This window comes from Actinomadura sp. WMMA1423, from assembly GCF_006547145.1.
Classification (GTDB): Bacteria; Actinomycetota; Actinomycetes; order Streptosporangiales; family Streptosporangiaceae; genus Spirillospora.
The window spans coordinates 5966867-6422738 of record NZ_CP041244.1 but is presented as its reverse complement, the minus strand read 5'-3'; the positions used below and the strand labels follow the sequence as shown (position 1 = coordinate 6422738).

425 protein-coding genes, 4 tRNA genes, 5 pseudogenes and 1 riboswitch (2 of these 435 cut by a window edge) are annotated in these 455872 nt (G+C 71.6%); of the genes and pseudogenes, 150 read left to right on the top strand and 284 right to left on the bottom strand.

Features of this window, described 5'->3' with window-relative positions:
* The 3 genes in view from treZ to glgX are tightly spaced (at most 18 nt apart) and all read right to left on the bottom strand, a layout consistent with a single transcriptional unit that may run on beyond the window.
* Nucleotides 1–836 carry the start of a malto-oligosyltrehalose trehalohydrolase gene (gene treZ / locus FKD65_RS29770; protein ID WP_141581012.1) on the bottom strand. The gene continues 1000 nt to the left of window position 1, outside the view, so the window shows 836 of its 1836 coding nt (coding positions 1–836); it begins with the start codon at nt 834–836; its stop codon lies beyond the left edge, outside the window.
* On the bottom strand, nt 833–3265 hold the full coding sequence (treY, locus tag FKD65_RS29765) for a malto-oligosyltrehalose synthase (protein WP_141581009.1): 2433 nt from the start codon (nt 3263–3265) through the stop codon (nt 833–835). Before treY ends, treZ begins: the two co-directional genes overlap by 4 nt.
* A gap of 18 nt (nt 3266–3283) precedes the next feature.
* Nucleotides 3284–5449, bottom strand: a complete 2166-nt coding sequence (glgX, locus tag FKD65_RS29760; RefSeq protein ID WP_141581007.1) for a glycogen debranching protein GlgX — start codon at nt 5447–5449, stop codon at nt 3284–3286.
* A gap of 237 nt (nt 5450–5686) precedes the next feature.
* Between glgX and FKD65_RS29755 the strand changes: the two genes are divergently transcribed.
* Nucleotides 5687–5998: a bacterioferritin-associated ferredoxin gene (locus FKD65_RS29755; protein ID WP_141581005.1), complete on the top strand. Its 312-nt coding sequence runs from the start codon at nt 5687–5689 to the stop codon at nt 5996–5998.
* Between the two features lie 97 nt (nt 5999–6095).
* Nucleotides 6096–6593 carry a bacterioferritin gene (gene bfr / locus FKD65_RS29750; protein ID WP_141581003.1) on the top strand — a complete coding sequence of 166 codons (498 nt, stop codon included), beginning with the start codon at nt 6096–6098 and terminating at the stop codon, nt 6591–6593.
* A gap of 1 nt (nt 6594) precedes the next feature.
* Here bfr and FKD65_RS29745 read toward each other — a convergent pair whose 3' ends face one another.
* Nucleotides 6595–7602 carry an adenylate/guanylate cyclase domain-containing protein gene (locus FKD65_RS29745; RefSeq protein WP_141581001.1) on the bottom strand — a complete coding sequence of 336 codons (1008 nt, stop codon included), beginning with the start codon at nt 7600–7602 and terminating at the stop codon, nt 6595–6597.
* Between the two features lie 123 nt (nt 7603–7725).
* Complete coding sequence (locus FKD65_RS29740; protein WP_141580999.1) at nt 7726–8586, bottom strand: biotin--[acetyl-CoA-carboxylase] ligase; 861 nt, start codon at nt 8584–8586, stop codon at nt 7726–7728.
* Nucleotides 8587–8666: 80 nt separating this feature from the next.
* Between FKD65_RS29740 and FKD65_RS29735 the strand changes: the two genes are divergently transcribed.
* On the top strand, nt 8667–9440 hold the full coding sequence (locus FKD65_RS29735; RefSeq protein WP_141580997.1) for an enoyl-CoA hydratase/isomerase family protein: 774 nt from the start codon (nt 8667–8669) through the stop codon (nt 9438–9440).
* Between the two features lie 305 nt (nt 9441–9745).
* Here the strand turns inward: FKD65_RS29735 and FKD65_RS29730 are convergent, their stop codons facing one another.
* Complete coding sequence (locus tag FKD65_RS29730) at nt 9746–12340, bottom strand: phosphoenolpyruvate carboxylase (RefSeq protein WP_240810371.1); 2595 nt, start codon at nt 12338–12340, stop codon at nt 9746–9748.
* A gap of 147 nt (nt 12341–12487) precedes the next feature.
* On the opposite strand from FKD65_RS29730, the gene FKD65_RS29725 reads away from it, so the two are divergent.
* The 4 genes from FKD65_RS29725 to FKD65_RS29710 all read left to right on the top strand — a co-directional run bounded on the left by FKD65_RS29725 (nt 12488) and on the right by FKD65_RS29710 (nt 16826).
* Nucleotides 12488–14080 (top strand): acyl-CoA carboxylase subunit beta, encoded by a 1593-nt coding sequence (locus FKD65_RS29725; RefSeq protein WP_205718286.1) that lies wholly within the window; start codon nt 12488–12490, stop codon nt 14078–14080.
* A 30-nt stretch (nt 14081–14110) separates the two neighbouring features.
* On the top strand, nt 14111–14356 hold the full coding sequence (locus tag FKD65_RS29720) for an acyl-CoA carboxylase subunit epsilon (protein WP_141580993.1): 246 nt from the start codon (nt 14111–14113) through the stop codon (nt 14354–14356).
* Between the two features lie 89 nt (nt 14357–14445).
* Nucleotides 14446–15504 carry an NYN domain-containing protein gene (locus FKD65_RS29715; RefSeq protein WP_141580991.1) on the top strand — a complete coding sequence of 353 codons (1059 nt, stop codon included), beginning with the start codon at nt 14446–14448 and terminating at the stop codon, nt 15502–15504.
* Nucleotides 15505–15608: 104 nt separating this feature from the next.
* A complete protein-coding gene (locus FKD65_RS29710) occupies nt 15609–16826 on the top strand; it encodes a YncE family protein (protein WP_141580989.1) in 1218 nt (405 codons plus the stop codon).
* A 51-nt stretch (nt 16827–16877) separates the two neighbouring features.
* Here the strand turns inward: FKD65_RS29710 and FKD65_RS46360 are convergent, their stop codons facing one another.
* From FKD65_RS46360 to FKD65_RS29655, 11 genes are all read right to left on the bottom strand, one after another.
* The gene (locus tag FKD65_RS46360) at nt 16878–19964 is read right to left on the bottom strand and encodes a bacterial transcriptional activator domain-containing protein (protein WP_141580987.1); all 3087 of its coding nucleotides are present in this window, start codon (nt 19962–19964) and stop codon (nt 16878–16880) included.
* Between the two features lie 67 nt (nt 19965–20031).
* Nucleotides 20032–20535 (bottom strand): TadE/TadG family type IV pilus assembly protein, encoded by a 504-nt coding sequence (locus FKD65_RS29700; RefSeq protein ID WP_240809663.1) that lies wholly within the window; start codon nt 20533–20535, stop codon nt 20032–20034.
* The gene (locus FKD65_RS29695; protein WP_141580985.1) at nt 20532–20948 is read right to left on the bottom strand and encodes a TadE/TadG family type IV pilus assembly protein; all 417 of its coding nucleotides are present in this window, start codon (nt 20946–20948) and stop codon (nt 20532–20534) included. The genes FKD65_RS29700 and FKD65_RS29695 overlap by 4 nt, the downstream gene beginning before the upstream one ends.
* Before the next feature lie 41 nt (nt 20949–20989).
* Nucleotides 20990–21427 carry a TadE family protein gene (locus FKD65_RS29690; protein WP_240809662.1) on the bottom strand — a complete coding sequence of 146 codons (438 nt, stop codon included), beginning with the start codon at nt 21425–21427 and terminating at the stop codon, nt 20990–20992.
* A gap of 5 nt (nt 21428–21432) precedes the next feature.
* Complete coding sequence (locus FKD65_RS29685) at nt 21433–21654, bottom strand: Flp family type IVb pilin (RefSeq protein ID WP_089314798.1); 222 nt, start codon at nt 21652–21654, stop codon at nt 21433–21435.
* A gap of 47 nt (nt 21655–21701) precedes the next feature.
* Nucleotides 21702–22619, bottom strand: coding sequence for a type II secretion system F family protein (locus FKD65_RS29680; protein ID WP_205718285.1), 918 nt, complete (start codon nt 22617–22619; stop codon nt 21702–21704).
* Nucleotides 22616–23554 carry a type II secretion system F family protein gene (locus FKD65_RS29675; protein WP_141580983.1) on the bottom strand — a complete coding sequence of 313 codons (939 nt, stop codon included), beginning with the start codon at nt 23552–23554 and terminating at the stop codon, nt 22616–22618. The genes FKD65_RS29680 and FKD65_RS29675 overlap by 4 nt, the downstream gene beginning before the upstream one ends.
* A 19-nt stretch (nt 23555–23573) precedes the next feature.
* Nucleotides 23574–24875: a CpaF family protein gene (locus tag FKD65_RS29670; RefSeq protein WP_141580981.1), complete on the bottom strand. Its 1302-nt coding sequence runs from the start codon at nt 24873–24875 to the stop codon at nt 23574–23576.
* Nucleotides 24876–25832, bottom strand: a complete 957-nt coding sequence (locus FKD65_RS29665; RefSeq protein WP_240809661.1) for a hypothetical protein — start codon at nt 25830–25832, stop codon at nt 24876–24878.
* Between the two features lie 2 nt (nt 25833–25834).
* A complete protein-coding gene (locus FKD65_RS29660) occupies nt 25835–26725 on the bottom strand; it encodes a hypothetical protein (RefSeq protein WP_141580979.1) in 891 nt (296 codons plus the stop codon).
* 226 nt (nt 26726–26951) lie between these two features.
* Nucleotides 26952–27665, bottom strand: coding sequence for a TetR/AcrR family transcriptional regulator (locus FKD65_RS29655; protein WP_141580977.1), 714 nt, complete (start codon nt 27663–27665; stop codon nt 26952–26954).
* Between the two features lie 158 nt (nt 27666–27823).
* On the opposite strand from FKD65_RS29655, the gene FKD65_RS29650 reads away from it, so the two are divergent.
* Genes FKD65_RS29650 through FKD65_RS29640 form a run of 3 tightly spaced genes read left to right on the top strand, consistent with a single transcriptional unit; the run spans nt 27824 to nt 33916 of the window.
* The gene (locus tag FKD65_RS29650) at nt 27824–28297 is read left to right on the top strand and encodes an SRPBCC domain-containing protein (protein ID WP_141580975.1); all 474 of its coding nucleotides are present in this window, start codon (nt 27824–27826) and stop codon (nt 28295–28297) included.
* A 58-nt stretch (nt 28298–28355) separates the two neighbouring features.
* Nucleotides 28356–29297 carry an NAD-dependent epimerase/dehydratase family protein gene (locus tag FKD65_RS29645; RefSeq protein ID WP_141580973.1) on the top strand — a complete coding sequence of 314 codons (942 nt, stop codon included), beginning with the start codon at nt 28356–28358 and terminating at the stop codon, nt 29295–29297.
* Nucleotides 29298–29335: 38 nt separating this feature from the next.
* A complete protein-coding gene (locus tag FKD65_RS29640) occupies nt 29336–33916 on the top strand; it encodes an FtsK/SpoIIIE domain-containing protein (protein ID WP_141580971.1) in 4581 nt (1526 codons plus the stop codon).
* Between the two features lie 163 nt (nt 33917–34079).
* Here FKD65_RS29640 and FKD65_RS29635 read toward each other — a convergent pair whose 3' ends face one another.
* From FKD65_RS29635 to FKD65_RS29620, 4 genes are all read right to left on the bottom strand, one after another.
* Complete coding sequence (locus FKD65_RS29635; RefSeq protein ID WP_141580969.1) at nt 34080–34349, bottom strand: WXG100 family type VII secretion target; 270 nt, start codon at nt 34347–34349, stop codon at nt 34080–34082.
* Nucleotides 34350–34625: 276 nt separating this feature from the next.
* Nucleotides 34626–35168: a hypothetical protein gene (locus tag FKD65_RS29630; RefSeq protein ID WP_141580967.1), complete on the bottom strand. Its 543-nt coding sequence runs from the start codon at nt 35166–35168 to the stop codon at nt 34626–34628.
* A gap of 75 nt (nt 35169–35243) precedes the next feature.
* Nucleotides 35244–35573, bottom strand: coding sequence for a hypothetical protein (locus FKD65_RS29625; RefSeq protein ID WP_141580965.1), 330 nt, complete (start codon nt 35571–35573; stop codon nt 35244–35246).
* Nucleotides 35574–35695: 122 nt separating this feature from the next.
* Nucleotides 35696–36733, bottom strand: coding sequence for an SPFH domain-containing protein (locus FKD65_RS29620; RefSeq protein ID WP_240809660.1), 1038 nt, complete (start codon nt 36731–36733; stop codon nt 35696–35698).
* Between the two features lie 205 nt (nt 36734–36938).
* On the opposite strand from FKD65_RS29620, the gene FKD65_RS29615 reads away from it, so the two are divergent.
* From FKD65_RS29615 to FKD65_RS29605, 3 genes are all read left to right on the top strand, one after another.
* Nucleotides 36939–38705, top strand: a complete 1767-nt coding sequence (locus FKD65_RS29615; RefSeq protein ID WP_141580963.1) for a biotin carboxylase N-terminal domain-containing protein — start codon at nt 36939–36941, stop codon at nt 38703–38705.
* 193 nt (nt 38706–38898) lie between these two features.
* Nucleotides 38899–40380 carry a hypothetical protein gene (locus FKD65_RS44505; RefSeq protein ID WP_168221240.1) on the top strand — a complete coding sequence of 494 codons (1482 nt, stop codon included), beginning with the start codon at nt 38899–38901 and terminating at the stop codon, nt 40378–40380.
* A gap of 62 nt (nt 40381–40442) precedes the next feature.
* Complete coding sequence (locus FKD65_RS29605; protein WP_168221239.1) at nt 40443–41417, top strand: sensor histidine kinase; 975 nt, start codon at nt 40443–40445, stop codon at nt 41415–41417.
* A 28-nt stretch (nt 41418–41445) separates the two neighbouring features.
* On the opposite strand, the gene FKD65_RS29600 is transcribed toward FKD65_RS29605, so the two are convergent.
* The gene (locus FKD65_RS29600; protein WP_141580958.1) at nt 41446–42105 is read right to left on the bottom strand and encodes a response regulator transcription factor; all 660 of its coding nucleotides are present in this window, start codon (nt 42103–42105) and stop codon (nt 41446–41448) included.
* Nucleotides 42106–42423: 318 nt separating this feature from the next.
* Between FKD65_RS29600 and FKD65_RS29595 the strand changes: the two genes are divergently transcribed.
* Complete coding sequence (locus FKD65_RS29595) at nt 42424–42882, top strand: CBS domain-containing protein (protein WP_141580956.1); 459 nt, start codon at nt 42424–42426, stop codon at nt 42880–42882.
* Nucleotides 42883–42922: 40 nt separating this feature from the next.
* Entirely contained in the window at nt 42923–44206 is a 1284-nt protein-coding gene (locus FKD65_RS29590) for an SLC13 family permease (RefSeq protein ID WP_141580954.1), read from the top strand.
* Nucleotides 44207–44230: 24 nt separating this feature from the next.
* Here the strand turns inward: FKD65_RS29590 and FKD65_RS29585 are convergent, their stop codons facing one another.
* Complete coding sequence (locus FKD65_RS29585) at nt 44231–45616, bottom strand: NAD(P)H-quinone dehydrogenase (protein WP_141580952.1); 1386 nt, start codon at nt 45614–45616, stop codon at nt 44231–44233.
* A gap of 382 nt (nt 45617–45998) precedes the next feature.
* Between FKD65_RS29585 and FKD65_RS29580 the strand changes: the two genes are divergently transcribed.
* From FKD65_RS29580 to FKD65_RS29570, 3 genes are read left to right on the top strand one after another with little or no spacing between them, the layout of a single operon-like run.
* Entirely contained in the window at nt 45999–46451 is a 453-nt protein-coding gene (locus FKD65_RS29580; protein WP_141580950.1) for a gamma-glutamylcyclotransferase, read from the top strand.
* Between the two features lie 39 nt (nt 46452–46490).
* Complete coding sequence (locus tag FKD65_RS29575; RefSeq protein WP_141580948.1) at nt 46491–47291, top strand: purine-nucleoside phosphorylase; 801 nt, start codon at nt 46491–46493, stop codon at nt 47289–47291.
* Entirely contained in the window at nt 47288–48961 is a 1674-nt protein-coding gene (locus FKD65_RS29570; RefSeq protein WP_141580946.1) for a phospho-sugar mutase, read from the top strand. Before FKD65_RS29575 ends, FKD65_RS29570 begins: the two co-directional genes overlap by 4 nt.
* A 64-nt stretch (nt 48962–49025) precedes the next feature.
* Here the strand turns inward: FKD65_RS29570 and FKD65_RS29565 are convergent, their stop codons facing one another.
* From FKD65_RS29565 to FKD65_RS29555, 3 genes are all read right to left on the bottom strand, one after another.
* Nucleotides 49026–49676 carry a PH domain-containing protein gene (locus tag FKD65_RS29565; RefSeq protein ID WP_141580944.1) on the bottom strand — a complete coding sequence of 217 codons (651 nt, stop codon included), beginning with the start codon at nt 49674–49676 and terminating at the stop codon, nt 49026–49028.
* 7 nt (nt 49677–49683) lie between these two features.
* Entirely contained in the window at nt 49684–50775 is a 1092-nt protein-coding gene (locus FKD65_RS29560) for an adenosine deaminase (RefSeq protein WP_141580942.1), read from the bottom strand.
* Between the two features lie 98 nt (nt 50776–50873).
* The gene (locus FKD65_RS29555) at nt 50874–51743 is read right to left on the bottom strand and encodes an alpha/beta fold hydrolase (protein WP_141580940.1); all 870 of its coding nucleotides are present in this window, start codon (nt 51741–51743) and stop codon (nt 50874–50876) included.
* An 84-nt stretch (nt 51744–51827) separates the two neighbouring features.
* On the opposite strand from FKD65_RS29555, the gene FKD65_RS29550 reads away from it, so the two are divergent.
* Nucleotides 51828–52415, top strand: a complete 588-nt coding sequence (locus tag FKD65_RS29550) for an ABATE domain-containing protein (RefSeq protein ID WP_141580938.1) — start codon at nt 51828–51830, stop codon at nt 52413–52415.
* Between the two features lie 70 nt (nt 52416–52485).
* Here the strand turns inward: FKD65_RS29550 and FKD65_RS29545 are convergent, their stop codons facing one another.
* The 5 genes from FKD65_RS29545 to FKD65_RS29525 form a co-directional block, all read right to left on the bottom strand.
* Nucleotides 52486–52845, bottom strand: coding sequence for a cupin domain-containing protein (locus FKD65_RS29545; protein WP_141580935.1), 360 nt, complete (start codon nt 52843–52845; stop codon nt 52486–52488).
* Complete coding sequence (locus tag FKD65_RS29540; RefSeq protein ID WP_141580933.1) at nt 52802–54139, bottom strand: MFS transporter; 1338 nt, start codon at nt 54137–54139, stop codon at nt 52802–52804. The genes FKD65_RS29545 and FKD65_RS29540 overlap by 44 nt, the downstream gene beginning before the upstream one ends.
* Before the next feature lie 172 nt (nt 54140–54311).
* A complete protein-coding gene (locus FKD65_RS29535) occupies nt 54312–54935 on the bottom strand; it encodes a class F sortase (protein ID WP_168221238.1) in 624 nt (207 codons plus the stop codon).
* A gap of 55 nt (nt 54936–54990) precedes the next feature.
* Entirely contained in the window at nt 54991–55500 is a 510-nt protein-coding gene (locus tag FKD65_RS29530) for a hypothetical protein (RefSeq protein WP_141580929.1), read from the bottom strand.
* A 526-nt stretch (nt 55501–56026) separates the two neighbouring features.
* On the bottom strand, nt 56027–56485 hold the full coding sequence (locus tag FKD65_RS29525) for an Lrp/AsnC family transcriptional regulator (protein WP_141580927.1): 459 nt from the start codon (nt 56483–56485) through the stop codon (nt 56027–56029).
* A gap of 122 nt (nt 56486–56607) precedes the next feature.
* On the opposite strand from FKD65_RS29525, the gene FKD65_RS29520 reads away from it, so the two are divergent.
* A complete protein-coding gene (locus FKD65_RS29520) occupies nt 56608–57237 on the top strand; it encodes a hypothetical protein (RefSeq protein ID WP_141580925.1) in 630 nt (209 codons plus the stop codon).
* A gap of 3 nt (nt 57238–57240) precedes the next feature.
* Here the strand turns inward: FKD65_RS29520 and FKD65_RS29515 are convergent, their stop codons facing one another.
* Both FKD65_RS29515 and FKD65_RS29510 read right to left on the bottom strand, forming a co-directional pair.
* Nucleotides 57241–57765 (bottom strand): hypothetical protein, encoded by a 525-nt coding sequence (locus FKD65_RS29515; RefSeq protein ID WP_141580923.1) that lies wholly within the window; start codon nt 57763–57765, stop codon nt 57241–57243.
* 53 nt (nt 57766–57818) lie between these two features.
* Nucleotides 57819–58814, bottom strand: coding sequence for a helix-turn-helix domain-containing protein (locus FKD65_RS29510; protein WP_141580921.1), 996 nt, complete (start codon nt 58812–58814; stop codon nt 57819–57821).
* Nucleotides 58815–58972: 158 nt separating this feature from the next.
* On the opposite strand from FKD65_RS29510, the gene FKD65_RS29505 reads away from it, so the two are divergent.
* Nucleotides 58973–59515, top strand: coding sequence for a hypothetical protein (locus FKD65_RS29505; protein ID WP_141580919.1), 543 nt, complete (start codon nt 58973–58975; stop codon nt 59513–59515).
* A gap of 122 nt (nt 59516–59637) precedes the next feature.
* Here the strand turns inward: FKD65_RS29505 and FKD65_RS29500 are convergent, their stop codons facing one another.
* The 8 genes from FKD65_RS29500 to FKD65_RS29465 form a co-directional block, all read right to left on the bottom strand.
* Nucleotides 59638–61056, bottom strand: a complete 1419-nt coding sequence (locus FKD65_RS29500) for a serine/threonine-protein kinase (protein WP_240809659.1) — start codon at nt 61054–61056, stop codon at nt 59638–59640.
* 186 nt (nt 61057–61242) lie between these two features.
* The gene (locus FKD65_RS29495) at nt 61243–63096 is read right to left on the bottom strand and encodes a Xaa-Pro dipeptidyl-peptidase (RefSeq protein WP_141580917.1); all 1854 of its coding nucleotides are present in this window, start codon (nt 63094–63096) and stop codon (nt 61243–61245) included.
* A 90-nt stretch (nt 63097–63186) separates the two neighbouring features.
* A complete protein-coding gene (locus tag FKD65_RS29490; RefSeq protein ID WP_141580914.1) occupies nt 63187–64461 on the bottom strand; it encodes a thymidine phosphorylase in 1275 nt (424 codons plus the stop codon).
* Between the two features lie 70 nt (nt 64462–64531).
* On the bottom strand, nt 64532–64936 hold the full coding sequence (locus FKD65_RS29485; RefSeq protein WP_141580912.1) for a cytidine deaminase: 405 nt from the start codon (nt 64934–64936) through the stop codon (nt 64532–64534).
* A gap of 101 nt (nt 64937–65037) precedes the next feature.
* Nucleotides 65038–66396, bottom strand: a complete 1359-nt coding sequence (locus FKD65_RS29480) for an ABC transporter permease (protein ID WP_141580910.1) — start codon at nt 66394–66396, stop codon at nt 65038–65040.
* Nucleotides 66393–67889: an ABC transporter permease gene (locus tag FKD65_RS29475; RefSeq protein WP_240809658.1), complete on the bottom strand. Its 1497-nt coding sequence runs from the start codon at nt 67887–67889 to the stop codon at nt 66393–66395. The genes FKD65_RS29480 and FKD65_RS29475 overlap by 4 nt, the downstream gene beginning before the upstream one ends.
* On the bottom strand, nt 67886–69424 hold the full coding sequence (locus tag FKD65_RS29470) for an ABC transporter ATP-binding protein (RefSeq protein WP_141580908.1): 1539 nt from the start codon (nt 69422–69424) through the stop codon (nt 67886–67888). Before FKD65_RS29470 ends, FKD65_RS29475 begins: the two co-directional genes overlap by 4 nt.
* A gap of 173 nt (nt 69425–69597) precedes the next feature.
* Nucleotides 69598–70623 carry a BMP family protein gene (locus FKD65_RS29465; protein WP_240809657.1) on the bottom strand — a complete coding sequence of 342 codons (1026 nt, stop codon included), beginning with the start codon at nt 70621–70623 and terminating at the stop codon, nt 69598–69600.
* A gap of 363 nt (nt 70624–70986) precedes the next feature.
* Between FKD65_RS29465 and FKD65_RS29460 the strand changes: the two genes are divergently transcribed.
* A complete protein-coding gene (locus FKD65_RS29460) occupies nt 70987–71643 on the top strand; it encodes a hypothetical protein (protein WP_141580904.1) in 657 nt (218 codons plus the stop codon).
* A gap of 139 nt (nt 71644–71782) precedes the next feature.
* Here the strand turns inward: FKD65_RS29460 and FKD65_RS29455 are convergent, their stop codons facing one another.
* Nucleotides 71783–73027, bottom strand: coding sequence for a M20 family metallopeptidase (locus FKD65_RS29455; RefSeq protein WP_205718930.1), 1245 nt, complete (start codon nt 73025–73027; stop codon nt 71783–71785).
* Nucleotides 73028–73625: 598 nt separating this feature from the next.
* Complete coding sequence (locus FKD65_RS29450; RefSeq protein WP_141580901.1) at nt 73626–74792, bottom strand: glutamate--cysteine ligase; 1167 nt, start codon at nt 74790–74792, stop codon at nt 73626–73628.
* Between the two features lie 539 nt (nt 74793–75331).
* On the opposite strand from FKD65_RS29450, the gene FKD65_RS29445 reads away from it, so the two are divergent.
* Together FKD65_RS29445 and FKD65_RS29440 are read left to right on the top strand one after the other, a co-directional pair.
* The gene (locus FKD65_RS29445) at nt 75332–76579 is read left to right on the top strand and encodes a D-alanyl-D-alanine carboxypeptidase (RefSeq protein WP_240809656.1); all 1248 of its coding nucleotides are present in this window, start codon (nt 75332–75334) and stop codon (nt 76577–76579) included.
* A gap of 125 nt (nt 76580–76704) precedes the next feature.
* Nucleotides 76705–77175: a nuclear transport factor 2 family protein gene (locus tag FKD65_RS29440; RefSeq protein ID WP_141580897.1), complete on the top strand. Its 471-nt coding sequence runs from the start codon at nt 76705–76707 to the stop codon at nt 77173–77175.
* 97 nt (nt 77176–77272) lie between these two features.
* Here the strand turns inward: FKD65_RS29440 and FKD65_RS29435 are convergent, their stop codons facing one another.
* The 4 genes from FKD65_RS29435 to FKD65_RS29420 all read right to left on the bottom strand — a co-directional run bounded on the left by FKD65_RS29435 (nt 77273) and on the right by FKD65_RS29420 (nt 81367).
* Nucleotides 77273–78466 carry a YihY/virulence factor BrkB family protein gene (locus FKD65_RS29435; protein ID WP_141580895.1) on the bottom strand — a complete coding sequence of 398 codons (1194 nt, stop codon included), beginning with the start codon at nt 78464–78466 and terminating at the stop codon, nt 77273–77275.
* A 118-nt stretch (nt 78467–78584) separates the two neighbouring features.
* The gene (locus FKD65_RS29430) at nt 78585–79139 is read right to left on the bottom strand and encodes a 2'-5' RNA ligase family protein (RefSeq protein WP_141580893.1); all 555 of its coding nucleotides are present in this window, start codon (nt 79137–79139) and stop codon (nt 78585–78587) included.
* Nucleotides 79140–79272: 133 nt separating this feature from the next.
* On the bottom strand, nt 79273–80349 hold the full coding sequence (trpS, locus tag FKD65_RS29425) for a tryptophan--tRNA ligase (protein ID WP_141580891.1): 1077 nt from the start codon (nt 80347–80349) through the stop codon (nt 79273–79275).
* Nucleotides 80350–80362: 13 nt separating this feature from the next.
* A complete protein-coding gene (locus tag FKD65_RS29420; RefSeq protein ID WP_141580889.1) occupies nt 80363–81367 on the bottom strand; it encodes a hemolysin family protein in 1005 nt (334 codons plus the stop codon).
* A 119-nt stretch (nt 81368–81486) separates the two neighbouring features.
* Here FKD65_RS29420 and galE point away from each other — a divergent pair, with 119 nt between their 5' ends.
* Together galE and galK are read left to right on the top strand one after the other, a co-directional pair.
* Complete coding sequence (gene galE / locus FKD65_RS29415) at nt 81487–82440, top strand: UDP-glucose 4-epimerase GalE (RefSeq protein ID WP_141580887.1); 954 nt, start codon at nt 81487–81489, stop codon at nt 82438–82440.
* A complete protein-coding gene (gene galK, locus FKD65_RS29410) occupies nt 82416–83585 on the top strand; it encodes a galactokinase (protein ID WP_368367144.1) in 1170 nt (389 codons plus the stop codon). The genes galE and galK overlap by 25 nt, the downstream gene beginning before the upstream one ends.
* A 24-nt stretch (nt 83586–83609) precedes the next feature.
* Here the strand turns inward: galK and FKD65_RS29405 are convergent, their stop codons facing one another.
* The 5 genes from FKD65_RS29405 to FKD65_RS29385 form a co-directional block, all read right to left on the bottom strand.
* On the bottom strand, nt 83610–86324 hold the full coding sequence (locus tag FKD65_RS29405) for a hypothetical protein (RefSeq protein ID WP_141580885.1): 2715 nt from the start codon (nt 86322–86324) through the stop codon (nt 83610–83612).
* The gene (locus FKD65_RS29400) at nt 86314–88086 is read right to left on the bottom strand and encodes an HSP90 family protein (protein WP_141580883.1); all 1773 of its coding nucleotides are present in this window, start codon (nt 88084–88086) and stop codon (nt 86314–86316) included. Before FKD65_RS29400 ends, FKD65_RS29405 begins: the two co-directional genes overlap by 11 nt.
* A gap of 204 nt (nt 88087–88290) precedes the next feature.
* Entirely contained in the window at nt 88291–89280 is a 990-nt protein-coding gene (locus tag FKD65_RS29395; protein ID WP_141580881.1) for a malate dehydrogenase, read from the bottom strand.
* Nucleotides 89281–89621: 341 nt separating this feature from the next.
* Complete coding sequence (locus tag FKD65_RS29390) at nt 89622–90839, bottom strand: NADP-dependent isocitrate dehydrogenase (protein WP_141580879.1); 1218 nt, start codon at nt 90837–90839, stop codon at nt 89622–89624.
* Between the two features lie 138 nt (nt 90840–90977).
* Nucleotides 90978–91418, bottom strand: a complete 441-nt coding sequence (locus FKD65_RS29385) for a DUF3017 domain-containing protein (protein WP_141580877.1) — start codon at nt 91416–91418, stop codon at nt 90978–90980.
* Between the two features lie 227 nt (nt 91419–91645).
* Here FKD65_RS29385 and FKD65_RS29380 point away from each other — a divergent pair, with 227 nt between their 5' ends.
* The gene (locus FKD65_RS29380) at nt 91646–92380 is read left to right on the top strand and encodes an FHA domain-containing protein (RefSeq protein ID WP_141580875.1); all 735 of its coding nucleotides are present in this window, start codon (nt 91646–91648) and stop codon (nt 92378–92380) included.
* Between the two features lie 163 nt (nt 92381–92543).
* On the opposite strand, the gene FKD65_RS29375 is transcribed toward FKD65_RS29380, so the two are convergent.
* The gene (locus FKD65_RS29375; RefSeq protein ID WP_141580873.1) at nt 92544–93404 is read right to left on the bottom strand and encodes a bifunctional methylenetetrahydrofolate dehydrogenase/methenyltetrahydrofolate cyclohydrolase; all 861 of its coding nucleotides are present in this window, start codon (nt 93402–93404) and stop codon (nt 92544–92546) included.
* A gap of 65 nt (nt 93405–93469) precedes the next feature.
* Nucleotides 93470–93555, bottom strand: a riboswitch (ZMP/ZTP riboswitch).
* Between the two features lie 93 nt (nt 93556–93648).
* On the opposite strand from FKD65_RS29375, the gene FKD65_RS29370 reads away from it, so the two are divergent.
* Nucleotides 93649–94242: a GNAT family N-acetyltransferase gene (locus tag FKD65_RS29370; protein ID WP_141580871.1), complete on the top strand. Its 594-nt coding sequence runs from the start codon at nt 93649–93651 to the stop codon at nt 94240–94242.
* A 44-nt stretch (nt 94243–94286) separates the two neighbouring features.
* Here FKD65_RS29370 and FKD65_RS44500 read toward each other — a convergent pair whose 3' ends face one another.
* The 4 genes and pseudogenes from FKD65_RS44500 to purN all read right to left on the bottom strand — a co-directional run.
* Entirely contained in the window at nt 94287–94463 is a 177-nt protein-coding gene (locus FKD65_RS44500; RefSeq protein WP_168220887.1) for a hypothetical protein, read from the bottom strand.
* Between the two features lie 147 nt (nt 94464–94610).
* On the bottom strand, nt 94611–95237 hold the full coding sequence (locus tag FKD65_RS29360) for a GAP family protein (RefSeq protein WP_141580867.1): 627 nt from the start codon (nt 95235–95237) through the stop codon (nt 94611–94613).
* A 288-nt stretch (nt 95238–95525) separates the two neighbouring features.
* Nucleotides 95526–97091 (bottom strand): bifunctional phosphoribosylaminoimidazolecarboxamide formyltransferase/IMP cyclohydrolase, encoded by a 1566-nt coding sequence (gene purH, locus FKD65_RS29355; RefSeq protein WP_141580865.1) that lies wholly within the window; start codon nt 97089–97091, stop codon nt 95526–95528.
* 139 nt (nt 97092–97230) lie between these two features.
* Nucleotides 97231–97848 (bottom strand): annotated as a pseudogene (gene purN, locus FKD65_RS29350) (phosphoribosylglycinamide formyltransferase); the annotation flags it as partial.
* Between the two features lie 135 nt (nt 97849–97983).
* Between purN and FKD65_RS29345 the strand changes: the two are divergent.
* On the top strand, nt 97984–98484 hold the full coding sequence (locus tag FKD65_RS29345) for a DUF4190 domain-containing protein (protein WP_141580861.1): 501 nt from the start codon (nt 97984–97986) through the stop codon (nt 98482–98484).
* A 67-nt stretch (nt 98485–98551) separates the two neighbouring features.
* Here FKD65_RS29345 and FKD65_RS29340 read toward each other — a convergent pair whose 3' ends face one another.
* The 3 genes from FKD65_RS29340 to sucC all read right to left on the bottom strand — a co-directional run bounded on the left by FKD65_RS29340 (nt 98552) and on the right by sucC (nt 102766).
* Complete coding sequence (locus FKD65_RS29340; protein ID WP_240809655.1) at nt 98552–100471, bottom strand: DUF6350 family protein; 1920 nt, start codon at nt 100469–100471, stop codon at nt 98552–98554.
* Nucleotides 100472–100676: 205 nt separating this feature from the next.
* Complete coding sequence (gene sucD, locus FKD65_RS29335) at nt 100677–101582, bottom strand: succinate--CoA ligase subunit alpha (RefSeq protein WP_141580859.1); 906 nt, start codon at nt 101580–101582, stop codon at nt 100677–100679.
* Between the two features lie 2 nt (nt 101583–101584).
* A complete protein-coding gene (gene sucC / locus FKD65_RS29330; protein ID WP_141580857.1) occupies nt 101585–102766 on the bottom strand; it encodes an ADP-forming succinate--CoA ligase subunit beta in 1182 nt (393 codons plus the stop codon).
* 302 nt (nt 102767–103068) lie between these two features.
* Here sucC and FKD65_RS29325 point away from each other — a divergent pair, with 302 nt between their 5' ends.
* The gene (locus FKD65_RS29325; RefSeq protein WP_240809654.1) at nt 103069–104595 is read left to right on the top strand and encodes a glycoside hydrolase family 15 protein; all 1527 of its coding nucleotides are present in this window, start codon (nt 103069–103071) and stop codon (nt 104593–104595) included.
* A 16-nt stretch (nt 104596–104611) separates the two neighbouring features.
* Here the strand turns inward: FKD65_RS29325 and FKD65_RS29320 are convergent, their stop codons facing one another.
* Nucleotides 104612–105157, bottom strand: a complete 546-nt coding sequence (locus FKD65_RS29320) for a GNAT family N-acetyltransferase (RefSeq protein WP_141580855.1) — start codon at nt 105155–105157, stop codon at nt 104612–104614.
* Nucleotides 105158–105207: 50 nt separating this feature from the next.
* On the opposite strand from FKD65_RS29320, the gene FKD65_RS29315 reads away from it, so the two are divergent.
* Both FKD65_RS29315 and FKD65_RS29310 read left to right on the top strand, forming a co-directional pair.
* Nucleotides 105208–105810, top strand: a complete 603-nt coding sequence (locus tag FKD65_RS29315; protein ID WP_141580852.1) for a TetR/AcrR family transcriptional regulator — start codon at nt 105208–105210, stop codon at nt 105808–105810.
* Between the two features lie 14 nt (nt 105811–105824).
* On the top strand, nt 105825–106319 hold the full coding sequence (locus FKD65_RS29310) for a MaoC family dehydratase (protein ID WP_141580850.1): 495 nt from the start codon (nt 105825–105827) through the stop codon (nt 106317–106319).
* On the opposite strand, the gene FKD65_RS29305 is transcribed toward FKD65_RS29310, so the two are convergent.
* Entirely contained in the window at nt 106320–107534 is a 1215-nt protein-coding gene (locus FKD65_RS29305; RefSeq protein ID WP_240809653.1) for an MFS transporter, read from the bottom strand.
* A gap of 55 nt (nt 107535–107589) precedes the next feature.
* On the opposite strand from FKD65_RS29305, the gene FKD65_RS29300 reads away from it, so the two are divergent.
* The gene (locus FKD65_RS29300; RefSeq protein ID WP_141580846.1) at nt 107590–108333 is read left to right on the top strand and encodes a helix-turn-helix transcriptional regulator; all 744 of its coding nucleotides are present in this window, start codon (nt 107590–107592) and stop codon (nt 108331–108333) included.
* Between the two features lie 17 nt (nt 108334–108350).
* Here the strand turns inward: FKD65_RS29300 and FKD65_RS29295 are convergent, their stop codons facing one another.
* Together FKD65_RS29295 and FKD65_RS29290 are read right to left on the bottom strand one after the other, a co-directional pair.
* Nucleotides 108351–109178, bottom strand: a complete 828-nt coding sequence (locus tag FKD65_RS29295) for an alpha/beta fold hydrolase (RefSeq protein WP_141580844.1) — start codon at nt 109176–109178, stop codon at nt 108351–108353.
* A 237-nt stretch (nt 109179–109415) separates the two neighbouring features.
* Nucleotides 109416–110045, bottom strand: coding sequence for a TetR/AcrR family transcriptional regulator (locus tag FKD65_RS29290; protein ID WP_141580841.1), 630 nt, complete (start codon nt 110043–110045; stop codon nt 109416–109418).
* A 68-nt stretch (nt 110046–110113) separates the two neighbouring features.
* Between FKD65_RS29290 and FKD65_RS29285 the strand changes: the two genes are divergently transcribed.
* A complete protein-coding gene (locus FKD65_RS29285; RefSeq protein ID WP_141580839.1) occupies nt 110114–110944 on the top strand; it encodes a class I SAM-dependent methyltransferase in 831 nt (276 codons plus the stop codon).
* 16 nt (nt 110945–110960) lie between these two features.
* Here the strand turns inward: FKD65_RS29285 and FKD65_RS29280 are convergent, their stop codons facing one another.
* Nucleotides 110961–111293 (bottom strand): cupin domain-containing protein, encoded by a 333-nt coding sequence (locus tag FKD65_RS29280; protein ID WP_141580837.1) that lies wholly within the window; start codon nt 111291–111293, stop codon nt 110961–110963.
* 72 nt (nt 111294–111365) lie between these two features.
* Between FKD65_RS29280 and FKD65_RS29275 the strand changes: the two genes are divergently transcribed.
* A complete protein-coding gene (locus FKD65_RS29275) occupies nt 111366–112388 on the top strand; it encodes a GlxA family transcriptional regulator (RefSeq protein ID WP_141580834.1) in 1023 nt (340 codons plus the stop codon).
* On the opposite strand, the gene FKD65_RS29270 is transcribed toward FKD65_RS29275, so the two are convergent.
* Nucleotides 112369–113538, bottom strand: coding sequence for an epoxide hydrolase family protein (locus tag FKD65_RS29270; RefSeq protein ID WP_141580832.1), 1170 nt, complete (start codon nt 113536–113538; stop codon nt 112369–112371). The genes FKD65_RS29275 and FKD65_RS29270 overlap by 20 nt on opposite strands.
* A 62-nt stretch (nt 113539–113600) precedes the next feature.
* Here FKD65_RS29270 and FKD65_RS29265 point away from each other — a divergent pair, with 62 nt between their 5' ends.
* Nucleotides 113601–114566 carry a YafY family protein gene (locus FKD65_RS29265; protein WP_141580830.1) on the top strand — a complete coding sequence of 322 codons (966 nt, stop codon included), beginning with the start codon at nt 113601–113603 and terminating at the stop codon, nt 114564–114566.
* A 74-nt stretch (nt 114567–114640) separates the two neighbouring features.
* On the opposite strand, the gene FKD65_RS29260 is transcribed toward FKD65_RS29265, so the two are convergent.
* The 3 genes from FKD65_RS29260 to pcrA form a co-directional block, all read right to left on the bottom strand.
* Nucleotides 114641–115279 (bottom strand): transcriptional regulator, encoded by a 639-nt coding sequence (locus tag FKD65_RS29260; protein ID WP_141580828.1) that lies wholly within the window; start codon nt 115277–115279, stop codon nt 114641–114643.
* Nucleotides 115276–116454, bottom strand: a complete 1179-nt coding sequence (locus FKD65_RS29255; protein ID WP_141580826.1) for a threonine synthase — start codon at nt 116452–116454, stop codon at nt 115276–115278. The genes FKD65_RS29260 and FKD65_RS29255 overlap by 4 nt, the downstream gene beginning before the upstream one ends.
* 178 nt (nt 116455–116632) lie before the next feature.
* A complete protein-coding gene (gene pcrA / locus FKD65_RS29250) occupies nt 116633–118888 on the bottom strand; it encodes a DNA helicase PcrA (RefSeq protein ID WP_205718284.1) in 2256 nt (751 codons plus the stop codon).
* Nucleotides 118889–119257: 369 nt separating this feature from the next.
* Here pcrA and FKD65_RS29245 point away from each other — a divergent pair, with 369 nt between their 5' ends.
* A complete protein-coding gene (locus FKD65_RS29245) occupies nt 119258–120721 on the top strand; it encodes a hypothetical protein (protein WP_141580824.1) in 1464 nt (487 codons plus the stop codon).
* Nucleotides 120722–120779: 58 nt separating this feature from the next.
* The gene (locus tag FKD65_RS29240) at nt 120780–121100 is read left to right on the top strand and encodes a protealysin inhibitor emfourin (RefSeq protein ID WP_141580822.1); all 321 of its coding nucleotides are present in this window, start codon (nt 120780–120782) and stop codon (nt 121098–121100) included.
* A 90-nt stretch (nt 121101–121190) separates the two neighbouring features.
* Here FKD65_RS29240 and dhaM read toward each other — a convergent pair whose 3' ends face one another.
* Genes dhaM through dhaK form a run of 3 tightly spaced genes read right to left on the bottom strand, consistent with a single transcriptional unit; the run spans nt 121191 to nt 123194 of the window.
* Complete coding sequence (gene dhaM, locus FKD65_RS29235; protein ID WP_141580820.1) at nt 121191–121577, bottom strand: dihydroxyacetone kinase phosphoryl donor subunit DhaM; 387 nt, start codon at nt 121575–121577, stop codon at nt 121191–121193.
* Nucleotide 121578: 1 nt separating this feature from the next.
* The gene (gene dhaL / locus FKD65_RS29230) at nt 121579–122202 is read right to left on the bottom strand and encodes a dihydroxyacetone kinase subunit DhaL (protein WP_141580818.1); all 624 of its coding nucleotides are present in this window, start codon (nt 122200–122202) and stop codon (nt 121579–121581) included.
* Nucleotides 122199–123194 carry a dihydroxyacetone kinase subunit DhaK gene (dhaK, locus tag FKD65_RS29225; protein ID WP_141580816.1) on the bottom strand — a complete coding sequence of 332 codons (996 nt, stop codon included), beginning with the start codon at nt 123192–123194 and terminating at the stop codon, nt 122199–122201. The genes dhaL and dhaK overlap by 4 nt, the downstream gene beginning before the upstream one ends.
* 100 nt (nt 123195–123294) lie before the next feature.
* Here dhaK and FKD65_RS29220 point away from each other — a divergent pair, with 100 nt between their 5' ends.
* From FKD65_RS29220 to FKD65_RS29205, 4 genes are all read left to right on the top strand, one after another.
* Entirely contained in the window at nt 123295–124281 is a 987-nt protein-coding gene (locus FKD65_RS29220) for a nucleoside hydrolase (protein ID WP_302931556.1), read from the top strand.
* A 158-nt stretch (nt 124282–124439) separates the two neighbouring features.
* Entirely contained in the window at nt 124440–125171 is a 732-nt protein-coding gene (locus FKD65_RS29215; protein WP_240809652.1) for a PIG-L deacetylase family protein, read from the top strand.
* A 137-nt stretch (nt 125172–125308) separates the two neighbouring features.
* On the top strand, nt 125309–125764 hold the full coding sequence (locus FKD65_RS29210) for an SRPBCC family protein (RefSeq protein ID WP_141580812.1): 456 nt from the start codon (nt 125309–125311) through the stop codon (nt 125762–125764).
* A 391-nt stretch (nt 125765–126155) separates the two neighbouring features.
* Complete coding sequence (locus FKD65_RS29205; protein ID WP_141580809.1) at nt 126156–127055, top strand: serine hydrolase; 900 nt, start codon at nt 126156–126158, stop codon at nt 127053–127055.
* Nucleotides 127056–127314: 259 nt separating this feature from the next.
* Here the strand turns inward: FKD65_RS29205 and FKD65_RS29200 are convergent, their stop codons facing one another.
* From FKD65_RS29200 to FKD65_RS29190, 3 genes are all read right to left on the bottom strand, one after another.
* Complete coding sequence (locus FKD65_RS29200) at nt 127315–128073, bottom strand: DUF4190 domain-containing protein (protein ID WP_168221237.1); 759 nt, start codon at nt 128071–128073, stop codon at nt 127315–127317.
* Nucleotides 128074–128197: 124 nt separating this feature from the next.
* Nucleotides 128198–128839 carry a response regulator transcription factor gene (locus FKD65_RS29195; protein ID WP_141580804.1) on the bottom strand — a complete coding sequence of 214 codons (642 nt, stop codon included), beginning with the start codon at nt 128837–128839 and terminating at the stop codon, nt 128198–128200.
* A 91-nt stretch (nt 128840–128930) separates the two neighbouring features.
* Nucleotides 128931–130091, bottom strand: coding sequence for an ATP-binding protein (locus FKD65_RS29190; RefSeq protein ID WP_240810368.1), 1161 nt, complete (start codon nt 130089–130091; stop codon nt 128931–128933).
* A gap of 243 nt (nt 130092–130334) precedes the next feature.
* Between FKD65_RS29190 and FKD65_RS29185 the strand changes: the two genes are divergently transcribed.
* The 4 genes from FKD65_RS29185 (at nt 130335) to FKD65_RS29170 (ending at nt 133561) form a co-directional block, all read left to right on the top strand.
* The gene (locus FKD65_RS29185; protein ID WP_168221236.1) at nt 130335–131765 is read left to right on the top strand and encodes a PspC domain-containing protein; all 1431 of its coding nucleotides are present in this window, start codon (nt 130335–130337) and stop codon (nt 131763–131765) included.
* A complete protein-coding gene (locus FKD65_RS29180; RefSeq protein WP_141580800.1) occupies nt 131758–132069 on the top strand; it encodes a hypothetical protein in 312 nt (103 codons plus the stop codon). Before FKD65_RS29185 ends, FKD65_RS29180 begins: the two co-directional genes overlap by 8 nt.
* Nucleotides 132070–132167: 98 nt before the next feature.
* Nucleotides 132168–132881, top strand: coding sequence for a TetR/AcrR family transcriptional regulator (locus tag FKD65_RS29175; protein WP_141580797.1), 714 nt, complete (start codon nt 132168–132170; stop codon nt 132879–132881).
* 233 nt (nt 132882–133114) lie between these two features.
* The gene (locus tag FKD65_RS29170; protein ID WP_141580795.1) at nt 133115–133561 is read left to right on the top strand and encodes a hypothetical protein; all 447 of its coding nucleotides are present in this window, start codon (nt 133115–133117) and stop codon (nt 133559–133561) included.
* Here FKD65_RS29170 and FKD65_RS29165 read toward each other — a convergent pair.
* Nucleotides 133512–133949 (bottom strand): cysteine dioxygenase, encoded by a 438-nt coding sequence (locus FKD65_RS29165; RefSeq protein WP_141580793.1) that lies wholly within the window; start codon nt 133947–133949, stop codon nt 133512–133514. The two genes, FKD65_RS29170 and FKD65_RS29165, sit on opposite strands and share 50 nt — an antisense overlap.
* Nucleotides 133950–134710: 761 nt before the next feature.
* Between FKD65_RS29165 and FKD65_RS44495 the strand changes: the two genes are divergently transcribed.
* The 7 genes from FKD65_RS44495 (at nt 134711) to FKD65_RS29135 (ending at nt 141454) form a co-directional block, all read left to right on the top strand.
* Complete coding sequence (locus tag FKD65_RS44495; RefSeq protein ID WP_168221235.1) at nt 134711–134854, top strand: hypothetical protein; 144 nt, start codon at nt 134711–134713, stop codon at nt 134852–134854.
* Nucleotides 134851–135558, top strand: coding sequence for a CHAP domain-containing protein (locus FKD65_RS29160; RefSeq protein WP_141580791.1), 708 nt, complete (start codon nt 134851–134853; stop codon nt 135556–135558). Before FKD65_RS44495 ends, FKD65_RS29160 begins: the two co-directional genes overlap by 4 nt.
* Nucleotides 135559–135742: 184 nt before the next feature.
* Complete coding sequence (locus FKD65_RS29155; protein WP_141580789.1) at nt 135743–136234, top strand: (2Fe-2S)-binding protein; 492 nt, start codon at nt 135743–135745, stop codon at nt 136232–136234.
* Nucleotides 136231–138630: a xanthine dehydrogenase family protein molybdopterin-binding subunit gene (locus FKD65_RS29150; protein WP_141580786.1), complete on the top strand. Its 2400-nt coding sequence runs from the start codon at nt 136231–136233 to the stop codon at nt 138628–138630. Before FKD65_RS29155 ends, FKD65_RS29150 begins: the two co-directional genes overlap by 4 nt.
* Nucleotides 138627–139481 carry a xanthine dehydrogenase family protein subunit M gene (locus FKD65_RS29145; RefSeq protein WP_141580784.1) on the top strand — a complete coding sequence of 285 codons (855 nt, stop codon included), beginning with the start codon at nt 138627–138629 and terminating at the stop codon, nt 139479–139481. Before FKD65_RS29150 ends, FKD65_RS29145 begins: the two co-directional genes overlap by 4 nt.
* Nucleotides 139482–139726: 245 nt before the next feature.
* Entirely contained in the window at nt 139727–140620 is an 894-nt protein-coding gene (locus FKD65_RS29140) for an SRPBCC family protein (RefSeq protein WP_240809651.1), read from the top strand.
* Nucleotides 140621–140752: 132 nt separating this feature from the next.
* Entirely contained in the window at nt 140753–141454 is a 702-nt protein-coding gene (locus tag FKD65_RS29135; RefSeq protein ID WP_141580780.1) for a bifunctional 2-polyprenyl-6-hydroxyphenol methylase/3-demethylubiquinol 3-O-methyltransferase UbiG, read from the top strand.
* 37 nt (nt 141455–141491) lie between these two features.
* On the opposite strand, the gene FKD65_RS29130 is transcribed toward FKD65_RS29135, so the two are convergent.
* From FKD65_RS29130 to FKD65_RS29120, 3 genes are all read right to left on the bottom strand, one after another.
* Nucleotides 141492–145157: a bifunctional glycosyltransferase/CDP-glycerol:glycerophosphate glycerophosphotransferase gene (locus FKD65_RS29130; protein WP_141580778.1), complete on the bottom strand. Its 3666-nt coding sequence runs from the start codon at nt 145155–145157 to the stop codon at nt 141492–141494.
* 136 nt (nt 145158–145293) lie between these two features.
* Nucleotides 145294–148728 carry a bifunctional glycosyltransferase/CDP-glycerol:glycerophosphate glycerophosphotransferase gene (locus FKD65_RS29125; RefSeq protein WP_141580776.1) on the bottom strand — a complete coding sequence of 1145 codons (3435 nt, stop codon included), beginning with the start codon at nt 148726–148728 and terminating at the stop codon, nt 145294–145296.
* Between the two features lie 239 nt (nt 148729–148967).
* Entirely contained in the window at nt 148968–149897 is a 930-nt protein-coding gene (locus tag FKD65_RS29120) for a hydrogen peroxide-inducible genes activator (protein ID WP_141580774.1), read from the bottom strand.
* A gap of 559 nt (nt 149898–150456) precedes the next feature.
* Here FKD65_RS29120 and FKD65_RS44490 point away from each other — a divergent pair.
* Entirely contained in the window at nt 150457–150609 is a 153-nt protein-coding gene (locus tag FKD65_RS44490; protein WP_168221234.1) for a hypothetical protein, read from the top strand.
* A 317-nt stretch (nt 150610–150926) separates the two neighbouring features.
* Here FKD65_RS44490 and FKD65_RS29115 read toward each other — a convergent pair whose 3' ends face one another.
* Nucleotides 150927–152360, bottom strand: coding sequence for a carotenoid oxygenase family protein (locus FKD65_RS29115; RefSeq protein ID WP_141580772.1), 1434 nt, complete (start codon nt 152358–152360; stop codon nt 150927–150929).
* 175 nt (nt 152361–152535) lie between these two features.
* On the opposite strand from FKD65_RS29115, the gene FKD65_RS29110 reads away from it, so the two are divergent.
* The 3 genes from FKD65_RS29110 (at nt 152536) to FKD65_RS29100 (ending at nt 154798) form a co-directional block, all read left to right on the top strand.
* Complete coding sequence (locus tag FKD65_RS29110; RefSeq protein ID WP_168221233.1) at nt 152536–153204, top strand: TetR/AcrR family transcriptional regulator; 669 nt, start codon at nt 152536–152538, stop codon at nt 153202–153204.
* Nucleotides 153205–153599: 395 nt separating this feature from the next.
* The gene (locus tag FKD65_RS29105) at nt 153600–154154 is read left to right on the top strand and encodes a peroxiredoxin (RefSeq protein WP_141580768.1); all 555 of its coding nucleotides are present in this window, start codon (nt 153600–153602) and stop codon (nt 154152–154154) included.
* Nucleotides 154155–154255: 101 nt separating this feature from the next.
* Entirely contained in the window at nt 154256–154798 is a 543-nt protein-coding gene (locus FKD65_RS29100) for a carboxymuconolactone decarboxylase family protein (protein WP_141580766.1), read from the top strand.
* Nucleotides 154799–154867: 69 nt separating this feature from the next.
* Here FKD65_RS29100 and guaA read toward each other — a convergent pair whose 3' ends face one another.
* A complete protein-coding gene (guaA, locus tag FKD65_RS29095) occupies nt 154868–156454 on the bottom strand; it encodes a glutamine-hydrolyzing GMP synthase (RefSeq protein WP_205718282.1) in 1587 nt (528 codons plus the stop codon).
* A gap of 293 nt (nt 156455–156747) precedes the next feature.
* On the opposite strand from guaA, the gene FKD65_RS29090 reads away from it, so the two are divergent.
* Nucleotides 156748–157740, top strand: a complete 993-nt coding sequence (locus FKD65_RS29090; RefSeq protein ID WP_141580762.1) for a zinc metalloprotease — start codon at nt 156748–156750, stop codon at nt 157738–157740.
* A 14-nt stretch (nt 157741–157754) separates the two neighbouring features.
* Here the strand turns inward: FKD65_RS29090 and FKD65_RS29085 are convergent, their stop codons facing one another.
* On the bottom strand, nt 157755–158528 hold the full coding sequence (locus tag FKD65_RS29085; RefSeq protein WP_141580760.1) for a DNA alkylation repair protein: 774 nt from the start codon (nt 158526–158528) through the stop codon (nt 157755–157757).
* A gap of 171 nt (nt 158529–158699) precedes the next feature.
* Between FKD65_RS29085 and FKD65_RS29080 the strand changes: the two genes are divergently transcribed.
* Complete coding sequence (locus FKD65_RS29080) at nt 158700–159593, top strand: zinc metalloprotease (RefSeq protein ID WP_168221232.1); 894 nt, start codon at nt 158700–158702, stop codon at nt 159591–159593.
* Nucleotides 159594–159771: 178 nt separating this feature from the next.
* Here FKD65_RS29080 and FKD65_RS29075 read toward each other — a convergent pair whose 3' ends face one another.
* Together FKD65_RS29075 and FKD65_RS29070 are read right to left on the bottom strand one after the other, a co-directional pair.
* Nucleotides 159772–161523 carry an FAD-dependent oxidoreductase gene (locus FKD65_RS29075; protein WP_141580758.1) on the bottom strand — a complete coding sequence of 584 codons (1752 nt, stop codon included), beginning with the start codon at nt 161521–161523 and terminating at the stop codon, nt 159772–159774.
* Nucleotides 161524–161532: 9 nt separating this feature from the next.
* Nucleotides 161533–163380 carry a succinic semialdehyde dehydrogenase gene (locus FKD65_RS29070; protein ID WP_141580756.1) on the bottom strand — a complete coding sequence of 616 codons (1848 nt, stop codon included), beginning with the start codon at nt 163378–163380 and terminating at the stop codon, nt 161533–161535.
* A 238-nt stretch (nt 163381–163618) separates the two neighbouring features.
* On the opposite strand from FKD65_RS29070, the gene FKD65_RS29065 reads away from it, so the two are divergent.
* Nucleotides 163619–164254: a TetR/AcrR family transcriptional regulator gene (locus tag FKD65_RS29065; protein ID WP_141580754.1), complete on the top strand. Its 636-nt coding sequence runs from the start codon at nt 163619–163621 to the stop codon at nt 164252–164254.
* 15 nt (nt 164255–164269) lie between these two features.
* Here the strand turns inward: FKD65_RS29065 and FKD65_RS29060 are convergent, their stop codons facing one another.
* The 3 genes from FKD65_RS29060 to guaB all read right to left on the bottom strand — a co-directional run bounded on the left by FKD65_RS29060 (nt 164270) and on the right by guaB (nt 168803).
* Entirely contained in the window at nt 164270–166009 is a 1740-nt protein-coding gene (locus tag FKD65_RS29060) for a glycerol-3-phosphate dehydrogenase/oxidase (protein WP_141580751.1), read from the bottom strand.
* Nucleotides 166010–166107: 98 nt separating this feature from the next.
* Nucleotides 166108–167223, bottom strand: coding sequence for a GuaB3 family IMP dehydrogenase-related protein (locus tag FKD65_RS29055; RefSeq protein WP_141587146.1), 1116 nt, complete (start codon nt 167221–167223; stop codon nt 166108–166110).
* Between the two features lie 83 nt (nt 167224–167306).
* On the bottom strand, nt 167307–168803 hold the full coding sequence (gene guaB / locus FKD65_RS29050) for an IMP dehydrogenase (RefSeq protein ID WP_141580749.1): 1497 nt from the start codon (nt 168801–168803) through the stop codon (nt 167307–167309).
* Nucleotides 168804–169045: 242 nt separating this feature from the next.
* Between guaB and FKD65_RS29045 the strand changes: the two genes are divergently transcribed.
* On the top strand, nt 169046–169435 hold the full coding sequence (locus tag FKD65_RS29045) for a DUF5319 domain-containing protein (protein WP_141580747.1): 390 nt from the start codon (nt 169046–169048) through the stop codon (nt 169433–169435).
* Between the two features lie 38 nt (nt 169436–169473).
* On the opposite strand, the gene FKD65_RS29040 is transcribed toward FKD65_RS29045, so the two are convergent.
* From FKD65_RS29040 to groES, 4 genes are all read right to left on the bottom strand, one after another.
* Nucleotides 169474–170388, bottom strand: a complete 915-nt coding sequence (locus FKD65_RS29040) for a hypothetical protein (RefSeq protein WP_141580745.1) — start codon at nt 170386–170388, stop codon at nt 169474–169476.
* Complete coding sequence (locus FKD65_RS29035) at nt 170385–171068, bottom strand: sigma-70 family RNA polymerase sigma factor (protein ID WP_240809650.1); 684 nt, start codon at nt 171066–171068, stop codon at nt 170385–170387. Before FKD65_RS29035 ends, FKD65_RS29040 begins: the two co-directional genes overlap by 4 nt.
* A gap of 228 nt (nt 171069–171296) precedes the next feature.
* Nucleotides 171297–172925: a chaperonin GroEL gene (gene groL, locus FKD65_RS29030; RefSeq protein ID WP_141580742.1), complete on the bottom strand. Its 1629-nt coding sequence runs from the start codon at nt 172923–172925 to the stop codon at nt 171297–171299.
* Nucleotides 172926–173010: 85 nt separating this feature from the next.
* On the bottom strand, nt 173011–173322 hold the full coding sequence (gene groES / locus FKD65_RS29025; RefSeq protein ID WP_205718926.1) for a co-chaperone GroES: 312 nt from the start codon (nt 173320–173322) through the stop codon (nt 173011–173013).
* 287 nt (nt 173323–173609) lie between these two features.
* Here groES and FKD65_RS29020 point away from each other — a divergent pair, with 287 nt between their 5' ends.
* The 3 genes from FKD65_RS29020 (at nt 173610) to FKD65_RS29010 (ending at nt 178285) form a co-directional block, all read left to right on the top strand.
* Nucleotides 173610–174857 carry an SAM-dependent methyltransferase gene (locus FKD65_RS29020; RefSeq protein WP_141580740.1) on the top strand — a complete coding sequence of 416 codons (1248 nt, stop codon included), beginning with the start codon at nt 173610–173612 and terminating at the stop codon, nt 174855–174857.
* 640 nt (nt 174858–175497) lie between these two features.
* Nucleotides 175498–177147 (top strand): hypothetical protein, encoded by a 1650-nt coding sequence (locus FKD65_RS29015; RefSeq protein WP_141580738.1) that lies wholly within the window; start codon nt 175498–175500, stop codon nt 177145–177147.
* A gap of 205 nt (nt 177148–177352) precedes the next feature.
* Nucleotides 177353–178285, top strand: a complete 933-nt coding sequence (locus FKD65_RS29010) for a phosphotransferase family protein (protein ID WP_240809649.1) — start codon at nt 177353–177355, stop codon at nt 178283–178285.
* A 234-nt stretch (nt 178286–178519) separates the two neighbouring features.
* Here the strand turns inward: FKD65_RS29010 and tsaD are convergent, their stop codons facing one another.
* From tsaD to FKD65_RS28970, 8 genes are all read right to left on the bottom strand, one after another.
* Nucleotides 178520–179557, bottom strand: a complete 1038-nt coding sequence (tsaD, locus tag FKD65_RS29005) for a tRNA (adenosine(37)-N6)-threonylcarbamoyltransferase complex transferase subunit TsaD (RefSeq protein ID WP_205718281.1) — start codon at nt 179555–179557, stop codon at nt 178520–178522.
* Nucleotides 179558–179575: 18 nt separating this feature from the next.
* A complete protein-coding gene (gene rimI, locus FKD65_RS29000; RefSeq protein ID WP_302931555.1) occupies nt 179576–180067 on the bottom strand; it encodes a ribosomal protein S18-alanine N-acetyltransferase in 492 nt (163 codons plus the stop codon).
* A complete protein-coding gene (gene tsaB, locus FKD65_RS28995) occupies nt 180064–180744 on the bottom strand; it encodes a tRNA (adenosine(37)-N6)-threonylcarbamoyltransferase complex dimerization subunit type 1 TsaB (protein ID WP_141580734.1) in 681 nt (226 codons plus the stop codon). Before tsaB ends, rimI begins: the two co-directional genes overlap by 4 nt.
* A 76-nt stretch (nt 180745–180820) precedes the next feature.
* Complete coding sequence (locus FKD65_RS45075; RefSeq protein WP_205718280.1) at nt 180821–181870, bottom strand: hypothetical protein; 1050 nt, start codon at nt 181868–181870, stop codon at nt 180821–180823.
* Between the two features lie 127 nt (nt 181871–181997).
* Nucleotides 181998–182429 carry a tRNA (adenosine(37)-N6)-threonylcarbamoyltransferase complex ATPase subunit type 1 TsaE gene (gene tsaE / locus FKD65_RS28985; protein WP_141587142.1) on the bottom strand — a complete coding sequence of 144 codons (432 nt, stop codon included), beginning with the start codon at nt 182427–182429 and terminating at the stop codon, nt 181998–182000.
* Between the two features lie 35 nt (nt 182430–182464).
* Nucleotides 182465–183544: an alpha/beta fold hydrolase gene (locus FKD65_RS28980; protein WP_141580732.1), complete on the bottom strand. Its 1080-nt coding sequence runs from the start codon at nt 183542–183544 to the stop codon at nt 182465–182467.
* Nucleotides 183545–183555: 11 nt separating this feature from the next.
* Entirely contained in the window at nt 183556–184677 is a 1122-nt protein-coding gene (gene alr, locus FKD65_RS28975; protein WP_141580730.1) for an alanine racemase, read from the bottom strand.
* 150 nt (nt 184678–184827) lie between these two features.
* Nucleotides 184828–186300, bottom strand: coding sequence for an NAD(P)H-hydrate dehydratase (locus FKD65_RS28970; RefSeq protein WP_141580728.1), 1473 nt, complete (start codon nt 186298–186300; stop codon nt 184828–184830).
* A 225-nt stretch (nt 186301–186525) separates the two neighbouring features.
* On the opposite strand from FKD65_RS28970, the gene FKD65_RS28965 reads away from it, so the two are divergent.
* From FKD65_RS28965 to FKD65_RS28955, 3 genes are all read left to right on the top strand, one after another.
* Nucleotides 186526–187386, top strand: coding sequence for a helix-turn-helix transcriptional regulator (locus FKD65_RS28965; protein ID WP_141580726.1), 861 nt, complete (start codon nt 186526–186528; stop codon nt 187384–187386).
* A 38-nt stretch (nt 187387–187424) separates the two neighbouring features.
* On the top strand, nt 187425–187646 hold the full coding sequence (locus tag FKD65_RS28960) for a DUF397 domain-containing protein (RefSeq protein WP_141580724.1): 222 nt from the start codon (nt 187425–187427) through the stop codon (nt 187644–187646).
* A gap of 249 nt (nt 187647–187895) precedes the next feature.
* Complete coding sequence (locus tag FKD65_RS28955) at nt 187896–188102, top strand: DUF397 domain-containing protein (protein ID WP_141580722.1); 207 nt, start codon at nt 187896–187898, stop codon at nt 188100–188102.
* 309 nt (nt 188103–188411) lie between these two features.
* Here the strand turns inward: FKD65_RS28955 and FKD65_RS28950 are convergent, their stop codons facing one another.
* From FKD65_RS28950 to glmS, 3 genes are all read right to left on the bottom strand, one after another.
* Complete coding sequence (locus tag FKD65_RS28950; protein ID WP_141580720.1) at nt 188412–189383, bottom strand: ABC transporter permease; 972 nt, start codon at nt 189381–189383, stop codon at nt 188412–188414.
* 5 nt (nt 189384–189388) lie between these two features.
* Complete coding sequence (locus FKD65_RS28945; protein ID WP_141580718.1) at nt 189389–190333, bottom strand: ABC transporter ATP-binding protein; 945 nt, start codon at nt 190331–190333, stop codon at nt 189389–189391.
* 115 nt (nt 190334–190448) lie between these two features.
* Nucleotides 190449–192293, bottom strand: a complete 1845-nt coding sequence (gene glmS / locus FKD65_RS28940; RefSeq protein WP_141580716.1) for a glutamine--fructose-6-phosphate transaminase (isomerizing) — start codon at nt 192291–192293, stop codon at nt 190449–190451.
* Nucleotides 192294–192415: 122 nt separating this feature from the next.
* Here glmS and coaA point away from each other — a divergent pair, with 122 nt between their 5' ends.
* Nucleotides 192416–193357, top strand: coding sequence for a type I pantothenate kinase (coaA, locus tag FKD65_RS28935; protein WP_141580713.1), 942 nt, complete (start codon nt 192416–192418; stop codon nt 193355–193357).
* Nucleotides 193358–193363: 6 nt separating this feature from the next.
* On the opposite strand, the gene FKD65_RS28930 is transcribed toward coaA, so the two are convergent.
* Nucleotides 193364–194734, bottom strand: coding sequence for an alkaline phosphatase PhoX (locus FKD65_RS28930; protein WP_141580711.1), 1371 nt, complete (start codon nt 194732–194734; stop codon nt 193364–193366).
* A gap of 153 nt (nt 194735–194887) precedes the next feature.
* On the opposite strand from FKD65_RS28930, the gene FKD65_RS28925 reads away from it, so the two are divergent.
* From FKD65_RS28925 to FKD65_RS28910, 4 genes are all read left to right on the top strand, one after another.
* Nucleotides 194888–197113 carry a DUF4132 domain-containing protein gene (locus FKD65_RS28925; protein WP_141580708.1) on the top strand — a complete coding sequence of 742 codons (2226 nt, stop codon included), beginning with the start codon at nt 194888–194890 and terminating at the stop codon, nt 197111–197113.
* Nucleotides 197114–197219: 106 nt separating this feature from the next.
* On the top strand, nt 197220–199370 hold the full coding sequence (locus tag FKD65_RS28920; protein WP_141580706.1) for an MMPL family transporter: 2151 nt from the start codon (nt 197220–197222) through the stop codon (nt 199368–199370).
* A gap of 228 nt (nt 199371–199598) precedes the next feature.
* Nucleotides 199599–200600 (top strand): sensor histidine kinase, encoded by a 1002-nt coding sequence (locus tag FKD65_RS28915; protein WP_205718279.1) that lies wholly within the window; start codon nt 199599–199601, stop codon nt 200598–200600.
* Between the two features lies 1 nt (nt 200601).
* Nucleotides 200602–201249: a response regulator transcription factor gene (locus tag FKD65_RS28910; RefSeq protein ID WP_141580704.1), complete on the top strand. Its 648-nt coding sequence runs from the start codon at nt 200602–200604 to the stop codon at nt 201247–201249.
* Here FKD65_RS28910 and FKD65_RS28905 read toward each other — a convergent pair.
* The 5 genes from FKD65_RS28905 to FKD65_RS28885 form a co-directional block, all read right to left on the bottom strand.
* Entirely contained in the window at nt 201246–201962 is a 717-nt protein-coding gene (locus tag FKD65_RS28905; protein WP_141580702.1) for an ABC transporter permease, read from the bottom strand. The two genes, FKD65_RS28910 and FKD65_RS28905, sit on opposite strands and share 4 nt — an antisense overlap.
* Nucleotides 201959–202870 (bottom strand): ABC transporter ATP-binding protein, encoded by a 912-nt coding sequence (locus FKD65_RS28900; RefSeq protein WP_141580700.1) that lies wholly within the window; start codon nt 202868–202870, stop codon nt 201959–201961. The genes FKD65_RS28905 and FKD65_RS28900 overlap by 4 nt, the downstream gene beginning before the upstream one ends.
* A 108-nt stretch (nt 202871–202978) precedes the next feature.
* Entirely contained in the window at nt 202979–203857 is an 879-nt protein-coding gene (locus FKD65_RS28895; RefSeq protein ID WP_141580698.1) for an ABC transporter permease, read from the bottom strand.
* Entirely contained in the window at nt 203854–204858 is a 1005-nt protein-coding gene (locus tag FKD65_RS28890) for an ABC transporter ATP-binding protein (RefSeq protein ID WP_141580696.1), read from the bottom strand. Before FKD65_RS28890 ends, FKD65_RS28895 begins: the two co-directional genes overlap by 4 nt.
* 139 nt (nt 204859–204997) lie before the next feature.
* On the bottom strand, nt 204998–205951 hold the full coding sequence (locus FKD65_RS28885) for a DUF389 domain-containing protein (RefSeq protein WP_141580693.1): 954 nt from the start codon (nt 205949–205951) through the stop codon (nt 204998–205000).
* A gap of 120 nt (nt 205952–206071) precedes the next feature.
* Between FKD65_RS28885 and FKD65_RS28880 the strand changes: the two genes are divergently transcribed.
* Together FKD65_RS28880 and FKD65_RS28875 are read left to right on the top strand one after the other, a co-directional pair.
* The gene (locus FKD65_RS28880) at nt 206072–206854 is read left to right on the top strand and encodes an HNH endonuclease family protein (RefSeq protein WP_141580691.1); all 783 of its coding nucleotides are present in this window, start codon (nt 206072–206074) and stop codon (nt 206852–206854) included.
* Nucleotides 206855–206891: 37 nt separating this feature from the next.
* Nucleotides 206892–207248, top strand: coding sequence for a hypothetical protein (locus FKD65_RS28875; protein WP_240809648.1), 357 nt, complete (start codon nt 206892–206894; stop codon nt 207246–207248).
* Between the two features lie 79 nt (nt 207249–207327).
* Here FKD65_RS28875 and glmM read toward each other — a convergent pair whose 3' ends face one another.
* The 3 genes from glmM to rplM form a co-directional block, all read right to left on the bottom strand.
* Complete coding sequence (gene glmM, locus FKD65_RS28870) at nt 207328–208671, bottom strand: phosphoglucosamine mutase (protein WP_141580689.1); 1344 nt, start codon at nt 208669–208671, stop codon at nt 207328–207330.
* A gap of 172 nt (nt 208672–208843) precedes the next feature.
* Nucleotides 208844–209353, bottom strand: a complete 510-nt coding sequence (gene rpsI, locus FKD65_RS28865; protein ID WP_141580687.1) for a 30S ribosomal protein S9 — start codon at nt 209351–209353, stop codon at nt 208844–208846.
* Nucleotides 209354–209453: 100 nt separating this feature from the next.
* Nucleotides 209454–209906 carry a 50S ribosomal protein L13 gene (gene rplM / locus FKD65_RS28860; RefSeq protein ID WP_141580685.1) on the bottom strand — a complete coding sequence of 151 codons (453 nt, stop codon included), beginning with the start codon at nt 209904–209906 and terminating at the stop codon, nt 209454–209456.
* A 1097-nt stretch (nt 209907–211003) separates the two neighbouring features.
* Here rplM and FKD65_RS28855 point away from each other — a divergent pair.
* From FKD65_RS28855 to FKD65_RS28845, 3 genes are all read left to right on the top strand, one after another.
* Nucleotides 211004–211801 (top strand): CAP domain-containing protein, encoded by a 798-nt coding sequence (locus FKD65_RS28855; RefSeq protein WP_168221231.1) that lies wholly within the window; start codon nt 211004–211006, stop codon nt 211799–211801.
* Between the two features lie 118 nt (nt 211802–211919).
* On the top strand, nt 211920–213110 hold the full coding sequence (locus FKD65_RS28850; RefSeq protein ID WP_141580681.1) for a hypothetical protein: 1191 nt from the start codon (nt 211920–211922) through the stop codon (nt 213108–213110).
* 24 nt (nt 213111–213134) lie between these two features.
* Nucleotides 213135–214763, top strand: coding sequence for a hypothetical protein (locus FKD65_RS28845; protein ID WP_141580679.1), 1629 nt, complete (start codon nt 213135–213137; stop codon nt 214761–214763).
* Nucleotides 214764–214779: 16 nt separating this feature from the next.
* Here the strand turns inward: FKD65_RS28845 and truA are convergent, their stop codons facing one another.
* From truA to infA, 8 genes are all read right to left on the bottom strand, one after another.
* The gene (truA, locus tag FKD65_RS28840; RefSeq protein ID WP_141580677.1) at nt 214780–215676 is read right to left on the bottom strand and encodes a tRNA pseudouridine(38-40) synthase TruA; all 897 of its coding nucleotides are present in this window, start codon (nt 215674–215676) and stop codon (nt 214780–214782) included.
* A gap of 209 nt (nt 215677–215885) precedes the next feature.
* A complete protein-coding gene (rplQ, locus tag FKD65_RS28835) occupies nt 215886–216425 on the bottom strand; it encodes a 50S ribosomal protein L17 (protein ID WP_141580675.1) in 540 nt (179 codons plus the stop codon).
* A 97-nt stretch (nt 216426–216522) separates the two neighbouring features.
* Nucleotides 216523–217536: a DNA-directed RNA polymerase subunit alpha gene (locus FKD65_RS28830; RefSeq protein WP_141580673.1), complete on the bottom strand. Its 1014-nt coding sequence runs from the start codon at nt 217534–217536 to the stop codon at nt 216523–216525.
* A 100-nt stretch (nt 217537–217636) separates the two neighbouring features.
* The gene (gene rpsD, locus FKD65_RS28825; protein ID WP_141580670.1) at nt 217637–218263 is read right to left on the bottom strand and encodes a 30S ribosomal protein S4; all 627 of its coding nucleotides are present in this window, start codon (nt 218261–218263) and stop codon (nt 217637–217639) included.
* 19 nt (nt 218264–218282) lie between these two features.
* Nucleotides 218283–218684, bottom strand: a complete 402-nt coding sequence (rpsK, locus tag FKD65_RS28820) for a 30S ribosomal protein S11 (RefSeq protein ID WP_021596710.1) — start codon at nt 218682–218684, stop codon at nt 218283–218285.
* Nucleotides 218685–218732: 48 nt separating this feature from the next.
* Nucleotides 218733–219113 carry a 30S ribosomal protein S13 gene (rpsM, locus tag FKD65_RS28815; protein ID WP_141580668.1) on the bottom strand — a complete coding sequence of 127 codons (381 nt, stop codon included), beginning with the start codon at nt 219111–219113 and terminating at the stop codon, nt 218733–218735.
* Between the two features lie 275 nt (nt 219114–219388).
* Entirely contained in the window at nt 219389–219502 is a 114-nt protein-coding gene (gene rpmJ / locus FKD65_RS28810; RefSeq protein WP_021596712.1) for a 50S ribosomal protein L36, read from the bottom strand.
* 65 nt (nt 219503–219567) lie between these two features.
* On the bottom strand, nt 219568–219789 hold the full coding sequence (gene infA, locus FKD65_RS28805; protein WP_141580666.1) for a translation initiation factor IF-1: 222 nt from the start codon (nt 219787–219789) through the stop codon (nt 219568–219570).
* Between the two features lie 261 nt (nt 219790–220050).
* Between infA and FKD65_RS28800 the strand changes: the two genes are divergently transcribed.
* Entirely contained in the window at nt 220051–220608 is a 558-nt protein-coding gene (locus FKD65_RS28800) for a hypothetical protein (RefSeq protein WP_141580664.1), read from the top strand.
* 246 nt (nt 220609–220854) lie between these two features.
* On the top strand, nt 220855–221670 hold the full coding sequence (locus FKD65_RS28795) for a phosphodiesterase (RefSeq protein ID WP_141580662.1): 816 nt from the start codon (nt 220855–220857) through the stop codon (nt 221668–221670).
* Between the two features lie 72 nt (nt 221671–221742).
* Here FKD65_RS28795 and FKD65_RS28790 read toward each other — a convergent pair whose 3' ends face one another.
* The 32 genes from FKD65_RS28790 to FKD65_RS28635 form a co-directional block, all read right to left on the bottom strand.
* Complete coding sequence (locus FKD65_RS28790; RefSeq protein ID WP_141580660.1) at nt 221743–222189, bottom strand: DUF1707 domain-containing protein; 447 nt, start codon at nt 222187–222189, stop codon at nt 221743–221745.
* 174 nt (nt 222190–222363) lie between these two features.
* Entirely contained in the window at nt 222364–223188 is an 825-nt protein-coding gene (map, locus tag FKD65_RS28785) for a type I methionyl aminopeptidase (protein WP_141580658.1), read from the bottom strand.
* A 225-nt stretch (nt 223189–223413) separates the two neighbouring features.
* On the bottom strand, nt 223414–224064 hold the full coding sequence (locus tag FKD65_RS28780; RefSeq protein WP_141580656.1) for an adenylate kinase: 651 nt from the start codon (nt 224062–224064) through the stop codon (nt 223414–223416).
* Nucleotides 224064–225359, bottom strand: a complete 1296-nt coding sequence (gene secY / locus FKD65_RS28775) for a preprotein translocase subunit SecY (protein ID WP_141587140.1) — start codon at nt 225357–225359, stop codon at nt 224064–224066. Before secY ends, FKD65_RS28780 begins: the two co-directional genes overlap by 1 nt.
* 227 nt (nt 225360–225586) lie before the next feature.
* Complete coding sequence (rplO, locus tag FKD65_RS28770) at nt 225587–226072, bottom strand: 50S ribosomal protein L15 (RefSeq protein ID WP_141580654.1); 486 nt, start codon at nt 226070–226072, stop codon at nt 225587–225589.
* 1 nt (nt 226073) lies between these two features.
* Nucleotides 226074–226256: a 50S ribosomal protein L30 gene (rpmD, locus tag FKD65_RS28765; protein ID WP_141580652.1), complete on the bottom strand. Its 183-nt coding sequence runs from the start codon at nt 226254–226256 to the stop codon at nt 226074–226076.
* The gene (gene rpsE / locus FKD65_RS28760; RefSeq protein ID WP_089314935.1) at nt 226253–226876 is read right to left on the bottom strand and encodes a 30S ribosomal protein S5; all 624 of its coding nucleotides are present in this window, start codon (nt 226874–226876) and stop codon (nt 226253–226255) included. Before rpsE ends, rpmD begins: the two co-directional genes overlap by 4 nt.
* Before the next feature lie 31 nt (nt 226877–226907).
* Nucleotides 226908–227294, bottom strand: a complete 387-nt coding sequence (gene rplR, locus FKD65_RS28755; RefSeq protein WP_141580650.1) for a 50S ribosomal protein L18 — start codon at nt 227292–227294, stop codon at nt 226908–226910.
* A 2-nt stretch (nt 227295–227296) separates the two neighbouring features.
* Nucleotides 227297–227833, bottom strand: a complete 537-nt coding sequence (gene rplF, locus FKD65_RS28750) for a 50S ribosomal protein L6 (RefSeq protein WP_141580648.1) — start codon at nt 227831–227833, stop codon at nt 227297–227299.
* Between the two features lie 16 nt (nt 227834–227849).
* A complete protein-coding gene (gene rpsH, locus FKD65_RS28745) occupies nt 227850–228248 on the bottom strand; it encodes a 30S ribosomal protein S8 (protein WP_030176115.1) in 399 nt (132 codons plus the stop codon).
* 150 nt (nt 228249–228398) lie between these two features.
* Complete coding sequence (locus tag FKD65_RS28740; RefSeq protein WP_141580646.1) at nt 228399–228584, bottom strand: type Z 30S ribosomal protein S14; 186 nt, start codon at nt 228582–228584, stop codon at nt 228399–228401.
* 2 nt (nt 228585–228586) lie between these two features.
* Nucleotides 228587–229159 carry a 50S ribosomal protein L5 gene (rplE, locus tag FKD65_RS28735; protein ID WP_141580644.1) on the bottom strand — a complete coding sequence of 191 codons (573 nt, stop codon included), beginning with the start codon at nt 229157–229159 and terminating at the stop codon, nt 228587–228589.
* 5 nt (nt 229160–229164) lie between these two features.
* Nucleotides 229165–229473, bottom strand: a complete 309-nt coding sequence (rplX, locus tag FKD65_RS28730) for a 50S ribosomal protein L24 (RefSeq protein ID WP_141580642.1) — start codon at nt 229471–229473, stop codon at nt 229165–229167.
* Nucleotides 229473–229841 carry a 50S ribosomal protein L14 gene (rplN, locus tag FKD65_RS28725; RefSeq protein WP_021596728.1) on the bottom strand — a complete coding sequence of 123 codons (369 nt, stop codon included), beginning with the start codon at nt 229839–229841 and terminating at the stop codon, nt 229473–229475. The genes rplX and rplN overlap by 1 nt, the downstream gene beginning before the upstream one ends.
* Nucleotides 229842–229953: 112 nt before the next feature.
* Complete coding sequence (gene rpsQ, locus FKD65_RS28720; protein WP_141580639.1) at nt 229954–230226, bottom strand: 30S ribosomal protein S17; 273 nt, start codon at nt 230224–230226, stop codon at nt 229954–229956.
* Nucleotides 230223–230462 carry a 50S ribosomal protein L29 gene (gene rpmC / locus FKD65_RS28715; protein ID WP_141580637.1) on the bottom strand — a complete coding sequence of 80 codons (240 nt, stop codon included), beginning with the start codon at nt 230460–230462 and terminating at the stop codon, nt 230223–230225. Before rpmC ends, rpsQ begins: the two co-directional genes overlap by 4 nt.
* A gap of 76 nt (nt 230463–230538) precedes the next feature.
* Entirely contained in the window at nt 230539–230958 is a 420-nt protein-coding gene (gene rplP, locus FKD65_RS28710) for a 50S ribosomal protein L16 (protein WP_089314943.1), read from the bottom strand.
* A gap of 7 nt (nt 230959–230965) precedes the next feature.
* Nucleotides 230966–231820, bottom strand: a complete 855-nt coding sequence (rpsC, locus tag FKD65_RS28705) for a 30S ribosomal protein S3 (RefSeq protein ID WP_141580635.1) — start codon at nt 231818–231820, stop codon at nt 230966–230968.
* The gene (gene rplV, locus FKD65_RS28700) at nt 231820–232206 is read right to left on the bottom strand and encodes a 50S ribosomal protein L22 (protein WP_141580633.1); all 387 of its coding nucleotides are present in this window, start codon (nt 232204–232206) and stop codon (nt 231820–231822) included. Before rplV ends, rpsC begins: the two co-directional genes overlap by 1 nt.
* A gap of 40 nt (nt 232207–232246) precedes the next feature.
* Entirely contained in the window at nt 232247–232528 is a 282-nt protein-coding gene (rpsS, locus tag FKD65_RS28695; protein WP_067807019.1) for a 30S ribosomal protein S19, read from the bottom strand.
* A 12-nt stretch (nt 232529–232540) separates the two neighbouring features.
* Nucleotides 232541–233374: a 50S ribosomal protein L2 gene (gene rplB, locus FKD65_RS28690; protein WP_141580631.1), complete on the bottom strand. Its 834-nt coding sequence runs from the start codon at nt 233372–233374 to the stop codon at nt 232541–232543.
* 45 nt (nt 233375–233419) lie between these two features.
* Nucleotides 233420–233719, bottom strand: a complete 300-nt coding sequence (gene rplW, locus FKD65_RS28685; RefSeq protein ID WP_141580629.1) for a 50S ribosomal protein L23 — start codon at nt 233717–233719, stop codon at nt 233420–233422.
* A gap of 12 nt (nt 233720–233731) precedes the next feature.
* Nucleotides 233732–234316 carry a 50S ribosomal protein L4 gene (gene rplD / locus FKD65_RS28680; RefSeq protein ID WP_141587139.1) on the bottom strand — a complete coding sequence of 195 codons (585 nt, stop codon included), beginning with the start codon at nt 234314–234316 and terminating at the stop codon, nt 233732–233734.
* An 86-nt stretch (nt 234317–234402) separates the two neighbouring features.
* Entirely contained in the window at nt 234403–235053 is a 651-nt protein-coding gene (gene rplC / locus FKD65_RS28675) for a 50S ribosomal protein L3 (protein WP_141580627.1), read from the bottom strand.
* A 15-nt stretch (nt 235054–235068) separates the two neighbouring features.
* Complete coding sequence (rpsJ, locus tag FKD65_RS28670) at nt 235069–235377, bottom strand: 30S ribosomal protein S10 (RefSeq protein WP_018657599.1); 309 nt, start codon at nt 235375–235377, stop codon at nt 235069–235071.
* Between the two features lie 150 nt (nt 235378–235527).
* Nucleotides 235528–236721, bottom strand: coding sequence for an elongation factor Tu (tuf, locus tag FKD65_RS28665; RefSeq protein ID WP_141580625.1), 1194 nt, complete (start codon nt 236719–236721; stop codon nt 235528–235530).
* Between the two features lie 82 nt (nt 236722–236803).
* Nucleotides 236804–238915: an elongation factor G gene (gene fusA / locus FKD65_RS28660; RefSeq protein ID WP_141580623.1), complete on the bottom strand. Its 2112-nt coding sequence runs from the start codon at nt 238913–238915 to the stop codon at nt 236804–236806.
* Nucleotides 238916–238958: 43 nt separating this feature from the next.
* Nucleotides 238959–239429: a 30S ribosomal protein S7 gene (rpsG, locus tag FKD65_RS28655; protein WP_141580621.1), complete on the bottom strand. Its 471-nt coding sequence runs from the start codon at nt 239427–239429 to the stop codon at nt 238959–238961.
* Nucleotides 239429–239803 (bottom strand): 30S ribosomal protein S12, encoded by a 375-nt coding sequence (gene rpsL / locus FKD65_RS28650; RefSeq protein WP_021597495.1) that lies wholly within the window; start codon nt 239801–239803, stop codon nt 239429–239431. Before rpsL ends, rpsG begins: the two co-directional genes overlap by 1 nt.
* 687 nt (nt 239804–240490) lie before the next feature.
* The gene (locus FKD65_RS28645) at nt 240491–242068 is read right to left on the bottom strand and encodes a hypothetical protein (protein WP_141580619.1); all 1578 of its coding nucleotides are present in this window, start codon (nt 242066–242068) and stop codon (nt 240491–240493) included.
* A 241-nt stretch (nt 242069–242309) separates the two neighbouring features.
* Nucleotides 242310–243290, bottom strand: coding sequence for an aldo/keto reductase (locus tag FKD65_RS28640; RefSeq protein WP_141580617.1), 981 nt, complete (start codon nt 243288–243290; stop codon nt 242310–242312).
* 13 nt (nt 243291–243303) lie between these two features.
* On the bottom strand, nt 243304–244167 hold the full coding sequence (locus FKD65_RS28635; RefSeq protein WP_141580614.1) for a DMT family transporter: 864 nt from the start codon (nt 244165–244167) through the stop codon (nt 243304–243306).
* A 34-nt stretch (nt 244168–244201) separates the two neighbouring features.
* Here FKD65_RS28635 and FKD65_RS28630 point away from each other — a divergent pair, with 34 nt between their 5' ends.
* Entirely contained in the window at nt 244202–244684 is a 483-nt protein-coding gene (locus FKD65_RS28630) for an Lrp/AsnC family transcriptional regulator (protein ID WP_141580612.1), read from the top strand.
* Nucleotides 244685–246288: 1604 nt separating this feature from the next.
* Here the strand turns inward: FKD65_RS28630 and FKD65_RS44485 are convergent.
* On the bottom strand, nt 246289–246432 hold the full coding sequence (locus FKD65_RS44485) for a hypothetical protein (RefSeq protein WP_168221230.1): 144 nt from the start codon (nt 246430–246432) through the stop codon (nt 246289–246291).
* 243 nt (nt 246433–246675) lie between these two features.
* On the opposite strand from FKD65_RS44485, the gene FKD65_RS28625 reads away from it, so the two are divergent.
* The gene (locus FKD65_RS28625; protein WP_141580610.1) at nt 246676–247254 is read left to right on the top strand and encodes an RNA polymerase sigma factor; all 579 of its coding nucleotides are present in this window, start codon (nt 246676–246678) and stop codon (nt 247252–247254) included.
* Between the two features lie 2 nt (nt 247255–247256).
* The gene (locus tag FKD65_RS28620; RefSeq protein ID WP_141580608.1) at nt 247257–248474 is read left to right on the top strand and encodes a CU044_5270 family protein; all 1218 of its coding nucleotides are present in this window, start codon (nt 247257–247259) and stop codon (nt 248472–248474) included.
* A 152-nt stretch (nt 248475–248626) separates the two neighbouring features.
* Here FKD65_RS28620 and FKD65_RS28615 read toward each other — a convergent pair whose 3' ends face one another.
* A complete protein-coding gene (locus FKD65_RS28615; RefSeq protein ID WP_141580605.1) occupies nt 248627–248875 on the bottom strand; it encodes a hypothetical protein in 249 nt (82 codons plus the stop codon).
* Nucleotides 248876–249038: 163 nt separating this feature from the next.
* Complete coding sequence (locus tag FKD65_RS28610; RefSeq protein WP_141580603.1) at nt 249039–250061, bottom strand: DNA polymerase IV; 1023 nt, start codon at nt 250059–250061, stop codon at nt 249039–249041.
* Nucleotides 250062–250197: 136 nt separating this feature from the next.
* Here FKD65_RS28610 and FKD65_RS28605 point away from each other — a divergent pair, with 136 nt between their 5' ends.
* Together FKD65_RS28605 and FKD65_RS28600 are read left to right on the top strand one after the other, a co-directional pair.
* Nucleotides 250198–250458, top strand: a complete 261-nt coding sequence (locus tag FKD65_RS28605; protein ID WP_141580601.1) for a DivIVA domain-containing protein — start codon at nt 250198–250200, stop codon at nt 250456–250458.
* Nucleotides 250459–250527: 69 nt separating this feature from the next.
* Nucleotides 250528–250980: a pyridoxamine 5'-phosphate oxidase family protein gene (locus tag FKD65_RS28600; protein WP_141580599.1), complete on the top strand. Its 453-nt coding sequence runs from the start codon at nt 250528–250530 to the stop codon at nt 250978–250980.
* Nucleotides 250981–251020: 40 nt separating this feature from the next.
* Here the strand turns inward: FKD65_RS28600 and FKD65_RS28595 are convergent, their stop codons facing one another.
* The 4 genes from FKD65_RS28595 to FKD65_RS28580 all read right to left on the bottom strand — a co-directional run bounded on the left by FKD65_RS28595 (nt 251021) and on the right by FKD65_RS28580 (nt 255126).
* On the bottom strand, nt 251021–251926 hold the full coding sequence (locus FKD65_RS28595; RefSeq protein ID WP_141580597.1) for a phosphotransferase family protein: 906 nt from the start codon (nt 251924–251926) through the stop codon (nt 251021–251023).
* A gap of 211 nt (nt 251927–252137) precedes the next feature.
* Nucleotides 252138–252938, bottom strand: a complete 801-nt coding sequence (locus FKD65_RS28590) for a tetratricopeptide repeat protein (protein ID WP_141580595.1) — start codon at nt 252936–252938, stop codon at nt 252138–252140.
* Between the two features lie 188 nt (nt 252939–253126).
* Complete coding sequence (locus FKD65_RS28585; RefSeq protein WP_141580593.1) at nt 253127–253861, bottom strand: AAA family ATPase; 735 nt, start codon at nt 253859–253861, stop codon at nt 253127–253129.
* A 347-nt stretch (nt 253862–254208) separates the two neighbouring features.
* Nucleotides 254209–255126: an NADP-dependent oxidoreductase gene (locus FKD65_RS28580; RefSeq protein WP_141580591.1), complete on the bottom strand. Its 918-nt coding sequence runs from the start codon at nt 255124–255126 to the stop codon at nt 254209–254211.
* Nucleotides 255127–255287: 161 nt separating this feature from the next.
* Between FKD65_RS28580 and FKD65_RS28575 the strand changes: the two genes are divergently transcribed.
* Entirely contained in the window at nt 255288–256169 is an 882-nt protein-coding gene (locus FKD65_RS28575; RefSeq protein ID WP_141580589.1) for a helix-turn-helix transcriptional regulator, read from the top strand.
* Nucleotides 256170–256182: 13 nt separating this feature from the next.
* Here the strand turns inward: FKD65_RS28575 and FKD65_RS46695 are convergent, their stop codons facing one another.
* On the bottom strand, nt 256183–256413 hold the full coding sequence (locus FKD65_RS46695; RefSeq protein ID WP_368367277.1) for a TetR family transcriptional regulator C-terminal domain-containing protein: 231 nt from the start codon (nt 256411–256413) through the stop codon (nt 256183–256185).
* Here FKD65_RS46695 and FKD65_RS46690 point away from each other — a divergent pair.
* A complete protein-coding gene (locus FKD65_RS46690; protein ID WP_368367143.1) occupies nt 256396–256683 on the top strand; it encodes a hypothetical protein in 288 nt (95 codons plus the stop codon). The two genes, FKD65_RS46695 and FKD65_RS46690, sit on opposite strands and share 18 nt — an antisense overlap.
* Before the next feature lie 17 nt (nt 256684–256700).
* Here the strand turns inward: FKD65_RS46690 and FKD65_RS46685 are convergent.
* A pseudogene (locus FKD65_RS46685) lies at nt 256701–256832 on the bottom strand (hypothetical protein); the annotation flags it as partial.
* Nucleotides 256833–256919: 87 nt separating this feature from the next.
* Between FKD65_RS46685 and FKD65_RS28565 the strand changes: the two are divergent.
* On the top strand, nt 256920–260387 hold the full coding sequence (locus FKD65_RS28565) for a DUF4132 domain-containing protein (protein ID WP_168221229.1): 3468 nt from the start codon (nt 256920–256922) through the stop codon (nt 260385–260387).
* Between the two features lie 271 nt (nt 260388–260658).
* Here FKD65_RS28565 and FKD65_RS28560 read toward each other — a convergent pair whose 3' ends face one another.
* The 25 genes from FKD65_RS28560 to FKD65_RS28440 all read right to left on the bottom strand — a co-directional run bounded on the left by FKD65_RS28560 (nt 260659) and on the right by FKD65_RS28440 (nt 291178).
* Nucleotides 260659–260886 (bottom strand): hypothetical protein, encoded by a 228-nt coding sequence (locus FKD65_RS28560; RefSeq protein ID WP_141580585.1) that lies wholly within the window; start codon nt 260884–260886, stop codon nt 260659–260661.
* A 426-nt stretch (nt 260887–261312) separates the two neighbouring features.
* Complete coding sequence (locus FKD65_RS28555) at nt 261313–265185, bottom strand: DNA-directed RNA polymerase subunit beta' (protein ID WP_141580583.1); 3873 nt, start codon at nt 265183–265185, stop codon at nt 261313–261315.
* Nucleotides 265186–265204: 19 nt separating this feature from the next.
* Nucleotides 265205–268681 (bottom strand): DNA-directed RNA polymerase subunit beta, encoded by a 3477-nt coding sequence (rpoB, locus tag FKD65_RS28550; protein WP_141580580.1) that lies wholly within the window; start codon nt 268679–268681, stop codon nt 265205–265207.
* Nucleotides 268682–269374: 693 nt separating this feature from the next.
* Entirely contained in the window at nt 269375–270535 is a 1161-nt protein-coding gene (locus tag FKD65_RS44480; RefSeq protein ID WP_168221228.1) for a hypothetical protein, read from the bottom strand.
* On the bottom strand, nt 270532–271020 hold the full coding sequence (locus FKD65_RS28540; RefSeq protein ID WP_141580578.1) for a nuclear transport factor 2 family protein: 489 nt from the start codon (nt 271018–271020) through the stop codon (nt 270532–270534). Before FKD65_RS28540 ends, FKD65_RS44480 begins: the two co-directional genes overlap by 4 nt.
* A gap of 10 nt (nt 271021–271030) precedes the next feature.
* The gene (locus FKD65_RS28535) at nt 271031–272521 is read right to left on the bottom strand and encodes an MCE family protein (protein WP_141580576.1); all 1491 of its coding nucleotides are present in this window, start codon (nt 272519–272521) and stop codon (nt 271031–271033) included.
* Nucleotides 272518–273855: an MCE family protein gene (locus tag FKD65_RS28530; RefSeq protein WP_240809647.1), complete on the bottom strand. Its 1338-nt coding sequence runs from the start codon at nt 273853–273855 to the stop codon at nt 272518–272520. Before FKD65_RS28530 ends, FKD65_RS28535 begins: the two co-directional genes overlap by 4 nt.
* A complete protein-coding gene (locus FKD65_RS28525) occupies nt 273852–275138 on the bottom strand; it encodes an MCE family protein (protein WP_168221227.1) in 1287 nt (428 codons plus the stop codon). The genes FKD65_RS28530 and FKD65_RS28525 overlap by 4 nt, the downstream gene beginning before the upstream one ends.
* 15 nt (nt 275139–275153) lie before the next feature.
* On the bottom strand, nt 275154–276245 hold the full coding sequence (locus FKD65_RS28520) for an MCE family protein (protein WP_141580574.1): 1092 nt from the start codon (nt 276243–276245) through the stop codon (nt 275154–275156).
* On the bottom strand, nt 276246–277277 hold the full coding sequence (locus tag FKD65_RS28515) for an MCE family protein (RefSeq protein ID WP_141580571.1): 1032 nt from the start codon (nt 277275–277277) through the stop codon (nt 276246–276248). It lies immediately after the preceding gene.
* Nucleotides 277274–278578 (bottom strand): MCE family protein, encoded by a 1305-nt coding sequence (locus FKD65_RS28510; protein WP_141580569.1) that lies wholly within the window; start codon nt 278576–278578, stop codon nt 277274–277276. The genes FKD65_RS28515 and FKD65_RS28510 overlap by 4 nt, the downstream gene beginning before the upstream one ends.
* Before the next feature lie 61 nt (nt 278579–278639).
* Nucleotides 278640–279488 carry an ABC transporter permease gene (locus FKD65_RS28505; RefSeq protein WP_141580567.1) on the bottom strand — a complete coding sequence of 283 codons (849 nt, stop codon included), beginning with the start codon at nt 279486–279488 and terminating at the stop codon, nt 278640–278642.
* Nucleotides 279489–280340 carry an ABC transporter permease gene (locus tag FKD65_RS28500; RefSeq protein WP_240809646.1) on the bottom strand — a complete coding sequence of 284 codons (852 nt, stop codon included), beginning with the start codon at nt 280338–280340 and terminating at the stop codon, nt 279489–279491.
* Nucleotides 280340–281464: an ABC transporter ATP-binding protein gene (locus tag FKD65_RS28495; protein WP_141580565.1), complete on the bottom strand. Its 1125-nt coding sequence runs from the start codon at nt 281462–281464 to the stop codon at nt 280340–280342. The genes FKD65_RS28500 and FKD65_RS28495 overlap by 1 nt, the downstream gene beginning before the upstream one ends.
* Before the next feature lie 636 nt (nt 281465–282100).
* Nucleotides 282101–282490 (bottom strand): 50S ribosomal protein L7/L12, encoded by a 390-nt coding sequence (rplL, locus tag FKD65_RS28490; RefSeq protein WP_141580563.1) that lies wholly within the window; start codon nt 282488–282490, stop codon nt 282101–282103.
* 54 nt (nt 282491–282544) lie between these two features.
* Nucleotides 282545–283105: a 50S ribosomal protein L10 gene (gene rplJ, locus FKD65_RS28485; RefSeq protein WP_141580561.1), complete on the bottom strand. Its 561-nt coding sequence runs from the start codon at nt 283103–283105 to the stop codon at nt 282545–282547.
* 390 nt (nt 283106–283495) lie between these two features.
* Nucleotides 283496–284374, bottom strand: coding sequence for an LppX_LprAFG lipoprotein (locus tag FKD65_RS28480; protein WP_141580559.1), 879 nt, complete (start codon nt 284372–284374; stop codon nt 283496–283498).
* A gap of 116 nt (nt 284375–284490) precedes the next feature.
* Nucleotides 284491–285342 carry an LppX_LprAFG lipoprotein gene (locus FKD65_RS28475; protein WP_240809645.1) on the bottom strand — a complete coding sequence of 284 codons (852 nt, stop codon included), beginning with the start codon at nt 285340–285342 and terminating at the stop codon, nt 284491–284493.
* A gap of 186 nt (nt 285343–285528) precedes the next feature.
* Complete coding sequence (locus FKD65_RS28470) at nt 285529–286401, bottom strand: hypothetical protein (RefSeq protein ID WP_141580557.1); 873 nt, start codon at nt 286399–286401, stop codon at nt 285529–285531.
* Between the two features lie 105 nt (nt 286402–286506).
* Entirely contained in the window at nt 286507–288072 is a 1566-nt protein-coding gene (locus FKD65_RS28465) for a class I adenylate-forming enzyme family protein (RefSeq protein WP_141580555.1), read from the bottom strand.
* A 164-nt stretch (nt 288073–288236) separates the two neighbouring features.
* Nucleotides 288237–288953 carry a 50S ribosomal protein L1 gene (gene rplA, locus FKD65_RS28460; RefSeq protein ID WP_141580553.1) on the bottom strand — a complete coding sequence of 239 codons (717 nt, stop codon included), beginning with the start codon at nt 288951–288953 and terminating at the stop codon, nt 288237–288239.
* A gap of 61 nt (nt 288954–289014) precedes the next feature.
* Nucleotides 289015–289446: a 50S ribosomal protein L11 gene (gene rplK, locus FKD65_RS28455; protein ID WP_141580551.1), complete on the bottom strand. Its 432-nt coding sequence runs from the start codon at nt 289444–289446 to the stop codon at nt 289015–289017.
* A 334-nt stretch (nt 289447–289780) separates the two neighbouring features.
* The gene (gene nusG / locus FKD65_RS28450; protein ID WP_141580549.1) at nt 289781–290653 is read right to left on the bottom strand and encodes a transcription termination/antitermination protein NusG; all 873 of its coding nucleotides are present in this window, start codon (nt 290651–290653) and stop codon (nt 289781–289783) included.
* A gap of 74 nt (nt 290654–290727) precedes the next feature.
* Nucleotides 290728–290982, bottom strand: coding sequence for a preprotein translocase subunit SecE (gene secE / locus FKD65_RS28445; protein ID WP_141580547.1), 255 nt, complete (start codon nt 290980–290982; stop codon nt 290728–290730).
* Between the two features lie 123 nt (nt 290983–291105).
* Nucleotides 291106–291178: transfer RNA gene (locus FKD65_RS28440), tRNA-Trp, on the bottom strand.
* Nucleotides 291179–291434: 256 nt separating this feature from the next.
* On the opposite strand from FKD65_RS28440, the gene FKD65_RS28435 reads away from it, so the two are divergent.
* Nucleotides 291435–292646 carry a pyridoxal phosphate-dependent aminotransferase gene (locus FKD65_RS28435; protein WP_141580545.1) on the top strand — a complete coding sequence of 404 codons (1212 nt, stop codon included), beginning with the start codon at nt 291435–291437 and terminating at the stop codon, nt 292644–292646.
* A gap of 150 nt (nt 292647–292796) precedes the next feature.
* On the opposite strand, the gene FKD65_RS28430 is transcribed toward FKD65_RS28435, so the two are convergent.
* The 3 genes from FKD65_RS28430 to FKD65_RS28420 form a co-directional block, all read right to left on the bottom strand.
* The gene (locus tag FKD65_RS28430) at nt 292797–293549 is read right to left on the bottom strand and encodes a hypothetical protein (RefSeq protein WP_141580543.1); all 753 of its coding nucleotides are present in this window, start codon (nt 293547–293549) and stop codon (nt 292797–292799) included.
* Nucleotides 293550–293552: 3 nt separating this feature from the next.
* On the bottom strand, nt 293553–294062 hold the full coding sequence (locus FKD65_RS28425; RefSeq protein ID WP_141580541.1) for a SigE family RNA polymerase sigma factor: 510 nt from the start codon (nt 294060–294062) through the stop codon (nt 293553–293555).
* A gap of 139 nt (nt 294063–294201) precedes the next feature.
* Entirely contained in the window at nt 294202–295167 is a 966-nt protein-coding gene (locus tag FKD65_RS28420) for a hypothetical protein (RefSeq protein WP_141580539.1), read from the bottom strand.
* Between the two features lie 283 nt (nt 295168–295450).
* Here FKD65_RS28420 and FKD65_RS28415 point away from each other — a divergent pair, with 283 nt between their 5' ends.
* Nucleotides 295451–296503, top strand: a complete 1053-nt coding sequence (locus tag FKD65_RS28415) for an adenosine deaminase (RefSeq protein WP_141587134.1) — start codon at nt 295451–295453, stop codon at nt 296501–296503.
* Nucleotides 296504–296540: 37 nt separating this feature from the next.
* On the opposite strand, the gene FKD65_RS28410 is transcribed toward FKD65_RS28415, so the two are convergent.
* The 10 genes from FKD65_RS28410 to FKD65_RS28365 all read right to left on the bottom strand — a co-directional run bounded on the left by FKD65_RS28410 (nt 296541) and on the right by FKD65_RS28365 (nt 303262).
* Complete coding sequence (locus tag FKD65_RS28410; RefSeq protein WP_141580536.1) at nt 296541–297113, bottom strand: TetR/AcrR family transcriptional regulator; 573 nt, start codon at nt 297111–297113, stop codon at nt 296541–296543.
* A 27-nt stretch (nt 297114–297140) separates the two neighbouring features.
* Nucleotides 297141–297842 (bottom strand): GntR family transcriptional regulator, encoded by a 702-nt coding sequence (locus FKD65_RS28405; protein ID WP_205718278.1) that lies wholly within the window; start codon nt 297840–297842, stop codon nt 297141–297143.
* Between the two features lie 78 nt (nt 297843–297920).
* Entirely contained in the window at nt 297921–298502 is a 582-nt protein-coding gene (locus FKD65_RS28400) for a TMEM165/GDT1 family protein (RefSeq protein ID WP_141580534.1), read from the bottom strand.
* 312 nt (nt 298503–298814) lie between these two features.
* Nucleotides 298815–299882, bottom strand: a complete 1068-nt coding sequence (locus tag FKD65_RS28395; protein ID WP_141580532.1) for a UDP-N-acetylmuramate dehydrogenase — start codon at nt 299880–299882, stop codon at nt 298815–298817.
* Nucleotides 299883–299988: 106 nt separating this feature from the next.
* Nucleotides 299989–300414: a MaoC family dehydratase gene (locus FKD65_RS28390; protein WP_141580530.1), complete on the bottom strand. Its 426-nt coding sequence runs from the start codon at nt 300412–300414 to the stop codon at nt 299989–299991.
* Nucleotides 300414–300851: a MaoC family dehydratase N-terminal domain-containing protein gene (locus FKD65_RS28385; protein ID WP_141580528.1), complete on the bottom strand. Its 438-nt coding sequence runs from the start codon at nt 300849–300851 to the stop codon at nt 300414–300416. The genes FKD65_RS28390 and FKD65_RS28385 overlap by 1 nt, the downstream gene beginning before the upstream one ends.
* Nucleotides 300852–301278: 427 nt before the next feature.
* On the bottom strand, nt 301279–301443 hold the full coding sequence (gene rpmG, locus FKD65_RS28380) for a 50S ribosomal protein L33 (RefSeq protein WP_026404241.1): 165 nt from the start codon (nt 301441–301443) through the stop codon (nt 301279–301281).
* A gap of 118 nt (nt 301444–301561) precedes the next feature.
* A tRNA-Met gene (locus tag FKD65_RS28375) sits at nt 301562–301635 on the bottom strand.
* 346 nt (nt 301636–301981) lie between these two features.
* Nucleotides 301982–302054 (bottom strand) — tRNA-Thr (locus FKD65_RS28370).
* An 80-nt stretch (nt 302055–302134) separates the two neighbouring features.
* Nucleotides 302135–303262, bottom strand: a complete 1128-nt coding sequence (locus FKD65_RS28365) for an acyl-CoA dehydrogenase family protein (RefSeq protein WP_141580526.1) — start codon at nt 303260–303262, stop codon at nt 302135–302137.
* A gap of 79 nt (nt 303263–303341) precedes the next feature.
* On the opposite strand from FKD65_RS28365, the gene FKD65_RS28360 reads away from it, so the two are divergent.
* The gene (locus FKD65_RS28360; protein ID WP_141580524.1) at nt 303342–304373 is read left to right on the top strand and encodes a hypothetical protein; all 1032 of its coding nucleotides are present in this window, start codon (nt 303342–303344) and stop codon (nt 304371–304373) included.
* Between the two features lie 4 nt (nt 304374–304377).
* On the opposite strand, the gene FKD65_RS28355 is transcribed toward FKD65_RS28360, so the two are convergent.
* Together FKD65_RS28355 and FKD65_RS28350 are read right to left on the bottom strand one after the other, a co-directional pair.
* Nucleotides 304378–305106: a protein phosphatase 2C domain-containing protein gene (locus FKD65_RS28355; protein WP_240809644.1), complete on the bottom strand. Its 729-nt coding sequence runs from the start codon at nt 305104–305106 to the stop codon at nt 304378–304380.
* A gap of 54 nt (nt 305107–305160) precedes the next feature.
* Nucleotides 305161–306924 carry a TerD family protein gene (locus tag FKD65_RS28350; protein WP_141580520.1) on the bottom strand — a complete coding sequence of 588 codons (1764 nt, stop codon included), beginning with the start codon at nt 306922–306924 and terminating at the stop codon, nt 305161–305163.
* Nucleotides 306925–307267: 343 nt separating this feature from the next.
* Between FKD65_RS28350 and FKD65_RS28345 the strand changes: the two genes are divergently transcribed.
* Entirely contained in the window at nt 307268–307864 is a 597-nt protein-coding gene (locus tag FKD65_RS28345) for a cadmium resistance transporter (protein WP_141580518.1), read from the top strand.
* Between the two features lie 42 nt (nt 307865–307906).
* On the opposite strand, the gene FKD65_RS28340 is transcribed toward FKD65_RS28345, so the two are convergent.
* Entirely contained in the window at nt 307907–309898 is a 1992-nt protein-coding gene (locus FKD65_RS28340) for a TerD family protein (protein WP_240810367.1), read from the bottom strand.
* 578 nt (nt 309899–310476) lie between these two features.
* On the opposite strand from FKD65_RS28340, the gene FKD65_RS28335 reads away from it, so the two are divergent.
* Together FKD65_RS28335 and FKD65_RS28330 are read left to right on the top strand one after the other, a co-directional pair.
* Nucleotides 310477–311064 (top strand): RNA polymerase sigma factor, encoded by a 588-nt coding sequence (locus FKD65_RS28335; RefSeq protein ID WP_141580514.1) that lies wholly within the window; start codon nt 310477–310479, stop codon nt 311062–311064.
* Complete coding sequence (locus FKD65_RS28330; protein ID WP_141580512.1) at nt 311064–312221, top strand: CU044_5270 family protein; 1158 nt, start codon at nt 311064–311066, stop codon at nt 312219–312221. The genes FKD65_RS28335 and FKD65_RS28330 overlap by 1 nt, the downstream gene beginning before the upstream one ends.
* A 129-nt stretch (nt 312222–312350) precedes the next feature.
* Here FKD65_RS28330 and nhaA read toward each other — a convergent pair whose 3' ends face one another.
* The 5 genes from nhaA to FKD65_RS28305 form a co-directional block, all read right to left on the bottom strand.
* Entirely contained in the window at nt 312351–314246 is a 1896-nt protein-coding gene (gene nhaA / locus FKD65_RS28325; protein ID WP_141580510.1) for a Na+/H+ antiporter NhaA, read from the bottom strand.
* 10 nt (nt 314247–314256) lie between these two features.
* Nucleotides 314257–314556, bottom strand: a complete 300-nt coding sequence (locus tag FKD65_RS28320; RefSeq protein ID WP_141580508.1) for a DUF6510 family protein — start codon at nt 314554–314556, stop codon at nt 314257–314259.
* A 16-nt stretch (nt 314557–314572) separates the two neighbouring features.
* Nucleotides 314573–315283 carry a ferredoxin reductase gene (locus FKD65_RS28315; RefSeq protein WP_141580506.1) on the bottom strand — a complete coding sequence of 237 codons (711 nt, stop codon included), beginning with the start codon at nt 315281–315283 and terminating at the stop codon, nt 314573–314575.
* On the bottom strand, nt 315253–315852 hold the full coding sequence (locus FKD65_RS28310; RefSeq protein WP_141580504.1) for a sulfite oxidase-like oxidoreductase: 600 nt from the start codon (nt 315850–315852) through the stop codon (nt 315253–315255). The genes FKD65_RS28315 and FKD65_RS28310 overlap by 31 nt, the downstream gene beginning before the upstream one ends.
* 286 nt (nt 315853–316138) lie before the next feature.
* On the bottom strand, nt 316139–317023 hold the full coding sequence (locus FKD65_RS28305; protein ID WP_168221226.1) for a sugar transferase: 885 nt from the start codon (nt 317021–317023) through the stop codon (nt 316139–316141).
* Between the two features lie 405 nt (nt 317024–317428).
* On the opposite strand from FKD65_RS28305, the gene FKD65_RS28300 reads away from it, so the two are divergent.
* The 6 genes from FKD65_RS28300 to FKD65_RS28275 all read left to right on the top strand — a co-directional run bounded on the left by FKD65_RS28300 (nt 317429) and on the right by FKD65_RS28275 (nt 323449).
* On the top strand, nt 317429–318046 hold the full coding sequence (locus FKD65_RS28300) for a phosphatase PAP2 family protein (protein ID WP_141580499.1): 618 nt from the start codon (nt 317429–317431) through the stop codon (nt 318044–318046).
* 81 nt (nt 318047–318127) lie between these two features.
* On the top strand, nt 318128–319030 hold the full coding sequence (locus FKD65_RS28295; RefSeq protein WP_141580174.1) for an IS5 family transposase: 903 nt from the start codon (nt 318128–318130) through the stop codon (nt 319028–319030).
* An 83-nt stretch (nt 319031–319113) separates the two neighbouring features.
* Entirely contained in the window at nt 319114–320694 is a 1581-nt protein-coding gene (locus FKD65_RS28290; protein ID WP_141579963.1) for an IS1182 family transposase, read from the top strand.
* 451 nt (nt 320695–321145) lie between these two features.
* Nucleotides 321146–321322 carry a hypothetical protein gene (locus FKD65_RS44475; protein ID WP_168221225.1) on the top strand — a complete coding sequence of 59 codons (177 nt, stop codon included), beginning with the start codon at nt 321146–321148 and terminating at the stop codon, nt 321320–321322.
* A 62-nt stretch (nt 321323–321384) separates the two neighbouring features.
* Nucleotides 321385–321585: a hypothetical protein gene (locus FKD65_RS28285; protein ID WP_368367140.1), complete on the top strand. Its 201-nt coding sequence runs from the start codon at nt 321385–321387 to the stop codon at nt 321583–321585.
* 1396 nt (nt 321586–322981) lie between these two features.
* Nucleotides 322982–323449 carry a hypothetical protein gene (locus FKD65_RS28275; RefSeq protein ID WP_141580497.1) on the top strand — a complete coding sequence of 156 codons (468 nt, stop codon included), beginning with the start codon at nt 322982–322984 and terminating at the stop codon, nt 323447–323449.
* Between the two features lie 762 nt (nt 323450–324211).
* On the opposite strand, the gene FKD65_RS28270 is transcribed toward FKD65_RS28275, so the two are convergent.
* A complete protein-coding gene (locus tag FKD65_RS28270) occupies nt 324212–324664 on the bottom strand; it encodes a hypothetical protein (protein ID WP_141580495.1) in 453 nt (150 codons plus the stop codon).
* A gap of 1284 nt (nt 324665–325948) precedes the next feature.
* Between FKD65_RS28270 and FKD65_RS28265 the strand changes: the two genes are divergently transcribed.
* Both FKD65_RS28265 and FKD65_RS28260 read left to right on the top strand, forming a co-directional pair.
* Nucleotides 325949–327001: a nucleoid-associated protein gene (locus FKD65_RS28265; protein WP_141580493.1), complete on the top strand. Its 1053-nt coding sequence runs from the start codon at nt 325949–325951 to the stop codon at nt 326999–327001.
* A gap of 122 nt (nt 327002–327123) precedes the next feature.
* A complete protein-coding gene (locus FKD65_RS28260) occupies nt 327124–327990 on the top strand; it encodes a hypothetical protein (protein WP_168221224.1) in 867 nt (288 codons plus the stop codon).
* A gap of 12 nt (nt 327991–328002) precedes the next feature.
* Here the strand turns inward: FKD65_RS28260 and FKD65_RS28255 are convergent, their stop codons facing one another.
* Both FKD65_RS28255 and FKD65_RS28250 read right to left on the bottom strand, forming a co-directional pair.
* Nucleotides 328003–328422, bottom strand: coding sequence for a hypothetical protein (locus FKD65_RS28255; protein ID WP_141580489.1), 420 nt, complete (start codon nt 328420–328422; stop codon nt 328003–328005).
* Between the two features lie 202 nt (nt 328423–328624).
* Nucleotides 328625–329557 (bottom strand): AAA family ATPase, encoded by a 933-nt coding sequence (locus tag FKD65_RS28250; RefSeq protein WP_240809643.1) that lies wholly within the window; start codon nt 329555–329557, stop codon nt 328625–328627.
* Between the two features lie 141 nt (nt 329558–329698).
* On the opposite strand from FKD65_RS28250, the gene FKD65_RS28245 reads away from it, so the two are divergent.
* Both FKD65_RS28245 and FKD65_RS28240 read left to right on the top strand, forming a co-directional pair.
* Nucleotides 329699–329938 carry a hypothetical protein gene (locus tag FKD65_RS28245; RefSeq protein WP_141580487.1) on the top strand — a complete coding sequence of 80 codons (240 nt, stop codon included), beginning with the start codon at nt 329699–329701 and terminating at the stop codon, nt 329936–329938.
* Between the two features lie 218 nt (nt 329939–330156).
* On the top strand, nt 330157–330363 hold the full coding sequence (locus FKD65_RS28240) for a hypothetical protein (protein ID WP_141580485.1): 207 nt from the start codon (nt 330157–330159) through the stop codon (nt 330361–330363).
* 251 nt (nt 330364–330614) lie between these two features.
* Here FKD65_RS28240 and FKD65_RS28235 read toward each other — a convergent pair whose 3' ends face one another.
* The 3 genes from FKD65_RS28235 to FKD65_RS28225 form a co-directional block, all read right to left on the bottom strand.
* Entirely contained in the window at nt 330615–331202 is a 588-nt protein-coding gene (locus FKD65_RS28235) for a guanylate kinase (protein WP_141580483.1), read from the bottom strand.
* The gene (locus tag FKD65_RS28230; protein ID WP_168221223.1) at nt 331199–332227 is read right to left on the bottom strand and encodes an AAA family ATPase; all 1029 of its coding nucleotides are present in this window, start codon (nt 332225–332227) and stop codon (nt 331199–331201) included. Before FKD65_RS28230 ends, FKD65_RS28235 begins: the two co-directional genes overlap by 4 nt.
* Nucleotides 332228–332503: 276 nt before the next feature.
* Nucleotides 332504–332890, bottom strand: a complete 387-nt coding sequence (locus FKD65_RS28225) for a winged helix-turn-helix domain-containing protein (protein WP_141580479.1) — start codon at nt 332888–332890, stop codon at nt 332504–332506.
* 141 nt (nt 332891–333031) lie between these two features.
* On the opposite strand from FKD65_RS28225, the gene FKD65_RS28220 reads away from it, so the two are divergent.
* The 10 genes from FKD65_RS28220 to FKD65_RS45790 all read left to right on the top strand — a co-directional run bounded on the left by FKD65_RS28220 (nt 333032) and on the right by FKD65_RS45790 (nt 339859).
* Nucleotides 333032–333406, top strand: a complete 375-nt coding sequence (locus tag FKD65_RS28220; protein WP_141580477.1) for a hypothetical protein — start codon at nt 333032–333034, stop codon at nt 333404–333406.
* A gap of 14 nt (nt 333407–333420) precedes the next feature.
* Complete coding sequence (locus FKD65_RS28215; protein ID WP_141580474.1) at nt 333421–334761, top strand: FtsK/SpoIIIE domain-containing protein; 1341 nt, start codon at nt 333421–333423, stop codon at nt 334759–334761.
* 67 nt (nt 334762–334828) lie between these two features.
* The gene (locus FKD65_RS28210) at nt 334829–335167 is read left to right on the top strand and encodes a hypothetical protein (RefSeq protein WP_141580472.1); all 339 of its coding nucleotides are present in this window, start codon (nt 334829–334831) and stop codon (nt 335165–335167) included.
* A complete protein-coding gene (locus FKD65_RS28205) occupies nt 335167–336012 on the top strand; it encodes a DUF2637 domain-containing protein (RefSeq protein WP_141580470.1) in 846 nt (281 codons plus the stop codon). The genes FKD65_RS28210 and FKD65_RS28205 overlap by 1 nt, the downstream gene beginning before the upstream one ends.
* Nucleotides 336013–336031: 19 nt before the next feature.
* Complete coding sequence (locus tag FKD65_RS28200; RefSeq protein ID WP_141580468.1) at nt 336032–336439, top strand: hypothetical protein; 408 nt, start codon at nt 336032–336034, stop codon at nt 336437–336439.
* On the top strand, nt 336439–336588 hold the full coding sequence (locus FKD65_RS44470) for a hypothetical protein (RefSeq protein ID WP_168221222.1): 150 nt from the start codon (nt 336439–336441) through the stop codon (nt 336586–336588). The genes FKD65_RS28200 and FKD65_RS44470 overlap by 1 nt, the downstream gene beginning before the upstream one ends.
* 16 nt (nt 336589–336604) lie before the next feature.
* Nucleotides 336605–336760, top strand: coding sequence for a hypothetical protein (locus FKD65_RS44465; RefSeq protein WP_168221221.1), 156 nt, complete (start codon nt 336605–336607; stop codon nt 336758–336760).
* A 93-nt stretch (nt 336761–336853) separates the two neighbouring features.
* Entirely contained in the window at nt 336854–338254 is a 1401-nt protein-coding gene (locus FKD65_RS28195) for a replication initiator (protein ID WP_368367139.1), read from the top strand.
* 25 nt (nt 338255–338279) lie between these two features.
* The gene (locus FKD65_RS28190) at nt 338280–338468 is read left to right on the top strand and encodes an AlpA family transcriptional regulator (RefSeq protein ID WP_141587130.1); all 189 of its coding nucleotides are present in this window, start codon (nt 338280–338282) and stop codon (nt 338466–338468) included.
* Nucleotides 338468–339859, top strand: a complete 1392-nt coding sequence (locus tag FKD65_RS45790) for a tyrosine-type recombinase/integrase (RefSeq protein WP_141580466.1) — start codon at nt 338468–338470, stop codon at nt 339857–339859. The genes FKD65_RS28190 and FKD65_RS45790 overlap by 1 nt, the downstream gene beginning before the upstream one ends.
* 121 nt (nt 339860–339980) lie before the next feature.
* Here the strand turns inward: FKD65_RS45790 and FKD65_RS28180 are convergent.
* Nucleotides 339981–340062 (bottom strand) — tRNA-Tyr (locus tag FKD65_RS28180).
* 128 nt (nt 340063–340190) lie between these two features.
* Between FKD65_RS28180 and FKD65_RS28175 the strand changes: the two genes are divergently transcribed.
* Nucleotides 340191–340679 (top strand): YajQ family cyclic di-GMP-binding protein, encoded by a 489-nt coding sequence (locus FKD65_RS28175; protein WP_141580464.1) that lies wholly within the window; start codon nt 340191–340193, stop codon nt 340677–340679.
* 94 nt (nt 340680–340773) lie between these two features.
* Here the strand turns inward: FKD65_RS28175 and htpX are convergent, their stop codons facing one another.
* The 7 genes and pseudogenes from htpX to FKD65_RS28140 form a co-directional block, all read right to left on the bottom strand.
* On the bottom strand, nt 340774–341628 hold the full coding sequence (gene htpX, locus FKD65_RS28170; protein ID WP_205718920.1) for a zinc metalloprotease HtpX: 855 nt from the start codon (nt 341626–341628) through the stop codon (nt 340774–340776).
* A 77-nt stretch (nt 341629–341705) separates the two neighbouring features.
* Entirely contained in the window at nt 341706–343193 is a 1488-nt protein-coding gene (locus tag FKD65_RS28165) for an NADH-quinone oxidoreductase subunit N (protein ID WP_141580460.1), read from the bottom strand.
* Nucleotides 343193–344701, bottom strand: coding sequence for a NuoM family protein (locus FKD65_RS28160; RefSeq protein WP_368367138.1), 1509 nt, complete (start codon nt 344699–344701; stop codon nt 343193–343195). Before FKD65_RS28160 ends, FKD65_RS28165 begins: the two co-directional genes overlap by 1 nt.
* The gene (locus tag FKD65_RS28155; RefSeq protein ID WP_141580458.1) at nt 344698–346605 is read right to left on the bottom strand and encodes an NADH-quinone oxidoreductase subunit L; all 1908 of its coding nucleotides are present in this window, start codon (nt 346603–346605) and stop codon (nt 344698–344700) included. The genes FKD65_RS28160 and FKD65_RS28155 overlap by 4 nt, the downstream gene beginning before the upstream one ends.
* 170 nt (nt 346606–346775) lie before the next feature.
* Nucleotides 346776–347060, bottom strand: a pseudogene (nuoK, locus tag FKD65_RS46355) (NADH-quinone oxidoreductase subunit NuoK); the annotation flags it as partial.
* Nucleotides 347060–347749: an NADH-quinone oxidoreductase subunit J gene (locus tag FKD65_RS46350; protein ID WP_141580454.1), complete on the bottom strand. Its 690-nt coding sequence runs from the start codon at nt 347747–347749 to the stop codon at nt 347060–347062. The gene FKD65_RS46350 and the pseudogene nuoK (FKD65_RS46355), both read right to left, overlap by 1 nt.
* A complete protein-coding gene (locus FKD65_RS28140) occupies nt 347746–348294 on the bottom strand; it encodes an NADH-quinone oxidoreductase subunit I (RefSeq protein WP_141580452.1) in 549 nt (182 codons plus the stop codon). Before FKD65_RS28140 ends, FKD65_RS46350 begins: the two co-directional genes overlap by 4 nt.
* 345 nt (nt 348295–348639) lie before the next feature.
* Between FKD65_RS28140 and FKD65_RS28135 the strand changes: the two genes are divergently transcribed.
* A complete protein-coding gene (locus FKD65_RS28135) occupies nt 348640–349236 on the top strand; it encodes a helix-hairpin-helix domain-containing protein (protein WP_141580449.1) in 597 nt (198 codons plus the stop codon).
* Between the two features lie 39 nt (nt 349237–349275).
* Here the strand turns inward: FKD65_RS28135 and FKD65_RS28130 are convergent, their stop codons facing one another.
* The 4 genes and pseudogenes from FKD65_RS28130 to FKD65_RS28115 all read right to left on the bottom strand — a co-directional run bounded on the left by FKD65_RS28130 (nt 349276) and on the right by FKD65_RS28115 (nt 352430).
* Nucleotides 349276–350229, bottom strand: coding sequence for a complex I subunit 1 family protein (locus FKD65_RS28130; RefSeq protein WP_141580446.1), 954 nt, complete (start codon nt 350227–350229; stop codon nt 349276–349278).
* Complete coding sequence (locus tag FKD65_RS28125; RefSeq protein WP_141580444.1) at nt 350222–350788, bottom strand: NADH-quinone oxidoreductase subunit C; 567 nt, start codon at nt 350786–350788, stop codon at nt 350222–350224. The genes FKD65_RS28130 and FKD65_RS28125 overlap by 8 nt, the downstream gene beginning before the upstream one ends.
* A gap of 761 nt (nt 350789–351549) precedes the next feature.
* A pseudogene (locus FKD65_RS46680) lies at nt 351550–351993 on the bottom strand (NADH-quinone oxidoreductase subunit B); the annotation flags it as partial.
* 65 nt (nt 351994–352058) lie between these two features.
* A complete protein-coding gene (locus FKD65_RS28115) occupies nt 352059–352430 on the bottom strand; it encodes an NADH-quinone oxidoreductase subunit A (protein WP_141580440.1) in 372 nt (123 codons plus the stop codon).
* A gap of 364 nt (nt 352431–352794) precedes the next feature.
* On the opposite strand from FKD65_RS28115, the gene FKD65_RS28110 reads away from it, so the two are divergent.
* From FKD65_RS28110 to FKD65_RS28090, 5 genes are all read left to right on the top strand, one after another.
* Nucleotides 352795–353862, top strand: a complete 1068-nt coding sequence (locus FKD65_RS28110) for a hypothetical protein (protein WP_240809642.1) — start codon at nt 352795–352797, stop codon at nt 353860–353862.
* 750 nt (nt 353863–354612) lie between these two features.
* Nucleotides 354613–355794, top strand: coding sequence for a hypothetical protein (locus tag FKD65_RS28105; protein ID WP_141580436.1), 1182 nt, complete (start codon nt 354613–354615; stop codon nt 355792–355794).
* Nucleotides 355795–356222: 428 nt separating this feature from the next.
* Entirely contained in the window at nt 356223–358064 is a 1842-nt protein-coding gene (locus tag FKD65_RS28100; protein WP_141580434.1) for a 2-oxoacid:acceptor oxidoreductase subunit alpha, read from the top strand.
* 85 nt (nt 358065–358149) lie between these two features.
* A complete protein-coding gene (locus FKD65_RS28095) occupies nt 358150–359181 on the top strand; it encodes a 2-oxoacid:ferredoxin oxidoreductase subunit beta (RefSeq protein WP_205718918.1) in 1032 nt (343 codons plus the stop codon).
* Nucleotides 359182–359362: 181 nt separating this feature from the next.
* Nucleotides 359363–360328, top strand: coding sequence for a hypothetical protein (locus FKD65_RS28090; protein WP_141580432.1), 966 nt, complete (start codon nt 359363–359365; stop codon nt 360326–360328).
* 218 nt (nt 360329–360546) lie between these two features.
* Here FKD65_RS28090 and FKD65_RS28085 read toward each other — a convergent pair whose 3' ends face one another.
* Nucleotides 360547–361371 carry a YceI family protein gene (locus tag FKD65_RS28085; RefSeq protein WP_205718276.1) on the bottom strand — a complete coding sequence of 275 codons (825 nt, stop codon included), beginning with the start codon at nt 361369–361371 and terminating at the stop codon, nt 360547–360549.
* Between the two features lie 73 nt (nt 361372–361444).
* Nucleotides 361445–364003: an MFS transporter gene (locus FKD65_RS46675; RefSeq protein ID WP_141580429.1), complete on the bottom strand. Its 2559-nt coding sequence runs from the start codon at nt 364001–364003 to the stop codon at nt 361445–361447.
* 134 nt (nt 364004–364137) lie between these two features.
* Between FKD65_RS46675 and FKD65_RS28075 the strand changes: the two genes are divergently transcribed.
* The 3 genes from FKD65_RS28075 to FKD65_RS28065 all read left to right on the top strand — a co-directional run bounded on the left by FKD65_RS28075 (nt 364138) and on the right by FKD65_RS28065 (nt 368136).
* Entirely contained in the window at nt 364138–364746 is a 609-nt protein-coding gene (locus FKD65_RS28075; protein ID WP_141580427.1) for a TetR/AcrR family transcriptional regulator, read from the top strand.
* Nucleotides 364747–364834: 88 nt separating this feature from the next.
* Complete coding sequence (locus tag FKD65_RS28070) at nt 364835–367309, top strand: alpha/beta fold hydrolase (RefSeq protein WP_141580425.1); 2475 nt, start codon at nt 364835–364837, stop codon at nt 367307–367309.
* Nucleotides 367306–368136, top strand: a complete 831-nt coding sequence (locus FKD65_RS28065; RefSeq protein ID WP_141580423.1) for an ABC transporter permease — start codon at nt 367306–367308, stop codon at nt 368134–368136. The genes FKD65_RS28070 and FKD65_RS28065 overlap by 4 nt, the downstream gene beginning before the upstream one ends.
* A gap of 281 nt (nt 368137–368417) precedes the next feature.
* Here the strand turns inward: FKD65_RS28065 and FKD65_RS28060 are convergent, their stop codons facing one another.
* Together FKD65_RS28060 and FKD65_RS28055 are read right to left on the bottom strand one after the other, a co-directional pair.
* Nucleotides 368418–368804, bottom strand: coding sequence for a thioesterase family protein (locus tag FKD65_RS28060; RefSeq protein WP_141580421.1), 387 nt, complete (start codon nt 368802–368804; stop codon nt 368418–368420).
* Between the two features lie 17 nt (nt 368805–368821).
* On the bottom strand, nt 368822–369574 hold the full coding sequence (locus FKD65_RS28055) for a methylenetetrahydrofolate reductase (protein ID WP_240809641.1): 753 nt from the start codon (nt 369572–369574) through the stop codon (nt 368822–368824).
* 305 nt (nt 369575–369879) lie between these two features.
* Between FKD65_RS28055 and FKD65_RS28050 the strand changes: the two genes are divergently transcribed.
* Nucleotides 369880–370512, top strand: a complete 633-nt coding sequence (locus tag FKD65_RS28050; protein WP_141580417.1) for a hypothetical protein — start codon at nt 369880–369882, stop codon at nt 370510–370512.
* A 7-nt stretch (nt 370513–370519) separates the two neighbouring features.
* Here FKD65_RS28050 and FKD65_RS46340 read toward each other — a convergent pair whose 3' ends face one another.
* The 3 genes from FKD65_RS46340 to FKD65_RS28035 all read right to left on the bottom strand — a co-directional run bounded on the left by FKD65_RS46340 (nt 370520) and on the right by FKD65_RS28035 (nt 372707).
* The gene (locus FKD65_RS46340) at nt 370520–370702 is read right to left on the bottom strand and encodes a DUF397 domain-containing protein (RefSeq protein ID WP_302931553.1); all 183 of its coding nucleotides are present in this window, start codon (nt 370700–370702) and stop codon (nt 370520–370522) included.
* A gap of 295 nt (nt 370703–370997) precedes the next feature.
* Entirely contained in the window at nt 370998–371849 is an 852-nt protein-coding gene (locus FKD65_RS28040) for a helix-turn-helix transcriptional regulator (RefSeq protein WP_141580412.1), read from the bottom strand.
* A gap of 336 nt (nt 371850–372185) precedes the next feature.
* Nucleotides 372186–372707, bottom strand: a complete 522-nt coding sequence (locus tag FKD65_RS28035) for a flavoprotein (protein ID WP_141580410.1) — start codon at nt 372705–372707, stop codon at nt 372186–372188.
* Nucleotides 372708–373062: 355 nt separating this feature from the next.
* Here FKD65_RS28035 and FKD65_RS28030 point away from each other — a divergent pair, with 355 nt between their 5' ends.
* The 11 genes from FKD65_RS28030 (at nt 373063) to FKD65_RS27980 (ending at nt 385033) form a co-directional block, all read left to right on the top strand.
* Entirely contained in the window at nt 373063–373428 is a 366-nt protein-coding gene (locus FKD65_RS28030) for a S24/S26 family peptidase (protein ID WP_240810365.1), read from the top strand.
* A 487-nt stretch (nt 373429–373915) separates the two neighbouring features.
* A complete protein-coding gene (rarD, locus tag FKD65_RS28025; RefSeq protein ID WP_368367137.1) occupies nt 373916–374806 on the top strand; it encodes an EamA family transporter RarD in 891 nt (296 codons plus the stop codon).
* 39 nt (nt 374807–374845) lie between these two features.
* Nucleotides 374846–375205, top strand: a complete 360-nt coding sequence (locus FKD65_RS28020) for a hypothetical protein (RefSeq protein WP_141580406.1) — start codon at nt 374846–374848, stop codon at nt 375203–375205.
* Between the two features lie 378 nt (nt 375206–375583).
* Nucleotides 375584–376954 carry a cytochrome P450 gene (locus FKD65_RS28015; protein WP_141580404.1) on the top strand — a complete coding sequence of 457 codons (1371 nt, stop codon included), beginning with the start codon at nt 375584–375586 and terminating at the stop codon, nt 376952–376954.
* Nucleotides 376951–377871 (top strand): terpene synthase family protein, encoded by a 921-nt coding sequence (locus FKD65_RS28010; protein ID WP_240809640.1) that lies wholly within the window; start codon nt 376951–376953, stop codon nt 377869–377871. Before FKD65_RS28015 ends, FKD65_RS28010 begins: the two co-directional genes overlap by 4 nt.
* Nucleotides 377868–379622 carry a prenyltransferase/squalene oxidase repeat-containing protein gene (locus FKD65_RS28005; RefSeq protein WP_240809639.1) on the top strand — a complete coding sequence of 585 codons (1755 nt, stop codon included), beginning with the start codon at nt 377868–377870 and terminating at the stop codon, nt 379620–379622. The genes FKD65_RS28010 and FKD65_RS28005 overlap by 4 nt, the downstream gene beginning before the upstream one ends.
* A 209-nt stretch (nt 379623–379831) precedes the next feature.
* Complete coding sequence (locus FKD65_RS28000; RefSeq protein ID WP_141580402.1) at nt 379832–382258, top strand: nitrate- and nitrite sensing domain-containing protein; 2427 nt, start codon at nt 379832–379834, stop codon at nt 382256–382258.
* Nucleotides 382255–382680 (top strand): roadblock/LC7 domain-containing protein, encoded by a 426-nt coding sequence (locus FKD65_RS27995; RefSeq protein ID WP_141580400.1) that lies wholly within the window; start codon nt 382255–382257, stop codon nt 382678–382680. The genes FKD65_RS28000 and FKD65_RS27995 overlap by 4 nt, the downstream gene beginning before the upstream one ends.
* Nucleotides 382677–383105, top strand: coding sequence for a DUF742 domain-containing protein (locus tag FKD65_RS27990; RefSeq protein WP_141580398.1), 429 nt, complete (start codon nt 382677–382679; stop codon nt 383103–383105). The genes FKD65_RS27995 and FKD65_RS27990 overlap by 4 nt, the downstream gene beginning before the upstream one ends.
* On the top strand, nt 383086–383700 hold the full coding sequence (locus FKD65_RS27985) for an ATP/GTP-binding protein (RefSeq protein ID WP_141580396.1): 615 nt from the start codon (nt 383086–383088) through the stop codon (nt 383698–383700). Before FKD65_RS27990 ends, FKD65_RS27985 begins: the two co-directional genes overlap by 20 nt.
* Before the next feature lie 181 nt (nt 383701–383881).
* Nucleotides 383882–385033, top strand: a complete 1152-nt coding sequence (locus tag FKD65_RS27980) for a HAMP domain-containing sensor histidine kinase (protein ID WP_141580393.1) — start codon at nt 383882–383884, stop codon at nt 385031–385033.
* Between the two features lie 21 nt (nt 385034–385054).
* Here FKD65_RS27980 and FKD65_RS27975 read toward each other — a convergent pair whose 3' ends face one another.
* The 19 genes and pseudogenes from FKD65_RS27975 to FKD65_RS27885 all read right to left on the bottom strand — a co-directional run bounded on the left by FKD65_RS27975 (nt 385055) and on the right by FKD65_RS27885 (nt 405738).
* Complete coding sequence (locus FKD65_RS27975) at nt 385055–386056, bottom strand: polyprenyl synthetase family protein (RefSeq protein ID WP_141587123.1); 1002 nt, start codon at nt 386054–386056, stop codon at nt 385055–385057.
* A gap of 49 nt (nt 386057–386105) precedes the next feature.
* On the bottom strand, nt 386106–387692 hold the full coding sequence (gene nuoN / locus FKD65_RS27970; RefSeq protein ID WP_141580391.1) for an NADH-quinone oxidoreductase subunit NuoN: 1587 nt from the start codon (nt 387690–387692) through the stop codon (nt 386106–386108).
* Entirely contained in the window at nt 387689–389305 is a 1617-nt protein-coding gene (locus tag FKD65_RS27965; protein WP_141580389.1) for an NADH-quinone oxidoreductase subunit M, read from the bottom strand. The genes nuoN and FKD65_RS27965 overlap by 4 nt, the downstream gene beginning before the upstream one ends.
* Nucleotides 389302–391218, bottom strand: coding sequence for an NADH-quinone oxidoreductase subunit L (gene nuoL / locus FKD65_RS27960; protein WP_141580387.1), 1917 nt, complete (start codon nt 391216–391218; stop codon nt 389302–389304). Before nuoL ends, FKD65_RS27965 begins: the two co-directional genes overlap by 4 nt.
* 10 nt (nt 391219–391228) lie before the next feature.
* Nucleotides 391229–391528 carry an NADH-quinone oxidoreductase subunit NuoK gene (gene nuoK, locus FKD65_RS27955; protein ID WP_021593191.1) on the bottom strand — a complete coding sequence of 100 codons (300 nt, stop codon included), beginning with the start codon at nt 391526–391528 and terminating at the stop codon, nt 391229–391231.
* Nucleotides 391525–392445, bottom strand: a complete 921-nt coding sequence (locus tag FKD65_RS27950) for an NADH-quinone oxidoreductase subunit J (protein ID WP_141580385.1) — start codon at nt 392443–392445, stop codon at nt 391525–391527. The genes nuoK (FKD65_RS27955) and FKD65_RS27950 overlap by 4 nt, the downstream gene beginning before the upstream one ends.
* 203 nt (nt 392446–392648) lie before the next feature.
* Nucleotides 392649–393092: pseudogene (gene nuoI, locus FKD65_RS27945) on the bottom strand (NADH-quinone oxidoreductase subunit NuoI); the annotation flags it as partial.
* A 43-nt stretch (nt 393093–393135) separates the two neighbouring features.
* The gene (nuoH, locus tag FKD65_RS27940; protein ID WP_141580383.1) at nt 393136–394476 is read right to left on the bottom strand and encodes an NADH-quinone oxidoreductase subunit NuoH; all 1341 of its coding nucleotides are present in this window, start codon (nt 394474–394476) and stop codon (nt 393136–393138) included.
* Nucleotides 394473–396938 carry an NADH-quinone oxidoreductase subunit G gene (locus FKD65_RS27935; RefSeq protein WP_141580381.1) on the bottom strand — a complete coding sequence of 822 codons (2466 nt, stop codon included), beginning with the start codon at nt 396936–396938 and terminating at the stop codon, nt 394473–394475. The genes nuoH and FKD65_RS27935 overlap by 4 nt, the downstream gene beginning before the upstream one ends.
* Entirely contained in the window at nt 396935–398233 is a 1299-nt protein-coding gene (nuoF, locus tag FKD65_RS27930; RefSeq protein WP_141580379.1) for an NADH-quinone oxidoreductase subunit NuoF, read from the bottom strand. Before nuoF ends, FKD65_RS27935 begins: the two co-directional genes overlap by 4 nt.
* On the bottom strand, nt 398230–399009 hold the full coding sequence (gene nuoE / locus FKD65_RS27925) for an NADH-quinone oxidoreductase subunit NuoE (protein ID WP_141580377.1): 780 nt from the start codon (nt 399007–399009) through the stop codon (nt 398230–398232). The genes nuoF and nuoE overlap by 4 nt, the downstream gene beginning before the upstream one ends.
* Before the next feature lie 94 nt (nt 399010–399103).
* On the bottom strand, nt 399104–400450 hold the full coding sequence (locus tag FKD65_RS27920; RefSeq protein WP_141580375.1) for an NADH-quinone oxidoreductase subunit D: 1347 nt from the start codon (nt 400448–400450) through the stop codon (nt 399104–399106).
* The gene (locus FKD65_RS27915) at nt 400447–401193 is read right to left on the bottom strand and encodes an NADH-quinone oxidoreductase subunit C (protein ID WP_141580373.1); all 747 of its coding nucleotides are present in this window, start codon (nt 401191–401193) and stop codon (nt 400447–400449) included. Before FKD65_RS27915 ends, FKD65_RS27920 begins: the two co-directional genes overlap by 4 nt.
* Nucleotide 401194: 1 nt before the next feature.
* A complete protein-coding gene (locus tag FKD65_RS27910; RefSeq protein ID WP_141580371.1) occupies nt 401195–401740 on the bottom strand; it encodes an NADH-quinone oxidoreductase subunit B family protein in 546 nt (181 codons plus the stop codon).
* Nucleotide 401741: 1 nt separating this feature from the next.
* Nucleotides 401742–402101, bottom strand: a complete 360-nt coding sequence (locus FKD65_RS27905; protein WP_141580369.1) for an NADH-quinone oxidoreductase subunit A — start codon at nt 402099–402101, stop codon at nt 401742–401744.
* 157 nt (nt 402102–402258) lie between these two features.
* Nucleotides 402259–403515, bottom strand: coding sequence for a geranylgeranyl reductase family protein (locus FKD65_RS27900; protein ID WP_141580367.1), 1257 nt, complete (start codon nt 403513–403515; stop codon nt 402259–402261).
* A gap of 136 nt (nt 403516–403651) precedes the next feature.
* Nucleotides 403652–404365, bottom strand: a complete 714-nt coding sequence (locus FKD65_RS27895) for a demethylmenaquinone methyltransferase (protein ID WP_141580365.1) — start codon at nt 404363–404365, stop codon at nt 403652–403654.
* 88 nt (nt 404366–404453) lie between these two features.
* Entirely contained in the window at nt 404454–404711 is a 258-nt protein-coding gene (locus FKD65_RS27890; RefSeq protein ID WP_141580362.1) for a DUF4229 domain-containing protein, read from the bottom strand.
* Between the two features lie 46 nt (nt 404712–404757).
* Nucleotides 404758–405738, bottom strand: a complete 981-nt coding sequence (locus FKD65_RS27885; protein ID WP_141580360.1) for a threonine/serine dehydratase — start codon at nt 405736–405738, stop codon at nt 404758–404760.
* A 236-nt stretch (nt 405739–405974) separates the two neighbouring features.
* Between FKD65_RS27885 and FKD65_RS27880 the strand changes: the two genes are divergently transcribed.
* Entirely contained in the window at nt 405975–406178 is a 204-nt protein-coding gene (locus tag FKD65_RS27880; protein ID WP_141580358.1) for a BldC family transcriptional regulator, read from the top strand.
* A gap of 258 nt (nt 406179–406436) precedes the next feature.
* On the opposite strand, the gene FKD65_RS27875 is transcribed toward FKD65_RS27880, so the two are convergent.
* The 8 genes from FKD65_RS27875 to FKD65_RS27840 all read right to left on the bottom strand — a co-directional run bounded on the left by FKD65_RS27875 (nt 406437) and on the right by FKD65_RS27840 (nt 413753).
* The gene (locus FKD65_RS27875; protein ID WP_141580356.1) at nt 406437–406706 is read right to left on the bottom strand and encodes a hypothetical protein; all 270 of its coding nucleotides are present in this window, start codon (nt 406704–406706) and stop codon (nt 406437–406439) included.
* A gap of 49 nt (nt 406707–406755) precedes the next feature.
* A complete protein-coding gene (locus FKD65_RS27870) occupies nt 406756–407730 on the bottom strand; it encodes a hypothetical protein (RefSeq protein WP_141580354.1) in 975 nt (324 codons plus the stop codon).
* Between the two features lie 137 nt (nt 407731–407867).
* On the bottom strand, nt 407868–408887 hold the full coding sequence (gene ccsB / locus FKD65_RS27865; protein WP_141580352.1) for a c-type cytochrome biogenesis protein CcsB: 1020 nt from the start codon (nt 408885–408887) through the stop codon (nt 407868–407870).
* Between the two features lie 4 nt (nt 408888–408891).
* Nucleotides 408892–410634, bottom strand: coding sequence for a cytochrome c biogenesis protein ResB (locus FKD65_RS27860; protein WP_141580350.1), 1743 nt, complete (start codon nt 410632–410634; stop codon nt 408892–408894).
* 1 nt (nt 410635) lies between these two features.
* Nucleotides 410636–411379: a cytochrome c biogenesis CcdA family protein gene (locus tag FKD65_RS27855; protein WP_141580348.1), complete on the bottom strand. Its 744-nt coding sequence runs from the start codon at nt 411377–411379 to the stop codon at nt 410636–410638.
* A complete protein-coding gene (locus FKD65_RS27850; RefSeq protein WP_240809638.1) occupies nt 411376–411978 on the bottom strand; it encodes a TlpA disulfide reductase family protein in 603 nt (200 codons plus the stop codon). Before FKD65_RS27850 ends, FKD65_RS27855 begins: the two co-directional genes overlap by 4 nt.
* 147 nt (nt 411979–412125) lie before the next feature.
* Complete coding sequence (locus tag FKD65_RS27845; RefSeq protein ID WP_141580346.1) at nt 412126–412764, bottom strand: histidine phosphatase family protein; 639 nt, start codon at nt 412762–412764, stop codon at nt 412126–412128.
* Nucleotides 412761–413753, bottom strand: a complete 993-nt coding sequence (locus tag FKD65_RS27840) for a LysR family transcriptional regulator (RefSeq protein WP_141580344.1) — start codon at nt 413751–413753, stop codon at nt 412761–412763. Before FKD65_RS27840 ends, FKD65_RS27845 begins: the two co-directional genes overlap by 4 nt.
* Nucleotides 413754–413825: 72 nt before the next feature.
* On the opposite strand from FKD65_RS27840, the gene FKD65_RS27835 reads away from it, so the two are divergent.
* Together FKD65_RS27835 and FKD65_RS27830 are read left to right on the top strand one after the other, a co-directional pair.
* Nucleotides 413826–414851 (top strand): EamA family transporter, encoded by a 1026-nt coding sequence (locus FKD65_RS27835; RefSeq protein ID WP_141580342.1) that lies wholly within the window; start codon nt 413826–413828, stop codon nt 414849–414851.
* Nucleotides 414852–414856: 5 nt separating this feature from the next.
* Complete coding sequence (locus FKD65_RS27830; RefSeq protein WP_141580340.1) at nt 414857–415729, top strand: dihydrodipicolinate synthase family protein; 873 nt, start codon at nt 414857–414859, stop codon at nt 415727–415729.
* On the opposite strand, the gene hemL is transcribed toward FKD65_RS27830, so the two are convergent.
* Entirely contained in the window at nt 415726–417024 is a 1299-nt protein-coding gene (hemL, locus tag FKD65_RS27825; RefSeq protein WP_141580338.1) for a glutamate-1-semialdehyde 2,1-aminomutase, read from the bottom strand. The genes FKD65_RS27830 and hemL overlap by 4 nt on opposite strands.
* Before the next feature lie 87 nt (nt 417025–417111).
* Between hemL and FKD65_RS27820 the strand changes: the two genes are divergently transcribed.
* Entirely contained in the window at nt 417112–418818 is a 1707-nt protein-coding gene (locus tag FKD65_RS27820; RefSeq protein WP_168221220.1) for a serine/threonine-protein kinase, read from the top strand.
* Between the two features lie 444 nt (nt 418819–419262).
* On the opposite strand, the gene FKD65_RS27815 is transcribed toward FKD65_RS27820, so the two are convergent.
* The 8 genes from FKD65_RS27815 to FKD65_RS27780 all read right to left on the bottom strand — a co-directional run bounded on the left by FKD65_RS27815 (nt 419263) and on the right by FKD65_RS27780 (nt 428118).
* The gene (locus tag FKD65_RS27815; protein WP_141580333.1) at nt 419263–419907 is read right to left on the bottom strand and encodes a bifunctional DNA primase/polymerase; all 645 of its coding nucleotides are present in this window, start codon (nt 419905–419907) and stop codon (nt 419263–419265) included.
* A 320-nt stretch (nt 419908–420227) separates the two neighbouring features.
* On the bottom strand, nt 420228–421211 hold the full coding sequence (hemB, locus tag FKD65_RS27810) for a porphobilinogen synthase (RefSeq protein WP_141580331.1): 984 nt from the start codon (nt 421209–421211) through the stop codon (nt 420228–420230).
* A gap of 30 nt (nt 421212–421241) precedes the next feature.
* Nucleotides 421242–422771, bottom strand: a complete 1530-nt coding sequence (locus FKD65_RS27805) for a uroporphyrinogen-III synthase (RefSeq protein WP_302931619.1) — start codon at nt 422769–422771, stop codon at nt 421242–421244.
* Nucleotides 422772–422902: 131 nt separating this feature from the next.
* A complete protein-coding gene (gene hemC / locus FKD65_RS27800) occupies nt 422903–423823 on the bottom strand; it encodes a hydroxymethylbilane synthase (protein ID WP_141580329.1) in 921 nt (306 codons plus the stop codon).
* A complete protein-coding gene (locus FKD65_RS27795) occupies nt 423820–425421 on the bottom strand; it encodes a glutamyl-tRNA reductase (RefSeq protein ID WP_368367136.1) in 1602 nt (533 codons plus the stop codon). Before FKD65_RS27795 ends, hemC begins: the two co-directional genes overlap by 4 nt.
* Nucleotides 425422–425569: 148 nt before the next feature.
* Nucleotides 425570–426310 (bottom strand): redox-sensing transcriptional repressor Rex, encoded by a 741-nt coding sequence (locus tag FKD65_RS27790; RefSeq protein WP_141580327.1) that lies wholly within the window; start codon nt 426308–426310, stop codon nt 425570–425572.
* 214 nt (nt 426311–426524) lie between these two features.
* On the bottom strand, nt 426525–426776 hold the full coding sequence (locus FKD65_RS27785; protein ID WP_141580325.1) for a glutaredoxin family protein: 252 nt from the start codon (nt 426774–426776) through the stop codon (nt 426525–426527).
* A gap of 1 nt (nt 426777) precedes the next feature.
* A complete protein-coding gene (locus tag FKD65_RS27780; protein WP_141580322.1) occupies nt 426778–428118 on the bottom strand; it encodes a putative quinol monooxygenase in 1341 nt (446 codons plus the stop codon).
* 132 nt (nt 428119–428250) lie between these two features.
* On the opposite strand from FKD65_RS27780, the gene FKD65_RS27775 reads away from it, so the two are divergent.
* From FKD65_RS27775 to FKD65_RS27765, 3 genes are all read left to right on the top strand, one after another.
* The gene (locus tag FKD65_RS27775; RefSeq protein ID WP_141580320.1) at nt 428251–428925 is read left to right on the top strand and encodes a sigma-70 family RNA polymerase sigma factor; all 675 of its coding nucleotides are present in this window, start codon (nt 428251–428253) and stop codon (nt 428923–428925) included.
* A gap of 209 nt (nt 428926–429134) precedes the next feature.
* Nucleotides 429135–429323: a hypothetical protein gene (locus FKD65_RS27770; protein WP_141580318.1), complete on the top strand. Its 189-nt coding sequence runs from the start codon at nt 429135–429137 to the stop codon at nt 429321–429323.
* A gap of 10 nt (nt 429324–429333) precedes the next feature.
* Entirely contained in the window at nt 429334–430224 is an 891-nt protein-coding gene (locus FKD65_RS27765; RefSeq protein ID WP_141580316.1) for an HAD family phosphatase, read from the top strand.
* Between the two features lie 875 nt (nt 430225–431099).
* Here FKD65_RS27765 and FKD65_RS27760 read toward each other — a convergent pair.
* Nucleotides 431100–432293, bottom strand: a complete 1194-nt coding sequence (locus tag FKD65_RS27760) for an acyl-CoA dehydrogenase family protein (protein ID WP_240809637.1) — start codon at nt 432291–432293, stop codon at nt 431100–431102.
* A gap of 110 nt (nt 432294–432403) precedes the next feature.
* Between FKD65_RS27760 and FKD65_RS27755 the strand changes: the two genes are divergently transcribed.
* From FKD65_RS27755 to FKD65_RS27745, 3 genes are read left to right on the top strand one after another with little or no spacing between them, the layout of a single operon-like run.
* The gene (locus tag FKD65_RS27755; RefSeq protein ID WP_168221219.1) at nt 432404–433543 is read left to right on the top strand and encodes a M20 family metallopeptidase; all 1140 of its coding nucleotides are present in this window, start codon (nt 432404–432406) and stop codon (nt 433541–433543) included.
* Between the two features lie 10 nt (nt 433544–433553).
* A complete protein-coding gene (locus FKD65_RS27750; protein ID WP_141580311.1) occupies nt 433554–433769 on the top strand; it encodes a DUF3311 domain-containing protein in 216 nt (71 codons plus the stop codon).
* On the top strand, nt 433769–435232 hold the full coding sequence (locus tag FKD65_RS27745; protein ID WP_141580309.1) for a sodium:solute symporter: 1464 nt from the start codon (nt 433769–433771) through the stop codon (nt 435230–435232). Before FKD65_RS27750 ends, FKD65_RS27745 begins: the two co-directional genes overlap by 1 nt.
* Here FKD65_RS27745 and FKD65_RS27740 read toward each other — a convergent pair.
* From FKD65_RS27740 to FKD65_RS27725, 4 genes are all read right to left on the bottom strand, one after another.
* A complete protein-coding gene (locus FKD65_RS27740) occupies nt 435210–435869 on the bottom strand; it encodes a TetR/AcrR family transcriptional regulator (protein WP_141580306.1) in 660 nt (219 codons plus the stop codon). The genes FKD65_RS27745 and FKD65_RS27740 overlap by 23 nt on opposite strands.
* Nucleotides 435870–435939: 70 nt before the next feature.
* A complete protein-coding gene (locus FKD65_RS27735; protein ID WP_141580304.1) occupies nt 435940–436716 on the bottom strand; it encodes an SDR family NAD(P)-dependent oxidoreductase in 777 nt (258 codons plus the stop codon).
* 50 nt (nt 436717–436766) lie between these two features.
* Nucleotides 436767–438329, bottom strand: a complete 1563-nt coding sequence (locus FKD65_RS27730; RefSeq protein WP_141580302.1) for an AMP-binding protein — start codon at nt 438327–438329, stop codon at nt 436767–436769.
* The gene (locus FKD65_RS27725; RefSeq protein WP_168221218.1) at nt 438326–439054 is read right to left on the bottom strand and encodes an enoyl-CoA hydratase/isomerase family protein; all 729 of its coding nucleotides are present in this window, start codon (nt 439052–439054) and stop codon (nt 438326–438328) included. Before FKD65_RS27725 ends, FKD65_RS27730 begins: the two co-directional genes overlap by 4 nt.
* A 123-nt stretch (nt 439055–439177) precedes the next feature.
* Between FKD65_RS27725 and FKD65_RS27720 the strand changes: the two genes are divergently transcribed.
* On the top strand, nt 439178–439966 hold the full coding sequence (locus tag FKD65_RS27720; protein WP_141580298.1) for an enoyl-CoA hydratase/isomerase family protein: 789 nt from the start codon (nt 439178–439180) through the stop codon (nt 439964–439966).
* Nucleotides 439967–440115: 149 nt separating this feature from the next.
* Here the strand turns inward: FKD65_RS27720 and FKD65_RS27715 are convergent, their stop codons facing one another.
* Together FKD65_RS27715 and FKD65_RS27710 are read right to left on the bottom strand one after the other, a co-directional pair.
* Nucleotides 440116–440295 carry a DUF397 domain-containing protein gene (locus tag FKD65_RS27715; protein ID WP_141580296.1) on the bottom strand — a complete coding sequence of 60 codons (180 nt, stop codon included), beginning with the start codon at nt 440293–440295 and terminating at the stop codon, nt 440116–440118.
* Nucleotides 440270–441106, bottom strand: a complete 837-nt coding sequence (locus FKD65_RS27710; RefSeq protein WP_141580294.1) for a DUF5753 domain-containing protein — start codon at nt 441104–441106, stop codon at nt 440270–440272. The genes FKD65_RS27715 and FKD65_RS27710 overlap by 26 nt, the downstream gene beginning before the upstream one ends.
* Before the next feature lie 249 nt (nt 441107–441355).
* Here FKD65_RS27710 and FKD65_RS27705 point away from each other — a divergent pair, with 249 nt between their 5' ends.
* The 3 genes from FKD65_RS27705 (at nt 441356) to FKD65_RS27695 (ending at nt 445399) form a co-directional block, all read left to right on the top strand.
* Complete coding sequence (locus tag FKD65_RS27705; protein ID WP_141580292.1) at nt 441356–441769, top strand: ATP-binding protein; 414 nt, start codon at nt 441356–441358, stop codon at nt 441767–441769.
* Nucleotides 441748–442122: a hypothetical protein gene (locus tag FKD65_RS27700; protein ID WP_141580289.1), complete on the top strand. Its 375-nt coding sequence runs from the start codon at nt 441748–441750 to the stop codon at nt 442120–442122. Before FKD65_RS27705 ends, FKD65_RS27700 begins: the two co-directional genes overlap by 22 nt.
* A 70-nt stretch (nt 442123–442192) precedes the next feature.
* Nucleotides 442193–445399, top strand: coding sequence for a BTAD domain-containing putative transcriptional regulator (locus FKD65_RS27695; protein ID WP_141580287.1), 3207 nt, complete (start codon nt 442193–442195; stop codon nt 445397–445399).
* A gap of 14 nt (nt 445400–445413) precedes the next feature.
* On the opposite strand, the gene FKD65_RS27690 is transcribed toward FKD65_RS27695, so the two are convergent.
* The 10 genes from FKD65_RS27690 to FKD65_RS27645 form a co-directional block, all read right to left on the bottom strand.
* Nucleotides 445414–446199: an ABC transporter permease gene (locus tag FKD65_RS27690; RefSeq protein ID WP_141580285.1), complete on the bottom strand. Its 786-nt coding sequence runs from the start codon at nt 446197–446199 to the stop codon at nt 445414–445416.
* Nucleotides 446196–447224: an ATP-binding cassette domain-containing protein gene (locus tag FKD65_RS27685; protein WP_141580283.1), complete on the bottom strand. Its 1029-nt coding sequence runs from the start codon at nt 447222–447224 to the stop codon at nt 446196–446198. The genes FKD65_RS27690 and FKD65_RS27685 overlap by 4 nt, the downstream gene beginning before the upstream one ends.
* Before the next feature lie 83 nt (nt 447225–447307).
* Entirely contained in the window at nt 447308–448495 is a 1188-nt protein-coding gene (locus FKD65_RS27680) for a cytochrome P450 (protein ID WP_240809636.1), read from the bottom strand.
* Between the two features lie 130 nt (nt 448496–448625).
* Complete coding sequence (locus FKD65_RS27675) at nt 448626–449804, bottom strand: low temperature requirement protein A (RefSeq protein ID WP_205718275.1); 1179 nt, start codon at nt 449802–449804, stop codon at nt 448626–448628.
* Between the two features lie 52 nt (nt 449805–449856).
* Nucleotides 449857–450846, bottom strand: a complete 990-nt coding sequence (locus tag FKD65_RS27670; RefSeq protein ID WP_141580281.1) for a lysophospholipid acyltransferase family protein — start codon at nt 450844–450846, stop codon at nt 449857–449859.
* Nucleotides 450847–450878: 32 nt separating this feature from the next.
* Nucleotides 450879–451874, bottom strand: coding sequence for an NAD-dependent epimerase/dehydratase family protein (locus FKD65_RS27665; RefSeq protein ID WP_141587117.1), 996 nt, complete (start codon nt 451872–451874; stop codon nt 450879–450881).
* Nucleotides 451875–451920: 46 nt separating this feature from the next.
* On the bottom strand, nt 451921–452019 hold the full coding sequence (locus FKD65_RS27660) for an AURKAIP1/COX24 domain-containing protein (protein WP_018654693.1): 99 nt from the start codon (nt 452017–452019) through the stop codon (nt 451921–451923).
* Between the two features lie 371 nt (nt 452020–452390).
* A complete protein-coding gene (locus FKD65_RS27655) occupies nt 452391–452594 on the bottom strand; it encodes a helix-turn-helix domain-containing protein (RefSeq protein ID WP_021591693.1) in 204 nt (67 codons plus the stop codon).
* 361 nt (nt 452595–452955) lie between these two features.
* Entirely contained in the window at nt 452956–453846 is an 891-nt protein-coding gene (locus FKD65_RS27650; RefSeq protein WP_141580279.1) for a phosphatase, read from the bottom strand.
* 33 nt (nt 453847–453879) lie between these two features.
* The gene (locus tag FKD65_RS27645) at nt 453880–455094 is read right to left on the bottom strand and encodes an acetoin utilization protein AcuC (protein ID WP_141580277.1); all 1215 of its coding nucleotides are present in this window, start codon (nt 455092–455094) and stop codon (nt 453880–453882) included.
* A 165-nt stretch (nt 455095–455259) separates the two neighbouring features.
* Here FKD65_RS27645 and FKD65_RS27640 point away from each other — a divergent pair, with 165 nt between their 5' ends.
* Nucleotides 455260–455872: the 5' portion of an alpha/beta hydrolase gene (locus FKD65_RS27640; RefSeq protein ID WP_141580274.1), read on the top strand. Its footprint extends 413 nt past the window's final position; the window shows 613 of its 1026 coding nt (coding positions 1–613); it begins with the start codon at nt 455260–455262; its stop codon lies off the right edge, out of view.

Here is a 455872-nt window from a genome sequence, read left to right as displayed (position 1 = left end):
AGTTCCCGGCCCAGGTGGGCCGAAAGCGCGGAGACGGCGCGTCCCATCTCTTCCAGGATGTGCACCGCGCCGTGGTCGGTGAAGGCGTGGACGGCGTCAAGGCGCAGGCCGTCCAGGTGGTAGTCGCGCAACCACATCAGCGCGTTCTGGACGACGAACGCTCGGACTTCGTCCGATCCTTCCTGGTCGAAGTTCACGGCGTCGCCCCAGGGCGTGGCGTGGGCGCTGGTGAAATACGGGCCGTAGCTTCCCAGGCGGTTTCCGTCCGGCCCTAGGTGGTTGTAGACGACGTCCAGGACAACGGCCAGGCCGCGCGCATGAGCGGCGTCCACGAAGCGCTTCAACCCGTCCGGGCCGCCGTACGGTTCGTGCGGCGCCCACAGGTGCACACCGTCGTAACCCCACCCGTGATGGCCGGGGAAGGACGCGACCGGCAGCAGTTCCACGGCGTCTATGCCGAGTGCCACCAGATGGTCGAGCCGTTCGATCGCCGCGTCGAACGTGCCCTCGGGCGTGAACGTGCCCACGTGCATCTCGTAAAGGACGCTGCCGGGGAGCGGGCGGCCGTGCCAGTGCCGGTCGGTCCAGGCGAACCGGCCGTGGTCGTACACGCGGCTCTGGCCATGGACGCCCTCGGGCTGCCATGGCGAGCGCGGATCGGGCAGTACTTCGTCGGCCTCGTCGAGGACGAACCCGTAGTCGGTCCCATGGTCGGCGTCCGCGACCTCGGCCTCCCACCGTCCCGAGGGCCGCGCGTCCATGGGGTACCGGGCGCCGCCGGCCACGACGTCCACGCGGCCGGCGGCCGGTGCCCACACTTCGAAACGGGCGCTCACCGATCGATCTCCCGGGGGACGAGCAGCGCGACGGGAAGGTGCTCGAACACGCGCGAGGCCTCCAGGATCGGGCCCATGTGCGTGCAGCCGGTGAGGACGTCCCGCCAGCCCTGGCGGTGGACGTCCACGCGGGTCCCCTTCCAGCCGCCGCGGCGCTCCAGGCCCACGGGGAGCCGGGTGGCGAGCGCGACGGCCTCGCCCCGCGCGAACCCGACGAGGTGATCGGCGGCGGGCCCGCGCGCGGTCACCGGCTCGTGCCGGGAGCCGGGCCCGAACCACTCCGGATGGGACCGGCGCAGCCGCAGCGCCCGCGAGGTGACGAGCAGCTTCTCGTCGTCCACCTCCTTGGGCTGGCGGCCGGTGTCGAGCCGGAACAGGTGCTCGCGGCGCCGCCCGTAGTCCACGGGCCGCCGGTTGTCGGGGTCGACCAGTGACAGGCCGGTCATCTCGCAGCCCTGGTAGACGTCGGGGACGCCCGGCATCGCGAGCTGGACGAGCTTCTGGCCGAGCGTGTTCACGCGGGCATAGGGGGCCAGCTTCGCCACGAACGACGTCATGTCGGTCACGAGGTCCGGATCGGCCAGGACGCCGCGCGCGTACTCCAGGACGGCCTCCTCGTAGCCGGAGTCCTGCTCGGCCCAGGACGTGCGCGTCTTGGCCTCGCGCATCGCCTTGGTGAGGAACTCCTCCAGCCTGCCGGTGGTGAGCGGCCACGCCCCGACGAGCGTCTGCCAGAACAGGTACTCCAGGTCCGGCTCCATGGGGGACGCGCCGGGACCCCAGTTCCGCCACCGGTCCACGTTCTCGACCCACTCGGCGGGCAGTTCCGACAGCACCGCCAGCCAGGCGCGCACGTCCTCCTCGCGCTTGGTGTCGTGCGTGGACAGCGTCGTCATCGTGAGCGGCCAGTCGCGCGCCACGCGAATGCAGAAGGAGTGGAAGTCCTCCTGGGCGACGCTGAACCGCCCTGGCGCGCCGCCCACCTCGTTCAGGGCGGCCATGCGGTTCCACCGGTAGAACGCCGTGTCCTCCACGCCCTTGGCGGCGAGGGGGGACGACGTCTGCTGGAAGCGCACGATGAACTCGGCGTCGGTGCGCTCGCCGCGTCCGAGGGCCAGGTCCACGACCACGTCGAGGTCGCCGTGCACGTCCTCCGGCAGATGCGCCCGCGCGCGGCGGGCGGCCTCGTTCACGACGTCGACGGCCTGCTGGGGAGCGTCCTCTCCGGGCACCACGTACGCGCGGTAGACGGGCATGGCGACCAGCAGCTCGACCAGGGCCCGTTCCAGGCCGGGACGGCGCTCGCCCACGACCCGGTCGAGGACGCGCTGGAGCCGCTCGATCTCGGGCTTGAGGCCGTGCGTGGCGGCGTGCATCCGCGCGTCCCGCTCGACCTCCTCGAAGTCGGCCGGGTTGCCCGTGAGCGCCACGTAGTGGTCGGTCAGCGGCTTCTCCCCGGCCGGGTCGACGAAGAGCCCGCCGATCATGCCGAGCGCGTCGTAGCCGGTGGTGCCCGCGCACGGCCAGTCCGCGGGCAGCCGCTCCTCGCCCTCGGTGATCTTCTCGACCAGCAGCCAGCGGTCCGGGGCGGCCTCGGCGAGCCGGCGCAGGTAGCCGCGCGGGTCGGCGAGCCCGTCGGGGTGGTCGACGCGCAGCCCGTCCACCATGCCGTCCCGGACCAGGCTCAGCAGCAGCGCGTGGGTGCGCTCGAAGACCTCCGCGTCCTCCTGCCGCAGCCCGATCAGGCCGGAGATGTCGAAGAAGCGCCGGTAGTTGGGCTCGCCCTCGCCGGGCGGCACGATCCGGCCGCCGCCCGCCTCCCAGTCGACGTCGAACCAGCGGGCGAACCGCGACCGCGGCCCCTCCGCCAGGACGTCCGCGAACGGCAGGCTCAGCTCGGCCGGTTCGGGGATCGCCATGTGGTTCGGGACGACGTCCACCAGCACCCGCAGCCCGTGCGCCCGGAACCGGGTCGCCATGGCGCCGAACGCCTCGGGCCCGCCGAGCTCCTCCGAGAGCCGGGAGTGGTCGACGACGTCGTAGCCGTGCGTGGAGCCCGGCGCGGCCTGCAGGACCGGCGACAGGTAGACGTGCGACACGCCGAGGGCCGCCAGGTAGGGGGCCAGCGCGGCGGCCTCGGCGAATCCGAAGTGCTCCTCGGGCGTCCCGCGGAGCTGGAGGCGGTAGGTCCCGGTCGGCGGCGCGGGGCGCGCGTCCTCCTCGGGGACGGGCCTGTCGGTCTGCTCTGGTCTTTCCGCCCTTTCGGGGCTGTGGTCCTCGGACACGGTCACCTCGGGGGGTTCGGCGACGGGGAGCGGTTCCTCGGGGACGGGCTCGGCCTGCGTGTCGTCGTCCAACGGCGTGTCGTCGTCCATGTGCGCGTCGTCGTCCATCAGCGTGTCGTGGTCCGTTCGGGCGTCGTCGTCCATGTGCGGGGTGTCCCTGCCTCAGAGCCGGCGGATGACCTGGATGGAGCGGGCGGCGACCGGCACGTTCTCGCGGGCCTTCACGACGGGCGACTCCTCCTCGGCGAGCAGCGGATCGGCGGTGTCGAGCACCTTCATCCACATCTGCCCGTACGGCGCGGGCGGAAGCGTGAACGGCAGGTCCCCGTCGTGGGCGTTGATGAGCAGCAGGAACGAGTCGTCCCTGACCTGCCGTCCGCGCCGGTCCGGCTCCCCGATCGCGTCGCCGTTCAGGAACACGGTCAGCGACTTGTTGAACCCGGCGGACCAGTCGTGGTCGGTCATCTGCGCCCCGCCGGGAGTGAACCACACGATGTCGGGCAGGTCCTCGGGCCCGGCCTCCGCGCGGGCGCGCTTGGAGCCCGCGTCGCCGCCCCGGAAGAACCGGCGCCGGCGGAGCACCGGGTGCTCGGTCCGCAGCTCCGAGAGGCGGCGGACGAAGTCGAGCAGCGGGCCGCGCTCGTCGAAGAACGTGTCGTCGCGCAGGCCCGTCCAGTCGACCCAGGACAGCTCGGTGTCCTGGCAGTAGGCGTTGTTGTTGCCGCTCTGCGTCCGGCCCAGCTCGTCGCCGTGCGACAGCATCGGCACGCCCTGCGACAGGAACAGCGTGGTCAGGAAGTTGCGCTTCTGCCGTTCGCGCAGCGAGATGATGTCCAGGTCGTCCGTCGGACCCTCGTGGCCGCAGTTCCACGAACGGTTGTCGTCGCTGCCGTCGCGGTTGCCCTCGCCGTTGGCCTCGTTGTGCTTGCCGTCGTAGGAGACGAGGTCGTGCAGCGTGAAGCCGTCGTGGCACGTCACGAAGTTGATCGAGGCGAGCGGGCGGCGGCCGTCGTCGGCGTAAAGGTCGGACGAGCCCGTCAGCCGGGACGCGAAGTCGGGCAGCGCGCCCGGCTGACCGCGCCAGTAGTCGCGCATGGTGTCGCGGTACTGGCCGTTCCACTCCGTCCACAGCGGCGGGAAGTTGCCGACCTGGTAGCCGCCCTCGCCCACGTCCCACGGCTCGGCGATCAGCTTGACCTGGGAGACCACGGGGTCCTGCTGGACGAGGTCGAAGAACGCCGACAGCCGGTCCACCGCGTGCAGCTCGCGGGCCAGCGTCGCGGCGAGGTCGAAGCGGAACCCGTCCACGTGCATCTCGGTCACCCAGTACCGCAGCGAGTCCATGATCAGCTGCAGGACGTGCGGGCTGCGCATGAGCAGGCTGTTGCCGGTGCCCGTGGTGTCCATGTAGTAGCGGGCGTCGTCCTCGGTGAGCCGGTAGTACGAGGCGTTGTCGATGCCGCGGAACGACAGCGTCGGCCCGAGGTGGTTGCCCTCGGCGGTGTGGTTGTAGACGACGTCCAGGATCACCTCGATCCCGGCCTCGTGCAGCGACTTCACCATCGCCTTGAACTCCAGCACCTGCTCGCCGCGCTGCCCGGACGAGGAGTACTCGTTGTGCGGCGCGAAGAAGCCGAGGGTGTTGTAGCCCCAGTAGTTGCGCAGGCCCCGGCTGGTCAGCGCGTCGTCGTGGACGAACTGGTGGACGGGCATCAGCTCGACCGCCGTCACCCCGATCGAGCGCAGGTGCTCGGTGATCACCGGATGGCCGAGCGCCGCGTAGGTCCCGCGCAGCGCGGGCGGGATGTCCGGATGCCGGGCGGTCAGGCCCTTGACGTGCGCCTCGTAGATCACCGTCTCGTGGTACGGGGTGCGGGGCGGGCGGTCGTCCCCCCAGTCGAAGTACGGGCTGACCACCACCGAACGCATCGTGTGGGGCGCCGAGTCGGCGTCGTTGCGCGACCACGGGTCGCCGAAGTCGTACCCGAAGCACGCCTGGTCCCAGTCGACCTGGCCCTCGACGGCCTGCGCGTACGGGTCCAGGAGCAGCTTCGAGGGGTTGCAGCGCAGGCCCCTCGCAGGGTCGTAGGGGCCGTGCACCCGGAACCCGTAGCGGCGGCCCGGCATGACGCCCGGGAGGTAGCCGTGCCACACGAAGGCGTCCACCTCCGGCAGCGCCAGCCGCGTCTCCTCGCCCTCGCCCGCCGGCCCGTCGAACAGGCACAGCTCCACTTTCTCTGCCACCTCGGAGAAGACGGCGAAGTTCGTCCCCGCGCCGTCGAACCGGGCCCCCAGGGGGTAGGCGTCACCCGGCCAAACCTGAGCCAATTGTTCCGCCCTTCGTAGGGTGCGGCACCGGGCGCCCCGTCCGCGCCACGTACCGGGGGCCGCACCCGGGAAGCCCTTCCCCCTGGGGGATAGATCACACCGATCGGGACCCCACTGGCCAGAACGGACATCCGTGGGTTACGTTAGGGGAGCCTTACCTTAATGAGGGCGCCCTTAGCGGCCCCGGTCGGGCACGCTGCGAACAGGACGAGCCGCAACGGAAGGTCTCCCACCGGAATGTACGTCTGCATCTGCAACGCCGTCACGGAGGACGACGTCCACGGCTGCATGGCGAGCGGTTGCACGACCGCCAAGGCCGTCAAGGCCGCCTGCGGGTTCAAGCCGGGCTGCGGGCTGTGCACCAAGCGCATCCACACGATGGTCAGCGAGTACCGCGCCTCCGCGGCGCTCGCGGACGCCCTGGCCGGCGGCCCGCACACCCTGGCGTCCGTCCCCGGGGCGCCGCTCGCCGACCCCCGCCTCCCGGAGCCGGCGCGGGTCATGGGGCAGGGCGCCGAGGGCGCGCCGGCCTCGTCGACCGCCGCCTGATCGTCGCGGTTCCGGCACGGGGCGCCATGAATCGGACACGCACTGTGTAGGGTTCGGTACTGTCCCGGATCCGGTCCGGCATGGAAGCATGGGGTCCATGGAAGGCGACAACGACATCATCGCGCTGCTGAACGAACAGCTCACCGCGGAGCTCACGGCCATCAACCAGTACTTCCTGCACTCCAAGATGCAGGAGAACTGGGGCTTCACCCGCATCGCCAAGCACACCCGCGACGAGTCCTTCGACGAGATGCGGCACGCGGAGCGGCTCACCGACCGGATCCTGTTCCTGGAGGGGCTGCCGAACTACCAGAAGCTCGGCACCCTGCGCATCGGGCAGACGATCGTCGAGCAGCTCAAGGCGGACCTGGAGATCGAGATGGAGGCCGTGGCCCGGCTGCGGCCCGGCATCGAGCTGATGCGCTCGCGCGGCGACGTCACCTCCGCCCGGATCTTCGAGGACATCCTCGCCGACGAGGAGGAGCACATCGACTACCTGGAGACCGAGCTGAGCCTCGTCCAGGCCCTCGGCGAGCAGAACTACCTCCAGCGCCTCACCGACTCGCCCGGCGAGGGCGGCCCGAGCCCCGTCTGAGCTACGGCGCCTGCCCGCCGCTCCTGCGCAGCACGTACGGCTGGACGATGCCGAGGCCGCGGACCGGGCGCCTGACGATCCGCGTGACCTCGTAGCCCGGCGCGTTCTCCAGGCACGCCGCCAGCTCGGCGTCGATCACCACCGCGCCCGGCCGGGCGAGGGAGGTGAGCCGGGCCGCGAGGTTCACGGTCGTGCCGAAGACGTCGCCCATCAGCGGCAGGACGGGCCCGTACGCGACGCCGACCCGCACGTCCGGGACCTCCGTCTCGTCCTGGATCGCCGACGCCACCGTCAGCGCGATCTCCGCCCCGATCTCCGGCGTCCCCGCGCTGAACAGCACCTCGTCGCCGAGCGTCTTCACCAGCCGGCCGCCGCAGGAGGCGATGATGTCGGCGGCGGTCTCCTCGAACCACTCCACCACCCGGGCCAGCTCGATCTCCTCCAGCTCCCGGCTGACCTGGGTGAAGGAGACCATGTCCGCGAAGCCGACGGTGGTCATCGGCCGGCCCGTGGGATCGCCGTTCTCCCGGCTCGCCGCCGCGGCCAGCGCCCGCGTCCCGGCGGCGGCGAGCTGCCGCCGCCAGGCGTGCACCACCAGCGGCTCGAAGTCGCCGATGTGCTTCTCGGCGATGTCGACGACCGTGTCCACCGCCTGCGCGGACGGCGCCTCGTTCAGGTCCTGCGTCAGCATGCTGCGCAGCAGGTTGACCTGCCACTCGGCCAGCCGCGTCATGGTCTGGCCGAACGCCCGGACGAGCCGGATCACGCCGTCCTCGTCCAGGATCCCGTCGTCGACGAGCCTGCGGAGCCGGTCCAGCGCCGCCACGTCGCCCTCGGTGTAGGCGATCGTCTCGTCGGGCATCGACGGGTAGCCGAACGCGCGCCAGATCCGCCCGGCGAAGTCGCGGGAGACCCCGGACTGCCGGACGGCCTCGACGCGGTTGTACCGCAGCTCGCCCCCGAGCAGGAGCTCTTCGATCTCCTTCGGATCCGGCAATCCGGCCGCCATCATCCGCCCCTCAGTCCGCCGCCGCCATGGGCCGTGGCTGCGGCGTCGTGGATCGGTACCCGAACATATCGTCGCAGATCAGCATCAACTTCAATGGCCGGATGGCGGATCGTCCCTCCCCGTTCACCGGACGTGCACCACATCGCCCGCGCTGACGGCGCGCTCGCCGCCCGGTCCGGCCACCACGAGCCGGCCCGCCTCGTCCACGTCCCGCGCCGTCCCGGCCAGCCGCTCGCCGCCCGGCATCTCCACCCGGACCTCGCGTCCGAGGGTCGCGCACAGGTCCCGGTACGCGGTACGCAGCCCGCTGCTCTCCGGATCACCGCCGAGCGCCGTCCACTCCTCGTACCAGGTGGCGAACTCGCGGAGGATCGCGCGCAGCAGGGGCGCCCGGTCGCTGAGCGGCGCGCCCTCGATCGCCAGGGACGTCGCGGTCGGCACCGGCAGCTCGTCCTCGCGCAGCCCGACGTTCAGCCCGACCCCGACCACGAGCCCGCCGTCGACCATCTCGGCGAGGATCCCGGCGAGCTTGCGGTCGCCGACCAGCACGTCGTTCGGCCATTTCAGGCGCACGTCCACCGCGACGTCGCCGCCCTCCCCGAGGAACCCCTCCCCCGCCTGCGACCAGGCGGTCATCCGCCGGAGGGCGGTGGCGACCGCCACCCCCGCCAGCAGCGACGCCCAGGCGAACCGCGTCGGCGGCACCGCCGGGCGCAGCAGCATCGAGAACGTCAGCCCCGAGCGCGGCGGCGCCGTCCAGCTCCGTCCGAGCCGGCCGCGGCCCGCCGTCTGGAGCTCGGTGACCAGCACGCTCCCCTCCGGCGCCCCCTCCCGCGCCCGCTCCGCGAGGTCGGCGTTCGTGGACCCGGTCTCCTCCACCACGCGGACGTCCCGCCACAGCCCGCCCTCCCGCACGAGCGCGCGCCGCAGCGCCCCCTCGTGCAGCGGCGGCCGGTCGAGGTCCCCATACCGTGAGTCGCTCACACCTCCAATCCAACCCCATGACGAGTTCGATCTTGGGACCGGCGTCCGGCGGCGGGGAACGCCCTCGTTAGGGTGCCCTCATGGATGGTGTGACGCTGCGGCGCGACGGGCACGTCGCGGAGATCGTGCTGGACCGGCCCGAGGCCCTCAACGCCCTGTCGACCGCGATGGCGCGGCGCCTCGCCGCCGTGTGCGCCGAGGTCGCGGCCGACGCCTCGGTCCGCGCGGTGGTGCTCTCCGCCTCCGGGGAGAGGGCGTTCTGCGTGGGCGCCGACCTCAAGGAGCGCAACGCGATGACCGACGAGGAGATCCTCGCGCAGCGCCCGGTCTTCCGCGCGGCGTTCGGCGGCGTCCTGAACCTGCCGCAGCCGGTCGTCGCCGCCGTGCACGGCTACGCCCTCGGCGGCGGCTGCGAGATCGCGCTGTCCGCCGACATCATCGTCGCGGACGAGTCGGCCGTGTTCGGGCTCCCCGAGGTGAGCGTCGGCCTCGTGCCCGGCGGCGGCGGAACCCAGCTCGCCCTGCGCCGCCTCGGCCCCGGCAAGGCCGCCGACCTCGTCTTCACCGGCCGCCGCCTCGGCATCGAGGAGGCCCTCGCCTACGGCCTCGCCGACCGCCGCGTCCCCGCGGGCACGGCCCGCGAGGAGGCCCTCGGCACCGCCGAGGTGATCGCCCGCAACTCCCCCACCGCCGTCCGCGCCGCCAAGCGCGCCATGCGCCTCGGCGGCGGCACCGGCCTCGACGCCGCCCTGGACCTGGAGGAGAACGCCTGGCGCACGGTCGCCTTCTCCGCCGACCGCCGCGAGGGCATCGCCGCCTTCAACGAAAAGCGAAAGCCCAACTGGCCGTGTTAACCCAGGGGGGCGACCCCCTGGAACCCCCGTCACGAGCCGGGCGATCCTCACGCCACGGTTTCGGTTTCCGTGCCCGTGCGGGTTGGTGCGTGGCGCTGCGGTCGCCCGGCTCGGCGGGTCGGGCGACCTCCAGGCGCCTAGGGCGCCTTCCGGCCGCCCGACCCGCGGCCTCGCTCAGGTCGATTCCAACAGCGCTGTGACGTGGCACGTCCAAGAGCGTTTTGCGTGACCCTTCCAAGACTGTTAGGCGGGCGTGTCCGGGTGGCCCTTGTGCCGGTCCGGCTGGGTGGCGAGTCTGATCACTCTCAGCCCGTGTTCTGCAGGCCCGCGGCGACTCCGTTGACCGACAGGAGGAGCAGGTCCTGCAGGTGGGCTCGTTCCGTGTCGTCTTCCACGCCCGCGCGGAGCGCCTTCAGGGCTCGCAGTTGGAGGTGGGAGAGGGCGTCGACGTAGGGGTTGCGGAGCTCGACCGCGCGGGAGAGGACCTTGCGGTTCTCCAGGAGGCGGTCGTGGCCGGTGACCGCCAGGACCAGTCGGCGGGTGCGGTCGTACTCGGTCAGGACGGTCTCGGACAGCTCGGGGCGCTCGCCCAGGGCCAGGTACCGCTCGGCGATCGCGCGGTCGGACTTGGCGAGGCTCATCTCGGCGTTGTCGAGGAGGGTGTTGAACAGCGGCCACGCCTCGTAGGCCTCGCGCAGCTCGGAGACGTCGCGGCCGTCGTCGGACACGGCGGCCAGGCCGCTGCCCAGGCCGTACCAGCCGGGGAGGTTGACGCGGGTCTGCGTCCAGGCGAACACCCAGGGGATGGCGCGCAGGTCCTCCAGGCCGCGGGCGGCCTTGCGGCGGGCCGGGCGGGAGCCGATGCGCAGCTCGGCGATCTCCTCCAGGGGGCTGACCCGGGCGAACCAGAGGGCGAAGTCCTCGGTCTCGATGAGGCTCCGGAACGCCTCCCTGGCCGCCTCGCTGATCTTGTCGGCCAGCGGGCGGAAGCGGGCGGCGGCCTCGCGGGCGCGGTCCTGGACGGCGTCGGTCGAGGCGAGCAGGACGGCGCTGGTGACCTGCTCGACGTGCCGCTTGGCGATCTCGGCGTGGCCGTAGCGGGCGAAGATGACCTCGCCCTGCTCGGTGACCTTGAAGCGGCCCGCGACCGAGCCCGGCGCCTGCGCGAGGATCGCGCGGTTGGCGGGGCCGCCGCCGCGGCCGAGGGAGCCTCCGCGGCCGTGGAACAGCGTCAGCTTCACGTCCGTCCGGGCCGACCACGCGGCGAGGGCCTCCTGCGTGTCGTACAGCCGCAGGGTGGCGCTGGCCGGGCCGAGCTGCTTGGCGGAGTCGGAGTAGCCGAGCATGACCTCCAGGCGGCGGCCCGTGTCGTCCAGGCGGCGCCGGACGGCCGGGATCTCCAGCATCCCCTCGAGGACGGACGGCGCGCGTTCGAGGTCCTCGCCCGTCTCGAACAGCGGGATCACGTCCAGGACGGGCGCGCCGTCACCGAGGGACTCGGCGAGGGCGTGCACGTTCGCGATGTCCTCGGCGGAGCGGGTGAAGGAGACGATGTAGCGGTGGCAGGCGCGGACGCCGAACCGCTGCTGGATCCACGCGATGACCCGCAGCGTCTCCAGGATCTCCTCGGTCATCTCCGAGCGCGCGCCCCCGGAGCGGACCTCCTCGATCGCCTTCTCGTGCAGCTCGGAGTGCTGGCGGATCTCCAGCTCGGCGAGGTGGAAGCCGAACGTCTCGACCTGCCAGATCAGCTGCTGGACGCGCCCGTAGGCCTGCCGGGGCGCGCCCGCGGCGGCGAGGGAGCCCTGGACGGCGCGCAGGTCGGCGAGCAGCTCCTCCGGGGAGGCGTAGGCGAGGTCGGCGTCGCGCTCGCGGGTCGCGGCGATGCGGGCGGCGGCGTGCAGGAGGAACTGGCGGTGCGGCTCGCCGGGCGAGCGCTTGGCCAGGTCGCCGACGAGCCGGGGGTGGGCGGTGCGGGCGGCGGCGAGCGCGTTCAGCAGGTCGCCGGACGCGGGGGTGGTCGACTCGTGGACGGTCAGCTCCCGCCCGATCCGGGCGCAGGCCGCCTCCAGGGCGCGCAGGACGTGGTCGGCCTGGATCATGACGGCGTCCCGGGTGACCTGCGCGGTGACGTAGGGGTTGCCGTCGCGGTCACCGCCGATCCAGCTGCCGAACCTCAGGTAGGGGCGGGCCTTCGGGGGGCGGGCGCCGGAGCCCTCGCCGTCCCCTTCCAGGGCGCGGTCGAGGGAGCGGTAGACGTGCGGGACGACCCGGAAGATCGTCTCGTCGAACGCGGCCATCGCGGTGCGGACCTCGTCCAGCGGGTCCATCTGCGAGATCCGGCGCAGCGCGGTCCGCCACAGCAGGTCGATCTCCTCGCGAAGGCTGCGCTCGGTCTCCTCGCGCTCGCTCGCGCCGGGGTCGCCGTTCAGCCGGGCCAGCAGGTCGCTGATCCGCTGGATGGCGGTGACGACCGCGCGGCGGCGGGCCTCGGTGGGGTGCGCGGTGAAGACCGGGCGGAACTCCAGGCCCTCCACCACCGCGTCGAGCCGGCCGTCGCCCGCGGCGCGGATCTCCTCGACCGCGGCGGCGACGGAGCCGGGGACGGTGCCGCCGGTGTCGCGCTCGCGCAGCGTCCGGATGCGGTGGTGCTCCTCGGCGAGGTTGGTCAGGTGGAAGTACACGGTGAACGCGCGGGCGACCTCCCTGGCGCGCTCCAGCGACCAGCCGTCGACGAGTCCGGCGACCTCGTCGCCGCCCGTCTCGCCGCGGCGGGCCGCGATCACCGCGTGGCGCAGCCGCTCGACGTCGTCCAGCAGCCCTGGGCCGCCGTACTCGACGAGGGAGTCGCCGAGCATGGCGCCGAGCAGGCGCACATCGCGTCGCAGCGGTTCCGGCATGTCCTGGCGGAGGAGGTCTCGCGTCTTCGTGGCCACTCGCCAAAGGGTAACGAAGCACCGCGGGGCGGCCCTCCACCGGCCGTCCCCGTCCCGGTCAGCGGGCCCCGGCCGCGAGCGCGGCATCAGCGGGCGGTTACCCTGGCGCGCATGGCGATGGAAGCCCCTGAACCCCCGGTGGAGTACGACGTCCACACCACGGCGGGAAAGATCGCGGACCTGGAACGGCGCCGGTACGAGGCGGTGCACGCCGGTTCGGCGCGCGCCGTCGACAAGCAGCACGCCAAGGGCAAGATGACGGCCCGGGAGCGGATCGACGCGCTGCTCGACCCCGGCTCGTTCGTCGAGTTCGACGAGATGGCACGGCACCGCTCCACCAGCTTCGGGATGGAGAAGAACCGCCCCTACGGCGACGGCGTCGTCACCGGGTACGGGACGGTCGACGGGCGTCCGGTCGCGGTCTTCAGCCAGGACTTCACGGTCTCCGGCGGGTCCCTCGGCGAGGTCTTCGGCGAGAAGATCTGCAAGGTCATGGACCACGCGGTCAAGACCGGCTGCCCGGTGATCGGCATCAACGACTCCGGCGGCGCGCGGATCCAGGAGGGCGTGGTCGCGCTCGGCCTGTACGCGGAGATCTTCAAGCGGAACGTGCACGCCTCCGGCGTCATCCCGCAGATCTCCCTGGTCATGGGGCCGTGCGCGGGCGGCGCGGTGTACTCGCCGGCGATCACCGACTTCATCGTCATGGTGGACCAGACGTCCCACATGTTCATCACCGGGCCGGACGTCATCAAGACGGTCACCGGCGAGGAGGTGACCATGGAGGACCTCGGCGGCGCGCACTCGCACAACTCGCGCTCCGGGGTCGCCCACTACCAGGGGTCCGACGAGGACGACGCGATCGAGTACGTCAAGGCGCTGCTGTCCTACCTGCCGTCGAACAACCTGTCGGACCCGCCCGCGTTCGACGTGCCCGTCGACCCGGCGGAGACCGACGACGAGCTCGACTCCCTCATCCCCGACTCGCCGAACCAGCCGTACGACATGCACACCGCCATCGAGCACGTGCTGGACGACGGCGAGTTCCTGGAGGTCCAGGCGCTGTACGCGCCCAACATCATCGTCGGCTTCGGCCGGGTCGAGGGCCACTCGGTCGGCATCGTGGCGAACCAGCCGATGCAGTTCGCCGGGACGCTCGACATCGACGCCTCCGAGAAGGCCGCCCGGTTCGTCCGGACCTGTGACGCCTTCAACATCCCGGTGCTGACGTTCGTGGACGTCCCCGGCTTCCTGCCCGGCACCGACCAGGAGTGGAACGGGATCATCCGGCGCGGCGCGAAGCTGCTGTACGCCTACGCCGAGGCCACGGTCCCGCTCGTCACGGTCATCACCCGCAAGGCCTACGGCGGCGCCTACGACGTCATGGGGTCCAAGCACCTCGGCGCCGACATCAACCTGGCGTGGCCGACCGCGCAGATCGCCGTCATGGGCGCGCAGGGCGCGGTCAACATCCTGTACCGGCGCGAGCTGGCCGCCGCGGACGACCCCGACGCCCGCCGCGCCGAGCTGATCACCGAGTACGAGGACGCGCTCGCCAACCCCTACATCGCGGCCGACCGCGGCTACATCGACAACGTGATCAAGCCGTCCGAGACGCGCGGTCAGGTGGTGCGGGCGCTCAGGGCACTGCGCGAGAAGCGCAAGACGCTCCCGCCGAAGAAGCATGGGAACATCCCGCTCTAGCGGGGAAACGCCCGGAAGGTGGGAGGTCTCGTGACCGCCGACAGCAAGCCGTTCCTCCAGGTCGTCCGCGGCGACCCGAGCCCGGAGGAGGTCGCGGCGCTCGTCGCCGTGCTCACCGCCCGCGCCAGGGCCGCCGGCGCGTCCCGCGCCGGCGCCGGCGCGGGCGCCGCGCCCTCGCGCTGGGCCGACCGCACGCGGCTCGTGCGCGCCGCGCTCGCGGGCGGGCCGAGGCCGCGGGGGCCCGGTGCGTGGAGGGCGAGCGGCCTGCCGCGCTGACGCAGGGCCCGGGCCCCGCCGGGCGGCCCCGCGAATGTAACCGTGGTTCGCACCCGGCGGGGCGCTCCGCACGAATAAGGTGGAAGGCCATGGCCACCTCGGAGTACGTCCCACAGCCCGCGCGCTACGCGATCTTCGTCGACGCGGGGTACCTCTACGCGGCCTCCGGTGCCCTGCTGCTCGGCTGCGGCTCCCGGCGCGAGTACCGGGTCGCCGCGGAGAAGCTCATCAAGGCGCTCACCGACCACGCCGACGAGCAGCGGCGCGGCGAGCTGCTCCGGGTCTACTGGTTCGACGCGGCGCCGAAGCGGCAGCCGACCGTCGACCAGCGCGTCATCGCCAACCTCCCGCTGGTGAAGCTGCGCCTCGGGAACCTGAACGCGCAGGGCCAGCAGAAGGGCGTCGACGCCCAGCTGCGCGCCGACCTCGAGGCCCTCGCCCGGCACCGCGCGATCACCGACGCGGTGCTGCTGGCCGGCGACGAGGACATGCTGCCCGCCGTGGAGGCCGCGCAGCGCTACGGCGTCCGCGTGCACCTGTGGGGCGTGGAGCCGACCCACGGCTCCAACCAGGCCGAGTGGCTGGTGTGGGAGTCCGACACGGTCGAGGTGATGCCCGCCGAGTTCCTGCGCCCGTACTTCACCAAGGCCAAGGTGCTGCCGGCGCCCGCGCCCGGCACCGCCGCCGCTGCCCGCGACGCCGCGGCGGCCGCGCAGCGCACGAGCCCCGTCCCTTCCCCGTCGCAGGTCTTCGCGGGGCGGCCCCCCTCGGTCAAGCCGACGCCCGCGGCGGCCCGCGCGACCGTCCCGGTGCCGGGCGCCGCCACGCCCGCCACGGTGGCGGCGTCGCTGAACTCGGCCACGGCCGTGCCGTCGGACGGCAAGCTCGGGCCCGACCGCGACCACATGCTGGAGATCGGCGAGCACGTCGCCCAGAAGTGGATCTTCGAGCGGGGCCGGGACAACATCCGCGACCTGCTCCCCGGCCCGATCCTGCCGCCCGTCATCGACAAGGAGCTGCTGATCGAGGCCGAGAAGGAGCTCGGCGGCTCCCTGCGCCCCTACCAGGAGGCCCGCACCTGGCTGCGCGACGGCTTCTGGGAGCGCGTCTACCGCGAGTTCGGCATAGGCATCGGCAAGTCCGACTAGCGGTTTCCTCGATCCCCTGGCCCCGGGGAACACGTTTGGCAATTAGCCGGGTACCGCGCGTCGCCCCTCGGTAACGTCCCCGCCGTGATTGGGGGAGACCGCGCATGCAACCTCGCAGACGACGATCACGGGCCGCCGCGTTCCCGCTCGCCGCGGCCCTCTCGCTGACCGGCCTGGCCGGATGCGAGTCGCCCGTCCCCTTCTACCGGCCCGGGGAGGGGACCCCGGACGACCCGGTCGTCGGGCTCGGCGGGCCGGCGCCGTACCTGCCGTCGCGCCCCGGCGGCCCCGCTCCGCGCGCGTCGGGGTCCGGGACGCCCCGCGGGGTGCCGGTCGCTCCCGCGGGCGGGCAGGTCTACGCCGCCACCGGTCCCGGCATGCTCGCGCCGGCCGCGCGCGGCCTGCCGCCGCGTCTCTACGTGCCGAACGGGCCGTTCGTCGACGTCCTCGACCCCACCGGGCTCCGGCTCGCCGGCCGTCTCCTCACGGGGGCGACGGCCTCGCGGGTGGTGCCGTCCTGGGACCTGCGGCGGCTGTGGGCCACCGACCGCGCGCACGGCCTGCTCGTCCCGCTCGCGCCGCGCACCGGCAGGCGCGGCCGCCCGGTCGGGATCACCGCGCCGACCGGGCTGTACTTCTCCCCCGACGGGCGCGACGCGCTGGTCCTCGCGCGCCGTCCCGACCGGCTCGACCTGCGCGACCCGCGCACGATGGCGCCGCGGGCCACGACGCCCCTGCCCTGCGCGGCGGGCCACGCCGACTTCACCCCCGACGAGGCGTCCCTGGTGGCGACGTGCACCGCCGCCGGCGTGCTCGCCCGGGTCCATCTCGCGAGCCGCACCGTCTCGGGGACGATCCGGCTCCCGGCCGGGGCGCGGCCCGGCGACCTGCGGCTGTCCCCCGACGGGTCCGCCTTCTACGTGGCGGACGCCCGCCAGGGCGGTGTGTGGCTGGTGGACGCCCGGCGCTTCGCCCTGCTGGGATTCGTCCGGACGGGGCGCGGCGCGCGGGGCCTCGCGATCAGCCGGGACGCGCGCCGGCTCTTCGTCGTGGGCCGCGGCGACGTCACCGCCGTCGAGTTCGGCTCGCGGCGGATCGCGTCCCGCTGGCCGCTGCCCGGCGGGGGCCCGGCCGACCCGGGCGGGGTGTCCTCGGACGGGAGGTCGCTGTGGCTCGCCGACCCCGCCGGGCTCGTCTACGCCCTCTCGACCCGCAACGGGCGCGTCCTCCAGTCCATCCGGATCGGGGGGCGCCCGGCCGGGCCGTGCGTGCACCCGCAGCCCGGCCGCTACTCGCTGGGCGGCACCGGCCTGTACCGCTGACACGACCCCCGCCGAGCCTCACCGGGCAGGAAGGCCGACCGGCGTTCGCGCCTAGTGAGAGGGCACGTGGTGCCAGTCGGGGAGCAGTTCCTCGACGAGCGCCTCCGTCTCGGGCTGGAGCCGGTCGAACATCGGGTCGCGGCCGACGCGGCTCCGCAGCTCGTCGACCACCACCTGGACCTGCGCCACGTCGCCGGTCGCGTGGGTGGCGCGGAGCAGGTCGCGCCACAGGCCCTCGTCCTCGGGGGCGAGCCGCAGCCCGGCGCGCGCCGCGCTCACCGCGCCCCTCGGGTCTCCCTCCTCCAGCCGCAGTACGACGAGCCGGTGCGCGACGTCGATGACCCGCGCGGGCGCCTCGTACTCCAGGTCGTGGTCGGCGAGCCAGGCGTACCGCCCGCGCGGCCGGTCGGCCAGGAGCGGGCCGCGGACGAGGTCGAGCGCGTACGCCATGTAGGCGGTCTCGGACGCGGGCTCGGCCGCCGACCGCCACACCAGCCAGCGGAACACGTTCAGGTCGACGCGGACCTCGGAGCCGAGCCGGATGCGGCCCCGGTCGTCGTGGTACAGGTTGGGGCGGCCGCGGGCGTCGCGGCCGAGCCAGTCCGAGACGCGGGCCACGCACGCGTCGCGCACCCCGGCGGTGACGCCGCGCGGCCAGATCGCGCCCGACAGCACCGTCGGGTGGACGCCCTCCGGGTACGCCGCCAGGTACACCAGCAGCTCCGTGCACAGTTCGCGGCGGCTCTCGTCCATCGGGCCCGGCGCGTAGACCTCGATCGGGCCGAGGAGCCGGACCTCCACCGACGACTCCTGCGCGGTCGGCGGCTCGTCGCCGCCCGCGAGGCCCGGCAGCTCCACCGGCTCCAGCCGCGCGGCCGTCCGGAACAGCTCGAACACGCCCCGGTAGTCGTCGTCGCCGACGAGCTGCGCCTCGACGTCGAAGCCGAGCACGCCGGCCTGCAGGCGCCCGGCGGCGTCGACGTCCCACGTCCACGTCGCGCCCTGCACGTCGCCCGGAACGAGGTAGCCCGCGGCCATCCGGGTACCGGTGCGGGCCAGCGCGACGAGCCGGTCGGCCTCCCACTCCGGCGGCTGGTCGGCCATGATCAGGTAGTGCGGCATCCACGCCTCGCCGAACACGCCGCGGCAGCGTCCGGTGAGCACCGAGTCGACGCCGGACGCGGCGAGCGCCTGCCGCACCTCCTCGCTGCGCCCCTCCAGCTCGGGCAGCGCGTCCGCGAGCGTCGGGACGGACCGGACGCGGTCCGGGGCGATCTCCGCCAGGCCCTCGCCGAGCTCGGCGTCGAACCCGACGAGCGTGATCCGCATGTGGTCGGACCAGCGGTTGGTGGCCAGCTCCAGCGCGACCGCCGAGAGCACGGCGCGGCGGGTCTCCTCGGGGCCGCGCAGGGCGATGAGCCCGTGCGCGGCCTCCAGGTCGACGAGGATGCGGCCGTTCTCGTTCGTGCCGATCGAGACCAGGCCGGGGTAGGGGGCGAGGACGTCCGCGAGGTCGGACGCCTCGAGGGCGGGCAGCGCGTCGGCGTTCAGCCGCCACACCTGCCCGTCGTCGAAGGCCTGCCAGGGGGCGGGCGGGTTCCGGTCGGCGGGCGCGATCCAGAGGTCGAGGCTGCTGTTCCCGAGGTGCACGCCGTAGATGGTCGGCAGCGCGCGCCCGCCCGCCGCCATCGACTTGGACATGTGCCGCAGGCCGAGGTCGAGCAGCCTCGCCGCGTCCTCGTCGGCGCCGATCCGCAGCGCCCGCTCCGCCTCGGCGGCCCCGGCCTCCGGCCGGACGATCATGTGCCCGAACGCGCGGTGCCACATCTGGGTGCGGCGCCTGCGGCCGAGCGCGCCGAGCAGCCCGGCGGCCAGCAGCGACGCCGCCGCGAGACCGTGCGGCCAGCCGACGTCCAGCGCGCCGCCGTCGTCCTCGTGCCGCGGCGAGCCCTTGCCGGGGACCTCGGCGCCGCCGCCCGCGCCGCCGCCCATCTCGCCTGACGGGCCGGCGGACCCGCCGCCCTTCGCGGGCGGCTTCGCGGTCTCGGACTTCTCCGGTGCCGGCGTCTGCTGATGGCTCGGCTGCGGCGCCGGGGCATGCGAGACCGAGGGCCGCGGCGCGGCCGGCGGGGCATGCGAGGCGGGCGGCTGCGTCGGCGGCGCCTGGGATGCCGGCGGCTGCGAGGCGGGCGGCCGCGTCGGCGGGGCATCGTGCGTCGGCGGGGCCTGCTGCGGAGGGGTCTGCTGCGCCGGCGGGGTGGGCCGCGGCGCGGTGGGCGGGGCCGGACGCGGCTTGGCGGGCTCGTCGGGTACGGCGTGCCCGTGCCGGAAGTAGTCGTGGAGGTCCTTGGCGGGGATGACCTTCGCGTGCTTGGCGTCCGGGGGCATCTCCAGGATCCAGCCGGGGCGGATGAGGCTCGCGTTCGTCAGGCGCGTCCCGTCCGGCTGGATGTGCCCCTTGTTCAGGGCGTGGATCTCCTTGTAGCGGCGGCCCTCGCCGAGGCACTTCTCGGCGATCTCCCACAGGGACTCGTGGTGGCGCCCCTCCGGCGGCTGCACCCGGTAGATCTTGGTGGTGGCGGCCTTCTCCGCCGGGTGCTCGGCGAGGTTCTCCACCGCGGCGACCTGTACGACGGCGGGACGCTCCTGCGCCTGCGGAAACTGCTGGAACTCCTGCGCCTGCGGCTCCATCTGCACCACGGCCGGCCGCTGGGACAGCCCGCCCGCCAGCGCCGGCATGATCGAGGTGGTGGCGGTGAACAGCAGCAGCGCGGCCACGACGAGCCGGTGCACGAGCGACTGCGTCCCGCCCGCGAGCGGCACCCGCGCCGGCACGCCGACGCCGCGCATCCCCGCGTACACCTCGACGACCACGCACGCCGCGAGCTGGAGCCAGGCGAGCCACACCAGCACGACGAGGATCGCGATGAGCGAACCGGGCCCCACCTTGTGCGTGAGGTCCGACGCGGACGGCACATGGTCGGGCAGCGGCGAACCGAAGATCGCCAGCAGCGCGAAGGGGACGCCCGCCATCAGCGCGGCGAGCGCCGCGAGCGCCCCGATGCCGGCCAGTACGTCGCCCGCGCTGCGGTGCCTGCTCACCCGGACGGGTGTCCTGCGCCCATGCCGCGTCACCATCGTCGCGCCCCTGCCGTTCGCCGGTCTCCGGACGTCGTCCTCATCGTAGATGCGTTCTCGCTGATGCTCACGGGTTGATTCCTCCCGGTACGCCCGTGACGGGGCGGGCGGTCGCGCTGGAGGTCATCTCGAACTCGCCGAACCCCGGGATGATCCCGAGCAGCTGCGGCCGGACGCCGATCCGCACGCTGACGGCGACCTCCTGCTCGTCGGCGTCGCACTGGGTCCCGGTGACCTGGTCGCTGTAGGAGGCGAGCAGGTCGCAGGCCGCCGCGCGGGCCCTGCCCGGGTCGAGCACGGGCTTGCCGGTCCGCCGCAGCTCGTCGGTGTCGATCTGGTTCGCCCCGGCGCGGGCGGCCTGCTCCGCCATGTCGGCGGCGCGCTGGCGCGCGTGGATGGCGAGCCCGCCGTCCACGAGCAGCCCGGCCAGCAGGATGACGATGGGGGTGAACAGGACCGTGTACATCGCGATCGTGCCCCGGTCGCGCGCCTCGCCCGCGGCCCGCGGCTCGCCCACGGGCCGTGCCTCGCTCGCGGCGCGCGCGCTGGTCACGGCGGGTGGTCTCGTCATGGGGCGCCCTCCGGCGCGTCGCCGTCGGTGCCGCGGAAGGTGAAGGTGTCGACGGGGGCGATCGCGCGGCCCTGGAGCCGCTTGCTGCCGGGCAGCCCGATGAACGCCAGGTCGCCGAGGTCGACGTCGCAGGTGATGGTCACGCCGACGCTGCCGCCCGGCCCCCAGCGGGACACGTCGGTCTGCACGCTGGGGCCGCCCGAGCACCAGGCGGTGCCGCGCAGCCCGGCGGAGGCCGTGTCGGCGGCGAGGCTCTGCGCGGAGCCGGCGCTGCGGGCGATGGACGCGGCGCGGGCGGCGTCCCGCGCGGCGCCGTCGACCTGGCTCTTGGCGTCCACCATCCGCCCGGCGCCGGCGAGGAACAGCAGGAACGCGACGAAGATGGGCGTGACGAGCACCATCTCCAGGGACATGGAGCCCCCGTCGTCCGCGGGGCGTGGAGCGCGGGCCCTCATCAGCCGGCTCCCCGCTGGCAGGCCGTCCCCGGGCCGACGTCGGGACGGAAGCACTCGATCGGGCCCTGCGAGCGCTGCGACACGTGGAACCTCATGAACGGGACGACCTGGACGGCCTCCCCGCTCACCTCGACCCAGCGCTCGTCGTCCTCCTCCCCCGCCCGCACCTGGAGCCCGCTGAGCAGGCCGGGGCCGATCTCGCGCACGCTGCCGGACGCCTTGGCGGTCGCCGCGCCCTCCCAGCCGCCGCCGACCGGCGACGTGCGCGCGACGCGGGCGCCCGACTGCGCCGCCGCGAGCGCGACGTGCCGGGCGTGGAAGACCATGGCGAACTGCACCGCCGAGAGCATCAGCAGGATGAGGACCGGGGTGAGCAGCGCCCACTCCATCGACGAGGCGCCGGCGTCGCCGGAGGCGCCGGGTTCCCTGGGCCGCACGGCGGTCAGCCCGTGTTGATGCTGTTGGCCTTGTCCTGGATCTTCTTCTGGATCACCGCCCCGATCGTGATCGCGATCAGCGCGAGGATCGCGGTGATGATCGCCCACTCGATCGCGGACGCGCCCCGGCAGCGCTCCTCCTCGTCTCGCAACCGCGCCAGCCGGGTGCCGAGCAGGGCGCGCAAGTAGACGACGGCCGGGTCGTTCAGGGGATTGAGCGGACTCATCGTGACACCTCCAGGGGGCGTTCGTCGGGACGGTCGGGGCTGAGAGGTCATGAGGCGAGCACCCGCATCAGGGCCGGATAGGCGAGGAAGATCAGGAAGCCGGCGCACAGGAACAGCTGCGCGATCAGCATCGACTGGGAGCGCTCGCCCGCCTTGCCCTCCAGCTCCGACAGCTCGCGGCTGCGCATCGACGCGGCGCGGGCGGCGAGGGACTTGCGGACCTGGGCGCCGTCGTCGGAGACGAGCGCGAGCGCCCCGGCGAGGTCGCGCAGCTCGGCGACGTCGAGCTCCTCGCCGAGGCCGCCGAGCGCCTGCCAGGGGGTCTGGCCGGTGATGCGGGCGTTGGACAGGGCGTCCCGGATGCGGTGCATGGCCCAGCCCTCGCCGACGTTCGAGGCGGTCATCAGCGCCTCGGGGACGCCGCGGCCGCCCGCGAGGTTCATCGAGACCAGGTCGAGGAAGGCGCCGACGACGTGGCGGAAGTCCTGCCGGCGCGCCTGCGCCTCCTGCCGGAGCTGCATGTCGGGGAAGAAGAAGAACAGGGCGGCGAACAGCACGCAGATCCACACCGGGACGGCGACGGACGAGCCGAGTCCGAGCAGCGCGAAGTAGGCGACGATCAGCGGGATGAACAGCAGCGCGGCGGCGGGCAGCAGGAACTTGGTGGCGAGGAACGCCTCCAGCGACCGCTCGGTGATCGCCAGGTCGGCGCGGACCGAGCGCAGCCGCCAGCCGCGCGACTCGCAGAACCGCGCCAGCTCCCGCCCGATCCTCCCCCTGGTCCCGCCGACCCGGTCCAGCGTCGGCGACGCCGTCCCGGCCCGCTGCTCCTCCAGGTCGCGGCGGCGGGCGGCGTCGAGCGCGGCCATCCGCGCGGCGAGGCCGGGACGCGGCGGGAACAGCGCCCGGACCAGCACGTACAGGCCGAGCCCGACGACGGCGCCGGCGATCATCGCGGCGTTCACGGGGCGCCACCGCCCTCGGCGGTCCGGCCCTGCCAGCCCGCGACGGTGCTCGGCACCTCGCCGGGGACGCCGGGCTGGGCGGCCCCGCGCCGCTCGCTGAGGAACCGTCCGGGCATCTCGTACCGGGAGAGGCGGCGCAGCCACAGGAACGCGGCGCCGTACAGGGCGACGACGATGCACAGGACGAGCTGCCCGAGCACGTCGTCGTACGGCTCGACGTAGGAGTGGTTGAACACGGCGAGCGCCAGGGCCGTCCCGACGGAGACCGCGACGACGATCCGGACGCTGCGCCTGGTCGCCCGGCGGTCGGCCTCCACGCGGCGCCGCATGTCGAGCTCGGCGCGGGCGGAGTTCGCGAGGGCGCTCAGCATGTCGCGCAGACCGGGACCGCGCAGCTTGGCGTTCAGGACGAGGGCGGCGATCACCAGGTCGGCGGACGGGTCGTCCAGGTCGTCGGCGAACCGGCGCAGCGCCTCCGGCATCGGCACGCGGGTGTGCAGCCGGTCGACGAGGTTGCGCAGCGGCTGCTGGAGGGCGGGCCCGGCGGCGCGCTGCGAGGCGGGGATGGCCTGCTCGAGCCCGACGGCCCCGGCGATGGTGTCGCGGAGCGACTCGGTCCACGCGGCGAGGGCCTCCAGGCGCGCCATGCCCCTGCGCTCCTCGGCGGCGCCGCCCGCCAGCCCGTTCCAGGCGAGGACGAGCGCGCCGGTGCCCGCGGCGGCGATCGGCCAGCGCGTCACGATCAGCACGACGGTGCCGATGATGACGGCGAGCGCGGTGCGGGTGGTGAGCGTGCGGACCAGATCCTCGCGGCTGCGGCCCCTTGCGGGCCCCCTGCGCGGCGGCAGCCCGCGCAGTGCGACGACCAGCAGCAGGACACCGCCGCCGACCGCGGCGCCGGTGACGACGGCGAGCAGCACGTCCGGCGCGTACATCAGCCGTCACCCCCGCACGTCACCAGGCACCCCCGGCGGACGGGTCGTAGCCGTGCTCGGCGAGGTCGTTGATGCACGCGATGGGGGCCGCGGGGACGGCGTATCCGGCGGGCCCGAGCGCGAACACCTCCGAGGACAGGACGCGCCCGTCCACGCCGGTGACCTCCCGGACGCTGGCCACGTAGCGGCGCAGCCGCCCCCCGGAGACGTAGTCGTTGCGCTTCTGGATGAACACGACGAAGTCGATCGCGCCCGCGATCAGCATGTGGGTCGCCTCGACCGGCAGCCGCTCCTCGGACTGGATCGCGTAGGTGGCGACGCGGTTGAACACCTCCGCCGAGGAGTTGGCGTGGATCGTCGACAGCGAGCCGTCGTTGCCCTGCGTCATCGCGTTGAGCATCGTGACGATCTCGTCGCCGAGGACCTCGCCGACGATCACCCGGGACGGGTTCATCCGCAGCGACCGGCGGACCAGCTCGGCCATCGAGATCGCGCCCTGGCCCTCGGAGTTCGGCAGCCGCTGCTCGAACGCCACGCAGTTCGGGTGCAGCTCGGGGAACGCGTCGAGGCCGAGTTCGAGGGCGCGCTCGACGGTGATGAGCCGCTCGTGCGGCGGGATCTCGTTGGCGACGGCGCGCAGCAGCGTCGTCTTCCCCGCGTTCGTCGCGCCGGCGATCATGATGTTCTTGCGGGCGTGCACGGCGGCGCGGAAGAACTGCCCGACCTCCTGCGTGAACGTGCCGTTGCCGACCAGGTCGGCGAGGAACACCTTGCCGAGGCGGGCGCGGCGGATCGACAGCGCCGGGCGGACGGTCACGTCCATCACCGCCGACAGCCGCGACCCGTCCGGGAGCCGCAGGTCGAGCTGCGGGTTCGCGGTGTCGAACGGGCGCGAGGACAGCCCGCTGTAGGCGGCGAGGATCTGGATCAGCTCGACCAGCTCCTCGTCGCTCTCGGCGACCGGCTCGCCCATGACCTCGCGGCCGTCGGCGTAGCCGATGAACACGCGGTCGCAGCCGTTGACGTCGATGTTCTCGATCTCGGGGTCCTCCAGCAGGGGCTGGAGCCTGCCGACGCCGAACAGCGCCGCGTGCACCCCGGCGGCGAGCGCCTCCTCCTCTTCGGCGTTCGGCGGCCGGCGCCCCGAGGTGATCTCGCCGCGCGCGAACTCCTCCAGCACCTGGCCGATGAGCGCGCGGGCGAACTGCCGCTCGTCCTCGCCGGACATCGGCGGCAGCCCGTTGGCGGCGTCCAGCCGGCGCTGGCGCGCCAGGCGGTCGCCGACCTCCTGACGGAGGCGTTTGACCAGCGCGTGGTCCATCTAGCGCCTCCCCTCCTCGTGCCCGCCGGCGGGCACGTGCGGCACCTGCGGGTGCGACTGCTGCCGCGCCTGCTGCTCGGGCGTCCTCGGCGGGGGCGGGACGTCCCGGGCGGCGGGTGGCGCCGCGGGGGACTGGGCGGGTGAGCCGGTGGACGGGGCGGGGAGGCGCCCGGCGAGCTCGCCCGCGACCTCGCGCGCCGACCGGATCAGCAGCGAGCGGTCCAGCCGGCCGCCCCAGCTCCCCGACAGCAGGTCGGCGCCCTTCGGGTCGAGGGCCAGGCCGCCGAGGACGGTGACGTCCGGCGGCGGGGGCCCCGGCGCGACGTCGCCGGCGCGGCCGCGCGCGACCGCGAGGATCCGGTCGACCTCGGCGATGGAGCCGCGGAAGTCGCGCGGGTCGGCGAGCACCAGGACGCCGACGGGCGGCCCGCCGCGCAGCTCGGCGGTCAGCGCGGCGACGCGCTCGCGCAGGTGGGCGACCTGCTCCAGGGTGGCCCTGGTGAGCAGGACGACGAGGTCGGCCTCGTGCATCAGGTCGATCAGCGGGCTGGCCGCGCCGATCCGCCCGCAGTCGGCGATCACGTCGACGGGGGCGAGGCCGGCGAACGCCCGGCCGAGCGGCCCCCACAGCCACGTCATCGCCTGGGCCTGCTCGGCGTTGGTGACGCCGACGAGCACGTCGAGCCCGCCCAGGAGGCGCTGGCAGTGCTCGGCGACCTGGTCGGGGCGCAGCCCCCGGCGGGCCGTGGCGGCGAGGCTGAGCAGCCCCCGGGAGGGGTTGAGCATGCCGTCGGCGTCGCCGTCCGGCTGGGCTGCCGGCAGCCGGTAGACGAGGTCGCCGCCCGCCTGGTCGCACTCGGCGACGAGCACGGGGCGCGGCCACACGGCGCCGAGCGCGACCGCCGCGGTCGTGACGCCCGGCGCCCCCTTGTCGGCCGCGAGCGCGATGAGAGCCACCGTCAGTTACCACCCGTGCCTGGGGTGCCGCCCGTGCCCGTACCGCCCGTGCCCGTACCGCCCGGGCCCGGGGTGCCGGCTCCGGGGACGGGCTGGACGCCCGAGCCGCCGTCCTGCTGCCCCTCGGGCGCGGCGGGCGGGACGGAGACGTTCGCGCCGGGCGGGATCAGCGCGAGCGCGACCGTCCCGGCGGAGGCCGCCTGCGTCACCCGCGCCGCGTCGGCCGGGAGCACGGCGACGTCGACGCTCGTCTGCTCGGACCGCAGCCGCGTCGGGCCGCCGCCGTCGCCGCCGCCGACGTTCAGGACGACCGCGTCCCGCGCGAGGACGGTACCGGCGCGCGGCCCGCCGCCCGTGCCGCCGCCGACCGCGAACAGGGTGACGTGCGCGCCGCGGGCGACGTCGCCGGAGGGCATCTGGCCCGGCTTGAGCGCGAGCCCGACGACGAGCCGGCCGCTGGCGGGGGCGTCGGCGGGACTGATCATGGAGTTGGTCAGCAGCGCGCCCTTCACGAGCGGGACGGCCGCGAAGTACTGGCCCACCTTCGCCCGTTCCGACCACTTCAAGTACTGGATACCGGTGTCGCCGATCTGTACCTCTTCGAGGGCGCCGGCCGGGATCCGCTGCCCGGCCGCGACCGGCTGCGCGATCCGGATCGCCGAGACCCGCTCGCCGCTCGCCATCACGAGGTAGGCGCTGGCGAGGGCGCCGCCGAGGATCAGCAGCACCGCCAGGGCGGCGAGCGCCGGCTTGCGCTCGCGCGGCGACGCCGGGAGCCGCTGGCCGCCCGAGGTGCCGAGCCCCGACCGGCCGAGCCCGGCCGTCCCGCCGGACGAGCCCGCCGCGCCTCCGCCGGAGATGGTCGACTGGTTGGCCTTCATCGCGCTGCTCACGCGCTCCTTCCCGCCCGGACGCCGCCCCCGTCCCACCGGAGTCCGCGTCATCGGGCGATCCATGCTCGCGGGGGCGGCGAGGTCACGTCAATGGATTCGGTGGAGGCAAGCGCCTCCATATCCGGGCGGAGCGCGGTGACCTGGGAATTCACGGATCACATGGCCACTTACCACCAGTCACATCTGTCACTGACCCCGAGGCCGGGTGCCCGGAAGGCCTGCCGTGTCACGGTTCCAGGCCGATGAGACGCGCGAGCAGCGCCATCGTGTGGTCGAAATAGGCGGCCCGTTCCTCGATCACGTTCTCGTACTGGCCGAACAATTCGAAACTGACCGTCCCGTACAAAGCGGCCCACGCGGTGAACGCCCGCGCCATGACGTCGTCGGGGACGTCCATGGGGAGCATGCCGCGGGCGCGGGCCATGTCCTCGGCGATCGCGGGCGGGGGCGGCGGGCAGGGCCCGGCGGGGTCGATGGCCCCGGCCGCGTGCGCCTCGGAGACGATCCGCGCCATGACGAGGGTGTCGCGCACGGCGGCGGCGACGGTGTCCTGCGGCGCCTTGTAGCCGGGCACCGGCGAACCGTAGAGCAGCGCGTACTCGTGCGGGTGCGCGAGGGCCCACTCCCGGACGGCCCTGCACACGGCGAGCCACCGCCCGCCGAACCCGCCCGCCTCCGCGCTGGCGGCGGCCTTCGCGTCGGCGCGCTCGACGGCCTCCCCGACGGCGTTGTAGCCGTCGATGATCAGCGCCGTCAGCAGGTCGTCGCGGCTCGGGAAGTACCGGTAGATCGCCGACGAGACCATGCCCATCTCGCGGGCCACCGCGCGCAGCGAGAGCCCCGCGGCCCCCTCGGTGGCGAGCTGCCGTCTCGCGATCTCAGTGATCTCCCGGACCAGCTCCGCCCTGACCCGTTCGCGCGCCGTCCGACCCGTGCTCATGCCCGCCTCCCCTAGGGGGCGGCCGCGCGCCCCCTTCGCTCTCGTCCTCCGGGAGGTTAGCAGAGCGCCGCGCTGATTCGAGAGCACCGCTCTTGACAACACTGCTCTCGAAAGAGAGCATTGCTCTCGTAACGGAGCACTGAACAAGGAGCCCTCCCATGCCGAGCCTCGCCACCCTGCACGACGAGTACGCGCTGCGCGGACGCATCGACGAGTCCGCGCCGGTCACCAGCGCCTCCAGCGTCCTGATCGACGCGCCGGCCGCGCGGGTCTGGGAGGTCCTGGCCGACCTGCGCGGCTGGGAGGCGTGGTCGCCCGACTTCCGGCTGCGCGCGCTGGAGGCCGTCGAGCCGGGCCGGGAGTTCCGCTGGAGCCAGGCCGGCACGCCCCTGCGGTCCCGGTTCGCCGTGGTGGAGCCGGGCCGGGAGCTGAGCTGGACGGGCACCTTCCTGGCCCTCTACCGGGCCGTGGACCGCATGGTCCTGGCCGGCGAGGGCGGCCGGACCCGCGTGACCATGCAGGAGTCCCTGAGCGGCCCGCTGATCCGGCTGATCTACGGGGAGCGCAGGCTCCGCGCGGGCCACGAGGCCCGTCTGGCAGCCCTCAAGAACCACGTCGAGGGCTCCGCCTGAGGCGGAGCCCCGGATCACCGAACACACGCCACCGAACACAGACCGTCAGGAGACAACCATGGGCAGGCACGTGATCGTCGGAGCCGGGCAGGTCGGGACGCACCTCGCCGAACTGCTTACCGGAAGGGGGCACGACGTCGTCGTCGTGACGCGTTCGGGGTCGGGACCGGAAGGGGTCGAGCGGGTCGCGGCGGACGTCGCCGACCGGGAGCGCCTCACCCGGGTCGCCAACGGCGCCGACGCCCTCTACAACTGCGTCAATCCGCAGTACCACCGCTGGGTGCGGGACTGGCCGCCGATGGCCTCGTCCTTCCTCGGCACCGCCGAGGACACCGGGGCCGTCCTCGTCACTCTGAGCTGCCTGTACGGGTACGGCCCTGTCGACGGGCCGATGACCGAGGACCTGCCCCTCGCCGCCACCGGCACCAAGGGACGCGTGCGGGCGAAGATGTGGCAGGACGCCCTTGCCGCGCACAAGGCGGGCCGGGTCAGGGCCACCGAGCTGCGCGGATCCGACTACTACGGGCCGGGCAGCACCGACCAGGCCTACATAGGCGAGGCGCGGTTCGTGAAGCCGCTGCTGGCGGGCAAGCGCGTCCCCTACTTCAGCGACCCGTCCGTCCCGCACGCGTGGACGTACCTGCCGGACGTCGCGCAGGCCCTCGCCATCGCCGGGACCGACGAGCGCGCTTGGGGGCGGCCCTGGCACATCCCCACCGGTCCCGCGGTGTCCACGGTCGAGGTCGGCGAGCGGCTCTGCGAGATCGCGGGGGCGCCCGCCCCGCGCGTCTACGAGGTGCCCCGCCCGGTGTTCCACGCGGCCGGGTGGTTCTCGCCGATGGCCAGGGAGCTGCGGGAGACCCGGTACCAGTTCGACAAGCCGTACATCCTGGACTCTTCGGCGTTCGAGTCGGCCTTCGGGATGTCCCCGACGCCGCTGGACGACGCCCTGAAGGCGGTCGTGGCCGCTTCCCGGATGGCGGAGCGAACGGGTAATTAAGCTAGGCCCGGTTGTCCCGAGGACGTCGGAGGGCTCGGATGCGGATCTCGTTCACGGCGCTGACCGGCGGAGGCCCGCGCGACGTCGTGCTGAACGTCGACTCCGAGGCCACGGTGGACGGGGTCGCCCAGACCCTCGCCGCCACCCTGGAGGGCCGCCCCGCCGTCCCCGGGCCGCGCTTCTCCAAGGACGCGCTGCGGTCCAGGGGCACGCGCAGGGCCCTCTGGATGGACGGCCGCATGCTGGACCCGCAGGCCCTCGCGGTGAAGGAGCTGCGGGACGGCGCCGTCGTCGCGGTCGAGCGGCGCGGCGCCGCCGCGACCGTGCTCACCGAGCCGACCGGGCTGGTCGAGGTGCGGGTCGCCGGCGGCCCGGCGGCCGGCTCCGTGCACCGGCTGGGTCTCGGCGTCAGCACGATCGGGTCCGGGAACGACGTCGACGTGGTGCTGGACGACCCGTCCGTCCCGGCCAGGTCCCTGCGGCTCACGGTCGGGCGCGCGGCCGTCCAGGTCGAGGCGTCCGCCCTGACGATGCAGGGGTCCGTCCTCCTGGACGGAACGCCCCTCGGCGCGAAGACGGCGTGGCCGATGGGCGCGCCGCTGACGGTGGGGGCCAGCGTGCTCACGCTCGCGCCGTGCGCCGCCCCCGACACCCACCTGGAGCCGCTGCCGGAGGGCGGCCTCGCGTTCAACCGGCCCCCGCGGCTGAACCGGCCGCCGCGGACGCGGACGCTGGAGGTCCCGAAGCGGCCCGAGCGCAACCCGCGCGAGCGGCTCCGGCTGTTCGGCGCGCTGCTGTTCTCGGCGTTCGGGCTCGCCATGGCGTTCGGGCTCGGCCAGTGGTGGTGGGCGCTGTTCGCGCTGGCCTGGCCCGTGATGACGCTCGGCGAGTGGGTCGGCGACCGGATGCACGGCCGCAAGTCCTACAAGCGGTCGCTGAAGGAGTACCACCAGAAGGCGGGCGAGTTCGACGGCGAGCTGGAGCGGCTGCGGCGCGAGGACGAGGCCGAGCGCCGCACGCTGCACCCCGACCCGGCCGAGGTGCTGCTGACCGCGACGGGGCCGCGGCGCCGGCTGTGGGAGCGCCGCCGCGACGACCCCGACGTCCTGCACCTGCGGCTCGGCCTCGCCGACCTGCCCGCCCGGGTCGAGCTGACCGGCGACGCCGCGCCCACGGGGAGCACGGCGCCCGCCGGTGCGGGGCCCGCCGGAAGCACCGGAGCCGAGCCCGCCGGGCGCGACGGCGCGTCCTCCCAGGCGGGGGACGCCATCCGGATCCCGACGGCCCGGCAGGTCCCAGTGGCACTGCCCCTCACCGAGCTGGGCGTCGTCGGGCTGACCGGTCCCCGGCACGCGTCCCGTGCCCTGGCCCGCTGGATGGTCGCGCAGGCCGCGGCCCTGCACAGCCCCCGCGACCTCGCCGTCGTCGTGCTGTCGGCGGACCCGCACGCGGGCGAGGAGTGGAACTGGGTGCGCTGGCTGCCGCACTGCGCGCCGCGCGAGGGCGAGGACTGCGTGGCCCTCGTCGGCACCGACCCCGAGTCGGCGGCGCACCGCGTCACCGAGCTGGCGATCCGGGTGACCGAGCGGCGGCGGGCGGCGCAGGCCGAGTCGTCGTTCTTCGGGCAGGGCGCGCGGCCGGCCGACGCCGTCCCGTACAACATCCTGATCGTCCTGGACGGCGCCCGCGCGCTGCGCCGCATACCGGGGATGCCGATGCTGCTGTCGCGCGGCGCCGAGTACGGGCTCTACGCCATCTGCGTGGACGACGAAGAGCGGATGCTCCCCGAGGAGTGCAGCGTCGTCGCCGCCTGGGACACGCACCGGCACTCGACGCTCCTGCTCCGGGGGCAGGGCCTTGACGCCGTCGGCCCCGTCCTCGCCGACCAGGTCTCCCCGACCTGGACCGACCGGGTGGCCCGCGCCCTGGCCCCCGTCCGGGACGTGTCCCGCGAGGACGCCGAGGACGCGCTCCCCTCCGACGTGCGGCTCCTGGACGTCCTCGACATGCCGGAGCCCACCGCCGAGCACGTCCTCCAGTCGTGGAGCAGGACGGGCGGGCGCACGACCCGCGTCCCGATCGGCCTCGCCTCGGGCGGCCGCTACGAGATCGACCTGCGCGTGGACGGGCCCCACGGTCTCATCGCCGGGACCACCGGCGCGGGCAAGTCGGAGCTGCTCCAGACCCTCATCGCCTCGCTCGCCGTGGCCAACCGCCCGGACGAGATGACGTTCGTCCTCATCGACTACAAGGGCGGCGCGGCGTTCAAGGACTGCGCGAACCTCCCCCACACCGTCGGCATGGTCACCGACCTGGACGGGCACGCCACCGAGCGCGCCCTGGAGTCGCTCGCCGCCGAGCTGCGCCGCCGCGAGGAGATCCTCCTCGGCGCGGGCGCCAAGGACATCGACGACTACGACGACCTGCGCCCGTCCGATCCGGGGCGGGCGGCCATGCCGCGGCTCGTCCTCGTGATCGACGAGTTCGCCGCCATGGTCACCGAACTGCCCGACTTCGTGGCGGGCCTGGTCGACATCGGGCGCCGGGGCCGGTCCCTCGGCGTCCATCTGATCCTCGCCACGCAGCGCCCCGCCGGGGTCGTGACCGCCGACATCCGCGCCAACACCAACCTGCGCGTCGCGCTGCGCGTCACGGACCCGGACGAGTCCGCCGACGTGCTCGACTCCCCCGACGCCGCGCAGATCTCCAAGTCCACCCCCGGACGCTGCTACGTCCGCTCCGGGGTGTCCTCGCCGCAGGCCGTGCAGTCGGCGCGGATCGGGGGCCGCCGCCCCGGGGCCGGGGCCGGCTCCGCCGGTCCGACCGTCCACCCGCTCCCCTGGCAGGGCCTCGGCCATCCGCTGCCCGGGCCGCGCGAGGCGGGCGACGACTCGGTGCCCGCCACCGACCTCGCCGTCCTCGTCCAGGCGGTCGACGAGGCCGCGCGCCGCGACGGGATCGCGCGGCAGCCGTCGCCGTGGCTGAGCCCGCTGCCCGAACGGGTCGCGCTGGCGTCGCGCACCGCCGCGGGCGGCTCGGTCGTGGACGTCCCGCCGATCCCGTTCGGCGTCACGGACCTGCCCGCCGTCCAGTCCCGCGAGGAGCTGACGCTCGACCTGACCTCCGGCGGCCACCTCTACATCGCCGGGTCCGCGCAGTCGGGCCGGTCCACGGCGCTGCGCACGATCGCCGGGTCCCTCGCGGGCGCCTGCTCCCCCTACGACGCCCACCTGTACGCGGTCGACTGCGGCGCGAACGCGCTGCTCCCGCTGGTCTCGCTGCCGCACTGCGGCGCCGTCGTGACCCGCGACCAGCTCGACCGCTGCGAGCGGCTGCTCACCGCGCTCACGGCCGAGGTCGCCCGCCGCCAGCAGGTGCTCGCCGAGGCGGGGTTCTCCTCCGTGGCCGAGCAGCGCGCCGCCGTCGCCGCCACCGACCGCCTCCCGTGGATGGTCCTGCTGCTCGACCGCTGGGAGGGCTTCCTCGGCGCGTTCGAGCACTACGACTACGGGCGCCTCGTGGACCAGGTCGTCCGGCTGCTGCGCGAGGGCGCCGCGGCCGGCCTGCGCGCGGTGTTCACCGGCGACCGCTCCGGGCTCGGCGGCCAGGTCTCCACCGTCTTCGACCGCCGCCTCATCCTGCGCATGGCCGACCCGAACGACTACGGCTACGGCGGCCTGCGCGACAAGCAGATCCCGGCCGAGATGCCGCCCGGCCGCGCCCTCGAACCGGCCGGGCCCGGCGCGCCGCCCCGCGAGTCGCAGATCGCGGTCCTCGGGGACGACGCGTCCGGCGCGGCCCAGGTCGCCGCCCTCCAGGAGATCGCCCGCACCTGCGTGTCCCGCTACGGCAGGCTGCCGCGCCGCCGGGGCCCCCTGCACGTGGACGAGCTGCCCGTCCGCGTCACCTACCGGGAGGCGATGTCGCTCGACCCGGAGTTCCTCGCCCCGTCGGCGCTGTGGGCGCTGGTCGGCGTCGGCGGCGACACGCTCGCGCCGGTCGGGATCGACCTGCTGGGCGAGGGACCGGGGTTCGCGGTCGCCGGGCCGCCCCGCTCGGGGCGCTCGACGACGCTGCGGACGATCGTCCACTCGCTGCTCGATCCGGCGGTCGGCGGCGGGCTCGTCCCGGTCGTCCTGGTGACGCCGCGGCGGTCCCCGCTCCGGCTGCTGTCGGGCCGGCCGGGCGTGCTCGGCGTGCTCACCTCCGACTCGGGCGCCGACGACCTCGAACGGGCGATCGGCGACGAGCACCGCTACGCCGTGGTCGTGGACGACGCCGAACTCCTGGACGAGACGGAGCTGGACGACGCCCTGAGCGGCGTCCTGCGCACGGCCCGCGACGGGGAGCACGCGGTCGTCATCGGCGGCACCACCGACGACCTGGGGCGCGGCTACCGGGGCTTCCTGTCCGACACCCGCCGCTCCCGCTCCGGGGTGCTGTTGTCGGTGGACTCGCCGGACGACGGCGACCTGTTCGGCCTGCGGCTGCCCCGCAACGCGCCGCTGGGCGGGCCCACGGGCCGCGGCCTGTTCGTCGCCGCGGGCGTCACCACCCGGATCCAGGTGGCGCTGCCGCCCCCGGTGAGCACCGACGCCCCCGCGGGCAGGACCGACTGACCACGGCCGGGCCGGAGGCCACCGGGCGAGAGCCGCCGGGCGAGAGCCGCCGCACGATGGCCCGCCCGGCGCAAGGACGTCGGGCCGGAGTCGGGTGGGTGGAAAAAGAGGCGGGTCCCGGCCTCGGGGGGATGGGCCGGGACCCGCGGCTCGCGGGAGGCTGTCAGCGCGTGGCGGCCTCGATGTTCTGCTGGGACCTGCGGATGTCCTGGCTGCCCTGTTCGAGGGCGACGGCCATCTTGTCGAAGGCGGTCTTGGCCTCGGCCCAGGCGGCGCGGAAGCGGTCGGCGCCGGGGCCCCACCAGGCGGCGCTGCTGCTCACGGTGCGGCCGTTGAGGTCCTTGATGAGGGCGTCGAGGTTGCGGGAGTGCTTGCTGAAGATGCGGGACAGTTCCTCTAGCTCGCCCAGGTTGGCGCCGCGCTTGTCACCCATCGCCCCGGCCCTTTCCTCGCTGATGGTTGGAACGTTTCCACGCTCTGCCGCAGGAATGGCGCCAGCCTACGCCCCACCGATCACATCCAGCCAGCGTCACCCCTGGGATCCCCCGTCGAAACGGCCATATTCCCGCCATCGTGGCCTGTCCGGATGTGGCCACACAAGCCAGGGCGGCATGGCTTGTGACGAGCATAATTACTGCGCGTCAAGAGAGTTTCAGAGCGGTTTCCGGGACCGAATGCCGGGTCCCGGCGGAAAGGGAAGACCAGCGTGTCAGCGGCCCTCGTCGAGGGGGTCGTTCACCGGGTGCGCCCCCGGGTCGAGGACGCGCTCGCCGACCATCGTGATCTGCTCCCCGGTCGCGCGGAACTCGAACCGGCGCCGCACCGACTGGGTGACCTTCCCGCTGCCGTAGCGCATCTCGGTGTGCTCGACCGCCTCCAGCGTGATGCGGTCCCCGGTGCGGACGGCGCGGCCCCCGTCCAGGCGGGTGCGGGCGCCGGTGTAGGCGGGGCCGCCCTCGACGGGGGCGCGGTTGCGGGTCTCCAGCTCCTGGACGGCCTTCTCCTGCGTCCGCACCAGCGACGGGGAGATCCGCACGCCGAGGACCTCCGTGGGCGCGGTGCGGCGGTCCCGGTCGGCCCCGCGCACGAGGGCCTCGGAGCGGCGCTCCAGGTAGGTGCTGGCCGCGACGGTCAGCTGGCGGGTGACGTAGTCCTCGACGACGGGCGTCTCACCGCGCACGCCGGACGAGGGCGCCAGCAGGCACGCGGCCAGGACGACCGCCAGTCCGGCCCGGGGCCACGGGCGAACCATCGGCCTCTCCCGATGATCAGGGGCTGGTGGGTCGGAGCCGAGATTACACGGAAGGTCCCCGGACGGAACGCCGGATCAGTCCGTTTCGCTCTCCAATGCGGCGACGCGGGAGCGGGCCTGGGCCATGGCCTCGTGGTAACGGTCCTCCCATTGCGGGTCGGCGTCCGGGATGGCGGCGACCGTCTGGCGGCCGGTCTCGGCGAGCACGTCGCCGGAATCGCCGCGGGAGACGCGCCGGACGACGACCGTGGTGACGCCGTCCGACGACTCGGTGTGCGTCTCCCACCGGGCGCCGCTCTCCAGCTGCGCCCGGCTCGGCGACGAGCGGCCGGTGAACGCGTAGAACAGCAGGACGACCGCCGTGACCGCCACCGCCAGCTCCGCCAGAACGATCAGGAACCGCACGACCGCCTCCGCTCCGCGCCCACCGCGCCGCCTCCCGCCTCCATGGCGGGTTCATCCTCGTCCGTCCGCCCTCGCCGCCCGCGCGCCCCGTCCCGGCGCCCCGCGCCCCGTCCCGGTGCCCGTCAGTCCCGCAGGAGGGAGCCGTTCGGGTTGCCGGGCGCGTAGACCGTGATGCCCTGCGGGAGGGCCTTCAGCTCCTCGATCCTCGCGCAGGTGGGGCATTTGTTGTAGCCGTCCTGGCGGGCCTTGTTGGCCGCGGCCTCCGCCTTGGCCGAGGCGACCTTCGCCTGCGCCTCGCTGATCTGCGCGAACGCGGCCTGCGCGCGGTCCACCGCGTCCTGCACCTTCGACGGCAGGGTGACCCGCACCAGGTTGAAGTGGATGTTGGTGACGAACTCGCCGCCGAGCGTCTGCTCCAGGTCGGTGGCCAGGCTCGTGTTGATGGCGTTCTGCACCTTGGCGATGTTGCCGTTGTTGCTCTGCGCCTGCTGCCCGGCGGTCTGGACGTTCTTCGGCGCGGAGGAGTTCTGCACGAGGGCGCAGGAGGAGACGAGCTCGGCGCACCGGAAGCTGTTGATCTGGCTGCGCAGGTCGTTGTCGATCACCGGCCGGACGATCTGGTCGAGGAACGCCGACCAGCCCTTGTCGCCGTCGTAGACGTTGTAGGTGCCGCCGTCCGCGCTGCGGAACTTGCGGGTGCCGTACTTGTCGTCGAACCGCCTGAGGGCCTTGTGGTCCTGGTTGAGGGTGAAGTAGAGCGTCCCCTCGATGCCCATGTTGACGCCGTCCGAGCTGGGCACGGTCACGACGTCCACGCCGGACTCCTCGCCCTTCCTCGCGTCCGAGGTGATCGTGTAGAAGCGCTGCTGGGCCGGGTACTTGTGGACCTGCGAGTAGAGCCCGATCCAGACGCGGCCGGAGCCTGGGTCGATGACCTGCCGGATCCTGTTGTTGTCGAAGAACCCGCCGTTGCGGACGACGGCGATCTCGCCGCCGCTGGTCCGCTCGTAACCGCCGAGCAGCGCGCTCAGCACCGGCCATCCCACGACGACCAGCAGCACCGCGACGATGATCGCTGTGCGCCTGCCGGGCGCCCTCACCGCGGAGAGCCGGCTCGCACCGGCCCGCTCCCTGGCTGCGGACGTCTTCTTCTCGGCCACGGTGGCTCCTCTCACACCCGCACGGGGGTCGTTCCGCGGGTTCGTTGATCAGACGGAGCGGACGCTAGCCGGGATCCCCTCGGGGGTACCGCTTTCTCGCGAAACCTCCCGCTATCCGGGACCGCGCCCCCTATAAGGAGGGGCTTACGAAAACCTGGGATCGCGGTTATCTAGACTGCCTGCGAGGTTGAAGGAGGAGACCCACGTGCGCAAAGTCCTGATCGCCAACCGCGGCGAGATCGCGGTCCGTATCGCCCGTGCCTGCCGCGACGCGGGGCTGGTCAGTGTGGCGGTGTACGCCGAGCCCGATCTGGAGGCGCTGCACGTTCGGGTCGCCGACGAGGCGTTCGCCCTGGGCGGGCAGACGGCGGCCGAGAGCTACCTGGACATCGAGAAGCTGTTGAAGATCGCGTCGGAGGCCGGCGCCGACGCCGTGCACCCCGGCTACGGGTTCCTGGCCGAGAACGCCGACTTCGCCGCCGCGGTGGAGAACGCGGGGCTGACCTGGATCGGCCCGCCGCCCGCGGCGATCACCGCGCTCGGCGACAAGGTGCAGGCCCGGCACATCGCGCAGCGGGTGGGCGCGCCGCTGGTCGCCGGCACCGCCGACCCGGTGTCGGGCGCCGACGAGGTCGTCGCGTTCGCCGAGGAGCACGGCCTGCCCATCGCTATCAAGGCCGCGTTCGGCGGCGGCGGCCGCGGCCTGAAGGTCGCCCGGACGCTGGAGGAGGTGCCCGAGCTGTACGAGTCGGCCGTCCGCGAGGCCGTGGGCGCCTTCGGGCGCGGCGAGTGCTTCGTCGAGCGGTACCTGGACAAGCCCCGGCACGTCGAGACGCAGTGCCTGGCCGACAAGCACGGCAACGTGGTCGTCGTGTCCACCCGCGACTGCTCGCTCCAGCGGCGCCACCAGAAGCTCGTCGAGGAGGCGCCGGCCCCGTTCCTGTCCGAGGAGCAGCTGGAGCTGCTGTACTCCTCCTCCAAGGCGATCCTGAAGGAGGCCGGCTACGTCGGCGCCGGGACGTGCGAGTTCCTCGTCGGCCAGGACGGCACGATCTCGTTCCTCGAGGTCAACACGCGCCTCCAGGTCGAGCACCCCGTCACCGAGGAGGTCGCCGGGGTCGACCTCGTCCGCGAGATGTTCCGCGTCGCGGACGGCGAGGAGCTCGGCTACGGCGACCCGGAGCTGCGCGGCCACTCGATCGAGTTCCGGCTGAACGCCGAGGACGCCGGGCGGAACTTCCTGCCCGCCGTCGGCACCCTGACCGCCTGGCACCCCCCGACGGGCCCCGGCGTCCGCCTGGACGCCGGCTACGAGGCGGGGCAGACCGTCCCGCAGGCGTTCGACTCCCTGATCGCCAAGCTGATCGTGACGGGCGCGACGCGGCGGCAGGCCGTCGAGCGCTCCCGCCGCGCCCTCGCCGAGTTCGTCATCGACGGCATGCCGACCGTCCTGCCGTTCCACCAGGCCGTGCTGGACGACCCGGCGTTCGTCCCGGCGGACGACGAGACCCCGTTCAGCGTCCACACCCGGTGGATCGAGACGGAGTTCGACAACCGGATCCCGCCCTACGAGGCTCCTCCGGCGGGCGAGGAGGCGGAGGGCGAGCGCGAGCGCGTCACCGTCGAGGTCGGCGGCCGCCGCATCGAGGTCGTGCTGCCCGCCGGGCTCGGCGCCTCCGCGGCCCCCGCCGCGGGCGGCTCGGCGCCCGCCAGGCGGCGCGGCGCCAAGAAGGGCGGCGCCGCGCAGGCGTCCGGCGACTCCCTGGTCAGCCCGATGCAGGGCACCATCGTCAAGCTCCTAGTCGAGGAGGGCGCGACCGTGGCGGCCGGCGACACCATCGTGGTCCTGGAGGCCATGAAGATGGAGCAGCCGCTGACCGCGCACAAGGCCGGGACGCTCACCGGCCTGTCCGCGGAGGTGGGCCAGACGGTCTCCGCGGGCGCGGTGATCTGCGAGATCAAGGACAGCTGACCGCGGCGCCCGGCGGCACGGCACCCTCGGCCGGTGCAGGGACCAGGGCGCCGCCGCCGGGCCGCCGGACGCCGGCCGGACATCCTACTTTCCGGCCGGGGTCCGCCGGATGGGGTGCGATCCCCATTCCGGATGTCCTCAAATCCGTCCCGCGAACGACGCATCGCCGCGTCCACGTGGGCAGACTGAGAAGATGAGCACCGAGAACAGGGTGATCCGGGCGGCTCGCGGGGGCGCCGTGTCGGCGGTCATCGTCGCCGTCGCCGCTCCGGCCTTCGCCCTGGCCGCCCCGGCGGTCGCCGCCACGGCACAGGTCACGGCGCCGAAGACCGCGGCCCAGGCGGGGGTCGCGGCCCAGGCGGGGGTCGCGGCCCAGGCGGGGTTCGCGGCGCAGGCCGCGGTCCCGAAGGCGCCGGCCGACGACACCGTGGGCCAGATCGCCAAGGGCCTGATCGACTCACGCCTCTACGTGACGAGCGGCGCCGGGAACCCGCTGTCCCCGGCCGACAGGAACGAGATCGAGACGTCCCTGGGCGGCGACGGCGAGGCCGACATCCGCGCCGTGGTCGTCCGCAACGACATCACTTCCACCCAGGTCCGGCAGATGCTCCCGGCCGTCGCCGAGCGCGTCGGAAAGGGCGAGACCTTCGTCGCGGTCACCGCCGACGGCGGCCGGATGGGCGCGATCTCCAAGAAGCTGGACCGCGCGGAGATCAACCAGCTGGTCACCCGCACCGAGGGCGCCCCGCTCAAGCAGCGGCTGATCCAGTTCGGCGACCTCGCCGAGAAGAAGGCCGCCGGCGACTCCAGGTCCAGCGCGACGGTCGGGTACGTGCTGCTCGGCCTGCTGGTACTGGTGGTGGGAGCCGTCGTGGGCGTCATGCTCACCGCACGCAGGAAGCGGCGCGAGCGCGCGGCCCGCGAGATGGCCGACCTCAAGGCCGGTGTGCAGGAGGACGTGACCCTCCTCGGCGAGGACATCGCCCGCCTCGACCTGAACGTGATGGATACCGGGCTCGACCCCGACACCCGCGCCGACTACGAGCGCGCGATGAACTCCTACGACCAGGCCAAGCAGGCGACCGAGCGCGCCACCCGCCCGCAGGACATGCAGGACGTCACCACCGCGCTGGAAGACGGCCGCTACTTCATGACCGCGACGCGCGCCCGGCTCGCCGGCGAACCCGTGCCCGAGCGGCGCGCGCCGTGCTTCTTCAACCCGCAGCACGGGCCGTCCGTCCAGGACGTGACGTGGGCGCCGCCCGGCGGCACCGCCCGTTCCGTCCCGGCGTGCGCGGCCGACGCGGAAGCCGTCCTGCGCGGCGGCGACCCGGACGTCCGCATGGTTCCGGTGGGCGGGGAGCGGCGGCCGTACTGGAACGCCGGACCCGCCTACGCCCCCTACGCGGGGGGCTACTACTACGGCTACGGCGGGATGGACCTGCTCAGCGGCCTGCTGATCGGCACCGCGCTCGGCTCCATGCTGGGCGGCGGCTGGGGCGGCTACGGCGGAGACTTCGGCGGCGGCGGCGACGGAGGCGGGGGCGACGGCGACATCGGCGGCGGCTGGGACTTCGGAGGCGGCGACTTCGGAGGCGGGGGCGACTTCGGAGGCGGCGACTTCGGAGGCGGGGGCGACTTCGGAGGCGGAGGCGGCGACTTCGGAGGCTTCTGAGGGGTGCCCCCCGTGACCCGGTTCCATGGACAGAACGCGCCCCCATGCGGTGGCGTGGTCCCATGAGCAGGACACCCGCGTCGGCGCTGTTCTGGCGCATCCTCGGCATCAACGGCCTGATCTTCGTGATCGGCACGCTCGTGCTGGCGGTGGGGCCCGTCACCGTGTCGACGCCGATCCTGATGCGCGAGCTGTTCGTGCTGCTGGCCGGGCTGGCGGTGATGGTGGCGGCGAACGCGTTCCTGCTGCGCGCCAGCCTGGCGCCGCTGGCGGGGCTCACCGCGCTGATGGCGCGCCTGGACTCGCTGCGCTCCGGCGACCGGCTGCCGCCCGGCGGGCACGGCGACCTGTTCCATGTGGTCGACCAGTTCAACGCGATGCTCGACCGGCTGGAGGCCGACCGCAGCTCCAGCACCGCCCTCGTGCTGGACGCCCAGGAGGCGGAGCGCCGCCGCATCGCCCAGGAGCTCCACGACGAGATCGGGCAGAGCCTCACCGTCGTGCTGCTCGGGCTGAGGTCGGTGGTGGACCGTGCGCCGGAGGAGGTCGCGGAGGAGCTGCGGGACGTCCAGGAGACCGTCCGGTCCAGCCTGGACGAGGTGCGCCGCGTCGCCCGGCGGCTGCGTCCCGGCGTCCTGGACGACCTGGGCCTGACCAGCGCGCTCACGGCCCTCGCCACGGACTTCTCCGGGACGGGCGGCCCGCGGGTGACCCGCCGCGTCCAGTCCGGGCTGGAAGGCCTCGGCGCGGACGCCGAGCTGGTCGTCTACCGGATCGCGCAGGAGAGCCTGACGAACGTGTGGCGGCACTCGGGGGCGCGGAACGCCGAGCTGTCGCTCGCCCAGGACGCGGACGGGCGCGTCGTCCTGCGCGTGGTGGACGACGGGTCCGGGCCGCCCGCCAGGGTGGGGTCGGGCATCCACGGCATGCGGGAGCGCGCGATGCTCATCGGCGCGCAGCTGACGATCGGCCCGGCGGACGGCGGCGGCACCGAGGTGCGGCTGGTCGTCCCGCCGCGCGGCGACCGCCGCGGCTGAGCCCCCCGCCCCGCCGCCCCGCAGCCCGTCAGGGCTCGACGAGGCCGACGCGGATCGCGTACTTCGTCAGCTCCAGCCGGTCGCGCATCCCGAGCTTGCCGAGGATGTTCGCGCGGTGCCGGTCGACGGTCTTGACGCTGATCGTGAGGGTCTCGGCGATCCGCTTGGAGGAGTACCCCTCCGCGACCAGCTTGATGATCTCCTCCTCGCGCGGCGTCAGGATGCCGTCGGGCCCCTCCCCGCCCCGGTCCCGGGAGAGGTACTCGCGGATCAGCGCGGTCACGGCGGCCGGGTACAGGAACGGCTCGCCGCGCATCGCGGCGCGGACGGCGTGCAGCAGGTCGCGGTCGGCGACGGACTTCAGCACGTAGCCGGACGCGCCCGCCTTCAGCGCCTCGAACAGGTACTGCTCGTTGTCGTACATCGACAGGATCAGCGTCCGGACCTCGGGGAACCGGCGGCCGACCTCCCGCGCGGCCTGCAGCCCCGTCATCCGCGGCATCGCGATGTCTAGGATCGCGAGGTCGACCCCGCCCGCGGCGAGCGCGTCGAGCGCCTCCGCCCCGTCGGCGGCCTCCGCCACCACGGTCAGGTCGGGTTCGGCGTCCAGGATCAGGCGCAGCCCCCGGCGCACCAGCGCGTGGTCGTCGGCGAGCAGGATCCGGGTCGCGGACTCCCGAGTGTGCACCGGGCCTCCCGAGTGTCGCCGTCCGGTCTCGCCCTCATCCTAGGCGCGCGGTCGGGGAAGGACGCGCGGCCACCAGCAAATACATGATCCCTCCCCCCGGATATGGGTGCCGCGCCCGATGGGGACTCGCGCCGCCGCCGAAAAGACTGGAAGCCGCAGGACGAAAGGGGCGGACACATGGCACGGCGAACGGGCGGCGGGCACCGTCCCCCGCCCATGGCACCGCGGAGGCCGTCCCGTGACGGGTCCGCCCCCGGCGCCAGAAGGAGGACCCTATCCACTCGGAGGACCAGGCTTACCGGAAGCCGAAAGGACACCATGCAAGCGCGGGACATCGCCGTACAGGTGCCGACCGTGACCCTGGGCGACTCCATCGCCCACGCGATCCAGGTCATGGCGCTCGGGCGGCTGCCCGGGCTGATCGTGATCGACGAGGCGCAGCGGCCGATCGTCGTCCTGCCCGGCACCCAGGTGCTGCGGCTGGCGGTCCCCGTCGCCTTCCAGGAGGACCCGGCGCTGACCCGGACGGTGGACGAGGCCCACGCCGACACGTTCTGGTACGAGATCCGCGACCTCACGGTCGGCGACTGCCTCGCAACGCCCACTCCCCGCCCGGTGATCGTCAAACCGTCCGCGACGCTGCTGGAACTGGCCACGCTGATGGCCCGGCAGCGCAGCCCCCTCGTCGCCGTGGTGGACGAGGCCGGGCTCCTGGCCGGCGCGGTCACGCTCGACCGGCTGCTGTCGGCGCTGGCGCTGGCCAGGCCCGGCGACTGAGCCCCGCCTCCCCCGCGGCCCCCCGGCGAGAGGGCGTTCGGTGACCGCGGTCGCGGCGCTCGCCGTGTTCGTGGTCGCGTTCTTCTTCATCGCGACCGAGAAGGTCGACAAGGTCAAGGTCGTCCTCATCGCGGCCGGAGTGATGACGGTGCTCGGGCTCACCCCCGGCGCCGAGGTCTTCTTCTCCGAGCACGACGGGATCGACTGGAACGTCATCTTCCTGCTGTTCGGGATGATGGTCATCGTGGGGGTCGTCAAGGGCACCGGGCTCTTCGACTACCTGGCGATCTGGGCGGCCAAGCGGTCCAAGGGCAGGCCCTACCGGCTGCTGGTGATGCTGATGCTCATCACCGCGATCGCGTCGCCGTTCCTGGACAACGTCACCACGATCATGCTGGTGGCGCCGGTGACGGTGGTGGTCTGCAACCGGCTGCGCATCCCGGCCCACCCCTACCTCATCGCCGAGGTGCTGGCGTCCAACATCGGCGGCGCCGCGACCCTGATCGGGGATCCGCCGAACATCATCATCGCCAGCCGGGCGGGGCTGACGTTCAACGACTTCCTCGTCCACATGGCGCCGATCGTCGTGATCGTGTTCATCGCGTTCGTGCTGCTGGCGCGGGTGCTGTTCCGCTCCTCTTTCAGGTACGACGAGCGGTACGCCTCCGAGGTCATGTCGCTGGACGAGCGCAAGGCGATCACCGATCCGGCGCTGCTGACGCGGTGCCTGGTCGTGCTCGGCCTCGTCATCGTCGGGTTCTCGCTGCACTCGGTGGTGCACGTCGAGCCGTCCATCGTCGCGCTCGTCGGCGCGGGCGTGATGCTGCTGGTGTCGCGCGTCCAGGTCTCCGACGTCCTCGAAGAGGTGGAGTGGCCCGTCCTGGTCTTCTTCATGGGGCTGTTCATCATGGTCGCCGGGCTCGGGCACACCGGCGTCATCGAGAGGATCGGCACCTGGTCGGCGGACGCGGTGGGCGACAACTACTTCGCCGCCGCCACCGCCCTGCTGTTCGGGTCGGCCGTGCTGGGCGCCTTCTTCGACAACATCCCCTACGCGGCGACCATGGCGCCGATCGTGGAGGGGATGGCCGCGGGCGCGCCCGACCCGACGACCGCGCAGGCGCTGTGGTGGTCGTTCGCTCTCGGCGCCGACTTCGGCGGCAACGGGACGGCCGTCGCCGCGAGCGCCAACGTGGTCGCGATCGGCATCGCCGCCAAGACCGGCAACCGGATCAGCTTCTGGCAGTTCACCCGGTACGGGATCGTCGTCACGGTCATGAGCACGGTGATGGCGTGGGTCTACGTGGCCCTGCGCTACTTCTAGTAAAGGCCCGGCCGGGCACGCCTCTCAGTAGGCGTGCTCGGCCATCAGCCGGCGGGACGCCTCGGTGACGCTCCCCGACAGCGACGGGTAGACCGCGAACGTGTGCGCCACCTGGTCGACGGTGAGGTGCTGCTGGACGGCGATCGACACGCCCAGGATCAGCTCGCTCGCCCGGGGCGCCACGATCACGCCGCCGAGCACGATCCCCGTGGACGGGCGGCAGAAGAGCTTGACGAAACCGTCCTCGAAGCCCTGCATCTTGGCGCGCGCGTTGGTGAACAGCGGCAGCATGACCGTCCGGGCGTTGACGTCGCCGGAGTCGACCATGTGCTGCGTCACGCCGACCGACGCGACCTCGGGGTCGGTGAAGATGTTGGAGGCGACCCAGCCGAGCTTCAGCGGCTGCACCGCCTCGCCCAGCGCGTGCCACATCGCGATGCGCCCCTGCATGCCCGCCACGGACGCCAGCATGAGGATGCCCGTGCAGTCGCCGGAGGCGTAGATGTGCGGGACGGACGTCCGAGACACCTTGTCGACCTCGACGAAGCCGCGCGCGTCGCACCGCACGCCGACCTCCTCCAGACCGATGCCCTTGGTGTTCGGGACCATCCCGACGGTCATCAGGCAGTGCGTGCCCTCGACCTTCGTCCCGTCCTCCAGGGTGACGATCACGCCGTTCCCCGACCGCTCCACGGCCGCCGCCCGCGACCGCGACATGACGTTCATGCCGCGCCGCAGGAAAACCTCCTGCAGGACGGCCGCGGCGTCGGCGTCCTCCGTCGGCAGGATCCGGTCCCGCGAGGACACCAGCGTCACCTTCGAGCCGAGCGACAGGTACGCCCCGGCCAGCTCCGCGCCCGTGACGCCCGAGCCGACCACGATCAGCTCCTCGGGCAGCTCGGGCAGGTCGTAGAGCTGGCGCCAGTTCAGGATGCGCTCGCCGTCCGGCTCGGCGCCGGGCAGCACGCGCGGCGTCGCGCCGGTCGCGATCAGCACGATGTCGGCGCGGATGCGGCGCTCGCCGACCGCCACGACATGCGGCTCCACCAGCCGCGCCTCGCCGCGGACGATCTTGACCTCCTCGTAGGCGAGCCGTTCGGCGACGTCGAACGACTGGGCCCGCGCGAGGTCCTTCACGCGCTTGTTGACGGTGGCCATGTCGGCTTCCAGGGCGCCGACGATCCCGTCCGGGCCGCCGTTGAAGCGCAGCCCGAGACCGGCCGACTCCGACATGACCGCGATGCGGGTCGAGGTGGCGATGAGCGTCTTGGAGGGCACGCAGTCGGTGAGCACGCACGCGCCGCCCGGACCGTCCCGTTCGATGACGGTCACGTCGGCGCCGAGCTGCGCCGCGACGAGCGCGGCCTCGTAACCGCCCGGGCCTCCTCCGATGATCACGATGCGGGTCACATCTTCCATTGTTTCCTACTCTCGGCAGTGAAAAGTCCCGCTCCGGGCCACTTCTTCCTGCAACAACCCCACCCGCCCCACCCATCCGCCTGACGCGCCCCCTGCGGGGGACGGGCCCCCACACCCCGAGCCGAACTCGACGCGCCCCCCGCGAGGGGCCCCCACACCCCCGAGCCGTACTCGGCGCGCCGCCTGTGGGGGCGACCCCCACACCCCCGAGCCGTACTCGGCGCGCCGCCTGTGGGGGCGACCCCCACACCCCCGAGCCGTACTTGGCGCGCCGCCTGTGGGGGCGACCCCCACACCCCCGAGCCGTACTTGGCGCGCCGCCTGTGGGGGCGACCCCCACACCCCCGAGCCGTACTTGGCGTAGCCTTCCCACGTGGCTCTGTACGCGGCGTACGCCTCCAACATGGACCCCGAGCAGATGGCCGGCCGGGCTCCCCACTCGCCCATGCGCGGCACCGGCTGGCTCGCCGGGTGGCGCCTCACCTTCGGCGGGCAGGACAAGGGCTGGGACGGAGCCCTCGCGACGGTCGTCGAAGACGACTCCGAACAGGTCTTCGTCGTCATGTACGACGTGCCCGCCTGGGACGAAAAGGAGCTCGACGCCTGGGAGGGGGCCGCGCTCGGCGTCTACCGCAAGATCAGGGTGCGGGTCCAGACGCTCGACGGCGACGCGCTGTGCTGGCTCTACGTCCTGGACGACTACGAGGGCGGGCTGCCGTCCGCGCGCTACCTCGGCATCCTCGCCGACGCCGCGGAGAAGGCCGGCGCGCCCGACGACTACGTCAAGGACCTGCGCACACGCCCCTGCAAGTCGCTGGGCGACTGACCGGCGGGGCCGCGCGGGGGCGGCGGTAGTGTCGGCGGCGTGAGCAACGACGCTTTTGCACTGGCACGGGACGCGGCGGACGAGCTGCGCGCCCGCACGTCCATCGACTCCTTCGACGTCGCCCTCGTCATGGGGTCCGGCTGGGTTCCGGCGGCCGACAAGCTGGGCGAGCCCGTCGCCGAGGTGACGGTGACCGAGCTGCCCGGGTTCGCGCCGCCGGCCGTGGAGGGCCACGCGGGCCGGATCCGCGTCGTGGAGGTCGGCGGCCGCAACGCGCTGGTGTTCCTCGGCCGGACGCACCTCTACGAGGGACGCGGCGTCGAGGCCGTCGTGCACGGCGTCCGGACGGCGCTCGCGGCGGGCGTGAAGACGATGGTGCTCACGAACGCGGCGGGCGGGCTCCGGCCCGAGCACCAGCGGGTGGGCGACCCGGTGCTGATCTCCGACCACCTGAACCTGTCCGGCGCGAACCCGCTGACCGGCGCGACGTTCCTCGACCTGACCGAGGCGTACTCGGCGCGCCTGCGGGCCCTGGCCAGGGAGGTCGACCCGACACTGTCGGAGGGTGTCTACGCGGCGTTCCGCGGCCCGACCTACGAGACCCCCGCCGAGATCCGCATGCTGCGCACGCTGGGCGCCGACATGATCGGCATGTCGACGGTGCTGGAGACGATCGCGGCCCGCCAGGGCGGCGCGGAGGTGCTCGGCATCTCGCTGGTCACCAACATCGCGGCCGGGCTGTCGGACGAGCCGCTCGACCACGAGGAGGTCCTCGCGGCGGGGCGCGCGTCGGCCGACCGCATGGGCACGCTGCTCGGCACCGTCCTGGGGAAGCTGTGAGCGACCTGCGCGCGCGGGCCGAGGAGTGGCTCGGCCAGGACCCCGACCCGCGGACCCGCGCCGAGCTGCGCGCGATCCTGGACGCGGGCGACGACGCGGCCCTCGCCGACCGGTTCGGGGCACGGCTGGAGTTCGGCACCGCCGGGCTGCGCGGCGAGCTCGGCGCCGGGCCGAACCGGATGAACCGGGTGACGGTCATGCGCGCCGCCGCCGGCCTCGCCGCCCGGCTGCCCGCCGGCGGCCGGGTGATCATCGGGTTCGACGCGCGGCACGGCTCCCGGCGGTTCGCGGACGACACGGCGGCCGTCATGAGCGGGGCGGGGCTGCGTCCCGAGGTGTTCGCCGATCCCGTCCCCACTCCCGTGCTCGCCCACTTCACCCGGGCGTTCGACGACATCGTGGCGGGCGTCATGGTCACGGCCAGCCACAACCCGCCGCGCGACAACGGCTACAAGGTGTACTGGGCCGACGGCGCGCAGATCGTCCCGCCGACGGACGCGGAGATCTCCGCCGCGATCGACGCCGTCGGCCGCGTGGACGAGCTGCCGCTCGGGGAGGGCTGGCCCGTCCACGAGGGCGCCGGCCTGTACCTGGACGCGGTGTCGTCCCTGCGCCTCGGCGGCGACCGGGACATCTCGATCGTCTACACGCCCATGCACGGGGTGGGGCGGGACGTCCTTCTCGCGGCGTTCGAGCGCGCCGGGTTCCCCGCGCCGATCGTCGTCCCCGAGCAGGCCGAGCCCGACCCGGACTTCCCGACCGTGCAATTCCCGAACCCGGAGGAGCCGGGCGCGCTCGACCTGGCGCTGGCGCTCGCCGAGGCCCGCGGCGCCGACCTGGTGATCGCCAACGACCCGGACGCGGACCGCTGCGCCGTCGCCGTCCCGGGCCCGTCCGGATGGCGGGCGCTGACCGGGGACGAGGTCGGCGGGCTGCTGGCCGAGCACGTGCTGCGGCACACCTCCGGCGACGACCGGCTGGTCGCGACGACGATCGTGTCCTCGTCGCTGCTGCGCTCGATCGCCGCCGCGCACCGCGTCCGGTTCGCCGAGACGCTCACCGGCTTCAAGTGGATTATGAAGGCGGGGGGATCCCCAGGCGGTTCCGGGGGGCGTGGGGGGTCGTCCCCCCACAGCGATCCTGTGCGGCTCGTGTTCGGGTACGAGGAGGCGCTCGGGTACAGCGTCGGCGACGACCGGGGCGTCCTCGTCAACGACAAGGACGGCATCGGCGCCGCGCTCGCCGTCGCCGCGCTCGCGGCGGACGCCAGGCGCGACGGCCGCACGCTGCTCGACCTGCTGGACGCGCAGGCCCGCCGGTACGGGCTGCACGCGACGTCGCAGCTGTCGGTCCGGGTGGAGGACCTCTCGCTGATCACGGCGGCGATGGCCCGGCTGCGCGCCGATCCCCCGCGCGAGCTGGGCGGGCGGCGCGTCGAGTCGTTCGACGACCTCGCCCGGTCCACCGGGGGCCTGCCGCCCACCGACGGGCTCCGGTTCCGCCTGGCCGGTGGGTCGCGGGTGGTCGTCCGCCCCTCGGGGACGGAGCCGAAGCTCAAGTGCTACCTGGAGGTCGTCCTCCCGGTGGAGGACGACGTCGCGGCGGTCCGCGCGCGCGCCGCCTCCGATCTGGAGGCCCTGCGCGCGGACGTCTCCGCGGCCGTCGGCTGATCGCACCCAGGTCAGGCGACCGCACCCGCGCCGCCTGACCGGCGGTCGGGCGACCGGCCGGAGGTCAGTCGGCCGTGGCCACGGCCGTGAGCAGCAGGCTGACGATCACTGCCAGGGGGCCGGCGAGCGAGGCCACCGCCGGGTAGGACCACGAGATCGTTCCCTTGGCGGCCCCGAGCTCCTGCGCCTTGGCCGCCTTGTCGGGCGCGCCCGACCGGGCCTTCGGGCGCTGCCGGTCCTTGATCTCGTTCAGCTGCTGCACCGCGTACGCGGTCGCCGTCCGCCCCCGCAGGTCGAAGCCCTTGCCCTTGCCCTGGCGGGCCTCCTTCTCGGCGCGGGCCTCCGCCTTGGCCTGCACCCGGGGCGAGGTCTGGAGGACCCACGCCCGGGTCTGCAGGTCCGTACCGTCCGGCCCGGCGAACACCACGGTCACGGCGTTCTTGCCCTCGATCCGGCGGACCGCGCCCCACGGCGCCCGGACGTCCCGCAGCGGGTTGCGGACCGTGATCCCGTCGTCGTCGCCCGCGAGGAGCGGCCGCAGCCCGAGCGTGTAGGCGATGCCGCAGCCGAGCAGCAGCACGAAGGCGATCGTCACCGTCGTCAGCGAGTACTCGGGATCACCGGTGATGCCGACGAACATGTCGACGATGTTGAGGGCGGCGAACACCAGCCACGTGTACGCGGCGACGCGACCGCCGGTGGAGCGAATGGTCATGGCCAGATCATGCCAGGGGCCGGGCGCCGCTCCACTTGAGCTGCGCGAAACCGGGCTTGATGACCCCGTTGATCAGTTCGAGCCGCTCGTTGAACGGCGCGAACGCCGACTTCATCGCGTTCACCGTGAACCACTGCAGGTCGTCCCATCCGTAGCCGAACGCGTCGGAGAGCTTGGCGAACTCCTCCGACAAGGTCGTGCCGCTCATCAGCCGGTTGTCGGTGTTGACCGTGACGCGGAAGCTCAGCCGCCGCAGCAGCCCGATCGGGTGCTCGGCGATCGACTTCGCCGCGCCCGTCTGGATGTTGGAGGTCGGGCACATCTCCAGCGGGATCCGCTTGTCCCGGACGTAGTCCGCGAGCCGGCCGAGCCGCGCCTCGCCGTTCTCGACCTCGATGTCATCGATGATCCGGACGCCGTGCCCGAGCCGGTCGGCGCCGCACCACTGGATCGCCTGCCAGATCGACGGCAGCCCGAACCCCTCGCCCGCGTGGATGGTGAAGTGCGCGTTCTCGCGCTGGAGGTACTCGAAGGCGTCCAGGTGCCGGGTCGGCGGGTACCCGGCCTCGGCGCCCGCGATGTCGAACCCGACGACGCCGAGGTCCCGGTACCGGACGGCCAGCTCGGCGATCTCCATGCTGCGCGCCTGGTGCCGCATCGCGGTGACGAGCGTCCCGACGCGGATCCCGAAGTCGGCGCGGCCGCGGGCGAAGCCGTCCAGGACGGCCTCGACGACCTGCTCCAGCGTCAGCCCGTTCCGCAGGTGCTGCTCGGGCGCGTACCGGACCTCGGCGTAGACGATCCCGTCTTTCGCCAGGTCCTCGGCGCACTCGTAGGCCACGCGGGTGAGCGCCTCGACGGTCTGCATCACCCCGACGGTGTGCGAGAACGTCTCCAGGTACCGTTCGAGCGATCCGGAGTTGGACGCCTCCTCGAACCACGTCCGCAGCGCGTCGGCGTCGGTGGTGGGCAGGTCCCCGTATCCGGTCTCCCGCGCCAGGTCGACGACGGTCGCGGGCCGGACCCCGCCGTCCAGGTGGTCGTGCAGCAGCACCTTCGGCGCGCGGCGGATGTCCTCGAGAGTCGGACGAACGTTCATTTCTCGAACCTACCCGCCCCCGCACCCTCGGGCGTCGTCAACTCTCGCCAACCCGGGGCCCGCCCACCGCCCTCGCGACCTGCGGACCTGCCGTCCCGCTACGCCCGTACGCGGTCGAGGAACCCGGCGACGAGCGGCGCGATCTCGGGCAGGTGGGTCTCCAGGGCGAAGTGCCCGGTGTCGAACAGGTGGAGCTCGGCGTCGGGGACGTCCCGCAGGTAGGCGCGGGCGCCGGGCGCGGGGAAGAAGGGGTCGCCCGCTCCCCAGACGATGAGGGTGGGCGGCCTGTGCCGGCGCAGCCAGTCCTGCCAGCGGTCGTAGCGTTCGATGTTGGAGTGGTAGTCGAAGGCCAGCGCGATCTGGGCCTCCTTGCGGCCCGGCAGGTCGAGGAAGTGCTGGTCGAGGGTCCAGCCGTCCGGTGCGAGCGCCTCGGGGTCGGCGACGCCCGTCTCGTACTGGCTCCGGGTGCCGTCCAGGGTCAGCAGGCCGCGGACCGCCTCCTGCGCCCCCGGCGCTCCGGGACGCAGGGCGATGAAGTCGCGGGCGCCGTCCGACAGGCCCTCGGCGTAGGCGTTGCCGTTCTGGACGACCAGCCCCGCGATGCGCTCGGGCCGCCGCTCGGCGAGCCGGAACCCGACCGGCGCCCCGAAGTCGAACACGTACATGGCGAAACGGGTGAGCCCGAGCCGCTGGACGAAGCCCTCCATGACCCCGGCGAGCGCGTCGAAGGAGTAGGCGAAGTCGTCCGGCGCGCCCGTGTGGCCGAAACCGGGGTAGTCCGGGGCGATCAGCCGGTAGCGGGCGCCGAGGACGTCGATGAGCCTGCGGAACTGGTGCGACGCGGACGGGAAGCCGTGCAGAAGCAGCAGGACGGGCGCGTCCTCCCGTTCCGGCAGGGACTCGCGGTAGAAGACGCGGACGCCGCCGACGTCGACGTGCCGGTGGGCGATGCGCGCGATCGAGAACATCTCTAACGCCTCTCTATGGAAACAATGCATTAGATATAGCCATCGATCACCTAACGGGTCAACCCTTCGAGGTACCGTTAGGGCATGAGCGACCCGGACCCGCTGATCGGTGAGCCGCCCGCGCTGGACCTGGTCAACACGCGACCGGTCGGCGCCGACCTGCTGGCCACGCCCGACGACCTGCGGGCGTGGCTGCGCCTCCAGGCCGACCGATCCGATGAGGCCCGGGCCTACGCCGCCGCGGAGATCGGGGCCGAATCGCTGGCCGCCGTCCGGGACGTCCGGGAGCACGCGGCCCGGGCCCTCGACCGCGTGCGCCGCGGCGAGCCGCCCTCGGCCGGCGACCTGGAGGCGCTCAACCGGGCCCAGCGCGCCGCGCCCGCCGTCACCGAACTGGTCCGGGACGGGCGGGCGCTGCTCGCGGCACGCCGCCGGACCGGCCCGCCCGCGCTCCGCCCCGCGGCCTGGCTGGCCGAGGCCGCCGCCGAGCTCCTCACCGACCCGGCGGTCACCAGGGTCCGGCAGTGCGAGGCCGACGACTGCGTGATGCTCTTCCTCCCCGCCCACCCCCGCCGCCGGTGGTGCTCGGCGGCCCGCTGCGGCAACCGCGTCCGCGTCGCGCGCCACTACCGGCGCCACCGGCCGGCGGACGCCGGGCCCGCGTCCTCCTGACGTCATGAGACGGGGGCACGCACCGGTGCCCCCGCCTCAGATGCCGAACGGTCGGTGTTCTTCCGGACGGTCAGTGCTTGGCCTTCGCGTACTCGCCCATGCCGCCCGCGAAGTCGTACACGACGCAGGGCTCTTCCCCGACGATCCAGGCGTCGTGGCCGGGCGGGAGGATGAACACATCCCCCGGGCCGACCTCCTGTTCGGCGCCGTCCCGCGTGAGGACGTGCATCCGCCCCTCGGCCACGTAGCCGTTGTGGTGCACCTCGCAGAGCTCGGTGCCCGCGAGGTCCTTGACCGACTCCGTCCAGCGCCATCCGGGCTCGAACGTCGCCTTGGCGAAGACGAGGTCGCCGAGGTTGACGATCTCGATGTGCCCCCTGGGGAAGTCACGCCGGTCGTCCGGCTTCTCGATGCTCTTGATCTCGGTCATGATGGGTCCCCCTTCCTCCATCACCTTTCACGCTCGCACCGGCACTGACCTGCGTCAAGACGTCCGGGCCGGATGGCTCGCGCCGCCTCCGCAACAGCAGCGCCGGGGTCGCCAGGGACAGGACGCCCGCGATCGCGACGGCGGTGCGGGGACCGGTGGCGGCGGCCAGCAGGCCCCACAGCCCGGTCATGGCCGCGATCGTGAGCTTGCCGGTGATCGACCACGCCGACAGCACCCGCGCGACCCGGTCGGACGGCGTGTGCTCCAGCCGGTAGGCGGCGTACAGCGGGTTGAACACCCCCATGCACGTGATGAGGCCGAGTTCGACCGCGATGACGAGCACCAGCCCGGCGGTGCCCGGACCGACGAAGGCCAGGCCGAGCAGCCAGCACGCGCGCAGCGTCCCGAAGACGAGCATGATCCTGCGCCGCCCGTGGCGCGCGGCGAGCCGCCCGGACAGCCGCGAACCGGCGAGACCGCCGACGCAGGGCGCGGCGAACGCCAGCGCGTACTGCCACGGGGCGAAGCCGAGGCCGCCCAGCATCAGCACGGCCAGCACCGGAGCCGTCGCCATGATCAGGCCGCCGACCAGGATCTGGTTGAGGAACAGCGGGCGCAGCGCCGGGCTGGTGAGGATGTGGCGCCACCCTTCGAGCAGGTCACCGGCCCGGAGCCGGCCGCCCCGCTCCGGGCCGCGGGACGGGCGCGGCTCCGTCCCGCCGATCGCGCGGATCCCGGCGGCCGACAGCACGAAGCTCGCGGCGTTGGCCGTCACGGTCACCAGCGGGCCGAACAGCCCGATCGCGGCCCCGCCGAGCGGCGGCCCGAGCATGAGGGCGGTCCAGTTCGTGGACTCCAGCCGCCCGTTCGCGATGACCAGGTCCTCCGGCCGGACGAGGGCCTTGAGGCAGGCGCCGCTCGCCGCGGTGAACGCGATGTCGGCCGCGGCGACCACGACCGACACCACCAGCAACTGGACGAAGCCCAGCCCGCCGAGGAGGAACGCGGCGGGCAGGCTCAGCAGCGCGGCGCACCGGACCAGGTCCATCGCGATCATCACGGGCCGCTTGCGGCGGAACTCCACCCAGGGGCCGAGCGGCACCGCCACCGCCGCTCCCACGAGCAGTCCCGCGGCGGCCAGCGCCGACACCCTCGCCGGCCCGGCGTGCAGCACGGTGATCGCGATCAGGGGGAACGCGTCGAAGGCGAGCCACGTCCCGACCGCGCTGACCGAGTAGGCCGCCCAGAGCCACCCGAACGGCCGTCCGAGCGACCGTCCCTCCCCCGTGCGCACTCCTGACCACGCCCTTTCCGCCGCCGTGCTCCCACCGGCCGCGCCTGCGGCGGCCGGGAAGATCAAAGCGGGCGGCGGGGGGCCGGATCAAACAACCGTCCGTCCCGGCGCACAACCGGTCGTTGTGGGGCGTGCGGAGCGGCGCGGGGCCGGTCCAGAGCCGGGCAGGCGGCTACCGCACCGACGTCTCGGCGGCGTAGACGATGACGTTGTCGGTATAGCTGCGCCTGCCCCGGTCGAACGAGCCGCCGCAGGTGACCAGGCGGAGCCCTGGATGGTCGAGCGGGCCGTAGACGCGCCCGGTCGGGAACCGGTCCTTCGGGACGCGTTCCACGGACTCGACGGTGAACACGGCCACCCGCCCGTCCGCGCGGCTCACCTCGACGCGGTGCCCGGGCCTCAGCCGGCCCAGGTCGTAGAAGACCGCGGCGTCCTTCGCCGAATCGACATGGCCCAGGATGACCGCCGCGCCGCGTTCTCCAGGGGTCGGCCCGCCCTCGAACCAGCCGGCCTCCCCCGGCCGTCCCGCCGGGGGGACCCGCACCGCGCCCCCTGCCTCGAGGCCCAGGCGGACCAGCGGCGCCCGCACGCCGATGGACGGGACGTCCACCCGGACCGGCAGGGAGCGGCCGAGCACCGGCCCGTACCGCTCGACCGGCCGTGGGGTCGCGGCCCACGCGGGCGGGCCGGGCGGTCCGGCCGGACCGCTCAGCCCGAGGACGACCGCGGCGAGACCGGCGGCCGACAGGACCGCCGCCAACCCCCAAAGGCCCCACCGGCCGCCCTTTCCCCGCATCGTTCCTTCCATCCTCCGAGAATTGCCGACGCCGCCTTTGAGAAAGGCGAACTAATTAGACGGTCGCGCCATTACGACGGCGGACGGCAATGGCGCCGGCGCCGATCCCGCCGAGCAGCAGGACGCCGCCGCCGGCCAGAAGGGCGGTGTCCGCGCCGCCCGTCCCGCCGCCGAGCCCCGTCGCCGCCCCGCCGGTCGGAGTGGACTTCGCCATCGGACGCGCCTTGCCGTCCACGACGTGGACCTCGCCGACCCCCTTGAACCCGCCGCACCTCACCAGCACCGTGTAGGTACCGGGGAAGGTGTCCTTCTTGATGGTCGCGAGACCGGACCGGCCGTCGACCTCCTCCGCCCCGTTCAGCGGGACGGCCCCGCCCACGAAGGCCAGCGAGCCCGCCGTGCCGTCGACCTCGCACTTCTTGCCCACCACCGTGACCTGCTCGCCGGGACGGGCCTGCGCGGGCTGCACGACGACGTCGCCGGTGTCGGCCATCGCGGGCGCGGCCAGACCGAGCGTCGCCGCGCCGATCACCAGGCCGAGAAAGGTCGCCTTTCCGAGTCGCATGTTCTCCCCATATCGACACGGCGGCCTACTCGACTTTCAGCCCGTCTACCCGTGCCCCCTTATGCCCTCATCTGATGAGGGCGGCACCCGATTGGTTCGGTGATCCTTTTCAGCGCCCGACGAAGCACCCATCCTCCCCGATCCGGAAAAGGTTGGCGTGATAGCCGACACACCTCCGCTCAGGAGAACGAGGCCGGGCCCCCTCGTCGAGGGGGCCCGGCTGGAGCGAACCGGTCAGTTCAGACTGAACTTCACTTCTGGGTGGTCTTGGGGGCATCCTTCGGTGGGCAGTTCTGGCCTTCCTCGCGCTCCCTGCGCATGGCCCCAACCGCGGTTACGGCTCCGGCCAGGACCGCCGTTCCAACGAATTGGCGTCGGGTCATCCCCATGACTGTTCTCCGTTCTCTCGATTTTCGCTGACTACGGGACCGAGCCCGCAGATCGGACCGTCCCTGCGCGAGGCCCGGAGGCAAGAGCACTTGACCTGACGCCTGACGGGGCGCCCGCGCGGATCCCCGTGCGGTCCTCATGGGGAGAGCGGTAGCGGGCGGTTGTCGACGATGCGCTTCATCACGATGGTGGAGGTCAGGCGCCGCACGCCGGGCAGCGTGGCGAGCGTCTCGTCGCGGATGGCCGCGTAGCCGTCGAGATCGGGGGCCAGCACGCGCAGGAGGTAGTCCGGATCTCCGAAGAGCCGCTCGGCGTGGCGCACGTGCCGGACCTCCGCGAGGGCGGTCTCGAAGTCGACGATCGTGGCGGCGTCCTCGCGGTCCATGGTGACGGCGACCAGCACCTCCAGGCCGAACCCGACCGCCGCCGGATCGACCAGCGCGCGGTACCCCGTGATGACGTTCGCCCGCTCCATCTCGCGCAGGCGCCGGTGGCACGGCGCGGCACTGAGCCGGACCCGCTGGGCGAGTTCGGTGACGGTCAGCCTTCCCTCACCCTGGAGCTCGGCAAGGATCTTTCGATCGATGTGATCCATGAGCACGATTCTTTCTCCAATCCTCGCTATACGGCAATGATTGGCAAGAATGCTGCGCGGAAATTGATCTACTCTTCCCCCAGGGGGTGGACGGCCGGTCCGCGATCGGAAGGGGTGACCCGATGGGGGAGGCGGCGGACCTGCTGCCGGTCGCGGCGGCCGTCTTCGCGGTTCCGCAGTTCCTGCCGCAGCTCGTCCGGGTCCTGCGCGCCGGCGACACGACCGGCGTGTCATGGTCGTGGGCGGCCCTGACCAGCGTCGGCAACGGCGGATGGATCGTCTACTTCACGCTGTCGCGGTTCTGGACCGCACTGGTGCCCGCCGTCTCGGCGACCGTGCTCGCCGGGGTGCTCGCGCTCCTGCTCGGACGCCGCGACGGCGTCCCCCGCCGTCCCGCCGCGCTGGCCGCCGCCTGGGCCGCCCTGCTCGTCCTCGCGTGGGCGGCGACCGGCCGCGCGGGAATCGGCACCGTCCTGGCGGCATCGTTCGTCCTCCAGGTCGCCCCCTCGGTGTGGACCGCCTACCGCACGCCCCGGCCGACCGGCATCTCCCGCGGGACCTGGCTGCTCATCCTGGCCGAGCTCCTCTGCTTCGGCCTCTACGGCCTCCACCAGGGGGACCCGCGCCTGATCGCCCTCGGCTGGACGGGCGTCGCCGCGAGCCTCCTCATGCTCGGGCGCGCCCAGTACGCCATGGCCACCTCCCCCGGCGCGGCGGCCGCCGCCCCGGAACCGTCCGACGGGGCCAGATGAGCCTCAGTCGTTCGCGGGGGCCATGTTCCAGTCGCGCGGGAGTTCGGCGTCGCAGAGCGCGCAGAAGAAGTGGCCCTCCTTGACCAGGTTGCGTTCCTGGCATTCGGGGCAGCGGCGGAAGACCATCGGGTCGGTGAAGCGGCCCGGGTGCTCCAGGCCGGCCCGCTCCAGTGCGTCGCCGACGGCCGGCCAGGAGTCGGGGTCCGGGCAGTAGCCGGTCGACTGGTTGCTGACTCCTGTCACGGCCCACCGGCCGCCGGGTCCGGCGAAGGTGATCTCACCGGCGCTGAGGACGGGCTCGCCTCCAGCGCAGACGACGTGCTCGCTGCGCCGCGGCGCCAGGTGCAGGACGCCGTCCAGGTCCACGACGAAGGTGAACGGCTCCGCCAGCTCGTCCTCGTCGCGCGTGGCGAGCCAGGAGGTGAACTCGGCCGGCGACGCGATCCGCCGTCCCGCGTTGCCCGGTCGTACCGTGGCGAGGAACTCGGGCGGACCCACGTAGGAGTATCGGCGCGGCCTGGAGGTCATCTGGGGAAAGTAGCAATCCGCGTTGCCGCGTGGGGGCACCGCGAGCGTCGGCGCTAGTGGTCGGCGATGGTGAACAGCTGGCCGGGCGCGCGTGCGTCGCAGGGGAGCTGGAGGACCGGGGCACGAACGGCGGGCGCCCCCTTCACGCCGACGCAGAGTTCGCTTTCCTGGGATCGCAGCTGGACGCCGCCCTTCAGTGCCCGGAGGTCGAAGCGCTCCGGTCGGCTGCGGTCGCAGGCGTCGTCGGCCAGGGGCGCGCCGGGCTCGAACGAGGCGTTCACGACCCCCATGCAGCCGTCGCCGAAGTCCGGGTCCTGGGTGGTGACGCGCCACAGCGGCCCGTCACGCGTGAGCCGGCGCGGTGGGAAGCTCTCGGCGCAGCGCGCGAGGAACACGAGTCCGGCCCGGTCGTTCCGGCGTTCGGACAGGCAGAACCCCCTGAGCCGGAGCGTCGCTCCCGCCGGTGGGCCCGCGGGTGAGGTGTTCGGGGCCGGCTTGGAGGGGCCGGTGCGCTGGGACGGGCGGGTGAGGACGAACCCGGCGGCGATGGCGGCCACCGTCACCGCGGCGGTGACGACGGCGGTCACCGCGGCGGTGACGACCGTGATGCCCCGCTTCGACCGCCGGAACCGTTTCGGGCCTTCTTCCGGTACCGGGTCGTCCCTTGGCGCCGCTTCGTCCCCTGGCACCGCTTCGTCCCCTGGCACCGCTTCGTCTAAGTGCGCCGGGTTCTCGTCCCGGACGGGCGGGGCGGGCGGTTCGGCGGGCATCGGGTAGAGGAGGCGCTCCCGGGCGGTCAGCCACCGGGTGACGTCTCCGTCGCAGACCTCGACGAGAGCCGCCACGACCTCGCGGCGGGGCACGGTCTTGCGGTGCAGGGCCGTGGCCAGTGTGGACGACGGAAGCGGGAAACCGCCCCCGGCGGAAGTGCGCCGCTCGATTTCCTTGAAAGTCAGGCCGCTGCGTTCCCGGAGCCTTCTCAACGCCACGACGAACTGTTCCTCGGTGGTCATCTCGAAAGGGTCGAGTTCGGCCTCGTGGTCCTCCACGCGCAGAGTGTCGCAGAGCGCCGCGTTCGGGTCCATCCCGAACGCTCGAACGCGTGCGAACCCCTGATCAGGACGGCTTGACTGCTCCATGCCGCGCATTGCGGCACGTTGCGCGACGGCACTTCCGCTTTCGCGCCGAGCATGTGGAGGAGTTGCAGATGCACCGGTTCCGTACGATCGGACTCGGCCTGGTGGCGGCGGCGGCGCTCGTCGGGAGCGCCACGCCGGCCATGGCCGCCCCCGCCTCCCCGGCCGCCCCGGTCCGTCCGGCGAAGTCGTGCCCGCCCGACATCTACTACAAGGTCAAGTCGAAGAAGGTCGTCAGCTACTGGGTGCCCGGCACGCACTTCGTGGACGGCAAGGGCGGCAAGGTCACCGGCAAGGTCGAGCGGTCGTGGACCAAGTCGGCGACGCTGGAGGCCGGCGCGGAGGCGTCCATCAGCGCGGTGTGGGCCTCGGTCAAGGTCCAGGTGTCCGCGTCGGCGACCAAGAGCAACAACGTGACCGTGGGCCACTGGTACGAGCACAAGATCAGCAAGAGGAAGTACGGGCACATCCGCTACCGCGTGATCGGCTACAAGGTGCTGTTCGAGAAGCACCAGACCCTCGGGAACTGCAAGGACAGGTTCCTGGACGCCTTCTACGGCAACATCCCGACCACCAGGGAAGGCTGGAAGTACTGGGAGACGAAGCAGCCGTAGCGCAGGCCGCGCGGCCTCGGACCCGGCCGGCCGCCGCACACCGCGGCTCCGGGCTCGGGGCGACCGCCCTCACCCGCTTGCACCGCGCGGGTGAGGGCGGGCCGGCCGCGCCCTCCCGGCGGTCAGCCGACGCGGAAGCCGAGAACGATCGAGCGGTCGGGCTCCGAGAGGTACTGGCTGTAGATGCCGACTTCGCTGATCTCCGGTCTCCCCCGGCTCACGACCGTGAATTCGCAGCCGGGATTCTGCTGGCATTCGTCCTTGGGGTCGTTGAGCCTGATGGACATCACCGAAGGCTGCCCCCTCCCCCACGTGAGGACGGATTCGACCATCCCGTCCACATCGCACTTCCGCGCGGCGAAGGTGGCGTCATCGCACAACTCTGACTCCACGTACACCTTGTCCACGTCATTCGCCCTCTTGACGGTGACGACCTTCCCCGGGATCGATGTCATCCTTTCGACCGCTTCCCGGTTCGCCAAATAACGTGCGTTATCTCGCTTTTCCCGGCCTTTCTGCTGCGTGATGTCCGTGAAAGCGGCAAGGGGCACCGCGGCGAGGCCGAGCGCCAGGACGCCGCCCAGCGCGACGAGGAGGAGCTTCACCTCGCGCCACCGCAGCGCCCGCGGGCGCGTCCGGCCCGGCGGTGGATCAGGCGGCTGGACGACGGTCGGCGGCGCGGGCTGCCGGTCCCGGGCGAGCGCGGCGAGCCGGGTGTGGAGCTGGCCGGCGGTCGGACGCTGCGACGGGTCGCGTCGCAGCAGTGCCCTGAGGACCGGTTCCAGAGGGCCGGCGTGAACGGACGGGTCGGGGTCGCGGGTGGCGATGGCGACGAACACCGCCCCCGTGGTCGCGCCTCCGAACGGGGGGCGTCCCTCCACCGCGGCGTAGAGCGTGGCCCCGAGCGACCACAGATCGGACGCGGCCGCGACCTCGTGACCGCTCACCTGCTCCGGTGACATGTAGGCGGGAGTGCCGAGGACCGCACCCGTCGAGGTCAGGGTCGCATCGCCCTCGACGGCCGCGATGCCGAAGTCGGTCAGGACCGCGCGGTCGTCCTCCAGCAGGACGTTCGCGGGCTTGATGTCGCGGTGCGTGATGCCGGCCTGGTGCGCCGCCCGCAGAGCGTCGAGCACCTGGAGCCCGATCCGCGCGACCCGGTCGGGCGGCAGCGGCCCATCGGCCTTCAGGAGGTCCTCCAGGGAGCGTCCGCGCACCAGTTCCATGATGATCCACGGCCGCCCGTCCTCACCGGTGACGCGGTCGTGGACGGTGACGATCCCCGGATGCCGCAGCCGGGCGGCGGCGCGCGCCTCCCGCTCCAGCCGCGCGATCCAGGTCCGCCGCCCGGCCTCGTCGAGGTGCTCGGGCAGGCGCAGTTCCTTGACCGCCACCTCGCGGTCGAGGTGCTCGTCGTGGGCGCGCCAGACCGCTCCCATGCCGCCGCGGCCGAGCAGGGAGACCAGCCGGTACCGGCCCGCCGGCATGCGCTCGCCGGCGTCGGGCGCCTGCCGCGAGCCCTCCCGTCCCCACGGCTCCACCGGCGGCACCCCTCACAGGAACACTCGTGTCTGATCGACCCTGATCGAGATCATCTCAGATGCCGGCCCGCGTGGGCGAGGCAACGGCGTGCGCCCGGGACGCCGGTCAGGCGTCCCGGGCGCACGCCGGTCGGCAGTTGCCCCGAGTGCCCCGCAGCGCGCGGGACGGGGCCGCCGTCACACAGGTCAGCCGGTTGTGAGGGGCAGGGTCAGGGTGCTGCCGGCCAGGTCGACCTTGACCTTGGTCCCCGCCGGGTAGCGGAGCGTGTAGGCGTGGTCGGTGGCCAGCACCATCAGGCCGATCCGGTGGCCGGGCTTGAAGACGTAGTCGTACGGCTGCATGGGCCAGCTGAACGTGTAGTCCTCGCCCGCCTTCACCGGGGTGCTCCGCCAGATCGACGCGCGGTTGCGGACGTCCGTCCAGCCGCGCGTCACGATCTTGAACGGGGAGACGGCGGTGGTGTACTTGCGGACGGTCCGGCAGCCCTCGTCACCGGGGATCGAGTCGCCGTAGCACCACCGGTCGGACGTCGGGACGAAGCCGGAGACGCGCTCGTCGGAGCCGTAGTCGACCAGGAGGGCCGACAGGTACGGCGAGCGGCCGTCGACGGAGGCGCGCAGCTTGATCCGCGCCGTGCCGCTGAGCCTCATGGCCTTGGTCAGCTTCGGCGTGAGGTACATCAGCCGGTTCGGGTCGGCCGCGTCCGGGTTCGCCGCCAGGTCCTCGGCCTTGCGGGACGGGTCGTCCACGAGCTGCTGGGTGCCGTGGCCGCGCGCGCCGAGGCCCTTGGCCGACAGTCCGAGGGGAACGGGACGGGCCGAGGCCTCCGGCCAGTCCTTGTGGGTCTCCCACTGGCCCGGCGTGCGCTCAAGGTCGACCTTGGGCTGCCGCATGATGTCGTTGCGGACGTTGTAGAGCTCATGCGCGAACCACAGGTTCAGCGTTTCGAGCCACACGCTCTGGCGGACGTCCAGGGGCTCGTCGTGCGCGGCCTGGTGGATCCAGAGCTTCCGGTCGACCCCGGCCTTCTTCAGGCCGTCCCACAGCAGGGACATCTGGATCGGCTTGACGTTCCAGTCGGCCAGGCCGCTGGTCATGAACACGCTCGCCTTGAAGTGGGGCGCGGACTTGGCGAAGTTCCGCTCGTCCCAGGTCCGGTTGTAGTCGCCGGTGACCCGGTCCATCTTCTTCTCGAGGTCGTGCATGACGGGCGCGCACACCTCGAGGTCGTGGCGGGTCAGCACGGCCTTGGCGTGCAGGTCGAGGTCCTCGCCCTCCCAGCCGTCCGGCGCGACGACGCCGCCGTTGGCGCGGTACTCGTCGTACCAGTTGGAGACCCCGGAGATGGACACGACCGTCTTGAGGCCGGGCACGCGGGTCGCGGCGGTCGCGAGGGGCAGCGTGCCGTCGTAGGACTTGCCGGCCATCGCCACGTTCCCGGTCGACCAGCCCGCGCGGATCCTGTTGCCCTGGGCGTCGTACGCGGCCGCCTTGCCGGTGAGCCACTCGATGACCGACTTCATGCCCTGCGTCTCGTTCGGGCCGACGGCGGTGGGGCAGCCGTCGGAGTCGCCCGTGCCGAGGGTGTCGGCGGCGAGGACGGCGTAGCCGCGCGAGACGAAGTAGTTGTCGTAGTAGACGCGCGAGTAGCTCGTCGGGCCGGGCGGGCCGGGCGGCGGCGTCCACGGCGCGAGGCGCGGGTAGTCGGTGACGTCGGCCGGGTGGTACGGCGGGTCCTGCGTGCCGGCGTAGTAGGGGCTGCCCTCCAGGATCGAGGCGACCTTGAGGCCGCCGCTCGTCTCCTTGGGGCGGGTGATGTAGACGGAGACGCGGTCGCGTTCGCCGTCCTTGTCGCTGTCCACGGTCGTCTCGACGAACACCTTCTCGCGGATGGCGTCCTTGAACGAGAACGTGGGCTGCGTCTTACCGTCCTTCACCACGATGTGGGGACGTCCCGCGTCGGCGTACGCGGGCACGGTTCCGGCCACCAGGCCGACCGCGCCTGCGAGCGCCGCGACGGGCAGGAGTGAGAGTCGCAACGTCCGCTCCTTGGCTGCTGAGAGAAACCTGATCAGCTTCCAGAGCGGACACAACGCCCGTCAACGGTGATTCTTAACAAAACGGTCGGTTCACGCGATGCGGTCGATGACCAGGGGGTGCGCGGACGCGGCGCCGCCTGCCCCGATGTCGAAGGCCCCGTCGAGGGCCTCCAGCGCGCGGCCGAACCTGGCCTCGTCGTCGGCGTGCAGCGTCAGCAGCGGCCGCCCCTCCTCGACCGTGTCGCCCGGCTTGGCGTGGCAGACGACGCCCGCGCCGAACGAGACCGGGTCCTCCTTGCGTGCCCGGCCGGCGCCGAGACGCCAGGCCGCCACCCCCACCCCGTAGGCGTCCAGCCTGGTCAGGATGCCCGAGGACGGGGCCGTGACCACGTGGGTCTCGCGGGCGGCCGGCAGCGGCGCGTCGGGGTCGCCGCCCTGCGCGGTGATCATGCGGCGCCAGGCGTCCATGGCGGAGCCGTCCCGCAGCGCGTCGGCCGGGTCCCTGCCCGAGATCCCGGCGGCGTCGAGCATCTCCCGCGCCAGCGTCAGGGTCAGCTCGACCACGTCGGACGGTCCGCCTCCGGCGAGCACCTCCACCGACTCGGCCACCTCGACGGCGTTGCCGACCGCGTTGCCGAGCGGCCTGTCCATGGCGGTGAGCAGGGCGACCGTGCGCAGCCCGTGGTCGGAGCCGATCGCGACCATCGTCTCGGCCAGCTCCCGGGCGCTGTCGACCGTCTTCATGAACGCGCCCGAGCCGACCTTGACGTCCAGCACCAGCGCGCCCGTGCCCTCGGCGATCTTCTTCGACATGATCGACGAGGCGATCAGCGGGATCGACTCCACCGTGCCGGTGACGTCGCGCAGCGCGTAGAGCTTGCGGTCGGCGGGCGCGAGGCCGCTGCCCGCCGCGCAGATCACCGCGCCCGCCGAGCGCAGCACGTCCAGCATCTCCGCGTTCGACAGCGACGCCCGCCAGCCGGGGATCGACTCCAGCTTGTCGAGCGTCCCGCCGGTGTGGCCGAGGCCGCGTCCCGACAGCTGCGGGACGGCCGCGCCGCACGCGGCCACCAGCGGCGCCAGCGGCAGCGTGATCTTGTCGCCCACGCCGCCGGTGGAGTGCTTGTCGGTGGTCGGACGGTCCAGCGCCGACCAGTCCATCCGCTCGCCGGAACGGATCATGGCCTCGGTCCAGCGGGCCACCTCGGCCCGCGACATGCCGTTCAGCAGGATCGCCATCGCCAGCGCCGACATCTGCTCCTCGGCGATCGCGCCCCGGGTGTAGGCGTCGACCGCCCAGTCGATCTGCTCGGGGGCCAGCGCCCCGCCGTCCCGCTTGGCGCGGATGACATCGATGGCGTCCACGAGATCCTCTCTGTGCCGGTCAGGCCCGGCCGGCCAGGCTGCCGGCCAGGGTCGTCGAACAGGGTGCCGGTCAGGCCCGGTCCACGAGGTCGTCGGGACCGAACGCGTCCGGCAGGACGTCCGACATGGGCAGGATGCCGCGCGTCGTCTCCAGCAGCATCGGGGCGCCGCCGTGCTCCCACAGCAGCTGCCGGCAGCGCCCGCACGGCATCAGCGGGTTCCCGTGCCGGTCGACCACCGCCATGGCGACCAGCCGGGGCCGCTCGGACTTGCCGGGCCCGTGCAGCGCCGACACCACGGAGCACTCCGCGCACAGGCCGACGCCGTACGACGCGTTCTCCACGTTGCATCCGGTGATGATCCGGCCGTCGTCCACCAGCGCGGCGGCGCCGACCGGGAACCCGGAGTACGGGCAGTACGCGCGAGCCATGGCCTCCCGCGCCGCGGCACGCAGAGCACCCCAGTCAATCTCCATAAGGCCCTACCTTTCTGGGGGGACGACCCCCCAAACCCCCGACAAGGCGGCTGACCGGTGTCCTCCGCTCCGCTCCGCTGGCGATCCGCTGCGGCCACCGGTCAGCGTGCCTCACCACGCCGGTACCTGAGCCCGTTGGCGGCGGGCATGCGGAGGCGCTGGCTGGCCAGGGCCAGGACGAGCAGGGTCGTCAGGTGCGGGGTGAATGAGACCAGCTCGCCGGGGACGAGTTCGCTCAGCAGGAACCAGGTGAGCAGCGCGGCGGCCGCCACCAGCGACAGCACGGAGCCGACGACGGCGGCGCGCATGTCGCGGCGGACCGCCACGTCCAGCGCCGCCTGCGGGAGCAGCCGGTTCGCGCGCACGCCCTGCCAGACGGCCACGCCGATCAGCAGGATCGCGACGAACAGCAGGAGCGCGTGCACCGACTGGCCGCCGCCGCGCACGTTCATCGCGTCGGTGTAGCCGAACAGCAGCGAGCCCGCGGCGAGGCCGCCCGGACGCCAGTTGCCGAAGATCATCGCGGCGAGGCCGATGAACCCGCGGCCGTTGGTCTGGCCGTCCTGGTAGAACGGCGCGGCGACGGTGACGAGGAACGCGCCCGCCAGTCCCGCGAACCCGCCCGAGATCATCACGGCCGCGTACTTCATCCGGTACACCTGCACGCCGAGCGACTCGGCCGCGTAGGGGTCCTCGCCGCACGAGCGGATCCGCAGGCCGAACGCCGTCCGCCACAGCACGAAGAAGCTGGCCGGGACGAGCAGCACCGCCACCAGCGTCAGCAGCGACATGTCGCTGGTCAGGCCGCGCAGGATGCCCGCGAGGTCCGACACCAGGAACCAGTGGTGCTTCTCCAGCGAGCCGAGCCAGTCGGGGCTCTGCCAGTCGCCGATCCTGCCGCCGGACAGCACCGGCAGCGTCAGCGTCTGGACCGGATCGACGGGGGGCGACTGCCGGGGCCCGCCGCCGAGCGCCTTCGCCTCCCCCTTGTCGAAGATCAGGCCGGCGAGGAACTGCGTGAGCCCCAGCCCGAGGATGTTGATCGCGACACCGGACACGATGTGGTCGACGCCGAACGACACGGTCGCGATGGCGTGCAGCAGCCCGCCGAGCGCACCGCCGATGATCCCGGCGAGGACGCCGATCCACGGGCCCCACTGGTAGCCGGCCCACGCACCGGTCCAGGTGCCGAGGATCATCATGCCCTCGAGGCCGATGTTGATCACGCCGGACCGCTCGGACCACAGGCCGCCGAGCCCGGCCAGGAAGATCGGCACGGCGAGGCGCAGCGCGGCGCTGACCGTCCCGCTGGAGGTCACCGGGTCGGCGTCGTCGATCACCCGGACCAGCGACAGCAGCACCAGCAGGCCGGAGGCGATGAGCAGGTAGTGCGGCCAGCGCAGCCGGCGCTTGCCGTTCACGGCCTTCCTGGCGGAGGCCGTCTCGGTCGCGGTGCTCATGAGGCACTCCCAGCGGCCTCGCGGGCCAGGTCGTGGCCGGTGGCCAGCTCGGCGGCGACGGCCCGCTGCTGGAGCCGGATCTCCCAGCGCCGGACGAGCTCGTACACGATGACGACGGTCAGCACGACCACGCCCTGCATGACCCCGACGATCTCCTTCGGCACGTCGACCTCCTGGAGGACGTCGGAGGTCTGGTCGAGGAACGCGAACAGCAGCGCGGCGAGCGCGATGCCGGCCGGATGGTTGCGGCCGAGCAGCGCGACCGTGATGCCGGTGAAGCCGAGCCCGGCCGGGAAGTTCAGCGAGTACTCGTAGGACGCGCCGAGCAGCTCCGGCATGCCGATCAGGCCCGCCACCACTCCGGACGCGACCATCGTGTAGACGATCATGCGGCGGGCGTTGACGCCGCTGGCCTGCGCGGCCGACGGCGACAGGCCCGACACCTTCAGGTCGAACCCGAACCGCGTGTGGTTGATGACGACCCAGAACACGATGCCGACCAGGATCGCCAGCGGCAGCAGCCCGTACACGTCGCCGGGCAGGTCGATGCCGATCGAGGACAGGAGGCCGTTCAGGCCGCCGACCCGTCCCGACTCGGAGATCCGCGGCGTCGCGACGTTGTTGCTGCCCGGCCGGACCTCGGCGAGCCGCTTGTCGTTCAGCAGGTAGGCGATCAGCCCGGTGGCGATCGCGTTCAGCATGATCGTGGACAGCACCTCGCTGACCCCGCGGGTCACCTTCAGCACGCCCGCGATGGCCGCCCACAGCCCGCCGACCACCATCGCCGCGATGATCGTCAGCATCTGGCCGAACGGGGCGGGCAGCGCCAGCGCGCCGCCGAGCGCGGCGGCGAGGAACGCGGCGAGCCGGTACTGGCCGTCGACGCCGATGTTGAGCAGCGCCATCCGGAAGCCGATCGCGACCGCCACGGCCGACAGGTAGTAGCGGGTGGCGCGGTTGAGGATGTCGACGATCGAGTTCTCGGTCGTGCCGTAGTCGACCATGCTCTGGATCGAGCTGACCGGGTCGGCGCCGGTGATCCGCAGCAGGATCATCGTGATGCCGAGGGAGATCAGCAGCGCCAGCACCGGCGCGCCGATCTTCAGGCCGAGACCGCGCGGGCCGAGACCGCGCAGCATCGCCTTCCACGACGGCACCGTCTCCGGTTCCGCCGGGCCGGACGGCTTGGCGGCGGTCCGCTCCGGTCCGCCGGCCGCCTCGCCCGGCCGCGGCGCGGGAACGTCGCCGGACCGCGTCCCGGACCCGCCGCCGGGCTCCGGGGCGGGGACGGGCTCGCCGCTCGCGGGCTTCTCGAAGTCAGGCTTACCCGCAGCGGGCCTCTCGCTCGCGGGCTCGCCGCTCGTGGGCTTCTCGCTCGCGGGCTCCCCTGCGGCGGACTTCCCGGTCGCGGGCTTCTCGGCCGGAGACGGCGTGCCCGCGCCGGCCGCGGGCTCCTCGCCGGACGGGTCCAGGTCCTTGCGCTCGTCGCTCATGCGGACGCTCCGGCACCGGTCATGGCGGAGCCGAGCTCCTCGGGGGTGACGGTCCGCGGATCGACCTCCGCGACCAGCCGCCCCCGCAGGATGACGTGCAGGGTGTCGGACATACCGATGAGTTCCTCAAGATCGGCGCTGATCAGCAGCACGGCCAGCCCGTCCGCGCGGGCCTGCCGCAGGTACTCCCAGATGGCGGCCTGGGCGCCGACGTCGATGCCGCGCGTCGGGTGCGCCGCGATCAGCAGGTGCGGGTCGCCGGACATCTCCCGCCCGACGATGAGCTTCTGCTGGTTGCCGCCCGACAGCGCGGCGGCGGGCACGTCGATCCCCGGCGTCCGGACGTCGTAGGCCTGGACGATCCGGGTGGTGTCACGGCGCGCGCCGCGGCGGTCGACCCACGGGCCGCGCACGTTCGGGCGCTGGGTCTGGTGGCCCAGCATGCGGTTCTCCCAGAGCGAGCCCTCCAGGATGAGGCCGTGCCGGTGCCGGTCCTCGGGGATGTAGGCGATGCCGGCCTCGCGGCGGCGGCGCGTCGCCCACTGGGTGATGTCCCGGCCGCCGTACTCGATGGTCCCGGCGTCGGCGCTCCGGATCCCCATGATCGCCTCGATGAGCTCGGTCTGCCCGTTGCCCTCGACGCCGGCCAGCCCGACGATCTCGCCGCGGCGGATGCGCAGCGACACGCCGTCCACGACGGGACGGCCCTCGGAGGTCAGCACGGTGAGCCCGGCCACGTCCAGCTGGACGTCGTCGGTGACGGTCGACTCGCGCAGCTCCGGGGTGGGCAGCTCGGACCCGACCATCAGCTCGGCCAGCCGCCGGGAGGTCACCTCCCGCGGGTCGAGCCTGGTGGCGACCGTCGTGCCGCGCCGGATCACCGAGATCGTGTCGGCGACGGTGAGCACCTCGTCCAGCTTGTGGGAGATGAACAGCACGGTCAGGCCCTCGGCGCGCAGCTCGCGCAGGTTGCCGAACAGCTCCTCGACCTCGTGCGGGACGAGCACGGCGGTCGGCTCGTCCAGGATGAGCACGCGGGCGCCTCGGTAGAGCACCTTGAGGATCTCGACGCGCTGCCGCTCGCCGACGCCGAGCGTCTCGACCAGCACGTCGGGGTCGACGCGCAGCCCGTACGCCTGCGACATCTCCTTGATCTTCGCGCGGGCGGCGGCGAAGTCGATGCGGCCGCGCCGCCGGCCCTTGGCGCGGGGCTCGGCGCCGAGGATCACGTTCTCCAGGACGGTGAGGTTGTCGGCCAGCTTGAAGTGCTGGTGCACCATCCCGACGCCGCGGGCGATCGCGTCCGCCGGCGTCCGGAAGGCGACCGGCTCGCCGTCGACCTCGATGGTGCCCTCGTCCGGCCGCTGCATCCCGTAGAGGATCTTCATCAGCGTGGACTTGCCGGCGCCGTTCTCACCGCAGAGCGCGTGGACCTCGCCGCGCTCGATGGTGAGGTTGATGTCGCGGTTGGCCACCACTCCGGGGAACCGCTTGGTGATCGATGTCAGCCGCACGGCCGGCACCTGGTCAGGCACGAGTGCCCCTCCTCCTGCCTAGAACGTGAGAGAAGACGTGAACCGGGCGAACGTACCGCCGCACCGGGCGCCACCCGCGGAGGGCGGCGCCCGGTGCGCGGCTCCGGACCGGTCGGGACCGGTCCGGCACGTCGACCGCACGGGAGGGGTGCCCCCGTGCCCCGGCCGCGGCGTCAGGCCTTGGTCGGAACCGTGATCTTGCCGCTGATGATGTCGGCCTTCATCTCGTCCAGCTTGGCCTTGATGTCGTCGACGTGGCCGCCGGAGGTGGCGTAGCCGATGCCGTCGTTGCTGAGGTTGTACTGCTTGGTGCCCGCCTTGAAGGAGCCGTTGGCGACGCTCTCGACGAAGTCGTAGACCGCGACGTCCACGTGCTTCTCCATGGAGGTCAGGATCTGGTCCTTGACCCCGGCGACCGCGGGCTGGTTGTACTGGTCGGAGTCGACGCCGATCGCCCACTTCTTGGCCGCGCCGACGGTCTTGATGACGCCGATGCCCGCGCCGCCCGCCGCGTGGTAGATCACGTCGGCGTTCTGGTCGAGCTGGCCCTTGGCCGCCTCGTTGCCGAGGCCGGCGTCCTTGAAGCCGTTGAAGTTCGGGGGCTGCGTGAGGTACTTGGCGGGCAGGACCTTGATGCCCGGCTTGGCCTTCTTCGCGCCCGCCTGGTAGCCGGCGAAGAACTTGTTGATCAGCGGGACGTTGACGCCGCCGATGAACCCGATCGTGCCGGTCTTGGACTTCAGCGCGGCCGCGGCGCCGACCAGGTAGGACCCCTGCTCCTCGGAGAAGCAGGCCCCGCTGACGTTGGCGCCCTCGACCTTGCACTGGTCGGCGTCGACGACGAGGAACTTGGTGTTCGGGAAGTCCTTGGCGACCTTGTTGATCGAGGCCGTGTAGGCGAAGCCGACGCCGATGACCGGGTTGTAGCCCTTGTTGGCCAGCAGCCGCAGGCGCGACTCCTTGTCGGAGTCGGGCTCGTCCGGCTTGGCGGAGATCTCCTCGGTCTTGACGTCGAGGTCCTTCTTGGCCTTGTCGAGGCCCGCGGCGGCCGAGTCGTTGAACGACTGGTCACCGCGACCGCCGATGTCGAAGGCGAGACCGATCTTGAGGGTCTTCTTGCCGTCTCCACCGTCGTCGCCGCTGTCGGCCTTCTTGCCACCGCACGCGGAAGCGCTGAGCGTCAGCGCCGCACCCGTCACGGTGACGAGCGTAATCTTCAGTCCACGGCGCAAGGTAGCGCTCCTTCCGTCCCACCCACGGTCTGGTGACCCGATCGGTCACCGAAATCGATCGGACGCTACCTCGCGAATGACCGCAAACTTCCCGCTTGCACGGTTTCGCAACAGGTCCGTTACCAATGCGTAGGCATATCGCCACAGGTCAGCGCGGCCATGGACGGCGCTGACCGGCACGGGAAGCCCTCGTGAGCGGGGTACCCAGGGGTCAGAAAGGGACGAGCCGCATGATTACCCCCGGTAATGATCACACCCGAACCGGCCGGTCGGCCGCGGATCCGGCCCACGCTCGCTAGGTTTCACTGATCGTTCGCGAGGAGGATGGTCATGGGGTTCTTTCATGCGGTGGTCGCGGTCCGGGATCTGCCGGTCGAGGAGGTGGCGTCGCGGACGGGCAGGCGACTCGGTGGCCGGACGACCGATTACGACACCGCCTCCTCCTCCCGTACGCCGGGCTGGTGCGTCAGCCCGCCGATCGACGGCTGGACCTTCGTCGTCGACAAGCGGTGTGCCCTGCCCCACGACGAAGGCGTCCTCGCAAGGCTCAGTGCCGGCACGCGGCTGCTCACGTTCGAGGTCGTCGAGACGTCGATGGGCTTCGCGGCCGCCTGCTGGACGGACGGCCGGATGACCTGGGAGGCGGCGCTGGAAGAGGACGGCGGCCTGCTCTACACCATCGGGGACCCGCCGCCGCCGTTCGACGAGCTCGTGGAGATCGAGAGCGAGGGCGCCAAGGCGGCGGACCATCTGGACTTCTGCCTCGCTCCGCCGTCCGAGGAATGGGAGGACTTCGGATTCGACCCGCAGACCCTGCCAGGCCGGCGCGCCGCCAAGCTGAACCTCCCGATACGCGTGGTCCGTCCGGTCGACGGCAGTAACTACGAGGAACCGATCATCAAGGTGTTCGCCGGCCTCACCGGCCACCGGTACAACGCCGCCGACGCCCTCCACCGCGCCCCCTTGCACGTGCTCAGCGAGGACTAGCGGAGTGGTTCCGAAGTTCCGGCTCCGGCGCCGGGCGAGGACGTCCACGCCCGGCGCGCCGGAGGGCCCGGCACCCGATCACTGATCGCGATCGATCACCGAGCGCTTCGGAACCACGCGCCGCGCCGGCCGGGCACACCTAGGCCAGCGCGGCACCCTCGATCGTCGCGGCGTCGCCGGGGCGGCCGCCGTCCCACAGCGCGGTCAGCGCGGTGGCGCTCAGCACCTTCGTGCCGACGGCGATGCACCGCTCGTCGACGTCGAAGTCGCCGCGGTGCAGGTCGTACTCGCCGGGCGAGCCGGGGGTGCGGACCCCGAGCCGGGCGAGGGCGCCGGGGATCGACTCCAGGTACCAGCCGAAGTCCTCGCCGCCGAGGCTCTGCGGGGTGGGCACGAGGCCCTCCTCGTCCATGACCTGGACGGCGGCGTCGCGGAACATCTGCACGCTGGCCGCCTCGTTCACGGTCGGCGGGACGCCCCGGACGTACTCCAGCGAGGCCTCCACGTCGTAGGCGGCGGCGACCGACTGCAGCAGCGCCTTCATCATCTCCGGCGCCCGGTGCCAGGCCTCGTCGTCCAGGCAGCGGACGGTGCCCTCGGCGATCCCGTCGTCGGGGATGGCGTTGGCGACGGACCCGGCCGAGACCCGGCCCCACACCAGCGACAGGCTGGAGCGCGGGTCGACGCGCCGCGACAGCGCGGACGGCAGCTCGGTGACGATCTTGGCGAGCGCGTAGACCAGGTCGGCGGTCAGGTGCGGCCGGGCGGTGTGCCCGCCGGGCCCGGTGACCTTCACGTAGACCTTGTCGCAGGCGGCGGTGATCGGGCCGGTGCGCAGCCCGAGCTGGCCGACCTCGATGCGGGGGTCGCAGTGCAGCGCGAACGCGCGGTCGACGCCCGCGATGCCACCGGCGGCCATCACGTCGAGCGCGCCGCCCGGGGTCTCCTCGGCGGGCTGGAACAGCAGCCGGACCCGGCCGGGCAGCAGCCCCGCCTCCGCCTGCTGGGCCAGGAACAGCCCGGCGCCCAGCACCATCGCGGTGTGGACGTCGTGTCCGCACGCGTGCGCGACGCCGGGGACGGTCGACCGGTAGTCGACGCCCTCCTTCTCGTCCTGCAGCGGGAGCGCGTCGATGTCGGCCCGCAGCGCCACGGTCGTGCCGTCGGCGGGGCCGATGTCGCAGAACAGCCCGGTGCCCTTCGGCAGGATCACCGGCTCCAGGCCGGCCGCGCGGAGCCGCTCGGCGAGCCTGCGGGTCGTGCGGTGCTCGGAGTAGCCGAGCTCGGGGTGCATGTGCAGGTCGCGGCGGAAGGCGATCAGCTCCGCCTCGTGCTCGGCGAGGAACGCGTCGAGCTGCGGCTGCAGCACGGCGCCGCCGAGCACCGCCGGGACGCCCGGCACCACCGGGACGCCCGGCACCACGGGCACGCCCGTCGCCGCGTGGGCGCCGGCCGCCGCGGCGGAGGCGTCCTGCCGCTGCCCGGCCTGCTCAGAGCCGAGCGGCTCGGGCCCGCCGGGTGCGGGCCCGTTCGCGCCGGCGGCACCGGGAGCGGCGCCGAGGTCGCTCCGGCCCTCGGGACCGTCCGGTCCCGGGGCGGCGGGTGGTTCAAGGCCGGGCATCACCCCGGGTCCCGGATGACTCATGTGCGCCCCCTGCGCGACGGCGGAGCCCGGTGGCGTCCGCCCGGTGATGTTCTCGGAAACCGTGTCCTGCTCGGCCGCCGTCTCGTTCCCGGCGGCCTGGTCGTTCTCGGAAGCCGTGCCGGCGCCCGTGTCGTCCTTCGCGGCCGTGTCGTTCCCCGCGTTCTTCGCGGCCGTGTCGTTCTTCGCGTTCTTCGCGGCCGTGTCGTTCCTGGAGGCCGTGTGGTCCTTGGCCGTGTCGTTCCCGGAGGCCGTCCGGTTCTCGGCGGCGGGGTCGTCGTGCGCGGCGGGCGCGGTCGCGGGGCCGGTGCTCGCGGGGTCCCCGGTGCGGTCCGGTTCCTCAGGCTCCGGCATGTGCGACCTCCCCCAGTGTGACGAACCGGTCCTCCGAGAGCTCGGCGATCGCCGCGTCGACGATGTTCTCCAGCGTCCCGCCGGCGGCGCGGATCGCGCGCTGGCGCTCGTACGGGGCTCCGTACTCCAGCACCTCGCCGGCGACCTTGAGCTCCTCGGCGCAGCCCAGCCGGTCGGCCACCGGCTCCAGCTCCCTGATCAGCTCGTAGAGGTCGTCGCGGAGCGGAGCGGTGTTGCCGGTGTCGTCGGTGATGACGATGGCGTCGAGCCCGTACCTGGTCGCGCGCCACTTGTTGTCGCGCACCACCCAGGCGGCCGGCCGGGGCAGGGTGTACCCGCGGTCGAGCTGCTGCTCGAACAGCGTGACGAGGCTCTGGCACAGCGCCGCCGCCATGCCCGCCTCGCGCAGGGTGGGGATCCCGTCGAACATCCTGATCTCGACGGTGCCGAAGTCGGGATGCGGCCGGATGTCCCACCAGACCTCTTTGATGCTCCTTATCGTTCCGGAACGCATCAGCGTGTCCATGTAATCCTCGAAGGCCGCCCAGTCGTCTAGGAGGTGGGGCGGCCCGGCGGTCGGCATCTGGCCGAACACGACCGCCCGGCAGGACGCGAGGCCGGTGTCGGCCCCGCTCCAGAACGGGCTGGACGCGGTGAGCGCGAGGAAGTGCGGAAGGTAGGACGAGAGCGCGTTGACGATCGGGATGACCTTGGCGCGGTCGGAGATGCCGACGTGGACGTGAACGCCGAACGTCTGGATGCGGCGGGCCAGCCACTGCATCTCCTCGACCAGCTTGGCGTAGCGCCCCATGGGCGCCATCACCGCCTCCCGCCAGTCGCTGATCGGGTGGGTGCCCGTGCAGGCCAGCGCGAGGCCGCGGTCGGCGGCGGCGGCGCGCAGCGCGGTGAGGGTGCCGGCGAGGTCGGCCTTGGCCTCCCCCACGGTGTCGCTGATCCCGGTCACGACCTCGACCGTCGACTCCATCAGCTCGTGCCGGACGCGGGGGTTGTCGCCGTCCTCGCTGAGCGACGGCAGGGCGGCGAGCACCTCGCGTGCGTCCTGCCGCAGGTGCCTGGTCTCCGCATCGACGAGCTGGATCTCCCACTCGACGCCCAGCGTCGCCCCGTGCGATGCGTTGAAGTCAATGGCCACGGCCAACCTCCGTCCACAATCCTTGCAGGTCGTTGCGTGGCACGTGGCGCAATTCAGCCAGCGGGTCCCTAAGCCTGGACAAACGCCGGTCCAGGTCACGTGTTCGTTCCATGATGGCGTCCGTGCCCGTCCCCCTGCCGGGCGTCGTGCCCTTTGCGGATCAATTGACTCATGCGGGCGGTCGCCAGGCGGGCCGGGATCCTACTTTTCGGTCATCGATCTTGGTGTGCGCACCACTAGATCGAACTAGTCAGTCCGTCCAAAATACCGTCAGCCGGTCTCAAAATCCTGTCCATGGCGGATCGTAGCCGATCCAAGACGTCCCATACGTACCGTGATGAGACGACTGCGCCTTCCATCACGTGTGTCACTGGCGTCCCTTCCGTCGCGTCGGTCGCGTCCGTACCGCGCTTGCCGGATTCGTGATCGGGTACCTCTTCGCCGGATAGGTCGCCTAGTCTTCGGGGGGAGTCATGGGCGTTGGGCGCCTGCGCGCCGGGAGCGATCGCGCTCCCACGGGATTGAGGAGCGTCGGGAGCTTGTCACGACAGCGACGAGGGCCTGCCGGCGTCCGCCGGGCCCTGACGGTGATCACCGTGCCGGTCACGGCCGCCTCGCTCGCGGCCGCTCCCGCCTTCGCGGCCGCTCCGGCGGGAGCGGTCCGCGCGGACCGGACGCCCGCCGCGGGGGCGCCGTCCGGCGAGCCGGTCGGCGGACCGCGGCTCGCCGGCCGCGGAATCGTCGCGAACACGGCCCCGGGCGTCCCGGCCCCGCCGAAGATCAAGGCGGCCTCGTACCTGATCGCGGACGCCGACACCGGCCAGGTCCTCGCCGCCAAGGACCCGCACGGGCACTACCTGCCCGCCAGCACCCTGAAGACCCTGACCGCGCTGACGCTCGTCCCCAAGCTGGACCCGAACCGGCTCGTCCGGCCGTCCCAGAAGGCGTGCGACACCGAGGGCACCAAGGTCGGGCTCACGCCGAAGATGCAGTACAAGGTCTCCGACCTGTTCCACGCGCTGCTGATGATGTCCGCCAACGACGCGGCGGTGACGCTGTCCGAGGCCGACGGCGGGATGGCCAGGACCCTCGCGGACATGAACGCCGAGGCCAGGCGGATCAACGCGCGCGACACGCTCGCCGGGTCCCCGAACGGGCTCGACCGGGACCTCGGGCTGAACGTCCGCACCCAGCACACCTCCGCCTACGACCTCGCGCTCATCCTGCGCGAGGGGATGAAGAACCCCGAGTACCGCGCCTACATGCAGGCGATCGACTTCCAGTTCCCGGCGCCCCCGACGAAGAAGGAGCGCAAGAAGGGCAAGAAGGTCGGCGGGTACCCGATCCACACCCACAACCACATGCTCCCGGGCGAGCGGCTGGCCTACCCCGGGATGCTCGGCGGCAAGAACGGCTACACGATCGCCGCCCAGCAGACGTTCGTCGCGCAGGCGCGCCGCGGCGGGCACACGATCGTGATCTCGCTGATGCGGGCGGACATGCCGCCGTCGGCGTACGCGGCCAAGCTGCTGAACTGGGGCTTCGCCGCCCGCGGCAAGGTGGCGCCGGTGGGCGAGCTCGTCCCGCCCGGTGAGATCAAGCAGACCCGCAAGGACGGCGGTTCGGGCGTGCTGCCCGACGCGCCGCTCGCCTCCGACGACTCCTCGCGCATGTGGCTGCTGGTCGGCGGCGGCGCGGTGGGCGCGCTGCTCGCGATCACGGCGCTGTTCGTCGTGCTGCGCCGCAGGCGGCGGCTGGAGGCGGCCCGCTACCGCAGCGGCCGGTAAAGCTTCTCCCACCCCTTTCCACGGTCCTGGCACCCCCGCGTCCGGCGGGCTTAGGCTCGCGGTGGCGCCGGTGATCTCGACATCGCCGGGGGACGGCGAATCGGCGTCCGGGGAGGAAGCGCGCCATGTCCGACTTGTACATCCCCCTGCCCGGCGCGCCCGCCCTCCCGCCGGCGCCGCCGTCCCCGGACGAGCACCCGAACGTCACGCTGCTGAAGGACGGCTACACGGCCTTCGCCAAGGGCGACATCGGCCTCATCCGCGGGCTGCTCGCCGACGACGTCGTGCACCGCGTCCCGGGGCGCGGGCCCATCTGCGGCGAGTACCGGACGCCCGAGGAGGTCCTGGGGTTCTACGTCCGGCTGTTCGAGCTGTCCGGCGGGACGTTCCGCACCGAGCCGTACGCCGTCATGGCCAACGACGAGTACGGCGCGGCCCTGGTGCAGACCTACGCCGAGCGCGCCGGAATGATCCTGGACGCCCGCGCGGTCGACCTGTTCCGCATCCGGGACGGAAAGATCACCGAGATCCGGACGCTCGCGGAGGACCAGTACGCCGACGACGCCTTCTGGTCCTGCGCGGCCGTCCCCTCCTGACCCTGTCACCGGCGCTGGACCGGCTCCTGAGCCAGGACCGCTCCCCTGGGCGCTGGACCGGCTTTCCCCGAGCAAGCCGCCGGGCCCGGGTCGGTTGCTAGGCCTGGACCGGCTTCTGAGCTTGGACCGGCTTCTCCTCCACGACCGGCTTCGCTCCCCGCGCCGGCTTCTCGTGCCCGTCCGCCTTCTCCTCCCCACCGGCCTTCTCGCACGCGCCGGCCTTCTCGTGCCTGCCGGGCTTCCTGGGACGGCCCGGCTCCTCGTCCTTGGCCGGTTCCCCGGCCTCTCCGGGCTTCTCGTGCCTGCCCGGCTTCTCGCCGGCGCGCTCCTGGAGGGCCTCGACCTCCGCGAGGTCGGCGCTGTTCTCCGGGTTGGCGGCGTCCGCGGCGAGGATGACGCGGCGCGTGGCCGTCCAGGCGGCGACGAACAGCGCGAAGCGGGTCGCGAGGTTGATCCACACCATCAGCCCGACCAGCACGGCGAACGTGCCGTAGACGGGGTTCTGCGTCGTCCGCCCGATCAGGAACGCCGCGATCTGCTTGAGGATCTCGAAGCCGACCGCGCCGAACAGCGCGCCCCGGATGATCCGCCGCCAGGGCGCCCGCGTGCCCGACAGCCGGGTGAACAGCGCCAGGAAGACCACGGTGTCGAAGAAGATCGCGCAGGCCAGCGACAGCAGCCGCAGCGCGGTGCCGGCGCCGGGGACGTCCTCCATGCCGAGCCACCCGAGGACGGTGTGGGTGGCGGACGTCGTGACCGTCGTCACCGCCATGCCGCAGACCAGGATCAGGCCGAGGAACCCCAGCACGCCCCCGTCCCACAGCCGCTTCAGGAAGAAGTTGCCGCCGCCGCCCGGCTCGTTGCCCCAGATGTCGCGCAGGGACTCGCGCAGCACCTGCACCCAGCCGATCCCGGTGACCAGCAGCGCGACCAGGCCGAGGACCCCGACGGCGGTCTTGGACTGGGCGATCTGCTCGACGTCCAGCTGGCCCGCGAGCCCGGGCAGCTGCGAGCTGATCGCCCGGACGAAGTAGTCGCGGGCCTCGTCGCTGACCCCGACGAGGTAGCCGAGCAGCGAGTACGCCAGCGCCATCAGCGGGAAGAAGGACAGGAACGCGTAGCTGGTGAGGGCGGCCGCGAGCCGGTCGCCGCGGCGGTCCTGGTACCGCTCGAACGCGCGCACCAGGTGGTCGAACCACCGCGAGCGCTCCCGGGAGCGGCGCAGCACGGCCTTCCCGTCGCCGAACAGGGCCTCGCTCCGCCGTTGAACCCTGCCGATCGCCTGCCGCATGCACGCAACGTACCCAACGGCGGCCACTCGATGCCGCAGACGGTAATCGAACGGTCAACGCAGCGTCTTGTGGCACGTCACGCGACCGCCTGACCGGTACGGCCGGGTCGTCGCCGCGTCAGGCGGGGGCGGGCCCGCCCCGGGAGCCGCCCGGGGACGGCACGGCGCCGTCTCCGAAGATGAAGTCGCACTGCGGGCGCCACACGCCGTCCTGCCCGTGCTCGTACAGGGAGAAGCCCCACGCCTCGAAGTCGGCGCTGTAGGCGGCGAGCTCCTTGAACGCCCGGTCCATGACGCTCTCTGGGAGGTGGTGGGCGATGGTGACGTGCGGGTGGTACGGGAACGGCAGCGGCCGGGCGAGCGGTCCCGACAGAACTTTCGCCTGGACCCGCTCGCAACCACCGATTCCTTCGGCAAGCGCCACGAACACCACCGGTGATACCGGTCGGAACGTTCCGCTGCCGCGGAGCCTGATCGTGAAGGGGGTCTCGGCACTGGCGATGCCGCGCAGATGCTCCTCGACGGTGTCGAGGCCCGAGTCGCTCACCTCGGTCGGCGGCAGCAGCGTGATGTGCGTCGGGATCGCGTGGGCGAGCGGATCGCCGAACGAGGCGCGCCGGGCCTGGAGGAACGCGCCGTGCGGGTCGGGGATGGGGATGGCGACGCCGATCATGCGCGACCTCTCCCCGGACCCGGCGCCCCCGTCCCCGGCGCCCCGGTCCGCTCCGGAGACCGCGCCGGGGAATGCGCCGCCACCGGCGGAGGGCGCCTTCCCGGGGCCCTCCGCGGCGTCGGGAGCGGGACCGTCAGCGACCACGTCCCACGAATCCCACCCGTTCGCGCACCGTCTCCATCGTCGCGGTGGCGACGGCGGAGGCGCGCTCGGCGCCCAGGGCGAGCACCGCGTCGAGCCGCTCCTCGTCGTCCAGCAGCTTGAGGGTGCGCTCCCTGATCGGCGTGAACGTGTCGAGGACGACCTGCGCGAGGTCCTTCTTGAACTGCCCGTACCCGGAGCCCGCGTAGCGGCTCTCGAGGTCGGGGACGGAGGTGCCCTCCAGCGCGGAGAAGATCCGCAGGAGGTTGGTGACGCCGGCCTTCTTCTCCTCGTCGTAGACGACCTCGGAGCCGGTGTCGGTGACCGCGCGCATGATCTTCTTGCGCATCGGGCCGGGCTCCTCCAGCACGTCGATGATCCCCTGGGGCGAGGACGCCGACTTGCTCATCTTGGCGTCCGGCTCCTGGAGGTCGGTGATCTTCGCGGCGCCCCCGGGGATGTGCGCCTCCGGAGCCGTGAACGTGTCGCCGAACCGGTGGTTGAACCGGTGCGCGAGGGTGCGGGTCAGCTCCAGGTGCTGCCGCTGGTCCTCCCCGACGGGGACGCGCAGCGCCCGGCCGGCCTCGACGGTCGGGTCGGGCGAGTAGAGCAGGATGTCGGCGGCCTGCAGGACCGGGTAGGTGAACAGCCCGACGGTCGTGCCGCTGGTGCCCTGCTTGGACGACTTGTCCTTGAACTGGGTCATCCGCTGGGCCTCGCCGAAGCCGGTGAGGCAGCCGAGCACCCAGGCCAGCTCGGCGTGCTCGGGGACGTGGCTCTGCACGAACACCGTGGCGCGCTCGGGGTCGAGGCCCATCGCGAGGAGCTGGGCGACGGCGACCTTGGTGCGGCGGCGCAGCAGCGCGGGGTCGTGCTCGACGGTGATCGCGTGCAGGTCGACCACGCAGTAGAACGCGTCATGGGTGTCCTGCATCGAGACCCACTGCCGGAGCGCCCCCAGGTAGTTGCCGAGATGGAACGAGTCGGCGGTGGGCTGGATGCCGGACAGCACGCGCGGCGGGGCCGCGGCCGTTCCGGCGGACGCTTCGGGGCTGGGCGCTTCGGGCATGTGCACGATTCTCTCAGGTGTCACCGGAGGTTTCGCCGCCGGCGGCCTGCCGGGAGCCGGGGCCGGCGGCGGCGTCGACCACCGTCCGCGGGGTCGCGGGCGGCGTGCCGGGCGGCACCGGTGGGACCTGCGGCGCCGACCGCGGCATGACGCGCACGCGGGCCACCCGCCGGCCCTCCATCCGGGCCACCGCGAGCCGGCGTCCGCCCGCCTCCACCGAGTCGCCCTCGGCGGGCACGCGGCGCAGCACCGCCATGATGTGCCCCGCGACCGTCTCGTACGGCCCGGCCGGCAGCCGGATGCCGGTCTCCGCGGCGAAGTCGTCCAGGTTGAGCAGGCCGTCGACCTCGACCACCCCGCCGTGCAGGCGCCGTGCCTGCGCGTCCTGCACATCATATTCGTCGCGGATGTCGCCGATGAGTTCCTCCAGGAGGTCCTCCAGGGTGACGATTCCGGCCACACCGCCGTACTCGTCCATGACGATCGCCAGGTGGCATCCCTCCCGGCGCATCTCCGACAGCGCCGGGAGCACCCGCTTCGAGGGCGGCAGGAACTTCACGGGCCGCACCAGCTCGCCCACCGGGCCGTCACCGGGCAGGCCCGGCAGGACGGGCGCGAGCAGGTCGCGGATGTGGACGAAGCCGATCACCTCGTCGTGCGAGTCGCGGCAGACGGGGAAGCGCGAGTGCGGGGTGGCCGCCGCGATCCGCGCCGCGGCGCTCAGCGGGAGCGAGGCGTCCAGGAACTCCACCTCGGTGCGCGGGACGAGGACCTCGCGCAGCGGTCGCTCGCCCGCCGCGAACACCTCCCCGATCAGCGCCCGCTCGTCGGCGGTGAGCTGGGTGTTCTGCGCCACCAGCGCCCGCATGCGCTCGGCGGTGATCTCCTCGCGGAGCGCGTGCGGGTCACCGCCCGACAGCCGCACGACGAGGTGGGTCGAGCTCGACAGCAGCCACACGAGGGGGCGGGCGAGCGCGTTCGCGGGCCCCCCGGCCGGCCGGGACGGCGTCCGGTCCATGGGATCAGCCTTCCCCGTTCGGCGTTCCGGATAGCCTGAGGGGACCCCATAGCCTTGGACCGGCCCCCGCCGTCCTGATCGTCGCGAACCAGCAGAGTCCCGCCCGTGGAGGTCCGTCAGTGAAGCTGCTCGTCACCGGAGGCGCCGGCTACGTCGGCAGCGTCGTCTCCGCTCTGCTCCTGGAGGCGGGGCACGAGGTCGTCGTCCTGGACGACCTGTCCACCGGCCACGAGGACGCGGTGCCCGAGGGCGCCCGGCTCGTGCGCGGCACGCTGCGCGACACCGCCTCGGAGGTGCTCGGCGGCGCCGGATTCGACGCCGTGCTGCACTTCGCGGCCAGGTCGCTCGTCGGGGAGTCCGTCGAGAAGCCCGGCCTGTACTGGGACAAGAACCTCGGCGAGTCCCTCGCCCTGCTGGAGGCGATGCGCGTCGCGGGCGTCCACCGCATCGTGTTCTCCTCGACCGCCGCGACCTACGGCGAGCCGGAGTCGACGCCGATCCTGGAGACCGACCCGACCCGTCCGACCAACCCCTATGGCGCGTCCAAGCTCGCGATCGACACGGCGCTCGCCGAGTACGCGCGGCTGCACGGCATCGGCGGGGTGTCGCTGCGCTACTTCAACGTGGCCGGCGCCTACGGGCGGCTCGGCGAGCGGCACGCGGTCGAGACCCACCTGATCCCGAACGTGCTGAAGATCGCGCAGGGGGACGGCGGGGCCGTGAAGATGTTCGGCGACGACTACCCGACGCCGGACGGCACCTGCGTCCGCGACTACATCCACGTGACCGACCTCGGCCGCGCCCACCTGCTCGCGCTGGAGGCCTGCGAGCCGGGCCGGCACGAGATCTTCAACCTGGGCAGCGGCACCGGCAGCTCCGTCCGCGAGGTCGTCGAGGTCTGCCGCGAGGTCACCGGCCGCGACATCCCGGCCGAGACGGCGCCGCGCCGCGCCGGCGACCCGGCCGTGCTGGTCGCCTCGTCCGACAGGATCCAGGCGCGGCTCGGCTGGAAGCCCGAGCGCGACCTGCGCACCATGGTCGACGACGCGTGGACGTTCCTGCGCTCGCGATGACCGGGACGCCGAGCGACGCGTTCGCCGAGGCGTTCGGGCGGCCGTCGGAGGGCGTGTGGCGCGCCCCCGGACGGGTCAACCTGATCGGCGAGCACACCGACTACAACGACGGCTTCGTCCTGCCGTTCGCGCTGTCGCGCGGCGTCTCGGTCGCCGCCGCCCGCCGCGACGACGGCCTCGTGGAGGTGCGGTCGCTGCAGGCCGCCACCGCCGTCACCGCGCCCGTGGACGGCGGAGCGGTCGCCGCCGAGAACTGGCCGCCGGACCGGCGGTGGGCCGCCTACCCGGTCGGCGTCGCGCGCGTGCTGCGCGGTCACGGGACGGGCGGCGCGTCCCTGCTGATCGACTCCGACCTCCCGCAGGGCGCGGGCCTGTCCTCGTCCGCCGCCCTGGAATGCGCGACCGCGCTGGCCCTGTGCGACCTGCACGGCGCCCGGATCGACCGCCCCGCCCTGGCCCGGCTCGCGCAGCGCGCCGAGAACGAGCAGGTCGGCATGCCGTGCGGTCTCATGGACCAGTCGGCGTCCCTGCTGTGCACGCCCGGCCGCGCGCTGATGCTCGACTGCCGCAGCGGCCTGTCGTCGCAGGTCCCCTTCGACCCGGCCGCCTCGGGGATGGTCCTGCTGGTGGTCGACACGCGGGCCTCGCACGCGCTGACGGGCGGCGACTACGGCCGCCGCCGCGCGGAGTGCGAGGAGGCCGCGTCACTGCTCGGCGTGGAGGCCCTGCGCGACGTCAAGGACCTCGCCGCCGCCCTCGCGTCGCTGCGCGACCCCGTCCTGCGCCGCCGCGTCCAGCACGTCGTGACCGAGAACCACCGCGTCGAGGCCACCGTGGGGCTGCTGCGCGCCGGGGCCCTCCCGGAGCTCGGCGCCATGCTGAACGCCTCGCACCTGTCCCTGCGCGACCAGTTCGAGGTGTCCTGGCCCGAGGCCGACGCGACCGTCGACGCCGCGGTGCGCGCGGGCGCCCGGGGCGGCCGCATGGTGGGCGGCGGGTTCGGCGGCTCCGTCATCGTCCTCACCCCCGCCGCCCGCGCCGCGAAGGTGCGGGACGCGATCACCGGCGCCTACGCCGGGCGCGGCTGGACGCCCCCCGAGTTCCTGGAGGCCACCCCCTCCCAGGGCGCCCACCGGGTCACCTGACCCGAGGGGCGCACCGGGCGGGGGTCACTCTTGGGCGGCCTTTATGTCGTCGCGGAGGCGGGTCGCCTCCTCGGCGGCGCCGGTCTCGTCCAGCGCCGTGAAACCGTCCGCGGCGGCCGCGGCGTGGTCGGCTGCCTCGTCCAGGCGGCCCGCCTGGGCGAGGATGCGGGCCTGGTCGTAGGAGACGAGGGCGGTCTCCCAGACGCGGGCGGGCTCGTTGTCCGGCGGGAGCCCGGTCAGGGCCGCACGGGCCGTCTCGATGGCGGTGGCGGCCTCCTCGCGGTCGCCGCTCCACAGCAGGCACATGGCGGCGCGGCGACGGGTCCGGACCAGCCCGTAGGGGTCGCCCGCCTTCTCGTGGGCCTCGGCGGCCTCGGCGAACCGGGCGGCGGCCAGAGCGTCCTTGTCGAGGGCGGTCAGGACGCCCGCGGCCTCCTCCAGGAAGTGCGCGACGGCGTCGTGCTGACCGTCCCGCGCTGCGTCCTCGGCGAGGGCGGCGAACGTCTCGGCGGCCTCCTCTTCGCCCATCTCCTTCTGCGCGTGCGCGAGGATCAGGCGGCAGCGCCGGGCGGTGTCGTCGTCCAGGGAGGGCAGCGCCTCCTCCGCCGCCTCGGCGGCCTCCAGGTGGCGGCCCGTAGCCAGGTACGCGGCGGCGAGATCGACGCGGAAGTGGACCGCCTGCTCGTGCAGGCCTTCGGCCGTCCAGGCCGCGATGGCCTCCACGAGGTCGGCGACGGCGTCCGCGGGGCGGTCCGCCGCGAGGAACGCCAGGCCGCGGTCGCCGTGCGCGGCCGCGCGCATCGGCGAGGGGCCCGGCAGGACGGCGATCACTTCACCGAGCAGGGCGAACACCTCCTCGTCGGGGCCTTCGTCGCGCCGGGCGAGGGTGCGGGCGAGCAGCAGGGCGGGCGAGGCGACCGTCTCCGGCTCGCCGGAGGCGCGCGCCGCGTCGGCGGAGCGGCGCAGGGCCGTGACCCCCGCGTCGACGTCGCCGGCCAGCAGGAGCGCCTGCCCCCGCACGAACCAGAGCTCACCGGCGCGGCTCGGGTCGTCGCCCGGGTCGATCCGGTCGAGCGCGGCGAGGGCCTCGGCCGGACGATCGAACCTGATCTGCGCGGTGGCGAGGCGGAGCAGCGCGGCCGTGGCGTCGCCGTCCTCCCCCGGCTGCGCGGCGAGGTGCTCGGCGGCCGCGACCACCTGTTCCAGGCCGCCCTCGTCGCCGAGGTCGACGCGCATGGCGCCGAGACGGCCGAGGGCCCGGTGCCTGCGCGTCTCCTCGCCCAGCTCGGCGTAGCGGGCGACGGCCTCCTCCCAGCACGCGGCGGCGCCCCGGCCGTCGCCCTCGACGGCGAGTTCGACGCCACGGCCGTCGAGGCGGCGGGCCTTCTGGAGGGGCGTCGGCTCGGTGGTCTCGGCGACGGCGTCGAACCGCCGGAAAGCCGCCAGCATTCCGGGCAGGTCGCCGGCCCTGCGGCGCTGCTCCACCCGTTCGAGCAGCTCACCGAGGTCGTCCACGGCCGCGAGGTCGTCCTCGCCGGTGGAGTCGTCCTGCGCTGTGGATCCGGCCTGCGCTGTAGAACCGGTCTGCGCTGTAGAACCGGTCTGCGCTGGGGAACCGGCCTGGGCGGCGCGCCGGTGGTGGGGGGCCAGCGGCAGGAAGTCGGCGACCGGCTCGGCCTCCAGCGTGGCGCGCACCTTGTCGCCCTGGTGGGACGTGCCGTTGCGGGAGTCGAACCGGGCCGCCAGCGCCGTCGCGCGCTCGGCCAGCTCGGCGCGCAGCTCGGGCAGGGCCACGTCCGCGACCGGGCGGTCGCCCGCCGCCGGGCGGCGGACCGTCGCCGCGCCGTGGCCGGCCTCCTCGACCCGCCGCAGCAGGAGGGCCGCGGCGGCGGAGAACTCCATGTCCGCGTGCGCGGAAGGCGCCCGGTCGAGCCAGCCGAGGTGCCGCTGGAGGATCTCAAGCCCGCGCGCCTCATTGCCGGTGACCGCGCAGAACTCCAGGTGCTCGGCGACGTCGCCGAGGTCGGCGAGGCGGGACCGGTGGACCCGGTAGGCGCGGCGGTGCGCGTCGGCGGCCTCCTCCAGGCGGCCCATGCGCAGGTACACCGGCAGCAGCGCCGTCCGGATCGACTGCGGCTGCTCGTTGCAGGACAGCCGCGCGCTCAGCACGGGCGCGGCGGTCTCGAACGCCTCCTCGTGCCGCCCGTTCTCCACCAGGTGGCGGACCATGCCGGTCGGGTCGCAGCCCTCGCAGTCGGAGAGCTCGTCCCGCTCGGCCGTGCGCCACTTCACGAACCACTCGTCCGCCGAGCTGTCGCCGATGTGCCGCGCCACCACGTTGCGGTAGTGGTACACCGCCTGGAGGCTGTGCCCACCCGTCTTATAGCGCCGCTCCATGTCGTCGAGGACGGCGTAGGTGCGGTCGAGCGGGATCTCAGGGAACAGGGTCAGGGAGCTGACCGCCGCCTTCATCTGCCACAGGAGGCTGTGCGTCTCGTCGAATCGGGCGGGGTCGCGGTCGTGGTCGGCCAGGGTGCGGCCGAACGTCGCGAACGCCTTCGCGGGCTCCCCGCCGTACCGGTAGGCGTCGGTGAGCCTGACCCGCACGTGGAACGCCAGCACCTCGTCGCCGGCCGCCTCCGCGCGGCGCAGCGCGTCCTCGACGAGGACGGTCCGGGCCTCCCCGTAGGGCAGTTCCAGCGACCGCGCCATGAGCGCGTAGACGTCTTCAGTGCTCATCAGGGCCCTCCGGGGAGTGGACGGCCCACTCCAGCAGGCCGATGAAGGAACGGTTCAGGACCGCCGTGTCGGCGGGCCGCAGCGGATGGTGGCCGAGCAGCAGCGCCTGCCCGTACAGGGCCTGGACCGCGGGCTCGACCGGCCCGCCGTCGCCGAGCGACGTGACGCGCCGCGCCAGCGGGTTGCGGTAGTTCAGCACGAGCTGGGGCCGGTCGGTGCTCGCGGTGGCGTCGACCGCGCCGAGCACGTCCGCCCACAGCTCGCCCGCCTCCTCCTTCGCGCGCTCCAGCTCCTGGCGGAACTGCGCGTCCCGGCTCGTCAGGTACAGCGCGGGCAGCGACGCGGGATCGAAGTCGCGGACGACCACCTCGCAGCCGAGCCGCTCCACCGCCCGCTGCGCCGCCGCGAGGAACGGCCGCAGCGCCAGCTCCGCCGCGGGGTCGAGGACGCCGAACGTCGTGGTCAGCTCGGCCGCGTCCAGCCGCGCGAGCCGGATGTCCGGATCCAGGTCCGGCAGCCGCTCGATGATCTCGGTGTCGTGGACGTAGCCGCCGTTCACCAGGCCCACGCCCTGGGCGCCCGCGACCGCCGAGAGCCGACGGAACTCGTCCACGCTCGCGGTGAAGCGGCCGTCCGGGTGGCGGCGGCGGAACTCGTGCAGGGTCATCGGCCCGGAGGACGTCTCGTACTCCAGCCACCGGTCGACGATCCGCAGCATGTCGTCGTCGTGCAGGGCCATCGCCTTGACGCCGAGCTGGTGCAGCCGCAGGAACGCCCGCAGCCGCGCCGGGTCGGTCTCGGCGAGCCTCACCAGCCACTGCCGCAGCACCTCGCCGAGGCCGTGCCGCGTCGACTCCAGCAGCTCGTCCTCGTAGAGGGCCTCGCGGCTCGCGGTCGGGCGCAGCTCCCCCGCGTCCACGACGCAGCGCGCGAAGAACGCCCAGGTGGGCAGGAGGCCCTCGACGCTCTCGGCCAGCAGCATCCGCTTCAGGTAGACGCGGTGCGCGGAGCGCGCGGTCGGCGCCACCGGCTCGGGCAGGACGAACGCGACGCCCGTGAGCCCCGCCTCCGGGACGTCGAGGTCGACGACGTCGAACGGGGTGAAGCCGTACACGTCCTCGCAGTACCGGTCCAGCGCCCGCCTGCGGTCGGCGGGATCGCGGTAGGACGCCCGCCACGGCGGCCCGTCGCCGGTGACGGCCACGCCGTCGACGACGAGATCGACCGGCAGGAGCGACCCGTAGGTGGCGGCGAGCCCGGCGACGACCGGCGGGCTCAGCAGCTCCGCCGACCCGGGCCGCGCCCGCAGCGTCACCGTCGTGCCCGGCTCGTCCCGCTCGCCGGGCTCGACCCGGTAGCTGCCCTCGGAGCGCCCCGTCCACCGGACGGCGCCGCCGCCGCGCGCGGACCGCGTCACGACCTCGATCTCGTCGGCGACGAGGAACGCCGACAGCAGCCCGATCCCGAACTGGCCGAGGAAGTCGTGGCGCGCGAAACCGAGCTCGTCCCGCTTGGACGACCGCCCGATCGTCGCCAGCAGCGTGTGCACCTCGTCCTCGGTCAGGCCGACGCCGTCGTCATGGACGCGCAGGACGCCGCCGCCCGTCTCGATCTCGACGCGGCCGCCCGCCCCGCGCGCCGTGATCGCGTCCACCGCGTTCTGCAGCAGCTCCCGCAGGTAGACCCGCGGGCTGGCGTAGAGATGGCGGCTCAGCAGATCCACCACGCCCCGAAGATCCACCTGGAACGCCTGTTCGGCCACGGCCCGCCTCCCCCGATCACTTCCCGAGCGATCACACCCTAGCGACCGATACCGACGCCTTCAGATCATTTGTGACCTCGCCCCTCGCCGGGCGGGCACGGTCCCGCCCGCCCCCTGGACTCTGGCCCCGGGTGGCCGCACATGGGACGAGCCCCGGACCTCGGGGTCCGGGGCTCGTTCGTGGAGCGGGTCAGTCGGGGCGGGTCAGATGAGGCCGAGCTTGCGGACCGCGTCGCGCTCCTCGGACAGCTCCGCGACGGACGCGTCGATGCGGCCGCGGGAGAAGTCGTCGATCTCCAGGCCCTGGACGATCTCCCACCTGCCGTCCCTGGTGGTGACCGGGAAGGACGAGATCAGGCCCTCCGGGACGCCGTAGGAGCCGTCCGACACGACCGCCATGGACGTCCAGTCGCCGTCGGCGGTCCCGTTCACCCAGGTGTGCACGTGGTCGATCGCGGCGGACGCGGCCGAGGCCGCCGAGGACGCGCCGCGCGCCTCGATGATCGCGGCGCCGCGCTTGGCGACGGTCGGGATGAAGTCGTTCTCCAGCCAGTTCTGGTCGTTCACCGTCTCGGCGGCGCTCTTGCCGGCGATCTCGGCGTGGAACAGGTCCGGGTACTGGGTGGCGGAGTGGTTGCCCCAGATCGTCATCTTCCGGATGTCGGCGACGGAGACGCCCGCCTTCTTCGACAGCTGCGCCAGGGCGCGGTTGTGGTCGAGGCGCGTCATCGCGGTGAACCGCTCGGCCGGGACGTCCGGGGCGTGCTGCTGCGCGATCAGCGCGTTGGTGTTCGCCGGGTTGCCGACCACCAGGATCCTGACGTCGTCGGCCGCGCCGGCGTTGATGGCCTCGCCCTGCGGCTTGAAGATGCCGCCGTTGGCCTCCAGCAGGTCGCCGCGCTCCATGCCCTTCGTGCGCGGGCGGGCGCCGACCAGCAGCGCGACGTTCGTCCCCTCGAACGCGCGGCCGGCGTCGTCGAAGATGTCGATGCCGGACAGCAGCGGGAACGCGCAGTCGTCCAGTTCCATCGCGGTGCCCTCGGCGGCCTTCACCGCCTGCGGGATCTCCAGCAGGCGCAGGCGTACGGGGACGTCCGCGCCGAGGAGCTGCCCGGACGCGATGCGGAACAGCAGCGCGTAGCCGATCTGGCCCGCGGCGCCGGTAACGGTAACGGTGACTGGGGTGCGAGTCATGCGTCCTTCTCCTGCTGTGACCTGACGGGGCTCAGGCGGCCATCCTTCGGGAACCCGACCGCCCGAGAGGCCGCCCGCTCGTGCGCTGCGTGTCGCGGGTTCTCTCGCCGTCGAGATAGTTGCGGGTGCCAGGCTATCGCGCACCTTCTACCCGCGACCGTCCAGGTACACCTCCCGGCATTCCACCCGGACTCCGAACAGGCGGAAGACCGCCCCGAAAAGCCGTAAGTCTCCCAGGGAGGACGAGCACCCGGAGAACGCCGAAGGCCGCTCCGGACGAATCCGGAACGGCCCCCGGCCCGCGTGCGGCGGGCTTCGACCCGCCCACCGCGAGAGCCCGATCAGGCGTTGATCTTCTTCTGGAGGTTGGTGTCGAGCGCCTCCAGGAAGCCCTGCGTGGTCAGCCAGGGGGTCTCCCCGCCGACGAGCAGCGCCAGGTCCTTGGTCATCTGGCCGCTCTCGACGGTCTCGATGCAGACCTGCTCCAGCTTGCGGGCGAAGTCGATGACCTCGGGCTGGCCGTCGAGCTTGCCGCGGTGCTCCAGCCCGCGCGTCCAGGCGAAGATCGACGCGATGGGGTTGGTGGAGGTCGGCTTGCCCTGCTGGTGCTGCCGGTAGTGCCGGGTCACCGTGCCGTGCGCGGCCTCCGCCTCGACGGTCCTGCCGTCGGGGGTCATGAGGACGGAGGTCATGAGGCCGAGGGAGCCGAAGCCCTGCGCGAGGGTGTCGGACTGGACGTCGCCGTCGTAGTTCTTGGCGGCCCAGACGAACCCGCCCTCCCACTTGAGCGCCGCGGCGACCATGTCGTCGATGAGCCGGTGCTCGTAGGTGAGGCCCTTGGACTCGAAGTCGGCCTTGAACTCCGACTCGTAGATCTCCTGGAACAGGTCCTTGAACCGGCCGTCGTAGGCCTTGAGGATCGTGTTCTTCGTGGACATGTACAGCGGCATCTCGCGGCTCAGCGCGTACCGCATGCTCGTCCGGGCGAAGTCGCGGATCGAGTCGTCGAAGTTGTACATGCCCATCGCGACGCCGCCGCCGGGGAAGTTCGCGATCTCGAACTCCATCGGCTCACCCTCGTTCTCGGGGGTGTAGGTGATCGTCACCTTGCCGGGGCCGGGGACGACGAAGTCGGTGGCCTTGTACTGGTCGCCGTGGGCGTGGCGGCCGATGATGATCGGCTTCGTCCAACCGGGGACCAGGCGGGGGATGTTGGAGACAACGATCGGCTCGCGGAAGATCACGCCGCCCAGGATGTTGCGGATCGTCCCGTTCGGGGACCGCCACATCTTCTTCAGGCCGAACTCCTCGACGCGCGCCTCGTCGGGGGTGATGGTCGCGCACTTGACACCGACGCCGTGCTCGAGGATGGCGTTGGCGGCGTCGACGGTGACCTGGTCGTCCGTGGCGTCACGGTGCTCGATCCCCAGGTCGTAGTACTTCAGGTCCACATCGAGGTAGGGCAGGATCAACTGGTCCTTGATGAATTTCCAGATGATCCGCGTCATTTCGTCGCCGTCGAGTTCGACGACCGGGCCCGCTACTTTGATCTTGGGCATGCTGTTGCTGTCCCTTTCCTACACCTGGCCAGCAGTCCTTGTAAGGCTCAACCGACAAGGCTAGCCGAGGCGGTCATGAGGTCTAGACCTGGCCTTGCCCCGGCGACCCCCGCTCTCGGCCCCACCTGCGCGGACGCCCTAGCCCGGTGGCCCGTCACCCGTCCGGGTCGAGCGCCCGGCGATGAGAAGCCTCACACCGCGCACCAGCATCGTCAGCGCGATCAGCACGCCGAACGCGCCGGCGAGGACGAGCCCGGTCTTGTTCATCGGCGGGACGCTCAGCGAGACGAACGCGACCATCTCGCCGAGGATCACGAGCGTCCAGCAGTCGACCGAGCGGCTGCGGACGGCGAGCGGGCCGAGCTGGGACTCGGGCAGCAGGAGCCGGGCGAGCGCGCCGATGAGCAGCGCGGCGGCCATGAGGCCCGAGCCCTTGCGGAAGTAGTTGAAGGCGCACAGGGTGAGCCCCGCGCCGACGCCGCTGAGCACGAGGAGGTAGGGCAGCCGCGCGAGCCAGTGCGGGGCGGCGCCCCTGCGACGCGGCGCCTTGCGCCTGCGCCGATGCACCTGGGTGCTCATGGCCCTCACGGTATAGGCAATCGGGTCCCGGCACGACATCGCGCGCACCCGGGCGGTCCGCCTCGCCGCCCCCGCCGGAATGCGGATGGGACCTATGTGCTCAAGGTGACGGCCGAGAGGCCGCAATCCCTTGCGCCATCGGTCCTACTCGCCAGTAGGAGGGTGTGAGGGTACGGCGCCCGGGTAACCCGGCAGACAGGGGTCGCTAACTAGCTGGGAGGACTGCCGTGGAGGGGCCGTTCATGCGGATCGAGGACAGCGGGCTGGTGATGCCGCTGCGCCCCGACGTGACGACGGTCGGGAGAGGGAGAGGAGTGGACATCCGCCTCGACGACCCGAGTGTGTCCCGTTTGCACGCAGAGATCGTCCGACGTGGCCCGTACGTCTACGTGGTGGACATGGGCCTGTCCCGCAACGGGACGCGCGTCAACGGCCGGCCGATCGCTCGCCGTGTACTGGAGGACGGTGACGTCGTGAGCTTCGGCACGGCGCGCTGCCGGTTGGGGGGCATCCCCCGTGAGGAGGTCGACCCGGACGTCGAGCTGCGGCGCGCCGTCGCGCCCGAGCTCACCCGCCGCGAGGTCGACGTGCTGACCTCGCTGTGCCGGCCCGCCCTGTCCGACGAGGCGTTCGTGGCTCCGGCCACCGCACGCGACATCGCCGGCGAGCTGGTCGTCACCGAGGCCGCGGTCAAGCAGCATCTGCTGCGCCTCTATCAGAAGTTCCGGATCCCCGAGGGCGCCAACCGGCGCACTCGGCTCGCCAACGAGGTCATCGCGATGGGCCTCGTCCGACCGCTGCCACCGGTGCACGTCCCCCAGCAGGGCCGTCCGCCGATGGACGGGCGCGTCCCCGGGGTGCGCGGCACCACCACCGAGACGCGCCGGCCGGGAACGACCGGCCACGGCCACGGTCCGGGCCGTCCGGCGCACAGCACGGCCGCGGGACGGAGGGCCAGCTGATGTGAGACCTGCGGTCGCCCTCACGGCAGCGCAAACCAGAGGGCGATCGCTGAGCCCCCCGTACGGCCGCGTATGTGACGGCGCGGCCCAGGGCTACGCGGGCGGGGGCCGCCACCTGGTGCTGGTGGCGGCCCCCGCAGCGTGCCGTCTCGGGGGCGCCCGGTCAGGCGGACCGCCGCTCGGCGGCCTCGGCGGCCTCGACGACGTTCGCGAGCAGCATCGCGCGGGTCATCGGGCCCACGCCGCCGGGGTTGGGCGCGACCCAGCCGGCCACGTCGCGGACGTCGGCGGCGACGTCGCCCGCGAGCTTGCCGTCCACCCGGGAGACGCCCACGTCGAGGACGGCGGCGCCCGGCTTGACCATGTCGCCGGTGATCAGGCCGGGCACGCCGGCCGCGGCGACGACGATGTCGGCCCTGCGGGTGTGCTCGGCGAGGTCGCGGGTGGCGGTGTGGCACAGGGTGACGGTCGCGTTCTCGGTGCGGCGGGTCAGCAGCAGGCCGAGGGACCGTCCGACGGTGATGCCGCGGCCGACGACCGCGACCTCGGCGCCCCGCAGCGGGACGTCGAAGCGGCGGAGCAGCTCGACGATGCCCTTCGGCGTGCACGGCAGCGGGCCCGGCTGCATCAGGACGAGCCGGCCGAGGTTGGTCGGGTGCAGGCCGTCGGCGTCCTTGCCGGGGTCGATGCGCTCCAGCACGCGCTGCTCGTCCAGGCCCTTCGGGAGAGGGAGCTGGACGATGTAGCCGGTGCAGGCGGGGTCGGCGTTCAGCTCGGCGACGGCGCGCTCCACCTCGTCCTGGGACGCGGTGGCGGGCAGGTCGCGGCGGATGCTCTCGATGCCGACCTCGGCGCAGTCGCGGTGCTTCATGTTCACGTAGGAGTGGCTGCCGGGGTCGTCGCCGACCAGGACGGTGCCGAGCCCGACCGAGACCCCGCGGTCGCGGAGCGCCTCGACGCGGACCTTGAGGTTCGAGCGGATCTCGGCGGCCGTGGCCTTGCCGTCCAGAATCTGTGCCGTCATACGTTCCTCCGCGTGGGTGCCGGCCCGGACCGGGCTTCGGGCCCAAGTGCCCGGCCGGAAGGGGTCCCGTCCACCCAGGCGCGCGGTGTCCGGACTGTCGTTCGCTCCCCGGTGGTGATCCACCTTGACCGCGCCAGTCGCGTAGACGTCCATGCTAACCGGCGGCGCCGGGCCGAGTGGCTTGCGGATAACGGCGCCAAGTGGCTCTGCCGGAGGCCGCCACCGGGCTCCTAACGTGCTCCACATGAGCGACGAATGGTTCGAGCGTCCCGTCCTGACCGGGCGTTACGTGCGGCTGGAGCCGCTGTCCGCCGAGCATGTCAAGGGCCTGTTCGAGGCGTCCAAGGACCCGGAGCTGTGGACGTGGATGAACGAGCGGCAGCCGGCGACCGCCGCGGACATGCGCACCCTCGTCGACACGGCGCTGACGGCCTGCGCGCGGGGGCTGAGCCTGCCCTGGGTCCAGATCGACGCGGTCACCGGCGAGATCGCCGGGATGACGTCGTACTACGAGATCTCCCCGTCCCACCGCGGCGTGTGCATCGGCCACACCTGGCTCGGGACGCGATGGCACCGGACGGGCCTCAACACTGAGGCGAAGCTGCTCCTGATGAGCCGCGCGTTCGACGACCTGGGGGCGATCCGGGTCGGCTGGCACACGCACGTCCGCAACGAGCGTTCACGTGCGGCGATCGAGCGGCTCGGGGCGTCGTTCGAGGGGGTCCTGCGCAAGCACCGGATCCGCGCGGACGGCTCGATCCGCGACACCGCCGCCTACGCGATGACGGACGACGAATGGCCGGCCGCCAAGCGGGCCCTGCGTGCGAGGCTGCGCTGATCCGGGCCGGTACGTCCTCGATGCCCGGCTCCCCGGTGGGCCGCTCAGTCCTCGGGGCGCTGGCGCCAGCCCATCAGGCGGTCGGTGCCGTGCCATCCGGCCCGGGCGGCGAGCACCGCGGCGAGGAGCGCCGCGACCAGCCCGATCACCTGCCGGGACTCCATCAGCAGCGAATCGGCCTGGTAGACGACGCCGAGCATGAGGGCCATCAGGGAATCCATCCCGCCTCCAACACGGAACACCCGCGCCGGGGTCAAGGGAGGGGCAGAGGGGGGCGCGGCAGGCCCGAGGCTACCCGCCCGGCGGCGGTGTGCGGTCCCACAGTGCGAAATAGGTCACAAACGGACAGCGCGGAACGGGAGTCGCCGTCAGTGGATGATCGCGATGAAGATCAGGCAGCAGAGGATGTTGACGATCCAGCTGTTGTGGGTCATCCACTCCCGGGCGCGCGGCATCGCGCGTTGCGCGCGCCGGTGGAACAGCAGCAGGGCGAGCAGCGGCAGCGCCGCGACCAGGAGGGTGGCCCCGACGAACACGGCCGCCCCGCCCACGCCCTCCTTGTGCTGTTCCAGGTTGGCCCCCACGGTCAGCATGATGAGGATGTCCGAGGGCATCAGAATGATCAGCAGCAGCCCGGTCTTGAAGGCCAGGCGGGGACCGGCGCTCATCAGCGACCCGAGCCACTTGGGCGGCTCGATCGTGGCCCGTTTCACGTAGTTGCGCAGGATCGCGGCCAGCAGTAACGCGATCAGCACGTACTGGACGATCTTTCCGATCGAACTGTCGTCGGACGCCTTGCCGATCGACACGTTGCTGCCGACCAGCGCGAAGACGCCCCGCGCGATCGCGATCCCCACGATCACCGAGACGGCCACGCCGCCGAGGAACGCCAGCGACGCCCGCACGGGATGCGGGGTGGTCACCAGGATGATCGCGGACATGATCTGGGGCCCCGCCATCATCGTGATGGCCAGCGGGAGCACCTCGACGCTCATGGCCCCTCCTTGGACGGCCCGCGGCGGCGGGGCGCGGCCGGGGGGACCCGTTCGTCGGAGTCGAGTTACCTGGGACGTTCCGGCCGCGGCCCCCGGAATGCGGGAGCCGCTCTCGTCAGCACTCACGCTAGGGGAGCGTTCGGGGCCTGATCCGCCGGTCAACGCGTTCTTGACCGGGTGCTGGTCCTTTCCTCGGCCGCGCCATGCGCCCGGGGTCCGCGCGAGGGGCGCCGCTGACGTACCGCGGGAAGGCCGTGGACGCGGCCTTCCCGCGGCGCCGGGAAGCCGTCAGTGGAAGAAGTGCCTGACGCCGGTGAAGTAGAGGGTGACGCCCGCCTTCTCCGCCGCGGCGATCACCTTGTCGTCGTTGACGGACCCGCCGGGCTCGACGATCGCGCGGACGCCCGCCTCGGCCAGCACTTCCAGGCCGTCCGGGAACGGGAAGAACGCGTCGGACGCGCCCACGGACGAGGCGGCCCGCTCCTGCCCGGCCCGCGCGACGGCGAGCTTGGCGGAGTCGACCCGGTTGACCTGGCCCATGCCGACGCCGACGGTGGCGCCGTCCGCGGCCAGCAGGATCGCGTTGGACTTCACCGAGCGGATGGCCCGCCACGCGAAGGCGAGGTCGCGCAGGGTCGCCTCGTCGGCGGCGGCGCCGGTCTTCAGCTCCCAGTCGGACGGGTCGTCGCCGCCCGCGTCCACGCGGTCGACGCCCTGGAGCAGCACACCGCCGTCGATGCGCCGGTACTCGGTGGCGCCCGCCGGGGCGTCCGGGCAGACCAGCAGGCGGATGTTCTTGAACCGGTCCTTCAGGACGGCCACGGCCTCGTCCTCGAAGGACGGGGCGACGACGACCTCGGCGAAGCTCTCGGTGACCTGGCGGGCCATGTCCGCGGTGACCGGCCGGTTCGCGGCGATCACCCCGCCGTACGCCGAGACCGGGTCGCAGGCGTGCGCCTTGCGGTGCGCCTCGGCGATGCCCGCGCCGACCGCGATGCCGCACGGGTTGGCGTGCTTGATGATCGCGACGCACGGCTCGGAGAAGTCGTAGGCGGCGCGGCGCGCGGCGTCGGTGTCGACGTAGTTGTTGTAGGACATCTCCTTGCCGTAGAGCTGCTCGGCCCCGGCGAGGCCCGCCTCGCCCGGCGAGCGGTACAGGGCCGCCCGCTGGTGCGGGTTCTCGCCGTACCGCAGGGTGTTCGAGCGCTCCCAGGTGGCGCCGAGGAAGTCCGGCCACCGGGTCTCGGCGGCGGTCTCGTCGGGCGCGTAGGAGCTCGCGAACCAGGAGGCCACCGCCACGTCGTAGGACGCGGTGTGCGCGAACGCCCGCGCGGCCAGGCGGCGGCGCTCGTCCAGGGTGAAGCCGCCGGCCTTCACGGCGTCCAGGACCGTTCCGTAGGCGGACGGGTCCACCACGACGGAGACGCTCGCGTGGTTCTTCGCGGCGGCGCGGACCATCGTGGGGCCGCCGATGTCGATCTGCTCGACGCACTCGTCAGGCCCCGCGCCCGACTCGACCGTGTCGGCGAACGGGTACAGGTTCGCGATCACGAGGTCGAACGGCTCGACGGCCAGGTCGTCGAGCTGCTGGAGGTGGTCCTCCTTGCGCCGGTCGGCGAGCAGGCCCGCGTGCACCTTCGGGTGCAGGGTCTTGACCCGCCCGTCCAGGCACTCGGGGAACCCGGTGAGCTTCTCCACCCTCATCACCGGGACGCCGGCGGCGGAGATCCGGCCCGCCGTGGACCCGGTCGAGACGATCTCCACTCCCGCCTCGTGCAGGCCGCGGGCCAGCTCCTCCAGCCCGGACTTGTCGTACACACTGATCAGCGCGCGCTTAATCGCCACCCGACTCACCGGCCGAGCTCCCCTCTTGATCGGACGAACCCCTGACAGACGAACCGCCGCCGGACGAAGCGGCGACGGACGAAGCGGTGGCGGACGAAGCGGTGGCGGACGAAGCGGTCGCGGAGGATCCGTCGTCGGTCGAGTCCCCGCAGGTGACGCACTTCATCGAGACCCGCCTGCCCCGCGCGGTCCACCCGTCGCGGGCCAGCCGTCCGACGACGTCGACGAGGAGGCGGCGCTCCACCTGCTTGATCCGCTCGTGCAGGGAGTCTTCGTCGTCATGCCAGCCCACGGGGACGGTCTCCTGGGCGATGACGGGTCCGGTGTCCACGCCTTCGTCGACGAAGTGAACCGTACAGCCCGTGACCTTCACCCCGTACGCCAGGGCGTCCCGGACGGCGTGCGCTCCGGGGAACGACGGCAGGAGGGCGGGGTGGGTGTTGACCGTCCGGCCGCCGAAGCGCGAGAGGAAGTGCGGGCCGAGGATCTTCATGAACCCGGCCGACACGACGAGGTCGGGCTCGTACTCGCCGACCGTCTCGGCGAGAGCCGCGTCCCAGTCGTCGCGGGACGCGAAATCCGGGATGCTGAGGGTGAAAGTGGGCACACCCGCCCGTTCGGCGCGCTCGGTTCCCCCGATATCGGGGCGGTCCGCCCCCACGGCCACCACTTTCGCCCCGTAGGCTGGATCCGCGCACGCGTCGAGCAGCGCTTGTAGGTTGGTCCCCGCTCCGGAGACGAGGACGACGAGCCGGGCGGACACCATGACTCCCCGGTGGACGGTGCTGGGACACCACGAAGCCTATCGGGCGGCCTCGGCGCGGCCTCACCCCAGACCGCACGAACCCGACAGCCGGACAGCACGAACCCCGGACCGCACCACCGAAGGTATGGAAGCGAAATGCGCACGGGCCAGGAGGACGAGAACGTGAGCGACCAGCCGGACCATCCGGCCCAGCCCGAGGACCGCCCGGACGGGCGGCCGGCGGGGCAGCCGCCCGCGGGGCCGCGACAGGGCGGGCGGGGCACCGGCTGGCGGGCCCTGTGGCTCGGCGGCATCGCCCTGCTCACCGCGTTCTTCTTCTACCCGCTCGGCCTGGTGCTCGGCGTCGCCGCGCTCGTCGTCGGGATCAAGGCCCGCCGCAACGCGCGCCGCACGCACGCCGCCGCCCCCGGCGCCGTCCCGGGCATCGTGCTCGGGTCGGTCGGGCTGGTGTTCTCGCTGCTGTCGGTCTCCCTCACGGCGTTCCTGTGGACGGAGCTGAGCGGCTACCAGAGCTGCGTCAGCGCCTCCAACACCACCGCCGACAAGCAGGCGTGCCGCGAGGAGTACTACCCCAAGATCGAGAAGAAGCTCGACCTGCCCGCCGGGAGCATGGACAAGTACGGCGACCTGCTCTGACCGCCCGCCCTGAGAGCCGAGCGCGCCGAGCCTCCAGCACGCTGAGGGGCGCGGCCGCCGCGTCGGTCTAGTCGTCCGGGTCGGTCTCGTCCCGCAGGACGTAGATGGCGCCGCCCCGGTTCTCGGTGCGTCCGGAGTCCTCGCGGGGCGGCGGGACGGGACGCCGCCCCTGCCCGGTGTCCGGATCCCCGTGTCCGCCCGGGACGTCCCGCTCGTCGGGCTCGTCGGCCAGATGCCCTTCGAGGACGACCGTGCCGTCGCCCGGCGGGACCGGAGGGGGCGCGTCCTCGACGAGGTCGGGCAGGGGGTCGCTGCGGCGGCGGGAGCGCCGGGGCGCGAGGACGGGCTCGGCCTCCTCGAACTCCAGCGGGTCCGGTGCGTGCGGGGCCTTCGGCGCCGGCGCGGGCGGGCTCTCCGCACGCGGCTCGTAGTCCCCGGGAACGGGCGCGGACAGCGGGATGACCGGCTCCGGCACCCCCCGCGCCCGCCTCTGGGGCTTGGCCGGCTTCCTCTGCTTGGCCGGCTTCTTCGCCGCCGCCTTCCCGGCATGCGCCATCGCGGCCGGGGCCTCCCTGGACGCGCGCTTTCCGGCCCCCGCCTTCCCGGCCCCCGCTCTCCCCGCGCCGGCCTTCCCGGACGGGGCCTTCGCCGGGCGCCGCAGCACCATCCAGTTCGCCACCCACGCCGCGATCGCCGCCGAGATGCCCACCTCGAGCGCGGCCATCAGCCCGACCTGCCAGGCGGACGGGCCCACGGTCGCCATCCGCCCGCCGCCGAGCGGCCCGCCCGCCAGCGCGCTCAGCAGCGCCGCGACGGCCCCGGTCAGGGCGCCGGACACGAATCCCCACAGGGGCGCGCCCTCCGCCACCGGACTCGGCAGCGACCGGATCGTCAGGACGCCGCCCACCGCGCCCGCGACGAACGGCGCCGCCAGCGCGAGCAGCGAGACCGCGGGCGCCGGACCCGGCTGGGGCAGGGCCGCGAGCGGCGGGAAGGCGGGCACGGCGTCCAGGAACACCCCGGTCGGGGACACGCTCGTCCCGGCGCCCACGGAGAACCCGGGCCCGACCGCGTACGCCATGCCCCAGATCGCCGCGTTCGGCAGGAACGCGAGTTCGACCAGCAGCAGCAGGACGCCGCCGACGACGCCGGGGGCGAGCATGTCGTAGAGGTCGGCGGCGTCCGACATGTGCGTGGCGAGGGACCCGGCCACGAGCAGCGCGCCCGACGCGAGCAGCACGCTCAGCGACCCCGCCACGCCGATCACCAGCGACCGCGGCCGGTCGGGCAGCAGCCGCAGCAGCGCGCCCAGCCCGGAGCGGACCCGCCGCCCCCGGGCCTCCGCCAGCACGACCGCCCGCGCCGCCCCGAGCCCGCCCGCGACGGCGGCGACGAGGAAGCATCCGACGAGCGCCTGCCACGCCGACGGGCGGACCTCCTCGGAGGACGCCGCGAGCGCGAGCAGCCCGGCCAGCACCGCGTAGGGGGCGGCCAGCGCGAGGGCCACGTGCACGACCGCGATCCGCTGCCGGTGCGGCAGCCCGGTCACCCGGATCATCCACCCGCCGCCCCGGTACAGCAGCACCCCGGGCAGGACGAGCACGCCGAGCGGAAGCAGCCCGAACCGCCCTTGCCCGTAGGAGAAGCCCGCGTGGTGCGAGACCAGCCAGAAGTTCACGGCCGTCCGGAACACCCCGGCCATGCCGTGGCCGAGCGCGGTCTTCGGGGCCGCGATCCAGCCGACCAGCGTGATCGTCATGAGCACGGCGAGCCCGATGCCGATGCACCACAGCGCCGCCACGAGGCCCGTCACGTACAGCGGCCTGGCGGGGGCGGCCGGGGGCCGTCCGCGCCCGGACTCGGAGCGCGGCGTCCCGGCGTCCCGGCCCGCTCCGCTCTTCGGCGCGCCCTTGGAGGGCGCGCCCTTCGGGGACGCGGCCGTCGACGGCTCCCGCTTCGCACGCCGCCCGGGGGTCTTGTCGCTCACCGGTCCATGCTGGCACCGCGCCCGCCCCCGCGAGGGCCGCCCGCCCGGCGTGTCGCCTTTGTCATCGCGCCCTCGTCCCCGGCGCCCGTCCCGTCCCGGCGTCCGGCCCCGCGCGGACGCGGGGCCGGACGCGAAAGACGCCCGGGCCGCCGGGCGGCTCGGGCGTCTTTCGGGTCCAGCGCGTTCCGGGGGCGTCCCCCGGGGATCAGAGCTTCTGCATGATCTCCCGCATGAGGACGGCGGTCTCGCTCGGGGTCTTGCCGACGCGGACGCCGACCTTCTCCAGGGCCTCCTTCTTCGCCTGCGCGGTGCCGGCGGAGCCGGACACGATGGCGCCGGCGTGGCCCATGGTCTTGCCCTCGGGGGCGGTGAACCCGGCGACGTAGCCGACGACCGGCTTGGTCACGTGCTGCTCGATGTAGGCGGCGGCGCGCTCCTCGGCGTCGCCCCCGATCTCACCGATCATCACGATGGCGTCGGTCTCCGGGTCGTCCTGGAAGGCCTGGAGGGCGTCGATGTGGGTGGTCCCGATGACGGGGTCGCCGCCGATGCCGACGCAGGTCGAGAAGCCGATGTCGCGCAGCTCGTACATCATCTGGTAGGTCAGCGTGCCCGACTTGGACACCAGGCCGATGCGGCCGGGCGTGGTGATGTCGGCCGGGATGATGCCGGCGTTCGACTTGCCGGGGGACGCGATGCCGGGGCAGTTCGGCCCGATGATGCGGGTCCCCGTGGTTCCGGGAGACGCAGCGCGCTTGGACTCGGCGTACGCCCAGAAGTAGGCGGTGTCGTGCACCGGGATGCCCTCGGTGATGACGACGCAGAGCGGGATCTCGGCGTCGATCGCCTCGACGACGGCGTCCTTGGTGAACTTCGGCGGGACGAAGACGACGGAGACGTCCGCGCCGGTCTCCCGCATGGCCTCCTCGACGGTGCCGAACACCGGGAGGGCCGTGCCGTCGAAGTCGACCGACTGGCCGGCCTTGCGGGCGTTCACGCCGCCGACCACCTGCGCGCCGGACGCGAGCATCCGGCGGCCGTGCTTGGTGCCCTCGGAGCCCGTGATGCCCTGGACGATGATCTTGCTGTTCTCGGTGAGCCAGATGGCCATTGTCATGCACCTGCCGCTGCGAGTTCGGCGGCGCGCTCGGCCGCGTCGTCCATGGTGTCGACCTGCTGGACGCCGGGCAGCGCCGCGTCGTTGAGGATCTTGCGTCCGAGCTCGGCGTTGTTGCCGTCCAGCCGGACGACGAGCGGGCGGTCGACGGCCTCGCCGCGGTCGGCCAGCAGCTTGTAGGCCGCCACGATGCCGTTGGCGACGGCGTCGCAGGCCGTGATGCCGCCGAAGACGTTGACGAAGACGGACTTGACGTCGGCGTCGGACAGGACGATCTCCAGCCCGTTCGCCATCACCTCGGCGGACGCGCCGCCCCCGATGTCGAGGAAGTTCGCCGGCTTCTGGCCGTCGAACCTCTCGCCCGCGTAGGCGACCACGTCGAGGGTGGACATGACCAGCCCGGCGCCGTTGCCGATGATGCCGACGCTGCCGTCGAGCTTGACGTAGTTGAGGTCCTTGGCCTTGGCCGCCGCCTCCAGGGGGTCGGCCGCGGCCTTGTCCTCGAGCTTCTCGTGGTCGTCCTGGCGGAACGAGGCGTTGTCGTCCAGGGAGACCTTGCCGTCGAGGGCCTTCACCTGGCCGTCGGCGGTGAGGATCATCGGGTTCACCTCGACGAGGGAGGCGTCCTCGTCGGTGAACACGGCCCACAGGCGCTCGATCAGCTCGGCGGCGCCGTCGAGGGCCTCCTGCGGGAGGCGGCCCTTCTCGGCGATCTCGCGGGCCCTGGCGCGGTCGATGCCGTCCAGCGGGGAGACCGGCACCATGGCCAGCCGGTCGTGCGGGACCTCCTCGATCTCCACGCCGCCCTCGACGGAGCAGATGGACAGGAAGGTCCGGTTGGCGCGGTCGAGCAGGAACGAGAAGTAGTACTCCTGCGCGATCGCGCTGCCCTCCTCCACCAGGACCTTGTGGACCGTGTGGCCCTTGATGTCCATGCCGAGGATCTGGGTGGCGAGCTGCTCGGCCTCGTCGGCGGAGTCGGCCAGCTTCACGCCGCCCGCCTTGCCGCGGCCCCCGGTCTTGACCTGGGCCTTGACGACGACCTTCGAGCTCCCCGCGGCGAACAGCTCCGCCGCGATGTCCCGGGCTTCCTGGGGAGTATGGGCGACCTTGCCGGTGGGCACCGGTACCCCGTACTCGGCGAAGAGTTCCTTCGCCTGATGTTCGAACAGGTCCACGAGGGCGTCCTTTTACGGATCGACAGCCAAATGTGACCACACGAGTGGGGGTTGCACACGGGTGTCCGTGCGGCCGGCACTCTGCGGTCCGCTCCGTCGATGCAGCCTAGTCAACCCGTCTTCATGGTGAGGCCGCCGGGTCCGATTGTCACCGGGACTTCCCCTGGGCGTGACAGCGCGGCGAGCCTCAGGTGTGCTCATCCTCAGGGGAGGGCACGAGTGGCGCGTGAGGAGGATGAACCGATTGACGTAGTTTGATGTACTAATTCGGCGGGACGGCCAGGCGGACAGGGGGCGAACGCATGGCAATGGCTGAGGAACGGGACGCGCCGGTCGCGGCGCCCGTCCCCGTCGCACCCGCCGCCCGCGGATCCTCGCGGCAGGGCGGGCCCTTGGCTCCCCGCAGGCGAAGCGCGCCGCGCGGCCCCTCGGGCGTCAGCAAGGTGCGGCGCACCGCGGCGCTGCTCATCGTGGCGGCCCTCGTCGCGACCGGCGGCGCCACCGTCCCCGAGCCGCCCGGTCCCGGCTGGGCGAGTCCGGGGCTCGTCGGCGGCGGCGGATGGCCGTTCGCGGGCGTCCCGCTGTCCCCCGACCAGGCCGAGGGGGCCTCCTACCTGCCGGGCAGCTCGGTGGTCAGGCTCGCCGACGGGCGGGTCCGGCTCGTCCCGTCCGGCGGTGAGACGCCGATCACCGTGGGCGCCTCCGACCCGCGGGTGGCCCGCGCGGTCCGGTCCGACGGCGCATGGCTGGCGCAGGGCACCGTCCCGGAGGGCGGGCAGGCCGGCGCGTACCGCGAGATGGCCTCGCGCGCCCTGCTCGACCTCCGGCTCCTCACCCGCCCGAACGGCGCGTCCCTGGCGTCCTGGTACTCGAAGTGGCGCTACTGCTGGCCCCGCGACTCCGCGTTCGCCGTCGCCGCGTTCAGCGTGACGGGGCACCCCTCCGAGGCGCGCCGCATCCTGGACTTCCTCGCCCGCGCGCAGAACGACGGCGGGATGTGGGCCGCGCGCTACAACGCCGACGGGACGGCCGTCGCGGACGGCCGAGCCCCGCAGCTCGACTCGCTCGGCTGGGTGCTGTGGTCGGCGTGGTTCTACCGCGTCCAGGCCCCGGACCAGGACGAGCCGCCCGCGCTGTGGCCGATGGTGCGGCGCGCCGCCGACCACCTGGCGCGCTCCCTGGACGCCGAGGGGCTTCCGCCCGCCTCGTCCGACTACTGGGAACGCGACCACCGCCGCGAGGAGGACCCGCGGCGCCCGACGCTCGGCGTGGTCGGGCCGGTGCTGGCGGGGCTGCGCTCGGCGGCCGACCTCGCGCGGGCGCGCGGTGACGCCCGGAGGGAGGCGCAGTGGCGGCACGCCGCGCAGCGGGTCTCGGACGCGGTGGCCAGGCAGTTCGCCCCCTACGGCTACCCGCGCTCGCCCGTGGCCGGCGGGCTGATGGACACGTCGGTCACGTTCCTCGCGCCGCCGTTCGCGCCCGCCGACCAGGGCGTGACCGCCGCGATCGGGGACGCCGAGCGCAAGCAGGCGCTGCCGAACGGGGGCGTCCTGCCGGGCGAGCGCTGGTCCGGCGACCCCGACGTCGCCTGGACTCCGGAGACCGCGCTGTTCGGCCTGAACGCGGCCGCCTCGGGGCGGAAGGCCGATGCACTGGACCGGCTCACCTGGCTCTCCGAGCACCGCACGTCCCTGGGCGTCCTCCCCGAGAAGGTCGGAGCGACCGGCAAGCCCGCTGGCCCGGCGCCCCTGGGCTGGACCGCGTCACTCGTCCTGCTGAGCCTCTCCGCCCTGGAACGCCCGCTCCCGACCCCCGGAACGGGATCCTGAGCACGGGCTCCTGATTTCAGGCCGTCTTCCACTCCTCCCCGAGGACCGCCCACACCTGGACGTCGCGCCGGTCGCCGTGCAGCACGAAGGCCTGCCGCATGACGCCCTCGCACGTCATCCCGAGCCGCTCGGCCACGGCCGCGCTGGCCGCGTTGCGCGGATCGCACAGCCACTCCACCCGGTGCATCCCCCGCACCCCGAACGCCCAGTCGATCATCACGCGGACGGCCGTGGTGATCAGCCCGCGCCCCCGCGCCCCGGCCGAAAGCCAGACGCCCACCTCGCAGACGCCCTGCGCGGGGTTGAACGTCCGGAAGAGCGTGCCGCCCTCGAGGACGCCGTCCACCCAGATGCCGTAGATACGGCCCTCGTCCCTGGCCTGCCTCTCGGCGTAGGCCTGGAGGAACGCGCGGGCCGTCTCCTCGTCCACCACTGCCCGGGCCCAGGGGATGTACTGCTCGATGTCCTCGCGGACCCGGTCGGTGTACTCGGCGAACTCGGCCGCCTGCCATGGCTCCAGCGGGCGCAGTTCAGCGTCCTCGGCGAGCGTGCGAGCGAACATGGGTCCTCCCCGGGGGTACGTACCGAACGTTTGTTATGTACTCTACGGGAATGCCCGCCCGAGGTGATCACGACGCCCGGCGCCGGGACGTGTCCGAGGCCGTCTGGCGCGTCCTCGCCGCCCGGGGCTTCACCGGGCTGACCCTGCGCGCGGTCGCGGCGGAGATGGACGCGTCCACCGGCCTGCTCACGCACTACTTCCCGAGCAAGAAGGCCCTCGTCGCCCACGCCCTGGACCTCGCCGAGGAGCGCACCGCGAACCGGCCGCGGCGCGAGGCCCCGCCCGGACTGGCGTCGCTGCGCGCCGCGCTCCTGGACGTCCTGCCGCTGACCCCCGCCGCCTCGGACATGAACCGCGTCTGGGTCGGCTCGTGGGACATGGCGCTCGCCGACCCCGAGCTCGGCGAACGCCAGCGGCGCCGCTACGACGCCTGGCGCGGCCGGCTCCGCCCCCACGTCGTCACCGCCGTCGAACGCGGCGAGCTGCCCCCCGCGACCGGCGTGGACGACACCGTCGCGTCCGCCGCCGCCTTCGCGCACGGCCTGGTCGTGCACGCGCTCTTCGCCCCGGACGCCTACCCGCCCACCCGCCAGACCGCGATGCTGGACGCCTTCCTGGCCTCCCTGACCACGGCTCCCAGCCCCCCGGACTAGGCCATCCTGGTCGCATGACGATCAGCACGCGCGCCCTCGGAGACGACTTCACCGCCCCCATCGACGACCGCTACCTCGAGGACTACACGGCCGGCACGACCTACGAGTACGGGCACGTCACCCTGGACGAGGCGGAGATCATCGAGTTCGCCCGCCGCTTCGACCCGCAGCCCATCCACGTGGACGCCGACTTCGCCGCGTCCGGCCCGTTCAAGGGGATCATCGCCAGCGGCTGGCACACCGGATCGATCATGATGCGGCTGTTCGCCGACCACTTCCTGTCCCGCGTGGCGAGCCTCGCCTCCCCCGGCGTGGACGAGCTCCGCTGGCCCGCTCCCGTCCGTCCCGGCGACACCCTGCGCCTGCGCGTCGCCGTCCTGGAGGCCCGCCCATCCCGCTCCAAGCCGGACCGGGGCATCGTCCGCACCCGCAGCGAGCTCCTCAACCAGGACGACCAGGTCGTCCTGCACACCCTGCCGGCCAACCTCCTGCGCCGCCGGACGGCCTGATCAGCGCGTGCCCTCCCGCACCGTCCGCGCGCCGCCGGCCGGTGCCGGGACCTCGGCCGGTGCCGGGACGGCGGGTTCGGGCAGCGTCCGGAACAGCAGCCAGGCCAGCGCGGGCAACGCGATCAGCGGGGCGAGCGCCACGCGCAGCGAGGCGGCGTCGGCGACGGCGCCGAGGACGGGGCTCGCGAGGCCGCCGACGCTGACCGTCAGGCCGAGGGTGACGCCCCCGGCGGTGCCGACGCGCGTGGGCAGGTAGTCCTGCCCGAGGGTGACCTGGAGCGAGAACGGGACGTAGAGGCCGGCGGAGGTCAGCGCCACGAACAGGTAGAGAGCCGGGCCGGGCACGAACACGATGCCCGCGACGGCGGCGACGGTCAGCAGGTACGACCTGCGCACGACCGTGACGCGGTCCCAGCGGGCGGCCAGGGAACCGCCCAGCACGGTGCCCACGGCGCCCCCGAGGTACAGGACGAACAGCGCCGCGCTCCCCGCGGCCACTCCCCCTCCCGTGCGCTGCCGCGCGTAGAACGAGATGAACGTGCTCAGCCCGACGAACACGATCGACCGGCAGACCACGGCCAGCGAGAGCCTGACGAAGGAGCGCGGGTCGTCGACCCCGGCCTTGGAGCCCGCGCGCCCGCCCGCGCCCGTCCCCTCGAGGGCGCGCAGGACGGGCAGGCACAGCACGCTGCCCGCGAGGGCGGGCAGCACGAGGAAGGGCGTGCAGCGCAGGCCGCCGGTCGCGACGACCGCCGCGACCAGCAGGGGGGCGAGCGCGAACCCGATGTTGCCGCCGACGGAGAACCAGCTCATCGCGGTATGGCTGCCTCCGGAGGCCTTCCGCGCGACCCGGGCCGACTCGGGGTGGTAGGCGGCGACCCCGATCCCGGAGACCGCCACGAAGGCCAGGGTGAGGGCGTAGTCGCCGCTGAGCCCGCTCAGGGCGATCCCGGCTCCCCCGAGGAGCGTGCTCAGCGGGAGCAGCCAGGGCATCGCCCACCGGTCGGTGAGCGCCCCGAACAGCGGCTGCGCCACCGACGACAGCAGCGACGCGGCGAGCACGACACCGGAGGCCGCGGCATAGGTGTAGGCGCGCTCGGCGACGAAGAACGGCACGAGCGCCGTCACGGAACCCTGGTAGACGTCCACGCAGGCGTGCCCGGCGGACAGCAGGAGGACCGGCCTTCTCGTGGACGCGCCGCTTCTCGTAGACACGCCCCTCATGGTCGCGACCGCGGAACCTGTCGGGCTTCCGATAATCTGCCAACCAATGCAGGAAACCCGCCATCAACCCACCGCGCCGACCCGGGCGCGCTCGCTGGCGCCGGGCGCGGCCATCGACGCCCACCGCCACGACGACCACCAGATCGCCTATGCCGGACGCGGCGTGGTGGCCGTCACCACGGAGGCGGGCTCATGGGTGGCGCCCGCCGACCGCGCCATCTGGATCCCGGCCGGGGCCGTCCACTCCCACCAGGCCCACGGCGAACTCGAACTGCACCTGGTCGGGCTGGCCGCCGCCGACAACCCGCTAGGGCTGGACGCGCCGGCGGTGCTCGGCGTCAGCCCCCTGCTGCGGGAACTGATCCGCGCCTACACCCGCGACCCGGACGACGGCTCCCCGGCCCGCGCCCGGCTGCGGGCCGTGCTCCTGGACCAGTTGCGCGTCTCGTCGCAGGAGGCGGTGCATCTGCCCGCCCCGACCGCGCCGCGCCTCAAGGCGCTCTGCGAGATCCTGCACGCCGACCCCGCCGAGGACCGCACCCTCGCCGAACTGGGCCGGGAGGTCGGCGCGAGCGACCGGACCCTGTCCCGGCTCTTCAGAAGCGATCTCGGGATGACGTTCCCGCAATGGCGCACCCAGTTGCGCCTCTACCACGCCCTGGTCCTGCTGGCCGAGGGCACTCCGGTGACCACCGTGGCCCACCGGTGCGGCTGGTCGTCCGCCAGCAGCTTCATCGACGTCTTCCGCCGGGCCTTCGGCCACACGCCGGGCAGCCATCACCCGGCGTGAGCGGTGCCTCGGCGGGGTCAGCCCTTCAGGAACTCCAGCAGGTCGGCGTTGAACCTCTCCTTGTCGCCCGGCACGAGCGCGATGCCGTGCGAGGAGCCCTCGTAGACCTTCAGCACGGCGTCCGGAATGATCTCGACGGCCTTGCGGGCCGTGGCATCGATCGGGACGATCTGGTCGTCGTCGCCGTGGACGATCAGCGTCGGGACGTCGAACTTGCGCAGGTCCTCATGGAAGTCGGTGAAGGCGAAGGCGTCCACGCACTTGATCCCGGCCTGGATGCTCTCCTGCATGCCCATGAGCCAGAACGCGTCGCGGTTGCCCTGGGTGACCTTGTTGCCCGGCCGGTTCGCGGAGAAGAACCCCTCCGAGGCGTCCTTCCAGAACTGCGAGCGTTCGTGCAGGATGCCCTTCTTGATGTCCTCCAGCGCCTGCTGGGGGACGCCTTCGGGGTTGTCGTCCGTCTGGAGCATGAACGGCGTGATCGCCGAGAGCAGGACGGCCTTGCGGACCCGTCCGGTGCCGTGGCGTCCGATGTAGCGGGCCAATTCGCCACCGCCCATCGAGTGCGCGACCAGCGTGACGTCCCGCAGGTCGAGATGGCTCATCAGGTCGTCGAGGTCGTCGGCGAAGGTGTCGAAGTCGTAGCCGTCGAACGGCTGGCTGGAGCGTCCGTGGCCCCTGCGGTCGTGGGCGATCCCGCGGTGGCCGTTGTCGGCCACCAGCTTCATCTGGTCCTCCCACGCGTCGGCGTTGAGCGGCCAGCCGTGGATGAAGACGACCGGAGGCCCGCCGCCCCAGTCCTTGTAGAAGATCTCGTTGCCGTCGCGAGTGGTGACGTACCCCATGCCGGAACCCCCCGTGCGCTCGTATGGAGATGACGGACTCGGATCAGCGGCGACATCGCAGCCTTCCGACGACCAGTCGCAGCAATACCCCACCTACAACCCAAAACGACCAATACTCGGTCGAAGCACCATTACCCGCCATTTCACCGACGTGGCCCGTCCGCGGTGCGGCCGAGCAAGGAGCGGGCGGGCAAGCAGCGGGTGGGCAAGGAGCGGGCGGTCAGCCTCCTGGAAGGCTCAGCCGCACAGCTGGGCGGTCAGGGTGGTGCGGGCCCAGTCCTCCCAGGCCCGCGGCGTCCAGCCGCGGTCCTGGACGAAGAGCAGGTACAGCTGCGGGCTGAGCAGGCCGAACAGCAGGTCGGCGGCCATCCCGGCGGAGACGCCGGGGCGGGCGCCGGGCTTGGAGACCAGCGCCTCGGCCGCGGCGCGATGCACGGTGTAGCGCGGGTCGGGGCCGTCCGGCCACTGCGCGGCGATCTGCGGGTCGGCGGCCCCGGCGGCCGCGATCATCGACGTGATCGGGGCGACCCGGCCGAGGATGTCGCCGGTGCCGCGCACGTGCGCGCGCAGCTGGCCGGCCGCGGTGGGCGCGGCGCACGCGGCGCGGAACCACTCCCGCTCCATGGTGGCGACCGGTTCGGCGTCCCCCGCGATCGACGCGTCGACGACGTCCTTGAACAGCGCGCGCTTGTTGCCGAAGACGAAGTACACCGTCTGGACGGCCACCCCCGCCCGGTCGGCGACCTCCTGCAGGCTCGTCGCCCCGTAGCCCTGCGCGACGAACAACTCCCGCGCCGCTTCGACGATCTTCCCCCGGGTGCGGCGGGAGCGCTCGGCCCGCTTGTCCGGCCGCTTGACGGTCTCCATGGCGGGAGTATATCTCTAGAGTCCATCACTAAAGTTGACATCTAGAAACTTCGAGCGAAGGGGACGAGATGGACACGGTCGTCAACGTTCAGCAGGCCGAGGCGTGGAACGGGTGGGAGGGATCGGCCTGGGCCGACGACGCCCCGCGGTACGACGCGATGATGGGCGGCTTCAACCAGCCGCTCCTGGATCTCGCCGCGATCGGCGGCGACGAGAGCGTCCTGGACATCGGATGCGGTACCGGACAGCTGACCCTGCTGGCCGCGCGCCGGGCGGCGCAGGCGGTCGGCGTCGACATCTCCGAGCCCATGGTGACCCGTGCCCGCGCGGACGCGGCCGGGCAGGGCATCGCCAACGCGCGGTTCGACCAGGCCGACGCCGAGGCCCACCCCTTCGAGGAGGGCCGCTTCGACGTCGTCGTCAGCCGCGGCGGCGTGATGTTCTTCTCCGACCCCGTCGCCGCCTTCGCCAACATCGCCCGCGCGCTGCGGCCCGGCGGCCGGATGGTGTTCATCGTCCCGCAGGCCGGCGGCCCCGACAGCGAGTACGCCAGGGCCACCGCCGCTCTCGCGCCGCTGATGCGCCGTCCCTCACCCGCGGCCCGCGGCATGGGTTCGCTGTCCGACCCCGCCCGCATCCGCCAGGTGCTGGGCCAGGCGGGCCTGACGGACGTCGACACGCGACCCGTCCACGCGCCGATGGACTACGGCCGCGACGCCCGCGACGCCGCGGACTTCATCCTCGGCCAGGGTCCCGTCCGCTACAACCTCGAGGACGCTGACCAGACCGCCGTCACCCGCGTCCGCCGGGAACTCCAGGCGGCGCTCGCGGCCTACGAGACCCCGGCCGGCGTCCGCATCCGCGGCTCCGTGTGGCTCGTGAGCGCCGTCCGCCCCTGAATGCTCGGCGGCGGGCTCAGCCCTCCGGGAAGAAGAGGAAGAGGGTGCAGCCGGTCGACGTCTGCGGGACGTGGGAAGTGCCCGCTGCGGCGTGGATGAAGGAACCGGCGGGGTAGTCCCGGTCGCCGTCGTTGAAGGTTCCGGAGACCACGAAGACCTCCTCGGGCCCCGGTTCGTGGACGTCGACTCCTTCCCAGCATGTGTCCGGGTCCATCTCCAGGACGAAGGCCTTCGCGCCGCCGTCCCCCTCCCACAGCGGCCGCAGCCGGATGCCGGGGAAGACTTCGCGGACCGGAGCGTCCTGGACGGCGGACCACACATAGCCGGGCGCGCTCTGTTCTGTCGTCATGGGGACCAGCCTGGCCACCGGTGCCCCGTCCGGCCGAGTGTCAGGAAAGACATGCTGCGGTACTTTCATGCCATGCATCGCGTGGTGGCACTCGTACGCCCACCCCAGTCGACCTTCGAACTCGGCTGCGCGGCCCAGATGTTCGGCATCGAACGGGCCGGGCTCCCGGTCCGGTACGCCTTCGGGGTGTGCACCGAGCGCCCCGGCCCGGTCGCGACGCTGGCCGGGTACGACATGCTCGTGACCGGTGGGCTGGACGCGCTCGGCACGGCCGACACCGTGATCGTTCCGGGCTGGCTCCCGGCCGGGGCGCCGCCGTCGCCCGCGGTCGTCCGAGCCCTGCGCCGCGCGCACTCCCGAGGCGCCCGCGTGGTCAGCATCTGCTCCGGCGCCTTCGCGCTGGCGCACGCCGGTCTCCTGGACGGGCGGAAGGCGACCACCCACTGGGGCCTGGCGAACGAGCTCGCCACGCGTTTCCCGCACGTCCAGGTCGACCCGGACGTCCTGTACGTGGACCACGGTGACGTCGCCACCAGCGCCGGAGCCGGAGCCGGCATCGACCTGTGCATGCACCTGATCCGCGCGGACCAGGGCGCCCGGTACGCCGCCCACGTCGCGCGGACCATGGTCATGCCGCCCCACCGCGAGGGCGGCCAGCTGCAGTACTCGGCGCCGCCGCACCCCGCCCAGGTCGACGGCACGCTGGCGCCCCTGCTGGACTGGATCGCCCGGAGGCTCGGCGAACCGGTGACGATCGAGAGCATGGCCGCGCACGCGGGCGTCTCCACGCGCACCCTCGCCCGCCGGTTCGCGGAGCAGCTCGGCACCAGCCCGGGGCAGTGGCTGCTCACCCGGCGCATCGCCGCGGCACAGGACCTGCTGGAGTCCTCCGACCTCCCCTTGGACGCCATCGCCAGGCGCGTCGGGCTCTCCTCGGCCACCAACCTCCGCAGGCGCTTCCTCAACACCCTGGGCACGACACCGGGCGCCTACCGCCGCGCCTTCCGAGCCAAGCCCCGAGGGCACGTCCCGCGGACCGGGGCGGCGGCGCGGCGCCACCCCGGCGCGGCCGCCCTCACCGAAGCGAACGGCTGAAGAGCCGGACGTCCTCGACCAGGAGGTTCGGCACCTCCATGGCCGCGAAGTGGCCTCCCTCGCCGTACTCCGACCAGTGCTCGATGGCGCCGTCCGGATCCATGAGGGAACGGATGGTGGTGTCCGCGGCGAAGACGGCGACCCCGACCGGGGCATCCGACTTCGGCGGGGGCCCGCTCTCCTGCGCCGCGAACGCCTTCCACGCCCGCATGCCGTCGTGGACGGCGTGCGCGGTGGAGGCCCCGGAGCCCGTGAACCAGTAGAGGCTCACGTTGGCGAGGAGCTGGTCCCGGTCCACCGCCGCGTCGGGGAGGTCGATCGCCGGGTCCGTCCACTCGTGGAACTTCTCCACGATCCAGGCGAGCTGACCGACCGGCGAGTCGTTCAGCGAGTACGCCAGGGTCTGCGGACGGGTCGACTGCAGGACCAGGTAGCCGATCCCCTCCTCCCTGAACCTGTTGAACCGCTGGGCCCGGTCCCGCTCGGCTCCGGAGAACCCCGCCGGATCGAGGGCGGGCCCGAACGGCGGGGCCGCACCCGTCCCGGACAGATGGACGCCGGCGACGCGCTCCGGGTCGACCATCGGCAGCATCCCGGCGACGCCCGACCCGACGTCCGTTCCCTGCGCGACGTACCGCTCGTATCCGAGGCGGCGCATCAGTTCCGCCCACATCCGCGCGACGCCGAACAGGTTGAAGCCCGCCTCGCCGATCGGGTTGGAGAAGCCGTAGCCCGGCAGCGAGGGGAGGACGACGTGGAAGGCGTCGCCAGGGTCGCCGCCATGGGAACGGGGGTCGGTCAGCGGCCCGACGGCCTTCATGAACTCGACCGGTGAACTGGGCCAGCCGTGCGTGAGGACGATCGGCAGCGCGCCCGGCTCCGGCGACCGCGCGTGGAAGAAGTGGATCGTCTGGCCGTCGATCTCCGTCCTGAACTGCGGGACCTCGTTCAGGGCCGCCTCCTCGGCACGCCAGTCGAAACCGGTGGCCCAGTACTCGGCGAGCCCCCTGAGGTATCCGGCGGGGACGCCCCGGTCCCAGCCGTCACCCCCGGCGGCCGCCGGCCAGCGCGTCGCGGAGACCCGGGCCCGCAGGCCCTCGATCTCGGCCGCGGGGATGTCGATGCGGAAGGGGCGGATCTCGTTCGTCATGGCAGGCACGCTAGGCCGGAATGCGGAACAGATCGTTCCGCGATCCGGGGCAGGATGGAGAAATGATGCGAACCTCCGTCCGGCTGCTCCGCCTGCTGTCGCTCCTCCAAGCCCGGCGCGACTGGAGCGGTCCCGAGCTGGCCGAACGCCTCGCCGTCACCACCCGGACCGTCCGCAACGACATCGAGCGGCTGCGCGAGCTCGGGTATCCGGTGGAGGCGGCCCCGGGCGTCGGAGGCGGCTACCGGCTCGGCGCGGCCGCCGTGCTGCCGCCCCTGCTGTTCGACGACGACGAGGCGGTCGCGGTGGCGATCGGGCTCCGGACGGCGGCGAGCGGCGCGGTCTCCGGCATCGAGGAGAGCTCGGTCCGCGCCCTCGCCAAGCTGGAGCGCCTCCTGCCGTCCCGGCTCCGGCACCGGGTCGCCGCGCTCGCCTCCACGACGGTCGCGCTGCCCGGCTCGGAGCCGCCCGTGGACGCGGCCGTGCTGACCGCGATCGCCGCCGCGTGCCGCGACCACGAGCGCCTGCGCTTCGACTACCGCACCCACGGCGGCGCCGCCGGGCCCCGCGTGGTCGAGCCCCACCGCCTCGCCGCCTCCGGCCGCCGCTGGTACCTCCTGGCCTGGGACCTGGAGCGGGACGACTGGCGGACCTTCCGCGCCGACCGCGTCGTCCCGCGCCCGCCGAACGGACCCCGGTTCACGCCTCGGGACATGCCGGACGAGGACGTCGCGGCTCGTATCTCATCCGGCCTCGCCCGGGCGATGTGGGCCTACCGCGCGCGGGTGGTCGTGAACGCGCCGGCCGCCGAGATCGCGGCCCGGGTGCCCGCGGGCATCATCGTCGAACCCGCCGGCGACGGCACCTGCGTCATGGAGGCCGGCTCCGACGATCCGGCCATGCTCACCGTCTACCTCGGCATGCTGGACGCCGACTTCCGGATCGACGAGACCGCGAACCCCGAACTGGCCGACCACCTGCGCACTCTCGCCGCCCGCTACGCCCGCGCCACCGGCGCCGGCTCCTGACGGGCCGTCTCACGACAGTCCCGGGGCCGGGACCTCGACGGCGGCGTGGGCGTCTCCGAGCCGGGCGGCCGGGGTCAGGGCCGCCTGGCGTAGTTGTAGACGGTGCTCCGGGAGACTCCCAGCAGGTCGGCGATGGCCTCGGTGGAACCCCTGGTGGCGAAGTAGCCGCCGCGGTGCAGCCGCCGGACGAGTTCCTTCTTCGCGGCGCGGTCGAGCGCGCGCGGCGCGGCGGCTCGTTCGGCGGCGAACGTCTCGACGAGTTCGCGCAGCTCCCGATCCGTGCGGTTCCGCAAGGTCTCCAGCGGCTCCTCCCGGTGCCCGGCCTCGGTCGCCACCAGGTTGGCCAAGGTGAGCGTGAGAGGGGAGAGGGTCGACACGTCGAGGTTCAGGCAGAGCGCCCCGACGTAGCGGCCCTGGGCGTTCTTGATCCCGATGGACGTGCTCTTGACCGGGCGGCCGTCCGGGAACCGGTTGGGATAGTTCTGGATCACGCTCGCGTACTCCGGGTCGGCGATCCGGCGCAGCCCCAGCTCGGTGGCGGAGTCTCCCACACCGCGGCCCGACAGGTTGTTCTCGATGACGCGGATCGCGTGCTCCGGGCGGCGCAGGTCGTGCAGGACCACCTCGCAGAGGCCGGGGAACATGCGCCCGATCGCGATCGCGATCTTCTCAGCTTCGAGGAGGAGGTGCTCGTCGGGGTCCTCGGAGGTCACGCGCGGCTCCGTCCGTGCGGGGCGCCGTCGGCGCCGAACACCGCGGCCATCTTCTCCGCGGATTTGAGTCCGGCGCCGGTGAGGACGACGACGGTGGTCTCGCCGGGGCCGATGGTGCCGTCGGCCAGGAAGTGGTCGAGGGCCGCCGCGGCGACGCCGCTGGTGGGCTCGGCGTACAGTCCGCGCGAGGCGAGCTTGCGCACGGCCGTGTGGATCTGGTCGTCCGTGACCGCCACCGCCGCCCCGCCCGAGCGGCGGATCGCCTCGACGGCCTCCCGGAGCCGGACCGGGGCGGCGATGGACGCCCCCTCCGCGATCGTCGGCACCCGCGGTCCGCGGCTCCCCGGGTCGATCCCGTTCACCGTGTCCGCGATGGCGGCCCAGTGCTCCGGTTGGCCGACCAGAAGTCTGGGGAGCCGGTCGATCCGGCCCCCGTCGAGCAGTTCGCCGAACGCGATGTCGCAGCCGAGGACGTTGCTGCCCGCGCCCGCGACGAGCACGACGTTGTCCGGTGCCCTGAACCCGAGCGACTCCCACATCTCGTAGGCGATCGTCTTGGTGCCCTGGAGGAAGAACGGGTGCCAGTTGTGGCTGGCGTAGGGGATCCGCTCGGACTGGCGGATCGCCTCGTCGGCCACCTGTTCGCGGGTGCCCTCGACGAGTTCGATCCGGGCGCCGTACGCGCGCGCCTGCAAGATCTTGGCGGCGGACGTCGCCGCGGGAACGATGATCTTCGCGTCCATCCCGGCGGCGGCCGCGTAGGCGGCGACCGAGGAGCCGCCGTTGCCGGAACTGTCCTCGAGGACCCGCGTCTGCCGCTGCCCGCGCAGATGGGAGACCATCACCGCGACCCCCCGGTCCTTGAAGCTGGAGGTGGGGTTGAACCATTCGAGCTTGAAGTGAACGCGGCGCCCGTCCCAGTCCAGCGGCGGCATGGGGGTGAGGCCCTCTCCGAGGCTCACCCGGTGCCGGGGGGAGACCGGGATCGCGGCCTGGTAGCGCCAGAGGGAGCGCTCGCCCGTGTCGATCCGGTCGGGTGCGGGCCCGGGCACCGGGCTGAGCGCGAGGGGCGAACCGTCCTCACCCCGCCAGCGCCGATCGGTGATCGCGTAGCGGTGCCCGCTCCTGTCGTAGAGGAACGGGGCGTCGGTCACATGGCCGGTGGTGTCGTTCACGGGGCTCCGATGAGGAGGCGGCGCATCAGGTTCTCCCTCCCATCCTTGGACAGAAATTGCAAAAATGCAAGATCATTCCAAGTCTCGGCCGGCCGTCGACCGGGCGGGACCCGCGGGAGGGCGGCCGGCGAGGACGGGCTTCAGCGCGGCACGGGTACCGGCGCTGGCGGAGGCGTGCTCAGAGCTTTTCGATGGTGGCGAAACGCAGGACGAGGGTGCGGACGCCGTAGTCGCCGCCGAAATCGACGCTGGCCTTCTCGCCCTTGTCGTAGACGGAGACGACCGTGCCCAGCCCGAAGGCGTCGTGGGTGACCTTGTCGCCCGGCGAAAGGGACGGGACGGGGCGGTTCCCCGGCGAGCGGACCCCAGGGCGCTCCGCCATCCGCGACATGGCGGAACCGGACGTGGACGACGCCTCGCGCTCCCACTCGACGAGTGACTTCGGGACCTCGCCGAGGAAGCGGGACGGCGGGTTGACCTGCGGCGCTCCCCACGAACTGCGCATCGTGGCCCGGGAGACGTAGAGGCGCTGCCGGGCGCGCGTGATGCCGACGTAGGCCAGGCGGCGTTCCTCTTCGAGTTCCTTGGGGTTGCTCATGGCGCGCAGGTGGGGGAAGACGCCGTCCTCCATTCCGGTGAGGAAGACGACGGGGAATTCGAGGCCCTTCGCGGTGTGCAGGGTCATCAGGGTGACGACGCCGTGCTCGCTCTCTTCGGGCTGCTCGCCCGGCGGGACGGGGCCGCCCTTCGCGCCGCCGGGAATGGAGTCGGCGTCGGCGACCAGGGCCACCTGCTCGAGGAACTCGGGAAGGCGCCCCTCGGCGGACTCGCCGTCGAGGCGCTCCTCGAACTCGCGGGCCACGGCCTCGAGTTCCTGGAGGTTCTCGACGCGGGTCTCGTCCTGCGGGTCCTTGGAGGCCTGGAGTTCGGCGAGGTAGCCGCTGGCCTTCAGCACCTCGGCGATCAGGTCGGCGGGGGCGAGCGACTCGGCGGCGGCGCGCAGCTCGTCCAGCAGGGCGACGAAGTCGCGGACGGCGTTGATCGAGCGGGTCGCCATGCCGGGGACGTCCTCGGGCGTCCGGAGGGCCTGCCAGAACGAGACGCGCTCGCGGGACGCGTACGCCTCGACGCAGGCCTCGGCGCGGTCGCCGATGCCCCGCTTGGGGACGTTCAGGATGCGGCGCAGGGAGACGGTGTCCTCGGGGTTGGCGAGGCAGCGCAGGTAGGCGAGCGCGTCGCGGATCTCCTTGCGCTCGTAGAACCGGACGCCGCCGACGACCTTGTACGGAAGCCCGACCCGGATGAAGACCTCTTCGAAGACACGGGACTGCGCGTTGGTGCGGTAGAAGATGGCGACATCGCCGGGGCGGGCCTCGCCGTCGTCGGTGAGCCGGTCGACCTCGCGGGCGACGAACGCGGCCTCGTCGTGCTCGTTGTCGGCCACATAACCGATGATCTTGTGGCCCTCGCCCTGGTCGGACCAGAGCTTCTTGGGCTTGCGGTCGGCGTTGCGCTCGATGACGGCGTTGGCCGCGGACAGGATCGTCTGCGTGGAGCGGTAGTTCTGCTCCAGCAGGATCGTGGTGGCCTGCGGGTAGTCGCGCTCGAACTCCAGGATGTTGCGGATGGTCGCCCCGCGGAACGCGTAGATCGACTGGTCGGCGTCGCCGACGACGCAGAGCTCGGCGGCCCCGACGCCCTCGACCGGCGCGGTCAGCTCCCGGACGAGCTCGTACTGCGCGTGGTTGGTGTCCTGGTACTCGTCGACGAGGACGTGCCGGAACCGGCGCCGGTAGTGCTCGGCGGCCTCCGGGAAGACCTGCAGCAGGTTGACCGTCATCATGATCAGGTCGTCGAAGTCCATGGCGCCGGCCTGCTGGAGCCGCGCCTGGTACATCTCGTAGGCCTCGGCGAGCGTCTGCTCCATGTGCGTGGAAGCCCGCGCTTTGAAGGTCTCGTAGTCGATCAGCTCGTTCTTCAGGTTGGAGACCTGGGCGCTGAACGACTTCGGCGGGTAGCGCTTGGGATCGAGGTCGAGCTCGCGGCAGACGAGCGCCATCAACCGGTTCGCGTCGGCCTGGTCGTAGATCGAGAAGCTCGTGGGGAAGCCGAGGCGCTTGGCCTCGCGGCGCAGGATCCGCACGCACGCGGAGTGGAACGTCATCACCCACATGGCCCGCGAGCGCGGCCCGACGAGGGCGTCCACCCGCTCCTTCATCTCGGCGGCCGCCTTGTTGGTGAAGGTGATCGCGAGGATCTGGCCGGGGTGCACGTCCCGCTCGCCGAGCAGGTGGGCGATGCGGTGGGTGAGCACCCGGGTCTTGCCCGAGCCGGCACCGGCGACGATCAGCAGGGGGCCACCGGAGTGCACGACGGCAGCGCGCTGCTGCGGGTTCAGGCCGTCGAGCAAGGGGTGGGCTTCGGTCTTCGACATCACGTGCGAGTCTACGGCGCCGGGCGGACGTTTTCGGCGCGTCCGCCGACCCCGGCGGCGCGGCGCCCGCCCGGCCCCCGCCCGCCTCCGGCCCGGCCGGGCCCGGCCCGCGTGCGGCCGATACCGCCGTTGACCTCGATCAAGGGGCCGAAGGCAGCATGTGGACAGATGGGCCGTCTTTTGGGCGCAGCGGGTTGACTCGATCTCGCGTTCCGGCGGACGTTGGAATTGGAGCGGACACCGGTCGGGCCGGCGTGCCCCGGCCAGATCCCGGAGTGCAAGGCCCCGTACCGCATCCCCGCGCGTCCGCATCCGGCGGCGCAGAGTCAGCAGGGACTCGCGCATTGTCACAGGGGGAAGGTGGCGCTGATGAAGATCCACCAGCAGGAACTCCAGACGAGGCGGGACAACGGGAACGCCGAGGCCGTCGTGCCCGCGCAGTGGCCCGGGCGGGCGGCCCAGGTCGCGCAGGGGGCGGCCCAGCCGCATGCGCGCCCCGTCCCGCGTCCGGTGCCGGTCCCGGTGCCGGCACAGCCCGGGCACAGGTTCCTCATCTACAAGCAGGACCCGTCCGTCACGACGCTGGGCGCCCGGTTGACCTTCATCCCGACCGTGGTCCTGAACGGCCCGACGGACGTGCGCGTCCAGACCGAGTTGCAAGGCGTCACCCCGGTCGCGCGCAACATCAACGGCGACTTCGTCTTCACCCCCGGGACCCCCCAGTTCGACTGCGCGCACACGTTCGCCGTCGTCCGGGAGACGATGGCCATGTACGAGCGGCACAACGGCGGGGTCCCGATCCCGTTCGCGTGGAACGTCGGGGGCAACACCGAGCGCATCACCGTGTTCCCGCACGCGGGCGAGGGCGCGAACGCGTTCTACACGCGGACGGCCAAGGCGCTGAAGTTCCTCTTCTTCACGCCGCAGGGGCAGCCGGCGTCGAACGTGCTCTTCACGTGCCAGTCCTTCGACATCGTCGCGCACGAGACGGGCCACGCGGTCCTGGACGGCCTCAAGCCCGGCTGGCTGTCGGCGGACAACCCGCCGCAGACCGGCGGCCTGCACGAGGCGTTCGGCGACATCACGGCGATCTTCCTGGCCCTCGCGCAACCGGACCAGGCGGAGGCGCTGGTCGCCCTCACCAAGGCGAACCTGCACGACAAGTCGTTCCTGACGGAGCTGGCGGAGGAGTTCGGCAAGGCGCTCGGCATGGCGTCCGGGCTCCGCAACGCCGACAACGACCTCAAGCTCAGCGAGGTCGGCAACGAGGTGCACGCCATCTCGCAGGTGTTCACCGGCGCGATCTACGACATCCTCGCGGACGTCTACACGTTCGAGCTGAGCCGGCAGCAGCGCACGAAGGGCGCCACGGTCGTGCTGATCGAGACGGCGTCCGCGCTGTGCAAGCTCGTGTTCGACGCGATCGCGGCGTCCCCGGCGACCGGGGCGCGGTACGTGGACGTGGCGAACAAGATGCTGGAGGCCTCGGCGAGCCGCGGCGACCCGGCGGTCTACCGGACGTTCATCCGCAACCGGTTCGCCGTCCGGGAGATCACGACGGCGGCGACGCCGCTGCGCGACCTCATGAGCGGGCAGATGGCGATGACCGAGGCCGCCTACACCGGGGACGGGCAGGACGTCACCCGCGTCGAGCCGCACGACGAGCACTCGGCCAGCCTGCTCGCCGGCCAGGACAGGTCGCGCTGCTGCGGGACGATGCAGATGCCCGAGTACCAGGCCGTCTCCGCCGAGAAACTGGCACAGGGCGGCTCGCTGGAGGACGATGACATCCTCCGGAGCGGGCTGGAGGAGCTGCGCAGCGCCTTCAAGTAGGAGCCCGGGGATCGGGTAGAGAGCGGAGAGCGGACGAGTCGACGGGAAGGTGCGCGGCATGCGCGTGACGATCGAGAGCACGGGCGGTTTCACCGGCTACAGCGCCGTCGTCGCGCAGTACGACACCGAGACCCTCCCCGCCGGCCAGGCCGACCGCGTGCGGGACGCGGTCGGCGCCCTCGCCGCAGAGCACGCCCGCGGCGCCCAGGGCGAGATCGGCGCCGACCTGCCCGCGTACCGGATCACCGTGACCGGGGACGGTGCGGAGGAGTTCGGGGCGGGCGGGGAGCCGCGCGTGTACGAGGTCCGGGGCGACCCCACCGCGGGAGTCGCGTCCGTCCTCGGCACGCTCCTCGAAGGCCCCGACGCCACGCCCTGAAACGCTCCGCCCGGAGCGGCGAAGGCGCCGTGTCCAGAGCGCTGCCGCGGCCGGGCCGGTGCGCTTCGGCTCCGGCCCGGCCGCGGGGGTTCAGGCGGTCTTGCGGTGGTCGCGGGCGGATTCGGCCGCGGCGTGGACGGCGGCGAGGTCCGCACCGGTCGCCGCCATGGACGCGGCGGCGACCGCGCCCTCGACCAGCGGGGCGTCCGCGAGCAGGACGTCCTCGCCCTCGGCGTCCTCGATGAGCATCTTGGCGGTCAGCACGGAGCTGCCGAGGTCGGCGAGCAGCACGACCCCGTCCCCGTCGTCGACCGCGGCGACCGCCTGCTCGACGAGGTCGATGCTCGTCCCGAGCCGTCCTTCGGAGTCGCCGCCGGCGGGTTCCACGACGGCCTTGCCGACGCCCATGGCGCGGGCGACCTCGGCTACGCCCTCGGCGAGCGTCCGGCTGTGGGAGATGATGACGATCCCGACCATGTCACCCCTCCCCCGCGACGTCGGCCAGGGCTCGGAGCAGCAGGGCGGTGGACGAGGCGCCGGGGTCCATGTGCCCCTCGCTGCGCTCGCCCAGGTAGCTGGCCCGGCCCTTGCGCGCGCGCAGCGGGACGGTGTCGTCCGCGCCCTTGGCTGCGGCGTCGGCGGCGGCGCGCGCGCATCCGGCCAGGTCGGAGCCGTCCGCCAGCGCCGCCTCGTACGCGGCCACCGCGGGGGCCAGCGCGTCGACCATCGTCTTGTCGCCCTCGGCGGCCTTCCCGAGGTCCTGGACGCCTTCGAGGGCGGCCCGGAGCGCCGCCCCCAGCGCGGCGGCGTCCACGTCGGCGGCGTCGCCGAAGGCCTTGCCCGCGCGGCGCAGCGCCGTCCCGTAGAGGGGGCCGGACGCTCCGCCGGTCTTGGACACGATGGCCCGCCCGGCGGTGATCAGCACCTTGCCCGGCGGGACGTCCTCGGGGAGCGCCTCCACGGCGGCGCGGAAGCCCCGGTCGAGGTTGAGCCCGTGGTCGCCGTCGCCGATCGCCGCGTCCAGCCGGGTCAGCCGGTCGGCGTCGGCGGACACCCGTTCGGCCGCCCGCCGGATCCAGGACGCGAAGTCCTCCGCGTTCATCGGCCCCACCGCAGTCCCGGGGTCTCGACGGGCGCGTCCCAGAGGCGGGTCAGGTCCGGCGTCATCCGGCACACGCTGATCATGCAGCCCGCCATCTCCAGGCTGGTCACGTACGGCCCGACCAGGCTGCGCACGACGGTCGCGCCGTGCCCCTCCAGCCACTGCGCCGCCGCCGCGTAGGCGACGTACTGCTCGATCAGCGGGGTCCCGCCCATCCCGTTGACCAGCACCAGCACCTCGGAGCCGGACAGCGGCATGTCCGCGTCGATCGCGCTGAGCGAGGCGTCCACGATCTGCGCGGCGGTGCCGACCTTGACGCGCTCGCGGCCGGGCTCGCCGTGGATGCCGATGCCGAGCTCCATCTCGTCCTCGCCCAGCTCGAACGTCGGGGTCCCGGCGGCCGGGACCGTGCAGGACGACAGCGCGACGCCGAACGACCTGCTGCGCTCGTTCACCTCCCGCGCCGCCGCGGCCACGTCCGCGAGGGGCGCGCCCTCCTCGGCGAGCGCCCCGGCGATCTTCTCGGCGAACAGGGTGGCGCCGGTGCCGCGCCGCCCGGCGGTGAACGTGCTGTCCTCCACCGCGACGTCGTCGTCGACGATGACGGACACGACCTCGATGTCCTCGTCCTCGGCCAGCTCGGCGGCCATCTGGAAGTTCATGACGTCGCCGGTGTAGTTCTTCACGAGGTGGAGCACGCCGGCGCCGCCGTCCACCGCCATCGTGGCGGCGATGATCTGGTCGGGGACGGGCGAGGTGAACACCTCACCGCAGCAGGCCGCGTCCAGCATCCCGTAGCCGACGAAACCGGCGTGCAGCGGCTCGTGACCGGATCCGCCGCCCGACACCAGGGCGACCTTCCCGGTCCGCGGGGCGTCCGCCCGCACGACGGTCCCGCTCTCTGGATCGACCTTCAGCGACGGGTGCGCGGCGGCCAGCCCGCGCAGCGCGTCGGACACCACGTCCGCCGGGGCGTTGATGAGTTTGCGCATGTCTCAGCTCTACCCCGGCGAAGGCCCCCATCCCAGACCCAATCGCTGATCATGCGATATCGGGGTGCCCGGACGGTCCGTGCCCGCATAGGTTGCATCCGTGACCAAGCCACCCAAAATCCTCTACGACTGCGACACCGGCATCGACGACGCGATGACGCTGCTCTACCTGGCCTCGCTGGTCCAGGCCGGGGAGGCGGAGCTGACGGCCGTCGGCACGGTGCACGGCAACATCGACCCCGTGACCGGTGCGCTCAACACGCTGCGCGTCCTGGAGGCCGCCGGAATCCCGGTGGCCGGCGCGGGGCCGGACGCGGGCGGGCAGGGGGTGCCGGTCGCGGTCGGCGCCGCACGGCCGATGGCGCAGGACGTCCACTACGCGCTGGACTGGCACGGCACCGACGGGCTCGGCGACACGCACCTCCCCGAGCCCGCGGGGCGCCCGGTCTCCGAGCCCGCCCCCGCGCAGATCGTCCGGCTGGCCCGCGAGACGCCCGGCGAGCTGACCCTGCTCGCGACCGGCCCGCTGACCAACCTCGGCTCGGCGCTGCTGCTGGACCACGAGCTCCCCTCGCTGATCCGCGAGGTCGTCGTGATGGGCGGCGCGTTCGACCACCCCGGCAACATCACCACGCACGCCGAGGCGAACATCTGGCACGACCCCGAGGCCGCCGACCTGGTGTTCGCGGCCGACTGGCCGATCGTCCTGGTCCCGCTGGACGCCACGCACCCGACCGCGGTCCACGACGACTGGCTGGACCGGCTCGCCGCGCACGAGACCCCGGTCGCCCGGTTCGCCGCGAGCATCCTGGAGTTCTACGCGGACGCCTACACGCCCACCCTGAAGCGCCGGGGCGCGGTCATCCACGACGCCCTGGCCGCGATGCTCGTCGTCGACCCCGAGCTCGGCGAGTACGTCCAGCGCCCGGTCCGGGTGGAGCTGCGGGGCGAGCTGACGCGCGGCACGACCGTGTGGGACGCCCGCTCGCTGCCCGCCGACGACACCCGCCGGCCGGTGAAGGTGGCCGTGGGCAGCGACGTGGCGGCGTTCCAGGAGCGCCTGCTCTCGGCCCTGCTCACGTTCTGACCGCCCAGGACTCCTGACCGACTCGAAGCTGGCCCCGCGTCGGCCTGCGGAGGGCTCCCAGAAGGCTGCCGCCTCGTCATGGGTGCGCCCGGAAAGTTCGCTCAAAGCACGACCTCCGGGTGTGCTCCAACCGGTCCGCCGACCTTATGGTTGAAACTGTGACCAACGTTCTGGACGACAGCGAAGTGCAGCGAATCCTCGCCGTGAAGGCGCACCCGGACGACGTCGACTTCGGCGCGGCCGGAACGGTGGCGGGCTGGACGGACCGCGGCATCGAGGTCGTCTACCTGATGGTCACCGACGGCGACGCGGGCGGCTTCGACGACGGGGTCTCGCGCGAGGAGATGGCCGCTCTGCGCCGCGAGGAGCAGCGCGCGGCGGCCAAGTGCGTCGGGGTGAGCGACGTCCGGTTCCTCGGCTACCCGGACGGACGGGTCGAGGCGACCTTCGACCTGCGCCGCGACATCGCCCGCGTGATCCGGCAGGTGCGGCCCGACCGGGTGCTGACGCAGAGCCCGGAGCGCAACTACGAGCGCATCTACCCGAGCCACCCCGACCACCGGGCGGTCGGGGCGGCCGCGCTCGACGCCGTCTACCCCGACGCCCGCAACCCCTACGCGTTCCCCGAGCTGCTCGCGGACGAGGGCCTGGAGGCGTGGACGGCGCGGGAGGTGTGGCTGAGCGGCGGCCCCGTCGCCGACCACTACGTCGACATCACCGACCGCTTCGACCGCAAGCTCAACGCGCTGCGGGCGCACGCCAGCCAGACCTCGCACATGGGCGACGGGCTGGCGGAGATGCTGCGCGGCTGGCTCGGCGCCAACGCCGCCGCCGCGGGCCTGCCCGAGGGACGCCTCTGCGAGTCGTTCCAGGTCATCGACACCGCCTGATCACCGCCGCCCCGAAGACGCGCCGAGCGGCGCCACGTCGCAAAGGTCTCGGTCACTCGGCAAATACACTGCATTACAAGCTGTAATCAGCCTCCGAGCGGGCATGTACCCCATGTGACAGAACTCGGGGGGTCGTCATGCCGCGTGAAATCGAGGCCACCGCCACATCCGCCGCCGCGCCTGAGGTGATCTTCAAGCACCTGTGCGTGCCGGAGGCATGGGACGAGTGGGGCGGTTTCTGGACCAGGGTGCGGCGGGAGTCCGCCGGCGAGGAGCACCCGAACGGGCCCGGGGCCGTCCGGTACGTCCGGTCGTGGCGCGAGGAGGTCGTGGCCTGGGATCCGCCGCGGCACTACGGATACATCGCGCTGGCGGGCCGTCCGGAACGGCGGCTCCGCGCGGACATCACGCTGGAGCCGCACTTCGCGGGGACGCTGATCCGCTGGCGCGGCGAGGTGGAGGGGTTCCCCGGCACCGCGCCGCTCACGACCGCCGTCCTGCGCCGCCGCCTCGGCACGTACGCGCGCCGGGTCGCACGGCATTCCGAGCGCTGCGAGCCGGGCTGCCCGGCCCGCCTTCCGGGCGCCCTGTAAGGCCGGACCACGCACACAGGCCCCACGGCCTGAGCACGCCCAGACCGGTTCAGGCATGATCGCTGCTCCTGACACGCCGCGCACCTACGCCCGCGCGCGGTCAGGCGCGCCCGCCTGACCCAAACGCCGGACCAGGCACACACGCCGGTCAAGGGCGCACATATCCGCCGAGGCGCACGCAGCCGGGATGAGCAAACGAACCGGCCGGGCGCACGGACGCGTAAGGCAAACGCCCCGATCCCAGCCCACCCGCCAGCCCAGGCACGCGCCGTGGCCCAAACACGCCTCGGTCCGAGCGCGCGCCGGGGCCCGGGCGCATGGCCTGGCCCGGGCGTATTCCACATCGACATTTGGACGTCAGTTCTGAGTCGCACGACATTCGGGGGAATCGATGCGGCGTTATCTCATCCTGCTCGCTCTCTTGGCGGGTCTCGGGGCGGGTTCGGCCGCCTGCTGGATCACGGCGGACGGGGCGCCGCGCTCGGGCGGCGTCGTGAAGGCCGAGCGGTCTCCAGCGGCGGCCGGGCGGGAGGTCACCGCGGTGCAGCTCGCCGCGCGCTCGTTCGACTCCGCGGCCCTGCACCAGTCCGTACGCGCCTATATCCAGAAACGGCCGGGCAAAGTGGGGGTGATGGCCACGGACCTGCGGACGGGGACGTCGTTCGGGGAGAACGAGAAGGGCCGGTTCGTCACCGCCAGCATCATGAAGGTGGACATCCTGTCCAGCCTCCTGCTCCAACGGCAGCGCGACGGCCGCGGCCTGTCCGGCCGGGAGCGGGTGCTGGCCGGGACGATGATCCGGCAAAGCGACAACATGGCGGCGAACGCCCTGTACTCCGCGGCCGGGGACAGCTCCGGCGTCGCGAGGACGAACAGAGCCTTCGGGCTGAAGCAGACGAGACCGTTCCACATCTCGTGGGGTTCGTCCCTGACGAGCCCGGCAGACCAGGTGCGGCTGCTGACGAACCTGGCGTCGGACGCGAGCCCGTTGAATGCGGACGCCCGCCGGTACGTCCTCCGCCTGATGGGCTCCGTGGTGGAGGAGCAGGCGTGGGGCATCAGCGCGGCGGCGCGCCCGGGCGAGAACGTGGCGCTGAAGAACGGCTGGACACCCGTCCGCCACCAGGGGCACGGATGGGCGATCAACAGCATCGGCCGCGTCACCGGGCGCGACCACGACTTCCTCATCGCGGTGTGCAGCGGCGACAATCCGACCATGGGGGCGGGAGTGGCCACCGTGGAGCACGTCGCCGACATGGTCGCCGACACCATGCGCGCGTCCCATTCCTGAGCGGGTTCGGGCGCAGAGCAGGAGCCGGTACCGAGCGGGCTCATAAGGCCGGGCGGATGCGGACGCTCTGACGCCGGGCAGGGTCTGACGCGGAGGACGATCAGCACTGAACGCGGTCGGACGCCGAGCAGGGCTCGAAAGGCGTCTGGTTCTGGGAGGCGTCCGGCTCGGGTGGCGGGAGGCGGACGGGGCTCGAACGAGCCGGGGTGGTCGGCGACGGACCGGGCGGCGGGCCGGCCGCCCAGCGGGCGCCGGGACGTCAGCGGTGCAGTGGCCGGCTGAGCTTCTTGCCTTCGGTGGCGGCGACGGCGACGCAGGTGACGGTGCGGTCACCGGACTTCCACGAGTCGGCCGTCGGGTAGTAGTAGGAGCTCGCGATGCCCCGCGCGGCCGGGTCGCGGTTGATCCGCGCCTGCGTGCGGAGCTTGCATCCGGTGGAGGCGAGCTGCTGGAGCCGCGCCTCGGGCGGCATGACGAAGCCCTTCAGTTTGAAGACGGCCGTCACCTCGCCGTCGTGCGGGCCGGTGCAGGGGACGATCTTGACACTCTCGACCTCGACCGGGGCGTTGGTCGGGGCGCTGCTGGTGGCGCCCGAGTTGTCGTTGATGCAGTTGCCGAGCTTCATCTTCTGGGCGTCGACCTCCTTGGGCTTGGTCGCGGTCGGCTTGGGGGCGGCCCCGTCGTCGGACGAGCCGCCGCCGCGCAGGGCGTACCCGGCGATGCTCAGCACGATCCACAGGCAGAACAGCGCGATCCCGGCGATCGCGAGGCCGCGGCCCTTGCCGCCCTTCTTCGATATCTGGCCGAGGGAGATGATCCCGAGGACGAGGCCGACGAGGCTGACGCACGGGATGAGGCCGGTCACGAGGGCGGCGATCGCCAGGCCGTTGGTCTTCTCGGGGTTCGAGCCCTGGTGGGACCCGGGTCCGTGATCGCCCGGCATCGGCGGGGGCGGGGGCGGGGGCGGATAGGGCGCCTGGGGGCCCGGCTGCGGGGGCCCGGAGGGAGGGTAAGTCATGAAGAGCGACTGTCCCATACGGGACGGCGGCCGTGATCATGAAGCACGGGAATCGGTAATCACGATTCGCTCACGACCGCGGGGAAAACGTTTACCCTCGCCCCCATCCGGGCATAGGAGAGCGCTACACGAGGCGGCGGGCGGCGGCCCAGCGCGACAGCTCGTGCCGGTTCGACAGCTGGAGCTTCCGCAGGACGCTGCTGACGTGCGTCTCCACCGTTTTCACGGAGATGAACAGCTCCTTGGCGATCTCCTTGTAGGCGTAGCCGCGGGCGATCAGCCGCAGCACGTCCCGCTCCCGCTGGGTGATCTGGTCCAGTTCCGGATCGACGGCCGGGGCGTCCGTTGCGGCGAACGCGTCCAGGACGAACCCGGCGAGGCGCGGCGAGAACACCGCGTCCCCGTCGGCGACCCGGCCGATCGCGTCCGTCAGTTCGGGGCCGGAGATCGTCTTGGTGACGTAGCCGCGCGCCCCGCCCCGCACGACGCCGATCACGTCCTCCGCCGCGTCCGACACCGACAGCGCGAGGAACTTGGACGCGACGGAGCCGTGCAGCCGCCGCAGCACCTCGATGCCCCCGCCGCCGGGCAGGTGGACGTCCAGCAGGACCACGTCCGGCTGCGTCCCGCGGATCACCGCGACCGCCTCGTCGACGTCGCCCGCCTCCCCGACGATCTCGACGCCGCCGCCCAGCTCCGCCTTCACGCCGGTCCGGAACATCTGGTGGTCGTCGACCAGCACGACCCTCTTCAACGCCTCGCTCATGCCCCGCTCCTCCGCGGGAGGCGGCCCCCGGCGGTGCCGGTCGGCCGCCTCCCATGCCCAGCGCCGCGCCGGACGACGGCCCCGGCGGCGCTCACGATTTCTTGATCTCCAGGCGCACCTCGGTGCCCTCGCCCGGCGCGGTGCGGACGGTGGCCTTCCCACCGTTGCGCTCCATACGTCCGATGATGGACCCCCGGACGCCCATCCGGTCCCCCGGGACCTGGTCGAGATCGAATCCCTTGCCCCGGTCGCGGACGAAGACGGCGATCTCGTCGCCCTCCACCTCGGCGTACACCGACACCGACGGCGCCTCCGCGTACTTGGCGGCGTTCACCATCGCCTCCCGCGCGGCCTGCAGCGCGGAGCCGAGCCGCTCGTCGAGCGCGGTGTCGCCCACGCAGACGACCTCGATCGGCACGCCGTGGTCGTCCTCGACCTCGCCCGCCGTTTCCCTGATCGCCGCGGCGAACGTCCGGTCGGGGTCGGCGCGCGGCTGGTAGAGCCAGGTGCGCAGCGTCCGCTCCTGGGAGCGGGCGAGCCGCTGCACCTCGCGGGTGTCCTGCGCGTTGCGCTGGATGAGCGTCAGCGTGTGCAGCACGGAGTCGTGGATGTGGGCGGCGAGCTCGGCGCGCTCCTGCGAGCGGATGCGCTCGTGCCGCTCGGCGTCGAGGTCCTGCCAGAGCCGCACCACCCACGGCGTCACGATCACCGCGACCCCGGTGAGGATGATCAGCGTGGCGATGAGGACGGAGCGCGCCTGGGCGGCCTCCACCTTCTGCGCCAGGAATCCGCCGATGCCGCCGACGACGAGGAGCAGTCCGAGCAGGCTGCGCAGCCACCGCTGGCGCAGCGGCAGCGTCCAGCGCTGCCGCTGGTCGCGGTCGGCCTGCTGCCAGAGGATCGCGACGCCGACGCCGCCGACGATGAAGGGCCACAGCGCCCACCGGACGACCCCCGCCGCGCCCCACGGCAGCGTCGCGAGCCCGACCGCGACCGCCGCGTAGGCGAGCAGCTGGCCCCAGTCCCGGCCGCGCCGCCTCCGCCCGGCCCCGGCCGGGGCCTTCTCGCCGGCGGGCACGAGGATCCAGAACGCCGCGTAGGCGGCGACGCCGAGCCCGCTCGCCATCGTGAGCAGGACGAACGCGCCCCGGACGATGAACACGTCCACGCCGAGGTGCACGGCCAGGCCGCGGCACACCCCGGCGACGAGGCGCCCCTCGGCCGCCCGCTCCAGCCGGCCGGGCGCCAGCACCGTCGCACCCGACGCCTGCGCCGCCGGTCCGGCCGGTTCTGCCGGTCCCGGTGGCGCCGACGCTCCCGGTGGACCCGCCGTCTCCTTGCTCACCGCCGCCCTCTCCAAGGTTCTCCCACGTCATCGATCGTCACACGCCCGGGCATAATCCGCATCAGGGACCACCCCCGGGCCCGTCTCAGGGTCGGAATCAGGGACGTCCCCGATACCGTCCACCGCGGGTCGCACGCGACCATGACTGGCATGGGCGAGGAAGAAGGCCGGAAAGACGATCCGCGCGGACCCGGCGACGACGCGCACGACAGCGGGCACAGCGAGAGCCATGGGGCCGACACCGGCGCGGCAAGCGGCGGCGGCCCGTCCGCGGACGGCTACCGGCGGCTGGCGCGGGATCCCGAGGGGAAGGTGCTCGCCGGCGTGTGCACGGGCCTCGCCCGCTACACCGGCATCGACCCGGTCGTGCTCCGCGTGGGGTTCGCGATCCTCACTCTCGCGCACGGGCAGGGGATCTTCCTCTACATCGTGGCGGCGCTGCTGATGCCGGCGAGCCCGGGCGAGTCCTCGCTCGCCGAGCAGTGGTTCAAGCGGTGGTTCGACGGGCAGGCGGTCCTCACGATCCTCGGCGCCCTGCTGTGCATGGGCGTCGCGTTCAGCCTGTTCGGCGGGGTCCCCACCGACGCCATCGCGCCACTGGTGGTGGTCGGGCTGGTGCTGCTGGTCGCGCACTCGCGGGGTGTGGACCTCCTGGCCGCGGCGCGTACCGTCCCCGAACGGATGACGGGGCATCCACCGGAGCCCCACGCGGAGTGGACCCGGGCGGAGTCCGCCACCGTCGGCGGCGTGCGCCTCACCAAGGACGAGCCCTTCGGCGAGCACGGGTCCTTCGGGGAGCACGGGTCCTTCGGGGAGCACCAGTCCTCCGGCGGGCACGGGTCCTCGCGGCCGGGGGCGGGCGGCCTGCCCGACGGCATGATCGACCTCGCCGCGTACTCGGCCGCCTGGACCCGGGCGCCCGAGGCCGCGGGGACCGCGAAGGCGCCCGCCGAGCACGGCTGCGGGGGCGGGATGGCGCCCGCGACGGCGATCACGCTGCTCGCCGCCATGGGTGCCGGCGCGGCGATGCTCCCGGTCGCCCGGTCCTACGCCGCGCCGGACTCCTGGCTGATCGTCATGGCGCCCGCGCTCGCCGTCGTCGGGCTCGGCCTCGTCATCGGCGGCTGGTTCCGCACCCGCGGCCTCGCGGCGGCCGGGACGGTGCTGACCCTCGCCATGCTCACCACCTCGGTCGCGGGCGACGTCCCGCGCAACGCCGAGTACGGGGAGGTCGACTGGCGGCCCACCGACACCTCGCAGATCGACCGCGTGTACAAGGTGGGAGTCGGGCAGGGCGACCTCGACCTCACCGCCCTGCCGGTCGCGGCCGGCCAGCGCGTCACGATCGACGCCGAGGTCGGGCTCGGCGGGCTCGAGGTCACGGTGCCGCCCTCCGCCCGCGTCCTGGTGGACGCGCGGATCGGGCTCGGCGACGTGCGGATCGACCACCGGACGACGAGCGGGCCCGCCGCCAAGGTCGTGCGGACCCTGGAACCGGAGGGCGCGCCCGCCGCGAACCCGCCGGTGATCGTCCTGCGGATCCGCGGCAAGCTCGGGGACGTGGACGTGCACCGTGTCTGAGCGCCGGCGGGCGGCCGGAGCCGACCACCAAGGCACCGGCTTCGAAGGCACCGAGCAGAAGGATCTCAGCGAGATGGGGGCGGGCGGAACGATGACCGGTGAGAAGAAGCGGTTCCGGTTCGATCCGGCGGGGCCCGTGACGGGGCTGTTCTTCCTGTCCCTGGCGGGCCTCTTCCTCGCGGACGGGTTGACGGACGGCGGAGTCCTGCCCGTGACGACGATGGTCCCGGTCGTGCTGATCGGCCTCGGGCTCGTCGGCACCGTCCGGGTGCTGACCCGTTCGCGCCGCCGGCACCTGCGCTGACGTGCGGCTGTGACCCGCGCCGCAGGGCGCGGGGCTTCCCCCCGCGCCGGGAACGCCGAGTAGTGTGATCCCGACGGCAGGTGACGAAGCGAGGGCCGATGGCGGGGAAGGCCGGGACACCGGAGGCGGGCCGCGCGGAAGCGCTGCCCGGTTCCCGGTCCGCGCTGGACCCGGACCGCGCGATCAAGCCGGGCCGCCACGGGCTCTCCCCCGAGACCGTCGCCGGGATCCAGCGCGAGCGGCTGATCGACGCGTTCGTCCACGTCGTCTCGGAGCGGGGCTACGCGCACACGACGATCAGCCGGGTCACCGAGGGCGCGGGCGTCACGAAGAAGACGTTCTACGCGCACTTCCCCGACCTCGACGAGTGCTTCCTCGCCGCCTACCAGCGCGGCATGGACATCCTGCTCCGTCGCATGACCGAGGCCTACGAGGCGGCCCCGTCCTGGCCCGACGGGGTCCACGCCGGCCTCCGCGCGCTGCTCGCCGCCCTCGCCCGGGAGCCCCGGTTCGCGCGGGCGTCGCTGGTGGAGGCGAACGCGGCGGGCCCGCAGGTCAGGCAGGCGCGCATCGACAACCTCACCCGGTTCCGCGTCTTCTTCACCGACCCGTCCCTGCCGCCCGTCCCGATCCCGGTCGTCGACGCGATCGTGGGCGGCATCTACAGCGCGATACACGTCCAGATGGAGACGGGCGAGGCGGAGGAGCTGCCGTCGCTGCTGCCGTCCCTCACCTATTTCGCGCTGCTCCCCCTCGTCGGCCGCGAGGCCGCCTCCCCGTATCTGAGCGATCCCCCGGCTGACCTGGCATGACGGGGGCGCGGTCCCGTCGCGGCGGTTCCGGGGCCCGGCCCGCCTCCACCGGTTGACCCGTTGACCGGATGCGGCCGGACGCCGCCGGGCATCTTGACGTGAAAAACCTACGGGTTTCTATTGGTGTGGATCTTGCGTGGGCGGCCAGGCCGTCCCGCGTCGACCCCCCGGTTCACGCGCGGCGGGCCTAATCCCCCGGGGCCCGCCGCGCGTCCCCATCTCCTGGAGGACCCATGCGGCCGGCCGTGCCCGCACTGAGCCCGCTCCCCGCCGCGCTGCTCACCACGCTGCTCACCGCGCTCCTCGCCGCCTCGCTGGCCGGCTGCAGCGACTCGGGAGAGCCCGCCTCCGCCCGCCCGCCGGCCTCGCCCACGGCGCGGCCGACGCCGCCGCTGCAGAACGGCGTGCGGCCCGGCGCGGAGAAGAAGTCGGAGCTGGACGGCACCTGGACGGCGGGCTCCGGCTCCCGGCGCGTGGCCCTGTTCCTGTTCCGGGGCGCCGCCGCCCTCAACTCGCCGGGCTTTTGCACCGGCACCGTGGACGCGCAGGGGCGGATCAAGCTGAGCTGCGCGAACGGCTCGCACGACCGGGTCGACGGGCGGGCCGTGCTGCGCTCGGGGAAACTGGTCGTCACCTGGGCGGGAGGCCCGAAGGACGTGCTGCGGCGGCGTGCAAGCTGACCGCGAACGCGGGCCCCGGATTCGTCAGCGCGGGCGTGCCCCCGCCGTGCACCCGGACCCGGTTGGCCCGCAGCGGCCGCTCGGTGACGCCGCGCGCGGTGAGCACGGCCTCCGCCAGCTCGCCCGCGATCAGGGTGCCGACCTGGGCGCGGATCGTCCCGCCGGGGCCGGGCGGCCAGGTGGTCAGCCAGGTCTCGCCGTCGAGGGGGACGTGCACCGGCCCCGCGGGGTCGAACCGGACGAGCCCCCACCACTCGCCGGGGCGTCCGGCGAGGTCGCGGACGCGGGCGGCGAGCTGACCGAGGGTCGCGGGGCGGACGGCGATCACGCGGGCGTGCGGGTCGTCCTGGCCGCGCATGGTGATGTCGGGAACCACGGAAAGGTCCACGGGAAGAGTCCTTCGTGCGGGTGTGTCGGCCGGAGACGGCGATCGACGGCCGGAACGCAGACCGTTCGGCGAGAGCGGCGATCGCCCAGAGCAGGGATCAGCGGCGACACGAAGGACACAGCGCGCTGGCAACGCGGCCGAGGGCCACGGGGCTGCCGGTCTGCGCGCGGTACGTCATGCGGACAAGGAGACACTCGGTAACCGAACCTTGTCAAGCCGATCACCCAGAGTCGCCCGGAATCGCCCGCCGACGGCCTGGACGTCCTGCCCCGCTCCCTCGCGCGCGCCGCGGCCCGGGCGCCCGGGGAGGCCGCGGGCTCAGCGGCTGAGGAACACGTACACCGCCCAGGTGAGCACCAGGGTCACGAGCACAGACCCCAGGCATCCCAACCGGGAAGAGGAAAAGAAGAACATAGGCGGCTCGTACCCCGGAAACGCCAAATATCCCCTGCTCAGGACACCGGCGCCCGCGGTACCGGACCATTCGCCACCGGACCATTCGTCCCGGGCCGGCGCCCTCCGGCAGCCGCCCTCCGGGCCCGCCCGCCCGCCCCGGCCGGGCGGTCGTCTTGGCTGGTAGGCGGTACGAATCGCGCATATACGTGTTTTTGCGGGAAATCCGGAGAAATGGGGGTTGTTCCTATTACGGTCGGCCGGGGGCCGCCCACAGAACGGAGGCTCCCGACCGATCGGACAGTCCGACGCTTCGGAGAAGCAACGTGACCCCCCAGACCAGAACAGACACCACAGAAGCGACTCACATGGATGAGGTGGACGTGAACCCCGACGTCCACCGGGCCACCGAGCCCGACGAGGAGCAGATCCTCCGGGAGCTGTACGGCGAGCCCGACGCGGACGGGATCTTCCGCGGGGAGGCCCTGGCCGGCGAGGACGGCACCGGATGAGCGCCGCGGGGATGATCGCAGAGGCCCGCAAGTCGCTCGGGATGTCGGGCCGCCCTAACACCATCACGCGCGAGTACGCGTCCAGGCACGGCGACGAGTTCCTCAGGGCGTCCTGGTGCGACATGGCCATCACCTACTGGGCGCGCCACAGCGGGAACGCGAGCGCCGTCCTGCCGGGCGGGGACCGCGCCTACACCGTGTGGCACGCGCAGGACTTCCAGAAGGCGGGACGCTGGCACAGCGGGACGACCGCGAGCGTCAACCAGGCGAAGCCCGGCGACATCGTGTTCTTCGACTGGGGCGCCACCAACAGCATCGGCGCGATCGACCATGTCGGCGTCGTCGAGAAGGTCCTCGGCGGCGGGCGGCTGCAGACGATCGAGGGCAACACGAGTGACTCGGTGAGGCGCCGCGTCAGGGATTCCGGCGTCATCGCCGGTTACGGACGGCCCGCCTACGGCGGGGGCAACTGGACGGAGGACATGGTGAAGAAGCTGCCGCAGCTGAGCAAGGGCGACTCCGGGGAGCACGTGGAGAGCCTTCAGGGTCTGCTGCTGGCGCGCAGCCACCCCGAGGTGAGCATGACCGGGAAGTTCGACGACACCACCGAGTCGGCCGTCAAGGCCGTGCAGCGGTGGGGCGGCGTCTCCGACGACGGGATCGTCGGGGCGAAGACGTGGCCGGTTCTGCTCCGCGTGCACTAGCGGCCATCAGTCCCCCAGACGTCGGTAAATAAGCGACGTCTGGGACTAGTGCGGCATTCAACCCCGGATTAGGTTCGTAGGGTCGCCTTCCACGGAGGTGGCCCCGATGACGTGGCCGGATCAGCGTGCCCCTCCCAGGGGCGTCTCTCACAGTCCACCCCGAGACGTCCCTGGGAGAAACCGCATGCCACGTATCCGTGTGGAGGTCGACGGAGCGACGTACGAAGACGACGTCGAGCCGCGCCTCCTTCTCGTCCACTATCTGCGCGAACGGCTGGGGAAGGTCGGCACCCCGGTCGGGTGCGACACCAGCAACTGCGGAGCCTGCACCGTCCTGATGGACGGCATGAGCGTGAAGAGCTGCTCCGTGCTCGCCGTCCAGGCGGACGGCCACGACGTGACGACCGTCGAGGGGCTCGGCGTCGACGGCACCACGCACCCGATGCAGCAGGCCTTCCACGAGGAGCACGCGCTCCAGTGCGGCTACTGCACGCCCGGCATGATCATGGCGTCGCTCGACCTGCTGAGGGAGAACCCCGACCCGTCCGAGGACGAGGTCCGGGAGGGGCTGGAAGGCAACCTGTGCAGGTGCACCGGTTACCAGAACATCGTCAAGGCGGTGCGGCGGGCGGCGAGCGAGATGCGCGAGCCCGGCCGGCAGGAGGTGACGCCGTGACCGTCCAGGAGGTCGGCAGCCCGCGCAAGCGGTCGGAGGACGCCCGGCTCATCACCGGCCGGACGCGGTGGACCGACAACATGGCGCCCGCGGGGACGCTGCACGTGGCGTTCCTGCGCAGCCCGTTCGCCCACGCCCGGATCACCGGCGTGAACACGGCGTCCGCGAAGGAGCGCCCCGGGGTCGTCGCGGTGCTCAGCGGTCAGGACTTCGCCGCGGAGCAGGGTTCGCTGCCCTGCGCTTGGGTCGTGACCGAAGACATGAAGCATCCGGCCCACCCGTCCATGGCGGTGGACGAGGTCCGCTACGTCGGCGAGCCCGTCGCCTGCGTCGTGGCCCGCGACAAGGCCGCGGCCGTCGACGCCCTGGAAGAGATCGACGTCGACTACGAGCCGCTGCCGGCCGTGGTCGACATGGAGGCGGCCATAGCCGACGGCGCCGATCTGGTCCACGAGGATCTGGGGACGAACAAGTCCTACACCTGGGTCTTCGAGAACGGGGATCTCGACGCCGCGATGAGGGACGCCCCAGTCGTACTGGAGCGCCGCTACGTCCAGCAGAGGCTCATCCCGACGGCGATGGAGCCGCGGTCGGTGCTGTGCGTCCCCGAGGGCGACGAGTTCACGCTGTACTCGGCCACGCAGATCCCGCACATCCTGCGGCTGATGCTGGCCACGGTCACCGAGATCCCCGAGCACCGGATCCGGGTCGTCGCCCCCGACGTCGGCGGCGGTTTCGGCTCCAAGCTGCAGGTGTACGGGGAGGAGGTCCTCGCGCTGCTGCTCGCCCGCAGGCTCGGCCGTCCGGTCAAGTGGACGGAGACCCGCAGCGAGGGCAACATGACCGTCCACCACGGCCGCGACCAGATCCAGCGGCTCACGCTCGCCGCCGAGCGCGACGGCCGGATCCGCGGCCTGAAGGTCGAACTGCTGGCCGACATGGGCGCCTACCTGATGCTGGTCACCCCCGGCATCCCGCTGCTGGGCGCGTTCATGTTCAACGCCATCTACAAGATGGACGCGCTGTCGTTCACCTGCTCCGGGGTCTTCACCACCAAGACGCCCACGGACGCCTACAGGGGCGCGGGCCGCCCGGAGGCCACCTACGCCATCGAGCGGATGATGGACGAGTTGGCCGCCGAACTGGAGCTGGACCCCATCGAGGTACGGCGCCGCAACTGGATCGCGCACGAGGAGTTCCCCTACGAGACGATCGCGGGCCTCACCTACGACTCCGGCAACTACGAGGCGGCGACCGACAAGGCGCTGGAGCTGTTCGAGTACGACAAGCTCCGCGCGGAGCAGGCGGACAGGCGGGAGCGGCGCGATCCGGTGCAGCTGGGCATCGGGGTGTCCACGTTCACGGAGATGTGCGGTCTCGCCCCGTCCCGGGTCCTCGGGTCGCTGTCGTACGGGGCCGGAGGGTGGGAGCACGCGTCGGTGCGCGTACTGCCGTCCGGCAAGGTCGAGGTGGTCACCGGCTCGTCCCCGCACGGGCAGGGCCACGCGACGGCCTGGGCGCAGATCACGGCCGACCGGCTCGGCGTCCCGTTCGAGGACGTGAAGGTCCTGCACGGCGACACCGCCGTCTCCCCAAAGGGAATGGACACCTACGGCTCCCGTTCCCTGGCCGTCGGAGGCGTCGCGTTGTTCTCCGCCTGCGAGAAGGTGGTGGACAAGGCCCGCAAGGTGGCGGCGCACCTGCTGGAGGCCTCCGAACAGGACCTCGAGTTCAAGGGCGGGCGGTTCAGCGTCCGGGGCGTCCAGGAGGAGGGCAAGACGATCCAGGAGGTCGCGCTCGCCGCGTTCGCCGCGCACGACCTGCCGGACGGTCTGGAACCGTCCCTGGACTCCGACGCCACGTTCGACCCGGAGAACTTCTCCTTCCCGCACGGCACGCACCTGTGCGCCGCCGAGGTCGACACCGAGACGGGGATGGTGAAGCTCCGCAAGTACGTGGCCGTGGACGACGTGGGGAAGGTCGTCAACCCGCTCATCGTCGAGGGGCAGGTCCACGGCGGGCTCGCTCAGGGCATCGCCCAGGCCCTCTACGAGGAGGCCGTCTACGACGACGAAGGGAACCTGACGACGACCACGATGGCCGACTACCTGCTTCCGTCGGCCGCGGACCTGCCCACGTTCACGACCGACCGCACCGAGACGCCCGCGACGTCCAACCCGATGGGCGTGAAGGGCGTCGGGGAGGCCGGCACGATCGCCTCGACCCCGGCGGTCGTCAACGCGATCGTGGACGCGCTGCGCCCGTACGGCGTCCACGACGTGCCGATGCCGTGCACGCCCGAACGCGTGTGGCGCGCGACGCGCGGGCAGGAGAAACCCGCCGCCGCCGAACCGGGCGCGGGCGGCGGACTCGGCTCGGCCGGAGGTGACCAGTGATCCCCGCGACGTTCGACTACGTCCGTCCCGCCTCGGTGGACGACGCCGTCCAGGCGCTGGCCGACGCGGGCGAGGACGCCAAGGTGCTCGCGGGCGGGCAGAGCCTGATGCCGCTGCTGCGGCTCCGGCTCGCCTACCCCGACGCGCTGATCGACCTCGACCGGATCGGCGCGCTGCGGGAGATCCGCGACGAGGGCGGCTCGGTGTTCATCGGCGCCATGGCGACGCACCACCAGGTGATGCGCGATCCGCTGGTGCGCGAGCACGTCCCGCTGATCGTGCAGGCGACCGAGACGGTCGCCGACCCGGCGGTCCGGCACCGCGGCACCTTCGGCGGATCGCTCGCCCACGCGGACCCGGCGGGCGACCTGCCCGCGGTCGCGCTGGCGCTGGACGCGGTGCTCCTCGTCCGGTCCGCGCGCGGCGAGCGGGAGATCCCCGCATCCGAGTTCTTCGTCGACTGGATGACGTCGGCGATGGAGCCGGACGAGCTGCTCGTGGGCGTGCGCGTGCCGAAACTGGGTGCGGGCTGGGGCGTCCACTACGAGAAGTTCCACCGGACGGCGCAGGCCTGGGCGATCGTCGGCATCGCGTGCGCCGTCCACCGGAACGGGGACGGCATCGAGGAGGCGCGCATCGCGCTGACCAACATGGGCCCGGCCCCGGTCAGGGCGAGCGCCGTGGAGGCCGCCGTCAGAGGGGGGCCGGCGGCGGCGGACGCGCTGCGGAGCGCGGCCGAGCAGGCGGCGGAGGGCACGGAGCCGCCTACCGACCTGCACGGGTCGTCGGAGTACCGGGCGCATCTGGCGACGGTTCTGACGGCGCGGGCCCTGAAGGCCGCCGCGGGCTGACGGTCCGCGCGGAGCGGCATGGACGTGCGGCCGGGCCCCGTCGCCCCGGTGCCCGGCCGCACGTCCGTCGCCCGCATGCCAGTCGCCCGCATGTCGTCGCCCGTGTCTCCGGCTCCCCGCATCTCCGTCTCCCCGCATGGCCTGCCGTGCTGCGGGGTACCGAGCCGACGGGGTCCCACTGGCGACGCGACGGGCCGCCGCCGTAAGGTCGCGGACAAGGTCTCCGGACGATAAGGACACTGATCATGGAGCTCGACCACGATTTCACCGTCCCCGTGCCGGTGGATCAGGCCTGGTCGGTGCTGCTCGACGTGGAGCGCGTCGCGGCCTGCATGCCGGGCGCGACGCTCGACTCGGTCGAGGGCGAGGAGTACTCGGGCCGGATGAAGGTGAAGGTCGGCGCGATGACCATCACCTACCGCGGCACCGCGCGGATCGTCTCGGCGGACGAGTCGTCCCGCGTCGTCGCGATGGAGGCCTCGGCCAAGGAGGCGCGCGGGTCCGGGACGGCCGCGGCGACCGTGCAGGCGAGGCTGCACGAGGAGGACGGCACCACCCGCGTGACCGTCCACACCAAGCTGAACGTGACCGGCCGTCCCGCGCAGTTCGGCCGCAACATCCTGTCCGAGGTCGGCTCCAAGATCATCGCAAGGTTCGCGACCCAGCTGGCCGCCGAGCTCGAGGCGCCCGCGGGCGAGCCCGCTCCCGCCTCCACCGGGGCCGCTCCCGCCTCCGCCGAGGCCGCGGCGGCTCCCGCCGCCCCGGCGGCTCCCGTCGAGGAGCCCACCGAGATCCCGCCCGAGAAGCCCGCCGAGGCCGCCGCCGAGACGCCGGCCGCCGCTGCCGTGGCGCCCGCCGAGACGCCTGGCGAGGCCCCGGAGAGCGCCGCGACCCCGGAAGGGGCGGCTGAGAAGCCGGGCCCGGCCAAGGCGGAGCGCCCGCCGCTGCACGTGGCGGGCGGCCGCGAGAGCGCGGGCGCCGCCGCCCGCCGTGGCACCGCGGACGACGGTGACGACGCGATCGACCTGCTGGAGTTCGTCGGGCCGTCGATCGTCAAGCGGGCCGTTCCCGCCGTCGGCGGCCTGGTGGTGTTCCTGCTGCTCGTCCGCTTCCTCCTGCGCCGCCGCAAGAAGCACTGACCGCCGCGAGCCCTGCCCCACGAGCTGTGGCCGGCACCCACGTCCGGGGCGGGGTCAAACCGGCGTCAACGATCCGTTCGCGGGCGGCGGCGTCGATGGAACGCGCCGCCGCCGGTGCGGTCGGCTTGGCCCGTGGACACCATCGAGCTCCAGCGGATCGCGCGGATCGAGAACGACAACTGGTGGTACCGCGAGCGCCGCGAGATCCTGTCCGCGGAGCTGCTGCGCTTCAGCGTGCCCGGAACGGCCGTCGACATCGGCGCCGCGTCCGGCGCGTGCTGCCGCGTGCTGGCCGACCACGGCTGGAGCGCCACCGCGATCGACCTGAGCCCGGACGCCGTCGCGCTGGCCCGTACCCGCGGCGTCGAGGCCTACGAGGGCGACGCGCGCTACCTGCCGCTGCCGGAGTCCGGGTACGACCTGGCCCTGGCGCTGGACGTGCTGGAGCATGTGGAGGACGACACGCGGGCCGCCGCGGAGATCGCGCGGGTGCTGCGGCCGGGCGGGACGGCGCTGGTGTCCGTGCCCTGCGACATGGCCCTCTGGTCGGCGCACGACGTGGCTCTCGGACGTGTCCGCCGCTACAGCCGCCGCACCCTGGTCGACCTGCTGGACGGCGCGGAGCTGGTGGTGGAGCGCGTGTGGAGCAGGGGCGTCCTGCACCGTCCGCTCCTGCGCCTGCTCAGGAACCGGACGGTGCGGCGCGAGGACCTGGCGCCGCTGCACCCGGTCGTCAACGAGGCGCTGCGCCTGTCCGCCGCGCTGGAGCGGCGCCTGCCGACCGCCTCGTGGCCGGGCGTGCGGCTGTTCGCGCGGGCCCGCCGCCCCGGCTGAGCACCGGGCCCTGCCCCTCAAGGCCCGGCGAAGGCCCTCAGGCGTTCCCGAAGACGCGGTCGACCACCCTGGAGGCCGCCTGGCCGTCGTCATGCGGGCAGTACTTCACGAAGAACCGGTCGTAGGCGTCCGCGTAGCGCTGCTCGCCGTCGGGCGCGGCCCTGACCGCCGCTGCGACGTCCTCGGACGTCCGCACGACCGGGCCGGGCGCCTCGGCCTCCAGGTCGAAGTAGAAGCCGCGCACGTGGTCGCGGTACCAGTCCAGGTCGTAGGTGTAGAGGACGATGGGGCGGCCCAGGACCGCGTAGTCGAACATGGCGGACGAGTAGTCGGTGACGAGCACGTCGGCCGCCAGGTACAGCTCGGCGATGTCGGGATAGCGGGACACGTCGATGACGAAGGGGCCTGACCCGTCCCCTGCGAGCCCGTCCGCTGCGATGGCGCTCGTGACGGGACGGTCCCGGTCGGTGATGAGGTGGTGCGTCCGCAGGAGGAGGACGTGGTCGTCACCGAGGGCCCGCCGCATGGTCTCCAGGTCCAGTTCCAGGGGGAAGCCGTACCTGCCGTCTGCGTGGTGCCGGTCGTCCCGCCAGGTCGGCGCGTAGAGGACGACCTTCTTTCTCTGGGGAATCCCCAACTGCTTGCGGATCTGGCTCCCCATCCGTTCCCACTCGGATGTGCTGAGGACGTCGTTGCGCGGGAAGCCCGTCTCCAGGACCTCGCCCTCGTACCGGAACGCACGCCGCATGACCTGGGTGGCGTAGGGGCTGGACGACAGCAGGAAATCCCATCGCGGTACTTCCCGTTCCATCCAGTCCAGCCCCTCGGTGCGCCGGTAAGGCATGTCCCTCAGGTCGTAGGCGAGGCGCTTCAGCGGGGTGCCGTGCCAGGTCTGGAGGCAGGTCTGCCCCTCCCGCTTGAGGTACCAGGGCGGCATCGCCTGGTTGGTGACGATGTACCGGGCGCGCGCGAGGGCGCGGTAATGCTCACGGCTTCCGACCAGGACCGTCTCCGCCTTCCCCTCCACCGCGAACTGGTCGTCGTAGGAGACCCACACGCACTCCAGATCGATGTCGCGGCGGACGAGCTCCTCATAGATGGCCCTAGGGCTGCAGCTGTACTGGGAGCCGCCGTAGCTGCTGAAGACCACGGCATCGGCCAGCGGGCTCCGCAGGTAGACGGGGTAGTCCCGCTGCCAGAGAAGGACCTGCGCATGCCCGCCGCGCTCGTCCTCCTCCAGGGCCGGACGGCTGTGGAGCACCAGCGCGTCGATCTGCTGGACGCCGACCTCGAACTCGTGCGTTCCCGCGCGGTGCCACTCAGGCAGATCGGGGATGGCCTCGCGTTCCACGACGACGGCCACCTCTCCGCAACGCGCGCGCGCCACCAGGTCCCAGGTGCCGCTGCTCAGCGGAAGGTCGGTTCCGAACACCCGCATCATCGCGGGAGTGAAGGAAGCGGTGAACCGGGCGCCCTGCCCGGTGGTGCCGCCGTCTCCTGGGGAGCCGCCCTCAGGGGTGGTGCCGCTCTGCTGGGTGGCGCCGTTCTCCTGAGAGGTGCCGTTCTCCCAGGTGACGGGGATGCGGTGCTCGTCGCCGGACCTGCGCCTCCGCAGGACGAAGTGGTCGGGACGGTCCTCCGGGTCGGCGAAGCCCCCGGTCAGCGTGAGCAGGCCGCCGGCGTCCCACTCGGCGCCCGTGACGACCGGGCGGATGCTGCGCTCGACCCCGCGCAGGTTCCCGAACGCGGTGCGGCTGACGGCGAACTCCCGTCCGCGTCCCGCGCTCTCCGGAAGGGCGAACCGGGCGGGCCTGACGTCGCCGTCAACGGTGAGCCGGAGCGGACCGCCCTCCCCCGTCAGCCGGATGTCCCAGTCGATGGCGTCGCGCAGGTGGGGGCCGCGCGGCTCGCCGCCCGGGACGGACGCGAGGTACTCCAGAGGCAGCCTCGCCGTGAAGTCGAACCCGGTGCCCTCCGCCATCCGCAGGACGGCCGACTGCCGCAGCGTCACCTCGCCGCGGACCTCGGCCCCGCCGTGCCTGCGGACCCAGACCATCGCGGCCCCGGCGCCGAGCGCGCGCCGCGTCCAGCCGGACAGCACCAGCGCGTCCCCGTCGAGGCGCAGCCCGGTCAGGACCGCCTTGGCCCGCTTGACGTGGACGACGAAGACGTCGTCGTCGCCGGCCGCCGGCTGGACGGCCACGTGCTCGTCCAGCTGCCGGGCCGCCGTCCACCGCACGGCCGGGGCGATCGCGGTCAGCCGCTGGACCGCCTTGCGCCCGGCCGTCGTCACCTCGGCGAACAGCTCGTAGGACGCCGTCCGCCACTCGTCGCCGTCCAGCAGGTACTCGGGCTCCACCCGGACCGTGAAGCCGGACCAGTCGAGGGAGACGTTCGCCCGGCCGGCGCGCGCGGTGACCTCCGGGACGTACCTGCGCTCCACCGGCAGCCGGATCTCCTTGCCGGTCCGCACGTCGCGCATCCAGACGCGGATCCGGGAGTCGGTCTCCGTCGCGACCGGGAACCGGTCGAAGTGGGCGTGCCCCTCGACGATGAGGGTGTCGACGTCCCATTCGACACGGTCGACGTCCGCCCACAGCACCAGCTCGTCGGTGACGTCGTACACGTCCTCCGGGACGCCCCGGTCCGCGTCGTCGAAGAAGGGGTACCGGGCGTACCAGCGCTGCCGGAGCCGCCCGCGCGCCACGAGCGGGACCTCCCGCAGGCCCCTCTCCTCGAAGCGCAGCACCTCCAGCAGTTCGGGCAGCATGCGCGCGCCGAGCAGGAACGTCTCCAGCCGCCTGATCGCGTCGAGACCGGCGGTGGCCCGGCGCCCGGCCTCCGCGACGACCTCCGCGCCCAGCTCGACCAGGCGTTCGCGCTCCTCCCAGGTGGCCGCGGGCAGGGCGAGCATGAGTTCGCGCACGTCCAGGTCGAGCGCGTACATGTCGTGGACGGCCAGAAGGTCCGGCGCGTTCGTGCGGACGAGTTCCCGCGCCTTCGCGAGGTTCGCCATCCGATGGGCGATGTCGGCCGGGTCGGGGCGGGTGCGCAAGGCCGTCCGCGGACGGTCCCGCCAGAAGTAGACGGTCGCGTCCAACACGTCCACGACGGAGGCGAGCAGGTGGCTCTCCAAGGCGACGAGCATGTCCCGGCCGGGACCGAGCTCGAACCCGTGCGCATCCCAGAACGAGCGCCGGTAGACCTTGTTCCACACCGTCCTGTCTTGCAGGAGAGCGGGGTGGCGGGTCACGTGCGTCGACTTCATGGTCTCCGCGTAGGAGTCCCTGTGGAGCGGCGACTGCCACGCCTGGTCCTCGTCAAGGCACATGACGTTTCCGCCTGCGAGGTCCGAGCCGGTGGTGTCGAGCGTCCTGACGAGAAGCTCGTAGGCGTAGGGCGGCACGGCGTCCTCACCGTCCGCGAAGGCGAGGTAGCGGCCCTTCGCCTGCTCGATGCCGGCCTCGACGGCCCCCGTGCCGGGGGCGGGCCTCAGGAGGGCGAAACGGTCGTCGCGTCCTGCGAACTCCTTGGCGAGGGCCGCATCCTTGGCCGCTCCACCGTCGTCCTCCTGCCCCGCGGGCTCGTCCACCATGAGCACCTGGATGTCGCGCAGCGTCTGCCCCGCGATCGACTCCAGGCACTCCGCCAGGCGGCCGCCGGTGTTGCGAACGGGGACGACGATGCTGATCTGCGGGGACACGAGCGGCTCCGTAGTGGGCTTTCGGGGATCCGGTGGGCGTTTGGAGTTCGGTGCGCTTGCTGTTCGGTGTGCTGGTGTTCGGTGTGCTTCCGGGGCTCGTGGCGAGCCGGCGGGGGCGGCCGGTGGTCCGGCGGGCTCAGCGGAGGACCCGGTCGAGCACGCGCGCCGCGGCGCGGCCGTCGTCGTGCGGGCAGTACCGGGCGGCGAAGGCGGCGCGCGCCTCCCGGTACCCGGCCTCCAGCGCGGCGGGTTCGCGGAGGGCCTCGACGACGTCCTGCGTGGTGGCGAGCAGCGGCCCCGGGGCCTCGGCGTCGAAGTCGAAGTAGAAGCCGCGGACGTGGTCGCGGTAGCGCTCCAGGTCGTAGGTGAAGAACACCGTCGGGCGGCCGGTGACGGCGAAGTCGAACATGGACGACGAGTAGTCGGTGACGAGGACGTCGCTGATGAGGTAGAGCTCCGAGATGTCGGGGTAGACGGAGACGTCCATGACGCAGTCGCCCGGCCGGAGCCTCGGACGGTCGGTGACCAGGTAGTGCGTCCGCAGGAGCAGGACGTGGTCGCGGCCCAGCGCGGCGCGGAACCTGTCGATCTCGAACTCGAGGCAGAACGCGCGCTTGCCGATCGCGTGGTGGAAGTCGTCCCGCCACGTCGGCGCGTACAGGACGACCCGCTTGCCCTCCGGGATGCCGAGCCGCCGCCGCACCGACGCGGCGATCTCGTCGCGGTGCGGGCTGCTCAGCACGTCGTTGCGGGGGTAGCCGCTTTCGAGGACCTCCCCTGAGTAGTGGAACGCCCGCCGGAACAGCGGCACGGAGAACGCGTTCTGCGCGAGCAGGAGGTCCCACTGGGGGACGTCGTACTCCATCCAGTCGATGCCCTCGGTGCGCTTGTAGGGCATCTGCTTGACGTCGTATCCGAGCTTCTTGAGCGGCGTCCCGTGCCAGCACTGCACGTAGGTCTGGTCCTCGCGCTTGGTGAACCACTCCTGCTGCGACCAGTTGCCGAAGATGTAGCGCGCGCGGGCGAGCGCCTCGTAGTGCTCCCGCGTACCGGCGAGGACGGTCCGGGCGCCCGCCGGCTTGCCGAACTGCCCGTTCTCAGTGACCCACACGCACTCCAGGCCGGTGTCGCGCCGGCGGAGCTCGTCGTAGACGCCGCGCGGGTTGCACGAGAACTGGCGTCCCCGGTAGGCGTCGAACACGGCCAGCTCGCGGACGGGCAGGTTCAGATGGCGCCGGTAGTGCCCGGACCGTATGCGGCTCTGCGCGTAGGCCCCGCGCTCGTCGTCGTCCAGGGCCGTCTCCACGCGCAGCTGCAACTGGTCGGTCTTGCGGGCCCGGACGGTGATCCGGTGCAGCCCCGCTTCGAACGGCTCGGGCAGGTCGCGGAGGGTGTGGCGGCGGACCACCACCGGCTGCTCCCGCCCCCCGACGTCGGCGACGGCGTCCCAGCGGCCGGAGACCAGCGGGCGGGCCAGCCCGAACACGGGCATGCGCGCGGGCGAGAACACGGCGGTGAACCGGTCGCCCTCCCAGTCCAGCCCGACGGTGTGCTCCTCGCTCGACCGCCGCCGCCTGAAGGTCAGCGAGTCCGGCCGCCCGATCCGGTCCGAGCAGGTGCCCGCCAGGTGGAGGGCGCCCTCCGGTGACCAGTACACGTCCTCGACGGCGAGCACGCGGCCGCGGGCGACGATCCGCAGGGTGCCGCGCCTCGTCCTGGCGATCTCCAGCTCTCCCCCGGGGATGGGGAACGCCGCCCCCGCCGGAGCTTCGTCCAGGTACGGGCGGATCCCGTCCGAGAGCGTGATCTCCCAGTCCCCCTGCCGCCGGGCCAGCCCGGCGACGGGCAGCCGCGCCCGGAACCTCTCGGCGCCGACCGGCTCGACCGGCCCGAGCACCCTCGCCCGCCCCGCCTTCGGGGCGGCGGCGACGCGCGGCTCGTCCCCGAGCGGAACGCGGCTCCAGCCGTCCAGCCACAGCTCGCCGCCCTCCAGGCGGCAGCCGACGACCGCCGCCGGCGTGCGCCGCACCTGGATCACGAACCGCTGCCTGCCGGCGACGCCCTGGACCAGCACGCCCGGCGCGCACTCGCGCTCCCGCGGCCACTGCCGCCCGGTCAGCCGCGGGCCGGCGAAGGACGACCTGCGCCGCAGTCCCCGGTTGACGATCTCGACGCACGGCACCCAGTCGACGTCCCGCCAGCGCCCGAACATCCGCAGCGAGGACGGGTCGATCTCCGCGACGAACCCGGACCAGTCATAGGAGACGTTCGACTGCCGCGACCCGGCGGTCACGTCCGGCCGGCGGACCCGGGTGACCGGGACGCGCATGAGGCCCCGCTTGTTGGACGCCACCAGCCAGATCCGGATGCGGGACCCGTCCTCGCTGGAGGCGTCCAGGTGGCGGATGTAGGCGTGGCCCTCCAGGCGGAGCCGGCCGTCCGCCCAGGTGGCCCGGTCGATCGCCGCGACCGGTCTGAGCTCGTCGGTCACGTCGTACACGTGCGCCGGGACGCCCCGGTCCTCGTCCTCGAAGAACGGGAACTCCGCGTACCAGCGGCGCCGCGGCCCGCGCCGCACGCGGGGCGCGTCCACCGCCTTGCGCAGCTGGACGTAGCGCAGGACCTCCAGCAGTTCCGGCAGCATCCGCCGGGACAGCAGGTGTATCTGGAGGCGCGTCATCGAGGGCTGCCGCTTCAGGAGGCGCGGGCTCACCTGCCTGGCCAGGGCCGCCCCCATGGCGACGAGCTCGCTGCGGTGCTCGTCCTGGGTCCTGGGGAGGGCCTCGAACAGAACGCGGAGTTCTATCGGGATCAGGACGTGCTCGTCATAGGCGTTCAGGAGTTGCGGGGCGTAGGCGGCGAGGTCGTCCCGCACGGTCCGCGCGGAGCGCATGCGCTGGCTGAAGTTGTCCCAGTCGTAGCGGTCCTCTGTGATGGACCCAGGGCGCTTGCGCCAGAAGTAGACCGTCTCGCTCAGGACGTCCACGGAGTGGGCCAGCGCGTGCGCGCGCGCCGTGACCGGAGGGTCCTCGTAGTAGCCCGGAGGGAACTCCAGACCTGACCGGGTCCAGAAGGCCCGCCGGTACACCTTGTTCCACGGCGTCCGGTCGCGCATGAGCATCGGCATGGACGACACATGCGTCCTCGACCGCGACTCGGTGAACAGGCCGTCGTGCAGGAGGGACTGCCAGGTCCGGTCGTCGTCCATCCGCTGGACGTTCCCGCACGCCAGGTCGGACCCGGTCCGCTCAAGGGACGCGACCAGCCGCGCGTACGCCTCGCGCTCCACGACGTCGTCGGCGTCCGCGAACGCCAGGTACTCGCCCCTCGCCTGCCGCACCCCCGCGTTGCGGGCCGGGCCGGGCCCCTCGTTCTCCCGGGTGACCAGCCGGAACCGCGGATCGCGCCCGCACATGTCCTTGGCGATGACCGCGCCGTTGTCGGTGGACCCGTCGTCCACCATGATCACTTCGAGGTCGTCCAGCGTCTGGCCGGCCAGCGACTCCAAGCACTCCCGCAGGTATTCCTCGGTGTTGTGGAACGGCACGACGACACTGAGCTTCGGGGACATGGGGCCTCCTCCTCGCCCCACGAGCATGGTGAGGTCACCCCGTCGCACGAACGCGCATCGCTATTGCGAGGCCGTCCCCTGACGCAGACTTGACCCCGTCTGGCCCCCGCTTGACCCGGTCCTTAATCCCCGGACAGCACCCCAGGCCCCCGGGCGCCCCGCTGCCAGACGGGCGATCACCGGATGGAACACACCAGAGGGGACGGGCGCCGGACGAGCGCGCCTGCCGGAACGTGGCTTCAGGCGGGGCGGATGCCGGGGGCGACGCCCGACTCGGCGACGGCGGCGCGGATGCTCGCGGCCAGCGCCTCGAACTCGTCCGCGCGCGGCGACGTCGACCGGAACCCGAGCCCGACGCGGCGGAAGGGCGCGGGGGCCGCGAACCGGTGCAGTCCGAGGTTCGGCGCCCTGCGCGTCTCCACGTGCAGCGCCGTCTCGGGGACGAGCGTCACCCCGAGCCCGCCCGACACGAGCTGGACCAGCGTCGCCAGGCTCGTCGCGTACGTCGCCGCAGCACGCGCCCCCACCTCCCGGCAGACGTCGAGCGCCTGGTCGCGCAGGCAGTGCCCCTCGTTCAGCAGGATGACGTCGAGGTCGTTCAGCACCTCCCGCGCGATCCCGGCGGCGCCCAACTCGAATCCCGCGGGCGCGACGAGCACGAAGTCCTCGTCGTACAGCGGGAGCTCCGTGACACCCGACGCCGGCACGGGAAGCGCCAGCAGCACCACGTCCAAACGCCCCGCGAGCAGTTCCGCGACGATGTGGCTGGTCTGCTCCTCGTGCACGGACAGTTCGAGGTCCGGGAACTCCTTGGCGAGCCTGGGCAGGACGACGGGCAGCAGATACGGCGCGACGGTCGGGATGACCCCCACCCGGAGCGGCCCCACGAGCGGCCCCCGGACCGCCTTGACCTCCTCGACCAGCCGGTCGAGCTCCGCCAGGACGGCCTCGGCCCGCCGCGCGACCCGCTCCCCCGCGGGCGTGAGCAGCACCTTGCGCGTCGTCCGCTCGACGAGCCGCGTCCCGAGGCCCTCCTCCAGCGCCGCCACGGCCCCCGACAGGGCAGGCTGGCTCATCCGCAGAGCCGCAGCGGCGTCACGGAAGTGCAGATACTCCGCCAACGCCAAGAACGCCCGCAACTGCGCCACCGTAGGCCTACTGATCCCCATCCCGCCGCAGACACTACCCAACCCCGATCACGCTAAGTGACAACTCCCAGGTCTAGCCACCGTGGCCTTCACCACACCCCCGGCCGCTCAGCCCGGGCGATCCGCGGCTCCAGACCTGCTTCTACGTTCGAGGACGTGGTTCCGGTCACAACTCGTACGCACTCGGGAGGCCCGAGGAGACGGCCGGGCATATCGGCATCGAGCCCGGATGCCTTCTCATTCCCATCGCGACTTGAACCCAGTTCGGTCGCCATCTACGCATCAGGACATCGCTCGGAAACGTAGAGTCCCCGGCGAGCCGCCGTCCCCTCATACGGTCGTCAAGAAATGTTTTAATGGCACGCACCAAATCCCCGACGGTGTCTCCGAGAGGCAAGAAACGAGAACGCCGGAACCATGTGGAGTCCCTGGCAGTGGAGCCACCGCGCCATTTCCCACCCTCCGATCGACGACCGACGCGGCCTGCCCTTTACCTGATCCTGCGCTGGGACTTGCCGCAACGAATGTTCGCGGACCGTCTTATATGTAGGCACAACAAAGCAAAGACGGAGGCGGTAACGTGACCGAAGACCACGAGGTGTGCGGCACCTGCGAGGGCGACGGTTTCGTCAACGGCGAAATCTGCTACAACTGCGAGGGTTCGGGCCGAATCGGCAAGAGCACCCCACGGCAGAAGGACCACCAGCGGGCTCGGGAGCAGAACCAGGAGTAACTGGTCCCGATCCCCCCAATAGGGGCTTCGCCGCCTTCGGCGGCGAAGCCCTCTTCTGTTTCACCAGCCACCCGGATTCAGCATGGGGCTCCGAGGGCCGCCACGCAGCCGATCAGGCGGCTCTCGCCAATGGTGCGGAGCCCCGGCGAAAGAGATCTCACCACAAGATCTCGTTCGCCACCCGAAGGCTCCACGTGATCAGCAATCGGGCCGCGCTCGGCGTCTTGCGGGAAACCGGTTCTGCACGCGTCCGATTGTCGGCCGCCTGGCGGCCGGTACGGGCGCACGCCCGAGGACCACAGGGCGTGGTGTGCTGCTCAGTGGATGGGCAAGCGGTCGGGGTGGGGGATTGGGGCGTCGGGGTCGGCTATGCGGGTGGTGAAGGTGCCGTGGAAGCCGAACGGGAGGTGGTGCGGGAGGTGGAGGTCCGCGACCGGGGTGAGGTCTCGGGCGTCCAGGATGGTGAGGCGCGAGCGGTGTTCTGCGGCTAGGTACACGACGGTTAGGAGCCACCCGTCGTCCTCGGCGGAATCCGGTGTGCGGGGCACGAAGATGGGCTCGCCCACGTAGGTGTGCGGGCCGGTTTCGTGTGCCTGTGTGTGGCCTGTGTCGTTGTCCACCTTCAGGATGCTGTCGTATGCGCCGGTCGGGCCCGTGCGGCCCGTCATGTAGGTGAAGCGGTGGCGGCGCGTGGAACGGCGCCAGTCGTACTGGGGGAACTCGCCGGGACGGTCTGACAGCGGCGTCTCGATCACGCGGCCCGCCGGGGTGATCCGGTAGCGCATGAGCCTGCTGGACGGCAGGTCGGTGAAGCGCGCGCGGAAGTCGGACAGGTCACGCCTGATCGCTTCGAAGTCGTCGAAGAGCACCAGGTCGACGACGGTCTCGGCGCCGTCCTCGAAGGCGTTGGCCACGTGGACGTGCACGAGCGGATCGTGCTCCACGACCCGCGCCGGGCCGCCGTCGCGCGGCACCAGCACGAACCGCGTCCCCTTCTCGGGGCGGTGCCGGATCGCGTCGAACACCGACGCGCCGCGGCCGAACATCGTGCGCACGTCGACCATGTACGGGTCCAGGACGAATACCATGTGGTGGGTCGTCAGCGCCACATCGTGGTTCCACGGCATGTTCAGCATCCGGACCCGCGCGAGCCGCCGCAGCCGGCCGCGCCGGTCGACCTTCCAGCAGTTCAGGGCCGGCAGCGGGCTGAAGTCCTGGCCGAAGTTGAACATCTCGCCCGTCACCGGGTCCCATTTCGGGTGGGCGGAGAACGCCTTGAGCGCGCCGCGCAGCCGCCCGTCGAAGTCGTAGGTGCCGAGCGTCTCGAGGGTGTCGGGGTCGAGGCGGTGCGGCGGGCCGCCCTCCCACAGGGCCAGCAGCCGGTCGGCGTGCAGCGCCACACCGGTGTTGGCCACGTTCGCCGGGCCCTTCCCCTTCACGAAGTTGGCCCAGAATCCGCCTGGAAGCGGCGTCCCGACCCCGGGATGGCCGGGGGCGCCGGAGACCATGCCGTGCTTGAACTGCGGCGTCCGGACGTAGCGGTTGCGGAACCGCACGGACCGGCCGTCGAAGGCGAACTGCGAGACCATCCCGTCGCCGTCGAAGAGGTGGTGCATCAGCGTGCGTCCGACCTCCCACTTGCCCGGGCCGATCCGGTACAGCGTGCCGGTGAGGCCGGACGGGAGCTCCCCGTCGATCTGGTCGATGACGTAGTCGTGCTCGTGCATGAGCGGCGCGAAGATGCGTGCCATGTCCGGCCCGTCGGCCCGCGTCTCGCCGTGCTGAGGTTCTGACCTGCTGTTCCGGGGCTGTTTCCCGCTGGTCGGGGGGTCTGTGGCGCCGGTCCGGGGCATGGGGGCCTCCCCATCTGGATACGCGTGTTGCCAGAAAGGTAGATTCTGGAAACGCCTGTGTCAAGATTGGGAGGTGAGCCCTCGCCCGTACGGCGGCGTCACCGCCGACCGCCGCCGCGCCGACCGCCGCTCCGCGCTCCTCGAGGCGGCCCTCGACCTACTGGCGGCGGAAGGCGTCCGGGGCACGTCCCTGCGCGCCGTCTGCGCGCGCGCCGGCCTCAACCCGCGCTACTTCTACGAGAACTTCGCCGATCTGGACGCGCTGCTGAGCGAGGTCCACGACCGGATCGTCACGGAGATCGCGGAGGCCGCCGCCCGGGGGGTCGCCGCCGCCGGACCGGACGCCGGCCTGCGCGCGACCGTCCGCTCCGCCGCCATGGCCGCACTGGAGACGAGCCGCGCCGACCCTCGGAAGGTCCGCGTGGTGCTGGTCGAGGCGACCGCCAGCCCCGTCCTGCGCGCGCGCCAGGCCGCCGCTCGCCGCGACTACACCCGCCGGGTCATCGAGTACGCCCGGACGTTCTACGACATCCCGCCGGACGCCGACGCGCGGATGCAGTTCACCGCCACCATGCTGGTGGCCGGGTGGAACGAGAACCTCATCGCCTGGCTGGACGGCGGACTCCGGACCACCCTGGCCGGGCTGGCCGACATGTTCGCCGACGCCGCCGAAGCCCTGGCCACCCACGCTGCCGCCCGTCCCCGAGAGATGACCGCCCCGAATGAACGACCGGGCGGATGAGGGCCCCGAAATTGCCCTAACCGGGAATGGCCACCCTTCTTCGGGCACTATGCGGAAACGTATGGCTTTTGAGGGATAGATCACTCAATGCGCATTGTGGAGGCACAACGCCCTACACTGTCTCGTCACCGAGCGTGAAGCCTGTTCTGGCCGAGTCGGTGTGATTTACATCTAGCAGCCGGCCTCCCTTCCGTGGTCGAAGGCCCTTCCGTCGCAGGTCAGACGGGAGAGCGGGCCATTGATAAGGAACTCCTATCGATCGCTTGAGATGGATCGATTTCTCTTGGGATTCGGGTCGCGGCACGCTGAGTGACACGGCCGCCGGAGCGAAAAGCCCGCGGCCCCTCCGCCTCCTCATATGGAGGCGACCCTTTCTCATGACGAAGGAGCCTGCGTTGCTTACTGTCGGTGACAAGTTCCCCGAGTACGAGCTCACCGCCTGCGTCTCGCTGGACGCCGACAACGCGTTCGAGACGATCAACCACAAGTCCTACGAGGGCAAGTGGCGCGTGGTCTTTTTCTGGCCCAAGGACTTCACTTTCGTCTGTCCGACCGAGATCGCCGAGTTCGGCCGCCTCAACGAGGACTTCGCCGACCGCGACGCCCAGGTGCTGGGCGCGTCCGTCGACAACGAGTTCGTCCACTACGCGTGGCGCAAGGACCACCCGGACCTGCGGGAGATCCCGTTCCCGATGATGTCCGACCTCAAGCGCGAGCTGTCGGAGTCGCTCGGCATCCTCACCGAGGACGGCGTCGCCCAGCGCGCGACGTTCATCGTGGACCCGAACAACGAGATCCAGTTCGCCATGGTGACCGCCGGTTCCGTCGGCCGGAACGTCAAGGAGGTCCTGCGGGTGCTGGACGCGCTGCAGAGCGACGAGCTGTGCCCCTGCAACTGGAACAAGGGCGAGGACACGCTCGACGCGACCAAGCTGCTCGCGGGCGTCTGAGCCGCTCACCGAGCCCGAACCCCCAGGGTCCGAGCACGGACCCCATGACGGCCGGCCGCGCGGACCCGCGGCCGGCCGTCCGCACGAAAGGACGCATGATCATGAGCGTTGACGCGCTGAAGAGCTCCCTCCCCGGCTACGCCAAGGACACCAAGCTCAACCTGGGCTCGCTGACCTCGACCTCCCAGCTCACCGACCAGCAGCTGTGGGGGACGGTCCTCGCCTGCGCCCTCGCCACCCGCAGCGCCGTCGTCATCCGGGAGCTCGCCGAGGAGGCGGCCGGCAACCTGTCCGCCGAGGCGTTCGAGGCGGCCAAGGGGGCCGCGTCGATCATGGCGATGAACAACGTGTACTACCGCGCGACCCACCTCATCGGGGACGAGACGTACGCGACCCTCCCGGCCCGGCTGCGGATGTCGATCATCGGGAAGCCCGGCGTGGACAAGGTCGACTTCGAGCTGTGGTGCCTCGCCGTGTCGGCGGTCAACGGCTGCGGCCGGTGCCTGGAGTCGCACGAGAAGGTCGTCCGCGAGGCGGGCCTGTCGCGCGAGCTCGTCCAGGAGGTGCTGCGGATCGCCGCCGTGGTGAACGCGACCGCCGCGACGCTGGACGCCGAGGCCGCCCTGGCCCCCGCCACCGTCTGACACCCGGCCGACGAAAGCGAGAGGCCCGGACGAACCGTCCGGGCCTCTCGCGCGCCTACTTCGCGCCCTCTACTCCCACTCGATGGTGCCCGGGGGCTTGGAGGTGATGTCGACGGTGACGCGGTTGATCTCGCGGACCTCGTTGGTGATGCGGGTGGAGATCCGCTGGAGCACCTCGTAGGGGAGCTTCGCCCAGTCGGCCGTCATCGCGTCCTCGCTGGTGACCGGGCGCAGCACGATCGGGTGCCCGTACGTGCGGCTGTCGCCCTGCACGCCCACGGACCGCACGTCCGCGAGCAGGACCACCGGGAACTGCCAGATGTCGCGGTCGAGGCCCGCGCGGGTGAGCTCCTCGCGGGCGATCGCGTCGGCGTCGCGGAGGATGTCCAGGCGCTCGCGGGTGACGGCGCCGATGATGCGGATGCCGAGGCCGGGGCCGGGGAACGGCTGGCGCCAGACGATCTCGGCCGGCAGGCCGAGCTGCTCGCCGAGCGCGCGGACCTCGTCCTTGAACAGCGTCCGCAGCGGCTCGACCAGCTTGAACTGGAGGTCCTCGGGGAGGCCGCCCACGTTGTGGTGCGACTTGATGTTGGCCGCGCCGGTGCCGCCGCCCGATTCGACCACGTCCGGGTAGAGGGTGCCCTGGACGAGGAACTCGACCGGTTCGGAGGTGTCCGCGGCGGCCGCGGAACCGCCGTGGACGATCTCGCGGGCCGCCTCCTCGAACACCCGGATGAACTCGCGGCCGATGATCTTCCGCTTCTCCTCCGGGTCGGTGACGCCGTCGAGGGCGGACAGGAAGCGCTCCTGGGCGTCCACGACGTGCAGGTTCACGCCGGTGGCGGCGACGAAGTCCTTCTCGACCTGCTCGGGCTCGCCCTTGCGCAGCAGGCCGTGGTCGACGAACACGCAGGTCAGCTGGTCGCCGATGGCGCGCTGGACGAGCGCTCCGGCGACGGCCGAGTCGACCCCGCCCGACAGCGCGCAGATCACCCGCTTGTCCCCGACCTGCTGCCGGACGGCCTCGATCGACTCGTCCGCGATGTTCACCATCGTCCAGTTCGGCCGGCACCCGGCGCCCTCGTAGAGGAAGCGCCGCAGGATCTCCATGCCGTGCTGGGTGTGCAGGACCTCGGGGTGGAACTGGACGCCGAAGAAGCCGCGCTCCAGGTCCTCCATGCCCGCGACCGGCGTGACGTCCGTGCTGGCCGTCACGGTGAAGCCGGACGGGGCGCTGCTGACGAAGTCGCGGTGGGACATCCACACCGCCTGCTCGTGCGGCAGCCCCGCGAACAGCATGCCGGGGGACGTGACGGCGACGGTGGCGCCGCCGTACTCGGCGACGTCGGAGTTCTCGACCGTCCCGCCGAGGGACTGCGCCATCACCTGGTGGCCGTAGCAGATGCCGAGCGTGGGGACGCCGATGTCGAACAGGCCCTCCGGCGCGGCCGGGGCCCCCTCCGCGTACACCGACGCCGGACCGCCCGACAGGATGATCGCCTTCGGCCGCCTGGCGAGCATCTCCGCCGCGGGCATCGTGGACGGGACGATCTCGCTGAACACATGGCACTCGCGGACCCGTCGTGCGATCAGCTGCGCGTACTGCGCGCCGAAGTCGACGACGAGGACGGTGTCAAAGGATTGGTCTGCGGCCACCAACTACGCCTTTCGCCCGGCCGGAAGGGTCTCCCAGTCTACGGGCCGCCGCCTGCGCCGATGCGCCGCACCCGGGAGCCGTTCGTTACACGTCGCGACTGTCCGATAACGGTCAGCATCCGTTTACCTTGATCACACGTACGGCATGACTGCGTTCTGCTATCAGTTGAAGACGTCCTGTATTCGGTGAGGCGCTGTTCTCCTCGAGGACCTGTTCTTCCTCGAGGACGCCGTGGTCGCCGGAACGCCGCGCTCGCCAGGTCCCGGCCGCGAGCGACGTCCCTAGGAGTGCCGTGAAGCTGCTCGCCGCCGCCGCTCTGCTCGCCGCCCTGGTCCCCGCCGCGCCTGCCGTGCCGTACGCGAGCACGTGGCACGAACGCCGGGGCGGCGACTGCGCGCAGCCCCTGACCGGGCGCCAGTCCGATGCGCGAGGCTCCGGCGCGCGGTTCTCCAGTGCGCGGTACTCCAGTGCGCGCCACCGGACGGGCGGCCGTGTCCGAGACCACATGGACCTGAGCCCCACCGAGGCCGCGGCTGTGGAAGCGCGCCTGAACCGGATCCTTGACGGTCTCGGGCAGGGTCGGCATGGCTCCTCGAAGGGGTCGAACCTCCGCCGGGCAGCGCCGATCACCATTCCGGTCTACTTCCACGTGATCCATGACGGCGCGAAGGGCAACGTGTCCCCCGCGCTGATCCAGCGCCAGATCGACACCATGAACGCGTCCTACGGCGGCCGCAACGGAGGCGCGAACACCGGCGTCGCCTTCACGCTCAAGGCCGTGACCCGTACCGACAACGCGGCATGGTTCGACGACCCGGAACGCTACGAGGGCGTCTACAAGCCGACGCTGCACAAGGGCGGCAAGTCGACCCTGAACCTCTACAGCACCTACATCGGCGGCGACCTGCTCGGCTGGTCGACCTTCCCCTGGAAGTACAAGTCCGACCCCGAGATGGACGGCGTGACCATCCACTACGCCAGCATGCCGGGCGGCTCCATCGCGAACTACAACAAGGGGTTCAGCGCGACCCACGAAGTGGGCCACTGGCTGGGGCTCTACCACACGTTCCAGGACGGTTGCAGCGGCCAGGGCGACCGCGTCTCCGACACCCCGGCCGAGCGCGACCCCACCAACGGATGCCCCGCCTACAAGGACACCTGCCCCACCCCCGGGAACGACCCGATCCACAACTACATGGACTACAGCTACGACACCTGCATGAACTCCTTCACCGCCGGCCAGGGCACCCGTATCCACAGCGTGTGGACGGCCTACCGCGCCTAGCGTCGGGTCCGCGCCTAGCGTCGGGTCCGCGCCGCGGCCCTGGCCCGAGTTCCGGGATTGGTTCGGGTCGCAGCCTTGAGGTGGGCCGCTTTTTCGGGAGGCAGGTGGCGGACGGCCTCGCGTAGCGTCACGCCCGAGATGACGCCGGTCCGGGGGGCGACCCAGGCGGCCACCCAGTCCGGGTCCTTCCTGGACAGTTCCCGCAGCACCCAGCCGAGGGCCTTGCGGATGAAGAACTCGCGTTCGACGATCAGCGCGTCCCCGTAGCGGGCGATGCGGCCGAGGTCGGGCTCTCCCGCCCGGACACCCGCCAGGAGCGCCAGCATCGCCGTGCGCCGCACCCACATGTAGGGGTCGGCGACCCACGCGTCCAGCACCGCCGCCAGGTCCGGATGGCGGACGACCAGGGCGCCGACGACCTTCTCCGCGAGCTGGTCGACGTACACCCAGCTCGCCGAGTCGCGGACGAACCGCTCGGCCAGGCCCAGGTCGCGCGGCTCCAGCAGCGCCACCCGCTTGATGAGCACCTCTATGGCGGCCATGCGCGCCTCGTGCACCGGGCGGCCCCCGTCGGCGACGTCCCAGAGCGTGCGGGCGAGCGCGACCAGTTCCTCTCGTGACGGCTTGGCCTTGACCGCCGACAACGCGACCTTGCGCAACGCGGGAACCGGCACGCCGATATGGACGAAATCGCTCTTCAGGTAGCGCTTCTCCCCCTCGGCGCGCGCCGGGTCCGCCTGCGCCCGCAACTCCGCCACGATCCGCGCCGCCTCGGCCTGCACGTCCATGGGGCCCACGCTACGCCGCCGCGCTACGGCGCCGTATTCATCATTACGCGTCCGTGTTCGTCCAGGTTTGCTAAAGACGCACTGTTTGTTCGCATCCACCCTGGTTCCAGCGATGACTCCGCTCCCCACGCGCGCGCTCCCCCCGCTCGCGCCGCACCCCCAAGGAGTTCCATGAAACGCGCCGGAATCGCCGCCGTCCTCGGCATGGCCGCCGCCTTCACGGCCTACGCCCCCGCCGCCCCCGCCACCCTGGCCGCGCCGTCCGCCTCGTCCACTGTGTGCGCCGACCAGCCCGTCCAGGCCCGCGTCCGCGCGGGTGCCCACGCCACCGAACGCAACCAGCCCGGAGCGGCCCAGGTCGCCGCGATGGAGAAGGACTTCCAGAACCGCGTCGGCAAGCTGCGGGAGGTGAACACCGCGGCGGCCATCACCGTCCGGGTGCACTTCCAGGTCGTCTACGGCAGCGCGGGCAACGTGTCGGACTCGGTCCTGAACAGGCAGCTCACCGTCCTCAACAACGCCTATGCCGGCAGCGGCGTCACCTTCACGCTGGCCGAGATCAAGCGGACGAAGAACGCGTCCTGGTTCTCCGACCCCGAGGGCTACGAATCCCAGATGAAGTCGGCCCTGCACGCCGGCAACGCGCAGGACCTCAACTTCTACACCGCCGACCTCGGCAGCAGCCTCCTCGGCTGGGCCACGTTCCCGAGCGGCTACCGCTCCCAGCCCAAGATGGACGGCGTCGTCATCCACTACCAGAGCCTGCCTGGCGGCGCGCTCGGCAACTACAACGAGGGCGACACCGGAACCCACGAAGTGGGTCACTGGATGGGGCTGTACCACACGTTCCAGGGCGGGTGCGGCGGCAGCGGCGACGGCGTCTCCGACACGCCCGCCGAGCAGAGCCCGGCCTCGGGCTGCCCGACCGGCCGCGACACCTGCTCCGCGCCCGGCGCGGACCCCATCCACAACTTCATGGACTACAGCTACGACTCGTGCATGTACGAGTTCACGCCGGGCCAGTCCACGCGCATGCAGAACCAGTGGGCCGCCTACCGCGCCTGATCCCCTACCGCGCCTGATCCCCTACCGCGCCTGATCTCCGACGGCGCCTGATCGTGGGCTCGGCGCCGGAGTCTCCCGCTCCGGCGCCGGGCTCCGCCGATATTCGCCGGGCTCCGCCGTATTCGCCGGTCGCCCTCTCGTTCGCAGGGCCCCGTACTCGCCGGGGCCGCCGGGCGCGTCAGGTTATGTCGACTATCGGGAGCCGCAGGGCCGCGGGCGCGCCGGCAGGGACGGCCGGGTTCTTCGGGGCGACGGGCGCGAGGCGGCGGTAGGCGTCGCCCAGGGCGGGACGCGGGTCCTCCTCCGCGCGGTTCGGCCAGAACGACATGGCGCGCTCGGCCTGGGCCGTGATGGTGAGGGACGGGTTGACGCCCAGGTTGGCCGAGACGGCGGAGCCGTCCACGACGTGCAGTCCGGGGTGCCCGTAGACGCGGTGGTAGGGGTCGATCACGCCCGTCTCGGCGGAGTCGCCGATGGCGCAGCCGCCGAGGAAGTGCGCGGTCATCGGGATGTCGAACAGGTCCCCCCAGGCGCCGCCCGGGATGCCGCCGATCTCCTCGGCGATCAGGCGGGTCGCCTCGTGCCCCTCGGGGATCCATGTCGGGTTCGGCTCGCCGTGCCCGGCGGACGCGCGGACGTCCCACCCGAACGGGCCCTTCTTCGGGCTCAGCGTGATCGAGTTGTCGCGGGTCTGCATGACGAGGGCGATGACCGTCCGCTCCGACCAGCGCCGGACGTCGAACAGCTGGACGAGGTCGCCCGGCCGGCGCACCACCTCGCGGGCGAACTTCAGGATCCGCGGCGTGTGCCGCTCGCCCGGCCGGTCGCCGTCCACCAGGAGGGTCTGCAGGCTCGCGAGCAGGTTCGATCCCCGGCCGTACCGGACGGGCTCGATGTGGGTGTCGGGCGTCGGATGGAACGAGGACGTGATCGCCACGCCCTCGGAGAAGTCCGGCCCCGGCCTGCCGCCCCGCCGCCCGCCGCCGAGGATCGCCTCGGAGTTGGTGCGGGTCAGGGCGCCGAGCCGGTCCGACAGCCGCGGCAGCAGCCCGGTCGACTTGAGCTTGTGCAGGAGCTTCTGCGTCCCGTAGGTGCCCGCGGCGAAGACGACCTGCTCGGCGGTGAGCGTCTTGCGGTTGCGGCCGAACGAGCCGGTCCGGACGATGTCGACCTCGTAGCCGCCCCCCGCGCGCGGCCGCACCGCCGTGACGCGGCTGAGCGGCATCACCCGGGCACCCGCCTTCTCGGCCAGGTACAGGTAGTTCTCCGTCAGCATGTTCTTCGAGCCGTGGCGGCAGCCCGTCATGCACTCGCCGCACTCCAGGCAGCCGCGCCGGCGCGGGCCCGCCCCGCCGAAGTACGGGTCGGCGCTCTCGATCCCGGCGCCGCGCCCGAAGTAGACGCCGACCGGCGTCTTCACGAACGTCTCGCCCTTGCCCATCCGGTCGGCGACCCGCTTCATGACCCTGTCGGCCGCGGTCGTCGTCGGGTTCTGGACGACGCCGAGCATGCGCTTCGCCTGCTCGTAGTAGGGCGCCAGCTCGTCCCGCCAGTCGGTGATGTGCGCCCACTGCCGGTCCTTGAAGAACGGCTCGGGCGGGACGTACAGCGTGTTGGCGTAGTTGAGGGACCCGCCGCCGACGCCCGCGCCCGCCAGCACCATCACGCGGCTCGACTTCGCGCCGCGGATCAGGTGCATCCGCTGCATGCCGGTCAGGCCGAGCGCGGGCGCCCACAGGTAGCGGGCGACGCGCCAGTTCGTCCTCGGCATCTCCGGATACCGGGACCCCGGCGCCCCGCCCGGGTTCGTGTCGAAGCGGCGGCCCGCCTCGATCACACCGACCCGGTAGCCCTTCTCGGTCAGCCGCAGCGTCGAGACGCTACCGCCGAACCCCGACCCGACGACGAGCACGTCGAAGTCATGCTTCACAGGCGATCCCTACTTGATCCGCAGCTTCTTCATGAGCTTGATCCCGCTGGCCATGTAGTCGGCGAACTTGTCGTAGCCGATGGCGCCCGGCGGCTCCAGGTCCATGATGTGCTGGCTCGCGACGGTCTGGACCTCGGTGAACTTCAGCAGCCCCTCGGACCCGTGGCGGCGTCCCACGCCCGACTGCTTCATCCCGCCCATCGGGGAGTCGTACGAGGCGTACGCGGCGCCGTAGCCGTCGTTGATGTTGACCGTCCCCGCCTGGATGCGCGCGGCGAGGCGGCGGCCCCGCGCCGCGTTCTTCGTCCACACCGACGCGTTCAGCCCGTAGGACGTGTCGTTGGCGCGGGCGACGACCTCGTCCTCGTCCCGGTACCTGTAGACCGCGACGACGGGGCCGAACGTCTCGTTCGCGCACAGGTCCATGTCGCCGTTGACGTCCGCGAGGATCGTCGGCTCGTAGAACAGCGGGCCGACGTCGGGACGGGCCTTCCCGCCGGCGAGGACGGTCGCGCCCTCCTTGACGGCCTGCTCGACGTGCGCCGACACCGCGCGCAGCTGCCGCTCGTGGGTCAGCGAGCCCATCTCGGCGTCGAAGTCGAGGCCGGTGCCGAGCCTCATGCCCTCGACCAGCTCGACGAACCGGGGGACGAACCGGTCGTAGACGTCCTCGTGCACGTACATCCGCTCGATCGAGATGCACAGCTGGCCGGCGTTGGTGAAGCACGCGCGGACGGCGCCGCGCGCGGCGCGCTCGACGTCGGCGTCCGGCATGACGATCATCGGGTTCTTGCCGCCGAGCTCCAGCGAGTAGGCGACCAGGCGCGGCGCCACCTTCTCCGCGATCGCCTTGCCGCCGCGCGTGGAACCGGTGAACGAGACGTAGTCGGCGTTCTCCACCAGCGGGTCGCCGATCTCGGCGGGGTCCCCGACGACGATCTGCCACACGTCCCTAGGCAGCCCGAGCGAGACCAGCAGGTCCAGGACCCACAGGCTGGACAGGCACGTCTGGGTGTCCGGCTTGTGGATCACCGCGTTGCCCGCCATCAGCGCCGGCGCGATGTCGCTGGCGCCGAGCGCGAACGGGTAGTTCCACGGCGCGATCAGCGCCACGACGCCCTTCGGGTGCCGCAGCTCCTGGACGCGGGTCAGCCCCGGCATCATCCCCTGGCGGCGGCGCGGCTTCAGCAGCCGCGGGGCCCGCCGGGCGTAATAGAGCGAGCACAGCGCCACGTCGAGGAACTCCTCCATCGCGTGGCGGCGGGCCTTGCCGGTCTCCAGCTGGATGACGTCGAGGATCTCCTCGCGCCGGTCGACCAGGGCGTCCGCGAGCCGCAGGAAGGGCTTGACCCGCTCGGCCGCCGACAGCGCCGCCCACGCCCGCTGCGCCTCGCGCGCCCGGTCGTAGGCGCCCCGGACGTCCTCGGCGCTGGACAGCGGAACGGTCGCGAGGGGCTCACCGGTGAAGGGGGTGTTGATCGTCGCGGTCTCGGCGCCGCCGGAGACGACATGCGAGACCAGCCGGTCGACCAGGGCCTGGGAGAGGCCGTGCTCGGCCGCGCCGCCGGCGGTGCTCGACGCGCTTTCGGCGGTACTCGCCTCGGCTTCGGCCGTGTCCGCCTTGCTCTCGGCGGATTCGCCTTCGGCGGAGCCGGCCGCGCCTCCGGCCGAGTCCTTCGCGCCTTCGGCAGGGCTCGCCTCGGCTCCGGCGGGGTTGGCGGCGCCTTCCGCGGGGTTCGTCGCGCCTTCCGCCTTGCTCGCCGCGCCTCCGGCGGAGTCCTTCACGCCTTCGGTGGAGTTCGCCGCGCCTTCGGCAGGGTCTGCCGCGCCTTCGGCAGGGACCGTCGGGGATGCCATGCAGGCAGGGTATGGCCACCTGCCCGGTTTGGCTACCCGCAAGTAATGCGCTACTTGCAGTGATATGTCCCACTGGCTCCCGCGATCTCCGGTCGCGGCTGACAACCCCCCGCCGAACGGACCGTTCCAAGCCAGAGGGAGTTGTGCAAGTCGGTGACCGACCGCGCCCGCCCGGTGTATCTCCGAAAGCAGGAGGAGAATCTCAGCGCCGCCCGCGGCGCCGTCCGAGGGAGAACCGATGACGCATGCCCGCGGCCACAGCACGCCCGAGGGTGGAGACGAGCACCCCCGGCCGCGCCGCGACCGGCGGGAGCAGACCCGCGCCGCCCTGCTCACCGCCGCCGAGCACCTCTGGGCCGAACGCGGCATCCACGGCGCCTCGCTCGACGACATCGCCGCGGCCGCGGGCCTCACCAAGGGCGCCGTCTACTCCAACTTCGCCGGCAAGACCGACCTGCTGCTCGCCCTGATGGAGCGCATCACCAGCGCCCGCACCCGTACCGACGTCTGCGAGGAGCTCCGAGCCGCCGCCGAGGACCCCGACCCAGGCGGCCGCCCGTCCCGCCGCGACTCTGGCGAGGCGCCCCGCCGCCTCGCCCTGCTCCTGGTCGAGTTCTGGCTCTACGGCATGCGCGACTACGCCGCCGGCTGGCGCATCGCCGACTGGTACGCCGAGCGCCGCGCGGAACTCGCCCGCGAGCTCGCACCCGAGGACGGCGACGCCGCCGACGGCATCGCGCCGGACGACCGCGCCACCCTGACCATGGCCCTCGACTTCGGCCTGGCCTTCCAGCACCTCCTCGATCCCGCCCGGGTCCCCGCCGAGCTCTACAGCACCGGCAAGTCCCTCATGCGAGGCCGCCTCGACCCCTGAGCGGGGCCTCCGGGGTCAGGGGGTGGCGACGGGGACGATCTCGGGGGCGCCGCGGCGGCGGGCGTCGGCCTCCTGGTCGTCCTCCTGGGTCTGGGACGCCCGTTCGGCCTCGACGCGCTTGCGGTAGTACTCGATCTCGCGGTCGCGCTGCTTCTTGGACCAGCCGAGCACGGGGGCGAGGAGGTCGGCGGCCTCCTGGGCGACGCCGACGCCGCGATCCCACGTCTCGATGGAGATGCGGGTGCGGCGGGCCAGGACGTCGTTGAGGTGGCGGGCGCCCTCGTGGGTGGCGGCGTAGACGACCTCGGCGCGCAGGTAGTCGTCGGCGCCGGACAGCGGCTTGCCGAGGTCGGGCTTGTCGGAGATGAGTGCGAGCAGGTCGTCCACGAGCGTCCCGTAGCGGCGCAGGAGGTGCTCGATGCGGGCCACGTGCAGGCCGGAGCGGGCGGCGAGGCGGTGGCGGGCGTTCCACATCGCCTGGAAGCCGTCGCCGCCGACGAGCGGGATCCGGTCGGTGCAGGACTCGGCCACCTTGCCGTCGAGGCCGTGGGCGACCGCGTCGATGGCGTCCTTGGCCATGACCCGGTAGGTCGTGTACTTGCCGCCCGCGACGAGGACGAGCCCGGGGACGGGGTGCGCGACCACGTGCTCGCGGGAGAGCTTGGACGTCTCCTCGGTCTCACCGGTCAGGAGGGGGCGCAGGCCCGCGTAGACGCCCTCCACGTCGTCGTGCGTGAGCGGAGTGGCCAGGACGGAGTTGACGTGGTCCAGCACGTAGTCGATGTCGGCCCGGGACGCCGCCGGGTGGGCCCGATCGAGGTCCCACGCGGTGTCGGTGGTCCCGATGATCCAGTGGCGGCCCCACGGGATCACGAACAGCACCGACTTCTCGGTGCGCAGGATGAGCCCGGTGGACGAGTGGATGCGGTCCTTCGGGACGACCAGGTGGATGCCCTTGGAGGCCTTCACATGGATCTGGCCGCGCCCGCCGACGAGCTCCTGGATGTCGTCGCTCCACACGCCGGTGGCGTTGACGACCTGCTTCGCGCGGACCTCGCTGGTCGTGTTGCCCTCGAGGTCGCGGATGCGCAGGCCGGTGACGCGCTCCCCCTCGCGCAGGAACCCGAGGCACTGGGTCCGCGAGGCGATCTGGGCGCCGAACTCCGCGGCCGTCCGCAGCACGGCCAGGACGTAGCGGGCGTCGTCGACCTGCGCGTCCCAGTACTGGATCGCGCCGGTGAAGGCGTCCTTGCGCAGGGACGGCGCGAGGCGCAGCGCGCCGCGGCGCGTCAGGTGCCGGTGGTGCGGGACGCCGCGCGTGCTGCCCATCTGGAACGACAGGAGGTCGTAGAGGGCCACGCCCGCCCCGAAGTACGCGCGCTCCCACACGCGGTGCGTGGTCGGGAGCAGGAACGGGACGGGCTTCACCAGGTGCGGCGCGATCTGCTGGAGCAGGAGGGCGCGCTCGGTCAGCGCCTCCCGGACGAGGTCGAAGTTGTACTGCTCCAGGTAGCGCAGCCCGCCGTGGATCAGCTTGGAGGAACGCGACGACGTCCCCGAGGCGTAGTCACGGGCCTCGACCACCGCGACCGACAGGCCCCGGGTGGCCGCGTCGAGGGCCGCGCCCGCGCCGACGATCCCGCCGCCGACCACGACGACGTCGAACTCCTCGCGGGCCATGCGGTCCAGGGCCGCCGCCCGCTCGGCCGGGCCGAGCCGAGAGCTTCCAAGGCCGGTCACCGGTGATCCCGTCATCGCGCATCCCCCCAAGCGGTTCGGTTTCCGAACGGTTCCTACCCAAGAGTAAGGACCGGTTCACCCCGAGATGCGACTGAACGAGGGTGGGCTCGCTCTCAGTCCGTGGACTGGCCCGGCGCGACGACGACCTGGACCCGCTGGAACTCCTTCAGCTCGGTGTACCCGGCGGTGGCCATCGAGCGGCGCAGCGCCCCGATCAGGTTCATGGAGCCGTCGGCGACGTGGGACGGGCCGTGCAGGATCTGCTCCATCGACCCGATCGTCCCGAGTTCGAGGCGGGTGCCGCGGGGAACGTCGCCGTGGTGGGCCTCGCTGCCCCAGTGGTAGCCGCGTCCGGGCGCCTCGGTGGAGCGGGCGAACGGGGAGCCGACCATCACGGCGTCGGAGCCGCAGGCGAACGCCTTGGCGATGTCGCCGCTGTTGACCATGCCGCCGTCGGCGATCACGTGCACGTAGCGGCCGCCGGACTCGTCCATGTAGTCGCGGCGGGCGGCGGCCACGTCGGCGACCGCGGTGGCCATGGGTACGGCCACGCCGAGGACGGTCCGCGTGGTGTGCCCGGAGCCGCCGCCGAACCCGACCAGCACGCCGGCCGCGCCGGTGCGCATCAGGTGCAGCGCGGCCGTGTAGGTGGAGCAGCCGCCGACGATCACCGGGACGTCGAGGTCGTAGATGAACTGCTTGAGGTTCAGCGGCTCGGCGCGCCCGGAGACGTGCTCGGCGGACACGGTCGTCCCGCGGATCACGAACAGGTCGACGCCGGCGTCGATGACGGCCTTGTGGAACTGGGCGGTGCGCTGCGGCGACAGCCGCGCCGCGACGGTGACCCCCGCCTCGCGGACCTCCTCGATCCGGCGGCCGATCAGCTCCTCCTTGATCGGCTCGGAGTAGATCTCCTGGAGCCGCTCGGTGGCGCGGACGTCGTCCAGCGAGGCGATCTCGGCGAGCAGCGGCTCGGGGGCCTCGTAGCGCGTCCAGAGCCCTTCGAGGTCGAGGACGGCGAGGCCGCCGAGCCGTCCGACGGCGATCGCGGTGGCGGGGCTGACGACGCTGTCCATCGGCGCGACGACCAGCGGCATCTCGAACCGGTAGGCGTCGATCTGCCAGGCGACGCTGACCTCCTCGGGGTCGCGCGTCCGGCGGGACGGCACGATGCCGATGTCGTCGAAGGCGTACGCCCGGCGACCGCTCTTGCCACGGCCGATCTCCACCTCAGCAGCCACTGCGCCCTTCCTCCACGTGAACGATCTTCCCGCGGTCCGCGGGACCAAGCCCCGGAAGAGCTTACGTCAGGTCACCGACCCTGGTAGTTGGGGGCCTCGACCGTCATCTGGATGTCGTGCGGGTGGCTCTCGCGCAGGCCGGCGACGCTGATGCGCATGAGCTGGCCGCGCTCCTGGAGCTCGGGAACGGTGCGGGTGCCCGCGTACCACATCGACTGGTGGAGCCCGCCGACGAGCTGGTGCGCGACGTTGGCGAGGGGCCCGCGGTAGGGGACCTGGCCCTCGACGCCCTCCGGGATCAGCTTCTCCTCGGCGTTGACGTCGGCCTGGGCGTAGCGGTCCTTGGAGTAGGAGGCGCCGCGCTCGCGGTTGCGCATCGCGCCGAGCGAGCCCATGCCCCGGTACGACTTGTACTGCTTGCCGTGGACGAAGATCAGTTCGCCCGGGGACTCCTCGACGCCCGCGAGCAGGCTGCCGAGCATCACGGTGTCGGCGCCCGCGACCAGGGCCTTGGCGATGTCGCCCGAGTACTGCAGGCCGCCGTCCCCGATCACCGGGACGCCGGCCTCCTTCGCCGCGCGGGACGCCTCGAAGATCGCGGTGATCTGCGGGACGCCGACGCCGGCGACGATGCGGGTCGTGCAGATCGAGCCGGGGCCGACGCCGACCTTGATCGCGTCGGCGCCCGCCTCGATCAGGACCCTGGCGCCCGCCTCGGTCGCCACGTTCCCGCCGACGACCTGGACCGACGAGCCGCCCTTGATCGCGGCGATCGTGTCGGCGACGCCCTTGGAGTGGCCGTGCGCCGTGTCCACGATGATCACGTCGGTGCCGGCCTCGATGAGGGCGCGGGCGCGCAGCAGCGCGTCCTCGCCGACGCCCACGGCCGCGGCGACGAGCAGGCGGCCGTCGGCGTCCTTGGTGGAGTCGGGGTACTGCTCGCTCTTGGTGAAGTCCTTGGTGGTGATCAGGCCCTTGAGGCGGCCGTCGGAGTCGACGAGCGGGAGCTTCTCCACCTTGTTGCCCGCGAGCAGGCGGAACGCGTCCTCGCGGGAGACGTCCACCGGGGCGGTGACGAGCGGCATCGCCGTCATGACCTCGCGGACGGAGCGGGACAGGTCGGTCTCGAAGCGCATGTCCCGGTTGGTCACGATGCCGACGAGGACGCCGCGCACGTCGGTGACCGGGACGCCGGAGATCCGGTAGCGGGCGCACAGCGCCTCGACGTCGGCGAGCGTGGCGTCCGGCAGGCAGGTCACCGGGTTGGTGATCATCCCGGCCTCGGAGCGCTTGACCCGGTCGGCCTCCGCGGCCTGCTCCTCGATCGACATGTTGCGGTGCAGCACGCCGATGCCGCCCTGGCGCGCCATCGCGACCGCCGTGCGGGCCTCGGTCACGGTGTCCATCGCCGCCGAGACGAGCGGGATCCGCAGCGAGATCTCGCGGGTCAGCCGGGTGGTGGTGTCGGCCTCGCCCGGCTGGAGGTCGGAGTAGCCCGGCAGCAGGAGCACGTCGTCGAAGGTGAGGCCCTGCGGGAGGAACTTGTCGGGCGCGGCGGCGGGGTTCATGACAACCTTCCCGTGGTGGTGCGACGTCGGGCCAGGTCACGAGGGACCCTGTCCCCATGGTAGGGGCCTGGGCCCGCGGCGGGACGGGCTTTGCACGCGGCGGTCACGTGGTCTTGATGACATCTCCCAACACGCCGGGCGGTCCTTCCCATTCCCCGGCGCGCACTCACGCTTCGCGGTCGTTCGCGCACTTAAAGGAGCGGGGGTGCACCTCACGGGGCCTCGCGCAGTAGCGTGGGGGTGTGCACGACGATGCTCCGCTCGACCCGTTCGCCGGAGACCCGGAGGATCCGGCGGCGGCGCTCGGCGACCCGGGCGACGAGACCGCTCCGCTCAGCGTGACGGAGCGGGAGGACGTGCTGGCCGACCTCGCCGACCTGGAGGTCTTCCGGGCCCTGCTGGAGCCGCTCGGAGTGCGCGGCCTCACCGTCGACTGCGGCGACTGCGGCAAGCTCCACTACATCGACTGGGAGCTCCTGCACGGCAACCTGCGCCACCTGCTGGACCAGGGCCTCCCCCGCGTGCACGAACCCGCCCTCTCCCCCGACCCTGTCGACTACGTCAGCTGGGAGTACGCCCGCGGCTACGTCGACGGCGTGATCGACAGCGAAGAGGGCCGCGACGAGAACTGACCGGTGCCCCGCCCGCTCTCGGGCGCGTGCCCGGGCGTTCAGTCCTCGGTGGAACGGTCCTGGTATCCGAGCGCGCGTGAACGGGCCATGCGGCGCAGGTCGTCCAGGCGGAGCCGCGGGTCGGAGACCGGCTGCGTCTCGGGCCTGTCGGCCGGATCCGTGGCCATCATCGGGGCCTCCTGCCGGAGCGGGGGACGGCGGGGGATGCGCCGGGGGCCGCCCCTTTCACCGCGCCGCTTGAACGGCCGGTAGTCCTCGCGCCCCTGGCGCGGGTCCGGGTCCGGGTCGCCGGACGGTGTGCGCACCGCGGGACGTTCCGGCGCGGGGCGCGCGGGCGGTCGCGGGCGGTCGAGGACGCCGGCCTCCGTGTCGACCGTCCTGCCGGCCTCCTCCGCCACGCCGGACGCGCTCGGCGCCGGGGACGCGGTGGTGCGTTCGGCGCCTCCGCCGGCGACCGCGACGCCGCTGCTGGCGAGGACGGCGCCGGCGACGCCCAGGGCCACGATGGTGCGCGGCCCGCGGCGGCGCGGGCCGGGGCCCGAGGGCGCGGGCGGGCCGGGGGTGTCGCTCCTCCGGTCGTCGCTCGCCTGGTCGTCGACGTCGACGATCAGCGCGCGCAGGAGCCGCACCGCGGGGTCGCGGTCGTCGGCCCTGCTCTGCTCCGCCGTGTCGGGCTCGCCGTCCCGCCGACCGGGGCGCAGGAGTTCGCCCGGGCCCGCCGCGGCGCCCTCGGCAGGGCCCCCCGCGGAGGGCTCAGCGCCGGCCGCGGTACCGGCAGCGTCCCGCGCCGCCAGCGACTCGATGAGCGCGTCGGTACGGCGCACCGCGGACAGGTCCACCGGCGCGGCGAACGGACGGGACGCCGGTGCCGGGGCCGGGGCGTCGCCGGAAGGCGAAGGCTCCGTCGGATCCGAGGCGCCCCGCAGGCCGGTGTGGGGGCCGCGCTCCGTCAAGCGATCGACTCCTCTCTGGCCATCGCACGAAGCCGGGCCAGAGCCCGGTGCTGCGCGACCCGTACCGCCCCCGCGGACATGCCCAGCACATTCCCCGTCTCCTCCGCCGACAGGCCCGCGACGACCCGCAGCAGCACCAGCTCGCGCTGGTGCTCGGGCAGCCGCATGAGCAGGTCGCGGGCGCGCTGCGCCTCGATGTAGCGGACCACCGTCTCCTCGGGCCCGGGACGGTCGTCCGGACCGTCGGGCAGGTCCTCGGTGGGGACGGCGGCGCGGACCGCGCTGCGCAGCGCGTCCGCGATCTTGTGCGCGGCGATGCCGAAGACGAAGGACGCGAACGGCCGGCCCATGTCCCGGTAGCGGGGCAGGGCCGACAGGACGGCGATGCAGACCTCCTGGGCCACGTCGTCGGCGATGTGGTACTGCCCGGAGACCCGTCCGAGCCGCGCGCGGCAGTACCGGACGATCATGGGACGCACCTCGGCGATGAGGACCTCGATGGCGCCCGGGTCGCCCTGGACCGCGAGATGGGTCAGCTCCTTGAGGTCGCCGTCGCCGGCGTCAGCGGCGCGCAGCGCCCGCGTCCCGCGGCCGACGGCGCCGGGGTGGGGAGGGGCGGGCCCACTCGAGGGTTCGACAGCGCGCGCGGTCATGGTCCCGGCGAAGCTTCCCTCGGTCACGTCAAGCATGATGCCCAGCACCCCCGGGCGTGTCTCCACTGTCCTCTACAACGGAATGGTCACAGTGCGGGAGCGAACCTGGAGTTACTACGCGTCGTGGTCACTTCGCTGCCGCGTGTCGCGAAACTTTCGGCTCTTCTCGCCTGGACGCGGCGAGACCCCCGCCCGGATCGGACGGGGGTCTCGCCTACGCTCCCGGACGGGACGAGCCCGCCCGGTCTGCCGATCTCAGTGGCCGTGACCGTGGCCGTGCCCGTGACCGCCGCCGGCGGCCTCCTCGGGCTCCTCCGGCTTGTCGACCACGAGCGCCTCGGTGGTGAGCAGCATGCCCGCGATGGAGGCGGCGTTGGTGACCGCCGAGCGGGTGACCTTCACCGGGTCGATGACGCCCTGGGCGATCAGGTCGCCGTACTCGCCGGTGGCGGCGTTGTAGCCGTGTCCGGCCTGCAGCTCCTGCACCTTGGAGACGACGACGTAGCCCTCCTGGCCGGCGTTCTCGGAGATCCAGCGCAGCGGCTCGGGCAGCGCGCGGCGCACGGCCTCGGCACCGGTGGCCTCGTCGCCGGACAGCCCGAGGGCGCCGAAGCCCTCCTTGGCGACGTGCACCAGGGCGCTGCCGCCGCCGGAGACGATGCCCTCCTCGATCGCCGCGCGGGTCGCCGAGATGGCGTCCTCCAGGCGGTGCTTCTTCTCCTTCAGCTCCACCTCGGTGGCGGCGCCGACGCGCAGCACGCAGACGCCGCCGGCCAGCTTGGCCAGGCGCTCCTGCAGCTTCTCGCGGTCCCAGTCGGAGTCGCTGTTCTCGATCTCCACCTTGATCTGGTTGATCCGCGCGGTCACCTCGTCGGCCGAGCCCTCGCCGTCGACGATGGTGGTGGCGTCCTTGGTGACGGTGATCCGGCGGGCGCGGCCGAGGTCCTCCAGCCCGATCGAGTCGAGCTTGAGGCCGATCGCCTCGCTGACGACCTGGCCGCCGGTCAGGGTGGCCATGTCGCCGAGCATCGCCTTGCGGCGGTCGCCGAAGCCGGGCGCCTTGACCGCGACGGACAGGAAGGTGCCGCGGATCTTGTTGGCGACGAGCAGCGCCAGGGCCTCGCCCTCGACGTCCTCGGCCACCACGAGAAGCGGCTTCTTGGTCTGCGCGACCTTCTCGGCCAGCGGCAGGAACTCCTGCACGTTGGAGATCTTGCCGTCCACGATGAGCACGTAGGCGTCCTCCAGGACGGCCTCCATGCGCTCGTGGTCGGTGACCATGTGCGGCGACAGGTAGCCCTTGTCGAACTGGAGGCCCTCGGTGAACTCCAGCTCGAGGCCCATGGTGTGGGCCTCCTCGACGGTGATGACGCCGTCCTTGCCGACCTTCTCGAACGCCTCGGCGATCAGCTCGCCGATCTGCGGGTCCTGGGCGGAGATGGTCGCGACGTGCGCGATCTCGCCCTTCTCCTCGACCTCGCGGGCCGACTTCAGCAGCTGGTCGGACACGTACTGGGCGGCCGCGTCGATGCCGCGCTTGAGCGCGAGCGGCGACGCGCCGGCCGCCACGTTGCGGGTGCCCTCCCGGACCAGCGCCTGCGCGAGGACGGTCGCCGTGGTGGTGCCGTCGCCCGCGATGTCGTTGGTCTTGGTCGCCACTTCCTTGGCGAGCTGGGCCCCGAGGTTCTCGTAGGGGTCCTCCAGCTCCACCTCGCGGGCGATGGTGACGCCGTCGTTGGTGATCGTCGGCGCGCCGAACTTCTTGTCGATGACGACGTTGCGGCCGCGCGGGCCGATCGTCACCTTGACGGCGTCCGCGAGAGCGTTGACGCCGCGCTCAAGAGCCCGGCGAGCGTCCTCCTCGAACTCCAGGATCTTCGCCATGCGGATACTCCTCTTTCACGCGATCCGCCCCGGCGGGCCGCCCGAAGGCGGCGCCGACCGGGGCGGGTGCATCACGTCTCGGTGATTACTTCTCGATGACCGCGAGCACGTCGCGGGCCGAGAGGACGAGGTAGTCCTCGCCGTTGTACTTGACCTCGGTGCCGCCGTACTTGCTGTAGAGCACGACCTCGCCGACCTTGACGTCGACGGGGACGCGCTCGCCCTTGTCGTCGACGCGACCCGGGCCAACGGCAAGGACGGTGCCCTCCTGGGGCTTCTCCTTGGCGGTGTCCGGAATCACCAGGCCCGACGCGGTGGTGGTCTCGGCCTCAAGCGGCTGGACGACGATGCGGTCCTCAAGCGGCTTGAGAACAACCTTGGTGGCGGTCGTCACGATCTGACCTCCCCTTCGATTGGTCCTCGGCCGGCCATGGATGACCGACCAGCACATGTGACAGAAGAGGCGACCCTGGACCGGCCTGCCGTCGCGGGTGCCAGACCGACCTTCGTCGCTGTGGTTGGCACTCTACCCTTGAGAGTGCCAGTCGTGACACTATTCCGTGCCCGTTACCCCGTCAACACGGAGCCGGCGCGGGGGCCGGCACCGTCACCATCCGGTCCGGCGGCCGTCTCCGGGCGTTCACCCGGCTCCGGCTCCCGTCCTCTGCCGCTAACTTCCACCCTATGGACATCGCGTCGTTCCGGGCCCTGCGCACCCCCTCCGGCCAGGCGCTCCTCGACGAGGCGGCCGCGTCGGACGTGAGCGAGGACGGCCTGCTCGCCACGGCGTCGCGGCTGCGCGAGCGGCACGCCCCCTCGCTCGTGGCCGCCGCGCTGACGCAGGTGCGGTTGAGAGTGCGCGCCCGGGCCAAGTTCGCGGCGGACGCCGACCGCATGTACTTCACTCAGGCGGGGCTTGAGCAGGCCACCCGCGCGAGTGTGGCGGCCTATCGCGCCCGCAGGTTCGAGGCCCGGCTTCCCGGCGCGCGTGTGCTGGAACTGGGGTGCGGGATCGGGGCGGACCTCATCGCCCGAGCGCGCGCGGGCCTCGCCGGTGAGGGCGTGGAGCTGGACCCGTTGACGGCCGAGGTGGCCCGGGCCAACTTGGCCGCTCTCGGCCTTGACGGTCTCGCCTCCGTGCGGGTCGGGGACGCGACCGAGGAGGACCCGTCCGGGTTCGACGCGGTCTTCGCCGACCCCGGGCGCCGTACGGCGCGGGGCCGGGTCTTCGATCCCCGCTCCTACGAGCCGCCGTTCGACATCGTCCTGGGCATGGCCCGCCGGGTGCCCGCGGCCTGCCTGAAGGTCGCACCCGGCATTCCCCACGAGGCCGTGCCGGACGACGCCGAAGCCGAGTGGATCTCGGTCGGGGGCGACGTCAAGGAGGCCGTCATCTGGCTGGGCGGTCTGGCCGGCGAGGCCCGCCGGCGGGCCACCCTCCTCCCGTCCGACACCCGTCTCCCCGATGCGGAGCCCTCCCAGGGGACAGAGCTGTGGACGTTGACTCCCCGCGGGTCGGGCGAGCCGGACGTGCGCGCATGGGGCCGGTACCTGTACGAGCCTGACGGCGCCGTGATCCGGGCCCATCTGGTCGGCGAGGTCGCGGATCTGGTCGGCGGCGGCCTGGCGGACCCCCGCATCGCCTACGTCACGTCCGACGAGCTGCGCCCGACGCCCTTCGCCTCCGCCTACGAGATAGAGGACGTGCTGCCCTTCTCCGTGAAGCGGCTGCGAGCCGAGTTGCGCCGCCGCGAGGTCGGGGTGCTGACCGTCAAGAAGCGCGGTTCGGCCGTCGACGTGGACCGGCTCCGCCGCGACCTCGGCTTCGGCGGGCGCCGGTCCGGACGCGGCGCCAAGGAGCTGACCCTCGTGGCGACCCGCGTGGGGAGCGACCCCGTCGCGCTGCTGGCGCACCCCGTCGCCGGGGCCTGACCCGCCGGGACGGGCGCCGCCCGGCAACCCTGCCCAAAGATCTTCCGCGCGGCGGCGCAACGCCAAGCGGGGCGGGGCGACGCGCCACGGCGGCGCAAATCATCGAGGCTTTCCGGCATCGGCCGCACCAGGGATTGCGGCCGCCCGGCAACGGCGCGACGCGGCCCGGGAAATCGGTCCGGCGAGGCCGGGCGGCCCGAGAACACCAAGGGAGGTTCAGCGGCCGGGCCATCGGTCCCCCCGAAGCCGTCCCGAAAAGGCCCGGCGCCTGTTGCGGCGCGTCACGTCCGCCTCACACGCGTCGGGCGGGCGTGGCAGGCCGCGGGGCTCGGGAACTGCCGATGTTGGGCGAGATGTACTGACAGAACGCCACCCCGAACGCCGGAACCGTCCCGCACCGCAGCCTGCCGCGCACCTCACCTCTCCCAATAAAAGGGGCGAGGGATCGCAAACCGGGAGTCCTTCAATGCACCCGGCTTTTCTCACTACTCGCATTAGCCGGATAACAGGCGCATTCCGCAGAACTCGCAATCTTCTCTGCTACCCGTTTTGGCCGCCCTCTACACGCACTACAGTGGCCACTCCAGAGATTCATTTGCCGTGCGTCATTTCGTCGCGCCGGCACACGAAGGAGCATCGGGTGGAAACGAATCACAACTTCCTGCAGACAGGGGGTCAACCGGTCTCGGACCGGATGCGGGAGTTGCTCGCCCGGGCGGCGCAGGACCACGTCTACGAACAGCGCTCACAGGGTCAGGTCCTGGACGAGATCCGCCAGCGTCTGGAAGGCATGGAGTGGCTGCTCCGCGAGGTCCGCGAGCGGGAGCTCAACGGGCTGACCGGGCAGCTCGAGAGCGTCCGCGGGCAGGTCGACGAACTGTCCGGCAAGCCCCCCGAATGGGCCGAGGGCCTGGCCGAGCACATCGAGGCGTTCGGCGAGCGGGTCAAACCCGTGGCCGAGCTGCCCGCGCTGTGGGCCGACGTCGGCGTGGTGGCCGAGAACGTCGACGAGGGACTGACCCGCATCCAGGCGGTCCTCGACTCGGCGCAGCAGATCACCGACGCCACGCAGCAGGCGTCCCAGCGCATGGACGAGATGACCAAGCGGCTCGACAAGCTCCAGGGCAGCATGGAGGCCGCGTCCGTCCGCTTCAACCGGCTCGACAAGTCGCTCGCGGAGCTCGGCCACCGGTCCGAGCGGCTGGAACACTCGATCAACGGGGTCACGGCACGGGTCGACCAGGCGCTCGGCGAGATGGCCGAGCGGATGGAGCAGGGCCTCGAGGCGGTCAGCGGCCGGGTCGAGGGCGTCGGCGGCCGGCTCGACGGCCTCGACGGCCGGCTGGACGGCGTCGACGGCCGCCTCGAAGGGCTGTCGGGCAAGTTGGAGGGCCTGGACGGCCGGTTCGAGGGCCTCGACGGCCGCCTCGACGGGGTCGGCGAGCGGATCAGCCGGCTGCCCGCCACGCTGGGGATCGCCGAGGTGCACCGGGCGCTGACCGATCTCGCGCAGCGCCCGGACGCCGAGTACGGCGACCGGTTCGACGCGCTGGAGAAGCACCTCGCCGAGGCCGTCGACCCGCTGGTCGAGGAGCTGCGCGCCCGGCCCGACCGCGACGAGGTCAAGGCCACCATGTCGCAGATCGCCGAGACCGCATACAGCGACGTCGCCAAGCGCATGGACGAGTTCTCCCGCCGGTTCGAGGACGTGCACCACGACGTCCGCAAGCGCATCGAGGGCATCCACGAGGAGGTCGCCAAGCGGGTCGACGGCGCGCTGGAGGAGTTCACCGCCCAGGTGGACGTCGTCTCCCGCCGCGTCGAGTCCGTGCACGCCGACGTGGCCAAGCAGGTCCAGTCCGTGCACAGCGAGGTGTCGCGGCAGGTCAGCGGCGTCCACCACGACTTCGGCAAGCGGATCGGCGACATCCACGACGACGTCACCCGGCAGGTCGGCACCATCCACGACGACGTCGCCAAGCAGGTCGGCCACATGCAGGAGGACGTCGCCCGCCAGGTCGGCGGCGTCCAGGCGGAGTTCGCGCGGCGGGTGGAGAGCATGCAGGACGAGGCCGCGCGGCGCGCCGACGCCGCCCAGGCCGACGTCGCCAAGCGCTTCTCCCACGTCGAGGACGAGGTCGGCCGGAAGGTCGACGGCGTCCACGACGACGTCGCCAAGCAGGTCAACGCGGTGCACGAGGACGTGCTGAAGCGGCTGTCCACCCTGGAGGAGACGATGCTCGCGCTCGCCGAGGCGCTGCTGCGTCCCCGCCGCGAGGCCAAGGACTGACAAGGGAGACGAAGGCGTCCGGGTGGGGCCGGCGCGGGCCCCACCCGGCACTCATGTACCTCCCGGTATCCGCGGCGTTTGTCCGAGAACCGCCGGAACGACCGGACATGCTTCCTTCATGTCACCCTCGTGACGTGCGTTTTGTTACTTTCCGTCTTCGCAAAATCACTCCCGATACCGTTCGGAATCCGTTTTCATGGATCAGGTGACCCACACACCGGCTCCCTGCCTGCCGACCGGCGTCCCGCCCGGGCACACCACCCTGCGCTGGGTGGAGGAGTGCCTCGGCAAGGGCGCCGAGGTCCGCATGGTGCGGCCCCTCGCCGGCGGCACCGCCCACGCCAACCACGCCCTCCTCGTCGAGAGCCGCTCCGGCGAGGCGCACCACCTCGTCCTGCGCCGCTGGACCAATCGCGAGGCCGCCCCCGCCCGCCGCGGCTACGGCGACGCCGAGTTCTCCCCCGAGCGCGAGATCGCGGCGCTCGCGCTCCTGGCCGGATGCAAGATCCCCACGCCGTCGCTGGTAGCCGCCGACCCGTCCGGCGCCTACTGCGACGTTCCCGCCCTGCTCATCACCCGGCTCAGGGGCCACCCGCCGCGCCCCTCCCAGGACGACCTGCCCGAGTACCTGATCCAGCTGGCCGCCGCGCTGCTGTCGGTGCACGAGCTGAACGGCGCGTCCACCATGCCGCCGTACGTCCCGCACAACCGGCTCGACGTGCGGCTCCCGCCCAAGCACGCGCTGCGTCCCGAGCTGTGGGAACGCGCCTTCGAGGTGGCCGCCCGGCCCGCCCCGGAGGCGCCCGCCCGGTTCGTCCACCGCGACTACCACGCCGACAACACGCTGTGGTCCTACGGCAGGCTCACCGGCATCGTCGACTGGTCGGACGCCTCGTCCGGTCCCGTCTCCGTCGACATCGCCTGCATGCGCCGCGGCCTGGCGCTGCGCTACGGCGCGTCCGTCGCCGACCGGTTCCTGTGCTCCTTCGACCAGGTCTCCGGCGGCCACGCGCACGACCCGTACTGGGACGTCCGCAGCGTCCTCGACCTGCTCCCCGAGGACGACAACCGCATGATCGACGAACCCCAGGTCCCCCTCTACGAGGACTACCTGGCCGGCCTCCTCGCCCAGTGCTGAGACAGACCCACAGCTAAGCCCCGCCCCAACGCCCCAGCCCCGCCTCCAGCGGCACGTCCGGCCCTACGCCGGGCCATACGAGGCGAGCCCGGCGCCGAGGCCCCGCCGTGGCAGCGCAGGCCCCGCCTCCGACTGCACGTCCCGCCTGTTGAGGCGGGCACGGCGGCACTGAGGCGCCGGCCTTGCGGAGCGGCGGCGCGTCCGGGGTTCGCGCCGGGGCGCCGGGGGGCCCGTTCAGGGCAGGGTGACGGCCTCGATGGGGAGGCTGGAGTCGGCGGGCAGTTCCAGGTCGGACGGGCCGATGCCGGAGGCGACCAGCTCCGAGCCCAGGGCCGCGACCATGGCGCCGTTGTCGGTGCACAGCTTCGGGCGCGGGACGCGCAGGCGGACGCCGGCCGCCGAGCAGCGCTCCGCCGCGAGGGCGCGCAGCCGCGAGTTGGCCGCGACGCCGCCGCCGATCAGCAGGTCGTCGACGCCGTTGTCCTTGCAGACCTTCAGCGCCTTCTGCGTCAGGACGTCCACGACGGCCTCCTGGAAGGACGCCGCGACGTCGGCGACCGGGACGGGCTCGCCCGCGCGCTCCTTCGCCTCCACCCAGCGCGCCACGGCGGTCTTCAGGCCGGAGAACGAGAAGTCGTAGGTGCCGTCGTTGTACTTGCCGCGCGGGAACGCGATCGCGGCCGGGTCGCCCTCGCGGGCCATGCGGTCGATGACGGGGCCGCCGGGGAATCCGAGGTCGAGGACGCGGGCGACCTTGTCGAACGCCTCGCCCGCCGCGTCGTCCACCGTGCTGCCCAGGGGCCGGACGTCGCCCGCCACGTCCGGCACCAGCAGCAGGGAGGAGTGCCCGCCCGACACCAGCATCGCCACGCACGGCTTCGGCAGCGGACCGTGTTCGAGCTGGTCGACGCACACGTGCGCGGCGAGGTGGTTGACGCCGTAGAGCGGCTTGCCGAGCGACAGCGCGTACGCCTTGGCCGCGGCGACGCCGACCATCAGCGCCCCCGGCAGGCCCGGGCCCGCGGTCACCGCGAACGCGTCCACGTCGGTGAACGCCACCCCGGCGTCCGCCAGGGCGCGCTCGACGGTCGGCCCCATCGCCTCCAGGTGCGCCCGCGACGCGACCTCCGGAACGACGCCACCGAACCGGGCGTGCTGGTCCACGCTGGAGGCGATCGCGTCCGCCAGCAGCGTGTGCCCGCGCACGATCCCGACCCCGGTCTCGTCGCAGGAGGTCTCGATCCCGAGCACCAGTGGCTCGTCCCGAATCACGTGAGTCTCCCTACCGGCTCATTCGGCCCTGTTGAAGCCCACGGGAGGACGGTCGCGCAGCTTGCGGCACATGACGATCGCGTCCACGTCCGAGGGCTGGTAGTAGCGTTTGCGGATGCCGACCCGCTCGAAGCCGAACCGCTCGTAGAGGCGGTGGGCGGCGTCGTTGTCGGCGCGGACCTCCAGGAACACCGCTTCGCTCCCCCGCCGGACGGCCTCTTCCAGCAGGGCGGTGAGCAGCTTCGCGCCGATGCCGCCCTTGCGCCGGTCCGCGCGCACCCCGATGGTCTGCACGTCGGCCTGCCCGCCCGCCGCGGCGAGGCCCGCGTAGCCGACGATCTCCCCGCCGGGCGCCTCCGCGACGACGTAGTGCCGGGTGCGGGGCTGGTCGGCGAGCTCGGCGGCCAGCATCGCCTCGCTCCAGGTGTCCTCGGGGAAGAGCACCCGGTCCAGCAGGTGGACCGCCGGGAGGTCCGCGCTGGTCATGGGCCGCAGGACGATGTCGCTCACGCCGGCGTCACCTTCTTGCGGGGGCCCGGCTCCCTGGCGTCCGGCCGGCGCAGGTAGAGGGGCTCCGGCGCCACGAGCTCGGGGCCCTTCAGGCCCGACAGCCGCGCGACGACCAGCTCGGCGAGGGCCCCGGCGGTGGGCAGCAGCGGCTCGTGCCCGGAGCTTCCGAGGACCTCCGGGTACAGGGCCGCACCCTCGCCCACGACGGGCAGCCCCTCGGGCGCGCCTTCCAGGACGTCCGCCGCCGGGCCCACGGCCGGCTCGGTGGCCCGGAAGCGCGCCGAGTCGTAACGCGCCCAGTAGACCTCCTTGCGGCGGGCATCGGTGGCGACGGCGAACGGGCCGTCCCGCCGGGTGGCCCAGGCGATGACGTCGAGCGTGCAGACACCGTGCACGGGGACGCTGAGGGCCTCGCCCATGGCGCGCGCGGTGACGAGCCCGACCCGCAGCCCCGTGTAGGGCCCCGGACCGACGCCGACGGCGATAGCGCTGAGGTCGCTCGGTGCCGCCCCCGCCTCCGCCATCACCTCCGCGATGGAGGGGGTGAGCAGCTCGGTGTGGCGCCGCCGGTCGACGGCCTCAGCCAGGCCGCGCGGCACCGTGCCCTCGCCGGGGGTCCACTCGTACAGCGCCACGGTGATCGCGGCGGTCGCGGTATCGAAAGCCAAGACCAGCACGGGTTGTAAGCCTACCGGCCGCCGGCCGGAGGTCGCTCGGCTCCGGCCCGGGCGGGCCCGGCGGGCAAGGCCGGGTTCAGCGCTGGGACAGGGCGGTCGCCACGGCCTTGGTGACCTCGGTGGCGCCGCCGGTCGCGGCGTCCGAGGACAGCGGGTCGCCCTTGTTCGAACCCGAGTAGTGGACGGTGACGAGGACGTTGGCGACCCGGACGTTGCCGATGGCTTCGCCGGCGCCCTGGCCCTTGTCCACGCTGTAGACGACGTAGCCCTCGTCGCCGACGTCGGTGAGCCGGCGCTTGTCGGTGAGCTTCTGCCCGGCCAGCAGGGCCTTGCCCGACTCGTCGGCGGTCCGCTCGGTCACGAACGTCTTGCGGGCGGCGTCGGTGGGCGACGCTCCGGCCGACCCGGCGATCGCGCGCAGCTCGATGGTGAGCTGCCGCCGCCTGTCGCCCGCGTAGGCGCCCCACACGCACTGGTTCTGCTGGTCGTCGCCCTGGTAGTTGTCGGCCTCGGTGCGCTCGGAGTCGGGCGCCAGGCGCCCGATCAGGTCGTCGCCGACGATCGTGCAGGAGTCGGGGACGGCCGCGCGCTCCCCCTTGGACATCGGGGAGTTCTCGGTGGCGCCGCTGCCGACGACCTGCCCGGTGCTCTTCTCCCCGCTCGCCCCGACGCCGCTCAGGACGGCGAACACCGCGAGCCCGCAGACGGCGATACCGGCGGCGGCACCGCCGAGGATGACGGCCCAGCGCCGTCCGGCGCGGCGATCGCGCGCCACCCGGTGGCTGCCGGTGCGGTAGCCGCCGCTCCCGCCGCGGTGGGGACCGCCGCCGGACCGGTAGCCGCCGCTTTCGGTGCGGTAGCCGCCGCTCTCGGTCCGGTACCCGCCGCTCTCCTCGCCGCGGTATCCACCGGCGTCCGAGCGGTAGCCGCCGCTACCGGTCTGGTACGGGCCCGTCTCGCGCTGGTACGGACCGCTCCCCGGCCGTCCCGAGGAGTACCGCTCGTACGCGTCTCCGCCCGCGCCGTATCCACCGCCGTCCGGCCGGTAACCGCCGCTTGATCCCTGGCCACCGCCCGAATCGCGGTAGCTGTCGCGGGGATTCCCGCTGCGATGGCTACCACTCACCGGTTCCCACTCCCGTTGGAAATCGATATGTCGCGAAGGTGAGGCTTGTTCCGGCAAAGAGTACGACATCAAGCCAGAAAAAGGACCAGTCGGCCCGGCAAAATCCGTAGAAGTTGCCAGTCCCGCATCATCCGGGGGCGAGTTCGAGGCCGGACCAGCGCTCACCGACCCCGACGATCCTTACTTCGCGCTCCTCGCCGGGTCCGTCCCCGCGAGAAATGATCACTTCCAGCCGGTCCTCGGCCAGTCCTTCGGCGAGTCCTTCTCCCCATTCCACGATCGTCACCGATTCCGCGACCGACGCGTCGAGATCGAGATCGTCCAGCTCCGCGAAACCGCCGAGGCGATACGCGTCCACGTGCACCAGGGACGGACCGCCCGCGAGCGACGGATGCACCCGCGCGATGACGAAGGTGGGCGAGGTGATCGGGCCGCGCACCTTCAGGCCCTCGCCGATGCCCTGCGTGAGCGTCGTCTTGCCCGCGCCGAGGTGGCCCGTCATCACGAGCAGGTCGCCCGCCCGGAGCATCCCGGCCAGGCGCAGCCCGAGCTCGCGCATGTCCTCGGCGGTCGGGACGGTGACGGTGACGGCGTTCACGCGGTGCGCTCCTCTTCCTCGTAGACGGGACGGACCCGCTCGACCAGCCGGCGCAGGCCCCCGGTCACCACGCCCGGGTACTCCAGCGGCAGCACGTGCCCGGCCTCCTCCACCTCTACCAGTTCCGCGTCCGGCAGCGCCGCGGCGATGCGGCGGCCGTGCTCGGCGGGGGTCAGCCGGTCGCGGCCGCCCGCCACCACCAGCACCGGGACCCGGCCGATCACGTCCGTGCAGCCGACCTTGTCGTGCGCCATCAGCGCCGGGTAGTACTCCGCGATCACGTCGATCGGGGTCCGCCTGATCATCTCCTCCAGGAAGGCCACGACGGACGGGCTGACGTACTTGTCGGCGAACGCCATCTTCCGCGTGACGACGAACGCCAGGTCGGCCCCCAGCCCCCGGGCCTTCTCGACCAGCTCGACGCGGCGGCCGAGGCCGCGCAGCGTCCCCGGGGCCAGCGGCCGGACGGCCTTGGCCAGCACTAGCGGCAGCCCCAGCGTCATCTCCCCGAGGTCGCCGCAGGAGGTGTTCACCAAGGCCACGCCCACGATCCGCGTCCCGAACAGCTCCGGGTGCTTCTCGGCCAGCGCCATGATCGACATGCCGCCCATGGAATGCCCGACGAGGACGACCCGGCGGTCCGGTCCGGCGGCCGCGTCCAGGACGGCGCGCAGGTCGTCGCCGGTCTGCTCGATCGTCGCGTCCCCGGCCCGCCCTCGCCCCGAGCGTCCGTGGCTGCGCTGGTCCCAGAACACCAGCCGCAGCGCCCCCCGCAGGTCGCGGCGCTGGTAGTGCCACGCGTCCTGGTTGAGGGTGTAGCCGTGGCAGAACACGACGGTGAGGTCGGAGTCGTCGGGGCCGTCCACCTCCACGTGCAGCGGGACGCCGTCGTCGGCCCGGACGGGCAGCTCCCGCCCCCGCAGCTTCCCGAAGGGCTCGGCCGCGTCCGGATCCGGACGCAGCCGGACCCGGCCGACGGCGAGGCGCCGCAGCCCGACCGCCGCGCCCACCCCGGCCGCGCCCACGCCCGCGACGACACCGGCGACGCCGATCCTGCGCTTGCTCCTGCTGTCCATTCCCGCGCCCCCTACAGCGCCCCCGGGTACGCCCTCGGTACCCGGGCCCCGATGCGGGTGACGATCTCATACGAGATCGTTCCCAGCGCCTCCGCCCACTCCTGCGCGGTCGGCTCGCCCCGGTCGCCCGGGCCGAACAGGATGATCTCGTCCCCGGCCGCCATCCGGTCGTCGCCGAGGTCGACGACGAACTGGTCCATGCAGACCCGCCCGGCGATCGTCCTACGGCGCCCGGCCGCGAGGACCTCCAGCAGGTTGGACCCGTGCCGGGGGATCCCGTCCCCGTATCCCACGGGGACCACGGCCAGCGTGGTCTCCCGCTCGGTGTGGTAGGTGTGGCCGTAGGAGACCCCGCTGCCCGCCGGAACCCGCTTGACCAGCGCCGCGTCCGCCACGAGCGTCATCGCGGGCCGCAGCCCGAACCCGCCGAGCGCCGGAACCGGCGTCAGCCCGTACGTCGCGATGCCCGGCCGGACGAGGTCGAACCGCGCCTCCGGCAGGGTCAGCGCCGCCGCCGAGTTCGACAGGTGCCGCACCTCGAAGCGCGCCCCGGCCTTCTCCGCGTGCGCCACCATCTCCGTGAACGCGCCGATCTGCGCCGCGATCGAGGGATGGCCGGGCTCGTCGGCGCAGGCGAAGTGCGACATGACCCCGGCCACCCGCACGTGCCCGGTGGCCTCGGCCTTGAGCGCCGCGTCGACCAGCGCCTCCCAGCCCTCGCCCCTGGCACCGCCGCGAGACATGCCGGTGTCGGCCTTGAGATGGATCCGCGCCTCGCGCCCTGCCCGCTCCGCCGCCTGGACGACCTCGTCCAGCAGCCAGACCGCCCCCACGGTGAGGTCGACGTCCCGCGCGACGGCCTCCTCGTACGGCTCGCCGGGGACGCCCACGCAGACCAGCGCGCGGACGGTGAGGCCCGCGTCCCGCAGGCGCAGCGCCTCGGCCAGCTTCGCGACGCCCAGCCAGGACGCCCCGCCGGCGAGCGCGGCGCGGGCGGCCTCCACCAGCCCGTGCCCGTACGCCTCGGCCTTCACCATGGCCATCACCTCGGCGCCCCGCGCGTGCTCGCGCAGCACCCCGATGTTGTGGCCGATGGCGCCGAGATCGATCCGTGCCTCTGCAGGAACCCTCATGGTCACCCAGTCTGCCGTCCCCGCACCCGTGCCCGGGCCTTATCACCCAGGTCAGACCCGGAACAGCGGCTCACGAGCGCTCCCCCCGGCGCTCCCCGCCTGATAAGACGCAAATGCCCGCCCCAGGGTTCAGCCCCGCCCGGGGACGGGCTAACCCAGGCTTCGGAATGCGGCGGGGAGGGCGCCGATCACGTCTTGCGCGCTGATGGGGGCTTCGGGGCCCGGGGAGGGGGCCGCGGCCAGGCGGGCGGCCAGGCCGTGCAGGTAGGCGCCGGCGGCGGCCGCGTCGAGGGCGGGCATTCCGCCTGCGAGCAGCGCGCCGATCAGGCCGGACAGGACGTCGCCCGTGCCGGCGGCGGCGAGGCGCGGGGTGCCGGTCGGGTTCACGCGGACGGGGCGGTCCTCCTCGGCGACCAGGGTCGTGGAGCCCTTGAGCAGAACGGTCGCGGAGAGCTCGGCGGCGGCGCGGCGGACGTGGTCGAGGCGGGCGGCCTCGATGTCCGCGCGGTCGGCGGCGACGAGGCGGGACAGCTCCCCCGCGTGCGGGGTGAGGACGGTCGGGGCGGCGCGGCCCAGCAGGTCGCGGCGGCGGGCGAGGACGGTGAGGCCGTCGGCGTCGACGAGCACGGGCAGGTCGGTGGTGAGGACGGCCTCCAGCAGCGACTCGGCGGCGTCGCCGGTGCCGAGGCCGGGGCCGACGACCCAGGCCTGGACGCGTCCGATGCGCTCCAGGACCTTCGCGCTGTGGCGGCCGGGCTCGACGACCGTGGTGACCACCTCGGGCCAGCGCTGCCGGACGAGCTCCACCGGACGGGCGACCGAGGCGAAGCGGACCATCCCGGCACCGCCGCGGATCGCGCCGCCGGTGCTGAGGACGGCCGCGCCGGTGAACTGGTCCCCGCCGGCGAGGATGCCGACGACGCCGCGGCGGTACTTGTCGGACTCGGGCCGCGGCTCGGGCGGGGCGACGTCGGCGGGACGTGCCGCGACGACGTCGGGGTCGGGCAGGTCGGGGCCGAGCCCGATGTCGACCAGTTCGACCACGCCGCAGTGGGCCGCGCCCGGGTCGATGAGCAGGCCCGGCTTGTGGGTGCCGAAGGTGACGGTGACGTCGGCGTGGACGGCCGCGCCCTCGACGCGTCCGGTGCTCGCGTCCACGCCGCTCGGGACGTCGCAGGCGACCACCAGGGCGGCGGACTCGGAGGCGAGCGCGGCGTACCGGGCGTGCGGCTCGCGGAGGCCGCCGGACCCGCCGATGCCGGTCAGGCCGTCGATGATCAGGTCGGCTCCGGCGATCGCGGTCTGCGCGCCGGAGTCCAGCAGCCGGCCGCCGGCGGCGCGCAGGTCCGCCAGCCCGCCCGGGTGGATCTTGGACCCGGCCTGGACGGCCTGGACGCGGGCGCCGCGCCGGGCGAGGCGGGCGCCGGCGTAGAGGGCGTCGCCGCCGTTGTCGCCGCCGCCCACCAGCAGGACGACGCGGGCCCCGTACACGGCGGGCAGGAGGCGCGCGCAGACGGAGGCCAGCCCGGCGGCGGCGCGCTGCATCAGTGCGCCGTCCGGGAGCCGGGCCATGAGGGCCCGCTCGGCCGTCCGGACCTTGCCGACCTCGTGCGCGTACCTCATCCGCGGCTCCCCAAGTCGATCACACACTTAGAGTGCCACGGGGGGACCCTCCGCAACCGCGGACGCGCTTGATCACAACTTGCACCGCAAGTTTCGGTGTCATGTGCGTAAAAGAATCTTCAGTCGTAGAATCTTGGTCATCCGGTCCGATGTATTCGCGCCGCGGCCCCCCGGTGCGGCAGAATGCGCCCAGATCAGTCCGCCGGGACTGGAGAGGCCCGAGCAATGAGCACTTCCCGTGGTCCCTCCGTACGTCAGCGGCGACTGGCCGCCGAGCTCCGGAGGCTGCGCGAGGCCAGAGGCCTCACCGGAGACGAGGTCGCCGAAAGGCTCGCCTGGTCGACCGCCAAGGTGAGCCGGATCGAGAACGCGCGGACCGGCGCGAAGATCGGCGACGTGCGGCGGCTGCTGGAGCTGTACGAGGTCGGCGGCGCACGGCACGACGACATGATCGCTCTGGCGCACGACGCCGCCCAGCGGGGTTGGTGGGAGGACTACCGCGACCTGCCGAGCGAGCTCGCCGACTTCATCGCGCTGGAGGCCGAGGCGACGGCGGCCAGGGAATGGGGCAGCACCGTCATTCCCGGGTTGTTGCAGTCGGAGAACTATGCCCGGAATGTCATCGGCGGGTGGAGCGACCTGGCCACCCTGCCCCCGCAGGAGCTCGACCGCCGGCTGGAAGTGCGAATGCGGCGGCGCGAACTGCTCGACGGGCCCACCGCGCTGGAACTGTCGGCGGTTATCGACGAGGCGGTTCTGCTGCGCCGCATCGGCGACCACAAGGTCATGCGCGAGCAGCTCGAACATCTGTACCAGATGACCGAGCGCCCCAACGTGACCCTGCAGATCCTGCCCTTGGACATAGCACACTCGGTGTTGGCTGAATCGTTTATCCTTCTCGAATTCTCCTCGGTGCACGACATCACCTTTAATGATATCGTTCACACGGAATCACTGACGATCAGCCACTTGGCGGAAGAAGCCGTCACCTATATGTACCGGCTCGCCTATTCGAGCCTGTCCCGGCAGGCGCTGGATCCCGCGCAATCGCGGCAGCGCATCGCCGAGGCCAGAGACGCGTGGTGACGGCCCGCTAAGGGCTCAATCCTTGTGAAAGGCACCGAGTGTCCCTTTTCGCCACTCCTGTTCCACAATGGAGGAGAAGCGCCCACTGCGGGGCGAGCAACACGTGCGTCGAGATCGGAACGCTAACCGATTCGTCCCGTTTTATCGGGGCCCGCGACGCCAAGTACGGTACGCAGAGTCCGGTCCTGTCGTTCTCCCAGGCGGAATGGCGGGAATTCCTCGATCGAGCAAAGAAGGGTGATTTCGACCTGGGTTGCTGACCCGGCGCGACGCGCCGTCCGGCCCCCTCCGCCAGCGCGCTCGGGGCCACGCCGCACGAGCCGGGTCCACCGCGCCGACCCGGCTCGTCGCCCTCCCAACCGTGACTCTGGAACTACCTCTGCACGCCTGTCACACGGGTACCGCGCCACCCGGACGTGATCAGGCGTTTTTTGCGATCTTGTTACCGTGTGCTTGATGCACGGCAGCGCGGCCGCGGGCAAATGCAACTTTCGATGCAGGGAGCCGGAATGAGTTTCCAGGGGACACCGCCCGCCCGATGGAGAAAGAGCGCCCGATGCGGCGCCAGCAACGGCTGCGTCGAGGTCGCACGGCGCGAGGAGGACGTCATATCCGTGCGCGACACCGAGGACACCGCGACGATCCTGTCGTTCCGGCCGGATGAATGGCGCAGGTTCACCGAGCACGCCAGGGACGGTCGTTTCGACACTCGCTGAAACAGTCACTGCAACTTGCAGATCCGGCGAGATTTCCAACCGGCCGGAGAATTGCGTTCAGCGGGAGCGGACACGCGCTGTTCCGTGGCAGGCCGCACGTTCTTTCGCGGCACGCCGCTCCCGCTGATCGCATTTCCCGGAAGATGATCGCATTGTGAATCCGCTCACGTCCCGCGAAAACCGCTCGGGCAGGCGAAGACCGATCCGGGCCACACGGGACGCCGCTCAGGCCGCACGGGACGCCGCTCAGGCCACGCGGGACGCCGCTCAGGCCACGCGGGACGCCGCTCAGGCCACGCGGGACGCCGCTCAGGCCACGCGGACGCCTCTGGGGACCCGGTACAGGGGCGTCCGCAGGCGTGAGGCCGTGAGCGCGACCGCGCCCCCCGCGAGGACCAGGTCGAAGCCCAGCCCCCACGGCCATACCGCGGCCCCGTCCTCGCGGTCCGGCTCGTAGCCGTGGTCCCCCGCGCGGATGTCGCGCACGCTGCGGCTGATCCCGCCGAGCGGGTCGGACTGCGGCGCCTGTGTGGCCACCACGTCGCCGACGACGACGCGGCGCTCGGGCAGGCGCGGGGCCGCGTCGGCGAGCACGACGACCGGGTTCGGGGCCAGCAGCCACCAGATCCGCTCGGTGTGCTCCTCGTCGTAGCCGCCGCTGGAGTCGGCGACCCGGTCCGACGAGAGCGGCAGTGCGAGCGCGAACAGCAGCGGCGTCCCGACGAGCAGGCCGAACACCGTCAGGTACGACAGGAGGATCGAGGTGACGCTCCGGGCGACCAGCGCCGACCAGGCCTGCGACACCGCGCAGACCACGCCGATCAGCAGCGCCGTCACCAGCAGGACGACCAGGGCCCGGCCCACGCCGACGGCGCCCTCGGCGACCGGCAGGAGCAGGCTCGGCAGCGTCAGCAGGAGGGTGACCAGGCCCGTCCCCCAGGAGGCGGCGAGCTTGCCGAGCGCGATCTCGCCCGGGGTGAGCCGGGTGACCTGGAGCGTCGCGAGCGTTCCGCGCTCGCGGTCCCCATTGATCGACTGGCCGCCGAGCGCCGGGGTGACGAGCAGCGTCAGCACCAGCACGCCGAGCAGGACCCCGCCGAACATGGGGACGCCGGGCTCGCCGTAGGAGGAGGTGTCGTCGTACTCCAGCGCCAGCCGGAACAGCAGCCCGAGCCCGTTGACGACCAGGCACCAGACCGCGAGCAGGACCTTCCAGCGGCCGGTCCGGAGCCGGGTCCTGATCTCCTGGCGTGCCACCAGGTCGATTCCCCGCGCGGTCATGTCGCTCAACTCCGGTTCTCGGTCATCGCCAGGTACGCCGACTCGAGCGCGCTGCCGGCGGGTGCGAGCCCGCTGACGGGCACGCCGGCGGTGACGAGCCTGGCCAGCAGCCAGGCCGCCTCGCCCTCGGTGAGCGGTCCGACCTCGGTGCCGCCCGCCGTGTCGACCGCCCGGACCTCCGGCATCTCCTCCAACTCGCGGGCGAGCGCCGCCGCCAGGGGCTCGGGGTCGAGCGAGCGGATCCGCCACCGGACCCGGGCCGCCGCGCCGGTGAGATCGGCCATCGCGTGGTCCCCGACCGTCCGGCCGTGGTCGACCAGGACGACCCGGTCGGCGATCTCCTCCAGTTCGCTGAGGATGTGGCTCGACACGAGCACCGCGACCCCTTCGGCCGCGAGGGACCGCAGCAGGTCGCGCAGTTCGATGCGGGAGCGCGGGTCGAGCCCGGACGCGGGCTCGTCCAGCAGCAGGACGCCGGGGCGGTGCACGAGGGCCCGCGCCAGCCCGAGCCGCTGCTTCTGGCCGCGCGAGAGGGCGTGGACGGGCCGCCCGAGGTGGTCCTCCAGGTGGACGAGGCTGAGCAGCGCCCTGATCCGCTGCGGGCGCTCCTGCCTGCCCAGCCCGTAGGCGTCGGCGAAGAACCCCAGGTACTCGTCCACCGTGAGCTGGTCGTAGACGCCGAAGGTGTCCGGCATCCAGCCGAGCTCGTCGCGGGCCTCGGCGGGACGGGCGAGCGCGTCCCGCCCGGCGATCCGCACCGTGCCCGCGTCGGGCGCGAGCAGCGTCGCCAGGATCAGCAGCAGCGTCGTCTTGCCCGCCCCGTTGGCCCCGACGAGCGCCGTGACCTGCCCGTACGGGACGGTGATGTCGAGGCCGCGCAGCGCCTCCACCGGCCCGAAGCGCCGCACCACCCCGCGCGCCTCGATCGCGATGCCGCCGTCTTCCGCCACCCGCCACCTCCGCCGCCGGACCGGTCCCGGTCTCGGTGAGACGCGGCCCGCCGCGGGAGGGTTCAGGAGAATCCGGGCTCTTCACCAGAACCCGGGTCGGACGGCCGGAGCCGGGCTACTCGACGGTGACGGACTTGGCGAGGTTGCGGGGCTGGTCGACGTCGTGGCCCTTGGCGGTGGCCAGCTCGCACGCGAAAACCTGCAGCGGAACGGTCGTGACCAGCGGCTGGAGCAGCGTCGGGACGGCCGGAACGCTGATCAGGGTGTCCGCGTACGGCTGGACCGACTCGTCGCCCTCCTCGGCGATCACGATGGTCCGGGCGCCGCGGGCCCTGATCTCCTGGATGTTCGACACGATCTTGTCGTGCAGGACGTCCCGCGCCCGCGGCGGCACGACGACCACGACGGGCAGGCCCTCCTCGATCAGGGCGATCGGGCCGTGCTTCAGCTCGCCGGCGGCGAAGCCCTCGGCGTGCATGTAGGCCAGCTCCTTGAGCTTGAGCGCGCCCTCCAGAGCGACCGGGAAGCCCACGTGGCGTCCGAGGAACAGCACGCACCGCTCGCCTGCCAGGGAGCGGGCCAGCTCGCGCACCGGCTCCATGGTCTCCAGGACCTTCTCCACCTTCTCGGGCATCCGCTCCAGGAGCTGGACCATGGCGAAGACCTCGTCGCCCCACTTGGTGCCGCGCACCTGCGCGATGTAGAGGGCGATCAGGTAGACGGCGACCAGCTGGGTGAGGAACGCCTTGGTGGACGCGACCGCGATCTCGGGCCCGGCGTGGGTGTAGAGGACGCCGTCGCACTCGCGGGGCAGCGTGGAGCCGTTGACGTTGCAGATGCCGAGCAGCTTGGCCTTCTGCTCCCGGGCGTGCCGGACGGCCATCAGGGCGTCCATCGTCTCGCCCGACTGGGAGATCGCGATGACCAGCGTCGTCGGGGACAGGATCGGGTCGCGGTACCGGAACTCGCTGGCCAGCTCGACCTCGCAGGGCAGCCCCGCCCAGTGCTCGATCGCGTACTTGGCGATCAGCCCGGCGTGGTAGGACGTCCCGCACGCCACGATGATGATCTTGTCGACCTCGCGGAGCTCCCGGTCCGGGATGCGCATCTCGTCCAGGTGCAGGCGCCCGTCGGCACCGATCCGGCCGAGCAGCGTGTCGGCGACGGCGCGCGGCTGCTCGGCGATCTCCTTGAGCATGAAGTAGTCGTAGCCGCCTTTTTCCGCGGCGGACACGTCCCAGTCGACGTGGTACTCCTTCACCTCGGCGGGGCGCCCGTCGAAGTCGGTGACCGTCACGCCCTCGGCGCGCAGCTCGACGACCTGGTCCTGGCCCAGCTCGATCGCGTCCCGGGTGTGCTCGATGAACGCGGCGACGTCGCTGGCGAGGAAGTTCTCACCGTCCCCGACGCCGACGACGAGCGGGGAGTTGCGGCGGGCCCCGACGACCAGGCCCGGGGAGCCGGTGTGCGTCGCGACCAGCGTGAACGCGCCCTCCAGCCGACCGCAGACGCGGCGCATCGCGTCGGCGAGGTCGCCGCCGCCCTTCAGCTCGTCCTCCAGCAGGTGGGCGACGGCCTCGGTGTCGGTGTCGGACACGAGCCCGTGGCCGCCCTCCTCCAGCTCGGCCCGCAGCTCGGCGAAGTTCTCGATGATGCCGTTGTGGATCACCGCGACGGAGCCGGTGCAGTCGACGTGCGGGTGGGCGTTGCGGTCGTTCGGCGGCCCGTGGGTCGCCCACCGGGTGTGGCCCATGCCGAGCGTCCCGGCGGGCGGAGGCTCCTCCGCCAGGGCCCCGCGCAGGTTCACGAGCTTGCCCGCGCGCTTGGCCGTCGCCAGCTTGCCGTCGGCCAGCACGGCCACTCCGGCCGAGTCGTAGCCGCGGTACTCCAGCCGCGCCAGCCCGTCGACGACCACGTCGAGGGCGGAACGGCCGCCCACGTACCCCACGATTCCGCACATGGCGGCAACTCTATTCGGTGCTGCGCACCGGACCCACCTGCGAGGGCCCCGGAATCATGACGCTAGCGTGAACGACCGGTGGAAACCCGCTGACCGGAACCTGGCCCGGCTACTGTTCAGGCATGACGAGCGGATGGGACAGCGTGCCGAGCCCCTACGTGGAACTCTCCCGGGAGGACTGGCGCGGCCTGCGCGAGAACACTCCGCTCCCGCTCACCCCCGGTGAGCTGGACGCCCTGCGCGGCCTGCGCGACCCGATCGACATCACCGAGGTCGAGGAGGTCTACCTGCCGCTGTCCCGGCTGCTCAACCTGTTCTTCCAGTCGGACGGGCGGCTGCGCGACACCGTCAGCGGCTTCCTCGGCGGCGAGGTGCGGCCCACCCCCTTCATCCTGGGGGTGGCGGGCAGCGTCGCGGTCGGCAAGTCCACCACGTCCCGGCTGCTGCGCACGCTCCTCGCCCGCTGGCCGGATCACCCGAGCGTGGAGCTGGTCACCTCCGACAGCTTCCTCTACCCGAACGCCGTTCTGGCCGAGCGCGGGATCATGGACCGCAAGGGGTTCCCCGAGTCCTACGACCGCCGCGCCCTGGTCCGGTTCGTGTCGGCGGTCAAGTCGGGCGCCCCGGAGGCGTCGATCCCGGTGTACTCGCACCTGGAGTACGACATCGTCCCGGACGCGGTGCAGACCGTCCGGCGCCCCGACATCCTGATCGTGGAGGGCCTGAACGTGCTCCAGGCGCCGCCGCCCGGAACCCTGGGCGTGTCCGACTTCTTCGACTTCTCCATCTATGTGGATGCGCGGGTCGAGGACATCCGGCAGTGGTACATCGACCGGCTCTTCGCCCTGCGCCGCACCGCCTTCACCGACCCGCGCTCCTACTTCCACAAGTACGCCCACGAACTGGACGAGGACGAGACCGCCGCCTTCGCGCAGCGCGTGTGGCGGGACGTCAACGAGATCAACCTCGTCTCCAACATCCTGCCGACCCGCGCCCGCGCCACCCTCGTCCTCCACAAGAACCGCGACCACGAGGTCCAGCGAGTCAGACTGCGCCGGATCTGAGGCGGGTCAGCGGCGCCAGGGGCCGGTCACGGCGAAGGTCGTGCCCGGGGTGTAGACGTTGACGTACATCGTGCGCTCGTCCGGGGAGAACGTGACCCCGGCGCACTCGCCCCATTCGGGCTCGGCGTCCGTGCCGATGTTCTGGCGGTTGCGGGCCATCGGGTACACCGTGCGGCGGCGGGAGACGCCGAAGACGTGCTGGGCGCCGTTCCCGTCCTCGCACACCATCAGGCCGCCCTGCGGGGCCAGGCAGATGTTGTCGGGCGACTCGCCGGGCTTCTCGAGGTCGGTGTCCGGGCCGAACACGATGACGAGGGTGAGCCGGCGGTGGCGCGGCTCGTAGGACCACACCTGCCCGAAGTGGTCGGCGCGGGAGCCGTCTCCCGTCTTCGCGAAGCTCGACACGAAGTAGACGCGGTCGCCGCCCCAGTAGCAGCCCTCCAGCTTCTGGGCGTGGGTGACGCCGCCGGACCCGAAGTCCTGGAACCGGATCGGGGTCTGCGCCGCGAGCGGGTCGGGCACCTTCTTCCACTCGACGTGGTCGAACGAGGTGCCGGGCTCCTGCACGACCGAGAGATCGGGAACGCCGGGGACGCACAGCGCCTCCAGGCGGCCGCCGGCCCGCAGGCTGCCGGAACCGCCGCGCGGCCGCTTCGGCAGGAACCGGTAGAACAGCCCGAACGGCTTCTCGAAGGCGTCCTCGGTCTCGTAGACGGTGCCGTCGCGCGGGTCGACGGCGATCGCCTCGTGCTGGAAGCGCCCCATCGCGGTCAGCGGCTCGGGGACGGTGCGGGCCTGGTCGTACGGGTCGACCTCGAAGATGAACCCGTGGTCCTTGGTGTAGTTCCCCGTCCCGGCCTTGTCCTCGGTCTCCTCGCAGGTCAGCCAGGTGTTCCACGGGGTGGGGCCGCCCGCGCAGTTGACGGCCGTCCCGGCGATCGCGACGCGCTCGGCGTGCACGCGCCCGGCCGCGTCGACCTCCAGCGCGGTGCAGCCGCCGAGGCCGGCCGGGTCGTAGGTGACGCCCCTGACGGCCGGTACGCGGTGCTCGGCGTCCGGGCGGTTCTCGTGGTTGCGGACGAGCCACGTCCGGCCCCGGCGGCCGGGGAAGGCGGACATGCCGTCGCAGTGGCTCGGCACCGGCCCCTCTCCGGACCGCAGCGGCTCGCCCTCGCGGGACAGGACGGTGTAGCGGAAGCCTCGCGGCAGGTCCAGCAGCCCCTTCGGGTCGGGCACGAGGGGCCCGTACCCGTCGTGGCCGCCGGTCGGGGCGGCGGACGCGCTCCCGGCGAACAACTGCTCCACGGCTCCGCTGAAGGCGATCCCCGCCCCCACCGCACCCGTCCTGGCGAGGAGCTGACGGCGTGACACTGACATGAGCACACTCCCTGATGGATCGTTACAAGATCCTCTCGCCCGTTGTAACACGCGTCACACTGGATTGTGAACCGGTCCCGCCGGGGCGGAACCGCCCGGCCTCCGGTGCGTCCGAAGATCGATACTGTCCGTGCCCACCGTGAGACTGGAGCCATGACCGACACCCTCACCGTCGAGGACGCCCCCGAGAGCGATCTGCCCCGCCTGCTGGTCGATCCACCCTGGAACCGCCGGACGCGCGCGAGCGCCGAGCCGGTCGTCCTGAAAGGGCTGAAGCGTCCCAAGACGCCCGTTACGGAGTCCTGGCCGCCCGGGTTGCGCGAAGAGTGGGCCAAGGTGCCGGACACCTTCCGGAAGGCGTACGAGCCATGCCCCGAGGACTCCGAGTGGGCGGCACTGGCCGAGCGTTTCCGCAGCGGTGACGCGCTGCGGTCCCCGCGGGGCGGGGACCGCGCCCGCCTCTACTACTGGCTGGTGATGCGGGGGCCGGACGACCTCGCCGCCGAGCTCCTCGCCGACGAGCGCTACTTCGAGGACTGGGCCGGGTTCGTCTACCGGGCCCCGCTCAAGCAGTTCGCCGCACGGCGCGGCCTCGCCGCCCACCGGCTGGTGCTCAACTCGGCGAAGGCTCACCACTCCTGCGCCGAGGCACTCGTCCCGTTCGTGGACGACGCCACGGCGCAGATCATGATCGGCGTGCTCGGCCGGGTCGACGAGGCCGCGCGGCTCTGGCTCACCTGGCACGGGCCCGCCGCCGCGCCGTTCGTCGTCCCGGAGGCGCTGCGCAAGCCGGGCCCCAAGCGCGCGAAGGCCGAGCAGGGCCTCGCGCTGATCGCCCGCGAGCACGGCAGCGGCTGCATCGTGGAGGCGGCGCGCGCCTACGGCGAGGAGGCGGCCGCCGCGATCGAGGCGCTGCGCGTCGACCCCCTGGACCAGTACCCGGACGAGCTGCCGGAGTGGGACGAGGAGACCGTCGCCAAGCTCCCGAGGATCCTGCTGCGCGACCGCGACCGGGCGCTGCCGGTGAAGGCCGTCCGGCACTTCGTGACGATGCTGCTGATCTCCACTCCGGAGGACCCTTACCCCGGGTGCGAGCAGGTCGCCGAGCTGTGCGACCCGGCCTCGCTGGCCGATTTCACCTGGGCACTGAGGCTCAACGACCGGGGCAGCGGGCTGTGGACGTCGCAGGGCGTCCAGTACGCCCTGCGACGCTTCGGCGACGCGGCGACGGCCGCCCGGCTGGCAGATCACATGGCGCGGTGGGACAACTACTACACCTGGACGTTCAAGGGGCTGTCCGCTCTAGACGTCCTCATGGCGATCGACGCGCCCGCCGACGACAAGCTGCGCCATCTGGACCGCCTCGCCCGCCGGGGCGCCGACCACAAGCACATGCGCCGCCATGCCCAGGGCCGGCTGAACGCCATCGCCCGGGAGCGCGGGCTCACATCCGAGCAGCTCGCGGACCGGATCGTCCCCGACCTCGGCCTGGACGCCGAGGGCTCGATGACCCTCGACTACGGCCCGCGCCGCTTCCTCGTCGGCTTCGACGAGCAGCTCAAGCCGTTCGTGACCGATCAGGACGGTAAGCCCCGCAAGACGCTGCCGAAGCCGGGCGCCAAGGACGACGCGACCCTCGCTCCGCCCGCCTACAAGCGGTTCGCCGACCTGAGGAAGGAGGCGCGGACGGTCGCCGCCGACCAGGTCAGGCGGTTGGAGAAGGCGATGACGGCCGGGCGCTCCTGGACGCCCGAGGAGTTCCGCTCGGTCTTCGGCGCGCACCCGCTGATGCGGCACGTCGCTCGCCGCCTGGTGTGGTCGGCGGACGGCGCCGCGTTCCGGATCGCCGAGGACGGCACGCTCGCCGACGTCCACGACGACGAGTGCGTCCTCCCGCCGGACGCCCGCGTGACGCTCCCGCACCCGGTGCTCCTCGGGCAGGAGACCGTCGCGGCCTGGAGCCGGGTCTTCGCCGACTACGAGATCCTCCAGCCGTTCCCGCAGCTGGGACGTCCCGTGCACGAGCTCGCGGACGACGAACGCGGCGCCGCCCGGCTGGCCCGCTTCGAGGGCCACGCGGTCCATTTCGGCAAGCTCATGGGCATGACGTCCCGCGGCTGGGAACTCGGCGAGAAGGAGACCGGCGGGTTCCGCCGCCAGGTCAACCTGATCACGCCGGACGACCGGCACGTGATGGTCGCGTTCGAGCCCGGCATCCGCGTCATCGACCCCGACGAGTTCGCGGAGCAGAAGATCGAGCGCGTCATGCTGATGACCGGCCGCTACTCCGGCACGGAGCATCCCTTCGGCGCGCTCGACCCGGTCACCTCGTCCGAGATCCTCGCCGAACTGACCCGCCTCACCGACGGCCCCGCCTGACCCGCTGCCCCGCCTGCCCCTGACCCGCCGTCCACCGATCGGTGGACGGCGGGTTCCACCGGTCGAGGCTCATGCGCGCGGGGGTCCCGCGGCCAGCATTCCCGGTATGACGGATCTTCTAGTACGCATGGCCCGGTGGAGCGCCGGGCATCCCTGGCGCGGGATCGCGGCCTGGCTGCTGTTCGTGGTGCTGTGCCTCGGCATCGGCGTCGCGGCCGGCGGGCACGCGGCCACGACCGAGGACTTCCGGATCGGCGAGGCCGGGCGGGGGGAGGCGATGGCCGCCGAGGGCGGGCTCCAGCAGAGGCCCGTCGAGCACGTGCTGGTCACCGGCCGGGGCGCGGCGGCCGACGCGGCGGCCCGGGACGCCGCCGCGCGGATGGGGCGGCTGCCCGAGGTCGAGTCGGTGTCCGCGCCGGTGCGGTCCGGGGACGGCTCGGCGGTCCGCGTCGACGTGACGTTGAAGGGCTCCGAACTCCAGGGCAAGAAGCACGTCGAGCCGCTGCTGGCCCAGACCGCCGCCGTGCGGGCCGCGCACCCGGACGTGACGGTGGAGGAGACGGGCGGCCCGTCCATCAGCAAGGGCGTCGAGGAGCTGCGCGACGACGACCTCGCCCGCACCGAGGTGATCGCCTTGCCGATCACGCTGGTCACGCTGCTGGTGGTGTTCGGCTCGTTCGCCGTGGCGGTCGTCCCGGTGGTGCTCGCGCTGACCTCGATCGCGGCGGCGATCGGCCTGTCGATGCTCGCCTCGCACGTCTTCCCGGACGCGGGGGTCGGCGCCAGCGTCATCCTGCTGATCGGAATGGCGGTCGGCGTCGACTACACCCTCTTCTACCTCAAGCGGGAACGGGAGGAGCGGGCCCGCGCGGGCGGCCGGCTGAGCGCGCGGGCGGCCGTGGAGGTCGCCGCGGCCACCTCGGGTCGCTCGGTGGTGGTGTCCGGGCTGGCGGTGGCCGCGTCCAGCGCGACCCTCTACCTGGCCGACGACGTGATCTTCTCCTCGATCGCGACCGCGGCGATCGTCGTCACGCTGATCGCCGTCGTCAGCTCGCTGACCGTCCTCCCGGCGGTGCTGGCGAAGCTCGGCGGATGGGCGGAGCGGTGGGCCGTCCGGCGCGGCGGTGCGCCGAAGCCGCCGCGCACGGGCGGCGGCCGGATCACCCGGGCGGTGCTGCGGTCCACCGGGAGGCGCCCGGCCGTGACGCTCGCCGTGGCCCTGGCCGCGATGCTGGCGCTGACCGCGCCGCTGCTGAGCATCGACCTCACGGACATGGGCCGCGACAGCCACCCGCGCGAGATCCCGGCGATGCGGACCTACGACCGGCTGAACGCGGCGTTCCCCGAGCTGAAGGCCATGCACCAGGTCGTCGTCAGGGCGGACGCCGCCCGCGCGGACGAGGTGACCGCGGCCCTGCGCGACCTGGCGGAACGGGCCGAAAGCGACCCGCTGCTCGCCGGTACGTCCGAGCTGCGCACCTCGCCGGACGGGCGGATCCACCTCCTCGAACTCGCCGTCCCGCACCACGCGAGCACCGACGAGGCCCGGCGCTCACTGGAGCGGATGCGCGGCGAGTACGTCCCGCGGACCGTCGGAAGGCTCGGCGTCGAGACCGCGGTGACCGGGGACGTGGCCCGCTACGCCGACTATCCCGAGCACCAGGAGAGCAGGCTGCCGTTCGTCATCGGGGCGCTGCTCCTGGTGACGTTCGCGATGACCGTGTGGGCGTTCCGCTCGGTGGTCCTCGGGCTGATCGGCGTGGTGCTGAACCTGCTGTCGGCCGGCGCCTCGCTCGGCCTGCTCACCCTCGTGTTCCAGGGGACGTGGGCGGAGGGCCTGCTCGGCTTCACCTCCACCGGCTCGGTCGGCTCCCGCGTCCCGCTCTTCCTGCTGGTGATCCTGTTCGGGCTCTCGATGGACTACCAGGTGTTCGTGATCAGCCGGATCCGGGAGGCGGCGCTGCGCGGCGCCCCGGCCCGGCAGGCCGTGCTGGACGGGGTCGGCGGCTCGGCGAGCGTGGTGACCAGCGCCGCGTTCGTCATGGTGACGGTGTTCGCCGGGTTCGCGACCGTCCACATCATGGAGCTGAAGCAGATGGGCTTCGCGCTGGCGGTGGCGGTGCTGCTCGACGCCGCCGTCATCCGCGTCACGGTCCTGCCCGCGGTGATGCTGCTGCTCGGCGACCGGTGCTGGTGGCCCGCCGCGCGGCCTCCGCGGAGCGCCGAGCCGGTCCGGGCACCGCAGATCGTAGGCTGATCGTCATGGTGCGGCCAAGCGAACGACCCGAGACACGGGCGCTCCGCAGGTGGTACGCGGCCGCCTGGGTCCTGTTCGGGCTGGTTCCCCCCGCCCTGGCGGTGGCGGACCAGCCCGACGGCACCAGGGCCCCGACGCTGGCGCTGCTCTCGGTGCTCGGGCTCGGCTACCCGGTCACCGAGACGTTCCCGGGGAGCGCGGCGGTCCGCCGGAACGCCTTCCCTGGGCGTGCTGGTCGCCGGGATCGGCGGCGTCTCCTACCTGATGGGCGGCGCCGCGTCCCTGCTCATCACCTCGCTCCCGCACTTCTGGATCTTCGCGGGGAGCCCGCGGCGCGCGGTGCTGCTCAGCGGCGCCGCCGCCGCGGCCGCGGTCGCGGGCGACGCCGTCCGGCACGCCCCGGCCGGGGAGCCGCCCACCGGCAACTCGATCGCCGCGCTCGTCGGGTACGCGGCGGGCGTCCTGCTCGGGCTGTGGATGCACCGGGTGGTCGGGCAGACCGACGAGCGGGCCCGGCTCCTGGAAGCCGACCTCGCCGACGCCGAGCGGCGGCTCGCCGAGGCGCAGCGCCGGGAGGGCGCCGCCGACGAGCGCGAACGGATCGCCCGCGAGATCCACGACACGCTCGCGCAGGGATTCGCGTCCATCGTCGTGCTGGCGGAGGCGGCCCGCGGCGGCCTGCGGTCCGACCCGGAGCTGACCGGCCGGCAGCTGCTGTCGATCGAGCAGACCGCGCGGGAGAACCTCGCCGAGGCGCGCGTCCTCGTCAGTTCGGGAGCGCAGTCCGGCTCGGAGGCGCAGTCCGGCTCGGGGGCGCAGGCCGAGCCCGGGGCCCAGGACGGCGCCGTCCCCGCGTCGATCGCCCGGACGCTGCGCCGCACCCTCGACCGGTTCGCCGAGGACACCGGGCTCACCGTCCACGCCGAACTGGCCGACGTCGAGTGCGACCAGACGACCCGGATCGCGCTGCTGCGCTGCACGCAGGAGTCGCTCGCCAACGTCCGCAAGCACGCCGCCGCGTCCACGGTCGGCGTCGTCCTGGAACCGCACCCGCACGGCGTCGAGCTGGAGATCACCGACGACGGGCGCGGCTTCGCGGTGGCCGGATCCCGCGGCTTCGGCCTCGACGGCATGCGCCGCCGCCTCGCCGAACTGGGCGGCGAGCTCACCGTGACCAGCTCCCCCGGCGAGGGCACCCGGATCCTCGCCATGATCCCCGCGAGGACGTGACATGACCGCGGTCCCCCCGCCGATCCCCCCGAGACTCAGGATCATCCTGGTGGACGACCACACGGTCATGCGCGCGGGCCTCGTCGCGCTGCTGGCCGCCGAGCCCGGCATCGAGATCGTCGGCGAGGCGGGCGACGGCCGGGAGGCCATCGCCCTCACCGAACGGCTCCGGCCCGACGTCGCGCTGCTCGACCTGCGGATGCCCGTGCTGGACGGCGTCGCGGCCACCGCCGGGATCGTCCGGCACGGGACCCGCGTCCTCGTCCTCACCACCTACGACACCGACACCGAGATCGAGCGCGCGATCGAGGCCGGCGCCATCGGCTACCTGCTCAAGGACACCACCCGCGACCGGCTGGTCGAGGCGATCCGCGCGGCGGCGCGCGGCGAGACCGTCCTCGCGCCGCGGGTGGCGGAGCGTCTCGTCGCCCGGATGCGCCGCCCCGAACCGGCCGCACTGACCGCCCGGGAGGTCGAGGTGCTCCGGGCGGTCGCCGACGGCCTGTCCAACGCCGAGATCGGGCGGCGGCTCGTCATCGCGGAGGCGACCGTCAAGACGCACCTGCTCCGCGTCTTCGCGAAGCTGGACGTCGGCGACCGCACGCACGCCGTCGTCGTCGCCATGGACCGCGGCCTCCTGCGGCGCTAGTCGGCGCTGGCCACCGGGAGGGAGCGGAGCCGGAACGTGGCGAGGAAGGTCGCGACCAGCGCCACCGCGACCAGCAGCCCGATCGCCACCGGCAGGTCGACCGTGGACCTGACCGGGGACGCGTCGGTGAGCGAGTCCGCGACCGACAGGCACCACTGCTGGATGGACGCCGACTTGGCGCCCGGCGCGAAGTTGCCGAGCAGCGACTCCCACACCAGCGCGTACAGCAGGCCGATCGTGACGGCGTTGCGGCTGGCGACGGCCAGCGCGACGAACACCGCGCTGTAGACGACGCCGCCGATCAGCACCCCGATCGCGAACGCCGGGGTCATCTGCGCGGTCGTGCCCGTGAGGATGAGCCCCGCCAGCAGCGTCGGAACCGCGGCGAACAGCGTCACCAGGACGATCGCCACGACCAGCTTCGTCAGCACGATCACCTCGCGCGGGACCGGCTTGGTCAGCACGTACATGATCTGGCCGTCGTCGATCTCCGGGCCGATCACGCCGGTGCCGGCGATCAGCGCGAGCAGCGGCAGCAGCGTCGCCAGGCCGAACCTCTGCAGCACGCCCGCCGAGACGTCCAGGTCGTCGTTGCCGGTCACGCTCAGGGCCACCGCCAGCACCAGCAGGAGCAGCGGCAGCCCCAGCAGGAGCAGCGCGCGCTTGCGTCCGAGCATCGCCCGGAACGTGATCATCGCGATCGTGCCATTCATCGTGCCACCAGGTAGGAGAAGACGCTTTCGAGGGACTCGTCGGCCGGGGAGACCTCCCAGAGCCGCACGCCGGCGTCCCGGGAGACCTGCGGGAGCAGCCAGGTGAAGCGCTGGAAGTCGACCGCCTCCACCTGCAGGCCCTTCTCGGTGAGCTGGACGCTGCGGGCCGAGCCGTCGGCGATGACCGCGGCGGCCAGCCGCCGGTCGTCGGAGGAGCGGACGAGGAAGATGTGCGGCCGGTCGGTCATCAGCCGCCGGATCTTGCGGAAGTCGCCGGACGCCGCGTGCCGGCCCGCCACGATCACCTCGATGTGGCTGGCGAGCCGCTCCACCTCCTCCAGGATGTGCGAGGAGAACAGGATCGTGCGGCCCTCGGCCGCCATCCGCTGGATGAGGTCCATCAACTGGAGCCGCTGCCGCGGGTCCATGCCGTTGAACGGCTCGTCCAGCAGCAGCACGGGCGGGTCGTGCACCAGCGCCGACGCCATCTTGATGCGCTGCTTCATGCCCTTGGAGTAGTTGCCGATGGGGCGCCCGGCCGCGTAGTCCATCTCCACCAGGCCGATGGCGCGGCGGGCGGCCCCGCCCGGATCGGGCAGCTTGTGCAGCTTGGCCATCGCGAGGATGAACTGCTCGCCGGTGAGGAAGTCGTAGGCCGACTCCCGCTCCGGGACGAGGCCGAGGCTGCGGTAGACGCCCGGGTTCCGCCAGATCGGCGTCCCGTCCAGCGTGACGGAGCCGGACGACGGCGCGAGGAACCCGCCCATCATGTGGATGAGCGTCGACTTGCCGGCCCCGTTCGGGCCGAGGAGCCCGGTGACGCCCGGCCCGACCTTCATCGACACGCCGTTGACGGCCACGACGTTCCCGTACCACCGGGACACGTTCTCCAGAATCAGCTCACTCATGCTGTGCTCCTTCGTGGGGGGCGACCCCCCACACCCCCCGGTTCGCTCCGCTCATGCCCTGCCCCTGTGGGGGGACGACCCCCCACACCCCCCGGTTCGCTCCGCTCATTAAGAGAGCCCCGCCTTCCGGAACCGGCGGTAGAGGACCGCGATCGAGCCGACAATGATCAGGACGCACAGGGCGAGCGCGACCAGGCCGCCGGAGAGGCCGGGCGGCACCCCGGCCGACGACGGCTTCGCACCGAGCAGCCGCACCTGGACGATGTCCACCAGGTTGAACGGCGTGAACAGCCCCGCCCAGCCCTGGAGGGTGAAGTTCGTCTGCGCCTCGGCGATCCCCTGCACGGTGACGACGAACGCGGCGCTGATCATGTAGACGGCGATGACCGCTGCGACCCCGAACCCGCGCCGCGGGGTGAAGGCCGCGACCACCATCCCGATGGCGGCCAGGACGAGCGCGAACAGGACGCAGCCGACGAGCGCGCCGAGGTACTTCAGCACCTGCTCGCCGGGGTCCGGCATCTTGGAGATCAGTCCGCCGACGTACAGGACGGTGACGGGCACGGCCATCAGCGCGAACAGCGCGGTCGCCATCGCGGCGGCCTTCGCGAGCACGAAGTCGAGATGGCCGACCGGGCGCGAGAAGTACAGCGGGACGACGTGGAAGCGCACCTCCCGCGAGGCCAGCACCGGCGCCTGCGTGGCCAGGAAGATCGCCACGATGACCTGCATGATGTTGGCGTAGGCGGCGTAGCGGAACAGCGCGTCCTCCTGCTTGGTGAACGCGAACGCCGCGACCGACCCGGCGGCCGGCAGCAGCATGATCGCCGCCAGCAGGAACGGCATGACCTTCGCCCGCGCGGGGCGGCCGAGGCCGTACGCGGCGCGCAGGTTGTGCACGAACAGCGACCGCAGCACGTAGGCGCGGCCGTTGCGGCGCCCGTCGTAGTGCCGGTAGCCGATGTCGTGGATGGTGCTGGTGCTCATCGCGGCGCTCCCTGCTGCACGTCTCCGGGCTGCGCCTTTCCGGGCTGGGCCTTTCCGGGCGGCGCCGTTCCGGGCTGGGCGGCCGCGGCCGGGCCCTGCGGTGCGGGCGGCGCCTGGAACACCTCTTCGATGTGGTGGCGGCGCTGCTCCATCCGGACCAGCCGCAGCCCGAGCTCGGCGACGCCGTCGCGGACCAGGTCGTAGGTCTGCTCGCCGGCGATGTCGACGACGAGGAACCGGCCCTCGGGGCGGACGGCCGCGCCCTGGTCGTGGAGGTGCTGCCCGAGCACGTCGCGTCCCTCGTCCACCTCGACGGTGAGGACGCCGCTCTCGGTCGTGTACGCCTCGACGGCCTGGGAGCGCAGCAGCTTCCCGCCGTCGATGATGACGACGTGGTCGCAGACCCGCTCCAGCTCGCCCAGCAGGTGCGAGGTGACGAGGACGCTGATCCCGAAGTCGGCGCCGATCCGCCGGATCAGCTCGAGCATCTCGTCGCGCCCGGCGGGGTCGAGGCCGTTGGTGGGCTCGTCCAGGAAGACGAGTTTCGGGTCGTGGACGAGGGCCTGGGCGAGCTTCACCCGCTGGCGCATCCCCGTCGAGTAGCCGCCGATCGGACGGTACCGCTCCTCGTACAGCCCGACGTGCCGCAGCGTGTCGGCGGCGCGCTCGCGGGCCGCGGTCGGCGGCAGCCCGCACATCCGGGCCATGTGCACGACGAACTCGGTCGCGGACACGTCCGGCGGCAGGCAGTCGTACTCGGGCATGAACCCGACGCTCTCCCGGATCCGCAGCCCCTCGCGGGCGATGTCGAGGCCGAGGACGGTCGCGGTCCCCGAGGTGGGCGGCAGCAGTCCGAGGAGGATCTTGATGAGCGTCGACTTGCCGGCGCCGTTCGCGCCGACAAGCCCGACGACGCCGGGCTCCACGGCCACGGAGAGGTCGTCCAAGGCGGTCACCCGGGGGAACCTCATCGTGAGGCCCTGGGTGGCGATGATGGGCATACCGTCGAACCTAGTGGCTGGTCCGGTGCGGCACGTCACCCTAAAGGGCGATGAGGGGCAGCCTTTGGTCCGACTCCGCGTCGACCTAAGTCGCTCGCGTCGGCCCGGGTTCCGTACCGCCTCACGTTCCCGTGCCGCCTCACGTTCCCCGCGCGGCCCTCCGGCCGCGGTGCCGCAGCACGACGGCCCACACGCCCCGCTGCACGAGCAGCGTCACCGTCCCCGCGATGATCATTCCGGCGATGTTCACGCCGAGCTGGAGCAGCGACCCGGTGATCTCGCTGCCGTGCCTGAGCGCCATCGCGACCGCGAGGTTCCCGGCAGCGGGCACGGTGGTGACCGAGATGAAGACCCCGACCAGCGCCGACGACTTGCCCGCCGTGAGCGACAGCACGCCCGCGGCGCCCGCGAGCAGCGCGACGATGAACGACCAGCGGTCCGGGCTGTAGATGAACGCGGTGAGCGGGCGTTCGTCGGGCAGCCGGTCCAGCTCGATCACGCCGGTCCACCGTGCGGCGAGCGCGCACGCGTACGTGATGGCGACCGCCACGCTGAACCCGACGACCAGCGCCCGCACCGCGTGCACGATGCGTTGGGGCTGGACCCGGACGAGCCCGTAGCAGATCGCCGCGATCGCCGCGAACTCCGGCCCGAGGACCATGGCGCCGACCACCAGCACCGGCGAGTCGATCAGCGCCGCGATCGCCGCGAGCTGCGTGGCCAGCACGAGGAAGGCCACGAACGACCAGGTCAGCGCCGTTCCCTCGCTGACCTGCCGGTCCAGCTCCTCCCAGACGACGGCGTCGTCGCCGTGCCCCGGCGCGAGGTCCTTGGCGAGCTCGGCGCGGTCGGACAGGGTCAGGTCGACCTTGTCGAGGGCGATCGACCCGTCCCGGTCGACGTCGAGGGTGCGCAGCGCGTCCAGGACCTCGTTGGCCGACTCACGGGCGATGTCGGCGGTCACGACGTCGCCCCGCGGAGACCGGGCGGCGCCCTCGAGCACGACGACGTTGGTGGCGCCGGCGCAGGCGGCCAGCTCCTTGCAGACCGCGTCGGTTCGCTCCGCCGGGACGATCGCTCTCAGATGCAGCACGGGGCAATCGTGCCGTATCCGACGCGGTGATGTGGCAGAACACCAGGCCATGGGGTTTGATCGATTATTTGCCTTCAAGGTGGCAAAAACCCGCAGAAACCCCCCCAGGACGGTGAAGCCATGACACAGGCGCCGGTGCCGACGAAGGCCGCGCGGACCGAGACCGCGCGAACAGAGATCGCGTGGACCGAGACCGCGTGGACGGAGCCCAGGCGGACGAGGACGGCGCGCACCCGGGCGGTGCGGGCGGCGGTGGCGGGCCTCGCGCTCGCCGTCCCGCTGGCGACGGCGGGATGCGAGGGCGACGTCGGCCTCTCGGAGACGGGCTCGCCGTCCTCCGGCACGACCAAGAAGGCCTCGTCCGGTGATGCCGCCAAGGCCCGCAAGAACCTGTCCGGACTGCGGATCTCGTCCGGCGGAGACGGCGGCTACCGGCGCGACAAGTTCGGGACGCGCTGGAAGGACACCGACCACAACGGCTGCGACCAGCGCAACGACGTCCTCGCCCGCGACCTGACGAAGGTCGAGAAGAAGGGCGGCTGCATCGTGCTCGCCGGGCGGCTGGACGACCCCTACAGCGGCAAGCAGATCACCTTCGAGAAGAAGGACGCCTCCGAGGTGCAGATCGACCACGTCTACCCGCTCGCCCTGGCCTGGCGGATGGGCGCCTCCCGCTGGAGCGAGGACAGGCGTGAGCAGTTCGCCAACGACCACGACAACCTGCTCGCCGTCTGGGGCGTGCCCAACCGGGAGAAGAGCGACTCCGGGCCCGGGGAGTGGAAGCCGCAGAAGGGGTTCCAGTGCGTCTACGCGATCAAGTACATCGCGGTCGCGAAGGAGTACTCGCTCCCGGTGACGCGCTCCGACCACGACGCGCTCCAGGACTTCCTCGGCCGCTGCTGACCCGGCGAGGACGGCCGGCCGGCCGTAAGCTCCTCCCATGAGCGAATCTCACGGCAAGGACGCCGCCGACGGAGCCGACCAGGCCTTGGAGAGCGCCGGGGCCGCCGCCGAGGGCACTGCCCAGGAGCCGCACCGGGTGCGGACGAAGCAGGCCGTGCGCGCGCGGGCGACCGGGGCCGAGGCGACCGGCGCCTCCGCGACCGGGATCACGCTGCGGGGCGGCAACGGGTTCGGCTCCCTGGCGCTCGGGGCCATGGCCGTCGGCGCCGTGGCGGTCGGCGCCGTCGCGATCGGCAAGCTCGCCGTGAAGCGGGCCGTCATCGGCCATCTCAAGGCCGGGACCGTCGAGATCGAGCACCTGAAGGTCGGCCGGCTGGAGATCGACGGAAGCTAGCCGGGCGGGCGGCGCCCGCCCGGCTCGCCGGTTCGGCCAGGACCGTGTCAGCCGAGGACCGCGCCGGCCCAGGACCGCGTCAGCCCAGGACCGTGCGGACCACGCCGGAGAGGTGCTCGGCCACCGACCGGGCCTGGGTCTCCGACGCCGCCTCCACCATCACGCGGACCATCGGCTCGGTGCCGCTGGGGCGGATCAGGACGCGGCCGGTCTCACCGAGGCCCGCCTCCGCGGCGGCGACGGCCGCGGCCAGCTCGGGGGAGGTCTTCGCGCGGTTCTTGTCGACGTCCTTGACGTTGATGAGGACCTGCGGCAGCCGCGTCATGATCTTGGCCAGCTCGTCCAGCGGGCGCCCGCGGCGGACCATCGCGGCGAGCAGGTGCAGGCCGGTGAGGACGCCGTCCCCGGTCGTGGCGTGGTCCAGCATGATGACGTGGCCGGACTGCTCGCCGCCGAAGCCGAAACCGCCCTCCTTCATCGCCTCCAGGACGTACCGGTCGCCGACCGCGGTCTCCACGACGGTGATCCCAGCCTCCCGCATGGCCAGCTTGAAGCCGAGGTTCGACATCACGGTCGCGACCACGGTGTCGGCGGCGAGCGCGCCGGCCTCCCGCAGGTCCATGGCGAGGATCGCCATGATCTGGTCGCCGTCGACGATCTCGCCGGTCGCCGTCACCGCCAGGCAGCGGTCGGCGTCGCCGTCGTTGGCGATGCCCGCGTCCGCGCCGTGCTCGCGGACGGCCTTCTGCAGGGCCTCCAGGTGCGTGGAGCCGCAGCCGGAGTTGATGTTCAGCCCGTCCGGGGCGGTCCCGATCGTGATGACCTCGGCGCCCGCGCGGCGCAGCGCCTCCGGGGCGACGTCGCTGGAGGCGCCGTTGGCGCAGTCGATGACGACGCGCAGGCCGTCCAGCGACACCGGGACCGTGGTCAGCAGGTGCGCCACGTACTGCTCGACCGCGCCGTGCGCCTCGCGGACGCGGCCGACGCCCGCGCCGGTCGGCAGCTCCCACTCCTCACCGAGCCGCGCCTCGACGCGGTCCTCCAGGTCGTCGGGGAGCTTGTAGCCGCTGCGGTCGAAGAACTTGATCCCGTTGTCGGGGGCCGGGTTGTGCGACGCCGACAGCATCACGCCGAGGTCGGCGTCCAGCGCGTGGGTCAGGTGCGCCACCGCGGGCGTCGGCAGGACGCCGAGGCGCAGCACGTCCACCCCGGCGCTCGCGAGGCCCGCCACGACGGCGGCCTCCAGGAACTCGCCCGAGGCGCGGGGGTCGCGGCCGACCACCGCCACCGGCCGGTGCCCCTTGAACGCGCCCTGCTCCCCCAGCACCCTCGCCGCCGCGACGGACAGGTCCATGGCGAGCGGGGCGGTCAGGTCTCGGTTGGCGAGTCCGCGCACGCCGTCGGTCCCGAACAGACGAGCCACAGTTCAACTCCCGATCAGAGAGAAGTTCCTGGAAAAAGGAGGCCGGTGAGAAGAGGGCCTGCGAGCAGGGGGCGGGGTCGCCCGGAAAAGCGGACGAGCCGCCGCACCCGGTGCGCCGGCCATGCTGGCCGGCCGCGGCGAAGCCACGGGGTGCGACGGCTCGTGCCGTCGATCAACGCTTGCTGTACTGCGGAGCCTTGCGGGCCTTCTTGAGGCCGGCCTTCTTGCGCTCCGGCACCCGCGCGTCGCGGGTGAGGAAGCCGGCCTTCTTCAGCGCCGGGCGGTGCTCGATGTTCGCGAACTGCAGCGCGCGGGAGATGCCGAGGCGCAGCGCACCGGCCTGGCCGGTGGTGCCGCCGCCGTTCACGCGCGCGAGCACGTCGAACTGGCCCTCCAGGCTCAGCAGCACGAACGGCTCGTTCACGATCTGCTGGTGCACCTTGTTCGGGAAGTACTGGTCCAGCGTGCGGCCGTTGATCTTCCACTGGCCGGTGCCGGGGACGATGCGGACCCGCGCGATGGCCTGCTTGCGGCGGCCGGTGCCGGCCGCGGGGCCGGTCGCGACCGGCTGGCCGAGGAAGCCCTCGCCGGCGGTCTCGGGGGTCTCGGTGCTGTACTCGGACGGCGCGTCCTCGTACGAGTCGAGTTCGGCGGCCTGCTCGGCGCCGGTGGTCTCGTCCACGGTTCTCCTTGGGTGTTCTAGCCAGGGCGGCGGGCCCGTACGACGGGTGCCCCGGCGGCCTCTTCCTGCGGGCTGCGCACGATGATCTCGTGCGCGGGAGTCACTTCTTGATCTGGCTGATCTGGGTGATCTCGAACGGGACCGGCTTCTGCGCCTGGTGCGGGTGGTCCGGCCCGGCGTAGACCTTCACCTTGCCGAACATCTTCCGGCCGAGGGAGTTCTTGGGCAGCATGCCCTTGATCGCCTTCTCGACGGCCCGCTCGGGGTGCTTGGCCAGCAGGTCGCCGTAGCTCACCGAGCGCAGGCCGCCCGGGTAGCCCGAGTGCCGGTAGGCCCGCTTCTGCTCCAGCTTGTTGCCGGACAGCGCCACCTTGTCGGCGTTCACGATGACGACGAAGTCACCGGTGTCGAGGTGCGGGGCGTAGATCGGCTTGTGCTTACCCCGGAGCAGCTGTGCGACCTGACTGGCGAGACGGCCCAGCACGACATCGGTCGCGTCGATGACGTACCACTGACGCTGGACGTCAGCGGGCTTAGGGGTGTACGTGCGCACGGTCGTAAGCCTTCGTTTCTCGTCGACTCTCAGCGGTTTCGATCCTCCACCCGCCCTCGCGGACGGGTGCCACCTGGCAGCGGAATCCTGCTCGCGCCGATCAGAGGATCATCCGACCTGGCGCTCCGGGATGCCGGGGCCCGCACGCGGCCACTGGGGCGCACATGATGGGGACACACCGACATGTCGGTCGCGTCGCCTCTCACCTAAGGCGAGCAGGCATCGACGCACACAACAAACACGCAGGATACTCGGCCGCGCGCACACGGGTCAAAACGAGCCCGCCGTGGCGCCGTCGGCCGCAGCCCCAGTATGCCTTATCTCCCCATATATGCCCCCACCCGCAGGCACACCCCCAACGCGCAGTTCGCACGGCGCGTCCGCAGCGGCCACGCGGCGCCTGCACGGCGGACGCCCGGCGCCTGCACGGCGGACGCCCGGCGCCTGCACGGCGGACGTGAGGTTCGCAGGGCGCGTGCGCAGCGGATGCGCAGCGGGGGCACGGCGAGCGCACGGCGAATGCGCGGCGTCCGCACGGCGCGTGCACGGCGGACACGCGGTTCGCGCGGCGGATGACCGTGTGCGCGGCGGGGCGCGGCGGTGTGGGCGATCGTGTTGCGGTCTCGGTGGTCGTGTCGCATTCGAGCGGCCGGGAGTGCGGCCGGCGGGCTGCGCGAGGGAGACGTTCGGCAGTGTGGTGATCACGCCTTGTAGCGGTTTCGGTCTTTCTAGGAACATTTCTGTAACGGAGGGTCTATATAGGGATAAGGTGCCGGGCGACCGGTCCACGCCGGCTCACGCCGGCCCGCACCCGGGAGCCCCCGCTGACTACTCCCCGCAGACCAGCCGATCCCGCCGGGCGCCGCCGGCCCGGCCCCGCCGGGCGCCCCGGCGCCGCTTCGCGCGACGCCTCCGGTTCGCGTGAGGTCCCGCCGCGTCCCGGGGCCTCGCCCTACCGCGACGAACTCGTCGCCAGCGGCCCGCGGCGGCGCTCGGGGCCCCCGTCCGGCGAGCGGCGGCCGAGCGACGGCGACGCCTTCTGGAACGGCCGACCGCCCGGCGGAAAGCGCCCCAAGAAGGGCGCGAAGGGGATCGTCGTGGCCGCCACCGCGTCCGCCCTCGCGATCGGCGTCGGCGTGGCGATCGACCGGCTCGTCCTGCCCCAGCTGCGGTCGGAGAAGACGTCCGCCTCCGGGCCCGGGCGCAGCCCGTCCGTGGAGGTCCCGGCCGGAACGCAGAGCGATCCGCTCGCCGCGACCGGCAACGGCTCCGGCAACGGCAACGGCAACGGGTCCGGTTTCGGGACGGGCGCGGGCCGCGGCGGCAGGACCGCCGCGTCTCCCGCGCCGAGCGCCGAGGAGCAGACGCCGCCGCTGAAAGTGATCCATCCCCCGAAGAGCGCCTCGGCCAAGCCCTCCAAGTCCAGGAAGTCCTCCGCCCCGGGCAGCCCCTCGACGCCCGGCGGCGGCACGGCACCGGGCGGCGGTTCCGGTGGTTCCGGTGGTTCCGGCGGCTCGTCCGGGCCCGAGGCGAGCGTGGTGTCGCTCACCAACGCCGAACGCGCCAAGCACGGCTGCAAGGCGCTGCGCGTCGACGCGCGGCTCACCACGGCGGCCCGCAGGCACTCGGCGGACATGGCGGCCAACAACTACTTCGACCACACGTCCCGCAACGGCGACAGCCCGTGGAAGCGGATGGAGGACGCCGGGTACGACAGCCCCGGGGCGGAGAACATCGCCAAGGGCTACCCGACCGCCTCGGCCGTGGTGAAGGGCTGGATGGACAGCCCCGGCCACCGGGCCAACATCCTGAACTGCGGGCTGCGGGCCATCGGCGTCGGGATGGCCTCGGGATCCGGCGGGCCGCTGTGGACGCAGGACTTCGGCTGGAAGTGACCGCCGCCCCTGCGGGGAGGTGACCTTCGGCAAATCACCGGCGTCCGGTTCGCCCCCATGTCATGGTGGGTGTCGCGAAGGTCCAGAGCCCTGAACGAGGAACGGTAAGGTCCAACCCATGGGTTATCCGGGCGATCAAGGCAAACCCGGCGACTGGCCCCCCCGGCAGTCGCCGCACGCGCCGTACGGACCCGGAGCCGAAGCGCCGCCGTACGGCCACGACAACGACGAAGCCCCTTTCGCTCCACGCGACGAGGGGCCCGGCGCGATGCCGGGCGGCGGCGAAGCGTTCGGCGGCGCCGGATCCGGCAACGGCTCCTTCGGCAACGACGCGTTCGGCAACGACTCCTTCGGCGGCGCCCCCTACGGGGGTGGCGGCTTCGGTGGCGCGCAGGGCGGCGAGGCGTCCGGCGGTCCCGGCGAGCAGACCGCCGCCTGGTCCGACCAGCCGCCGGCGTGGGGCGACGAGCCCGTCGCGGGCGGAGCCTACGGCGAGAACGCGCCGGGCGAGGGCGGCTTCGGCTCCTACGAGGGCATGCCGCCGGGGCCGTCCGGTGCGTCCGAACGTCCCGAGCGCCGCCGCAACCTGCCGCTGATCATCGGCGGCGCGGCGGTCGCCGGCATCCTGCTCATCGGCGGCGGCGTCGGGCTGTCGTCGGTGCTGAAGGGCGACGACTCCAAGCCGAAGACGGCGCCGACGCAGGCCGCCTCCAAGCGGCCGCAGCCGACGCCGAGCCCCACGCAGCCCGCCCTGTCCCCGGTGAAGCTGCAGAGCCGCGCCACCGACCCCGCGCCGCTGACCCTCAAGGAGGTCTTCGGCAAGGCGACGTTCAAGGCGGGCGGCCTCAAGTACGTGCGGACGGCCGTCACCGGGAAGAAGGGCTGCACCGGCGTCGTCGGCGGCGCCACCCTGGCGCAGGCCCTCAAGAAGGGGCGCTGCACGCAGGCGCTCCGGGCCACGTACGCGCTCAGCACCGGCTCGCTCATCGGCACGGTCGGCGTCTTCAACCTGCAGACCGAGGCCGCGGCCAAGAAGGCCGTCAAGGCCGCCGCCGCGAAGGACGCGTTCCTGGTGGCGCTCCCCGGCACGGGCATCAGCAAGAACAACGGCAAGGGCGAGGCGCTCGGCACCTCGCAAGCGCGCGGCCACTACGTCATCATGACCTGGGTACAGCGGCCGGACGGCAAGAAGATCTCCAGCAAGTACCATGCCGCGGTTCGGGTCTTCGGTACGCAGATGGTCAAGGGCAGCAACCTGTCCCTGGCCCTGCACTACCGGGAGACCGAAGGCAAGCCCCTCAAAAAGTGATCCCTTTGAATACCCTCACTGCTTATGTCTGGACCTAGAGACGCACGGGAGCACGGCGAGCAGGGCGGCGACGCCGCCCCCCTCAAGCTCCCCGCCTTCGGACTGGAGGCCCCCTGGTGGGCCGCCGAGTCCGCGGACGCCGCACCGCCGGCCGAGCAGGCCCCGGCGGCGCCGGAGCCTCTGTCGGCACCCGTGGTCGAGGACGAGGCGGACGCCCTCGCTCCCGAGGTCGCCCCCGTCCCCGAGGCCGCCCCGGCGCCGTCCCCGCCGCCCGGGACGCTCGTCGCCGGGACGGGCGTGCCGCGCGTCGACTCCCGCGGCGCCGTCCCCGCCGAGCCGATCGTCAAGCCGCCGCTCTCCACGGACGACACCGACCCCGAGGGCTTCCGGCCCGTCCCGCCCGCGTTCGGCGCGTCCCGGGACGAGGCCGCTACGGACGCTTCCGCTCCCCGGAGCGGGGCGCCGCGGGCAGGAGTCCGGCAGGAAGAGGCCCCTCGGGCCGAAGCCGCGGCGGCCGCACCGGAGACCAGGGCCGCGATGCCCGGTACCCCGGTCGGTGACAATGCGGCGGACCCCAGCACAGCGCACGACACCGCGGGAGCCGGCACAGCAGTGGACGACACCGTGACGGACATGCCCACCCCCCTCTCGGCGTTCGAGAGGGCCAAGGAGGCCGAGGACGCCGCCTCGCTCGCGCCCGTTCTCGTACCCGACGCCATCCTGCCCCCGGGCTTCGTGCCGCCCACCGGAAGCGGCCCGTTCCCGCACGGCGAACCCGTCGAGGGCGGGACGTCGGAGGCCGGGCAGCCCCAGGTCGGCGCACCGGGCCACGACACCGAGGCCGCGAACCCGGCCGCGAACCCGGCCGCGGCCCCGCCGCCGGGGAGTCCTCCGCCGGGCATGCCCGCGGGCGGCCGAGGCGGGAGCAAGGGCCGCCCGGTGCTGATCGGCGGCGTCGCCGCGGTGATCCTCGCCGCGGTCGGCGGCCTGTTCCTCGTCGGCGGTTCGGGGTCGGACGGCAAGGACGGCAAGAGCGGCAAGTCGGCCGAAGCCCCCGCGGCGGTGCAGAGCACGGCCCCGGCCACGCCGCCCGCCACGCCGCCCGCCAAGCCGTCCGCCCCGGCGACCGGCGCCGTGGACATCACCAACGAGAAGACCGACACCGCCGACCTGGCGTTCCACGACGTCTTCCCGACCCAGCAGATCCGGTTCGGCGACCGGACCTACCTCCGGGACCGCTGGTCGCTCAACCGGGACGTCACCTACGCCGCCCGCGGCTCCATGCTCGCCGCCCTGCGCCAGCAGCAGTGCCGCAAGATCGTCCGCGCCACCTACATCGACCCGGAGACCAAGCTCGCCGTCACCTCCGGGCTCGCGGTGATGCCGACGAAGGCCGCCGCGACAGCCGTGAGCAAGGCGGGCGACCCCGCCCGGTACGAGTGGTTCCGCGGCATGGCGGGCAAGCGGTCCCCCGACATCGACCAGGCCGGCGGGTACGCGGCGTCGACGGTCCGCGGCCGGTACGTCGCCTACGCCTACGTCCAGTGGGCGAACGGCAAGAAGGCCAAGCCCGGCGACCCGGTGATCAAGAAGGCTGCCCAGCTGTTCCTGGACTACGACCTCCGCCCGATCGTGGCGCGGGCCCGGGGCTGAGCCCCGGGCCGGCCGGTCAGCGGTCGCGCCGGGGCGCGGGGGCACCGCCGCAGGCCGCGGGCTGGTCGGCCGCCGCGGCTGCCGCGGCGTTCAGCGTCCGGACGCGGCGGGTCTCCTGGGCGCGCCGGGCGAGGCTCTCGTCCCCGGGGTAGCGGATCTCCTCCAGCGACAGGCCGTGCGCGGGCGCCACGTTCACGCCGGAGTCGCGGACGCGGGCCGCGAGCACCCGCGCGGGCCACTCGACCTCGCGGCGGCCGTCCCCCACCATCAGCAGCGCGCCGACGAGCGCCCGGACCATCGAGTGGCAGAACGCGTCGGCCTCCACGGTGGCAAGCGCGAGGTGCGGGTCGCGGTCGTCGCGCGCCCACTCGTAGCGCAGCAGCTCGCGGATCGTCGTCGCGCCCTCGCGCCTGCGGCAGTACGCGGCGAAGTCGTTCTCGCCCACCAGCCTGCGGGCGGCCTCGTTCATCCGGTCGAGGTTCAGCGGACGGGGATGCCACAGCACGTCGTGGCGGCGCAGCGGCTCCACCCCGAAGGGGTTGTCGCACACCCGGTACACGTAGCGGCGCGACAGCGCGGAGAACCGCGCGTCGAACCCCTCCGGCGCGGTCGACACGCGCCACACCCGCACGTCCGGCGGCAGCAGCCCGGCCAGGCGGCGCGGCATCGTCCCGTTGATCGCCGAGTAGGCGGCGACGGGGACGACGAGGTGGGCGACCTGCCCCCGGGCGTGGACGCCGGCGTCGGTGCGGCCCGCGACGGTGAGCATGGGCGGCGGGTCCAGGCGCAGCATCCGCGCCAGCGCGTCCTCGATGACGCCCTGGACGGTCCGCTGGTTCGGCTGCCTCGCCCAGCCCGCGAAGTCCGACCCGTCGTAGGAGATGTCGAGCCGGAGTCGTACCAGTGCGGTCATGTCAGCCGAGTCGTCCTTCTCCAACGTCCGTTCATCCCTCCCGGAACCACGCGTTCGTCGGGCACTCCCCTGACACGCTCCCCGGTGAAACGTCGCCCCCCTGACATGACCATGCGATCAAGTCTGGCAAAGTTCGGGCCCGCCGTCGCGATCGAAACGGCGGGCCCTAACGAAGGTCGAGCAAACGCTCCCCAAGGTCGGACGGGGGATTACTCCTTGCCGCCCTCGTCCTTGGCGTCGGCTGCCTCGGCCTTGGCGGTCTCGTCGGCGGTCTCGTCCTTGGCGGTGGCGGCGGTGTCGTCCGCCTCCGTGGTGGACTCGGCCTTGGACTCCTCGGCCTTCGGCGCCGGGGCGGCCTTGGCGGGGGCGGCCCCGCCGGTGGACGCCGCCAGCTGCTCCTGCACCAGCTCGATCACGGCCATCGGGGCGTTGTCGCCCTTGCGCGGCCCGATCTTGGTGATGCGGGTGTAGCCGCCGGGACGGTTCTCGAAGCGCGGCGCGATCTCGGTGAAGAGCTCGTGCAGGACGCCCTTGTCGCGGATCGTCCTGGCGACCAGGCGACGGTTGTGCAGGTCGCCCTTCTTCGCCTTGGTGATCAGCTTCTCCGCCAGCGGACGCACCCGCCGGGCCTTGGCCTCGGTGGTGGTGATGCGGCCGTGCTCGAACAGCGCCGTCGCCAGGTTCGCCAGGATCAGGCGCTGGTGCGCGGCGCCGCCGCCGAGGCGGGCGCCCTTGGTGGGCTGGGGCATGTCGTTTCCTTCCTGCACCGGCCGTGTCAGGTACCGGTGTCAGCTGGTTTCCGGACCGGCCGGGGACTCCTGGCCCCCGGCCGCCGGAATCGGGTTTCTAGTACTGCTCGGTCTCGGCGTAGCTCTGGTCGTCGTCGCCGTAGTTGTCGGCCGCCGCGCTCGGGTCGAACCCGGGCGGGGAGTCCTTCAGCGACAGGCCCATGTCGTTGAGCTTCTGCTTGACCTCTTCGATCGACTTGGCGCCGAAGTTGCGGATGTCGAGGAGGTCCTGCTCGCTGCGGGCGACGAGCTCGCCCACCGAGTGGATGCCCTCGCGCTTCAGGCAGTTGTAGGAGCGGACGGTGAGGTTCAGCTCCTCGATCGGCAGGGCCAGGTCCGCGGCGAGCGCGGCGTCCGTCGGGGACGGGCCCATGTCGATGCCCTCGGCCTCGACGTTGAGCTCCCGGGCCAGCCCGAACAGCTCGACGAGGGTCTTGCCGGCGGAGGCGACCGCGTCGCGCGGCAGCATCGCCTGCTTGGTCTCCACGTCCAGGATGAGGCGGTCGAAGTCGGTGCGCTGCTCGACTCGGGTGGCCTCGACCTTGTAGGTGACCTTGAGCACGGGCGAGTAGATGGAGTCGATCGGGACCCGGCCGATCTCCTGGCCCGGCTGCTTGTTCTGGGCGGCCGAGACGTAGCCGCGGCCGCGCTCGACCGTCAGCTCCATCTCCAGCTTGGCCTTGTTGTTCAGCGTGGCGATGTGCAGGTCCGGGTTGTGGACCTCGACGCCCGCCGGCGGCGCGATGTCGGCCGCGGTCACCTCGCCCGGGCCCTGCTTGCGCAGGTACATGACGACCGGCTCGTCGTGCTCGGAGGAGACGACGAGCTCCTTGAGGTTCAGGATGATGTCGGTGACGTCCTCCTTCACCCCGGGCACGGTGGAGAACTCGTGCAGGACGCCTTCGATCCGGATGCTGGTGACGGCCGCACCGGGAATCGAGGAGAGCAGGGTGCGGCGGAGCGAGTTGCCGATCGTGTAGCCGAAGCCCGGCTCCAGCGGCTCGATGGTGAACCGCGACCGGTACTCGTCGACCTGCTCCTCGGTGAGAGTGGGACGCTGAGCGATGAGCATGGTGGTGCCTTCTTTCCGCGGTGCCCGCTATTTGACTACCGCGTTCTGGATTCTTCCCCGATCCGCCGGGGTCCCACGCGGGACCCCGGCGGCCTGAGCCCTACTTGGAGTAGAGCTCGACGATCAGCTGCTCCTGGACGGGAGCGTCGATCTGCTGCCGGACGGGCAGCGAGTGCACGAGGATGCGCATCTTCTCGCCGTCGACCCCGAGCCACGCCGGGACCTGGCGCTCGCCGACCTCGGCCTTGGCGACCTGGAACGGCGTCATCTCCATCGACTTGGCCTTGACGTCGATGATGTCGGCCTCGCTGACGAGGGCCGACGGGATGTTGACCTTCTTGCCGTTGACCCGGATGTGGCCGTGCCGGATGAGCTGGCGGGCCATGTCGCGGGACTTGGCGAAGCCGGCCCGGTAGACGACGTTGTCGAGCCGGCGCTCCAGCAGCGTGAGCAGGTTGTCACCCGTCTTGCCCTGCTGGCGGTTCGCCTCGACGTAGTAGTTGTGGAACTGCCGCTCCAGCACGCCGTAGATGCGCCGCGCCTTCTGCTTCTCGCGAAGCTGCAGCAGGTACTCGGTCTCCTTGGGCCGACCGCGTCCGTGCTCACCCGGCGGGTAGGGACGGATCTCGATCGGGCACTTCGGGCCCTCGCACTTGCTGCCCTTGAGGAACAGCTTCATCTTCTCGCGGCGGCAGAGCTTGCAGTCCGCACCGGTGTAACGAGCCATTGTTCTAGATCTCCCCTGCTCAGACCCGGCGGCGCTTCGGCGGGCGGCAGCCGTTGTGCGGAACGGGCGTGACGTCCTGGATCGAGCCCACCTCCAGGCCGGTCGCCTGCAGCGACCGGATGGCGGTCTCGCGGCCCGAGCCCGGGCCCTTCACGAAGACGTCGACCTTGCGCATGCCGTGCTCCATCGCGCGCCGGGCGGCGGCCTCGGCGGCCTGCTGCGCGGCGAACGGGGTGGACTTGCGCGAGCCCTTGAACCCGACGTGGCCCGAGGAGGCCCAGGAGATCACGTTGCCGTTGGGGTCGGTGATCGAAACGATCGTGTTGTTGAACGTGCTCTTGATGTGGGCGTGCCCGTGAGCGACGTTCTTCTTTTCCTTGCGGCGCACCTTCTTGGCGCCGACACGGCTCTTAGGAGGCATGTGCTCTCTCTACTCTTGAGGTCATCGATCCGGAGGACCGACTCCGGACTACTTCTTGCCGGCCTTCTTCTTGCCGGCCACGGTCTTCTTCTTGCCCTTGCGGGTGCGCGCGTTGGTCTGCGTGCGCTGACCGTGCACCGGAAGCCCGCGGCGGTGCCGGATGCCCTGGTAGCACCCGATCTCGATCTTGCGGCGGATGTCCGCCTGGACCTCGCGGCGAAGATCACCCTCGATCTTGTAGTTCGCCTCGATCCAGTCGCGGAGCTTGACCAGCTCGTCGTCGCCGAGCTGGTGGACCCGCAGATCGCCGCTGATGCCGGTGCCCGAGAGGGTCTCCAGCGCCCGCGTCCGGCCGATGCCGAAGATGTAGGTGAGAGCGACCTCGAGGCGCTTGTCGCGCGGGAGGTCGACGCCGAGGAGGCGTGCCATCGTGGGCAGTTCCCTTCATTGTTCCGGAGGTATGGACGCGGTCGCCTCCGCACACACCCTGCCCGGGTGGCGGCCCCGGCCTCCGAAGGTCCGGGGGTGCTCCTCCACACGACGGTGCCGTACGGCCGGATCCCGGAGTTCCGGAGGTCCGACGCGTACGGCCGTGTGAAGGCTGCGATGCGCTTACTTGTTGTTGAGCGTCAGTGCTGTCGAGCACCCTGTCGGGCGTCGACCCGGCGGGCACCTGCCCTGACGGGATTCGGCCCGGTCGGGCGTCAGCCCTGACGCTGCTTGTGGCGCGGGTCGGAGCAGATGACCATGACCCGGCCGTGCCGGCGGATGACGCGGCACTTGTTGCAGATCTTCTTGACGCTCGGCTTGACCTTCACTGGGTCTCCTAGAGATAAGGGTCACCCCCGCGCCGCCACGCACGGGGAAGGCAACCCCAGTGGGATTACTTGTAGCGGTAGACGATCCGACCGCGCGTGAGGTCGTAGGGGCTCAGCTCCACAACGACGCGGTCGTCCGGCAGGATCCGGATGTAGTGCATCCGCATCTTGCCGCTGATGTGGGCCAGCACCTTGTGCTTGTTGTCGAGCTCCACCCTGAACATGGCGTTCGGCAGCGACTCGATAACGGTGCCCTCGATCTCGATGGCCCCTTCTTTCTTGGGCATGTCCTCCGCGCTTCGCTGATCGGCTCATTGGACGCGGCCCGGCTCTCCAGGGGAGAATCGGCCACAACCCGCATCGCGGCGCAGAGGCGCCAGGAAGGAGAAATCGGGGCAGCGGTCGACGGACCTACAGGGAGTCTACGTCAACCGGCCGTGCAATGCGAAATCGACGCATGATACGTGTCCGGAGACTCCTCCCGAGTCAAGCATACATCGCCTGCGCGTTGTACCTTTCCAGGAGAGCGACGTACGAGGAGGGTCAGCATGCCGAGCTATGACTTCGCGCTGATCCTCAGCCGTCCCCTCTACGAGGACGAGCTCGACCCGCTGTTCGACCGCACCCACGGCGCGGTCACGGTGTCGATCATCAGCGAGCCCCAGCACGCCGACCGGCTGGGCAACGCCTCCTGCAACTGGACCGGCCCCACCCTCGCCGCGGCCATCATGGACGTCGTCGGGCACGTCGAGGAGAGCGCGCCCGGCCTGCACGTCCTGCGGGTGGAGGCCGACCCCCTGCTGACCATCCGCGACATCGCCGAGCGGGTCGGCCGCTCCCTGGACTCCGTCCGGCACGCGATCACCGGGGCGCGCGGCGCCACCGGCTTCCCGTCCTCGGAGATGTCCACCGCCGGCCACCGGCTGTGGCGCTGGTCCAAGGTCGCCGCCTGGTACGGGCTCGACGACCCCCAGCTCATCGAGGCCAAGCCGACCGTCCAGGCCATCAACGGCTGGCTCGCCCTCCGCGACGTCGTCCCCGACGTCGCCCCCGCTCCCGAAGAGGTCACCTCGGCGCTCTCCCTGGTCATCCCGCACGTGGCATGACCGCAGCCGGGCGCCGGCGGAGCGGACGGCGGCGCCCGGCGCTCCGGCTCTCGCCAGGGGCGCGAGGCCGCCCCGCACACGGAACGCACCCGCGGCTTAACGGTTCGTCAGAGGGCATGTGACCTGCCAGAGGGGCGAGTCGACAGTACGGGCGCCGTGACGCGAAGATCGTCCCGGCACCCGCTCGCCCCGGGCTGCCCGGAGCGTGCCGTTCCGTGATGTGCTTGGGCTACGGGGAGGGGATTGATGGCGATCATCGCGCAGCTGAGCGACATCCACCTGGCGGCCGGACGCCACGGCGGGGTGGACGACGACTCGGGGCCGGTCCGCGCGCTACGGGCCGCCGTGTCGAGCCTGCTGTCGCTGCCCGCGCGGCCCGACGCCGTCGTCCTCACCGGCGACCTCGCCGACGGCGGCCGGCTCGCCGAGTACGCCCGGCTGCACGCCCTGCTGTCGCCGCTGCCGATGGCCGTGTACCCGATGTGCGGCAACCACGACGACCGCGACGAGCTGCGCCGGGCGTTCGCCGACCATCCCGCGGTCTCCGCGACCGGGACGGCCCCGCAGGCGCCCCTCCAGTACGCCGTCGACGTGGCCGGAGTTCGGCTCGTGTGCTGCGACACCACCGTCGACGGCCACTCCCACGGGCACATGAGCGAGGAGCGGCTCGCCTGGCTCGACCGGGAGCTGAGCGCCGCGCCCGGCACCCCGACCGTGATCGCCACGCACCACCCGCCGTACCCGATCGGGATGCGGTTCATCGACGACCTGAGGTTCGTCGACCCCGCCGGCTTCGCCTCGGTCCTCTCCCGGCATCCGCAGGTCGTGCGGGTGATCTCCGGGCACGCGCACCGGGCGACGGTCGGGTCGCTGGCGGGACGGGTCTGCACCACCTGCCCGAGCACCTACCGGCAGCTGTTCCTCGACCTCACCCAGCGGGGCCGGGCGGCCGTCACCGGGGAGCCCGCCGGCTTCGCCCTGCACCTCGTCGGCGACGACGGCACCGCCACCACCCACTTCGCCCCGACCGGGAACTACCGGCCCTTGATGGACGTGGAGTGATCCTGGCGCGCCTTGACGCCGCGGGCGGGAGAGCGGGGCGCAGAGGCCCTCAACGGGGCCTCGGCAGGGCCCTCAGCAGCCGCCCTGGCGCCCGCCGAAGATCGTGCGCATCAGCAGGACGGCGCCCCACGGGCCCGCCACCCAGATCCACCACGGGTACACCGCGCCCGTCGTCACCAGGATGACCAGCCAGACGGCCAGGTTGATCGCGCTGACCGTGGCCCAGGCGCCCCACATCGCCCGCATGCGGCCCTTTTCGAGATCGCCGGAAGGCGGCCGCGCGGGCGACGCGGTGCCCTTGCTCTGCGTCGCCGGGACCGGGAGCTGGTAGAGGTCCTCCTCCGGCAGGTCGGAGGTGACCTCCTGGAGCTGCCCGAGCGTCTTCGCCTCGTAGACCGTGTCGAGCCGCTCCTGCAGCTCGTCCATCGTGATCCGGCCCTCGGCGCAGTGCTCGCGCAGGCTCGCGGCCACCCGGTCGCGGTCGGCGTCCGACGCCCGGATCTCAGGGTTCGGCGCCATCGTTCCTCCGCTCCTCGAGGCCTGCCCGCCTTTCAGGGCCTGCCCTCTCCATCCATACTGCGCGGTGGGACCGTGCTGCCACGGGTCCTGCTCATCGATCCCGGCGGTCAGTCCCGGCCATCGGCGCCGCGCGGCCATGACGCGTCTCCGTGGCACAGGCCCTGACAGCTCCCTCTACCCATTCTGCGGCGCGGATCCGAGCTTCGCGAACCACTCCCGGCCCTCGTCGAGCGCGGTCAGGACGCGGGGGCCGTCCGGCGTGACCGCGAACGAGTGCTCGAAGTGCGCCGAGGTGCGCCCGTCGGTCGTCACGACCGTCCAGCCGTCGTCGAGCTCGGCGGTCTCCTTCGTGCCGAGGTTCACCATCGGCTCCACCGCGAAGCACATCCCCGGCTCCAGGACGGGCCCGTGGCCGGGCGCCCCGTGGTTGGGGATCAGCGGGTCCATGTGCATCTCGGTGCCGATGCCGTGCCCGCCGTAGCCCTCGACGATGCCGTAGGGGCCCTGAGCGCGGATGTGGGACTCGATCGCGTGGGAGATGTCGGTGAGGCGGGCCCCGGCGCGCCCGGCCGCGAGGCCGTGCCACAGGGACTCCTCCGTGACCTCCAGCAGCCGCCGCTCCTCGTCGGTGATCTCGCCGACCGGCACCGTCACGGCCGCGTCGCCGTGCCAGCCCTCCACGATCGCGCCGCAGTCGATGGACAGGACGTCGCCGTCGCGGAGGATCTTGTCGGCGCGCGGGATGCCGTGCACGATCTCCTCGTTCACCGACGCGCAGATCGTGCCGGTGAAGCCGTGGTAGCCCTTGAACGAGGGGACGCCGCCGTTGTCGCGGATGTGCCGCTCGGCGATCGTGTCCAGGTCCAGGGTGCTCATGCCGGGCTTGACGGATTCGCGCAGCAGTTCCAGCGTCCGGCCGACGAGCAGCCCCGCCGCGCGCATCGACTCGATCTGCTCCGCGGTCTTCATCTGGATCGTGAGCCTACGACGTTTGAACATCTCTCCCCTTGCAGCCCGTCCCCGCACCGGGTCGGTCACTCGCGTACCGGCCCCGGCCGCCATCTCACGCGGCCGGGTCGGGCGCTTCGGTATCGGGACGGGCGTACGGACGCGGAGCCCCGCGCCCATGCCTGCGTCTCTGCGCCGGACCCCGCCGCTTCCCGGCAGGCCCGCCACCGTCTGGCAGGCCCTGCTTCTCCAGCGGGGCCCGCCACTCCGGCGGCCCTACTTCTCCAATGGGCGGAGCGCGGTGAGGGCGCGCTTGGTGACCTCTTCGACCGGGCCCGTCGCGTCGATGCCGACGAGGATGTTCTCGTCGGCATAGAACTGCACCAGCGGCGCCGTATCGTGCCGGTACACCTCCAGGCGGTGCATGACGACCTCTTCCTTGTCGTCGTCGCGCTGGAACAGGTGCCCGCCGCAGTCGTCGCAGATGTCGTCCTGCTTGTCGTCGAAGTCGACGTGCCAGATCCGGCCGCACTTGTCGCAGGTGCGCCGGCCCGACAGCCGCCGGACGACCTCGTCCTCGTCGACGACGAGCTCGAGCACGATGTCGAGGCGCGTGTCCCACTCGGAGAGGATCTTCTTCAACGTCTCGGCCTGCGGGACGTTGCGCGGGAAGCCGTCCAGCAGGAAGCCGTCGCGCGCGTCGTCCTCGCCGAGCCGGTCGCGCACCATCGCGATGGTGACCTCGTCCGGGACGAGGTCACCGCGGTCCATGTACTGCTTGGCCTCCCGGCCGAGCGGCGTCCCGCCACTGACGTTGGCGCGGAAGATGTCACCTGTCGAGATCTTCGGGACCGACAGATGAGATGCGATGAACTGGGCCTGCGTCCCCTTGCCCGCACCCGGGGGGCCCACCAGGACGATACGCACTACCGGAGGAAGCCCTCGTAGTTGCGCTGCTGCAGCTGACTCTCGATCTGCTTCACGGTATCCAGTCCGACGCCGACGATGATGAGGATGCTCGTGCCGCCGAACGGGAAGTCCGAGCTCGCATTCAGGAGTGCGAAGGCGACCATCGGGATGAGGGACACGAGCCCCAGGTAGAGCGCACCGGGTGTGGTGATCCGGGTCAGCACGAAGTCGAGGTACTCGGCGGTCGGCCGACCAGGACGGATACCTGGGATGAATCCACCATACTTCTTCATGTTGTCGGCGACTTCAGTGGGGTTGAAGGTGATCGCGACGTAGAAGTACGTGAAGAAGATGATGAAGACGAAGAAGATCCCCATGTGCCAGGCGTTGTCCTGCTGGAGATAGGGCTGGACCTTTTGCAGCCACTTGGTGTTGGGCCACAGCTGGGTGGCCAGAACCGGCAGGTAGAGCAGGGAGGACGCGAAGATGATCGGGATGATGCCGGCCTGGTTGACCTTCAGCGGGATGTAGGTCGAGGTGCCGCCGTACATGCGGCGGCCCACCATCCGCTTGGCGTACTGGACCGGGATGCGCCGCTGCGCCTGCTCGACGAAGACCACGCCCGCCATGATCGCCAGACCCACCAGGATCACGATCGAGAAGACGAACCCGCCCTTGGACTTGTAGATGCTCCAGAACTGCGCGGGGAAGACCGCGACCACCTGGGTGAAGATCAGGATGGACATGCCGTTGCCGACGCCGCGGTCGGTGACCAGCTCGCCCAGCCACATGATGACGGTCGTGCCCGCCACCATGACGATCACCATGGTGACGATCGGGAAGATGCCCGTGTCGTAAAGGATGTCGCCGCTGCCGGAGATGCCCTGGAACAGCTGGCCGGTGCTCGCCATCGCGACGATGCCGGTCGCCTGCAGGATCGCCAGCCCGACCGTCAGGTACCGGGTGTACTGAGTGATCTTCGTCGTGCCGGCCTGGCCCTCCTTCTTCAGGGCCTCCAGCCGGGGGATCACCACCGTCAGCAGCTGCAGGATGATGCTGGCCGTGATGTACGGCATGATGCCGAGCGCGAAGACCGAGAGCTTCAGCAGCGCGCCGCCGCTGAACAGGTCGACGAGGCCGTAGAGGTTGTTGCTGCCCTTGGCCGCGTCGGCGGTCTCTTTCAGCACCTTCACGTTCACGTTGGGCGCCGGCAGGATCGAGCCGATCCGGAACACCACGATCATGAACAACGTGAAGAGGATTTTCTTACGCAGGTCAGGCGTACGGAAAGCCCGAGCGAACGCGGTCAGCACCATTCCTCCTGCGCGACTGGCGGGTTCATGGCCGCCGAGGGGGCGGTTTCAGGTCCATGAGTTCGGGCGGAGAATACCCGGTGTGACGGCAGAGTGCGCAATCTCACGCAGGGCACCTTCGCTCGTGTGACTCTAACAGCAGATGACACCGGGGCCGCCCCGCCGGGCCCGGTGGCCTCACGGCCCCGGACCTCACGCGGGTACGGCCCCGGCATCGAAGGTTTTCCTTACAGCTCGTCGGCGGATCCGCCGGCGGCGGCGATCTTCTCCTTGGCGGCGCCGGAGAAGGCGTGCGCCTTCACCCGCACCGCGACGGAGATGTCGCCGGTACCGAGGATCTTGACCGGACGGCCGCGGCGCACCGCGCCCTTGGCCGCCAGGTCCTCGGCCGTGACCTCGCCGCCCTCGGGGTAGAGCGCGGCGAGCTTGTCCAGGTTCACGACCTGGAACTCGACCCGGTTCGGGTTCTTGAAGCCCTTCAGCTTCGGAACCCGGCGGATCAGGGGCATCTGGCCGCCCTCGAATCCGACCGGGACGGTGCTGCGGGCCTTCGTGCCCTTGGTGCCGCGACCGGCGGTCTTGCCCTTGGACGCCTCGCCGCGGCCCTTGCGGGTCTTGGCCTTGTTGGCGCCGGGGGCCGGACGCAGGTCGTGCACCTTGAGCGGGGTGCCCTCGGTCTCCGCGGCGGAGTCCTTACCGAGATCAGCCGCCATGTCAGTCGACCTCCTCGACGGTGACCAGGTGCGCCACCGTCCGGATCATGCCGAGCACCTCGGGGCGGTCCTCGCGGACCACGCTCTGCCCGATCTTCTTCAGGCCGAGGGTGCGCAGCGTGTCACGCTGGTTCTGCTTCTCGCTGATCACGGACTTGGTCTGCGTGATCCTCAGGTTGCTCATGACGACGCCGCCTCCGCCCTGGGCTCGCTGCCCGCGGCACGCGCGCGCAGCATGGCCGCCGGGGCGACGTCCTCGATCGGCAGGCCGCGCTTGGCCGCGATCTCCTCGGGACGCTTCAGCGACTTCAGCCCCGCGATCGTGGCGTGCACGATGTTGATCGCGTTGTCGCTGCCCAGCGACTTGCTCAGCACGTCGTGGATGCCGGCGCACTCCAGCACCGCGCGCACCGGGCCACCGGCGATGACGCCGGTACCGGGGCTGGCCGGGCGCAGCAGGACCTCGCCCGCCGCGTCGCGCGCCTGCACCAGGTGCGGGATGGTGCCCTGGATCCGCGGCACCTTGAAGAAGTGCTTCTTGGCCTCTTCGACGCCCTTGGCGATCGCCGCGGGCACCTCCTTGGCCTTGCCGTAGCCGACGCCGACGGTGCCGTTGCCGTCACCGACGATCACCAGGGCGGTGAAGCTGAAGCGACGCCCGCCCTTGACGACCTTGGCGACACGGTTGATCGCCACGACCTTCTCGATGTACGACTGGCCCTTGTCGGCGCCACCGCGGCGGTCGTCGCGGCGGTCGCGACGGTCGCCACCCTGACCGCCGCCACGCCTCTGCGCTGCCATCAGTGGTTCCTCTCGTTCACCTTGTAAAGGGCCATCAGAGCTCGAGGCCCCCCTCACGCGCACCTTCCGCGACAGCGGCGATGCGACCGTGGTACTTGTTGCCGCCGCGGTCGAACACGACCGCGTGGACGCCGGCCTGCTTGGCCCGCTCGGCGACGAGCTCGCCGACCCTGCGGGACTTGGCCGTCTTGTCGCCGGAGTCGGAACGCAGGTCCGCCTCCATCGTCGACGCGCTGGCCAGCGTGTGGCCCTTGTCGTCGTCGATGACCTGGACGAACACGTGCCTGCTGGAGCGGGTCACGACCAGGCGCGGCCGCGCGGCGCTGCCCACGACCTTCTTGCGGACCCGCAGGTGGCGGCGCTTGCGAGCAAGCTGCCGACCGCTCGTGGCCTTGCCGGCCAGGGTCTTGGTGCCTGCCATGACTACTTACCAGCCTTTCCGACCTTGCGGCGGATCTGCTCGCCCTCGTAGCGCACGCCCTTGCCCTTGTACGGGTCGGGCTTGCGCAGCTTGCGGATGCGGGCGGCGATCTCACCGACGAGCTGCTTGTCGATGCCCTCGACGACGAGCTGCGTCGGCCTCTCCACCGTGAAGGTGATGCCCTCCGGCGCCTCGAACGGGATCGGGTGGCTATAGCCGAGCGAGAACTCCACGTTCTTGCCCTTGGCCACCACCCGGTAGCCGACGCCCTGGATGACCAGGGTCTTCTTGTAGCCGTCGGTCACCCCGACGACCATGTTGTTGATCAGCGTCCGGGTGAGCCCGTGCAGGCCGCGAACCTTGTTGAGGTCATTGGGCCGGGAGACGACGAGCCGGCCGTCCTCCTGCGTGACCTCGATGGGCTCGGCGACGGTGTGCGAGAGCGTGCCCTTCGGCCCCTTGACGGTGACCTCGCGGCCTTCGAGCTTCACCTCGACGCCGCTGGGCACGGAAATGGGGAGACGTCCGATACGAGACATTTGAAGTGCCCTCCCCTCACCAGACGTAGGCGAGGACTTCCCCGCCCACTCCACGCTTGCCGGCCTGGCGGTCCGTCATCAGGCCGGAGGACGTCGAGATGATCGCGACGCCCAGCCCGCCCAGGACCTTCGGCAGGTTGTCCTTCTTCGCGTACACGCGCAGACCCGGCTTCGAGACGCGCTTGATGCCGGCGATCGAACGCTCGCGGGTCGGGCCGAACTTCAGCTCGATCAGGAGCTTCTTGCCGACCTCGGCGTCCTCCACGCTCCAGCCCGAGATGTAGCCCTCCTGCTGGAGGATCTCGGCGATGTGCGCCTTGATCTTCGAGTACGGCATCGCCACTGAGTCGTGGTACGCCGAATTCGCGTTGCGCAGACGCGTCAGCATGTCTGCGATCGGGTCGGTCATCGTCATGGCCTACTGGCCCTCCCTCGCCACGGTTTCCTCGGGTTGATGCGGCCCGTGGACCTTTGGCGCGGTCGTGGACGCCTTCTCAGGCGCCCGGTTGGTCATTCATTACAGGCCGGCTTCCGCCGTCCCCGGGGCGGTGCCCCGGGGACGCGGTCACCAGCTGGACTTCGTGATGCCAGGCAGCTCGCCGCGGTGGGCCATCTCCCGGAAGCAGACACGGCACAGGCCGAACTTCCGGTAGACGGAGCGCGGACGCCCGCAGCGCGAGCACCGAGTGTAGGAGCGCACGCCGAACTTCGGCTTCCGCCCCGCCTTGGCGATCAGCGACTTCTTCGCCATGCTCAGTTCTCCTTGAAGGGGAAGCCCAGGAGCTTGAGCAGCGCCCGGCCCTCGTCGTCGGTCTTCGCGGACGTCACGACCGTGATGTCCATGCCCCGCGAGCGGTCGATCTTGTCGGGGTCGACCTCGTGGAACATGACCTGCTCGGTCAGCCCGAAGGTGTAGTTGCCGTTGCCGTCGAACTGCTTCGGCGACAGCCCGCGGAAGTCGCGGATACGGGGCAGCGCCGTGGCGAGCAGGCGGTCCAGGAACTCCCACATCCGGTCGCCGCGCAGCGTGGCGTGCGCGCCGATCGGCATGCCCTCGCGCAGCTTGAACTGCGCGATGGACTTGCGGGCCCGGTTCACCGCGGGCTTCTGCCCGGTGATCGCCGCCAGGTCGCGGACGGCGCCCTCGATCAGCTTGGCGTCCTTGGCCGCGTCGCCGACCCCCATGTTGACCACGATCTTGGTCAGCGAGGGGACCTGCATGACGTTGTCGTAGCCGAACTGCTCGCGCATCTTGCCCGCGATCTCCTCGCGGTAGCGCAGCTTCAGCCTCGGCGCCGGGACGGGACGCTCGGTGGTCTCGGTCATCGGTCTCAGATCTCCTTACCGCTACGGCGCGAGATCCGAACCTTCGTGCCGTCGTCGTTCGTGCGGTAACCGACCCGGGCCGGCTTGCCGTCCTCGACGATCGCGACGTTGCTGACGTGCAGCGGCGCCTCGACCGTGACGCGACCGCTCTCCTTGCCGGCACGCTGCTGGTCGGCCTTGATGTTCTTGGTGATGAGGTTGACGCCCTCGACGACGACCCGCTCCTCGCGGGGGATGACGCGCAGGACCTTGCCCGTCGCGCCCTTGTCCTTGCCGGCGATGACGATGACCTCGTCGCCCTTGCGGATCTTCATCAGAGCACCTCCGGCGCGAGCGAGATGATGCGCATGAACTTCTTCTCGCGCAGTTCGCGGCCCACCGGGCCGAAGATACGGGTGCCGCGGGGGTCGCCGCCGTCCTTGATCAGGACGGCGGCGTTCTCGTCGAAGCGGATGTAGGAGCCGTCCGGGCGCCGGCGCTCCTTGCGGGTGCGCACGACGACCGCCTTGACGACGTCACCCTTCTTCACGCCGGCGCCGGGAAGGGCGTCCTTCACCGTCGCGACGATGATGTCGCCGACTCCCGCGTAGCGCCGACCCGAGCCGCCGAGAACCCGGATGCAAAGGATCTCCTTCGCACCCGTGTTGTCGGCGACCTTGAGTCGCGACTCCTGCTGGATCACGTCTAACTCCTGTTCGTCACACCGGTTCTCGGCCGCCCCCTTCGCGGGCGCCGAGCCTGGTGGAACCAGACTGTGGTCAGTGGCGGGACTGGGTCCCGCGGGCCCGAGGGCCCTACTTGGCCTTCTCGAGGATCTCCACCACGCGCCACCGCTTGGTGGCCGACAGCGGGCGGCTCTCCATGAGACGGACGCGGTCGCCGACGCCGCACTCGTTGGCCTCGTCGTGCGCCTTGTAGTTCTTCGTGCGGCGGATCACCTTGTGGTACTTGGGGTGCTTCACGCGGTCCTCGACGGACACGACCACGGTCTTGTCCATCTTGTCGCTGACCACGAGACCCTCAAGGATCTTGCGGCTGCTCCGCTGCTCGGTCTGCTGCTCGGTCATTCCTTGCCCTCCGCGGCGTCCTCGACCGTCACGATGCCGAGCTCGCGCTCCCGCATCACGGTGTAGATGCGGGCGATCTCGCGCTTGACGGTGCGCAGTCGCCCGTGGCTCTCAAGCTGGCCGGTGGCGGCCTGGAAGCGGAGGTTGAACAGCTCCTCCTTGGCCTCCTTGAGCTTGGTGACCAGGACGTCCTCGGGCTCGGTCCGCAGGTCGTCGGCGGCAAGACCCTTGGCCATCAGGACTCACCCACCTCTCGCTTAACAATCTTGCAGGTCAATGAGCACAGCATCGGCAGCTTGTGATGCTTGGACATCAGCTCTCACCGACCTCACGCTTGACGATCTTGCACTTCATCGGCAGCTTGTGGATCGCGCGGGTGAGCGCCTCCCGAGCGACTTGCTCGTTCGGGTAGGAGATCTCGAACAGCACGCGGCCGGGCTTGACGTTGGCCACCCACCACTCCACCGAGCCCTTGCCGGAGCCCATGCGGGTCTCGGCGGGCTTCTTGGTCAGCGGACGGTCCGGGAAGATGTTGATCCAGACCTTGCCGCCGCGCTTGATGTGGCGGGTCATGGCGATACGCGCGGCCTCGATCTGCCGGTTGGTCACGTACGCGCTCTCGACGGCCTGGATGCCGTACTCGCCGAACGTCACCCTCGTGCCGCCCTTGGCCATGCCGCGGCGCTTCGGGTGGTGCTGCTTGCGGTGCTTGACCTTGCGAGGGATCAGCATCGGTTACTCAGCTCCCCTCACCCTGCGGAGCAGCCTCGGCGGTCGGCGCCGGCTGCTCGGAACCCTGCTGCTGCTTCTGCTCGCCGCCGCGGCCGCCGCCGGCGCCTGCGGCGCCACCGCGTCCGCCGCGTCCGCCGCGGCCGCCGCCACGGCGGTCGCCACCGCGGCGCTCACGGCCACCGCCGCCGCCACCGGTGGCGCGCTGCTGCGCGGCCTTCTGCTCGCGCTCGGCGCGCGTCGCCGCGGCCTCGCCCTTGTAGATCCACACCTTGACGCCGATGCGGCCGAACGTCGTACGGGCCTCGTAGAACCCGTAGTCGATGTCGGCGCGCAGCGTGTGCAGCGGGACCTGGCCCTCGCGGTAGAACTCCGACCGCGACATCTCGGCGCCGCCGAGGCGACCGCCGCACTGGACCTTGATGCCCTTGGCGCCCGACTTCATCGCGGACTGGATCGCCTTGCGCATGGCGCGGCGGAACGCGACGCGGCTGGACAGCTGCTCGGCCACGCCCTGCGCGACGAGCTGGGCGTCGATCTCGGGGTTCTTCACCTCGAGGATGTTCAGCCGGACCTGCTTGCCGGTCAGCTTCTCCAGGTCGCCGCGAAGGCGCTCGGCCTCCGCGCCGCGGCGGCCGATGACGATGCCCGGCCGGGCGGTGTGGATGTTGACCTCTACGCGGTCACGGGTCCGCTCGATCTCCACCTTGGAGATGCCCGCCCGGTCCATGCCCTTCTGCAGCATGCGCCGGATCTGGACGTCTTCCTTGACGTAGTCCTTGTAGAGCTTGTCGGCGAACCACACGGACTTGTGGTCGGTGGTGATGCCGAGCCGGAACCCGTGCGGGTTGATCTTCTGACCCACTACCGGGCCCTCCTCGTCTTCTTACCGCCGCCGGACGCCCCGCTCGAGGCTTCCTCGCGCGACTCCACGACCACGGTGATGTGGCTCGTGCGCTTGTTGATGCGGTAAGCCCGGCCCTGGGCGCGGGGGCGGAAACGCTTGAGCGTCGGCCCCTCGTCCACCCACGCGCGGCTGACGACGAGCGTGCCCGAGTCGAGCTTGAAGTTGTGCTCGGCGTTGGCGATGGCACTCGCCAGCACCTTGCCCACCGGCTCACTCGCTGCCTGGGGGGCGAACCGCAGCACCGCCTGAGCCTCCGCGGCAGGCAGGCCGCGGATGAGGTCCACCACGCGGCGGGCCTTCCTGGGCGTGACGCGGATGAACCGCGCCTGGGCCCTGGCTTCCATCGCTGTTCCCTCTCTCCTACGTGCTAACTGCTCTGCCTGCTCAGCCTCGGCGGCTGCGGCGGTCTTCCTTGACGTGGCTGCGGAACGTGCGCGTCGGCGCGAACTCGCCGAGCTTGTGTCCCACCATGGCGTCGGTGATGAACACCGGGACGTGCTTGCGGCCGTCGTGCACGGCGATCGTGTGACCGATCATGTCCGGCACGATCATGGAGCGCCGCGACCACGTCTTGATGACGTTCTTGGTGCCCTTCTCGTTCTGCACGTCCACCTTCTTCATGAGGTGGTCGTCCACGAACGGGCCCTTCTTCAGGCTACGTGGCATGACGAGCGACTCCTACCGCTTCTTCTTGCTGCGACGACGGACGATCAGCCGGTCGCTCGACTTGTTCGCCTGGCGAGTGCGGCCTTCCTTCTTACCGGCCGGGTTCACCGGGTGCCGGCCACCGGAGGTCTTGCCCTCACCACCACCGTGCGGGTGGTCGATCGGGTTCATGGCCACGCCGCGGACGGTCGGGCGCTTGCCCTTCCACCGCATGCGGCCGGCCTTGCCCCAGTTGATGTTCGACTGCTCGGCGTTGCCGACCTCGCCGACCGTCGCGCGGCAGCGCACGTCCACCATCCGCATCTCGCCGGAGGGCATGCGCAGCGTGGCGTACTTGCCCTCCTTGGCCAGCAGCTGGACGCCGGCGCCCGCGCTGCGGGCGATCTTGGCGCCGCCGCCGGGGCGGAGCTCGATGGCGTGCACGACCGTACCGGTCGGGATGTTGCGCAGCGGAAGGCAGTTGCCCGGCTTGATGTCCGCGCCCGGCCCGTTCTCCACCCGGTCGTTCTGGCGCAGGCCGCGCGGGGCGAGGATGTAGCGCTTCTCGCCGTCGGCGTAGTGCAGCAGCGCGATCCGCGCGGTGCGGTTCGGGTCGTACTCGATGTGCGCGACCTTCGCCGGGACGCCGTCCTTGTCGTGCCGGCGGAAGTCGATCACGCGGTAGGCGCGCTTGTGCCCGCCGCCCTGGTGCCGGGTCGTGATGCGGCCGTGGTTGTTGCGGCCGCCCTTCTTGGGGAGCGGACGCAGCAGCGACTTCTCGGGCTCGCGGCGCGTGACCTCGACGAAGTCGGCCACGCTGGACCCGCGACGACCCGGAGTCGTCGGCTTGTAATTACGGATGCCCATCTTTTTCGTTCATCCCTTGTCTGTCTTCGGGACGACCTGGCCTGCTTAGGCCGGGCCGCCGAAGATGTCGATCCGCTCGCCCTCGGCGAGGCTGACGATGGCGCGCTTGGTGTCCTTGCGCTTGCCGTAGCCGAACCGGGTGCGCTTGCGCTTGCCCTGACGGTTGAGCGTGTTCACGCTCGTCACCTTGACGCCGAACACCGACTCGACGGCCTGCTTGATCTGCGTCTTGTTGGCGTCCGGGCGGACGACGAACGTGTACTTGTTCTCGTCGAGCAGCCCGTAGCTCTTCTCCGAGACGACCGGCGCGATGATGACGTCGCGGGGGTCAGCGATCTTGTTCATGTGCGACCCTCCTCACTTCTTCTTCGCGCGCGAGACGAACTCGTCGTACGCCGTCTTCGTGAAGACGACGTCGTCGTTCACCAGCACGTCGTAGGTGTTGAGCTGGTCAGAGACGATCACGTGCACGCTCGGCTCGTTGCGCAGGCTCTTCCAGGTCACGTCGTCCTCGCGGTCCAGGACCAGCAGGACGCGCTTGGCTCCGGTGACGTCGCGCAGCGCCTTCAGCGCCGTCTTCGTCTTCGGGGTGTCGCCCTCGATGAGGTTGTCGACCACGTGCACCCGGCCGAACCGGGCCCGGTCGGACAGGGCGCCGCGCAGCGCGGCGGCCTTCATCTTCTTGGGCGTCCGCTGCGAGTAGTCCCGCGGCTGCGGGCCGTGCACGACGCCGCCGCCGGCGAACTGGGGCGCGCGGGTCGAGCCCTGGCGGGCGCGGCCGGTGCCCTTCTGCCGGTACGGCTTCTTGCCACCGCCGGAGACGTCGCCCCGGGTCTTGGTGGCGTGCGTGCCCTGGCGCGCCGCGGCCAGCTGCGCCACCACGACCTGGTGGATCAGCGGCACGCTGGTCTTCGCGTCGAAGACCTCGGCGGGAAGGTCGATGTCGAGCTTGGAGGTAAGGGGCCCTCCTCCGTCGGTCCCCTGACCTCCGGAAGTGCTCTGCTTACTGGTTCCCTCGCTGCGCTCGGTCACTTGCCCGCTCCCTTCACTGCGTCGCGAACCAGCACCACGCCGCCGTTGGGACCGGGAACCGCGCCCTTGATGAGCAGCAGGTTCTTCTCCGCGTCGATGGCGTGGACGGTCAGGTTCTGCACGGTGGTACGGGCGTTGCCGTGCCGTCCCGCCATGCGGAGGCCCTTGAAGACGCGACCAGGGGTCGCGCAGCCGCCGATCGAACCCGGCGAGCGGTGCTTGCGCTGGGTGCCGTGCGAGGCGCCGAGGCCCTTGAAGCCGTGGCGCTTCATGACACCGGCGGTGCCCTTGCCCTTGCTCGTGCCGGTAACGTCGATCTTCTGGCCGGCCTCGAAGACGCTGGCGGTGATCTCCTGGCCGAGTTCGAACTCGGTGGTGTCGTCAGCCCGCAGTTCGACGAGGTAGCGGCGCGGCGTGACGCCGGCCTTCTCGAAGTGACCCGTGCTCGGCTTGTTCACCTTGCGCGGGTCGATCTGCCCGAACCCGAGCTGGACGGCGGTGTAGCCGTCCTTCTCCTGGGTCTTGAGCTGGGTCACGACACACGGCCCGGCCTGGACGACGGTCACCGGAACGATCCGGCCCTCATCGTCGAAGACCTGGGTCATGCCGAGCTTCTCGCCCAGGACGCCCTTCCTCTGCTTACTCATCTCTCGGTGCGTCCCTTAGAGCTTGATCTCGATGTCAACGCCGGCCGGAAGGTCGAGTCGCATCAGCGAGTCGACCGTCTTGGGCGTCGGGTCGATGATGTCGATCAACCGCTTGTGCGTGCGCATCTCGAAGTGCTCGCGGCTGTCCTTGTACTTGTGCGGCGAGCGGATGACGCAGTACACGTTCTTCTCGGTCGGCAGCGGCACCGGGCCCGCGACCTTGGCGCCCGTCCGCGTCACCGTCTCAACGATCTTCTTCGCGGAGGTGTCGATGACCTCGTGGTCGTAGGCCTTGAGCCGGATGCGGATCTTCTGTCCCGCCATGGTGGCCTCGGTGTCCTTTGCTGTAGTGCCGCTGTTTACTTCACTGGTCGTGACGCGGCGGCCCGGTCTGTGCCTTTTCCGGGGGGCGACCCCCGGACCCCCGCGAGAAGCAGGGAGCCCGCGAACCGGGCCGCCGCGTGACGAGGGGTGTTACTTGATGACCTTGGTGACGCGACCGGCGCCGACCGTCCGGCCACCCTCACGGATGGCGAACTTCAGGCCCTCCTCCATGGCGACGGGCTGGATCAGCTCGACGCGCATCTCGGTGTTGTCGCCCGGCATGACCATCTCGGTGCCCTCGGGGAGGTTCACCACGCCGGTGACGTCCGTGGTCCGGAAGTAGAACTGCGGACGGTAGTTGTTGAAGAACGGCGTGTGGCGGCCGCCCTCGTCCTTGGACAGGATGTAGACCTGCGCCTCGAACTCGGTGTGCGGGGTGTTGGTGCCCGGCTTGATGACACACTGGCCGCGCTCGACGTCCTCGCGCTTGATGCCGCGCAGGAGCAGGCCGACGTTGTCGCCCGCCTGGCCCTGGTCGAGGAGCTTGCGGAACATCTCGACACCGGTGACGGTGGTCGAGGTGGACTCCGGCTTGATGCCGATGATGTCGACGGTCTCGTTGACGTTGACGACACCGCGCTCGATGCGGCCGGTCACGACGGTGCCGCGGCCGGTGATCGAGAAGACGTCCTCGATCGGCATCAGGAAGGGCTTCTCGGTGTCGCGCACCGGCTCCGGCACGTTCTCGTCGACGGCGTTCATCAGCTCGACGATCGACTCGGACCACTTCTCGTCGCCCTGCAGCGCCTGGAAGGCGGAGACGCGCACGACCGGGACGTCGTCGCCCGGGAACTCGTACTCCGACAGCAGCTCGCGGACCTCGAGCTCGACGAGCTCCAGGATCTCCTCGTCGTCCACCATGTCGCACTTGTTCAGCGCGACGACGATGTAGGGGACGCCGACCTGGCGGGCCAGGAGCACGTGCTCCTTGGTCTGCGGCATCGGGCCGTCGGTGGCGGCGACCACCAGGATGGCGCCGTCCATCTGCGCCGCACCGGTGATCATGTTCTTGATGTAGTCCGCGTGACCCGGGCAGTCGACGTGCGCGTAGTGCCGCGCCTCGGTCTGGTACTCGACGTGCGCGATCGAGATGGTGATCCCGCGCTCGCGCTCCTCCGGCGCCTTGTCGATGTCCTCGAAAGGCGTGTAGGGGTTGAGGTCCGGGAACTTGTCGTGGAGCACCTTGGTGATCGCCGCGGTAAGCGTGGTCTTACCGTGGTCGATGTGTCCAATGGTGCCGATGTTCACGTGCGGCTTCGTCCGCTCGAACTTGGCCTTCGCCACTGGTTGCTCCTTGTTGCGATCCTCGGCCGCCTAGACGACCGCTTCGATGTACGTCCTTGGTGATCTGTGGGCAGGCCCGGTACTACTCGCCCCGCGCCTTGGCGATGATCTCCTGCGCGACGTTCGAGGGAACCTCGGCGTAGGAGTCGAACTGCATGGTGAAGACAGCCCGGCCCTGGGTCTTGCTGCGCAGATCACCCACGTAGCCGAACATCTCGGACAGAGGCACGAGCGCCTTGATGACGCGCATGCCATGCCGCTCGTCCATGGACTGGACCTGGCCGCGGCGGCTGTTGAGGTCGCCGATCACGTCGCCCATGTTCTCCTCGGGCGTGGTGACCTCGACGGACATCATCGGCTCCAGCAGCGTGGGGGACGCCTTGCGGGCGGCCTCCTTGAACGCCATGGAACCGGCGACCTTGAACGCCATTTCCGAGGAGTCGACCTCGTGGTAGGCGCCGTCCTGCAGGGTGACCTTGACGCCCACCATCGGGTAGCCGGCGAGGACACCGAACTCTGCGGCCTCCTGGCAGCCCGCGTCGACCGACGGGATGTACTCCCGCGGGATGCGGCCACCGGTGACCTTGTTCTCGAACTCGTAGCCGTCGGACCCGCCGCCCAGGGGCTCCAGGTCGATGATCACGCGGCCGAACTGGCCGGAGCCACCCGTCTGCTTCTTGTGGGTGTACTCGACCTTCTCGACCTTGCGGCTGATCGTCTCGCGGTAGGCCACCTGCGGCTTGCCGACGTTGGCGTCGACCTTGAACTCGCGCTTCATCCGGTCGACGAGGATCTCCAGGTGGAGTTCGCCCATGCCGGAGATGACGGTCTGGCCGGTGTCCTCTTCGGTGCGGACCTGGAAGGACGGGTCCTCCTCGGCCAGCCGCTGGATCGCGGTGCCCAGCTTCTGCTGGTCGGCCTTGGTCTTCGGCTCGATCGCGACGTGGATGACCGGCGCCGGGAAGTTCATCGACTCCAGCACGATCGGGTTCTTGTCGTCGCTCAGCGTCTCACCGGTGGTGGTCTGCTTGAGGCCCATCACCGCGACGATGTCGCCGGCGCCCGCGCGCTCGATCTCGGTGCGCTTGTTGGCGTGCATCCGGTAGATCTTGCCGATGCGCTCCTTGCGCTCCTTGACGGAGTTCATCACGTTCGCGCCCGACTCCATCACGCCGGAGTAGACGCGCACGAAGGTGAGCTTGCCCAGGTGCGGGTCGCTCGCGATCTTGAACGCGAGCGCCGAGAACGGCTCGTCCTCGCTCGGCTTGCGGGTGAGGACCTTCTCCTCGTCGCGGACGGCGTGGCCCTCGATGGCCTCCACGTCCAGCGGCGAGGGGAGGTAGCGGACGATCGCGTCCAGCAGCGGCTGCACGCCCTTGTTCTTGAAGGCCGTGCCGCAGGTCACCGGGGTGAGCTTCGCGGCGATCGTCGCGCGGCGGATGCCGTCGTGCAGCTGCTCCACGGTGGGCTCCTCGCCCTCCAGGTACAGCTCCATGATCTCGTCGTCGTTCTCCGCGAGGGTCTCGACGAGCTTGTCGTGCCACTCGCGGGCCGTCTCGGCGTGCGACTCGGGGATGTCGAGCGTGTCGTACATCTCGCCGAGCTTGGCCTCCTCGTTCCACACGAGGGCCTTCATCCGGACGAGGTCGACGACGCCCTTGAAGTCGGACTCGGCGCCGATCGGCAGCTGCAGCACCAGCGGCGTCGCGTTCAGCCGGTTCTCGATCATGTCGACGCAGCGGTGGAACTCCGCGCCGACCCGGTCGAGCTTGTTGACGAAGCACATGCGCGGCACGCCGTACCGGTCGGCCTGGCGCCACACGGTCTCGGACTGGGGCTCCACGCCGGCGACACCGTCGAACACCGCGACGGCGCCGTCGAGCACCCGCAGGTTGCGCTCCACCTCGATGGTGAAGTCGACGTGCCCGGGGGTGTCGATGATGTTGATCGTGTGCTTGACGTCGTCGACGGGCCATTCGCAGGTGGTGGCGGCGGAGGTGATGGTGATCCCCCGCTCCTGCTCCTGCTCCATCCAGTCCATGGTGGCGGCGCCGTCGTGCACCTCGCCGATCTTGTAGCTCATCCCCGTGTAGTACAGGATGCGCTCGGTCGTGGTGGTCTTGCCCGCGTCGATATGGGCCATGATCCCGATGTTGCGGACCTTGGCCAGGTCTACACCGGTTTTGGTAGCCACTGCCGTCCTCGCGTCGTCTCTCGTCGTTGCAGATCCGCCGGGATTACCAGCGGTAGTGGGCGAAGGCCTTGTTGGACTCCGCCATCTTGTGCGTGTCCTCGCGCTTCTTGACAGACGCGCCAAGACCGTTGCTGGCGTCGAGCAGCTCGTTCATCAGCCGCTCGGTCATGGTCTTCTCGCGGCGCTGCCGGGAGTAGACCACCAGCCAGCGCAGGGCGAGGGTGGTGCTGCGCGCCGGCCGCACCTCGACGGGGACCTGGTAGGTCGCGCCACCGACGCGGCGGCTGCGCACCTCCAGGGTGGGCTTGACGTTGTCGAGCGCGCGCTTCAGCGTGACGACCGGGTCGTTGCCGGTCTTCTCACGGGCGCCCTCGAGGGCGTCGTACACGATGTTCTGCGCGATGGACCGCTTGCCGTCCAGGAGAATCTTGTTGATGAGCGCGGTGACCAGCGGCGAGTTGTACACCGGGTCAGCGATCAGCTGGCGCTTGCCAGCGGGGCCCTTGCGCGGCATCAGCTCTTCTCCTTCTTCGCGCCGTAGTGGCTGCGTCCCTGCTTGCGGTTCCGGACGCCCTGGGTGTCGAGGGAACCGCGAATGATCTTGTACCGAACGCCGGGGAGGTCCTTCACACGGCCGCCGCGCACGAGCACGATCGAGTGCTCCTGCAGGTTGTGGCCGACGCCCGGAATGTAGGCCGTGACCTCGATCCCACTGGTCAGCCGGACACGGGCGACCTTCCGGAGCGCGGAGTTCGGCTTCTTGGGCGTCGTCGTGTAGACGCGCGTGCAGACGCCCCGGCGCTGGGGGCTGCCCTTGAGCGCGGGCGTCTTGTTCTTGGTCACCTTGTCCTGGCGGCCCTTGCGGACCAGCTGCTGGATCGTGGGCACCGCGTCTCCGTCTTCCTCGTACCGAGCCGGTAAGTCCTATTGCTGCAATCACCACCTCAGGTGAGGCTGTGACCTGCCGGTTTCCCGACCTCTCCGACCCCCGCGGTCGGGCGTGTCGTCACCTCACGGAAATACAACCGCGCGAAACCGACACAGACCGCCCGGCCCTTACCTGGGCCGAATCAAGCCGGGGAGTAGATGCGGCGCTGGGGCTGGCCTCCCGGCCTCGCCGACGCGCACGCATAGCGGCCCGCACACAGCGGGCACAAGTGAAGAGGTTACCGACCACTAGCCCAAAGTGCAAAGCGAGGGGCTGTGCCTATGGCAGTGCTCTCCTTCTTCGGGCCTGGCGGCCCTCCATCGTCGAGCACTGCTGTGTTTACTGCACTGCTCTCCTTCTTCGGGCCTGGCGGCCCTCCATCGTCGAGCACTGCTGCGATCGCTGGCATCGCTCCGGCTCGCCTTGCGGCTCGCTGCGCGATCAGATTCTTGCTTCGCTCGAATCTGGCTTCGCACGCGATCGCGGCGGCCGGGGGGGCGGGGCGGTCGGGTCCTCAGGCGGTCGACGGTGGTCGGCGGCCGGGGTCGACTCTGCTGCATTGTGACCTACATTCCCGCGCTTGGGGAAGTCGTGGCGCAGCTTTTGTGCGATCCCCGGCCGTCTCCGGGTTCTGGGCGTGTCGCGTCTTACAGGACGAAAGCGACGACCAGCACCACGATGATCACCAGGGCGGCCACGCCGCCGCCTACCAGGAGGAGGGTGTTCTTGTTGCCCTTGCCCTCTTCGGTCCCGTAGGTGGACTGCTGACCGTATTGGCCCTGCTGTCCGTACTGCGGGTGCTGACCGTGTGTCTGCTGGCCGGACTGGCCGGGCTGGCCGTAGGCCTGCGGCTGGCCGAACTGCTGGCCCTGCTGCTGCTCGCCGCCGGGCTGGCCGAACTGCTGGCCGTAGCCCTGCTGGGGCTGCTGGCCGAAGTCCTGCTGCTGGCCGTAGGCCTGCTGGCCGAACTGCTGTTGCTGCTCGCCCTGCTGGCCGCCGAACTGCTGCTGGCCGTAACCCTGCTGCTGCTCGCCCTGGCCGCCGGGCTGGCCGTAGCCGGGCTGCTGGCCGAACTGCTGCTGCGGCTGCTGCTGGCCCCACTGCTGCTGGCCCATGTCGAGACGGGTGTGCTCGGCCATCCCGGGCGCCTCGGCGGCGTGCCGTCCCTGGGGCTCGGCCGCGTGCCGGCCCTGGGAGGCGGCGGACGGGTCGAACGCCTCGGTCGGGCGCGCGTCCTCCACGTTGCTCTCGCCGGGAGGACGGTACAGGTCGTCCACCGAAGGACCGGGCTGCTGGGAACCGGCGCCGTAACCGGACTCGGGCGGCGGCACCATCATGGTCCGCTCATGGTCGGCCTGCCCCTGCTGGCCTCCCTGCTGGCCACCGCCGGGCCGGGACGCCTCCGGCGTCCAGGGCTCGGGCGTCGACGGCGGGGTCGGAGCCTGCCACGGCTCGGCCGGGGCCTCGTGCTTGCGCTCGGGTCCGGTGGCGACCGGGATGTCGGTGCCGGGCGACCAGTGCAGCGTCGCCTGGTCGTCCACTACGGGACGCTGCGGCTGCTCGTGACCGGACTCCTGCTGCTCGGACTGCGGAGCCTGCTCGCCGGGCGCGCCCGCTTCGGGCGATCCGAACCCGCCGTACTGGGGCTGGCCGAACTGAGGCTGCTGCTCCTGGGAGCCGCCGTGCATCGGCTGCTGCGGGTACCCGGCCTGCTGCTGCGGGGGCTGCTGACCGTACTGCGGCTGCTCGTACTGGGGCTGCTCGGGCTGCTGGCCCCACGAGGGCTGCTCCGGCTGCTGACCGTACTGGGGCTGGCCGTACTGCGGCTGCTCGTACTGCGGCGGCTCGTACTGGGGCTGCTGCTCCTGCGGGGGCGGGAATCCGCCCGGGCCGGGGGGCGCGCCGTAGGGCATCTGCCCGGCGGGCTGCTGGCCGTAGGGGGACTGCTGTTCCTGCGGGGCACCGAAGGGGGGCGGCGGCGGAGGCTGCTCGCCGAACTGCTGCATCGGCTGCTCGACCATCGTGGGGGGCGGCGGGGGCGGCGCCTGCCGGTCCTCGTCACGGGGCTGAGCCGGGGGGCGGCCGCCGAGCTGCGGAGCGCCGAACACCACGGTGCGGTCTCCCAGCGGCCGGGCGGGGGGCTCCTGGCCCTCCGGCGGCCTGGGCTGACCCTCCTCTTCCGGCATCGGCCGCTGCGGTCCCTGCGTGCCGTCGTTCTCGGTCATCGTCGGGCTCCTTCAGCGCCGTCGTCCCGGGGCTCCTCAGCTCCCGGAAGTCCGGAGACGCGCGGCGCATAACGCGGCCTCCGAACCTTCTCACCCATGTCCCCACGTGGCGGGCCGCCATGCGTGGGCGTTCTCGCAACCAGCCTGCCCCGATAGCCGGTGGTATCGCAAATCACCACCCCTGATAGACGCGGGACGCCTCCGGGGCGTTCCGCCCCGGAGGCGTCCTCCGTCGAAATCGTCAGGAATGCCCGATGACCGCGTGTGGCCGGTACGGCGCCTCCATCCGCTCGATCTCCTTCTCCTCCAGCCGGATGTCCGCGGCGGCGATCGCGTCGTCCATGTGAGTGAGTTTTGTCGCTCCCACGATCGGCGCGGTGACGCCCGGCTTGGCGAGCAGCCAGGCCAGCGCCGCCTGCGCCGCCGGCACGCCCCGTCCCTCCGCGACCTCGCGGACGGCGTCCACGACGTCGAAGTCCGACTCCGTGTACAGGCTGTCGCCGAAGGAGTCGTTCTGGGACCGGACGGTCTTGCGCTCGCCGCCCCTCTCCCGGTTTCCCGCGAGCATGCCCCGTGCAAGAGGGCTCCACGGGATGACGCCCACGCCCTGGTCCGCACAGAGCGGCATCATCTCCCGCTCCTCTTCCCTGTAGACCAGGTTGTAGTGGTTCTGCATGGAGACGAACTTCGTCCAGCCGTGCTTGTCCGCGGCGTGCTGCGCCTTGGCGAACTGCCAGGCGTACATGCTGGACGCTCCGATGTACCGGGCCTTGCCCGCCTTCACTACGTCGTGCAGGGCCTCCATGGTCTCCTCGATGGGCGTCCCGTAGTCCCAGCGGTGGATCTGGTAGAGGTCGACGTAGTCGGTGCCGAGCCGGGCCAGGGAGGCGTCGATGCCCGCCATGATGTGCTTGCGCGACAGGCCCTCGTCGTTCGGGCCGTCTCCCATGGGGAGGCACACCTTGGTCGCCAGCACGTAGTCGTCCCTGCGGGAGAACAGCTTCGGCAGGAGGCGTCCGGTGATCTCCTCGCTGACACCGTTCGAGTACACGTCGGCGGTGTCGAAGAACGTCACGCCGCCCTCCACCGCCCGCCGGACGATCGGCAGCGCCGCGTCCTCGTCCAGGGCCCACGGCCGGACCGCGGGGTCGCCGTAGCTCATCATGCCGAGGCAGATCCGCGAGACCCTCATGCCGGTCTTTCCGAGCCGTACCTGTTCCATGGCGTTTCTCCTCTCAACGTTCTCCACGGTGCACCGCCACCCCGGCGATCACCAACCCCACTCCGACGACCTCCGCCGGGGAGGGCACCTGCCGCAGCACCACCAGCCCGGTCACGGCGGCGGTCGCCGGAAGCAGCGACACCATCAGCGCGTAGGTGGCACGGCTGAGCCGCGCCATCGCGAGCTGGTCACAGACGTACGGGATGACCGACGAGGAGATCCCGACGCCGACACCCGCCGCGAGCACGACCGGATCGGTCAGCACGGGCACCGCCTGCACGCCGCCGATGGGAAGGGCCACCACGCTCGCCGCGACCATCGCCATGGCAAGCCCGTCGATCCCACCAGCGCCTCCCGAGCCTGCGGCGCTGTCGGACTCGGCGGCGGCGCTGTTGGTTTGGGCGGCCTTGTGGGCGACGACGATGTACAACGCGAACAGCGCGGCGTTGGCGAACGCGAAGACGAACCCGAGCGGCTCCCCTTCTATCCGCACCTCCGTCAGGACGTACACGCCCCCCACCGCCGCGACGAGTGCGACGAGGTTGCGCCTTGTCCTTATACCTAGGGCCGCCAGGACGATGACGGGCAGGAACTCGATCGCCGCCACGGTCGCCAGGGGCAACCGTGCGATCGCCATATAGAAGGACGAGTTCATCACCGCGAGCACGGCGCCCCACACCAGGACCGTCCGCCAGGTGTGGCGCGTGAACGTCCGCCAGGGCCTGCGCCAGAGGGCGAAGACGACGGCGGCGCTCCAGATCCGTACCCCGGCCACGCCCAGAGGGCCGACGCGGGAGAACAGGAGCACGGCGAACGAGGGTCCCAGGTAGTGGAAGACCGCACTTCCGACAAAGTACGACCAGGGCGGAAAGCGCATGGCCGTATCGTCGGCCGGTCCGTAAATTGGAGGAATGGCGAACCGAAGGGGCCGACCGGGCCGCGCCTACGAACCCAAGCCGCTCGACCCGATCGACCTACGGATCCTCACGGAGCTGCAGCGGGACGGCCGGGCGTCCCTCGCGGAGCTGGGCCGGCGCGTCGCCCTGTCCGCCCCGGCCGTCGCCGAACGCGTCCAGCGCCTGGAGGACACCGGCGTCATCACCGGCTACCACGCCACCGTCGACCCGGTCGCGCTCGGCTTCCCGATCGCCGTCCTCGTCCGGGTGAGCCCGAGCCCGCGCGAGCTGAGCCGCATCCCGAAGATCGCCGACGAGATCCCGCAGATCGTGGAGTGCCACCGCATCACGGGCGACGACTGCTTCTACTTCATCGCGCACCTGCGCACCGTCGAGGAGCTCGAACCGATCCTCGACCGCTTCACCCCGTACGCGAAGACGACGACGTCGATCCTCCAGTCGGCCCCGGTCCCCCGCCGCCCCCTCCCGCTCGCCTGACATGGCGAGCGGCCGTCCCGTGTGGGACGGGCCCCTCTCAGCTCAACCGGTGGACGGGCAGCATCTGCCTGCCTTCAATGGCCTGTCGCGAGGCCCACGCGGGGTCCCGCGCGAGCCGAGAACCGGCCGCGGCCCATGCGCCAGTTGCTGCGATGGGTACTGATTATCGATGTGAACTTGGCAAAAGATGCCACCGGGAGGTGCTCTCCCGGCGGCTGGAGGGGATTGGGCACGACTGTCTAGCCAGGTCGTCCAGATGTTGATTGTCGGGTCGCAGAGTGGATGGCCCGGCGATATCCGACAACGGCGAGCGGTAAGTGCCGGGTTGATCGTTCGGCCGGCGACCGAAGGTCCTTTGGAGGGTCCATGGCCTAAGGTTGCGGCCTGCACTTACGGCGAGCCGGACCGGCATCAATGCCGGGTCTCCGACGCGGTCCGAGCGGAAGCGAAGACCTGGCGCCGAGCCGGCCCGGTGCGGCCGCAGACCGCCTTGAACCATTGGTGAAGCAGGTTGGGTTCGGGCCGGGCCCGTGTTGTCCTGCCGCTTGGCGGGCTGTCTGGGCTGCATGATCGGCGCGAGCCTGACGCGGCTCGGTGAGGATGACCGGGTAGCGGCGTGGCTTGGAGGAGAAGTGCTCGTCGTACCCCAAGCGTGTGAGCCCACTTGCGTCGATGTGGGTCGTGCTGGGTGCCCGCGCGAGGCGGGAACCGATCTGCGGCATCCGGCTCCAGTGTCGACCGGCATCGTCCAGCCGATTTGACCCTGTCCCTTCTCGGCGAGATGATCAAGCCACAACTAAAGATTCCTTCGCTCTCAGTCATCACTCGGTGATGACTGCCCGGTGTCTGAGGTTTGCATTAGTGCTCTGAAGGCACGGGGTGAGAGCGAGTCACGTCGATCTGCATCGACGCTGATTGGCGCCCTGTGCCTTCAGGCTTATCCGTGAGGAGAGAGTCAGTGGGTACATACAAGGACCAAGGCGACGCGTCGGAGCAGACCGGTTCCGAGCCGGACCCGACGCCCATCCGGACCGAGGCCGACACGGTCGAGGACCTGGCGGGCTCGGACGACGAGTGAACCCGATCCCTGGACAAGGTGTTCGGCTGAGGGGCCTTCCATGGCCTCTCTGCTGACATCTCGTCAGTGATCCACATTGCGGTCCCACCCCCGGATGGAGGTGGGGCCGCTCTCTTCTTTCATCTCGGTCCCCTCCATCGGAGTGGCCTCGGACCGCTCAGGCGACCCTTCCCTCAGCACATCGCCGACGAGGCAGACGATCACGGACCGAGCGGGGAAGACCCCGGCCGCACCGGTTCGCCCTCCGGTGTCCATGGCGGCGCCCGCTCTGGGCAGGGACAAGCCGATCGCCTCGATCAGGCCGGCGCGGGTCTCGGAGACAGCCGGCCGGACAAGCGGTCAGGCCACACGACCAGCCCTCATGCTCGGTCGCCGCGGGCGCTCCAGCAGCCGCTCCGAATCATGACGGACGGCCGGTCGTGCCTCTCGGCCGATGCTGAGATCTGGAAAAAGGAACCGGTTCCCACGCCAGGGGCGTGGGAACCGGTCCGTCGTGCGTTCGGGGAGCCTCGCGAAGGCGCGGCTCCTAGTTCTCCTTGGGCGTCTCGTCGAGGTTGTTGACCATCTCGTCAGCCGCCTGAAGGGCCTCCTCCGTGCCGATGCTCTCGGCGACCTCCAGGATCTCGTTGATCTTGGGGTCCGGCTCGAAGGGGCCAGGCTCGTTGCTCATATGGATGCTCCTCAGTTTTCCGGCACTCGAACAAGTACGCGGTCCGCTACGGACCGACGATCATGATCGTCCAAGAAGTGGGCGAAGCCGCAACCGTCCCCCGGTCGCGGAAGGCACGCGGCTGGGCAGGTGCGCCTCGCCCGGGAAGGCCGGTGCCGGCGTGCAACCGGGCAGGGGGGTTCGGGATAGAGGGAGGTGTCAGCACCCCCCAGACATGGAGACGCCCTCTATGAAGAGACGCCCATGGCCGTGTTGAGCGACGCCCGCGATGAGCTCGACGACGCGGCGCTCGTCGCCGCCTCGCTGGACGAGCCCGAGGTGTTCGGTGAGCTGTTCCGCCGCCACGCGCCGCGGCTCCACGCCTATGCCAGGCGGCGGCTCGGGCCCGCCCTCGCCGACGACGTCGTGTCGGAGGCGTTCGCGACGGCGTTCCGGCGGCGCGACAGGTTCGACGGCCGCGCCGAGTTCGGCGCCTGGCTGTGGGGCATCGCCAGCAACCAGATCGCCAAGCACCACCGCCAGGAGACCCGCATGTACCGGGCCTTCGCCCGGACCGGCACCGACCCGGCCGAGGACGGTGTCGCCGACCGGGCGAGCGACCGGGCCTCGGCGGCGGCGTGCGGCCCGGACCTGGCGCGGGCGCTGGCCTCGCTGGGCGCGCAGGACCGCAACGCCGTCCTGCTGCTGGCGTGGGGCGAGATGTCCTACGCCGAGATCGCGGCGGTGCTCGGCCTGCCGGTCGGCACCGTCAAGGCCAAGATCCACCGGAGCCGGGCCAAGCTGCGCAAGGCCCTCCCCGCACGAGCCCTCCCCCAGGAGTAGACATGGATGAAATCGACGCCCTGCGGCAGATGCGGACCGGTCTCGCGGTTGAGGAGCCCCCAGAGCGGCTGGCCGCCCGAATCGACTGGCGGGACGGCGCCGGAGCGCGTCCCCGTCCCCGCAGCCGGCGCCGTCTGCGGATCCAGCTGGTGAGCGTGGCCGCCACGGCCGCCGTCGCCGCCGGGACCGTGGCGGTCGTCGTCTCCACGGGGGACGGCGACCCGAGCGGCGATCCCCGCGTGGAGAACACCGTCCCCCTGAACGGCAACGTGCTCCTGGTGGCCGCGACCAACGCCGCGAAGGCGCCGACGGGGAAGTACTGGCACACCAGGACCGTCATGGGCGAGATCTACGCGGTCGGCAAGAGCGCCGAGAAGCACTACAAGGTCGATTCAAGGCAGGGAAACGAGACCTGGACGGATCGAAACGGTCTGAGCCGCAATACCCACTTCGATCTGCAGGGCCTTCCCGTCACTCCCCGGGACAAGCAGCGGTGGCAGGCGGCGGGGTCACCGTCCTGGGTCCACGTACCGGATCCCGAGGGAGGAGGGGGGCAGGTCGACCTGGACATGTCCCCGCAGCAGGGCGGAGAGGCCCCGTGGCCGGCGTCCGTCGAGAAGTTCTACGGCATGACGCCGGGACAGATCGCCGCGCTGCCCACGGAGCCGAAGGCACTGGAGGGTGTCCTGCTGGGCCTCAAGGGGCATTGGCACGCGGTCTCGAAGGACGGTGAGAAGGAGGAGCCGATCCGCGCCTTGCGGGGGCAGGAGCGTGTCCGGGCTCTGAGCGACCTCGCCGGGGAGCTGCTGTCCGAGCAGCCGGCGCCGCCCAAGGTGCGGGCGGCGGTCTTCCGGATGCTCTCCGGCATGCCCGGCGTCAGGCCCGAGGGCCGGACGACCGATCCGCTCGGCCGCGCCGGGACGGCGGTGTCGCTGCCACTGAAGACCACCACGCCTCTGGGCCTGTTCACCGCCCCCAAGCAGCTCGGCACCTACCGGCGCCAGTTCATCGTCGACCCCGCCACCGGTTCCCTGCTCGCCATCCGCGATCTGGTGGCCACGCCGCCGCACGGCAGCCGGCCGCTTCCCCCGGGTGACGACGGCCGGCCGCGCTCGTTGAGGGCGCAGGACATGCCCGACCGCTTCCACAAGCCCGGCGAGATGGCCGCCTACCGGGCGTTCGAGATCACCGAGTGGACCAACACGCCACCGCCGCGCTGAGCGTTCCCGGCATGACGAGGGGCCCGTCCCATGCGGGACGGGCCCCTCGCAGCGCCGGATCCCCCCATTGCACTGGACCCCCTCCAGTGCAATGGCCCCAGCGCATCGGGCCACCCGGCTCACCGGTCCCATCGGCGTGCCTGTGCCCGGGCCTATGCGAAGGCGTGGCACTCCACCGTGGCGCGACGTTCGGTCATGCCCTGCTGGACCGACGAGTCCACGCACGCCCGCTGCTTGTCGTTCAGCTTCGGCTGGCCGCACTGCTCGACGCTGGAGTAGGTGCGGCAGTCCTGGCGCGTGTTCTGGTCCCCGGTGTGGGACGCCTGGGCGGCCGCCGCGCCGCCCAGTCCCCCGATGCCGACCACGGCGGCGATCAGTGCCCCGGTCATGACCCTCTTCATGTGCGTGTCTCCCCGTCGCGTACTACAGGTCGCTCACTTCGAGCAACGACGGCGTTCCTCCCCGGCCCCCAAGAGCACAAAACCCTACAAAACGTCAAGAAAACGACAGCCACCTTCCGAGCATCGCCGCAGGTCGGCTCAGGCCAGCGGTCGTCGGCCCGGGTCAGCGGACGAACTCGGCGCGCACGCCCAGCAGCCGCACCGGGCGCCGCCCCGTGAACCGGTCGAGCGCGGCGAGGGCGCCCTCCTCGATCCGGGACGGCTCACCCGTCGGCGCCTCCAGCGTCCGGCCGTGGGTGCCGGTGATGAACGGCGCGTACCTGACCTTGACGACGACGCGGGCGACGTCCCTGCCGTCCGCGGCCACGTCATCGGCGACCCGCCGCGCCAGCCTGACGACCTCCCGGCGCACGTCCTCCCAGTCGTCCAGATCCTGCTGGTAGGTGGTCTCCCTCCCACACGAACGCGGTACGTACGGGGCGTCGCTCACCGGCGAACCGTCCCGTCCCTGGGCCAGCCGCACCAGCCACGGCCCGGTCGTGGGGCCCATCTCTCCCGCCAGGACCTCCGGGTCCGCCGCCGCGAGGTCGCCCACCGTGGCGATGCCGAGTCCCTTAAGCCGCTTGGCGGTCTTCGCCCCGATGCCCCACAGCGCGTCGGCCGGCCGGTCGCCGAGCACCTCGAACCAGGTCGCCCCGGTGAGCCGGAAGATCCCGGCCGGCTTGCCGAACCCGGTCGCCAGCTTCGCCTGGAGCTTGTTCTCCCCGATGCCCACCGTGCATTCGAGCCCCGTCGCGGCCCGCACCCGTTCACGGATCTCCCAGGCCATCGCCTCCGGATCGTCCCCGTCGAACGCCAGGAACGCCTCGTCCCACCCGAGGACCTCGACCACGACGCCGAGACCGCGCAACGCCGCCATGACCTGCTCCGAGACGGACTCGTAGAGCTCCCGGTCGACGGGCAGGAAGACGGCCTCCGGACAGCGCCGCACCGCCGTGCGCAGCGGCAGTCCGGAATGGACGCCGTACTCGCGCGCCTCATACGAGGCCGTACTGACCACGCCCCGCTTCGTGGGATCGCCGTCCCCGCCGACGACCACCGGCCGCCCCCGAAGCTCCGGACGGCGCAGCACCTCGACGGCCGCGATGAACTGGTCCAGATCAACGTGCAGGACCCACCGACCCACACCCCCATTCTCCCCTCACCAGCACGAATACATCCCCGCAGACCGGGCGCGAACCCGTCCGCCCTCTGCCCCTCACGTGCCGCCGTCACCGTTCCGCTCGACGGCCCTTGTCATCGCCTGCTGCTAGCTTGCGCCCATGACATGGCAAGAACTCGGTCCCGAGCGGGTGGAGGTGCTGAGGACGTTCGAGGCCGGCTCTCCACTGCCGTTCCGCCTGAAGATGCGCGGCTATCACCGCCTCCAGGTCGAGGCCTACTTCCGCAAGCTCGCCGAACTGGCCGGCGCCGGAAGGCCGCCCGAGATCTCGCCGCCGGCCTTCGAGATCGTGATGCGCGGTTACGACCGCGCCCAAGTCGACGCCTTCCTCGCCCCGCTCTTCCAGACACCGAGGAACTGATGCGAGCCGTAGCACGCCGGGCTGCCCGCCCCACCACGAGCCGCTTCCCATGACCCAGTCGAGGAACCCATGAGCGCCCCGCCCCGTTCGCGCGCCGAGCGCCGCCGCGACACCGAGCACCGGCTCGCCCACGACGTCGACGTCTGGGTGGCCAGCGCCTCCCCGGACGGCGCGCCGTACCTGGTACCCCTGTCCTTCGACTGGGACGGCGAGGCGCTGCTGCTCGCCACACCGGCGGACAGCCCGACCGGCGGGAACCTGGCCGCCACCCGAACAACCCGGCTGGGCCTGGGCCTCACCCGGGACGTGGTCATGATCGAGGGCCCGGTCGAGGTGCTCCACATGGACGCGCTGCCCAAGCATCAGGGCGACCGCTTCGCCGAACGCACCGGCTTCGACCCGCGCGGCCTGACCACGTCCTACCGCTGGTTCCGCATCACTCCGCAGCGCATCCAGGCATGGCGCGAGGAGAACGAACTGTCCGGCCGAGACCTGATGCGCGACGGCCGCTGGCTCCCCTAACCAGGCGCGGGGCCCTCGACGTCGGAACGTGGCCGATCGCTTAGTGAGGGCCGTCCTCGGGAAAGAGCCACTCCAGTGCTGCCAGGGACTTGTCGAGGTACACGCTGAAGCCGGTCTCAAGCCCGTAGGCCATGTCCTCCAGCACGCCGCATCGCGCGTAGAAGCCTGCGCGCACCCTGATCTCCCCGAGGTCGGCCCCATGCCGATATACGTCCAGAGCCCGATCAAGAGCGGCGGACCCGAGGTCGCGGTAGAGCAGACCGAAGTCGCGCGCCGGATCGGTGATGGCGGCGTCGCTCCAGTCGATGACCCCGGTCACGGCCCATTTGACCGGGTCGATGAGCACATGCTCGATCCCGAGGTCGTTGTGGGAGAACACCAGCTCACGTGGCCCGTCCGGGGGCGGCGTGTCGAGAAACGCCTCCACTGCGGGCCGGCGCTCCGGCGGCACGGTCTCGATGATCGTGGCGTAGATCTGCGCGCTCTCCTCCAGCCACACCGCCATCGGCTCGTCGTCGGTCTCCACCAGGCCGGCCATCCGCCCGACCGGAACGGCATGCAACGCAGCAAGGAACTCTCCGAGCACGCCGGCGATCGAACCAACATGCGCCGACCGTTCTCGCGGGTCCGCGTCGATCAACGGGAGACCGGGCAGCTTGAAGTAGGCCAGACAGCCCTGCTCGGCGTCCGTGAAGCTCGGCTCGGGCACGGGCAACGGCGACACATCCGCAACGGCGCCGAGAAGGCGAGCCTCATCACGAACACGCAGGGCCCGCTCCGCCGCGTCGGACTCCTTACCGAACCGGACGATCAACTCATCGTCGACCTGGAAGGCGACGTTGTCCTCGCCCTCCCCCAGCAACACCACAGAGCCCACGCGATAACCAGGCATCTGCGCGGCCACCACGTCCCGGACATCCGCGGCCCGCTCATGCCCCTGCCTCATCAAGCGCCGTTCCCCTTCCTGCCAGGCCAGGTCCCTCCGCCGACGCTACCGCCCGAGCCCGCGCGGGCAGCACCACCGACCCGCCTCGCGCAACTGGCCGGCGCCCCACCTTTGGCCGAAGTAGATCAGCAGCACACCCGAGACCTCGGCCGCAGCCTAACTTGAGGGCCGCACTCTGTCCGTCGCAGAAGGAGGGCTCCGAGACAGCGATCTACGGCTCTGTCGCTGCTTGAAGCTTGCCGAGCACGGTTTTGGTTGTCGGGTGGTCAGCACCTAACACCCGCTCGCAGTCGGCCAGGGTTCGCTGTAGCAGCAGAATCGCCCGCCCCGCATCCCCCGCCGCCCGGTAGGCGTTGGCAAGGTTGCCTCGAGAGGACAGAGTGTTGGGGTGGTCGTCGCCTAACACCCGCTCGCGGTCAGCCAGTGTCTCTTCGAACAGCGGGATGGCCCGCCCCAGATCCCCCGCCGACTCAAAGGCCCTGGCGAGGTTGTTACGAGAGGTCAGCGTGTCAGGGTGGTCGCCGCCCAACACCCGCTCGCGGTCAGCCAGATTCTGAATCAACAGCGGGATCGCCCGCCCCAGATCCCCAGCCACTCGGTAGGCGCAGGCGATGTTGTTACGAATGGTCAGCGTCTCGAGGTGGTCGCCGCCCAACACCCGCTCGTAGTCAGCCAGCGTCTCCTCGTACAGCGGGATCGCCCGCCCCAGATCCCCCGCTGCTCGGTAGGCGTAAGCCAGGTTGTTGCGAACCGGCAGAGTTTTGGGGTGGTCGCGGCCCAACACCCGCTCGCAGTCAGTCAGCGTCTCCTCGTACAAGGGGATGGCCCGCCCCAGATCCCCCGCCGACTCAAAGGCGCTGGCGAGGTTGCTACGAGACATCAACGTGTCGGGGTGATCGTTGCCGCGCAACCGCTGGTCCGCGGTCAAGGCGCGCTCGAAGTAGACGATGGCGCGGGTCAGCAGACCTTGGTCCTCCAGGAAGGCGGCAGCACGGTCCAGTAACGAACTCATCCGGGTGTCGTCCGCGCCGGGCTCTGTGTGAGCAGCCAGTGCGTCGATGTGGGGCAGCAGTTGCCGCCACCGTGGCCACCCACTCGGAACGTAGATCTCGGCGGGCCGGGCCTGGTTGAGGAGTCGGGTGGCGGCTTGGCGGGCGTTGGTGAAGGCTTCGGGCTGACGGTGCGGGTCGTGGTCATCGGTTAGGCCGTGAGTGTCCGAGGTGCGGGCAAGGGCCTGGACCAGGCGGTGGACGGTGATGGTTTCGGGGGTAAGGGTGTCGTGCGATCCAGAAGCGGCGCGATGTGCGCGGGGTCGTTGACGTTGTCCAGCACCACCAGCCAATCGGAGTGGCAGCCCAGCCAGGCCAAGCCCCGCTCGGCCAGCGCCTCCAACTCCAGCACCGTCTTCAGCTCCGGCTGCAGAGCGGTCGCCAGTCCGGCAAGTCCCGCCTGCACGGCCGGGGCGGTGTCGGCGGTGATCCACCACACCGGGTTGAACACGGCCTCATCGAGCCCCGTCCCCTCCCCGGTGGCGACCCGGGCGGTGTGCGCAGCGCGGGCGGCGTGGGTGGCGGCGTAGCGGGCGGCCAAGGTGGACTTGCCGACCCCGCCCAGCCCGTGAACAGCGGCCACCACCACCCCGCCCGGCGCCCGCAACGCCGCATCCAGTTCCTCAAGCTCGTCGCCACGGCCGACGAACACCTGCCGGTGCCCTGGAACATTCGCCAACCCGGGCGCTGCCGTCACTTCAGTGACCGGACGTATCGCCCCTGCGGGCAGCACTGTCGACTTGTTGATGTTCAGGTCACGGCCTGCCTGGTTGAGCTGGCCGCGCCCGGACACGGTCCCTTCCTGGTGCACCTGCGGGCCAGTCGCGCGCTCGGCGGAGTCGGCGCTGCTCAGGCCTTCGGACGGGTCTGGTGGTGGGGTGTTCATCGGTCGATGACGATCAGGTAGCGGTCGGCCTGGTTCACACACCCTCGCCCGGACGCGGCGCCGATGAGTTCCCTCGCCCGCCGTCGGATCTCCCTCGCCGCCCGGCGAGCCCGGCCCTCATCCCGTGAGGCGGCGGCCGAGCCTTCCGGGACGGCGTCGGCCGCCTCGCGGGGCTTCACCCCGCGTCCGAGACGAAGGGCACGTCACCGGTGGCGTCCAAGGCATGCTCCAACCAGCCATGAATCGGAGAGCCGCCATGTCCAGGCTCCCGCGATTCCGCCGATGGTCGCGAGTATAGAGTTCCCGGACGGCCGTTGTTCGTGCACGGCGCCGCCTTTCCCCTTGGCTCAGGGGTGGAGGACGATCTTGCCGTGGGTGTGGCGCTGCTCCAGATCGCGGAAGGCGTCCTGGACTCGGTCCAGAGGGTAGGTGCGGGCGATGGGCACCTCCAGTTCACCGCGGGCGGCCAGACGGGCCAGCTCCCCCAGGACGACCGCGCACGCTGCGCCGCTTTCGCCGACGGTCTGCGCGCCGTACTTGGCCGCGGTCGCCCAGTCGCGGATCGTGTTGATCCGCTCGGGCCGGACGCCCAGCTCCACCGCCAATTCGACGTAGCCGGTCCCGAAGGTGTCGATGAACGCGTCCACGTGCCCGCCGGAGGCCTGCCGGATCCGCTCGGCCACGCCCTCCCCGTACTCGACCGGGATGACGCCGTGCTCCTTCAGCCAGGCGTGGTTCGGTTCGCTCGCCAGGCCGATCACCGTGGCGCCGCGCCGGCGCGCCAGCTGGACGGCCAGGCACCCGACGCCGCCGGCCGCGCCGGAGACCACGATCGTGTCGGAGGGGCCCGGGTCGACCGCGAACACGGTGGCGTAGGCGGTCGTGCCCGCCACGTGCAGCGATCCGGCCACGTCCCAGGACAGGCCCTTTGGACGCGGAGTGATGCGCACGTCGTCGAGCACCACGTACTCCGCGTGGCTCGCCCTCTCGTGGGTGAAGCCGAGAACCTCGTCGCCCACGGCGAAGCCCCGCACGTGCGGCCCGGCCTCCACTATGACCCCGGCCAGGTCGCTGCCCTGCCCGGAGGGGAACGTCGCCGGCCAGCGCCCATGCAGCCCGCCTGACCGGATCATGGCCTCGCCGGGCTGGATCCCCGCCGCGCGGACCTCGACCAGCACCTGTCCGGGGCCGGGCACCGGACGGTCCACCTCCTCCACCCGCAGGACATCGATCCCGCCGTACTCGTGGAACCGCACCGCCTTCATCGCGTGATCACCGCTCTTCCTCGTTCGACAGGCCTGACGGCCGCGCCCAGGATGGCCGCGACTTGAAGCGTGCCTTCGGCCGGGCGGCCTAGGAACGGAGCGGTTTCCCTAGGATCGGCGGTCCGAGGATGCGGTGGGCGAACGGTGGTATCACTGGCGATATGGGGATGCACCGCGATGACCTCGCCGATTTCCTGCGCCGGTCCCGGGAACGGCTGACCCCGCGGGACGTCGGGCTGATCGCGGGCCCCAGGCGGCGGACGCCGGGGCTGCGCCGCGAGGAGGTCGCGGCGCTCGCCGGGATGTCGGCCGACTACTACATGCGGCTTGAGCAGGCCAGAAGCCCGCAGCCCTCGGTGCAGATCCTGGCCGCGCTCACGCACGCGCTGCGGCTGACCACCGACGAGCGGGACCACCTGTACCTGCTCGCGGGCCACCGTCCCCCGGAGGGGGCGCGGGCCGGGGAGTATCTGCGGCCGGGCCTGCTGTTCGTCCTCGACCGGCTGGAGAGCGTGCCGGTCCAGGTCGTGAGCGATCTGGGCGACCTGCTGGCGCACAACGACATGGCGCAGGCGCTGTTCGGGTGCGTGTGCGGGGTGGCCCCCGAGGACCGCAACATCGTGCTGCGCTGGTTCACCGAGCCGGACGTCCGGAGCCATTTCGCAGCCGAGGAGCACGAGGAGCACGCCCGGCGGCTGGTCTCCGATCTGCGCGCCGCGGTGGCCCGCCGCGAGAACGACACGGCGTCCCGCGCGCTGGTCGGTCGGCTCCGCGAGGCGAGCGCCGAGTTCGCGGCGCTGTGGGACCGGCATGAGGTCGCGGTGCGCAAGGCCCACCCCTACCGGCTCGTCCATCCCGAACTCGGCAGGCTCGAGTTCGACTGCGAGATCCTCGCGACGCCCGCGGCGGACCAGCGGCTGCGGATCTTCACGCCGCCGCCCGGCGGCACCGAGCCCCTGGAGATGCTGCGCGCCCTCGGTCCGCAGCACCGGCACGGCACCGCCGCCGCCGCGGAGACGAAGGAGAGCGGCGCGCCCGCGTAGGGCGCGCCGCCGTTCAGCGGACGGCGTACTGCCGGCATTCGCCGGTGAAGACGGTGGCCAACTCGGTTTCGAGGACGGACGCGGCGAGGTCGGCCATGCGGACGCCGTCCAGCGCGTCCGGGTCGCGGTAGACCTGCGTCGCGAGTCCTTCGGTGACGGCGGCGAGGCGGGCGGCGGCGGGCACGGGGTCCAGGTCCGCCGCGACCTCCCCGCATTCCTTGCCGTTGTGGACGGCCCGGGCGATCTCGGCGCGCAGCGCGCGGGCGGCCGCGGCGTCGACCTCGGCGAGGCCGGGGCGTCGAGTGCGCGCCCGGCGAAGGCCCTCGCGACCCGGAACTCGGCGCGGCGCGTCCCGTCCAGTGGGAGGAACTCGGCGAGCGCCTCGGCCAGGACGCGGGAGATGGGCTGCCGGTGCTCGGTCCCGGCCCGGATGCGCGCGTCGACCCTGCCGCGGATGGACGCGCTGACGTGGTTGAACGCGTGCAGGAGCATGTCGTCCTTGGTGCGGAAATAGTGCTGCACCAGTCCGACCGAGATGCCCGCGGCGGCGGCCGTGCGGGCGACGGTGACGGCGTCGAACCCCTGCTCGGACACACCCGACGTCTTCGCCGCCGGATGCGCGGCCGCGGCCGCCGGGGGTGCGCTCGCCGTCCTCCGCGTCATCCGCGCCGTCCGCTCACACCGGCGAACCGCGTAGGCGCCGTGTCGGTGTCGGCCCCGGTGTCGGGCGTCGCTGTTAGCGTCGCGGCCATGATCGACAAGCCGTATGCGGCTCTCCCCGACGAAGATGTCCTGATCATGCCGGAGCGCTGGCGCGGCGGTCTGCATCCGCGCCGCGACGGCGCGCCGGGCCCGGAGGTCACGCTCGACGCGGCGGCGAGCAAGGCCGTCGCACGGGCGGTGGACGAGGCGCGGGACGAGATCGAGCGGACCCTCGACGACCCGGGGACCGCGCCCGAACTCGCCGCCGCGGCGCGCGCCCGTCTCGGCGGCGAACCCGACCCGCGCGGCGCGGCCGTCCTGTCGCTGATCACGGCGGACGAGCCGGTGTGGGGGCGTGAGCACCGGCGGTACGTGGACGCGTGGGCGTCCGAGCACGGCGTCGCGTTCGCCGCGTGCGCGCTCACCGACCGGTGGGGGCTGGAGGCGAGGCCGGACGGGGAGATGCGGGACGGGCGGCGCGTCAGGATCGTGCGCGCGGTGGCGCCGGGCGAGCGCCATGTCCGGGGGCTGCCGGACGGGGCCCTGCGCGTGCGCTCCCTGCTGGCCGCCGCGACCGGTGAGCAGTACGCCGAGGCCGTCGACCGGCTGGCCGAGCGGCGGGCCTCGGTCCGGCAGCGGCTCCTGACCGCCTACCTGGCCCCGACGCGCGACGACTGGGTGAGCGAGCTGTGCCGGCGTCCCGACGGGGTCCCCCGCGGTGTGCTCCTCCGGTGCCTCGGGACGTCCGCGCACCTCGATCTCCTCGGTGCCCTGGCCGGGCTGAGCGCGGCCGACTGCTACGCCCCGGAGAACCTGCACGCGCTGGCCGACGGACTCGGGCCGGCCGCCGTCCCGCTCCTGGTCCCCGCACTGGACGAGCACCTCGACTCCTCGCAGCGGCGGGACGCGCTGCTGGAGGTGCTGGGCGTCGTGCCGTCCGACGAGGCCTTCCGCGCGCTGCTCCGGAGGCGTTCCAACCCGCACGTCAGCGGTGAGCTGATGAAGGCGATGAAGCGGTTCCCGGTCCGGGCGGTGCGGGAGCTGGCCGCGGAAGCGAACGCGGCAGGGGTCGCGGAGCTGCTCGACGAGCACGTGCGGGGCAATCTCGACGTGGTGAAGGCGGCGCTGCCGATGCTCCCCGAGGAGGCCCGGACGGCGGTCGAACGGATCGTGGCCGGAATCGACGCCACCGCCGACGCCGACCCCGCGGACCTGCCGGTCCTCCTGGTGGACCCGCCGTGGGCTCGCAAGCGGGAGCGGCCGGAGCCCGTGTTCCTCACGGGCCTGTCCGCGCCCGAACCGTCCGTCGTCTGGGCCGAGGACGGGCGAGACACCCGGTGCGAGTGGCCGCTCCACGTCCCGTACAAGTGGAGGCGCGAGGGCGAGTCACGCGGGACCTGGGAACAGCGGATCGCGGACTTCGAAGCGGGCAGGCTCAGGGGCCCCGAACAGGTGGCCTTGCTCTGCTTCGGTCCCGCCGAGCAGGTCCGGCACCTCGTCGCCGGCTGGTCCCTGCGGAAGGACGGCTACGACTCCTCCCAGGAGCCCGAGAGGTGGGCGCCGCTGCTGGCCGAGCGGTTCGGCCTGGACGCGCTGACCGCCGCCGTGAAGGGCGCGCGGAGCAAGCCCGCGAGCTGCGGGCACGTGGTCGTCCCGTATGCCGCCGAGCCGGTCGCCGAACTGGTCGCCGGCTGGCTGCTGCGCGGCAAGGCGGGCAGCGAGCACGCGGAGGCGTGGCTGCGCCGGCACGGCCCGCAGGCGGTGCGGCTGCTGCTCCCGGCCGCGTTCGGCAAGGCGGGCAAGCGGCGTGACGCGGCCGAGTACGCCCTGCGCTTCCTCGCCCGGGAACTGGGGCGCGACGCCGTGATCCAGATCGCGCGCGGAGAGCGGTCCGAAGCCGGTGACGCGCTGGAGGCCTCGCTGGACCACGACCCCGCCGGTCTCGTCCCGAGGAAGATCCCGGAGCTCGGGCCGTTCGCCGACCCGGCCGTCCTGCCCCGGGTGCGGACGGCGGACGGCGGGCGCGTGCTGCCGGTCACCGCCGTCCGGCACCTGCTCACGATCCTGGCGATGTCGCCGCCGGACGACCCCCATCCCGGCCTGGACGCCGTGCGGGCCGCGTGCGACGCCGATTCGCTGGCCGCTTTCGCCTGGGCGCTTTTCGAGCGGTGGCGCCGGTTCGGCGAACGGGCCGAGGACGCGTGGGCGCTGACGGCCGTCGGGTGGTTCGGCGACGACGAGGCCGCGCGGCGCCTCACCCCCGCCATCCGCGCCTGGCCGGGTGAGAACGGCCACCACAAGGCGGTCAGGGGCCTGGACGTGCTGGCGATGATCGGCACCGAGACCTCCCTGATGCTGCTCGACGGCATCTCGCACCGGGCCCCGTTCAAGGCGATCAAGAAGCGGGCCGAAGAGAAGATCCAGGAGGTCGCCACGCGGCTCGGGCTGAGCGGTGAGCAGCTCGCCGACCGGCTCGTGCCCGGCATCGGTCTGGACGCGGGCGGGAGCATGACGCTCGACTACGGTCCCCGGCGCTTCGCGGTCGTGTTCGACGAACAGCTCAAACCGGTCGTGTCGGACGAGGACGGCCGCCGCCGCGCCGCGCTCCCCAAGCCCGGCGCGAAGGACGACCCGGACCTCGCACCCGTCGCCTACGCCGCGTTCACGCAGTTCAAGAAGGACGTCCGGGCGACCATGCCGAACCAGGTCCGGCGGCTGGAGCTCGCGATGGTGACCGGCCGCCGGTGGACGCCGGCCGAGTTCCGCACCCTCCTGGTCGACCACCCGCTGATGTGGCACATCACACGCCGCCTCCTCTGGCTCGCAGAACCCGCCACGCCCACAACCATGAGTGCCGACGCCAACCCGGCCGCCGCCGCGACCACGGCCGCAGGCACGAACACGGCCGCAGGCACGAACACGGGCGCAGGCGTGGAGACTGGGGCGGGCCTGGACGCGGGCGCTGGGGTTGTCGCGTTCCGGCTTGCGGAGGATCGGTCCTTCGCCGACGTCGACGACGGCGTGTTCGTTCCGCCGGACGACGCCATGATCGGGGTAGCGCACCCCCTGGCGCTCGGTGAGGCGCTCACCGCCTGGTCGGAGGTCTTCGCCGACTACGAGATCCTGCAGCCGTTCCCGCAGCTTGGCCGGGACGTCCACCGCCTCACCGAGGAGGAGCGGCAGGACGTCCGGCTCACGCGGTTCGAGGGCCTCACCGCCCCCTGGGGCAAGGTCGTCGGGTTGGAGCGCCGCGGCTGGCAGCGCGGAACCCCGATGGACAACGGCACCGAACGCTGGATCTCCCGGCCCGTCCCCGGCGGCCTGCACCTCGTGGTCGAGCTCGACCCGGGCATCCAGGTCGGCTGGGCCGACGGCAACGAGGACCAGAACCTCCGGACGGTGTGGCTCGGCGACGAGCCCGGCGACCCCTGGGCCTCCAGCACCAAGCACCCGTTCACCGAGCTGGACGACGTCACCGTGTCCGAGGTCCTGGCGGACCTGAAGTCGATCACCTGACACCGGCTCCCCCGGCCCGCGCGGAAGCCGACCCCGCCCCAGCGGACCGGTCGGCTGCCGTGCGGCGGGCGGCGCGCACGCGGAGGTGTGGCTGTGCAGATTGACCGGTTCGACCGAGTTCGTCGGCCTCCTCCGGAGCGCCTCGCTCTTGACGATCAACCGGCGCGGTCGCCTTCGGGCGTGCCGCGGAGCCGGCAGCCTGCGATCGTCTCCCGGCACAGTGGAAGCGGGCCCGGCATCGCCGGGCCCGCTCACGGGAACGGTGATCAGATCACCGTTGCTGCTTCTGGGCCTCCTCACGCAGGGCGGCCATGACATCGTCCACCGTCTGCCCGGGCTCGACCGTAACGGTCAGGTCCTGGTAGTGGACGCCGTCGAAGACGTCGTCGAGAACGCCGGTGAAGCTCAACTTCACCGACCCTTCGACGGCGACGGCTTCGTACAGCGCCTGCTGGGCGGCTGCCCTGGGGTCGCCGCTCAGGGGCAAGATATGGGGCATAACGTTCTCCCTCTGGTGTCTCGATTAGGTCCCGCAAGCGGGACTTCCTAATCAAGATCGTCCAGAGGGAGGAGAGCGGCGCCATCGGTGCCGCCTGGAGCACGCCTGGCCGCCGCCCGCAGAAGACGGCCGCCTCGCCCGGTGGCCATGCGGTGTGCGAGCGCGGTATCCGGCGTCCGGCATCGAAGACCCCGCCATGGCCCGGAGAGGGCCTGGAGACGGGGGCCTGGAGACGGGGGCCTGGAGACGGGGGCCTGGAGACGGGGGCCTGGAGACGGGGAAGGCCCGAAGACGGGGTGGCCCGAAGACGGGGTGGCCCGAAGACGGGGTGGCCCGAAGACGGGGTGGCCCGAAGACGGGCGAGGCCCCTTCCGGACTTGCCGGAAGGGGCCTCGCCTCGTGGCTCGTCGGTGCGTGTCGGCCGACTCAGCGGTTGTACTGGCCGAAGTCGTACTCCTCCAGCGGGACGGCCTCGCCGGAGCCCTGGCCGAAGGCGTACTCGGCGCCGTCGTCGTAGGAGCCGACGGAGTACACCGCCGCCTTCGCCTCCTCGGTCGGCTCGACCCGGACGTTGCGGTACTGCGGCATGCCGGTACCGGCCGGGATGAGCTTGCCGATGATGACGTTCTCCTTGAGGCCCAGCAGCGGGTCGCTCTTGGCGTGCATCGCGGCCTCGGTGAGCACCCGGGTAGTCTCCTGGAAGGACGCCGCCGACAGCCACGACTCGGTCGCGAGCGAGGCCTTGGTGATGCCCATCAGGACGGGGCGGCCTGCGGCGGGGACTCCGCCCTCGGCCACGACGTTCCGGTTCGTCTCCTCGAAGATCGGACGCTCGACGAGGTCACCCGGGAGCAGGTCGGTGTCGCCCGACTCCAGGATGTTCACCCGCTTCAGCATCTGGCGCACGATGATCTCGATGTGCTTGTCGTGGATCGACACGCCCTGCGACCGGTACACCTCCTGCACCTCCTGGACGAGGTGGAGCTGCACGGCGCGGGGGCCGAGGATGCGCAGCACCTCGTGCGGGTTGATCGCACCCGCGATGAGCTGCTGGCCGACGCCCACGGACTCGCCCTCCTTGACCAGGAGGCGGGACCGCATCGGCACCGGGTAGGCGATCTCGTCGGAGCCGTCGTCCGGGACGATGACGACCTTGCGGGCCTTCTCCGTCTCGTCGATCTTGACGCGGCCGGCGACCTCGCTGATCGGGGCCACACCCTTGGGGATGCGGGCCTCGAACAGCTCCTGGACACGCGGCAGACCGTGCGTGATGTCGCCGCCCGCCACACCGCCGGTGTGGAAGGTGCGCATCGTCAGCTGCGTGCCGGGCTCACCGATGGACTGCGCGGCGATGATGCCGACGGCCTCGCCGACGTCCACCCGCTTGCCGGTGGCCAGCGAGCGGCCGTAGCAGGCGGCGCAGACACCGATCTTGGCCTCGCAGACCAGGGCGCTGCGGGTGCGGACCTTCTCCACCCCCGCCTCGACCAGGCGCGTCACGACCGCGTCGGACAGGTCGGTGTCGGCCGGGAAGATGACCGTCCCGTCGACCACGACGTCCTCGGCGATGGTGCGGCCGACCAGGCTCGTCTCCGAGGTGGCCAGCTTGACCAGGCTGCCGTCCTGCAGGCGGTCGGCGACCTCGAAGGGGATCGTGCGGTCGGTGCCGCAGTCCTCCTCGCGGACGATGACGTCCTGCGCGACGTCCACCAGGCGCCGGGTCAGGTAACCCGAGTCGGCGGTGCGCAGCGCGGTGTCGGCCAGACCCTTGCGGGCGCCGTGCGTCGAGATGAAGTACTCGACGACCGACAGGCCCTCGCGGAAGGACGACTTGATCGGACGCGGGATGGTCTCGCCCTTGGGGTTGGAGACCAGGCCGCGCATACCGGCGATCTGGCGGAGCTGGAGCGGGTTGCCTCGGGCGCCCGACTGGATCATCATCCAGATCGGGTTGGCCTTCGGGAACGCCTTCTCCATGTCCACCGCGACGTCCGCGGTGGCCTTGTTCCAGATCTCGATGAGCTCCTGCTTGCGCTCGTCGTCGGTGATCAGGCCGCGGTTGAACTCCCGCTGCACCTTCTCGGCGCGCTGCTCGTAACCGCCCAGGATCTCCGCCTTGTTGGGCGGCGTGATCACGTCGTCGATCGCGATCGTGACACCGGACCTGGTCGCCCAGTGGAACCCGGTGCTCTTGAGCGCGTCGAGCGCGTTGGCGACGGCCACCTTCGGGTAGGTCTCCGCCAGCTCGTTGACGATCGCCGAGAGCTGCTTCTTGCCGATCTCGTCGTCCACGAACGGGAAGTCGTCCGGCAGCGTCTCGTTGAACATGGCGCGGCCGAGCGTCGTCTCCAGCCGGTAGGGCCGGCCGGGCTCGTAGCCCTCGGGCGCCTTCCAGCCGCGCGGCGGCGGGACGTCCTTGAGCCGGATCTGGATCTTGGCCTGGAGGTCCAGCTCGTGCCGGTCGTAGGCCATGATCGCCTCGCCGATCGAGCCGAACGCGCGGCCCTCGCCGGTGGCGCCGTCCTTCTGCGTCGTCAGCCAGTACAGGCCGATGACCATGTCCTGGGTGGGCATGGTGACGGGCTTGCCGTCCGACGGCTTCAGGATGTTGTTGGTGGACAGCATCAGGATCCGCGCCTCGGCCTGCGCCTCGGCGGACAGCGGCAGGTGCACCGCCATCTGGTCGCCGTCGAAGTCCGCGTTGAACGCGGTGCAGACCAGCGGGTGGATCTGGATGGCCTTGCCCTCGACCAGCTGCGGCTCGAACGCCTGGATGCCGAGCCGGTGCAGGGTCGGCGCGCGGTTCAGCAGCACCGGGTGCTCGGTGATGACCTCTTCCAGCACGTCCCACACGACCGGGCGGGCCCGCTCGACCATCCGCTTGGCGGACTTGATGTTCTGCGCGTGGTTGAGGTCGACCAGCCGCTTCATGACGAACGGCTTGAACAGCTCCAGCGCCATCTGCTTGGGCAGGCCGCACTGGTGCAGCTTCAGCTGCGGGCCGACGACGATGACCGAACGGCCGGAGTAGTCGACGCGCTTGCCCAGCAGGTTCTGCCGGAACCGGCCCTGCTTGCCCTTGAGCATGTCGGACAGCGACTTCAGCGGACGGTTGCCGGGCCCGGTGACCGGGCGGCCGCGGCGGCCGTTGTCGAACAGCGCGTCGACGGCCTCCTGCAGCATCCGCTTCTCGTTGTTGACGATGATCTCGGGAGCGCCGAGGTCGAGCAGGCGCTTGAGCCGGTTGTTGCGGTTGATCACCCGGCGGTACAGGTCGTTCAGGTCGGACGTGGCGAACCGGCCGCCGTCCAGCTGGACCATGGGACGCAGGTCCGGCGGGATGACCGGGATGCAGTCCAGCACCATGCCGAGCGGGCTGTTGCGGGTGTTGAGGAACGCCGAGACGACCTTCAGCCGCTTGAGGGCGCGGGCCTTCTTCTGGCCCTTGCCGGTGCGGATGATGTCGCGCAGCTTCTCGGCCTCGGCGTCGAGGTCGAAGTTCTGCAGCCGCGCCTGGATGGCCGCGGCGCCCATGCCGCCCTCGAAGTACTTGCCGAAGCGGTCGCGCATCTCGCGGTAGAGCAGCTCGTCGCCCTCGAGGTCCTGGACCTTGAGGTTCTTGAAGCGGCTCCAGACCTCGTCGAGGCGGTCGAGCTCGCGCTGCGCGCGGTCGCGCAGCTGCTTCATCTCCCGCTCGGCGCCGTCGCGCACCTTGCGCTTCTGGTCGGCCTTCGCGCCGGCCTCCTCCAGCTCCGCCAGGTCGCCCTCCAGCTTCTGCTGGCGGGCCTCGACCTGCGCGTCGCGGGCCTGCTCGATCTGCTGGCGCTCCACGGAGATGTGGGCCTCCAGCGTCGGCAGGTCGCGGTCGCGCCGCTCGGCGTCCACGCTGGTGATCATGTAGGCCGCGAAGTAGATGATCTTCTCGAGATCCTTCGGGGCCAGGTCCAGCAGGTAGCCGAGCCGGGACGGGACGCCCTTGAAGTACCAGATGTGCGTGACGGGCGCGGCCAACTCGATGTGGCCCATCCGCTCACGGCGCACCTTGGCGCGGGTCACCTCGACGCCGCAGCGCTCGCAGATGATGCCCTTGAACCGGACGCGCTTGTACTTGCCGCAGTAGCACTCCCAGTCGCGGGTAGGACCGAAGATCTTCTCGCAGAAGAGCCCGTCCTTCTCCGGCTTGAGGGTCCGGTAGTTGATCGTCTCCGGCTTCTTCACCTCACCGTGCGACCACTGGCGGATATCGTCGGCGGTCGCCAGACCGATGCGAAGCTCGTCGAAGAAGTTGACGTCAAGCAACTGTTTTCCCCTTGAGTTCTCAGACCTCGTCGACGCTCATCGCGCCCTCGTTCGGACGGCGGGAGAGGTCGATGCCGAGCTCCTCCGCGGCGCGGAAGACGTCCTCGTCGGTGTCGCGCATCTCGATGGACATGCCGTCGCTGGAGAGCACCTCGACGTTGAGGCACAGCGACTGCATCTCCTTGATGAGCACCTTGAAGGACTCGGGAATGCCGGGCTCGGGGATGTTCTCGCCCTTGACGATGGCCTCGTAGACCTTCACGCGGCCGAGGACGTCGTCGGACTTGATGGTCAGCAGCTCCTGGAGGGCGTAGGCGGCGCCGTAGGCCTCCAGTGCCCAGACCTCCATCTCACCGAAGCGCTGGCCGCCGAACTGGGCCTTACCGCCGAGCGGCTGCTGGGTGATCATGGAGTACGGGCCGGTCGAGCGCGCGTGGATCTTGTCGTCGACCAGGTGGAGCAGCTTGAGGATGTAGATGTAGCCGACCGAGATCGGGTCCTTGTAGGGCTCGCCGGTCCGGCCGTCGAACAGCCGCGCCTTGCCGCCCGGGCCGACCATGCGCTGGCCGTCGCGGTTCGGGAGCGTGCTCTCGATCAGACCGGTGACGTCGTCCTCGCGGGCGCCGTCGAACACCGGCGTCGCGGTGTTCGTCCAGGCCGGGGCCTCGTCGGCGCCGATGGCCTTGAGGGCCTGCTTCCACTCGGCGTCGTCGCCCTCGACCTTCCAGCCGCGGGAGGCGACCCAGCCGAGGTGGGTCTCCAGGACCTGTCCGACGTTCATGCGGCCGGGGACGCCCAGGGGGTTCAGGACGATGTCGACGGGGGTGCCGTCCTCCAGGAACGGCATGTCCTCCACCGGCAGCACCTTGGAGATGACGCCCTTGTTGCCGTGCCGACCCGCGAGCTTGTCCCCGTCGGTGATCTTGCGCTTCTGCGCCACGTACACCCGGACCAGCTCGTTGACCCCCGGCGGCAGCTCGTCACCGTCGTCGCGGGAGAACACCCGCACCCCGATGACCTTGCCCTGCTCACCGTGCGGCACCTTCAGCGAGGTGTCGCGCACCTCGCGCGCCTTCTCACCGAAGATCGCCCGCAGCAGCCGCTCCTCCGGAGTCAGCTCGGTCTCCCCCTTCGGGGTGACCTTCCCGACCAGGATGTCACCGGGCACCACATCGGCACCGATCCGGATGATCCCCCGCTCGTCCAGGTCGGCCAGGACCTCTTCGGAGACGTTCGGGATGTCGCGGGTGATCTCCTCGGGCCCCAGCTTGGTGTCGCGGGCGTCGACCTCGTGCTCCTCGATGTGGATCGAGGACAGGACGTCGTCCTGCACCAGCCGCTGCGACAGGATGATGGCGTCCTCGTAGTTGTGCCCCTCCCAGGGCATGAACGCCACCAGCAGGTTCTTGCCCAGCGCCATCTCACCGTCATCGGTGCACGGCCCGTCGGCGATCACCTGGCCCAGCTCCACCCGCTGGCCCTCGTCCACGATCGGCTTCTGGTTGAAGCAGGTCCCCTGGTTGGACCGCTTGAACTTCGACACCCGGTACGTCGTCCGCGTGCCGTCGTCGTTCATCACGGTCACGTAGTCGGCCGAGACCTCCTCGACCACACCCGCCTTCTCCGCGGTGATCACATCACCGGCATCGGTCGCGGCACGGTACTCCATACCCGTCCCGACCAGCGGCGCCTCACTGCGCAGCAGCGGCACCGACTGCCGCTGCATGTTCGAACCCATCAGCGCACGGTTGGCGTCGTCGTGCTCCAGGAACGGGATCATCGCGGTCGCGACCGAGGTCATCTGCCGCGCCGAGACGTCCATGTACTGGACCTCGCGGGCGGGGACCAGCTCGACCTCGCCGCCCTTGCGGCGGACGAGCACCCGGCTCTCGACGAAGGTGCCGTCGTCGTTCAGCAGGGAGTTGGCCTGCGCGATGACGTAGCGGTCCTCCTCGTCGGCCGTGAGGTAGTCGATCTCCTCGCCGACGATGCCGTCGGTGACGCGCCGGTACGGGGTCTCGACGAACCCGAACGGGTTGACGCGGCCGAACGCGGCGAGCGAGCCGATCAGGCCGATGTTCGGGCCTTCGGGCGTCTCGATCGGGCACATGCGGCCGTAGTGCGACGGGTGGACGTCGCGGACCTCCATGCCCGCCCGCTCACGGGACAGACCGCCGGGCCCGAGGGCGGAGAGCCGCCGCTTGTGGGTGAGGCCGGCCAGGGGGTTGGTCTGGTCCATGAACTGCGACAGCTGGCTGGTGCCGAAGAACTCCTTGATGGAGGCCACCACCGGCCGGATGTTGATCAGCGTCTGCGGCGTGATCGCCTCCACGTCCTGCGTGGTCATGCGCTCACGCACCACCCGCTCCATGCGGGCCAGCCCCAGGCGGACCTGGTTCTGGATCAGCTCACCCACCGTGCGCAGCCGCCGGTTGCCGAAGTGGTCGATGTCATCGACCTCGATCGGCACCGCCACGCTCCCGAGGGTCGCCTCCTCCTCACCCGCGTGCAGACGCACCAGGTACTCGATCGTGGCGACGACGTCGTCCTCGGTCAGCGTCCCCTGGTTCATGTCCAGGTCCAGACCGAGCTTCTTGTTGATCTTGTAGCGGCCGACCTTGGCCACGTCGTACCGCTTGGGATTGAAGTACAGGTTCTCCAGCAGCGTCTGCGCCGACTCCCGCGTGGGCGGCTCACCCGGCCGCAGCTTGCGGTAGATGTCCAGCAGCGCGTCATCCTGACCGGAGGTGTGGTCCTTCTCCAGCGTCACATTGATCGACTCATACGAGCCGAAACGCTCCCGGATCCGCGCCTCGTCCCACCCCAGCGCCTTCAGCAGAACCGTCACCGGCTGCTTGCGCTTGCGGTCGATGCGCACACCCACGTTGTCGCGCTTGTCGACCTCGAACTCCAGCCAGGCACCCCGGCTCGGAATCACCCGGCAGCCGTAGATGTCCTTGTCGGACGCCTTGTCCAGCGCGCGGTCGAAGTACACCCCGGGGGAGCGCACCAGCTGGGAGACGACGACACGCTCGGTGCCGTTGATGATGAAGGTGCCCTTGGGGGTCATGAGCGGGAAGTCGCCCATGAAGACCGTCTGGCTCTTGATCTCACCGGTGGTGTTGTTGATGAACTCCGCCGTGACGAACATCGGGGCGGAGTAGGTCATGTCCTTGTCCTTGCACTCCTCCACGGAGTACTTGGGCGGCTCGAACCGGTGGTCCCGGAACGACAGGGACATGGTTCCGGAGAAGTCCTCGATCGGGCTGATCTCTTCGAAGATCTCCTCCAGCCCCGACTGGGTCGGGACGCTCTTACTTCCGGCCTTCTGGGCCGCCTCGACCCGGGCCTTCCACCTCTCGTTGCCCAGCAGCCAGTCGAACGAGTTGGTCTGCAGAGCAAGGAGGTCCGGGACTTCGAGCGGCTCCTTGATGCGCGCGAAGGAGACGCGGTTCGGACCGGTTGCGGTATTCGAGGCGTTGCGCGAGGCTGCCAAGAGTGGTCCTTCCGAGGGCTCGCGGCGTAACAGATGACACGCACGCCAGACGATCCACGTCCGAGACCTGCTCAAATAGGCCCAAACCGGGCCTTCACAGGGGTGCTCTCACACGTGGATAGTCAGAGGGCAGCGCAAAGGGGCAGTGTAGCCGAACCGGTACACCGCTCGCAACTCTAGCGCCGCAGTATGCATCACGTTGCCATGGAGCATCGCCCCTCAGCGCCTCTCAGTCAAGAGCGGACATGGACTTTTCGGGCTCTGACCTGCAGTGAGGAAGGCCATAGTTTAGGGATCGGGGTTGACAGCCCGCGAACCGGCGTAGACGGCGTCTCACGCGGCAGCAGGCCGTGCTTCCCGTCACCTCGGCTACACCGACCCCTGAGGGGTTAACAGCGAGTGGTGGCGACACATTCCGAGCGGCCCGTGGTCGTCGAGGAGGGTTCCCTGCCGAGCGGCCCCGGAGGTCACTGAGGACGAGCGTCCAGGCTTCCCGGCGCCCAGGGGAATCCAACGGCCGGGAGTACCCAGGGCTCAGGGCCCGGGCGGTGATCCCCTACGGACCCGTGACGATGGCGGGAGCGGGTTCTAGTGCGTGTCTCGAAGGCCCTGGCCACGCGCGCGAACGCGTGACCTGCCCGGTGGAGTGAAGCCTGAGGCGAGCGGAGTGGGCCGGGAATGAGTGAACACAGACTAGGACAGGACGGTGAGCTCGGAGGCGAGCCACTTGCCGTCCTCCTTGACCATCGTCAGCCTGATGCGCAGCGGCTCGGGGAGGCGCTGCTGCTTGTCGTTCTTGGTCGCCGACGACCGGTTGGCGTAGACGAGCGCCACGACCTTGTCGGGGGTCGCGCTGACGACCCCGACCTTCATCACGGTCGTGTTGGAGACGGCCTGCTGCTGGACGGCGACGGTCTTGAGCGTCTGGGCGAGCTTGTCGTAGTCGTCGTGCAGCTTGCCCGTCGTCGTGGCGGACGCGGTCTTCAGGTCGGTGTCCAGCGTCTGGTAGTCGTACGAGGAGAGCTTCTGGGCCGCGCGGGACGCCGCGAACGACGCCTCCTTGGACGCCTGCTCGGTCGCCTCCTGCTCCTGGACCTTCATCGCGAGGACCGTGGTGCCGACGCCCAGCGCGATCGCCAGGACGACCAGCACGGCGATGACGGTCGAGAGGCCGCCCAGCCGGAACCGGCCGGCGGGCTCGTCGTCGTTCTCGGTGTCGGCGTCGTCCTCAGCGTCCTCGTCCTCGGAGTCCGCGGTGGCCTTGGCAGGCTTCTTGAGGTTCAGGCGCCTGGTCCTGGCGGGCTTGGCGGACTTCGGCTTCGCGTCCTCGCCGTCCTCGTCGTCCGTGTCGCCGTCGTTCTCGGCCTCGGCGACTTCCTCGGCCTCGGCGGCCTCCTCGACCTTGACTGCCTCCTCGACCTTGACGGCCTTGGGGCTCTTCGCGGCCTTGGAGGGCTTGGTCGTCTTGGCGGCGGCCTTGGCGACGCCACCGGACCTGGAGCCCTCTTCGGCCTCCTCGGTGTCGTCGGCGAGCGCCTCGTCGTCCGCGCCGGCCGCTGAGATCTCCTCTACGGGCTCATCGTCCTCGCGCGCGGCACCGGATCCCTTGCGGCCGCGGCGCGGCTTCTTGGGGGATTTGAGGGCCTTCGGACTCTCCGCGGGGGCGTCCTGCTCGGGCTCCTCCGGCTCCGCCGCGGCCTGCTCGGCTGCCGCCTGCTCGGCGGCGGCCGCCTCGTCCGCCGCGATCTGGGCGAGCCGCGCGGCCTCCCTGGCCTTCGCGGCGGCCTCTTCAGCCAGGCGCGCCGCCTCGGCGGCCTCCTCGGCCCTGGCCGCTCGATCCGCCTTGATCGTCACGGGACAACCTCCAGTCCGGACACCAGCCAGCGCCCGTCGACCCGCGTCAGGTCCATCTGGTAGCGGTAGCCCTGCGGCGTACCGTTCTGCACCTTGTCGTTGGTGACGGTCCCGGTGAGGGACACCATCACCTCGGCGGAGTCGCCGTCGATGGAGACCAGCGCGGCATCGACGTCGCTGACCGTCGACTTGGCCTTGGCCTTGGTGATCTGCTGCATGAAGGCGTTCGACTGGCTCCCCAGCTTGTTCTTGAGGTCACCGGTGGTGCCGCTCACGATGCGGTCGAGGTCGCGCTGGGCGGTGGCGGCGTTGAGCGACATCAGGTTGACGCCCATCTGGCGCGCCGACTGCATCGCCTTGGCCTTCTGGTCGGCCTCGTCCTTGTTCCTGAGGGTGACGACGCCGAGCCAGCCGGCCGCGATGGCGAGGCCCACCACGACGACGCCGAGGGCGAGCGCGGTGACCATGGGCAGGCGGCGCCTCATCGTGCCCGCCTCACTGGCTCAGCGGTCCGAGCAGGAGCCACTTCCACGAGGATTCCTCTCCCAACTGGCGTGTACCGGCGCTGCGCGGCATGACGTACCGCTTGCCATCGGGCCCGTAGACCGCACCCGTCGATGGATCGTATCCAGCGAATTCGACTGAACCCGCCGGATACGACAAGTACAGGTTGCCGTCCGCGAGCTGGCCCGTCGGGGCGCTCGCGGCCTTCGCCTTGGTCTTGGCGTCGGTCTTCCCGGAGCCCTTGGCGTCCGTCTTGCCGCCGTCGCCGTCACCGCCGCCGTCGTCGCCGCGGGTGCCGTAGGCGCCGCCGTCTGGGAACCCGGCGCCGGTGGTGGCGCCCGCCGGAACCTGCGGGTAGGGCGCGATGGCGTCGCGCGGGAAGTTGCGTGAGCCGCGCACGGCCGTGGGCGCGTTGTGGGGCGCCTTGCAGCCGGCGTCCAGGCGCGGCTTCTTCTTCGAGGTGTCCTGCGGCCAGCGGTGCTTGACCTTCTCATAGCCCTGCGTGCAGGCGGGCGGGGCGTCGATGTTCAGGTCGAGGCCGAGGTGCTGGGTGCCGTCCCCGGGCGTGACGGTGAACGCGCCCGCGACCGTCACCGGGTAGAGGATGAACAGCGACCGCAGCCCCGCCTTGCGGGACGAGATGACCTGGCCGGTGGTGGTGAGGTTGGCCAGCAGCACGGGCAGCGTCGGCGCGAGCTGGTTGATGGCCTTGTGGGTCTCGTCCACCGCGCCCGGCGCGTTGTCGATGGTCTTGCGCAGCGCCGGGTCGTCGTTGCGCAGCGAGGTGGTCAGCGCGTTCAGGTTGCGGGCGAAACCCTGGATGTTGGCGGCCTGGCCGCGCTGGGTGTCCAGGACGGTCGCGCCGCTGTTCAGCAGCCGCTCGGTGTCGGGGTAGGCCTCGTTGGCGGTCTTCAGCAGCCGGTCGGTGTCGTCCAGGATGGACTGCAGGTCCGAGGCGGAGCCGGAGAACGCCTTGTCCAACTCGTCCACGATGACGCCGAGGTCCTTGGTGTTCACCGAGCCGACGAGGGAGTCGACGTTGCGCAGCAGCTCGGCGGTGGACACCGGCAGCGTGGTGCGGCTGCGCGGGATCGTGTACGGGTCGCCCTGGTCGAGATAGGGCCCGGACTTCGTGGTGGGCTCCAGGTCGATGTACTGCTCGCCGACCGCCGACCGGTTCGCCACGACGGCCTTGGTGCCCTCGCGCGGGATGCGCTTGCCCCGCTCCAGCAGCAGCTTGACGCGGATGCCGTCCTTGGTCAGCTCGATCGGGCCGACGCGTCCGACCGGGACGCCCCGGTAGGTGACCTCGGCGTTGGTGAACACGCCGCCGGAGTCGGTGAGGTCGACGTAGGCGACGTACTGCTTGCCGAGCAGGTCGCGGCCGATGCCGATGTAGTTGACCGAGACGATCGCCACGCCGACGACGGTGATGACCGCGAAGGCGATGAGCTGGACGATGACGCCGCGCTTGAGGATCACGAGAGGCCCCCCGTCATCAGGGTCCGCAGACCGCCGTCACCGGGTTCGGGGGCGAGCGCGCCCGGCCGTCCCTGGTCGTTCGTGCCGGTCGGCGTCTTGCCTGGGGTCTGTGTGGTGCCGCCTGGAAGGCCGGGCAGGCCGCCCTGCCCCCCGCTGCCCTGTCCCCCGCCGCCCGGGGTCTGCGGCAGGACGCCCAGCGGGGAGTCCGGCAGCGTCACGTTCGGGACCTGGAGCATGTTGCGCATCTGCTTGCCGCTGCCCAGCATCCCCTCCAGGTCGGTGCCGCCGAGGAGGTTCCGCGCGATGGACTCGAAGTCCAGGTCGACGGTCAGCCGCACGTTGCCGTAGTCGCCCGCGATGACGTTCTCGAACGTCGCGGGGAACGGGAAGGTGATCAGGGTCTCCAGCGACTTCGGCAGGTCGGAGCCGGCCTTGTTGAGGTTGCGCAGGACCACGTCGAGGTCCCGCAGGTTGGCCAGCATGTCGGCCTTCGACTGGTTGATCACGTAGGTGGTGGTGCGGCTGAGCTTGTTGAGCGCGACCAGCATCTTGGTGAGGTCGGCGCGGTTGCGGTTGAGGACGGCGATCGCGGGCCCCGTCTCGTCGATGGTGTCCTGGATCGTCTTGCGCTCGGCGGCCAGCTTGCCGCTCAGCCGGTCGATGCTGTCCAGGGCCCGGGTGATCGCGGCGCGGTTCTGGTCCAGCGTCCCCGCGAACGTGTTGACCCGCTGGAGCACCGACTTGATCGTGGACTCCCGGCCGCCCATCGCGGCCTGCAGCTCGCGGCTGATCGTGGAGACCTGCTCCAGGCCGCCGCCGTTCAGCAGCAGCGACATCGCCGAGAGCACCTCTTCGATCTCGGTGCCGCGCGACGTGCGGTTCAGCGGGATCAGGTCGCCCTCGCCCAGTTCCCCGACCGGGGCCTCGTTCTTGGGCGGTTCGAGCTGCACGAACTTCTCGCCGAGCAGGCTGGTCTGGCTGACCGTCGCGATCGCGTTGTCGGGGAGCTTGACGTCGCCGCGGAACTTGACCGTGACGACCGCGTGCCAGCCGCCGCCCTGCGCGCCCGGCTCGCCGGCCAGCTCGATCTTGTCGACCCTGCCCACCGACACGTCGTTGACCTTGACCGCCGACTTCGGGACGAGGTCCAGCACGTTCGCGAACTCGATCTTCACGGTCCGCGGGTGCGAGCCGAGGTCGGGCCCGCCCGGCAGCGGCAGCGACTCCGCGCCGTTGAACGAGCAGCCCGACACGGCCGTCACGCCGGCGAGCGCGGCGGCGCCGAGCAGCCGGGCCCTGTTCATGGAGCGCCTGTCATCGGACCGCCTGCTCATCGGCCACCTCCAGGCAGCAGCGCCGTGATGTCCGTGGGCTTGGTCTGAGTCCCGGTCGCCCCGGTCTTGTTCGTCGTGCCGGTCTTGTTCGTCGTGCTCGTCTTGCCGGGCCTGCCCTGCGGCCCGTAGGCGTCCGGCGGGACGGGCACCGGGTCGTAGTGCGTCGTCAGCGCGGTGATCCAGGACAGGTCCAGGCTGAACCCGGTCAGCGCCTTGCCGATGCCGTTGTACGGCGTGACGAAGTCGAGGCACTCCTTGGCGGGCGTGCCCACCGAGTAGGCCAGCGAGCAGATCCAGTCGGCCAGATCGTGGAACTGGCGGAAGTTGTCGCGGGTGTGGATCGTGCCGCTGATCGGGTCGTAGGCGCGGGCCAGGTTGTTGACCGCGAGCGGGCCGGCGGTGAGGATCTCGGCGAGCGCGCCCTTCTCCTTCACCAGCACGCCGGTGACCTGCGCGAGCTGCCGGACGTTGGCCGCCAGCTCGGTGCGGTTGCCCTTGACGAACTGCTGCACGTTCCGCAGCGTCGGGGCCAGGGTGTTGAGGGCCGCGCTCAGCTCCTCCTTCTCCCCCGCGAGCTGCCCGGACACGCCGTTCAGGTGCCCGGAGAACGACTTGATCTGCTGGTCGTTCGCCTGCATCGCCTCGGTGATGATCCGCAGGTTCTTGATCGTCTCGGCGACGTCGCCGCGGTCGGTGCTCAGCGTGCTGAGCGCCTTGGAGGTGTCGGCGATCGTCTGCCGGATGTCCTCGCCCTGCCCGTCCAGGTTCGCGGCGCCGACCTGGAGCAGCCGCGACAGCGAGCCCTGCTGGCCGTTCGCGCCCGGCGCGTTCGCGCCCTGCGGGCCGAGCGCCTTGGACAGGTCGTTCAGGCTGGAGCCGACCTGGTCGACCTCGACCGGCACCGCGGTGCGGTTCGTGCCCAGCGTCGCCCCGTCCGCGAGGACGGCCCCGCCCTTGTAGACGGGCGTGATCTGCACGAAGCGGTCGGCGACGAGGGTCTGGCTGACGATGACGGCCTGCGCGTTCGCGGGGACCTTGTACTTGGCGTCGTACCTCAGCTCGACCTTCACCGCGTCGCCGACGGGCTCGACGCTCGTGACCTCGCCGACGGGGATGCCGAGGATGCGGACGTCCGCGCCCTTGTACAGGCCGACCGCCTTGCTGAAGTACGCCGTCATGTGGCGCTGCTTCGGCTCCTGGAAGACCAGCAGGAGCACGGCGGCCAGCACCGCGACGGCGAGGATCGCGCCGCCCAGGCGGAGGATGCTCGTTGAGTTACGCACTGGTGACCTGCCTGCTCACGGGAGGAAGGGCAACGGGTTGTCGCTGTTGCCGGTCTTGCCGGTGCCGGGCGAGCCGGTGCCGGAGGAACCGCCGCCCGGCCGGGCGCCCTGCTTGTTCGTCGCCGCCCCGCCGCCGGGCGGGGGGTTCTGGATCGAGGCGGGGATCGGGATGAGGTTCTGGATCCACGAGTCGAACCAGCGGCCGGTGCCCGTCACGTCGGAGAACTGCCGGGCGAACGGCGCGAACAGCTGGAGGATCCGGTCCAGGTTGTTCTGGTTCTTCAGCAGGATCCGGTTGACCTTGGCCAGGTTGTCCAGCATCGGGCGCAGCTGCTTGTCGTTCTCGCTGATCAGGGCGTTCACCTGCTGGGACAGCGCCACGGTGTTGAGCAGCAGCTGGTGGATGACCGCGCGCCTGGCCTGCACCGCCTGGAGCACCTTGTCGCCGTCCTGGACGAGCTTGGCGAAGTCCTGGTTGCGGTCGGCGAGCAGCTTGGAGACGTCCTTGGCCTTGCCGGCCAGCTCGTGCAGCTCGTCGTCGCGGGACGCGACCGTGTTGGACAGCCGGCGCAGCCCCTGCAGCGACGCCCTGACCTCCTCGGGGGAGTTCTTGAACGTGTCCGACAGGACGTCGAACGACTTCGCGACCTGCTGGACGTCGATGGCGCCGACGCGCTGGCTCAGCTCGCTGATCGCGGGGACGACCTCGAACGGGGTGTGCGTCCGCTCGATCGGGACGTTGCGGCCGAGCTTGCCGCGGCCGCGGGGGGTGAGCGCGAGGTAGTGCGCGCCGAGCACCGTCTTGATCTTGATGTCGGCCTCGGTGCGGTCGCCGAGCCGCACGCCGTCGTCGACCCGGAAGGTGACCTTCACGTGGTCGCCGGCCAGCTCAAGCCCGGTGACCTTGCCGACCTTGACGCCCGCGACGCGGACCTCCTCGCCGGCCCGCAGCCCGGCCGCCTCGCGGAACGCGGCGGTGTGGGTGGAGCCGCCGGAGACGAGCGGCAGGTTCTCCAGGTTCATCGCCAGCGCCACCAGCACGATGATGATCGCGAACGCGGACAGCCCGATGGGGACCGGGTTGCGTTCCCGGAACGGGATCCTCATCTACTTGCACCTCGCGTTCTCGTTCACGATCGCCGGCGTCTGGTAGACCGGTCCGCCCGGCAGCCGCACCCGCGCGTCGAGGCCGCAGATGTACATGTTGAACCAGGAGCCGTAGGAGGAGATGTTCACCAGCCCCTCCAGCCGCTTCGGCGTCCGCTGCAGGCCCGCGTCGAGTTCCTTGCCGTTGGCGTCGAACGTGGCGGTGAGCTTGCGCAGCCCCGCGATGTCGTTGCGGATGCCGGGGCGGGCGTCGGCGAGCAGGCTCTGCGTGGTGCCGGTCAGGTCGTTGATCGCCGACACCGAGTCGAAGATCGCCTGACGGTCGCCCGACACCCCGCTGACGAAGCCGCGCAGGTCCGTGACCAGCTGGTCGACCTCGTTGTGGCGCTCGTCGATGGTGCCGAGCACGGTGTTCAGGTTGTCGATGACGTCGCCGATGACCTTGTCCCGGTCGGCGAGCGTGTTGGTCAGCGACGCCACGTGCGCGAGCAGGCTGTTGATCGTCCCGCCCTCGCCCTGGAGCACCTGGATGATCTGCATCGCGAGCGTGTTGACGTCCTTGGGCTCCAGCGCGCGGAACAGCGGCCGGAACCCGTTGAACAGGGTCGTCAGGTCCAGCGCCGGCGTGGTCTGCGCGATCGGGATCGTCCCGCCGGGCTTCAGGTAGTCGTTGGCCTGCCCGGCGCCGTCGGTCAGCGCCAGGTACCGCTGGCCCATCAGGTTCCGGTACCGGATCTGCGCCTTGGTGGACGAGGGCAGCCCCGCCTTGAAGACGTTCTCCTTCTGGAGGCTGAACGTGACCTCGGCCTTGTCGCCCCGGTACAGCTCGATGTGCTCGATCTGGCCGACGCGGACGCCGGCGACGCGCACGTCGTCGTTGTCGAGCAGGCCCGTCACGTCCGAGAAGATCGCCTTGTAGGTGGTCGTCTCCCGGAACCGCATGTTGGAGATCGTCATCGCCAGCACGCCGGTGGCCAGCGACGTGACGACCACGAAGATCGCCAGCTTGATCGCCGCGCTCGTCGTCCTCACTTGACCGTCACCACCGATCCGTCCGCGAGAAGCGGCCCGAACATCAGCGCCGACACGTCGGAGAGCCGGTCGGAGGGGGTCCGCGTCACCGGTCCGAGCACGCTCTTGATCTTTTCCTTCTCGCTCATCGCGCCCGGGTCCACGAAGACGTTCGACAGGGCCCGGCCGCGGCTCCCGCCGCCGTTCGGGTCATCGGGGTTCTTCCACCACAGGTCGTCTTCCGTGCCGTCCAGCGCGAGGTAGTCCGGGGACGGGACCTTCGGGTTCGGCAGGCCGTAGCAGCGCGGGTTGCGCTGGTCCTTGACCTCCGGCTTGTCCAGCGGGTACTTGAAGCCCGGCCGCGGCTTGACGATCTCGACCGTCAGGTTGAAGGTCTTGGAGCCGTTCCCCCCGGCCACCCGCTCGGCCTCCGGCCGGATCTTCATCAGCCCGGCGAACACGCACGGCAGCGACGGCGAGTAGCGGGCGACCAGGTCCAGGACGTCCCGGTTCGCGATGTTGAAGCCGATGATCTTCGGGCCGTTCTGCCGCATGAACACGTCGCCGTCCTGTGCCAGCGCCGTAGTCGCCGGGATCAGCTGCTCGATCGTCGCCTTCTTGTCGGTGATCGTCCGGCTGGTGACGTTGATGTTGCGGAGCGTCTGCAGCAGGTCGGGCGCCGCGGCGCTGTAGATGTCGGAGACGTCGGCCAGGGCGTTCAGGTCGTGCACCAGCGTGCCCAGCTGCGGGTTGATCTTCCGCAGCAGCTCGTCGGCCTCCTCGATGTTGCGGCCGATCTGGTCGCCGCGGCCTTGCAGCGCCGTCGCCAGCGCGTTCAGCGTGGTGTTCAGCTCCGCCGGCTTCACCGCCTGGAGCAGCGGGAGCAGGTCGTTCAGCACCTTGTCGATCTCGACGGCGGCCTGGGAGCGGTCCTGCTGGATGACCTGGCCCGAGCGCAGCCCGAGGGGGCCCGCGTCGGCCGGGACCCCGAGGTCCACGTACTTCTCGCCGAACAGCGTCTTCGGCAGCAGCCGCGCCTGGACGTTCCGCGGGATCAGCTTCGCCTTGTCCGGGTCGAGCGCCAGGTGCAGCGTCGCGCCCCGCGCGTCGGCGTCGGCGCTGCGCACCTCCCCGACGATCAGGCCGCGGACCTTCACGTCCGAGTGCGGCAGCAGCTGCAGGCCCGCGCGCTCGCTCCGCACCCGCACGTTGAGGGTCGGCGTGAACGCCTTGTTGTACAGCGCCACGGTCAGCGCCAGCAGCAGGATGATCACGAGGATCATCGACAGCCCGAGCACCCGGAACCGCAAACGTTGACTCATGACCGCACCTCCGGTGGGGGGGCGACCCCCCACACCCCCCGGTTCGCTCCGCTCATCCCGGTCACCCCGCGATCCGAACGCTGGTGGTGGTGCCCCAGATCGCCATGCCGAGCATCAGGTCGGCCACGTTGATCACCACGATGCTGGTCCGCACCGCGCGGCCCACCGCCACGCCGACGCCCGCCGGACCGCCGGAGGCGTGGTAGCCGTAGTAGCAGTGGATCAGCATCACCAGCACCGCGAAGACGATCACCTTTCCGAACGACCACAAGATGTCGTACGGCGGTAGGAACAGATGGAAGTAGTGGTCGTAGGTGCCGGTCGACTGCCCGTAGAACATCGTCACGATCACGCGGGTCGCGCCGTAGGAGGCGAGCAGGCCCACGATGTACAGCGGGATGACCGCGATCATCCCGGCGAGCATCCGGGTCGTGACGAGGAACGGCATCGACGGGACGGCCATGACCTCCAGCGCGTCGATCTCGTCGGAGATCCGCATCGCGCCGAGCTGGGCGGTGAAGCCGCAGCCGACCGTCGCCGACAGCGCGAGCGCCGACACCAGCGGCGCGATCTCGCGGGTGTTGAAGTAGGACGCGACGAACCCGGTGAACGCGGCCGTGCCGATCTGGTTCAGCGACTCGTAGCCCTGCAGGCCGACCTGGCTGCCGGTGAAGAACGTCATGAACCCGACGATCACCACCGAGCCGCCGATCACCGCGAGGCCGCCGGTGCCGAGGCTCACCTCGGCGAGCAGCCGCAGCACCTCGGTGCGGTACCGGGTCAGCACCCGGAACACCCACGCGAACGCGCGGGCGTAGAACGACATCTGGTGGCCGAAGTCGTCCAGCCTGTCGAGCGGCGCGCTCACCACCCGCCGGGCCGCCTTGCCCGTCTTGCCAGGGGCGGTCATCTACATCCCCTTCGACGGGACGAACTGGAAGTACAGCGTGGAGATCAGGAAGTTCTCCAGGAAGAGCAGCATGAACGTGATGACGACGGTCTGGTTGACCGCGTCGCCCACGCCCTTCGGTCCGCCCTTGGCGTTCAGGCCCTTGTAGGCCGCGACGAGGCCCGCCGTGATGCCGAACACGAACGCCTTGAACTCGGCCTGCAGCAGGTCGGGCAACTGCGCGATCGCGTTGAAGGAGGCCAGGTAGGCGCCGGGGGTGCCGCCCTGGAGCATCACGTTGAAGAAGTAGCCGCCGAGGAGGCCGACCACCGAGACCAGCCCGTTCAGGAACAGAGCGACGAACGCGCAGGCGAGCATCCGCGGCACCACGAGGCGGTGCAGGGGGTTGATCCCGAGCACCTCCATGGCGTCGATCTCCTCGCGGATCTTCCGGGAGCCGATGTCGGCGCACATCGCCGAGCCCGCGGCGCCCGCGACCAGCAGCGAGGTGACCAGCGGGCTGGCCTCCCGGACGATCGCGACCACGGCGGTCGCGCCGGTGTAGGACTGCGCGCCGAGCTGCCGGATCAGCCCGCCGACCTGGAGGGACAGCACGCCGCCGAAGGGGATGGCGACGAGCATCGTGGGGACGACGGTGACGCTGACGATGAACCAGGCCTGCTGGATGAACTCGCGCCACTGGAACGGCCATTGGAACACCGCGCGGGCGGTGTCCAGGCACAGGGCGAAGAACCGTCCGGGTTCCTTGATCGCGACGTTGGCCGCGCCGTCCCCGATCTTGCGGAACGTCGCAGAAGAGCCCCCGCCCTTCCTTGCCCCTCGCTGGTCCGCGCCGATACCAGGAGTGGACATCAGTAGCCTGCACCCGCTCCCGGCCGGCCGGGCGGCGGGTTGCCCGGGAACTGTCCACCGGGACCGCCGGGCGGCGGACCGGAGGGAGGCATGCCGCCGGGCGCTCCGTGCGCGCCGCCGGCGGGTGCGCCGACGGGCGTCATCGACGCCACGTAGCGCGGCCACTCCTCGACCCAGTTGCGGCCGAGGTCGTCGATGAACGAGCCGGGCGGCGGCGTGACGCCGTGCGCCGCGCACCACGCGCCGGGCGCGTGCATACCGGTGCGGAGCAGCCCGTTGCTCGGCATCTGCTGCGGCGGGATCGGCGGCAGCTTGCCGGGGTCGTGCCCCATCTTCGCCTCGGCCTCGAGCTCGGACTCGTCCTTCTCCTCGGACATGCCGATCGGGCCGATCTTGCTGGCGTTGAGGAACTGCCGGACGACGGGCTCCTCGCTGGACAGCAGCATCTCCCGCGGCCCGAACATCGCCAGGTGCCGCTGGTACAGCAGGCCGATGTTGTCCGGGACGGTGCGGGCGGTGTTGATGTCGTGCGTGACGATCAGGAACGTCGCGCCGATCTGGGCGTTGAGGTCGATGAACACCTGGTTCAGGAACGCGGTGCGGACCGGGTCGAGGCCGGAGTCCGGCTCGTCCACCAGCAGGATCTCGGGGTCCAGGACGAGGGCGCGGGCAAGGCCGGCGCGCTTCTTCATACCGCCGGAGATCTCGCCGGGCAGTTTGTGCTCGGCGCCGAGGAGGCCGACCATGTCCATCTTCTCGAGGACGATGCGCTTGACCTCGGACTCGGACTTCTTGGTGTGCTCGCGGAGCGGGAACGCGATGTTGTCGAACAGGTTCATGGAGCCGAAGAGGGCGCCGTCCTGGAACAGGACGCCGAACTGCTTCCGGGTGTCGTAGAGCTGCGACTCGGGCAGGTACGGCAGGTCCCTGTCGCCGATCCAGATGTGCCCGCGGTCGGGCTTGAGCAGTCCCACCAGGGACTTCAGGAAGACCGACTTGCCCGTACCGGACGGACCCAGGAGAACGGAGATCTCACCTGCGGGAATGGTCAGCGACACGTCCTGCCAGATCACCTGGCGGCCGAAGGACTTCGTCAGGCCCTCGACTCTGATCTCGACGCCCACTCGTCACCTTTCGTCCAGGCCGGGGGAATCCCGAACCAATGAGCGAGTAGCACTCAGGCTCTTTCTGTCGTCACACCGCGCCTTTGTCGTCACGCCGCGTTCCACACCGCGTTCCGCTGTCACGCTGCGTGTCCGCCGCATTGCTACCGTCCGGTAGCCGTGACGGGTGCCACTACCGTAGCGGCCCCCCGTCCAAATGGAAGGGGTTCCGACCCAGATCAGCGGCTAAATGCGACGTCGTAAGACAATCGTTACTTACGGCGTCTATGAGACTAGTGGTCCAAGAACCGGAGCCTCAAGACCGGGGTGCCGGCGACGGCTGACGACCGGGGGTCCGCCGCACTGCGGAGACGCCCGCGGCCGGGTGTGGCCAGTGCGTCAGGACGGGACGCTACGCCGCGGGCGGGAAGCGGCACAACCCGTCAGGGCACACGGTTTCCGGCAGGGGTTTGTCACCTCCGTACAGGAAACGGGCCGCCCCGGCGCCCCAGGTCCGCGCTCCGCGACAAGGCCCCGCGCGTTCCGCGACAAGGCCCTACGGACACCGCCGCAACACGAAGGAGGCGGCCACCCCACCGGGGTGACCGCCTCCTGGAGAGCGGTGGAGCCGCGAGGCTCCGGGAGCTCTGGAGCGCCTTACTTGACGGTGACCGACGCGCCGGCCTTCTCCAGGGCCTCCTTGGCCTTGTCGGCCGTCTCCTTGTTGACCTTCTCGAGCAGCGGCTTCGGCGCGCCGTCGACCAGGTCCTTGGCCTCCTTGAGGCCGAGGCTCGTCAGGGCGCGAACCTCCTTGATGACCTGGATCTTCTTGTCGCCGGCACCCTCGAGGATGACGTCGAACTCGTCCTGGGCCGGGGCCTCCTCGGCGCCACCCGCCGGCGCGCCCGGGGCCGCGGCGACGGCGGCGACGGGGGCGGCGGCCTTGACGTCGAAGACCTCCTCGAACTGCTTCACGAACTCGGAGAGCTCGAGAAGGGTCATCTCCTTGAACGCGTCGAGCAGGTCGTCGGTGCTGAGCTTCGCCATGATGATTCCTCCGCTATGGCTTGTGATCTGGGGTGGTACTGGACCGCGGGTTGCCTACTCGGCGGACGCCTCGGCGGCGGGTGCCTCGGCGGTCTCGCCCTCGGCGCGCTTGGCGCGCAGCGCCTCGGCGAGCTGGGCGGCCTGCGTCGGCAGGGCGTTGAACAGCGCGGCGGCGTTCGCCATCGAGCCCTTCATCGCGCCGGCCAGCTTCGCGAGGAGGACCTCGCGCGACTCGAGGTCCGCCAGCTTGGTGACCTCGGCGGCGTCCATCGACTGACCGTCGATGAAGCCGCCCTTGATCACCAGCATCGGGTTCGCCTTGGCGAAGTCGCGCAGGCCCTTGGCGGCCTCGACCACGTCGCCGCGGACGAACGCGATGGCCGACGGGCCTTCGAGCAGATCACGGAACTGCTCGTCGACACCGGCCTCGTTCGCGGCGCGCTTGGTCAGCGTGTTCTTCACCACGCGGAACCGCGCGGTCTCGCCGAGGTTGTCGCGCAGCTCCTTGACCTGCGCGACGCTAAGCCCGCGGTACTCGGTCAGCACGGCGCCGTTGGAGCTCTCGAACTCGCTCTTGAGCTCGGCGATCGCCGCGTCCTTGTGGGCCTTGGCCATAGCCCTCCTTCCGATTACCTGGGTGGTCCGATCCGCGCCTCGCCCGCGTGCGGGTTTCGGCGCCGATCCACCAAAAAACGCCCCGGCGCAGGCGCACGGGGCGTCCAGGCACGGCACGGAGGCCATGCGGGAAGCTCTCGTCTCACCTACGCAGGCCGCCCGACGTGAGTCGGGTCCTTCGGTCACCTCGAGGGAGGTGACGACCGGCGGTCTTCGGCACGGAACAGAATACGTGCGATGACTTGAGAGACCAAATCAGAGGACAGGACGGGGTGGGGACACCCCGGGGACACGACGGAGGGACCGTGCCCCGGTCGGGGTACGGTCCCTCGGTCGTGCTCGGACGCGGGCCCGCCGCATGCGGGGCGGGCCCGGCCGGGCCGGGCCGGGTCAGGCGCCGGGGAGGCCGTTGCCGTTGCCGAGCCGGCTCATGATCTCGCCGAAGTCGGTGACCTCGCTCGCCGGCGGCTCGGTGACCTGCACCGGCTTGCCGAAGTCGCGGTACTTCATCGTCATGGTCATGTCGCCTTCGGTCGACTGCGTCGACTTCATCGTCATCTTGCGCGGCAGCTGCTGACCGTCCACCCACAGGTCGAAGTGCATGGCCTGCTGCCCGGTCTTGCCGAGGCTCTTGCGGTAGGCCTCCCGCGTCTCCGGGGAGAGCTTCGCGACCGCGTCCTCCATCCGGTACGTGCCGGTGTAGTGGGTCGTCTGGACACCGTCGACGGTCTCCTTGCCGACCTCCCGCGCGTCCTTGGACGCCGTCAGCATCTTGGTGTTCTGGACCGGGTCCATCTGCCGGGACTGCTGGAGCAGCTCGTCGATGTTCATGCCGGACTTCGCGCCCAGCTCGTCCAGCGAGATCTTGATCCACGGCTTGGAGCCGCCGCCGAGCTGGGACAGCATCGGCATCTTCATGTACATGTTCCGGCCGACGAGCCGCTGCTCCATGCCGCCCACCGACTTGCCGCCGACGGTCATCTGCGCGAAGTTCATGCTGTAGGCGAGGTCGGGCTTCGTCCGGTACTGCATCGTGCCGTTCATCGAGGCGTCACCCTGCGACGTGCCGGTCATCTGCATCGACATGTCGGCCTGGAAAGAGTCGATCTGGCCGGTCTTCTCGGCGGCCTTGCCGAGGACCTGCGCGGCCGACAGCCTCAGTCCCTTGCCGGCATCGTCCACCTTCTTCCCGGCGTCCCCGAGGCAGCCGGTCAGCGAGAGGGCGAGGCCGGTGGCCAGCGCCGTGCCTGCGGCGAAACGACGGATCATCTTGGGGGTCTCCTTGGTCTCCTTGGCACCCGGGTGATGCGGGGCGAACGGTACATCAGACGCAAAGGACCCCGCCGAGGTTCACCATCGTCGACACCGCCGTGAGTCGCCGGCCGTCAGTTACCGCCGAGGATGCCCTGCAGGGAGAGCTGGCCCACCTGGTCGGACGGGGGCGTGTTCACGTTCACGGACTTGCCGTAGTCGCTGTAGAGGACGGTCACCGTGCCGTTCTCGCCCTGGGACCCGGTGGCCTTGGACACGAGCTTGCGCGGCAGGTTGTCGCCGTCCGTCCACAGGTCGAAGTTGATCTTCCCGTTGGCGCGGTCCTTCGGCAGCCAGTGCTGGACCTTCGTGCGGGCCTCCGCGTCCAGCTGCTTCAGAGCGTCCTCGACGGTGACCGTCCCGGCGTAGTGCGTCGTCTTCACGCCGTCGACGGTCGCGGTGCCGACCCTGCGGGCGTCCTTGGAGCCGGTGAACATCTTCGTCTGCTCGGCCGGGTCCACCTTCTGCACCTGGTCGACCAGGCCCTGGACGTCGAAGCCCGTCCGCTGCGACACCTGGTTCACGTCGATCCGCACCCAGGGCTTGCCGTTGCTGACGAACTGCGCGAGCTGCGGGACCTTCGCGTACAGCACGTTGTCGGTGAAGATCGCCTGGCCCTTGGCGCCCGGGACGCTCTGCCCGTTCCGGCTGAACTCGTCCAGCTTCGCGCTGAACTCCAGCGACGGGCGCAGCCGGAACTGGCCGTTGGCGTGGATCTTCCCGCCGCCGTCGCCGGTGCCCGTCACCGTCAGGTCGGCCTTGAACGTGTCCTTCTTGCCGGTCTTCTCGGACGCCTTCAGCAGCGCCTGGCTCGCCGTGAGCTTCATGTTGCCGGTGTTCTCCGACCCGTCCCCGTTGCATCCGGAGAGGAGGAGCGCGGCGCCCACCGCCGTGCCACCGGCCGCCACCACGAATCGTCGGTTCATGAGGGTTGAGCCTCCCTTGTCGCCCTGCTGGTGTTCCCAGTCTCTTCGGACGCTAACGGCGCTACATCCCCCGGTGGTACGAATGGCGCCCGGTTCGGTACGACCAACGGCGTAGCCGTCCCATGGCCGGACGGTAAGGCGGCGGGGCGGTGGAACGGCGGTGTGCGACCGGTGCCGCGGCCCGCGTCAGCGGTAGGAGCCGAACGTCATCGACCCGGCGAACCCGGCACCCGGCCCCTGCGCGCCGAGGCTGATCGTGGTCGGGCGGGCCTCGCTGTCGGCCAGCAGATCGAGCCCGCAGCCCGTGTCGTCCGGGATCCACTTGCGGAACGCCGCCGCCGCGTCCTGCGGGAGCAGCGGGTACACCCCGCCCATGAGCCCCTGCGCGGTGAAGCGCGTCAGCCCGGCGGCGTCCGGCTCGCTCGCCGTCATGCCCGGCAGCGTCCCGATCATGAAGGTGAACTGGCGGGGGTCGGACTCGTTCTGCAGCTTGCCCAGCTGCGCCTGGGTCAGCGTGGACTTCGTCCACTTCTGCCCGTCGTAGCCCTTGAGCGTGCTCCCCTGGACGATCACCTTCTGGGTGACCTTGGACAGCTCGCCGCCCTTCATCGTCTGGGTGACGCCCGTGGCGCTCATCGCGAACTTCGGCCACAGCGTGAACGAGGCCGTCTCGGTCGCGTGCTGGTAGTCGCCGCCGGACCCGACCGTCACCTTCATGTCCGTCTTGCGGGTGAAGGAGTGCAGGCTGGGGCCGGGCTGGGGCGGCGCGGTGGGCAGGCCGTGCGGGGCTCCCCCGCCTCCGGGCCCGCGCGTGCCCGGCCGGGGGCTCGCGCCGTTGCCGGACCCCGGCGCACCGGGCGTGCCCGGAGTGACCGTGGCGGACGCGGCGCCGTTGGGGTTGGCGGGGTCCTGCTGGGCCATCGCGGCGGAGGGGGGCAGCGCCCCTCCGTCCTTCGGCGAGTCACCGCCGATCTTGACCACCATCAGGATCGCCGTGGGCACGACGGCCACCGCGGTCACGGCGGAGATGGCGATGGCCCGATCGGTACGACGCTTCACCCGGGCAATTCAACACCAGGTTCCTCGTGGGTAACAAAACAATCGAGTACCAGATTGTCCGGTTCCGGACTACGCCCCGTGTATCCGCCCCCCACGCCTCCGCGTTCAGGGCTTCTCGGGGCGGCCGGTCAGTTGGGCGCGGAGGGCTGACTTGCGGACTTTGCCTGTGCCGGTGCGCGGCAGGGCGGCGGCGAACTCGATGCGGCGCGGGGTCTTGAAGCCCGCGAGCCGGGCGCGGCAGGCCGCGATCAGCTCCGCGCCGTCCGGCGGGACGGCGTCCGGCACGACCACCGCGCACACCGTCTGGCCCCAGCGCGGGTCGGGCAGCCCCACCACCGCGACCTCGCGCACGCCCGGAACCGTGCGCAGGACGTCCTCCACCTCGCGGGACGAGACGTTCTCCCCGCCCGTGATGATCACATCCTTGAGCCGGTCGGCGAGGTACAGGTGGCCGTCCTCGTCGATGCGGCCCGCGTCGCCCGTGCGGAACCAGCCGTCCGCGAACGCCTCGGCTGTGGCCTCGGGGTCGTCCCAGTAGCCGTCCGCCACCTGCGGTCCCCGGACCACGACCTCGCCCTGCTCGCCGGGCGGCAGCGGCGTCCCGTCCTCGCCGATCACCGCGATCTCCGCGCCGTCGCCGGGACGGCCCGCCGAAGCCGCCAGCTCCGGCCGCGCCGCGACCGCGGCACGGTGGTCCGCCGGGGACAGGAACGTCGCGTTGCCGGACAGCTCGGTCATGCCGTACCCCTGGTTGAGGTCGCAGCCGAGCACCTCGCCGGCGCGGCGCAGCAGCGGCACCGGCATCGGCGCCGAGCCGTAGACGATCACCCGGAGGGTGGCCCGCAGCGCCTCCAGCGCCGCCTGGTCCCCCTCCAGGTGCGCGAGCAGGTCCTCCAGCATCGTCGGGGCCAGCGACAGGGTTGTGACCCCGTGCCGGCGCGCCGTCTCCACCAGGGCGGCCGGATCGAAGCGGCGAAGCACCACCGCGTGCCGCCGGAACAGGTGGTGCATCATGACCTGGTAGCCCGCCACATGGCACAGCGGGAAAGGCGTGCAGAACACGTCCCCCGGCAGCACGGGACGCCCCGATACCGTCACCGCGAGGCCCGCGAGCAGGCTCCTGTGGGTGAGCCTCACGCCCTTCGGCCGACCCGTCGTGCCACTGGTGAACATCAGCCAGGCGACCTCGGCCGGATCGCGCACCCCCGCAGGCTCGGGGGCCGGGCCGTCCCATGGCAGGTCGGCGACATCGGCGAGCGGCGGGTGGCCGGCGGGCAGGTCGCCTTCGCGGGCGAGCCGCTCCAGCATGTCGGGCTCACCGACGACCAGTTCGGCGCCGCAGCGGACGATCTGGTCGGCCCATTCGCGCGGATGCAGCCTCTGGTTGAGCGGCACGAGGATCCTGCCGTCGCGCGGGACCCCGTAGTACGCCGCCACGTACTCCGGCCGGTTGTGCGCGAGCAGCGCCACCCGCGCGCCGGGCGAGCACCTCGCGGACAGGTGGGCGCTCAGCGCGTCCGTCCGGGCGCGCAGCTCCCGGAACGTCCAGGTCGTGCCGTCGACCGACAGAGCCGGGGCGTCGGGGGCGTCCGCCGCGGCCGCCACGAGCACGTCGTGCAGCCGGTGCACGCCGTCCAGCCGGCGGACGTCCCGATGCCGCGATCCGCCCATCACATCCCCTTCGCCGACGATCCGGGCGCCGAATCTAGCGTCGGACGGACCAGGGCCGCCGATGCCGTCCCGCTGAACGCGACCTGCGGCGGGGCGGAAAGCGGCAGGGCGCCCCCGGTCGTACCGGGGGCGCCCTGCTCGACGGCGTTCGACGCCGGGTTCGGTCAGGCCTCTTCGAACTCGGCCGTCAGGTTGCGGACCGCGTTCGGGTCCACCGGGATGCTCGGGCCCATCGAGGTGGTCAGCGCCGCCTTCTTGACGTACCGGCCCTTCGCGGCCGACGGCTTGAGACGCTGGATCTCGTCGACCGCGGCGGCGTAGTTCTCCACCAGCTGGCGCTCGTCGAAGGACGCCTTGCCGATGATGAAGTGCAGGTTCGCGTGCCGGTCGACCCGGAACTCGATCTTGCCGCCCTTGATGTCGGAGACGGCCTTGGACACGTCCATGGTGACCGTGCCGGTCTTCGGGTTCGGCATCAGGCCGCGCGGACCGAGCACCCGGCCGAGCCGGCCGACCTTGCCCATCTGGTCCGGGGTCGCTACCACGGCGTCGAAGTCCAGGAAGCCGCCCTGGATCCGCTCGATCAGGTCGTCGGAGCCGACCATGTCGGCGCCCGCCGCCTCGGCCTCCTGCGCCTTGGCGCCGACGGCGAAGACGAGCACGCGGGCCGTCTTGCCGGTGCCGTGGGGCAGGTTGACCGTGCCGCGGACCATCTGGTCGGCCTTGCGGGGGTCGACGCCCAGCCGCATGGCGACCTCGACGGTCGCGTCGAACTTGGTGACGGCGGTCTCCTTGGCCAGCTTCACGGCCTCGACCGGGCTGTAGAGCCGGTCGCGGTCGATCTTCTCGGCCGCGGCGCGGTAGCCCTTGCTGCGCTTCATGTGCGTTCCTCCAAATGGAACTCGTGGTAGGGGCCGGCGCGGGCCCTCCCACTGGGGTGGCTTACTTGACCTCGATGCCCATCGACCGCGCGGTGCCGGCGACGATCTTCTCCGCGGCGTCGAGGTCCTTGGCGTTGAGGTCGGGCATCTTGGTCGTGGCGATCTCGCGGACCTGGTCGCGGGTGACCGAGCCGACCTTGGTCTTGTGCGGCTCGCCGCTGCCCTTCTCCACGCCCGCGGCCTTCAGGATGAGCTGCGCGGCCGGCGGGGTCTTGGTGACGAAGGTGAACGACCGGTCCTCGTAGATGGTGATCTCTACGGGGATGACGTTGCCGCGCTGGGACTCCGTGGCAGCGTTGTACTGCTTGCAGAAGTCCATGATGTTGACGCCGTGCGGACCGAGCGCGGTACCGACCGGCGGCGCCGGGGTCGCCTGTCCGGCCTGGAGCTGGACCTTGACGAGCGCGGCGATCTTCTTCCTCTTGGGAGGCATGCCTCTCCCTCGTGTTCCGTTTCACTGTGGTCCCGACTCCCGGATACCGGGCAACACGGCGGGCGGAACTAGACCGCCGTGTTGGGACCTTGGCCGACCCCCGGCCCCGCGGACGCGGGGAGCAGGTCGCACCCTGACGAGTGCGGCGATGGGGTCATCCCCGCTGAAGCGGGGCAGTACGGTGCCCGTCCCTCCAAGAGCGGAGGCCGGGAACCCGAACCCGTCCTCGCCGGAGCGAGGACGACCTGTCAAGGATACGGCCTGACCGGAGCGGCCCGGGCCGACCGGGAGGCGGGTTCGGGGCTCGGAAGGCCGACTCGCCCGTGAAGGCGGGTCAGATCTTGGAGACCTGGTTGAAGGAGAGCTCGACCGGGGTCTCGCGACCGAAGATGGAGACCAGCACCTTGAGCTTCTGCTGCTCGGCGTTGATCTCGTTGACGGTGGCGGGGAGGGTGGCGAACGGGCCGTCCATGACGGTGACCGACTCGCCGACCTCGTAGTCGACGGTGGCGGGGGCCTTGGCCTGCTCCTTGGCGGCCTTGGCGACGCCCTCCTCCGGCTCGGGGGCCAGCAGGTTGGCGACCTCGTCCAGGCTGAGCGGGGACGGCTTGTTCAGCAGGCCGACGAACCCGGTGACGCCCGGCGTGTTGCGGACCGCGGCCCACGACTCGTCGGTGAGCTCCATGCGGACGAGGATGTAGCCCGGCAGGACCTTCTCGTTGACCTTCTGGCGCTTGCCGCCCTTGATCTCGGTCACCTCGTGCTGCGGGACCTCGATCTGGAAGATGTAGTCCTCCATGTTGAGGGTCTGCGTGCGGGTCTCGATGTTGGTCTTGACCCGGTTCTCGTAGCCCGCGTAGGAGTGCACGACGTACCAGTCGCCCGGCTGGAGGCGGAGCTGCATCTTGAACTCGGCGTACGGGTCGACCGGCGGCGCGGCGGCCTCTTCCTCACCGGCCTCCTCGCCCTCGGCGGACTCGGCCGGCTCCTCGCCCTCGACGGCCTCGGCGAGCTCGGCGGCGCCCTCGGCCGCGTCCGGCGCGGGGGCCTCCTCGTCCTCGAGCTTCGTGTCCGCCGGCTCGGCGTCGCCGGCGGAGACGACCGCCTCGGCCGTCTCGTCGGCGGCTCCCGCCTGGTCTGCCGCAGCAGCCGCAGCAGACTGGGCCTCTTCAACGGCCTCGTCGTAGGGCTGTGAGGACTCGGACACGGTGGACTCTTCTCTCGGTCTGCGGTGATGGACTTGCGAAGGTGCGGCGGGGCCCGGCCCCGGCCCGGGCGGCGTCAGCCGAAGATCTCGTAGATCCCCTTCTGCAGCCCGTAGTCGATACCGGAGACGATCGCGACCATGACGAGCACGAACATCAGCGAGACGGTCGTGTACGTGATCAGCTCCCGCCGCGTCGGCCAGATGACCTTGCGCAGCTCGGCGATGATCTGGCGCACGAACAGCGCGGGCGAGGTCCGCCTGGAAGGGGACTTCTTCTTGCCCTTGCCCTCGTCCTTGGCCTCGGGCTCGTCGCGAGTCTCAGTCGCCATTTGCCGCCGTTCACCTCATAGGTCGTGATCCAACCACCCTGTGGTTGCCGCGCGGTCCCGTGCCGCGGAGTGCCACGGCGACGCCATGGCGCGGCCGGGGACGGGTGCGCGCACCGCACCTCGCAGGGCAGGAGGGACTCGAACCCCCAACCGCCGGTTTTGGAGACCGGAGCTCTACCAATTGAGCCACTGCCCTTCACTTCTCCGGCTAAGGAGAAACCCGACCGTGGGATCGGGCGGTGCCGGGTCCCAGCTTACGGCCTCATCGATGCCCGCGTGCGGACAGGCGCGTATACCGGTGACACGTCACTTGGAGGAGGAGTCTACGTGCCGGAGGGGCCCGCGTCGAACCGGATATCCCGGCGGATCGCCGCGAGCCGCGGCGGCGACCCGTCCGACCGGCTCGGATATATGGCTGCGGGTCCCGGGGGGCCGTCTGTAACGATAGGGGCATGAGCATCGACCGTCCTCGCATCTCCAAGCGCATCGCCGCGATATCCGAGTCCGCCACGCTGGCCGTCGACGCCAAGGCCAAGGCGCTGAAGGCGGCGGGCCGCCCGGTCATCGGGTTCGGCGCGGGCGAGCCCGACTTCCCCACGCCCGACTACATCGTCGAGGCCGCGGTGACCGCGTGCCGGGTGCCGCGCTTCCACAAGTACACGCCCGCGGGCGGGCTGCCCGAGCTGCGCGCCGCGATCGCCGAGAAGACCGAGCGCGACTCGGGGTACCGGGTCGAGGCGTCGCAGGTGCTCGTGACCAACGGCGGCAAGCAGGCGGTGTACGAGGCGTTCGCGGCGCTGCTCGACCCGGGCGACGAGGTGATCGTCCCGACGCCGTACTGGACGACCTACCCCGAGTCGATCAAGCTGGCGGGCGGGGTCCCCGTGGACGTCGTCGCCGACGAGACCACCGGCTACAAGGTGGGCGTCGAGCAGCTGGAGGCCGCGCGCACCGACCGGACGAAGGTGCTGCTGTTCGTGTCGCCGTCCAACCCGACGGGCGCGGTCTACACGCGGGACGAGATCGAGGCGATCGGCCGCTGGGCCGACGAGCACGGCCTGTGGGTCGTCACCGACGAGATCTACGAGCACCTCGTCTACGGGGACGCCGAGTTCCACTCGATGCCCGTGGTGGTGCCGGAGCTGGCCGACCGGACGCTCGTCCTGAACGGGGTGGCGAAGACCTACGCGATGACCGGCTGGCGGGTGGGCTGGCTGATCGGCCCGGCGGACGTGGTGAAGGCCGCGCAGAACCTGCAGTCGCACGCGACGTCCAACGTGGCCAACGTCTCCCAGGCCGCCGCCCTCGCCGCGGTGACCGGCGACCTGTCGGCGGTCGCGGAGATGCGCAAGGCGTTCGACCGGCGCCGGCACACGATCGTGCGGATGCTGAACGAGATCCCGGGCGTGGTGTGCCCCGAGCCGGAGGGCGCGTTCTACGCCTACCCCTCGGTCAAGGCGCTGCTCGGCAAGCAGCTGCGCGGCAGGCGTCCGGAGACGTCGGTGGAGCTGGCGTCGCTGATCCTGGAGGAGGCCGAGGTCGCGCTGGTGCCGGGCGAGGCGTTCGGCACGCCGGGCTACTTCCGCCTCTCGTACGCGCTGGGCGACGACGACCTCGTCGAGGGCGTCTCGCGCGTCGCGAAGCTGCTCTCCGAGGCGAGCTGACCCGATCGACACGAAACCGGCCCCGGGTGCACAGATCCCGGGGCCGGTTCCATGCGGGACGGGCCTCCGCCGGGCCCGTCCCCCGGATGTCCGGCGGGACGTCCCGCACGCGGCCCCTCTCCGCCGCGGGACGTCCCGCCGAACGGGGTCTCAGGGGCGCACGCCCTCGGCGATGCGCATGAGCCGGTCCTTGGCCGTTCCGGCGGCGGTCACGGTGACGCCGACGCCGGGCCGCGCGATCCAGGAGATCTGCCGCGCCGAGTCGGGGCGGTCGCCGGTGAGCGCAGGAGTCCCGTGGACGGACGTGTGGCCGGGGACGCCGGGGGCGCGCATCAGGTCCTGCGGGCCGGTCAGCCCGCCGCCCTTCACGAGCGCGACCTCCACCCAGCCGCCGCTCCCGCGCCACGAGCACGTCGTGGTCTCGCGTCCGCCGCTCCCGGAGACCTCGCACGGGCCGGTGGAGGTCAGGCCGCCCGGCAGATAGGTGATCCACTGCGGCAGCCTGCCGACGGCGCCGGGCACCCCCGGCCTGGACGGGGCGTGCCCGTCGCCGGACGAGCCGCGCGGTTGCGGCTTGCGAGAGGCTCCCGCCTCGGGCGTCCCCTCGGGAGACGGGGACGCGGGGACGCCCGGGGCGGGAGGTCGCTCCGGCAGCCGGAACGCCGAGACGCTGTTGCTGGGACGGGCCGTCTCGGAGTTCCCGGCGGGTGTGGCCCGGAACGACTGATAGGTGGGTACGAGGGCCAGGGCCGCGACCGAGGCGGCCGCGACGCCGCCGGCCGCGTGGATGCGGGCCTTGCGGCGGCGGTGGCGCCGCTTGACGTCGGCGACGAGCGACTGTGACGCGGTCGCCCCGGCCACCTGCTCGGCCATGGCCTTCCGCAGTTCACTCTCCAGATCCATCGCTCATCTCCCCAGTGGCGCCAGGTTCCGGTCGAGGCGTTCCCGGAGCCTGGCGAGCCCCCGGGACGCCTGGCTCTTGACCGTTCCGACCGAACAGCCGAGAGCCTGTGCCGTCTCCGCCTCCGACAGGTCCTCCCAGAAGCGCAGGACCAGGACCGCGCGCTGCCGCGGACCGAGCTTGCGCAGCTCCTCCATCAGGGTTCCCCTCAGTTCGACGGAGTGGTTGGGCGAGGCGGCCGGCGTCTCCGGGAGCCTCGCCATGTGGATCTCCCGGAGCACCTTCCACCGCCGGGACCGGCTGATCACGAGGTTGACCAGGATCCGGCGGACGTAGGGCTCGGGATCGCTGTCGGCCTCCAGCCGTCCCCAGTGTCGGTAGGCCTTTTCAAGCGCGGTCTGCAGGATGTCCTCGGCGTCCTGCCGAGCCCCGCACATCAGTGCGGCGGTGCGCAGCAGGGCATCGCCGCGTGCCGCCACGAACTCCACGAACGACTCGTCGTCTCGACGCCCCACAGTGCTCCGTCCCGGCTAGAGCGGTTCCGGCAGTTTGTCTGGCCGGGAGCGGGCGGCCCCGCGCCTGGGCCGCCCACTCCTCGTCTGTGTTGTGTTGCTGGTACTGCGGTGTTGCTGGTGTCGCCGTTCCTGGCCGGTGTCAGCCGGTCTTGTGCAGGGCGGCGGCCACGTCCTTCAGCCCGCCGGACACGACGGGGCTGCCGTTGACGAGCAGCGAGGTGCCGTTCGGGTCGAACAGCAGCACGCCGTCGCCGTTCGGGCTCTGCCAGGCGGCCACTCCGGCGACGGTCAGCGGGGTGCCGCCCTCGGGCAGGCCGAGGGCCTGGCGCAGCTGCTCCTGCGTCATGCCGGCGCGGGTCTTCAGCGTCTCCACGGTCAGCCACTGGCCGGCCTTGCCGGTCCACTTCTGCGTGACGGCGCAGACCTGCTTCTTGCGCAGCTCGGTCGAGCCGGGGACCGCCGACACGTAGCGCAGGCCCTTGGTCGTGATGACGGTCTTCTCGACGGTGCCGCCGACCTTCACGGCGGGCCGCAGGGAGCTGCAGTCGAGCTTGGGCAGCGCGGGCAGCGCCGGCTTGGCGGGCGTGCCGGGCACGCTCGTCTTCGGCTTGGCCGGAACGCCGCCGGGCAGGTTGCCGGTGGACGGCACGCAGGTGGGCAGGTTCGCCGGGACGCCGGGCTTGGCCGGAACGCCGGGGACGGCCGGAACGCCGGGCTTCGCCGGGACGTTCGGGAGGTTCTTGCCGTCCGGGGCCTTCACGCCGGGGACCCCGGTGGTCGGGAGGTCGGTCGGGACGCCCGCCTTGGGCAGCTGCCCCTGCGGCAGGTTCTTGGTGACGGGGTGCTGCTTGAGGTGCTGCTCGACCTGCTTCTTCGCACCGTCGGCCGGGGCCTTGGGCAGACCGGGCTTCGCGGGCAGGCACGTCGGCGCGACGTTCTTGGGCGCGGCGTCCTGCACCTTGCGCTCGACGGCGGGGACCTTGGAACCGTGCGACTGGAGGCCGGCCTCGTGGTGGGAGCCGGTCATGGCCCACGTCGCGCCGCCGCCCACGGCAACGGTCCCGATGGCGGACGCTGCGATCAAGGCGGCCTTCAGCGTGATCATCGTTTATCCCTTTCTGGCGGGGGTCTTGCTCCGGGGGGTGCCTGTCTCTCTCTGGCGCCCCTCGTATACGCACGGTGCCGGAAGAGGGTTGCACGCGATTCCAAAGTTTTTTCGGGGATGCCCATGGGCGCGATGGCCGTCGCGTGTCATGCGAGGTAGTCCGGTGTGGTGATCCTGCCGGGGCGGGCGTTCGAGGAGGACGATGATCCGGCAACATTGGGTCATGGAGGCCCGTACCGTTTCAGCCCGTCCGGCCGAGGACCGCTCCGCACCGGACCGATCCATGACCGGCCGCCGGGAGCCCGCGCCCGCCCGCGGCCCCGCCCGCCCGGACGTGGCCCTGCTGCCCAAGGCGCACCTGCACCTTCACTTCACCGGGTCGATGCGCCATTCCACGCTCGTGGAGCTCGCCGGCCTGCACGGCGTCCACCTGCCCGACGCCCTCGTCGAGGACTGGCCGCCCCGGCTTCAGGCGACCGACGAGCGCGGCTGGTTCCGGTTCCAGCGCCTGTACGACATCGCGCGGTCGGTCCTGCAGACCCCTGACGACCTGCGGCGGCTGCTGCGCGAGACCGCCGAGGACGAGGCCGCCGAGGGGTCCGGCTGGCTGGAGATCCAGGTCGACCCGAGCGGGTACGCGGCGAAGTTCGGCGGGCTGACCCCGACCGTGGAGCTCGTGCTCGACGCGGCGCGCGATGCGGCGGAGGCGGCCGGCATCGGCATCGGCGTGGTGATCGCGGCCAACCGCACCCGGCACCCGCTGGACGCCAAGACGCTCGCGCGCCTCGCCACCCGGTACACCGGCGAGGGAGTCGTCGGGTTCGGGCTGTCCAACGACGAGCGGCGGGGCCGCGCCTACGACTTCGAGGGCGCGTTCAGGATCGCCAAGCGCGGCGGGCTGCTGTCGGCCCCGCACGGCGGCGAGCTGCTCGGCCCGGCGAGCGTCCGGGAGTGCCTGGAGACGCTGGAGGCCGACCGGATCGGGCACGGCGTCCGCGCCGTGGAGGACCCGCGGCTGCTGGAGCGGATCGTCGACCGCGGCGTGACGCTGGAGGTGTGCCCGGCGTCGAACGTGGGGCTCGGTGTGGCGGCGACGGCGTCGGACGTCCCGCTGCGGCGGCTGTTCGAGGCGGGCGCGTCGATCGCGCTCGGCGCCGACGACCCGCTGCTGTTCGGTTCGCGGCTGGCGCGCCAGTACGAGCTGGCCCGGACCGCGCACTCGTTCAGCGACGCCGAGCTGGCCGAGCTGGCCCGGCAGTCGATCCGCGGCTCGGCCGCCCCCGAAGACGTGCGGACCCGCCTCCTGGCAGGCGTCGACGCCTGGCTCGACGGCTAGCGATCCTCTCGTTCGGGGTCGGGCCGCGGCCGGCGGTTCAGGTGCCCGGGCGGCCGGGCCCCCTGGCGCGCAGGCCCTCCGACCAGGCGGCCATCGAGCGGGGCAGGTCGGGGCCGGGCGGGGCGCCGAACGCGGTCATGACGTTCACGAGCAGCCCGTCCGCCATGAACCGGGCGACGGCGTCCGGTCCCTCGCCGGACAGGTCGCCGACGAGGCGCCAGAGCCTGGCCCAGCGGATCCGGCCCAGCGCGGCGATCTCCTCGTCCCGGACGGCGACGGCGTGGATCCCCAGCTGGAGGCGCGGCAGCGCGGGCTCCTCGCGCGGCAGCCTGAAGTACGCCCGCTCCATCGCGGCCATGGCGTCCGGGCCGCGCAGGCCGCGCGCGGCGTCGGCGAGGCGGTGCTCGATGTCGTCGAAGCAGCGTTCGGCCGCGGCGAGGAAGAGCGCGTGCTTGGACGGGAAGAGCCGGAACATGTAGGGCTGGGAGACCCCGATGCGGCGCGCGATGGTCCAGGTGGACGTGCCGTCGTAGCCGCCGTGGGCGAACTCGGCCATCGCGGCCCGGACCGCCAGCTCGCGGCGCGCACCGGCGCTCATCCTCGGGCTCATGCCCTCCACGTTAACGACTGGAGACGATCATGGTGGCGGGCGCCACATGCCCCGCCGTTCGAGGTGGCCGACCAGCAGTTCCCCGGCCCGGACGATGTGGGCGCGCATCTCCTCGCCGGCCGTGGGCGCGTCGGCGTCCCGGAGCGCCGCCAGGATGCGGCCGTGGTCGCGGACGGCGACGCCCGGCCAGTCGGCGAGCCGCCCGTACAGGCCGCGCGGGACGTAGCGGGCGGCGGTGCCGAGCGACCAGGCGAGCTTCGGCGAGTCGGCGGCCAGGTTGATCTCCCGGTGGAAGAGGTGGTTGCGCTCCTCCATGAGGTCGGGGCGGTGCGCGGCCTTGTCGCGTGCCAGGGCGTGCTGGAGGCCCTCCAGGCGCCGCAGGGCGGCCGCGTCGATCCGGGGCGCGGCGCGCACGGTCAGCTCCGCGGCGATTCCCGCCTGAACCCAGAACAGGTCCTGGACGTCCCGTTTCGACAGCGGCGCGACGACGAACCCGCGCCTCGGCTCCAGGACGACGAAGCCCTCGCTGCGCAGCGACTTCAGCGCCTCCCTGACGGGTGTGACGCTGATGCCGAACTCCATGGCCAGCCGTTCCAGCCGCAGATGGTCGCCGGGCCGCATCCGCCCGTCCATGATCAGTTCGCGGATGCGGGCGGCGGCCTCGTCGCTCAGCTGGAGCCGCGTGCCGAGCGCCTGGCGGGGCGGGGGGAGGGGAGCGGGAAGGACCACGGTCGTACTCCAGTCCGGGCCCTGCCGCGGCGCGCCCCGCGGTTCCTCAAGGGCCCTGGAGGGATTGTTCCCGCCCGGTCACGCGGTGATGCCCTCGATGAGCAGCAGGACGCCGAAGACGGCGAACCCGGCGGCCGCGCCGTACTTGATGACGCGCTCGGGCAGCTTGCGGCCGAGCATCTGCCCGACGACGATGGCGAGCGCGTCCGCGGCGACCATCCCGACCGTGGAGCCGAGCCACACGCCGGTCAGCCCGGCGAGGCCACCGTGGTCGGCGGCGAGGGTGACGGTGGCGAGCATCGTCTTGTCGCCCAGCTCGGCGAGGAAGAACGCCCCGCCGACGGCGAGGATCGCCGATCCCGTGGCGCGCCGCGCCTTGTCGCGCTCGTCGTCGTCCAGCTCGTCGCCGCGCAGCGTCCACAGCGCGAAGCCGAGGAACGCGATGCCGGCGATGATCGAGATCGGGCCGGTGGGGAGTGCGGCGCCGAGGGCCGCGCCGAGCGCGACGCTCGCCAGGTGGACGAGCGCGGTCGCGGCCGTGATGCCGATCAGCACCGGGAGGGCGCGGAAGCGGGTGGCGAACGTCATGGCCATGAGCTGGCTCTTGTCGCCCAGCTCGGCCACGAAGATCACGGCCAGGCTGATGAGGAAGGCGGTCACCTGATCCCTTTCGCTGATGCTGCCGGGCGAAAGGGCGGGGGCTCGCGCGCACGACCTCGGCCCGGCATGACTGCCAGGCCGAAGGTCTCGTCCGCCGCGATGTGGACCGGGCCCGCGTGACCGGGCGCCGATGGCGGCGCCAGCATGTCGACCACGCGATTGGGACTACTCCCCCTCGACGCCGCCCACACTACCAACGCCCGCAAGGCGCCCCCATCTCAAGCGCCCCGCACGTCAAGCGCCCCGCACGTCAAGCGGGCTGCACGTCAAGCGGGCTGCACGTGGCGGGCGCGGGTCAGGCGGGGCGCGGGGTCAGAGGGTTACGCCGACCAGGACCGGCTCGTTGACCAGTTCGACGCCGAACGCGTCCCGGACGCCGTCGCGGACCTCGCGGGCCAGGGCGAGCAGGTCGGCGGTGCTGGCGCCGCCCGGGTTGGTGAGGGCGAGGGTGTGCTTCGTGGAGATGCGGGCGGGGCCGAGCGCGTGGCCCTTGGTGAAGCCGGCGCGGTCGATGAGCCAGGCGGCGGACGTCTTCACGCGGTCGCCGGTCTCGGGGTAGCGCGGGAACGCCGCGTCCGGGCCGAGGCGTCCGGCGACGCGGCGTTCGAGCTCGGCGAGCCGGGCGGGTTCGAGGATCGGGTTGGTGAAGAACGATCCGGCGCTGCGGGTGTCGGGGTCGTTCGCGTCAAGGACCATGCCCTTGCCGCGCCGCAGTTCGAGGACGGCGTCGCGGGCCTCCTTCAGCGTGACCCGCTCCCCCGGCCGGACGTCCAGCTTCCGGGCGAGCTCGGCGTAGGCGATGGGCTGCGATTCCTCGGCCTCGTCCAGCGCGTACGTCACGTCCAGGACGACGTACCGGTCGTCGCCCTTGAAGACGCTGTGCCGGTAGGTGAACCGGCAGGCTTCGCGGTCGAGGACGACGCAGGCGCGGGCCCGCCGGTCGTAGGCGCGGACCTCGACGATCGTCTCGCTGACGTCCTGCCCGTAGGCGCCGACGTTCTGGATCGGCGAGGCGCCGACGCGGCCGGGGATCCCGGACAGGCACTCGACGCCGGCGAGCCCGTCGGCGACGCAGCGGGCGACGAAGGGGTCCCAGTCCTCGCCGGCCTGGACGCGGAGCAGGACCTTGCCGCCCTCGGCGGCGACGCGCTCGGTGCCGCGGGTCCCGACGTGCACGACGGTGCCGGGGAACCCGTCGTCGGAGACCACGAGGTTGCTGCCGCCGCCGAGCACGAGGACCGGCTCGCCCTCGTCGTCGGCCTTGCGGACCGCGGCGACCAGCTCGGCCTCGGTCGTCGCCTCGACGAAGCGCCGCGCGGGCCCGCCCAACCGCAGCGTGGTGTATCCGGCCAAGTTCACGTCTTCGGCGAACACCGCCACGTCGTCTTCCCCTCCCCTGCCGTCCCCCGCGCCGCCGGGCGGTCCGCCCTCGTCCGGGCGGCCTGCCGCACCGGCCGGGGCGGCCCCGGCCGGTGCGCCGCTCCGCTCAGGCGAGCCTGACGACCGCCTTGGCGCGGGTGAGGACCTTCTGGTCGTTGGACCTGGCGGTGAGCGCCACGACGACCTTGTTGTCGTCGAGCTTCTCCTCCACCTTGCCGCTGATCTCCAGCGTGGCGCCGCCCTGGTCGGGGACCACCACCGGAGAGGAGAACCGTACCCCGTAGTCCACGACCGCGCCCGGATCGCCGGCCCAGTCGGTGACGAACCGGCCGCCCTGCGCCATCGTGTACATGCCGTGGGCGATCACGTCCGGGAGGCCGACGGCCTTGGCGACGGACTCGCGCCAGTGGATCGGGTTGAAGTCGCCGGACGCGCCCGCGTACATGACGAGGTTCGCGCGGTCGATGGCGTAGCTCTGCGCGGGGATCTCGGTTCCGACCTCGACGTCGGCGTAGTTCACCTTGGCGGTCATCAGGCACCCCGCTCCACGATCGTGTTGTAGGACTTGCAGACCAGTTCGCCCTCGACGGTCGCGACCTCGGTCTCGACGACCATCTTCTCGTTGTTGCCGATCGAGCGGATCTCGGTGATGGTCGAGGTGCAGGTGATGACGTCGCCGGCGCGCAGCGGGCGGGTGTACTCGAAGCGCTGCTCGCCGTGGACGACCATCGCGTAGTTGAGGCCGAGGGCGGGGTCGGCGAGGCCGGGGTTGCCGAGGGACACCACGATCGGGAAGGTCGGGGGCGCGATGACGTCGGGGTGCCCGGCCGCCTTGGCCGCCTCCTGGTCGCGGTAGACCGGGTTGCGGTCGCCGATCGCGTCCGCGAACTCGCGGATCTTCACCCGGCTGACCTCGTAGGGGTCGCTGGGCGGGAAGGTCCGCCCGATGAAATCACGGTTGAGTGCCATGCAGTCCGTCCCTCCAGGTGGACCAGGGCTCCGGACCCGCCGCCGGCCGCACTGCCCGCCGGCCCGCGGTGCCCGGGCGCCCTCTGAGCGCGCTGGTTCCGTCTCTTCGCACGGACGGTAACAGAACGGCGTTCAGCCCGTCCTCGCGGGTCTCACTGCGAGAACGGGCTGATGCGTGCGTGTCAGGGCAAGCGTGCGAAGAAGTCTGCCGGGCCGACTCGCGCCGTGGACGGGCCTCCCGGTGCGGACCACGAGTCCGTGCGGCGGGATGCCCCGGTGCGGACGGTGGGTCCTGGCCCCGTGGTGAAGCGCAGCGGGCAGTACTTCTCCCGTCCGGGCCTCGGTCAGCGGGTCTCCCGGTGCGGACGGTGAGTCCTGGCCCCGTGGTGAAGCGCAGCGGGCAGTACTTCTCCCGTCCGGACCTTGGTTAGCGGGTCTCCCGGTGCGGACGGTGAGTCCGGCAGTTGGGGCAGTACTTCTTGATCTCCAGGCGGTCCGGGTCGTTGCGCCGGTTCTTCCGCGTGATGTAGTTGCGGTGCTTGCACTCCTGGCAGGCCAGCGTGATCTTCGGCCGGACGTCGGTGGCAGCCACGATGGAGTGCCTTTCTGAGCTAGGGACATGGACTTTCGGACCTCGGCCGTCCCCAGGGGGCGGCCGGCGATTCGACCCAGCCTGCTCACCCCCGGGTGGAGGTGAGAGGGCCGAGTAGTAGCGAGGGCCGGACTTGAACCGGCGACACAGCGATTATGAGCCGCTTGCTCTGCCTGACTGAGCTACCCCGCCGTGATGGTCGGTGTGGACCGGATTGCCAGGATACCGGATGCGCACCGAGCCCTGGAAACACGAAAACCCGGGTGAGGATCGGGGAATCGGTTCCGCGGGCTCCGCGGGACCGCCTCCCAGGTTACCGGGTGCCCCGACGATCTGCGAAACGTCCTGCTGGAACCGGTGGGACGGTACCACAGGCCCAGGTACGGAGCGAATCAGGACGGTCGGCGCCCGGGCGGCGGCGAGGGCCCGGTACGCCCCCTGGAACGGCTCGTGAACGACCCGCCCCGGAAACGACGAGCCCGCCCCGGAAACGACGAAGGCCGCCCTCCGGAATGCGGATGGCGGCCGGGATGCCGTGAGCCCCTTTACGGAATCGAACCGTAGACCTTCTCCTTACCATGGAGACGCTCTGCCGACTGAGCTAAAGGGGCCTGCGTCGTTCGCGCAGTGAAACCATACACGGCCCGGGCGCGTGGTGCGAACCGGATTCCCTCGCCGGTGTCGGCGCTGGTCAGCGCAGCAGGTTGCGGGCGATGACGAGCTGCTGGATCTGGCTCGTCCCCTCGTAGATCCGGAAGAGCCGGACGTCCCGGTAGAAGCGCTCGACGGCGACGCCGCGCATGTAGCCCATGCCTCCGTAGACCTGGACGGCGCGGTCGGCGACCCGTCCGACCATCTCCGAGCAGTAGTACTTGGCGCAGGACGGCCCGAGCTTGGTGTCCTCTCCGGCGTCGTAGGCGCGGGCCGCCTCCAGGACCATCGAGCGTCCGGCGTAGAGCTCGGTCTGCGAGTCGGCGATGAGCCCTTGGACGAGCTGGTACTCGCCGATGGTCCGGCCGCCCTGGCTGCGTTCCTTCGCGTACGCGACGGTCTCGTCCAGGATCCTTTGGGCGAGACCCACGCAGACGGCGGCGATGCTGACCCGGCCGTGGGCGAGGGATGCCATCGCGGTGCGGAAGCCCGTTCCCTCCGTACCGACCATGGCGTCGGCGGAGACGCGCACGCCGTCGAAGAACACCTCGGCCGTGTGGGCGCCGCGCTGGCCCATCTTCTGGTCGGACGGGCCGATCCGCAGCCCGTCCGCGCCCTTCTCGACGAGGAAGGCGGAGATCCCGCGCGAGCCGGCGCCGCCCGTCCTGGCGAAGACCATGAAGACGTCGGCCTCCGGCGCGTTCGTGATGAACCGCTTGGCGCCGTCGATCACGTAGTCGTCGCCGTCGCGGACCGCGGTCGTGGTCAGGGCGCTGGGGTCGGAGCCGGCCTCGGACTCGGTCAGCGCGAACGCGCCGACGACCTCGCCGGACGCGAGCCTCGGCAGCCAGGCGTCCTTCTGCGCCGGCGTCCCGGAGTTCACGAGGACCTGCCCGGCGATGCCGTTGCTGGTGCCGAACATGGAGCGGAACGCGGGGCTGGCGTAGCCGATCTCGAAGACCAGCCTGACCTCCTCGCTCAGCGACAGGCCGAGCCCGCCGTACTCCTCGGGCAGCGCGTACCCGAACAGGCCCATGTCGCGGGACGCGCTCCGCAGCGCCTCCGGGATCGCGTCGGTCTCCTCGATCTCGTCCTCGCGCGGGACGACCTGCTCGCGGACGAAGCTGCGGACGGCCCTGAGCACGTCGGCGAAATCCTGTGGCTCCATGCGACTCATTCTAGAATCAGATTCCAGGATGCTGGGCGGATTCCCCTTCCTCCCGCCCGCTGTGCCAGGGTTTACGATCATGTCGCTCCAGCCTCTCGCCGACCGGATCGTCCGGGCCGCGGTGGTCGAGGACCGCTCCTTCGGCGACCTCCTCCCGCAGCTCATGCAGGCGTCCCAGACGGCCTCCCCCGCAGAGTTGAACGCCGCGCTGCCCCGGCTGGCCGAGGGCGTCGCCGAGGCGCCCCCGAACCTCGGCGGCTGGCTCGCCGTCGTCACCGGCGCCTGGATCGAGAACGGCGCCGACCCCGCCCCGGTCGGCCAGGCCGTCGTCCACCGGATCTCCGAGGTCACCGCCGCGGCGCTGGCGTTCGCGAACGCCTGGGAGCAGGGCGCCGGCGGCAAGCCGCCGCCCGACATGCAGGAGGAGCAGCCGTCCCAGCAGGTCTTCGAGACCGTCGCGCCGCACCTCGGGGACGGCGCCGTGACCGCGATGATGTCGTGGTTCGCGCTGCCGCAGTTCGCGATGTCGGGATGCACCGCCCTGCAGATGGCGCCCTCGGTGCGGGCCGGCCTCGCCGACCGCGACTTCCTCGCCTTCTCCGCCGGGCAGGCCGCCCGGCATCTCGGGCAGATGGACCACTACCAGGCGCTGCTGCGCGTCCTGGACGGCGAGCGCCTCCTCGTCCTCGACCGCGCGAGCCGCAAGGGCTGGACGGTAACCATCGGCGGGATCGGCGACAACTTCCAGCTGCACGTCCTGCTGGCGGGCGCGCTCATCGGACGTCCCGGCGGCCTGGCCGGCGACCGCCCCGCGCCCGAGGTCATCGCCTGCTTCCTGGACGCCGACGCCCCGCCCGGGCCGCCGGTGATCTCCAGCCCGTGGAACCTCGTCGACGCGCACGGCGAGTGGATATGGAACGAGGGCGTCCCGGCGGACATCCCGGTCGTGAACGGCACCCGCGTCGTCGTCCTCGACCCGCCGCCCTACGAGCGCACCTTCCCGGCCGGGCGGCGCTTCCCGCTCATGCCCGGCACCCTTCGAGTGGAGGGCATGCACCTCCCGGAGGACCTCGACGCATGGTGGCCCCACATCGCGGCCCCGACCCGCTGAACGCTCAGGTGTCGAAGCGCACGAGGACGGCGGTGGCGTCGTCGTACCGCTTCCCGCGGGCCGCGGTCGCCGACGCCTCCGCGGCCCTGGTCCTCCTGACCAGTTCGCGGGGGCCCTCCTCGTCCAGGAGGCGGATCAGGTCGTCCCACCCCATGTGGCCGAAACGCTCCACGAGCCTGGACGCGCCGTCGCTGAGCACCGCCGCCCGCCGCAACCCCTCGACGGGCACCTCGCCGGTCAGCCCCTCGTAGGCGGCCTCCGGCCTGGTGCTCGCGACCCAGAAGCCGCCGGGGCTGTTGCGCGACCGCCGCACGCCCTCCAGCGTGTAGCTCGGCAGATGGTCGACCCGGTCGTCCCGGAAGACCCTGATCTCGCCCGCGTCCACCACGATCGGGGAGTCGGCGAGGACGTACCACTGCACGACTCCGCCGCGGCGCCGCAGCAGCGACACGGTCGCGGACGGGCTGTCGGGGTTCTCCAGATCGCACGAGTCCGTGTGCGCCTCCCCGGTGACCTTGATCGCCTCGGCGACCAGGTCGGGCAGGGGCTCGCCGCCCTCCAGCGCCAGCAGCGCCGCGATCCGCCCGCCGAGCCTGCGCACGAGCCACGCCGGGTCGTGCCGGCACCCGCTGTCGACGCCGCTCGGCGCCGTCGCCCCGTCCAGCAGCACCACCCACCCGGAGCCGGCCGCCACGAAGTCCTCGTTCTCCCGTCCCGGCGTCGCCTCACTCACATAACTCACCTGCACAGATGCAGGTCTACCCGCTGGCCCGCCCGCCGCGGGCCGCTAGACCAATTCCCTCACCCCTTCGCCCCCCGCCTGTCCTGATGTGGCCGCCCCTCCTTCCTGGTCCTCGACGTCGACGCCGAGACCGCGAGCCAGGGCGTCCAGGCCGGAGTCGTAACCCTGGCCGACCACGCGCAGCCTCCACCGTCCCTCGCGCCTGTAGACCTCGGCGAGCAGCATGGTCCGCTCCGTCGTCCCCGCGTCGAGGGTCGCCTGTGCCAGGACCCGCTCTCCGTCGCCCTGACCTGCGGTGACCTCGACGGCGCCCAGCTCGCCGAACGTCACCGCCCCGTCGATCGCCGCCGCGACGGTCACCGTCCGAACGGCCTCGGGAAGTGCCGCCAGATCTACGACGACGGCCTGTTCCGTTGGACCGTCGGCGGCCAGACGGACCGTCCCGTCCGGCGATTCGGCCGCCCCGTAGAACACGAAGTCGTCGTCGCAGGACACCTGGCCGTCCCCGTCCAGCAGGAAGGCCACCACGTCCACCTCGCAGGACGCGTGCTGCGACCACGACGCGCCGAACGTCCACCTCCCGCCGTGCGGAAGGTCGATCACCGCCCCCCGCCGCAGGACCGACGGCGACACGCCCTTCACTTCCATCTTCTGCGGCGCGTCGAGCCATTCCTTCTCGTGGACGGGCAGATGCAGGTCGAGTATTCGCCCCATGCGCCTGTCGTTCTCACCGCCCCGCAGTTTGAGGACGTCCGTGACGCTCGCCGAGAGGTTCACCGCCGCGGCGCCGCCGAGTTCCACGATCCGGCCGCGCGCCCCGGAGGATTCCGGGTGTGTTCCACCGAGCACCAGTACCCGACGGCCTTCGAGAGGCCCCGCCGGGGCGGACGGTTTCTCCGCGGGTCTCGAAGGCTCTCGCGGGGCGCGCCGGGTCGGCGTTCCGTGCTGCCTTCCCTGCCGGACCCGTTCGAGCAGCCTCAGGAACGTCGCCTCGTCCACGACCGGCACACCCAATTCACCCGCCCGGCGCGCTTTCACCGTCCCGGAACCAGGATGGTTCGTCACGAGGATGCTCGTGTGCCGGCTCACGGACGTCATCACGTTCAGCCCAGCCGCGACCGCCCTCTCGACGATCCCTTCCCGCGGCGTCCGCGTTTCTCCCGTGACGACCACCTTCATTCCCTGGACGAGTTCGCCGTCGAATCGCCCGGGGCTCCGGAAGGCGCATGGCGTCTTCGGAATCCTCGGCGGGAAGCTCTGCTTGGGAGGGCAGGCGACCAGCGGCAGTTCCAGCCCGAGCCTCGTCGCCTCCAGGAGCGACCCGCGCAGGACGCCGGCGAGCGTCCGGACGTCCTCCAGCGCGTCATGGGACCTGCGCTGCTCGACGCCGTAGTGGGCCGCCAGCGTCCCCAGCTTCAGATCGGTGGTCGCCGGGGACAGCCGGCGGTTGAGCGCCAGCGTGCACAACCGCTGTTCGACGGGAAGGCGGGCGCTCGCGCGTCTGAACTCCTCTGCGAGGAATCCGTAGTCGAAAGGCGCGTTGTGCGCCACGAGCACCCGGCCGCGAAGCATGCTCGCGACGCGCCGGGTGACGTTCTCGAACCGGGGCGCGCCTCTCAGCCGGTCGGCGGTCAGCCCGTGGACGTGTACCGGCCCGGGATCGCATCCCGGATCGAGCAGCGTCGAGAACTCCTCGCCCGGCCGCCCGTCGCTCCCGACCGTCACCACCGCCAACGACAGGACCCTGTCCCGGGCGGAACGCAGCCCGGATGTCTCCACATCGACAAGCGCCCACTCATTCCCCACCATGGCGCCAGGCTAAAGCCGCCCTTTCCATTCTGGCGGACGTTCGGCGCGACCTGCCCACATGCGGACACCGACCATTAAGCCGAGTCGGACCACGAGCCCTGCCTGGCCGATCCCGGCCATAGCCATCACTGTCGCGATGGTTTGCGGGACGGCCCGGCCACAACTGCATTCGCGAGCTCGGCCGACCACATCACGCGACCACACAAGCGACATTTGAACCAAACCTGTCACATGCGCGGCGGGCAGATCCCTCGCGTTTCTCGAATTCCCGAGCATGACACCGGTGACCCCCCGGTCTTCGTGGCGGTTTCGCCCGTCACCCCACTCGGATAGATTCCGGCAGATGGACGGAATCGCGGGCACGGTCGCGACCGCGGGCGGCCTGTTCGCCGCGACGAACGTCGACGACCTCATCGTCCTCACCGTCCTGTTCCTGTCCGGCCGGACGACCGGCTCCCCGAAGCCCCGGCAGGTCTGGGCGGGCCAGTACCTCGGCATCGCCGCCCTGGTCCTCGTCTCGGTGATCGCCGCGCTGGGCCTGACGATCGTCCCGGACGAGTGGATCGGGCTGCTCGGCCTCGTCCCGCTGGCCCTGGGCGTCCGCGGCCTCGTCGCTGCCGTCCGCTCCCGCGACCACGACGCCCCGCCCGCGGTGGCCTCGGGCCTGCTTCCGATCGCGGGCGTGACGATCGCCAACGGCGCCGACAACATCTCGGCCTACACCCCGGTCTTCCGCACCATCGGCCCGGCGTCCACCCTCGTCACCCTCGCGGTCTTCGCCGCCGGTGTCGCCCTGTGGTGCCTGGCCGCCTCCTGGCTCGGCTCCCACAAGAAGGTCATCGACATCCTCGACCAGCACGGCCGCTGGCTGGTCCCGATCGCCTTCATCACCATCGGCGCCCTGATCGTCCTCCAGTCGACCCCCGCCCTCCTCGAGTAGCGCGAACGGCATCACCTCCCTACAGCCACCACGCCCGATGCGCTAACTCCCGTTCTCCGCCATCGGCGCGGCATCCGCCTTGATCGCCTGTAGTACCTGCTGGTGGAAGCGGTCCATGGCCATGTCGACCGTGCGAACGAACCCCGCCTCCTCGGTGCCCCGTTTCGTGCCCATGCCGGTGGCCAGGGTGAGGCGGAACGAGGTGATCTGCGCGCCGCCCTCGGGGACGAGGAGGCCGGGCTCGGCTTGGAGGTTCTTGAGCAGATCGCAAGGCCCGGTCGTCCGGCGCGGAGAGAGGGCCTCGACGCGCAGTTCCGGCGGGGCCTCGGCCAGCTGTCTGAGCAGCCACTGGACGCGGGTGAGGGTCCGCGCCCGCTCGGCGGCGGGGAGCTCCACGGTGGTCTCGATCTGCCCGGTCCGCAGATCGGCCTCGACGAGAACGGGACCGCCGGCGCTCGGGACGCGGACCTCCGCGCTCATGCGCCCCGCCTCGACCAGCGAGTTGACGGTCTGGAGGCGCCGCACCGCCGAGTCGCCGTCCCGCCGCCGGCGCAGGACGGGGGCGATGGTCAGCCCCGTCTCCCCGCTGAGCCGCAGGCACAGCTGCCAGATGAGCTTCTCCCAGTTCTCGGCGATCTGCATCGCGCGCTTGTCGCCCAGCCGCAGCGTTCCGGCGGCGACGGCGTTGCGCACCGGCACCCACGCCTGTCCCATGTCCTGGAAGCCCTGGCAGCCCGCATTGTCCTGGCGCAGGTAGCAGAGCAGCTCGTTGAGCAGCCAGGCATGGGCCGGATTGGCGACGCCGTGATGGTGGCAGAGCATGTGGGCCTCATGGGCGACCTCGGCCCATGACAGGTGACGCAGGGCGACCTTGCGCGAGCGTCGCCTGAGGGGCAGGGGGTGCTCGCCATCCGGGGCGAGGTCGTTGGAGAGGGTGATGACGGTCTCGTAGCCGTGCCGTGCCGCGACGTCCAGATAGGCCTCGACCTGTTCCGGCTTGAGCGGGTTGCCGCCCGTCTTGGTCTCGATCAGGGCGGTCCAGATCCTGCCCGCGCGGGCGACACGGATGATCCCGTCGGGACGGACCCTGGTGTCACCGTGTTTGAAGGAGGCTTCGGTGAAGGTCTGGATCGTTCCGGCCGGGGCGTTGAACCGCGCGGTGAGGCGCCGTCCGAACTCCGGGACCTGGGCCATCACCGCGAGCAGGGTCGAGGTCGCCCGGGCCTCCCGCTCCTGGTTGCTGCGCAGCCCGGAGACCGAGAACAGGCGGGCGCCGTGCCACGAGGCGTGCTCGGCGAGGTTCAGCTTGGCCGCCTTGGGCAGCGTCGCCTTCTTCTTCGCGGTCCGGACCCGGCCCGGACGACGGCGGCTCTCCGCCTCGGCCGGCCGGACGTCCGGTGCCGCGGGGACGGAGTCGGCGTCCGCCGGCGGCTCGTCCGCCTGCTGCTCGTCCGCCTGCTGCTCGTCCGCCTGCTGCTCGGCCGGCGGCTGGTCGTCGCTCTCGTCGATCCCGATACCGAAGTCGGTGGCCAGGCCCGCCAGGCCCGCTTCGTATCCCTGACCGACCGCCCGGAACTTCCAGCCCTCACCCCTGCGGTACAGCTCGCCGAAGATGAACGCCGTCTCCACCGTCGCGTCGTCGATGTCGAAGGCCAGCAGCACCTCTCCCGCGCTGTCGGACAGGGAGAGGCGGAGGTCGTTCAGATCTCCGAACGTGGCCGGCGCGTCGCGGCTGGCCGCGACGAGCACGCGCTCCACCTCGGGCGGCAGCGCGCGCAGGTCGACGAGGATGCGGTCCTCACTGCCGCTGCCGGTCGGCGATTTGCCCAGCAGTTGGACGGACTGGTCAGGCGTGGCGGGCTGGTTGTAGAAGACGAAGTCGCCGTCGCCGCGCACCCTGCCGTCGGAGCCGAGCAGCAGCACCGACACATCGGCCTCTCCGGCCCCGCTGGGATCGGTCCAACCGAGGACCACCGTGATCGGCCCGGAGGCTTCGGAAAGGTTCGCCAGGTCGACGTTGGCGCCCTTGGACATCTGCTGCACAGCCCCACCCCTCGGCTCTCGATGTCTATTCGCGTGAGCGGCCACCGAAGCGACGACCCGCGATGCGATGAGAAAACTCATGCCTCCCGAGAAAGGTCGCTTCCGGTGGCCAGACGCACACGTAGCGGCAACACTAGGGAAATGAGGGCGCACCGCAATATCAGCGGGCCCTGCTGGCCACCTACGGCCGGAAGACCCCGTGAAACCTCGGTCCTCGCGTCTGTGGGGACCCGGACGCCTGGAGTTCCGCGATGGCCTCCCGGCGGAGCCGGTCCCTCCGGTCGCAGTCGCAACCGATCCGGCTCAAGTAGCGGAGAACCCATTCCACTTGTTTCGGGGACGCAGTCCTGTACAGCCATTCACGTTGCGCAATGGCCGGAGGGCTCCTGTCTTTATCGCCGAAGCAAGCGGCAGCGAAAAGTTGGGGCGCTTGCGATATTCAGGTGCATTGGGAGACCTCCTCGTCGGGCGGACGGGGCGGAGGCCGGCAAGCACTCTGTCCTCGTGGGCCGTGAAGATGATCTGGGCGTCGGCCAACAACAGGGTGACCGTGGGCCGAAAGGAAGCCGATGAAAGCTCCTCCGGAGGCAGGCCTCGTGCCGGATGACGCCGAGCTCGTCGCATCGTCCGTGCGCGAGCCCGAACGCTTCGCTCTGCTGTACGACCGCTACTTCGATGACATCCACCGCTACCTCGCCGCGCGTCTCGGGCGGGAGAACGCCGACGACCTCGCCGCCGAGACGTTCCTCATCGCCTTCCGCCGCAGAAAGGACTTCGACGCCTCGCGGGGCGCCCTCCGTCCCTGGCTGTACGGGATCGCCACCAACCTGGCGTCCCAGCACCGGCGCACCGAGCGGCGCCGGCTCAAAGCGCTCGGCAGGGTGAGGGCCGAGGACGCCATTGACGGTCACGAGGAGCACGTCGCCTCCCGCGTCACGGCGGAAGCCCTCCGGCCGGATCTGGTGCGGGCGATGCGGGACCTCGCGCCGGGCGATCGGGACGTGGTGTTCCTGTCGGTCCTGGGCGGGCTCGGCTACGACGACATCGCCCAAGCCCTCGGCATCCCCAGCGGCACCGTGGGCTCCCGCCTCAACCGGGCGAGGAAGCGGCTTCGAGGCGCTCTGGGCAGCGCGATCGACTCGACGGAGGAGGACTGATGGACGAGATGATGCTGGTCGAGCGCCTGTTCAGCGAGCCGAAGGCCGATCCGGGAGTGGCCGCCGCGGGCCGGGCCCGGCTTCTGGAGCTGGCGAAGGACGCCGAAGCCGCCCCGCTCAGGTCACGGGGACGCCCGCGCGGCCGCCGGCTGCTCGGGGCGGCCCTGCTGCCCGTGGCCGCGGCCGCCACCACGGCGGTCGTCGTGGCCGGCGGCACCCCGACGCCGGAACCCCGTCCCGCGGACCCCTCGGCCCGCCGGGTCCTCCTCGCCGCGGCCACCAAGTCCGCGGCGGCGCCCGCGACCGGCCGCTACTTCCGGTTCACCGAGGAGACGGGGGAGGCGTACCCCGCCGGCTCGAAGGAGCATCCGTACACGGTCGTGAGCCGCACGGTCGACGACCTGTGGTACTCCACGACCCCCGGCGCCACCGGCTTCGCCTCCTTCCAGGAGCTGGGGGTCCAGCCCGCGACTCCGGCGGACGCCGCGGCATGGCGCGCCGCGGGAAGCCCGAAGCGGATCAGGGAGCGATGCGACGAGGGCGAGATCATCGGACACAGGTCGGGCGAGAGGCGACCCGACGGCACCTTCGAAGAGGTCCCGGTCAGGCGGCGGTGCCGCTGGCTCGACGTCCGGCCCGGGCCGAAGACCACCACGCGGAGGCCAGGCGGCGAGGGCATGATGGGGCAGCCGCCCAGTGGGCTGGACATCGCGAAACTCTCCGACGATCCGGCCACCCTGCGTCGGCAGCTCCTGGCCTGGACCCGCGCCGACGGCCTCGCCGGCCCGGTGGAGGGCGACTCCGCGCAGCTGTGGGCGGCCGCCGGCAGCCTCGTCACCTCCCCCGACGGGCCCGTCAGCCCGAAGGTGCGCGCGGCCGCCTACCGGGTCCTGGCGGATCTCCCGGACGTACGCTCGCTCGGCGCGGTCACGGACCGGAAAGGGCGGCGGGGCGAGGCGCTCGCCCGGGAAGGGACGGAGGGCGAAGGCGTCGGCCCGGGCACCTACAGACTCATCATCGATCCGCAGACCGGATCGCCGTTGGGGACCGACTACCAGGGGGGCGGTTCCGGGGAGTACTCCCTGGTGCTCAACTACGGATACACCGACGAAGCTCCGAAGCTCACCCACGGGCCGCCCCCGCGCCTGACCCGGTAGAACCGGGCGGCACAGCCGTGACCGGCCGCACGGGCCGACGACGCTCCGGGACGCTCGTTCGCGCGACGCACCACTTCGCGCGGACGAGCGCCCGCTCGTCCGCCGGACGTACCGGTCCTCGCGCTCGTGCTAGGAGTTGATCGCGGCGCGCTTGCGGGCGGCGCGGACGGCGGCGGAGAGGGTGGCGATGTCGTAGGCGCCGACGTGGCGCCGCCCGTTGACGAAGAAGGTCGGGGTCCCGGAGACGCCGCTCAGGTCGGCCGAGTCGACGTCCTCGGCGATCCGTCCGGCACCGGAGTGCCGGCGCAGGTCGGCGCGGAACCGGTCGATGTCGAGGCCGAGCTCGCCGGCGTAGCGGAGCAGGTCCCGCGGTCTCAGCGCGTCCTGGCGCTCGAGCAGCAGGTCGTGCATCGCCCAGAACCGGCCCTGCGCGGCGGCCGCCTCGGCGGCCTCGGCGGCGAGCTGCGCCTGCGGATGGATGTCGTTGAGCGGCAGGTGGCGCCACACGTACCGGACGTCGCCGTAGTCGGCGAGCAGTTCCCGGACGACGGGCTCCGCCCGTCCGCAGTACGGGCATTCGAAGTCGCCGTACTCCACCACGGTGACCGGCGCCTTCGCGGGGCCGCGGACATGGTCGCGCTCGGGCTCGACCGGTGCGGCCAGGTCGATGATGCTCTCCGCCGTGCCGAGCAGCGCGCGCAGCCGCATGCGCGGCGGCAGCAGCGCGGCCGCGCGGACGACCACCCAGGTCACGACCGTGGCGCACAGGGCCGCGGACAGCACGCCGATCTTGGCCTCCTCCAGCCGCGCGCCGGTGAAGGCGAGCGTCGCGATCAGCAGGGCCACGGTGAAGCCGATGCCGGCGATCGCGCCGCCGCCCCCGACCGCGGCCCATCCGACCGGCGGACGCAGCCGGCCCCGGCTCGCCCTGGTCACCAGCCATGAGGACCCGAGGATGCCGAGCGGCTTGCCGACCACGTAGCCGACCACGATGCCGAGCGTCACCGGCGAGGTGAAGGCGCGGCCGAGGAACCCGGCGGTGATCGTGACGCCCGCGTTGGCCAGCGCGAACAGCGGCACGACCACGTAGCTCGTCCACGGGTGGATCAGCAGTTGGAGCCGCTCGTTGGGGGAGATCGCCGCGGCCACCCCCGTCCGCGCCGAGCGCGCGAACTCCGGGGTGGGCTGCTCCCTGAACAGCCTGAAGACCTCCGTGGCGCGTTCCAGGTCGTCGCGCGCCGCCGGGTGAGCGTAGGTCAGCAGGCCCATCACCAGGCCGACGACCACCGGCTCCACCCCGGCGGACTGGACCGCCGCCCACGCGGCGACGCCCAGCACGACGTACACCGGGATCTGCCGCGCCCCGAGGGCGCGCACCAGCACGGTCACCGCGAGGATGCCGGCCCCCAGGAGCAGCGGCGCCACCGCGATGTCGCCGCTGTAGACGATCGCGATCACCGCGAGCGCGATGACGTCGTCCACTACGGTGGCCGTGAGCAGGTACGTGCGCAGGCGCGTGGGGAAGGTCCGTCCGACCAGCGCGAGCACGCCGAGCGCGAACGCGGTGTCGGTCGACATCGCGATGCCCCAGCCGTGGGCGGCCGGACCGCCGGCGTTGAAGGCGAGGTAGACGGCCACCGGCACGACCATCCCGCCGACACCGGCGGCCAGCGGGAGCGCGAACCGCCGCCGGTCGCGGAGCTCCCCCATGTCGAACTCGCGGCGCGCCTCGAGCCCGACGACGAAGAAGAACACCGTCATCAGCCCGCTGTTGATCCACGTCCGCAGGTCCTGCGAGAGGCCGGCGCCACCGAACCGGACGGACACCTGCGTCTCCCACACCCGCCCGTAGGAGGACGCGTCCGCGTTCGCCCAGACCAGTGCGGCGAGCGTCGCCGCCAGCAGGACCACGGCGCCGCCCGTCTCGGTGTGCAGGAACTCCCGCAGCGGGGTCCGGAGGTTGCGCGCCCACGCGGTCCGGTCGGCGAACGATCCGGAGGGCGGGCCCGCTCGACGCTCCGTCATCGCCGGCCGCTCACCCGCGCCCCTCCTCCCTCGGCAGTCGGACGCGCAGGGAGACGGTCCCGGTGAGGTCGAGCCAGGCCGAGTCCGGCGTCCGGACGAAGCGCAGGATGACGTGGCCGCAGCCGGGGCAGCGGGCGACCAGGCCGGGCGCCCGGTCGTACACCCGCAGCTCGGCGACCGGGCCGGTGCGCCCGCAGTTGACGCAGCGGCCGGTGGCCGCCGTGACGTCCACGGCGAACAGCTCGCTCAGCGGGCCGGCCAGCGCGTTGCCGTCAACATGGTCCGTGGGACGCCCTTGGGGCGCGTTCATCTCGATCAGCCTCCGCTCAGCCGAACCGTTCGGTCTTGATCCGCCGCGGGTCGTGCCCTCGGGCGATCAGCATGTCGGCGGCCGCCTCCACGAAGCCCGTCGGCCCGCACACGAAGCAGTCGCGGTCCGGCGGGCCGTCCCCGAGATCGGCCGGCATCAGCCGTCCGGGCGGGCGGGGCCAGCCGTCGGGGGCCGCCCTGGTGTAGACGTGCGTCACGTCCAGGCCGGCCTCGGGACGCCGCAGCTCGGCGGCGTAGAACACGTCTCCGGGCGTGCGCGTGGAGTACACCAGCCGGAACCGCGTTCCGCTCCCGGCCAGGCGGCGGGCACGGACCATGGCCATCAGCGGCGCGATGCCGGAACCGCCCGCGACCAGCAGGACGTCCCGTTCCGCCTCCGGCCGCCACACGAACCAGCCGCCCACCGGGCCCCGGAGCTCGACCGGATCGCCGACGCCGAGCACGTCGGTGAGATAGGGGGAGACCTCCCCGTCCGGGACGCGCTGCACGGTGAGCTCGACCCGGTCGGGCGCGGAGAGCGAGTAGCTGCGCTGCGCGGCATAGCCGTCCGGGGCGGTCAGCCGCACGTCGACATGCTGACCGGCCAGATGCCCTGGCCAACCCGGCACATCGAACACCAGCGTGCGGGCCGTATCCGTCTCCGAGCGCGCATCGGCCAGCCGCGCCACGCGCCACGCTAGTCGCCCTGATACCGCTGCTCGCGCCATGGATCCCCGTAGTCGTGGTAGCCGGCGGTCTCCCAGAAGCCCGGTTCGTTCTCGGTCAGCAGGTCGAGGCCCCGCACCCATTTCGCCGACTTCCAGAAGTACAGGTGCGGTACCAGCAGGCGCACCGGGCCCCCGTGCTCCGGCGTCAGATCCTCACCGTCATAGCGGTAGACGATCCACGCCTGGCCGTCGAGCAGATCCTCAAGCGGCAGGTTGGTGGTGTACCCGCCGTAGGAGGACACGAGTGCGAAGTCGGCTGTGGTCTCCACGTCGTCTAGCAGGACGTCCATCGAGACTCCCTGCCAGTCCGTGCCCAGCTTGGACCACTTGGTGACGCAGTGGATGTCCACCCTGGGCGTCTCGGACGGCAGCTCAAGCAACTCCTGCCACGTCCACCGGTGCTCCTGCCCGGTCTCCGTGGTCACCGTGAACTCCCACTCCTCCAACGGGATCCGCGGTGTCGGACCGGCCGACAGCACGGGAAAGTCCTCGGTCAGGTACTGCCCGGGCGGCAGCTGGACCGCGGACTCACGCCGCCGCCCATGGAACCCGGGCGAAACGATCCCCATCACAGCCTCCTCTCATCAGCCCCAACGGACCCCGTCCCTTTGGCCCTACCTTTCCCCATCCTCCCGAACCGATGCGATTCTCCCTTGCGCCGCCCCAACCCCCTTGCCGGTCAGGCGGGCCTTGCGCAGCGGCACCGTCCTACCGCAGGGTGCACCGGGTGCGCGGCGGGCGGCTCAGCACGAGCCACCGCCTCCCGCCCGCGGAGATCGTGCCATGGCAGGCACGGGCCATGACACGGAGGAGGGCGCGGCCAGTGGCCGCGCCCTCACTTGTGCGGATGCGTGCCTACGGGGTGCAGGCACGCATGGCGGACAGTTGCCTCTCGATGGCGGCGAGAGACGCGTCCATCTTGATCTTCAGGTGCTCGAGGTCGACCTCGAGGCACCCGTGCTCGCGGAACCAGATGTCCAGCTCGGCACGCTTGAGGAAGTACCTCTGGTCCTTCTTCGGGATCTTGATGCTCTCGTTGCCGAACGGACTGACCAGCCCGCCCGGAACGAGCTCGTAGAACCCGTGGTACCAGTCCTCGTACCTCTCGGGGCCGAGGACCTCTTCCATGGTGAGGTCCAGGTCGCCCTGGCGGGGGAGCCCTGAACCCATGCCACGGGAGATCTCGCTGCCGACCAGCGATCTCGTCGAACACCAGGTCATCTCGCCCTGATGGATGTTCCACAGTTGCGGGAACTCATCGACGATCGAGGCGCGCAGCAGCCTGCCGACCATGGTGGCCCGCGGGTCATCGGGCCCCAGGCTGGGTCCCGAACCATCCGTGTCCGCCATGGTGCGGAGCTTGTACATGCGGAACGGCTTACCGTTCTTGCCGATCCGCTCCTGCGCGAAGATGGGTCGCGCCCCGTCCTCCATCACTACCAGCATGGCCGCCGTGGCGACCACCGGCAGGAAGACCGGTACCAGGACCTCGCACAGCGCCAGGTCGAAATCCCTCTTCTCCTGGCTGTGGAACCAGTCGAGCCCGACCTTCGCCGAGCGGACCGGCGGCGCGTGCAGGAACTCCCGCACCCTCTCAACGCCCTGCCCCACCGACACGAGATTCGCCTCGCTGTGAAGCAGGGTCTCACCGACCAGCGCAGGGACCTTGTCCTCCGACGCGTGCAGGAGAACCCCGAACGCCCGGATCTGGTCTTCCGCCGATACCTTGGTTGAATTCATTTTTTGTTGGGGCATCCGTCGACATCAATGCCCGCTTCCTCCGCCTTTGACTGTCCGTAGGACACGAGAAGCGACACGCGCCCACCCGGCTCCTGTCCCGGAGTACCTCGCCGACAGGGCCGGGGCGGCCCTGGAACCGGAGTTCGTGCCGAAGGACGCCCGAGGACTTGGCGACAGACCAGGCCTAACGGCCCGGCGGTCGGACTTGGACGCCTCATCCCCACCCCCCGTCTGCCATCGTCACCTTCCGGCCTGTGCCCCCGACCTGCCCACCTCGTCTGGGACGCGAGTAGGCGAGAAGGCCAGGCTTCCCCCGATCACCCACCGCATCGGTGTGAAATCTCAGGGTTCTTTAGGGGTGCAATCCCCGATGGCGAGCTTTCGGCTTCTCCATACCGTCGTTCCATGACGGACCAGTCATCATCACCACCTGTGTGGCGGCTCCGCGCCGCCGTGGCCGGCGGCCTCTGCCTGGCCGTGGTGGGGATCGCCGGGGTCGCCCTGGGCGACCGCGTTCCACCACTGGACTCCTGGATCGCCGGCCACCTGTACTCCCGGCCCGAGACGACAACCGCCACGATCGCCACGGCGGTCAGCGGTGTCGGAACGCTGCTCGCCCTGGCGGTTCTCCTGGCCACCGCGACCGGCCTGCTACGACGGCACCGCGCACAAGGTGCCCGTCTTCTCCCCCGGTACGGAGCGCTGCTGACGGTCTGCCTCGCCACCGTGTCCCTGCAGGCGGTCTTCCAACGTCCGGGGCCCCCGCTCACCGCCCAGGACTGGACCTACCCCAGCGGACACGTGACCGTGCTCACCGCACTGACCTTCACCGCCTTCGCGATCAGCATGTCCCTGACCCCGAGATGGCGTACCACCGTACTCGTCGGCACCACAGTGCTGCTGGTCGCCGTAGCGGCCAGCCGCATAACCCTGGGCGAGCACTACCTGATCGACGTGCTCGCCGCGCTCGCCGCAACAACCGGCACCGGCCTACTAGGGGCTGTCTCGAAGTCTGGTGTGTGACGGTGTGTCGTGATCCTTAAACAGCGAGGTCTCCGGTAGAGGGTTCATCGACCAAGAAGAACCAGAAACACCGGAGACCTCGTGGCCACCCTAGCGGTGACGCGGCGGTTCGACCTGACCGATGGGCAGTGGGCGGCGCTGGAGCCGCTGCTGCCGGCGCCCAAGGGGCCGGGTCGGCTGTCAAAGTGGACGAAACGGCAGCTCATCGACGGGATCCGGTGGCGGGTGCGGGTTGGTGCGCCCTGGCGGGATGTCCCGTGGTGTTACGGCTCCTGGCAGGCGGTGTACTCGCTGTTTCGCCGCTGGCAGCGGGCGGGGGTGTGGGCGCGGGTCGTGGCCGGGCTGCAAGGCCGGGCGGACGCGGTCGGACTGATCACCTGGGAGGTGGGCGTGGATTCCACGATCGCTCGGGCCCATCAGCACGCCGCTGGTGCCCGCACCCGGCCTGATGAGCAGGCCGAGCCCCCGGATGAGGCCGGCGGCGAGCCCGCCGATCACGCGCTGGGACGATCGCGTGGCGGGCTGACCACCAAGATCCACCTGTCGTGCGAGCAGGGACAGAAGGTGTTGTCGCTGCTGGTCACCGCCGGTCAGCGGGGAGACTCGCCGCAGTTCCGGGCCGTCCTGGAGCGGCTCGCGGTGCCGCGGGTGGGGCCGGGCCGGCCGCGGAAACGACCGGAGCGCGTCCGGGCCGACAAGGCCTACAGTTCCCACGCCAACCGCGCTTACCTGCGCAGACGCGGGATCGGCTGCACGATCCCGGTCAAGGCCGACCAGGCCCGCAACCGCGCAAAGCGGGGCAGCCGGGGTGGGCGCCCGCCGGTGTTCTGCGCGCTGGACTACCGGCAGCGGCACGCCATCGAATGCGCCATCAACCGCCTCAAACGTCATCGAGCCGTGGCCACCCGGTATGACAAGCTCGCCGTCCGCTACGAAGCCACCCTCCACATCGCCGTCATCAACGACTGGCTGATCTGCCTTTGAGACACGCCCTAGAAGACTGCTGAAGATCTTGGGGTTTTGGTCCCGCCGCGGATGCGGCGGGGCCAGTGTGTTGTGGTGTGGTGATGGGTGAGTGGGCCGGGGAGACGGTCGGTCCGGATGTGTGGGAGACGTGCCGGGAGCTGATCCCAGCGGGGAGCGTGTTCGCGTTCCTGGCCGAGCACCGTGGCGCGTTGTTCCCGGCGGTGATGTTCGCGGACATGTATCCGTCGGCGAACGGGCGGCCGTCGATGCCGCCGCAGATCCTGGCCGCGGCGATCACTTTGCAGGCCCTGCACGGGCTGTCGGATTCTGAGACGGTGCAGGAGTTGCGGTGTGACCTGCGCTGGAAGGCCGCGTGCGGGCTGGGCCTGCACGACACCGCGTTCGATGCGTCGCTGCTGGCCTACTTCCGCCGTCGGCTGGCACGCTCGGCCCGGCCCGACCGGATCTTCGAGGCCGTGCGGGAGGTGGTGCGGGCGACCGGGGTGCTCACCGGCAGGCATCGCCGTGCGCTGGACTCCACGGTGCTGGACGATGCGGTCGCCACCCAGGACACCGTCACCCAGTTGATCGCCGCCGTCCGCTCAGTGATCCGCCATGTCCCCGGGGCGGCCGAGGTGGCCGCGGCGGCGTGCACCGCCCACGACTACACCGACCCGGGCAAACCGCGCATCGCCTGGAACGACGAGCAGGCCCGCGCCGAGCTGGTGGACGCCCTGGTCACCGACGCGCTCAGGTTGCTGGGGCACCTGCCCGAGCAGGAACTGGGCGAGCGGGCCGCGAACGCGGTGGGCCTGCTGGCCCTGGTCGCCGGGCAGGACGTCGAACCGGCCGAAGGGTCCGACGGCCGCGACGGGCGCTGGCGCATCACCGACGGCACCGCCCCGGACCGGGTGATCTCGACCGTCGACCCCCAAGCCCGGCACGTCCACAAGACCCGCAGCCACCGCCAGGACGGCTTCAAAGCCCACCTGGCCGTCGAGCCCGAAACCGGCCTGTTCACCGCGGTGGCCCTGCGGCCCGGCGCCGGGGCCGCCCACCACGAGGCCGTCGTCGGCCTGGACCTGCTCGCCGGCGAGGACACCCCGGTGCAGGTGTTCGGCGACACCGCCTACTCCACCGGCCAGGCCCGCCACGCCCTCACCGCCGCCGGGCACCGGCTGTTCATCAAGCCCGCCCCGCTGCGGCCCGCCGTCCCCGGCGGCTTCACCCTCGACGACTTCGCCATCGACACCACCAACGGCACCGTGACCTGCCCCGCCGGGCACACCGCCCCCTTATCGGACCCCGGCGGACGCCACCACCAGCGCAAAGCCGTGTTCGGGAACCGGTGCACCGGATGCCCCCTGCGCGAGCGGTGCACCAACGCCAAGGCAGGCCGGATCCTGACCATCCGCCCCCACCACGACCTCCAAGCCGCCGCCCGCCGCCAATCGGCCCACGACCCGGCCTGGCAAGCCGACTACCGCCGCTGGAGACCACCGGTCGAACGCGCCGTCGCCTGGCTCGTCCACCACGGCAACCGCCGCCTCCGCCACCGCGGCACCATCAAAGCCGACGCCTGGCTCCACACCCGAGCCGCCGTCCTCAACCTCCGCCGACTCATCAACCTCGGACTCACCCGAACCAACGGCACCTGGCACCTGTCCACGGCCGAAGCATGACCACACAGGGGCTGTCCGGCCCACGGCCGGACAGCCCCTCACAAGATCTTCAGCAGTCTTCTAGCGACCGCCACCCTGAACCTGCCCCTCCGCCAAGGACCCGAACCAGCCCCCAAGAAGCCCCACCGAGCCTGACAACGCTCAAAATGGACGCCACGCCCGGCGAAGACGTCGCCGGAAAGCAATCGATGCTTGGCCGGCGTGCCCGGGAGACGGGGACTGGCCCTGGTGGAGGTGTCGGTCGTTGAGCAGCGGGGTTGGCCGATTGGTCCAAGCATCCGGTGTCCTCACCTGGGCAGATGAGCGCGCAGGTGGAGCGCCGACACCTCGGCCATGCCCCTGCAAAGCCATCCAGAGTTGCCAGTGGGGCCGCACTCCGAACGGGTCTACATGTCCTTCCAAGAAGGGAGGACCGTGCGATTGCACGGACAACCTGAGCGATGGAGTGATCATGGCCGACCTGACCGACCAGGAACGGAAGTTCGCCAGCAGCATCTTCAAGGGAGCCGCCGACCTGTGTGACAGGAAGGCGAAGCAGGCGGACACCCCGCAGGCGGCCGAAGAGGCCGAGATCGAAGCCGCCGCTTACAGGGGGGTCGCGGAGGCTGTGGATTCCGGCGAGATCTGACTTTGGTCGGCTACGCCGACCCGAAGTCTGACCTGAGCGCGGCCTACGGCCGCGCTCTTTATGTGACCGCACAGATGATCGTGTGCGGGCAACACGTCGGCTCCGACCTCGGCCCCGGTCTCATCGCACTACGAGCCCAGTTGTCCGGCCGGATCTGCCACCGGCCCAACGCCCTGGAGACGGCGGACATGACGCTCGGCGACCCCGACCCCGCCGCCTTCGACGCGGCCTCTTCTTCTCCTTCAGCTCGGCGTGAGCCCTGATCCGCGCCACGCCCCATGCCCGAAACCCGTCCCTGAAGGCTTCCCGATGGTCGCCCGCGTCCTCGTCGTTCGTCCCCGGCCCGCTACTCGCCATCGGCCGGTCCCCGTCCCGTCCGCCTCGGCCCTGCCTCGTCCCGGCCGTCCGCCGTGCCGTCCTCCTCGTCCTCGTCGTGCCGCCAGCCGGTGCGGGTCCCCGACGCCGTCCGCAGTCAGGGCGAGCGTGGTGAGCGCATGGTGGCCCTCATGTATTACGCGGCGCTTCGGCCTGAGGAAGCGGCGGACCTGCGGCGGGATCACCTTGTGAGCCTGCCCGACGATGGATGGGGTGAGATGCGGCTGACGCACGCTGAGCCCCGCAGCGGCTCCAGGTGGACCAACAGCGGGAAACCGCGGGACAAGCAGCCGCTCAAGCACCGGGCCCCGGGCGAGACGCGGTCGGCACCCATTCATCCCGAGTTCGTGACGCTGCTACGCCACCACATCAAGGCCTTCAACATCCAGCCGGAGGGACGTCTGTTCGTCGGGCCGCGCGGCGGGATCACGGCCGACCAGACGTACCTCGACATGTGGCGCAAGTCCCGTCAGAAGGCGCTCAGCCCCATGAGGCAGCCTCGCCGCTGGCTGAGACGCCGTACGCCCTCCGACACGCGGCCGTGTCGACGTGGCTCGGGGCTGGTGTGCCAGCGGCTCAGGTGGCCGAGTGGGCGGGGCATAGCGTCGCTGTCCTCCTGCGGGTCTACGCCAAGTGCGTTGCCGGTCAGGAAGAGGACGCCAAGCGGCGAATTGCCAAGGCAACCAGGCCAAAGGAGCGCTGAAACTTCGGCCCGTATTGGCCCAGACGGTCGTAGAGGGCCACTCACAGCCCGAGACAGCCGGACAAGACGAGAACAGCCCCTGACTGGGTTACGCCTGGTCAGGGGCTGTTTTCACTGGTGTGGCGGGTGCAGGGTTCGAACCTGCGTAGGCTAAGCCGACGGATTTACAGTCCCACCGCCCAACTCCCCTGACCTGCTGCTTCTTTCCCGCGGCGCCGAACTTCGGCCCGCATTGGGCACGCCGAGCTTCATCGCCCGGCCACGAACGGCGCAAGTGATCGAGTCAAGATTCACACTCCCGAACCAGCAAGCAACAGCAAACCAGGAGGAGCACGGCGCGAGCGCTGCAAGGCCACACTGGATTCTCAGGGGCCGGCGATCTCCATCGCGTTCCCCCGCTGACCTTGGAGGACGGTACCTCAGCCACCCAAGTGTTTATCACCCATCACACACATATCCCGTGCGCGAGGCAGCGGTGGGTTCGGGCTGAGTGTCCACCTGCTTACGCATCAGAGCGTCGGTAGGTAATGGTCACCCAGCTAGTCACTTAACCGGCAAGAGGAACGAACTACCCTTCGACTATGGGAAGCGTCACAGCGAGCATCATCGCGGTTGTGGGCACTCTCTTGGGTTCCTGCATCACTCACATGTTTCAACAGCGGACCTCAGCGCGCACCGATCGCGTCAACCATCAAGAACAGCGTCGGCAGGAGAAACTGGCAGCGTGCAGTGCGTTCATCGGTGTGCTGATGGAGTACAGGAGAAATCTGTACTTTCGGTGGAGACTTAAGCAGGACCAAGCGCCAGACGAACAACAGGCGCAGGAGAGAGCGGAATCCTACCAGCTTCGCTCGGCGGCCGAACAGGCAATGGTCCGAATGCATCTGATATGCCAAGACGCGGCGTTAATCAGCCTGGCCGAGCAGGCTCTCAGTGCTCCAGGTCTTTTGCGGCATGCCGTGGACATAACCGACCTCGTCGCGCGTAGAGACGAGGTTGAACGCATACACAAGGAATTCATCGAAGCCGTCACTCGAACGCTTCCGTAGGCAGCCGTGTGGCGGGCTCTGTGCAGGATACGAGCCCAAGCAGAGGCAGATGCGGCTTCCGCGAGCGTCCCATGACGCCCCGGGCTTACTCATTACCATTCTCACGAATAAGGTCCACACCCGTAAAGATCCGTCTCTCGACCTGCTGTGCAGCCCCCTCCAGCACCCACCGCCTCCACTAATGTCCGGCCTCGTCCACACCCGCCATTACCACTGGTGTTAGCAATCCGGACCGCAGCACCCATCCCTAGGGCAAGGGGAGTCGGAGGGTAGGCCACCCTCGACCCGAGTACCGATCGCTATTTCCCGATAACCAAAGCCAACGTAGAGGCCGCCGACCCGATGATCGTGGCTACCAACATGACCCGATCATAGCCAGAACGTGTTACTTGTTCAGAAGCTCTTGGAGGAGGCGGTACAGGTGACGCTTGGCGCCCACCTCTAGGCGAACGAGTCCACCGCGGACTCTCCTCGCTCTCCGAAACTGAGAAGTTGAGCAGGGACAGTAGAGCCCGGCGCTTTATTCGCTTGTGCTTTCGGCGATGACACGCTCCTAACCATCCATAGGCTGTGTCGCCACATCCACCCGGGTGGGCTCTCACCTCAACGTCACATGACGTCTGGCGAAAGAAAGATAGATAGACAAGGACAGCCAGAGTCATCAACAGAAAAAAAGCAATCCAAGCCCTAGAGATCGCCGCATACAGAAAAGCGACAGCGAAAACCGCGCTCACGACTCTATCCGCCTTTTGGCGTTCCTTTTTAGGCATAGCTCCCCAGATTCACCCAATCATTCATGGCGGCCGCCAGCAGGTTTCCCACATTCTCCTTAGTCTCCGCAAGAGCCAGATCGATGAAACACTGACACCTAGTAAGGTCATCGCCATTCAAAGAACACAGAAGCACACCGGTTACTTGTAGGGCACGAGCAACGGCTACTAGTTCGGTCTCCATAGGCAATGGAAGTCTTGAGGCCAACTCCCGGGCGAAAGTCTTGACTACCCTGCCGGCGCCGAAGATAAAAGCGACTTCGCCAGCGAGAGAACCTACAAAGCCATGAATCGCATCCTTGCCATTGAAGATAGCCGAAGCCAACTCCGCCAAGAGAGTGCACTTCCTGTGGCGACGACGGGAAACCATCTGAAGCCAGGTGTCTTCCGAGACGTATTGACTGGCGCGATGGGTGACGGCATCTCGCCATGCAACAGAGATCACCCCGTTACACGATTTGGCGCTTTCCCGCACCCTTCGCTGCCGCTGTTCTTGCGCCCGACGGACACTCTGAGTGGCGTTTGAACTGCTCGACCTTCGAGTCGACGGCGCCTGGCGACGGCGCGACTGAGGAGTATACGTTCTCCTATGCGGACTTCTCCCCTTATATGGCTTCGGCCCTGCTTCCGGCTTTCCCTTGTGGTGCCGACAACGTTGACCAGCCTCTTTCACTGGATTCTTGCATAGAGTGCCGCGATCAGTTCTCGCCCGGCAGCGTGCCATGAGCGGATGATGCGACCGACCATCGAGTGATCACAATGCAAAAGTACACACAAACTCATTATGTGGGTCACTTCAATCAGCAGTAACTCATGTGCAACTTCCGCACCCAGAGCCACAGCGCATCCCGTCAAGACCGGATGCTGTCCCCGAGCCCCCGGAGAGGCAGACGACGAACCAGTAACCACCTTGATGCGAACCGCCGGCGCCCCCACGCCACCACAGCCCACCCCAGCTACACAGTGCGCTGAGTTGTTGAGCAGCCCTCCTGTCCCGTCGATGTCGGTCACGACGAGCGACAGGGGCACTCCCTGCTCGCTCCAGGTGTTCCAGACCGCCCACCCCTCGGGCGCGGGTCCACGTTGAGCCGCTGACAGATCGTCTCGTAGTCGTCCATCCCGAACGGAATCGCCGCCTGCCTCACCAGGATGACTCCGGCCAAGCGCATCCGCGGCCGGTCGGTCCTGTGCCATTGAGCCAAGCATCTGATTACAAGCGAGATCAGCACCATCCAGGCATGTCCCCACGTGCCCGCTGACCAGCGCCGCAACCTCCCGGACGTCCACACCCGTACAAGATCATCCGACCCCGTTGTTAGTACCGCCGTTAGCACGCACGCCCGTCCCGGAGGGTGCGCCCGCGCGAACGACGAGACGCTGTGACAGACCGATTCGCGCGGGCGTGCCCGCCGGCCCGCGGGGGGCTGGGGGCCGCGAGGCCCCCGCTTCGCGCACGCTCGGCCGAATACGTAAGCGGCTCCCTCCGATGCGCCCCCTACCGTTACGTCAGCTGGGCGCCAGCCCCCTGACTACCCGTCGGTCTATCGAGTCTCCCTTGTCCTGGTAAGAAACATCTGTCCGGCAGAGGCCAGCCTGAAGCAGAACATACTCAACCACCCAGCGGACTGCGACGGTATCTTGACTGTAAGTCATACGTTGAACGAGCCGACAGCCAGAGGACTACCACCATCCCTGAGACCCACGAGGGCACCAAGGAGCACCGAGCTATATGGACCTGAGCACTCTCCGCCTACGTCAGGTAATTCTTCACCAGGTTTCTCAGGGGAAGAATACGGAGTCTGCGGTAAGTCTAAGCGAAGTTCCAACGCCGCTAAACGATCAGAATAGGCCCTATTTCGAGCTTCGCTTGAGGAAAGCACTTACCCGAAACGCCAGGCCCGTGGTGGAAGAGCCGGGAGCTGCAGAGATCTGCTCAATAATTAGAAATCTGCTTCAAGGGGAAGGTGACCTTGTTGCCGACTCTCAGCAGATGACCAAAAACCTACAGAAGGTCCAGCGTTCACACAGCCCTACCGGGATCCTCTTGACATCTGAAGCGTCCATCAACGACGCGCCAGCTCTCATCATCGCCAAGGTCGAACACGAGCAGGGCGTTCGAGCCACCACGACCACGGTAGACGGCAGGACAACCTTCTCGGTGGAATTTCTGCGCGACTTGTTGTTTACCAGCACCACTAAAGTCTTCAAGGTAGCCGTATTCAGCTCCCTAGACTCTAGGGATGGACTGCTCTATGGTCACGTCTCGGACAGTCAGGCGTCAGGCGCGAAGATAGCTCGCTATTTCTTGGATCAGTACCTTGGCTGCAAGCTTGTTGAGCGCTCAGATGTGCTAACGGAGCGATTCTACGAAGCAAGTGTAGGCTGGATCAACAGGATCGACAATGCGGAGAAAAAGGCACAGTATCAGGTCGCACTTTTGTCCGAAATGCAGAGCAATCGGTCGGAAATCTCCATCGACAGGTTTGCCTTGGATTATCTTGACTCAGACGATCGAGACGATTTCAGAAACAGCCTGATCCAGGCAGACGTTCCACCTCGCCAACTAGAGAAGTCCATCGACCTAATCAAGTCACATATTCAGAAGGTTAAAATCGAGACTCAGAATGATGTACTGGTTCTCGCGCCCACCTCCTCGCTCGATGACGGAACTGTCACGATTGAGGATCACGATAATGGTGAATCTGAAGTCAGAGTACACGACCGCGTGAAGAAGATATCGGGCTCTGGAGGCTTCAGCGTAAAGAGCGCCAACGACGCATGACAGCCAGCATAGACGAGGCAGTTAGGAAGTACCGCGAACTCCTACCTCGCTACGAACGTGCCACTAATACGGTGATTCGCTGCGTCGAAGAAGCCGCAAAGACTTCTAACATAAAATGCCGAGTGAGCGGTCGCGAGAAAACTATCGCCAGCTTCCATACAAAAGCGATAGTTAAGCAGTACAACGACCCGTGGGCCCAGATTACAGACAAGTCTGGCGTCAGGGCGATCGTAGAACGAGCACGTCATGTGGATGACCTGACTTGTGCTCTCAAAGACTGGCCTGGTCTAGAGATCCTTCGCGTTGAAGATAAACGACAGGTGATGGACCCGGAGCAGTTGAGCTATAGCGGCGTCCATCTACAAGTGGCAGTGCCGGCCGAGCTTGACGATGAAGAGCCCATCGAATGTGAGATACAACTACGGACCGTCACGCAGGACGCATGGTCCGTCATCTCGCATCGGCTACTTTATAAGCCACCGATTGATCTACCACGTGAACATAAGCGTAGACTCTATCGACTTGTCGCGCTAGTCGAACTTTTCGACGAAGAGGTTCAGCGCGTTGAAGACGCTATTCCCGAAATTCCCGGGTATGAAGTAGCGGATCTCATCGAAGCCGCTGAGAAGGAATTTATTCCCCTTGCCCATGCAGCGTCAAGTCGAGAATTTTCCTCGTATATTCTCGGGAGCATACATCAGCTCATTCCAGCCAAAGATCGAGCGGTCTATTCACAGGTTCTTGGAGATTTCGTCGAGCAGAACCTGGAGAAGCTTCGGGCAATCTATCGTGACTATGGACCCAGAAGTTCCATGGCCGATGCGCCCGAATATACACTTTTTAGTCAAGCGGAGAGTCTCATAATCTTTCAGATACTAACCAAAAGACCTCACGGTCTGTTCACTGCATGGGTGGAAGGCGAGCTTCCACTATATCTACTAGAGCCTCTACTGATTCTTTTCGACGTCAATATCGATCCAATGGAATGACTTAGGCTCACCTCAACCTATTTCCTTTTTCAAAGCATCGATCATAGGAGCCAGTGGTAGCGGCCCAGACGCGCGCAACTCATTGGACTTAACACGTGTCCGCATCTCGTCTTCGAGTTCCAGAACTACGCGAAGCACGTCATCGGAAGCTATCAATCTGATCTCTGCATTTATTTCCGCCAAAGCATCTAGTTCTTTCACCAGACGCTCCTCTAGCGCGTCATTCGTTTCGTGTATAGATTCCTTGAGCATTCTTTGGATTCTTCTGGCCTGCGCGATCTCGCGACCGAAGAGTTGTCTGCGATCCTTTCGCGCTTCACGCCTATCCGTGCGACGCTCTCCGATCGCCGATGCGACAATCGTGAATACCTGCTGGAGGGCGACCCCAGAGAGCGTGAAGACCCCAACAAGCACAGCATCCTTGGTCGCCATATTCACATAATGGCATCCGTGTCCATGGACAGCACGTGGTTCTCGAGGAATTTCTAGCCATCGGCCGACGGCGTGCGGTGGGACCGGCCCGGAGAGGTCGCACGCCCGCCGCACGCCGTCGGCCGGCGGCGCGTAGCGGCGCCCTTGAAGACGTAGAGAAAGTCCTCATTTGGTTGATCGACTGCTGCCCTGACCTGCGGTTTTATGGGGTCAGCTTGGCTAGAGTGCGGCGGGTTTGGTCGGCGAGGCTGACGGCTGCGCCAAGGCGATTGTCGATGGTGAGGTGTGCGCCCTCGGGTGGGTCGTCGATGTTGAGGCCGGCGGTGTACTCGTCCCAGTGAGTGAGCTTCCAGCCGTCGCGTGCGGCGTCGCGTAGCTCGATGTACTCGCGCATGGTGCCGATGTCGCTGTGTACCCAGATGGCGGTCACGTCGACGCCCTTGGCGTTGCAGCGGTTGGTGAGGCGTGGGAGCCAGCTCGGGTCGTTCAGTTCGGTGATGAACGGGGCGGCCAGGATGATCGAGACACCGCAGTCGATGTTGGCGTAGGCGCTGTTCATCAGGCACCGGTACTCGTGGGGGCGCACGTCAGCGCGGTAGAGGTCGGTGTGCCGGTCGTGCGGGTCGCCGTTGAGGGAGACCAGGAGGCGTTCGGTCAGGCGGCGGGTGAGGGCGTCCTTGTCGAGGAAGGCCCAGCCTGAGAGGTCGGACAGGAAGCGGGCGAACTCGGTCTTGCCTGATCCGGCGTAGCCGCCGACTAAGACCAGGACGGGGTTTCCGTTGGCGTTGGCGACTGCTCGGCCGTGCCATGCATTGGCCACGCGGTTCTTAAGGGATTGGCCGTCTGAGAAGAAGGCCGAGAGGTCGAACGGGGCGGCGTCCGGGGCGGGGTCGTGGCCGCGGGCTTGGGCTGCCATGCGCTCTAGGACGGTTAGCGGGATGCTGTGCGCGCGAGCCAGGTAGGGCAACCAGTCGTCGGGGATGCGTTCGCCGCGTTCCCAGCGGGAGACCTCGTGTCGGGTGACGGTGGCAGAGCTGGAGAGTTCGCAGAGTTCTGCGGCTAGGGCTCGCTGGCTTCGGCTGCCTCGTAGACGTGCCAGATAGGCGCCGAACTCGCGTCGTCTGTCTGTGGTCATGGGTGGCTGCCTCCTGTGACCCAGTGTGGCCCCCCACTGGCCCCCCGTCGGGCTCCTTTGTTGAAGTCGCTGGCGCGGAACGCTGGCCGTCATGCCGTTCGGGCCGGTCGGCCCGGAGCCCCCGAGCATGAGGGACCTGCGATGGAAGCGCGTGCGGAGGTTGAGGAGCCGGCTCTTCGTCGGCTCCGCGAGGAGTTCACCGGGCATCGAATCTGGCGGGCGCGGCGGTCGGACGGGCTGCCGACGCTGTGGGTTGCGACGTTGCGTGACCCTGGGGCCGGGGTCGATCGGACGGTGATCTGTTCGGACGCGCGGGCGCTGCGTGCGGCGCTGGTGGACGAGCGGCAGCGCGCGGGCGCTCAGATCGCGGGGGGCTGGTGATGGCGCGGCGGCCCCCAGCGTCGTCACTGGACGGGGCCCGGTTGACAGGACCGGTCCCGGAGGGGGAGGCGAAGGTCGTGCGGTTGGTGCTTTCTCCCCCGGAGGCGCCAGCCGCGCGGCCTTTGCCCGGTCGTCGGGCGCGCCTGCTGTTGAACCGGCTGAGGCGTGAGCTTCGCCGTGACGGCTGGGTCGCCGAACGCCGTTATGGCGACGAGCCGGTGAGGTTGCGCGTCTACTCCGCGGCGGCGCCGTGCGTAGGCGAGAGCGTCATGGCCGTGGAGTCGGCGGGCGGCTGCTGGTACGTCTCCAGTACGGGGAGCCTGCTGGCGCCGTGCGGGCGCGTCGACCTGGCCGTGAGAGAGGTTGGGGCGCTGCTGCTTCCGATCGTCCGGGCCGCCACGGTGCATCCGGCCGGTGCGCGATGACGGACGAGGGCCTTGGGTTGGCGCCGGCGGCGGCCAAAGAGCTGCGCGAGCGGTATGGGGCGGTGTGCTGGTGGGGTCGTTCCACGCGAACGTTCTGGGCGCTGGTTGAGGTTGGGGACGGCAAGCGTCTTGTGGAGGCGTTGTCGCCCCGAGAGCTGGTCACGGCTATCAGGCATCCGGACGGGTGGCCGTGGCCCTGATCGCCGCGCGGCGGGGACGGCGGGGGCGCCCAACCCCGCCGCGCGGCCCTGTCATCCCAGGTTGGGGATGGCCGCCGGTTGGCGTGTGTCGGCGGCTACCGCTTCGGTGATCTGCCGGGCGACCTCGTCGGGCCCTGCCCGGTCGGTCCGGATGACGAGGTTGAACACCGGTCGATCGGCTGCCGCCTGGACGTCGCGGTAGGTCTCGTCCCACGCTGCTAGGCGCCTGGGGGTGTCGACGTCGCCGCGGTGCGGGGACCGCTCGGCGCACACCGCACGCGGGATCCAGAGGAGGACGCTCGTCCACTCCATCGGGGCGCCGGTTCGTAGGCGTTCCAGGTCAGCGACGTTGCCCATGTGGACGATGGGAACGCGGCCGACCTCGACCAGCGCCGTGATGTCGCGGCGGTCGATGGCGTAGACGTTGCCGTAGCGGTGGGTCTCCACGACCAGTCGGCCGGTGCTGCGGAGGTCGTCCAACTCGGCCGGTGAGACGAGGCGGTAGCCGGTGCTGCGGCCGGTGCCGTACTTGAGCTTGGGCAGCAGGGCGTACCGGTCGTCCTGGCGGATCAGAGCAGTCGTGGCCGTGTCCTTGCCGCTGGTCGGTGGGCCGTAGAGGATGACGCCTTGCCTGGTCACCCCAGCACTCTATGCAGCGCGTCGCGCGTCTGGTCGGCGACGGTGATCGCCGAACCGTACCGGTTGTCAACGGTGAGGTGGACGCCGGGCGGGCTGCTCTCGGTGTTGAGGCCGTTGGCGTACTCGTCCCAGTTAGCCAGCTTCCAGGCATCGCGGGGGGCGTCGCGGAACTCGATGTACTCGCGCATGGAGTCGACGTCACAGCGAACCCAGATCACGGCCACGTCTACGCCCTTGGCCTGGCATCGGTTCGTCAGGCGGCGCAACCATGCCTTGTCGTTCAGTTCGGCGATGAACGGGGCGGCGAGAATGGTGGAGATCCCGCAGTCGAGATTGTCGTTGGCGGTGTCCATGAGGCACTTGTATTCCAGTGGCCTGACCTCGTTCAGGTAGAGGTCGGTGTGCCGGTCGTGCGGGTCGCCGTTCAGCAAGACCAGTAGGCGTTCGGTCAGGCGGCGGGTGATCGAGTCCTTGTCCAGGAAGGCCCAACCGGAGATGTCGCCCAGGAAGCGGGCGAACTCGGTCTTGCCTGACCCGGCGTACCCGCCGACCAGGACGAGGGTGGTCGTCGTGACGCTGCCCGTCATGGCTCGGCCTCGCCACGCGCTGACCACGCGGGCCTTCAGGGCGTCGCCGGCCGTGCGGTCTTGGTCCTGGGAGCGGTCGGACACGCGGTCCAGGCCCTCGGTGATGGTGTCGGCGGCGGCCTCGGTGGCGGCGGGGCTGAGGGGGCTCGGCAAGGGGAGGGTGAGTTCCCCGGCCTCCTCGGCGGGCAGCGGGAGGCGGAACCCTAGCTCCGGCTCGGTGGCCTGGTACATGAGGCAGTAGGCGCGGCGGTAGTGCGGTCCGGGGTAGGAGTTGCCGTTCTCGTGCCCCCACAGGGTCTGAAAGTTCGCCGCGACCCTGAGCCCTCCCCGGTCGGCAACCTCGCGCAGCTTCTCCCCTGCGGCCTCCAGGCTGAGCCCGTGGCTCTCTCGGCGTTCGCGGAGTCTGGAAGGTTCCCAACCGGCTCGCGGCTTGGTCATGCTCATTGCTCAGCCTTTCCGTTCACCGCAGACACCGGCTCGTTCCGGGGGCGCTCGGTTGTCTGCGCGGGGCGCGTGAAAGCGGACGTATAAACAGGCGTGAAAGAACCCGACGAGGAGCTAGTGATGGGCTTCGGGGGCCTCCTGGACTGGAATATGCGTCAGTCGGCTGAGACGCGGATCACGTCGGGAGGCGGTCATCGGTGGCGGGGTACGGCGAGCAAGCGAGCACTCCTCAGGAGCAGTTAGATCTGATCTTGGCGGAGCTGGAGGGGCTCATTTGCCGGGTTGATCTGCTGGCGTCTGCTCTTGAAACACGGTCTGCTCAATCCGCGCGACCCGCTCGCCCAGCTCGCGGACAGCGGCCAGAACCTCGGTGAGCTGCCTCATGGTCACGTCGCCGTTGTCGGCTGCCGGGCTCAGTAGGGCCTTGTCTCTCTGGTCGCGGACGAACACACCCTTGCCCTGCTGGCCGATGACCAGGCCCTCGGTGCGCAACACGCTGATGGCGGCTTTCACCACGCCGGCGGACACCTCGTACTCCTCGCGCAAGCGGGCGATGGACGGCAGGGACTCCCCCGCGGCAAGGCGCCCGTCCTGGATCTGTCGCCGCAGGTCATCGGCGATCTGTAGATATCCGGGCTGCCCGGTCCTTCTGACCATCGTCCGCCTTCCGCGTCGGGGGCTCCGGCACAAGTTCAGCACAGGCGGACGGCCAAGGAAACCATGGCGTCCTTGACAACTTAGACAGCCAAGTCGACTATGTTGTCTATGTGATCGATCCTCGAACCACGGAGGTACTTCGTGCGCAACATCCCGGTGGACGTGTCGGCGCTGACGTTCGTGTGCGTGTCGCCGCCGCGTCCCAAGCTGGTCAACCAGGACACGGGCGAGGTGAAGACGGACCGCAACGGCCAGACGGTGTTCACGGTGGGTCTGTCGGCTGCCGACCCGATGGGGCGGGTGGATCTGCTCAACGTGGCGGTGACCGGCGACCAGTCGGTGACGCTCGGGGAGGTCGTGACCCCGGTGGGCCTGGTGGCCTTCCCGTGGGAAGCGGTCCTGGGCGGTGAGAAGCGGTGGGGCGTGGCCTACCGCGCTGAGCGCATCGCGCCCGTGTCCGCCGTCCCCTCGTCGGGTTCGGCGTCGGATGCGTCCGCTCCGGCGGGCGTGGCCTGAACGGGGCGCCCGTCGTGACTGACTTCGTTCTGGTGCTCGGGGTCCTGGCCGCTGCGGCGGTCGGGCTCTGGGCCTGGCGCCGATACCACCCGGTGTCGTTCTGGTACGGCGTCGCCTTCCCCGCCCGCGCGGCGCTCGTCTACCTGACGTGGCATCACGTCGCCTCGGGCTGCAAGCTCACCCGCAACCGGCGCCGGTACCGCCTCACCCTGGACGCTATCCCCGTCGTCGGGCCTGCTTCCCGCTCGGCTGCAACCGTGGTCGAGCACAAGCGGCGGGTACGGCGGGTCGACGTCGAACGCTCCCCCCGCCTCGGCATCCTGCGGCCGACCCGGCTGGGGTGGCGCATGCGCCTGCGGCTACACGACGGGCAAGTCCCGGCCGACTACGAAAAGGCGGCGGAGGGGATCGCGCACGCCTGGCGCGTGCACTCGGTGCGCGTGGTCGACGTGCGGCCGGGCTTCGTCACGCTGTGGGCCACGATGCGTGACCCGCTCACCGAGGTGACCCTGTCGCCGGCACCGGTCGAACTGCTGCGGGTACGGCCGGGACGGCTGGAGAACGGGCACGACTGGATGATCGACTTCCGCACGGTGCCGCACTGGCTCAACGCCGGGGCAACGCAGTCAGGTAAGTCCAACCTGGCCAACGCGATCATCCGTGACCTGGCTCCGCAACCGGTCGCCCTGGTCGGCTTCGACCTCAAAGGCGGGGTCGAGTTCACCCCCTACGCCCCGCGCCTGTCGGCGCTGGCCACGACCCGCAAAGAGTCCGTCGATCTGCTGGCCGATCTGGTGGGTGAAGTCGAGAACCGCATGGCGCTGTGCCGGGCTCATGGTGCGCGCAACGTGTGGACGTTGCCGGAAGCGCTGCGGCCGGTGCCGGTGGTGGTCCTGGTGGACGAGGTCGCCGAACTGTTCCTCATGGCCGACAAGTCCGAGAAGGACGAGGTGTCCAAGACCGCAACCGCGCTCCTGCGAGTCGCCCAGCTCGGGCGGGCGTTCGCGGTCTACCTGGTGATCTGCGGGCAGCGGATCGGCTCGGACCTGGGTCCCGGCGTCACCGCACTACGCGCCCAGCTGTCCGGGCGGGTGTGCCACCGGGTCAACGATCCCGAAACCGCGAACATGACGCTGGGCGACCTGGACCCGGCCGCCCTGGACGTCGCCCGCGCTATCGCGGCCGAAACGCCGGGTGTGTGCGTGGTCGCCGGTCAAGACGGCTCGTGGCACCTGGCCCGCTCGGTCTACGTCCCCGAACACGAAGCCGAACAAGCCGCACACGACTACGCGCACCTGACCCCGCTCTGGGAGACCCTCGTCGGCTCGGTCCCGGCCGTCAACCCGGCCGCGTAGCCACCTCTCCCCCCCGCCTTCCCGGCTCGGCGTGAGCCCTGATCCGCGCCACGTCCCTACCCGACCCATGCCCGAAATCGTTGGAGGCTGCCCGATGGTCGTCCGCGTCCGCTCCCTTCGTCCCCGTCCTCGCCCCCGGTTCCTCGCCGTCCCATCCCCGTCCTCGCCGTTCTCGGCCTCGTCCTCGCGGTCGTCCCGGTCGAGGGCGGTGTCGTCCTGGGACGTGTGGCCGGTCGGGATCGAGTGGGACGAGTTCCGCTCACTGCACATCGCCCGCTGCCAGCAGTGCGCCGACTCGTTCGCCTCCTCGTCCCCGATGGAGGCCGACGACTGGGCCGACGTCCACCACTGTGACCCTGAGCTGATGGCGCTGCTCGCGCTGGTCACCGACCGGCGGGCGGCGTGATGCGGCGGCTTGCCGGGGCGGTGGCCGATTCGGGGCCGGTGGTGGTCCTGGCCGGGATCGCGGCAGCGGGGTCGTTCACCCACATCCGCGACACGGCGACCGAGCACGGTCAGCGCGGGTGGATGGCCTGGGCCATCGCGGTCTGCATAGACCTCACCTGCGTCATGGCGGCGGGCGAACGGCAGCGGGACAAGCGCACCGGGCGGAAGACGGGGCGGCTGTCGTGGCCGACCCTCGTCCTGGTCGGCGGAATCCTGCTGTCGCTGGCGGCCAACCTGGCGCAGGCCGATCCCTCGGTCTGGGGCTGGATCACCGCGGGGACTCCGGCGGGCGCGTTCCTGGTCGCGGTCTCGATGCTGGAGCGCCGAAAGGCCGGCACCCGTGCGGGGGCTACGGACCCGGCAGCCTCGGACGTCCTGGCCGTCCCGGACTCCTTCGGCCACCCGTCCCCGTCCTCGTCCCCGTCCGGCTCGTCGGACGTTCCGTCCCCGTCCTCGTCGCCGTGGGTGGTCTGGGAGGCCGACCGCCCCCAAACCGCTGCCGCCGTCCCGTCCGCCCCCGGCCCGAACCGCGACGAGGACGAGGACGAGGACGGGGACGGGGACGGCCAGACCTCCATCCCCGTCCCCGCCGACCAGTCCGCCCTGTCGCCGTCCGCCTCGTCTTCGTCGCCGGGGGCGGGGCCGCTGGTCGAGTTCGCGCGCCGTGTCGCTTCCGAGCATGAAAGCCGGCACGGGCGCCCGATCACGCGTGACGTGCTGCGCGCTCGGCTCGGGGTGTCCAACCAGCTCGCTTCCGATCTTCTCCGCCAGCTCCGCACCCAAGAAACCGCGTCCCTCTCCTGACCTTCTGGAGGAATCCGCCATGACCGCCCCTACCGAACGCCCCGTTCACCCGTCTCCGCTCGTGCCCGGTGACCTGTTCGCCCGTCACCAGATCGTCAGCGGCCTGCGGGCCCTGGCCGACTTCCTGGAAGCCAACCCCGCCGTACCGGTCAACGAGTACGGCCACGACTTCCTGTTCCCCGTCCGGGCCACGGACGAGACCTCGGCGGCGGCGCAGGTCGACCACGCGGCGGCCCTCCTGGGAGTCGACGTCTCCGACGAAACCCGCCGGGACGGGCACTACAGCGCCGAGCGCACCTTCGGGCGCATCACCTACCGCATCTACCACATCCCCGAACGGCGCCGGCGCCAGTACCGCGCCCAGGACAGCTACCAGGACAACATCCGCCTCGACCCCGACCAGGACGACGAGGGGCAGGCGGCCTGATGACTCCCGGTCAGAACCCGGCGGCCTCCCGCGTGCTCGCGACCTTCGCCCGGCCGGTCGTCGGGTGGGTGTGCGGAACGTGCGGCGGGGGCGGCGTCTCCTCCGACGGGTCCACCTGCCCCGACTGCAACGGCCACGGCCACACCTGACAGAAGGGGCCATCCGATGTTCTTCCGCCGCTGCGCCTTCATCGCCTTCTGGCTGGTCCTGGGCCTGTTCGCCCTCCGGCATCCCGGATCCGCCGCGGTGGCCGTCCGCGCTGTCTTCGAGGGCCTGGTCCTGCTAGCCGACGCGCTCTCGCTGCTGGTGTCGGCCTTGTAGTCCCCGGCGTGGCCGCCGTCGCCGGCAAGCAGGTGCGGCCACGCCGGGCCCATCACCCGCCCATCCAACAGACAGGCAGGAGACCCGTTCATCGTGCCCGATCCCGCCCCGGCCCCGCACATCGACGGTGTGGCCGCGCGTGACATGGCCAACCGGTACAACCGCGCCGACTTCCGCGCCTGGGCACGCCGCGCACACTCCACCGGAGGATGCGCCCAACCCGTCCACCTCCGCGGCCGCGTCACCCACCTGGACCCCCAAACCGGCCAGATCCTCCGGCACTACTCCACCGCCCAGGAGCCGGGCGGGGCGCTGCGGGTGGCGTGCAAGACCCGCCGCGCGTCGCGGTGCCCGGCGTGCGCTGAGACCTACCGCGCCGACACCTACCAACTCGTCCGCGCCGGACTGGTCGGCGGCAAGGGCGTCCCGGACACCGTCACCCAGCATCCGGCGGCGTTCGTCACCCTCACCGCGCCCTCATTCGGGCCGGTGCACACCCGCCGTACCGGCAAGGGCGGCGGCGTGGTCGCCTGCCGTCCTCGACGTGATGGCGGGACGTGTCCGCACGGGCGGCCGGTCTCCTGCACCGTCCGTCATGGCGCCGATGACCCGCGGCTCGGGCAACCGATCTGCCCCGACTGCTTCGACTACGCCGGCGCCGTGCTCTGGAACGCGCACGCTCCTGAGCTGTGGCGGCGGTTCACCCTGGCCTTCCGCCGCTACATCGCCCGATCGGCGGGCCTGCGGGTCTCCGACCTGCGTGAGGTCCTCACCGTGTCGTTCGCCAAGGTCGCCGAATACCAGCGGCGCGGCCTGGTCCACTTCCACGCCGTCATCCGCCTCGACGGACCCGGCGGCCCCGACGCATCCCCTCCCGCATGGGCAACCCTCGACCTCCTGAAGGCGGCCGTGGATCACGCGGCCGGAGCGGTGACGGTGTCGAGCCCGGCGACCGGGGACGTCCCGGCCAAAGAACACGTGTGGGGCTCACAGATCGACGTACGGCCCATCACCACCACGGGGGAACTCATCGATACGGCGGTGGCGGGCTACATCGCCAAGTACGCCACCAAAGCCGCCGAATGCGTCGGCACCCTCGACCGCCGCATACGCCCCACCGACGACCCGGCCGACCTACCCGTCTCCAGCCACGCGCGGCGACTCATCGCCGAATGCCTCCGCCTGGGTGCGCTGGAGGAGTTCGCGGGGCTTCGGCTTGCCGAGTGGGCCCACATGCTCGGCTTCCGCGGCCACTTCTCCACCAAATCCCGCCGCTACTCCACCACCCTCGGCGCACTCCGCGCCGCCCGCATCGAGCACAACCAGCACCAACACGACGACATCACCACCGGCCGCCTTCCCTTCGACGACGACCAGGTCCTCGTCGTCGCGCACTGGCGCTACCTCGGCCAAGGCATGACCCCCGGCGAAGCGCTCCTCACCGCTGCCCTCACTGGCAAGCCGCTTCCTCAACTAGACCCGTCTGGCTCCTGACTGCATGGAGAGGCATCACGTGGCCATGTCCGCGACACGCGACACGCTCACCGTTCCCGAAGTCTGCGCTGAGCTTCAGATCTCCCGGTCGACCTTCTATGACTGGCGTCAGAAGGGGCGCGCGCCCCTGTGCATCGTCCTGCCGAACGGCAGCCTTCGCATTCGCCGGCGGGACCTCGACCGCTGGCTGTCGGCCTGCGAGGACGCCGCCTGATGGACGACATCACGTATGACGTCCGCGTCTACAAGACCGATGTCTACAAGGGCAAGCGCGTCACGACCTACACCGTGCGGTGGAAGGTCGGTCGGAAGACCTGGAAAGAGGCGTTCCGGAACGCCGCGCAGGCCGACAGCTTCCGCTCGTCCCTCCTCACAGCGGCCCGAAAGGGTGAGGCGTTCGCCCTGAAGACCGGCCGTCCTCTCTCCTGGGAGCGGGAGGAGAAGGCGCTCACCTGGTTCACGTTCTCCCTCGACTACTGCGCGGCCAAGTGGCCGTACGCCTCCCCCAACCATCGGCGGGGCATCGCTGAGGCGCTCACTGACGCGACAGAGGCCCTCTTGACCACGGGCAAGGGCGCTCCGGCGGGCGGTCTGCTGCGGGAGGCCCTGCGGGCGTGGGCGTACAGCGGGCGCTTGCAGAACGGCGAGACCGAACCGCCGGAACACCTGGCCTCGGCCGTCCGGTGGCTGGAGCGGAACACGGTCGACATGAGCGACTTCGGGCCCGATCGGCAGGGGCCCCAGCTCGCCCGGCAAGTCCTCGACCGGCTGAGTCGTCGGCAGGACGGGACGCCGGCCGCGGGCAGCACGGCGACGCGTAAGCGGGCGACCTTCAACAACGCCATGGAGTTCGCCTGTGAGCGGCGCGTCCTGCCGGTCAACCCGTTGACCCTCGTGCGGTGGACTCGGCCGCGGGTGGCGCAGACGCTTGACCTTCGCGTGGTCGCCAACCCCGACCAGGCGCGGCGGCTCCTCGACGCCGTCCGGGCACAGGGCAAGCGCGGTGAGCGCATGGTGGCGTTCTTCGGCGTCATGTACTACGCCGCGCTGAGGCCAGAGGAAGCGGTCGACCTGCGGCGGGATCACCTCGTCCGCCTTCCGGATGACGGGTGGGGCGAGATGCGCCTTACGCACGCCGAACCGCGTAGCGGCTCGCGGTGGACGGACAGCGGGAAGCCGCGGGACCGGCAGCCTCTCAAGCATCGGGCGCCCGGCGAGACTCGGTCCGTGCCGATTCACCCCGAGCTCGTCACGCTGCTGCGCCACCACGTCAAGGCGTTCAACATCCCGGCCGGTGGCCGGTTGTTCGTCGGGCCGCGCGGCGGGATCATGACTGACCGGACCTACCTGGGGGCCTGGCGCAAGGCCAGAGAGACCGCGCTGAGCGAACGTGAGGCCGCCTCGCCCCTGGCTGAGACTCCGTATGCCCTGCGGCACGCGGCGGTGTCGACGTGGCTGGGGGCCGGGGTGCCGGCGGCTCAGGTGGCCGAGTGGGCCGGGCATAGCGTCGCCGTCCTGCTGCGCGTCTATGCCAAGTGCGTGGCCGGGCAAGAGGAGGACGCCATGCGCCGAATCAGTGAGGCGACCAGGCCAAAGAGCCCTTAGAACTTCGGCACGTATTCGGCACAGGCACCCGTAGAAGGCCGTTAACGATCAGAGACAGCCGGACACTACGAGAACAGCCCCCGACCGGGTTACGCCTGGTCAGGGGCTGTTTTCGCTGGTGTGGCGGGTGCAGGGTTCGAACCTGCGTAGGCTAAGCCGACGGATTTACAGTCCGCTCCCATTGGCCACTCGGGCAACCCGCCGTGGTGTTTCGCTGGAAAGGATAGCGGACCGTCGGGGTGGGTGTGACATCGAGGGCGGGCGTGCGGGGCGTGGGGAGTCGATACGCTCTGTGGATCAGTGATGCTGCTGCTGAGGGGATGTGTGGGCGATGGCCGACTCGTCGTTTGACATCGTGTCGAAGCTCGACCGGCAGGAGGTCGACAACGCGTTGAACCAGGCCGCCAAGGAGGTGGCGAACCGGTTCGACTTCCGGAACGTGGACGCGGGGATCAAGTGGTCCGGGGAGTCGATCGAGATCCAGGCGAACACCGAGGAGCGGGCGAACGCCGTCTTGGACGTGCTGAAGGACAAGCTCGTCAAGCGGGGGATCTCGCTGAAGGCGGTCGACCCGGGTGAGCCGAAGCTGTCCGGCAAGGTTTACAAGCTGGGCGTGGGCCTGAAGGAGGGCATCGCTCAGGAGGACGCCAAGAAGATCGGCAAGATCATCCGGGAAGAGGGGCCGAAGGGCGTGAAGGCCCAGGTCCAGGGGGACGAGTTGCGGGTCAGCTCGAAGAAGAGGGACGACCTCCAGCAGGTCATCTCCCTGTTGAAGGGCAAGGACCTCGATGTCGCCCTGCAGTTCGTGAACTACCGGTAGGACGAGGGGAGCGCGCCGGCCCCATCCCCCGCAGAAGTGGCCGGCGCGCTCTTGTGTGTTATGACGCGGCGGCGTCCGGAGTGGTTCGGGCGAATCAGCGGTGGCCTGCCATGCGCTCCAGGCGGGCGATGCGGTCCGCGGTCGGGGGGTGGGTGGAGAAGAGCTTGCCGATGCCGGCGCCCTGGAAGGGGTTGGCGATCATCAGGGAGCTGGTGGTGGCGAGCTCGGGGTCCTGCGGGAGCGGTAGGGCGCGGGTGCCCGCGTCGATCTTGCGGAGGGCCGAGGCCAGGGCGAGCGGGTCGCCGGTGAGGCGGGCGCCGGCGGCGTCGGCGGAGAACTCGCGGGTGCGGCTGATCGCCATCTGGACCACGGCGGCGGCGATGGGGCCGAGGACGAGCATCAGGAGGGCGCCGAGGATGCCGGGGCCCTCGTCGTCCTCGGAGCGTCCGATCGGCAGGAAGATCGCCAGGTGGGACAGGTAGGTGATCACGGTGGCGATCGCGGCGGCCACGGAGGCTATGAGGATGTCGCGGTTGTAGACGTGGGACAGCTCGTGGCCGAGGACGGCGCGCAGCTCCCGCTCGTCCAGCATCTGGAGGATGCCGCGGGTGCAGCAGACGGCGGCGTTGCGCGGGTTGCGGCCGGTGGCGAACGCGTTGGGCTGGCGGGTCTCGGAGACGAACAGGCGCGGCATGGGCTGGCGGGCGGAGGTCGACAGCTCCCGGACGAGCCGGTACAGCAGCGGCGCCTCGACCTCGCCGACCGGGTGGGCGAGCATCGAGCGCAGCGCGATCCGGTCGCTGAAGAAGTACGCGACGCCGTTGGTTCCGAGGGCTATGACCAGCGCGATCGCCAGGCCGGCGCCGCCGCCGAACGTCCAGCCGGCGGCCAGCATCAACGCCGACAGCGCGGCGATCAGTGCTGCCGTCCTGACGCCGTTGAACCGCACCTGCGCCGCCCTCCCCGTTGGTTCCGCCATGAACATCAACGGTTTGACCTGGGCGAACGTTCCCAAACGTTTTCGGGTTACGTGGCCTGCCCGACCGTCTGCAGGACGATCTGCGGCGCGACCGACAGCACGACCGCGCCGGCGGCCGCCGCGGTGATGGCGACGCGGACGGCCGGGCCGGGGGCGGCGTCGTAGTCCTCGCTGGTGGCGGCGGGTGTGAAGAGGCGGACCGCCCATGCGAGGTAGTAGTAGAGCCCGATCACCGTGTTGACCGCCATCACGACGGCGAGCCAGGTGACGCCGCCGGCGAGGGTGGCGCGGAACACGACGACCTTCGCGAACAACCCCATCACGCCGGGCGGCAGGCCGGCGAGGCAGATGAGGAAGAAGGCGAGGGCGGTGGCGACGGCGGGGCTGCGGCGGGCGAGGCCGCGGTAGTCGTCCAGGGTGTCCCGGCGGCCGGTGGCGGTGCCGCGGCGGCTGAAGCCGATCACGACGGCGAACGCGCCGATGTTCATGACGGCGTAGAGGGCGACGTAGGCGGTGGTGGCGGCGACGGCCTCGGGGAGGCGGCGCCCGCCGACCGCGAGGGGCGCGAGCATGTAGCCGGACTGGGCGACGGACGACCAGGCGAGCAGGCGGATCGCGGTCCGCTGGCGGAGCGCGGCGAGGTTCCCGAGAGTCATGGTGAGGGCGGCGAGGACGGCGATGACGGGCCCCCACACGTGCCCGTAGGCGGGCAGGCCCAGGGCGAGGACGATCGCGAGCCCGGCGAACCCGGCGGCCTTGGACACCACGGCGAGGAAGGCGGCGACGGGCAGCGGGGAGCCCTGGTAGACGTCCGGGGCCCAGAAGTGGAACGGGACGGCGGCGACCTTGAACGCGAACCCGGCGAGGACGAGCACCGAGCCGAGCGCGGCGACCGGGTCGAGGTCGGCGGGCAGGCGGGAGAGGGCGGGGGCGATCCGGTCCAGGTGCATGGCGCCGGTCGCGCCGTACACGAGGCTGATCCCGAACAGCATGACCGCGGTGGAGACGACGGAGACGAGGAACAGCTTGAGCGCGGCCTCGGAGGCCGTCCCGTCGTAGCGGCGCAGCGCGGTCAGCGCGAACACCGGGAGGGAGAGGGTCTCGAGCGCGACGAGGAGGAGGACGAGGTCGCGGGCCGCGACCAGGGAGAGGGCGCCGATGACGGCGGCGAGGAGCAGGAAGTGGTACTCCCCGACCGGGATCTTCGAGTCGGTGATCTCCTGGAGGGACAGCAGCACGACGATCACGGCGGCGCCGAGGATGATCCCCTGGAAGAGCAGGGTGAAGTCGTCCGCGACGTAGGAGCAGGAGGCGGGGCCGCCGGAGCGCAGGCCGTCCGGCAGGCAGAACGTGGCGCGGCGGTCGCCGGCGGCCAGCGCGATCACGGCGGCCAGCGCGACGGCGAGGGAGCCGCCCGACACCAGGGACAGGACGCGGCGCGGCGCGTCGAAGGCGTCGGCGAGCAGCAGCCCGATCGCGGCGACGGCGAGGACGAGCGGCGGCGCGATCGCCGCGTAGTCGATGCCCTGGATCATCAGCCGCCTCCGAACAGCGCGCGGACCGGACCCGTGGTCACGTCCAGCAGGGTCTTCGGCCAGAGGCCGACCAGCAGCGTCAGCGCGATCAGCGGCACCCAGGCGGCGTACTCCTGGGGGGAGACCGACGCGACCGGGCCGCGGGGGACGGCGACGCCGTCGGACGGCCCGTGGGTGAGCCTGGCGAGCATCCGCAGGAAGTAGGCGGCGGTCAGGACGGTGCCGAGCGCGGCGACCACCATGAACGTCACGAACGTCTCGCGGGGCAGGGCGGCGTGCGGGCGGTACGCGCCGATCAGGGCGAGCACCTCGCCCCAGAATCCGGCGAGCCCGGGGAGCCCGAGGGACGCGACGGACGCGAAGGTCAGGATCGAGGCCAGCCGCGGGGACGTGCTGAGCATGCCGCCGCCGATGGCGTTCATGTCGCCGGTGCCCCAGCGCTCCTTGACCGAGCCGGCGAGGAAGAACAGCAGGCCGGTGATGAGGCCGTGCGCGATGTTGCCGAACAGGGCGGCGTTGACACCGACGGGGGTGAGGGTCGCGATGCCGAGCAGGACGAACCCCATGTGCCCGACGGACGAGTAGGCGATCATCCGTTTGAGGTCGCGCTGGGCGAGGCAGGCGAGGGCGCCGTAGACGATCCCGATGACGGCGAGGAGGCCGAGCCACGGGGCCCAGACCTGGGCGCCGTCCGGGGCGAGCGGCAGCGCGACGCGGACGAGGCCGTAGGTGCCCATCTTCAGCAGCACGCCGGCCAGCAGGACGGATCCGACCGTCGGGGCCTCGGTGTGCGCGTCCGGCAGCCAGGTGTGCAGCGGCCACATCGGCGCCTTGACCGCGAACCCGATCCCCATCAGCGCGAACGCGGTGACCTGGAGGCCGTGCGAGAGGCCGGACCCGTGCCGGGCGGCCAGGTCGGTCATGTCGAGCGTGCCGGCCTCGGCGCCGACGAGCAGCATCCCGGCGAGCAGGAGGCCGGAGCCGAGGAGGGTGTAGAGGATGAACTTGGTGGCGGCGGCGCGGCGTCCCGTCCCGCCCCACAGCATGATCACCACGTACATGGGGACCAGGACGGTCTCGAAGAACACGAAGAACAGCACGAGGTCGAGCGCGACGAACGTGCCGAGCATCCCGACCTCGAGGACGAGCAGCAGCGCGGTCAGCAGCCGGATCCTGCCGCCTTCCGGCGGGTGCCGCAGCGTGTAGAGGAAACAGAGGAACGTCAGCAGGGCGGTCAGCACGACCAGGGGAAGGGAGATGCCGTCGACGCCGAGGTGGAAGCGGAGGCCGATGGCGGGCGCCCAGGCCCGGTCGACCTCCAGTTGCATCCGGGACGTGTCGCCGAAGTCGAACGCCGTCATGGCGGAGATCGCGACGAGCAGGGTCGCGGCGGACACGGCCGTCCCGAACGCGCGGACGGCGAAGCCGGTGCGCAGGAACCGGTTCGCCGGGACGAGCATCGCGAGCGCCCCGAGCAGCGGGATCGCCATCATCAGCACGAAGATCACTGGAAGATCACCACCGCGGCCGCGATGACGGCGACACCGGCGAGCAGGCCGGTGAGGTAGGTCTGCGGGTTTCCGTTCTGGACGTATCTGACCAGGCCGCCGAGACGCTGCGTGGCCCGTCCTGTGCCCGTGACGGCGGCGTCCACGCGTCTCTGGTCGAACAGGACGACGTGGCGTGCCAGCGTCTGGACGGGCCGGACGATGACCGCCGTGTAGAACTCGTCCACGAAGAAGGCCCGCGCGAAGACGGTACGGACCGGGCCGAGCGCGCGCGCGGGATCCACAGCCGGGTCACGGTTCCACACGAGGAACGCACCCCCGGCGCCCACGGCGAGGAGCAGGACGCTGAGCAGCGAGGCCCCGAGTTGGGGACGCAGCTCCGGGGCGCCGAGCCCGAAGAATCCGAGGATCGCGGCGGGAACGGCCAGCGCCGCCACGGTCCACGACATGATGCGTGCCGGATCGCGGACCTCGTACGCTCCGCGCCGTTCGCCGAAGAACGTCATCAGCCACGCGCGCATCGCATAGGCGGCCGTCAGGACGACCGTGACGAGCAACCCCAGATAGACCACCCATGCGATCCCGCCCGACACGCTGATCGACTGGGCTCCAGCGTCAGGGGCCTCCGAGAGGGGCGCGATCTCACCGCCGTGCAGGGCGGCGTGCTGGGCGGCTTCTATGACGGCGTCCTTGCTGAACCATCCGCTGAACGGCGGGACGCCCGCGAGAGCCGCGAAACCCACCGTCATCGACCAGAACGTGAGCGGCATGCCGCGCCGGAGCCCCCCGTAGTGGGCGAGCATGTTCGACCCCGCGATCACGATCACGCACCCGGCGGCGAGGAACAGCAGCGCCTTGAACGCCGCGTGGGTGAGGAGGTGGAAGACCGCGGCGGACCTCGCGCCCACCGCGAGCCCCGCCGCCATGACGGCGAGCTGGCTGATCGTGGAGTACGCCAGGACGCGTTTGAGGTCGTCCTGCGCGAGGGCCGCGCACGCCGAGCCGACCATGGAGACGACGGCGATGACGCCCAGCACGGCGAGCGCGGACGGGGCCGCGAGGAACACCCCGTACAGGCGGGCCACGACGTAGATCCCGGCCGCGACCATCGTCGCCGCGTGGATCAGGGCGCTGATCGGGGTCGGGCCCGCCATCGCGTCCGGGAGCCAGGTGTGCAGCGGGAACTGCGCGCTCTTGCCCGCGACCCCGGCGAGCAGCAGCAGCGCGGCCGCCGTCACCGTGGTCTGCGGCAGCTCACCCGCCATCCGGACGATCCGGTCGATCTGGAACGTCCCGGCGCCCACGCCGAGGACGATCACGCCGATGAGGAAGCCGACGTCGCCGAGCCGCGTGACCAGGAACGCCTTGACCGCCGCCCGCGAGTTGGCCCGGTCCTCCCAGTGGTGCCCGATCAGGAAGTACGAGCAGATGCCCATGACTTCCCAGCCCACGTACAGGACGAGGAGGTCGCCGGAGTAGACGACCAGCAGCATCGCGGAGGTGAACAGCGAGATGAACGCGGCGTAGGACGAGTACCGCCGGTCCTCCGACATGTACGCGACCGAGTAGACCTGGACGGCCAGCGCCACGCAGCAGACCATGAGCCCGACGACCGCGGCCAGGCCGTCCACCTGGAGCCCGACGCTGATCGGCACCGAGCCGGTGTCGACCAGCGTGAGCGCGCCGGTGCGCTCGCCCGGGTCGCGCCAGACGGCGAACGCGACGATCGCCGACAGGACGAGCGCCACCGCGACCGGCGCGCACGCGATCAGCGCCGGGCCGTTGCGCAGCGGCGAGCCCTCGGGGTCTCCGCGCAGCAGCCGGGTCAGGGACGGGCCGGACAGCATCCCGGCGAACGCGGCGATGAAGGGCAGCAGCGCGACGAGGGACGCGAGCCAGATCACGGCGACGCCTCCTCGCGCTCGGCCGCCGGTTCGGGATCGCCCCCGCGTCCGGTGGCCGCGTCGCGGGCGGCCCCCCGCCCGGCCGGAACGGTGTGCGCTGCGGCGCCCCCGGCCTCCTCGGACTCGACGAGGTTCTCGGAGTCCTCGGGGTTCTCGGAGAGCGTGCGCAGCCGGTCGACGTCGATCATCTGACGGTTGCGGAAGACCAGCAGCACGATCGCGAGGCCGAGCCCGACCTCCGCCGCGGCGATCACGATGGTGAACAGCGTGAGGACCTGGCCGCCGTGCAGGCGGTCGCGGTACCAGACGTCGAACGTGACGAGGTTGAGGTTCACCGCGTTCAGCATCAGCTCGACCGACATCAGGACGAGGATCGCGTTGCGGCGCGCCAGCACCCCGTACACGCCCACCGAGAACAGCAGCGCGGCGACGATCGTCGGGTAGGCGAGATGCATCAGGCGCCGCCCCTCACGTCCGGCCGCCCGTCCGGTTCCTCGTCGGGCTGCTCGTCCGGCCCGGCTCCGGGTTCGGCGGCGGGTTCGGCGGCGGGCTTGGCGGCGGGCTTCCCGATCCGCTTCACGGCGGGCTTCCCGCCCCGCTTCGCGCCCGGCTTCGCACCGGGCTCGGGGGCGGCGTCCGGACGGGCCCGGATGTCCGACCTGGACAGGACGATCGCGCCGACCAGCGAGGCGAGCAGCAGCACCGACAGCACCTCGAACGGCAGCACCCACGTCCGGAACACCGCGCCGCCCAGCTCCTCCGCCGACCCGCCGCCCGCGCGCAGCGGCATCCGCGCGTCACCGAACCCCATGACCATCACCGCGACCAGGACGGCGGCCGTGGCGGCCGCGACGGCCAGCGCGGCCCACCGGTTCCCGGAGTCGAGGTCGGCGGACTCCCCGATCGGCGCCCGCGTCAGCATGATCCCGAACAGCAGCAGCACCACGATCGCGCCGACGTAGATGAGGACCTGCACCCAGGCGACGAACTCCGCGGTGAGGACGAGGTAGCCGCCCGCGAGCGCGCCGAACGACACCACCAGCCAGAGCGCCGAGTGGACGAGCCGCCGCGTCGTCACCACGAGGACCGCGGAGCCGACCGCGACCACACCGAGCAGTGTGAAGACGATCTCCTGGCCGCTCATCCGCGCTCCCCCGGCGCCGAGGGGGGCCGGCGGGCGGCGCGCGCGGCGGCCTTCTCGGCCGCGGCCACCTCCTTCGGCGGCTCGGCGGACGGGTCGTGGGCCTGCGGCGGCGGGACGGTCCACATCCACTCCCGCAGGCGCTCCTTCTCGTGCGTCAGCTCGGCGATGTCGTACTCGGCGTACTCGAACTCCGGCGACCAGAACAGCGCGTCGAACGGGCACACCTCGATGCAGATCCCGCAGTACATGCACAGCGCGAAGTCGATCGCGAAGCGGTCGAGGACGTTGCGGGTCCGGGGGCGTCCGCCGCCTTCGGCCGGGAGCGTCTCCTTGTGCGAATCGATGTAGATGCACCAGTCGGGGCACTCGCGGGCGCACAGCATGCACACCGTGCAGTTCTCCTCGAACAGCGCGATGACGCCCCTGCCGCGCGGCGGCAGGTCCGGTTGCACTTCGGGGTACTGGCGCGTGATCGACCGCCGCGTCATCGTCCGCAGCGTGACCGCCAGCCCCTTGGCCAGCCCGCCTCCTGGTAGCCGTCCCACGCGCCCCATGATTGCGCACGATCGGCGCGGGGGGAACGCGGCGGGTTCGGCGTTCGTCCTAGGAGGTATAGGTCGTGTGCTAGGGACCAGGCTTGCGGCCGGGGAGGGCATGTGGGTCATCACGCGGACCGCCCGTACGATCCGGAGCCCGGTCACCGGCCCCACTCGGCCGCCGACCGCACCCGGCCTGCGCATCCCCGCACCCCGCGACCTCCGCGACGGCCGCGCGCCGAGCCCGGCTGGCGCCCTCCGTACCCGGGCCCGCCCGTGCTCCCGCAGCCGCCCCAGCCGCCGCCGGTCCCGGTGCCGCCCCCCGAAGCGCCCCGCGGCTTCCTGTGGGCCGGCGTGCCCTTCATCACTCTCGGCTTCGGGACGCCGGTCTCGTTCCTGTACGCGGCCGTCCGGCGGCGGTCGGCGGGGCTCGGGGCCACCGCGGTCGGCTACGGCGCAGGGTCGGCCGGCGCGCTGACGCTGTTCCAGTCCGACGACCTGTTCCTCATGGGCTACGGCCTGCTCCTGGCGATGCTGCTCTGGGTCGTCGGGACGGGGCACGCGCTCGCCGTCCGGTCGTCCGTCTTCCCCCGCGAGGTCCCCCATCACGCGCTCAACGCGCACGCGATCGAGGTCGCCAAGTACCGCCGGAGGCTGCGGGACGAGGCCCGGGACCTCGCCGCCGGGGACCCGGCCCTCGCCCGCGAGCTGCGCATCGGCCGCCCGGACGTGCCGCGCACCTACGACGACGGCGGGCTCGTGGACGTCAACCACGCGCCCCGCGAGATCATCGAGGCGCTGCCCGGCATGACCCCGGAGGTCGCCGACCGGATCGTGCGGCGCCGCGAGGAGACGGGCGGTTTCGTCTCGGTCGAGGAGATGGCCGTCGACGCCGACATCCCGCCGGACGTCCTGCCGATGATGGCCGACTTCACGATCTTCCTCAGGTGACACCGGCTCGTCAGGCGGCGCCGGGGCGGGCGGCGGCGCTCAGAGGGCGACCTTGAGGACGCCGGTCAGCGCGAGCTGGGCGAGCGACAGCGGGACGAGCCACGCCCAGGCGAGCTTCTGCAGCTGGTCCTCGCGCATGCGCGGGTAGCTGACCCGCAGCCAGATCACGCAGAACGCCAGCACGCCGATCTTCAGCAGCGTCCAGAGCCAGCCCAGCTCGGTGTTCAGGAACGGGCCCTTCCAGCCGCCCAGGAACAGGACGGTCGTCAGCGCGCACAGCACGACGATCCCTGCGTACTCGGCCAGGATGAACAGCGCGAACCGCAGCCCGCCGTACTCCGTGTACGGGCCGAAGATGATCTCCGAGTCGGCCACCGGCATGTCGAACGGCGGGCGGCGAAGCTCCGCCAGGCCCGCGACGAAGAACACCACGCCGCCGACCGCCTGCCACGGCAACCACCACCAGTGCCACTCCTGCACGACGCCCTGCAGCGACAGCGTCCCCGCGGCCATCGCCACCGACGAGGCCGCGAACACCATCGGCAGCTCGTAGGACATCAGCTGTGCGGCGACCCGCATCCCGCCGAGCAGCGAGTACTTGTTCGCGCTCGCCCAGCCGGCCATGATCGCGCCGATCACGCCGACGCCCATCACCGCCAGCGCGAAGAACACCCCGGGGCCGAGGTCGAGCGCGACCTGCCCGCCCGGCCCGACCGGGATCACGAGCAGCACCAGCAGGTACGGCACGATCGCGACGCCCGGCGCCAGCTTGAACACCCACCGGTCGGCGTCGCGGGGGACCACGTCCTCCTTCTGCGCGAACTTGACGCCGTCGGCGACGAGCTGCGCCCAGCCGTGGAAGCCGCCCGCGTACATGGGGCCGAGGCGGCCCTGCATGTGCGCCATCACCTTGTGCTCGGCCTGCCCCACCAGCAGCGGGAGCACCGCGAACGCGCCCGCGACCAGCACCAGCTTGACCACGACCTCAAGCATGGGGCCCCCAGCCCTCCGGGACGCCCGGCGGGCGGACGCGGCGGCGGCTCGGCGCGCCGTGCCCCGACTCGCCCGGTTCCTTGGCGCCGGGCCACGGCTTGGCGACGCGGGCGGCGAGCACGAAGTCCTTGCGCAGCGGGTGGCCCTCGAAGCCGTCCGGCAGCAGCAGCGGGACGAGGTTCGGGTGGCCCTCGAACAGGATGCCGAACATCTCCGCCGTCTCCCGCTCGTGCCAGGCGGCGCCCCGGTAGACGCCCGTCGCCGTCGCCAGCACGGGTGCCCGCTTCGTGACGCGGGTGCGGATCAGCAGATGGTGGCGGCGCTCAAGCGAGTACACGTGGACGACGACCGCGAAGCCCTCGTCCACCTCGTCGACGCCGGTCAGCCAGTCGAAGAAGCCGCAGTCCAGCTCGTCGCGCGCGAAGGTGAGCGCGTCGATCCAGTGCTCGGGCGGCACCCCGACGGCCAGGCCGCCGTGCGTCCCCTCCGCGCTGATCTCGTCGCCGAAGCGGGCCCTCCAGGCGTCCGTGAGCTCCGCCGCGAGGGATTCGGGGCTCATCGGTCGCGTCCGATCTGGTCGTCGTGCTCGTCGTCGACCAGCCCGGGGATGATCGACGGATCGTGCTCGGGGTTCACGCCCTCGTCCCGCGCCGCGCGCCGGTCTTCGGCCGCACCCTCGTCGCCGGCCGGCGGAACCGGCGCGGCGAGGGGCTCGTTCTCGATCATGTGGACGGGCTGGGTCGTGTCCGTCGGCAGGACGGGCGGCGCCTCCGGCTCGGACCGGGTTCCGCCGACGGGCCGGACGGGCTGCGTGACGTCGGTCGGTTCGACGGGCGGGGCCCCCGGTTCGTGCTCCGCCACGGACCCGGCCTCACCGAGATGCCGGACCGGCTGGGTCGTGTCGGTCGCCCGGACGGGTTCCGCCTCCGGCTCGGGTTCCGCGGGGGTCTCGGCCTCGCCCAGAGGCCGGACCGGCACCGTCACGTCGGTCGGCCGGGCGGGGGGCGCCTCCCCTCCGGGCCCGGCCGGAACTTCGGCCTCCCCCAGATGCGGGACGGGCAGCGTCTCGTTCTCCGCGGCCTCGTGTTCCACGGCTGCGGCCTCCGCGGCTGCGGCCTCCGCGGCCATGTCCCCCGCCGCCTCGTCGTCCCGCCCGTCGTCCTCGGCAGGGCCGCTCCAGTGCTCGAAGGTCTCGTCCTGGTCGGGCGGAGGCGGCGGCTGGAGCGGGCGGCGCAGGACGGTCGCCGTGAACGGGCGCGGCGCGGGCGGCGGCGCGACGGGCTCGCGGCCGGCGCCCTCCCCGCCGTAGCGGTCGCCGAGCGACTCGGCCGCGATCTTCTCCTGGAGGTGGACGATGCCGTGCAGCAGCGCCTCCGGGCGGGGCGGGCAGCCGGGCACGTAGACGTCCACGGGGATGATCTGGTCGACGCCCTTGGTCACGCAGTAGGAGTCCCAGTACGGGCCGCCGCAGTTGGAGCAGGCGCCGAAGGAGATGACGTACTTGGGTTCGGGCATCTGCTCGTAGAGGCGGCGCACGGCCGGGGCCATCTTGTCGCTGACGGTCCCGGAGACGACCATCAGGTCGGCCTGCCGCGGACCGGGGGCGAACGGGATGACGCCGAGCCGGATGAAGTCGTGCCGGCTCATCGACGTCGCGATGAACTCGATGGCGCAGCAGGCCAGCCCGAAGTTGAAGACCCAGAGCGAGTAGCGGCGGCCCCAGTTGAGCACGAACCTGATCGGCTTGGGCGCGAGCCGCGACAGCGGCCCGACGCTCGGCGGGGGTAGATCGATGGTGCCCACACCGCCATTGTTACAGCGCCCGGCGGTCAGACCCAGGACAGGACGCCCTTCTTGCCCGCGTATGCCAGGCCCGTGGCGAGGAACGCCAGGAAGACGAACATCTCGCCGAGCGTCGTCGCGCCGTAGCCGGGAGCCGAGAAGACGGTCGCCCAGGGGAACAGGAAGACCGCGTCGACGGCGAACACGACGTACAGGTAAGCGAAGACGTAGTAGCGAACGTAGGAGTGGGCCCAGCCCTCCCCGACGGGGTCGACACCGCACTCGTACGTGGTCAGCTTCTCGACCGTGGGACGATGGGGGCGCAGAAGCCGGTTCGCCGCGAGCGCTCCCCCGACGATCCCGGCGCCCACGAGGAGCAACGCGACCACGACGACATATGTGTCGAAATAGTTATGCACCAGATCCTCCTCCCATGCGTCACATCCAGTATCTCGCGCAGCAGCATCGAGATATGTGACGTCGTACCTCCACCGCGGGGGATCACAATGTCATGGTCTTGCTGCACACTAGGTTCGCATGGGTCGGTATGACCTGGAAGGACGTGACCGGATGAGCAACCCCCCGCCTCCCCCGGGCTGGGAATCCCCGGGTGGGGCCTCCTGGCCGCCTCCGCCGCCGCCAGCGGGCCCGGGCGGGCCCGGTCCCGGCGGGCCCGGCGGGCCCGGCGGCCCTGGCGGTCCTCCCCCGCCCGGCGGTTTCGGTGGTCCCGGAACCCCTCCCCCCTTCTTCCCCCCGCCCCCCGGCGCCCCGATGGGCCCCCCGATGCCGCCGCCGAGGCGCGGCGGTGGCGGCGGCCTGGTGATCGGCCTCGTCGGCGGCGGTGTCGCCCTGCTGGTGATCATCGCCATCGTGGTCTTCGTGGTGGCCAAGGGCGGCGGCAAGTCCCCCGAGGAGAAGCTGACCGCGGCCGCGTCCGACATGGACTCCGCCCGCGCGGTCTCGCTGAAGGGCACGTTCGGCGGCAGCGAGACGCTGCGCGGCGAGCTCAACGTCACCAAGGGCGGCCGCGCGATGGGGCCCGTCACCTGGAACAGCGACCAGGTCACCGTGCTGTCGGCCGACGGCAAGCTGTTCGTGAAGGGCGACAAGTCCTACTGGACGCGCCAGATCTCCTCCACCGACGACCCGTACTACCTCACCTCGGGTGAGCAGTGGGGCCGGCTGAGCGCCGACGAGCTCGACCTCGACTTCAAGGAGCAGCTGTCGCCGACGGCGCTGGCGAGCAAGATCCGCTCCGCCCGGCTGTCGAGGGTCAAGCCCATCGAGACGACGTGGATGGGCAAGAAGGCGCTCAAGTTCAGCACGTTCTCCTCCACGCTCTACATCACCGACGAGGACGACGCCAAGCTGCTGCGCTACGAGGCGACCACGCCGCGGGTCGCGGTCGACGTCACCCCGAAGGACTCCAGCGACGCCTCGTCCCTCATCTCGGACATGCGCACGAACATGGGCGAGCTGAAGGACTCCTTCTTCGGCTCGGCCCGGCCGACGGTCGACGAGTGGAAGAAGGGCGGCTGCAACGGCAACTCCGGCTGCACGGTCGAGGCCAAGATCCGGCCGCCGTTCGACGCGGAGAAGCCCGTCTCGATCGACGTCCGGTTCCGGCTCACCGCCGGCACGCTGACCGGCCGCGACCTCGGCAACTGCACCACCCGCATCACGATCAACAGCACCCTCTCCCAGTGGGCGAGCTGCCGGGTCGTCAGCAGCGCGTGGACGAGCTGGGCCAAGGCCACCGGCGGCACCTTCTACAAGCACGCCGAGTACAAGGTGATCGGCGCCACCTCCGCCGAGGTGTCCGCGCTGCAGAACGGGCTCGACAGCGAATGACGCCGCAGGTGAGGCGCCTCGCGCGCTGAGCCGCGACCGCAAGGGTGCCCGGCGGCGCTCCTTCCGTTCCGGGGGGATGCGCCGCCGGGCACCCTTATGCTCTTGGGTGGACGGCCCCTCCAGGGCCCGGCGGCCGCCCTCCTCCCCCGGAACGTTCCCGAGCCCGCCGGTGCCCAACGGGGGACGCTTTCGCACCCCCTTGCTTTGTGTCTGACGGTCGGGCCGAAACCGGGCCCCGGAAGTGAGCAGAGTGAGCCCCGAGTGAGCGCTGAACAGGACGAGCCGTCACCGACGGCCTCTTCCCGACCCCCGTCCCCGGGCGATCCCGGGACGGCCGCCTCCCGTCCGCACCAGGGCGCCCCCGTCCCGTCGGGGCCCCACCCCGGAGACGTCCGCGTCGCCGGCGGCGAGGCTCCACCGGGCGCGGCCTCACCCTCCGGCCCGGGCGCGGCCCCTGAGGCTCCCCCCGGTTCGGACCCGGGCGCGACCCCCACGGACCCGCACGGCACGCCCTCCTTCCTCCCGCCCGGCGTGGTCCCTCTGGTCCCGTCCGGCGCGGCGTCCTCCCCCACGTCCGAATCTGAGGCGGCGCCCTCTGCCCCGCCCGGCCCGGGCTTCGGTCCTCCGCCCCCTGCGGGTGGCGCCTTCCCGCCCGACGCGGGCGTTCCGGGCGCGGCGTTCCAGCACGGCGCCCCTGTTCCGCCCGGCTCACCCACGCCGGGACGGCCCCGCAAGCCTCGGGGACGGCGCGTGGTGGTCGTCGCCGGAGCGGCGGCGGTCGTGGTCGTGGCCGGCACGGCTGCGGCCGTGGCGCTCACCGGCGGCGAGGATTCCGCGAAGGCGAAGCCGAAGGCGACCGTGTCGGCCCCGCCTCCCGCGTGGACGGTCGCGGCTGGGCGCGACCTCACCTCCGGCGCGGGCCTGCGCTACGAGGGCACCCTGACGCTCGGCGGGCAGCCCGTCCAGGCGCGCCTGCGCGTGACGCCGGCGGGGGCGGCCACCGGCACGCTCACCGGGGGCGTGCTCACGGCGGAGGTCGTCGCGGCCGGCGGCGTCACCTACCTCAAGGCCGGGCCGGCGTTCTGGCAGACCTACGCGAGCGGCGTCGCGCATCCGGAGTACTACGCGGGACGCTGGTCCAAGGCGCCCGACTCGGTGCCCGGCTTCGACGTCCCGGACGTCCTCGGGCCCAAGGCGATCGCCAAGGCGCTGGCGAAGGCCCCCGCGCGGCCCCCCACGGAGGACGTGAACGGCGTCCGCGCCTTCAGGGTGAAGACGTCCGACGCGGAGTACGTGCTCACGACGGCTTCCCCGTACCGGCTGCTGGCGGTGCGGCCCGCCGGGCAGGCGGCGCCGCGCTTCACCGTCGCGCCCGTGGCGGCCCCGGCGACGCTGTTCGCCGAGCTGCGCCCGCGCGTGGCCCGGCTCGGCGGAGCCGCCGACCCAAGCCTGCGCTTCACGCCGGGGACGCTGACCTTCAGCAACTGCGACCAGAACACCAGCGGATGCACGGTGAACATGCCCGCCACGCTCACCGAGCCCGCGTCGGTTCCGGACGGCGCGCGCGCGGCGCTGCGGGCGGCGATCTCGTCCCAGGGCGAGCCGCTCGGGACGTGCACCGGGTCGGGGCCGGTCCCGGCCAACCGTTCGCTGGTTCTGCGTTGCACCGTGACGAGCAAACTGTGGCGGCACTGGATGCGCGCCGCGCTCGACAACCCCGGCTCCTACCCCTACGAGGCGAAGGCGCGCGTCGTCGGCGAGGCGCTGGACGTCGCTGACGTGCCGAAACTCCTCGCCCGCGTCGACCGGGAGCGCAAGGCGGTCGTGAAGGCGCATTCGGCCACGCCGGGCCCGGCCGTGTCGGGGGAGCCGTCCGTCAAGCACTCCGAAGGGCCAGAAGTCGCCACTTCCCAGACACCAGGGACACCGTGAACCCCATGTTCAGGGGCGGTGCGGTCGGACGGGATCCCGCCTGTCTACACTTCGGGACGTGAACTCCACGCGCCCGGGGAGCCGATGCTCCTCGACGAGTCCCACGCGGCCGCTGGTCCGGCGTCTGCACGTCGACCTGTGCCGCCAGCGCAGCTGCCTGTGTCGGGGATGAACCCGGGGACCCGTCCAGGTCGTATCGCCCGATAGGACCTGCGGAGCGTTCCGCCGCCCGTCGCCGCCTCCGTGACGCGCGGCCAACCGCATCCGGCGAGGAGCGCACGTCTTTTCAGGTGCGGTCGTCCCGGTGTGCGGGCCGTCCCCGCTAACCCATCCCGTCCCGGACATACCATGAAGGTAAGCCTTAGTAGCATCACGATCCTGGGTGCCTCCCCCAGGACGGATGCTGCGCGTCGAGGAGGTCTTCCTCTGTGACCAAACAGGTCCAGCAGCTCGACCGCGTCATCATCCGCTTCGCCGGGGACTCCGGCGACGGCATGCAGCTGACCGGCGACCGCTTCACCCAGGAGACCGCGGCGTTCGGCAACGACCTTTCGACGTTGCCGAACTTCCCGGCCGAGATCCGCGCCCCCGCCGGGACCCTCCCCGGCGTGTCCAGTTTCCAGTTGCACTTCGCCGACCACGACATCCTGACGCCCGGCGACGCGCCCAACGTCCTGGTCGCGATGAACCCCGCCGCCCTCAAGGCGAACCTCGGGGACCTGCCGAACGGCGCCGACCTCATCGTCAACACCGACGAGTTCACCAAGCGCAACCTCGCCAAGGTCGGCTACGCGGCCAGCCCCGTCGAGGACGGCTCGCTGTCGGAGTACCGGGTCCACGCGCTGCCGCTGACGTCGATGACGGTCAAGGCGCTGGAGGGCTTCGACATCTCCAAGAAGGACGCCGAGCGCGCGAAGAACATGTTCGCGCTCGGCCTCCTGTCGTGGCTGTACCACCGTCCCACCGAGGGAACCCTGGGCTTCCTCACGCGGAAGTTCGCCAACAAGCCCGAGATCATGAAGGCCAACATCGCGGCCTTCCAGGCGGGCTGGTCCTACGGCGAGACCACCGAGGCGTTCTCGGTGCAGTACGAGATCAAGCCGGCCGAGCACGAGCCGGGGCTGTACCGCAACATCACCGGGAACCTCGCGCTGGCGTACGGGCTGGTCGCGGCGGGCGTGCAGAGCGGGCTGCCGATCTTCCTCGGCACCTACCCGATCACCCCGGCGTCCGACATCCTGCACGAGATCTCCAAGCACAAGCGTTTCGGTGTCCGGACCTTCCAGGCCGAGGACGAGATCGCCGCGGTCGGCGCGGCGCTCGGCGCCTCGTTCGGCGGGTCGCTCGGCGTCACCACGACGTCCGGGCCCGGCATCGCGCTGAAGAGCGAGACGATCGGCCTCGGCGTCGCCACCGAGCTTCCGCTGCTGGTCATCGACGTGCAGCGCGCCGGCCCGTCCACCGGCCTGCCCACCAAGACCGAGCAGGCCGACCTGCTGCAGGCCATGTACGGCCGCAACGGCGAGGCGCCGGTCCCGGTGGTCGCGCCGCAGTCGCCGTCGGACTGCTTCGACGCGGCGATCGAGGCGGCGCGGATCGCGGTGAAGTACCGCACGCCGGTGATCCTGCTGTCGGACGGCTACCTCGCCAACGGGTCCGAGCCGTGGAAGCTGCCGGACGTGGAGTCGCTGCCGAAGATCGAGCCGGACTTCGCCGAGCCGTCGCAGGAGGAGTTCCAGCCGTTCCAGCGCGACCCGGCCACACTCGCCCGCCCGTGGGCGGTCCCCGGCACGGCCGGGCTGGAGCACCGGATCGGCGGCCTGGAGAAGGCCGACGTCACCGGCAACATCTCCTACGACCCCGCCAACCACGACCGCATGGTCCGGCTCCGCCAGGCCAAGGTCGACGGGATCGCCAACGACATCGAACCGCTCGCCGTGGACGACCCGTCCGGTGACGCGCGCGTCCTGGTGATGGGCTGGGGCGGGACGTACGGGGCCATCTCCGCGGCCGTCCGGCGCGTCCGGGCGTCCGGGCGGCCCATCGCGCAGGCGCACCTGCGGCACCTCAACCCGTTCCCCGCGAACCTGCCCGAGGTGCTGCGCTCCTACGACAAGGTGATCGTCCCTGAGATCAACCTCGGGCAGCTCGCACTGCTGCTGCGGGGCCGGCTCCTCATCGACGTGATCGGCTACAACCAGGTCCGCGGCCTGCCCTTCAAGGCCGAGGAGCTCCAGGGCGTCATCCAGGATGTGATCGACAGTGAGTGACATCCGAGCGAACGGCTCACCGAACGGCGACGGGGCGGCGAACGGCTCGTCCAACGGGAACAACGGCTCGCCGAACGGCGGCGGCCTGCTCTCCCTCGTCCCGAAGGCGGACGGGAAGCAGACGATGAAGGACTTCAAGACCGACCAGGAGGTGCGCTGGTGCCCCGGGTGCGGTGACTACGCGATCCTCGCGGCCGTCCAGTCCTTCCTGCCCGAGCTCGGGCTGCGCCGCGAGAACATCACGTTCATCTCCGGCATCGGCTGCTCGTCGCGGTTCCCGTACTACATGAACACCTACGGGTTCCACTCGATCCACGGCCGCGCGCCCGCGATCGCGACGGGCCTCGCCACGTCCCGCCCCGACCTGTCGGTGTGGGTGGTGACCGGGGACGGCGACTCGCTGTCCATCGGCGGCAACCACCTCATCCACGCGCTGCGCCGCAACGTCAACCTCAAGATCCTGCTGTTCAACAACCGGATCTACGGGCTGACGAAGGGCCAGTACTCGCCGACGTCGGAGCTCGGCAAGATCACCAAATCGACGCCGATGGGCTCGCTCGACGCGCCCTTCAACCCGCTGTCGCTCGCGATCGGCGCGGAGGGCACGTTCGTCGCCCGCACCATCGACTCCGACCGCAAGCACCTGCAGTCGGTCCTGCGGGCCGCCGCGCAGCACCGCGGCACGGCGCTCGTCGAGATCTACCAGAACTGCAACATCTTCAACGACGGCGCGTTCGACCCGCTGAAGGACGCGGCGGTGCGCGACGACGTCACCGTCCGGCTGGAGCACGGCGAGCCGATCGTGTTCGGGGCGGACCGGGCCAAGGCGCTGCGCCGCACCCCGGCCGGGTCGTTCGAGGTCGTGAACGTCGCCGACGTGGACCCGGCCGAGATCGCCGTGCACGACGCGCACAACCCGGACCCGTCGCAGGCGTTCGCGCTGTCGCGGCTCGACCAGCCGGCGTTCGAGCACACCCCGATCGGCATCTTCCGCGACGTCGACCGGCCGTCCTACGACGAGCTGATGCGGGCCCAGCTCGACGACGCCGTCCAGACGCAGGGCGAGGGCGACCTCGCGGCCCTGCTCGGCAGCGGCGACACCTGGCGCATCGACTGAGGTGAGTTCCGCGAAGGCCCGGTCCCGACGCATGGGGGCCGGGCTTTCGCACGCTTGGAAACGTCCCGGACGGGGCACTGTCTCTCTCGTGCCGGCCCGCCGGCGACCCGCGGGCGGGACGCCGTGCGCGGCGGCGCCCCCGCCTGACAGACTGAGGAGATCATGAACCCGGGAGGTGGCGATGCGGGTCGTACCGCGCCGTAGCAAGGGTCGTTCGCGGGACGAGGACCCCGCGCCCGCCCCGGCGCCTCCCGCCCCCTCGCCCGAGACGGCGCCCCCGGACCCGAAGCCGCCGGCCCCGCTCATCCCCGAGGACGCCGCGGAGAAGACGCAGCCTCAGCCTCCCGCCCCGGCCCCGCCCGGCGACACGCGGCCTATGAAGGCGCCGCCGGGGCCGGGCGGCGATCCGGCCGAAGCGCTGGGGCAGGCGAGCCTGCGCGACGCCGACCGGCGCGCCCAGGCTACGACGGCCGTGCTTCCCGCGGCCGCCCGCCCGCCGGAGACCGAGGCGGAGCGGCGCCGGGCCCGGGCCGCGCAGCGGCAGCGTGAGGCCGCGGAGATGAAGCGGAGCCGGGCGGCGCGGCGCCAGGGCCGCGTCTACCGGGAGGCCGTGCCCGCGAAGGCCGCCGACCAGCACCGGTCGGCGATGTTCGTCATGGTGCTCACGCTGGGGCTGCTGATCGCGGCCGTCGCGGTGACCGGCGGGCTGATCGCGTCCTCGATGCGGACGCGGCCGGTGACGCTGGCCGCGCCGCTGCACGTCTACCCCGTCGCGCAGGCGGTGCCGGGCCAGTGCCCCGCCGGGACGCAGGGCATCACCGGGCAGACCGCCACCGGGGTGACCTGCTACCGGCTCACCCAGGGGATCGCCATCCACAAGGTCGCCGACCTGCGCGTGCAGAAGTCGCGGGTGAAGCCGGGCGGTTACGACGTGGCGGTGACGCTGCGCCCGAGCGACCGGCGGGCGTTCGCCGAGCTGACCCGCGCGACGGTCGGCCGCGACCTCGCCTTCGTCGTCCGCGAGCGGCTGGTGACGCTCCCGCGCGTCGACATGGCCATCACCGACGGCAAGGTCATCGTGACCGGCTCCCCCGACCGCGCCTCCGCGAACGCGCTCGTCCGCCAACTGCGAGGTCGTGCGAACTGACGACCGTCCTGGTTCGAAAGCCGCGCACCGACCTCAGCCAACGCCGCCACCACGCAACAGCCTGAAATGGTTGCGATCGCGTCCGAAGGCAGGTTCGAGCGGAGCGAGAACCTGATCGCGCAGCGAGCCGCCAAGGCGAGACGGAGCGATGCTAGCGATCGCCGCGTTTTTCGACGATGGAGGGCCGCCAGGCCCGAAGGAGGAGAAAGACGCAATGACTACTGGGGTAGTTCTTCGCCTTGGACGGCCTGGATCTCCAGTTCGACCTTCAGGCTTTCGCCGACCAGGGCGACGCCGGCCTCGACGATCTGGTTGAAGCGGATGCCGAAGTCGGTGCGGCGCAGTTCGGCGGTCGCGCGGAACGCGGCACGGACGCCGCCCCACAGGTCACCGCCGCTGCCCAGGTAGATCATGTCGAGGTCGACCGGCTGGGTGACGCCGTTGAGGGTGAGGCGGCCGTGGACCGTCCAGCGGTCGGGCCCGGCGGCGGTCAGCCCCTCGCCCTCGTAGGTGACGACCGGGTGGACGTCGGCGTTCAGGAAGTCGGCCGAGCGCAGGTGGTCGTCGCGCATCTTGTTGCCGGTGTCGATGGACGTCGCCTCGATGCGCGCCGTGACGCGGGACTCCTCGACGGGCTCGGCGATCTCGATGCGTCCCTCGAACGCGCCGAACCGGCCGCGGACGCTCGACAGGCCGAGGTGCTGCGCGACGGCGCCGACGTTGGAGTGCGCCGGGTCGATCGTCCAGGCCCCGGGCGGCGGGAGTTCGGTGCCGCCCGCCCGGCCGAGGACGATCTTCCCGATGTCGGCCGTGCCCGCGCTGGAGACGATCAGGGTCGAGGCGGCCGGCTGGAAGCCCATGGCCGTCACGATCACCGTGTAGGTGCCGGGGGGCAGCGGGCCGGCGGCGAGCACGCCGTCCTCCCCGGTCTGCTCCCGCGCGACCTGGTCGCCGGCCAGGTTCGTGACCGTGACGATGGCGTACCGCACCGCCCAGCCGTCCTTCGTCCGCACCGTCCCGCGCATGCCTCGGTTCGCGTCCATCAACGACCCGCACTCCAGGTTCCGTGTTTCGGGGCCGCCGCCCGCGGGCGGCCCGGCTCGCTCGGGTCCGTCACTAGTCCGGGTAGCCGAGGTTCAGGTCGTGGTCGTCCAGCCCGCTGCCGGAAATGGACAGACCGGTCGCGACCGGAGGATATCCGGACGCGATCAGCGTGTACTGGCCGCCGGTGAGGTCGGTGAAGGCGTACTCGCCGTCCGGGCCGGTGATGACCATCGCGACGACGTTCCCGGCGGCGTCGACGAGCGTGACCCGCGCGTCCCCGACCACATCGCCCGACTCGTTGCGGACCGTTCCGCGCACCCGGGCGCCGGGAGGCATCTCCACGTCCAGCTTGGTCTGGCCGTTCCCCGCGACCTCCACCGGCATCGCCACCGGGCGGTGCGCGGCGGCGCTGACGGCGAGCGTGTAGCCGCCGGCCACGATGTCCTTGAACGCGTAGCGCCCGTCGGCGTCGGTGCGTCCGGTGCCGACGACGTCGCCGCGCACGTCGGTGACGACGACCATCGCGTTGACGATGGGGGTGCCGTCGGCGCTGCGGACCGTTCCGACGAGACCGCCGCTGCCCGCCAGCAGCAGGTCGAACTCGACCGGCCGGTCGCCGACGACGAGCGTCGCGGCCTGCGGCTCGTGCCCCCCGGTCGCGGCGATCAGCACGTAGCTGCCGGGGCCGGGCGCCGGCAGCGCGTACCGCCCGTCCTCCTGCGTGATCGCTCGGCCGAGCTGGTGGCCGTCCACGCCGATCAGGGTGAGGGCGGCCGAGACGACGGGATCGCCCTCGCGCGTCCGGACGACGCCCCGCACCGGGACGCCGGACCCGTGCGGCCCGTTCTGCTGGGCCAGGAGGCGCACCTGGGAGGCCAGGTCCATGGCGGCCGGAGGCTCCTCCGGCGGGGCCGGCGGCGCGGCGACCTCGGCGAGGGGGCCGTCGCCCAGGGGGCCGCGGCCGCGCGCGTGCCTGCCGGCGCCGATCGCACCGACGGCACCCGTCCGCACCCCCGGAGAAGGCGGGCGGACGACGCCGCTCTCCGCGGACGCCTCCTCCTGGACGGGGGCCGGCGGCTCGCCCTTGCCGCGGTGCGCCGACCCGCGCAAGGGGTGTTCCTTCAGCGCGAGCACCGCGACGAACCCGACCAGGGCCACCGGGATGCCGACGAGGAAGACCGTCTGCAGGGAGTTCGTGAACGCCTCCTGGATGATGCCCCTGACCGGCGGGGGAAGCTTGCTGATCTCCTCCGGGGAGCCGAGACCGTGCGCGCCGCCGCCCGGCATGGCGATGCCCGCCGTGCGGAAGCCGGTGGTGATCTCGTCCGCGACCCGATTGGTGAGAATAGCGCCGAAAGCGGCCACTCCCATAGCACCGCCGAGATTACGGAAGAACGAGACACCGGACGTCGTGGAGGCGAGGTCGGCCGGCGCCGCGGAGTTCTGCGCGGCGAGGATGAGGATCTGCAGGCTGAGGCCCATGCCGACGCCGAGGACGGCCAGGTCGGCGCCGACGAGGACCTTGGGCGAGTCGGTGTGCAGCAGCGACAGCAGGTACAGCCCGGCGGCGACGCACAGCAGCCCGACCACCGGGAAGATCTTGTAGCGGCCGGTGCGGGTGACGACCTGGCCGGAGCCGGTGGAGGTGACGAGCATGCCGACGACCAGCGGCAGCGTCATCAGGCCGGACGCCGTCGGGCTCATGCCCTTGACGATCTGCAGGTACTGCGGCATGTAGATCATCACGCCGAACATCGCCATGCCGACGCAGACGGAGACGAGCGAGGTCAGCAGGAACGTGGGGTTGCGGAACAGCCGCGGCGGCAGGATCGGGTCGCGGGCGACGCGCTCGGCGACGACCGCGAGGAGCACCAGCACCACGGCGAGTCCGAGCAGGCCGTAGGTCCACCTGGAGTTCCAGTCGAACTCCGTCCCGCCCATGGAGAGCACGAGCATCAGCACGGCGGCGCTGCCGGTGATGGTGAACGCGCCGAAGACGTCGATGCGGGTGTCGCGCCGGACCTTCGGCAGCTTCAGCACCTTCTGGATGACGAGGAAGGCCACGATCGCGAGCGGCACGCACACGTAGAAGCACCAGCGCCAGCCCAGGCTGTCGGCGTCCACGATGAACCCGCCGAGCAGCGGTCCGGCGACGGTCGAGACGCCGAACACCGCGCCGATGAAGCCGGCGTAGCGGCCGCGCTGCCGCGGCTCCACCACGTCCCCGAGGATGACCTGGGCGAGGGCGGACAGGCCGCCGACGCCGAGGCCCTGGAACGCGCGGGCCGCGATGAGCTGGCCGATGTTCTGCGACAGGCCCGCGCCCACCGAGGCCGCCACGAAGATGATCAGGGCCGTCTGGAACATGAGCTTGCGCCCGGCGATGTCCGACAGCTTGCCCCACAGGGGCGTGGACGCGGTCATGGTCAGCAGCGACGCGCTCGCGACCCAGGAGAGCTTGTCCTGGCCGCCGAGGTCGCCCACGATCGTCGGCAGCGCCGTGGCGACCACCGACGTCGAGATCATCGACGTCAGCAGGGCCATCATCAGGCCGGCGAGGATCTCCAGGATCTGACGGTGCGTGTACTGCGGTCTCGCCTGCTCTGACACCGCCGGGCCGTGCGATGCCACGCTCGCCTGAGCCACCCTGCCCCCACAACTCAGATGAAATACCTGTGTTCTGCATGTATCTTATGTAGACGGTTGTTTACTTGCAACTCGTCCATAATGGACTTGGACGGTTACCGGCGACCGGGAGCTGGGGGATGCTGGTCGACAAGGAGCCCGGGCGCGAGGCGGCGGGGCGGCGCAAGCGCGACCGGGAGGCCACCCGGCGCCGCATCCTGGACGCCGCCCGCGACCTGTTCGGTGAGCACGGCTACGACGGCGTCACCGTCCGCATGATCGCCAAACGCGCCGAGGCGAACATGGCGCTGGTCAACCGGTACTTCGGCTCGAAGGCGGCGCTGTTCGGCGAGGTGCTGGCCGGCGAGTCGGTGATCCGCGGCGTCATCGCGGGCGACCCCGAGGGCCTGCCGCGCCGCCTGGCCGAGCACTTCGTCCGGCAGGTCGACCAGCGCTCGGTCACCGCCATGTCCCGGATGCTGGACCGGTCGGCCGGCCATCCCGAGGTCAAGGAGATCCTGCTCCGCTACCTGGAGGACGTGATCGTCGAGCCGATGGTGGCGCAGCTGGAGGGGCCCGACGCGCGGGCGCGGGCGCTGCTGGCGTCCACGATCATCATGGGCGGCGGGCCGGTGCGGCGCCTGGTCGGCCTCGGCGACCTGCGCGCCGCCGACCCCGCCGAGCTCACCGACCGCCTCACCGCGATGTTCGGCGCCGCACTGGCCCCGCCGGTCCATCGCGAGACGTAGCGGGGCCGGGCCGCGTACCGCGGCGGGAGCAGCGGAGATCGGCTTCGGGGCGGAGCGGGCGGCCGCGAGCCGCGCATAGGGTTCTGGCATGAGGCGGGCGGGCGCGCTCAGGGCGCGATGGGGCAGGACGGGACGGTCCGCGCGCTGGGCGGCGGCCGGGACCGCCGTGGCGCTTGCGGGCGGGGCCGCGGCCTGGGGGGTCGCGGCGGACGGCGAGGCCCGCGTCCGGGCGACCGAGCAGCGCATCACCGTCGTCGACGGGCCGAAGGACGACCAGCGCGTCACCCTCGACACGACGTTCTACAAACCGGTCGGCCGGGCGAAGGGCCCGGCGGTCCTGCTGGGGCACGGCTTCGGCGGCGCCAAGGGGGACGTGGCGGGCGAGGCGCGCGGCCTGGCCCGCGCCGGGTACGCGGTGCTGGCCTGGTCTGCGCGCGGGTTCGGGCGGTCGGGCGGCGAGATCGCCCTCAACTCCCCCGACTACGAGGTGAAGGACGCCCGGCAGCTGATCGACTGGCTCGCGCGGCGCCCGGAGGTCCGGCTCGACGGGCCTGGCGACCCGCGCGTCGGGATGGCGGGCCAGTCCTACGGCGGCGCGATCGCGCTGATGACCGCCGCCTACGACCGGCGGGTCGACGCCATCGCGCCGCAGATCACCTGGAACAGCCTGCCCGGCGCCCTGTTCCCCGACGCCGCCTCCGGCGCGAAGCCCACGGACGGCGTCTTCAAGAAGCTCTGGGCGGGGCTGTTCTTCACGGGCAGCGCCAGCCGGACGGCGTGCGGGCGCTTCCTGCCGTCGTTGTGTGACATGTACCAGGAGGTGGCGGAGAAGGGCCGTCCGACCGAGTCGGCGATCGCGACGCTGAACCGGTCGAGCCCCGCGTCCGTCGCCGACCGGATCAGGGTGCCCACGCTGATCGTCCAGGGGCAGACCGACTCGCTGTTCCCGCTCGACCAGGGCGACGCAAACGCGCGGGCGATCGCGCGGAACGGCGCGCCGGTGTCGGTGGTGTGGTTCCAGGGCGGGCACGACGGCGGCGACCCCGAGACCAAGCGGGTCGAGGGGCTCGTGCGCGACTTCTTCGACGCCCGGCTCATGCGGTCCTCGGCGCCTTCCCTGGACGGGTTCACGGTGACGCGGGCGGGCGGGCTCGACTCCTCCACGCAGGCCGTCGTCGTGGACGAGGCGTCGGCGCGGCGCTATCCGGGGCTCTCCGGCGACGTGTCGGCCCTGCCGCTGGCCGGGAGCGAGCAGACGATCTTCAATCCGGCGGGCGGGTCGCCCGCTTCGATCTCCGCCCTGCCGGGGCTGGGAGCGCTCGGTTCCCTGGGCGGGTCGCTCGGGGGCTCCCTGGGCGGGCAGTTGCCTTCCGATATGCCCGGACAGACCGCCACATTCGACACGCGTCCGCTGGACCGTCCCCTGTGGCTGACGGGCGCCGCGACCGTCAGGCTGAAGGTCACCGGGAACGGCCCGCTGTTCGCCAAGCTCTACGACGTCCCCCCGGGCGGGACGGCGGCCCCGGCGCGGCGGCTGGCGGCGCCGTTCCGGGTGTCCGGGGGCGAGGTCACGGTGACGCTCCCGGCGATGGACTACCGCTTCGACCGCGGGCATCGGCTACGCCTGGTCATCGCCACCACCGACATGGGATTCGCGACGCCCGCCGAGCCGTCGTCCTACAAGGTGCAGGTGGTGTCGCCGCTCAGCGTTCCATCGGTTCCGTCGCTGAAGACCGCATCGGCGCCTCTGCCCGCTTGGGTGTGGGCTCTGCCTCTTGCCGCGGTCGCGTTGGCGCTCGCCATCCTGCTCCCCGGACGCCGTAGGCGCGGCACCGAAACGGACAGCGACGTGCCCCTGGAGATAACCGGCCTAACGAAGGCTTACAAGAACGGGCATCTGGCGGTCTCGGACCTGTCGTTCCGGGTGGAGAAGGGGCAGGTGCTAGGGCTCCTCGGTCCGAACGGTGCAGGGAAGACGACGACGCTGCGCATGCTGATGGGGCTGATCCATCCGGACTCGGGCTCGATCCGCATCTTCGGGCAACGGGTGTACCCGGGTGCGCCGGTGCTGTCCCGCCTTGGATCCTTCGTGGAGGGGCCCGGTTTCCTGCCCCACCTGTCCGGCCGCGACAACCTGGACCTCTACTGGCGCGCGACCGGCCGTCCCTTGGACGAGGCCCACTTGGACGAAGCGCTGAAGATAGCCAACCTGGGGTCGGCGCTGGACCGGGCCGTCCGCACGTACTCGCAGGGAATGCGGCAGCGTCTCGCCATAGCGCAGGCTATGCTGGGGCTGCCGGACCTGCTCGTCCTGGACGAGCCCACCAACGGCCTCGACCCGCCCCAGATCCGCGAGATGCGGGAGGTGCTCGTCCGGTACGCGGCCGCCGGGCGGACGGTCATCGTCTCCAGCCACCTGCTCGCCGAGGTCGAGCAGACCTGCACGCACGCGGTCGTCATGGCCGCCGGCCGCCGCGTCGCCGCGGGCCCGGTCGCCGAGATCACCGGGTCCGGCCGCCGCCTGGAGGACGCGTTCCTGGAGATCATCGGGGAGGGCTCATGACCGCCTACCACGTCCGGCGCACCCTTCCGCTGCGGGTGGAGGCCGTCCGGCAGTTCCGGCGGCGCCGCACGCTGGTCGCGTTCGCGCTGCTGCTCGTCCTGCCGTGGGTGCTGGTCGCCGCGTTCAAGATCGGCGGTGACCCGGGCCCGGACGGCGTCCCCAGCCTGGTCGACGTCGCCACGTCCTCCGCGCTGAACTTCGCCCTCTTCGCCCTCTTCGTCTCGACCGGTTTCCTGCTGGTGGTCGCGGTCGCCCTGTTCTGCGGTGACACGGTGGCGAGCGAGGCGGGCTGGTCGTCCCTGCGCTACCTGCTCGCCGCGCCCGTCCCGCGCGCCCGCCTCCTGCGCCAGAAGCTGATCGTCGCGCTGTCCTACGCGGTCGTCGCGGTCGTCAGCCTGCCGCTGATGGCGCTGGTCGCGGGGACGGCCGGGTTCGGCTGGGGCGACGTCGAGCTCCCGACCGGCGGCACCGTCCCGGTGAGCACCGCGCTCGGCCGCATGGCGATCATCATCGGCTACTCCCTCGTCGCGCAGCTCGTCGTCGCCGCCCTGGCGTTCCTGCTCTCGGTGACGACCGACTCCCCCCTCGGCGCGGTCGGCGGCGCGGTCGGACTCGTCATCGTCAGCAACATCCTCGACGCCGTCACGGCGCTCGGCTCCTGGCGCGACTTCCTACCGACGCACTGGATGTACTCCTGGATGGACGCCCTGCAGCCGGAAGTCCAGTGGGCGGGCATGGCGAAGGGCACGGCGATCTCCGTCTCCTACGCCGCCATCCTGTTCGCACTGGCGTTCCGACGTTTCCGGACGCGCGACATCGTCTCCTGATTTCGGCCACGATCCGCGATCCCGTGGACGCGAACCGTGGAAATGGGCTTCCCAAAAATCGGTCGAACGGGCAGGGTTGGTGCCATACGCTCAGCGAACCTCGTCCGGCCCGGCCGCGTCACATGAGGCAACCGCTCGATCCTCGGGTTTTAAAGGCAGCCCGGCGGGGGGAGATGATCACCATGGCACGGCAGCAGCTCATCAAGCGCCCCAAGCCCCCACGTCAACCGAGCCAGCCCGACCTCCGCACGCCTTCGGGCCGCCTCCTGCCGTACTGACCCTCACCGGGAGAGCCGCGAAAGGAACCTCTCCCTCTCCACGACCACCCGCTCGATACGGCCCTCGCCCACCACCGCGCCCTGCTCGTCGACGGCCTCGAACGCGAAGGCCAGGCGCGTCCCGTCCACTTCCCGCAGCTCCGCGGTGACCGTCACGCGCCCGCCGACGGGCGTGGCCGCGCGATGCCGGACCTCGACCCGCGTCCCGACCGAGGTCTCGCCCTCTCCCAGCCGCGCCCCGACCGCCATCACCGTGGCTGCCTCGGCGAGCGCGAGCAGCCGCGGCGTCGCCAGCACGGGCACGTCCCCGCTCCCGAAACCGACCGCCGTGTCCGGCTCCCGGACGACGACCTCGACCTCAGCGTGCAATCCCGGCATCAACTCATCCATGCGCCCATACTGCCCAGCTAGCCGCGTAGATCACGTTCGAGCCGGGCACCGACCTCCCGGTACCGGCTGACCGGCACCAGGTGCACGCCGTCGAAGGCCCCGCTGTCGCGGATCGCCAGCACCTGCTCGCACGCCGCCGCGACACCGGCCGCCCGGTCGCGCTCGACGGCCTCGACCAGTTCGTCCGGGATGTCAATGTCGGGGATCGCCGCGGCCAGGTTGCGGGCCATTCCCGCGCTGGCCAGGACCATCACGCCCGCGTAGACGGGCCCGTCCACCTCGACCGACTCCCGCCACCGCAGCAGGTTCTCCAGTGAGTAGCTGACCTGCACGAACATGAAGTCGGCCGCGCGCTTCCACTCGGGCACCCTCCGCAGCCCGGAGGCCACCCCGATCCGGAACGGGGCGCACCCCTCGAAAGCGGCGTCCTCCGCCGCCGCCCGCGCCTCCTCGATCATCGCGCGCACGGTCAGCTCGCTCGTCCGCCCGCCGGCCGAGGGCTTGTCCCCGTAGACGAACAGGAACCGCTCCACCCCGTAGGCCGCGGCCGTCAGCAGGTCGCGCCGGAAGCCCAGCAGGTTCCGGTCGCGGGAGTTCAGGCACGCGATCCCCCGCGCCCCCATGGCCTGCACCTCGTGTGCGACCGCCACACTCGACACGGTCGCCCGCCCGATGTGGTTGTCCGGGATCAGGAACGAGTCCGCCACCGGACCGAGCACCCCGATCTGATGCCGCACCCGCCGCAGATCGGGCCGGGTGGGCGGCTCCACCTCACAAACGATCTCAAACCCCATGCCCCCGACCCTAGCGAGCGACCGCCGTCCGCACTTCCGAGTTGCAAACAACCAGGGGGCAGAGCGCCATATGGCATATCGCTAGGTCACCGAACGCCACCGCGCGAACTACCATCCTACACTCTCACCGTCTTTGTGCAGCTCAAAGGCATCCGCCGCTTCCAGCCTCCAGACCCCGATGCTACCGGCGAAGTGCCATGTTGCTAACCGACCTATGTGTCCCTGCACATAGCAGGACGCATCGGGCACAATCGAACCAACGGCGGTTTCGAGGACGGCAGATGATACTTCGATGGCCCTGGCCCACCGGCGGGAGGCGGCTCGTATACCGCCTGCTCCTCGCCGTGGACCTGGAGAAGTACAGTCACCTGGACGCGCAGCGGCAACTCGCGGCCCAGAAGGACCTTCGCAGGCTGCTCAACGGCTCCGCGAGACGGTCGGGCCTGCGAACCAACGGCTGGTACCGCCAGCCGGGCGGAGACGGGGAACTCGTCGTCATGCCCGCCGAAGTGGACATCCCCCACGTGGTGGGCGCCTTCGCCTGCGACCTCGAAGACGCGCTCGCCGAGCTCAACGCGCGTCGGCCCACCCGCCTGCGCATGCGGCTCGCGTTCCACTACGGCACCATGATCGAAGGGCCGCTCGGCCCGGCCGGCGACGCCCCCGTCGTGGTCTCCCGGTTACTGGACGCGGCGCCGCTGCGCGACTACCTCACCGAGCAGCAGGGCCGTGACCTGGCCCTGGTGGTGTCCGACATCCTCTACAAGGACGTCGTGGGAAGCGGCTTCTGCGCCCTGGACCCCGTGGACTTTCTCAGGCTGGAAGTAGTGATCAAAGAGAAGCCGTACAGCGGCTACATCCACCACAGCCGGGTGCTGCCGCGGGAGCGGCCCCTGCCGGCACCCGCCGCATGATCGGCCCTCAGTCCGACGCGGCGCCGTACCGCCTGCGGAGGGAGCGCCGCAGAAGCAGCCACTGCGCGGTCGAAATCGACAGGACGGCGCTCAGACGATCCGTGGAATCGCGCATCAGGACGGAGTCCCCGTCAAAGGCGATCTCGACGCAGTTCCCGCCCCCGCTGCGGCTGCTCTTTCTCCAGACCACCTGCGATCGTTCCGTCCTGTCCACACTGGCCCCTTCCAACCACCGGCCCTCGCGACGCGGCTGTCAGAATTCCGGGGCACAACCTTGGAGGCGTCCTCGCAGGTCGATCAGGATGCGAACGGCGACGTTCTGTTCGGGCGGACATCCTCAAGCACGGCCATGCCCTTCGGCGCACGATCTCAGGCACACCCACAGTCCTGTGTCGTGCTCTGTCAATGTGAGAGTGTAAGTGGTCACCGAAGATCAAGCCATAGGGGGATCAATCACCCGGGCCCGGTGACGCGGCCAGGACTTCTCAGAGGGATTCCGCGACCGTGTTGAGCAGCACGGCCGAGCCCTCCGGGCCGAGCGAAATACTGCGCAGCACCTCGAACCTCTCGCGGTACTTGACGATCTCCTCACGGTAGTCGCGACCGACCAGTTCGCCCTGAGCGCCTTCCAGGTAGAGCACGTCGTCGTCTTCCGGGTCGGCGAACTCGATGAGCTTGAACGGTCCCTCCAGTCCCGGGTTCGCTCCCCGGTCGAACTGGACGATCTCGATCGTCACGTTGGGGCGCTTCGCCATCTCGAGCAGATGTGCCAACTGGGCCCGCATTCCGGCGGAACCGCCGACCAGCCAGCGGATGGCAGGCTCGGCGATGACGAAGTAGAACTTGGGGGGAGCGTCGCCCTCGAAGATGTCCTGCCTGCGCAGCCGCACCTCGACCAGTTTCTCGATCTGCTCGGAGCCGGCCTCGCCGCGCAGGGTCGTGAGGATCTCCCTGGCATAGTCGCCGGTCTGCAGCAACCCCGGAATGATCTGAGGATCGAACTCCCGGCATGTGCCGGCGGCCGACTCGAAGCCGATGAGCTCGGCCATCTGCGAACTGAGCACCTTGCTATAGGCGCTCCACCAGGCTGATTCACGAGCAGCCCGCGCCAGCCTCAGAAACTCGTCGAATCGCTCCGGCGCCACCCCGTACTGCAGCAACATGACACGGACGTCGCTCACGGTGACCCGGACCGTCCCGCCCTCAATGCGAATGATCTTAGAGAGTGACCATTCCAAGGCATTGGCCGCCTGCTCCTGCGTGAGCTCGGCGGCCTCACGCGCCCTGCGAAGCTCTACCCGAAGGCGTCGCTGGTGAACAGTCGGACTGTCCGGCATGCCCCACACCCTCCACTGCTTGCTGCCAGACGGCAGAGTGCAACCTTTCAAAGAGCCTAGGGCGCAAAGACTAGTGCACCCACGGGCCCTCTGTGGCCCCCCGCTCGCGAAGGATTTGCCTAACCGGGAAGTCGAACAGCCACAGAAAGGACGCGATCGGCCACACCCGCCACATCTCACTCTTGAACGCCAAGCAGCCCTAATCCGGGCTTGATCGCTCGCGCGTGCTCACAAAGGGACGAGCGCACGACAGGCCTCGTCAGGCACCGTCCACCGCACCTGCGCGACGGCCCAGCGATCGCGAGCGGCCCACCACGGCCGTCGACCGAGCCAAGGTCAGCCTTCGAGGATGCCGCACAGGTTCGCGAGGATGTCCTGCCAGCCGGGCATGCGCGCGTCCGGAGGCGCCGCAGGGTCGAAGAGCACGTGCGCGCCCATCGAGCGAAGAACCTCCAGGTTCCGGTTGAAGGCCATATGACCGGCCATTTCGGCTTTGACCTGCGGCACCGCCAGCGTCGGTACTCCCATGCCGAGGAGTTCGCAGAGCATGCCGACGGCGACCGTGTCCGTGATGCCCAGCGCCCACTTGTTGATCGTGTTGAACGTCGCCGGAGCGACCACCACGGCATCGGCCGGAGGCAGCCCGTTCGACGTCTCGTGCGGCTGGCGGAAGTCGGTCCGCACCGGCCCGCCGGTCAGCTCCGCGAGCTCTTCCATGTCCAGGAACTTGGCCCCCATGGGCGTCGCGATCACCCGGACATGCCAGCCCGCCCCCTGAGCCAGCCGCACGAACGTCTCCAGATCCGCCGCCGCCCCGGCACCGCAAACGATCGAGTAGAGGACCTTCGTGTTCGTCATGCCTCACCCGGCCCACGCCAGCCGGGCCGCGGGCGACTCGGCCTTGGACGGCCGAGGTCGCGGCAACTGTTGGGAGCCTTGACGAGGCGTGACATCATCCTGCCTTCTTCCATGGGCGTATCTCCGCCGGCCAGGAATGAGCATGACATCCAGCATTCCAAGGCGTTCCACCTGGGCGTGACCAGGTATGGAAGGTGAGCCGGCCGGGACTGCTCGCGCCGACTTTCGCGAAGCGATCCGAAGGGTCGGTTGAAGGTCAGGTCAGCGTCGTTTGTCTTCGGCTTTGAAGCAGCGGAGACGCCGTAATTCGGTGGACAGGCTTGCGTGAGGGCCGCATCCTGCTCGCGTGGGCAAGATGGATGCGATCGCCGCTCGAGTCGCCGACGGCGCCACCGTGGAGTTCCGGCCTTCAGGGGGGTCCATGGTTCCCCTGATAAGAAGCGGCGATGTGGTCACCGTCGCACCGGTCGACCCGTCGAAACTGGAGGTCGGCGACATCGTGCTCGCCCGGGTGGCGGGGACGGTCTACCTGCACCTCGTCTCGGGCCTCGATCCCGCCAAGGGCCGTGTGCAGATCAGCAACAACCGCGGCCGGATCAACGGCTGGACAGGACGCGAACGGGTCTTCGGAATCTGCGTCGCGGTCAAGGGCGAATCCCGGCCGGGCGCTTTGGCCAAGGCCGTACCCCAGGAGCCGGACGAAGAGGACTCTGACCGTTGAGCTGCCCGGACCACGGGCTCAGGCCGGTGGCCAGGTGCCTCGTCGGATCAATCGGTCGATGTGGTCGACGAGTTTGGTCTCACTCTTCAGCAGACGCTCGCGGTCGAACTCGTCCAGCGGCGCCAGCGCGTCAGGAAGGTCCTCTTCCCGGGGTACATGGACCATCGCTCCGGCGTAAGTCCGGCAGGCGGGGCACCAGGCCAGCCCGATGCAGCGCTCGCTTTCCGGCCTGACCCGGTGAACGTAATCGCGTAGCGGGACGCCGCAGGTCGCGCAATGCGGGAGCCCGGAGACCGACATTGACCAGTCCGGGGCGGAGGTCTTCTTCCAACGCCAGCGCTGCGCCTGTGCTCTTCAATCCGTCATGCCGCCCACTATCTCGCAAAAGCAGCTCCTCATGGGTCTCCGAGCCGCGCCCCCGTGCGCGGAGGTCCCGCGTCATGAGTGTTGTTCCTTTTGGTTGATTACCTGCTGGTATGTTGCGGGCGTGAGGCGGGGGATGGTGTGCGGGGTCGCGGCGTACGTGATGTGGGGGCTTTTCCCGCTGTACTGGCCGCTGCTGAAGCCGGCGGGGGCGGGGGAGATCCTGGCGCACCGGATCATGTGGTCGCTCGTCGCGGTGGTCGCGGTGCTGGCCGTGCGGCGGAACCCGGGGTGGCTGCGGACGCTCGGATGGCGGCGGGGCGTGCTGCTGACGCTGGCGGCGCTGGTGATCAGCGTCAACTGGGGGACCTACATCTACGCCGTCAACAGCGGGCACACGATCGAGTCCGCGCTGGGGTACTTCATCAACCCGCTGATCAGCGTGGTGTTCGGTGTGGTGATCTTCCGGGAGCGGCTGCGGCGGTGGCAGTGGGCGGCGGTCGGGATGGGGGCGGCCGCGGTGGTGGTGCTGACCGTCGACTACGGGCGCCCTCCCTGGATCGCGCTGGTGCTCGCGTCCGCGTTCGGGGTGTACGGCCTGCTCAAGAAGTTCGCCGACATGCCCTCGGCGGAGAGCCTCGCGGTCGAGACGGCCGTGACGTTCCTGCCGGCGCTGGGTTTCGTGCTGCTGCTGGAGGGACGGGGCGAGGCCGCGTTCGGGCACCACGGCGCGGGGCACGCGGCGCTGCTGGCGGCGGCCGGGGTCGTGACGGCCGTGCCGCTGATGCTGTTCAACGCGGCCGCCACCAGGCTGCCGCTGAGCGCCATCGGGATGCTCCAGTACCTGGCGCCGGTGCTGCAGTTCGCCATCGGGCTGTTCGTGCAGCACGAGGAGATGCCGCCGAGCCGCTGGGCCGGGTTCCTGCTGGTCTGGCTCGCACTGGTGACGCTCACGTGGGACGGGTTGGGCGCCGGACGCCGGGAAGCGCTGCCCGAAACCGCCCAAAGGGGCTAAAGTGCCGGACGTCACACGCCCGAGTGAGGGAGTCCGTCGTTGCGTCTGCTCAGCGTCACCGTGTTGGGAACGGCACTCGTCGCGGCGGGCATGCTGGCTCCGGCGACGGGGCAGGCGACGGCCACCGGGAACGGTCCCGTCTCCGTGGAGCCCCGCGCCGTGCGGCCCGGTGAGCGGGTCCGGCTGACGATGCCCGGCTGCGCCGGAAGCGTGGCCGCGAGTTCCGAGGCCTTCGACGGACGCGCGGTGGACGGCGCCGCCGTCGTGAAGCGGGACGCCCCGCCGAGCACGTACCCGGTGGTGGCGCACTGCGGGTCACGCAAAGTGACCGGCGAGGTGCGAGTGGCGGGACGCGTCGCGTGGCCCGATCTGGCCCCGAGCCCCCGCGCGGCAAAGTAATTCGGTATAAACCGGAAGAGTTCTCCACATCGCGGGGTGTCACTCTCCGTGCTGCCCTGCTGAGGCGAACGCCCTTTTCGCGGGCTTCATGATCGCGCCTTTAAGGCTTTCTCGACAACGGGACAACACACCCGGCAAGTGATAAGGGTCACGTCTAAAAGGTTGAGATTTCTACCGGCCCAAGCCTTGCCGATGTTAATTGATCATGTGATACTCCCACAGAAAGCTACATAACACCGCAACCTTCCCACAAACCCCGAACCACTCATTTACGGCGTCCCGCCGCGAGGGACGCCGGGCGTCCCGCGCGGCCCCGCGCTCGGGACGGCCCGCCCGCGAGCACTGGTACTTCAACTCAACATCGAGGGGCAGTCGGTAATGTCCGTTGACGTCGGCGCCGTCCCAGTCCAGAAGGCGAAGAACTTCCCCCTGTACCGCACGGTCGCCGGATTCGTCCGCGACCCGCTTCGCCAGTTGGAACGGATCAGTACGGAGGGGGACGGCCGGCTCATCCGGCTCGACCTCGGTGCATCCCACCCCTACCTCGTCACCCATCCCGACCACATCCAGCAGGTTCTGCGGCGCGAGTCGGAGATCTTCCAGCGGGACGGGGTGTTCTGGCGGCCGCTGCGCGAGTTGATGGGCGACAGCATCCTGTCCGAGGGCGCCGAGTGGGAGAACAGCAAGCGGGTGCTGCAGCCGGTGTTCACCACCCGCAACGTCAACCGGCTCACCGGGCTGATGGCGGACGCGATCAACGACGCCGTCGCCAAGCTGGACGAGCCCGCCCGCGCGGGACGCCCGATCGACGTGCTGCCGGAGATGAGCCGGATCGTCAACGAGACCGTGATCAAGGTCCTGTTCGGCGACAAGATCTCCCCCGTCGAGGCCAACAAGCTGATCCCGACGTTCGACCAGATCGCGACCTCGATCTCGGTCCGGTTCCTGCTGCCGTTCCTGCCGCGCGTGCTGCCGATGCCGGGCGACAAGGCGTTCAAGGACGCCGTCCAGGTGATGGACGAGGTCCTGTTCGAGCTGGTGGCGCGCTACCGGGACGATCCGGGCGACGGCAGCGACATCTTCACCGCGCTCTGCCAGGCCCGGACCGAGGACGGCGCCCCGCCGGACGACAAGTGGATCCGCGACAACCTGCTCGCCATGTTCGCGACCAGCACCGAGACCACGACGCTGGCGCTGACGTGGCTGTGGCCGCTGCTGCACGACCACCCGGGCGTCCGGGACAGGCTGGTGGAGGAGATCGAGGGCGTGGTCGGCGGCGAGCCGGTCCGTCCCGAGCACCTTCCGAGGCTGCCCTACGTGTCGCAGGTCGTCCAGGAACTGCTGCGCCTCTACCCCGTGGGCTGGATGTTCCCGCGCATGGCGACCGCGCCGACGGTCCTCGGCGGCGTGCACATCGACCCGGGCGACCCGGTGCTCATCAGCCCGTTCCTCACGCACCGCCTCGCGTCGGTGTGGGAGCGCCCGCTCGAGTTCGACCCGGAGCGCTTCACCCCGGAGAACTCACGCAAGCGGCACCGCTACGCCTACTTCCCCTTCGGGGGTGGACCGCACCAGTGCATCGGCCGCCACGTGTTCGACGTCGAGGCGCGGATGATCCTGACGAGCATCCTGAACCGGTTCCGTCCCACCCTGTCCGACGCCATCCCCGCCATGCCGCGCATCGGCGCGACGCTGCGGCCGCGGGAGTCGCTGGAGATGACGCTGACCCCCGTCAGGCGGGACGCGTGAAGGCGGCGGACGGGGTGCCCCCGCATACCGGCGGCCCCGCGACGCCCGACGTTCTCCGGGACGCCCAGCACGACGGGGCCGTGATGGCGCAGGCCGTGAAGTGCGCCCGCGATCTGGCGAAGTGCGCCGAGGCCTATCCCGACCTGTTCGACGCCAAGCCGATCGACGAGACCCTGTTCAACGCCGTGGCCTGCGCGAACGCCTTCGGTTCGCCGTGGCTCGACGCGTCCGGGATCCGGATGGCGGCGCGCACCTCGCTGTGGATCTTCGGCCTGGACTGGCTGGTGGACCATGTCGCGACGTCCCGGGACGAGGTGGACGACCTCAACCGGCGCTGCCTCGCCGTCGCGGAGGGAGCACCGCCGGCGCCCGGGGACGGGCTCACCCGGTTCCTCGCCGACATCCGGGACGAGGTGGCCGGATCACCCGCGTTCGCGGTGCTGCGCGGCGACTGGCTGGCGCAGCTCGGACGGCTGCTGGAGTGCGGCGTCCGCGAGCTGACGTGGAAGTCGGGCGACCGGGCGGCGTGGCCGACGTTCGACGAGTACCTGGACAACGCCGACAACTACGGCTCGGCCTGGGTCAACATCTCGCACTGGATCGTGCACGCCGACCAGGGCGTCCTCGACCACATCGGCGAGCTGCAGGCCGCGAGCCGGGACGTCCAGCGCGTGCTGCGGCTGCTCAACGACCTCGCCACCTACGAGCGGGACGTCACCTGGGGCGACCTGAACGCGCAGATGCTCGGGGTGGAACGTGCCGACATCACCGCGCGGATCGAGGAGATCGTGGCGCGCTGCCGCACCCGCCTCCGGCCCCTGCGCGACGACTGCCCCGAGGCCGTGGCCTATCTCGAGCGGCAGATCGGCTACAGCACGGGCTTCTACGAGCTGAGCGACTACTGGGGGTCGCTGTGACCGTCGAGGAGGTGGGTCCGGACGCGCCCGATACCGCGGATCCGGACCCCCACGATCTCTACGCGGCCGCCGACGCGCTGGTGGCCGACCTCGTGCGCGACACCTGGGGACGCTCGTCCCCGTCCGTCTACGAGACCGGGCGGCTGGTGAGCCTGGCCCCGTGGCTGACCGGACATTCCGAGCGGATCCGGTTCCTTCTCGACACCCAGCGCCCCGACGGCGGCTGGGGACCACCGGATCCAGGCTACGCGCTCGTCCCGACGCTGAGCGCGACCGAGGCGCTGCTGTCCACGCTCGCCTCGGTGGGACGGCGCTGGCCGTCCGGCGTCTACGTCGCCGAGGTGGTCCGCGGAGCCGGGCGCGCCCTGCGGACCGTCGCGCGGTGGATCTACGGCGGGGCGGCGACGGACTTCCCGGACATGCCGGCGATCGAGCACATCACCCCGGCCCTCATCGAGGCGATCAACGGGCACCTCGACCGGCTCCGCGACGATCCCGCCCTCGCGACCTGGTGGACGGGCGGCCGGCTGGTCCCGCCCGCCGGGATGGACGGGGCGTTCGTCGCCGCCGCCAGGGCCCACCTCGAAGCCGGCGGCGCCGTCCCGCTGAAGGTGCAGCACGCCCTCGAGGTGGCGGGAGCGTCGGCGCGCCGCGCCGAGTCGGTCCATCCCGTGCCGCTGCCGGCGCCGACGCGCCCCCGCGGCGACTCCCCCGCGCCGCAGGAGCCGGGACGGTTCGCGACCGTGGGCGCCTCCACCGCCGCCACCGCCGCCTGGCTCGGCTCCCCGGGCCGAGGAGGGGAGGGCGTCGACGCCGCGCTGCGCTACCTGGAGGCGGCGGTCGAGCAGCACGGGGGTCCCGTCCCCGTCGCCGTCCCGGTCACCAACTTCGAGCGCGGCTGGGTGCTGGGCTGGCTGGCGCGCGCCGGGCTCGCGCCGAGCGTCCCCCCGGAGCTCACCGCCCAGATGCGGGCGTCGCTCGGCGAGGAGGGCGCGCCGGGTGGCACCGGCCTGCCCCCGGACGCCGACACCAGTTCCGGCGTGCTGTACGCGTTGTCGCTTCTCGGGGAACCGCACCCGCCCGACCTGCTATGGAAGTACGAAACGAAGACGCATTTCTGTAGCTGGCCCGGCGAGAACGGACGGTCGGTCACGACCAACGCGCACGTACTCGAGGCGTTCGGCCATTACCTGGAGTCCGGCGGCGCCGACCCGGCCGGCCGTTACGCGGCGAGCGCGCGAAAGGCGGCGTCCTGGCTGACCGGCGAGCAGTCGAACGACGGCAGCTGGGTCGACCGGTGGCATGCCTCACCGCTCTACGCGACCTCTTGCGCGGCCCTGGCGCTCAACGAGTTCGGCGGCGCGGAATCCGCGGACGCGGTGCGCCGGGCCGTCGAGTGGGTGCTGCGGGAACAGCGCCCGGACGGCTCCTGGGGACGCTGGGAAGGGACCGCCGAGGAGACGGCCTACGCCGTGCACATCCTGACCCTCGCCCGCCCGTCCGCCGATGACGCGACCGATCCGGCGGCGCGGGAGGCGGCGGAGCGAGCGGTCCGGCGAGGGGACGCCTACCTGCGAGCGGCCCTGCGGACCACCACCGGCCCCCTGACCGGCGCCCGGCGGGACGTTGACTCCGGCAAGGCGCCCCTATGGCATGACAAAGACCTATATCGCCCCACGACCATCGTGCAGGCGGCGGTGCTGGGGGCCCTTCGCCTCGCCCGGTGTGACGCCCGTGTTTCAGTGCGGTGAATTTCACCACGTTGGACGAGGGTGACCTGCTTGTACGGGTGGGACGGAAACCATTCACCTTGAGTGGGTTTGGTGGCGTTGGTAAGGTTCACCGGTGCCTTGCCGGTGACACGGCATAGCCCAACCCGCACTCACCGCCACCAGTGTCTCGCAGCCGGGCCCCAGTACCTCGCATTGCAGGCACCTTGACAATTGTTGGGGCGATCATAATGCGTTTCCGCAACTCACGGCTGCGGACCAAGATTGCGGCCCTGCTGGTCTCACTGACCGCGCTGTGGGCCTTCGCCGCCTGGGTGACGTTGCGCGAAGGCGTGAACCTGCTCTTCGTGAGCACCCTGGACAGCGTCGTCGCCCCGAGCGACCCGCTGCTCGTCGAGCTGCAGCACGAGCGCCGCCTCACCGTGACCATGCTCGCGACCGGCCAGCGGCGGCCCGACCTGCTCTCCGCCCAGCGCGCCCGCACCGACAAGGAGCGGGCGATCGTCATCGAGAAGGCCCGCAGCGGCTCGGTCCGCCGCGCCGCCGACGACGAGATGGACCGGCGGCTCGACGCGATGGTCCGGCTGCTCGGCCGGCTGGACGGCGACCGCCGCTCGATCGACTCCGGCGCCTACGACCGCCGGCACATCATGGACGTCTACTCCGACACCATCGAGTCGATCTTCCATATGTACGACGGGACGACGACGCTCGACGACAAGGGCTTCACCTCCGACCTGCGGGCGGAGATCGCCGTCAACCGGTCCTGGGAGCTGCTGTCCCAGGAGGACGCGCTCGTCGCCGGCGTCCTCGCGTCCGGCCGGATCACCCCGGTCGACCAGATCGACATCGCGAAGGCCGTCGGCGCGCGGCGCCTCAACTACGACCGCGCCCTGGTCGACCTGGAGTTCGCCGACCGGCAGGCGTGGAACGAGCTGAACGCCAACAAGCGGCTCACCGCCGTCGGCAACCTGGAGGACGCGCTCCTCCAGCGCACGAAGGGCCAGCGCGTCCGGGTCACCGCCGAGCAGTGGCGCGGCGCCACCGAGCCGGCGCTCGGCCAGATGCGCAAGAGCATCCAGGACGCGGGCGACCGGCTCGTGGAGCGCGCCACACCGATCGCCGCCTGGGTCATCGTCCGGCTTCTGCTCGCCGGTGGACTCGGCCTCCTCGCGGTCATCGCGTCCATCGTCGTGTCGATCACCACGGCGCGCGCCCTGGTCCGGCAGCTGGAACGGCTGCGCGGCGCGGCCTGGGAGCTGGCCGAGCAGCGGCTGCCCGGCGTCGTCGAGCGGCTCGGGCACGGCGAGAACGTGGACGTCGCCGTCGAGGCGCCCCCGCTCCGGTTCGGCACCGACGAGATCGGGCAGGTGGGCCGCGCGTTCAACGCCGTCCAGGAGACCGCGATCCGCACCGCCGTCGAGCAGGCGGAGCTGCGCCGCGGCATCCGGGACGTCCTGCTGAGCCTGGCCCGCCGCACCCAGACGCTGGTGCACCGGCAGCTCACCATGCTGGACACCATGGAGCGCCGCCGCGACATCGAGACCAAGGAGCTGGAGGAGCTGTTCCGGCTCGACCACCTCGCGACCCGCATGCGGCGCAACGCCGAGAACCTCATCGTGCTCTCCGGCGCCCTCCCGGCGCGCGGCTGGCGCAACGCCGTCCCGATGGTGGACGTCGTCCGCGCCGCCGTCGGCGAGGTCGAGGACTACACCCGCGTCACCGTCCTGCCGATCGGCCCGGTCGAGCTGGCCGGACGCGCGGTCGGCGACGTCACCCACCTGCTCGCCGAGCTGATCGAGAACGCCGTCTCGTTCTCCCCGCCCGACACCATCGTGCAGATCGGCGGGCACCTGGTCGCCAGCGGCTTCGCCATCGACATCGAGGACCGCGGGCTCGGCATGACCGACGAGAAGCTCGCCGAGATCAACGCGCGGATCGCCGACCCGCCCGACTTCAACCTGCAGAGCTCGGTCCAGCTCGGCCTGTTCGTGGTCAGCAAGCTCGCCGAGCGCTACAACCTGCAGGTGTCGCTGAAGCGGTCCGCCTACGGCGGCACGACCGCCGTCGTCGTGATCCCCCGGGAACTGATCGTCGAGCAGGGCCCGGCGCAGGTCCCGGTCGGCACCACCACCCAGAACGGCCTGGAGGTGCGCCGGCCCGCCGCGGTCGGCGCCGCGCCGGCCGGCACCCGCACCACCGCGCCGACGGCGACGCTCCCCTCGGCGAGCACCGGCCCGCAGCCCGTCGGGCCCGCCCTCGTGGCGGTCCCCCCGCCGGCCGCGGAACCGCCCTCCGCCCGGGCGCCCGGCGCCCCGGCGGTCCCTGAACCGGAGCCCGCGCCCGCGCGGCGCGACGACCCCGAGGACGGCGCCCGTCCCGACCCCATCGAGCCGGAGGTTCTGCCACCCGTGCCCGACATCTCCACCACACCGTCCGGTCTGCCCGTCCGAGTGCCGCAGGCGAATCTGGCCGATCCCCTGCGCACCGAGGAGCCCGTCGTCGCCGACGAGCAGGACGAGCAGGACGACCCGGGCCGCTCCCCCGAGGAGATCCAGCGGATCATGGGCTCTTACCAGCGCGGCACCATGCGGGGCCGCTCCGACGCGGCGGAAGTCCTCGGCACCAACGCAGCGGAAGGCGAGGCAGATCAGTGACGCAGAAGACCGGTTCCTCCTCCGATCTCGGCTGGCTGCTGGACGACCTGGTGCACCGGCTGCCGCACGCGCGCAGCGCGGTCGTGCTCTCGGCGGACGGCCTGCTCATGGCCTCCTCGGAGGGCATGACGCAGGACGACGGCGAGCACCTCGCCGCCGTCGCGGCGGGCATCCAGAGCCTGGCCAAGGGCGCCGGCACCCGCTTCGGCGGCGGCCCCGTCCGGCAGACGATCGTCGAGATGGCGTCGGCGTTCCTGCTGGTCACGGTGGCCGGGAAGGGCGCCTGCCTCGCCGTCCTCGCCGGGGACGAGGCCGACGTCGGCCTCATCGCCTACGAGATGGCGATGCTCGTCACCGCCATGGGCCACCACCTCACCACGCCGTCGCGGTCGGAGTCCGCACAGGAGGGGCGCCCGGCATGATGCCCCCCGAGGACCCCACCCAGGAACCCTGGGTGGAAGAGACCGCCACGCGCCCTCCCGTCCATGACCGCTTCCTGGACGAGCACGCCGGCCCGATGGTGCGGCCGTACGTGATGACCAGCGGTCGCATCGAGCCGACCCGCGGCAAGTTCGACCTCATCACCCTGGTGGTGGCGGTCGGCCCCGAGCCGGAGGGCGCGATCGGCCTCGGTCCCGAGCACCTGGCCATCATCCGGCTCTGCCAGTCGGTGATGTCGGTCGCCGAGATCACCGGCCACCTCGACCTGCCCGTCGCGACCGTGCGGGTGATGCTCGGCGACCTGCTCGACAAGGGGTTCGTCTCCATGCAGGAACCCGAACCGGAGGCGGACATGCACGACATCAGGCTCTACAAGGCGGTGATCGATGGTCTCCGGGCCCTCTAGGCGCGACGTGCGCGCCCGCCGGCTCCCCACCGCGGTCAAGATCGTGATCGCGGGCGGCTTCGGGGTCGGCAAGACCACGATGGTGGGCACGGTCTCCGAGACCCGCCCGCTGCGCACCGAGGAACTGCTCACCGACGAGAGCGTCGGCGTCGACGACATCTCCGGGGTGGAGCGCAAGCAGACCACCACGGTCGCGATGGACTTCGGCCGCATCACGATGCGCAACGAGTACGTCCTCTACCTGTTCGGCACCCCCGGCCAGGAGCGCTTCTGGTTCATGTGGGACGAGGTGTCGCTCGGCGCGCTCGGCGCCGTCGTCCTCGCCGACACCCGCCGCCTGTCGGACTGCTTCCCGTCCGTCGACTACTTCGAGCGCCGCGGCACCCCGTTCATCGTCGCCGTGAACTGCTTCGAGGGCGCCCAGCGCTACGACCTCGCGGAGATCCAGATGGCCCTCAACCTGGGCCCGAAGGTACCCGTCATGCTGTGCGACGCCCGCCGCCTGGACTCCTGCAAGGAGGTCCTCATCGACCTCGTCCTGCACGCCATGAAGACCCGGGGCCTGACCGAGGAACCGGAGCCCCAGAAGGCCTAGCCGCGGACGCCTCCGGCGCCGTCACGGAAACGGGCGGCGGCGTCGGAGGCGGACGGACCTGTGGGCGGGGGCTAGGACGGCCCCACCCGCCGGCCGGGCCTCACCAGGCCGCGGCGCCCGGTCGGCGCGGCCGCCGGTTCGCATATGTCGGCGATATGTCGTGCCGCCTAGGCTGGCGGCCATGCCCGGCGGCATCACGCACAGGCGCCCAGGGCTCAGCGCCCGGCTGAAGCTCACCCTCAGCTATGCCGGATTCCTCTTCCTCACCGGCGCCGTCCTGCTGGCGGTGGTGTGGATGTACCTGCTGCGCTACGCCCCCCAGGTGATCACCACTCCCGAGGGGACGCTGGCGCACTCCGTCCGCCTGCGCCTCGCGCCTGCCGTGGCCGCGGCCCTGGCCTTCCTGCTGGTGGCCGGCCTGCTCGGAGGATGGTTCCTCGCCGGCCGGATGCTCGCGCCGCTCACACGGATCGCCGACGCGGCACGGATGGCCGCGAACGGATCGCTGTCCCACCGGGTCCGCCTGGAAGGCCCCAGCGACGAGCTCCGGGAGCTCGCGGACGTCTTCGACTCCATGCTGGAACGGCTCGAATCCCACGTCACCGAATCGCAGCGGTTCGCCGCGAACGCCTCCCACGAGCTGCGGACCCCGCTGGCGATCTCCCAGACGCTCCTGGACGTCGCCCGCCACGACTTCACGGGGACCCAGGGCGAACTCATCGAACGCCTCCGCACCGTCACCGCGCGGGCGATCGACCTCATCGAGGCGCTCCTGCTGCTCAGCCGCAGCGACCGCAAGAGCTTCGCCCGCGAGCTCGTCGACCTGTCCCTCGTCGCCGAAGAGGCCGCCGAGACGCTGCTCCCCCTCGCCGAGAAACGCCGGATCACGCTCGAGGTCACCGGCGAGAAGGCGCCGGCCGTCGGCTCCGCCGCGCTCATCCTGCGTATGGTGACCAACCTCGTCCAGAACGCCATCGTCCACAACCTTCCGGGCGGCGGCACCGTGACCGTCCGCACCGCGCCGCTGCCCGGCGCGAGCCTGCTGCAGGTCGAGAACACCGGCCATCCGCTCCGGCCGGAACTGCTGCCGACCCTCACCGAGCCCTTCCAGCGCGGAACGCAGCGCATCCGCACCGAAGACCACGCCGGGGTCGGCCTCGGGCTGGCGATCGTCCACAGCATCGTCCGGGCACACGACGGAACCCTCGACCTCACCGCCCGCCCGGCCGGCGGCCTCGCCGTCACGATCCGCCTCCCCGCCGGCACGGTGCCTGCCGGCACGGGGGCGTTCCGGCAGGCGCCGCGGCCCGAACCGGGCCCACCTGCCCGCTGACGAAGGCGAGGGGGAGCCGACCTAGCCCGTCCTGGAGACGACGTAGTCGCAGAGGTTGGTGAAGGCGTCGCGGGCGGGGATCTCGGGGAGGGTGAGCAGCTCGGTGCGGGCGTCCTCGGCCCAGCGGCGGAGGTCGGCGCGGGCGCGGTCCATGGCGGGGTGGGCGCGCAGGAGGGCGAGGGCCTCGGCGTGGAGGGCGTCGTCGGTGAGGTCCTGGCCGAGCAGCTCGCGGAGGCGGGCGTCGTCGGAGCCGGAGCCGATGCCGGCGAGGACGAGGTGCGTCGGGAGGGTGCGGATGCCCTCGCGCAGGTCGGTGCCGGGGGTCTTGCCGGACTCCTCGGTCTCGGAGGCGATGTCGAGGATGTCGTCGGACAGCTGGAAGGCGATGCCGATCTTCTCGCAGGCGGAGGTGACCGTGTCGACGACGTGCGCGGGGGCGCCCGACAGCAGCGCGCCGAACTGGCCGGAGACGGCGATCAGGGAACCGGTCTTGTCCGCGACGACCTGGAGGTAGTGCTTCAGGGGGTCGGCGTCCTCGCCGGGGCCGACGGTCTCCTGGATCTGGCCGCGCACCAGGCGGGCGAACGCGCGGGCCTGGATGCGGACGGCCTCCGGGCCGAGGTCGGCGAGCAGGTCCGAGGCGCGGGCGAACAGGTAGTCGCCGGTGAGGATGGCGACGGTGTTCGTCCAGCGGGAGTTGGCGGACTGCTGGCCGCGCCTCACGGTGGCCTCGTCCATGACGTCGTCGTGGTAGAGCGTGCCGAGGTGGGTGAGCTCGACGACGACGGCGGCCGGGACGATGCCGGGCGCCGCCGGGTCGCCGAAGTGGGAGGACAGCAGGACCAGCATGGCCCGGAACCGCTTTCCGCCCGCCTCGACGAGGTGCTGCGAGGCCTCGGTGAGCAGCGGATCCTCGCCGCGGACGCACTCCAGGAGCAGGGATTCGACGGAGGCCAGGCGCTCCTTGGCGTCGGCCGCGAGCGCGGTGTCGACGGGAAGCCCGAACGGGCCGGTCCCCTGGATGGCCGGCCCGCCGGACTTCTCAGCGAATGGGTTGCTCACCCAAGACTCCCTACCGGACGAACATGTGGGTCGTGGCCTGACCCGCGAGGTCCAGAACGGGCTGCGGGATCACACCGAGTACCACAGTAGCCGTCACCCCGAGGGCGACCGCGACCGCGGTCGCCGGCCCGGCCACCACGACCGGGCCCTCGGCGTCCGGCTCGCTGAAGAACATGACGACGATCACGCGGACGTAGAAGAACGCGGCGACCGCGGAGGAGATCACGGCCACGACCACCAGGGGCGTCGCGCCGCCCTCGACGGCCGCCTTGAAGACCGCGAACTTCCCGGTGAAGCCGCTGGTCAGCGGGATGCCCGCGAAACCCAGGAGGAAGAAGGCGAAAACGCCCGCGACCACCGGTGACCGCTTGCCGAGGCCCGCCCACCGCGACAGGTGCCCGGCCTCGCCGCCCGCGTCCCGCACCATCGTCACGACGGCGAACGCGCCGATCGAGGTGAAGCCGTAGGCGACCAGGTAGAACATCGTGCTGGACAGGCCGTCCGCGGAGCTGGCGATCACGCCCATCAGCAGGAAGCCCGCGTGCGCGATCGAGGAGTAGGCCAGCATCCGCTTGATGTCGGTCTGGGTGATCGCGATGATCGAGCCGGCGACCATGGTGAGAATGGCCACACCCCACATGACGGGCCGCCAGTCCCACTTCAGCGTCTCGAACGCGACGTAGTAGACGCGCAGGATCCCGCCGAACGCGGCCACGACGGTGCAGGACGCCATCAGCGCCGTGATCGGCGTGGGGGCGCCCTGGTAGACGTCCGGCTTCCACATGTGGAACGGGACGCCGCCGAGCTTGAACAGCAGCCCGACCGACAGCAGCGCGACGCCGGACAGCAGCAGCGTCTCGCTGCCCGCGTCCTTGCCGATCTGGGTGGAGATGTCGGATAGGCGGACGGACCCGGCGTACCCGTACAGCAGCGCCGCCCCGTACAGGAAGAACGCCGAGGAGAACGCGCCGAGCAGGAAGTACTTGACCGCCGCCTCCTGCGAGAGCAGGCGCCGCCGGCGGGCGAGCCCGCACAGCAGGTACAGCGGCAGCGACATGACCTCCAGTGCCACGAACATGGTGAGCAGGTCGTTGGCCGCCGGGAACATCATCATGCCGCCGACGGCGAACATCATCAGCGGGAACACCTCGGTCTGGGTGAACCCCGCCTCGGCGGTGCGCTGCTCGGCCTCGCTGCCGGGCAGGGCGGACGCCTGCGCGGCGAAGTGCCCGCCGGCCTTGCCGTCGCCCCGCTCGGCGATGAGCAGGAGGCTGACCAGCGCCAGCACCAGGATCGTGCCCTGGATGAACAGCGTCGGGCCGTCGACGCCGAGGGCGCCCTCGGCCGCGACGTGGTGCGGGTTGTCGCGCCACGCGAGAGCGATCGTCCACGCGAACCCGCCCGCGAGTCCGAGGAACGCGACCGGCACCTGGATGTAGTAGCGCGCGTTCCGGCCGGCGAACGCCTCGACGAGCACGCCCACGACGGCGGCGCCGAGGACCAGCAGCAGCGGGGCGATCTGCCCGTACTCGATGTGCGGCGCGGGGATGTCACCCCCCTGCGCGAGGACCGCGCTCACCTGACTGGTGGTGCTCATGGACGGGCTCCGTTCTCGGCGACGTTACCGGTGATGTCCGGCGCCGGGTCGTGCTCGCCGACCCGGGCCAGCGTGTGGTCCACCGACGGGTTGATCACGTGCAGCACCGGCTGCGGGAAGAAGCCCATGGCCACGATGATCGCGATGATCGGCGCGATGGCCCACTTCTCCCGGGCGGACAGGTCCTTCATGCCCTCGACCGCGGGCGCCTTGGGGCCGCCCATGGTCCGCTGGTACATCCACAGGACGTAGATGGCGGCGAGCACGACGCCGCTCACCGCGAGCGCGCCCGCCCACTCGTACCGGCTGAACGTCCCGACGATGACGAGGAACTCCGATACGAACGTGGACAGGCCGGGCAGCGACAGCGCGGACAGGCCCGCGATCAGGAACATCCCGGCCAGCACGGGCGCGACCTTCTGCACGCCGCCGAAGTCGGAGATCCGGGCCGACCGCCGCCGGACGATCATGAACCCGACGACGAGGAACAGCGCGCCGGTGGAGAACCCGTGGTTCACCATGTAGAGCGCCGCGCCGGACTGGCCCTGCGACGTCATCGCGAAGATGCCGAGGACGATGAACCCGAAGTGCGAGACCGACGTGTAGGCGATCAGGCGCTTCATGTCGACCTGGCCGATCGCGAGGATCGCGCCGTAGATGATGCTGAGCACCGCGAACCCCAGCACGACCGGGGTCGCCCACTTGGCTGCGCCGGGGAACAGCTCCAGGCAGAACCGGAGCATCCCGTAGGTGCCGACCTTGTCCAGGACGCCGACGATCAGCACCAGCGCGCCCGGCGGGGACTGCTGCGCCGCGTCCGGCAGCCAGGTGTGCACCGGCACCATCGGAGCCTTGATCGCGAACGCGACGAAGAAGCCCAGGAACAGCCACTTGGCCGTCGTCGGGTCGATGTTCATCTTCGACAGCTCGTCGAACATGAACGTGCCCCGCCCGAGGCCGCCCTCGTCGACCGACCGGCTCGACAGCGGGAACAGCCAGATGACGGCGACGAGCATCAGCAGCCCGCCGAACAGCGAGTACAGCAGGAACTTCACCGCGGCGTAGGAGCGCTGCGGGCCGCCGAAGTACCCGATGATGAAGTACACCGGGATGAGCATCGCCTCGAAGAAGACGTAGAACAGGAACACGTCCGTCGCGGCGAACACGCCGATCATCGCCGCCTCGAGCGACAGCAGCAGCGCGAAGTACGTCTTGACCGAGCGCTGTGCTTCGCCCCCATGGCTACGCCCCGCCTCCCCCCGGGGAGGCACGTCCACGCCGCCGGACCGGTCGGCCTCGCCCCACGAGGCCAGCATGACCAGCGGGACGAGGATCACCGACAGCAGGATCAGCACCAGCGCGACGCCGTCGACGCCGAGCGCCCAGTGGACCCCGAACTCCTTGATCCACCAGTACTTCTCGGTGAACTGGAAGCGCGGGCCGCCCGCCTCGAAGCCCGCCGCCATGACCCCGGTGAGGGCCGCGACGAGGAGCGAGACGCCGAGCGAGAACTGCTTGACCAGCGTCTCCCGCTCGCGCGGGATGGCGCTGAGCCCCACCGCGCCCACGAGTGGCAGCGCGATGAGGACGCTCAGCCAGGGAAAGTCGCTCATGACACGTTCACCACCAGGAGCGCCGCGACCACGAGGGCCGCGCCGCCCAGCATCGAAAGGGCGTAGGAGCGGGCGAAGCCGGTCTGGACGCGCCGGAGCCGGCCGGAGCTGCCGCCGACGCCGGCGGCCGTGCCGTTGACGGCGCCGTCGACGCCGCGCCCGTCGAACCAGACCGCGAGCCGGGTCAGCCACTGGCCCGGACGCATCAGCAGCGACTCGTTGAGCGCGTCGCCGTAGAGGTCCTTGCGGGCCGCGACGGTGACGAACGAGCCCTTGGGCGCCTCGCGCGGCACCTTGCGGGCGCCGTACTGCATCCAGGCGATCCCGGCACCGACGATCATCAGGACGAAGGTGGCGGCGCCCGGCGCGGTGAGCCACTTGAACTCGTGCGCGTGCTCGGGCGCCCCGACGACCGGTTCGAGGAACTCGGGGAAGCTGCCGAGGATCAGGAACCCGCCAGCGAAGACGGAGCCGACCGCGAGCAGCATCAGCGGCCAGGTCATGACGGCCGGCGACTCGTGCGGGTGGACGTCGTCCTCCCAGCGCTTCTCGCCGAAGAACGTCATGAACATGACCCGCGACATGTAGTACGCGGTGATCCCGGCGCCGATCAGCGCGCACGAGCCGAGGATCATCCCGGACGTGCCGCCCTTGTCGTAGGCGGCCTCGATGATGCCGTCCTTGGTGAACCATCCGGACAGGCCGGGGAACCCGATGATGGCGAGGTACCCGAGCCCGAACGTCACGTAGGTGATCATCATGACCGTGCGCAGCGCCCCGTAGTGGCGCATGTTCACGTCGTCCTTCATGCCGTGCATGACCGAGCCGGCGCCGAGGAACAGGCCGGCCTTGAAGAAGCCGTGCGCGACGAGGTGCGCGATGGCGAACACGTAGCCCGCCGGGCCGAGCCCGGCGGCCAGCACCATGTAGCCGATCTGCGACATCGTCGACCCGGCGAGGGCCTTCTTGATGTCGTCCTTGCCGCAACCGATGATCGCACCGGCGAGCAGCGTGGCCGCGCCGACGATCGTCACCACCAGCTGCGCCGTCTCGGACATCTCGAAGATCGGCCCGGACCGGACGATCAGGTAGACGCCCGCGGTCACCATCGTGGCCGCGTGGATGAGTGCCGACACCGGGGTCGGGCCCTCCATCGCGTCCAGCAGCCAGGACTGCAGCGGCAGCTGCGCCGACTTGCCGCACGCGCCCACCAGCAGCAGCAGCCCGATGGCCGTCGCGGTGCCGGTGCCGAGCTTGGAGGCGAGCCCCACGTGCTCGGCGCCGGTGCCGAGGACCGAGCCGAAGTCGATGGTGCCGAACGAGGCGAAGATCAGCGCGATCGCGATGATCAGCCCCATGTCACCGACGCGGTTGACCACGAACGCCTTCTTCGCGGCGGTCGCGGCGGTGGGCTTGTGCTGCCAGAACCCGATCAGCAGGTAGGAGGCGAGACCGACGCCCTCCCAGCCGAGGAACAGGATCAGGAAGTTGCCGCCCAGCACCAGCACCAGCATCGACGCCAGGAACAGGTTCAGGTAGGCGAAGAACCGTCGCCGGTCGGGGTCCTCGGCCATGTAGCCGATGGAGTAGATGTGGATGAGCGAGCCCACCCCGGTGATCAGCAGGACGAACGTGATGGACAGCGGGTCCACCAGCAGGTCCATGCCGACCTTGAACGTGCCGACGTCGACGAAGTCCCACAGGTGCAGGGTCCGGCGCCGGGTTTCGGCGTCGTACCCGAGCATCTGCGCGAACATCGCGACGCCCACCGCGAACGACGCCACCGACATCGCGGTGCCGAGCAGGTGGCCCCACCTGTCGGTGCGCCTTCCCCCCAGCAGGAGGATCGCGGCGCCCGCGAGCGGGAGCGCGACGAGGAGCCAGGACGCGGCCTGGACGCCTTCCGCTTTCATCCCTGGCCTCTCAGTACTTCAGCAGGTTCGCGTCGTCGACCGACGAGGACCTGCGGGTCCGGAAGATGGTCATGATGATCGCCAGACCCACCACGACCTCCGCGGCGGCCACCACCATCACGAAGAAGGCGATGATCTGGCCGTCGAGGTTGCCGTGCATGCGGGAGAACGAGACGAACGCCAGGTTCGTCGCGTTCAGCATCAGCTCGACGCACATGAACACCACGATGGCGTTGCGGCGCACGAGGACGCCGAGCGCTCCGATGGTGAACAGGATCGCCGAGAGCGCCAGGTAGTGCCCCGGACTCATTCGCCTGCCTCGCCTTCACTCGCGCCGCCGCCGGCGGCGGGCGTCCCCGACTTGACCGAGCGCCCCTCGGCGTCGGTCTCGCGGACGTCCTCGGTGACCGCCTTCACGGCGGCCACGTCCCGTTCGAGGGCCTCCTCCTCGGAGCCGCCGTACAGGTCGGCGTGCCGCTCGGCGGTGTCGGTGCGGGCCGCGATGACCGGGTTGACCGACAGCTCCGAGGGCGTCCCGTCGGGCAGCAGCGCCGGCATGTCGACGGCGTTGTGCCGGGCGTAGGTGCCGGGGCCCGGCAGCGGGCCCGGGTGGGAGCCTGACAGGAACCGCTGCCGCGACAGGTCCTTCTGCGTCGCCTTCGGCTCGGTGCGCTCGCGGTGCGCCAGCACCATCGCGCCCAGCGCCGCGGTGATCAGCAGGGCGCTGGTCGCCTCGAACGCGAACACGTACTTGGAGAACAGCAGCCGGGCCAGGCCGACGACGTTGCCCTCGGAGTTGGCCTGGGTCAGCCCCGCCGAGCCGCCGAGCGCGGCGTTGCCGACCCCGACGGTGAGCAGGACGAGGAAGCCGACCGCGGCGATCACGGCCCAGAACCGCTGCCCCCGGATCGTCTCCACCAGCGAGTCGGTGGAACTGACGCCGACGAGCATCAGCACGAACAGGAACAGCATCAGCACCGCGCCGGTGTAGACGATCACCTGCACGAACGCCAGGAAGGGCGCGTTCTGGATCGCGTACAGCGCGGCCAGGCAGAGCATCACGGTCGCCAGCAGCAGCGCCGAGTGCACCGCCTTCCGCATGAAGATCATGCCGAGCGCGGCGAGCACCGAGACGACCGCCAGCAGCCAGAAGAAGAACGGCTCGCCGGACTGCTTGTCGGCGACCTCGGCGGCGAGCACCTGCGCGCTCGCGACGGAGCCGGTCACTTGCCCTCACCGCCCTTGCGCGCCTTGTCGCGCTTGGCGTCCTTCTCGCGCTTGACGGCCTGGTCGACGCTCGCGCGTCCGCCGTCTTCCGAAGGAACCTTCGGAGCCGAAGGCGTTCCGCGGGGCGTGGGGGGTCGTCCCCCCTCGGAAGGCGCCGGAGCGGAGGGCGTTCCGGCCGACGGCGATGCCTCGCTCTCCTGGAGGCCGAGGCGGTAGTAGTCCTCCTCGGTGTCGCCGAGCCGCATCTCGTGCGGGGGCGCCTCCATGCCCTCGCGCAGCGGCGCGAGCAGCATCTCCTTGGTGTAGATGAGGCTCTCGCGGCTGTCGTCGGCGAGCTCGTACTCGTTGGTCATCGTGAGCGCCCGGGTCGGGCACGCCTCGATGCACAGCCCGCACAGGATGCACCGCAGATAGTTGATCTGGTAGATGCGGCCGTAGCGCTCGCCGGGCGAGTACCGCTCGTCCGCCGTGTTGTCGGCGCCCTCGACGAAGATCGCGTCCGCGGGGCAGGCCCACGCGCACAGCTCGCAGCCGATGCACTTCTCCAGGCCGTCGGGCCACCGGTTCAGCTGGTGCCGCCCGTGGAAGCGAGGAGCCGTCGGCTTCTTCACCTCGGGGTACTGAACGGTCTCGCTCTTCATGAACATCTGGTGGAACGAGACCCCGAACCCCTTGACCGGGTTCAGGAAATCAGTGAGTCCCACTGGTGACCTCCTCGGAGGGGGTTTCGATCGTGGCCGGCCGGACCGGCTCGCGGGCGCGGCCGTGGTAGTGGGGCGCGTCCATCGGCGGCACCGGGAACCCGCCCGCCGACGGGTCGGTGCGCGGCCCCTGCCCGGCCCCCGGGACGACCTCCTCGCCGTCCTCGCGGCCCCGGACCATCTCCCAGACCACCGTGGCGACCAGCACGACCGCGGCGACCACGGCGGCGGCGATGAACAGCTGCCGCATCTCGTAGCCGTCGTTGCGCAGCGCGCGGATCGTCGCGACCAGCATGATCCAGCCGAGTGAGAAGGGCATCAGCACCTTCCAGCCGAGCTTCATGAGCTGGTCGTAGCGCACGCGTGGCAGCGAGCCGCGCAGCCAGATGAAGAAGAAGATGAACAGGAAGACCTTGACCAGGAACCACAGCACCGGCCACCAGCCGGAGTTGGCGCCCGCCCACACCGTGGAGATCGGCGCGGGAGCGCGCCAGCCGCCGAGGAACAGGGTGGTGGCGAGTGCCGACAGCGTCGCCAGGTTGATGTACTCCGCGAGGAAGAACATCGCGAACTTCAGCGACGAGTACTCGGTGTGGAAGCCGCCGACCAGCTCGCCCTCGCCCTCGGGCAGGTCGAACGGGATGCGGTTCGACTCGCCCATCATCGTGATCACGTACACGACGAACGACGGCGCGAGCAGCACCACGAACCACTTGTCGTGCTGCGCCGCGACGATCTCCGAGGTGGACATCGAGCCCGCGAACATGAACACGGCCACGAACGACAGGCCCATCGCGATCTCGTAGGAGATCATCTGGGCGGACGAGCGCAGCCCGCCGAGCAGCGAGTACGGCGACATCGAGGACCAGCCGGCCAGCACGATGCCGTAGATCCCCATCGACGACATCGCGAGGACGAGCAGCACGGCGACCGGCAGGTCGGTGCCCTGCAGCGCCGTCTGGTGCCCGAACACCGACACCGTCGGGCCGAACGGGATGATGATGAACGAGATGAACGCCGGCACCGCCGACATCACCGGCGCCAGGACGAACACGATCTTGTCCACCTGGCGGGGGACGATGTCCTCCTTCAGCGCCAGCTTGACGCCGTCGGCGAGGCCCTGCAGCAGGCCGAAGGGCCCGGCGCGGTTGGGGCCGACGCGCAGCTGCATCCGGCCGATGACCCGCCGCTCGATCCACATCGTCATCAGCACGGTGACGACGAGGAACACGAAGACGGCGAGGACCTTGCCGCCGACCAGCCACCACGGGTCCGAACCGAAGTCCTGCAGCTGCGGGTCGGGCGCCGGCGCCGCGGCCAGGGAGCTCATCGGATGCCTCCAGCGTTCTCGGTCGCGGTCGCGAGCACCGCGCTCGCGATCTTGACGACGCCTCCCGCCACCGCGCCGAGATCCCGGTGCAGGGCGCAGCCCGCCGAGTTCGTCGGCAGCCACACCACCCGGTCGGGCAGGTCGGGGGTGATCTCGAGCGGGAGCGTGACCTCGCCGCGCGCGGCCGTGACCGTCACGGCGCCGGTGGCGCCGATCTCGGCGGCCGTCGCGGGCGACAGCCGGGCGGCGGCGGGCTTGGCGGTGCCCGCGAGGAACGGCTCGCCGTCCTGCATGCGGCCCCGGTCCAGCAGGAGCCGCCAGGTCGCGAGGAGCGCCTCGCCCCGCTCGGGGTGCGGGGCCAGGCCCTGCGAGACGTTCGGCGCGTCCGGGCGCTCGCCGCGGTACGCGCCGAGGGCGGCCATCTCGCGGCGCGCGGCCTCGGGGCCCGGCAGGCCGAGGTGGACGTCCATCTCGTCGGCCAGGGCCTCCAGCACCCGCAGGTCCGACATCCGCCCGGCGGACTTCAGCACCACCTCGAACGGGCGGCCGCGGCCCTCCCAGTCGACGAACGTCCCGGACTTCTCCGCGACCGCCGCGACCGGCAGGACGACGTCGGCGCGGTCGGTGACCGCGCTCGGCCGCTGCTCCAGGCTCACCACGAACGGGGTGGCCTCCAGCGCCCGGAGCATCGCCTCCGGGTCGGGCAGGTCGTAGGGGTCGACCCCGCCGACGAGCAGCGCGCCGCGCCGCCCGGCGGCCGCCGCCGCGATGATGCCGGCGGTGTCCTCGCCGGGACCGGCGGGCAGGTCGGCGACGCCCCAGGTGCGGGCGACCTCGGCGCGCGCCGCCGGGTCGGCGACGGGACGGCCGATCGGCAGCAGCCCGGGCAGCGCCCCGGCCTCGATCGCGCCGCGCTCACCGGCCCGGCGCGGGATCCACGCCAGCCTGGCACCGGTCGCCTGGGCCACCCGGACCGCCGAGGTCAGCGCGCCCGGGCTGGTGGCGAGCCGCTCGCCGACGAGGATGACCGCGCCTGGCGTCTCCAGGAGCGTGCGGATGTCGGCGCGGGCGTCGTCCCCGATGAGGGAGCCGAGGGTCTCGGCCTCCGCCCCGGGCACCGTCGGCAGCAGCGTGCCGCCGACCTTCCCCAGCCCGCGCGTGGCGAACGGGGCCGCCGCGAACACCTTCACGCGGTTCTTGCGGAACGCCTTGCGGAGCCGCAGGAAGACGATCGGCGACTCCTCCTCCGGTTCGAACCCGGCGAGCAGCACGACCGGCGCCTTCTCGAGGTCGGCGTAGGTCACCTCGATGGGGTGCCCCGCGACGGACGAGGCGAGGAAGCCCGACTCCTCGTCCGACAGCGGCCTGGCCCGGAAGTCGACGTCGTTGGTGCCGAGCGCGATCCGGGCGAACTTGGCGTAGGCGTAGGCGTCCTCGAGGGTGACGCGGCCGCCGGTCAGGACGCCGGCAGACCCGCGCGCCGCCGCGAGGCCGCGCGCCGCGATCGTGAGCGCCTCGGGCCAGGAAGCCGGCTCGAGCTCACCGTCCTCGCCGCGGACGAGCGGCTGGGTGAGCCGCTCGGGCTGGGTCCCGTAGGTGAACGCCCAGCGGCCCTTGTCGCAGTTCCACTCCTCGTTGACCTGCGGGTCGTCCCCGGCCAGCCGGCGCGTGATCTTCCCGCGCCGGTGGTCGGTGCGCATCGCGCAGCCGGACGCGCAGTGCTCGCAGACGCTCGGCTGCGAGACCAGGTCGAACGGGCGCGACCGGAACCGGTACGCGGCGCCGGTCAGCGCGCCCACCGGGCAGATCTGCACGGTGTTGCCGGAGAAGTAGGACTGGAACGGCTTGCCGTCGGCCGCCCCGACCTGCTCCTTCGCGCCGCGGTCGAACAGGTCGATGAACGCGTCGCCGGCGATCTGGTCGGAGAACCGGGTGCAGCGGGCGCACTGGATGCAGCGCTCCCGGTCGAGCAGCACCTGGCTGGACAGCGGGATCGGCTTGGGGAACGTCCGCTTGGCCTCGACGAACCGGGACTCGCCGCGCCCGTTGGACATCGCCTGGTTCTGCAGCGGGCACTCGCCGCCCTTGTCGCAGATCGGGCAGTCCAGCGGGTGGTTGATCAGCAGCAGCTCCATCACGCCGTGCTGCGCCTTGTCGGCGACCGCCGAGGTGAGCTGGGTCTTGACGACCATCCCGGGCATCACCGCGGTGGTGCAGGACGCCTGCGGCTTCGGCATGCCGCGGCCGTTGCCCGCGTCGGGGACCTCCACCAGGCACTGCCGGCAGGCCCCGACCGGGTCCAGCAGCGGGTGGTCGCAGAACCGGGGGATCTGGATGCCGAGCAGCTCGGCGGCCCGGATGATCAGCGTGCCCTTGGGCACCTCGATCTCGAAGCCGTCGATGGTGCACGAGACCATCTCCACCGGCTTGTCCACCGCCGACTTGTCGTCGGTGACGGTCACTTGGCACCTCCCCAGAGGGTGGACTTGGCCGGGTCGAACGGGCAGGCGCCCAGCTCGAAGTGCCGGAGGTACTCGTCCCGGAAGAGCTTGATGGACGAGACGACCGGGCTGGTCGCGCCGTCGCCGAGCGCGCAGAAGGCCCGGCCGAGGATGTTGTCGGACAGGTCGAGCAGGGTCTCCAGGTCCTCCTCGGAGCCCTGGCCCGCCTCCAGCCGCTTCAGCATCAGCTTGTACCAGTAGGTGCCCTCGCGGCACGGCGTGCACTTGCCGCACGACTCGTGCGCGTAGAACTCCGACCAGCGCAGCACGGCGCGGACGACGCAGGTCGTCTCGTCGAAGATCTGCAGGGCCCGGGTGCCGAGCATCGACCCGGCGGCGCCGACGGACTCGAAGTCCAGCGGCACGTCCAGGTGCTCGTCGGTGAAGATCGGCGTGGACGACCCGCCGGGCGTCCAGAACTTCAGCCGGTGCCCCTCGCGGACGCCGCCCGCCATGTCGAGCAGCTCCCGCAGCGTGATGCCGAGCGGCGCCTCGTACTGCCCGGGCCGCGTGACGTGCCCCGACAGCGAGAAGATCCCGAAGCCCTGGGACTTCTCGGTGCCCATCGCGGCGAACCACTCAGGCCCGTTGGCGATGATCGAGGGAACCGAGGAGATCGACTCGACGTTGTTGATGACGGTGGGCCCGCCGTACAGGCCCGCGACCGCCGGGAAGGGGGGCTTGAGCCTGGGCTGACCGCGGAACCCCTCGAGGGAGTCCAGCAGCGCCGTCTCCTCGCCGCAGATGTAGGCCCCGGCGCCGCTGTGCACGACCACGTCCAGGTCGTAGCCGGACCCGAGGATGTCCTTGCCGAGGTAGCCGGCCTCGTACGCCTCCGCCACCGCCTGGTGGAGGCGGCGGATCACGTGCAGCACCTCGCCGCGCACGTAGATGAACGCGAGGTTCGACTTGATCGCGTACGAGCTGATGACGACGCCCTCGACGAGCACGTGCGGGTTGGCCATCATGAGCGGGATGTCCTTGCACGTCCCCGGCTCGGACTCGTCGGCGTTGACGACGAGGTAGCGCGGGTTCGGGCTGGTCGGGGGCAGGAAGCCCCACTTCATCCCGGTGGGGAAGCCCGCGCCGCCGCGGCCGCGCAGGCCGGAGTCCTTGACCGCCTGGACGATCTCGTCCGGCTCCATGCGGAACGCCTTGCGCAGCGCCTCGTAGCCGCCGTCGCGCTCGTAGCCCGCGCGGGTGAACGAGTCGGCCTGGTCCCAGTTCTTGGTGAGGATCGGGGTGAGCGTGGTCACTTGTTCCGCCCCTCCTGCGACCCGGGCTTGACCTCGCCGCTGACCGGCTTGCCCGGTTCCTGCGGCGTCGAGCCCATCTCCTCGGCCTTCACCGGCTCCTCCGGGCGCTCGCGCTCGACGTCCGCGCGGGGCGCCTCCCAGCCGCGCTCCTGCGCGAGCTTGAGCCCGACCAGCGACTCCGGCCCGGCCTGGAGGCCCTCGCCGGCGCGCCCGTCCGGGAACCCGGCGAGCACGCGGGACGCCTCCTTCCAGGTGGCCAGGCTCTCCGGCCCGCGCGAAGGAAGCACTTGCTTACCCGAGCGCAGGTCGTCGACGAGCTGCTTGGCCTTCTCGGGAGTCATGTTGTCGAAGAACTCCCAGTTCACCATCATCACCGGGGCGAAGTCGCAGGCCGCGTTGCACTCGATCCGCTCCAGGCTGACCTTGCCGTCGGGGGTGGCCTCGTCGTGCCCGACCCCGGCGTGCTCGCTCAGCTCGTTCCAGATCTGGTCGCCGCCCATCACCGCGCACAGCGTGTTGATGCAGACGCCGACGTGGTACTCGCCGACCGGCGCGTGCTTGTACTGCGTGTAGAAGGTCGCGACGCCCGTCACCTGCGCCGGGGTGATGCCGAGCTGCTCCGCGCAGAACTCGATCCCGTCCTCGGTGACGTGGCCCTCCTCCGACTGCACCAGGTGCAGCAGCGGCAGCAGCGCCGAGCGCGGCCGGGGGTACCGGCCGATGATCTCCTTGGCGTCGCGCTCCAGCCGCTCGCGGACCTCGGGTCCGTATGTCATCGGTCCACTCCCCCCATGACCGGGTCGATGCTGGCCACAGCAGCGATTCCGTTGGTGGAGACGACCATGCCGCCATCCGAACCACGTGGTGTGCTCATCGGTCCACTCCCCCCATGACCGGGTCGATGCTGGCAACAGCAGCGATGACGTCGGCGACCATGCCGCCCTCCGCCATCGCCGGGGTGGCCTGCAGGTTGACGAAGGACGGCTCCCGGAAGTGGACCCGGTACGGCCGGGTGCCGCCGTCGCTGACCACGTGCGCGCCGAGCTCGCCGCGCGGCGACTCGATGGGCGCGTACGCCTGCCCGGCGGGCACCCGGAAGCCCTCCGTCACCAGCTTGAAGTGATGGATCAGGGCCTCCATCGAGGTGCCCATGATGTGCGCGATGTGCCGGGGCGAGTTGCCCATGCCGTCCGCGCCGATCGCCAGCTGCGCCGGCCAGCCGATCTTCTTGTCCTCGACCATCACCGGGCCCTTGACCGACTGGAGCCGGTCCAGGCACTGCTCGACGATCTTCAGGGACTGCTCCATCTCGTCCATCCGGACGAGGTAGCGGCCGTAGACGTCGCAGGTGTCCTGCGTCGCGACCTCGAAGTCGTAGGTCTCGTAGCCGCAGTAGGGCTGCGACTTGCGCAGGTCCCAGGGGAGCCCCGTCGCGCGCAGCACCGGGCCCGTGACGCCGAGGGCCATGCAGCCGGTCAGGTCCAGGTAGGCGATGTTCTGGGTGCGCGCCAGGTAGACCGGGTTGGCGTCCATCAGCTTGCGCAGCGCCTGGATCCGCTTCGGCATCCGGTCGAGGTAGTCGCGGATCTTGCTGGTCGCGCCGCTCGGCAGGTCCTGCGCGACCCCGCCCGGACGGACGTAGGCCATGTTCATCCGCAGGCCGGTGATCTCCTCGAACAGGTCGAGGGTGTACTCGCGCTCGATGAAGCCGTTCAGCATCACCGTCGTCGCGCCGAGCTCCAGCCCGAACGTGGCGATCGCGACCAGGTGCGAGGAGATCCGGTTCAGCTCCATCATCATCACGCGGATGATCTGGGCCCGCTCCGGCACCTGCTCGGTGATGCCGAGCAGCTTCTCGACGCTCAGGCAGTACGCCGTCTCGTTGAAGATCGGCGCGAGGTAGTCCATCCGGGTGCAGAACGTGGTGCCCTGCGTCCAGGTGCGGAACTCCATGTTCTTCTCGATGCCGGTGTGCAGGTACCCGATGCCCACGCGGGCCTCGTTCACCGTCTCACCGTCGAGCGTCAGGATGAGCCGGAGCACCCCGTGCGTGGACGGGTGCTGCGGGCCCATGTTGACGACGAGCCGCTCGTCGCCGAGGTCCTCCGCGCCGGCGACGACCTGGTCCCAGTCCTGCCCGTTGACGTCGAAGACCTTGCCCTCGGCTGCTTCCTCGGCAGCGTAGGCGTCGTACTCGGTGTACTTCGTGGAACTCATACGTACGACCTCCGCTCGTCGGGCGGGGGGATCTCCGCGCCGCGGTACTCGACGGGGATGCCGCCGAGGGGGTAGTCCTTGCGCTGCGGATGGCCGACCCAGTCGTCGGGCATCTCGATGCGCGTGAGCGCCGGATGGCCGTCGTAGACGATCCCGAAGAAGTCGTAGGTCTCCCGCTCGTGCCAGTCGCTCGTCGGGTAGACCCGCACCAGCGACGGGACGTGCGGGTCGGCGTCGGGGCAGGTCACCTCCAGCCGGACGCGCCGGTTGTGGGTGATCGACAGCAGGTGCACGACCGAGTGGAGCTCGGCGCCGGTGTCCTTCGGGTAGTGCACGCCCGACACGCCCGAGCACATCTCGAAGCGCAGGGACGGCTCGTCCCGCATGGTCCGCGCGACCTCGACCAGGTGCTCGCGCCTGACGAAGAACGTGATCTCGCCGCGGTCGACGACGACCCGCTCGACGGCGTCACCGAAGTGCGGGAAGGCCCGCTCCAGCTCGTCGGCGACCTCGTCGAACTCGCCCGCCTCGGCGGCGCCGCCGGGCCCGCCGTACGGGCGCTGGGCGGACACCTTCGGGCTCTGCCGGATGACGAGCCCGCCGTAACCGGAGGTGTCGCCGGTCGTCCGCGCGCCGAACATGCCCCTGCGGTCGACGGGCTGCTCGCGGCGCTCCTCCTCGGCCTGCGCGGGGAGCTTGTCGGCCCCCTGCTCGGCCCGCTGCTCAGGGTTCTGCGAACTCATGTCACGCTCCCTGTCCGAGCAGCGGGAGCCGCCGGCGCTTGGCCTCTTCGAGCTCGGCGATCTGCTTCTGGCGCTGCGGCCCGAGCTTGGTGTTCTGGATCTTGTCGTGCAGCTTCAGGATCGCGTCCAGCAGCATCTCGGGCCGCGGCGGGCAGCCGGGCAGGTAGATGTCCACCGGGACGATGTGGTCCACGCCCTGCACGACCGCGTAGTTGTTGAACATGCCGCCGGACGAGGCGCACACGCCCATCGCGATGACCCACTTCGGCTCGGTCATCTGGTCGTAGATCTGCCGCAGCACCGGCGCCATCTTCTGGCTCACCCGGCCCGCGACGATCATCAGGTCGGCCTGCCGCGGCGTCGCCGAGGCGCGCTCCATCCCCCACCGGGAGAAGTCGTGCCGGGGGTCGCCGGCGGCCATCATCTCGATGGCGCAGCACGCGAGGCCGAACGTCGCCGGCCAGACCGAGGAACTGCGCGCCCACCCCGCCGCCTGCTCGACCGTGCTCAGCAGGAATCCGCTGGGGAGTTTCTCCTCTAGACCCATGTCAGTCCCACTCCAGACCGCCGCGGCGCCAGATGTAGGCGTACGCGACGAGGACGGTGACGATGAAAAGGACCATCTCGACAAGGCCGAAGAGCCCCATCCGGTCGAACGCGACCGCCCAGGGGTAAAGGAAGATGATCTCAATGTCGAAGACGATGAACAGCATCGCCGTCAGGTAGTACTTGATCGGGAAGCGCCCGCCGCCGACCGGCTGCGGGGTCGGCTCGATGCCGCACTCGTAGGCGTCCAACCGGGCGCGGTTCCAGCGCTTGGGACCCGTGAGCGCGGCCATCGCCACCGAGCCGGCGGCGAAGGCGAAGGCGAGGACCCCAAGCACGATGATCGGAATATAGAGATCCATATCTCTACAGCCTCTCCTCGGGACGTACGACGTTGTACGGGACGGGCCGCCTGCGACCCGCCACCCTAGCCAAGGTGATCAATAGCGCTCCCCTCAGGGGGTCGGGTACTGCACTTTAGTCCGCTCACCTGCGGAAGCATGAATTCCACGCGCGCTCTCATGCCGTCGGCGCCACCTTCTGCATCGCGTTGATGACACGGTCCATCGCGTCGCCGCCCTTGGGGTCGGTGAGGTTCGCGAGGAGCTTCAGCGTGAAGCGCATCAGCGTCGGGTGCGGCAGGCCGTGCGAGGTCAGGAACTTCATGACCCGCGGGTCGCCGATCGCCTGGACGAACACGCGGGCGAGGGTGAAGTAGCCGCCGTGCTCGTCCTTCAGGATGCGCGGGTACTCGTACAGGGTCCGCTCGCGCTGCGCGGGGGTGCGGCGGGCGAGCGCCTGCACCATGATGTCGGCGGCCAGCCGGCCGGACTCCAGGGCGTAGTCGATGCCCTCGCCGTTGAACGGGTTGATCATGCCGCCGGCGTCGCCGACGAGCAGCATCCCGCGGGTGTAGTGCGGCTGCCGGTTGAAGCCCATCGGCAGCGCCGCGCCGCGGATCTTGGAGGTCGCGTGCTCCTCGTCGAACTGCCAGTCCTCGGGCATCTGCGCGCACCAGCTCTTGAGCATGCCGCGGTAGTCGACGCTCTGGAACGCCTTGCTCGTGTTGAGCAGGCCGAGGCCGACGTTGGAGGTGCCGTCGCCGACGCCGAACACCCAGCCGTAGCCGGGCAGGAGGCGCTGGCCGTCCCACAGCTCCAGCCACGCCTCCATGAAGTCGTCGTCGTGGCGCGGGGTCTGGAAGTAGCGGCGGACCGCGACGCCCATCGGGCGGTCCTCGCGCCGCCGCAGCCCCATGGCGAGCGACAGCCGGGTCGAGTTGCCGTCGGCGGCGACGACCAGGGGCGCGTGGAACTCCACCTGCTCGCCCTCGTAGTCGGCGGTGACGCCGGTGATGCGGTCGGTGCGCTCGTCGACGATCGGGCCGGTCACGTTGCAGCCCTGCAGCAGCTGCGCGCCGGCCTTCGCGGCGTGCTCGGCGAGGAGCTGGTCGAGGTCGGTGCGCTTGCGGACGAGCCCGAAGTCGGGGAAGGACGCGAGCTCCGGCCAGGGCAGCTCGACCTTCACTCCACCGCCGTAGATGCGCAGGCCCCTGTTGCGCCCCCAGCCGGGGTCGTTGATGTCGACGCCCATGCCGATGAGGGCGCGGACGGCCCGCGGGGTGAGGCCGTCGCCGCAGATCTTGTCGCGCGGGAAGGTGGCCTTCTCCAGCAGGAAGACGTTCAGGCCGGCCTGCGCGAGCCAATAGGCGGTCGACGATCCGGCGGGGCCCGCCCCGACGACGATGACATCCGCGTGTCGGGTGGAGTCGGTCACGATGGTCCTCTTCGCTCGTTCGCTTGTGAAGTACTTCACAAGGATCCGGTGGGGAGTCTATTCCTTTATCACGACTGGTGGGTACTTCTGGGCCGGTCCAAGTCTGGACCGGTCCCACGCCACCGGCCGCCGCACGTCAGGACGGCTTGACGGCAGGGTTCACCGCGTGGTGCAGCGCGACCACGCCGAAGGTGAGGTCGCGCCAGCGCACCCCGTCCCAGCCCGCGTCCTGGATGAGCCGCGCCAGCCCCGCCTGGTCGGGCCAGGCGAGCGTCGACTCGGCGAGGTAGTGGTAGGAGTCGGGATTCGAGCTGACCCGCGCCAGCAGCGGCAGGCCGTAGCGCAGGTGCGCCTTGTGGCCGAGCGCCAGGACCGCGTTCGGGGGGTGGCTCACCTCGCAGATCAGCAGCCGCCCGCCGGGCTTGGCGACCCGGCGGAGTTCGCGCAGCGCGCGCCCGGTGTCGGCGACGTTGCGGAGCCCGAAGGAGATCGTGACGGCGTCGAAGGAGCCGTCCGCGAAGGGCAGCCGCAGCGCGTCGCCGGCCACGAAGCGCAGGCCCGCGACGCCGGCCTGGCGGCGCACCCCGACGCGCAGCATGCCGAGCGAGAAGTCGCACGCGACGGTGTCGGCCCCGGCCTCGGCGAACGGCACCGACGAGGTGCCCGTCCCCGCCGCGAGGTCGAGGATCCGCTCGCCCGGCCGCGCCTCCAGCGCCCGCACGACCTCCCGCCGCCACCGCCGGTCCTGGCCGGCGGTCATCAGCGTGTTCATCAGGTCGTACCGCTCGGCGGTGCCGTCGAACATCGCCGCGACGTCGGCGGGCTGCTTGTCGAGTGAAGCGCGGGTCATGAATCCACCCTAGGCCGCACAAGCCCCTGAACGAGGGGCCGGGGGTCGGTTCCGCCCACCCGCCACGGGGGAGGCGGAGGAGGCGCGATCAGTCCGCGCGCGGGCTCGGCGCGTCCTCCTTGGCGACCGACCGCTCGAACCTCTCGCGCTGCGAGCGCACGCCCCCGGCGACGGCCGCGGACATCCGGTCGCGCTGCGCGGACAGCAGGACGTAGCTGACGATCCCGCTGATCAGCAGGGACAGCAGCAGGAGCAGGAACCCGCGGGCCCCGAAGAGCGCGAGCACGCCCGCGGTGACCGCGAAGATCGCGGCCCTGGCGAGGGTGTAGAGGATGACGGAACGCATGGCCCTTCGAGGTTATCCCCGGCCCGCACCGATCTCTCCGCGGGGTCTAGCTCAGCACGTCCAGGAAGAGGGCCGGGTCCACGTTGCCGCCCGAGAGGATCGAGACGTAGGTGCGGCCCTCGGGAAGCTCCGCGCGGCGGTACAGGTAGGCGGCGGTGGCGACGGCGCCCGCCGGCTCGGCGACGAGGCGGGCCTCGCGGGCGAGGCGGCGCATCGCCTGCCGGATCTCGTCCTCGGTGACCGTGACGACGGCGTCCACGTGGGCCCGCATGTGCGCGTACGGCAGGTCGCCGACCCGCTGGACGCGCAGCGCGTCGGCGATGGTGCGGCCCGTCTCCTCCGCCGGCCACTCGACGGGACGTCCCGCCACCATCGAGGCGCGGGCGTCGGCGGCGAGCTCCGGCTCGACTCCGACCACCTTCGCCTCCGGGCGCAGCGCCTTGACCGCGGCCGACACCCCCGCGATCAGGCCGCCGCCGCTGACCGGGACCAGCACGACGTCCACGTCCGGGCGGTCCTGGACGATCTCCAGCCCGGCGGTGCCCTGCCCGGCGATGACCCGGGCGTCGTCGTAGGGCGGGATCAGCGAGAAGCCGTGGGCGGCGGCGAGCTTGTCCGCGGTCTCGGCGCGGGCCTGGGAGGTCGGCTCGACGTGGACGACCTCGGCGCCGAGCGCGACGCACGCGTCGACCTTCACCGCGGGTGCGGTGTGCGGCATGACGAGGACGGCCTTGGTCCCGAGGGCGCGCGCGGCGTAGGCGACGGCCTGCGCGTGGTTGCCGCTGGAGTGCGTGACGACTCCGCGCTCGCGCTCCCGCGGGTCGAGGGAGGAGATGGCGGAGTAGGCGCCGCGCAGCTTGAACGCGCCGATCGGCTGCAGCGACTCGGCCTTCACCAGCAGCGCGGGCGCACCGGAGGCGGACGGGGCGGGGTCGCGGCGGAACGGGACGAGCGGGGTCCGGACGGCGACCCCCGCGATGCGCTCGGCGGCCCGCTCGATCTCCGGCAGCGTAACGAGATCGGACATGCCCGGGAGACTACTTCTCCCGGGCCGCCGAGGGGGGTTGGCGGCGTGACATGGCAGGTCAGCGGGGGTCAGGGTGATCACAGTGACCCATGCCGGAATCACCGTGCGTCATCGCTCCAGTTCACCGGACTACGGTCGGTGATCTTTTCCGAAAACAAGGGAGAAATCGGTCTTGACCCGCCACACTGTTAAACAGTCCACCCGCGCCGAAGGCGGGACAAAGGGGGAGAGAAAACGTGGAAAGCACGAGCGAGCGCCTGCTGACTCCAGGAGAGGTCGCCGCCCTCTTCCGGGTCGACCCGAAGACGGTCACCCGGTGGGCCGCCGCGGGCCGGATCAGCAGCATCCGCACTCCGGGGGGCCACCGGCGCTTCCGCGAGTCCGAGGTGCACGCGCTGCTGCGCGGCGAGGAGCCCGTCGCCGAGCATTCGGCCCACTGACGCGGTCCCGCCTCCCGGACCCGCGGTCCTGAACCGCCCGGACCGCCCGCCGAAGCAGTCCTTGGCCGAAGGCAGTCCTCGCCGGGCGGCCGGGGCGCCCGCCGCCCCGCTCCCGCTCATCTCCCAGTGCTCACTTTCCGGTCCCACAGCTCACTTTCCGGGCTCGCTCCCCGGCGCTCCAAGACCGCGTTCGCGGCGCCCGCTCCTCGCGGCTCGGCCTTTCGGCGGTTCGCCTTTCGGCGGCCCGGCCTTCGGGGCTCACTCTTCGGGGCCGCCCGCCTTCCACTCCTCGAACCGGCGGAGCAGGTCGGCGTCCTCGTCCTGCCAGCGGCGCCGCCGTTCCGCCAGCTCCTCCTCGGTGAGCGACTCCTCCAGCAGCCGGTCGTAGTCGGGGTCGTCCGGACCGATCTCGATGTAGGCGTCGGCGATGATCCGTCCCTCGCCCGCCTGCGCCCCGGACTCGCCGCCGTCGGTGACAACGCTGTGGGGGACCCGGAGCGTGCCGTCGGGAAGCCGGATCACGTACATCGTCGATCACCTTCGCCGTCTGTCGTCGGGCGGCCTGACATCTCGCGTCCTAGATCCCGTACTTGCGGTTGAAGAAGAGCATGACCTCGAGTGCCGTGCGGATGTTGCCGGCGAGCATATCGACCAGCGCGGGCCGCTGCCGGGAAGAGATCGCGGCGAACGCGTCGGCGAAGAACTCGCGGCGGCCGAGGGCGTTCGGCTGCTTGTGGAACGCGCTCGCCAGGTAGGGCAGGCACTCCTCGTACAGCTGCCGGAAGGCGGGGCTGTCGGACGTCCACTCGCCGTCGTCGCCGTCGATGTCGTCGAGCGCGTGCCCGACCTCGTGCAGCATCACGTCCGGCGTCGGGGACGGCCGGTCCCCCACGACGATCTTCCGGTCGCCGTACGCGCCGGCGCAGATGTCCCAGGTGGCGCGGCCCGAGGGCAGCGGCCGGTCGCGCAGGTGGCCCATGTCGTCGAGCTGGGGGACGCCGCCCGGGCCGACGTAGATGCCGTCGAGGCCGTTCGCCAGCTTCTCCTTCAGCGCGTCCGGCAGCGACGCCAGGCTGTCGACGGCGCCGATCACCTCGGGAGGCGGCGGCCCCTGCCGGGCGTCCCACTGCCGGTGCAGGACGTCCTCCAGCACGCCGCAGTCGCGGCGCCCGTCGGCGGCGTGCGGCATGCCGGGCGGGTGGGGCTCCACCCGCGGCCGGTCGTCGTCCAGCTCGAAGTCGCTCCAGGAGTAGTCGCCCGACCGCGGCCTGCCGTGCCCGCGCCGCCCGAGCCGGCCGGTCATCCCGAGCCGGCCGCCCGCGGTGTCGACCGGGCCGGCCTCCGAACGCTCGGGACCGAGCGCGTAGTCGTCGTCGCGGCCCGCCTTGCGGAACCGGCCGAACCGGTCGCGCGGCTGGTTGCTGCGCGGCCTGACCTGCCCCGAGTCGGGCGGGGACGGCGAGTAGGCGACCTCGTCGCGGGCCGCCTCCGCGCGGAACCGTCCGCCGCGGAACGTCTCCCGGGGCTTGCGGTGCACGCCTTTGAAGCGCATCGGGCTCCTCTGTCAGCGGGACCCGCGGGGGTATCGGGCGGCGCGCGCCGCCCGACCGGGCTCCCGAAGGAAGGGTAAGCCGGAAGCCGACTCCCCGTCATCCCGGGGAGTCACGGGACCGCGGCGCTCCGCCGCCGTCAGGCGTAGGAGTGCAGGCCGGAGAACATGTAGTTCACGCCGAAGAAGTTGAACAGGAGCGCGGCGAAGGCGACCAGCGAGAGGATCGCGGCCTTGCGCCCCTTCCAGCCGGCGGTGGCGCGGGCGTGCAGGTAGGCGGCGTAGATGATCCAGGTGACGAAGGACCAGATCTCCTTGGGGTCCCAGCCCCAGTAGCGGCCCCACGCCTGGTCGGCCCAGATGGCGCCCATGATGATCGCGGCCGTCCAGATCGGGAAGGCGAACATCGTGACCCGCATCGAGAGCCGGTCGAGGGACTCCACCGAGGGGAGGCGCGACAGCACGCCGCCCGCCGCGACCCCGCCGCGCGACTCCGCCCGCTCCTTCACCAGGTACAGGACGGTCGCGGCGCCCGCCACCGTGAACGCGCCGGTCGCGATGATCGCGGCGGTCACGTGGATGGCGATCCAGTAGGAGTTCAGCGCCGGGCTGACCGGGCCCACCGAGTCGTACAGCCAGATGTTGGCGACGCCGAGCGCGATCACCGCGGCGGCCATGACGAACGCGCCGAGGAAGCGCGCCCGGTAGCGGAACATGACGACCATGAACGCGGTGACGGCCGCGAAGGCGATGGCGGTGAGGAACTCGTACATGTTCCCCCACGGCCACCGGTTCGCGGCGAGCCCGCGGGTGACGAGGACGCCGAGGTGCGCGCCCCAGCCGAGCACGTTCAGCAGGACGGCGAGCTTGATCCAGTCGACCTGGGGCCGCTCGGCACCGTCGCCGGCGTCCGCGCCGCCCTCCGCCGCGACCTCGCCGGACCCGGCGCCGGCGGCGGCGGTCCCGGCCTCGGCGCCGGCGGCGCCCACCAGCACCTTCGCCTCGGCCTTCGAGGTGCTCTCCGCCGAGCCGGCGGCGTGCACCGCGCGGCGGCGGCCGAAGCCCATGTCGGCGGCGTAGGCGACCAGCGCGATGATGTACATCACCACGGTGGTCAGCATGAGCTTGTCGCTCAGGTTCGCGAGGTCGGCGTGGCTCACCTCGTCACTCCTTCGGTTCGGTCGCCGCACCCGAGGGGCCGTCGGCGGCGGGGTCGGTCTCGCCGGGCTCGGAAGCGGGCCCGTCCTGCGGACCGCGCAGCGCGGTCACGATTTCGTCGAACTCCGAGGTCGGGTTCCCCAGCGTGAGACCGCCGACCTCCACAACCGTACGCCCGCCCTCTCCGGCGCTCGCACGGACCCACACCCTGCGCCTGCGGACCATGAACGAGGTCGCGACGCCGAGCACCGCGAGGACGGCGGCGATCAGCGCGGGGATGCGGCCCGGGTCGCGGTTGACCGACAGGCTCGTCCACTCCTTGAGGCCGTCGAAGGTGACGGTGCCGGCGCCGTCCGGCAGCTTGAAGCTCTCCCCCGGCTCCAGCAGCTTCTGGCCGCCCTTGACCGGCTGGAGCGTCCTGCCGACGCCCTCCAGCTTGTAGACCGACTGGGGGCTGCCGGAGTCCAGGCCGAGGTCGCCCTTGAACGCGGTGATCGTGACGACCGGGCGGATCGGGGCGGGGAACGCCGAGACGATCTGCTTGCCGTCCTCGCTCGCCACCGCGGTCGGCCACAGGATGGCGTAGAAGGCGAGCTGGTCGGGCTCGGCGTCGGGGACCTTGATGACGCCCTCGGACGTGAGGTTCCGCGGCTCCATCTCCAGGAACGGGACCGAGTCCTGGAAGGCGACGTTCCCCTTGGCGTCCCGGACGGTGAACACCGGCGCGTACCCGTGGCCGAGCAGGTACACCTTGGCGCCGCCGACCTTGAGCGGATGGTTGATCTGCAGGTCGTAGGGCTTGCTGCGGGCGTCCGGGCTCGACCGGTAGTGGATCTTCGCGTTGAACGACGTCGCCTGGCCGCGCTTGTCACCCTCCGCCTCGTACTCGGCCCTGAAGTCGTCCAGCGTGATCGTGAACGGGGCCAGCTCGCCGCCGCTGAACGCGCGTCCGGGCTGGAACTGGTCGTAGAGGCCGAGCGAGTTGGCGAACGTCTTGCCCTCGGTCAGCAGGATGTTGCCCCGGTAGCCGAAGAGGTTGCCGAGGCCGAGCGCGAACAGCAGGGCCAGCAGCGCGAGATGGAAGAGCAGGTTGCCCGTCTCGCCGAGGTAGCCCTTCTCGGCGGACGCGGCGCCGCCGGAGACGTCCACGCGGAAGCGGCGCCCGCGCAGCGCCGTGCGGGCCTCGGCGAGGACCTCCTCCGGGGAGGCGTCGGTCTCGTACACCGCCGACTGCGGCAGCCGCGCCAGGTTGCGGGGGGCCGCGGGCGGGCGGGCCCGCATCGACCTGTAGTGCTTGACGGCGCGCGGGATGACGCAGCCGGCGAGCGAGACGAACAGCAGGATGTAGATGGCCGCGAACCACGGGGCCGCGAACACGTCGAACATCGAGAACCTGTCGAGCCAGGGCCCGAGCGTCTCGTGCTCGTCCAGGTACGCGGCGACCTTCTCCGGCGCCTGGCCCCGCTGCGGCAGGATCGAGCCCGGCACCGCGCCGAGCGCCACCAGGAACAGCAGGATCAGCGCGGTCCGCATCGTGGTGAGCTGCCGCCAGCCCCACCGCAGCCACCCGAGCGGCCCGATGCCGGAGGGCCGCGGCACCTCCTGCGGCGCCTGCCGCGCGGCGGGCGCGGCGGTGCCGGTCTCCTCGGTGCCGGTCTCCTCGGTGCCGGTCTCCTCGGTGCCGGTCTCCTCGGTGCCGGTCTCCTCGGCGCGGCCGGTGCCGGCGTGGTCGGTGTTGGTGTCAGTCATCTCAAATCACCGGTTCGAAGCCGCTGATCCACGACCTCAGCTCGATCGTCAGGTCACCCCACAGGCCGCTCACGAGCAGCACCCCGATGAGGACGAGCATCCCCCCGCCGATCCGCATGACCAGGGGGTAGTGGCGCTTCACGGCGCCGAACGCGCCGAGTGCCCTACGGTAGGCGATCGCGGTGGCCACGAACGGCAGGCCGAGCCCCGCGCAGTACGCCAGCGACAGCAGCGCGCCGCGCCAGGCGCTGGCCTCGGTGATCGCGAGGCCCTGCACCGCGCCGAGCGTCGGGCCGATGCACGGCGTCCAGCCCAGCCCGAACAGGACGCCGAGGAGCGGCGCCCCGGCGAGCCCGGCGGCCGGCAGGCGCCCCGACTTCACCGTCCGCTGCAGGCCCGGGACGAACCCCATGAACGCCAGGCCGAAGACGATCGTGATGACGCCGAGGACGCGGGTGATCGTGTCCTGGTACTCCAGCAGCCACCGGCCGAGCCCGCCGAAGACCGCGCCGTAGCTGACGAAGACGACGCTGAACCCGGCGACGAACAGCAGGACCCCGGCGAGGAGCCGTCCCCGCCGCTGCTCGGCGAGGTCGGCGCCGGTCATGCCCGTCACGTACGACAGGTAGCCCGGCACCAGCGGCAGGACGCACGGCGAGGCGAACGAGACGAGCCCGGCGAGGGCCGCCAGCGGCGCCGCCGCCACGAGCGACCCGCTCACGACCGTCTCGTCCAGGGAGCTCACTTCTCCGCGAGGACCTTGCCGACCAGGGGATTCAGCTTGGTGTAGGTCGTCGCGCCGATGATGCGGGCGGCGACGCGGCCCTGCCGGTCCAGGACGAGCGTGCTCGGGATCGCGCTCGGCGGGACGTCCCGGAACGCCAGCGTCACGCGGCCGTCGGCGTCGAAGAGGCTGGGGTAGGTGACCTTGAACTTGCGCTCGAACGCCTGCGCGTTGGGCTTGGCGTCCTTGAAGTTGACGCCGAGGAACTCCGCGCCCTGCGCCTTCTTCTCGTCGTAGACCTGCTGGAGGGACGGCGCCTCGCCGCGGCAGGGCGCGCACCACGACGCCCAGAAGTTGACCACGACGACCTTGCCCTTGAGGTCCGCCAGCTTGAACGCCTTGCCGTCGAGCTGCTCACCGCCGACGTTCGACAGGCCCTTGCGGTCGGCCGGCTTGTACTCGGTCACGTTGCCGTTGCCGGAGATGAAGCGGTTGTCACCGCCGTCCGGCCCGCCGTCGGCCGCGCCGGTGCCGGCGCAGCCGGCGAGCAGCGCGCAGAGCGCGGCGGCGGCCCCCGCCCGGAAGGGGGCGCGGGAAGGCGAGATGCGGCGGGGGTTCACGTGCCCCTCCTCGGTACTACAGGGCTTCAGTACAAGGCGTTCACGACCGGCGTTCAGCGCGAGGCGCCCGCTTCGGGACGTCCGGCGCGAACGCTCGGCACAGGGTGTTGAGTACTACAAGATGTAGTACACAACTTAGCGGTGCGGTCAGGCACCCGCGACACTGGGGCCCTTCGCGATCCCGGCCGCGGGCTCGCAGTAGGAGACCTCCACCAGCCGGCTGCCCTCGAACACCAGGCTCGTGAGGCTGGCCAGCGAGCACTCCCGCCGGGCCGGGTGGTGCCACAGCCTGCGGCGCTCGGCGTGCAGCCGCAGGATCCAGATCGGCAGCTGGTGGCTGACGCAGACGGCCTCGTGGCCGCGCGCCGCGTCCCGGGCCCTGATGACGGCGGCGCGCATCCGGGCGGCGAGCATCTTGTACGGCTCGCCCCAGGACGGCCGGAACGGGTTGACGAGGTGGCGCCAGTGCTCTGGGCGGCGCAGCGAGCCGGTGCCGATCCCGAACGTGAGCCCCTCGAAGTGGTTGCCGGCCTCGATCAGGCGGTCGTCCACCGTGACGGGCAGGCCGAACGCGTCGGCGAGCGGAGCGGCCGTCTCCAGCGCCCGCTGCATCGGCGAGGAGAACAGCGCGGTGACGTCCCGGTCGCCGAACCACCGGGCGGCGGCCTTCGCCATGAGGACGCCGTCCTCGCTGAGGCGGTAGCCGGGCAGCCGCCCGTAGAGGATTCCCTCGGGGTTGTGCACCTCGCCGTGCCGCAGGAGGTGAACGATCGTGGTCTCAGTCATGGCGTCGCCAGATTACCCGCGCCGCCCGCCCGCGCCGTCGCCGCCTCCTCCCCGCGACCGGCGGACGGGACGGCGGACAGGACGTCGGACGGGACGTCGGGCACGGCGGCGCGCAGGGCGTTCACGGCGGCGCGGATCGCGGGGCGGCGGGCGGCCTCCTCGCGCCAGACGGCGTAGACGCGGCGCGACATCGGGGCCGACAGCGGGACGATCGCGACGCCGGGCGGGACGTCGCAGCGGCCGAGGCGGGGCAGGATGGCGTTGCCGAGCCCCCCGGCGACCAGGGAGAGCTGGGTGGCGAACTCGTAGGCCATATGGTCGATCTTGGGCTCGCTGTCGATGGCGCGCAGCGTGCGCAGCAGCCAGTCGCAGCAGATGCTGTCGGGCGAGGAACTGATCCAGGTGTCCCCGGCGAGCTCTTTGAGGTCGACCGTGTCGCGGCCGGCCAGATCGTGGTCCTCCGGCATCGCCACGTCGGCGACGTCCTCGCAGATGACGCCCTTGTGCAGGCCCTCGGGGAGCGGGAGCGGCTCGTTGTTCCAGTCCTGGACCACCGCCATGTCGAAGTCGCCGCGCAGGACGAGCGGCATGCTGCGCATGGGGTCCTCCTCGCGGAGCAGGACGCGCAGCTCGGGGTGGTCGGCGCGTAGGGCCTGCAGCGCGGCGGGCATCAGCCCGCGGATCGCGGTGGGGAACGCGGCCACGGTGAGCTGACCGACGACCGAGCCTCGGTGCGCCTCCAGGTCGGCCTGCGCCTGCTCGACGAGCGAGAGGATCCGCTCGGCGTGCGCGACGAGCAGCTCGGCGGCGTCGGTGAGGCGGACGCCGCGGCCGTTGCGTTCGAGGAGCTTCTGCCCCGTCTCGCGCTCCAGCTTGGCGAGCTGCTGGGACACCGCCGACGTGGTGACGTGCAGGACGTCCGCGGCGGCGCTGACCGAACCGTAGGTCGCCACCGAGTGCAGAGCGCGCAGGCGTTCCAGATCAAGCATGAAGCAATACTAAAACGAGGTGTCAAGAAGTTCTCGCTTGTCCTAAAGCGAGTGTTTCCTCACGATCGAGGCATGAAATCGCGCCACGTCCTGCTGGCCACCCTGATCGCCGCCCTCTGGGGCTTCAACTTCGTGCCCATCAAGGTGGCCCTGGACGACCTCCCGCCGCTGCTCATGGCCGCGCTGCGGTTCACCGCCGCGGCGGTGCCCGCGGTCTTCCTCGTCCGCCGCCCGCCGGTCGCCGCCCGCTGGTTCGTCCTGGTCGGCGTCCCGCTCGGCGTGGGGCAGTTCGGCCTGCTCTTCCTCGGCATGAGCATGGGCATGCCCGCCGGTCTGGCCTCGGTCGTGCTCCAGGTGCAGGCGATCTTCACGGCGCTGTTCGCGGGCCTGCTGCTGGGCGAGCGCGTCGGCCGCCGCCAGGTCGCCGGGATGGTCGTCGCGTTCGCCGGCGTCACGCTGCTCGGCTTCGCGCAGGGGGAGGGCGGAAGCCCGGTGGGGGCGTTCCTGGTCTGCCTCGGCGGCGCGGCCGCCTGGGGTCTGGCGAACGTCGCGATGCGGGGGATGAACCAGTCCACCGGGGAGCCGGTCGACGCGTTCGCGTTCATGGTGTGGATGTCGCTCGTCCCGCCGCTCCCCCTGCTCGCCCTCTCGCTGATCTTCGAGGGGCCGGGGGCCGTGCCGGAGGCGGCGCGCGACCTCTCGCTCGCCGGGGTCGCCTCGATGGCGTTCATCGCCTACGTCGCCACGCTGTTCTGCTTCGGCGGATGGGCGTGGCTGATCCGCCGGTACGAGGCCGGCACGGTCGCCATGTACTCGCTGCTCGTCCCGCCGTTCGGGCTCGTCTCGGCGGCGCTGCTGCTGGGCGAGCACGTGAACGCGACGCGGCTGGGCGGGGCCGCTCTGATCATCGCGGGGGTCGCGGTCGGCAGCGTCCGGTTCCGCGGCCGCGGGGTGCCCGTCCCGCCCGCGCCGGCCGTGGCGGCCGCACCGCCCCCACCGGTCGAACCCGCCGCGCCGATCGAACAGTCCACGCCGGTCGAACCGGCCGCGCCGTCGGCGTCCCCCGCTCCGGCCGCCCGGCCGGCCCGAACGAGGTGAGATCCATGCACGGAATCCACGCGTCGCTCGTCACGCCGTTCACCCGCTCCGGCGAGGTGGACGCCAAGTCCCTCGAACGCCTCGCCCGCCACTGCCTGGAGAACGGCGCGGACGGGCTGGTCGCGCTCGGCACCACCGGCGAGGCCGCCCTGCTGAGCGCCGCCGAGCAGCGGACGGTGCTGGAGGTGTGCCGCGCCGTCTCGATCGAGCACGGGACGCCCCTGACGGTGGGCGCCGGCACGATCGGCACCGAGGACTCGATCCGGCAGGCCCGCGAGCGCGCTCCCCTGGCCGACGCGCTGCTCGTCGTCGTCCCGTACTACCTGCGGCCGTCGGACGAGGGCGTCATCGACCACTTCGCCGCCGTCGGCGCCGCCGTGGACGTCCCGCTGATCCCCTACAACGTGCCGTACCGGACGGCCAAGCCGCTGTCGGCCGACGCGCTCCTGGCGATCCTCGCGCTCGACTGCGTCGTCGGGATGAAGCACTGCGCGGGCGCGATCGACCAGGACACCCTCGCCGTGCTGGCCGCCAACCCCGGCAAGGCGATCCTTTCCGGGGACGACGCCTACATCTACCCCATGCTCCAACTCGGTGCGGCGGGCGGCGTCGCCGCGTGCGCCTGCCTCGCCCCGGCCGCCTACGCGGCCATGGCGCGGGCCACGCGGGAGGGGAACGCCGCGCGGGCGCTGACCTTCCACAACGCCCTGCTTCCCATGGCGGAGGCGCTGTTCTGCGAGCCGTCCCCGGCCGTCCTCAAGGCGTGCCTCGCCGACGAGGGGGTGATCGACGACCCCGCGGTGCGCGCTCCCCTGCACGCACCGCGCCCCGAATCGGTCGTCGCCGCCCTGAGGGCGTTCCGCGCCCTGCCGTTCTAGGACGGCGTCGCCTGGGCGGCGGCGCGGGCGGCGTGCGGTAGGGCCTCGAGGACGCGCTCCAGCGCCTCCTCGTCGTGCGCTGCCGACAGGAACCACACCTCGTACGCCGAAGGCGGCAGGTACACGCCGTGCTCCAGCGCGGCGTGGAAGAAGGCCGCGTAGGGCTTGGGGTCCTGCCGCTGGGCGGCGGCGAAGTCGCCCACCGCGCCGTCGGTGAAGAAGATCGAGAAGAGGTTGCCCGCGTTCTGCAGCGTGTGCGGGACGCCCTCGCGCTCCAGCGCCTCGGACGCGGCCTTGGACACGATCTCGGCCGAGCGGTCGATCGCGGCGTAGACCTCGTCGGTGGCGTGCCGGAGGGTGGCGAGCCCGGCGGCGGTGGCCAGCGGGTTCCCCGACAGGGTGCCGGCCTGGTAGACGGGCCCGGCGGGGGCGAGGTGGTCCATGACGTCGGCGCGCCCGCCGAACGCGGCGGCGGGCAGCCCGCCGCCCATCACCTTGCCGAACGTCACCAGGTCGCCGGGCACGCCCTCGATCCCGAACCACCCGGAGCGCGACGCGCGGAACCCGGTGAGGACCTCGTCGATCACCAGGAGCGCGCCGTACCGCTCGCACAGCCGCTTCAGCAGCGCGTTGAACCCGGTCAGCGGCGGGACCACGCCCATGTTGCACGGCACGGCCTCGGTGATGACGCAGGCGAGGTCGTTGCCGTGGTCGTGGAAGGCCGTCTCCACGGCCGCGACGTCGTTGTAGGGGAGGATCAGCGTGTCGGCCGTTGTGGCGCCGGTCACGCCCGGCGTGTCGGGGAGCCCGAACGTGGCGACGCCGGAGCCCGCCGCGGCGAGCAGCGAGTCCACGTGCCCGTGGTAGCAGCCCGCGAACTTCATGATCTTGGTGCGCCCGGTGAACCCGCGGGCCAGCCGGATCGCCGACATCGTCGCCTCGGTCCCCGAGTTGACCAGCCGGACCTTCGCCGCCGGGGTGCGGGACACGATCTCCTCGGCGAGCTCCACCTCGCCCTCGGTCGGCGCGCCGTAGGACGTGCCGCGCCCGGCGGCGTCCCGCACCGCGTCGACGACGGCCGGGTGCGCGTGCCCGAGGATCATCGGACCCCACGAACACACCAGATCGACATAGGTATTGCCGTCAGCGTCGGTAAGGTACGGACCACGCCCGGACGCCATGAAACGGGGCGTTCCGCCAACGGCGCCGAAGGCGCGGACCGGGGAGTTGACGCCGCCGGGGACAACGGCGGCGGAACGGTCGAACAACTGCCGGGAGCGATCGATGTCAGTCACGGTTGCAGTCTCTCAGTTGCAGTTCGGCGACTTGCCTTGACCCGGCGGCGTATGGGCCGATATTCCACCAAGTACGACATCGGAGGGATGGCTTTCACCGTGGTCAACGGCTGGACGGTCCCGGGCTTCACCCACGAACGCGAACTGGGCGGCGGAGCCTCGGGCCGGGTGGTGCTGGCGGTCGACGACATGACCGGCACGCGGGTCGCGATCAAATACCTCGACCCGGCGCTCGGCGCCGACGAGGCGTTTCTCGCGCGCTTCCGCGTGGCGGCACGGGACCTGTCCCAGCTGGAGGACCCGAACGTGGTCGACTTCTACGACTTCGTGGAGACCGCCGACGGCGCCGCCATCGTGACGCAGTACGTCGAGGGCGTGAGCCTGCGGCGCATGGTCGCCGCGCAGGGCCCGAGCGGCCCCCTCGCGGCGCTGTCGATGCTGGGCGGGACGCTCCTCGGCCTCGCCGTCGCGCACGAGCAGGGCGTCGTCCACGGCTCGATGCGTCCGGCGAACATCCTGGTCGACGGCGAGGGCAACGCCCGGCTCACCGACTTCGCGACGGCGGCCGCGGGCACCGAGGCGCAGCTCGCCCCGCAGTACGCCGCGCCCGAGCTGTGGGACGGCGCGCCCGCCACGGTCGCCACCGACCTGTACGCCGCCACCGCGATCTTCTACGAGTGCCTCACCGGACGGCCCCCGTACGCGGGCCGCAACATGGCGCGGCAGCACCGCGAGGCGCCGATCCCCGCCGACGAGGTGCCGGGCCCGCTGCGCGACCTGATCCACCAGGGGCTGGCCAAGGAGCCGGAGGAGCGCCCGAAGTCGGCCGCCGACTTCCTCGGCGCGCTGGAGGACGCCGCCGTCTCCGCCTACGGGCCGTCCTGGGAGGCGCAGGGCCGCGGCCGCCTCACCGAGCTCGCCGGGCAGGCGGCCCAGCAGCCCGAACCGCCGAAGCCGAAGCCGTCCCGCAGCAGCGGCCGCACCCCGGTCGTCACCGGAAAGCAGGGCGGCGGAAAGTCCCGGACGCGCTGGGTGGTCGCAGCCGTCGCCGTCGCGGCGGTCGTCGCCGCCGGGGCCGGCGCGGCGGTCATGCTCAAGGGCGGCACGTCGCTGGGCGGCGACAAGCAGCCGCCCGAGCCGACGCCCGCGCAGAGCAGCAGCCCGCAGCCGACGCTGCCGGTCGGCGGCGTCGACCCCGCGCCGCTCGTCGCCCGCATCGACCAGGCCGTCGCCAAGACCCCCGGCGCCGCGTTCAGCTACCGCCAGACCGGCTGCTGCGCCTTCCCGGCCAGCGGTCAGGGGACGATCGGGACGGTCCAGGGCGGAACGCCGTCCTACACGCTCACGCTGGCGGGGACCGGCGCGGCCCGCAAGCCCGTACGGGCCGTCATCGTGCAGGACCGGCTGTACGTCCGCGCGGGCAAGAAGTGGCGGCAGTCGGCGCTCGGCGGGCGCGGCTACCCGGCCGTCGCCGACCAGGTCCGCCAGGGCGGCTCGGTCGCGAACCTGACGGCGCTGCTGCGCTCGGCGACCAAGCTCAGCAAGTCTGGAGCGATCTACGAGGGCGAGGCGCCCGCGGCGAAGCTGGCGCAGGACCCCGGAGTCGGCCCCCTGTACACGCAGATGTCGCGGGCGACGGGCGCGCAGCAGATCGCGTTCGCCATCAAGCTCGACGCCGGTTTCCGCCCCGTGAAGTTCTGGGTGCGCGCCGGCCCCGAGAAGGGCCGCAACCAGATGCAGCGCGGCTCCTACAGCGCCTGGGCCCGCAAGCCCGCCATCCAGCCCCCCCACTAACCCACCCGACCGCACTCGACTCGGCCGCACCCCCGGTCAACCCCGCTCCAGCCGACCGCACCCGGGTCGTACGCGCCCGGTCGGCCGTGGTCCGGTCGGCCGTGGTCCGGTCGGCCGTGGTCCGGTCGGCCACGCCCCAGTCGACCGCGCCCCGGGTCGGCCGCGCCCGGGGCGTTCGCGCCCGGGGCGTTCGCGCTCTCCCGTCGTTGGCGCATCGAGCGGTGCGGCCAGGGGTCCCTGCCTCGAAGAGACCTCGGCCACGCACGCGAACGCGTGACCTGCCCGGTGGAGCGAAGCCGGAGGCGAGCGGAACCGGGCAGATCGCGAAGCGATGCCGCGTTCGCCCAGGCCCGGTCACGCAGCGAGCCCCAAGGCGAGCGAAGTGGGCCGGGACTGTTGAAAACACAGCCCCAAGGCGAGCGAAGTGGGCCGGGACTGAGAAAACTACCTGCCTTCACAGGCGTCTGAGAGGACCTCCAGGAGGCGCAGCGGGTCGGGGAGGGGGTCGCGGGACGGGGGGCGCAGCCAGGCCGCCTCGCGCCCGTACGGCAGGACGGACGGCGGCGCGACGACGTAGCTGTCGCGGCAGTGCCACCGCATCCCCGGGGTCTCGTCGACGTTCTCCGGGGAGCAGTCCAGCTGGCAGGACCACCACTCGTCCTCGTCGACGGGGGCGCCGCGCGTGGCGACGAAGAACAGGTGCCGGTCGCCCCCGAACGACGCGACCGGACCGACGGGGAGGTTCTCCCGTGCGATCCGGTCGAGGGCGATGGTCCCGGCCGCGGCCGGTACGTCGAACACGTCGAACACCCGGCCCGTCGGCAGGATGATGTTGGCCTGGGGCCGCTCGTCCCACCATCGTTTGATCGTGCCGGCGTCTACGCTGGCCTGGTGCGCCCAGGCGGCCGACACCGGATGCGCGCCCGGGTCGGGGCAGCCGAGCCGGTCGCACGAGCACGCCCGGTCGCCGCCGGACGGGGGGTGGGCTCCGGGAAAGCAGGGCCAGCCCAGATCGGCGTACTCCCGTGCCGCCGCGGCCATCCGGTCGCGCGCCGCCCGCTGCCTTCTGCTCCCCGAGACCGCCAGCATCTCCGCCCCCCAAATACCCAAGGTCGCACGTGGGTTCCTGGTCAACGATGATGCCCGCCGGGGTGAACGCCGGGCACGGCAACCCCGGGAAACGACCCTAAGTGACTAGAGAGCGGAGGGACCGGCGGGACAAGGGGGCTAGAGGGGTCGTCGCGAAGTGGCCTCAGCCCCGCGCGCGAACGCGTGACCTGCCCGGTGGAGCGAAGCCGAAGGCGAGCGGAACCGGGCAGATCGCGAAGCGATGCCGCGTTCGCCCAGGCACGGTCACGCAGCGAGCCCCAAGGCGAGCGAAGTGGGCCGGGACTGAATAAACACGGCGTCTAGGCCAGCCGGCGGGCGACCTCGGTGGCCCAGTAGGTGAGGGCTATGTCGGCCCCGGCGCGGCGGATCGACAGCAGCGACTCCATGATCGTGCGCTCCCGGTCGATCCAGCCCTTCTCGGCGGCGGCCTCGATCATCGCGTACTCGCCGCTCACCTGGTAGGCGACCACGGGCACGTCGACGGCGTCGCGGACGCGGCGCACGATGTCGAGGTAGGCGCCGGCGGGCTTGACCATGACCATGTCGGCGCCCTCGTCGAGGTCGAGGAAGACCTCGCGGAGCGACTCGTCGGCGTTGGCCGGGTCCTGCTGGTGCGTGGACCGGTCGCCGAACCGGGGGGCGCACTCGGCGGCGTCCCGGAACGGGCCGTAGTAGGCGGAGGCGTACTTCACCGAGTACCCCAGGATCGCGGTCTCGGAGTACCCGGCGCCGTCGAGGGCCTGGCGGATCGCGCCGACCTGGCCGTCCATCATCCCGGAGGGGCCGACGACCGCCGCGCCCGCCTCGGCCTGGGCCAGGGCGATGGAGGCGTACCGCTCCAGCGTGGCGTCGTTGTCGATCTCGCCGGACTCGGTGAGGATGCCGCAGTGCCCGTGGTCGGTGTACTCGTCCAGGCACAGGTCGGTCATGATCACGGTCGCGTCGCCGAGGTCGGACGCCAGGTCGCGCAGCGCGAGCTGGACGATGCCGTCCGGGTCGTCGGCGGCCGAGCCGGTGCCGTCCTTCTCGGCGGGGATGCCGAACAGGATGAGGCCGCCGACGCCGGCCTCGGCCGCCTCGTGCGCGGCCTTGCGCAGGCTGTCGCGGGTGTGCTGGAACACGCCCGGCATGGACGCGACCGGCTGCGGCTCGGAGATGCCCTCCTTGACGAACACCGGCAGAACGAGGTCGGCGGGGCTGAGCCGGGTCTCGGCGACGAGCCTGCGGAGCGCGGGCGTGCGCCGCAGCCGCCGCGGGCGTGCGACGGGGAACTGTGCAGACATGATTCCTCGGTTGTGTGTCCGGGTGCGGGTCTACTTCCGGCGCCGGGCGCCCCGGCGCATCTGGCTGGGCTTGCGGAGGGGGTCCCCCGCCTCGATCTGGGCCGCCCTGCGCGTGGCACCGTACTCCGCGAGCGCCTCCGCGAGGGCCGACACCGACGGCTTCTCGGCCATGACGTCGACCCGCAGGCCGTACTCCTCGGCAGTCTTGGCCGTCTGCGGCCCGATCACCGCGATCACGGTGACGTTGTGGGGCTTGCCCGCGATGCCGATCAGGTTCTTCACCGTGGAGGACGAGGTGAACAGCACGGCGTCGAACCCGCCGCCCTTGATCGCCTCGCGGATCGGCGCGGGCGGCGGCGCGGCCCGGACCGTCCGGTAGGCGGTCACGTCCTCGCACTCCCAGCCGAGTTCGGTCAGCCGGGCGATGAGCACGTCGGTGGCGATGTCGGCGCGCGGCAGCAGGACCCGGTTGATGGGGTCGAGGTCCTCGTCGTAGGGCGGCCACTCCCGCGCGAGGCCCTCGCCGGACTGCTCCCCGGACGGGGTCAGGTCGGGGACGACGCCGAACTCGACCAGCGCGGCGGCGGTCTGCTCCCCGACGGCGGCGACCTTCAGGCCGGCGAACGCGCGGGCGTCCAAGCCGTAGTCGGTGAACTTCTCCCGGATCGCCTTCACGGCGTTGGTGGAGGTGAACACCACCCACTCGTACCGGCCGGTGACGAGGCCCTTCACGGCCCGGTCCATCTGCTGCGGGGTGCGCGGCGGCTCGACCGAGATCGTCGGGACCTCGTCCGGGACGGCCCCGTACCCGCGGAGCTGGTCCGACAGCGACGCCGCCTGCTCCTTGGTGCGCGGCACGAGGACCCGCCAGCCGAACAGCGGCTTGGTCTCGAACCAGGACAGCCTGTCGCGCCAGTTCACCACGTCGCCGACGACGATCAGGGCGGGCGCGTCCATGCCCTTGGTGTCGGCGGCGAGCCTGGCGAGCGTCGAGACGACGGTCTCCTGCTCGGTGGTGGTGCCGAGGCTGGTCATCGCGGCCGGGGTGGTGTCGGGCCGTCCCGCCGCCACCAGGCCCTTGGCCACCTCGGCTACCGCGCCCTCCGCGCCGAGGACGACCAGGGTGGTGTCCGGGGCGGCGAACCGCTCCCAGTCGACGCCGCCCTCGGAGGCGTCGACGACGCGGATCTCGCGGTTCGCGGCGTCGGTCAGCGGGATGCCCGCGTAGCCGGGCACGGCGGTCACGGAGGAGACGCCGGGCACCACCTCGAACGGGACCCCGGCCTTGGCCAGCGCACCGCCCTCGGCGGCGTAGTTGCAGGCCACCCCGGGATCGCCGCGGAACAGCCGGACGACCCTGCGGCCCGCCTTGGCGGCCCGCGCGGCGAGCTTCACCGGGTCGCCGTCGGCCGTGTCGAGGATCTCGGCGTCCGGGCGGCAGTGGGTCAGGATCTCGGCCGGGCAGTGGGCCCGGCTCACGATGACGGTGTCGGCGCGTTCCAGCTCGGCGGCGGCGCGCAGGGTCAGCAGGCCGGGGTCGCCCGGGCCCATGCCGACGATCGCGACCGTCCCCGGACCGGACGTCCGGTGCGGCGCGGCCGGTGCGGAGGCCGTGCCCCCGGCCGTGCTGCTCTTGCCCGTGCCGGTCTTGGACGTGCTGCTCTTGGACGTGGTGCTCTTCGCGGCGGGGCTCACTCGCGCTCCCCCATCAACTGGTCGGCCCCCTGCGCGAGAAGCCGGGCCGCGAGGTCGCGTCCGAGCCGCTCGGCGTCATCCGGGTGGCCGCTTGCGGACAGCCGCACCTGCCTGCCGCCGTCGTACGCCGCGACGGTCGCCGTCAGATGCAGCCTTTCATCTACTTCGGCAGCGTATGTTCCCACGGGCGCCGAGCAACCCGCCTCCAGCACGGCCAGCACCGTCCGCTCGGCGGTGACGGTGCGCCGGGTCGCGGGGTCGTCGACCGTTCCAAGCAGGGCCCGGAGGTCGTCGCGGTCGGCGCGGCATTCGAGCGCGAGCGCGCCCTGCCCGGGGGCGGGGAGCATCTGGTCGGGGTCGAAGACCTCGCCGACCGCGTCCAGCCGGCCGATCCGCTTGAGGCCCGCGTACGCCAGCACCACCGCGTCGAGCTCGCCGTCGGTGACCTTGCGGAGCCGGGTGTCGGCGTTGCCGCGGATCGGGACGATCTCCAGGTCCGGGCGGAGCGCGCGCAGCTGCGCGACCCGGCGCGGCGAACCCGTGCCGATCCGCGCGCCGCGCGGCAGGTCGGCGAGTTTGGAGGGCCCGCACAGAGCGTCGCGGGGGTCGTCGCGGACCGGGGTGGCCGCGAGGACGATCCCGGGCGTCTCGGCCGTCGGCAGGTCCTTCAGCGAGTGCACCGCGAAGTCCACCTCGCCGGACAGCACCTTGTCGCGCAGGGCGTTGACGAACACGCCCGTCCCACCGATCTGGGCGAGCAGGGCCTTGGACACATCACCTTGCGTCGTTACCCCGACCAGCTCGACGGCATGCCCCGTGAGCTCGGACAACGTGTCGGCGACGCCCTGCGACTGGGTCGTGGCCATCAGGCTCTTGCGGGTGCCCAGCCGAAGCGGGCCCCTGCTCCCCGTACTCACGTCTCGTCTCCTTCGTGCGCCGGGACGGCGTCCCGGGCGCTGACCGCCCGTACGCTCGCGGCCTGCGCGTTCACCGTCTCGACGTTCACACCGTCCGACATCGCGTCGGACACCGCATCGGTCACCGCGTCCGACACCGCGTCCCGGCCCGGCGCGGAGCCGGGGCTGACGCAGTCGGCGTCGGCGCACTCCTGGTCCGGCTGCCGGACGCCGGCCTCGCGGACGGCCGCGCCGCGGACGGGCGACTCGGGCACGGCCGGTCCGGGGACCGCCGCGTCGAGGGCGTCGGGTTCGCGGATGTCGGCGCGGGCCACCGCCTCAGGGGCCTTCGGGTCCAGGTCGAACAGCTCGCGCAGCGCGTCGGCGTAGGAGTCGCCGCCCGGCGCCGCCGCCAGCTCCTTGACCCGGACGGTCGGCGCGTGGAGCAGCTTGTCCACCACGCGCCGCACGGTCTGCTCGATCTCCCGGCGGGCCCGGACGTCCATCTCGGGCACCCGCCCGCTCAGCCGGGCCAGCTCGGCCTCCACGACCTCGGCGGCCTTGCTGCGCAGCGCGACGACGGTCGGCGCCACGGCGGCGGCGCGGGCGGCGCTGAGGAACGCCTCGACCTCGGTGCACACGATCCGCCGCGCGGCCTCGACCGCCTCCGGGCCGATGGCCTCCGCGGCCTCCTGCGCGGTACGCAGGTCGTCGAGACCGGCCAGCTCGACGCCCGGCAGGTCGCGGACGTCGCGGTCCACGTCGTGGGGCAGCGCCAGGTCGAGGAGGAACCGGCGCCGTCCGTCGGCGCCGGCCCCCTGGGCCGCGAGCTGCTCGGCGGTGATCACCAGGCCGGTGGCGCCGGTGCACGACACCACGAGGTCGGCCTCGGCGAGGGCGGCGTCCAGGTCCGCCAGGTCGATCGCGCGGGAGGGGACCTCCAGCGACTCCGCTAGGCGCCGCGCCCGCGCGGGGGTCCGGTTGGCGACCACGACCTCGCGCGCTCCGGCACGGCTCAGCGTGGCCGCGGCCAGCGAGCTCATCGAACCGGCGCCGACCACCAGCGCGCGGACGCCGCTCAGCGGGCCGAGGTGCCGGACGGCGACGTCCAGGCCCACGCTGACCAGCGACGCGCCGGCCTTGTCGATGCCGGTCTCGTGGTGGGCGCGCTTGCCCACCCGCAGCGACTGCTGCAGGACGTCGTGCAGGTCACGGCCGAGCGTGCCCTCCTCCTGGGCCAGCCGGAACGCCTGCCGGATCTGCCCGAGGATCTGCCCCTCGCCGACGACCATCGACTCCAGCCCGCACGCCACCGCGAACGCGTGCTGGACGGCGCGCTCCTCGTAGTGGACGTACAGGTGCCGCGACAGGTCGTCCATCGGGACGCCCGAGTGCAGGGCCAGCAGCTCCGAGACCGCCGAGACGCCGCCGTGGAACTTGTCCACGACCGCGTAGATCTCGACCCGGTTGCAGGTCGAGACGATGGCGGCCTCGGCGACGTTCGCGGACGCGTGCACGGCGTGCAGCAGCTTGAGGAGATCGTCACCGGCCACCGCCGCCCGCTCCAGCACCGCCACGGGCGCGCTTCGGTGGCTGAGGCCCACGACCAGAATGCTCATTTCCCGTCTCCAGGGTCTTCCGCGTCTCCGCCCACCCGCGCCGTGCGAGCTCCTGGTGAGGAGGCGCCTGCCGGCGCCCCTTGCTCCGCTTCACTCCTGACTGCCGCCGGCGGGGGGACGACCCTCCACGCCCCCGGGTTCGACCCCCTCATGCTTCCACCGTTTCCACGTATTGCGCAGCGCCGGGTGTGGACTCGGCGGCCGCCAGCGGCGCGAAGCCGTCGGGACCGCCGGCCTTGCGCTGCTCGTGGAACGCGAGGATCTGCAGCTCAATGGACAGGTCGACCTTGCGCACGTCCACCCCGTCGGGTACCGACAGCACCACCGGGGCGAAGTTCAGAACGCTCGTCACGCCGGCGGCCACGACGCGGTCGCACACCCCCTGGGCGGCGCCGGCCGGGGTCGCGATCACGGCGATGGACACCCCGTGCCCGGCGATCATGTCCTCCAGGCCGTCGATGTGCTGCACCGTCATGCCGGAGATCTCCTGTCCGACGATGGACTCGTCGGCGTCCAGCAGGCCCGCCACGCGGAAGCCGCGGGAGGCGAAACCGCCGTAGCCGGCCAGGGCGCGGCCGAGGTTGCCGACCCCGATGATCGCGACGACCCAGTCCTGGGTGAGGCCGAGCTCGCGGGAGATCTGGTAGACGAGGTACTCCACCTCGTAGCCGACGCCGCGGGTCCCGTAGGAGCCGAGGTGGGACAGGTCCTTGCGGAGCTTGGCCGAGTTGACGCCGGCCGCGGCCGCGAGCTCCTCGGAGGAGACGGTGGCGACGCCGCGATCCTGGAGTCCGGTGAGGGCCCGCAGGTAGACCGGGAGCCGCGCCACGGTGGCTTCGGGGATGCCGCGGCCCGCGCGGTCGCGGTGGCGGTTCTGTCGAGGTGTCACGGCCTGCTCTTCGGCTCGACGGTGTGTCCCCCAGGCTAAGCCCTTGTGAATACGCGCACAAAGTCGCCCCCCGGCTCCGCGGACGGCGCCCGGTCCGACCAACATCTCCGAAAAGCCACCCATCAGGGACTTCTCAGCATAAGGCCGAGATGATAGAGATCGCCGGGATGTGACCCACCAGACATCCCGGCCGCCCCGGCGGGCCTGCGGCGGGCTAGCGGAGGTTCGCGATCGCCGCGCGGAGGCGCTTCTCGTCGACGCGCCAGAAGTCGTGCTGGACGCCGTTGATCAGCGTGACGGGGATCTGCTCCCAATACTGCTCGGTGTCCTGCTCCGACTGCGTGATGTCGCGCTCCTCCCACGGCACGTCCAGGTCGCGGGCGACGCGCTCGACCACCGCGCGGGCGTCCTCGCACAGGTGGCAGCCCGGCTTGCCGAGCAGCGTGATCATGATCTCGCGCGGCATGTCACCTTCCGGGGAACTCCGGGGCCGGGAGCGGCACCTTGGCCGAGCCGAGCTTCAGCTCGATCACGTTCGTCGCGATCACGTGGGTGCGCGACTCGGCGAGGAAGCGCTGCAGGTGCGGCTGCCGGCGGTGCGCGGCGAACGCGGCCTCGTCCCGGAACAGCTGGTAGAAGATCCGCTGCGTGGGGCCGCCGACCACCTCGTGGCAGGCGAAGATCAGCGTGTCGGGCTCGGTCGCCAGCGCGGCCTTGACGAGGTCGGCGGCGAGCCGGTCGAAGGCGCCCTCGCGCCCGTCCAGCAGCGTGTAGACGGTGATCTGGCCGCACGCGTTCGCCAGCTCGCCGCCGAGCGCGCCCGGCTTGGCCAGCCCGGCGAGCGGGGAGCGGTCGAGCGGCCCGCCGAGGGGCCCGTCGATCGCCGTGGGCCCGGCCGGGTTCGCCGGGTAGGCGGGACGCTCCGGGACGCCGGTGTTCTCGGGGATGCTCGTGTTCTCGGGGAAGCGCAGCTCCTCCGACGCGGGCTCGGGGAAGCGCAGCTCGCCGCGCCGGGGGTCCGGGGGCGGGACCGGCGCCGCGACCGGCTCGGCCTTGGCGCGCTGGGGGTAGCCCTGCTGCTCGTAGCCGGTCGCGGGCTCCTCGCGGTACTCGTCGCCGTACTCGTCGTAGCCCTCGCCGTCCTCGTCGTAGACGGGGATGGTGCGCATCGACCCGTACCAGACGAGGCCCGCGGCGGCGCCGAGCGCGATCAGCGCGAGCGGCGCGGGCAGGAACCCGCGGGTGCCGCTGACGACCAGGACGCCCGCGAGGGCGACCAGCGCCACCGGGATGAGCAGCTCCGCCGCCTCCTGGTCGCGCTTGCTGGCCAGCCACGCCGTCACGCCGGTGCACCCCGCGAGCGCGAGGACCGCGACGACGTGCGCGCCGTCGATCAGCAGCAGCGGCAGCGCGTCGTAGGTGGAGTTGGGCTTCGGCAGGCTCTTGCCGAGCGAGCCCTTGAGCGGGTCGAGGACCAGGATGACGATCGCGACGACCGTGTAGGAGATCGTGAACAGCCAGGCGGCGAACCGGACCTGCACGTACCGGGCGATCAGCTCGATCATGCCGAGGGCGAGCCAGACCGGCCCGATCAGCGCCGCGCCGAGCTCCATGACGCGGAAGAACACGCCGTTGAAGCCCATCATGAAGCCGAGGCTCATGGACAGCAGCGCGAGCGTCAGCCCGACCTGCGTGAACGACCAGGCGATCAGGTAGAGCAGCCGGTCCTTGTAGGCGCGCTGAACCAGCAACCCGGTGGCCGCCAGGGCACCAAGGGTCGCCAGCAACGCGAGAAGAGCATCGACCATCGCGCCCCATGGTGCCCGATGCGGGGGGCCGACGGGTAACCGCGGCCGAGGAACGCCCATTGCCTCGCGTCCCTTTCGGTATCTAGAGTGGCACTTCACGCCGGAGGTCGCGTACGCCCCGAGGAGAACTGCATGAGCAGCTTGACCCTCGATGCCGGGGTAATCCCGCTTCCTCGGCATCCCCGGGGTTCTCTCACCCGGCCCGGACGCGTCGCCGACCGGAGCCCGGACCGCGACGCCGACCGGGCCGCCGACCGGGCCGAGGTGCTCAAGGCGCTGGTCCTGCGGGCGCGCGACGGCGACGCCGAGGCGTTCGGCTCCCTCTACGACCACTACGTCGAGCTCGTCTACCGGTACGTCTACTACCGGGTGGGGACGCATCAGCTCGCCGAGGACATCACCAGCGAGACGTTCCTGCGGGCCCTCCGCCGCATCTGCGACTTCCACTGGCAGGGCAAGGACTTCGGCGCCTGGCTCGTCACGATCGCCCGGAACCTCGTCGCCGACCACTTCAAGTCCGGCCGGTACCGGCTGGAGGTCTGCACCGCCCAGCTGATCGAGCCGGACCGTCCCCAGGAGGGGCCGGAGCGGGCCGTCCTGGACGCGATGACCAACCGGACCCTGCTGCGGGCCGTCCGGCGGCTGAACTCCGAGCAGCAGGAGTGCGTCGTGCTGCGCTTCCTGCACGGGCTGTCGGTCGCCGAGACCGCGCTGATCATGGACAGGAAGCCGGGCGCCATCAAGGCGCTGCAGTACCGCGCGGTCCGCTCGCTGGCCCGCATGCTCCCTGACGACCTGCGCGGTTGACCGCGCCGTCCGTCGAGCCCGCCCGAGTCCACCGCGACGGCCGCGGCCGTCGCGGCCCGGGCCGTAGTCTCTACCGGGCCCGGCAGGTGCCCGCCGGTTAGTTGATCAATTAACTTTCGGGCCGTAACCCGGCCCACCGTCCGATCGTTCAAGCGGGCAGGAGCGCGTTCGCGCCTGGAGTCCGCAAGGGAGCGGCCAGTGAGAACTCGGTGTTGACGAAGCGGGGAAAGATCGCGGAGCAGGGGAGCGCGCTGGCCCGGCTGGGGGAGAGCGCCGCGGGGCCGGACCCGCGGTTCCGTGCCGTGCTGCGCGAGCGGCTGATGGCGGCCGCGAGCGACAGGGGTGAGGACTGTCGCAATCACGCCCGCGGGGACGGCGGCGGGGAGGCGGTTGACTAGAGTTCGCCTCATGCGGCGATTCTGGCAGCCCGGGTTCTGGGGGCGCGGCAGGGACGAGGACCACAAGAGCGCGGGGCAGGTGGCCGCCGCCGCGGCGGCCGAGTTCGCCCCGCTCCCCGCGCCCGATCCCACCGCGGCGGCGTTCTTCGACGTCGACAACACGATGATGCGCGGCGCGTCCATCTACTACTTCGCGCGCGGTCTCGCCTCCCGCAAGCTCTTCACCATGCGCGACCTCGCCATGTTCGCCTGGGGGCAGGCGGCGTTCCGCCTGCGCGGCAGCGAGAACTCCGAGCACATCGGCAGCGCGAAGGAGGCCGCGCTCGCGTTCGTCGCCGGGCAGAAGGTCAGCGGCATCGTCAAGCTGAGCGAGGAGATCTACGACGAGGTCATGGCCGACCGCATCTGGCACGGCACCCGGACCCTCGCCCTCCAGCACCTCGACTCGGGCCAGCAGGTGTGGCTCGTCACCGCCACGCCCGTCGAGGTCGCCCGCACGATCGCGCACCGGCTCGGGCTCACCGGCGCGCTCGGCACGGTCGCCGAGACCCGCGAGGGCGTCTACACCGGCCGCCTCGTCGGGAACCTGCTGCACGGGCCGGCGAAGGCGGAGGCCGTCCGGGCCCTCGCGCAGCGCGAGGGGCTCGACCTCGCGCGCTGCTCGGCCTACAGCGACTCGATCAACGACCTGCCGCTGCTGACCGTCGTCGGCCACCCCCACGCCGTCAACCCGGACGCGGAACTGCGCGCCCACGCCAGGGACCACGGCTGGCCGGTCCACGACTTCCGCACCGGCCGCAAGGTCACGATGATCGCCCTCCCCGCGGCCGCCGGCGCCGGCGCCCTCGCGGGCGGCGTAGCCGCCGGCATCGCCCTCCGCCGCCACTACCGCACGAGCTGACCATCTCGCCTTCGGCCGCACGCCGCCCCGTCCGGCCCCGCCACGGGGGTCGTTGACCAGGAGTACCGCGGCCTCAACAGGGTGTCCCACTTCCATCTCGCGCTGGTGGACACTGCGGACACCCGGCGCATCCGAGCCAGAGGCGAACTCCTGTGATGCTTCGGCCTCCGCTGGTCCGGTGCAACTGATAACCCCACCTTGTCGCCTGCTCAGGAAGGGATCAGGGTCGGGCGTTTTGCCGCCTGGCACCCGACTGAAACCCCTATGAGACGGACGCCACACGATGTGGATTTGCTAGGGCCAAATTCTACTGGCTAGCATTTGTCAAGCAGGGTTCGGGCCTGCGAATAGATAAACCTAGAGAAAGGTCAACTGCAATGCCAGACCAGCCTCCCGCGAAGTTTTGCACGCAGTGCGGCGTCGAACTCTCGTCCGCGGGCAAGTGCTACACCCCCGGATGCCGCAACGCGGCCAGGACCAGTCTTCGACTCATCAGTCGATGACGGCTCGGCGTTCAACTGGGGATGCATCCCCCAGCTGAGCCGGCCTCGTACCAAGAAATGCCCAACGCGCAAGAAAAAGGCTTAGGCCACGCACCGGCACAGGGTGCACAACGCCTTTTCCTGCCCTGACCTCAAGAGCCGGGGCACTCGAGATCTCGGGTGCCCCGGTGTCAAACGGCTGGTCCTCCACATGCCGTGGGGGGCCAGCCATATTCAGTTTTGGAGGCGAGCCGGTCCGTCAGGGTGCGGTCACTGAGTGACTTCCAGTCCTCCGAAGGTCCAGAGCTCCCTCCGCCAAGACTCTCGGGTGTGAAGAACCGGGGTACTACCGGCCTGCCCTCGCTCGGGGTTTTCCGGTTTGGTGTCCCGACGTCAGTCCAAGGCGGCGATGCCTGTCAGGGAACGGCCGATCAGGAGTTTCTGGATCTGGCTCGTCCCCTCGTAAAGGGTCATCACTCGGGCGTCGCGCAGGAACTTGGAAACGGGATATTCATCCATGTAGCCATAACCGCCGAACACCTGGAGGGCGTCGTTGGCGGCGCGCACGGCCGCCTCGCTCGCGTACAGCTTGGCCATTGAGGATTCGGTGGCGAACGGCAGGCCGCGGTCGATGTGATCGGCGACCCGCCACACCAGGAGGCGGGCCGCGTCGACCTCGACGGCGATGCCCGCAAGCAGATCCTGCACCAGTTGGCGGGAGGCGATGGGCCTGCCGAACTGCTCGCGTTCCCTGGCGTACGCGACCGCCGCGTCCAGGCACGCCTGTGCCAGGCCGACACATCCGGCGGCGACCGACATGCGTCCCTTGGCCAGCGCCGCCATGGCGACGGAAAAGCCCCTGCCTTCGGGGCCCAGACGGGCGCCGTCGGGCACTCGTACGCGGTCGAGCACCAGTTCCGCCGTCGCCTGGCCGCGCAGGCCCAACTTGCCATGCAGCTCACGGCGCTGGAAACCAGCGCTATCAGTCGGCACGAGGAAAGCGGTAATGCCCCGGTGGCCCTGCTCACCTGTCCGGGCGAACACCACGGCGACGTCCGCCCACGTGCCGTTGGTGATGAACATCTTGGTGCCGCTGATCAGCCAGTCGTCGCCGTCGCGCACCGCCCTGGTGGCGAGCGCGGCGGCGTCGGAGCCGCTGCCGGGCTCGGTCAGCGCGAAGCACCCCAGCGCCGTTCCATCCGCCAGGGCGGGCAGCCAGCCGAGCTTCTGCGCCTCGTCCCCGTAGGTGTTGATCGACTTCGCGACCAGGCCGAGAGAGACCGACACGATCCCCCGCACCGCCGAGTCGCCCCGGCCGAGTTCCTCCAGCACCAACGCGTAGGTGAGGTGGTCGCCTCCTGAGCCGCCGTACTCCTCCGGGAGGGTCAGGCCCAGGAAACCCAGGTCACCGAGACGCCGGACGATCCGCTGATCGACTCTCTCGGCGCGGTCCCACGCGGCGGCATGGGGCGCGATCTCACGGTCGACGAAGTCGGCGGCGAGTCGTCGCGCCGCCTGCTGCTCGTCGGAGAGTTCCAGATCCATGCCTGCCAGCCTCCTCGTCACCGACCGCCGGACCACGATCATGCTCAGCACTCTATCCAATGATTCGATCGATCGATACAATCAGGCCTCACCTCACATCCGTTAGGAGTGGCCTCATGGAAGCCTCGTCATCGGATGCGCTGGCCCAGTGTGTGGAACGAATCGACCGCGACCGGCTGGCGCAGACCCTCTGCGAACTCATCGAGCTGCCGAGTGTGAACCCCTTCGGCGGCGCACCGCAGGACGCGGAGCAGGGAGAGGGGAGAGTGGCCGCCTACCTTCACGATCGCCTCGCGGGCCTCGGCTGGACGGGCGAGGTCGACGAGTACGCCCCCGGCCGTCACAACACGCTGGCGCGGCTTCCCGGCGCCTCAGGGGGACGGTCCCTGATGTTCGCCGGGCACATGGACACCGTCGAGACCACCGGTTACCCCGAAGCGCTCACCGCAGTCGTGCGGGACGGCAGGGTCCACGGGCGCGGCGCCTGCGACATGAAGGCCGCGCTCGCCTGCTACCTCGAGGTCGCCGAGATCCTGGCCGAACGGTCGCTCAGGCCTGCCGGAGACCTGCTGATCGCGGGCGTCGGCGACGAGGAGTACCGCCAGGAGGGGGCCAAGGCGCTCGGCGCGTCCGGCCCCCGGGCCGACGCGGTGATCATAGGTGAGCCGACCGAACTGACCGCCTGCCTGGCCACCAAGGGGCTCGCCGCCTTCGAACTGCGCGTGACCGGCGAGGCCACGCACAGCAGCGTGCCGCAGCACGGCACCAACGCCATCCTCGCGGCGGCACGGCTGCTCGGCCGTCTCGAAGACCACCAGCGCACGCTCGACCGCCGCCGGCACCCCCTGCTGGGCCCTCCCACGATGAACGTGGGCGTCATCGAGGGCGGCATCAAGCCGAACATCGTTCCCTCCGAATGCCGCGTCCAGTTCAGCCGCCGCCTGCTGCCGGGGGAGACCGCGTCCGACGTCCGCACCGAAGTGGTGGCGGACCTGGAACCGGGAGGGTGGTCGCTCGGCGAGGCCTGGTGGACCGTCGATCCCTACGAACTGCCCGAAGGGCACTGGCTGGCCGCGGCGCTGCTCGGCGCCGCCGAGCTCGGCGGGGCGCCCGACCCGAGCCCGCGCGGGTTCCCGGCGAGCTCCGACGCGGCGTACTTCGGTTCCCCGGTCGCGCTGTTCGGCCCGGGCTCGCTGGCCCAGGCGCACAGCCTCGACGAATGGGTGTCCATCGGCGACATGGTCACGGCGACCGCCGTGTACCTGCGCACAGCGTTCATGATCTCGAACTGAGGGGAAGCACATGTGGTTGCGTCTCGCCCTGGCCGCGTTGCCGTTCGCGTTGCTCCTGGGGGCCGTCCCCTGGGTCAACCGCACCGAGCCCTACGTCCTCGGACTGCCGTTCTTCCTCTTCTGGCTGAGCCTGTCGATCGTGCTCACCTCCGTCTGCATGGCCGTGGTGTACCGGCTCGACCCGGTCAACGGCCCCGGCCAGGCCGGCAGTGAGGAGGAGGGCTGATGTTCGTCTCGCTGACGCTGATCGCGCTGACGCTGGCCCTGGCGGTCTACCTGGGGGTACGGGCACGCGGACGCAAGGCCATGGACCTGGAGAGATGGGCCGTCGGCGGCCGGTCGCTGGGGGGCGTCTTCGTGTTCCTGCTGATGGCCGGGGAGATCTACACGACCACCACGTTCCTCGGCATCAGCGGGTTCATCTACGCCAACGGCGGTGCCGCCTACTACATCCTCGCGTACGTCACCCTCGCCTACGTGATGTCCTACTGGCTGCTGCCCGTGCTGTGGAGGTACGCGAAGCAGCACGACCTGATGTCGCAGGCGGACTTCTTCATCAAGAAGTACGACAGCCCCGGTCTCGGCGTCGTGGTCACGATCATCGGGATCTCCGGCATGGTCCCGTTCCTGGTGCTGCAGCTGAAAGGGCTCGGCATCATCGTGTCCGAGGCCTCCTACGGCGCGGTGTCCCCCACCGCCGCGATCGTCGTCGGCGGCGTCCTGCTGACGGGCTACGTGGCGCTCTCCGGACTGCTCGCGGCGGCCTGGACGTCCACGGTGAAGGACGTCCTCATCGTGGTCGTCGTGGCATTCCTCGGGGTCTACCTGCCCCTCAAGTACTTCGGCGGCGTCGGTGAACTGTTCGCGGCGGTCGAGAAGGCCCGGCCGCACTTCGCCGAACTCCACACCGACGGCCTCGGCGTCTCCTGGTACGTCTCCACGGTCCTCGTGTCCACCCTCGGCTTCTACATGTGGCCGCACCTCTTCGCGGCGACGCTCTCGGCGCGACGGGAGTCGACCTTCCGGAAGAACGCCGTGATCTTCCCGCTTTACCAGCTGTTCCTGCTGTTCGTGTTCTTCGTCGGCTTCACGGCCGTGCTGGCCGTCCCGGGGCTGCCGGCGGGGCAGGCCGACCTGTCGTTGCTGCGGCTGGTCAAGGAGGCGCTGCCGCCGGTCGTCATGGGGCTCGTGGGCGGCGCCGGGCTGCTCGCCGCGCTGGTGCCCGGCGCGATGCTGCTGAACACCACCTCGACCCTGATCGCGAACAACGTCTACAAGCCGCTCCGCCAGGAATCCGACGCCGGCCGGGTGGCGCGCCTCCTGGTCCCCTTCGTGGGCGCGGTGTCGGTCTACCTCGCGCTCATCGACGGCGCGGCCATCGTCACCCTGCTGCTGCTCGCCTACGCGCTGGTGACCCAGCTCGCCCCCGCGCTGCTGCTCAGCCTGCTGCCGCGGAACCCGGCCAACAGCCGGGGCGTGGGCGCGGGCATGCTTGCCGGCACCGGGACCATCGCCTACCTGACCGTGAACGAGCTGACGGTGGCCGACGTGGCGCCCTTCCTTCCCTCGGCGCTGCTGCACGTCAACGTGGGAGTGCCGGCTCTGGGCGTGAACATCGTCGTGCTGGTCCTGGTCACCCTCGCCACATCCCGGCGGGCGCCCGTGCTCACCGCTCGAGGAAGCGCGTAGGTTCGCCGATGTCGAGATCCGCGCGCCGCACGGGGCGCCCGTCCCGTGCGGCGCGCATCAGCGCCAGCCCGCCGTCGGCGTAGGTGCGGCACAGTTCGTGCAGTTCCAGCTCGCCGCTCGGACGGAACCAGTGGGACACGGCGGTGCACATCTCCAGAAGCCCGATGGTCAGGGCCTTGGTGTTGGGCACCGTGAAGACCCGCGCGGCGACGCCGTCCTCCACGGTGGAGCGCCAGACGCTCTCGTACGCGTCGCGCAGGGCGATCACGCGTTCGCGGCGGTCACCGGACAGGGCCCGCAGTTCCGTGTCCGTGACGATCTTGGCGAGGCGGTCGGTGACGTGCGCCCACACATGCTGCTCGATCAGCATCGCCAGCTGCTCGGAGGGTGTCGCCAGGGCCCGCCGTGCCTCATCGGCCGCGCGCTTGAGCGGCTCGGTGCTGGTGACCATGATGTCGACCAGCAGGTCGTCCTTGCTGCCGAAGTGGTGGTACAGGGACGAGAGCGTGACGTCCGCCCCGGTCGCGATGTCGCGGATGCCCGTACCGTGAAATCCCCGCTCGGCGAAGAGGCCGATGGCCGAAGAGCGGATACGGCGAGACGTCTCACCCGCTACGGCGGCAGGCGTGCGCGGCATCGAAGGCTCCTACCCGGTCACGATGCGGTCCAGGTACGTGAACCTACCCGATACGCCGATCAGCGGACGGTCAGCCCGCCATGGACAGCCCACCGCTGACGGACAGGACCTGGCCGGTGATGTGGGCGGGGGCCGCGGCGAAGAAGGCGACCGCCTCGGCGATCTCCTCCGGCCGGGCCAGGCGCCGGGTCGGCGTCGCGCGGACGATGGCGTCCATGGTGGCCGCGGCCCGGTCGTCCCGCTTGATCTCTTCCAGCAGCGGCGTGTCCGTGGGGCCCGGGCAGACGCAGTTCACGGCGATGCCGCGGCGGGCCGTCTCGCGGGCGATCGACTTGGTGAACGCGATCGTGCCGCCCTTGCACGCGGCGTAGACGGCCTCGCCCGACGAGCCGACCCGGCCGGCGTCGCTGGCCACGTTGACGATCCTGCCGCCGCCCCGCTCCGCCAGTCTCGGGAGGGCGAGGTGGGTGGCGTTGAAGACGCCCTTGAGATTGATGTGGATCAGCTTGTCCCACAGCTCCGGGTCGGTATCGGTGAAACGCCGGACGTGGTCCCAGCCGGCATTGTTGACCAGGACGTCCAGGCCGTCCATGCGCGCGCAGGCGTCGTCCATGGCGCGCCCGAGGCCGGTGTAGTCGCCCACGTCGGCGCCCGCCGCGAAGGCGCCGGGCACCTCCCGGGCGAGCTGCTCGGCCGCCCGCGTGTCGAGGTCGACGATGGCGACCGACGCGCCGGACGCGCCGAGCCTGCGGACGATCGCCGCTCCGATGCCCTTGGCGCCGCCGGTCACGATCACGGAGACGCCCCGGAACCCGGACTCGTGGCGGGGCTGAGGAGAGTTGCTCATTACGAAATCCCTGTCGTCGATGTTTCGGGGGCGCGGGGCTCGTGCCGCGGTCAGCCGCGGGCTTCCCGGTCGAAGGCGGAGGCGCCCACTCCGTGTGTCTTGAGCACGTGCTTCGCGATCTTCTCCGTGGGCGTCTTCGGGAGCGCTCCGGCGAACGCGACGTAGCGCGGGACCATGTGACGCGGCAGCCGTTCCCGGCAGTAGGCGAGGAGTGCCTCCGCATCGAGTGCGGCTCCCTCGCGGAGCACCAGTGTGACCATCACGTCTTCTTCGGTGAGCTCGCTCGGGACGCCGAACGCGGCCACTTCCAGCACGGCCGGGTGCTCGCCGACGACGGATTCGATCTCCAGGGCGGAGATGTTCTCTCCGCGCCGCCGGATCACGTCGCTTCCGCGTCCGACGAAGTAGAAGAACCCCTCCGCGTCGCGCCGCGCGAGGTCGCCGGTGTGGAACCACAGGTCACGCCATGCCTCGACGGTGGCCTCCGGCATTCCGGCGTACCCGCTGAGGATCACGTGGGGTTCGAGAGGCCGGATGCAGATCTCTCCCACCTCGCCGCCGGGAACCTCGAAGCCGTCAGGGTCCATGACCCTGACGTCGAAGGGATGCACGGGACGGCCGCAGGAACCGGGGCGACGCGGATCGCCCGGACGGTTGTACAGCACGATGCCGGTATCGCTCAGGCCGTACACCTCGACCAGCTCGACGCCGAACCTGCGCTCGAATTCGTCGGCCCAACCGGGTAGCGGCACCCCCCAGCCGAGTCTGGCCGGATTGTCGGCGTCGTCGGGTTCCGGCGGGTGCTTGTACAGCATGGTCAGCGTCGCGCCCATGAAATCGAAGACGGTCGCCCGGTAGTGGCGTACCTGCTGCCAGAAGCGCCGCACGGAGAACCGCTCGACGAGCGCCGCGGTCGCGCCCAGCGCCAGAGCGGGGGCGACGGTGAAGATGGCCGCATCGGCATGGAACAGCGGGAACGGGCAGAAGAGCACATCCTCCGCCGTCAGGCCCAACTGGTCGGTGAAGATGTCCGCCTGACGGCGCACGTACCGGTGGGAGAGGACGCATGCCTTCGACCGGCCGGTGCTCCCCGAGGTGAACAACAGGATGCTGGGATCGCCGGGGCGCGTTCCGAAGCGCGGAGCGGAGCCCGGGTGCTCCAGATCGTTCCACGGCCGGATCGGGATCTCACCGGGCCGGGTCTCGACGCGGCCGCGGACGAAGATCGCACGCAGGTCCGCGCCCTCGGACAGCGCCTCCCGCACTGCCGGAAGGAACCGCTCGTCGACGACCGCGACCTCGGCCCCGCTCGTCCGCAGCACGTTCACGAGCCCGTCGCCCAGCAGCGCCGTGTTCACGGGGGCCGCGACGGCTCCGATACGTCCCAGCGCGAGCCAGGCGACGACGAACTCCACGCAGTTCGGCAGGACGAAGGCCACGGTCTGCCCCGGGCACACGCCGTTCTCCGCGAAACCGGCGGCCACCGAACGGACCTTCGCCGCGAGCCGACCATAGGTGAGCGTCTCGCCCTCCACGCGCAACGCGGCGTGGTCGGGCCGTGTCCGTGCATGCTCCTCGACGAGATCGCCGAGCGTGCGCGCGTCCCGCGTCATCGCCCTCCCCCTTCACCCGAATGACGGGCGGCGAAGTCGCGGAGGCCCTTCTCGCCGGCCGGGCCTCGCCGGGCCTCCCCCACGGCCGCCGCTTCCCGGGCCAGCGCGCCGGCGACTGCCTCCCTGCCCCCATGGTCGAGCAACCGCCGGGTCAGGCGAACGGCCTGCGAGCGGCTCGCCATCTCCTCGGCGAGCGCCACGGCACGGTCCACAAGCCGGTCGCCGGGCAGCACCTCACTGACCAGACCGGCCGTCAGCGCCCAGGCCGGGTCGAAGGTCCTGCCCGTGAGCACCATGTCGCGGGCGCGGCCATGCCCGACGATGGCCGGGAGCAGCACCGAGGCGCCGTTGGTGACCACCAGGCCCCACGCCACCTCGGGGCACGCGAACACCGCGTGCTGGGAGGCCAGGCGCAGGTCGCAGGCCAGTGTCAGCTCGAGCCCGCCCCCCATCGCCGGCCCGTTGATCGCGGCGATGACCGGCGTCTCCATGTCGAGCAGCTTCCCGGTCAGCCGTTGGAGAAGCCCGACGCTCTCGTCGAACGTCTCGGCATCGGTGCTCGCGGCCTCCGACAGATCATCGCCTGAGCAGAACCCCGGCCCGGCGCCGGTCAGCACGATCGCTCCCGTCTCCGCGGACCCTTCCAGCTCGGCCAGCACGCCGAGGAGCTCGCGCAGCATCCGGTGGGACAGGGCGTTCCGCACGTCGGGCCGGTTCAACGTCACCACCGAAACAGGCCCTCGACGGTGAAGCAACACGTGCTCAGCACGGCCACCCCCGGTGGCCGTGGCGCATTCGACTGACATGGGGCTATTGTATCGATCGATCGATTCGACGCAAGGAGGAGCATGGACCGCTACGCGGACTACCGACGGCTGGACGTGACCTGGGTCTCGGACGGCGTGCTCAAGGTGACCATCGACAACCCCGGCCGCGCCAACGCCCTGGACGCGGTGGGCCACACCGAGATCACCCGCATCTGGCGGGACGCCGAGGCCGATGAGCGGGTCCGCGCCGTCCTCGTCACCGGGGCCGGCCGCATGTTCAGCGCCGGTGGAGACGTCGAGTGGGTGCGGAGCTTCACCGACGACCCGCAGGCCCGGATCGACGGCCTGCGCGAGGCCCGGGAGCTCGTGACCAACCTCGTCGAGTTCACCAAGCCCGTCGTCTCCTCGGTGCGCGGAGCGGCGGTCGGGGCGGGGCTCGTGGTGGCGCTGCTCGCCGACGTCTCCGTGGTCGCCAGGAACGCCCGCCTGATCGACGGCCACACCAGGCTGGGCGTCGCGGCGGGCGACCACGCCCCCCTCGTCTGGCCGCTGCTGTGCGGGCTCGCCAAAGCCAAGTACTACCTGCTCACGTGCGATCCGCTGGACGGGGCGGAGGCCGAGCGCATCGGCCTTGTGTCCCTCGCGGTGGACGACGTGAACGTCCTCGACCGGGCCACCGACATCGCGGTCCGGCTGGCCGAAGGCGCACCCACCGCCCTGCGGTGGACCAAGCAGGCTCTCAACTCCTGGCTACGGGCGGCCATGCCTCACTTCGACGCCGCGCTCGCCCTAGAGTTCCTCGGTTTCGCCGGCCCTGAGGCGCAGGAGGGAATCGCGGCCCTCGGAGAGAAGCGCGCACCCATGTTCTGATGCGCCGCCCCGCCGTCCACGAACGCGCCGAGCCACCCGGCGTCACCCGCCTCGCCCACCCTCGTCCCTGAGCGAGTCCCGCGCCGAGAACGCGACGTCCACCGACCTTGCGCAAACGGCTGAGACCGGCGCGTGCGCGCGCCTCCTCCTCACTCGGCGGCGAGCCGGATCGCCTCACGCAGCACGGAGGGACGAACAAGAAGCGCGGGGCCGTTCGGGTCCTTCGAATCCCGAATGGCCACACCAGCCGCCAGTCCAGCCAACTCGACGCAGTTTCCGCCAGAACTACCGCTACGGCTGGACTTACGCCAGACGAGTTCTCGGTTCATGGTTCCACTTCTCTTCGATGGTGCGAGTGATCAGGTCGGCGCTCATGCTCGTGGGGAGGGCCTGTGTACAGATCGCGTCGAACCTGTCCTTAAGTCTGGAGATGTCCTCTCGCGTGTCCATCATGATCCCACGCGCAGCAGTCTCGGCAAGTGCGATCTCCTTGCCGTCCGGAAGCGTCGCCAAAACGAACGCTCCTTCGTTGCCAGGGTGGGGCACGCCGTTCGGGATGACCTGGATGCTCAACCGAGGTCCTATGGCGTCCACGAGGTGCTGGAGTTGGGCGCGCATCACAACTGCCCCTCCAACGTCGTACCAGAGTACGACTTCAGGTAGGACGTAGATCAGACGAGGAGGTACAGGGTCTGTCCTTGTGAGGACGGACTGCCGCGCCAGTCGAGCATCGGTTGCTTCGCGGTCGCCGAAGAGGAGGCTGCTCGCGTACTCCTCCCGTTGGAGCAGGCCATAGACGACGGTGGGCTCGTAGACCTTGAGGGTTCCGGCGTCCTCCTCGACGGCGGGCCACTTGCGGAACCACTCGGGGAAGCCGTCCTTCTTGTCGCCGAACAGGCCGTCGTGGAGGTGGGCCAAGGCCTGCCTTGTGTCGAGGACGGCGTCGCAGTGTTCGGCGAAGGTCCGTTCGCAGTGGCATTCGGCGCGTTCGACGGCGCCGATGAAGGACGCGCTGTAAGGGATCTTGCCCGCGAGCTGCTTGATGCTGTGGTCCGCGAGGACGCGGTACCGGCGGACTTCTGATCCGAACAGGTCGAGGGGACTGTTCGACGGGGTGAGGCGCTTGGCGGGCTGCGGCATTGCGTCTCCCTATGACCAGCCATGACCAGCGATGACCAGTGGTCGGGGGCCATGGTCCGAGGTTGCCCTGTGGCATTGCTTTCGCGTTTCCCAGCATGGCACTTTGCGCGATGCTCGGTGCGGGGACGACGGAAACGAATGTCGAGATGTTCGACGCGATCGTTTTGACAGTTCCCCATGAAACGGTCATAGCGGAATGCATTTTCGCAATCTGCCCGGCGAATCGGACAGGACGGAGCGCCTCGCCTTATGCATCCATTCACAAAGGACGTCGCAGGGATATGCGACGAGGGCGTTTCCACGCTCGTCCTCGAACCGGACGAGCGGGCACCGGCCAGGGCGCGGCGGTTCGTCGCCGAGCGCTTCGCCGCATGGGGCGTCGCCGACGACCACACCGGCCGGACGATCGTCTCCGAACTGGTCACGAACGCGCTGCTCCACGGGGAGGGTCCGATCGTCCTCCGGCTGTACCAGGACGAGCGCGACGGCCTGCCCACGATCGAGGTCCGGGACGGCGGCGCAGGGCAGCCGGTCGTCCGGCCGGAGGACCACGCGGCGATCCATGGGCGCGGGCTGCTGATGGTGGCCGGTCTCGCACTCGACTGGGGGACCCGGCCGCTGGTGGAGGGAGGGAAGCTCGCGTGGGCCAAGTGCGGGCTCTAGCCGCCCTCGCCGAGCGCCATCTGCTGCGGTGGCGCACCCGCTGGGGCCACGAGACGGCCGCGCGGCACCTGGACGAGCTGGCCGCGGCCCTGGCCCCGCAGGGCTGGCGGTTCGTGAAGCTCTACCGGCGCACGGAGTTCCCCGCCCCGGTTCCGCTGCTGTGGATCCACGCGAGCGCCACCAAGGACGTCGGCATCGTGGTCAGCGCCCTCGCCGCCCCGGGGCGCACCTGGGCCTACCACGACGCCCAGCGAGGGCGGCACGGCTACCTCTGCCTGTGCAACGACGCCAAGGCGGCGGCCGCGCAGATCGACCGCCTCCTCAAGCACCGCCTCTTCCCGTCCACCTGGTGACGGGGCCTCATCACCGGCGCGCCGCGAACGCGTCCTACTGCGTCTGTCGGGTGCGCCCTAGTCTGTCCTCGTGGTCGACTCCCTCCCCCGCGACTCCGTCCCCGGCGGGCCGGTCGAGTTGAGGCTGCTGTCCGGGGTCGCGTGCCGGGGGCGGGACGTCACGAGCCCGCGGCTGCGCGGGCTGCTCGCGCTGCTGGCGGGCGAGCCGCGGGCGGGGGTGTCCGTCGTCCGGCTGGTGGAGGGGCTGTGGCCTGGCGAGCGCCCGGAGAATCCGGTGAAGGCGCTCCAAGTGGTCGTCTCCCGGGCGAGGTCGCAGCTGGGCGCGGACGTCATCGCCGGCACGCCGACCGGGTACCGCATCGGCCTGGAGGAGTCCGCGGTGGACGCCTCCGCCGTGCTGCTCGCCGCGTCCGCGAGCGCGCGGCGTTCCCGCGACGGCGACCACGCGGGCGCGCTCGCCCACGCCGAGGACGGGCTGGCGCTCTTCGACGGGCCTCCCGAGCCCGGCGACGGGGACGATCCGCTGGCCGTCCTGCGCGCGGACCGGGTCTCGACCTACTGGACGCTGGCGCGAGCGCGCGCCCTGGCCCTCGCGCGCCTCGGCCGGCACGCGGAGGGCTTCGAGGCGCTCGCCGGCGCCGCCCTGGAGTACCCGCGCGACGAGGAGGTGCTCGCCGAGCTGCTGCGGTGCGAGGCCGCGACCGCGGGTCCGGCGGCCGCGCTGGCGCGGTACGAGTCCTACCGGCGCTCGCTGCGCGACGAGCTCGGCACCGATCCGGGAGGTGCGCTCCAGCGCGTCCAGCAGGAGCTGCTGCGGGACGAGGCGCCCGCCGTCCGGCGCGGCGTGGCGCACGAGCCGAACCCGCTGCTCGGGAGGGCCGGAGACCTCGCCGCCGTGCTGGACCTGCTGCGCGCGTCCCGCGTCACCTCGATCGTCGGGCCGGGCGGGCTGGGCAAGACGCGGCTGGCGAACACCGTCGCGCGGGAGGCGCCGCAACGGGCGGTGCACTACGTCCCCCTCGCGGGCGTCGCGCGGGACGAGGATGTCGCGGGCGAGGTCGCGTCCGTCCTCGGGGTCGGCGAGTCGCCGCCGGCGCACGGACGCCTCGGCAGGGCGGGCGACGTCGCCTCGGCCATCGCCGAGGTGCTCGGACCGGGTCCCGTCCTGCTCGTCCTGGACAACTGCGAGCACGTCGTCGACGGTGCCGCCGGGCTCGCGGGCGCGCTGGTGTCGATGACCCGTGACCTGCGGATCCTGACGACGAGCCGCGCGCCGCTGGGGCTGTCGTCGGAGTCGGTGTACCCGCTGCCCGCGCTGGACCCGCCGACCTCCGCCGAGCTGTTCCGCCAGCGTGCGCGCTCGGCGCGTCCCGGCGTGGAGCTGCCCCCCGGACCGGTGGAGGAGCTGTGCCGCCACCTCGACGGGCTGCCGCTCGCGATCGAGCTGGCGGCGGCGCGCGTCCGGGTCATGACCGTGCCCGAGATCACTCGCGGCCTGGGCGACCGGTTCGCCCTGCTGCGCGGCAACGCCCGCGACGCGCCGTCCCGGCACCGGACCATGCACGCGGTCGTGGACTGGAGCTGGGGCCTGCTCTCCCCGTCCGGGCGGGAGGCCATGCGGCTGCTGTCAGTGCTCCCCGCCGGTTTCACCGCGGCGGCGGCACGCCATCTCCTCGGCGGCGACGCCCTGGAGATCCTTCAGGACCTCGTGGACCAGTCCCTCCTGGAACCGGCCGGGGGCGGTCCCGAGACCCGGTTCCGGATGCTGGAGAGCGTCCGCGAGTTCAGCGCGGCCCATCGGGACGCCGAAGGGGACACCGATCGCGCCGTGAGCGGCATGCTCACCTGGGCGCGGGAGTTCGGCACGGCGCACCACGAGGCGCTGTTCGGCTCCGAGCCGTTCGCGCCGCTGGCGCGGGCACGGGTCGAGCTCGACAACCTCCAGCGGGCGCTCCGCCACGGCCTCGCCCGGCGCGACGCCCCGGCCGTCGCGGCGGTGGCCGCCGTCCTCGGCGGCGTGTGGACGCTGGAGGCGGCCTACAGCCGGATGATCGTCCTGGCCGAGGAGACGGCCGGGCTCCTCAGCCGCTTCCGCCCCGGCCCCGAGGACGTCGACGTCGCCCGGACCGCCCTGGCTCTCAGCGTGGTCACCACGGTCCTGTTCAAGGGGCCTCAGGCGACGCGCGCGCTCGTGGCGCTGCGCCGCCTCCCGCCCGCGCCGCATGGGAGCTTCGTCAACGCGATGGCCACGGTCGCCGCCGCCATGCCGGAGATCCTCGACCCGGACCGCGCCGGCTCCGGTCGCCCCGGCCTGGAGGAGCTGTGCGCCGGGGACGATCCGCTGGTCGCGGCCCTCGCGAACTGCGTCGCCGGGTACATCCGGGAACGCGAGGGCGACGTGGCGGGGGCGCTCGCGGCGACCGAGGACATGACCGCGACGCCCTGCGTGCCGGACATCCCGTGGTGCCGCCTGCTCTTCCACTCGCGCCTCGGCGAACTGCTCATGCAACTCGACCAGGGCGACCGGGCCCTGCACCATCTGCGGATATCGCTGGATCTGCTGGAGAAGTACGAATGGCCCGACATGTTCGGGTTGATGTGGGCGATCGGGTCGGTGCACCTCTCGCTCGGGGACTACGCCGAGGCGGAGCGGTGGCTCGACCGGTCGCTGGTCCACGGGCCGGACGAGGCCTTCGGCACGGCCGCCTTCAACCTCGGAGCCCGCGCGGAGATCGCGTTCGGGCGCGGTGACGTCGAGACCGGCCTGGCGCTGTGGCGCGAGGCGGTGGACAGGCTCGCCGCCGAGGACGTCCCGGGGCCGCGGGCCGGCCTCGACCCGTGGACGCTGGAGGCCCACTGCGTCACCGTCGTCGCACACGCCAGGCACGGCCGCGTCGATCTCGTCGAGGACCTCGTGGCCGGGCTGCCCGCCAGGCTGGCGGCCCTGCTCAACGACCCGCCCGTCCCGATGCCGTCGTCCTTCATGGACCTGCCCGTCAGCGGCGGGCTGCTGCTCGCGCTCGCCATGGTCGACCTCGCCCGCCCCGGCGCCGCCCAGGACGTCCGGACGCGGGCCGCCCGTGCGATCGCGCTGGCGCAGCGCCTCCACCACGTCCGGAACTTCCAGCCGACCATGTCCACGGCGCTGATCAGTCGCGCCGCGCGGGACGCCGACGGGCCGGCGTACTCCGACGCCGTGCCGGAGTACGCCGGCCTGGGCCGCGCGGAACTGCGGGCCATCGCCCGCGAACTCGCACGCGGGTTCGCGCCGGTCTAACGGGCCGTCCTGTCTCAGCGGGGGGCCTTCCGGTCGAACAGGACCTTCGAGGAGGCGTAGCCGGCGATGGCGAGGCCGGCGCACCAGGCGACGGAGACCGCCGCGTCCCGGCCGCTCGGCGTGCCCGCGAGCAGCCCCCGCAGCGTCTCGATCATCGGGGTGAACGGCTGGTACTGCGCGAACCACCGAACCCCGGCGGGCATCGACTCCGGCGGGACGATCGTGCTGCCGACGAACGGCAGGAACTGGATGATCATCGGGGTGTTGCTCGCGCCCTCAGGGTTCTTCGCCAGCAGCCCGAGCATGACCGCGACCCAGGTCAGCGCGAACGTGAGCAGGACCAGCAGGCCGACGGCCGCGAGCCAGTCCACCGCGCCGCCGCTCGTCCGGAAGCCCATCGCGACCGCGACGGCCACGACGGCGGCCGTGCTCAGCAGCGTCTGGATCATGCTGCCCGCGACGTGCCCGGTGAGCAGCGACGAGCGGGAGATCGCCATGGTCCGGAACCGGTCGACGATGCCCTCGGTCATGTCCACGCAGACCGACACCGAGGTCGCCATGCAGCCGGACGCGACGGCCATCAGGATGATCCCCGGCGCGACGTACTGGATGTAGTCGCCCTTGGCCGCGCCGCCGACGCCGTCGCCGAGCGCGTTGCCGAACACCCCGACGAAGAGCAGCATGATCAGGATGGGCATCATCATCCCGGCCATCGTCAGGGACGGGTAGCGCAGCGCGTGCCGCAGGTTGCGGCGCAGCATGGTCGCGGAGTCCGCCGCCGCGTGCGTGAGCGTGGTCATCGCGAGGTCGCCTTCTCTCCGGTCCTGCCGGTCGTGTCGTTCTTGCCTGCTATGTCGTTCTTGTCTGCCGTGTCGTTCTCGCGGGTCGTGCCGGTCCTGCCGGTGAGGGCGAGGAAGACGTCGTCGAGGTCGGGGGTGTGGACCGACAGCTCGCCGACCTCGATCGAGGCGTCCGCCAGCCGTCCGAGCAGCGCCCGCAGGGAGGCGACGCCACCGTCCCCGGGCACCTGGAGGGCGAGCGCGTCGTCGTCCCTCGTCACCGAGCCGAGCGTCCGCGCCGCCGCGTCGAGCGTCGCCAGGTCCGCGAACCGCAGCCGCACGTGCCCGCCGGGGACGAGCCGCTTCAGCTCGTCCGAGGTGCCCTCGGCGACCAGCCGCCCGCCGTCCAGCACCGCGATCCGGTCGGCGAGGTGGTCGGCCTCCTCCAGGTACTGCGTCGTGAGGAAGATCGTCACGCCCTCCCGGACCAGCTCGCGGATGATCTCCCACATGGTGCGGCGGCTGCGCGGGTCGAGCCCGGTCGTCGGCTCGTCCAGGAAGATGATCTGGGGGCCGCCGATCAGCGTCATCGCGATGTCGAGCCGCCGCCGCATCCCGCCCGAATAGGTGGCGGCCGTCTTGTCCGCCGCCTCCACCAGGTCGAACCGCTCCAGCAGCTCGCCCGCCGCCCGGCGCCCGCCGGCCTTGCCGAGGCGGTGCAGGTCCGCCATGAGGATCAGGTTCTCGCGTCCCGTCAGCAGCCCGTCGACCGCCGAGTACTGCCCGGTCACGCCGATCGCCCGGCGTACGCCGTCCGGGTCCCGGCGCAGGTCCCGTCCCGCCACGCTGACGTCGCCGCCGTCCGCGGGGATCAGCGTGGACAGGATCCGCACCACGGTCGTCTTCCCCGCCCCGTTGGGCCCGAGCAGCGAGAAGACCGTCCCGCGCGGCACCTCGAAGTCGATCCCGTCGAGGACCGTCCTGTCCCCGAACGCCTTCCGCAGCCCGGCCACCTGGATGGCCGTCTGCCGTATCTCGATGTCCATGCCGTGAAGCGTGGGCGTCCCCGCCTTCAGGCCGGTTTCATCCCGCTTTCAGCCCCGGCCCCGAGCCGTCCGGCGGCTGAAACTCACCAGGTCAGGGGCAGGGTGTCCAGGCCGAGGACGAGGCTCGCGTGCTCCACCGGCCGCGCGCCGGGCGCGATGCGGTAGTCGGGGATGCGGGCGTGCCATTCGCGCAGCGCGATCTGGAGCTCGAGACGGGCGAGGTGGGAGCCGAGGCAGCGGTGCGGTCCCGCGCCGAAGGCCATGTGCCGGGCCGGCGGTCGGTCGACGTCGACGGCGGAGGCGGCCGGAACGGCGCGCGGGTCGCGGGCCGCCATCGCGGTCGGGAGCATGACCATGTCGCCCGCCCTCATCGGGCAGCCGTGCGTCTCGACGTCGCGGGTGAGCTTGCGCGCGGGCAGGACGGGCGCGTAGACGCGCAGGAACTCCTCGACCGCGTCCGGGATGACGTCCGGGTCTCCGGCGAGGCGGGCGCGGAGGGCGTCGTCGCCCGCCAGGTGCCAGAAGGTGTAGGAGAGCTGGGCGGCGACGGTGTCGAGACCGGCGAGGAACAGCAGGACGCAGAGCTGGAGCAGCTCGTCGTCGGTGACGGGCCGGCCGTCCACGGTGAACCTGATCGCGGCGCTCACCAGGTCCTCGCACGGCCGGGCGCGGCGGTCCCGGATGAGTTCGGTGAGGCAGGCCGTCAGCGCCGCCATGGCCTCGGGCCGTCCGCCGGTGGAGGGCCGCGAGTGCAGGATGGCGCGCTCCCAGCCGAGGAACTCCTCCAGCCTCTCGATGGGCAGGCCGACGAGCTCCAGGAAGATGGCGGTGGGGTAGAGCCGCGCGAAGTCGGTGACGAGGTCGCACGCCCCCCGGGACGCGAAACCGTCGATCAGCGCGGCGCAGTGCCGGGTGATCCGGTCGCGCAGGACGGCGGCGGCGACGGGAGTGAAGAACGGCCGGAGTAACCGCCGCCACGTCGTGTGCAGCGGCGGGTCCAGCATGACCGGGATCCACCGGTGCGAGGGCTCCGGGTCGATGACGGCGATCGCGCGGCTGGAGAACGTCTCCGGGTCCTGGAAGGCCGCGAGGATGTCGTCGTAGCGGGTCAGCACCCAGAAGCCGGGCCCCGCGGTGCTGCGGAACGCCGGATGCGCCTCCCGGAGCTCGTCCATTCGCGCGTGGGCCGCTCCGGCGGGCCGCGGCCCGGCGAACGGGTCGAAGTCCGTCCGAGGCCCGCCGGCCTCGCCGTACCGTGTCGGGTCCTGCACGATGGCCTCCTCACTCGCGAGGACGCGGGCGCGGTCGGCACCGCCTCCCCGCCGGGGTGCGGTTGTGTCCTGCCGGCCAGGATCGCACGAGTCCCGGAGCCTGGCGCGGAACGAGGGCGCCGCCCCCGCCCTACTCCGCCGGACCTGCGGTCCGACGGGACGGCGCCTGGCGGACGAGGGTGGTGGTGAGGAACAGGGCCAGCAGGGCGGCTATCAGCAGGAGCGTTCCCGGGACACCGGCCGTGGGGGCCGCGAAGGTCGCGAGGAGCACCAGGACGGCCGTGGCGGCGAGCAGCGCGGGATGCGCGTTCATGCGCCGGATGGGAGCGTTCAGCGCCCAGAGCATGACCAGGACGATGGCGACGGGGACGGTGACGGAGGCGGCGACGAGCCGCGGCCCCGCCTCGCCGTGGTGGGCGTACGAGGCCACCGCCGTCTCCAGGCCGCCTCCGATGGCGGCGAGCGCGGCGAAGAAGACGTAGTGGCCGTACCACCACAGGAAGGACGGGTCGCGGCGCCCCTCCAGGCGCTCCGCCGCGGGCTCCAGGAAGTAGATCCACCAGAGCGCGAAGAGGATGGCGAGCCCGGCGAGGGCGATCGTGATCAGCTCGGCGCCGACCCCCTGCGCCACTGCCCGCTCCACCGCGTAGGTGGAGGCGAACACGCTCTCGCCCAGCAGGATGATCGTGAAAAGCCCGTACCGCTCGGCCATGTGGCGCGGGTGCCAGCGCGTCGCGCGGGACCGCTCGGCGATCGGCGGGACGGACAGGTCGAGCGCCGCGAGGATGAAGAACACCCACGTCGGGCCCTGGTCCGGCAGGGCGAGCCGCGCCACCCAGAACGCCATGGTGACCGACAGGCCGACCGCGTAGCGCAGGGCCGTGGCGCGGCCCGCGGGGTCCTCGGCGGCCGCGCGCAGCCAGAGGGCGACCAGGCCGACGCGCATGACGAGATAGCCCATGGTCATGGTGGTGACGTCGCCGGCGAACGCGGAGGGCACCCCGGCCGCCAGGATGAGGACGCCCGCGAGCTGCACGAACACCGTGAGCCGGTACGGGACGTCGTCGACGTCGTAGGCGGAGGCGAACCACGTGAAGTTCATCCACACCCACCAGATGGCGAAGAACGTCATGAGGAACGGCGTGATGGAGTCGCCCAGGCGGCCGTCCTCCGTGCCGCCCGCCAGGCCCTGGACGGCCTGGTACACCGCGTCGACGAACGTCAGGTCGAACAGCAGTTCCAGGGGGGTGGAGACGCGGTGCGGTTCGCCCGGATCGCGTGCGACCATGCGGCGGCGGAGCGGCGGCATCTGATCACTTTAAGCGATCTCCCGATCACTCTGAGTGGTGTGCACCGGAGGGTCAGAGGAAGGCGGGCCCCCGGCGCAGCAGCGTCTCGTAGAGCATGTGCTGGACGTTCTCGCGGACGTGGTCGGTGATCTCGAAGACCGTCATGGGGTCGTCGGCGGCGTCCGCGTCGTAGCCGTCCAGCGTCATCGGCTCGCCGAACCGGATCACCCACTTGGACGGGAGCGGGACCAGCCCGGCGGGGCCGAGCAGCGGGAACGTCGGGGTGACCGGGAAGTACGGGAGGCCGAGGAGGCGGGCCAGCGGGCGCAGGTCGGCGATCTTGGGGTAGATCTCCTCGGCGCCGACGATCGCGCACGGGATGATCGGGACCCCGGCGCGCAGCGCGGTGCCGACGAAGCCGCCGCGGCCGAAGCGCTGCAGCTTGTAGCGCTCGGAGAAGGGCTTGCCCACGCCCTTGTAGCCCTCGGGGAAGACGCCGACGAGCTCGCCCTTGCCGAGCAGGCGGGCGGCGTCGGCGTGGCAGGCGAGCGTGTGGCCGGCCTTGCGGGACAGGTGCCCGAGCAGGGGGATCTGGTAGACGAGGTCGGCGCCGAGCAGGCGGACCTGCCGGTCGGCGTGGTCGTGCAGGGCGACCGACAGCATGAGCGCGTCGAGGGGGATCGTGCCGGAGTGGTTGGCGACGAGGAGGGCGCCGCCGGGCGGGATGTTCTCCAGGCCGTCGAGCTCGACGCGGAACCAGTGCTCGTAGAGGGCGCGGGCGAGCGGCAGGAGCACGGCGGAGTTGAACTCGGGGTCGAAGCCGAACTCGTCGATCTCGTACTCGCCGGACAGCCTGCGCCGCAGGAACCGCAGGCCGGAGGCCAGGGCCCGTTCGAACTGGCCGGGTCCGGCCGGGTCGGCGCCGGGCGCGTCCTCGCGCGGATCGCCGTCGTGCGGACCCCCGTCGCGGGGGCCCTCGCCGCCGGGGGCGTCGTCGCGGACCGAGGCGAGCCGGATGACCTGCGCGCCCTCGTCGTCCCCGGGGTGAGCGTTCGTGGTCATCTGGGCTCTCCTTTCAGGCGCGTCCGAACCGCTCAGGCCCGCCCGAGCAGGGCCGTCAGGCCGCCCCGGACGAAGCCCTTGGCGGCGGCGAAGTCGGCGAAGGCAGCCTCGGAGCTGTACTTCGGGTGCCAGGCGAGCTCCCGCTCCAGTGCCGCGGTGTCGATGACCCGGCCGTAGGTCAGCCAGCGCAGCAGCTCCGGGGAGAACCCGGACAGGCCCGCGAACCGGCGCCCCATGTCGCCGAGGACCGAGATGGAGGGCGCCGGGACGGGCAGGTAGGGCCGCCCGGCGCGGCGCAGGGCCTGCGACAGCAGGAGCACTCCGTCCCCGGCGACGTTGTAGCAGCCGGGGTGGTCCTCGACGGTCATGCGCCGCAGCACCTCGACGCCGTCGTCCTCGTGGACGAACTGGAGCCGCGGGTCGAACCCGAGCACGGTCGGGACGACCGGCAGGCGCAGGTACCGGGTGAGCGGCGAGTCGACGCCCGGGCCGAGGAAGTTCGCGAACCTCAGCACCGATACGGCCAGGTCGGAGCGGCGCCGCATCAGCCCGCGGACGTAGCCCTCCACCTCGACGGCGTCCTTGGCGTAGCCGGTCTTCGGCGCCTCGACCGGCTCGTCGCGCTCGGTGAAGACGGCCGGGTCCATCGGGGAGGAGCCGTACACCGCGGCCGACGAGCGGACGACGAGCTTGCGCATGTCGGGCGAGCGCTGGCAGGCCGCGAGCAGCTGCATCGTCCCGATGACGTTCAGCTCCTTGACCTTCGCCCGGGGAACCGACGAGGAGGTCACCAGGTTGAGGTGCACCACCGTGTCCACCGCGGCCGACGCGATGATCTTCGCGATGCCGGGCGTGCGGATGTCGACCCGGACGAACTCGGTGCGGCCCAGCGACTCGGCCGGCGGCACCGTGTCCACCCCGATGACACGCTCGATGCCCGGGTCGGCTTGCAACGTGTTCGCGACCCGCGCCCCCAGGAAACGGGAGACGCCCGTGACGAGGACGACACGGGCCGCGGCGGCGGGCATGGAGGACACTGGGCCCTACCCCTTCACGGCTGGACGGCCGGTGCGGTCACTTCTTGTTGCGGCGCTGGATACGCGTCTTCTTCAGCAGCTTGCGGTGCTTCTTCTTGGCCATCCTCTTGCGGCGCTTCTTGATGACAGAGCCCACGGAACCTCGCTCGGCGTATCGGGTGATGTGCAGGAGACGGGCGTGCCGCCGGAGAGCGACTCTCGGCAGGCGGGCACGGTCCGAGGCCCCAGGGTACCGCTGCGGCGGTGGAGATCATGCCGCGGCCTGCTCCGCGGCCCCCGAATGGAGGGTACGGACGGCGGCCGGCACCGCGCGTCGCACGGCGCCGGGCACCGTTCCGTCCGGGCGGGCGTGGCCTGCGGCCATCGCCCGTCCGCTCGGTGTCCGGACCGTTCTGCCGGTCCTCGTCCTGCTTCCCCAGCTTCGGGACGGCCCCTCGGGACCATCCCGACGCCCCCTGCACGGCCGGGTACTGAGTTCGCGGCGGGGTCATGCCCCGCCCCTACCCGTTATCCGGCTTCGATGTACGCGTCGCGCAGGTAATCGTGGACGGCCTGCTCGGGAACCCGGAACGAGCGGCCCACGCGGATCGCGGGTAGCTCGCCCGAGTGGACGAGACGGTAGACGGTCATCTTGGACACCCGCATCACCGCCGCCACTTCGGCCACGGTCAGGAACCTGACCTCGCTCAGAGGTCGCTCGCCTGAGGTCATCGGACGCCCTCTTCCACACGTGCCGCGCACCGGCCCTTCGGGTGACTTTGATCACGCACGTGTACTTCCTCCAGCGTAAATCGCGCACCGGCAGTCGCAAGAGGGGAGTTCCGCACATTTCCGTCTCCGACCTGACCGTGGGGATACAGTGCTGATTCCCTACGCAGGGTGGACGTGACGGCACCGCCCGTGGCGCGACGAACGGTTGTTAACCGAGATCCCGGATTGACCTGCGGTTCCGCAGTGCCTGCCACCTCCCGGCAAGCCCATGAGCCTCGTTACGGCAGTCCTGTCACAGGGCGTGACAGGCGAAATGCCGACACCCAGGCGTCCCCACGGAGTAAGCCTCCGGATCGGGCGGTCAGCCGGAGGGGCGCAGGCCCGCGCGATCGAGGATGTACGCGGTCAGCGGCGCGTAGTGGTGCGCGGAGACGCCGTCGTCGAGCGGGACGACCACGTCGATCTTTCCCTCGGCGGCGCCGGCGAACAGCGCGGGGTCGTTACAGTCCGCGAACCCGACGGTGTCGATGCCCGCCTGCCCGGCGGCCCCGGCCCAGCCGTGGTCGGCGATGGCCAGATCCGGCCATATATGGGGTTTAGCTTCCGCGCCGTCCTGAGAACCGATATTGGCGCTCTCGAAACCGGTGGTCGCGAGCTCGCGGAGCATGGCCTCCATCGGATGCGGATCATGCGTGTGGTGCGTGCGGAGGTCCTCGCCCTCCAGCATCGCGACGCCGGGGGCGGCGTAGACGAGGCGGCGCAGCTCCGCGCCGCCGTAGCCGGTCTCGACCTCGTAGGTCCAGCCGGCGGCGGGCGCCAGCACCCGGCAGCCCGCCTCCTCCAGCGCATGCGCGACCGCCTGGTAGAGCGGCGTCAGCGTGGCCGGATGACCGGTCGCGACGACCACGGACTCCTTGCGGCGGGCCGCGAGGCCGATCCGCTCCCCCATCGCCTCCAGCGTGTCGAGAGTGATGTCGGGGTCGATGGTGTCGTCCCCGTAGATGTGCCTCGGGTCCGGGTTGACGCCGCACCGCTCGACCATCATCTCCAGCACGGAGCGCTCCGTCCACGACGGCTTCAGCTCCAGGCCGAACTGGTAGTACGGGTTTCCGTTGGCCATGCGCCGGTAGTGCAGCAGGTTGTTCTGGCGCGGCGTGGCCACGTCGCCCGCGATCATCGTCCGGACGAGGTGGGCGCGCAGTTCCTCCCTGCTCGGCGCGGTGTGCTCGGCGTTCTCAGGCAAGGGGGTCATCGGGTCCCTGGGCGGAAGGGGCATGGGCTTGGCTCACTCGTCGGTCATCGGGTCGAGGCCGTGCTCGGGGAACACCGCCCGGCGCGTCGCCAGGACGGCCTGGTCGATGGGGCTTCCCGGGTCGTAGCCGTCCCCCCACCTGCTGACCTCCACCGTCTCCGTGCCGTCGGTCATGCGGCGCGGGGCGATCTCCTCGGTCCGCTGCCGGACGAACTCGCGCCAGTCGTCCGGTGTGGCGGTGGCCGGCTGGACGGGGCCGCCCGCCGCCTCGGCCAGCAGGTGCGTCCACGCCCGCGGGACGACCTGGACCAGCTCGTAGCCGCCGCCCCCGGTGAGGACCCAGCGGCCGCCCGCGGTCTCGTGCGCCAGCCGGTGCAGCATCGCGTAGGCCGTCCGCTGCCCGTCCACGCTGAGGATCAGGTGGGCCAGCGGATCGAGCGCGTGGCCGTCGGCGCCCTGCTGGGTGACGAGGACGTCCGGGCGGAACCGGCGCAGCAGCGGCGGGACGATCGCCTCGAACGCGCGCAGCCACGGCCGGTCGCCGGTGCCGGGCGGCAGCGAGATGTTGACCGAGGTGCCGTCCACGCCGGTCTCGTCCGGGAAGCCGGTGCCGGGGAACAGCGTCCGCGGCGTCTCGTGCAGGCTGATCGTCAGCACGCGCGGGTCGTCGTAGAAGGCGGCCTGGACGCCGTCGCCGTGGTGGACGTCGATGTCGACGTAGGCGACGCGCTCCGCGCCGTTCTCCAGCAGCCACGCGATCGCGACGGCCGGGTCGTTGTAGACGCAGAACCCGCTGGCGGCGTCGCTCAGCGCGTGGTGCAGGCCGCCTGAGATGTTCGCGGCGTGCTCGGCGCGCCCCGTCCACACCGCCTCGGCGGCGGCGACCGACGCGCCCGCGACCAGGGCCGATGCCTCGTGCATGCCGAGGAAGACCGGGTTGTCGGGGGTGCCGAGGCCGTGCCCGAGCTCCGGCAGGCCCGTCGCGCCGGAGTGCTTGACCGCCGCGATGTAGGACTCCTCGTGGACGAGCCGGAGCAGCTTGTCGTCGGCCGCCTCGAACTCCGAGACCCGCACGTTCGGGCGGTCGAGGACGCCGAGCCCGCGGGCGAGCGCCATCGTCAGCTCGACCCGCACGGGGTTCATGGGGTGTCCGGGACCGAAGTCGTAGGAGATGAGCCGCTCGTCCCAGAAGATCTCCAGCCCGCAGTTCTCGGGACCGGCGGACTGGGACGAATCGGAACCGCTCATGACCTCACGGTATCGCGAGGGGCACGTGACCTGGCCCACAGCGTCCGCCCGGCGGAGGCACGGCACCCGCCGCGAGGCGCACAACTCGCAACACACCTGTGACGTGAATTACACGGAGGAAACGGGCATACCTACATCAGGCAGATATCTCCTACGGGGGGGTAAATGGACGACGGCCCCAGCGTTCGCAGCCGCGCAATCAGCAACGCGCTCCGCCTGGGCGTCCGTCCTTTCCTGCACTACCTCCCCGGCCACGCGACCAGCATCCGCACCGCGCGCTCGACGGTGGACGCCGCGTCCCTGCTGCTGCGGCACAGCTCGAACGTGCAGGTCGAGTCGCTGAACGACCCGCACCCCGAGGACGAGGGCGGCCGCCCCGTCCGGGGCGAGTGGATCGTTCCGCGGCCGCCCGCCGGGGACACCCCCGCCAAGAAGCGCGCCGAGGGGTCCGCACCCGGTGCCGTGCTGTACCTGCACGGCGGCGGCTACGTCGTCTGCTCGCCGCGCACGCACCGCCCCATCACCTCGCGGCTCGCGGTCGACACGGGCCTGCCCGTCCTCGCCCCGAGGTACCGGCTCGCGCCCGAGCACCCGTTCCCGGCGCCGCTGGAGGACGCCGTCGCCGCCTACCGGTGGCTGCTCGCCCGGGGCGTGCCGGCGTCCGGCATCGTCCTCGCGGGCGACTCCGCGGGCGGGCACCTGTCCGCGGCGCTGACCGGCGAACTGTGCCGCCAGGGGCTGCCGAGCCCGGCCGGGCTCATGCTGTTCTCCCCCTGGG

Bases quoted from the DNA above. Each gene is read 5' to 3' on its own strand.
- FKD65_RS28210 (WP_141580472.1), top strand. From the start codon at position 334,829: ATGCCCGAAATCGTTGGAGGCTGCCCGATGGTCGTCCGCGTCCGCTCC.
- FKD65_RS28290 (WP_141579963.1), top strand. From the start codon at position 319,114: ATGGGTGAGTGGGCCGGGGAGACGGTCGGTCCGGATGTGTGGGAGACG.
- rpsS (WP_067807019.1), bottom strand. From the start codon at position 232,528: ATGCCACGTAGCCTGAAGAAGGGCCCGTTCGTGGACGACCACCTCATG.
- rplV (WP_141580633.1), bottom strand. From the start codon at position 232,206: ATGGAAGCCAGGGCCCAGGCGCGGTTCATCCGCGTCACGCCCAGGAAG.
- FKD65_RS27795 (WP_368367136.1), bottom strand. From the start codon at position 425,421: ATGAGCATTCTGGTCGTGGGCCTCAGCCACCGAAGCGCGCCCGTGGCG.
- FKD65_RS29100 (WP_141580766.1), top strand. From the start codon at position 154,256: ATGAGCGTTGACGCGCTGAAGAGCTCCCTCCCCGGCTACGCCAAGGAC.
- FKD65_RS28085 (WP_205718276.1), bottom strand. From the start codon at position 361,371: ATGGACGCGAACCGAGGCATGCGCGGGACGGTGCGGACGAAGGACGGC.
- FKD65_RS27710 (WP_141580294.1), bottom strand. From the start codon at position 441,106: ATGCCGCAGCCCGCCAAGCGCCTCACCCCGTCGAACAGTCCCCTCGAC.
- rplL (WP_141580563.1), bottom strand. From the start codon at position 282,490: ATGGCGAAGCTCAGCACCGACGACCTGCTCGACGCGTTCAAGGAGATG.
- FKD65_RS27835 (WP_141580342.1), top strand. From the start codon at position 413,826: ATGAAATCGCGCCACGTCCTGCTGGCCACCCTGATCGCCGCCCTCTGG.
- FKD65_RS28895 (WP_141580698.1), bottom strand. From the start codon at position 203,857: ATGAGCACCAGCACCATCCACGACATCGGCTACCGGCACTACGACGGG.
- FKD65_RS29560 (WP_141580942.1), bottom strand. From the start codon at position 50,775: ATGAACGTTCGTCCGACTCTCGAGGACATCCGCCGCGCGCCGAAGGTG.
- FKD65_RS29530 (WP_141580929.1), bottom strand. From the start codon at position 55,500: ATGCGACTCGGAAAGGCGACCTTTCTCGGCCTGGTGATCGGCGCGGCG.
- FKD65_RS28255 (WP_141580489.1), bottom strand. From the start codon at position 328,422: ATGGCGACCAAGGATGCTGTGCTTGTTGGGGTCTTCACGCTCTCTGGG.
- FKD65_RS29280 (WP_141580837.1), bottom strand. From the start codon at position 111,293: ATGACGACAGAACAGAGCGCGCCCGGCTATGTGTGGTCCGCCGTCCAG.
- FKD65_RS28595 (WP_141580597.1), bottom strand. From the start codon at position 251,926: ATGAGGCAGGGGCATGAGCGGGCCGCGGATGTCCGGGACGTGGTGGCC.
- guaB (WP_141580749.1), bottom strand. From the start codon at position 168,803: ATGAACCCCGCCGCCGCGCCCGACAAGTTCCTCCCGCAGGGCCTCACC.
- FKD65_RS28165 (WP_141580460.1), bottom strand. From the start codon at position 343,193: ATGATCCAGGGCATCGACTACGCGGCGATCGCGCCGCCGCTCGTCCTC.
- FKD65_RS28090 (WP_141580432.1), top strand. From the start codon at position 359,363: ATGCGGGTCGTACCGCGCCGTAGCAAGGGTCGTTCGCGGGACGAGGAC.
- FKD65_RS27740 (WP_141580306.1), bottom strand. From the start codon at position 435,869: ATGCCGCGCACGCCTGCCGCCGTAGCGGGTGAGACGTCTCGCCGTATC.
- FKD65_RS28575 (WP_141580589.1), top strand. From the start codon at position 255,288: ATGGGGATGCACCGCGATGACCTCGCCGATTTCCTGCGCCGGTCCCGG.
- FKD65_RS28905 (WP_141580702.1), bottom strand. From the start codon at position 201,962: ATGAATGGCACGATCGCGATGATCACGTTCCGGGCGATGCTCGGACGC.
- FKD65_RS27965 (WP_141580389.1), bottom strand. From the start codon at position 389,305: ATGAGCGACTTTCCCTGGCTGAGCGTCCTCATCGCGCTGCCACTCGTG.
- FKD65_RS29650 (WP_141580975.1), top strand. From the start codon at position 27,824: ATGCCGAGCCTCGCCACCCTGCACGACGAGTACGCGCTGCGCGGACGC.
- FKD65_RS29085 (WP_141580760.1), bottom strand. From the start codon at position 158,528: ATGGACGTGCAGGCCGAGGCGGCGCGGATCGTGGCGGAGTTGCGGGCG.
- FKD65_RS28315 (WP_141580506.1), bottom strand. From the start codon at position 315,283: ATGGCGCGAGCAGCGGTATCAGGGCGACTAGCGTGGCGCGTGGCGCGG.
- FKD65_RS28110 (WP_240809642.1), top strand. From the start codon at position 352,795: ATGCCGCCGCCGAGGCGCGGCGGTGGCGGCGGCCTGGTGATCGGCCTC.
- FKD65_RS29325 (WP_240809654.1), top strand. From the start codon at position 103,069: ATGGCAATGGCTGAGGAACGGGACGCGCCGGTCGCGGCGCCCGTCCCC.
- FKD65_RS29460 (WP_141580904.1), top strand. From the start codon at position 70,987: ATGGGGTTCTTTCATGCGGTGGTCGCGGTCCGGGATCTGCCGGTCGAG.
- FKD65_RS27890 (WP_141580362.1), bottom strand. From the start codon at position 404,711: ATGCGTTCCGTCATCCTCTACACCCTCGCCAGGGCCGCGATCTTCGCG.
- FKD65_RS28035 (WP_141580410.1), bottom strand. From the start codon at position 372,707: ATGACGAACACGAAGGTCCTCTACTCGATCGTTTGCGGTGCCGGGGCG.
- FKD65_RS29550 (WP_141580938.1), top strand. From the start codon at position 51,828: ATGAGCGACCCGGACCCGCTGATCGGTGAGCCGCCCGCGCTGGACCTG.
- nhaA (WP_141580510.1), bottom strand. From the start codon at position 314,246: ATGACGGAGCGTCGAGCGGGCCCGCCCTCCGGATCGTTCGCCGACCGG.
- FKD65_RS28190 (WP_141587130.1), top strand. From the start codon at position 338,280: ATGTCCGCGACACGCGACACGCTCACCGTTCCCGAAGTCTGCGCTGAG.
- FKD65_RS27735 (WP_141580304.1), bottom strand. From the start codon at position 436,716: ATGAGCAACTCTCCTCAGCCCCGCCACGAGTCCGGGTTCCGGGGCGTC.
- rplC (WP_141580627.1), bottom strand. From the start codon at position 235,053: ATGAGTAAGCAGAGGAAGGGCGTCCTGGGCGAGAAGCTCGGCATGACC.
- rplB (WP_141580631.1), bottom strand. From the start codon at position 233,374: ATGGGCATCCGTAATTACAAGCCGACGACTCCGGGTCGTCGCGGGTCC.
- FKD65_RS28060 (WP_141580421.1), bottom strand. From the start codon at position 368,804: ATGGATGAGTTGATGCCGGGATTGCACGCTGAGGTCGAGGTCGTCGTC.
- FKD65_RS28475 (WP_240809645.1), bottom strand. From the start codon at position 285,342: ATGAACCGACGATTCGTGGTGGCGGCCGGTGGCACGGCGGTGGGCGCC.
- FKD65_RS28600 (WP_141580599.1), top strand. From the start codon at position 250,528: ATGAGCGCCCCGCCCCGTTCGCGCGCCGAGCGCCGCCGCGACACCGAG.
- FKD65_RS28980 (WP_141580732.1), bottom strand. From the start codon at position 183,544: ATGGACAGCAGGAGCAAGCGCAGGATCGGCGTCGCCGGTGTCGTCGCG.
- FKD65_RS29595 (WP_141580956.1), top strand. From the start codon at position 42,424: ATGCAAGCGCGGGACATCGCCGTACAGGTGCCGACCGTGACCCTGGGC.
- FKD65_RS29285 (WP_141580839.1), top strand. From the start codon at position 110,114: ATGGACACGGTCGTCAACGTTCAGCAGGCCGAGGCGTGGAACGGGTGG.
- FKD65_RS44495 (WP_168221235.1), top strand. From the start codon at position 134,711: ATGGATGAGGTGGACGTGAACCCCGACGTCCACCGGGCCACCGAGCCC.
- dhaK (WP_141580816.1), bottom strand. From the start codon at position 123,194: ATGCGCAAACTCATCAACGCCCCGGCGGACGTGGTGTCCGACGCGCTG.
- FKD65_RS29390 (WP_141580879.1), bottom strand. From the start codon at position 90,839: ATGCCCAAGATCAAAGTAGCGGGCCCGGTCGTCGAACTCGACGGCGAC.
- rplA (WP_141580553.1), bottom strand. From the start codon at position 288,953: ATGAAGCGCAGCAAGGGCTACCGCGCCGCGGCCGAGAAGATCGACCGC.
- FKD65_RS28875 (WP_240809648.1), top strand. From the start codon at position 206,892: ATGAGCGAATCTCACGGCAAGGACGCCGCCGACGGAGCCGACCAGGCC.
- FKD65_RS29535 (WP_168221238.1), bottom strand. From the start codon at position 54,935: ATGCGGGGAAAGGGCGGCCGGTGGGGCCTTTGGGGGTTGGCGGCGGTC.
- rpsK (WP_021596710.1), bottom strand. From the start codon at position 218,684: ATGCCTCCTAAGAGCCGTGTCGGCGCCAAGAAGGTGCGCCGCAAGGAA.
- FKD65_RS28340 (WP_240810367.1), bottom strand. From the start codon at position 309,898: ATGTCCAAGGGCGCCAACGTCGACCTGGCGAACCTTTCCGAAGCCTCC.
- FKD65_RS29710 (WP_141580989.1), top strand. From the start codon at position 15,609: ATGCAACCTCGCAGACGACGATCACGGGCCGCCGCGTTCCCGCTCGCC.
- FKD65_RS27690 (WP_141580285.1), bottom strand. From the start codon at position 446,199: ATGACCACGCTCACGCACGCGGCGGCGGACTCCGCGACCATGCTGCGC.
- FKD65_RS29070 (WP_141580756.1), bottom strand. From the start codon at position 163,380: ATGGCATCCCCGACGGTCCCTGCCGAAGGCGCGGCAGACCCTGCCGAA.
- FKD65_RS29155 (WP_141580789.1), top strand. From the start codon at position 135,743: ATGCCACGTATCCGTGTGGAGGTCGACGGAGCGACGTACGAAGACGAC.
- FKD65_RS27815 (WP_141580333.1), bottom strand. From the start codon at position 419,907: ATGCTGGCGGTCTCGGGGAGCAGAAGGCAGCGGGCGGCGCGCGACCGG.
- FKD65_RS28420 (WP_141580539.1), bottom strand. From the start codon at position 295,167: ATGATCACGCTGAAGGCCGCCTTGATCGCAGCGTCCGCCATCGGGACC.
- FKD65_RS28310 (WP_141580504.1), bottom strand. From the start codon at position 315,852: ATGGGGATCGTTTCGCCCGGGTTCCATGGGCGGCGGCGTGAGTCCGCG.
- rplE (WP_141580644.1), bottom strand. From the start codon at position 229,159: ATGACCGAGACCACCGAGCGTCCCGTCCCGGCGCCGAGGCTGAAGCTG.
- nuoN (WP_141580391.1), bottom strand. From the start codon at position 387,692: ATGAGCACCACCAGTCAGGTGAGCGCGGTCCTCGCGCAGGGGGGTGAC.
- FKD65_RS29505 (WP_141580919.1), top strand. From the start codon at position 58,973: ATGCACCGGTTCCGTACGATCGGACTCGGCCTGGTGGCGGCGGCGGCG.
- FKD65_RS28305 (WP_168221226.1), bottom strand. From the start codon at position 317,023: ATGAATTCAACCAAGGTATCGGCGGAAGACCAGATCCGGGCGTTCGGG.
- FKD65_RS29405 (WP_141580885.1), bottom strand. From the start codon at position 86,324: ATGAGCACTGAAGACGTCTACGCGCTCATGGCGCGGTCGCTGGAACTG.
- tsaE (WP_141587142.1), bottom strand. From the start codon at position 182,429: ATGCGCGAGCTCGGGCTGCGCCTGGCCGGGATGCTCCGGGCGGGCGAC.
- FKD65_RS29185 (WP_168221236.1), top strand. From the start codon at position 130,335: ATGGGCGAGGAAGAAGGCCGGAAAGACGATCCGCGCGGACCCGGCGAC.
- FKD65_RS27775 (WP_141580320.1), top strand. From the start codon at position 428,251: ATGAGCAGCTTGACCCTCGATGCCGGGGTAATCCCGCTTCCTCGGCAT.
- map (WP_141580658.1), bottom strand. From the start codon at position 223,188: ATGTTCAAACGTCGTAGGCTCACGATCCAGATGAAGACCGCGGAGCAG.
- FKD65_RS28065 (WP_141580423.1), top strand. From the start codon at position 367,306: ATGACCGCCTACCACGTCCGGCGCACCCTTCCGCTGCGGGTGGAGGCC.
- FKD65_RS29310 (WP_141580850.1), top strand. From the start codon at position 105,825: ATGACGATCAGCACGCGCGCCCTCGGAGACGACTTCACCGCCCCCATC.
- FKD65_RS27655 (WP_021591693.1), bottom strand. From the start codon at position 452,594: ATGACCTCAGGCGAGCGACCTCTGAGCGAGGTCAGGTTCCTGACCGTG.
- FKD65_RS28245 (WP_141580487.1), top strand. From the start codon at position 329,699: ATGGAAGCGCGTGCGGAGGTTGAGGAGCCGGCTCTTCGTCGGCTCCGC.
- FKD65_RS28050 (WP_141580417.1), top strand. From the start codon at position 369,880: ATGATACTTCGATGGCCCTGGCCCACCGGCGGGAGGCGGCTCGTATAC.
- rpsD (WP_141580670.1), bottom strand. From the start codon at position 218,263: ATGGCTCGTTACACCGGTGCGGACTGCAAGCTCTGCCGCCGCGAGAAG.
- coaA (WP_141580713.1), top strand. From the start codon at position 192,416: ATGACGAGCGGATGGGACAGCGTGCCGAGCCCCTACGTGGAACTCTCC.
- FKD65_RS27785 (WP_141580325.1), bottom strand. From the start codon at position 426,776: ATGCCGCGCGAGATCATGATCACGCTGCTCGGCAAGCCGGGCTGCCAC.
- FKD65_RS27845 (WP_141580346.1), bottom strand. From the start codon at position 412,764: ATGACTGAGACCACGATCGTTCACCTCCTGCGGCACGGCGAGGTGCAC.
- FKD65_RS29200 (WP_168221237.1), bottom strand. From the start codon at position 128,073: ATGACTTACCCTCCCTCCGGGCCCCCGCAGCCGGGCCCCCAGGCGCCC.
- FKD65_RS29315 (WP_141580852.1), top strand. From the start codon at position 105,208: ATGCCCGCCCGAGGTGATCACGACGCCCGGCGCCGGGACGTGTCCGAG.
- FKD65_RS29080 (WP_168221232.1), top strand. From the start codon at position 158,700: ATGAAACGCGCCGGAATCGCCGCCGTCCTCGGCATGGCCGCCGCCTTC.
- alr (WP_141580730.1), bottom strand. From the start codon at position 184,677: ATGAGGGTTCCTGCAGAGGCACGGATCGATCTCGGCGCCATCGGCCAC.
- FKD65_RS28850 (WP_141580681.1), top strand. From the start codon at position 211,920: ATGGGTTATCCGGGCGATCAAGGCAAACCCGGCGACTGGCCCCCCCGG.
- FKD65_RS28330 (WP_141580512.1), top strand. From the start codon at position 311,064: ATGGACGAGATGATGCTGGTCGAGCGCCTGTTCAGCGAGCCGAAGGCC.
- FKD65_RS27895 (WP_141580365.1), bottom strand. From the start codon at position 404,365: ATGACCCGCGCTTCACTCGACAAGCAGCCCGCCGACGTCGCGGCGATG.
- FKD65_RS28265 (WP_141580493.1), top strand. From the start codon at position 325,949: ATGGACCTGAGCACTCTCCGCCTACGTCAGGTAATTCTTCACCAGGTT.
- FKD65_RS28560 (WP_141580585.1), bottom strand. From the start codon at position 260,886: ATGCCCCATATCTTGCCCCTGAGCGGCGACCCCAGGGCAGCCGCCCAG.
- FKD65_RS28480 (WP_141580559.1), bottom strand. From the start codon at position 284,374: ATGATCCGTCGTTTCGCCGCAGGCACGGCGCTGGCCACCGGCCTCGCC.
- FKD65_RS29675 (WP_141580983.1), bottom strand. From the start codon at position 23,554: ATGTACGCGCCGGACGTGCTGCTCGCCGTCGTCACCGGCGCCGCGGTC.
- FKD65_RS27915 (WP_141580373.1), bottom strand. From the start codon at position 401,193: ATGAGTTCGCAGAACCCTGAGCAGCGGGCCGAGCAGGGGGCCGACAAG.
- FKD65_RS28890 (WP_141580696.1), bottom strand. From the start codon at position 204,858: ATGCCCATCATCGCCACCCAGGGCCTCACGATGAGGTTCCCCCGGGTG.
- FKD65_RS28635 (WP_141580614.1), bottom strand. From the start codon at position 244,167: ATGCGCTTTCCGCCCTGGTCGTACTTTGTCGGAAGTGCGGTCTTCCAC.
- sucD (WP_141580859.1), bottom strand. From the start codon at position 101,582: ATGGCCATCTGGCTCACCGAGAACAGCAAGATCATCGTCCAGGGCATC.
- nuoH (WP_141580383.1), bottom strand. From the start codon at position 394,476: ATGAGCTCCCTGGCCGCGGCGCCGGCGCCCGACCCGCAGCTGCAGGAC.
- FKD65_RS44475 (WP_168221225.1), top strand. From the start codon at position 321,146: ATGGCCGACCTGACCGACCAGGAACGGAAGTTCGCCAGCAGCATCTTC.
- FKD65_RS29370 (WP_141580871.1), top strand. From the start codon at position 93,649: ATGAGCGACGAATGGTTCGAGCGTCCCGTCCTGACCGGGCGTTACGTG.
- FKD65_RS27765 (WP_141580316.1), top strand. From the start codon at position 429,334: ATGCGGCGATTCTGGCAGCCCGGGTTCTGGGGGCGCGGCAGGGACGAG.
- FKD65_RS44500 (WP_168220887.1), bottom strand. From the start codon at position 94,463: ATGGATTCCCTGATGGCCCTCATGCTCGGCGTCGTCTACCAGGCCGAT.
- FKD65_RS29485 (WP_141580912.1), bottom strand. From the start codon at position 64,936: ATGGAGATTGACTGGGGTGCTCTGCGTGCCGCGGCGCGGGAGGCCATG.
- FKD65_RS29120 (WP_141580774.1), bottom strand. From the start codon at position 149,897: ATGGGGATCAGTAGGCCTACGGTGGCGCAGTTGCGGGCGTTCTTGGCG.
- FKD65_RS28175 (WP_141580464.1), top strand. From the start codon at position 340,191: ATGGCCGACTCGTCGTTTGACATCGTGTCGAAGCTCGACCGGCAGGAG.
- FKD65_RS28345 (WP_141580518.1), top strand. From the start codon at position 307,268: ATGGACGGAATCGCGGGCACGGTCGCGACCGCGGGCGGCCTGTTCGCC.
- FKD65_RS29290 (WP_141580841.1), bottom strand. From the start codon at position 110,045: ATGGAGACCGTCAAGCGGCCGGACAAGCGGGCCGAGCGCTCCCGCCGC.
- FKD65_RS46360 (WP_141580987.1), bottom strand. From the start codon at position 19,964: ATGGTGACGCGGCATGGGCGCAGGACACCCGTCCGGGTGAGCAGGCAC.
- FKD65_RS28880 (WP_141580691.1), top strand. From the start codon at position 206,072: ATGACACAGGCGCCGGTGCCGACGAAGGCCGCGCGGACCGAGACCGCG.
- FKD65_RS29210 (WP_141580812.1), top strand. From the start codon at position 125,309: ATGCCGCGTGAAATCGAGGCCACCGCCACATCCGCCGCCGCGCCTGAG.
- rplJ (WP_141580561.1), bottom strand. From the start codon at position 283,105: ATGGCCAAGGCCCACAAGGACGCGGCGATCGCCGAGCTCAAGAGCGAG.
- FKD65_RS28385 (WP_141580528.1), bottom strand. From the start codon at position 300,851: ATGGCACTCAACCGTGATTTCATCGGGCGGACCTTCCCGCCCAGCGAC.
- infA (WP_141580666.1), bottom strand. From the start codon at position 219,789: ATGCCCAAGAAAGAAGGGGCCATCGAGATCGAGGGCACCGTTATCGAG.
- FKD65_RS28900 (WP_141580700.1), bottom strand. From the start codon at position 202,870: ATGAGTGAGCTGATTCTGGAGAACGTGTCCCGGTGGTACGGGAACGTC.
- FKD65_RS28075 (WP_141580427.1), top strand. From the start codon at position 364,138: ATGCTGGTCGACAAGGAGCCCGGGCGCGAGGCGGCGGGGCGGCGCAAG.
- FKD65_RS29345 (WP_141580861.1), top strand. From the start codon at position 97,984: ATGCGCACGGGCCAGGAGGACGAGAACGTGAGCGACCAGCCGGACCAT.
- FKD65_RS29295 (WP_141580844.1), bottom strand. From the start codon at position 109,178: ATGGGGTACGTCACCACTCGCGACGGCAACGAGATCTTCTACAAGGAC.
- dhaL (WP_141580818.1), bottom strand. From the start codon at position 122,202: ATGAACGCGGAGGACTTCGCGTCCTGGATCCGGCGGGCGGCCGAACGG.
- FKD65_RS29670 (WP_141580981.1), bottom strand. From the start codon at position 24,875: ATGGACCACGCGCTGGTCAAACGCCTCCGTCAGGAGGTCGGCGACCGC.
- rpsH (WP_030176115.1), bottom strand. From the start codon at position 228,248: ATGACGATGACCGACCCGATCGCAGACATGCTGACGCGTCTGCGCAAC.
- FKD65_RS44465 (WP_168221221.1), top strand. From the start codon at position 336,605: ATGTTCTTCCGCCGCTGCGCCTTCATCGCCTTCTGGCTGGTCCTGGGC.
- FKD65_RS29170 (WP_141580795.1), top strand. From the start codon at position 133,115: ATGCGGCCGGCCGTGCCCGCACTGAGCCCGCTCCCCGCCGCGCTGCTC.
- FKD65_RS28230 (WP_168221223.1), bottom strand. From the start codon at position 332,227: ATGACCAAGCCGCGAGCCGGTTGGGAACCTTCCAGACTCCGCGAACGC.
- FKD65_RS29140 (WP_240809651.1), top strand. From the start codon at position 139,727: ATGGAGCTCGACCACGATTTCACCGTCCCCGTGCCGGTGGATCAGGCC.
- trpS (WP_141580891.1), bottom strand. From the start codon at position 80,349: ATGCCCGAAGCGCCCAGCCCCGAAGCGTCCGCCGGAACGGCCGCGGCC.
- FKD65_RS29695 (WP_141580985.1), bottom strand. From the start codon at position 20,948: ATGTCCCTGGAGATGGTGCTCGTCACGCCCATCTTCGTCGCGTTCCTG.
- glmS (WP_141580716.1), bottom strand. From the start codon at position 192,293: ATGTGCGGAATCGTGGGGTACGTGGGCGGCCGTTCCGCCCTCGACGTG.
- rplR (WP_141580650.1), bottom strand. From the start codon at position 227,294: ATGGCAGGCACCAAGACCCTGGCCGGCAAGGCCACGAGCGGTCGGCAG.
- FKD65_RS29630 (WP_141580967.1), bottom strand. From the start codon at position 35,168: ATGGTTCGCCCGTGGCCCCGGGCCGGACTGGCGGTCGTCCTGGCCGCG.
- FKD65_RS29725 (WP_205718286.1), top strand. From the start codon at position 12,488: ATGGCGATGGAAGCCCCTGAACCCCCGGTGGAGTACGACGTCCACACC.
- FKD65_RS28435 (WP_141580545.1), top strand. From the start codon at position 291,435: ATGAGCATCGACCGTCCTCGCATCTCCAAGCGCATCGCCGCGATATCC.
- FKD65_RS28540 (WP_141580578.1), bottom strand. From the start codon at position 271,020: ATGAGGCGCCGCCTGCCCATGGTCACCGCGCTCGCCCTCGGCGTCGTC.
- bfr (WP_141581003.1), top strand. From the start codon at position 6,096: ATGGAAGGCGACAACGACATCATCGCGCTGCTGAACGAACAGCTCACC.
- FKD65_RS28630 (WP_141580612.1), top strand. From the start codon at position 244,202: ATGGCGAACCGAAGGGGCCGACCGGGCCGCGCCTACGAACCCAAGCCG.
- FKD65_RS28830 (WP_141580673.1), bottom strand. From the start codon at position 217,536: ATGCTCATCGCTCAGCGTCCCACTCTCACCGAGGAGCAGGTCGACGAG.
- rplQ (WP_141580675.1), bottom strand. From the start codon at position 216,425: ATGCCCCAGCCCACCAAGGGCGCCCGCCTCGGCGGCGGCGCCGCGCAC.
- rplO (WP_141580654.1), bottom strand. From the start codon at position 226,072: ATGGCGGCTGATCTCGGTAAGGACTCCGCCGCGGAGACCGAGGGCACC.
- FKD65_RS28360 (WP_141580524.1), top strand. From the start codon at position 303,342: ATGTCGCTCCAGCCTCTCGCCGACCGGATCGTCCGGGCCGCGGTGGTC.
- FKD65_RS27685 (WP_141580283.1), bottom strand. From the start codon at position 447,224: ATGGACATCGAGATACGGCAGACGGCCATCCAGGTGGCCGGGCTGCGG.
- FKD65_RS27645 (WP_141580277.1), bottom strand. From the start codon at position 455,094: ATGAGCGGTTCCGATTCGTCCCAGTCCGCCGGTCCCGAGAACTGCGGG.
- FKD65_RS29715 (WP_141580991.1), top strand. From the start codon at position 14,446: ATGGCCACCTCGGAGTACGTCCCACAGCCCGCGCGCTACGCGATCTTC.
- FKD65_RS28200 (WP_141580468.1), top strand. From the start codon at position 336,032: ATGACCGCCCCTACCGAACGCCCCGTTCACCCGTCTCCGCTCGTGCCC.
- FKD65_RS46350 (WP_141580454.1), bottom strand. From the start codon at position 347,749: ATGAGCGGCCAGGAGATCGTCTTCACACTGCTCGGTGTGGTCGCGGTC.
- FKD65_RS28580 (WP_141580591.1), bottom strand. From the start codon at position 255,126: ATGAAGGCGGTGCGGTTCCACGAGTACGGCGGGATCGATGTCCTGCGG.
- FKD65_RS29360 (WP_141580867.1), bottom strand. From the start codon at position 95,237: ATGAGCGTCGAGGTGCTCCCGCTGGCCATCACGATGATGGCGGGGCCC.
- FKD65_RS28275 (WP_141580497.1), top strand. From the start codon at position 322,982: ATGGGAAGCGTCACAGCGAGCATCATCGCGGTTGTGGGCACTCTCTTG.
- FKD65_RS28365 (WP_141580526.1), bottom strand. From the start codon at position 303,262: ATGGAGCCACAGGATTTCGCCGACGTGCTCAGGGCCGTCCGCAGCTTC.
- FKD65_RS29645 (WP_141580973.1), top strand. From the start codon at position 28,356: ATGGGCAGGCACGTGATCGTCGGAGCCGGGCAGGTCGGGACGCACCTC.
- FKD65_RS28645 (WP_141580619.1), bottom strand. From the start codon at position 242,068: ATGACCGAGAACGACGGCACGCAGGGACCGCAGCGGCCGATGCCGGAA.
- FKD65_RS28430 (WP_141580543.1), bottom strand. From the start codon at position 293,549: ATGGATCTGGAGAGTGAACTGCGGAAGGCCATGGCCGAGCAGGTGGCC.
- pcrA (WP_205718284.1), bottom strand. From the start codon at position 118,888: ATGTCGAAGACCGAAGCCCACCCCTTGCTCGACGGCCTGAACCCGCAG.
- FKD65_RS29735 (WP_141580997.1), top strand. From the start codon at position 8,667: ATGGATGGTGTGACGCTGCGGCGCGACGGGCACGTCGCGGAGATCGTG.
- FKD65_RS29440 (WP_141580897.1), top strand. From the start codon at position 76,705: ATGTCCGACTTGTACATCCCCCTGCCCGGCGCGCCCGCCCTCCCGCCG.
- FKD65_RS28965 (WP_141580726.1), top strand. From the start codon at position 186,526: ATGAGCACTTCCCGTGGTCCCTCCGTACGTCAGCGGCGACTGGCCGCC.
- FKD65_RS28790 (WP_141580660.1), bottom strand. From the start codon at position 222,189: ATGGCGCCGAACCCTGAGATCCGGGCGTCGGACGCCGACCGCGACCGG.
- FKD65_RS28625 (WP_141580610.1), top strand. From the start codon at position 246,676: ATGGCCGTGTTGAGCGACGCCCGCGATGAGCTCGACGACGCGGCGCTC.
- FKD65_RS27985 (WP_141580396.1), top strand. From the start codon at position 383,086: ATGGTCTCCGGGCCCTCTAGGCGCGACGTGCGCGCCCGCCGGCTCCCC.
- FKD65_RS27860 (WP_141580350.1), bottom strand. From the start codon at position 410,634: ATGACTGACACCAACACCGACCACGCCGGCACCGGCCGCGCCGAGGAG.
- FKD65_RS28300 (WP_141580499.1), top strand. From the start codon at position 317,429: ATGACGGACCAGTCATCATCACCACCTGTGTGGCGGCTCCGCGCCGCC.
- FKD65_RS29375 (WP_141580873.1), bottom strand. From the start codon at position 93,404: ATGACGGCACAGATTCTGGACGGCAAGGCCACGGCCGCCGAGATCCGC.
- FKD65_RS27830 (WP_141580340.1), top strand. From the start codon at position 414,857: ATGCACGGAATCCACGCGTCGCTCGTCACGCCGTTCACCCGCTCCGGC.
- FKD65_RS29685 (WP_089314798.1), bottom strand. From the start codon at position 21,654: ATGAGTCCGCTCAATCCCCTGAACGACCCGGCCGTCGTCTACTTGCGC.
- FKD65_RS28605 (WP_141580601.1), top strand. From the start codon at position 250,198: ATGACATGGCAAGAACTCGGTCCCGAGCGGGTGGAGGTGCTGAGGACG.
- FKD65_RS28590 (WP_141580595.1), bottom strand. From the start codon at position 252,938: ATGAGTTCGTTACTGGACCGTGCTGCCGCCTTCCTGGAGGACCAAGGT.
- FKD65_RS27910 (WP_141580371.1), bottom strand. From the start codon at position 401,740: ATGGGTCTAGAGGAGAAACTCCCCAGCGGATTCCTGCTGAGCACGGTC.
- rpmD (WP_141580652.1), bottom strand. From the start codon at position 226,256: ATGAGCAACCTGAGGATCACGCAGACCAAGTCCGTGATCAGCGAGAAG.
- FKD65_RS27920 (WP_141580375.1), bottom strand. From the start codon at position 400,450: ATGAGTTCCACGAAGTACACCGAGTACGACGCCTACGCTGCCGAGGAA.
- FKD65_RS28530 (WP_240809647.1), bottom strand. From the start codon at position 273,855: ATGAGCAGGCGGTCCGATGACAGGCGCTCCATGAACAGGGCCCGGCTG.
- FKD65_RS29395 (WP_141580881.1), bottom strand. From the start codon at position 89,280: ATGACTCGCACCCCAGTCACCGTTACCGTTACCGGCGCCGCGGGCCAG.
- FKD65_RS29245 (WP_141580824.1), top strand. From the start codon at position 119,258: ATGAAGATCCACCAGCAGGAACTCCAGACGAGGCGGGACAACGGGAAC.
- FKD65_RS29020 (WP_141580740.1), top strand. From the start codon at position 173,610: ATGGACATCGCGTCGTTCCGGGCCCTGCGCACCCCCTCCGGCCAGGCG.
- secE (WP_141580547.1), bottom strand. From the start codon at position 290,982: ATGGCGACTGAGACTCGCGACGAGCCCGAGGCCAAGGACGAGGGCAAG.
- nuoL (WP_141580387.1), bottom strand. From the start codon at position 391,218: ATGAAAGCGGAAGGCGTCCAGGCCGCGTCCTGGCTCCTCGTCGCGCTC.
- FKD65_RS29545 (WP_141580935.1), bottom strand. From the start codon at position 52,845: ATGACCGAGATCAAGAGCATCGAGAAGCCGGACGACCGGCGTGACTTC.
- FKD65_RS29320 (WP_141580855.1), bottom strand. From the start codon at position 105,157: ATGTTCGCTCGCACGCTCGCCGAGGACGCTGAACTGCGCCCGCTGGAG.
- rpmC (WP_141580637.1), bottom strand. From the start codon at position 230,462: ATGGCCAAGGGTCTTGCCGCCGACGACCTGCGGACCGAGCCCGAGGAC.
- nuoK (WP_021593191.1), bottom strand. From the start codon at position 391,528: ATGAGTCCGGGGCACTACCTGGCGCTCTCGGCGATCCTGTTCACCATC.
- FKD65_RS27990 (WP_141580398.1), top strand. From the start codon at position 382,677: ATGATGCCCCCCGAGGACCCCACCCAGGAACCCTGGGTGGAAGAGACC.
- FKD65_RS28930 (WP_141580711.1), bottom strand. From the start codon at position 194,734: ATGTCAGTGTCACGCCGTCAGCTCCTCGCCAGGACGGGTGCGGTGGGG.
- treY (WP_141581009.1), bottom strand. From the start codon at position 3,265: ATGGACGACGACGCCCGAACGGACCACGACACGCTGATGGACGACGAC.
- FKD65_RS28390 (WP_141580530.1), bottom strand. From the start codon at position 300,414: ATGACCGCCAAGGTGAACTACGCCGACGTCGAGGTCGGAACCGAGATC.
- FKD65_RS27730 (WP_141580302.1), bottom strand. From the start codon at position 438,329: ATGACGCGGGACGCGCGCACGCTCGGCGATCTCGTCGAGGAGCATGCA.
- FKD65_RS28950 (WP_141580720.1), bottom strand. From the start codon at position 189,383: ATGACCGCGCGGGGAATCGACCTGGTGGCACGCCAGGAGATCAGGACC.
- FKD65_RS27780 (WP_141580322.1), bottom strand. From the start codon at position 428,118: ATGGTCGATGCTCTTCTCGCGTTGCTGGCGACCCTTGGTGCCCTGGCG.
- FKD65_RS28410 (WP_141580536.1), bottom strand. From the start codon at position 297,113: ATGAGCCCGAGGATGAGCGCCGGTGCGCGCCGCGAGCTGGCGGTCCGG.
- hemB (WP_141580331.1), bottom strand. From the start codon at position 421,211: ATGTCTGCACAGTTCCCCGTCGCACGCCCGCGGCGGCTGCGGCGCACG.
- FKD65_RS28205 (WP_141580470.1), top strand. From the start codon at position 335,167: ATGCGGCGGCTTGCCGGGGCGGTGGCCGATTCGGGGCCGGTGGTGGTC.
- FKD65_RS28320 (WP_141580508.1), bottom strand. From the start codon at position 314,556: ATGAACGCGCCCCAAGGGCGTCCCACGGACCATGTTGACGGCAACGCG.
- FKD65_RS28920 (WP_141580706.1), top strand. From the start codon at position 197,220: ATGACGGATCTTCTAGTACGCATGGCCCGGTGGAGCGCCGGGCATCCC.
- FKD65_RS29195 (WP_141580804.1), bottom strand. From the start codon at position 128,839: ATGAGCGAGGCGTTGAAGAGGGTCGTGCTGGTCGACGACCACCAGATG.
- FKD65_RS29115 (WP_141580772.1), bottom strand. From the start codon at position 152,360: ATGGCACGCATCTTCGCGCCGCTCATGCACGAGCACGACTACGTCATC.
- FKD65_RS27670 (WP_141580281.1), bottom strand. From the start codon at position 450,846: ATGACCACGAACGCTCACCCCGGGGACGACGAGGGCGCGCAGGTCATC.
- FKD65_RS44505 (WP_168221240.1), top strand. From the start codon at position 38,899: ATGAGCACCGAGAACAGGGTGATCCGGGCGGCTCGCGGGGGCGCCGTG.
- FKD65_RS29640 (WP_141580971.1), top strand. From the start codon at position 29,336: ATGCGGATCTCGTTCACGGCGCTGACCGGCGGAGGCCCGCGCGACGTC.
- FKD65_RS28250 (WP_240809643.1), bottom strand. From the start codon at position 329,557: ATGACCACAGACAGACGACGCGAGTTCGGCGCCTATCTGGCACGTCTA.
- rplX (WP_141580642.1), bottom strand. From the start codon at position 229,473: ATGAAGATCCGCAAGGGCGACGAGGTCATCGTCATCGCCGGCAAGGAC.
- FKD65_RS28740 (WP_141580646.1), bottom strand. From the start codon at position 228,584: ATGGCGAAGAAGTCGCTGATCGCCAAGGCGGGGCGGAAGCCGAAGTTC.
- FKD65_RS28225 (WP_141580479.1), bottom strand. From the start codon at position 332,890: ATGGTCAGAAGGACCGGGCAGCCCGGATATCTACAGATCGCCGATGAC.
- FKD65_RS29270 (WP_141580832.1), bottom strand. From the start codon at position 113,538: ATGACGAACGAGATCCGCCCCTTCCGCATCGACATCCCCGCGGCCGAG.
- FKD65_RS28955 (WP_141580722.1), top strand. From the start codon at position 187,896: ATGAGTTTCCAGGGGACACCGCCCGCCCGATGGAGAAAGAGCGCCCGA.
- FKD65_RS29125 (WP_141580776.1), bottom strand. From the start codon at position 148,728: ATGTCCCCGAAGCTCAGTGTCGTCGTGCCGTTCCACAACACCGAGGAA.
- FKD65_RS28125 (WP_141580444.1), bottom strand. From the start codon at position 350,788: ATGAGCCCCGAATCCCTCGCGGCGGAGCTCACGGACGCCTGGAGGGCC.
- FKD65_RS45790 (WP_141580466.1), top strand. From the start codon at position 338,468: ATGGACGACATCACGTATGACGTCCGCGTCTACAAGACCGATGTCTAC.
- FKD65_RS27745 (WP_141580309.1), top strand. From the start codon at position 433,769: ATGTTCGTCTCGCTGACGCTGATCGCGCTGACGCTGGCCCTGGCGGTC.
- FKD65_RS28130 (WP_141580446.1), bottom strand. From the start codon at position 350,229: ATGCTTGAGGTCGTGGTCAAGCTGGTGCTGGTCGCGGGCGCGTTCGCG.
- FKD65_RS29515 (WP_141580923.1), bottom strand. From the start codon at position 57,765: ATGACCTCCAGGCCGCGCCGATACTCCTACGTGGGTCCGCCCGAGTTC.
- FKD65_RS28585 (WP_141580593.1), bottom strand. From the start codon at position 253,861: ATGAACACCCCACCACCAGACCCGTCCGAAGGCCTGAGCAGCGCCGAC.
- FKD65_RS29435 (WP_141580895.1), bottom strand. From the start codon at position 78,466: ATGCGGCAGGCGATCGGCAGGGTTCAACGGCGGAGCGAGGCCCTGTTC.
- FKD65_RS29655 (WP_141580977.1), bottom strand. From the start codon at position 27,665: ATGAGCACGGGTCGGACGGCGCGCGAACGGGTCAGGGCGGAGCTGGTC.
- rpsG (WP_141580621.1), bottom strand. From the start codon at position 239,429: ATGCCGCGCAAGGGCCCCGCTGGCAAGCGCCAGCTGATCGCTGACCCG.
- FKD65_RS29745 (WP_141581001.1), bottom strand. From the start codon at position 7,602: ATGGCGGCCGGATTGCCGGATCCGAAGGAGATCGAAGAGCTCCTGCTC.
- FKD65_RS28845 (WP_141580679.1), top strand. From the start codon at position 213,135: ATGTCTGGACCTAGAGACGCACGGGAGCACGGCGAGCAGGGCGGCGAC.
- FKD65_RS28500 (WP_240809646.1), bottom strand. From the start codon at position 280,340: ATGTCCACTCCTGGTATCGGCGCGGACCAGCGAGGGGCAAGGAAGGGC.
- FKD65_RS28030 (WP_240810365.1), top strand. From the start codon at position 373,063: ATGGATGCGATCGCCGCTCGAGTCGCCGACGGCGCCACCGTGGAGTTC.
- FKD65_RS28800 (WP_141580664.1), top strand. From the start codon at position 220,051: ATGCCGAGCTATGACTTCGCGCTGATCCTCAGCCGTCCCCTCTACGAG.
- FKD65_RS28795 (WP_141580662.1), top strand. From the start codon at position 220,855: ATGGCGATCATCGCGCAGCTGAGCGACATCCACCTGGCGGCCGGACGC.
- FKD65_RS29175 (WP_141580797.1), top strand. From the start codon at position 132,168: ATGGCGGGGAAGGCCGGGACACCGGAGGCGGGCCGCGCGGAAGCGCTG.
- FKD65_RS29430 (WP_141580893.1), bottom strand. From the start codon at position 79,139: ATGATCGGCGTCGCCATCCCCATCCCCGACCCGCACGGCGCGTTCCTC.
- FKD65_RS28565 (WP_168221229.1), top strand. From the start codon at position 256,920: ATGATCGACAAGCCGTATGCGGCTCTCCCCGACGAAGATGTCCTGATC.
- rplK (WP_141580551.1), bottom strand. From the start codon at position 289,446: ATGCCTCCCAAGAGGAAGAAGATCGCCGCGCTCGTCAAGGTCCAGCTC.
- FKD65_RS28620 (WP_141580608.1), top strand. From the start codon at position 247,257: ATGGATGAAATCGACGCCCTGCGGCAGATGCGGACCGGTCTCGCGGTT.
- FKD65_RS44470 (WP_168221222.1), top strand. From the start codon at position 336,439: ATGACTCCCGGTCAGAACCCGGCGGCCTCCCGCGTGCTCGCGACCTTC.
- FKD65_RS27675 (WP_205718275.1), bottom strand. From the start codon at position 449,804: ATGCCGCCGCTCCGCCGCCGCATGGTCGCACGCGATCCGGGCGAACCG.
- FKD65_RS27650 (WP_141580279.1), bottom strand. From the start codon at position 453,846: ATGACCCCCTTGCCTGAGAACGCCGAGCACACCGCGCCGAGCAGGGAG.
- FKD65_RS29525 (WP_141580927.1), bottom strand. From the start codon at position 56,485: ATGGATCACATCGATCGAAAGATCCTTGCCGAGCTCCAGGGTGAGGGA.
- FKD65_RS29385 (WP_141580877.1), bottom strand. From the start codon at position 91,418: ATGAGCACCCAGGTGCATCGGCGCAGGCGCAAGGCGCCGCGTCGCAGG.
- FKD65_RS28040 (WP_141580412.1), bottom strand. From the start codon at position 371,849: ATGCCGGACAGTCCGACTGTTCACCAGCGACGCCTTCGGGTAGAGCTT.
- FKD65_RS29480 (WP_141580910.1), bottom strand. From the start codon at position 66,396: ATGAGCACCGCGACCGAGACGGCCTCCGCCAGGAAGGCCGTGAACGGC.
- FKD65_RS29275 (WP_141580834.1), top strand. From the start codon at position 111,366: ATGCATCGCGTGGTGGCACTCGTACGCCCACCCCAGTCGACCTTCGAA.
- FKD65_RS28000 (WP_141580402.1), top strand. From the start codon at position 379,832: ATGCGTTTCCGCAACTCACGGCTGCGGACCAAGATTGCGGCCCTGCTG.
- FKD65_RS29420 (WP_141580889.1), bottom strand. From the start codon at position 81,367: ATGGACCGGACGCCGTCCCGGCCGGCCGGGGGGCCCGCGAACGCGCTC.
- FKD65_RS27885 (WP_141580360.1), bottom strand. From the start codon at position 405,738: ATGTCCGATCTCGTTACGCTGCCGGAGATCGAGCGGGCCGCCGAGCGC.
- FKD65_RS44485 (WP_168221230.1), bottom strand. From the start codon at position 246,432: ATGAGCAACGAGCCTGGCCCCTTCGAGCCGGACCCCAAGATCAACGAG.
- FKD65_RS29635 (WP_141580969.1), bottom strand. From the start codon at position 34,349: ATGGGTGACAAGCGCGGCGCCAACCTGGGCGAGCTAGAGGAACTGTCC.
- FKD65_RS29565 (WP_141580944.1), bottom strand. From the start codon at position 49,676: ATGACCATTCGCTCCACCGGCGGTCGCGTCGCCGCGTACACGTGGCTG.
- FKD65_RS29520 (WP_141580925.1), top strand. From the start codon at position 56,608: ATGGGGGAGGCGGCGGACCTGCTGCCGGTCGCGGCGGCCGTCTTCGCG.
- FKD65_RS29730 (WP_240810371.1), bottom strand. From the start codon at position 12,340: ATGCCGGAACCGCTGCGACGCGATGTGCGCCTGCTCGGCGCCATGCTC.
- groL (WP_141580742.1), bottom strand. From the start codon at position 172,925: ATGGCGAAGATCCTGGAGTTCGAGGAGGACGCTCGCCGGGCTCTTGAG.
- FKD65_RS28335 (WP_141580514.1), top strand. From the start codon at position 310,477: ATGAAAGCTCCTCCGGAGGCAGGCCTCGTGCCGGATGACGCCGAGCTC.
- FKD65_RS28970 (WP_141580728.1), bottom strand. From the start codon at position 186,300: ATGAGGTACGCGCACGAGGTCGGCAAGGTCCGGACGGCCGAGCGGGCC.
- FKD65_RS27980 (WP_141580393.1), top strand. From the start codon at position 383,882: ATGCCCGGCGGCATCACGCACAGGCGCCCAGGGCTCAGCGCCCGGCTG.
- FKD65_RS27820 (WP_168221220.1), top strand. From the start codon at position 417,112: ATGGCTTTCACCGTGGTCAACGGCTGGACGGTCCCGGGCTTCACCCAC.
- FKD65_RS28640 (WP_141580617.1), bottom strand. From the start codon at position 243,290: ATGGAACAGGTACGGCTCGGAAAGACCGGCATGAGGGTCTCGCGGATC.
- FKD65_RS29065 (WP_141580754.1), top strand. From the start codon at position 163,619: ATGACGCATGCCCGCGGCCACAGCACGCCCGAGGGTGGAGACGAGCAC.
- FKD65_RS29300 (WP_141580846.1), top strand. From the start codon at position 107,590: ATGCAGGAAACCCGCCATCAACCCACCGCGCCGACCCGGGCGCGCTCG.
- FKD65_RS27840 (WP_141580344.1), bottom strand. From the start codon at position 413,753: ATGCTTGATCTGGAACGCCTGCGCGCTCTGCACTCGGTGGCGACCTAC.
- FKD65_RS28015 (WP_141580404.1), top strand. From the start codon at position 375,584: ATGTCCGTTGACGTCGGCGCCGTCCCAGTCCAGAAGGCGAAGAACTTC.
- FKD65_RS28415 (WP_141587134.1), top strand. From the start codon at position 295,451: ATGACCGGCCGCCGGGAGCCCGCGCCCGCCCGCGGCCCCGCCCGCCCG.
- FKD65_RS29475 (WP_240809658.1), bottom strand. From the start codon at position 67,889: ATGAGCGACGAGCGCAAGGACCTGGACCCGTCCGGCGAGGAGCCCGCG.
- nuoE (WP_141580377.1), bottom strand. From the start codon at position 399,009: ATGACATACGGACCCGAGGTCCGCGAGCGGCTGGAGCGCGACGCCAAG.
- FKD65_RS27875 (WP_141580356.1), bottom strand. From the start codon at position 406,706: ATGTACGTGATCCGGCTTCCCGACGGCACGCTCCGGGTCCCCCACAGC.
- FKD65_RS27760 (WP_240809637.1), bottom strand. From the start codon at position 432,293: ATGATCGTGGTCCGGCGGTCGGTGACGAGGAGGCTGGCAGGCATGGAT.
- FKD65_RS28520 (WP_141580574.1), bottom strand. From the start codon at position 276,245: ATGAGGATCCCGTTCCGGGAACGCAACCCGGTCCCCATCGGGCTGTCC.
- FKD65_RS27715 (WP_141580296.1), bottom strand. From the start codon at position 440,295: ATGAACCGAGAACTCGTCTGGCGTAAGTCCAGCCGTAGCGGTAGTTCT.
- FKD65_RS27905 (WP_141580369.1), bottom strand. From the start codon at position 402,101: ATGGATCTCTATATTCCGATCATCGTGCTTGGGGTCCTCGCCTTCGCC.
- FKD65_RS27705 (WP_141580292.1), top strand. From the start codon at position 441,356: ATGCATCCATTCACAAAGGACGTCGCAGGGATATGCGACGAGGGCGTT.
- truA (WP_141580677.1), bottom strand. From the start codon at position 215,676: ATGACCGCACTGGTACGACTCCGGCTCGACATCTCCTACGACGGGTCG.
- FKD65_RS29060 (WP_141580751.1), bottom strand. From the start codon at position 166,009: ATGACGGGATCACCGGTGACCGGCCTTGGAAGCTCTCGGCTCGGCCCG.
- rplF (WP_141580648.1), bottom strand. From the start codon at position 227,833: ATGTCTCGTATCGGACGTCTCCCCATTTCCGTGCCCAGCGGCGTCGAG.
- FKD65_RS28910 (WP_141580704.1), top strand. From the start codon at position 200,602: ATGACCGCGGTCCCCCCGCCGATCCCCCCGAGACTCAGGATCATCCTG.
- FKD65_RS27750 (WP_141580311.1), top strand. From the start codon at position 433,554: ATGTGGTTGCGTCTCGCCCTGGCCGCGTTGCCGTTCGCGTTGCTCCTG.
- FKD65_RS29605 (WP_168221239.1), top strand. From the start codon at position 40,443: ATGAGCAGGACACCCGCGTCGGCGCTGTTCTGGCGCATCCTCGGCATC.
- FKD65_RS28510 (WP_141580569.1), bottom strand. From the start codon at position 278,578: ATGAGTCAACGTTTGCGGTTCCGGGTGCTCGGGCTGTCGATGATCCTC.
- FKD65_RS28615 (WP_141580605.1), bottom strand. From the start codon at position 248,875: ATGAAGAGGGTCATGACCGGGGCACTGATCGCCGCCGTGGTCGGCATC.
- FKD65_RS29755 (WP_141581005.1), top strand. From the start codon at position 5,687: ATGTACGTCTGCATCTGCAACGCCGTCACGGAGGACGACGTCCACGGC.
- FKD65_RS29160 (WP_141580791.1), top strand. From the start codon at position 134,851: ATGAGCGCCGCGGGGATGATCGCAGAGGCCCGCAAGTCGCTCGGGATG.
- FKD65_RS28070 (WP_141580425.1), top strand. From the start codon at position 364,835: ATGAGGCGGGCGGGCGCGCTCAGGGCGCGATGGGGCAGGACGGGACGG.
- FKD65_RS27870 (WP_141580354.1), bottom strand. From the start codon at position 407,730: ATGCGCTTCAAAGGCGTGCACCGCAAGCCCCGGGAGACGTTCCGCGGC.
- FKD65_RS29265 (WP_141580830.1), top strand. From the start codon at position 113,601: ATGATGCGAACCTCCGTCCGGCTGCTCCGCCTGCTGTCGCTCCTCCAA.
- rplW (WP_141580629.1), bottom strand. From the start codon at position 233,719: ATGAACAAGATCGCTGACCCCCGCGACGTCATCATCGCGCCGGTCGTC.
- rpsJ (WP_018657599.1), bottom strand. From the start codon at position 235,377: ATGGCGGGACAGAAGATCCGCATCCGGCTCAAGGCCTACGACCACGAG.
- FKD65_RS28465 (WP_141580555.1), bottom strand. From the start codon at position 288,072: ATGGGCGGATCGCGGCATCGGGACGTCCGCCGGCTGGACGGCGTGCAC.
- FKD65_RS29555 (WP_141580940.1), bottom strand. From the start codon at position 51,743: ATGTTCTCGATCGCGCGCATCGCCCACCGGCACGTCGACGTCGGCGGC.
- FKD65_RS29700 (WP_240809663.1), bottom strand. From the start codon at position 20,535: ATGACGAGACCACCCGCCGTGACCAGCGCGCGCGCCGCGAGCGAGGCA.
- FKD65_RS27720 (WP_141580298.1), top strand. From the start codon at position 439,178: ATGGACCGCTACGCGGACTACCGACGGCTGGACGTGACCTGGGTCTCG.
- rpsQ (WP_141580639.1), bottom strand. From the start codon at position 230,226: ATGACCGAGCAGCAGACCGAGCAGCGGAGCAGCCGCAAGATCCTTGAG.
- FKD65_RS29205 (WP_141580809.1), top strand. From the start codon at position 126,156: ATGCGGCGTTATCTCATCCTGCTCGCTCTCTTGGCGGGTCTCGGGGCG.
- FKD65_RS28925 (WP_141580708.1), top strand. From the start codon at position 194,888: ATGACCGACACCCTCACCGTCGAGGACGCCCCCGAGAGCGATCTGCCC.
- FKD65_RS27665 (WP_141587117.1), bottom strand. From the start codon at position 451,874: ATGCCCGCCGCCGCGGCCCGTGTCGTCCTCGTCACGGGCGTCTCCCGT.
- rplP (WP_089314943.1), bottom strand. From the start codon at position 230,958: ATGCTGATCCCTCGCAAGGTCAAGCACCGCAAGCAGCACCACCCGAAG.
- FKD65_RS29240 (WP_141580822.1), top strand. From the start codon at position 120,780: ATGCGCGTGACGATCGAGAGCACGGGCGGTTTCACCGGCTACAGCGCC.
- dhaM (WP_141580820.1), bottom strand. From the start codon at position 121,577: ATGGTCGGGATCGTCATCATCTCCCACAGCCGGACGCTCGCCGAGGGC.
- FKD65_RS28505 (WP_141580567.1), bottom strand. From the start codon at position 279,488: ATGACCGCCCCTGGCAAGACGGGCAAGGCGGCCCGGCGGGTGGTGAGC.
- FKD65_RS28350 (WP_141580520.1), bottom strand. From the start codon at position 306,924: ATGGTGGGGAATGAGTGGGCGCTTGTCGATGTGGAGACATCCGGGCTG.
- rpsM (WP_141580668.1), bottom strand. From the start codon at position 219,113: ATGGCACGCCTCCTCGGCGTCGACCTCCCGCGCGACAAGCGCCTCGAG.